Source organism: Lactiplantibacillus brownii, from assembly GCF_031085375.1.
Taxonomy (GTDB): Bacteria; Bacillota; Bacilli; order Lactobacillales; family Lactobacillaceae; genus Lactiplantibacillus; species Lactiplantibacillus brownii.
Window position 1 is genome coordinate 1,787,816 of record NZ_JAVCWF010000001.1, and the last position, 461,373, is coordinate 2,249,188.

Genomic DNA, 461,373 nt, shown 5'->3' on the forward strand with positions numbered 1-461,373 from the left:
AAGAATTACTGAAAAAGTGTGGTGCATACTAAACTAATGAAAAAGAAATCGACGTTCCAAAAAATCACGCTGGTCATTGTGTGGGTTATGATTATTTCAATGATTGGCTCGCTAGTTCTCACGGCTTTATCAGGCTTAGGTTTGATGAGCTTCGGTTAATCAACAGTTAATAAAAAAAATTCCCGAGAAATTAATCTCAGGAATTTTTTTGTGACTTCATTTAAGCTTGGGACAAAAGGATTTACTCACAAGTCTATTTTTTGTCGCACGTTTTAATGATAACAATCAAGCAGACCCTCAAATTTAATTTCCTTCAGAGGTTGGCTCATCGGTGGGTTGCGGCTGACGATACACTTTACGGGCCTTGCTACCTTCAGATGGTCCGACGACACCACGTTCTTCCATTTCATCAACAATTCTGGCAGCGCGGTTATATCCAATCCGGAATCGGCGTTGCAACATTGACACACTGGCCGACTGTTGCTGCGTGACAAATTCGACGGCATCCGCATAATACTCGTCTTCACCATCACGAGGATCTTCCCCGTCACTAGCTTCATCATCTTTGACTAACATGTTGTCATCATAGTCAGCTGATTGCTGCTTCTTAATGAAATCCACCACTTCTTCGACATCATGATCCGAAATATAGGCGCCTTGCACCCGCAATGGTTTATTCATCCCCATTGGTTGATACAGCATGTCCCCACGACCCAAAAGCTTCTCAGCCCCATTACTATCAATGATTGTCCGAGAATCGGTCCCACTAGAAACCGCAAAGGCCATCCGTGAGGGGACGTTTGCTTTGATCAAACCAGTGATGACGTCAACAGACGGTCGTTGGGTCGCCAAAATCATGTGAATTCCGGCGGCACGGGCCATTTGCCCCAAACGAATGATGGCATCTTCCACTTCACTCGAAGTGACCATCATCAGATCGGCTAATTCATCAACAATGACAACAATATAAGGTAATACCGGCCGTTTTTGACCATCCGCCGCATTCTGTTGGCGAATAAATTGATTATAGCCTTGCATGTTTCGTTGCTTAGAATCCGCAAACAACTCATAGCGCCGTTCCATTTCAGCCACGACTTTATGCAAGGCGCGCGCTGCCTTCTTCGGTTCGGTGACGACTGGCGTTAGTAGATGTGGAATCCCATTATAAACACCCAACTCCACTTTTTTCGGATCAATGAGCATAAACTTGACCTGGTTCGGTTTAGTCGTCATGAGTAAGCCAGTAATCATCACATTAATTGCGACCGATTTCCCACTCCCAGTTGAGCCGGCAATGAGTAAATGTGGCATTTTAGATAAATCGGCCGTCACCAAATTACCGGAGACATCTCGTCCGAGCGGAACTTGTAATGGTTTGGTTGGATGCGCGGGTTGGGCTTCAACAATGTCACGAAATGAAACCGTTGAGACTTGCTTATTGGGCACTTCAATCCCAATCAAAGATTTTCCTGGGATTGGCGCTTCGATACGGAGGTCTTTGGCCGCCAGTGCTAACGCTAAATCATCAGCTAAATTGACGACTTTGCTGACCTTGACCCCAACTGCCGGATGAAGTTCGTATTTCGTCACGGAGGGTCCCAAACTGACATTCTTCACTTCGACGTTGACCCCAAAACTCGCCAAAGTCGTTTTTAACTTTTTAGAATTGCTTTCAATTGTGGCATATTCGGCACTTTGATCTGTCTTAGGAATCTTAGTTAATAAATCTGAAGTGGGTAACTGATAGTCAGATTCATCAACCGTTTCAGTCCCTTTCAACGCCTCCTCAGCGGCTGACTTCGCTGGTGCTTGTGACTCCTGATCACTAGCCACGACAATCTTAACGTCAGCATCTGACTGACTTTCAGGCTTAGCGACACTCGCAACCGTTGGCGCACTGGGCACCTCAACCGATTTAGGCTGAGCTTTGGGCTCAGGTTCCGTCTTAGTCGCTTCTGATGATTGTTGATTGGCACGAGCCTGCCGTTTTACCCGCCAACGCGCATATTGAACCCGCACGTAATGGGCCACCTCATCATAAGCCGTCTTGACATGTTCACCCATGACAACCAAGCCATGACGAATCAAGAGCACCGTTTGACGGAATGGTAAATTAAACGCGACAAATATCCCCGTCACAATCAGAATAATTGCCACCAAGATAGTCCCTAAATTGGCCACTAGTGGATAGGTCAGACCATAACCAGCGGCACCAGCCAGACCACCACCGAGGTGTACAGAGACCCCGCCCGTTTTGAAATCATTCTTAATTAAATTCCACGTGATCGCCCAAAAGTCTGTATGCCGATTGATTCGATTGAACATTGGAATTTCCAATAATAATAAATAACTATAAAGAACTAAATTACCACCCGTCCACCAACGCCAACCAATTCTAGGCAATTTGCCAAAAATCATGACGTAGGCCATCACGACTAGCGTTAGTCCCGCTAAAATCACATAGGCGTCCCCGGCAATCAGTCGGAAACATTCAGCAAAGAAGGTCCCCACTAAGCCGAGTCTAAACAGCGCAAAAACCGTTATCAACACACCTACCAGGCCAATGATATTCCCCGTCATTTGGCGCTGACTGGCGGCCTTGGTCGTGCGCTTCGTTCCCGTTGTGCGCCGTTTTTTAGTTGTTCGTTGCTTTCCCGCCACGCTGCACTCGTCCTTCCCATTTTTTGAATTACTTCTATTGTATCAAACTAATGTTCGTTAATAAAAACTTTCCGTAATCCCCATAAAAAAACGTGCGCTAACCCAAGCTCGCTGAGCCGTTAGCACACGTCTGGCTGGCACCAGGTTATTTTAATTTATCATTTTCATAATGATGTGATCGTTCCAAGCTTAAAAAGTTCTGTTGCCGCAACGCTTCATAAATCACGATAGCAGCCGAGTTTGATAAGTTCAAGGCGCGAATATGGGAATCGTCTTGTGGAATCCGAATCGCTTTTTCAGGATATTGCCGCATAAACGGTTCCGGTAACCCGGTCGTTTCTTTACCAAACAAGAAATAATGATCCTTGCTGGTATCGCTATAGTCGACATCTGAGTAGTCGTGTGAAGCAAATTTCGAAACTAAGTACAAGTTGTTTAAGTCTGGGATACTTGCCAAAAAGGCTTGCAAATCGGCATGATAAGTAATATTAACACTGTCCCAATAGTCCAGGCCAGCGCGTTTTAAATGCTTGTCATCAACTTTAAAGCCGAGTGGTTCAATCAAATGTAGTGCCGTATCCGTTCCTGCACAAGTCCGGGCAATATTGCCAGTGTTGGCCGGCATTAAGGGTTCAAATAATGCAATATGATTCGTCAAAATAATCTTCCTTTTTCAATAAGTTTTTAGTGGGACAGGTGTCAACGATATCAGTCCCAAGTAGCGTTACATGCTTAAATAATCCTAATAATCATACCATGATTGCCGCTTGAAAACCTAACGTTTCTGAGCTCAAAGCGAATTATTAGCTAACTTAACTAAAACTGCCTATACTAAAAGTTAAGTTAAATATGTAAAGGAGTTTTGCAAATTATGAAATTATTAATCATTGGTGCTACAGGCATGGCTGGCTCAGCCTTAACCGCTACCGCTTTAGATCGGGGTCATCAAGTCACTGCCCTGGGACGTTCCGCTGAAAAGTTAGCTCAGTTACCCGCTCATGCCAACCTCACTACGGTTGCCAAGGATGCTTTTAGTCTAACTAAGACTGACTTGGACCACTACGATGTGGTCATCGACGCCATGGCGACCCCACCAACACAAGCTTACTTGCATGTCGACTTGGCGACTAAACTAGTTGCAGCCCTACGCGACACTACCCAGCCACGCTTGGTCTTTATTCTGGGCGCTGGTAGCTTAAAAACTGGTGCTGACGACCACCTCTTCGTACATGATCTCGAAAAAGATCCCGCTGCAGAAGCTTTTATTGCGGTGCCACAAAATCAGTTAAGCGAATTACAATTTCTTCAAACAGTGACCAATGTCGATTGGGTTGGCCTTTCACCGGCAGCCGATTTTCATGCCGGTCCAGCAGTCCCAGCCGTTTTAGGCACTGATCAGTTGTTAGTCAATGCCCAAGGCGTTTCAGCAACGAATGCTGGTACCATGGCCGTTGCTGTCTTAGATGAGATTGAAAAACCACAACATCACCAAACTCGTTTTACAGTTGCCAACCGATAGTCTGGCGCCTGTTTTAAAATCAGTAAAACATGATTCAAGCGTCTGAGAAATTTTCTCGGACGCTTTTTCAGTCAGCTCAGACTCCTAACCTTTGAAAACAGCACGTAGCTTTCGACAATAATTGCCCTTAATTTTTAATTACCTCCTAACCAAAGCATGCTAAACTAAGCACAGTTAAATTTTGAGATGGAGGTTGTAACCTTAATGAAGACCCACTTATCTGGACGTAACCTGCTATTTATCGGCACTATGTTGTTTGGGCTATTTTTTGGCGCGGGAAATTTGATTTTTCCAATCTTTCTCGGTCAGCAAGCCGGTAAAAACTTAATTCCTGCTGTCATTGGCTTACTGATCACTGGGATTGGTCTGCCACTCCTCGGCGTCATCGGAATTGGCTTAACGCGTAGTGCCGGCGTTTTTGAGCTTGCCAGTCTGGTTAGCCGCCCCTATGCAACGGTCTTTACGGTGGTCCTTTATTTGACGCTCGGACCACTTTTTGCAATGCCTAGACTCGCCACGACCGCTTTTCAAATTGGCTTAGCTCCTTTTTTAGCCAAATCACAACAAACATGGGCTTTGTTAGCGTTCTCTCTACTATTCTTCATGATGACTTGGGGACTGGCACGCAATCCTGGCAAAATCATGACTTATATTGGGAAGTGGCTGACGCCGCTATTTCTAATCCTATTAGGCAGCCTCATGGCGTTTGCACTGTTCAAGCCACTCGGAAGCTTCAATGTGGCGGCTCAAGGCGCCTACGCAACTAGTCCGGGATTGGCCGGCTTTACGGAAGGCTATAATACAATGGACGCTTTGGCCTCACTGGCTTTTGGGATCGTGGTTGTGGATGCCATTCGTGAACTGGGAGTGACCGAACCCGGACAAATTGCCACCGATACCATCAAAGCCGGCCTCATCAGTATGACTTTAATGGGCGTCATCTATACCTTGCTGGCCATGATTGGGACCTTGAGTCTAGGAAAATTTCACGCAGCGGCTAACGGTGGTGTTACCCTAGCACAATTAGCACACTATTATTTTGGCAACTTCGGCAACGCCTTACTTGCACTGATCGTAATCATCGCTTGTTTGAAAACGGCAGTTGGCTTAACTTCCGCTTTTGGGGAAACATTACATGACCGCTTTCCTAAATTACCGTACGCTGGCCTAATTATTTTCGCCTGTCTAGTCCCCGCCATCCTAGCAAACATTGGTTTAACGCAATTAATCAGCTATTCAACGCCGGTTTTGATGCTCCTCTATCCACTGGCAATCGTTCTGATACTGCTAGCCAGCCTCTCACCTTGGCTCGGAAAATCACGCTGGCTGTTCGCGATGACAACTGCGTGGACCATTATTCCAGCCGTTTTAGCGGGCACAGTCGCCTTACCGAACGACCTGTTACAAAATAACTTTGGTCATTGGGTTAAAAGTATCAATAATTTGTTACCGTTGGCTAATCTAGGCCTTGGTTGGACGGTTCCTGCCTTGATTGGTCTCATTTTAGGGCTACTCGGACAGCATTGGCAAAAACGGTGGCGTCACTCATTTTCATAAAATTTTCAATCAAAACGAAACTGGCAATCGACAACTCACATCGTGAGTGTCGGTCGCCAGTTTTTTTGCAAAATAAAAAACGTAGTATTTCGGTGTGGGCACGGCGAAACGCTACGTTAATGAAGTACAACTCGGTAGTCACCAACGACGTTAATCGATGTTAGCTACCAAACGATTTCTCAAAGGTTATCTTAACACCCAGTAAACAATCATGCAAGCAGCCTTACACTCATTTAGCGCGTCATTGTTAACAGACTCACATCCACAGTGATCTTAGACAGGCCCGTTGTCTTGGCCGCAGCCAAGCTAGCGGCCGTGGCACCCCAATGTAGCGGCGTCATCACCATTAAGTCAGCGAAATCAACGGTGCTTAGATCAAATTCATAGTGAATCCGTTGTTGCGTCGCCTGCGGATAATGTTGTTTAAACAAGTCAATCACGCGGTCATTATTGTACGTGTATTGCCGATCCGTGGGGTCAAACAGCAAGTGACGAAGTTCAATAAGATAATCAGAATTAGGCACGACCTTTAATAATTTGCCGCCAGGTGCTAATACCCGCTCGAATTCTTGATAGGCAGACGGTGAGAACACATCCATGATGGCGGTAAACGCACGCGCCGTAAAGGGCAGCTGTGCTAAATCAGCTACGCAAAAATACGCTGGTGTCACTAATTGCGTCGCCAAATTCACTCCCGCCTTACTAATATCGAAGCCAATGCCAACATCTTGTGGTTGCCGGTGCAGTGCCAACAAGTCCGCTAATGGCGTACCTTCCCCACTCCCAATATCTAAAATTCGTTGTGGTTGCGCCGCTAATTGGTCATTGATTGCCGTGACGATTGGCCGGAAGAACCCAGCTTGTAAAATACGCCGGCGCGCCGCTAACATGGCCGCGTCATATTCACTTTGCACTTGATGCGTCAAAAAATAAAGCGTCCCTTTTTTTGAAAAATCTAGCTGATGACCGTTAGAACACTTGAGACTGTGGCCTTCAACGGCCATATAAGGTTGGTCACAAACTAGGCAACGGAACAGGCCTAAATTTTTTTGGACAAAAGCAACCCCTTGATCGATTTTCTTCACTGTTTTCACACTCTCTAACTGTATTAAATTAATCATACCATATCACAAATTGATTCATGACTATCGCCGCTAATCAACACGTTTTAGCCCAACCACAGGGTAAGCTAAAACTATTCTGGTAAATCGCTGAACGTTACAATTTTGTCTCAGAAGCAAAATAAGTGCAATTACTATTTGGCTATGCTATCTTAAATAACGTTCTAAAAAACAACTAAAGTTAATTCAAATTATTTGGTCGCGAATTGCAACTCATTCAAGCTTGCAAAGGAGCACAGATAATATGGCTAAAAAGTCAAAAATTGCTAAAGAACGGCGTATTGAAGCGACCGTTGCCCGTTACGCTGCTAAGCGTGCGGAAATGAAAGCTGCCGGTGATTACGCCGGTTTGGCAACCTTACCAAGGAACGCGTCCCCTGTTCGTATCCACCGACGTGATTCCCTAGATGGTCGACCACATGCTTACCTACGAAAGTTCGGGATGTCCCGTTTAAACTTCCGCCGGTTAGCTCATCAAGGTCAAATCCCTGGCGTCAGAAAAGCCAGCTGGTAAAAATGCGTGATAAAAGCGCTTGGAAAATTCCAGGCGCTTTTTGTGTGCTGTTTTTAGCTGTTAACACAGCCCTAACTATCGTCTGATCCAGTGTCTTTAGGCTCATATAGTCCCGATTGTGTTTGATACCAGGTAAAGAGATGGGTGATCAAGACTTTCAAGATGGCATAACCAGGAATCCCAAAAATAACTCCCATGAGGCCAAAAATCTTACCCGCGGCTAACAAAACAATCAGAATCGTCACGGGATGAATTGCCAAACTGCTCCCTAAAACTAATGGTGAGATTACTCGGCCTTCAATCGTTTGTTCAATGACAAACACGATCAAGACTTTCACTAACATCCATGGTGAGATCACCATGGCGATCACTACTGACGGTACCATGGCTAAAAATGAACCAAGATAAGGAATCAAGTTTAAGATACCGGCCGCAATGCCTAAGGTCAACGCAAACTTTAACCCAATGACCCAGTAACCGATCGCAAACATCACTGCCACAAAGAATGCGACCGTCAATTGACCACGAATATAGTTACTGACTTGCGTATTAATTTCAGTCAACACCTGTAGAAAACTGGCGCGCCCTTTGGTTGGAATGAACTTTGCCAAATATTTCGGCAAGCGATGACCATCTTTGAGTAAATAGAAAAGAATGAACGGCATCGTAATCAGCCCAATCACAATCGTCGTCACGGTGCTGACCACGGTCGTAATCGACGACACCGTACTCGTTAAATATTTGGTGACACGACTACTTAACAACTTACTAGCAGAGGTGTTCCACTGCTCCAACTGATCCCGCAACCCTGACAATTTCGGATCATTCAACCATTGATTGATCTCATTGCTAGCATTTTTCCAATACTTGGGCCAATCGTTTATGATCGCTAAAGTTTGAGTTCGAATGGTTGGAATAATTGCCACAATCCCCCAAATAAGCAAGCCTAAAATAATGATAAAAAGCACTGTAATCGTTAAGGTGCGATGAATATGATAGCTCGTCTCTAACCGATCCACGAGCGGATTCATAAGATAATACAGGACCCCGGCTAAGATGACGGGCAACCCGACAATACTAAAAAACTGACGGACTGGCGTGAGCAACCAATCCACCTGCTTACCTAAAAAGAAGCACGCTAAGATCAGTAGTATGATCACCAAAATTCGAATCGTGCGCGAACTCATCAATCCTGCGCCAACTGGTTTATTTTTCAATCAGCAGCACCCCCTTGTTATGGTTCGTAAGTAATGACGCTCCCAACTTTTATCGTGGGCAAATTCGTTGGGGTCAAGTAAATGCCGTTGGCCAACGGTTTGGCTGGAACGGCCGTAAAATACAACGTCGCGTGACCAATCGTTGCGAGATTAGCACCCACCAGTGGACCCACATAGGCCATCGTATAAGCCTGATCGTCAATCTTAAGCGTACTACCCACATGCAAACTCAAACTCGTGAGTGGTGCATTGAATTGCTGAATCACCGCAATTTGTTGCAAGGACGCCGTGGCAGTTTCATCAAATAAAATCAAAATTGGCTCATCGGGTGACACAGCTTGTGGCCCAATGGCTTTTACAGTTGCGGTCGTGGTCATCATTACAGAACTCCATTCTATCTTTTAATAGCCTAATTGTAGCATAGCAACCAACCTCAGTGTCAATTTGTCATCGCTTACAAGTAAACGAATTATGCTATACTGAAAATATTAACTGAGGAGGTTTTTTTGGATGCAAGAAAAAATTTTATTTGGGACTTATACTAAAAAAACAAGTCAAGGCATCTATCAAGGTACCTTGGATACCACTGCAAAAACATTAACCAATGACGGGTTACTCGCCAAGACGAACAACCCGACTTACTTAGCACGTTCTGCCAAGCAACGATTATACAGTGTCGATAAGGTCGACGATCAAGGCGGTGTCGCCGCCTGGCAACTTGACGGTGATCAGGCGAACAAGTTGAACGCCGTCGTCGCTCCTGGGACGCCACCCGCCTATGTTGCGGTGGACGAAGCCCGTCAACTCGTCTACAGCGCTAATTATCATAAAGGTACCGCCAGCGTTTTAAAAATCGCAGACAACGGTGAATTGGCACTTGTTGACCAAATTAAGCATACCGGTAATGGTCCCCGCCCTGAACAAGACAGTTCCCACATCCACTACACGGATTTAACTCCCGATAATCGCCTCGTCGCCATCGACCTAGGTAGTGACAAGGTTTATGTCTACAATGTGAGTGACGCTGGCAAGTTGTCCGAGCAATCCGTTTTAACCATGCCAGCCGGCTTTGGCCCAAGACATTTAGTCTTCACACCGGATGGTCAACATGCCCTCTTAGCCGGTGAATTATCGAGCAAGGTTGCCACATTGACCTATGATCAAGCAACTGGGCAATTCACTCAAACCGCAATCATCGAGACGATTCCCGCCGACTACAGCGAACATAATGGTGCCGCCGCAATCCGTTTGAGCCGTGATGGTCATTTTCTTTACGTTTCAAACCGTGGCTACAATTCGTTGGCAGTCTTTGCGGTGGATAACGAGGCCAAATTGACCCCAATCCAACAAATCAGTACCGAAGGCGATTTTCCGCGCGACTTTGATTTAGATCCAACCGAAGCTTTCGTGGTCGTCGTCAATCAAAATACGGACAATGCAACTTTGTATGCTCGTGATCTAGAAACTGGTAAACTGAGCTTATTACAAAAAGATGTCGCCGTTCCCGAAGGCGTTTGCGTCTTATTTTCAAAATAAAGGATGACTCAGACATGCTATTAAAAGAAGTAGCCTTAGAAAATTATACGAATATCCCAGCTGCAGTTGCGGCAGGTGCCAAACGGATTGAACTAAATGACAATTTAGCTGTCGGTGGCACCACGGTTAGTCGCGGTGTTATGGCGGAAGCAGCGAAGTACACCCAGGAACATGGGGTTAGCCTCGTCGCGATGATTCGCCCACGTGGTGGGAACTTTGTTTATAATGATACCGAACTAAAGATCATGGAAGCTGATTTGCTCCAAGCCCAAGCTTTGGGCGTTGACGCAGTAACTTTTGGCGCGTTAACTAAAGCTGGCAAACTTGATACCGAAGCCATGGCATTACTCGTGGGCGCTGCTGGTGGCATGAGTGTCGTTTTCCACATGGCCTTTGATGCGCTGGCCCCTGATCAACAAGCTAGCGCAATCGACTGGTTAGTTGATCACCAAGTGGACCGCATTCTCACACACGGTGGCCCATTAACCAAACCAATTGCGGCCTGTGTGCCACAACTGCAAGCAACGCTTAAATTAGCAGCCGGTCGCATTCAGATTCTGCCCGGTGGTGGCATTACTGCCGCTAATGTCGACGAATTAACAAGTACGTTGAACGTCAAACAAGCACACGGCACCAAGATAATCGCTTATTAGTTTGTATTTCAAAGCAAAAAGAGTGGAACAAAAGGCGGTCTGCTACCGAGCATAGCCTAGAAAGTCGAATGATTGGCATTTTCAATCGTTCGACTTTCGTAGCTAGGCGGAGGTCGCAGCCTTTTGTTCCACGTTTCGGCTATAACTATTAGAAATACCAAAATGAGTCTGGGTTTTTCCCAGACTCATTTTTTTGGTTTCAACCCTTTTCTATCTCGTAAAATAGCCCCTTAACCACCAATCAGCCGGACAATATCTGGCGGTAATGGCGCAAAAGTTGTTAAATCGGCTTCAATGAATGGATCATAAAACTGTAGCTGCATACAATGGAGCGCTTGGCGGTCAATCAACGGACTGGTCGGTCCACCGTATAATTCGTCGCCGATCAACGGATGACCAGCGTGAGCAAAATGAACCCGAATCTGATGCGTCCGCCCTGTGTGTAGTCGCACACGGACGACCGTCATTTCAGGTAACCGTTTGACAACCCAATACTCCGTCAGTGAAGCCCTTCCAGTTGGCGTAATCGTTCGTTTAATAAACGAATCAGCAGCGCGACCAATCGGTTGATCTAACCAACCATGATCCGCAACTAGGCTGCCGCTTACGACCGCCAGATACATTTTACGCATCGCATGCGCTTTGAGCTGACGATCAATAATCGAATGTGCAAAATGATGTTTAGCAAATAACACGATACCACTTGTATCACGATCCAATCGCGTGGTGATGTGTACGACTTCATTATCATAATGTTGGGCTTGATAGTACCCTTTGACCCGATTCGCCAGCGTATTATTCGGTAGTCGATGCGCCGGCACTGAAGCGACCCCCGCTGGCTTATTAACAATTAAATAATCGCGATCTTCATACAAAATATTCAGTGGCAATGTGGAAGGCCCTAAATGATCGTTGCCGATCTCATCTGGCGTCACCATTGTGACCGTCTCGCCACCAGTAAGCAGTTGAATCGCTAACACCGCTCGCCCATTAACCAGGATTGCGCCGCCATGAAACTTCACCTTTTTTAATAGGCTTCGCGTCACCCCATGTTCAAAGAGTACGGTCTTAACTTTGATCGGCTCGGTGGCTGTATTTGTCCACATAAACCTCATTTTTCGTCCAATCCAATGAAGGAAGTGCCAACTCGTTTCCAGAAACGGTTATGACGATGCTGGGCAAAGGCAATCCGGCGATTAGCAATGGAATAGCAAATTTGCTGAATTGGCCGTGGCTGAGTATCCATTTGATCGGCCGTAAAAATGAAATGCGACTGTTGCTGCGGCTTGATGGTAATCGTTTCATATGGCGCCACAATGACTGGCGATCCCAAAGTTCGGAAGACGCGGTTATTAATTGACGCAATTTCAGCCATTTGGAGCGCATCCAAACGCGGATGGATCACCGCACCACCAACTGACTTGTTATAAGCCGTGGAGCCAGTGGGCGTTGAGACACACAACCCGTCGCCTCGAAAACGTTCAAAAAGTTCATCTTGAATATAGACATCCGCCACCATGGTGCTCCCAAGCTTTTTAAGCGTCGATTCATTCAACGCTAAATAATGATCCGTTTCGCCGGTATCCGCATACTTGATCTCAACTGATAACAGTGGATAAGTGACGGATTGGCCGTTATCATGTTGCAACCCATCAACGAGCTGATCGATCTCATAGTCTCGCCAGTCGGTATAGAAGCCTAAATGCCCCGTATGAACCCCGACAAACCGAACTTGATCAACCATGTCGCTATAGTGATGGAAAGCCGACAAGAGCGTCCCATCGCCCCCTACGGACAACACAACATTTGGCTGATAATCATCAATTTCAAAACCAGCGGCCACTAGCTTGGTATGTAATTCTGCCGCGACTTTTTTGGTTTTGGGATTAGAATTTGCAAATATGGTTACTTTCATGGTTCCTGATCTTCCTTTGTTGGTGACTGTGCGTCGGTTTGAGACCCTTTTCCATATGAAAAAAGGCTCTGTGCTTCTTGAATCTCTTCACGAATTTCGGACATTTCCTTATCCAAACTGAAAGCGGCTTCAGCCGCTCGTTGCAGCCGCTGACTCAAATTTTCTGGAAAGTCCCCTTGATATTTGTAGTTTAATGAGTGTTCGATGGTCGCCCAAAAATTCATGGCTAACGTCCGCACTTGGATTTCGGCCAGAATTTTTTTCTCACCGCCGACCATCTGGACTGGATATTCAATCACGATGTGGTAAGAACGGTAGCCTGATGGCTTTTCATTACTAATATAATCACGTTCTTCTAAAATCGTCATATCGGTCCGTTTGCGTAATAGATCGACCACTTGATAAATGTCTTCCACGAATTGACACATGATGCGCAATCCGGCGATGTCCTGCATATCTTGTTCTAAGCGATCTTCTTGAACTTTACGCCGCACCATTTTTTCCTTGATGCTATCAACCGGTTTGACCCGTCCCGTCACAAACTCGATAGGTTCATGTTGACTCAAATCACGAAATTGCTTGCGCATTCCCCGCAACTTGACCTTTAACTCATCAACGGCCTGTTGATAGGGTAATAAAAAATGATTCCAATCTTCCATCAAGGCACCTCCGTTTCAAATCCATACCTTTAAAATTTTACCATATTTTGACAGAATAAAAAGCAATGGCTTCTTGGTTTAACAATTGACATTAACAACCTTACAAACCGAAGGGGGTGGAGCAGATTACTTTACGAAACAAGGAATTCGGTGCATGATGACAGTCGAAGGTTTATTTAAAATAACGATTTTCGTTCGTAAATAAAACTTGTGCTGGAATTAAAAACTTGCAAATACCTAGGTTCGTTTGGTATTCTGCACTATGACGCGAAACGAGAAAGTGGAGGAATTATGACGTGTTAGAAGTGTATTTATTTGTAAATCCATTGGCGACACAATGTGTGCGCGATGAACAAAATGTGTTGCGGCTGGCCAATGATTCGGATAAGCAAATTCAATTCCAATTCGTACCCTTATTGAATATCAATGTGGTACAAAAGGCGCTAAAAAATCAAGGCTTCAAGAGTTCCGATTGGCAAGCTCAAAATCAACAATCACAGACGCTCTATCGGGTGATTCTTGACTATAAAGCGGCTTTATTCCAAGGCAAAAAGCGTGGTCGTAATTTCTTAATTGCGATGCAAGCTGCCATGTTAAAAGCTGGTCAACATTATTCAGAAGACTTGGTCAAAACGGTTGCGGCTGAAAGTCACATTGATTTGGATATGTTTATGGAAGATCGTAATAGTAAGTTGGCCAAACAAGCTTTCCACGCTGATCAACGATTGGCTTCGGAAATGAACATTACAGAGGCCTCCTCAGCAGTCGTTTTTGATTGTGATCAATACGACTACGGGGTATTATTGGAACATTTTAACTATGCCACCTTGTTTGATTTAGTTAACGGTCATTTGGATCCATTCCACGAGTTAACCCATCGTACCAACTGTGCTGCTTTAGATGGCAGCCAGCTCCACGTTTTATAATTCAGGAATTGCAATTATTCAAACGCTAAAGAGTCTGGGACAAAACTCCTGACTCACACGAAAAAGGTAGTTCTGAGAAATCATTTGATTTCTCAGAACTACCTTTTTAAGCTTATGTACGCACAGAGATGACGATCCCTGCTATTCTTAAGGTGCTGAAGCCAAAAAGAAAAGAGGTCGTTAGCTCCATGCAAATGAATTATACCAGTAATCAACCCACTTTGAAACTCAATCTAATTTGGCAACCTCAATCAACTCACGTTGCTTGGGCCATCAATGCCATTGTCAATGATATTCCGACTCACGTCATTAAGGCTAACTTAGCGGCGACCGGACGCCCCTCATACCCACCACAGTTACTACTAAAACTTTTCTTGTTTGGTTACTTACGACGTACTTTTTCAGGTAGAAAGCTCGTTCAAATGGCTAATGAAAACCTTGTGATGCGATGGTTTATTGGCAATCATTATGCCATTCCGAGTTATCGAACCCTCAACCGTTTTCGCAGTGATCCTAAGACTAAGCCGCTAATCACTGGGCTCTTCACGGCCTTTCGTGATTATCTAACAATGATCGGTCTTTTTGACGAATCCGCACTATTTATTGATGGAACCAAAATTTTAGCTGATGCTAATAAATATAGTTTCGTTTGGCGTAGAGCTGTTGAAAAGGCTGAACCTAGACTCGATGGTAAAACCGCGCGGCTTTACCATGAATTAGTTGATTATCAAGTTAATGTGCCACAGTTGTCACCTAAAAGACAAGCGCTAACTGCCAAAGAGTTGGTTAAACTAACGACTGCTTTGACCATAGCTATCAACGATTTAAATAAACGAGTTAAACAAGAAAAACCTAAACGTGGTGGCTCAGCTCTCAAACGCCGTCGCCGTAAATTGAAACACTTTCTCCACCAATTAACGAGTGATTATTTGCCACGTAAACAAAGATATGAGTTCGATAAAGCAACTTTCGGTGACCGTAATAGTTTCTCAAAGACTGATTTAGATGCGACCTTTATGCGTATGAAAGAAGATCCTATGCTGAATGGTCAATTAAAGCCAGGCTATAACTTGCAAGTCGCCAGTCAAAATCAATTTGCACTCTATTATCAGCTATTTCAACGACCGACTGATACTCGAACACTAATTCCATTTGTAAACCATATCTTCAAACAGACACCCAATGCTATTCACTGGATAGTCGCTGATGCTGGTTACGGCAGTGAAACTAATTATCAAAAACTTACCGATGACTTCCAAGTCCACTATTTGATTCCTTATGGGATGTATGAAAAAGAACAAACTCGAGCCTACCACAAAGACCGCCGTAAAGTTGCTAACTGGCATTATGATGAAGCCAATGACAAATACACTGATCTAGACGGTATTACCTTTACTTTTCACAATTATAGTACGCGTCATGACCATTATGGCTATAAAAAACAATTCAAAACTTATCGTACTGTCGAATACTTTGAAGATCCGAAACGAGAGAAACTTGCGACAACAAAGAAAGGTAATCGCCGCCAAATAAGTATTAATTATAATTGGTTATACTTTAAAAATAGGGCTAAAGAACAACTAACTAGCAAGATTGGTCACGCATTGTATGTTCGTCGTAAGATTGAAATTGAACCGATCTTCGCTGATTTAAAGACTTACTTGAAATTCAAACGTTTTTCAGTACGTGGTCTAACTGCAACCAACAATGAGATGGGGATTGCTTTAATGGCTGAAAATCTATCGAAACTATCTAAAATTGCTGGACAACCACATCTAAAACCAAAGAAAAGTGGTGTCAATCGCCACAAACCGGCAATTGACACCACTTACTTATTTAGATTCTAGGGTTTTGTCCCAGACTCTTTTTTGACCTTATTTTTTGATCAAACTTTCAAATTCTGTTAAACGCTGTTCAAACACCTTAAAGGCCGCATCCAGATATGCTGTTTTCGTCATATCAACGCCCGCATTGCGCATCACTTCAATCGGAAATTCAGACGATCCCGCTTGTAAATAGCTCAGATACTTTTTAACCGCATCCGGTTGCTTTGTCGTGATGTGTTCCGCTAAGGTTGAAGCCGCTGCAAAGCCAGTAGCATACTGATAAACATAATAATCATAATAAAAATGTGGAATTCGCGCCCACTCATCCGCAATCTGCGGATCACTGACCACGTTGTCCCCGTAATAATGTTTGTTTAGGGCAAGATAGTGCTCTGACAGTCGATCCGCGGTAAGGGACTCCCCAGCAGCCGCCTGCGTATGCAACCATTGTTCAAACTCAGCAAACTGGGTCTGACGGTAAACGGTCCCCTTAAAACCATCGAGATAGTAATTTAAAACATATGCTCGGATTTTAGGATCAGTTTCAGTTGCCAAGAAATAGTCCGTTAACAAATTTTCATTCGTTGTCGATGCAATTTCCGCCACAAAAATCGAATAATCCCCGTATTGATAAGGCTGATGATGCGTCGTTTGGTAAGAATGCATACTGTGCCCCATTTCATGCACTAGCGTGTATAAATTATCAATATTATCCTGCCAATTAAGCAAGATATATGGCGCCGTATCATACATTCCCGAAGAATAAGCCCCGCTACGTTTGCCTTGATTTTCAACCACGTCAATCCAGCGGGAAGCAAATGCTGTCTTAACATGTTTAACGTAATCTGGTCCTAAGACTTTTAAGGCTTTAAGTGCCGTTGCTTGAGCTTGTTCGTAGGTATAGGTGAGTTCTGGTTTGCCCGTCAATGGCGTATACATATCGTACATATGTAACGCATCGACTTTTAAGATCGACTTGCGCAACGCAACATAGCGATGCAATAAGTCTAAGTGATCGTTCACCGAGTTCACTAAAGTGTCGTAGACGGTCGTTGGAATTTGATCAGTAGCCATCGCAGCCGTTCGTGCATCCGCATAATGATGGGCTTGAGCATCAAAATTATCCGCTTTCACTTGACTCGCCAAAGTTGAAGCCAGTGTCCGCCGAAACTGTGAGTAAACTTGATACAATGCACTAAAAGCTTCTCGTCTAACTGCCGGCTTAACCGAGGCCAGCAAAACGCTGTAGACACCCTGCGATAATTTAACTGGTTCGCCCTGATCATCATGAACAGTCGGAAAGTCGAAATCAGCATTGGTTAACACGCCAAAGGTCTTCGCCGAGGCATCAAAAATATCGCTTGCACCGGCTAATAGCGCTTCTTCACCTTCAGATAAAACATGGCCTTTTTGTAACCGGATCGTATCCAAAAAATGACGATAATCACGTAACTCAACATTTTCATCTAAGAATTGATCTAATTGTGCCGATGTTAATTGTAAGATTGCGGGCTCCAACCAGGCCGTTGCGGCGGAAACTTTCGCCGTTAAACTTCCAGCTTGATCATCCAAGGCCTGATTCGCGCTATTCCCCGTATCCTGATCACTCTTTAAGCTGGCGTAAACGGCCACTTTTTCCAAACGACGTGTTAAGTCTAAAACGCCTTGCACACCCGCAAGCACGGTTGTCGCTGAGTCTGTAAAAGCGGTTTTTAACGCGGCCACCGAGGCTAAACTGGCCTTTATTTTATTGACATCCGCCTCATAAGCAGCCGTCGTGGCATAGATTGGGGTCAGATCCCAGGTTAATTGAACTGGTACCGCCGCTCGAGTTGGTAGTTGTTTTGTTGCACCCATACAGGTCCCTCCAATTAAATTGATATAGACTAGCGTAACACATAATTTTATTAAACCTGATCAACAGGTTCGCTCAATGTTTTGACCAAGCCAACTGCCCCGCCTGAAGCTGCCAAACTCCCGCAACACGCCGGATCACTTTTGCGGCGGCCAACTCGGTAACTACAGCTGCAATTAATTGTGCCTGGAGCTCGTCTGATGCCAGCAAGCAAGGCCGCTGGGCCAAACATGGTGTTAAAGTTCGCCAAATTATAGCCAGTAGCTGGGCAGGTGTTCGCGTTGCCGGACCTTGGCGTAAAGTCACAAAAATATGGAGATACCAAGCTAAATAGGTGGTTTTTAGAATCGGCACTTTAGGCGCCATCATAAAGACCCAAAGTGGTAATTGCGCTAAAGTCCCGCCATGCCGATAACAATAAGTTTGTAACGTGACCATCGCTGGTTGCCGTTGTAAACGTCCCAGAATCAACCGATGTTGATAGTGCTCAAATTGTACGGGAACACGAATTGGTGGTGGAAAATTGGGCTGATAAGTCAATAATTCGGGCACCGAAACTTGTTTAGCCGCCCATCGTTGCCGCTGGTAGTTCAACCGTTCACCATCGACAACGGTCAAATTTAACAATAATTGGCCCCCATTTGCGTTCGTACACCAATAAATTAGAAAGCAGCCCCAAGCATGATGATGTTGTAGAAACTTCAATGCCTTGGCGTTAGCCCTTAATTGATGTTGATATGGCGAACCGAGTAGCCATAGCACACGATACCCATGCTCACGATAGCCTTTCGTCCGTTGCGTCAACTTTTCCACGGCGATCGGTGAGCACTGAAACTCTAAGGCCAGCGGCTGATGATTTCCGAGTTGCACCAACACATCCGGTCGTTGATGAATCGCTGGTAATCGCGCCTCTAGCTGCACCGTGTAGCCAGCCGCAGCAAACCACGCAGCTAATTGCTGCTTGCCTAATATATGTTCGGCAGTCTCACCTTCTGAAAAGGTCTCACAAGCTTGATTAGCTTTGTGTGCAAAATGCGCACTCATCACGGTCCCCCTTTTTAGCCGCACGGGCGCCTGACAACCAGGACAACGATACACACTTTTTCGATCAGCCGCGGTTGCAGCAATCAATTGTGCGGACTGATTTTCAGCCATCAACATATCTCACCATCCCCTTTAGCACTCAACTACGTAAAAGGCTGGTTGTAACCACAAAAAAAAGCCAAGCAAAATTGCTTGACTCTCAAATGTTCATTATTTGAAATAATGTCGAACCGTCTCTAAGGCCGCGTTAGACATGATCTTTTCACCATGTTCAAGTAAAACATCCGCTGTCACCTTAGTCTGGTCACCATACTCTAAAGCCACTGCGACATCATCTTTAATGACGCCGGTAGAGGACTGATCAACAAAGAAAACTAATTCTAAATAATACTTATCCCGATATTTGAATAAGTTAGAAGCTAAGCCATCTGGCCGAAAAATTTGTGCTAATGAAATCACATCTTCAAAGCTGTCGAATGCTAGTACAAATTCTTTGGTTGGTGTCTCAGGGTCATCAATATAAGGATCTAAATCATTCGTATCTTTAGTCTGATTATGTTTTACACCCTGTGGTTGATCAGTGCTATCCGTATCGGTTTGCATTAATTTACGTTTCAGATAATCTGAAACGTCATCTTGCATATCGTGGTCACTGGATTGGTTGGGCGACTGGGTCGCCTTCGAAATCGTGTCCTGCAAGTTCTCACTATTCTTACTAATAAATAACTCTAAACCGTTCCGATTTGGTAGAACTTGGAAAGTCACGGCATCGTTATCTTGGAATTGATGATCAACATCAACTTCCTCTAAAATACTATAAAAGAAACTTTCAATTTGCTTATGATTCCCTAGTAAATCTAGTACGCGAATACCGCGTTCATTGAGATCATCGTTGCCGATTAGAACTCGAATCGTATCATCATTGATTCGTTCCATCTCCATTACAGATCCACCCCTTTCTAAGTGTCAAGGGCCATAATCACTATCACAATTCTAACTTATTTCAGCGCATTGTAAAGTAATCTATCTGAAATAAAAAAATTGGCTCGTTAGAATCCTAACGCACCAATCGATTCATTTTCAACTATTTGCAATTGCTTGTGCCCGTTGAAGTTCCAACGTCCGAATTTTTCGTGGTAAGAAACGCCGAATCTCATCTTCATTGTAACCGACCTGTAACCGTTTTTCATCTAATAAGATAGGCCGTCGCAAGAGACTCGGATCCTGACTGATCAGCTCATAAAGTTGATTCAAAGACAGATCATCAATATCCAACTGTAACCGCTGGAAAGCCTTGGAACGCGTCGAAATAATCTCCTCAGTGCCATCTTCAGTCATCTGTAAAATACCTTTGATTTCGGCAATCGAGAGCGGTTCCGCAAAAAGATTCCGTTCCGTAAAATCAATTTCATGCGTCTGTAACCAAACTTTGGCTTTCCGGCATGAGGTACAACTTGGTGAAGTATATAAGGTAACCATTGAGTCTCCTCCTTTTGCGTTGCCAACAACAATTCTTTATCACAAATAATATTATACCCGTTTTATTAATTTTTGTGAATAGTTTTTATAAAAATAATCAAATGCATGTCAATAACTTTTTGAACACATTTCGATTAAATGTATTATTATTTATCGATATTCCGTTTACAAAAGGAATTATGTCATTAATTGTCTGGCGCACAATTTAGTTACAGCTTATCAAAATAATAAATATTAAGACGATTTTCCCATTAAAAAAACCAAGTCCAGGATCGACTTGGTTTTAAAAACTAACCTAATTTTAACTGTAAATATTTCTGAGCAACGACGACTTGAACACCCTCACCAGCAGTTGCTTGAGCTTCTTTGCGCAATTGTTCAAAATCAACATCTTGAGGTAAATGCGTTAATAATAACTTTTTAGCATGCGCTTCCTTCGCAATCAAACCTGATTGTGCCGAAGTCATATGCCAAATTTTGCCCGTCTTATCAGCACCAAAGTTTGTATCAGTCATCAGTAACTGTGACCCAGTCGCAAATTTAGCCAGTGACGGGATAAACGCAGTGTCAGCGGAAAAGGTCAGCTGTTCGCCAGTCGCCCGTTCAACCAGCTTGACGGCAAATGCCGGTACCGGATGCTTGGTCCGTAAAAATGTCACGTCAAATGGCCCAATTTTATTTACGACATCAGGGTGATAAGCACGCCCTTCCGTTGCACCAGCCCAAGTCAGGGCACCAAAATTAAGTGGGTCTTCTGTGTGGCCATAGATTGGCAGGATTGGCGTTTTACGGTCACCCTGGCGTAATTGCCAATAATACTGTAAAACGCCAACGTCAGCGGTGTGGTCGTGATGATAATGGGTCAATAAGACCGCGTCCAACTGTAACGGATCTAAAATTTCTTCTAGGGCATTTAATGCGCCCGAACCACAATCCAATAATAACTGATAGTTACCTGATGTGACTAAGTACGAGCTAGTACCAACGCCATCATAAGGATAACCACCGTAATAACCTAATACGGTTAACTTCATCGTTATCATTCCCTTCTGAGTCTATTTTAACGTAGCTGAAAGAAAAATTGAAACCGTTAACCTAACTTGTTTTCAATTATTTTCGAAAACACGTATAATAATAAGTGTAATAATTAAGGAGTGATATTTGATGAGTGGAAAGATTTCAGCAACATTTGGGACGCGTAAAATTCTAACCATGATCCAGCAAAAGCACGCTGATCGTGATTTACTATTAATGCAAGCCAACGCCACTGAAGATCGATACATGTTACTCGACCTATCTGGTGAAAAAACGGTTTTTTCAAGTCCAGTTTCATATGACGTCTTATTATCAAAAGGTAATGAAGACTGGCACGGTATGACTAGTTTCATCTTTATGGACTTACCTATTGAAGAACAAAAAGTTTTTAATTCAAAATTCACAGCATTTCGTGCGGATTTTGAGAAACCAAATGGGCTCAAACACTTCTGGATCTTACGAGAAGCCAAAAATGACGCTGCCTTTGTTATCGTAACGAATTGGCACAGTGATTCTGAATACGCAGTTTGGTTACGAAGTGAATCCTTTAAACCATTTGCTAAATATTTGACCCCAGACTTCGATTACCACGAAAGCCGTTATGCTTTTGTTCGTTCACTCAAGTCTTAACAGTCAGTGACACTCAAGTCGATTTCTGACTCGAGTGTTTTTTTATGGCCTATGGTAAGCCGATCTACAAATTGCAGCCAGATTGATCTGAAACGGTCCTAATACTTGGTGATCGAACGCTGTAAACACACACTGGTCTTTTTCCAAACTGGACTTACACTCGCAAGTCGAGATAGGTCCTTTTTCGCGGTCTAAGTGGCTGCCCTATCCTATCAATCAGCTTTTATCAAGGCTAAGTTTATCAATGGCCGTTTTATCTTGATTACCAACAACCGATATTTTAGAACCCCATTAATTGCAACCACTATTTAACGTTAACATGGCACGGATCGGTTCGTTCATCGTAGCTTACTGCTAAGCCTAAGTGCCTGTATGCTCATTTCTTGGCTGAAAAAGCGCCTCGTTCAGCGACCATAACTGTAAAAGCGGATGACCCCACTTGAGCCGTGATCCGCCGTGAACACTGCGATACACTAACTACTCTTGAATTAATGCTTTTTTCGAAAAAAAGAAGATTATCAATTAAGATAATCTTCTTTATAAGACGGTCCGTACGAGACTCGAACTCGTGATCTCCTGCGTGACAGGCAGGCGTCCTAAACCAACTAGACCAACGGACCAAATTGCGGGAGCAGGGTTTGAACCTGCGACCTTCGGGTTATGAGCCCGACGAGCTACCAGACTGCTCCATCCCGCGATAATGTAATGACCCCTACGGGATTCGAACCCATGTTACTGCCGTGAAAGGGCAGTGTCTTAAACCACTTGACCAAGGGGTCATATTTATAAAATGAAACTAACGGAGAAGGAGGGATTCGAACCCTCGCACCGCTTGCGCGATCTATACCCTTAGCAGGGGCACCTCTTCAGCCACTTGAGTACTTCTCCAATGGGCCTAAATGGACTCGAACCATCGACCTCACGCTTATCAGGCGTGCGCTCTCACCAACTGAGCTATAGGCCCATAAAAGCGGGTAACGAGAATCGGACTCGCGACTACAGCTTGGAAGGCTGTCGTTTTACCACTAAACTATACCCGCAACACTTATGGCGCGGGACAGAATCGAACTGCCGACACATGGAGCTTCAATCCATTGCTCTACCGACTGAGCTACCGAGCCATTTTTAGCCATAAAATATTTAATTAGTGTAACGGTCCGTACGAGACTCGAACTCGTGATCTCCTGCGTGACAGGCAGGCGTCCTAAACCAACTAGACCAACGGACCAAATTGCGGGAGCAGGGTTTGAACCTGCGACCTTCGGGTTATGAGCCCGACGAGCTACCAGACTGCTCCATCCCGCGATAATAAGGAGGATGAGAGATTCGAACTCTCGCGTGGTTTGACCCACCTGACGGTTTTCAAGACCGTTCCCTTCAGCCAGACTTGGGTAATCCTCCATTTAAAAAAGTATAACTAGGAACTTGTCCACTATAATTAGTAGATGGACCTTGTAGGACTCGAACCTACGACCGAACGGTTATGAGCCGTTTGCTCTAACCAACTGAGCTAAAGGTCCGAGCTCTTTATTCCTATCGCGGCAGGGGGAATCGAACCCTCGACCTCCCGGGTATGAACCGGACGCTCTAGCCAGCTGAGCTACACCGCGATCTGTTAAATAATCAAAGATTATCTAATCGGGAAGACAGGATTCGAACCTGCGACCCCCTGGTCCCAAACCAGGTGCTCTACCAAGCTGAGCTACTTCCCGTTATATGCACCCAGTAGGAGTCGAACCTACAACCTTCTGATTCGTAGTCAGACACTCTATCCAATTGCGCTATGGGTGCTTCATAAAAGTGCCGAGGACCGGGATCGAACCGGTACGGTTATCACTAACCGCAGGATTTTAAGTCCTGTGCGTCTGCCAATTCCGCCACCCCGGCAACACTTTTGGTAAAAGCGGAAGACGAGATTCGAACTCGCGACCCCCACCATGGCAAGGTGATGTTCTACCACTGAACTACTTCCGCATAATTATTCAGTTAATGCCGACTAGAGGATTCGAACCTCCGACCCCCTGTTTACAAGACAGATGCTCTGCCAACTGAGCTAAGTCGGCATAAGTTGATGATTAACACAACTATAATATCATATCATGCCAAGATATATAAATCAACAAAAACTTGTAAAACTTTATCATGAAACGAACCGTGATAATGAGCCGTGACAGGCTCGAACTGTCGACCCTCTGATTAAAAGTCAGATGCTCTACCAACTGAGCTAACGGCTCAATGGAGGATACAGGGCTCGAACCTGTGACCCTCTGCTTGTAAGGCAGACGCTCTCCCAACTGAGCTAATCCTCCATGATGCATGGCAACGTCCTACCCTCGCAAGGAGCGATCCCCTAACTACTCTCGGCGCTAAAAAGCTTAACTTCTGTGTTCGATATGGAAACAGGTGTATCCTTTCCGCTATCGCTACCACACTATTGGAACTAATATTCAAATGTAACATTTAACCTCGCGGTTAAATGAGCCGTGACAGGTTCGAACTGTCGACCCTCTGATTAAAAGTCAGATGCTCTACCAACTGAGCTAACGGCTCAAATGGAGGATACAGGGCTCGAACCTGTGACCCTCTGCTTGTAAGGCAGACGCTCTCCCAACTGAGCTAATCCTCCAAAATCGCATGGCAACGTCCTACCCTCGCAGGGAGCGATCCCCCAACTACTCTCGGCGCTAAGAAGCTTAACTTCTGTGTTCGACATGGGAACAGGTGTATCCTTCTTGCCATCGTCGCCACACTATTGAGAACTTGTGCCCTCAAAACTAGCTAATATCAAATAATTTCTCCTATGAACCTGAACACCAATTGCTTGGTTAAGTCCTCGACCGATTAGTATTAGTCCGCTTCACACGTCACCGTGCTGCCACTTCTAACCTATCTACCTGATCATCTTTCAGGGGTCTTACTTCCATATAGGAATGGGAAATCTCATCTCGAGGTCTGTTTCACACTTAGATGCTTTCAGCGTTTATCAGATCCATACGTAGCTACCCAGCGATGCGCCTGGCGGCACAACTGGTACACCAGAGGTATGTCCATCCCGGTCCTCTCGTACTAAGGACAGCTCCTCTCAAATTTCCTACGCCCGCGACGGATAGGGACCGAACTGTCTCACGACGTTCTGAACCCAGCTCGCGTACCGCTTTAATGGGCGAACAGCCCAACCCTTGGGACCGACTACAGCCCCAGGATGCGATGAGCCGACATCGAGGTGCCAAACCTCCCCGTCGATGTGGACTCTTGGGGGAGATAAGCCTGTTATCCCCAGGGTAGCTTTTATCCGTTGAGCGATGGCCCTTCCATACGGTACCACCGGATCACTAAGCCCGACTTTCGTCCCTGCTCGACCTGTCTGTCTCGCAGTCAAGCTCCCTTGTGCCTTTACACTCTGCGAATGATTTCCAACCATTCTGAGGGAACCTTTGGGCGCCTCCGTTACTTTTTAGGAGGCGACCGCCCCAGTCAAACTGCCCACCTGACACTGTCTCCCGCCACGATTAGTGGCGCGGGTTAGAGTGGTCATACAGCGAGGGTAGTATCCCACCAACGCCTCCACCGAAACTAGCGTTCCGGTTTCTATGGCTCCTACCTATCCTGTACAAGCTGTACAAACACTCAATATCAAGCTACAGTAAAGCTCCATGGGGTCTTTCCGTCCTGTCGCGGGTAGTCCGCATCTTCACGGACAATATAATTTCACCGAGTCTCTCGTTGAGACAGTGCCCAGATCGTTACGCCTTTCGTGCGGGTCGGAACTTACCCGACAAGGAATTTCGCTACCTTAGGACCGTTATAGTTACGGCCGCCGTTTACTGGGGCTTCAATTCTGAGCTTCGCCGAAGCTAACCCATCCTTTTAACCTTCCAGCACCGGGCAGGCGTCAGCCCCTATACGTCATCTTACGATTTTGCAGAGACCTGTGTTTTTGATAAACAGTCGCCTGGGCCTATTCACTGCGGCTGATCTTTCGATCAGCACCCCTTCTCCCGAAGTTACGGGGTCATTTTGCCGAGTTCCTTAACGAGAGTTCACTCGCTCACCTTAGGATTCTCTCCTCGACTACCTGTGTTGGTTTGCGGTACGGGTAGTTAAATACTCACTAGAAGCTTTTCTCGGCAGTGTGACATCAGACGCTTCGCTACTAAATTTCGCTCCCCATCGCAACTTGTCCTTAAAGTGAAAAGCATTTGACTCTTCACAAGACTTGTTGTTTGGACATTCTAATCCAACAGAATGCACATCTTAGCCTACTGCGTCCCTCCATCGTTCAAACGCATTTAACTAGTACAGGAATATCAACCTGTTATCCATCGTCTACGCCTCTCGGCCTCGACTTAGGTCCCGACTAACCCTGGGAGGACGAGCCTTCCCCAGGAAACCTTAGTCATTCGGTGGATGGGATTCTCACCCATCTTTCGCTACTCATACCGGCATTCTCACTTCTAAGCGCTCCACAAGTCCTTACAGTCTTGCTTCACCGCCCTTAGAACGCTCTCCTATCACGTGACCTAATGGTCACATCCACAGTTTCGGTAGTATACTTAGCCCCGGTACATTTTCGGCGCAGGATCACTCGACTAGTGAGCTATTACGCACTCTTTAAATGGTGGCTGCTTCTGAGCCAACATCCTAGTTGTCTATGCAACTCCACATCCTTTTCCACTTAGTATACATTTAGGGACCTTAACTGGTGATCTGGGCTGTTCCCCTTTCGACGGTGGATCTTATCACTCATCGTCTGACTCCCGGATATGAATCAATGGCATTCGGAGTTTATCTGAATTCAGTAACCCAAGACGGGCCCCTAGTCCAAATAGTGCTCTACCTCCATGATCCTTAATCCGAGGCTAGCCCTAAAGCTATTTCGGAGAGAACCAGCTATCTCCAAGTTCGTTTGGAATTTCACCGCTATCCACACCTCATCCCAGCAATTTTCAACTTACACGGGTTCGGTCCTCCAGTGCGTTTTACCGCACCTTCAACCTGGACATGGATAGGTCACCTGGTTTCGGGTCTACAACCTCGTACTAAAAACGCCCATTTCAGACTCGCTTTCGCTACGGCTCCGACTTTTCAGTCTTAACCTTGCACGGGATCGTAACTCGCCGGTTCATTCTACAAAAGGCACGCCATCACGCATTAACGCGCTCTGACTTATTGTAGGCACATGGTTTCAGGAACTATTTCACTCCCCTTCCGGGGTGCTTTTCACCTTTCCCTCACGGTACTGGTTCACTATCGGTCACTAGGTAGTATTTAGCCTTGGGAGATGGTCCTCCCAGATTCCGACGGAATTTCACGTGTTCCGCCGTACTCAGGATACTGAACTGAGAAAGCTTGATTTAATCTACTGGGCTATCACCATCTATGGCGGATTTTCCCAAATCCTTCGACTATCAAACTTTTTGGTAACTCAAATGTTCAGTCCTACAACCCCAAAGAGCAAGCTCTCTGGTTTGGGCTGTTCCCCGTTCGCTCGCCGCTACTTAGGGAATCGAAATTTCTTTATTTTCCTGCTGCTAATGAGATGTTTCAGTTCACAGCGTTTACCTCCGACTAGATTATGAATTCATCTAGCGGTAACAGTTGATTAAAACTGCTGGGTTGCCCCATTCGGAAATCTCCGGATCATAGCTTACGTACAGCTCCCCGAAGCATATCGGTGTTAGTCCCGTCCTTCATCGGCTCCTAGTGCCAAGGCATTCACCATGCGCCCTTGTTAACTTAACCTTATTTTCCAAAGGAAAATACGATTAATTGAGTTTAGCGATTAAACTTCTTTTAAAAAACTCAAAAAACGCGGTGTTCTCGGTTTCATTATGAAAAAATATATTTGATATTATCTAGTTTTCAAAGAACAAGTTTGAGAGTTAGACCTCTCAAAACTAAACAAAGTTTCAACAATCATGTGTAAGGTTTCCGTAATATTCCTTAGAAAGGAGGTGATCCAGCCGCAGGTTCTCCTACGGCTACCTTGTTACGACTTCACCCTAATCATCTGTCCCACCTTAGGCGGTTGGCTCCCGAAGGTTACCCCACCGACTTTGGGTGTTACAAACTCTCATGGTGTGACGGGCGGTGTGTACAAGGCCCGGGAACGTATTCACCGCGGCATGCTGATCCGCGATTACTAGCGATTCCGACTTCATGTAGGCGAGTTGCAGCCTACAATCCGAACTGAGAATGGCTTTAAGAGATTAGCTTACTCTCGCGAGTTCGCAACTCGTTGTACCATCCATTGTAGCACGTGTGTAGCCCAGGTCATAAGGGGCATGATGATTTGACGTCATCCCCACCTTCCTCCGGTTTGTCACCGGCAGTCTCACCAGAGTGCCCAACTTAATGCTGGCAACTGATAATAAGGGTTGCGCTCGTTGCGGGACTTAACCCAACATCTCACGACACGAGCTGACGACAACCATGCACCACCTGTATCCATGTCCCCGAAGGGAACGTCTAATCTCTTAGATTTGCATAGTATGTCAAGACCTGGTAAGGTTCTTCGCGTAGCTTCGAATTAAACCACATGCTCCACCGCTTGTGCGGGCCCCCGTCAATTCCTTTGAGTTTCAGCCTTGCGGCCGTACTCCCCAGGCGGAATGCTTAATGCGTTAGCTGCAGCACTGAAGGGCGGAAACCCTCCAACACTTAGCATTCATCGTTTACGGTATGGACTACCAGGGTATCTAATCCTGTTTGCTACCCATACTTTCGAGCCTCAGCGTCAGTTACAGACCAGACAGCCGCCTTCGCCACTGGTGTTCTTCCATATATCTACGCATTTCACCGCTACACATGGAGTTCCACTGTCCTCTTCTGCACTCAAGTTTCCCAGTTTCCGATGCACTTCTTCGGTTAAGCCGAAGGCTTTCACATCAGACTTAAAAAACCGCCTGCGCTCGCTTTACGCCCAATAAATCCGGACAACGCTTGCCACCTACGTATTACCGCGGCTGCTGGCACGTAGTTAGCCGTGGCTTTCTGGTTAAATACCGTCAATACCTGAACAGTTACTCTCAGATATGTTCTTCTTTAACAACAGAGTTTTACGAGCCGAAACCCTTCTTCACTCACGCGGCGTTGCTCCATCAGACTTTCGTCCATTGTGGAAGATTCCCTACTGCTGCCTCCCGTAGGAGTTTGGGCCGTGTCTCAGTCCCAATGTGGCCGATTACCCTCTCAGGTCGGCTACGTATCATTGCCATGGTGAGCCGTTACCCCACCATCTAGCTAATACGCCGCGGGACCATCCAAAAGTGATAGCCGAAGCCATCTTTCAAACTCAGACCATGCGGTCCGAGTTGTTATGCGGTATTAGCATCTGTTTCCAGGTGTTATCCCCCACTTCTGGGCAGGTTTCCCACGTGTTACTCACCAGTTCGCCACTCACTCAAATGTAAATCATGATACAAGTACCAATCATTACCAGAGTTCGTTCGACTTGCATGTATTAGGCACGCCGCCAGCGTTCGTCCTGAGCCAGGATCAAACTCTCAAATTAATGATGAGTTCTAAAAAAGCTCATTTAAAAAGTTGGTTCAAATTTATTAATTGTTTTCACGAATTGACTTCGCAAATGTTTTGCTAACAATCACAAGGATTGCTAGACCCTACACATTTGATTTGTCGAAACTTTGTTCAGTTTTCAAAGGTCTAATTTGTTGGTTGATTACCTCAACGCAACTATTACATAATATCATCACATCTTTTAAGTGTCAACAACTTTTTTTAAGAAGCTGAATATTTATACAATTAAAATCATTTTGACTTATGCGGTTGAAACGTCGTCGGGAAGCTGTTTGACAACTATCTCTCGCAGCGACAAGATATATATTATCAAGAATTAGTATGCAGGTCAACCCTTTATTTGAATTTATTTCGATAAATTTTCAAATGATGGGATCGTATTGACCTTTACACTCTCAAATAAGCCATGTAGTTTACGCGCTGGTACAAAGACTAAGCCTTGCTGACGGCAGGCCTCACGAATCGTTGCATCAATCTTTAAGTGATTAAAAACAAATAGTGAAATGTTTTCTTGACCACTCTGAGCAACAACTGAATCATATAGCCGCAGTTGATCGACATCGATGCCAACCTCATGACGCAGTTTCCATAAAATCGACGACAGTGGCGTTTGATTGGCTAAGACTGGAAAATTGTAAAACTTAAATTGACCCTCAACTTGTTTGACCAAGAAACTCGTTCCTGCATCTTCTGGATTAATAATCGTTCCTGCAACCCGTTTAGTCATGAATGTGCCTCTTCCTTTAAACGATTCAATGAATCATCGATCCAACCGTCCAAATTCTTAGCAATCGGATCAAAGCCAGCATGGACATGCCGATTCGTCCAAAAATGTTTATGTCGAAAAGTTTTATAGATCTCTAGATCACTAGTCGTATGCTGTGGTCGGCTTTCGACACAGCGTAGTGATAAGCTGATTTTTCCAGTGTACTCGTCAATGTCTAAAATAACGACATCAACGGCTTGACCAACTTTCAAATAATCACTGATACTCTTCACATAGCCTTCGTGACATTCGGAGATATGAATCAATCCCTGATGATCGGCATCCAAAGTGACAAAAGCACCATATGGTTGAATGCCAGTCACGTGACCATGTACTTGCATGCCAATTCGATAATTACTCATCAACTCACCCTTTCTTAATTTTCGCTGTCTCGATATAAATCACTAATTTCAAATATTATAACCTGAAACGTGATGAATTCAAAATTGACAACAAAAAAAGGAGTCCCCAAAATGACGACTTCTTCTATATAATGATTAATCTTCAATGGTAATTGTTTGAATCACGACATCTTTGACTGGTTTATCTTGTCCAGCAGTCGCAACTGCAGCAATATCATCAACAACAGCCATGCCATCACTAACTGCACCAAACACTGTGTGGCGGAAATCTAACCACGGTGTCCCACCATTACCATAAGCAGTCACCACTTCTTCTGGATAACCAGCTTGCTTCATCTGATCAGCCATGCCAGGATCTAACTGTGGCTTTTGAACAATGAAAAATTGACTGCCATTGGTATTTGGTCCAGCATTCGCCATTGATAACGCCCCACGCATATTGAAGACTTCTGATGAGAACTCATCTTCAAATTGGTTACCCCACAGGCTTTCACCACCCATGCCAGTCCCCGTTGGATCGCCACCTTGAATCATGAAATCAGGAATGACCCGATGAAAAATAATGCCATCATAGTAACCCTTTTTCGCCAAACCAACAAAGTTTTCAACACTCTTAGGTGCTTGCTTAGGGAATAGTTGTACCTTGATATCACCATAATTGGTTTTAATGGTTGCCTTAGGTCCTTCGACCTGTGATAAATCTAGTTGTGGAAATGCCACAATATCACCCGTTTTCCTATTAGAATACCTTGATGATACAAGAGAATCTCCCTAATTGCTAGTAAACTTCACTAAAATGTTTAAGGTTTTGGCCAGGATTATGCGTCAACAATAGTATTTACCACGGTTATCTGGTATGCTATATCAGAAATATTTATAAATATACTTTGGAGGTAACCATGAGCTTTTTAGTTGATTTCGTGCTCCATATTGATCAACACTTGGTCACAATCGTCAACAGTTTTGGGATTTGGACTTACTTAATCCTTTTCGCCATCATCTTCATTGAAACTGGTGCGGTGATCTTACCATTCTTACCAGGTGATTCGCTGCTATTTGCCGCTTGCGCGCTTGCAGCCAACCCGACATACGGCTTGCACATCTGGTCCTTTGTGTTGTTATTCTTAGTTGCGGCACTTGCCGGTGACTCATTAAACTTTTTAATTGGGCATTCGCTTGGAGAAGCGTTGACGCGAACTTCGTGGTTCGGTCGGCTCATCAATCAAAAACAACTTGCGAAGTCTGAAAAGTTCTTCGAAAAACATGGTGGCATCACGGTCACGATTGCGCGTTTCATGCCAATTATCCGAACCTTTGTCCCCTTCGTTGCTGCTAGCAGTCGCATGGCCTATCGTCAATTCATCCGCTATAACGTCATTGGTTGTCTTCTCTGGGTCGCCCTCTGTTGCGGCGGCGGTTACTTCTTCGGTAACATTCCGTTCGTCAAAGAACATTTTTCATTAGTCGTACTGGGCATTATCGTGGTTTCATTAATTCCCGCTGTCTTTTCGGCGATGAAAGCGCGCTTCTCACACGCACCCGAAAGCGAAGATTAGTCTAAACTAAAAGCACCTCATCCGTAAAAAGATGACGTGCTTTTTTAGTTTGGATTAGTTTAATTGTTTCAAGGCTTGTTTACCCACAGACAGATAGTAGGCAAACGACCACTCTAAGATCACAAAAGCCAAGACAAAACACTGTAAAAAGAAGGTATCCGGCAATACGATAATGATGCGATCAAATAATGGGTCAAATAGCCAATCCGAATTGCGGAATAAGACCTTATGGAAGAACACAAAAAACTGATCAAAGTTTACCGCCATTGCCGCGGCGATTAACGGTGGTACCCAGAGTGCCGTCTGCATTGGCAACACAAAACGCCAAAGTTGCTGGTCGCGTTTAAGCCGACGCCACAAATAATAGGTCGTCACACAAGTCACGATAAATACCGCATAGTCCAGTAAAAACAGATTTTTGACATCCGCAAAGTGAATCAAAGCACTCGTGGAGTCCGTAAAATCGGCCATCTTGAGCCGGCTGACCCACGGAAAATTCAGATAAGCCAGCAACTGAAAATAATTGGTCATTAACCGGCCGGTAGATAGGTTCACCAAATGGCCCAGTTGCTGCCAACGTGCATTAAAATAGTATAACCAGCTCGCATTAATCGTGAGAATGATCGTCCCACTGACTAACCACAAATAGAGTCCCAGCCACTGTAACCAATTTTTACCTTTATTTAGCCACGCCATTTTCTAAGTCCCATTCGTCCAATGAATTGACTTCATTTGTCGGCTTAACAGACTGCTTCGCAACCAATTCAGGCGTAGAAACCCCGGTGTAAACCAATAATGAATCCATATCAAAGTTAATTGCTGCTGAAATATCGGTCATATAGTTATCACCGACCATGACACAATCGCGCTTGTCCAAACCAATACGATCGACCGCCTTTTGCATAATAATCGTTTCTGGCTTGCCAACATAAGTGGCGCGTTGCTGTGTCGCACGTTCAACCATCGCGATCACTGAACCAGCACCAGGCACTAAGCCACGTTCATTAGGTAGATTCGTATCGGCATTGGTCCCGATAAATTTAGCGCCACGCTTGATAGCCAAGGTCGCTAGTTCAAATTTATGGTAAGTCACGTCATAGTCTAAACCAACAATGACATAACGTGGGGCCTTCTCTTCAAATTGAAACCCTTTTTCGAGCATCGCACCCTTTAAACCGAGTTCACCAATCACATACATGGTCTTCTCGCCATGACCAGCCAAGTCATTGACATAATCAGCCGTTGCAAGTGCGGCGGTATAGACATTCGCCGGACTAACATGAATATCATGGTTATGAGCCAAATTTTCTGCAACATCTTCTGGTGACTTGGTGGTGTTATTCGTGACTAACAAAAAGTCGGTCTCCGTCGCTTGTAACCGTTCAATAAACCGTTTAGCAGCTGGAATGCGTTCACTCCCACGATAAACAGTCCCATCTAAATCAATTAAATATCCCTTGTATTTACTCACTCTCAAAATCCTCTCTACTTCTGGCGAATCGTAAAATGCCGTTTACCATTCGCTGGTTTACTCGTTCGAGCTTGATGGCCACTACCAGCGTTTACTTTTGCCGGTTGCTGCTTTTTTTCACTAAACGGCGCCGCTTTATGTTTCGTTGTAAACGGTTTGTTGCGTCGACGTTGCTTCAGCTTGCTACTGTTTCGATTGCTCCGACTACGAGATTGGGTCGTATTATTATTACTATTCCCATTAGTCCGCTTGCCGCGCCGGTCATCCTTGCGCGCATGACTAGTCTTTTTCGGCTTAATAACGCGTTCGTTCTTTAAAATGAAATAGGCGCAACCAAAATTACAATATTCATATAAATAATCCTGCACCGTTCCAATCGTCTGAGAGCGCTGAACATCCTTGGTATCATCCTTAAAAAAGCCCTTCAACCGCAGCTGTTCAAATCCCCAATCGCCAACTAAATAGTCGTACTTGTTGAGAATCGTGCTGTATCGCTCTGTAAATTTATCTAAATCAAAGCCTTCATGATAGTCCAAAACAATCTCAAACGGATGTTTGTTCACTTCAATATGGGTCTTATCCGTGCGGACACCTTGATATAAGCTCTGACGTCGTTCGGCCTGCTGTGCGGCCAATTCATCGATGTGATCGCGATTCAAATCGACACCACCTTTCTATTCTTGATGTGGGAACTGCGTGGCCAAATAATCACCGACCACGGTCCGTAAAAATTCTTTAAATAAGATTTCCGTTTGACCACTAATATTTAGGGTTGGGAAAAATGGTATAAACAAATGATGATCTAATAACGCGATTTGATACGTGGCAGTTGGGACAACCGGCGCATCATTTACTAACAACGTGTGGGTTTCTGCTCGCCATTGCAATCCCTGGTATTGAATATAACCAAAAATTTGGCCGCGGAACCCCATGCCATGAATCTGAAATTTGTTTAAAAATGGTCGTGCTAATTCCATTTCATAAATGAGTCGCCAGAGGTCTTGACCAGTCAACGTGACCCGAATGACATGCATGGCGTGTGGCAACATGGTATGCATGTCATTCAAATTGACGTCACCCGCTGGTAGATCACGCATAAATAGCCCACCGTTAAGCATCCCTAAATCAGTGCCAGCATAACTCGTGATGGCTTTTAATCCCAGCGCAGTCAAGGCACTGGCATGATGCCAATGTGGTTGCAGTTGTTGTGGAACCGTCGCAATCACTTGTTGTGATAACAGCTGTTCACCTTTTTGTTGCCAAGCCGCAATCTCACTGGCATCCGTCGCCATGACTGGTAACGTCTTGGTCGCAACGGTTTGAGCCTGCTGCTGACAAACATGATGCGCAGCGTTGATGGTCAGATTGATCTGACCCACATGTTCACCATATTTACCGGCCGCAGCCACCAGCACCCCGTGATCCATTTCACCATTCACCAATAAATGATGCGTATGACTACCGATGATCACATCAATGCCCGGATAGTGTTTAGCTAGCCAACGATCTACATTGATGCCTAAATGTGACATCACAATTAGCACATCATATTGACCCGCATAGGCCGCCATTAATTGTGGTAATCGGACTTTCACACTCGCGGGGGTCCAGCCATTTAAGGGATAAGTCAGCGTAAAGGGCGCCGTAAATGCTAACAATAAAATTCGAGTCCCACCTGCCGTCGTCACTAATTTAGCCGGCTTGGCCCATTGCGGTTGGGTGCCACTCTGAGTATCCGTGAGATTATCCAAGACCACGTCAAAATTAGCCTGCTGATAAAGTTGGTCCAATTCGGCATGAGTCAATCCCAAGCCTTCATTGTTTCCAATCGTCACGGCGTCATAACCCACTTGATTCAATAATTGAACATTTGCCCGTCCACGAGTGGCTTCTGACAACGGATGGGCACGATCGACGGCGTCTCCTAGGTCGACCGTGAGAACGGTTTGACCGGCACCTTGATGAAATTGGCGCTGATCAGCTAAATAACGCCGAATCCGTGGCCAATTTTCAAAATGCGAATGTAAATCATTCGTGTGCAAAATCGTGATCTGTTCACTCATGGTCGTCGCCTCACAATAATTATCTTCGTTAATCCTAAAGCATTCCCTGAAACCGGTCAAGCCGACTTATTGACGCTTGGCAAAATCAGCCGCTTTTCCTGTCACCATTTGCTCAATTTCTGCGAGTGAAAATGGGGCACCAAATGGGACTTTATGATCCAAATAGGCCGTTTCCGGCGTATCCACCCCAACATTGATATCCTCTTTAATGTTGACCGAATAGTGATGAATATGACCGTGCAAGTTGATAATCTGCTTCACGATCCCCATCATCATTGGATAGTGCGTCATATAATACTGTCGATGATCATATTTGATCAAGACGCCAACATCATGAAATTCAAATTTAGGGCCACCATTCAGTTGTGGATCGTGAGCTGCCAAATATTTGAAAAATGCCCGCGAATCATGATTTCCTTTAACGAAAATAATTTTACCATGACATTGTGTCAAAATGGCTAACACGCGTTCATAAGACAATTTAGCTGGTCGTGTGAAATATAAGGCCACATCCCCAAGATGATAAACCGTATCTTGATCAGTGACGCGCGCATTCCAATGGTCAATAATCGCTTGATTCATCGTCTCCACGTCTGGAAACAGCCGCGGTGCAAAATCATTTTGTCCTAATAAGTCCGCATGATAAAAATGCGTGTCTGAAGTAAAGTATTGCATACAGTTCCCCCGCTTTCGAAATTAGTCACGTTAAGTTTAATTGTACCGCTTAGGACAAGATACCGCACCAGAACGGTTTTAAGTTCTGAGTACCAAAAAAGCGTCCGACGTTTAATCACTCACGCCAGACGCTAATGCTAATTTTCATTTTCATGAACACGTTCATTCACAACTTTAATCACATATAAGACGACTAACCAAATCAAGGATGCGCCTAACGCAATCAGGGTCTCAGTTTTCAAACAAAGGACGACCATGATGAAAGCTAAAAACGCTAAAATCAGATAATCTGAAAATGGGAAAAACGGCATCCGAAAACGTTTAGACTTGTGGCGACCGACTTTTTTCCGATAAGCCAAGTGGGCCAACACGATTGCTCCCCAAATAAAGATGAAACAAGTGGTCGAAACACTGGCAATCAGTGAGAAAACTTTCCCTGGCATAAACAAGTTCAGCAATACGGCTAGGCCGATGATCAACGTTGAAAACCGGAGCGCATTACGTGGCACTTGGCTCGTTGAAAGTTGGCCCATGTGCTTGGCAAACTTTCCCTTGCCATCATACGTCAACGAAAATAACATCCGTCCGGTACTAAATAGCGCTGAGTTACAGGATGAAGCTGCCGCCGTCAACACAACAAAATTGATAATGGCAGCCGCTGACGAAATCCCAAGGTTCGTAAAGACCTGCACGAATGGACTGTGTGCCGCCGAGAAATATCGCCAAGGATACATGCACATCAGGAAGAACAATGACCCGACATAAAACAAGATGATTCGAATGGGAATATTATCAATGGCCCGAGGAATGACCGTTTTAGGGTCTTCCGTTTCGGAAGCCGTCATCCCAACCATTTCGATCCCAATAAAACTAAACAACACCATTTGAAACGATAGAACAAAACCTTTCATGCCATGCGGTAAAAAACCGCCATAATTGACTAAGTTAGTTAAACTGGCATGCCCAACTGGCGTCTTAACACTAAAGACCACCATGGCGATCCCAGCCAAAATCAACGCAACGATTGCGGTAATTTTAATGATGGCAAACCAGAATTCAGTCTCCCCAAAGGCTGAGACGTTCACTGAATTTAAACCTAGTAACAAGATCAAGATCACAAAGCCCGGAATCCATTGTGGTAATTTTGGGAACCAGAACTGCATGTATTCCCCAGCGGCCGTGATTTCAGCCATCGCAATCGTGATCCAGCAGACCCAATACGTCCAACCGGCCACGAATCCGGTCCGTTCACCGAGATATTGTTTAATAAAATCAATATAAGAATGCGTATTTAGATCCGATAATAATAATTCGCCTAATGCGCGCATCAATAAGAAACAAACGAGCCCGGTCACCAAATACGCAATTAAGATGGATGGCCCGGCTAAGTGGATGGATTGGCCGGCACCTAAGAACAGTCCGGTCCCAATCGTGCCGCCGATTGCAATTAATTGCACGTGGCGACTTTTTAATCCGCGAGAAAGTTGGGCTTTCTCCGGTTGTTGACTTGCTTTCGTCATATCAGCACTCCCCTTGTCCATCATTATACGGGTCAACCAGATGGCATTCAAAAGGGCACGCTTCCGTTTTCACGTTGATTGGTCTATGCCAGTAAACACTTAATCAGGCTAAATGCCGTGCCTATCAACTTTCTTTAGGCCGGTGCTGACGCAATCACTGACAGATCCTTATTCTGACAGTTTACAAACCAATTTGCATGAATGACGTGAAGCTAAGACAAGATAAGGTGAATATATTTCATGTGTAGTCACCAAAAAACGAGCCTAAAGGCACTTAGACTCGCTAATCTACTCAATTTTTAGGATGACCCACGCGTTCAACATCCCGTGCAATCATCAATTCTTCATCCGTTGGAATCAAAATCGTCCGGATCTTCGCATCCGCTGTGCTCAAATCCCGTTCGACCCCACTCACTTGGTTCTTATGCGGATCAATCGCGACCCCAAAATAACTTAACCTTTCTGCAATTCGTTGCCGCATTTTCGCATCACGTTCACCGATACCAGCTGTAATCACGATTGCATCAGCGCCTTGCATTTCAGCCAAATAGGCCCCGATATACTTCACAATGCGATTGACGAAGATATCAATGGCAAGTTTAGCCATTTTATCATAATCACAGCGCGCTTCGAGCTCGGCCATGTCAGCGGAACCCGCAATTCCCAGCAAACCAGATTGCGTATTTAAGATTTTCAACATGTCATCTGGATCTTTCAAGTCCAATTTTTTCATGAGAAACGCCATCAATGACGGATCTAAATCACCTGAACGCGTCGCCATTGTAATCCCAGCCAAAGGCGTGAATCCCATGGACGTATCCAGGCTTTGCCCATTTTTAATCGCCGTAATCGAACTACCCGCGCCAAGATGCAACGTGATCAGTCGCAACGCTGTTAAGGGTCGCCCCATTAACTTCGCTGCACGACCGGCAACGTAACGATGACTCGTTCCATGTGCGCCGAATTTCCGCGCCCCATATTTTTCATAATACGCATATGGTAATGAATATAAGTAATTAACCGGCGGCATACTTGTATGAAAGGACGTGTCAAAAACGGCCACCGCTGGCACGTCTGGCAAGACCCGCTTGAACGCGCGAATACCAACCGCATTAGCCGGATTATGCAACGGCGCATATTCAGCCAAACTGTCAATTTGGGTCAACACTTTATCGGTGATCAACACGGAATCTTTAAAAATTTCGCCACCAGCGACGACCCGATGACCGACACCGGTAATCTCATCATAAGTCGCGATAATATGCAACTTGATCAACTCATCCAAGATAATGTTGACCGCCGTCAGATGATCAGGCACGGACTCCGTTTCACGATATTTGTGATCCAGACCATAACGAATGTGTACGGGCGACGACTCGAAACCAATGCGTTCGATCGCCCCGCTGGCAATCACCCGTTCTTGTGGCATTTCAAATAATTTAAACTTTAAGGTCGAACTGCCAGCATTAATAGCAATCGTCTTCCCCATCAAGACTCACTCCTAGCGAATAATATTTTGACCAACCCACGCATCAATCTGCGCTGTGAAAGCTTCGAAAGCTCGCGTATCTTCAAAAGATGGGAACTCGCCTAACAAAACTTTACCCGCTTGTTGCGCCTTAGCACCATGTTTTTGTAACACGACGACAGACTTACGAGATTTCTCATCTAAGAATAAATTCGTTGGCAAGTTCAACAATCCTTGCAAATACGCTGACGAACTCATCCATTTGAGCAAGCCTTGTGCTTCCTGTGATTGGAAAATATTTGTCGGAACCAGGAACACGCCCCAGCCACCAGGTTGTAATTGTGACATGGCTTGTTCCATCAATAAATGGTGTACATAGGAATGGCCATTCGTTGCGCTAGTCTTGAACGCCTGTGCACGCTCATCTAACGGATAGTAACCCACTGGCAAATCACCAATGGCAATCGTGACCTTAGGCATCACCAACGGATCAATGGCATCTTGGTGAAATAGCTCAACCGACGATTGTTGTAGATCCATGCTCATCGCCGCAATCGCTAATTGATTATCATCGTTGTCAACCCCGTACCCTTGGATTTTTGCTTGACGCGTCGGTTGTAACTGATTCATGACGGTCGTCAACAAATTACCGGTACCGACCGCGATATCTAAAATTGAGAGCTGGTCGTTGGGTCCAATCAGCTTAGCAATCAGATAAGCGGTCAACAACCCGATTGAATCCGGCGTCATTTGATGATTTGGATCAACACGATCGTTATGAATCGCTTTGAGTAATGCTAACTGTAAGGCACGCCGAATGGTTTCAGCGTCATACTGACTTAATGTGACGGACTGATATAAGTCGGTCAGCTTAGCCACACTAGCTTGATCCGGTTGCCCGTCCTCAACTTGAACAGTCTGAGCGAGTAAATTATCACCAGTTTCGATCAAGGCATCGACGTAACTAACCGATAATTGTTGCATTAAAATAGTGACTGATTGGTCTAAGACTTTAAATAATGTTTCAGTTTCTGCTTGTGCCAGAATGCTCACCTCTTCGAAAATTCTTGAATCCTTCCCCATCTTACCGATTTTTAGAAAGGAGTTCAAGCTGGAACCCCATGAATCCGCTTTAAGATCCCAATTTCGAAATTGTGCCGTGCTGCCGATCTAGTCCGTCACTAGTCGTCCCTCCCACTGGTGATTTGTTAGAGTTTGTGTGATTTTGAACAGGTTGTTTGGCTGGTGACTTTCGGTATTCCACCAACATTTCGCGATAAATGGCTTGGCGTTGCGCAAATTCATGGTAGCGAAAGCTTTCAAACGCCCCAAAAATCATGAGAAAGGCCAACACCGACAATAAAATGCTACCCCGGTGCGTTTTCATGGTGATGGTGCCACCTTTCCTAACAATAATCTAGCTTTGAAAACTTCCCCACTGCTGATCGTGATTCTTAACTGTTGATCTGCATTGAAACTAAAACTGGCCACGTGGCTCATTAGCTCAATGCGACCGCGATTGTGCCCATTTGGTAATAATATGAGACGTTGATTTGGTGCCGGCTCCCATAACAAAACATACCAGCGATCATCACCCGCCCTTAATTTGACCCCACGTTCGCTAAACTTTTCCACTCGAAATTGATGCGCTGGATTCTCCAGTTCATGCAGCATCAGATACCATTGAATTGCGGGAATCGGGCGATGCGTAGCCACCAATAATTGGCGCTGACCACGTAGCATCACTTTGCCAACGATCAATAACACACTTAATGCTAGGACGACTTCAATTAAGGTAAATCCTGCCCGCCTACGCACCCGTCGCCAGCGGACGCAAGTCAAATTGCGCTAAGCGAACGCGTTCGTAATCATAGCGAGCCTGTTTGATCCGTTGCACTTGGCGACGCTCTTGTCGTATCATCAAAGTCTCCAGACCTAAGCTAAGACTGACGCCGGTCACTAATATCGCTAATGCTAAAACGGTCTCTGCTAGGATAAAACCGTGATGGCGCCGCCTATCCTGATATTTGGTCAACTGAATACGCTCCCCATCCCATCTTGACAGATAGTTTCGTCAGGTTATGTGGCTCTAAGGTTGATCGATAGTAAACCGCGGCCAACTTAGGGTGTCCATTTTTCATGATCTTAGTGCTGGGCGTCCCACTGACTTTGTGTAATGTTTTAGGTAACCGCAAAGTCACCGCCTTCAAATGATCTTCAGGACTGAGCGGCACAAAACGGACTGCATCGCGATCAAACCAGACCATTTGCTGATAGTCCTTGGCACTGGCGATAAACACCCGTTCCTGCCACAACGTTTGAAATTGATCCCAGAAGGCAGTCTCGTTATTAAACTGCGGCGTTTGTTGCGGAAACCTCGCAACCGCCACGACCAACAATGAGGTCAACAATCCTAGGGTGATTACGGTTTCAATCAAAGTAAACCCTGAACTAACCTTGTGTGGCATTCGTGTTACCATTGGCTTCCGGACGGCTCGTATCGAAGTTCACTGCTTGATTTGCCTGCTTCTCATTTAAATATTTCGCCTCTTTTAGGGTCTTAATATCGACCTTTCCTTTGGCCTCGGGATGATCATTCAAGTACATCTCAGCTTGGTTATAAACCACCTCCTGTAAAGCTTCCTGTTGCTTCTGCCCAGCTTTTTCACGTTGTGCATTCAAATTTGGCACGACAATCAGCATTAACAAGGCAATAATCGCTAGTACGATGACCATTTCAATTAAAGTAAACCCTTTACGTGGGGCCGCTGTTTTGAGCATGAGTCGTTTAAATCGTTTCATTTTAAAATGTCTCCCATCGACTGATACATTGGCAACAAAATGTTTAGATAGGTGCCCACAATGACCATTGCGATCACCATGAACATCAGGGGTTGAATCCAACTGATCAACCGGTTTAACTCGCGAACAAGTCGCTGATATTGCACCATGGCAAAATAAATCATTTCTTGACTCAGCTGTTCAGTCGGACTTTCCTTTCCGACTAATAGGCTTAATTCATCCGGCAACAAACGATCGGCTTTAATAATCTTACCGAGGGATTGGCCAGCTAATAACGAGCGTTCCACAAAATGCCCCTGCTGTTGCAATAAGGACTGCGCTTTAAAATGACTGCTTACCTCGCAGATCCCCCGCAACTCAAGACCGCCAGCCAATAACATTCCCGCATTCAACGTTAAATAGTAGCCACAGTAAGTGCGAATCAAGGCGCCCACGATGGGGACGCGCGCCAACCACAGATAACGTTCACGTGTCGGCAAGCGTTTTAAATGTCCCCCCACAATCAGTGTCCCTAGGATGCAAACAATCGTGACACTACCCAGCAATAGTTCCCATAAAACAACTTGTGCTGGCGCGGTCGCTGCTGCCCCAAAGTTCGGTAAAATTGCCGTTTTAACGAGCACCAGCGTGCCAATTAATAGCGCCAATAAGACGAGTGGATACTGTAATAATCGTTTAATTTGTTGTTGTTGCGTAGCCTTCGTTCGCATCAACTGACCCGCTTGTTTCAACGTTGTCGTCAATGCGCCATGTTGTTCAGCAATCAGTAGCTGATAGTATAAGTCGACCGCAATATACGCTTGTAAGGCAGTCGCCAATCCCACTCCTGCCTGCAGTTGTTGCATCACCGGCGTGAGCGGCTTAAACTCTTGACCATGAATATCCACAATAAAACGCATTGCATCGCGCAATGAAAATCCATTATCAATTAGATCTGCCAACGTTTCAAATAAGGTTGCTTGTGTGCGGATCGTTAACCGTTTAGTGACCGCGGTACCGCGCCAGAGTTTGCTTAGTGATGCGTCCCAACGCCTGCTGTCCTTCAAGTTGTCGCCCCCATTCTGTGGTCATCATTTGTGCTGGATCTGCTGCTTGGAGGGGTTGTTTGGTTGTGATGAGATCAAAGTAGGCCGCTTGTCCCCCGGTGGCTAACGGGAGTAGCCGCTGATAACTAGCAGCCGTCAGTGCTTGGCGCAAAGTTTCAACATCAATTCCCAACTGCTGTAATCGTGGCACCACCCCATAAACCCCACGCGCGTGAATCGTGCTTAGGACCAAGTGACCACTTAACGCAGCCTGTACGGCAATTTGGGCCGTTTCCGCATCACGAATTTCACCAATAATGAAAATTTCTGGATGATGTCGCAAACCCACTTTTAACAAGTCATGATAAGTCATCTGCGCTGCGGCATTCACTTGTAACTGTAAAAACTTAGGCTCATAAATTTCGACGGGATCTTCAATCGTCATCACGACCTGTTGACGACCCATCTGACGGACCAAATCGTACATCGTCGAGGTTTTCCCTGCGCCCATCGGCCCTGAAAATAGGATCAGTCCAGTTTCCTGCATCAGATTTTGCAGCTGCACACGTTGCGATGGGATCAAATACTGCAACGCGGCCTGACGCGATTGGTACAATAAGCGGACCACTAAAGATTCCCGTCCCAAGAAATCCCCCACGGCTGAGATTCGCAGATTCAACATTTCTTCGGCAATCACGACGGACATAGCACCCAACTGTGGCCGACGATGATCACTGATCGCCATGTTACTGCGATATTTTATATGATTGATCAACTGCTGAGCCGCCACGGCTTCTAGGGTCATCAACGTCTGTAATTCACCAGCCGCTTGTAACAAGATTTGGTACTCGTTCGCAGTCGGCAGCCAGTAGATATCGCTGGCTTGCTGGTCAACTGCGGCCTGAATGATGGTACTTAATTGCGTTTCAACTGACAATTTCTCATCCTCCTTTCAACAACCAGTTCCGCAAAGCCGGTCAAAAAAAGCGGCCAAGTTAATCGTTAAATTAACTCAGTCGCTGATTATTTTAAGGTTTAATTACGTCGTCTAGGCACGTTCGGCAGCCAAAATCGCTGCTCGTGTTGGAATTGAAGGTTGTGCCCCTAACTTTTGTACAGCTAATGATGAGGCGCGGTTAGCAAATCGAACCGCGGCAGCCAAATTACTAAAGTCAGGCCGTAACACCGAGCTCAAGGCACCAATAAAGGTGTCCCCAGCAGCAGTTGTGTCAACAGCATTCACTTTATACGCCGGCACAAACCCATGTGCTTGGCCTCGTTGCCAAAAAGCGCCCTTGCTTCCAACCGTGATGATGACATTAGCCACCCCTAACTGCTGAAAGACTGCGGCCGCTTTGATCATCGAATGTTCATCCGTGACCGGCACGCCAGTTAAAGTTTCCGTTTCCGTTTCATTTGGCACAATCAAATCAGTCAAACTTAACAACTTCGCTGGCACATCATGTGTTGCTGGGGCCGGATTCAAAATGGTCCGTTGATTTGCAGCGTGCGCCAATTCAAAGCCTCGCATCGTTGCCGCGATTGGCGTTTCAAATTGTGCAATTAAGAAGTCGCTCGCTGCAATCACTGTTTGAGCTAAATCCACATCCGCCGCGGTGACTAGTTGATTCGTCCCTCCGTCGATCAAAATGCGGTTTTCGCTACTACTGTCTAACATAATCACGGCCGAACCGGTATTGGCTTCACTACTGTGTTGGACAAATTGGGCCGCAACGCCGCTATCGGTCAATTGTTTGACCATGAAGTCGCCTTCCTGATCTTGGCCGACCTTGCCAATAAAAGTGGTGTGAGCACCTGCCCGCGCTGCCGCAATCGCTTGATTAGCCCCCTTACCACCACCAGCCACACTTTTACCGCTCAATGGTAATGTTTCACCTGGTTTAGGGAAGCGTTTCACACGTAGAATCGTGTCAACATTTAAACTACCTAAAATCGTTACTTTATTCATTCTGATTCGTCCCTTCGAGAACTTGCTAGCCTAATTTTAGCAAACCACTCTCGTTAGCACCAGTATTCGAGAAATTTATCATAAAATATTAAAATTATGGCAACAGACAGGGTTACTGCCACGACTTAATGAAAACCTGAATGACGTGCTTGTTTCACGCGGCAAATTGGCTTTCTGGAAGTACCAATTGTCCTCTCAACCCATAAATGGTCATTCAGGCCGCCATGCTGGGGCTAGGCCTTGAAATTTCACAAGTAATTTGATATGATACTAACCGTATGTTTAAACATAAATTTGATAAATAAAGAAAGAAGGAGTCACACATGTCAGGACATTCAAAATGGCATAATATCCAAGGCCGTAAAAATGCTCAGGATGCAAAACGTGGGAAAATCTTCCAAAAGATTTCACGTGAATTATATATGGCTGTAAAAGCCGGGGGTCCTGATCCAGATTCAAACTCAAATCTGCGTTTGATCATGGATAAGGCTAAAGCTGCCAACATGCCTAAAGATAACATCAAACGGGCAGTCGATAAAGGTAGTGGCTCCGGTGCCGCGAACTACGAAGAAGTTACCTACGAAGGCTACGGCCCCGGTGGTATCGCTGTTCTGGTTCACGCATTGACTGACAACAAGAACCGGACCGCTGCCGCAGTTCGGTCAGCCTTCACCCATCACGGTGGTGCGTTGGCTGCGACTGGTGCGGTCAGCTACATGTTTGATCGTAAAGGTTACATCGTCATCGAACGGACCGATGATATGGATACAGATGAAGACACCATGATGATGGATGTCTTAGATGCCGGTGGCGATGATTTGCAATCTAGCGATGAAGCCTTCGAAATCTATACTGATCCTAAGCAATTAGCTCAAGTTCGGGATGCGCTACAAGCAAAGGGTTACACTTTAGCTACGGCTGAGTTAACCATGATCCCTGACACCTTGACTGATGTCCCAGCTGACAAGGCTGAAAAATTACAACACATGTTAGAAGAACTTGAAGATAACGACGACGTTTCAGAAGTGTACGAAGCCGCTAACTTCCCAGACGAAGACTAGCATAACTCAAAAGCGTGATTGAGACTCTCCTATTCGAGAGTTATCAATCACGTTTTTTGTCTACTAAACTCAGCGTTATTGCTCATTCCAAATAAAAAAGAAACCGTTACAAAGAACAGTTTCTTAGAATTATCATTCACATTAATGTAACGAATGTCTACTAGACCAGCCACATTTACGGCCGTAAATAAACAAAGCCTTGGCTTTCCAACGATACAATTCGTACAACACCAGCTGGAACGACCTGTACCCCTGTTGCTAGTTCAGTAATTGGTACCTGTTGACTAGTCAACGCATTTTGGCAGGCATCGACCTCAACTTGTGGACAAGCAGTCATAAAATCTTCCCAGCTCTTCAAAGTCAAGGTTGTGACAGCTGGGCCATTAACGACTATGACGATTTCACTCGTTGGCGCTGCGGTCAAAAGATTTTGGACGTTGCTAAACGCCATCGACACTTTTGCGACCTCATCTACGTGTACTACCACTTTAGTCATGATCAGCCCCCTGATGTTCCAGCGTCTTAATTTCCAAGCCACGCAAATAATGGTAGCTCGTTAACATATTGGCACAGGTGGCATCCGTCGCATCCGGTACTTCATAGATCATGCTAGCCGTCGGATTCATGACAGGCAAAACTTGCTGCCAATCAATCAGCCCCGCTCCTAACGGTAAACTATCATGTTTTTGGCCAAGCGAATCAACCAAATGATAGTGTCGAATTAATGGCCGTAACCGTTTTAGCGACAACAAAGTTAATTTCATATCACCATGCAGCCCAATAAAGACATGACTTAGGTCACAGACTAATGGTAATTGGTGCTGAATAATCATTTCATCTAATTGGGGATCACCATACATAAAACTGGCCGTAATCCCATTTTCAATCATGACATGCCCATTCCCCTGCTGAACTAGATTATCCAACCGTTCAAAAACGACTTCTCGGGCGGCCGCCAAAGAGGGATACTCCTGAATCAAGGCGGCACTCTCACTGCCACCGTAACCGCCGTGCACTAATAGTCGGCAGTTTTCAGCGATGACAAGGTCCAACAACTGTGCTGTGGAATCTTGCAAGAATTGATAGGCTTCCGGCTGGCGTTTAGGATCTAATAATTGGTCCAAATGCACCCCGTGATAGCTCATCGGATGATGCACGACCACATCTTTAGTCACATTACTTTTCACAAAGTCAATGGCCGTTTTTAACCGTTTAAAGGGCTCAGGTTCAAAATCTGAAGCACTCGTGAAAAATTCAAAAGTTGTGGGCCGATACTGTAACCGGTCCATTAATTGTGTCGGTTCATCCGCAGCTTTTAAGCCCAACTGCACGATTCCGGGACGTTTTGGTAAAGTTAACATTGTCGTTAGTCATCCTCTCTTGATTCTAGGCACATTTTTGTTTTCACATTGGTTTAAGTGACAACAGTGTAAACTGGTTCGTTTCGTTTTCTGTGGTCTTTTCAACGGTAGGGATACACTCTATCTTTCCTTGATAGCCGAAACGTGTGAATCAAGCCTGCTAGTTCCGCTTGCTACGCTATTGTCCCAATGCCAAACCCGCATTCGGACAGTAGCGGCTTACTTTTCTTTGATAGCCGAAACGTGTTTAGCCAGACTGAGGCTTCCGCTTGCTACGCTACTGTCCCAATGCCAAACCCGCATTCGGACAGTAGCTAGGCAATGCTCACCCTCAACCCGTCTGGCTAAACACTCTACAAAAAAGAGCCCAGAACCGAAGTCCTGAACCCAGTATAACGCAATCTTCTTAACCGAACTATTCCGCCGATTTCGTGGAAGCGCGCCGGACGATGCCGTATGGTAACGTAACCGTCTTTTCATCTAATTCTTTATCATTCATTAACTTAGTTAACATCCGCATCGCTACGGCACCGATATCATACAATGGTTGCGTGATCGATGTGATTGCTGGCCGCGTGATCTGCGTCACAATCGTATCATTACTCGTAATGACTTCTAAGTCATCTGGGACACTCACACCTGACTCGATGCTAGCGTTGATAATCCCAGCTGCCATTTCATCATCACCAACAAAGACCGCTGTGGCCCCACTGTCAGCGATAACTGGTTGCAATTTAGTCCCAGCATCATAAGAATAGCCAGCTTCATAGATCAACTTGTCATCATAAGGTAACTTAGCTTTATTCAAAGCCCGCTTGTAACCAGTTAACCGGTATTCCGCATTGATGGACTGTGACAGCGGTCCGAGGGCTAACGCAATCTTCTTGTGGCCCCGTTGGATCAAATTGGTCACTGCTTCTTCAACCGCAGCTGCATAGTCAATGTTGACACTTGGCGTATCGCCTTGTGGATCAACCGTCCCAGCTAAAACAACTGGTGCTTTTGCCCGTTTGAATTCCGCACGGAGTTTATCATCAATATGGTTCCCCATGAAAATGACCCCGTCAACTTGCTTAGCCATCAAAGTGTTCAAAACGTTCACTTCTTGTTCACCAGCATCATCGGAGTTGGTCAAAATGATGTTATATTTGTACATCATCGCAATATCATCAATCCCACGTGCTAAGGAAGCAAAGTAAATGTTCGTCACATCCGGGATAATAACCCCAACCGTGGTCGAACGCTTGCTCGCAAGGCCTCGTGCAACTGCATTTGGACGGTAGTCTAGCCGTTCGATAACCGCCAAGACCTTTTTACGGGTGGCTGGCTTAACATTTGGGTTCCCATTGACGACCCGTGAAACTGTGGCCATTGAAACCGCCGCTTCGCGTGCCACATCATAAATCGTAACTGTTTGTTTTTCCATATAAAATAGCCCTTTCTTACTTGGTATCACTTGTTTTCATTCGTTTTCATGCAACATCAACCAATATAGCAAAATTATGGCTCAGATGCAACTTTAGAAAGCTCATGAAATCGCTTTCATGAAAATAATACCGTACTTGTTTTCAAAAAGCAAGATTTTCCAACGAATTTTTCAATTTTAACCACAACTTTTCTCACTTTGCTTTAATGAAGTGCGTAGTCTAAACTATAGGTAGCAACAAAACTTAATTTGAGGAGTGATCTAAGTGGCAGATTATACTAAACTGCAACAAGTACGCCAATGGACCGTCGACAATCATGTTGACGTGACCTATATTAGCGATTTTCACACGATTTCTTATCTCACCGGTTTCGGCAGTGATCCCATTGAACGGACACTGGCCCTCTTCGTTTTTGCCGACGCGGAACCATTCTTATTTGCACCAGCCTTAGAAGTTGAAGCAATTAAAGGCACCGGCTGGCCTTATCCAGTCTATGGCTACTTGGATCATGAAGACCCTTATGCCTTAATTGCCCAACATATTACTGAGCAATTGACTGATCCAAAGATTTGGGCCTTAGAAGAAGGCAACTTGACCTTAGATCGTTTCCAAGCTGTCAAGAAACAATTTCCAGCAGCTCATTTTGACAAAAACTTATCACCAATGATCCAACAACTCCGGCTCGTCAAAACACCGGACGAATTAGAAAAATTGGCGGTTGCTGGTAAGTGGGCTGATTTTGCCTTCGAAAAAGGTTTTGCAGCAGTCAAAGCTGGCCGAACCGAACAACAAATTGCGGCAGAATTACAATATGCCTTGATGCAAAAAGGCGTCATGGAAATGAGTTTTGGGACCTTAGTTCAAGCCGGTGCTCATGCCGCTGAACCACATGGCGCCACTAACCAAACTCAGATCAAGCCCAATGAACTCGTTCTATTTGACCTAGGTGTGATGTGGGAAGGTTATGCCTCTGACGCGTCACGTACAATTGCTTACGGTAACCCAACCGCCAAGCAAAAGGAAATCTATGACGTCTGTCTTGAAGCTCAATTGACCGCCCAAGCAGCTGTTAAACCTGGTATGCCTGCCGAAGATGTCGACAAGTTAGCTCGTGATGTCATCACTAAAGCTGGTTATGGCGACTACTTCATTCACCGCTTAGGTCACGGCTTAGGTCAGACTGATCACGAATTTCCATCAATCATGGCCGGCAATCATATGCCGCTGGTTGAAGGCATGTGCTTCTCCATCGAACCTGGGATTTACATTCCAGGCGTTGCTGGCGTCCGCATTGAAGACTGTGGGGTCGTTACTAAGGCTGGTTTCAAGCCATTCACCCATACTTCAAAAGAACTGAAAATTTTAGACCTTTAATTAGCAAAAAAATGGCAGTCAATTCACGATAATGTGAATTGACTGCCATTTTGACTATTTTATGGTAAATCATTGCCGGCAGCAAAGTAAACATCGTACCATTCTTGCCGTGTTAAGGTCACATCCGCCCCCGCAATGCTTTCCGTTAAATGTTGTGGATTCATTGAACCCAAAATAACTTGCATGTGTGCGGGATGCCGTAAGATCCAAGCGGTCGCGATGGCATTCTTCGTGACACCATATTTATCGGCTAATTTTTGTAATTCTTCATTTAATTTTGGAAACTTAGCGTTATCAATAAATGTGCCGGCAAACATGCCATATTGATAAGGTGACCAAGCTTGAATCGTCATATGATGCAACCGTGAATATTCGATGATCTCACCATCGTGATTAATACTCCGATCATCTTGCATATTCGTGTGCAAGCCGAAATCGATTGGCCCCGTGTGCATCACACCAAATTGTAATTGGTTGATCATTAATTTTTGACTGACCGCTGATTGTAGCAAGTCAACTTGCATCGGGTTAAAGTTGGACACCCCGAAGTGGCGAACTTTTCCGCTCGCCTGTAACTCATCGAATGCGGCCGCGACTTCTGACAAATCCATCAATGGATCAGGCCGGTGCAATAAGAATGAATCCAAGTAATCCACTTGTAGCCGTTGCAAGATGCCGTCAACCGTTTTAAGCAAATGTTGCTTTGAAAAATCGTAACGTTGACCAAAGACTAAGTCGCCCCGACTACGTTTAGGATCGAGGACAATGCCACCTTTGGATTGAATAAAGAAATCATCGCGCTTGAGACCCGACTGCTTGAGCGCTGCACCGAACGTTTTTTCTGACTCACCGTTCCCATAAATATCCGCGGCATCAATCATATTGACTCCGTGATCGTGGACCACATTTAAAACTTTGGCCGCGTCCGTTGTATTCAGACGTACCATTCGCATAATGCCCAAGGCCACCGCCGAAACCCGGTTTTGGGTGTCACCTAACTGAACTGTTTTCATATCATTAAAACTCCCTTGATTTGTTCACAAGTATAGGTTAGCGCTTAGAGTACCCTCTAAGTCAATTATTTACCCGGAAACTTCTGGACTTCGTAGGTTTGGACCTCGTTCAATAGTTCATTTAAATTTCGTAGTGGAATCTGATCACAGTCGACTGCCGCTTCACTCCCGGCTTGCTGCGCTTTTTGATAAGTGGCAATCTTATGATCAACCTTTTGTAAGTTCAGTAACGATTGATGGATCTGCTCTGCGACCGCTTGGCGCTGTTCTTTGAATAATGCCAGTCGTTCCCCAAGCGTTTGGTCCCCTTCAGCACACCAACTGACAAATTGCCGAATCTCGTCTAACGGCATCCCGGTCTGCTTCAAACACGTAATTAACGCGAGCGAATCAATCCCAGCACCATCAAATTCCCGTCGACCATGTGCATCCCGTTTTACAAATGGTGTTAACCCCACTTTATCGTAATAGCGCAATGTGTATGGCGAAATTCCAGTTAACTTTGCTACTGCCCCAATTGAATACATGTTGATTGCCCCCTTTAGAGCCAAAAAAGCCACGCACTAGGTGCATGGCTTCAAAATTTTCAACTTTACTTATCTGCTGGCTCGTCATCAGCAGAATCAGCTGCACTCGTCGCACTAGTTGCCGCTTCAGAATCTGCACTGGTTGCTGAATCATTGTCAGCGGAATCAGTTTCAGCTTTAAAAGCTGCCGAACTGTCGATGACGATATCATCACTATCATCCGCGTCGTCATCGTCACCTTCAGCTTCAACTCGTGCTAGTTCGGAACGCAAACTATCTGTGGCTTGGTCCAAACTAGAACTAAAGCCCTCGCCGTCTTCCGACTTAGCCGTCTGGTATTGATCCGCAAAGTCAGCCACTTTGCTCTTCGCATCAGCGAATTGTTTGCCTGCTTCTTCTTTAAAGTCTTCAGCGGCATCATTAGCGTAAAACGCATAATCAATGGCCCGGTCTTTAAAGTCAGCCAACCCTTGTTGTGCTTTAGCTTTTAATTCAGCTTTCTTGTCATCGTCCATTTTCATGGCTACCGTGACAATGGCGGCGCCACCTACAACTAAACCAAATAAGAATCCTTTTTTCGACATAATTAAGACTCCTCGCTATTATTTTTTGAGCGGCGGTTTCGGTAAACATCGAAGGCAGCTTTGCCAACCTTGGAAGCACTTGAAAACTTACTCCGCTTTTCGTTCGTCTTGCCAACTTTGGCAGTCAACTCACGGGTCGCCGCATTTAAATCAGAAACGCTTTGTCCCAAGTCACCCATTGCTTTGAACGCTGGGTCAATGGTGGCAACTTTACCATTCACATCTTTTAACAGTTCATTAGCGTTCGACATGATTTTTTCAGTCTCATGAGACAAGGCATCCACATCATCCGTGATTGAACTCAAGCTTCGGTTGACTTCACCCATCGTTCTAGTCATCCGCACTAAGAAAATCCCAATAAAGCAAACGAGCAATAAGAATGCTACAGCGGCAATGATTCCCGCAATATGTGTAATCATCTTAAAAATTCCTCCTTCAACAGCCAATACATTAGAATAAGCATAGCATTGTCATAAAAATACTGCAATGAAAAAAGTGCTTACATCCTGATGAGATTAGTCACCAACTTATAGCGGTTACATGACTGAGAGGTCGGCGCTTAGTCCCCTCTCTAAAAATCGCCACTTTTAGCCCAACCGGCTAATTCAACTTGGTTCGACCATCAAAGTCTGCTAAACTAAATCTCAGACAACTTTAACGAGGGTGAAAACATGTTCTTTCCATTAACTATCGGTGCGGTTGAAACACCGAAACAAGTGTCGGTCTGGATGAAATTAGCCGCCAAGATTGACTGGCAACAGATTGTTCTCAACATCGGCGGTAAAATTATCGAAATTGTCCTATTTAGTCTCCTATTTTGGCTGATTGATCGTATTGGTAAACATCTTATCCATCACGTTTTTATTACCAATGCCAATACAAACGACACCGCTTCTAATCGGATCTCGACGATTTTTACGTTATTATTCAATATCTTCACTTATATCATTATCTTTTTTTGGCTTTACGCCATTTTATCGGTATTAGGTGTCCCAGTGGGCACTTTAATTGCCAGTGCTGGGATCTTCAGTGTGGCTTTAGGCTTAGGTGCTCAAGGCTTTGTCAGTGATATTGTGACTGGTTTTTTCATTCTATTAGAAGACCAATTCGACGTTGGCGACTACGTTAAGATTGAAACCATTGAAGGCACCGTTTCAGCCATGGGACTACGTACGACGCAGATTACCAGTGCCGATGGGACCTTAAATTTTGTTCCTAACCGTAAGATCCTGATCATCAGCAATCAGTCCCGCAACGATATGCGCGTCCTAATCGATCTACACATCACTGCCAGCACGACGACGACCGAATTGACTAAAGCCATCGAAGCCACCAACAAAAAGCTCGTTCCTAATTATCCTGATATCATTGGTCAACCTGATATTCAAGGGGTCACCACACAAACGGATGGCACACTCGTATTTCGAGTGCAATTTTACGTCAAAAACGGGATGCAATTCGCGATTCAGCGTGACTTTTTGGCTGCCTATCTCGCCGCCGCTAAAGCAGCTGGGATTCAATTACCTTCCCTATCGTTGTACCGTCCACGCTCATAAAAAACTTACTTGTGTTGAGCTAATTCAAAACTAAAACTTTTTCATGATAATCACAAAGGAGCTTGGCACAAAATCCAAGCTCCTTTGTGATTTTTGATCATTATAGCCGAAACGTGTCACAAATTTTTGTGACTCGATTTCAATTAGGCCTGAGCGGCTTTTATCCAACGAATGTTGGCAATCGCAATCTGATCCTGATCTTGTAGGAAAACAACGCCTCGATCCCAATCAACTCGCACCAACGATGCTGTTGTGGTTTGATAAAGCCCGACGGTATCGTTAAAGTAGTTAAGTTGCACGCACAACTGCTGCCGTCCTTGACATTGTTGAAGCTGAGCCGTCACCTTGGCAACCTGCGCGGCATCCGGATACTGCTTGTGTGCATAGATTGCTGCCCGTTTATCGATTAATTCTTGATAGCCCGTTAAGGCTGCAAACGGGGCAAACTGTGCTGCTCGGTCCTCCCGATTCATTCGTAGATGTGCTTTGGGATTTGGCTGTGGTCGAAACATGATATCCCGATACATAGACGTGTCATTAAACAGACCCGCTTCAATTTTAGTCTTTGGTTCAGTCATCAGGCCCGGTGTCCTCCAATCTGTGCGTTGCGTTCAATCGTCGTTGATCCGGTTGCTAAATCTGCCAGCCGGAGGACGACGTTTTTATTGCCAGAAGTTGCCTGCAATTTTAAAATGGTTTCTTGTAACTTACGATCCCGTTCACGCCGGCGATGTGCTTGGCGATCCCGGTGAACAGTTTGTTGTAAATCCTCAAATAAACTGGTCTGTTCATAGTGAGGCACTTGGGCGGCTTGCTGTTCATCAACGAGATGATTTGCCATGACTGTCACCCGCCGGATCAATAATTGTCGCCCCACCGTCCGCTGATAAAGTTGACGGTAAGCGTCCTGTAGTTCCGTTGGTGATGAGGTTGCAATTTTCAGTCGGACATTACGGTGCGCCGGCTTAGGGACCTCCCGACCATAATAGTCAGTAGTCAACTTTCCCTGATCATGAACAGCTGACAGACTCTGCACATCATAATCAATCCGAATCCCAATCTGATCCGTGACCACCCGGCGCTTAACCAGATCTAATGCCAAGTTATCTACCATGCCGCGTAACACCTGGCGTCCCTGTTCGTATGGATACGGCGTCATCAGAACTTGGCTCGCATAAATGCCATGTTCACTAGCTCGGTATTGCTTGATATCCGCTAAAGTCGCCGATTCACATCCCCAGGCATGGTCAATTAGTAGTTCTGCATTCTTCCCAAACTCACGGTATAAGACTTCTTCGTTAAATTGATCCGAGAGCGTTCCTAGTGAACAACGTGCGACGTCGCCCATCGTTTGGAGGCCCAACTTTTCTAAACGCTTGGCGTAGCCCCGGCCCACGCGCCAAAAATCAGTCAGCGGGCGATGACGCCATAAAAATTGTCGGTACTGCAATTCGTTCATTTGGGCAATTCGCACCCCATCTTCATCAGCCGGAATCTTCTTGGCAACGATATCCATCGCCACTTTGGCGAGGTATAAATTCGTACCAATTCCCGCCGTCGCCGTAATTCCCGTTGAAGCTTGCACTTCATGGATAATGGTTTTGGCTAATTGATGCGGTGAAACGTGGTGTTGTACCACGTAATCCGTCACGTCCATCAACACTTCATCAATCGAATAAACATGAATATTTTCTGGTTTAATAAAACGCAAATAAATGCTGTAAATTTCAGCGCTCTTTTTTAAGTAATCGTGCATTCGCGGTGGCACGACCTTGTAGTCGATCCCCAACCCGGGCATCTTCAGCAACTTCCGCCGGTAAATAGACTTATAGCGGGCAACCTGCGCATAAGACGAGTGTTTGGCGCGCTCTCGGTTCAATTGTAAGACGCGTTGTTCGACCTCAAACAGCCGTGGTCGACCGGGTACTCCGAATTGTTTCAGCGCTGGCGAAACAGCTAAACAAATCGTTTTATCCGTTCGTGAAAGATCGGCCACCACCAGATTAGCGTTCAGCGGATCTAAATGATGTGCCACACACTCACACGAGGCGTAAAACGACTTTAAATCAATGGCCATATAAATTCGATCTGTTGCCAAGAGCTCCACCTCCATTCAGAACATTTGTTCCCCAATTATTATACTTTAATTCGACTTTCAGCGCTAGCCCTATCCCCCTTAAATCATCAAAAAATAACGGTCTGTCATTAGATCCAAACTAAAAGAGACCAGTTTGGGCCAAAAGTCAGTTTATTTCGCTTAACGTGGCATCACGTTAACGCTCGCAAACTAATCGCCTTTGGTCACACACTTGTCTCTTGCATATATGTGAATTTCACTCACTGATAAAACTCATTTTCACGAATTAATTTTGTAAACTCATGCAAAAAATCTGCCGTCTTTTTTCCTGGTAACTTGGGACTCAATAACCCGTATGGAACCTCAATTGTCGTTTTCAATGGCACCGTTACTAGGTTGGGGTGGATATTCCGCCATGGGGTTAGTGAAACCATGGCGATATTTTCTTCAACAGTCTCGTTAAAAGTGTTGATGTCATAACGTCCCTTAGTGTCAATCGGCTGAATACTTGGGGTAACGGCTAACATTTGATGACGTAACTGATCATTCTTCTCGCTAATCCCCTTAGGCACCATCAAAATCTTTTGATGAGCTAAGTCATTAAAAGCAATTTCATCCAACTGGGCCAACGGATTATCACTACGAACGGCAATTCCAAAGCGGTACGTTCCCAACTTGATGGCACTAAATGATTGCTTCAGCGTTGCATTGTCGAACGTGCCAACAATCACATCACTACTCCGCCCTAGCATGGCATACTCGCGGTTGCTTGAATTTAAATCTTCCTGTAATTGGGCCAATCGAATTTGAAATTTAGGCATTTTTGGTGCAATTCTCTTCCATAGCGACATGAAAGGATCTGCCGGATGCAGTAAAGAAGTTCCCAATTTGATAATTCTTTTATCGTCAGAACGAACTTGCCGGGTTTCTTCAACGGCTGTATTCAGTAAATCTAGTATTTGCCGCACATATGGCTGAAATTTTTGCCCTTGCGGTGTGAGCTTAACACCGGCAGTAGTTCGAACAAAAAGTTTGAGATTGAGTTCAGTTTCTAACCGGTTAATTTGTTTCATCACAGCAGTCCCTGAGATAAAACTCTGTTCACCGGCTTTTGTAAAACTGCCATACTCGCTAACTCGTAAAAAAGTTTGCAATTGATTAATATCCATAAAATCGCCTCTCATTTAAGTATGAACCAATAGTTAGTAGTGAGTGAACTAACAGATTCTTCTCATAACCGCCATCTCCCACTATACTAGTCCTTGTACTCAAGGCACACAAGAATATGAAACGAGGTTTATAAATGAACAAAAGGTTAATAAGAGCACTTTTAGGACTCGCCATCACCATCCTTGGATTAGTCATCATGATATTTGCCACTCAATATCAACCAGCAACGACTAGTTCATCGAAACCAGCGTCAAACTCATCAGTAATGGTTAATTCTAAGCAAACGCCAAAGCCGGATTCACATTTAGAACGCAAGCAGTCAAGTAACCCTCCTTTAACTGATCAAGATGTCATCGGCGTCTGGATTAATCATCATAATAAGTCTCTTCACCAAAAGATTACCTTTTTCGCCAATCACAAGTGGCAGGAAAATCAACAGCATGTGACTAATATTTATTCCGGTACTTGGAAAATCACGACTCATAATGAAATTTCATTAGCTCCCTATGGTGAAAAGATCCGCCTTTACGGAACCGATTTTAAGACAATGACCGTTCTAAATTATAACCACCGCTTAGATAAACAGCATGATTAAATTGAATCCAATTGAATCATTAATCTTAGTATTTTAAAGAAAGAAGTCAACACAATGAAAAAAGTTATTTTATTAGGGGCGACCAGTAATATTTCAAAGGCCCTAATTCCACTGCTACTCAAACAAGATACGATTGACTTAACGCTATTTGCACGTCAGGCCAGTCACCGATTAGCTGAATACAGTAAGCATCCACGAGTAACCCTCATCGACGGCAATTGGAACCACTACGACGACTTACTTTCAGCAATTGCCGGCCAAGATATCGTCTATTTAGCGACTGGTCACTTTACAACCGCGAATCAAAACGTTGTTGCAGCGATGAAGCAAGACCAAGTCAATCGGCTTATCGTTGCTGGTGGATTAGGAATTTATGATGAAGTTGCTGGAAAGTTCGGGGCTTGGAACGCACGCATGATGGGCGACTACACGGAAATCAAGCGAGCCGCTTCCGTGATTGATGATAGCAGTCTTGACTATACCTTTCTACGTATGGCGTGGTTATATAATGACGATCAACACGTTGACTACCACGTCATTCCACAAGGGACGCCATTTAAAGACACTCAAGTCACACGTCAAGCAGTTGCACAACTCATCAATACCATCATTCAAAATCCACAACGCTACCAACGAACTAGTATCGGCGTAGCAGAACCTAACACCGCTTGGGATAAACCAGCTTTTTATTAGGAGGTACCAACTATGTACACCATCAAAATTACGATCAATAACCAAATATTTACGGCTAATTTTATCGAAAACGCCACAACCAAAACACTATTGTCAAAAATGCCATTTGAACTACCCATGTTAAACCTGTATTCACGAGAATTGACGTATCGTTTCAAACAAGGCTTACCCGCTGACGAAGCACAGACGTCAAGTTACGTTGTGGGCGATATCGCTTACTGGACACCCCGTCACAGTTTCGTCATTTTTTACAAACAAACGGGCGAAGTCATCAGTAATTTACAAAAAGTTGGTCATATTAACAGTGGTGACTTAACCCCATTACGATCAGCGGGCGACACACTAATGAAATTCGAAAGGATCTAGATTAGCGGACCCTCAATATTAATATACTGATGATTGACCGCATAACCGGTATTAAAAAATTAATTAAATTTAGGAAGTGTCGTTATGAAAAATATCTTAATTTTAGGCGCCAATGGCCGCATTGCTAGAATCGTTGAACACCGATTACTAAACGAAAGTGACGTAAAGCTAACCTTAGTTTTGAGAAACGCTAGTCGCTTAGCCATCGCCATACCAGCGCGTGAAAAGCTCATCGAGGGTGACGTGAATGATTTAAAACTATTAGATGTTGCAATGTCCAATCAAGACGTTGTATACGTCAACTTAGCCGGTAACATGGAACTGGCAGCAAGGTCCATCACCAAGATGATGAACAAGCATGCCATTAAGCAACTGATCTGGATTACTGGATCTGGGCTATATCACGAAACGCCTGGTCCTTTTGGTTCTTGGGTAGAAAAAGTTGTCGGCCACGCTGCTAAAAACGATACACGTCGGGCCGCTAAAGTGATCGAAGAATCAGAATTGCAATATACTATTATCCGAGCGGCTTATATGACGGATGAGTCAAACATCGACTACGACTTGACCCAAAAAGGTGAACTTTTCAAGGGAACCATGGTCTCACGCGCAAGTATTGCAGATCTCATCTTAAAAATAATTTTCACGCCTAAACAGTATGTCCGAGCCAGTTTAGGAATTTCAAAACCGGGTACTGACAACCTGTTGCCCCAAATAAAGATTATGGCCAAGACTCAATAAAATAGCTTCAACTCAATAGCGTCATAACAAAAATGTGTCCAAAACAAATCAAAAAGACCGTTCAGAAATATTGAATTTCTGAACAGTCTTTTTTAGATTGTTATGGTCAAAACATACGCCATTAGGCAGTTTATCGCTTATTTCTGTAGCTCATTACGATGGGTCAAATAGCCAGTCATCGCATTCACACCAGCCATAATGGCACTTGTATGTGGCACCATATGTTCAGAATGAAGCGAATACGGACTATCGACACCCAGCCAAAACATCGTTCCTGGAATTTGATGAATCAAGAAACCAAAGTCTTCACCAGTCATCGCTGGTCGCGTTTCAATAAAGTTCACATCAGCCGCTTGCTTCATGTAAGCCATGAAATCTGCGGTGATTTTGTCATTATTTTCAACGGGATAATAGCCGCCCTGATGTAAATCAAGGTCGATATTGCAATCGTAGGCTAGCGCAATCCCTTCAACGATCGTACGCACGCGACGCTGGATATGCAAGTTCATCTCTTGCGTCAACGCCCGAATCGTGCCATCAATTTGTGCTTCGCCAGCGATCACATTGCCAATCGTCCCAGCCGTAAAGTGACCCAGCGTGACCACGCCACTTTGAATTGGATCAACGTTGCGTGAAACGATCGTTTGTAATTGCTGCACGAGCGCTGAACCGGCTACGACCATATCATTGGCATTGTGTGGGAAAGCCGCGTGACCACTTTTACCGGTCAAATGAGCATGAATCTCACAAGTTCCCGCAAATAGCGTCCCCATCCGACAACCAATCGCACCCGCTGGCAAGTCGGGATTATCATGGAAAGCAAAAATCTCGTCGGGCAACCATTCTGCATCTAAAGCGCCACTTTCGTAGAGCCGTTTTCCCCCAGAAGCATTTTCTTCAGCGGGCTGGAACATGAAGATCATATCCGTCTCTGGCTGATTTTCAGCAAAATAGCTCAAAATCCCCAGCGCCACGGACATATGGATATCGTGCCCACAAGCATGCATTTTACCAGGGTGTTGTGAGGCAAATGGCAATCCTGTCGCTTCTGTCACGGGTAACCCATCGATATCAGTCCGATAACCGATTCGATAGTCGTGTCGCTTACCACTGACCTTGACCAAAATCGCCGTTTCTAAAGTTGGAATCGTCTTAATGGTCAATAAATCTTGTGGCATCTTGGCAATAATTGATAACAAGTACGCGTGCGTTTCGTGTTCTTCTAAGCCCAGTTCCGGAATTTGGTGTAAATGTTGATAAATCGGAATTAAATCGGCTTCCTGTAATGCCATCTTTACACCTCCAAAATTAAAGATTCCGTAATTCGCTCATCAGTTCCGTTTTGCTCTTAGTCTTGTCATCGATATCTTTTAATTTACGGGCAGGCACGCCACCAACCACGGTATTCGGTTCAACATCGCTGATAACAATGGCGCCAGCTGCGACAACCGCGCCTTTACCAACATGAACGCCTTCCAAAACGACGGCATTAGCGCCAATTAAGACGTCATCGTCGATCTGAACAGGTTTAGCCGACGGTGGTTCAACCACGCCAGCTAACACAGTGCCAGCACCAATGTGACAGTTTTTCCCAACGATCGCACGGCCGCCCAAAATGGCCCCCATATCAATCATTGAGCCTTCACCGATTTCGGCCCCGATATTGATGACCGCACCCATCATGATCACCGCATTGTCACCAATCAAAACTTGGTCACGAATCGCCACGCCTGGTTCAATACGCGCATTATATTGTTTTAAATCTGCCATTGGCACAGCGGAGTTACGCGCATGATTTTCTAATTCAGAATCTTCAATCTTATCCGCATTAGCCTTTAAGAATGGTTCTACATCGGCCCAGTCACCAAACAAAACCCCAGCGTTACCGCTAAAGAAAGTTTTGATTTCAGCGGGAACCTCAGTGATTTTATCGAGTTGACCCTTGACGTAAACTTTCACGGGCGTCTTTTTCTTTGAATTACCAATGTAGTTAATAATTGATTGTGCATCTAATTTTGCCATCAGAGTGCCTCCATTATTTTAGTTAGTTTTTTCACTACTGGAAAAGTCCTTCTCAATCATATCATATTGTTTTCCAATTTCATGAGTCAAGAAGTTGAAACTCTTCATAAATTCACGCCGAGTAATGATGCCTTGAAAGATCCCCGCGGCATCGACGACCGGAACAAACGGATCATCGATCATCAAATGTAAGGTAGCTTCGACGTCCCCTACTGCTGACACGGTTTTCACCTTGGTCTCCATCACGTCACTCACATGCATGTGCATTAAGATTTCGGTATTTAAGTGGTCGAAACCGAGCATTTGTTCCGTGATCAATGGTAAGGAAACTAACCCTTCAAAGTGGCCATCATTATCCAACACCGGAATTTTCGAGTATTTGATTTTCGTTAACACTAAAAATGCATGATACAAGTTGTTATCAGCTTGGACAACCGCGACAATATCTGCTGGAATCAAATAATGATCAGCATTGCGCAGTAACATGTCCTCAACTGGTTTTATTAACATCGGGTGAACCCCCTTCTTTAAAGCCCTCTTTCTATTTTACCTGAAAGCGGCCCCAAGTTAAGGGAATTTTGCTCATTTTACCAATTCTTTAGTGGGTAAAATGAAAGTTTAACGCAGATACTGGCTGTTGTTGCCGATTATAGTATTGCACCGAGATGTCTTGCCCCTTAGTTTCCACGATGGCATAGGTCCCACCAAGCCGCGTAAACTCACCACGTGGTTGGCTGATACTCCCCGGATTCAGCAGCAATAACCCATTGTGTCGTTCAACCCCTAACTGATGAGTATGACCGAAAAATGCCAACTGGGCATGCTGCTGATTGGCAGCTGCCATTAACTGGTCCAAGCCAAAGTTAACGCCGACTAAGTGACCATGTGTCATAAAGACCGGCACGCCTTTGACGGTAGTCGTCACTTCGTCCGGTAAGCGATCATCAAAATCCATGTTGCCTTGAACCGTATACATGTGCTTGAACACGTCATCATCGATGGCTAATTCGGAGTCGCCACAGTGAAAAAAGGCATCAACTTTGCCTTCATAAGCGGCAAGCAGTTGGACTAAAATCTCACGATCACCGTGACTGTCACTGACTACTAAACATTTCATCGCTAATTCGCCCACCATTCGTCAAATTTTGGCATCAAGTGGCGTAATGCCGCCCCCCGATGACTGATTGAATTCTTTTGTGCATCCGTCAATTCAGCCAATGATTTCTGGAATTGTTCTGACCAGAACAACGGATCATAACCAAAACCATTGTCTCCGCGTGGTGCAATCAAGATGCGCCCTTTAAGTTCACCGTTAACCACTAACTTTTGGCCATCTGGCTTTAAGGCCACTAACGTTGTGTGGAAAGTCGCTGTCCGTTTGGCTGCTGGCACACCGCCCAAATTAGCTAATAATTTAGCATTGTTGGCTGCATCGTCATGGTCACCAGCATATCGTGCGGAAAAGACCCCTGGATCACCATGTAACGCATCGACCATCAAGCCGGAATCATCCGCAATTACAGGTAGTCCCGTCGCTTTAACAACGACTGTGGCCTTCTTGGTGGCATTCTCTTCAAATGTGATCCCATTTTCCTTAATTTCAGGAATGTCTGTAAAATCCGCTAAAGTTTTGATGGCAATATCGTAATCTTTAAACATCTCGCCAAACTCACGTGCCTTACCCGGATTGTTTGTTGCAATAATTAAGTCCTTCATTATAAGTCACCGCCTAAATCGATTTGAGTTGCTTTAAAATTCGGTTGCCCTAACCAATCCTTCGCAATTGTCGCAAATTGCGTCGCGGACCCCGTCGTATAATAATGATCTGGTTGGGCCTTAGTGCTACTCGTATTCGCAATATCCAAATAATCTAGCATAAATGAGACGCCGTTCACGGTCTCAGCTCCCGAATCAATCAAGGTCACATTTGGACCGACGACATTTTGGATCAATGGCCGTAACAAGGGATAATGGGTACAACCCAAAACTAAGGTATCGATACCACTATGTTTGAAATCTTGTAATCCCTCCGCCACCACGCGTTTAGCGACTGGTGAACGATATTCATTCGATTCAACTAATGGGACAAATTTCGGACAAGCCTTTGAGATCACGGTCGCACTAGGATCTTTAGCCAAAATAGCATCACGATAGGCATTGCTACGAATGGTTCCTTCCGTCGCAATAACCCCAATCCGATGATTTTTGGAAGCTTTGATGGCCGCCCGCGAGCCTGGTGAAATCACGCCAATGACCGGAATCTTTAATTTAGCCCGCAGATCCGGTAAAGCGGCCGCAGTCGCGGTGTTGCAAGCAATGACTAACATCTTAATGTTTTGTTTTAACAAGAAAGTGGCCATTTGCCAGGAAAAGTCTTTGACTTGGGCACTTGGGCGCGGCCCATAAGGTAACCGTGCTTGGTCTCCAATAAAAATAACTGTTTCACGTGGGAGTTGTTTCAAGGCCTGTTTGACCACTGTCAAACCGCCGACCCCGGAATCCATGAAACCAATTGCCTGTTCATTTATCATGCTTAAAATCTCCGTTCGCTGAATTCTGAAACTTCATTATGGCCTTTTTTAGCCTTGAATTCAAGCCGGATGAATGGGTATGAATTGGTAAAGTTTCCGTTCTTCGAAGTGAAAAAGTGCTGTATATCTGTGGAAACAAGGTATAATATTTATTATGATGCAGTAAGATACTGCGATTACACATGGAAAGGAACTATCATGACGAACGCCTTTTATTCTCAATTTGCGGGTAACGCAATCAAGTCTTCAGTTTTAAGTGTGGAAGTCTTGCGCGATGCCTTGTTACCGAACTTGCTGGGAGACGATCGCAGTGGGATTCTTTACTGGGCCGGTAAAGATTTGGCGCGCCAATTTCCAGTCGCCGCTGATGAGGACTTAGTGACATTTTTTGAACAATGTGGCTGGGGCCATCTCATCGTTGAACAAGCTGCCAACGACTTAATCACGTATGAATTGACCGGTGAACCGGTTGCCCGGCGTAGCTTTGCAATTAAAGATCCCGATTTCATGTTGGAGACCGGCTTCCTTGCTGAACAAGCGAGCACCCGCTTCAACTGTGTCAGTGAAGCTAAGATCACCTTCCAAAACAAAATGCGCATTCGCATTGCCGTAACGATCGACCATGACCAACCATTGTTGGCTCATGATCCTGCGACACCGATTGAAATTGTGCGTCCAGAAGCTGATCAACAACCAGCCCCTGACGATGCGCCAACTAATCCGGATGCTTAAACTAAAAACATCGCCTAACTGGCGATGTTTTTTACTAAACAAAATACCCTGTCACATCATTAAAAGTGTGATACAGGATATTTTAATTTGACTTTCTTCTCTGATAGATAAAAACGTCACTCAGCCACGGTAATCCGAAAACAGCACTCAGAACGCCTAATGATATTGGCCAATTTTGGACTACAATATCGTATTCAACTCACAGTTAGTCATTTACGATATCTATTAAACGATACTTTGCTCGCTGATGGTGTTCGCAAAAATTCTTTTGCCAAAATTTTTCTGCGTGACTTTCGTCTATTAAATCAAATACATCAGTTGTTAATCGATGAACAATAGACTCATCCAAAACCCAATAGGCCTTATGATAGTGCCCTTTATTAATAATTGGCATACTGCCGTATTGACTATATCGATAATAAATATCCGGTTCAACGGGGCCATATTGCCAGCTTTCAAATGGACGATTATATATTTTCTTAATAAATTCGATGCCATTATGGTCTCTCAAATAATCTTGAATGACGAAATACATCACTTTCTGGAGCTGCAAATTTGTTACATTTAAGTTATTTCGATTACCAACCGCCAAGATATGTTGGCTCAATACATTCATCGACATCCTATTATTCCCCCTTTAGTAGCTCATCATAAGCAACTGGCCGACATTCAGAATATCCCTGAATACTATTTGTATTTGCAACGAATTCAGAAATAGTATTTCTCGGACAATCTTTAGTTTCTTTAGACGTGAGTACCTATCATCCATTTATTCTGAAACAAGCTCAGTATAGCCTATCTTAATACACTTACCCTTCAAAAAAAGCGGATCCCAATTGCCATTTACTGGCAACCAAGAACCCGCTAAACAACACGCCTATGCTTCCACGTATTGATCTAAAGTTTTCATAATTTGTTCTTTTGAGTGATAGCCGACCAAAGTATCGACCACTTCACCATTTTTTTTAACTAATAAAGTTGGAATACTCATGATACCGAAATTGCTGGCCGTTTCTGGGTTAGCATCCACGTCCATTTTGTTAAAGGTAACTTTATCGCCCATTTCGCCTGCTAATTGTTCAACAACAGGTGATTGCATCCGACAAGGACCACACCAAGTTGCCCAAAAATCAGTTAATGTCACGCCTTTTGCAGTATCCGTTTCAAAAGTCTTATCCGTAGTCGCTTCGACCATTTCAATCGGCCTCCTCATATTTTATCATTTACTAATAGTAAGTATATCAGTTACACAGAAAAGAACAACTAATTTGCCTACAATCTATTTAAAATTAACTTCGGTCGCACCGTTACCACCATGATTAGGCGCCGCAAAGTGGAATGACTTTACTTGACGGTTAGTCTTCAAGTATTCTGTGATTCCTTCACGCAACGCGCCAGTCCCTTTCCCATGCACGATTGTGACGGATGGGTAGCCAGCTAGGAGCGCCGCATCAATATAACGATCCACTTGCGTCATCGCGTCTTCATAGCGGACGCCACGCAGATCAAGATTAGGCGAAACATGACTGGCATTGGCTGACTGCACTGTGGCGCGTGCCCGTTTCGGTTCAGCTTCAGGCTTAACCTTTTCCAGATCGGCATCTTGAATCTTCATCTTCAAGATACCTAACTGAACTTCCCATTCATGGTTGCCCATTTTCTGTACCAGGACGCCCCGTTGGCCGTATGACTTCACGAGAACATCGTCGCCTTCATGGAAATCTTGTTTGGCCTTCTCATGTCGTAAAATACGATTTTTCTTCAACTTAGGTTGTTGTTCCAAAGCATTCAACGCACCTTTAGCATCGATCAACTCATTTTCCTTCACGTTGGTCGTTCCACTAGCGAGCTGTTTCTTGCGTAAATCGCTAATGATTGCATCTGCGGTCGTCTTGCTCTTTGTCACAATTTCGTTGGCTTGCACTTTAGCTTCTTCGATGAGTTGATCCTTGCGCTGCTGATAAGCATTGAATTCACTCTTCAATTCTTTGTGCAGCTTATCCGCGTGAGATAGGTCAGTTGTTAGTTGCAACTGTTCATCTTCAACTTGTTTGCGCTTAGCAACTAGGTCCGCAATCATCGCATTTAAGTCCTGACTATCGGTATCCGTCAATGAACGCGCTTGATCAACGATTGCTCGTGGAATGCCGAGTCGCTGAGCAATGTCTAAGGCATTACTACGACCGGGAATCCCGACCAATAAACGATACGTTGGTTTCAGCGTCGCTTCATCGAATTCCATGCTGGCGTTGATCGTATCTGGCCGATTGAACCCATACGCCTTCAATTCTGGATAGTGAGTCGTCGCCACAACTTGTGTACTTTTGGCCCCAATGGCATCTAAAATGGCAATTGCTAAAGCGGCCCCTTCTTGTGGATCGGTCCCGGCACCTAATTCGTCGACTAATACCAGGCTACGGTCATCGATGCGTGCCAGAAAGCTTTCAATATTTTCCATGTGTGACGAGAACGTACTTAAATTCTGTTCAATGGATTGTTCATCGCCAATATCGGCAAAAATCTCATCGTAAATGCCGATGCGACTGCCTTCATCAACGGGGATAAATAGGCCAGATTGCCCCATTAATTGGAGTAACCCAAGCGTTTTTAACGTAATCGTCTTCCCACCAGTGTTTGGCCCGGTGATGACGATAGCCTGATAGTCGGTCCCCAAGGTGATGTCATTGGCGACCACTTTCTTGGGATCAATCAGCGGATGCCGAGCTTGCCGCAAGAAGACTTCGTTCTTCGTTGAAACAGTAGGTTCGGTTGCTTTCATATCATGAGCATAACGAGCCTTCGCGTTGATGAAGTCAAAATGGCCCAGCGTCGCCGCATTTTGCAGAATTTCGTCTTGATACGGTGCAATCAAGTTAGAGAGTTCTTCCAAAATCCGCTGTTCTTCTTGTTTCTCCGCCACTTGATTCTGACGAAGCCGGTCATTTAGCGCCATCACTGCTTGTGGTTCAATAAATAGCGTTTGACCACTGGCACTTTGATCATGCACAATCCCACCAAAACGACTGCGATTCTCTGCTTTCACAGGAATGACATATCGATCGTTTCGAATGGTGATGATTGGATCACTCAGGTACTTGGAATCTTTTCCCCGGGTATATTGTTCCATCTTCGAGCGAATCTCGCCTTCGGTTTTGCTGATGTGGCTCCGAATACTACTTAGTTCGGGTGACGCATCATCCGTGATGTGGCCGTCCCCTTCGATCGCTGTCGCCAAGCGCTTGGTTACCTCAGGAAGTGTCACCAGTTCTTGGACTTCATCAAATAAATGCCGAATCCCATTTTCCGGGGAATCTTCTAAGAGGTCTTCAAAGAAACGCGTAATTGCACGGGTAGTCTTCAAAACCCGACCGACTTGACCAAGTTCACTACCATTTAAAGTGGCACCGATTGCGAGTCGCTTCATATGCGGCGCAATATCTGCCAGCCGAGCAATCGGAATGCCGCCCTTTAACCGGTAAACTTCGGCACCATCGTTGGTTTCATCTAAGGCATATTGGACCTTAGCCAACTCGCTCAGTGGCTGTAATGCGGCGAGTTCTTTTTGACCCGCTGCAGACACCAAATAAGGTGCCAGTTGTTGTTTAACTTGTTGGTACTCTAAGGTGGTGAGTACTTTAGGATTCATCGTATTCCTCCTTGGATCGGCTCATGTCCGCCGCAAAAAAAAGATGATGCAGTTATGCTTTGGCATCATCCGGTTGCATCTTCAATAATTCTGCTTGTTTATCCACTTGATCTGAAATCGCATTGAATGCGAGTAATGTCGCAATCTCTTGGTCTGACAGATCTGGGGCTAATTTCTTAAGTTGTTCAATTTGTTCATTCATCATCCGCGTCACGGTTTCCATGTGACGGTCGGATGCACTACCGATGATCGTGTAAGTGTGACCATCAATCTCCGCTTTGAAGCGGCGCTTGCTTGTAGCCATCATAACCCAGCTCCCTCGTGTTCAGTAACATGACTTATTTTAGCATGATTGCTGGTTTTATGCGACTTTTAGGGTGCGCGTGTAATTTTCTTTAATTAAGCATTTTATAATTATCAATAAATTAAGGTTAACCATTTTTAATAGCCACCGTGTTCGCACGCGCTTATTCGTAATCAAGAGTATGTCACACTATTGAAATATTTTCTGACACGCTATTTAACCATTTTCCGCTCTGCTTCTACTCTTTTTATTTTTTTAAGTAGCTCCCCCACACCTCTGATATAGTGGCTATAAATTAATAACACCAAAAATGGCAGTATTATTGCTAGGAGGGTACCGTCTGTGTTAAATATGGCACGTACTGGAATTCGCACATGGTCAAACAGAGTAGTGAATAGTGAAGATAAACTGACTAAACTTAGTCCCGATCTTACCGAAAACGAGATAGAAGACACCTTTTTTAAGGTTCTTTCAAAAAAATAAAGATTATCCGAAGACAGTCCTCTTATAAATCTAAAGTCATTCAAATCATCCTGTCGGCTTTTGTGTAGACGCTGAAAATGTAAGAATACTAGAAATGCAAAAATATTTTCATCCATTAAGTTCAAAGTCTGTTCAGTATTTCTAAAGAGCTCAACATAAGGTGTATCACTGATTTTCTTTCCCGAAATAACGAATACGATGCTATCCATAAACTCACCATTTATAACCCAAAAGAGGGCCAAAATTGTAAATGCGGCCCCAAGAATAACTAGATAAGTTCCCAAAAGACCAGGTACCACTGCCTTACATGCTACTTTGAATGCTTGAAAATTCTCATTTGTAAATAATACGTTTTGCTGAGCAATTTGCTGGACTAAATAGTCCAGCAATAGACTGAGAAAGATTGACGGAAAATGGATAATACTAAGTCCAATAAAGCTTAATGACAGCACAGTTGATTTATTTCTAGTTGCAAAAAACAATATTCCAGAGATGAATATCATATTAAATAACATCAACATACGCATACCAAAACCAGAACTAATACCAACTTCTGAAAAAAATAAGGATAACACTATCATTAAGACAAACGCTGCAACTCCTGTAAAACACATAATTCTCAAAAAGTCCGGAGAAATAATATCTTTTAAAAAATTCGATATTTGCCGTTTGAAGGTATAATTCTTCATTTGATTATTATCTGCACTTTCCAATAAAAAGCCTCCATCATAAATTTGTCTATGAATCCTGCTAACAAAGGATAATCGATATGACTCACTACTTTAATATGTATAATTTAGTGGTGTTTAGCCAAAAGCAATTTTCCAATAAAGATATTGATTATTTTATACCGATGCTTTTTTAACACATAAACATCCTACACACCAAATACTATATAATTGTATTTTTTACTTTCACTAACAATTTTTGTATTAGGATTTTTACATATTTGAACTCATCACTTTTACTTGTACATATTCCAAATAATAATAAAACTGTCAATTCGAGAGCCATAGTATCTAGTATCAACATTGGCAATCCTGCAGATACTGCTGCTAACCCTAATTTGCCTACGATTACAATCACAATGAGTGTGAATGCCTCATACATAAAATACTTACAAAAATATCGCTTCAGCGGCAACTTCAGCCCATCATGAAAAACAATATATGGTTCCCAGAAAACATTTATCAAAATATTACTGCCCAAAGTTCCAATAACGACACCTAAAACACCCATCTGTCCCACTGAAACAAATAGAAGTGACAATCCAAGGTTAATCCCGGCTTCAATTAATGACTTCCACCTCAAGGACCAATACAATCCCATCCCAGCAATGAAATTTTGAACGACGTAACGAGCTTGATTGATGGAGTAATTCAGTACGATCACAATCATCACAACTTCTGGCAATAAATAATTTTTCCCTGCCCAAACATTGATAAAACCACTGAATGCAAAAGCTAAACCAGTTGAAACAAATAAGTTGACGATTGCGTTGATGTACATTAATCGATATAAGACTTTCTCTTGCCGTTCCGGCGTTGCTGTTGCGTGAAGATTACCAATGCTACTTACGAAGGAACCAATGACCTGCGAAAAAAGGCTATTCATACTCTGAATAACCAACATATAGTTAGAATACTTAGCCACCGCTGTTAACCCAATAAACATCGAAAGAATTAGGTTATCAGTCCCAAAAACGACAATTGTGCCAATTTTGCTTGAAATCGCGCCAACAACATTCTTTTTAATCTGTCGGATGGCTTGTCGATCCATCACATACTTTTCTTTTTGAGCTTCTCGTCGAAAAATGGCCGGATATCGTTTCTGCACCATGCGTGATAATTGCCAGTTTGCCATCAACGTTGCGACCAACTGAATAACTAAGAAACCAGCAAACGATTGCCAAACCATGATAACCACAACCTGACTAATCTGCTGGATCGCCTTAAAGCTAAAATCATTAAGTGAATTTAAGTACTCTTCTTGCGTTGAAATCAAAAAAGAGCGTTTATGCGCACTAAAATAAGTCATGATTGTACTTGCTAGGTACAACAAAAACCACATGGCTAACTGTGTCTGACTAAATACTGGATTCTTAATAAAAGTATAAATCCATGGCGACATGAGTACCCCAACGACCGTTGTCACGCCAATAATAACAAGATAAGTCTTCCGATAAAAATCGACCAGCACCCGCAACTTTGGCATATTATTCTCTGCAATTGGTTGATACAACGCGACCGTAATCGCAGTGCCAATTCCCAAATCCGCAAAACTCAAGAAACTTATAACGTTAGCAAATAAACCATTCAGGCCTAAATAATTCTGCGACAATTCATGGATAAAAGCTGTTTGAACTAAAAATTTTAATACTAGTCCTACGATTTGAGTGACAAACATTGTCGTTGCATTTAATGAAGCGGCTTTAGTTCGATTCAGTCCTTTATTCATTGTTAGTCTACTCATTTCATTTAATTAACCCATAGCTGACCTATAAAACACGTTCAACGATTGAATTGATATAATCAGCATCAATTTTGCCGGGAACATATTTCTCAGTCGCGGATTCATTGACATACTTGCCGGCAATCACAATCTTTTCGGTTGCATGCCGCAAGAACCACTCATACTCAATATCTAGGTGGCCAATATCAATTGATTGAATGCCAAATTTTTGTGTTATTCTGCCTGCCAGTACAGTCGCACTCGGTCCTAATGCAATTAAGATCAGTAGGTCTTCAGTCCGAACTTCTCTTAGATAACGCTCAATTGCCCGTAGAATACCATCGAGACTTTCAAAAGCATTAGTTGCAGGTGCCAAAATGCGGTCAATGCTACGCGCATTATTCAATAAATCATTACCCATTCCAAAGCGGGTCAACGTGCCCTCTACCATGAGTACAGGGCGTTTGTCCCATAATCCTCGCACTTGCTCAAATCGTTGTTTTGCTACCGAATATGTAATATTTTGATCACGATACGGCCTTGTAAAAAAAGCATCCCCGTACACATAGTTATGATTTAAATAACCATAATATTGCGGTAAAAAGCGGCCTACTTCACGTATCCAAAATACCTTACCTGAAAATTTTAAGGTCATTTGACGATGATAGACAGTCGGTAAGCAAATCAATAAATTAGACTGATTAGACTTGAGCAAACTTTTCAGTGCTATTGCTAAATTCTGTGAATTAACCTCAAAAGTCCCACCCTGATCTACTTGTAGCATTAAGCGTAATTCACCATCACCAAAACGCGCAACGGATAACCGTTCATTGATAATCTTTCCGATAGTCGTCTCAAAATCATCAACTACCACCGGATAAGCTTTCAAATTATGTTGAAAGATCAGTGACCACCTAAAAAAATTAAAGACACTATGCAACAATGTTTTTTGTTTACTAACCCATTTCAAATCATCACCCACTTACACTTTCGTCAACGGTTTTTCTTAATTCACATTCTGAACACTTAACCGTAGTTTGCTGCAACCCAAACCCACCAGCCATGATGGCGGCAAACGGCACAATTGCTTGTGGCGTAAATGTATTTAATTGGAACAGTGCAGTTCCAAACAAGATTAATGGCAATAAGACGACCACAGAGAAGTAGGGATGATTTAGTTGCTGCTTCATACTGGCCCAATCAATCAAGCGTCGTGTAATACTATAAAACACCAAGCCCAGCACTATCATGCCTTGAATTCCCATCTGATAGCCTATACTCATTAACGCTGATTCTGCCCCAGTATCAAAGCTAGTATCACCTAAAGTATTGAAGCCTCCCCGACCAATACCATATCCGAGGGGATTGCTGAGAATCGTTTGCCAAGTATTCTGAATTGTCGTGAAATGAGCTGCTGCTGGTCCGGCATAATTTTCCGAATAAAAACGTGAAAATACTGCAAACACACTAATGGTAATCAAAATTGTTCCCCAAATTTTCCCAGAAGATATATTGTTTCCGAGTAAACGCATCATCATTATGGCAAATAACACGGCTGCAGCAATTAACATGCCACCCTTCCCACCAGTCAACAACAAGGCAATTCCCATGATGGCAACCATTGAGACTCGCCAAAGTTGATTTCTGGTCCAAGGCAAAATAGCCGCGCCAATTGTTTGAGCTGAGAAAAAGTAGCTCAGTGTAACGGGCTCATAGTATAGTCCACCCATTCGAATCATATGAACATTAAAAATGTCAGTACTAAATCGCCCTGGCAGACCAGTTAATCCTTCACCGACGTTACCTTTAGCGGCATAAACGTTGGCAATTCCCAACTGAGAATATAATTCAAAGCCTCCAAGAAGTAATATCACACCAGCTACCAGCATCACCACACCTAGTAAGATAAATAAACGACTAAAAGTATCAAAGTTAGCTTTCTCTTGACCACAACTCGTAAATAACTCAAATGCCAAAAAGAACGTAATCATGTTTCTAACCTGGACCAAAACATCATTGAGTGAGCCACTTTTAAAGGCCGAAAAAAGTATGGCTAAGCTTAGGAAAAGCATGACAATATATGTTTGATTGAATTTTAGCCGACTTTGCATTAATAAAAAGAGATAAGCACTAATCAAAAAGACGAATGGAATCTGCGTCATGATACTCAATCCGACTGTCTCACCACCCAATCGTCCCCAAACACCGATAACTAAATTTTGAAAACAAAATGCCATGATCATCGTGATGATGACATAAGCCAGTTTGTATTTGATCCGAGTTAAGTAATATGCTGCCAGCACAGCACCTAATATTCCGATAGCCCAAATTCCTAAATAAACTGACAAATAGAATGTGCCATAAAAGATAACATTCGCAAGTATGAAAAATAGCGGTACACCCTGTTTACTCTCAATTAACAAGTCTTAACTCCTCTTTTAAAGTTCCTGAACTAAGTGGCCAGTTATACTGACTTCTGAAATTTCCCACAAATCTGTCTACTAATCCGTTGAATCCATATTAAAATACCCCGAATTTTCAACATTATAAACGAAAACATTGTCCCACGCATGCATTTTACTAGCCAAAGATCTAGTCGATTCAATACTAATGGCAAACTATTAGCGTTTAATTTGATTAGCTTTCCAAATTTTGTCAATAATTGGCGATTTTCTTTTAACTGTTGATACGACATCCGCATCAACAAAAATAATTGAATTTTGATTAATCTAACCGCAAATAAAGCTTCGAATTGCGGATTATTTGAGACAATTTTAGTAGCCAACTTTTCGAATGTTTCAATTGCTAGTAAATCATTTGGCTTAAAGGTTGACCGAATCGTACCAGCAGGATTGAAACGATAATAATACACAACTTGATTGTCAAAATAGGCTGACTGAACTTTGTCGAGTAATTCTAGAATTAGCAATGAGTCTTCCATATACGTAAATGTGGCTATTTCATTATGTGCCAGGATTGATTCTGTTCGGAACAACTTATTCCATAGAAAACCCTTGAAGCGTTTGTCCAAGCACCATTCTGTATATAGTTCTGTTTGAGCCATAGTCAGCGTTTGTGGGACAAAATTTTGATGGTAAGCGAGATTAATATCCGCCAAAAACTCCGCGTAATTGACACAAACCATCTCAACATGATGCCGTTGCATAGCCGTGACCATCACTTCAAGCCATTGAGGTGCGACAATATCATCACTATCCATAAAAGTCAGATACTCACCAGTCGCACTTTGAATGCCAAGGTGACGCGCATAGCCTTGACCGTGATTAGTAATTGTCAGTACTTTAAATCGTTTATCCTGATCAATAAGCTCAGAAATCAGCGTTGACGACTTGTCTGTCGAGCCATCATTCACAAGAATAACTTCAAACGTTTGGTAAGTTTGTGCCATTAAACTGTGTAAGGCAATTTCAATATATTTTTCAGCATTATAAACCGGCATAATTACTGAAACGAGCTCTTTTTCCAAATCAGCTTTCTCCATTCTTAAATAATCGCTAGTCTGAAGCTCTTCCCAAGATTCGTCGCTTCAATGCTTCATAAGTTCCCTCACCAAATAGTTGATTAATCTGTCGATGAGCTTTGATTTTAAGACGAGTCACCCTTTTAGCTAACCATGCCTGTGATTTCCAACTCGCATCATAATGATGAATTGCAATCGTCTTAGACGTCAGTTGAACCTTACCAGACTCCAAACTTTTAGGATCTAAATATTCGGTTGCATACACGATTACTTGACCTTCGGCTAAACATTGAGTCTCATCACTCATCAGTAATCCCCATGTTCTAAATACTGGTAAGTTACGTTCAACACAAGTTTCAAAGCCTTTAGACCCATTATCATTTTTGACCAAGTATGATTTTCGTAACTCATAAATTAAACGAGATTGTGGTTCCGCGCCAAATCCTAAGCCTGTATTCACCCTTCCGGCAGCTTCCATACCAAAAAAGGCTTGGTAGTGTTTTAACAGATCAAGCGGCTTAAGGAGCTCAACATCGGTATCTAAATACACGCCACCATAACGATAAATCACATCTAATCTAACAAAGTCCGAAACAAACGCATATTTACCACTGTCATAAGCAGTTTTCAAAAATGGGTTCTGATTAACATCGATGTTCGTTTCATCCCAACGCTTTAGCTCATATTCCGGGCAGAACTTTTGCCAAGAAGCCAGACACTTTAATACCTTAGGCGGCAACGGTTGCTGACCAAACCAACAATAGTGAATAATTTTAGGAATCATTGTGGCTCCTTCACTAGGGGATAAGTTTTAGTATTTTCATTTGAGCAGCTAAGCCATTCACAAATTCACGATTATGTGAGGTTGGAATGCGAGAAGCCCCTTTACTTGTTGCCAAGACTGAACCCAGTTGTTTAATATCAGTGACCATTTCCAGATCATAACCTGAGTCGATGACCCGTTTGGTAAACGTTAATTGATGATCATTGACATGTTCATTAAACTTTTTCAAACGGGGAACAACAATGGTTCTCTTTCCTAAGGACAGTGCATTCATGAACGTTGCTGGCCCACCATGACAAATAATAGTATCCGCGGTTCGCATTTTTTGATCCATCTCGCTATAACTGAGAAAATCAGTATAAGGACAGTGGTCTGGCTGATGAGTCGTATAGCCGAGCTGAATGAATACCTCTTCCGTAATGGCACCTGCTGCCACTAACTCATCTATACCCGCTATCAGTCGTTTAAATGATTGTTCATGTGTTCCCACCGTCACAAAAATCATCAGAAAATTCCTCCTAAATAGATGGCCTTAGGGTAAACTTTCTTCATCTCTTCCCATTGAACAATCAAGAGGCTCGAAACCGGGTAAACTAATCTGCCGGTTAATGTTGGTTGATCAATGCGATCAAAAACTTCTAAGTAGATCGTTTTGATTCCCATTAACTTGCCAATGTAGAAAAACGGTACAGCTACAGCCGCACCAGTTGAAATAATGACGTCTGGTCGTTCTTTTCTCAAAATGCGAATGGCTAACCAGGTATTTTTAATCAAATTTTTAAGGTTTCGATTCGTCGGAAAATAACAATTGTAGCGTTTTTCATCTTTCAGGATACTGGCAGCATCTTCTTTATTGAAAGTGACCCAAAAACGTTCCTGATCTTCCCAAAGTTGTTTTAATAAATATAAATGTGCTAAATGTCCCCCACTTGATCCTACTAAACAAACCTTCATCTTTTACCTCCAACTAATTGATTGTTTCTGTATAACCCACCACTATCGTTCGATATTGTTAAATTCCAGTTGGCCTAATAAAGACTAATAACGTTCGCAGTAGTATCCATGAATCTAATGATAAAGACCGTCTCTGGATGTACTGTAAATCTAGCAACACCATTTCTTCGAAGCCAACTTGATTACGACTGGTTGCTTGCCATAGCCCGGTACATCCGGGCTTTACAGTCAATCGTCGCAACTGATCGGTTGTATATTTTTGAGTTTCTCGCGGCAACGGTGGCCGTGGTCCAACCAAACTCATACTTCCCAAAATGACATTCAATAATTGTGGCAATTCATCCAAACTATATCTACGTAAAAATTTGCCCACACGTGTAATTCTGGGATCTTCTTTCATTTTAAACATGGCACCAGTAACTTCATTCTTAGCGTGTAACTTCTCCAATTGTGCGTCGGCATCTGACACCATTGATCGAAACTTAAACATTCTAAAGGGTACTTGCTGCTTGCCTAATCGAATTTGTGAATAAAAAATCCGACCTCGCGGAGCTTCTACTTTTATGGCTAAAGCAATTAAACCTAGTAAGGGCATTAGCACAATAATACCGATCACGCTGAGGGTGAGATCACACAACCGTTTCATAAATTCATAGTGTTTAGCTACATCCTGGTTAGAAAAGTCACCCTTAACCATGCGAGTTTCATTCAATTTCACAGGAATCCCCTCGTTCCTATTGATAGTTATTACTTTTAGAACAGATGAAACTTGTGTTGTTGGTGTGGTAAGACAACTCGTTTCAAATCAATCAACTCACCATTTAAAATATGCTGCGCATTCGCCTTGAACCTTTTCGGATAGTCATCATGCATTTTTGCTAGCACATCGTAGGCTGCAGAAAGTGCAAAATCACGTTTAGGCAAGACGTGAGCATCAGATGCGACGATTTGTACCAAACCACATTTAACAAATTCTTTGGCCGTACGCTGGACCTGCTTCCCAAAAGTACCCACTAGACTCGTTGCAGTAACTTGTGCTAAACATCCCTGCTGAATCAAGTCGTACAATTTTTCAGGTTTAGCCAAAATCTGAGCATTACGTTCTGGATGCGCAATCATCGCGACAATACCTTGACAAGCCAATTGGTAAATCACTTCTTCTAGATAATTGGGAACCATCTCATGCGGTAACTCTAATAAGACATAACGTTTAGCACTGTCCATTCCTAACAGGTCATCTAAATGTTCCAGTAAGTGTCCATTCAAATGAACCTCCTGTCCAGGAAATACTTGCAGGTCGATTTTTCTCGCTACCAACTCGTGCTGAAACATTGTAACGGCTTGTTCGATATTTTGCCGATGATTCACATAATTTCGATCCATATGGTGAGGGGTAGCTAAGATATATTTAACCCCATCTGCCACGGCAGCCTGTGCCAAACTAATTGAGGTTGTGAGTGATGGTGACCCATCGTCAATTCCTGGTAAAATATGACAATGTAAATCGACCAGATTATCGTTCTTCATCACTGTAATAACCGTTGCTATAACCATAGTAACCATTATGATGACCATCAGAAACATCGTTCAAGACCACACCAAGAATTGTGGCATGGGAACGTTTTAGTGCTTTGACGGCCTCTTTCACAGCAGCTTTTTGTGCAACATTTTCACGGACGACTAAAACTGTCCCATCGACCTTGTTGGCCAATAATTGTGAGTCGGTTACCGGTAAAATTGGTGGCGCATCAATAATGACCAAATCAAATTGACGTGTCTCTGAGTTTAAAAATTCGTCCATCATTTTCCCACCTAACAGTTCTGCCGGATTAGGTGGCTTGGGGCCACTTGTCATCACAACTAGATTATCAACCGTTTGGTGGTGAATAGCCTCATTAATGTTCCTCGTCTGTCGACCTAAACATGAGCTCAGTCCAACCCGATTCGTTAAACCAAACGTTTTATGAATAGTTGGTCGTCGTAAATCTGCATCAACCAATAAGACATTTAGCCCTTCATTTGCATATTCAACGGCTAAATTTCCGCTAATAGTCGACTTTCCCTCCCCCAAGGTAGCCGAAGTCACCATTATCGTCCGTAACTTATGATCCGTGGCGGCAAAATTAATATTCGTTCGGATCGTTTTGATTTGTTCAGTTATTACTGATGACGGATCTACAATCGTGGTCAACTTCACAGCCGAAGTTAACGTCGTCCCACTCCTCTTAAACATAGCAGTTCTCCCTCGTATACTAAACACGTTTATTAGCAACTCTTGTCTTTTGATTTCCAGTATTGTACATAGTCTTATTTGTTAATTTTTCAACCTGCTGACTAACATGATGTTGATGCTGATGATTAACCTGCCCAAGCACCGGTAAAGCTAATTCACTTGTCAAGTATTCTAAACCTTGTACTCGGCGATCCGTTAACGTCCGCACAATGGCATAAACAAATCCAAATAACAATCCTGCAATCAGACCAACGACTAAATTGAGAACCTTCTTTGGTGATACTGGTAGCTTAGCTGGTAAGGCTGGTGAAACAATCGTGACATTGTTAACTTTAATTATTTCTTTGACCTTAACTTTAAAATCCTTGGCAATTTGGTTCGCAATTCTCGCACTTTGATTCCGGTTAGGGTTCATTACATTAATCGAGAACACCTGTGAATTTTGAGTATTGGTCACAGTGACCGCCTTTTGTAACTCATCCAAAGTATAGGTATAACCATAAGATTCTTTCAGATTATCGATAACTGGATTTAAGATGACCGGATTCGTAATCAATTCTTTATACGTAGTGATCATTTGCACATCAGCTTGTTGGTTATTATATTGTGTCGCAGCATCATTACTATGACGACTGACCAAAATTTGGACACCTGACTCATACTGCGGCTTCATCAATCTAAACGTAATAAAACTTGCGACCAAGATACCAGCCAGTGTGCAAATAATAATTGCACGCCAATACTGACGGACTAACTTAACAAAAAAATCTAAATTTACAGCTTGATCCATTATTCACTCTCCATCTAAGATTTGACACTTACTGATGTAAATCCATTATTTTGTTTTCATTTTCTTTTTATACTAAACCAAATTTACTCAGCTCTGTCAATCCAGCAATCAGCACGGTTCTAACGAATCTCTTATATCAAAGTCGAACGTTTGTTTTCAAATAAAACATCTCAAATTACATAAAATTTTCGAACATTCAAGTTTTTTCATTATTTAAAAACTATTTTTTTAGCTAACAATATGAAAATAATTGTGACGTGATTGTCATTAACACTGAAACTTCAGACAATTGTGAAAATTATCCGATTTACTTAACCTATTTTTTAAAATAACAATACCATTCCAGAAAATAATTATTGTCTTTGTTATCAAAACGAATCTATTTATACTAAACATAAACAGCTATTCCTAAATGCTGGTCTGTTAAATTGAAAAATATTTTTATTAAAAAAAGACAATGCCTTAACGACATCATCCTTATATGGCAGTTCTCTATTCCATTTAGCGTTTAACGGGAACCCCAACTAGTCACAAATTTGTTCACGTGATAGCCAATTGTTTCACGGCCAATCATGACTAATTTCAACTGGGGACATTTTCTAAAAAGCTGAGCTCGTCCATAATCGCACACTATAAAACCTACAAACATCCCAACACTTGCCATAATAATGATCAAGTAACCAACCATGACATTTTGAACTCGAATGAAGGTAAACGCCGAATGAGTGACGAATCCATAGAATGCATGATTTGAATCAATCAAATATACCGAAAATGTCAATGGTGTAAATCGTGCTAAGCACTTTTGTAGTCTCACACTTTTCACCCTAATTCTGGTAAATAGTATGACTATCGCAATCGATTCGATCACAACCATCGGCGAGTTATATGCCAACCAAATATCACTGTGTCCAATAAACTTAATCGAAATTGCTTCACCAAATAACGAAATTAGCGTCATCCCAATAAATATTAGCATCAATTGTCGGCTGCTCACTCGTTTGACATTGTGTGTCGTAATTTTCAAATATGCCCCAACCAAGTACATCACTATTAGCCAGAATGCTGAATACCCGTCTTGTACAAAAAAGTGTCCTAGCATTCCCGATGTCATTGTAAACAATAGTAATGCGGCAATGATCCGTTCTAATTGCTTTTGTGTTAGGCGCTTTATTCCTGCATTGATAAATGGTAATAACAAACAAAGCGCGATATACGCATTAAAATACCAATATCTTCCCAGAATGACTGGGAAAAATGACTTGATAAAGCTTATTGTGCCTCCAATGCTTGGTCAAAATCATCACAATCCTCGTAGTGACAACGGACCAAAATAAAACAATTTTCCATAAATGAACTAATCGTCGAAACTTTATCGGTCGATTAACAATCAAATAACCTGATATCAATGCAAAGACATTAACACCAACAATAGCAACGTTTTCAAGCCACCAGTACGTTAAATTATTGAAGCTCAACGTGGCTCTTGAAAGAGCACCCCCATTCAGCAAATTATGTAAAATCACCACCATCAACATTGAAGCCCACTTTGCCAAATCAATCCCGTAATTTCTGCCCGTCTCGTCTCTCCCAAAATATACGATGTCAAATCATCTTTTCTTAAGTTAGCAATTTTTAACCTTTAGCAACTCGTTGAAACTAGTACAATTGGCTTAATAACCGCCAATGTTCAAATTGATTATTCTTAATTGCGCTAATTAAGTCTTTCTCCAATTTAGAATATTCCACTTTTACATTTTCTGATAGAATATTGTTCAAATAAAGCTGTACCAGACCGAATAACCCAAATTGAACTTCTTCACTTAGATACGCCATACGTCTCACCAACATATTCGTCAATTGAAAAATATAATAGTGAATCAACTCATCTGTCATAACTATATTTAACCGTTTTTGTTCCGACATTAGCCATTCCAAAATGTACAGTGTCTCGATATTCACTAATTTCCTAGCACTTCGCTTGGTGAACCCCAACTGATTTGACCGATACTTTACTAAAACCTCATGTCGCACCGAACTTTTTTCAACAAGTGGTATCGTCAAAAATGGAATTATCGTATCTTCAAAGTTCAATTTTTCCGGAAACCTAACCTCTTACCATAAAGATGACTTATATATCTTCCCCCATGCGTATCCATGTACTGTCTTCAGTAACGAACCGTTATCAGGTTGTACTACCACATCTTGTGCTTCATCATCATTGAAATTTTGATAATCAAAGCTGATTAAGTCGAGCCTTTCTGCCATTGCTGTGCTTAGTCCTAATTGCAATATGTCCATGTCAATAATGTCATCGGAATCAAGAAACGTCAGATACTTTCCTCGAGAGATTTCAATTCCATGGTTTCTTGCCGCCGAAATCCCACGATTTGGTTGAAATACTACCCTCAATGATGTATACCTTTGTTGCCAGCTTTCTAGCACACGTCTAAACGGTTCATCTGATCCGTCATCAACTATTATCACCTCAATCGAATCCTCAAGATAATCTAACTTTAAACTCTTTAGACACTGATCAATATACTTGTGAGTATCGTACGTTGGAATGATTATTGATAAATCTTTTTCCCGATTAGGATTGTAGCTAATATAGTGATTTTTAACTGTTTTCTGTGCGTAATTTCTTTTTAATACGGTTATATATTCAGAATAATCAATTCCTGAGCGTTCTCTTTTTAATAGGCAACTTCCCTTTATTTTGGCGATGTAGCCTAACATTAAAGCTTTTTCAAGTTTCTTTACAAATACAGTATTTGGTAAATAATTTGCTACTGTCGCATGAATACGTGTTTCTAAAATCTTCCCCATATCTATACCTCAACAATTTTTTTGCGTTAACGAGACGTGCTTATATTTATTCCTGTCTCGAACATTATTAAAAATAAACGCACCCACGATAATAAAATAACGATGCTAAATCAAATCACTATTGGTATCCTACAATCTAAAACCACATTATTTCAGCTAATTATAAAATTTTGCATACAAATCTGTCTCTTTGATAGCCATATAATTACCGGTATGAACACCGTAAGCATTGTAAAAAAGTGATAATCATCAAATTAAAAGCTATTATATCTTAAAGCGTTTTACAAATCTTAATATCATGCATATTACACGATCCTCAATTTTTCTAACAAATATAGGTAGCCGATACATTTCGGAAGTGTACAATATGCATTAATAAAATTGATATCACTAACCCTTACGCCCCTGTCTGACACTTCACAACTACATGATCCACATATAAACCTAGAGATAGTTATAATAATGTTCTCTCAACCACTAACATTCCAAGTTTTAAAGATTAAACACAAATCTTGTTATAAGATTCCATCTAACAAATTCTGTATATCTACACCAATACATTAGCACAAATGCCACCGTCTCTTTTCGTATCCTCCTCTTATAAAAGCAATAAATCATGTGTAACCTATATTTTCTTGGTTAAATACACCAAAGTCAAGAAGTGTTCAATTAGAATACACATAATTACACTATTTCTGAATTTAAAATTATATAGTGTTCATATATTTAAACCACCGTCCTTATTTAGTAGTATAGTTATTTTAACAAATAACAAAAATTAGAAGGTACTCATAATGAATAACCAAAAAGTTATCAGTAATCTTAGCCTTGCAGTGCCAGGAATTGAATATATGACAAGTTGGGCAATCTATGACGTTGCCGATTGGAATAGCGTCAGAACAGAAACTGTAACAAAGAAAATGACAGACTTTGTCACACCATCCACTGAATTATCCACGCGACTAAACTTAGATGGCATGTTTGTCGGTTTAAACTGTTCAGAACGTGGTGTTAGTACCCAAAAGAGTTGGCAAAACTTCCATGATACCAGTAGTCGTTCACAAGATTATAAAATTCTTTACATGTTGGCAAATTCAAAATATCAAGGATCATATATGACTGATCTTTTCAAAAACATTCCAATCACAAAAAGTTCTACATTCGCCAAGAAAATCAAAACTGAAACATATCATGAACAAGTACAGAATAGCCTAGACATTTTTCAAAAAGAATATAACATTATTGACCCCAAAAAGATTTTTTGCTTTGGTGGCCTAGTTACTCGCCTTCTACGAAAAGAAATGAACAATGGAAACCTGACAATTAAAAACAATGTTGAAATTATTCAGCTATTACACTATGGTGCACGTAAGTCTAAAGGTGCTTTTAAGCAGGAGCAGCACAAACTTGTTTAGTTTTTATAAAGTTGGCATTTTATCATTTCTAAACCCAATTTATTCACGGAAAATAGTCCAGTGCCTTTGAGTACCACAACGTGGATTTTTTTATGTTTTGGTCTTCAATTCCGAGTAATGTTCTAGTATCATTATCCATGGATATAGTCGCTTTCTTTCTTCTTGAAATGTGGTGTGGATAGACAAAGCCTTGCGACTATGTCTTTTTTTATCCTCATTTACTGCTTACTTAGTAAGCACCTACGCTTTGTTTGATATCACCGATTACTTTCGGTTTTAGTTTGAAGTTCCATGGTAAATAAGCCTCTAAATCTGCCGAATTCGCAAATGTTGGAAGTTGTGGCATGTTTTTTAACAGATATACGAGATAAGCTGACGGATCAACGCTGTTGGCCTTGGCTGACTCAATTAAAGTCATCCAAATGGCATTGGCTTTAGCACCAGCTTGGCTAGTACTGAATAACCAATTTTTACGCCCGATGACCAAGGTCTTCATATTTCTTTCCGAGGCATTATTGCTCCAGTCAACGGAACCATTATTAATGATTTGATTTAACGTGGCCCGTTGGTTTCGAGCATAAACAACGGCCTTGCCTAGGCGACTCTTAGGTAAAACATCGATCGTATCGATCCAACACCAAAAACGTTTTAACAGTTTTCGTTGCTGACTGCGTCGACGTCGGCGGCGCACTCGTGGCGATAGATGCTGCCATTTACGCTCATTGCTAAACATCTTATTGAGCAATGCCAATGGCGGACTCATCTTAAAGCTTTTACCAGAATTGGCGGCGTCATAGAATTTTCGCCGGACATGAGCCCAACAACCAACCCTAATGACTGAATCATCTAAGATATTATAACCGGCATAACCATCGCATTGAAGGGTCCCCGTAAAACCGGCATAAAGTGATTCGGCGAAGCTACTGGCACGGCTGGTGCCATAAGCATAAAAGACGCCACGTTTTGCCTGTGCGTAACACTTCGCATCACCCACATATAGGATTCTGATTTGGCAGCTTTACCAGGTTCACGTAACACTTCGATTGGCGTTTCATCACCTTGCAGGCAGGGCTGTTGAACCAGTTGCTGACGCAACTGCTCATATAATGGCACCATAATTTGGCTGACCTTGATCACCCAATTGGCAATAGTTGTCTCACTTAGATCCACGCCGAGGCGCTTCCAATCTTGAAGTTGCCGATACAAAGGTACGCTCAGTTCGAACTTCTTATGTAATATTTCAGCTATTACTGAAACTGAGGCTAAACTATGTGGTATTAATGCTTTTGGTGCTTGTGATTGAATTAAATGAGCCAAGCCGTCAATCAATTCACATGATGGGCATTTGTATGTCATTGTGTAGATCTTTTCTCTGTACAGCTTGGCTGGCCGAAAGTGGAGTTCTTCACGGACAAATTTTTTGCCCACGGTAACTAAGCCGTGTCCGTTTGGACACAGCTTATCCGGCAAATCAATGACAGTCTCTTTGATGGGAACGTTTGGACTTACGACCGCTTGTCGTGTCCTTTTAACTTTCTTCGCTGGCTGTACTTGATCTGATTGGTTTTCTTGCCCAGTTTGCTCTGGTTCGGTAAAAACACGATTTTCTTCCTCAAATAAAGAGATTTGATTACCATCAATTTTCTCTGTCTTTTGGCCGAATAGTTTTTTGGTCAAGTAATCAATGATCTCCGCTTGTTCTTTTATTTGCGCTTTTAAACTAGTAATTTCTTCTTCTGACGTCATCATATAACCACTCATTCTACGTTTTCTTGTTATTGAGTTTATCATAACCTACCACTAACAGAAAGCGGTTTAATTTTATGAATGGTCGAATCTAGTGACCATCCTCCCAAAAGTCTTGATAATTGTAGATAGGTTAACTTTCGGACTTCATCTTGATTGATCGGCCACTGTAGTCGGCCGGCTTCAATCCGTTTGTAAAGTAATAGAAAACCATCTTTATCCCAATACAGCGCCTTGAATCGATCTTTGCGGGTACCACAAAATAGATATAAAGCCTGATTGTATGGATCTAATGCAAATTGTTCCTGTACGACAGTTGCTAGGCCATCAATTCCACGACGTAAGTCGGTCTTGCCACAAACAATATAAACTTGATTAATCTTTGCTGGATCAATGAGCATTATTGAACACCGCCTTTAAAACTGCATCAACAATGTAGCTGTTTGCCTTGTTGTAACTAATCACAGATTTATTGGAGTCAACTTTTAATTGAATTGCGCGACTAGGAACAACTGGAGTTGTTGCGAAGGTCTTCTGGGGCATTTTAACCTGAACGATAGTAAGCAGTAAATAAGATGACGTATTGAAACGCCCCCTCTGGTCACGTATTCTGTGACTAAAGAGGGCGTTGATTTATTAAATGCAGTTTGTCTGTACCTGTTCGGTCCATGGCAAATAGGCCTTCAGTTGCTCTTGATTATTGATCATTGGTAACTGAGGAATCTTATTGAGAAGGTATTCGATATATTTAGAAGGGTTAATCCCATTCATTTTTGCAGTTTCAATTAGGCTTAAAAACAAAGTGTTGGCGTGGGCGCCGGCTTGACTAGTGCTGAACAGCCAGTTTTTACGTCCCATAACTGCTATTTTGATATGTCTTTCGGCTGTATTATTACTTAACTCAATTTCTGGATCTTCCAAGAAATGCATCAAGTACGCTTGTTGCCCTAGGGCGTATCCAACAGCCCTACCAAGTCCCGACTTTTCTATTACGGGCGTCTTATTGAGCCAATCGAAGAATTCATCCACGATTGGTTTACTTTTACTTTGCCTAATTTCAAGCCGTTCCTGGAATGATTTTGTCTTAAGGTCCTGTTCAATCTTGAATAACCTGTTAATCATATCCAGTGCTACTTTGGCTTTGCCCACGACTTTATTTGGTGTCGGCCCTGTTTCAATGAATTTTCGGCGAACGTGTGCCCAACATCCTGAACGTTGGATTGTTCCAGGCAAGGTTCCATATGCTTGATAGCCATCACATTGCAGACTGCCAGTATAACTGTTGTATAATTTCTGTGCGACCGCACCACTACGGTGCGGATCGTACTTAAAATAAACAACAGGCTTTTTCGCATCCTGAATTGAACAAGCTAACCAAAGGTATGACATGGTTGTTGCTGATTTTCCTGGTTCATGCAATACCTTATAAGATGTCTCATCGCCATGGATATGTGTTTGTTTCATTAATTCATTCCGGCATAACTCATTGAGTGGTTGAAGCCATTCCGCAGCTTTAATTAGCCAATTGGCAATTGTAGGTGCTGAAAGGCTAAGACCCAACCGTTGCCAATCCTTAACTTGCCGATATCCGGGGACACTGAGTTCATACTTATTGTGAACGATTTCTGCTATAAGTGAAGAGGATGCCAAACTATGTGCAATGACCGGTGTGGGTGCTGGACTGCTTTTGTAGTATTGATTTGGTTCGTCGGAGTGCCGAATGCGGCTTGGACAACGATATGTATACTGAAAAGTCTGCTTTCTAAACAGTTTGGCAGGAATAAAGCAGACTTGTTCACGGACGAAACGATGGCCTACACATTGCATTTGAGCATGACAATGCGCACAAAATTTTTCGTCATCTGGGAGGTCTAGTTCTTCCAGTTCGACCGGAAGGTCTTCACTGACAGTTACTTGCCGTGATGATTTCTTTTTGCGCTGGTAGGTAATAGTTTCGGTTTCTTGGCCAGTTGTCTCTGGCTGTTCAAAAACACGACTATCTTTAACCTCGTTATTTTTAATAAAGTCATCGAAAATTGATAATTGTCCTGGATCATCGCTCTTTTCTGAGGACTTTCCAAAACATTTTTGAGTTAATAACTTGATTTGTTCTTCCATTAGTCGTATTTGTTTTCTTTGTTCCTGGATAATATCCCATGCTTCTTCTAATGTTAATGTATTTGGCATCGTTTTCACCTTCTTCCAATAAAGTGAATTGTACACGAATAACACCAAGATGACTAGGTGTTTTTAGCCTCTTGGTGTTATTAATATAAATTACCAATTTTCGCCGGCCGAACGGTCGACTCAATTGACATTCCCGATAAAAGCCACCGCAATTGTTTAGTGGTCAATTCCATAATATCTTCACGGCTTCGAGGCCATTGTAGGTGTCCGTTCTCAAAATGCTTGTACAGTAATAGAAAACCGTCGCCTTCCCAGTACAACGCTTTGAAGCGATCACGTCGAACACCACAAAACAAGAATAATGCCGGCGCAAAAGGATTTAAATCATATTCTTATTGAACGACCGCTGCCAAGCCGTCGATACCTTTACGTAAATCGGTTCTGCCACAAACAATGAAAACTTGAGACAAGTGCTCAAAATCAAGGACACTATCCATAATTTAAAATGGCTTTCAACAATGTGTCGAGCACCCGTGATTGAATGCCGTTGTAAATCTCTACAGTACAATCTTTACAATGTAACTGACAAATAACTTGCCTAGTTGAAGATGGCTTCGTAGATGACATTGTTGGCGTATCGCTCAGTGCAACTGGAATGATTCTTTCTGACATAAAAATTCCTCCATAACTTTGATAACCTAAGGATATCAAGAATATGGAGAACTTAAAATACGTCATCTTATTTACTGCTTACCGAACGATATCTTGTTTATCCATAATAAAAGCCTCACCATTTATTGATGAGGTAATCATATCGTGTATTCGGTGCCAATCATAGACGGTCAGTTATTGGGTGCTTATGATACTTCAGGAATTTAGTCAAAAAGTTCCAAGTCTTTTTTTATCTTGGTCGTTGAAATACCTTCTGTCCGTGGCAAATAGATCACTTGGCAATAGTCTTTCAGAAAATCAAACTTACCTTTCCAATCATCACCCATGACAAAAGTATCAATGTCATTATTTACAACATCACTAATTTTTTGATTCCAATCTTTTTCTGGGATTACTTCATTCACATAGCGGATTGCTTCTAAAATATATTTACGATCTTCATAAGACGTATAGGCATGCTTCCCTTTGATTGCATTAAACTCATCAGTCGACACGCACACAGTCAGATGATCACCTAACGCTTTTGCTCGCTTTAGCAGGCGCACATGTCCTTTATGCAGTAAATCAAATGTTCCATAAGTAATTACCTTTTTCAACAGTTTATTCCCCTATCTTTAGCGTTCTAGTATTTCGATAATCTATCGTCTTAAAATTATTCGTTTAAACTACTCAAAAATAGATTTAATGCATTTTCCCAACTTGGTATCTTAAAACCTGTTTTCTTAGCCTTATCCAAGCTCATCACCGAATGCCGTGGCCGGTAAGCTTTCTGCGGAAATTCTGCTGACGTTACAGGTGCTACTTCAACATTAGTATCTTTCAAGATTTCCTTAGCGAATTCATACCAAGTTGCTTGCCCATCATTGCTGAGTTGATAAGTCCCATAGGACGCATCCACATTCAATAAATGGACCATAAATTCAGCTAACGTCCGCGTCCAAGTTGGCCGTCCCAGCTGATCATTGACCACTGTTAATTTTGCATGTGTCTTTGCTAAGTTTTGCATGGTGAATACAAAGTTATGGCCAAATTCACCAAATACCCAACTGGTTCTAACAATATAAGCTTTAGCACCACTATTCGTTACTGCTTGCTCACCAGCCCATTTAGCACGCCCATATTCATTCTTAGGATTCTTAGAATCATCTTCCAAGTATTCGGTCTGTTTCGTGCCGTCAAAGACATAGTCTGTTGAAATATAAATTAGTTTCGTATCAGTCTCAGCAGCAACTTCGGCCAAGTTCTTCGTGCCATCCACATTTACCTTCCAATTTAATTCCTTACCTTCGTCTTCAGCCTTGTCGACAGCGGTATACGCTGCAGCATCTAAGATCACTTCTGGCTTTAGTTCAGCTACTTTGGCACTGACGGCGGCTTTATCAGTAATGTCTAAGGCTGACACATCCAAAGCATCAAAAGACCAATTTAATTCGTTCAATAAACGTTGTAATTCTTGACCAAGTTGACCTTTTGCGCCAACAATCATTGCTTTTGCCATTATACTTTCCTCCTGAAAAAACAAGCGAACTGTCATTAACAATTCGCTTGCCTATTGTTGTTTCTACTGACCGTTCTTAGCGTAGTTCGCTTCCACGGCATCTTTATCAGCTTGCCACCATGATTCATGTTCTTGGTACCATTTAATCGTGTCAGCTAGGCCAGACTTAAAATCAGTGTATTGTGGTTGCCAACCAAGTTCCGTCCGCAATTTGGTTGAATCAATCGCATAGCGTAAATCATGTCCAGGACGGTCATTCACAACATCATAGGCATCTTTGGGCTGACCCATCAATTCTAGGATCATTTCCAATACGTCCTTGTTGTTCATCTCACCATCGGCACCAATCAAATAGGTCTCACCTATTTTGCCTTTAGTCAAGATATCCCAAACCGCTGCGGAATGGTCATTCGTATGAATCCAGTCACGAACATTTTTACCAGTGCCGTAAAGTTTGGGCCGAATACCACTCAAAATATTAGTAACTTGGCGTGGAATAAATTTTTCAATATATTGATAAGGACCATAATTATTAGAACAATTTGAAATCGTTGCTTGGAGGCCAAACGAACGGTGCCATGCTCGAACTAATAAGTCTGAACTAGCCTTAGTTGAAGAGTAAGGACTAGAAGGCCTGTATCGACTAGTTGGTGTAAACTTTTCGCCAACCCCTTCACCATGACCAGGTAAGTCTTCCCGTAATGGTAAATCACCATAAACCTCATCTGTTGAAACATGATGGAACCGCTTGTTGTACTTAACAGCGGATTGGATCAACGTATAAGTCCCAATGATGTTCGTTTCCAGAAATGGCCAGGGATCTTTTAAAGAATTATCATTATGACTTTCGGCAGCATAATGCACCACTGCATCAGTTTGTTGCATCAACTCATCCACTAATGGTCCATCACAAATGTCTCCAACGACTAATTTAACTCGATCACCAAGAATGTCTGCAATATTAGCTTTGTTCCCAGCGTAAGTTAATTTATCTAATACTGTGATGTGAACTTCTGGATGATGATTATAAACATAGTGGACAAAATTTGATCCGATAAAACCGGCGCCACCTGTAATCAATAAATTTTTCATATAAGCTCCTTAAATTTCACCGTAAACAAATGGATTATTCTTCTCGAATTCGGCAAAAGTCTGTTGCTTAGCATCTTTGTCAGAAGTAATCGCTTGTTCAAAGTCAATAGGCCAATTAATGTTCAAATCTTTATCCATAAAGGTGATACCGCCATCAGATTCTGCATTATAGTAATTATCACATTTATAAAGGAAGTTGACATTATCTGTCAAGGTCACAAAACCATGTGCAAAGCCACGAGGCACTAACAATTGACGATGGTTGCTTTCAGAGATGATATAGCCTTCATGCTCGCCGTAAGTAGGTGACCCTTTACGCACATCCACGATGACGTCCAAAACGGCTCCAGTGACAACTCTGATCAGCTTAGTTTGTGAATACTTACCACGTTGGAAATGTAATCCACGTAGCACCCCTGCTTCAGCTGATAAGGATTGATTGTCTTGAATAAAGTTAAAATCGATTCCAGCAGCTTTGAAATCCTGATCAGAATACGTTTCTGTAAAGAACCCACGTTTGTCACCAAATACGGCTGGTTCAATAATCTTAACATCTTGCAATTTAGTCTCTGTTACTTTAAGTTTACCCAAAATTTAAGCCCTCCCAATTAATCTTAACAAATACTGACCGTAATCATTTTTCTTTAACGGCTGTGCTAGCTCATAAACCTTATCCGTATCAATGTAGCCCATACGATAAGCGACCTCTTCCAAACAGGCGACCTTTAAGTTTTGGCGTTTTTGGACCGTAGCAATGAAACTACTTGCTTCTTGTAAAGAATCATGAGTTCCGGTGTCCAACCAAGCAAATCCACGTCCCATTAATTCGACATCGAGTTCATTCCGACGTAAGTACTCTTTATTTATATCCGTGATTTCAAGTTCACCACGTGGTGAAGGTTGAATGTTCTTCGCAATCTCAACAACTTGATTGTCATAGAAATACATTCCAGTCACCGCATAGTTACTGGCTGGATGTTCTGGCTTTTCAACGATTGACTTGGCATGCATGTTGTCATCAAAATCAACCACCCCAAAGCGTTCGGGATCATTGACGTGATAGCCAAAGACCGTTGCCCCATGTTTCTTCTCACTAGCGTGTTGCAGCATCTTAGACAAGCCACCACCATAATAGATGTTATCACCTAAAATTAAACAAACCGAATCGTCACCGATAAAATCAGCACCAATGACGAATGCTTCCGCTAAACCATTTGGCTTATCTTGAACTGCATAAGAAATATTGAGTCCTAAGTCATGACCATCACTTAATAGCTCCCTAAATCGCGGCGTATCTTGTGGCGTAGAAATCACTAAGACATCTTGAATACCTGCTAGCATCAAAGTTGACAATGGATAATATATCATCGGTTTGTCATAAATCGGTATCAATTGCTTAGAAACGGCTCGAGTGATTGGGTACAAACGAGTACCAGAACCGCCAGCTAGAATAATCCCTTTCATAATAAAACTCCTCCATAAAAACTATTTAAATATTTCGATGTAGTATACTCTGCGTAATACGTCGGATAATGTCATCCTTTGAGTACCTAGCAAGTATCAAAAATACTATTAAAAACATTCCCCCACCAACCAAGACTTGAAGTAAAAGGCTCACTAAACTCTGGCCAAAATTATTTGCAATAAAATAAATAAACACTAACATAACCCCAGAGCTAACAATACTATTAACCATCACCATAGCAAACTTCCTAAATTGTAACTCATTCAACACTGCAAGTAATTGAGATACAGCAATCGTAATTTCAGCAGCTAAGGTAGCAATCACGGATCCTCTTGCACCCCAGATTGGAATTAACAACAAATTCAAAGAAATATTTGCAACGGCGCCAAGAATCACAGAAATGATATATGGCTTATCCCGCATATTAGGAATAAGCATTTGTGTTCTGATAATATTCCCAATTGCATAAAACGGTAATGCTAAGGACATTAAGATTAAAACAGATATTGTCGCCATATACTTGGCGCCGAAAAAGATAGGCACAAAGGTTTTAGAAACTCCAATCAAACCAAACATACATGCAATAGAAAAAACCAATGCGAACCCAATTGAAATATTTATTAATGAGCTTTTGTTTTTAGTATCTCTATTTGAATAGACATTTGCCATTCTGGGTAACATCACAGTCCCCAACGCACCAATAATACCTTTTGGTGCCATCATCACTTTTTCGGCAGCCTCAAAATATCCTACTTGGGTCAACGACCCCATATGACCCAGCATTATTTTATCTAACACAGTGAACACACTAATCGCTATGACAGGAATAAATAACAGCGCTGTTTGTTTGAAGTGACTAAAAATTTCACTAAAACTAACCTTTACTATTGAAATTTTGCTAAAAATAAACGGCCACGTGATTAAAAAGCCGATAACTGAACTCGCAGCTAGAATAAGCGTGTATTTCCACAAGTCACTAGATTGTCTAACCAACGTAAATATCAAAATCACAGAGATTACTTTAACCAAGGTATTGCGCAACACGACAATTGAAAACTGTTCTAAACCATAAAAAAACCAGTTTACATCAAACAGTGCGCCTAATACCCATAACCCCTGTATTAACGCTAATACATAATATTTCGAAAATGTAAAAGTATAAACAAGATAAAGAACAATCGATCCTATAGCAATCAGTATCTGTAAAGAATAAATCCCTGTGAAAGTTCTATTTAAATCATCACCATTATTTCTACTTCTTGCAATACTTCGATTTCCATAATTGTCAAATCCAAGTTTTGCTAATAAAAGAAAATAAGTAGCAATTGAATACGTATAAGAATATTGTCCCATGCGAGTTGGTCCAAGAACACGAGAAACATATGGAGCCGTTACAATTGGTAATATAATAATCAATATCTGATAAATTGCATTATAAGCAAAATTCTTCTTTATAGTATTCATTTTAAGCTCCAAGTTGCAATTTAATAAATTCATACATAGTCAGAGATTTTTTAGATTGCCGTAACTCAATCTTATTGCTCAACTTATGAAATGCAGATTGATCAAATACTTGATTAAACTTTTCATCATTATAATTATCATTCAACATAGTTACTAGAATATGTGCTGGAACATTGCTAAAAATAGGAACTTGATTCATTATTTGGGAATATTTTGTTAAACTTATTGAGAAACAAACATGAAAAATAAAATAGTTCTCCAAATGATTCGCATGCTCCCAGTAATTAAACAACAATTTTCTAGTTAATATCAATACCGGATTATTGGGAGCCGAAGTAATAAACCAGCTTGAGCCTGCCATTGTAGAATCATTTCGTAAAAAACTACTGTAGAAGAATAAGGAACTCTTGAAATACAAATCGTCTTTTAACTTAGGATTACACATAACCGTTGAATCAATCCAAGTTCCCCCATGATTAATAAGCAATTCTAGGCGAAGCAGATCTGAAAAATGTGCATTTGTAATTATTCCCTTTTCCCATTTATTAATGATATATTGTGGTAAGTTCACATATTTTGAATAGTTGTCATTCGTTATTACAATTACTTTCTTTTCTGGATATGAAAGTTGTAATTGTTTGCAACATATCTTTACTAATTCTGGAGCATTTTCAAGTCCTTGCAACCACGCAAACCAAATAACACTGGTTTGATTAGTATCTTCAAATGAAACATTGCCATCAATACTCGCAAGTAAAGAACGATTTGCTTTCAATATTTTCTTTTTGGTAACTATATTACGTTGAATAATTCTCAAGTCTGAGTTTGTCACAAAGAAAGGTGGGAATAAGCGCCTAACAACTCCATTAATACCCTCTACCTTTAGTACCGTTTTTAACCGGTTACCTACATTGGATAACATTCTCATATCACTCTTTCTGGGTTGCCTTCACTGTAGTCACCGGAGAAATGATATCAACTAAATGAGTCTCATTTCCAATTCCCAATGATTGTTTCAAAGTTTCATTCTTTGAAATGAAATATTTTACAGGCATATTCATGTAGTCAATTAATTCCGTAATATTGTTTGCAACAGGACCAGCAAATTCACTAGTAATGTCATTTGCATATACACCACGATCGTTTTTAATATATTTATCACCATCATATAAGAAGTGAATAATTGGCCGGTTTAATGTTAAGAAGTCAATGTATACACTAGAATAATCTGTGATTAAATAATCTGTGATTAACAAAACATCCTGTACTTCAACTGCCTCGCTTAAATCAATGAATCTTTGGTCTTTTGATTCAATTAGTCTTTTATCATTTACATTACGCGCAAAATGTTGTCTCTCTAATAACACAGAATTGTTATTGTCTAACCACTCTTCAAATTTTGTTCCAGAATCTCTCAAAAAAGAAAAAACTTCTGACGAGTTATCTCTAAAAGTAGGAAGATAGGTATATACGGTTGCATCTTCAGATATATTTAGTTTCTTTCTGATTAGACGTTTTAAACTGGAATTATCTTTGTTCTCTTGCAGGTAATCTACTCTGGGTTGTGTACCTACAATAACGTTTTTGTCACTTGCCCCATAATTTTTGAATGCAGTTTTAATACGATTTGCCATAACATCCGAATCGGCGAAAAAATATTGATACTGCTCAAACAAGTTAGAACCCTCCGTTGAATTGCCAGGATCATCTGCTCCTATATGTTTAATTGGGAAACCATGCCAAAGCTGAAAAACCATAGCCCCTTTCAAGCAACTAATAGATCCTATATCTTGAAAACCATGAGAAACAAACACCTTTTTTGCCCTCAATTGATACCAGTAAGATTTGAAACTATTACGTTTGACAAATGTAATTCTGGAATCAGTAATATGTGGTTTAACATCTGAATTACCAATCCAATAAATCCTTTTTTGGCTAAATCTATTAGACTCTAATATTTCTTGTAATAAATATCTTGGATTGTCACTATATCGTTTTCCAAACCATGCACCAAATAGAACTATTTCATCTGACCTTGGAAACCATCCACTCAGAAGGTACACAATATTTCTCACCACATTCAACTCAGCACCTCCACAACGCCTTGAACAACAACATTCTATCCATTAACATTTTTATTATTTTATGTGACCCACCAGTAACAGTATCCTCGTGACGTCTATACAAAGAAAGTGCCTCCGACAATATATCTATACGCAACCCCTTCTTTTGACAATAAGCCCCAAGCCAACTATCATGCATAGGGATTTTTGACGGAAAAGGGACTGTATTTTCTATTACAGACCGTGTAAATGCCATGTTAGCGCCTGTATATGGATTCTTGATTACGGTTAAAAGCCAGCTACTTGTAAACCGGTTACGGTTGTACAAATTCCATGAATTTGAAATTGTGTTTAGCTGAGCATCAGTAACTATCGAATCATGCACTACAAGTTGTGCATGATGTTGTTCAAAGCAAAGTAAAACTTTATGAACCTTTTCATCCAACCAAACATCGTCTTGATCAGATAAAAATATATAATCCCCAATACATATTTCCAGCGCTTTTTGAAAGGACTTAATTGGTCCCAAATTATGCTCGTTCCTGAATAATTTTACTCGACTATCATTCAATTGTTGAATTATGGATACAGTATGATCCGTTGAGACATCATCTACCACAATGATCTCATCTTTTTGGGCTAACTGTTTTAAAATTGATTGCAGTTGTTCTTTTATATACCGTTCTCCATTATATGTAGCTAAACAAACAGAAATCATACACACTTTCCTCTCAAAGCCTTCACAGCAAATTTAATCTTACTAATTTGTACATTCTTCAAGACCATATTCAATAATCTCACAATCATTTTAAGCTTATATTGTAAGAGCATTTGTGGATACCGTTTCATTATGAACTTTCTCTCACTACAAATAAAACTACAAAACCGTCTGTCAGTCATTGTTTTATAATCAGACACCGACAGTTCTTGTACTAGATTTATATGAATACAAGATACCTTCAAATTATTTCTTTTCAACTTCCAAAAAAAATCGTAATCAAGAAAATCGAGTGGAAAACTTGGCGAAAATATCCGAGTATTATCAAATGCATTAATATTAATAGTACAACCTGAATTTATAGCACCTAGAGTCTTATTACTATTTTTATTAAATAAAAACAAATTGTTTTCTATTATGAATGGTGAAATTTTCTTACCTTTTTCTATATACACATTGGGTACAATACATCCAACACCATTGGCTTGATGCGTAAGTTTTTCATTAAGAATTTTAAAATAAGCAGAAGGTATACATGTATCCTGATCAAAAATCGTCAACCATTTTATTTTTAAATCACGACATAAATCTACCGCGTAATTATAAGCAGTAAATAATCCTTTATTACGACTATCATGTTTATAAACTACGGTTTCTGGTAATTTAATATCCATCTGACTTTGGACTGAATTATCATAAATGACAAGTTTTTGTGAGTCATTCAAATTCTCCAATACAGCAGTAAGTGCTACACAATTGCTGGCAGGGCGATTATAGATTACAACCAAAAACGCATGTTTAACTTTTGTCATTTTTTACTCCTTAAGGGTAATTTGGCTCAACCCTTTTTTACTTTTTCTGAAGAATGCACATATAAAAGGTAAAAACAACTGAATTGACAGTGCACTGAAAGCAAAGAAATTAGCAAAGGGCATCAATAAATACATAGTTGATACTAGTGTAAAAGCAATATCAAAATACGATGGTGCTATTTTGATAACCAGCCAAAAATATACAATCGGAAACATTAATTCGTATACCATAAATATATACAGGCCAACCCATCCGAGCATTAAATACGGTACCACCAAAGCACTTGATGCCGTAAATTCCGGTGTAACTAACCAGGGATTAAATTCAGAAGTATATAGCGGATAAATTCTTTTCGAAATAAAATCGGGCAAAAAATTCACCACAGCATACTCCGTTCCTCGTCTCGGCGTATAACTAGCAGAATCAACACTAACCGACTGAATATTCATATTTAAATTAGACAATGGCGAGGTAGTATAAATATATGTCCAAAAAAAAGGTGCTGGAATCTTTGAATTCTCAAACTTATCGTTAGCTTTCCCAATAGATAGTATCAAACTCGACTGATTTAAATTTTCATCTTTCATATAGTCGTGATTCATCCGATAATTACCAGCAATACCAAACAAATATAAGCCCATACATAGCAAAAATACTATCATTAAAGATGAACGTGTTCTCAGTCGATCAGATCTCGACGTAATAAAAAGTATAGCAATGCCAATTAGTATAATTACTATCGTTCCCCTCGATAGGGCAAAAAGCAACGGAATTGCGCTAATAATCATATTCCAGACAATTTTCCCCCTCTGGCTCACATTCTTATTAAAGAAATTTTTTGCGAGAAATAAAATATAAAAAGAATCACAGCAAACCAGAATTACGTGAATTACTGGCATACCATAATCTTTATAATTAACTTGTCCCAAAATTGGCAAACCATGAGAATATATTGCTTCCGCTAATCCCAACAGCAAAAAAGTTACACTAATATTGCCATATCCTTTTGACAAACCATTCTGATTTATCACAGTATTGTTAATTTGAAATGCCCACCGCTTTCGAAAAACAACATATAAAATAAAATTTAATAATATAGTTACAACTAAGAATATTAATAACCTTTTTTCTAAAATGGTATTGAACTCTGATAATCTTAGAGAATATAAAATTAAGACTACAAAAAAAGCCATCGCAAACAGAAAAAACGGATTCATTAGTGTGTTACCCTTACTCTTCAGCTTCATTTTATGCACCATATTCTCCGTATCATTACTTGTATTATTCAAACAGCAACTTTCCCCTATCAGTAAAGTTGCCATCCCCATTTATTAAAATATTTAACCATACTTTGAAGCATCCTGATTATTCCACGCAATGATTTCTTATTTTCTCTCTGCCATTCGTGATATACATAAGCTTCAGAATAAAATATAGTTTGTGAAACTTGATTAATTTTCATTGTAATATCACAATCTTCCATATATAGAAAGTAATTTTGATCAAAACCATCAATATCTTTCAATATCTTTGTCCTAAATAGCATGAATGACCCGGGAACATTTTCCGCCGGGTGAGTTGATGCATACCCATCAGGAAGACTAACAAACTTTTCTTTTCTGCTACTAAAACCTGGAAAGCCTGTAAATCTTAATGCCATATCTAAAACATTTGATTTTTGTTTTAGCAAATGCTGAACCTTTCCATCTGGAAACTTTACAACTGGTGATAGCAATCCGTACTCAGTATTCTCATCCATATAATGAACCATTTTTTTCAGTTCTAAGGCATCACTTATCATCACATCCGGATTCATCACAATGTGATACTCACTATTTAATCTATTTAACACTAAATTATTTCCTGCACCAAAACCACGGTTCTTATCAGCAGTAACAATATGAATCTGTTTGCTATTCTCATATCGCTTTAAAAACCAGTTCAAGTAATAATTATCACGCGAATTATTAATTAAAAATATCTCAACACCGGTAAAACTCCGAGTCACATTTAATAGGTTTTTTACAACTTTATCTATTTGGCCTGCACTATTATTATATAAAACAATGGAAATAGAAAGCTCACTCATGATTACACCCCAATCTGATTTTCAAAATAATTTGATTCCATTAATATGCATTATTGGGCTTAACAAATACCCGTACCGTTTGAAAAACAATATATAGATCAAACAAAACAGAACATTTTTGGATATACTTCAAATCAATTTCAACCATTTCATCAAACCCGACACTATTCCGAGCAGTTGCTTGCCAAAGTCCTGTACATCCAGGCTTTACAATAAGGCGTTGCTTATCATATTCAGAATAATCTGAAACTTCACGAGGTAAAGGTGGTCTAGGTCCGACCAAGCTCATATTTCCAACAAGTACATTGAGCAACTGTGGTAATTCGTCAATACTATATTTTCGAATGAATTTTCCAACTTTAGTAATACGAGGATCCTCTTTCATTTTGAACATTGCACCATCAACTTCATTTTGTTGTAATAAAGTTGCTAACAATTCATCCGCATTTGATACCATTGACCTGAATTTGAACATTCCGAATTTCTTTTTATTTTCACCGACACGTATCTGTGAGTAAAAGACTGTTCCTTTGTGATCCTCTATCTTTATAGCTAATGAAACAGCCAAAAATAAAGGTGAGAGTATCACTAATCCAAATAAACTTGCAATAAAATCAAAACAGCGTTTAATTAGATGATAACCGACACGTTGTTTTTGCGATTGCTGGTCAATAATAATTGACTTCAAATTGTTACCACCATATTCCATATGCGACACCGATACCTTTTGTTTGATAACTAAATTTACAATAGATAAAAAGCACTAAAACAACCCAAACTTCCGCTTCTTCCGTGGCATTTCGATAGTTTCCACACTAACGTCATCACCATTCAATAAATCCCGTGCATTCTGTGCAAACTGTCCTGAATAATCTGAATCCATCTCTGACAAGACCTGATAAGCTTTGGTCATTGCAAATTCTCGATTATTCAAGACATGCGCATCAGATGCGACCACTTGAACCAGTCCGCATCTTACAAACTCTTTTGCTGTCTTCTGAACCTGTTTACCAAAAGTACCCACCAAACTAGTCGCAGTAACTTGAGCCAAGACACCTTGCTTAACCAAGTTATATAAAATCTCTGGTTCAGCAATAATTCGTGCATTACGCTCTGGATGGGCAATTACTGGCGTGATTCCTTCACAAGACAACTGAAAGATGACGTCATCCAAGTAACTGGGTACCATCTCATGTGGTAGTTCCAGTAACATATACTTGCGATCCTCATCAATCCCCAATAAATCGTCTAAATTAGTCATCATTTCACCATTCAAATGGACCTCTTGACCCGGAAATACTTGTAAGTCAATTCCTTGTCGGTCCAATTCAGTTTGAAAGTCAATCACGGCCTGTCTAACCGCTGAAGCATGATTAATATAATGACGATCCATATGATGAGGTGTTGCTAAAATATATTTAATACCATCTGCCACCGCCTGATGAGCTAACTCAATTGAGGTCGCCATGGATGGTGACCCATCATCAATTTCTGGTAAAATATGACAATGCAAATCCACTAAATTATTTCTTTTCATCACTGTAATACCCGTTATTATAGCCATAATAGCCATTATGTTGGCCATCCGAAACATCGTTCAAGACCGTCCCCAAGATGTTCGCATGTGACCGTTTTAGGGCAGTTACAGCATCACGTACTGCGGCTTTTTGAGCCACATTTTGGCGAACAACCAAAACAGTTCCATCAACTTTATTCGCTAATAACTGAGAATCAGTGACTGGCAAAATTGGTGGTGCATCGACAATCACTAAGTCCAATTTTCTGGTTGCCGAAGTCAAGAATTCAGTCATCATCTGACTTCCCAATAATTCTGCTGGGTTCGGTGGCTTAGGACCACTGGTCATCACGAAGAGATTGTCAATCGTAGGTTGGATTGCTTTGTTAATATCCGTCGTTTGATGACCTAGCCATGAGCTCAATCCTCTCTGATTGGACAAACCGAATGTTTTATGAATAGTTGGCCGTCGCAAATCTGCATCTACTAATAAAACTTGCATACCCTCATTAGCATATTCAACGGCTAAATTTGCACTAACAGTCGACTTTCCTTCTCCCAGTGTGGCAGAAGTGATCATTAACGTCCGTAGCTTATGATCAGTCGCAGCGAAATTAATGTTGGTCCGAATAGTCTTGATCTGTTCAGTAATGACTGAAGTTGGATCAACAATCGTCGTCAAATTAATTGCCGCCGTCATCGTCGTCGCCTTTCTTTTTCGATTAAACATAGACACCCTCCTCGCTACACGCGTCGACGAGTTTGTCGAACCTTCTGATCCGCATCCTCGTCCATTTGATTGTTTTGTAATTTTGTAACTTGTTGACTGACATGGTTATGATGATGTTGATGGTTGACTTGACCCAAGCTAGTTAATCCTAGTTCATCAGTTAAGAAATCGATATCATGAACACGACGATCAGTTAAGATCCGAACGCTGGCATAGACAAAGCCAAGTAGTAAACCAGCAACCAATCCGATTAATAAATTGATTGCTTTCTTAGGTGAAGCTGGCGCATTGGCTGGGCTCGCCGGTGATACAATCGTGACATTGTTGACTTTGATAATCTTTTTCACTTGTTGCTTGAAACTCTTTGCAACTTGGTTCGCAATTTCTGCCCCTTGTGTCGCATCCGAATCCGTCACATCAATAGAAAAGACCTGTGAGTTTTGCGTACTAGAAACGGAAACTTCGTTCTTTAAACTCCCTAACGAACGGGTAAAGCCATATTGCTTTTGCAGCGCCTTACGTGCTGGATTCAAGATAACCTGATTCGTAATCAATTCCTTATAAGTCGTTATCATTTGAACATCGGCTTGTTGATCCGTGTATTGAGTAGCGGCATTCTCACTATGCCGACTAACCAAAATTTGGACACTCGATTTATACTGCGGGGTAATCACAAAAAAAGTGATCCCAGCCGCAACTAAAAATCCGGCCACGGTCCAGGCAATTAATGCTCGCCAATACTTACGGACTAGCCGGATAAAAAAGTCAAAACTTACTGCTTGATCCATCATTCACGCTCCACTCAAAATAATTGCACCCATGATAAGTAAAATTTATACCTAAAACATTTATCAGAGGTAACTGCATGATTCCATAATATTAAGTAATTAATAAATTAATCATTATTAACTTAAATATTTATGTAAAGACTTGTCAATGTGTTATAGGGGTTTTGTTACCAAAACGACACATAAGGTGCTTAAGAACAGGGTTTAACGGCTGTATTGTCCATTACTTGTATGCTTTACCCGTTTCATTATTTAGTACAAAGACGTTCGACTATCTTAAACTGATTCAAAACCATATATTATAATTATTATTGACTGATACAATTCAGCGTTACTTATATTTATACAATTTCAAATCTCATTTATACAAAAAAGCCCCCAGATTATCACTAATCTGAGAGCTCCCTACTGCTATTCAATTAAGACGCTTATTGCATCCCGCTATCATCCGCCAAGAAAGTGTTCAATACTTCCTCGACCATATCCCATTCTTCATCCGATTCAATCGGCTTCAAATCGCCATTGTCTTCATCTTCTGGATTGAAAATGTAGGCTTGAATGTCGACTTCTTCATCTTCCGCAGCGTCGGCTGGGTATAGTAAGATATATGAATGTCCGAAGTCTTTAGAATCAAACGTGAATAAAATATTGAATAAGGTTTCGTTACCGTCGTCATCGACTAAGGTAATTTTTTCTTCATCTTGTGACTTATTTTGGTTTTGGCTCATGCTAGTTCCTCGCTATTCTTGGGTGAGTTTACCATGGCGATCTAAGTAGTTCTGCAAGATTAAACTCGCCGCTAACTTATCGATCACCTTTTTGCGCTTTTTACGTGACGTATTGGCTTCTTCGACCAGCATTCGCTCGGCCTCGACCGTCGTCAACCGTTCATCTTCAAAGTCAACTGGCAGGTGAAAACGCGCCGTTAGTAGGTCACCGTAATGTTGGGCAGCTTCTGCCCGTGGTCCCAGCGTGTTGTTCATATTCTTGGGTAATCCTAGGACAAATCCGCCCGCATCGTGTTCTTTGAGCAATTCTGCGACCCGATCTAAACCAAAGATTTCTTCATCTTCATTGATGCGAATAATCTCAACACCTTGCGCCGTCCAGCCAAAAATATCACTAACTGCCACGCCGACTGTTCTGGAACCGACATCTAACCCCATTAACTTCATGCATTAACGTCCTTATCTGCCTTCAAGTAGGACTTGACAAGTTCTTCAATAATTTCATCGCGTTGGTGCTTGCGAATCAAGTTACGCGCATCCTTCAAACGCGGGATATACGCCGGATCTCCTGACAGCAAATAACCAACGATCTGATTAATTGGGTTATAACCCTTTTCTTGTAACGCTTCATAAACCGTCGTTAACGTGTCATGAACATCCTTGTTACCTTCATTATCGAAGTTGAAATACATTGTTTTATCTAACGAACTCATATAAAGCACCTCCCGCTAGTTTCCGCTTCTAGTCTATTCTACTAAATGCTTATATGAAGTACAATCAATCGACTTGGATGTAACACATTCGTAATATCCAAACTTACTGTTCAGCCACCCAATCGTGAGCGGCTTTCAAAGCTGCTGGCAACCCTGCTGGCTTTTTACCACCGGCTTGGGCTAAGGTCGGACGACCACCGCCACCACCACCAACTTTAGGGGCAATGGCTTTGATCAAGTCACCAGCTTTTAAACCAGCCTTGACTTTGTCATCACTAACCGCCACAAGCAAGTTGACCTTGTCACCGATGACCGTTCCTAAGACTAAGATATCGGAATATTGCTTGGCTTTCCAAGTATCACTCAATTGACGAAGCTGATCCATCCCAGAAACTTGGACTGCTTGCGCGATTAAAGTGGTCCCGTTAACGTCATCGACTTGTTCGAAGACTGCCCCAGCCTGTTGCTTCGCGAGCTTGCTTTCAAGGCTAGCACTCTTTTGTTGTTCAGCCTTCAAATCAGCTTGCAATTGTGCGACCCGGTCAGTGGTATCTTTCAATTGGGGTGCCTTAACTTGCGCGGCCACCGTCTTCAACCAGCCTTCTTCTTGTGATAACAATTCGAAAGCTTCCTTAGAAGTAACAGCTTCGATCCGCCGAGTTCCAGCACCGACCCCAGATTCAGAAACAATCTTGAATAAACCAAGTTCGCTGGAATTCTTAACATGCGTCCCACCATCAAATTCGATCGAGTAATCCCCAATCGACACGACCCGCACGATTTTACCGTACTTTTGCGTGAAGACAGCAATGGCCCCCATCTTATGACCCGTTTCCTGGTCCGTTTGGATGGCACTAACTGGCAAAGCGGCCCAGATCTTATCGTTAACAATCTGTTCAACTTTGGCCAATTCAGCTTCAGTGACTGCCCCAAAATGCGTGAAGTCGAAGCGCAAGTAGTCGGGTTCCACCAAGGAGCCCGCTTGTTGCGTATGTTCGCCTAAAACGTCCCGCAATGCTTGGTCTAATAAATGGGTCGCCGTATGGTTCTTTTCGACCTTATTATGAAAGGCTAAGTCCACATTCAGGCTGTAGGTCGTGTCTTTGTGCATTGGTTTGAGCACTTCGACCGTATGCAAATGTTGCTTGTTAGGCGCATTTTGAACATCCGTTACTTTAGCCACAGTTGTGCCATCGGCGTCCAAAATCACACCACGGTCCGCAACTTGACCACCCATTTCAGCGTAAAATGGGGTCTTGCTGAAAATCATTTCAGCGGTTCCAGACGACACCGCATCCACGAGTTTTTCATCAACGATGATATCCTTTAAGTCACCTTTAACCGCCGTCAAATGATCATAGCCAACGTATTCACTCGGTGTCTTTAATTCAATTAATAGGCTACGTTGGACACCCATCGACTTCGCATTGCTACGAGCATTCCGAGCCCGATCACGTTGGGCCTTCATTTCAAGTTCAAAGCCTGGTTCATCGACTTTCAAGCCTTCGTCGCCCGCATATTCTTTCGTCAATTCAAAAGGAAAACCGTACGTATCATAAAGTTTGAAGGCATCCACACCTGATAAGGTTTCCTCGCCAGCCTTTTTCGTGGCCGCAATCAATTGGTTGAGCAAGCTCAAGCCATCGTTCAAGGTTTCATTAAAGCGTACTTCTTCTGAATGCACGATTTTAGCAATATAATCAGCATTCTTCAAGACTGCAGGGTAGTGTGACTGCATAATTTCGCCAACAATTGGAACCAGTTGATCTAAGAAAGTATCTGTTAAGCCCAACTTTTGACCATGCAAGATGGCCCGCCGAATCAAACGCCGAATGACATAGCCACGGCCTTCATTTGAAGGCAAGGCCCCGTCACTGATTGCAAATGTAATTGCCCGAGCGTGATCCGCAATGACTTTGAATGACACGTCATCTTGCTTGTTTTTGCCATAAACTTTGCCGGCACTAAGGGCTTCGGTCTTATGGATAATCGGCAAGAACAAGTCTGTTTCAAAGTTGGTTGGCGCATTTTGGAAAATCGATACGACACGTTCAAGCCCCATCCCCGTATCAATATTTTTACGTGGAAGTGGTTCGTAGGTGCCTTCTGGCGTGTGGTTAAATTGTGAGAACACAATGTTCCACACTTCCAAATAGCGTTCATTTTCACCACCAGGATAATTTTCAGGATCATCTGCGGCTAAATTATTGAACGATTCGCCACGATCATAGAAAATTTCAGAATCGGGGCCGGATGGGCCTTGGCCAATGTCCCAGAAGTTGTCTTCTATTTTAATAATGTGATCTGGCTTAACGCCGGTCGCTTCCCAGAACTTGGCGGCGTCAGTATCTTTAGGATAGACCGTCATGTAGAGCTTTTCAGGGTCCCAACCGAACCATTTTGGCGAGGTCAAGAGTTCCCAGGCCCAGCTGATGGCCTCTTTCTTAAAGTAATCCCCCACGGAGAAGTTCCCAAGCATTTCAAATAACGTATGATGACGCGCCGTCCGACCAACATTTTCAATATCATTGGTCCGGATACTCTTTTGTGAGCTGGTCATTCGTGGATTATCTGGCACAACGGAGCCGTCGAAATACTTCTTCATCGTGGCAACTCCAGAGTTGATCCAAAGTAACGTTGGGTCATCGACTGGGACTAATGACGCAGATGGCACGATAGTATGACCTTTTTCATGGAAAAAGTCTAAATACATTTGCCGAATTTCACTACTACTTAATTTTTTCATTAATATGGTGGCACCCTTTCTCAAATGGTCTGATTTTAGGCAAAAAAACACCGTTGCTAGCAAAGACGCTGTTAACGCGGTACCACTTTGCTTGCAACGATGTGTTCGTTTACCTCTTAAGCTCATTAACGCTGAGACACGGACTAGTTGTCTAGTCAGTCATTCTGGGTAGCATTCCATCGACACCGCACTTTTTTCAGCAACCAAAGCGTTTCTAAACCGTCATGGCGATGGAATATGTCCTTACTCTTGAAATTGTACTGTTAGGTGGGAATCATGTCAATAGTTACAACGTATTTATGTTGTCAAAACACTAGCAATCAAATTTCTCAGTCAATCTAATCCCATTAATCAGCATTGTAACATTTTGAACGTTATTGTAACACGACAATGTTACAATCGGGTCCAAAATGTTACAATCAGTGCTAATTTCTTTCTGTACAGGCATTTACAGACTACTGAGAACACAGAAAAACGCCATCTCAACAAACCAGATGACGTTTCAATAATCAATTTTTAACCTTTACGATCTTTACGTGCTTTACGAGCGGCTGCCCGTTGTTCAATACGACGATCCATCCGCGCCTTATCCGAAATCTTGGTCCGAATCCGGCGTTTGTAACCAGGCTTGACCTTCTTCTTCGCGTTCTTCACATAGCTAATCAATGACGGATCAAGCTTGTCATGCCGCGCGCCCCGCTTTTCACGACGATTACGGTCATAAGAATCCACGATTTCACCATCACGAATGGCTTTAGGCTTGAACTTGATACCCATCGCTTCAACTGCACTGACTTTATCTTCTTCACCTGGACTGTAAAGCGTGATTGCCGTCCCTGGCATCCCGTTACGACCCGTCCGGCCAACCCGGTGAATGAAGAATTCCAAATCATTTGGAATATCATCGTTGATCACGTGTGAGACCCCTTGGATATCAATCCCTCGCGAAGCCAAATCAGTGGCGACCACGAATTGATACTTCAAGTTTTGGACATCACGCATCACACGCTTACGTTCCCGTGGCTTAATATCCCCATGAATCATCGCGACAGTTAAGCCTTGGCCTTTAAGATAATGCGTAATTTCTTGAACCCGTTCCTTAGTATTCGCAAAAATCAACACTAAGTAGGGTTCCCCAATCGTCAGCAGGCGATAGATAATACTATTCTTGTCGTGACTCTTCGTAGAAATCAACCAATTATCAATCGTTGGACTAATCACAGATTCAACTGGAATTTCTTCCATCACAGGGTTATTCATATACTTCTTCAAGAATGGGGTTAATTTCTGTGGCATCGTAGCCGAGAAGACGAGCATTTGTAAATCGGCTGGCATCCGCCCAGCAATCTGATCAACCACGTTCAAGAACCCTAGATCAAGCGTCATATCAGCTTCATCAACGACTAATTGTTGCGCTGTATGCACGTTCAACGCTTGTGACCGCATCAAATCCAAGATACGTCCTGGCGTCCCAATCACGAGTTGGGGTTGGTGACGATTTAATTTGTCGATCTGATCTTGCTTGTCCGTCCCACCGACATATATACCGATGTGAAGAGCCTTAGGACTGTGCTGGATCAATTGTTTAGCCGCTTCTTGAATCTGATAAGCGAGTTCACGGCTAGGCGTCGTAATAACCGCCTGTACCCGACGTTCATCTGGATTCAATTTATTGATCATTGGCAACAAGAAGGTGTGGGTCTTCCCACTCCCAGTTGCAGATTGACCAATCACACTGCGACCAGCAGCGATCACGGGAATTAATTTTTCTTGCACCGCCGTGGGCTTTTTGAAATTAATCTCCTGTAATGCCTGCATCAAAAACGGCTGCAGTTTAAAATCATTGAAACTTGCGGTCATAGTTAAACCTCTTTCTTATATTGACGAGCTACTTGGTCGAGTTCGCGCACGACTTGCTCAATTTCTTGTTGGTCGGCCGCCTTTGCGCCACTGGCCATCGGATGTCCGCCACCATCATGCAATTTAGCTAATTCATTGATGGCTGGGCCCTTGGAACGTAACCGAATCCGGTAGTTGCCTTCTTTTTGTTGCACGAAGATTGCCCAAGCTTGCACGGTGTCGATACGACCAGGTAACGGCACAACGCCCGCGGTACTGGCATCCCCAATTTCAAACGAATCCATAATGTCGTTCGTTAAAATTACGTATGCCGCACCAGAATCCATTTGAGTCAGATGTTCATAAACATAGGCTGACAAACGTGCCACTGGCAACGTGATCGTGTCCTCAATTCGATTGACTTGAGTCGCATCCGCGCCGGCTTCCATCAAGGCAGCGGCTGCCCGCATCGTGCTGGGCTTCGTTGCTGAATACAAGAAACGACCGGTATCACCGACAATTCCCGCATATAACAAACGTGCAGCATTAGCCGTTAGCTTCAATTCAGCGGCGTTGACGGCATAGAACTCATAGATGAGTTCACTCGTACTGGACGCGTCAACGTCCACCCACTGTGGTTCGCCAAAGGCATCATCATTGGGATGGTGATCAATCTTCACGAGCGTTTTGCCTGTATTGTAGAATTCACCATCAATACGAGGTTGGTTCGCGGTATCGAGCACTAAGACAAGCGCATCATGATAGTCTTCTTCGGTGATTTCATCCATTTTGCCGAGCCAGTCGAAGCCATGATACTGCTTGCCAGGGGTCAAAACTTTTTTGGCGGGAAAACTAGTCTTAATGATGTCAGCCAGACCGAGTTGACTGCCGATTGCATCGGGATCAGGGCGTTGGTGACGTTGAATAATAATTGTTTTTGCTTGTTTAATTAAATTTAAAATTTCTGTTTGGACGGTCATAAGTGATCCTTCCTCTTCCTGATTTGCTGGTGGCCTAAAAGTGGCACAGTACTTTAGTATACCGAACAATTGCCCTCACGCCAAATGAATTAAGTCCGTTCATTGGGATAAAGTGGCAAACTAAGGTTTTCAAAGGCTAATGGCGCAAGTCCCGTCATCGTAATGCCAAGTAATCGAATGCCAGAATCAAAATGATTATCCACCACATCTTCGAAAATCTCTTCAGCGTATTGATAGAACGTTTCGGGATCATTTGGCAAAAATTCCGCAAAGGTTTGCCGTTTGGTAATCGTCACAAAATCGCCATAACGTAGCTTTAATACCAGTGTTTTGCCGTGTCGTTGGTGTGATTTCATCGTTTCACTGACCATCTGCGCCAATTGTTTCAGATGCGCTGAAACTTCGTCATTCGACTGTAAAAATGGCCCAAAGGTGCGTTCCTTGCCGATCGACTTCCGCTCACGCAAGTATTCGACCGGGCGATTGTCACTGCCACGAACGCGCCGATATAAAATGTAGCCAAGTTTGCCAAAATGCTGAATCAGATCCATTTCAGTTTGCTTGAAGAGGTCATAACCGTTCTGAATGCCCAGATCATGCATCTTAGGCACCGTCTTCTTGCCAACGCCACGAAACTTTTCAATTGGTTCGCGTAACAAAAAAGCTTCAGCATCTTGTGGCAACACAATGGTAACGCCCGCTGGCTTGCGATAATCTGACGCGAGTTTTGCAATAAATTTATTATAAGAAATACCGGTGGAACAAGTTAAATGTGTCTTCGCCCAAATTTCGCGTTGCAGCCGATGTGCCAGTTCGACCGCACTATGGAGCTGTGGCTTATTTTCCGTCACATCCAAATACGCTTCATCAAATGCAATCGGTTCAATCTTTTCAGTATATTCATGAAAAATCTCATGGATCTGGTCTGAAACTTGACGGTATAACGGGAAGTTCGGCGTCTTAAAGACCGCTTTAGGACAAAGTTCCAAAGCCTTCGCTGCGGGCATCGCAGAATGAACCCCATATTGGCGCGCCACATAATTCGCCGTGGTCACCACCCCACGGCCACCAGTTTGGCGAGGATCATGGGCAATCACCAGCGGTTGCGTTTTATACGCCGGGTGCTCGCGTTCTTCAATCGACGCATAAAAAGCATCCATGTCGACATGAATGATTTTGCGACTCGTATCAATTCTTATTGGCGCTTCCACAATCGACTGGGCCATCAAATCCCCTCCCTAGTTGATTACATTATACACGAACGGATGTTTGTTCGGCAATTAGGAAGGATTGGCAACGACACACTTTCAGAAGACGCGTCCGTCACTACAAGCTCAAGACGAAACAGGACGTCAGTGCCACACCTTTTCAAACGTTTCGTTATGTAATACAATCAACCTGTCATACTGTCTACTAGTTTAGTGGAATAGACTGTCTTTCATCATTACGATCATCGATGTCTTTAGCACTCACCAGCCAGTGATTCGTTGCCACACAAAAAACACCCAAGTCGTTTAAATTGGGTGTTTCTGTTCACTTGTCGCTCTGGACTGCGCTAAACAGTCGTCCAAGACCAATTAGATTTTAAGATTACTCACAATTTGATCATCACCACGATCTAACGTCAGAGTGGCTCATTAATAACCTATTTAATATGAGCCCTACAATACCTGAGCCTGATTTTTGAAACAATCATGAATTTGGTATAATTAATTTGAATTGCAAAAAATCGTTAACCCTGAGAACCGACTGGTGGGGACCGGTGCTCTCGGCTAATAATACTCAAAGGGAAGTTCGTTCACATGCTTAAAACAATGCAGCATAATCTCCATCAAAGTTACCTATACACTGCTTTTGCCTATTTCGGGATTGCTGGCTTGTGGGTGATGTTCCTACAAGAACGCGGCCTATCACTCGTTCAGATTGGCTTATGCGAAAGTATCTATCATTTGACCAGTCTGCTATTTCAAGTTCCCGCTGGCGCACTGGCAGATCGTTTTAGTTACCGCACCATGTTAATTGCCAGCCGAATCGCGGCAGTCGGACATGCCTCAATTATGCTACTAGCCCCAGTGCACAGTTTTTGGTGGTTTGCGAGTGCCTTCATCTTACTCGGTTGGGCCTCTAGCTTACAATCTGGCACATTGGAAACCTTGCTCTTCGAGACCTTAGTTGATGGTCAACAAAGCAAACACTATCCGCAAGTTATCAGCGTCATGAACACGATCTTAAAAGTCGCTGGGATGACCGGTCTAATTCTCGCTGGCTGGTTAATTCATGACTTTACCTTGGTTACCTACCAACTTTATTTGGTCGCCGCAATTGGGGCGCTGATTGCCGCCATCACGCTACATGAACCTTCCCGGCATACGCCCAATGGACAACCGCTCACTTTGCGCCAAATTGCTCGGGCGGCAATAACTGGTTTACATAAATTACCCCAATTAGCCTATTTAATGATTTTTAACACGATTTTTTCAGTGATTGGTGCAGCTTACTATAATTATTTTCAAGCGGTACTCGCCGCACACGGCTTTAAAGGTGGCCTGTTATCAGGCATTTTAGTCGTGGTAACCGTTTTAAACGTCATCAGTGTCCAATTGACACCCTATTTACAACGGTACTGGTCGCCAGTCAAGCTATTAACCGGCCTGGCCACTTTACTCATTTTCACCCTGCTACTCACTGGAACTAATCAGCTCCCAATCATGCTAGGTGGCTACTTTTTTGTCAATATGCTAATGGCTGGAATCGCCCCAATCATGACCAGTTATTACAATAATTTGATTGCCAGCGGTCAACGTGCTACTTTGCTTAGTGTCAGCAGCATGTTGTATAGTCTGACGACAAGTCTGGCTTTTCCATTGATTGGTTGGCTAATCGAACATCACAGTTTCGCAGTCAGCTTTACTTGGATTGGCAGCGGCTTAGCTGTGTTGGGACTACTCAGTCTCGGCTTACTCGTTAAAACGAACCATTCCTAATCATTGTATTTTTCCAATGTGGCTTTAAGCACTTTCTGAACTGAGGTGACTAATGACTGTGGCGTCAATACCTTTACCCGTGGTCCTTGGCCGACTAACCAAAGTAAAATACCTTGCTCAAAAGATTGTGCTTCAATAATCACACTGTGATCCGGCATCGTTTTAATCACACGAGATTGCGGTAACCGGTCTAGCGCCGTCTGTGGAAATGCCCAATAACGGAAAGTAAACGTCAACTCGTTACCCCCATGCAATAAATAAGTCTGATTATTAAACGCCGCCTCATTGATTTTTTGATCATACCGCAAACGAATTCGCTTATTGGTCACTGGTTTTATCGTCTGAAAACGATCCAACCGGTAAATTGCGTGCGGCCGGTTCTCATTAAACATCACGATATAAAAGTAAAAGTCAGCAAAATACAGACTTATCGGTACGCCAACTTCAGTATGGGCTTGACCGTCACTACTATGCACATAGTCAAAACTCAGCGTTGTCTTCTGCATAATCCAGATTGAAAATTGTTTAATTGATGGTAATAATTCCTGAGAACCTTGTCCGACCGGCTTATATTGCGCCAGCCCAACACTGGAGAGCTTCTTCACGGCCGTTCGTTCGGCCGGTGCTAACAGTCCCAACAAGGCCCGACGTAGCGTCAGTAATTCGGCTTGACTAAAGGCTCGCGTTCCCATCAGTACTTTTAATAGGCTCAAGACCTGCTCTGCTTGCAGCTGATTAGTTGCAAGCAAGGCATACACATTTGACCTCGATTGGTGGACAAATTGATAATCTAGATTGCTTTCAGCTAACAAATCACGCAAACTGGCCATATCCCGTTGGACCGTCCTCTTCGTGACGTGATATTTTTCAACAAATTGTTCGGTCGTCATCGGTTTGCCGGCTAATAAATCAATAAATAACGCGTAGTGCTAGTCTTGTAACATTTGTCGGATAGTTCATTGATTAAATCAAATTATATGCAAAAAGCCCGCATTTGCGGTAGCTTCTAAGGTGACTAAACCCAGAAAGAAGAACCGTAAATGCAAGGCCTCCTTAAAGCTATCCCAAAATTCAATTTAATTCAAGCAACCGTCCAAGAATTCATCAAAATAATTACACCAATTTACCAACTATTGCCAAAAAGATTTCGTTTTCGTCAAAATTATCGTCAACTAAAAGTTAATGACGTCACGATTATCGCTTGTATGCTTGCGCGAATAGCGTTACGTGACCCTTCAGAAACCCACTTCCATCAAACTTTGGCGGCTTCCGGAGTGGTTGTTCCAGAACGAAGTCGTTACAATCGTCGGTGTCGCGACCTTCTTCAAATAATGAAGTTGATCCGTCAGTATCTATTGAAGCGATATCGGCATGGCAGCACTTATGAAATCATTGATAGTGCCCCAATCACTTTGGTCTCAGCAAGACGAAGTAATCAAGCAAAAGTCTTACGAGGTGTAGCTCATAAAGGCTATAACGCAACCAAGCAACTATATTATTATGGCTTCAAGCTACATGCGGTGATGGATAATGACGGTTATTTTGTGAACTGGGAACTGACACCAGCAAACGTTGATGATAGAAAACCAGTTGAAGAGCTTTTACGAGAAGCACCGGCTCATCAAGTCTTAGCAGACGGCGGATACTTGAGCCGGAAGCTTCAAGAACGATTAAAATCACAAGGAATCAACTTCTGGTTTCCACTGCGAAAGAACATGAGGAAAACAGATCATATAAATTCCTCATTTCTAAAAAATCAACGACGATATATTGAAACAGGTTTTAATAATTTGAATATCGTTGGCCATTTTGAACATCCTGGAACCCGAACGCTAATCGGCCTAGGTAGCCGATTAGCGGCACTATTTTTATGGAACATTATCAAGGTTCATAGCAATCTAGCTCAAGGTAAAAGCGGACTTAGCATAAATTAGTGCTTCACTAGAAATATTACGGAACTAGCACTACGCGTTAAATACATTAATAACTCGTTCAGTGTTATTCATTTTAAATTCCTCATTTGACTTAATTTTTGCCATGGCATTTTTTTATGTATCGACCAACTTTCTTGACGAAAGCTGGCCGTAAATCAGTTAATTATTTTCTTGGTTGATTGACTGAGTCCCGGTTGCATCAATGCGTAGTCCTGCAAATAGTGTCGTGACTAGATCACCAAAGGATAAATCATAATATTGCACGCCTTCGGTACTGTGATCGTACAACCCATAGACGGTTTCAAATAGGTGATCACTTAGATCTTGATCGAAGCGTCCCGGCTCTTGAGTCAGCGTGCAATCATCAAGAGCGCCATTAACCAGACTAAATTCGTCAGCAATACTGGTGTCTTCCAAGAGTCGACTACAACGCGTGATCACTAACCCATTTTTCTGGGCGAGCTTAAGTAACGCATCTGATAACTTTTTTCCTGCCTTCTGAACGTCGGCGGATTGTTCGTGAGTAAGATAGTACATGGTTATTGTCAGGGAAACATCCGCAATTTCATCACTCCAAGCCACTTTTTTCTCGGCATCATAGAAGCGGTATTTGGCCACATAATGATCTTCATCATTAATAATAGGGGCATTTTCTAGGAACTTCATATCACTGATACTAGTCACTTCTCGCAATTCAGACGTCTGATGTTCTTCAAACAATAAGCTTGCAAGCGCCAATCGATCGGCACCAATACCTCGTGGAATTAAGAGTAAGGCCACAATATCTTCTGGACGAATCCCCAGAATCAAGCAACACAAGACTGCACCCAGCTTTTCCAAACCAAAACCACTAATAATCATTTGATTGTCTTCATCAAAGATCGCATAACTAACTGTTGCGGCTTGTTCGACCACTTCAGCCGGCTTAAGCTGAGTCATGACCAAGTCATGTTCCAGGTTAACCATTACCGGTCCGTCTGCCATCACAGCTTGGACCAGTTGTGCATAATCAGTATCAGCTAACACGGCCTGCATTAACAAGCGATCATCAACGACTTTCCAAGCCGTCTCACGTTTTTGATTTGACCCAATCACTCTGAAGCCGAGCTTATTGGCTTGATGAATCAAGTCCATGACCACGGACAAGTTTGGGACATCCAGGTCTAGCGGCGTCAGTTTCTGCCCCGACAAAAGTTTCGGTATCAAATGTTCAAAATCGTACTTATCACGTCCTTGCATGTACAACACACCATGCTCATCATACAAGTCATAACGACCGCGTTTTTCGATTAGACGATGTTTTTCAGGCGCAACTAGATTCGACATCGAATCAGCGTCAATCCGATTTGCTTCACTATAAAAATAGGAATAATAATTAACACCTAAGTTATTTTGTTCTAGATATTGATTGAACGCTTCACTTGTCACTGTCATTATTTAGCCTCCATTAGCTGAACCACTCATCGTAAGCTTACCAACAAATTCCCACGTCTTGCTTAATTGACTATACTAAAATTTTATCAGAGTATCACGACACAACATGTCGTTATAGTGACTTTTTAAAAATTTTTTGATAAAAAAAAGCTCAACCATTTTCAGGTTGAACTCGATTAACCATTATAAAGTTATCGTTCGGCTTACTTAGCTTCGCTATCAGCATCACTGGCGGCTGAATCATCAGCAGTCGTTGCGGCACTATCAACGTTACTAGTTGCGGCTGAGTCGATATGGTTTTCGTTCGTATCGGCTGAGTCATCGGCAGCTTGATCAGTATCATCTGATTTAGCAGCTGTGGCTTTAGCGGCATCCGCGTTTGGTGCAATTTTAGCAATGGCACTTAAATCGAATACTAAGAAAATGCCGTCACAGTCTAACGTTACGGTTTTTTCAGCTTCGTTAACTTCGTCGACAACGCCGTGTAACCGACCAATCGTAGCAACTTTATCGCCGCGTTTGATCTTGCTAAGCATTTGTTGATGTTGTTGTTGTTGTTTTCTCTGTGGACGGATCATGAAGAAGTACAAGAATGCGAACATGACCACAATGAACAGAACTGATGTTAGTTGACCCATATAAGTATCGCTCCTAATCTATGTTTGACTATCTTTAACTTTAACAAATTACGCTATAAATTACTAGTATCCCTAGAAGTTTTTAGCGTTTTTCTTGTTAAAACCGTACATTTCAAAAAAGTGTTCGCGGAATTCTAGCAAATTATCATCCATAATAGTCTGACGAACCTGTTGCATCAAGTGTAAGAGGAAGTACAGATTATGATAACTCGTTAACCGTAATCCGAACGTTTCGTCAGCTTTAATTAAATGCCGAATGTACGCCCGACTGAAATTACGGCAAGTGTAGCAATCACAATTATCATCTAGTGGCGTAAAGTCATGGGCATATTTGGCGTTTTTGACGACTAGTCGGCCATGTGACGTCATGCAAGTCCCATTACGCGCAATTCGGGTTGGTAAGACACAGTCAAACATGTCCACACCACGAATCGCCCCGTCAATTAACGCATCCGCCGAACCCACACCCATTAAATAGCGTGGCTTGTTTTCTGGCAATAGCGGCGTCGTGAAGTCGAGCACATGGTTCATTTCAGCCTTTGATTCACCAACCGACAGCCCACCAATCGAGTAACCAGGAAAGTCCAAGCTAACCAGATCTTTAGCACTCTGTTCGCGTAAGTCCTTAAAACCGGCCCCTTGAACGATCCCAAATAAGCCTTGATAATCTGGATGTTGGTGTGCCTTTAAACCGCGTTCCGCCCAACGACTCGTCCGGGCAACTGAATTGCGCACGTACTCGTAACTTTCAAAGAATGGTGGACATTCGTCTAAGCTCATCATAATATCTGGCCCTAAGTCATTTTCAACTTGGATCGCCTTTTCTGGTGAGAGGAAGCGTTTGGCACCACTCAGATGATCCTTAAAATGGACCCCTTCTTCGGTAATATCACGGTTCTTGGCTAATGAAAAAACTTGGAAACCGCCAGAATCGGTCAAGATGCCCTTTTTCCAGTTCATGAATTGGTGTAATCCGCCAGCTTCTTTCACGATCTGTTCACCTGGACGTAACCATAAGTGATAGGTGTTCGATAAAATCACGCCCGCACCCATCGCGTCTAATTCTTCCGGTGCCAAGGACTTCACGCTTGCTTGCGTTCCCACAGGCATGAACATTGGCGTCGGAAAGGTGCCGTGTGGTGTGATCAATTCACCCAAACGTGCCCCAGTATGTTTTTCTTTTTTAATCAATCGGTATTTAATTGCCGGTTCCATCACTAATTTGCCTCCGTTAATTGCATTCTAAACTTTCAATATCATAGCACGATTCAAGGCCATGAGCCAGCGCAGTCGGGACTGGCATTGCCTACTGACACACGCTCGACCAGCTCTCTTAGGCCAAAAAGAGACCGGAACCAACTAAGTTCCAGTCTCAGTCTGATTTTCCTAATGAATGTACATTGCATCGCCAAAACTAAAGAAGCGATACTTTTCATCAATCGCATGTTGGTAAGCATTTAAGATCATATCACGACCAGTAAACGCCGCCACTAACATGACTAAGGTTGATTTTGGTAAATGGAAATTCGTAATAAATGCATCAACGACTTTCCACTGATAACCTGGTTTAATGAAGATATCGGTCCAACCAGAATCTGGCTTAATTTCACCATTAAACTTCGTCCCAACAGTTTCAAGCGTCCGAATCGAAGTCGTCCCGGTGGCAATAATCCGACCGCCATTCGCCCGGACTTCATTTAAAGTCTTGGCGGCAGCTTCATCTAGACGATAGAATTCACTGTGCATCTTGTGATCTTCAATATTATCTTCTTCAACGGGTCGGAACGTCCCTAACCCAACGTGCAACGTTAAATAAACTAACTTAACGCCCTTGTCCTGAACCTTTTGTAACAAGTCTTTGGTCCAATGTAGCCCAGCCGTTGGGGCCGCCGCGGAACCGTTTTCTTTAGCATAAACGGTTTGATAACGATCAGGATCGTCCAACTTTTCCTTAATATAAGGTGGTAAGGGCGTCTCCCCTAAGCTTTCAAGGACTTCCATGAAAATGCCGTCATAATGGAATTCAATGAGTCGAATGCCATCTTCTTTTTCAGCAGTGACGGTCGCAGTTAACTTGCCATCCCCAAAGGAAATGACTGTCCCGACATGTGCCCGCTTCGCAGGCTTCATCAAAGTTTCCCATTCATCGCCTTCAGTATTGTGTAACAACAATACTTCGGCATGGCCACCAGTTTCAGGCTTAACGCCGTACAACCGGGCTGGCATGACCCGTGAATTATTCATGACAACGGCATCACCAGGATTTAATTGATCGATAATATCGTAAAAATGCTTATCCTGCATCTCACCAGTCTGGCGATCTAATTCTAACAATCGAGATGAATCCCGTTGTTTAATTGGTGTTTGGGCAATTAATTCGTGTGGTAAATCATAATCAAAATCTTCAAGCGTTAAGCTCATTACTGTGACCTCTAATCTATTTATTCTCTGGGTATGGAAAACCCAAGTGTTGATAACCCTTTAATGTGACGACCCGACCGCGTTGTGTTCGTTTGAGGAACCCAATTTGTAGCAAATAAGGTTCCACGACCTCAGCGATCGTATCCGTTTCTTCACCGATGTTCGCCGCAATCGTGGCTAACCCCACCGGTCCACCATCATAATATTCTAACATCGTCCGCAACAGTTTGTTATCTGTTTCATTTAAACCGGCGTCATCGACCCGTAAATAAGTCAATGAACGACTCACGATGGCTTCATCAATGGCATCCTTATCGGCAACTTCCGCAAAGTCACGAATCCGTTTAAACAGCCGGTTCGCAATCCGTGGCGTGCCACGCGACCGACGCGCAATTTCATGCGCACCCGATGGCTTGATGCTGGTTCCAAAAATATCAGCGGTCCGTTTAACGATATCTTCCAAATCGGCCACTTGATAGTATTCCATGTGCTCAACGATCCCAAAACGGTCACGCAACGGTGCTGAGAGCATCCCAGCTCGCGTCGTTGCACCAATTAAGGTGAATGGTGGTAAAGGAAAATGAACCGGATGAGCGGTCGGACCTTGGCCAACCACGATATCGACAAAGAAATCTTCCATCGCTGAATATAACATTTCTTCCACGATTTTGGGTAAGCGATGAATTTCATCAATAAATAAGATATCACCAGGTTCCAATTCATTCAAGAGGGCCACCAGATCACCAGGCTTTTCAATGGCAGGCCCACTGGTCGTTCGAATATGCACTTGCATTTCGTTGGCAATCACCATGGCTAATGTGGTCTTCCCTAAGCCTGGGGGACCAAAAAGCAACACGTGATCTAAAGACTCTTCACGTTTACGAGCCGCCTCAATATAAACCCCAAGCTCATGCTTGACGCGCTCTTGACCAATGTATTGGGCCAGCGTTTGCGGACGAAGCGACTTCTCTAAAGACCCTTCGGCGGCATCCGTTTTGTCACCAGATAATAATTTGTCGTCGTCCAAGCGATCCCTCCTACTTCGTCAATAATCGTAGGCCTTCACTCAATAAGTCGTTCGTATCCACCGACTTAGTTTGGCTAAAGGCCTCTAGTTTCTTTGTAATCTTCTTGATCTCGCGAGCTGAGTAACCGAGTGCTTCTAACGCTGCCAAAGCATCTGATAACGCGCCATCGGCCGAGTCAGTTGGCATTTCTAGTGCCGTTTGTCCCGTCACCGCAACGTTAAGATCATTTAATTTATCTTTTAAGTCTAAAACAATTTGTTGTGCCGTTTTCTTGCCTACGCCTGGGAAACTTGTTAAGTACGTGGCATTGCCCTGATTAATGGCTTGGATTAAACCGGCATGGTCATTATTAGCGAGAATCGCTAGCGCAGATTTAGGACCAATCCCAGAGACGTTCAATAATTTTTCGAATAATGCTTTTTCATCCGCATCATAAAACCCAAACAGCGACATACCGTTGTCGCTGACGGCTTGATGGATATACATTTTGACGGCAGCGTCGCCGACTTGATAACGATAAGGGTTGGCCGTTAATACTTTATAGCCGATGCCCGCCACTTCGATTACCACGAAGCCGGGCGTCACATCGGTGATCTGGCCTAAGAAATATTCATACACGGTCAATTTTCTCCTTTAGTAAAACGTATGTTTGCTTGCTAAATTGTACCACATTCTCAGCCTCGCTTGATAGCTTTCGACTGATGATTTTACCGATTATCCCGACTTGCCCAAATGGCCCCGAACATGCTATGCTCAAACCCAATGGAGGAGATAATTTTGCAATTAAAACCTTTTATCGCCGTGCTGCCAAATACGGCCGGCCTAACGAAAATTAAAACTACCGATCAAAATTGGTCTGCTCAAGACGAACAGACGCAAGCCGATAGTAGCTACTATTGGTATGAACTGACACAAAATGGCGTTCATCAATGGCGTCTCATTGCCCGTTGGCCTGAAAATCAGACCGTCTCAACCATGGTGCCAGCCGACATCAACACGGTGCTTTACCCCAAGCAACCGGTCATTGAAATGCTAATTGATGACTGGGTGGGCCACTTTCCAAAAGCGCTGGAAGTCACCGACGACGCGGGGGTCACACATCGACTCTGGCAAATTACCGATACGACGGTCAATACCGATATTACCGAAGCCTTGGCACCCGTTCAACCTAATAAAACCTGGCTAACGACAACCAGTACCCCTTTAGTCATGTTAGTCGCTGATAGCGAATGGGCTAAATTCAAAACACCAGTCACCGTGCCGACTCATTTGATTAAATTAGCACTCAAGACACCTTAATCCTTACGGCTAAAACCGCCTGATCAGAACTCAACACACTGGGTTCTGATCAGGCGGTTTTAGCTTTAGCAAAATCATCTCGTCAATTCAGTACAACTGCTCACAGCAGCGCTTCTAAAAAAACGACATCTTTTTTTAAAATAATCGGTTTAATGACATATCATGTCGCAATCAAAGCTTATGATAACGGTATCAATTAGGTTAGTGTGTTGCCAATTGATAAAACTTATTGTAAAAAGGATGGTTACTTAATATGACAAACTTACCATTTACCACAGAAGATAGTTGGGCACTCTGGACAGTTCCCACAGATTCATTGACTGACAAATCTGACGAAGCTCGCCAAAAGCTGTTTGGCGAAGTCTATGTTCCAGAAAGCTTTCCAACGACACTACTTCCGGCCAATCTTGAAACGGCCCTCAAACAAGTCAAATACGTGTTGGTTGGGATGAATCCAGGTAACGCTGGAACTGAGCATCCTAATGGTGACTTTCTTAATTTCCATGGTCGTAAACAAAGCAGTGACTATCGCTTAGCCGCCGCAGTCTATGGGACCGCGGCTTGGGGTGCTTTCATGACCGACCTCGCCAGCATCAACGAAAGTGACAGCACACAGGTCACTTTCACCGAAAAAGACGTCACCAAGTTGGAAGCTCATCTGGACGAACTCGGTATTCCCGCGGACGCTACCCTAATTGCCATGGGTGCCAAAACCGCCCAACCATTAACGCAATACGCTCAGCGCGACGTCATCCAAATCCCACATTATTCCCGTGCAAACGGTCATTGGGATGCAGCTAAAGTCCATGCACAACTGTTAGGCTTAACTCAAAAATAAACCAATGAAATAGTGCCTAAAAAGAACCATCACAATTAGTCAGCTGACCATTGTGACGGTTCTTTTTGTCATTTGAGCCAGGTTCGACCCAGTCTGTTGTCCCATTCATCATTAAAATCACTTTTTAATGGGGCCGTCCCTGTTGACCAGTCCGACGTTAAATAGTGATTTTAATCAATAAGGTATTGGTAAACTAGTTCTGATGAAAGTCTGATTGATTTTAGAATCACTAATTAGCGCAGGGCGGGCTGGATGATGCTCAGTGGTGAATCTTCTCTTGGTTGATGAATTTCCGGCCTAGAGAAAGGCCGGCTTGTGAGACCGTACTTTGGCTCACAAACGTGGCCTCCACGTTCCAGCATCAGTCCAGACCAACCAGAGCGGCAAATCAAGCAAATACTTACAATTGTGATTAACCACACCACATTAGCTACTTGCGAGTCGCCTTAATCCATTTAAACCCAAACCAGCCAGCCAAGCCAAGAACAATGAGCCAACTAATGGCAGCCAACCATGTCCCTAGTTTCACACCGGGTGTGGTATAAGTTAACTTAATGGTATGCCGCCCAGCAGTCAAACGTGCCCCTACAAAGGCATCATTAACGATTTGAGTTTTAACCGTTTTACCGTCAACTTGTAGTTGCCAACCGGTTGAATAAGGAATACTAGTCGTCAACACACTAGCCTGATTGGTATTAGTTGTTCCCGTGATTTTGTTTGCGGTCACTTGACTATTTTTCAAGCCTTGTTCCTGCAACTTAGTCGTCTGCTTGGTATATGACCGACCAAATGGTACCGCCACTAATTTTGCAGACTTAAATCTCAAATTGCGAACTTGCGTGAAATTCAAAACGATCTTTTCGCGCGCATGTTTGCTATAGCCAAGATTAATGACTGCCGAAGTTCGACGCTCATAATCAGACATATTGGTCGTCCCAAGTTGGCTAAAGGTCGCTAAGTTGTCCATCGTTTGAGCAGTCAAACTATAGCCACTCGCACTCAGATTCCCCTTCAAGCCATCACGTAGACGATTCAATTGATCGACTTTAGTATTTGGTCGATCCGAGAAGACCGTCGTATTTGTGCCGACTTTCATCGCGTGCTTAATCGAAGAATTTTCATAAGTAATGCCATCCAAAACTAGGTACAGCTCAGTATGTCGATACTTTTTTGGATTCGTAATAGTGAGATTATAAGGTAACTGATGGCCCTGCACGTCACTGGTCATCTGTTTGAGCCCATCTTGATTAACTTCTGCGTCTTGATCAAATATCGCGACATTTGCCGCAATCAGATTCAACAAACGTTGCGAAGGCTTGGTCATGCCCGTTGCTGGCGTCAAACTCTCACGTTGTTCCGGCGTCAAAATGATAGTCTCTGCGGGTAACTTGCTTAAAAGATTGTTGGAACTCCCAGTCGCATGCTGATTACGATAAATAATCACTTTATCGGTCGAATCCAACATTGTCGTATCGTCGAGCTGTACCGTATAAGGCACATTCTCACTCTTAGCTTTTGGCGTAATCGACTTAACACCCTTAACTCGGCGACTCGTCATGGCTCCTTGCAAGAGGGCTTGCTCACGATCAGTCGCGGATAGTTGCTTAAACGCCTTTTTGGAGAATTGTTGCGTCTGCGTATAAACCAATGGCAGCGCTCGTTTGGATTCTAGTAACACCGTTCCGGTATGATTACTGAGCCCATAAATAAATTTATCCGCATAGATCTTAGGTTCCCCCTGCTTCGTTTTCACCACTTGATAGCCACTCGGTAACGCTTGGCCTTTGAGTTGGTCTTCACGGGCGAACAAGTAACGGACCCCCAAGAAATTGCTAAACGTGGTTCGCTGATCCAACGTGCCCAGTGGTGAGTTCATCGCGTATTCGGCATTTCCTAAATCTTGTGCTAACTTGCCGACATAACCACTTTGAACTGAAAAATACGAGCCAACCGTATGCGTGCCCAAGACTATGGGAACGTCACTCTCAGCCGAACGCATCGTGTAATAGCTGGGGCCTAATGCCGTCCGATAAAAACCAGACTTGGCAAGTCCAGTCTGGGCATCGTCCAAATAGCCCTTGACCCATTTCATGGCAGTCCCACGCCGGATTTGTTCCGTACTGTTAGAGTTAGTATTGATACTCATCCAGCCAAGACCATTATTAGCGAGGTTCAGTGTTACCAATCCTAATAATAGCCAACTAAATTGTCGTGGCGATAGCTTCAACGAACGTTGCGCTAACAACAAGCCAACGAGTGCCAACAAAATTAAATAAGTGGCAATATCATGTTTTCGAATATTTAAGTATAACCCGTTGATCACCCAAATCAGTCCGAGCAGGCCAATACTCATACCAGCTAACCATTTAAGGTCACCAGCAGTTAAATGGGCCATTTCATCCACAAAAATCATGGTGGCTAAGGCAAAGACTAAGGTCGCCATCATCAACCAACGATTCGAAGGCGTCGACAAAACGTTAAAAAATGCGGCAAATCCTGGGACTAAAATACCAATCATCATCGCAACTAAGACCCAGTTTAAGGTCCAATAACGTTTAAAATGTTTCAATGTAAATAACGCGCCTAAGAAACTGATACTACTTAGGCCAAGCGTGACCCAATATTGCACACTCCCACCGTTCGTTAATAAACGGTTTGGCAAGTTAACGTAATAATTAATTGGATATGTCCACAACCCGTTCGCGAAGTCAAAACTTGTCCGGGTCGCATGGAGCATCGCCAAAATCGTTGGCACCAAAATAACGCCAGACATGGCCACACCCAAGGTCACCGCAATCAACAATCGCCAAAACAGCGTCATGAAACGGCATTGCATCCGGTGTTCACGCGTCAATTGCCAGAAACGGACGAAAGCATAGATCAGACTCCCTAAAGCTAACAGGTAGGCAAAATAAAAGTTGCTGGTAATGACCATCGCCGTGATGAGCGTCACAGGCAGCCAATTTTTACCCTGCAGGACCCTTTCAATGGCCCAGCAGAGCAATGGAAACCAGATCATCGGTAAGATAAAGAAAGGATGGTGCATCCCAACGTAAAACGTATACGCCGTAAAAGTATACGTCAGCGTCCCAATCAGCCGGCTCAACCGACTGAAGTGGAACTGCTTACTAAAGCCCAGAAACGCCAGACCAGCACAATACAAGCGCAAAATAATCAGGGCTTGGTAAGTGAATTCCAAGTATGCGCGTGAGGTAAACGCCACCAAATAATTAAACGGATCCCCCACTACGTAGTACGCAAAAGTCGTTAACTGATCGGCCCCTAACCCCAAGTTCCAGGACCAACCAAACAGTTTCAACGGATTACTTTGCAGGATCTTCTGAAATTCCAATAAAATTGGAAAATGCTGCGCGATCCCGTCAACTTCCCAAATTAACGTCCGGCCTGCTAAGAACAGGCTGCTAAACGTCAAACCACAAATGAGCACAAACATCACCGTGTAACTCACCCATAGCGGTATTTTTCGTAATTTAATCAAGTTCTGGTCCCCTTCATCAAATCGCGGTCACCCACGATCCCCGTCTAATTTCAGTAAAATAATGGTTTAATTTTACCATGAAACTGCGTGTCATCGTATCAGTTGCGATGAAACTTAAAACTTTTGTACTAAAGATGCCCTTGAATTAGACGTCTATATAACCCAAAACAAGTGGTACATTGTCCGTCTCCGTTGACCAGCACGTTCGCCGTGGGGGCAGACCTGCAGCCAAAGTTCGGTCTGCAGGGCGCTTTCAAGCCGCAGCCCACGTCTTAAAAGTCGGCCAGACACTAACCTGGGGAAACCACCCAGCTAAATGTCTCGACACGGCGAACGAACTGGTCCACTCCGACGTCAAATAGTGGTTCAAGCAAAGGAATATTGATAACCCTAATACCAACAAAAAACTAGTAGCTGTTAGAATCACTAATTAGCGCAGGGCGGGCTGGATGATGCTCAGTGGTGAAATTTTTCAAGAGTGTGAGGACCAACAGATTGCTCCTGAGCATTGCCTAGTCATCACAATGACTCGGTGGTTTTCCGAGTGGTTGTGATGGCGTAGCAAGCGGAGGGCGCAGTTGGGTCGAACACGTTTCGACTGCTGGTGAACTTTCCAGCTTAGGAAAAGCCCGGCTTGTGAGACCGCCCTTTGGCTCACAAACGTGGCCACCACGTTCCAGCATCAAGCCAGACCAACCGGAGCGGCATGTTAAGCCTATCCTTAAATAATTTTGAATGGCCATCATGTCCAATCAACCATTTAAAAAAAGACCGATAAACACTTGGACTATTTCAAGTGTTACCGGTCTTTTGAGTCATTACCGTATTTCAAATCCAGCTCAATGATTAGTTTCTGAAATATGGTTATCTTGAATTCGCTTGAACATTTTTTCCATATCAGTGTTAGTGAAATGAACCGTTACTGGGCGACCGTGTGGGCAATTAAATGGATTCTCACAAGTTGGTAGCTTTTTTAATAACGCCCGTGCTTGCTGATCATCCAAATGATGATTAGCCTTGATGGCCCGTTTACACGACATCATAATGGCTGACTTTTCACGGAACTGAGCGACAGTCAACTTGCCATCTTGTAGCACCCAATCAATCATTTCACGCAAGGTGTCCTCTTCTTGTCCCGCTTTAAACCAAGTTGGATGCGAATGAACAATAAAACTATTGCCCCCAAATGCTTCCAGCTTGATCCCTAGTTCATCCAAGAGTGGCAATTGCTCTTTGATTTTCAACACATCACTGGTTGGATAATCTAAAATGATTGGGACTAACAAGTTCTGTTGGTCTGGGCTCACTTCACCAATTGCTTGCCGATAATATTCATAATTAATGCGCTCTTGTGCAGCATGTTGATCCAAAATATACATGCCGTCATCCGCTTCGGCTAACAAATACGTCCCGTGCATCTGACCAAGATAACGCAATTCTGGAAAACGCTCAGTGGTCGCTGGGGTCGCCGTCTCTTTAGTCGCGGGTTCAATCGCCACCGTTTTAGCTGGCTTAGTTGGGCCAAATGGTAAACCGACCTGTTCAGCTTGATAACGATCATCAAAGGCCGCTACCGCCGTATTATCGAGTTCACGTCGATCACTGATCATGATTGGCATCGTCGCAACTGATTCAGTTTCTGGCACAGCCGAAGTCAACGTCTCTGAACTCGCTGTCGTCGGCGTTTCCGCAGTCATTTCAACGGCAGATGGCGCTAATGATGGCACCGCTTGACTCATCGCTGGTTGCGACTTAACTTGATACTGTGAAGAAGCCGCATTCAAGTCGATAGCCAATTGGTCAGTATTCAAGCGTTCGCGCCGATGACTGCCCAAATTGGTCAGTGCCGACGGAATTAAATTAACATTGGCTAATCGCTCCGTGATCGTCGTGCTAATCAAGGCGGCCAACTCAGGTTCTTTGCTCAAACGCACTTCTTGTTTCGTTGGATGCACATTCACATCAACTAACAAGGGGTCCATTTTAAGCGCAATCACCGCAATTGGATACCGACCGACCATTAATTTAGACCCGTAGCCTTTGATCACAGCCTTCGTCAATTGTTGATTCTTAATCGCACGACCGTTAATCAAAACCGTAATATATTGGCGACTGGCACGCGTCAATTCTGGTAAGGCAACGTAACCAGATAACTCATAGTCAGCGGTGGCCCCTTTAATTGCCACCATTTTGCGCGCGTTTTGGACACCGTAGATCCCCGCAATAACTTGTTGTAGATCGCCCCGTCCGGCAGTCTTCAATAATTCTTTACTGTTATGAACTAACCGAAAAGCGACAGCAGGATAGCTCAATGCCAGCCGATTGACGATATCGACAATGTTAGCGAGTTCCGTTTGCGGTGACTTCAAATATTTTAATCGTGCCGGTGTATTGAAAAAAAGATCCGTCACTGTAATATCTGTGCCTTGTCGCAACGGTGCGGGGGCTTGTTTGAGCAACTTTCCCCCACGATAGTGAATACTTGTTCCAGTCTTCCCGGTACTCGTCGCCAAGACCACATCCGCGACTGACGCGATGCTAGGTAAAGCTTCGCCACGAAAACCGAGCGAATGCACGCGGAATAAATCTTCACGCGACGTGATTTTACTGGTGGCATGCCGTTTAAATGCCGTGAGGACATCTTCGTCAGCAATTCCTTCACCATCATCGATCACCCGAATCGACTGAACACCAGATTCTAAAACCAACACATCTATTTGGGTTGCCTGCGCATCAAGCGCATTTTCAACCAGTTCTTTAACCACCGATGCTGGTCGTTCCACAACTTCCCCAGCGGCGATTTGATCCGCTAAAACGGACGCTAATTCATGGATTTTTCCCATTGCCATCGGCTCCTTTACAATAATTACTGACCTAACTTTTGTTGCCACTTGTATAACTGGTTCATCACGTCCATCGGCGTCATCGCCATTAAGTTCAACGTTTTAAGTTGTTGTAACACTTTTTCACCTTTAGGGTCCGTCAGCGTCGGTTCGCTGAATAATGATAATTGCTCTTCCGGTGCTGGTTGTGCCGCGACGGTTGCCGGTGCTTCACTCACCACCGGTTCAGTCACCGCATCGACTACCGCTGTCACTGGACTCGCGTCAGCCGCTGGTGCTTGACCCGACGTACCGGTAACTGAGACCGTACTCGTTTGACTTTCCAGACTGGTCAAAATAGTGTTAGCACGTTTCAATAACGCCGTTGGCATACCCGCAAGCTTAGCTACATGCACCCCGTAGGATTTATCGGCGGCACCAGTTTCAACTTTGTGTAAGAAAACTAGCTCGCCATTTTGTTCGGTGGCCCCGACATGGACATTCCGTAACCCCGTCAATTCTTGATCTAAGGCAGTCAATTCATGATAATGCGTTGAAAATAACGTTTTAGCATGAATATTGTTATGCACAAATTCAATAATTGCTTGAGCTAGGGCCATCCCATCATAGGTAGCCGTCCCACGACCAATTTCATCAAATAAGATCAAACTATTCGCCGTGGCATGCTGCAACGCATTATTGGCCTCCTGCATTTCGACCATAAACGTACTTTGCCCAGAAATCAGGTCATCCGTAGCCCCAATCCGTGTAAAGATTTGATCAAAGATTGGCAGTTGTGCTTCTTTAGCGGGAACAAAACACCCCATCTGTGCCATGATTACAGTCAACGCTAATTGCCGCATGTAAGTACTTTTACCGGACATATTGGGTCCAGTAATCAGTAAGACTGTTTCCGCCGGCCTCATTTTAACGTCGTTAGGCACATAACTTTGATTACCCATGACCTTTTCAACGACAGGATGACGACCCTCCACAATGTTTAGATCATGCGACTTCGTCAAAGTTGGCCGCACAAACCGATAATCTTCGCTGACAACCGCAAAACTTTGCAAGACGTCAATTGCTGCCACCGCTTTAGCTAACGTTTGAAGCCGCTTGATTGCGCCTTTAACGGTCTCACGCACCTTAGTGAATAGTTGATACTCCAACTCAGTAGAATGGCTCTCAGCTTCTAAGATCAGGCTCTCGTGCTCTTTTAGCTCTGGTGTACTGAAACGCTCCGCATTCGTCAACGTTTGCTTACGTTCATAGCGATCCTCTGGCAATTGTGCCAAATTGGCCTTCGTCACTTCAATATAGTAGCCAAAAACACGATTAAAACCAATCTTCAAATTCCTGATTCCGGTAATTTCGCGTTCTTTGGCTTCCAGCGCCGCAATCCACTTTTTACCGTTGTTCATAGCATCTCGATATTGATCCAGCTGGTCATCGTAACCATCCTTGATCACACCACCATCCGTCACTGATAACGGCGCTTCTTCAACAATGGCTTGATCAATTAAATCCGCGACATCTTCAACCGGGTCTAAATGACTTACCTCATCGTTAAAGACTTTTTCATCCAGTTCAGACAAAATATAACTGATTTTAGGCACTTGTCGTAGCGACGTCTTTAACTGAATCAAGTCGCGGCCGTTGACACTACCAAAGGCGACACGGCCAGCTAGCCGTTCTAAATCGTAAACTTTAACGAGTTCTTCTTGTAAATTACTGCGTTCAAAATAATGATCTAACAATGCGGCAACTTTATTTTGGCGCGTTTCAATGTCCTTTTTGACGATCAAAGGTCGATCCAACCACTGTTTCAATAACCGGCCGCCCATCGCGGTCTTGGTTTCATCCAATAGCCACAATAAGGTGCCTTGCTTCTTGCCAGTTCGAATTGAACGCATTAATTCCAAATTATACTTAGAATTATGATCTAGCTTCAAAAAGTAGGATGGCTCATAAGCAATTGCTTTTTGTAAATGGGCCAAGCTACGTTTCTGCGTCACGTTGATATACATCAACAAATGCTCAACGACTTTAGTCTCTAACGCCACCGTTAAATCTTGCGTCAAATAACTCAATTCTGCTTGTGGTTCCACTTGGTTTTGTTCTGAAACTAAGATTCCCAAATTTTTGATTTGGTCGCGTAAATCTGATGAAACAGAGTCATCCACCACGATTTCTTTGGTCTGCAAACTGGTCAGTTCATTGATCAAGGTGTCATTGGTGGTGAGTAAACTGGTTTTGAGTTCCCCAGTTGAGAGGTCCGCATAAGCAAACCCAAACTGATCATCCTGTTGGATCAATGCGGTCAAATAATTATTGGATTTGGCTTGTTCTGCGCCCCGTTCAAGCGTCGTCCCCGGTGTCACTAATTGAATGACTTCCCGTTTGACCATGCCTTTCGCTAACTTAGGGTCTTCCATCTGCTCACAAATCGCAACTTTATACCCTTTATCAACTAAAATATCAATATAATTTTGCACGGCTCGATGAGGAACGCCACACATTGGAATCGGATTGGCGGCGGAATGATTCCGCGTCGTCAACGTTAATTCCAACAATTGCGCACCTTTAATCGCGTCGTCATAAAACATTTCATAAAAGTCACCCAGCCGATAGAATAAAAATGCGTCTGGATATTGATTTTTCACAGCAAAATATTGACGCATCATCGGCGTGTCGTTTGTTTTTTGTGGCAACTTAGTTCCTACTTTCTATCTCAAATTAATCATCAAAATAAGGATGGTCTGGGTTGATCAACAGTCGTTGAATCTTCTTGGCATGCCCAGTTTTACCATCAACGTCGATGAGACAGCCAGACAAGACTGCTGGACTATCCTCTTGCACGTTAAAGCGGGTCGGCATCTGTTCTAAGAACCGCCCAATCACATTTTCGCGCGTCATCCCTAAAATGCCATTATAGGGGCCGGTAAAGCCAACGTCACTTAAAAAGGCTGTGCCTTCCGGTAAGACCCGATTATCACTCGTCTGGACATGGGTATGCGTTCCAATCACCGCACTGACTTGGCCATCCAAATACCAGGCCATCGCTTCTTTTTCACTCGTGGTTTCAGCGTGCAGATCAATAAAAATATTCGGTGTTTGCTGGCGTAACTCTTTGACCAATGGCATCACCGTGATAAATGGATTCGCGAGGTTTTGCCCCATGAAGACATTTCCTTGCAAATTGATTACGGCCAACTTTTCAGTATTCACATTGACCATCGTGTACCCTTTCCCCGGTGTGGTCGCCGTTGGGAAGTTTAGGGGACGTACCAGCTTCTTGGCATCACCAATGAAGTCAAAGATCTCATTGTTATCCCAAGTGTGGTTCCCCATCGTAATCACATCTGCACCCGCCGTCAAAAAGGCCTTATAAACTTCTTGATTGATGCCACGACCCTTGGTGGCATTTTCACCATTCACGATCGTCACTTGCGGTTTGTAACGCCGCTTTAATTTTGGCAAGTACGTCGCAATCGCATTCTGACCCACTTCACCCATGACATCGCCGACAAATAAAATTCGCATATGTTGCTCCCTTGTTTTAACGTTATAACCATTATTTTAGCATTAAATGAGTTAAAAAGTGGCCAGTGGTTCACAATAAAATTTCAGGCCAAGCCTTGAGACGATTCCCACGACATGCCCTGAAACCTTATTTCCAGATTAAATTCAACTTAGTATGGTGTAGCAATCATATTAATAAGCATTGACTTAGCTTGCCGTTCCGGCTGGTCTGGACTGATGCTGGAACTGGTGGCCACGTTTGTGAGCCAAAGAGCGATCTCACAAGCTGGTGTCCGCGGAGACGGACAATTACTAAAACAAGCCAAAAAGAGTCCAAGACCGAAGTCTCAGACTCAATTCTGGTTTATTTAGCGTAGTCAACTGCTCGAACTTCCCGAATCACGGTAACTTTAATGTGGCCAGGATATTCAAGTTCATTTTCAATTTGCTTTTTAATATCGTGAGCCAAAACAGTTGCCTGTAAATCAGAAATCTCTTTTGGCTTAACGATAACTCGAATCTCACGACCCGCCTGAATCGCATAGCTCTTCTTGACACCATCTTCATCATTAGCAATCGCTTCAAGTTTTTCAAGTCGATGAATATAATTCTCCAACGACTCGCTTCGAGCACCTGGCCGGGCAGCAGAAATTGCATCCGCCGTCGCAACCAACACAGCAATAATCGATTTCGCCTCGACATCCCCATGATGGGACGCGATCGTATTGATTACAACTGGACTTTCTTTGTACTTTGTTGTTAATTCCACGCCAATTTCAACGTGGGAACCCTCGATCTCGTGATCGACAGCCTTACCAATATCGTGTAATAATCCTGCGCGTTTCGCTACAGTAACATCTTCACCAAGTTCAGCGGCCAAGACACCCGCCAACTTCGCAACTTCAATCGAATGACTCAATACGTTCTGTCCGTAACTCGTCCGATAATTCAAGCGACCGACTAACTTGATCAAATCAGGATGCATCCCATGCAAGCCTAAATCGAAGACAGTCTGTTCACCGGTCTCACGAATCTTCTCGTCCATTTCTTTACGGGCTTTTTCAACCATCTCTTCAATCCGAGCCGGATGAATCCGACCGTCTTGAATTAATTTTTCGAGCGCAATTTTAGCAATCTCACGTCGAATTGGATCAAAGCCACTCAAAACGACCGCTTCCGGCGTGTCATCGATAATTAAATCGATCCCCGTCAACGTTTCTAGCGTCCGAATATTGCGACCTTCACGGCCAATAATCCGGCCCTTCATGTCATCATTTGGTAACGAGACGACAGAGACCGTCGTTTCAGAAACCATATCGGCGGCACTCTGCTGAATCGCTTGAACAATTAAGTTTTTAGCTTCTTTTTCAGACTGAGATTTGACCTCGTCCGTACTTTCTTTGATCATCACGGCTCGCTCATGCGTTAATTGATCCCGCGTTTGCGTTAAAATCCGTTCCCGCGCTTGGTCTTGTGACAAGGCGGCGACCTTTTCTAATTCTGCTTGACGTTGCGTGATTAGTGAAGCTGCACTTTGTTGCTGTTGCTCAACCCGTTTTTGCTCTGTGGCAATTTTATCTTCTTTTTTGCCCAAAGCATCTTCGCGTTTTTCAAAAGTATTTTCTTTGTGGTCCAAAGTTTCTTCGCGTTGTAACAGACGGTCTTCTTGCTTTTGCACTTCATTCCGTCGTTGCTTCAACTCGCCTTCAACTTCAGTTCGATAGCGATGACTCTCCTCTTTTGCTTCGAGGACTTTTTCTTTCTTTTGAGTCACAGCTGCTTTCTTAGCCTCAGAAATAATACCTTCGGCGGTGTTCTTGGCCACGTCCAATTCTTTTTCATGGACATTCTTACGAACATAATAACCAATCCCATAGCCGACAACAATCGCGATGACTGCGAGGATTAACCCGAAAACATTCATGTTTCCACCTCCGCATCACCAAAATCCAGTTAACATAAAATCAACTACAAATTTTCAGATGTTATATTTTGATTACTTACACACTTGTTATTCTAATGTTTGAAACTAGTAGTGTCAACTTAAAGTCTTATGTGAGTGCGTGTTTAGTCTATCGGTTTGCCTGTCCAAATCACCTTTTAGAAGACACAAAACGCCCAAAGCAACCGCTTTGGACGTTAACTGCAAACTTATTTAGTTTCTTTGGCCGTTTTAGGGTCATCTTTGAGATCAAGCGTGGTTGGTTCAGCTTTAGCTTTAGACTTCGACTTTGATTTGTCTTCCGTCATTTCAGCTTCTTCTTTGGTCGCAGCATCCATCCCATAGGCCTTACGAACCTTAGTCCGAATTTCAGCCATCACATCAGGATGCTCTTCCAAATACTTCTTCGCATTCTCACGGCCTTGACCAATTCGATCTTCACCGTAAGAGTACCAAGAACCACTCTTCTTAACAATGTCCTTATCAGCAGCCATGTCGACGATTTCACCAGTTTGTGAAATCCCATGACCATACATGATATCAACTTCGGCACGCTTAAATGGCGGCGCAACCTTATTTTTGACCACTTTGATACGCACACGGTTCCCGATAATATCGGTCCCATCTTTGATCTGTTCTGCGCGACGAACTTCCAAACGAATAGTCGCGTAGAATTTCAAAGCCCGACCACCAGGTGTCACTTCAGGGTTACCAAACATAACCCCAACTTTTTCACGAATTTGGTTAATAAATAACGCAATCGTTTTAGTTTTATTTAAAGTCCCAGAGAGTTTCCGCAACGCTTGTGACATCAAACGTGCTTGTAACCCAACGTGGGCATCACCCATTTCGCCTTCAATTTCAGCCCGTGGGACTAATGCCGCCACAGAATCAATGACTAAGATGTCAACCGCACCACTGGAAACCAAGGCATCCGCAATTTCTAGGCCTTGTTCACCAGTATCTGGTTGCGAGAGCAATAAGTCGTCAATATTAACGCCTAAGTGTTCCGCATAAACGGGATCCAACGCGTTTTCTGCATCAATATAAGCCGCTGTCCCGCCTTGCTTTTGCACTTCAGCCACAGCGTGCAACGCAACAGTCGTCTTACCAGAACTTTCTGGGCCATAGATTTCAACGATTCGGCCACGTGGATAACCACCGACCCCTAACGCATCATCTAAGGCTAATGACCCACTTGAAATGGTAGAGATTTCGGTGTTAGCCGCATCCCCCATCCGCATAATGGAGCCTTTCCCAAAGTTCTTTTCAATCTTTTTTAGGGCAGCATCTAGTGCTGCTTGCCGTGCATCAGCCAAATTATTTCCTCCTTTGGTTCTCGCTCTTAACTCTTAATATCATAGCTGTTCAATTGCAGAAATGCAAGCAAAAAGCGAACAAAAGTTCGGTTTATTTTTCAGTTGGCTGCTCAGCTGTTAAAGCATGCCGTAACAGGTCTAATCCGGCCATCACACTGCGCTCACGAATCTTTTGCCGGTCGCCGGCAAAGTGATACAAGTGCCCAGTCGTCGGCTGTTGACGATACGCCAGACCAATCCATACCGTACCAGCTGGTTGGCCTTCAAGCTCATCTGGACCTGCAACGCCGGTGAAGCTCAGCGCGACATCCGTTTGTAGCTGGGTACGGGCCCCATCCGCCATGGCGATCGCCGTCGCTTCAGAAACGACACCATCTTGATCAATTGTAGTTTGTGGAACCTGTACCAATTGATGCTTTACCGCATTCGCATAGGTCACAAAGCCACCTGGAAAGATTTCTGAGACGCCCGGAACGCCACCAATGGTACTTTGGAATTCACCGGCAGTTAAACTCTCGGCTGCGGTTAAGCTTAAACGACGGGCAATCATGGTTTTAATAACGACTTTGGCAAGCGAGTTGTCATCGCCATACCCATAAAAGTAGTCGCCAACTTTGGCCTTGATTTGATTTTCAACGGCATCTAAAGCCGCTTTAGCCGCTGCTTGTGACTCAGCTTGGGCGCTGATCCGCAGCGTGACCTCGTTCGTCTTAGCATATGGGGCAATCGTCACTGCTTGTTGATCATCGATCAAAGCTTGCAACTCGGTCACTAGCTTAGATTCACCAATACCAAAGAACCGCAAGACCCGTGAATAGATCTGTGCTTGTTGCCCATAGGCCGCTTGTAATTTAGGCTTGGCCTCCGTATCAAACATCTTAGTCATTTCACGGGGTGGCCCTGGTAACAGCAAAAAGTCGGCCGAATCTGGTGAGCGATAGAAGGCCCCCACTGCCATCCCATTATGATTGGTCAAAGGTGTTGCACCGGCCGGATACAAGGCTTGAATCCGGTTATTGGCGGTCATGATTTTCCCAGTGGTCTTAAAGTAATCATCGATCACCGTCATCGCGTGCGCATCTTCTACTAACGAGACGTTTAAATACTGAGCCAACGTTTGCTTGGTTAAATCATCTTTGGTTGGGCCGAGACCACCAGATAAAATCACCAAATCATTTCGACGGGCAGCGATTTCAATCACACTAGCCAACCGTTCTGGGTTATCACCAACGACTGTTTGGTAATAGCTTTCAATACCAAGCTCAGCGAGACCTTGTGCAATATGAGTGCTATTGGTATTAGTAATCTGACCGAGCAAAATCTCGGTACCAACTGCAATTATTTCTGCTTGCATGAAAAATTAATTCCTCCTCATAACCGTTTTGACTGGTTACATTAAGTATATACGAAATTTGAGTCATGCCTCCATCAAAAGTGCTCAAAAAAATTCACTGACTCGTTGTCGCAGTCAGTGAATCATCAGTGCTATTTAAACCCATCCGCAAAGACGTCTCGATTTTGGACGAAATAGTCGATGCCGGAGTAAATCACAAAGAATAAGCAAATATATAACATGATCAAGGCAAATGGGATGTTGATGGCGTCAAATAAGACGTTATTCAACAGTAGAAAGATAATCGCGATCATTTGCGTGGTCGTTTTAATCTTACCAGGCATCGCTGCCGCCATGACCTTACCATTGTTTTCAACAATCAATAACCGTAAACCAGTCACAGCTAGTTCACGACACATGATAATGGCAACCACCCAGTCAGGGGCTAAATTCATCCGTACCAAAATGATAAAAGCCGTCATAACCAACATTTTGTCGGCCAATGGATCAGCAAATTTACCAAAGTTAGTAACTAGATGTTGCCCACGGGCAATCTTGCCATCTGCCAAATCCGTCAACGAAGCGACCGCAAAAATAATCGTTGCAACCACTTGGGTGACGGGAATGGTCGTCCCCGCCCAGACCACTTGACCCCAACTTAATGGTAAGACCATGATCAGGATGAACACAGGGATTAAAATAATTCGAAATACAGTTAATTTATTGGGTAAATTCATTCAGTTTTCCTCCGTAACGGCTATTTAATGGTTAAAGTAATCGTCCGTACTTGTGACGAACTATTCTTTGGATTGAAATCAAATTTCTTGCCATTAATCGTTACTGAGGTCGCCGTGGCATTTCCAAATTGAAGCTTAACCGTCTTAGCATTGCTTGGTAACGTCACATCATGACTACCATTCGCAGTCAACGTGCCTTGCCAAGTCTGGGTACCGTCAGTTGTCACCGACATCCAGGCAGATTTAGTGGCTTTAAAAGTGACTTTATTCTTATCCGCACCATTCGTTAACGTATAAGCGGTGTCACTATCGCCATCTGCTTTAATCGTCTGTTCATCTGCTTTGGCTTTCTTTTCAGAACTAGCTTTGGCAGCGCTACTGCTGCTAGCAGCCTTTTTAGAACTAGCAATTTTACTGCTACTATTGGCCTTAGAACTGGACACTTCGGTCGTTGAACTACTTGAACTTGCCGCTGAACCGGAACCAGCATGCGTTCTCACCGCCATAAACCAGATAAATAGCAAAATGAGTACCACAATCGCCGTCACGATAATCGTTGGCAAATAGTTACGAACACGCCCAGCTGGTGTATTCGGTTGTTCGCGTGAACTCGTCCGGGTTGGCTGGACCTCATCCACATTCTTAACGATCGTTTCTGTTTCAGTTTTTGGTAACTCGTCGCGATATTCTTCAAGCAAAGCATTGCCATCAAGATCAACGGTATCCGCGTATTGTTTAATAAAAGCCCGGACATAGAAATCCCCTGGCAACTTATCAAACTCGCCATCTTCAATCGCAATCAAATAACGCTTCTGGATTTTGGTGATTTGTTGCAAATCATCAATGGTTAATCCCTTAGTCGTTCGTGCAGTTTTTAGCCGCGCACCAATGGTACTCTTCTCTTCATTTTCACTCATTTGACTTTTTCTCCACCCTAAGTCTATTTTCGAAATCTTTCGTTTCATAGTATATCACAGCCGACTCAATTGTCGGTACTGATGACAATAACTTTCGGATTTCTTTAATTCTTGGTCAGCGGTCGAATTTGATATTCGCTGATAGCTTGCGATGTCAGCAGTTGTTTCGCGATTGTTGCGACATCTTCCAAACTCAACCCGTCAATAACCGCGGGTTCATCAAAAATGGTCGCCTGGCCAAATAAATTCTGATCATAACGATTAGCAATTGCTTCCAAAGAGTTGGCCATGAAAACAATCCGGCCAATCATTTCTTTTTTGATTGTTGCTAACAAGTCGTCTTGACCAAGTACCGCTTTTTGCCAATTCTCTAAACCATCAATAATGGCAGCGTCAAAGGCGGCGGGATCATCCGTTTCGCCACTAAAAGTTAGGAAGTTAAACTCATTTTGTAATTCGAAGTCATAACCAAAAGTGTCGTCGATAATGCCTTGGTCATATAAACGCAAATAATTTTTAGAGGTATCGCCAAATAACATCTCTAATAAGACATTCACACCAGCACGATACTTCAGGGCAGGCGCCCCAGCTTCGATTGGCGTCAAACCTTTCACCCCAACGACTGATTTGGCCCGCTTGACGGGCATCTCGATTGACCGATAAGGCATAATATCATGACCATCCGTGGCGGTTGCGGGAATTTTCGTTTCAATCGGTTGAAAGGCCGGAAATTGTTTAGCCGCCTGATTTGCCTTGATCCAAGTAAGCACTTCGTCTGGATCAAGCTTTCCCACGACGAACAACGTCATGTTTTGGGGATGATAGAACGTCCGATAGGCCGCATATAAATCAGCCGCCGTAATCTTCGCAATTGATTCTGTGGTGCCGGCAATGTCATATTGCAACGGATGATTAGGGTATAAGTTACCAATCATGCCAAAGTATAACCGCCAACTAGGATCATCATCGTACATCTCAATTTCTTGACCAATGATGCCCTTTTCCTTGTCTACCGTTTGTGGCGTGAAATATGGCTCTTGGACAAAGTCGAGCAAGGTCTCTAAGTTCTCTTTCAAACTACGGGTGGCTGAAAATAAATAGCTTGTCCGTGTAAAACTCGTAAACGCATTCGCATTGGCTCCGTATTTACCGAACGTTTGAAACGCATCATGGTCAGCTTTTTCAAACATTTTATGTTCGAGGAAATGAGCGATGCCATCTGGAAAACGGCGCATCTCACTCTCGCCGGCCGGGACAAAGGTATTATTGATCGACCCATAATTCGTCGTGAAAACGGCATAAGTTTTATGATAGCCAGCTTTGGGAAGTAACGTGACGGTTAAGCCATTATCCAGCTTAGTTTGATAACTGGTTTCATTAAATTGATCATAATTATTTACTTGCATGCTGACCTCCAGTTAAGAAGAATCCATTATTCAGGGTAACCAACTTGGCAACCGCCTGAATCTGGTCGCGGGTCACTGCCTGAATTTGTTGGAGCCACTCGTCATCACTGACCGCTTGTTGCGTTAAATCATCGATCAACGCTTGAACTGCAAACGTGCGTTGACTATCCAAACTAGATTCAAAATCATTGATCAAGCCCAGTTTTAACTGGTCGACCAATTCATCCGTGAAATCGCCTTGTTGAATCGCCGTTAGCTGCGCGGCAATAATTTGAAGGACTTGATCGTGATTCTGACCATCAATCCCGGCAGAAACCTTTAAAACACCCCGAAAAGTATCTAATGAACTGCTGGCATAATAGGCCAAACTTGCCTTTTCACGCACATTCATAAATAATTTCGATAACGGTGACCCACCAAATAATTCATTAAACACTAATGCAGCATAGTAATGTTGGTCACGATAGAAGACTGGAAAATCATAACCCAAGTTCAATTTAGCTTGACTCAACTCCTGAACTTCGGTCTTTTCCACAAAATTGCCGGTATTTTGATGTTGATAAAAGGCTGCTGGTCGGTCAACTAAACGATCTTGGAACCCGACTGCCTGCCATTGTTTGACGATGGCAGCTTCGTCCAAATCACCCATGACGATAATATCGACCTGATCTTCGGTCAACAACCGCTGATAATAAGTGTACAAGTCACTGGCCGTCAGCGCATCAATATCAGCCGCTAACCCATAGCTCGGTAACTGTTGTGCCACATCCGCAGCAAATAGTGCTTCATTTAATTGCTGTGCGGCATAATACTGCTTATCATCCGCCACTGACTCAATCGATGCCTTTAAATTTAACGCTTGGCGTTTAAACGTCGGTTCGTCAAAATGACCATCGTGCACCAATGGTTTAAAAATAATCTTACTCAAAAAATCAATGGCTTGTGACGTTAACGGCTCATCAGTCGCTAGATAACGTTCGTTTGGCACGGTAATAGCTAAACGTAAATTGTGTGTTGGCCCCTTGCGGCTAACGCCAGCACCAAACGCTGCACCATACATATCCGCTAACGCATGGGCTAAAGCGCGTTGATCAGGATAATCCGCGGCGCTCGTTTCTAATAAGTTGGACAAGAGTGCCCGTTTTGTAATATCGGCCCGGTTAATCGGTGCCCGAAAATTAATACTAATTTGATTGGTCTTAAATTGATGACTCTGAATCGTCGTCAATTGAACCCCTTTTGCTAACTGAGTTTGCAAATGAAATCCTCCTTGCATATGTAATAAATAATAAGCGAAAGGTTAGCTTGACGCAACTTTCAATGTCGACATCCCCAATGGCTTGGTCCAAGTTAACAAACAACCGGCAAAAATGAGAGCCAGATGAGGTTACATTAACATTGCAAACAAGCGGTTTGTCTGCTATTCTTTGAAGTATTGATAAAATTGAGGAGCGATTTAATGTGAAAGTAATTAAATTTGGTGGCAGTTCGCTTGCCAGCAGTACCCAGCTACAAAAAGTACTGTCGATCGTCGAAGCCGACGACCAACGGAAATACGTGATTGTTTCTGCGCCAGGCAAACGGTTTGACGGCGATACCAAAGTCACCGATTTGCTCATTCAGTATGCCCGTCAAACGATCCATCACCAGTCAACGACCGCCGTCATGCAAGCAATCATTGATCGCTATGCCGAAATTGGCCACGGTTTTAACGTTCCGGAATCACAATTGACCCCGATCTACGATATCATTAAAAATTTGCCCAATCAGACCTACGCGGACAATACTTACCTCATGGCAACGTTTAAAGCGCATGGTGAACGTTTAAATGCCCAACTCGTGGCGGCAGTTTTCGCCCAGTCTGGCTTAAATGCGCGTTACTTAGATCCTAAGGACGCTGGCATGGTCGTGACCGATGTTCCTGACGACGCCCAAATTATTGACAGTAGTTATGACAAGATTGCCAAGTGGGCCGATAGTCCACAAATTTTAGTTATCCCCGGCTTCTTCGCCTACAACCGTAATGGTCAAATCTGTACCTTTTCACGGGGCGGTTCCGATATTACCGGCGCAATTATTGCGCGCGGGGTACATGCGGATCGCTATGAAAACTTTACGGATGTGGATGCCATCTACGCCGTTAATCCCAAGTTAGTGGCGCAACCGGCGGCCATCCAAGAGATGACTTTCCGAGAGATGCGTGAACTTTCTTATGCTGGTTTTTCAGTTTTCCATGATGAGGCCTTGATTCCCGCAATCCAAGGCAATATCACCGTTAACGTCAAAAATACGAACCATCCAGAAGCTCCCGGAACCTTGATCAAATCCGTCAAAGACGGCAGTACCGCTTATCCCGTCACTGGGATTGCGAGTTCTTCCAGCTTTTGTTCATTATACATTCGGAAATACTTATTGAACAAAGAAGTCGGCTTCGGTCGCAAAATCTTAACGATTCTTGAAGATCATCATGTGAGTTACGAACACATGCCTTCTGGGATTGATGACTTAACGATTATCTTTGATGAACATCAATTGACGCCAGAATTAGAAACCGTCTTAAAAGACGAAATTTCTGACGCCGTGCAACCTGATGAAATATACTTCACCCATGATTATTCCATCCTAATGATTGTTGGGGAAAACATGCGGAATCGCGTGGGCATCATGTCTCGGGCGTCAACGGCCTTAGCGGATCACAATATTAAATTAATTATGGTCAACCAAGGTGCTTCTGAAATTTCCATCATGTTCGGGGTGCATGACCGCGATGCCGATCAAGCCGTAATTGCTTTATACAACGAATTTTTCAACTAGCCACGATACAATAAAAGACCGATTAGTTCAGACTCAAGTTTTTTCGAGTCCGGACCAATCGGCTTTTTATTGTGGGCAATCCTTAGTTCTCGACTTTTTGATCACCAAACCATTTTTTATTGATTTTAGCTAAGGTCCCATTGGCTTTTAACGTCTTCAAACCAGCATTGATTTTAGCTTTCATCGTCTTGTCACCTTTACGCAACCCAACCGCAAAGTCTTCTGACTTAAAGGTCCCCTGTGTCTCATGATAATCGGCGGAGTTGGCTTCATGCTTGATGTAATAGTTCGCGTAAACACTATCGATCAATAGCCCCTGAATCCGACCCGCATTGAGGTCTAAGAACGCATTCGTGAATGTATCGTACTGCACTGGTGTTTTCTTAGCGATTTTATTCTTCAACAATTTCGGATTATTTTCCAAAGATTCATAACCAGATGACCCAGATTGGACACCAAGCGCTTTACCAGTCATGTCATTGAAAGAATTAATGTGATTTTTTCTTAAAGAAACCAGCACTTGCTTATTCTTCAGATAAGTATTACTAAACGCAACGACTTTTTCACGTTGTGGATTTTTCGTATAACCATTCCAAATGAGATCAATCGTGCCGTTCCGTAATTCAGTCGCGTTCATCGACCAATCGATAGTCTGGAAACTCACCTTAATCCCATATAGCTTGAAAACCGCGCGAGCAAGATCGATATCATAGCCCACCAGTTTCCCGGATTTTTCCCGAAAGCCCATTGGCACGAAACTATCATCTAGTCCAACCACGACCGTGCCCCGTTGCTTGATCTTTGACCAAGTATCTTGGGTATCTGCCCGGGTTGTCACGTTTTCACAACCAGATAATGTGCTGGCAAGCCCTAGTAAGACCACGAAGAGAAGACCCAGTGAAATTAATCTTTTTTTCATACGATCCCCTCCTACTTCGTTTGATTCGGTTCAACGTGTAACATTTCATCCGCGATATTTTCTGCAAAGGTAATGTCATGGCTGACCACGATTTGGGTCATCCCATCAGCTTTAAGTCCTAAGATCAGCTTTTCAACTTCTTGGCGTAAATTAGGATCTAGCGCTGAAGTTGGTTCGTCATAACACAACACATTGGGCTTCATGGCTAATGCTCGCGCAATCGCCACCCGTTGTTGTTGCCCACCAGATAATTGGTAAGGATATTGATCCCCATGATCTTCCAAATTTAACCGATCTAACAGTTTGTTAGCGGCTGCTTTCGCTTCAGTGGCACTCTGCTTTAAGACCATCGTTGGGGCTAACGTAATATTTTGAAGCACCGTTAAATGTGGAAATAACTCGAAATTTTGGAAAACCACGCCGATCACACTGTCGTTAGTCCGATTCGTATAAGGATCAAAGGCCTTACCATCTACTAAGAATGCGCCGCTATCAACTTGTTCCAGACCAGTGATACAACGTAATAAAGTTGTTTTCCCGGCACCGGAAGGACCCACAATACTTAAGATCTCGCCATCTTTAACAGTCAGATTCAGCTTGTTTATGATCGTGCGATCGCCGAAACTTTTAGTGATATTTTTAAGTTCTAACATATTGAGCCCTCCCTATTTCCAATAACTATAACGTTTTTCAATCTGTCGTAACACGAAGGTCGTCACTGCGGTGAGCAGTAAGTAGATCACACCGACCAAGACGAGTGGTACCAAGGTGACATCACGCGCCGTGGCCACGTTACCAGCTCGTAATAAATCTCCGATCCCGATGACGTAAACTAAGGATGAATCCTTGATCAAATTGATGACTTCATTCCCAACGGACGGAATGACGATCTTGACGACTTGTGGAATCACGATTTTACGAATCGTTTGGCCGTAGCTTAATCGTAAGACTCGCGCACTTTCATATTGGCCATTATCAATGGATTGTAAGCCGCCACGGAAGATTTCGGCGAAGTAAGCCGCGTAGTTTAAGATAAAGGCAAACAGTGCCGCTTCATACCGTGGAAAGACGACGCCAATCAATGGTAAACCGTAAAAGACGAAAATTAATTGTAGCAATAATGGCGTGCCACGCATTAACCAAACATAGAAGTTAATCACCCATTGTAACGGTTTGATTTTTGAAATTAATCCTAAACTTAAAACTAATCCTAAGGGTAACGACCCAATCAACGTCCAAAGGAAAATCTGAAGCGTCATCCCGGCGCCGGCTAATAATGATGGCAAAATTTCTGAAATATAGTGCATCTGCATTCCCTCCCAATTTTTATCACAGTAACAAAAAAGTCCTCTTGAGAAATTAAAATTATCTCAAGAGGACGTCTATGCGCGGTGCCACCTCACTTCACAGCAACCTCACAGTTACTGCCTCAGGGAGTTTAGTGATAAATACAAAAAAATCGTCCCTAGGTCTAAAACCTAAGAGGACGATTAAATCGCGGTGCCACCTCATCTTTATCAATTGCTCACGCAACTGAACTCAGCGAGTTTATCACTAAACTCCGCCGCTAACGAGGCCAACCGGAACAGCTTACTTGATTCAGCCATTCAACTCACAGATGTGTTTCGTCTCCTAAACGTGATCGACTTTTCAGCATCGTCGATTCTCTGCACGCCGTTTAAGCAACTACTCTTCTGTTCTCTGTCTTTTTTAATGTTGCTCTCATAATAACCAAAACAAGCTCACTCGTCAAGCCTTTTTCACTTATTTCGGTGAAAAATTCCAGTGATCCGCGACCAAACGCCTGGTTTTTGTTGTTCCAAATTCATTAACGGCACGGTCTCGCCCTCAATCCGACGCGCAATATTACGATAACCTTGTGCGGCTGGATTTTTAGGATCTAAGACCACTGGTTCACCATTGTTTGAAGTCCGAATGACGGCATCATCATCAAAAACAATGCCCAATAGGTCGATGGATAAATGATGCGTAATTTCATCAATATCCATGGTTTCACCATCTTGCATCATCCGCCGGCGAATCCGGTTGATAACGAGTTTAGGTGCTTCGGCCAACGGATATTGTTCCAGTAAACCAACGACCCGATCAGCATCACGAATTGCCGAAATTTCGGGTGTCGAGACAATGATCGCCGCATCGGCTCCCGCAATCGCATTCATAAAGCCCCGTTCAATCCCGGCAGGACAATCCAATAAAATGTAATCAAAGTCGGGCTTCAATTCTTCAACGACGGCTTTAACTTGTTCCGGATTTAAGGAATCCTTATCTGCGTTTTGAGCAGCAGGTAGTAAGAACAACAAATCATCAAAGCGCTTGTCTTTGACTAAAGCTTGGCGAATTTGAGCACGATTTTCAACGACATCCACGATGTCATATAAAATCCGATTATCCAAGCCTAAAATAACATCCAAATTTCGTAGTCCGATATCCAAATCAACCAGGCAAACTTTTTTGCCCATTAAGGCCAAAGCCGTGCCAAGATTGGCGGTCGTGGTCGTTTTACCAACGCCACCCTTACCAGAGGTGACCACAATAGCTTTTCCCATTAAAGACGTCCTCCATTCCGTGTAAATAATTTAGGCCGGACCCGTTTCAATTGTGCTAACGGGACATAGTCGAGGGCTTGAATATCGTTAATATAAACCACATTCGTCCCGGCCACGATTTTATCTTTATCAACCAATTCCATTAATTCTCCGACACGGACTCGTGGGACCGTTGCTAAGTCACTCACAATTGCAGCATCGTTATGATCAGGATACCCTGCTTCAAGGGCCCCAACCACTTCACCCATGACAAAAATACTGCCAGTGGCCCGCAAAACGCCACCTTCATGGATCTTACCAAAGAACAAGACGTCGCCAGTGACGGCAACGACTTGGCCATTACGAATAATTTGATTCACTAAGTGGACCGTGTTTCGTTCGACCATTGCTAACGCATCCGCCGTCAAAATAACCTCCGCTGCTAATTTATGAATGCTAAACAGCGGGTAACGGTTCACGAGCTGGGTCACCTTTTGATTTTGCTCAGCCGTCAATAGTCGGCCTTCGGTGTCCATATCAAATGAGATCTGTTTATCAGTCGTATTGTCCACTTGTAACCGATCCAACAAGGTCTTTAAGTCAACCATAATCGCGTCGAAACTCGCTGCTTGTCGAAAGATTAATTCATAGCCATCATTACTGGCTTTTAAAATTACACTTTGCTGCATGTCCGAATTCCTTTCTACCGACTAATTGACCCTGAGATATAACTGTCGTACCGGATAGTACAAAATCACAAAGATTGCTAAGTTGACCGCAATCGTTGGGCCTAACGTGTAAACCGCAAAGTCGGCAAGATTGCTAGTCACCACTTTGCCCATGACGTACCATGCGTACACAAATGCTTCTACGATCGTTAAGTTAATAATATAGACCATTAGTAACGTTAGAAAGTTTAAGTCTAACCACGGTTTGATTTGACGACATAAATACACCACAAGTGGTAAGGCCACTAAGTAAACGCCAAAGACGCCCGTATAATACCAATCAAAAACAAGTCCGGCAAACGCGGACCAAGTCACGATTGGTAAATCATCACGGTCATCTAAAAAGACGGCAAAAATAATCCACAATAACACCAAGTGCAACACACTCGAATAGGGATATCTAAACAAACTTCCCGCAAAGACATTCGATAGTGAGCCATCTAAAAACAACGCTAAAAACAGTCCAATTGGGAAGATAATTCTTAAACGTGATTTCAAAGTTAACCCTCCCTATTGTTCAGCAACCGTAACCACCGTTAAGTCGGTCAGGTCAGCTGCAGGTTTGATTTCAACTTCAGAAGCCAGCCCATAATCATCTTGTTTAATTTTGGCAACCGTCCCCACATAGAGGCCTTTAGGTGTTAATCCACCTAAACCACTGGTAACGACTTTATCGCCCTTTTTGATCTTAACTGACGAAGTCACAGAACCCATTTGAATATAGTTATTGCTCGTGTCAAAACCAGTGACGATCCCATTGACCGTTTTACCAGCCGAGTTCGTAATCTGAATGGCAAACTTATTTGAAGATGAACTCGTGTTAGAAATTAATTCAACTTTCGAATTGGTCTGGTTAACTTCAACAATACGACCAATCAATCCCGCTTGTGACATCACTGGCATATTCTTCTTAACACCCGCAGTTGCCCCTTTTGAAATCACCAATTGGTTCATCCAAGAAGACGGTGTCCGCGTCAACACATTGGCTGAAACCGCCGTGTAATCGGTTAAGGACTCGTTCAATTTCAATTCTTTACGCAATTGCTTGTTTTCAGCAGTTGCGGTTTGTGCATTGACCTTGGCTTGCGCTAACTGATCAACTTGCTTCTTTAACTTTTGGTTTTCTTGATAAGTGTTCAGCAAGTCAGAAACTGAATTTGTCGCACTTTGGAGCCCGTTTACTGGCCAAGCAATGACCCGATTGACCGCACCCGCCACATCGTTACCAAATTGTTGGACTAATGGTGGTGTCGATTTACGGTCCCGAATGGCGACAGAAACGCTCATCAGACCGAAACTGATTATTAGGATAATAATCGCAATGACCAATTTACGGTTAGAAAAAAACTTTTGCATAATGAACCCCCGGTCGAAAATTCAAAGATTTAACAATAAATAAGCGGGAAGTCATCTTCCCGCTCACCTGTTATCGCTTTTTCATAACATCAATGCTTTTAAGTGATTCACCGGTCCCGACCGCTACACAATCAAGTGGTTCGTTCGCAATGAAGACTGGCACCTTGGTTTCGTCAGCAATCACTTCGGAAAGATTCTTTAATAATGCGCCACCACCGGTCAAAACAATCCCATGATCGATGACGTCAGAGGCAATTTCCGGTGACGTTTCTTCAAGGGTTTCCTTGATTGCCGAAACAATTTCGGAAACGATTTCTTGAATGGCTTCTGAAACATCCGTTGCTGAGATTTCAACCGTCTTTGGTAGCCCAGTCAAGAGATCCCGACCACGAATTGTTGAACTCTCAATGTCTTCAGCTGCTTTCATCGAGGCTGAGCCGACATCCATCTTCAACTGTTCAGCCGTACGTTCACCAATCAGCAAGTTAAATTTTTGACGGACATGATAGATGATTGAATCATCGATCTTGTCGCCCGCCATCCGAATTGAACGACTGGACACGATCCCACCTAAGGAAATCGTGGCCACGTCGGTCGTCCCGCCACCGATATCGACCACCATACTACCGGTTGGATCCATGACTGGCAAGCCAGCACCGATCGCCGCAGCAAATGGTTCTTCAATGACATAAGCATCACGCGCACCAGCAACTCGGGTTGCATCGATCACTGCTCGTTTTTCAACTTCGGTAACACCTGATGGCACACAGACCATGACGTAAGGCTTGCCGTTTGAACGGCCTAATGTCTTTTGAATAAAGTATTTCATCATCGCCACAGTGGTATCGTAATCCGCAATGACCCCGTCTTTCATTGGTCGAATAGCCACAATACTTGCAGGCGTTCTCCCAATCATTTCGCGGGCGTCTGAGCCAACGGATACGATTTCACCAGTCTTCGTGTTCTTCGCAACTACAGATGGTTCCCGCAGTACGATTCCCTTGCCGTCAACATACACAATCGTATTGGCAGTACCGAGATCGATCCCGATATTCTTTGTCCCAAATCCGAACACTACATTCATCCCTTCATCAATTACAATTTAATTTTTATTAGTCATAATAGTAAGTATTATAGCATAATAGCTCAGCATTAAAAATACTGCCTGAAACCTAGCATACCGTAATCTATTAAAAAATACAGTCCCATTATTGAACTTAGATAAAATTTAACAAAAAAACGCGACTAAAGCGAACAAAACACTCGCCCTAACCCCGTTATTTTAACACATTCTATTCTGAATCCGTATTACAATTTAACAATCCTTGCTCCGCGAAACTAAAATAATCCGTGGCGCCAACCACGAAACTATCTAGGAGTGGCAAGCCTAACAGCTTGCCACCAGCGGACAGGCGTTCAGTAAATTCGGTATCTTTACCTGACGGCTCACAATCCCCACTCGGATGATTATGAGCAATCACTACCCGAGCCGTATTAGTTAGTAAGGCCGCCTGAAAAATTTCACGCGGATGGACCGGACAAGCATTCAAAGTGCCCTGAAAAACGATTTGGCGTTTCAGAATCTGATTCTTTGTATCCAAACAGATCAGTAATAACTGCTCCTGAGCGAGTCCAGCAAAATCATGTAGCAATTGTTCACCAATTTGCTGACTGCCATAAACTTGCCCTAAAACAATCCGTGGTTGGGCCTGCAACAGTCGCCCACAACGTAATGCCGTGAGCAAACTATTCCAGAGTGGATCACTGTTAGGCTGCCGCGACCAAGCCGTCACCTCAGCGGCAGGATAAGCGCCCTCGAAAGCCAAAGTAGCGGCCGCGGCGGCACTTGGATCTAAGAAGTCCCGGAAGTAGCGCTGAATCAAATGATGAATCTGTGTGCCATGATCGTCCGTGCGACCAGTTAATAAACTCATGCGAAAGCCCCCTATCTAATAGGTAGTTCCGCATTTGGGTCACGCTCGCGTTTTAAAATAAGCCCGCACATCCGAAATGAAGTAAAGTGAGCCCGTCATCAATAGCACATCTTCACTCGACATCTCACTGGTGGCGGCCACTAACGCTGACTGCCAATCCTTAAAAATGGGGGCATCGTAGTGTGCTGGTAATTCGGCCGCCAACTCATGCGGGTCCGTCGCTTGGCGCTTAGGGTTCGGGCCAGCAAATTGCGTCAACAATAAGCGAACATTCGGCAACTTAGCCAGCGTTTGAATCATTTGCGCATGCTGCTTGTCAGCCAACACCGCAAAGATCAAATAAATCGTTTGCTGGCTAAAGCGTTCCTTAATCGTCGCTGCAAGCTCGGTCACTGCTGGCTCATTGTGCGCCCCATCAATCAAAATCAAAGGCTCCTGGTTCAACCGTTCCAAACGACCCGGCCAAGTGGTATTTGCCAAAGCTTGCCGCACATCACGCGCATTGACCGGTAGTTGCAACTGGCGGTGATAGGTTAAATAGGCGGCCAATGCGACCGCAGCATTATCCACCTGGTAGTCGCCTAACAATGGTGTCGTTAGCTCTTTGAAGTGCTCCTGCTCACCATCGTAGTTAAACCGTTCTTGCCAACCTTGTGGCGGTAAAAGCTTGGTCTTAAACTCAACTCCCAATGTCTGTAAGCTCGCACCCTGCTTTTCAGCGGTTGCCACCATGACCGCCTGGGCCGCTGCGGGTAATTTTCCAACGACAACAGGCACCTTGGGTTTAATAATCCCCGCTTTTTGCGTCGCAATGGCCGTTAGTGTGTCCCCTAAAATCTGCATATGATCGTAGCCAATCGTCGTGATCGCACTCACCTTTGGCGTGAACACATTGGTCGAATCATACAGACCGCCTAAGCCAACTTCAATAATCGCAATATCGATCGGTTGGGTCGCAAAATACAAAAACATCATCGCAGTAATAATTTCAAATTCAGTCGGGCCACCCGTCGGCAATTCCGCATCCAATTTAGCTACAACTGGCTGAACCTGTTGGACCAACGTGACCAAATCAGCATCACTAATTGGTTCACCATCGACACTAATCCGCTCATTAAAACGCGTGATGAACGGCGACGTAAACGTCCCAACCGTCAAACCATCAGCCATGAATAATTCCCGTAAATTTGCAACGGTTGATCCTTTACCGTTCGTACCAGCAACGTGAATCCCGTTGATTTTAAGCTGGGGATCACCGAGTTCTTGCAAGAATCGCCGCATCCGGTCCAGCGTTGGTAGCTTTTTAAATTTTGTGCGGCCATGGATAAACGCCAAGGCCTGTGCATAATTCTCAATCAAATGAATCGCTCCTCTTTCAAACTTAGTGCGTTATAACTATCGTAATTTATTTATAATAAGTCATTAATTGTCCGTCTCCGTGGACCTGCACGTTCGCTGTGAGGCAGACCTGCAGCCAAAAAGCGGTCTGCAGGGCGTTTTCAAGCCGAAGTTCACGTCTTAAAAGTCGGCCAAACACTAACCTGGGTAAAACCGCCCAGCTAAGTGTCTCGACACGGCAAACGTGCAAGTCCACTCCGACGTTAAATAGTGATTGTAACCTAGGCAATAATAAAGTCAGGACCTAACAAAAACCCGATTAAAATCAGAATCACTTATTAGCGCAGGGCGGGCTGGATGATGCTCAGTGGTGAAATTTTTCTTTGCTGGTGGGCTTTTCCAGCTTAGAAAAAGCCCGGCTTGTGAGACCGTACTTTGGCTCACGAACGTGGCCACCACGTTCCAGCATCAATCCAGACCAACCGGAGCGGCAAATCAAGCGGACACTCATAATTCTGAACGCGACACCGCACTTAGCACTTACACCGTTAAACTTTTTAAATTCATCAAACCAAACTGTATTCGTTTTTAACCTAGTGTACGAACTTAATTTTAAGTCGTTTCAATCAAGAGCCATTGATAGTCAAAACGTGCGATAAAATGTTGCGACCGCTGCCAACTATGCCGTCTTTTATCACACGTTAATAGTTTAACCTTTTTCAGCGTCAACGACAAAAAAGTCTACCAAACCAACTGAGGTTCGATAGACTTTCTTGTTGAATTAAGCTTGCGCTTTAATATCGATCAAACGTTGCTTTGTGGCAGCAAGTTTATTTTCATTATCAGCGAGCTTTTCTTTTTCACTAGCCACAACCGCTTCAGGCGCATTCGCAACAAAGCGTTCGTTGCCTAATTTCTTAGTGGCACGCGTGACTTCACTTTCAAAGGTGGCTTGTTCCTTTTCAAGCTTTTTAATTTCTTCATTCAAATCAACCAATTCAGCTAGCGGAATATAAAGTTCGGCATCACTGATCACTTGTGTCATGGCTAATTTTGGTGCTTCCACATCCGCGCCAATCGTTAACGTCTTAGGATGTGCAAACCGGTCAATATAATCTTCGTTAGTCTTGAAGACCGTCTGCAACCGGGTGCTATCCGTCTTGATCAACAAATCAACCGCAGATGACATCTTTGCGTTGGCCTCAGCCCGAATACTCCGAACCGCCGTGATCAATTCAATCAAGGACGCCATATCACTTTCGGCAGCCTGATTATCAAATTCAGCGTGTGCCACTGGATAGTCGGCCACAACTAATGATTTACCAACATGTGGCATCGATAACCAGATTTTTTCAGTGACAAATGGCATGATTGGATGAAGTAAACGTAAGGTTTGATCCAAAACGTAGGCCAAAACATTTTGCGTATTGGCTTTAGCTTGAGCATCGTCACCGGTTAAAACGGCTTTACTCATTTCAATGTACCAGTCACAAAAATCATTCCAGATAAAGTTATACAAGGCCCGACCAGCTTCACCAAAATCAAATTTTTCAAAGCAATCAGTCACTTGTTTAACCGTCGCATTCAAACGGCTCAAAATCCATTTGTCAGCTAGTGTCCAGTCAGCTTGTGCCGGTAAAGTTGGCTTGTCCATATCACCCAAGTTCATGATGACATAACGACTGGCATTCCAAATCTTATTGATAAAGTTCCAAGCGGCGTCCATTTTTGTATAACTGAAACGGACATCTTGACCCGCTGTGGACCCATTTGACAAGAACCAACGTAAGGCATCGGCACCGTATTTCTTGATAACATCCATTGGGTCAATCCCGTTACCTAAGGACTTGCTCATCTTACGACCTTGTTCATCACGAATTAAGCCATGCAACAAGACGTTCTTAAATGGGCGACGACCAGTAAATTCAAGGCTTTGGAACATCATCCGTGAAACCCAGAAGAAGATAATATCGTAACCGGTGACTAACGTATTGGTTGGGAAGTATCGCTTAAAGTCAGGGGCATCTTCATCTGGCCAACCCATTGTTGAAAATGGCCATAAGGCACTTGAGAACCAAGTATCTAAAACATCTGGATCTTGTTCCCAGTTTTCAATATCCTTAGGTGGCTCAACATCAACATAGGTTTCCCCAGTCTTTTTATTGTACCAAGCTGGAATTTGATGACCCCACCAAAGTTGACGTGAGATGACCCAGTCATGAACATTTTCCATCCATTGATTGAAGGTTTCTTCAAAACGTTCTGGTACGAAATTGACTTTATCGTCGCCTTTTTGGTTCTTCAAGGCTTGTTCCGCTAGCGGTTGCATCTTAACGAACCATTGCGTCGACAAGCGTGCTTCAACTTGGACCCCAGTCCGTTCAGAATGCCCAACACTATGCACGATTGGATCAATCTTGATCATCAAGTCTTGGTCTTGTAAATCCTTAACCATGGCTTTACGTGCAGCAAAACGATCTAAGCCTTCATATTTACCAGCATTGGCATTCATTGAAGCATCTTCATTCATTGTGTTGATGCGTTTCAAGTCATGACGGTTACCAACTTTGAAGTCATTAGGGTCATGGGCTGGCGTAATTTTAACCATCCCAGTCCCAAATTCAGGATCAACGTAAGCATCCGCGATAATCGGAATCTTTCGTTCAGCCAATGGCAGGATAACTTCTTTGCCAACGAGTTCCTTATAACGATCATCGCTAGGATTAACGGCAACCGCCGTATCACCCATCATCGTTTCAGGACGGGTCGTGGCAATTTCAATATAATGCTTGCCATTGAACGTATAATTTTTGTCAGCGAATGGATATTTGACGTGGTAAAAGGCACCCTTATCATCTTTATGGATAACTTCAATATCGGATAAAGCCGTCCGCGCTTGTGGGTCCCAGTTGATGATGTATTCGCCACGATAAATTAAGCCTTTTTTATAAAGCGTGACAAAGACTTTCTTAACTGCATCAGACAACCCTTTATCCATCGTAAATCGTTCACGTGAATAATCTAAAGACAAGCCCATTTTGGCCCATTGTTGTTTGATGATTGACGCATATTCGTCTTTCCAATCCCAAACTTGTTGGATGAATTTTTCACGACCTAAATCGTAACGACTGATGCCTTGTTCACGAAGCTTAGCTTCAACCTTGGCTTGGGTTGCGATACCGGCATGATCCATCCCTGGTAACCAGAGCGTATCAAAGCCTTGCATCCGTTTTTGACGAATGATGATATCTTGTAGTGTCGTATCCCAAGCATGGCCTAAATGCAACTTACCTGTGACATTTGGCGGGGGCAAAACGATTGAATAAGGCTTAGCTTTTTTATTGCCCGAAGGCTTGAATAGATCTTCGTCCAACCAAGTTTGATACCGACCCTTTTCAACGGCGGTCGGATCATACTTTGTGGGCATATCAGTGGTTAAATCTTCTGACATATCGGTACGTCCTTTCTATTTTTGGCACGAAAAAAGTCCACCCATCCTAAATTAATTAGGACGAATAGACTTCGCGGTACCACCTAAATTTAAAGAGCGTTATTAGCGACGCTCAGCCACCGAGCATTGCCCAGCTAATCACAGCATGCGTTTTTGGCATGTTGTGACTAGCGTAGCAAGCACAGGTTGCTGTCGCTAATAGCGCGTTTCGGCAATTTAGCTTCGCCGCGCTACTCTTCACACTTAAACATTATTGTTAACGAACGGTGTATCCGTCCGGTCGACCCTACTACTATTTCAGGCCAACAGCTCGCAAGCTACTTTCATTCAAACTGACAACGAAAACTTACAGCCCCGTTTTCTTTCTGCAGATGTCACTCAAAACTACTCTCTTGCTCATCGCTTGAATGTTCCTATTGTAATCAATTTATAATCCGGCGTCAATGCTTATTCAAATTGCTTCAACGCATCTAAAGCGGCCACGTAGTTTGGTTCATGCGTCATTTCAGGCACGATTTCGTGGTAAACCACTTTACCGGCAGCATCAACGACATAAATGGCCCGAGCTAACGTCCCATTGTTTGGCAAGTATAAGTTAGTGGCATAGCCAAAGGAAAGTTCTTCATCGGAAACGACCGTCAAATTTTTGACGCCTTCCTTGGCACACCAGCCAGCCTGATCCGCAATCGAATTGTTAGAAACCGCCAAAAATTGAATATGTGGATATTGGTCGGCTTGTTGATTGAACTTTTTCGTTTGAATTGAGCAAACCCGAGTATCAATATCGGGCATCACACTAATCAACGCGGGCTTGCCTAAAATATCTTTGGTCTTGAGTTTCTTATCATGGGTCGTGAACACTTTGAACTTCGGCAATTGGTCGCCATCCGTCAACGGTTCACCGACTAAATCTAACGGCTGATCATGAAATAATACTTGCACAGCAAACACCCCTTCAATAACTTGATTAAGCTAACGTTTACTAGTTTAACTAGTATGCTTCAAATGTACCGCAAACTCCCGCCAGTCGCAAATAATAACTTTAGAATCGCCTCGATTTATCAAAACAACTGGATACTGATTAACCGTCTGCTTTTGCCGCCAGCGATTTGAGCGCTGAGCATGATTTTAAAATACGTTGTAAAAAAAACTCGTGTCAGCGAATGTGCTAACACGAGTTTGATTGAGCGATAGTCATTTTTCAACACGCAACTTGTTTAGTTTGGTGCTTAATCGCATGCTGGTCGCTTACAATAGTTCTGCAAAGACTTCTTCTTGAGTGTTCATATAATTCTCGCCGGGCTTGATTTCAGTAATCTTAATCCCGTCCATGGCACGTTGCATTAATCCTTCCACGTCGATTCGTTCTTCGTAAGCACGAGAACGATCGAGTTTTGGATGTGTTTTAGGTGCTGGCGGCGCGAAAATTGTACAACAATCTTCGAATGGCATGATTGACAAGTTGTAGGTGTCAATCTCTTCAGCAATCTTGATAATCTCGGTTTTATCCATTGAGATCACCGGCCGTAAAACTGGCAAAGCAGTGACGTCATTAATGGCAATCATACTATCCATCGTTTGTGACGCAACTTGTCCTAAAGATTCACCGTTAAAAATGGCTTTACCATGACGTTGGCGGGTCACAGCATCCATCAAGCGCATCATCAAACGGCGTTGTACCGTCATCAAATAGCCTTCTGGCACCTTTTCTTTGATTTCTTCTTGAATCTCGGTGAAAGGAATCTGAATGAATTTAACACTTCCAGAATAGCTCGCTAAAGTCGAGGCTAATTGTTTCGCCTTGGCGAGGGCCTGTTCACTAGTATATGGCGGACTGAAGAAATGAACCATTTCCATGTCAACGCCACGCTTCATGCCAAGATAACCCGCAACGGGCGAGTCAATCCCACCAGATAACATCAACATCCCTTTACCAGCGGTACCAACGGGTAATCCGCCAGCGCCTTGGATTGTCTCGGATGATAAGAAAATCCCGTTTGGACGAACTTCGACACGGATCACAATATCTGGTTGCTTCATTTTAACTTGGATGCCGTCAACGTGGTCCAAAATCTGACCACCTAACATATCATTGATGGCATTCGTATCGTATTCAAAAGTATGATCAGAACGACGCGTATTTACTTTAAACGTCATCCCCGGTTCAAATTGTGCTTGAACCATTTCAATCGCCGTCTGATAAACTGCGGCCATATCCTGTGGCACCCGGATACTTGGTGAGAAGTTTTGAATTCCGAAAACCAATTTTAGCCGTCCCATGACCTTGGTGGCATCTTCACCGTTTAAGGCGATGTGCATCCGGTCACGATCCGCATGAACTTTGAGTTCCGGAAAATCGTGCAGCGCTTTGCGGACGTTACGCCCTAAACTATCGATAAAATTACGTTTGTTTTTACCCTTAGTTGAGAGTTCGCCGTAACGCACCATTATTTCAGTGTATTGCATGAATTATTTCCTTTCAGTTAAGCGTCAGCATTTATTTTAGAAAATCGTTTATATAACTTATCAAAAACTTGATTAAACTCGTCAGCTTCGGCCAAAGTGTTGTGTTCATCCAAACTAATTCGAATGGCACTCGTGGCGACTGCTTCAGGGGTATGCATCGCCATTAATGTGCTGGAAGCCAGATGCTTCTTGGAAGAACAAGCACTCGTCGTTGAGAGATAAATGCCCTGATCTTCAAACGCATGGACGATGGTCTCACCACGAACCCCATTGATCGTAAAACACAAGATATGTGGCGCAAAACCAGTCGTCGGCTGACTAAAAATCGTGACTTTTGGAAAAGTTTTAATGTGATCATAAACGCGTTGCTTGATTGCGCGTTCACGAGCGACCTTTTCAGTCTCATCAGTCAATAACAATCGTAAGGCTTTCGCCATACCAGCGATTGCTGGTAAGTTTTCAGTCCCAGAACGCCAGTTGTTTTCTTGACCACCACCGGTCATTAATGGGGCTAATTTTCGACCTTGGCGCGCGTAAATGAAGCCAATACCGCGTGGCGCATGGAATTTGTGCCCGGAGAAGGTCACAAAATCCACCCGATCATTCATGATCATGTCTTGGATGCCCTTACCGATCCCTTGAACAGCATCAATGTGGAAGTGAATTTTCGGATAAGCCTTCAATACCTCGGCCACTTCTGTCAATGGTTGAATCGTGCCAATTTCATTGTTGACCGCCATGACCGAAACCAAAATGGTGTCTGGCCGAATCGCGGCTTTCAAATCAGCGATTGAAATCCGGCCTTCTTTATCAACGGGTAAGTAAGTCACGTCAAAGCCGAGCTCTTTGAGTTGTTCCATTGAATTATGAATAGCTGGATGTTCAACAGCCGTTGTAATCAGATGTTTCCCAAATGTCCGTTTTTCCATGGCTGTCCCTTTGACGACCCAATTGTCGCCTTCCGTACCGCCAGAAGTAAAAAAGATTTCATTAGGTTTCGCACCAATTAAATCCGCAATTTGTTGGCGTGATTGTTCCAATAAATGGAACGCCGTCTCACCAAAATTATGCAAACTAGATGGGTTGCCCCAAACTTGTTGTGAGACTTTTGTGTAGGTCTCAAGTACTGATGGTGCAACTTTAGTTGTCGCACTATTGTCAAAATAAATCATTCTAAAGCCTTCACTTTCCCTAAAAGTCGTGCTGGAAACATTGGAGCTGTCATAAGTGTTAACTTGCCACTCGAGTTGGCTAGATTACTGCCGGAACGTGGTAGCCAACAGAGACAACCGATTATCAATTGAACTAACTATGACTAGAACAACGCCTAAGCACTTACTTTCGATAAGAATTCTTTGCAATTATACCAAATAACCACTATGAAACAAGCCTTTTTGTTTCACAACACCCAAAATAGGCGAACAAAAAAGTTTGGGAATTCCCAAACTTTCAGTGGTCAGCTATTCAGGTTCTGTTTGCTTTTGCGCGTAATAACTATCTTCAATCCGCTTGTATGCACCGGCATCGATCTTATCAATGGCCGTCGCAATCACTTCCAAGCTATGTGCGTAGTCATGTTCTTCATTAAATAGTCGCTGGGCTTCCACACTGGCAGCCTGCACGTCTTCATGATTCGTCTTGTAACGGTTCGCGTATTGCAACAGCTGTTCTGACAAGACGGCCGAATCAATTAAATCATTGGTTTTTTCTTTAAGTGTTGCCATATCGGACTGAATGACGATCAGTTGCTTCGTGATATCATCCATATTAATCACTAACTTATTGATATCATGATCTAAACGTTCAATTTCCTTAGTCACAACCATGAAATAATCCAAGTAATCTTTTGGCAAGCCAGGCAAGTTTAAGTTCTCCACTTGCCGCTTGATGGCATGGATTTCAAAATCAAATCGTTGCAACGTGTCATGTGCCTTAGACTCTTCTGCAGCTAGGCCGGCAACACCATCATTAATCGTGACTTGTTCTTCTTCGATACCTTTTAATTGTTTATCTTGTTCTGCATAGTGGTTAGCGATTTGACTAAAGATGGCTTGATGCGTCGTCAGTGCAGTCGTGTCCGCCTGATAAACATCCTGAATATTTTTCAGCTGTTCGCCAAGTTCACGTGTCCGTTCAACTTCATGATCGTTCAACGTATAGCTCTGTGCTAATCGATCTAACTCAACTTGTAAACGTTGATTTTGGTTCGTCGCATGCGTTAAAAACTGGCTGATTTCGTCTTGTTTTTGATCAACAACTGCTTTAGCATCAATCTCAACTTGCATGACGTCATACAAATGATCGATTCGCTTTTCAATGGCATGGTTACCAGCTTCAGCATCCGAGACCTTTAACGCCCCTAACAACTTGGTGTTGTCGGCAATTGCTTTGGTCAAGGCTTGAATTTCAGGTTCGATTTTAGCCACTTCAAAGTGAAAATGTTGATCGATCAATTGCCGATAACCCGTTTCAAGTTCCTTTAATTGATCCGGAAAACCACTCACTAAGTCCTTGTAAATCGGTGGAATACGGTCGATATCCATTTCTAAAGCACTCGTATCGTGCCGCAATTGGTCCAAGACTTGTTCGGCAGCATCGTGATCGCCAGCCTTCGCCAATTGAGAAAATTTGTCAAAGTCACTTTCTAAGTTCGCCAGCCGGTCTTCCAACCGGTCAATGCTTGGTCCAAAGGAAAAGTTTTGCGATAACAAAGTTTTCCGTAGATCCTGATATTTCTTTTCCAAACTCGCAACGGCTTTGCGGTGAGCTTGATCGGCATCATCTAATGCTTGTAAGCCTTCGTTTATTGACCCAATTTTCGTTTCAATCACGGTCAATGAGGCGGTGACTTTTTTAATATTTTGGTTAGCGTCCATAAATTTAATACTGTGGGCGGCGGCGGTAATTTGTGTGAGGCGCTCACTAATGGCTGGCAAGCGTTCTTCACGCAAAGCCTGTCCATCATGTTGCAATGTTTCTAGTTTCGCCAATGATCCGCCGGTCAATCCAAGACCTTCGATTTTTTCAAAGTCAGTCGCCTGAGTCTGTTCAACTAACGCTTGCTGCCGCGTCGTTAACTGTCGAACTTGTTTATCTATGTACAGTTGAAAGCCTTTGATCGCAGCGTAAATCACAAGCGCGACAACCACAATACCGATTGCTACTTGCATATGAATACCCCTTACTTAAATTAAATTAATGGCTAATGGTTTGGTTGCGGATTCACCCTGCCGAACCGCAACCTTGCTTTTTGCTTAATTTCCAATTAAAATCTAACCTAAATTATAGCATACCCGCAATTATCAATCAGTATGAAATTAATAACTTATAGGAGGATTTTCATGTCAGAGACACAAACTTCACTCATGAACCAACAATTAGACGCCTTACTTTATAACGAAACCAATTTGGTGGCTAATCTAGCCAACGCCAGTGCATTAATTAATGATACATACACAGACCTCAATTGGGCTGGGTTTTATTTATACGATTCCGCGACCGATAGCCTCGATTTGGGACCATTTCAAGGTAAGGTCGCTTGCATGCATATCAAAGTTGGCGCCGGTGTTGTTGGGACGGCTTTTAAGGATCAACAGATCCATCGCGTGGCAAATGTCCATGATTTTCCCGGACACATCGCTTGCGATAGTGCCAGCAACTCTGAAATCGTCGTGCCGTTAACTAAAAATGGACATCAAATTGGCGTCATGGATATTGATTCCCCTTCCCTCGACCGTTTTACCACTGAAAATGAACTCGAGTTGGCCGAATTTGCGAAGATTCTCGTACAACACATTGACTAAGTAAGGTCAGCATGCTATGCTACTCTTTGTGTAAAATAATGCAGCAGTGAGTGGGTAAGCTCGTCAACAGATTGGTGCCAAATTTTTGGTCAGTTAGTAACCTGCGGCTGCAATGGTGAAACCTGCAGTCCAATCTGAACGAATATCGAACTCACATCGGATTATTTTACTCCAACTAAAATTATTGGAGGATACAACATATGTCTCGTTATACAGGTCCAAGTTGGAAGATCTCCCGTCGTTTGGGAATGTCTCTTTCAGGTACTGGTAAAGAATTAGCTCGTCGTCCTTATGCTCCTGGTGATCATGGTCAAGGTCGTCATTCAAAGCTTTCTGAATACGGTACGCAATTACGCGAAAAGCAAAAGTTACGGATGATGTACGGTTTAACTGAACGTCAATTCGCCAACTTATTTATCAAAGCTGGTAAAATCCGCGAAGGTAAGCATGGTGTTAACTTCATGATCTTACTCGAACGTCGTTTAGACAACATGGTCTACCGTTTAGGTTTGGCAACGACTCGTCGTCAAGCTCGTCAATTGGTAAACCATGGCCACATCACTGTTGATGGCAAACGTGTTGACATTCCTTCATACGAAGTTAGTGTTGGCCAAGTTGTCTCAGTACGTGAAAAGTCTAAAAAGTTAACGGTTATCACTGGCGCTGTTGAAGCCGTGGTTTCACGTCCTAACTTCGTTCAATTCGATGCTGACAAACTTGAAGGTTCATTAACTCGTTTACCAGAACGTGAAGAACTTGAAGCAGATATCGACGAATCACTTATCGTTGAATACTACAACAAACTTTAATTTCTGGTTATTAAAAACGCGTCGCATTTGCGGCGTGTTTTTTTGTGTCTCGTGATAAAAAGCATTGCCGCTCCGGTTGGCCTGGACTGATGTTGGAACGTGGTGGCTACGTTTGTGAGCCAAGGGGCAGTCTCACAAGCCGGGCTTTCTCTAAGCTGGCAAGACCCCAGCAAAGAGAAATTTCACCACTGAGCCTCATTCCAGACCAACCTACGCTAACCCAGCGCCTCAATATTGATTGGGTTTTCGGGATATTAAGAGCCATAATCACTATCTAACATCGTAATGAACCAGTGGCTGCACAGCGAATGAACTGGTCAATGAAGACGGCGGCGTTTACGCTCTTGAACGTTAAGAGCTATTTGCAACCACCCACAATAGGCTAACTACCAATTATCAGTCAGTCTTCAGCCTTAGTTTTGCCATAATCGCTAAATAAATCGGTAAGAGTGTTGTAAACGTTGCTTGAATATAAGCTAATTGACCCGCTTCATCCGCTAATAATGGTGAATCCAGACTAATCGCACGGCCAGCAACTAACTCGCTGTGCTTGTACTGCGCAAATTTATTAAGCACCCCATCAATATTGGCTGATGTGGCGACTCGCATTTCAGCGACCGTGTGATCATGACTAATTAAATAATCAGCGGGCAAGTGGCGATATAATTTTTGTAATTCCGCGGGGGTTAAACTAGCCTGTACCCTTACCTTACTTTCGTCCAACAAATCCAAATAGCAAAATAACCGATCCGGCCATAGTCCGAGTTCGAAATGTGGCAATGCCTTGTAACGCCGCGGATCTTCACTAAATGCGACCCAAGTGTCGACCGGTGGATTTTTAAAACGTCGCAAGTGTTTGGCGATATGCGGGTAAAACGTCTGCCCACCTGCTTGTAGCACGGGCAAAATTTGTGGCGTCACTGCCTCAAATTTTGGATCAATCACCGTTCTAATTTGGGTCATTCGACCGGCTAAGGTGGGGTCATTAAATAAGTCAAAGTCTGCTTTAGTAAACACAACGTTCCCTGCTTTCGTTTTTCGCTTTTAACTCTGGAACATGCTACAATTGTATGATAATCGTAGAAAGGATGTTTGACAATGGCTGACAAAGATATGCAACCGGTTGATCGGATTCAAACCGCGATGCACGGGACCCCACAACTCCACCCCGATGAACAGAATAAATATCTCGGGACATTTCGCGAACGCGTCGAAGTTGCCGTCACCGTCTACCAAATCAAGCGCCATCACTACGTTGATCAACTCAACGTGGCCTTTACAATGCATCCGGATTACCGCTTGTACATTAATGGCAATCTTGATCAAGACATACTCGGTCCCTACCTGCAAGCTGCGGCGAAAGCTGATATTCAATTCACCATCAAGACGGATGATATTTATCGAACGGGCGATGCTAATTACGCCCTCGTCTTCACGGCTGATCAGGCAATCAACCAAGAGGTGATTGATATTGATCACCGTTATCAACCTGAATCCAAGCAACAAGCACACCCCAAAGAAGGGCACGGCTTGTTCGGAAAACTTAAAAAGTTATTCTAAATAAAAAGACAGCCACGGCCTTAGATTTGGTCAGTGGCTGTCTTTTTAACTACATTTCCGGAAATAACGCTGACAACAATTTTGCAGTCACTGGTTGCGCCGCACCAAACATTGGAAAACAATGCGGGTAAAGATAAGGTGCCGCATGAATACCCAGATAAACCGCCATTTCAGGATGCTCTGGCGTCAATTCAGCATATAAATTGGGAATCATGACATCGAAACCGGCAACTTTTAACTTTAAATCTGCCGCTAACTTCTCGACCGCCGCGATATAGGACGGATGCATGTCCGCGGTTGCGTCCAAGACATCGGCACCATTACCAAAAGTGGCGTCCTCTCGCAATAAAATCTGTGTTCCTCGACTCACGACTGAATCCAAATCTAAATGGTAAGACTCTAACCGATAACGTTCGACCGTTCCTAACTTCAATTCCGACTGAGGATACGCCAAGGCGGTGCCCCGTAGTTCGCGCGCATTCTTGCGGTCAAGTAGTGCCTGTACCGTTGAACGCCCATCGCCCACAATGTTAGCAGGGATTCGTTCGACAATGGCCTGTACTTTACCATCAATCACTAAGAAACGATAACTGGAGCCGACGATTAATGCTTCAGCCATCACCGACTTAGTTTGCTCGAATAACTGGCGGACGACTTGTTCAAATAGGGCTCGTTTGGGCATGATCCGGAAAGCAGCGACAGCTCTCGTCGTATCCGTCCCTTTCAAGACGATGCCACCGCCTTGGGCATACCGGTCATAATCATCAATGAGCTGGTTAGCCGATCGATATGTCTGTGAAGCCGGCACCTGTCCACCGTGTTCAGCAATAATCTGCTTTGCAGCAACCTTGTGAGTCAAGACGGTCGTCAACGCCTGCGGATTCAAATCAGTACCACTACCATTAACGACAATTTGTGCTTGGTCAGCATGCGTCAAGCGCATAATAGCGGCATGCGCATCCACAACTGCGACCTTGATACCACGAGCTAAGGCTTGTTCCGCCAAAAGTTGACTGGATAGGTCAAGCTGCGTAAACCCTGGCAAACTAAAAGGTTTCGTTTGGGCTTCCGCTTGATACTGCTGCGCCTGCTTAGTTGCCCAGGCCAATGGATCAGCTTGGGCCGCAATTTTAGCACTAGGCGTCTGTTTAGGATCACTGACCCGTTGTTTCAAATGGGTTAATAAGACCGCGTCGCTAGCTGGTAAACCATGTGTTTTAACAAAATCCTTCAACGCATCCAGCACTTGTAAAGCCGGCTGAGCTTGAGCACTCGCGGTCGTTGGATTCTCCATGGTGACTTGCGCACTTAATTGGTCGGCTTGCGCGCTGACTTGACTGACCATCGCTGCTGGTAAGGCTGGCATCATCACAAAATAACTCGCCAATAAGCGAATGAATTCAATCGCATTATGATCCACACCAGTCGTGAGAGTTGGATCAAGGTCGAGTCCCTGATATTCCAAATAATAAACGCCTTGTCGACCGAGCGTTGTCAACTGACCTGTACTGCGAAAACGAACCGGACCATCAAAATCACTGATTGACAGTAATTTTTTGTTTTGAACATCGGCCTGCAACTTCGCGACATAGCGGTCAATCGACGTGTAGTCCCCTTTGACCTGACTGTATCGCCCAGCTGGCGCATGGACACTACTCCGTTGGCGTTTAGACTGCGTATCAGTAATTTGTAACGTTGGCGTGGCGCCAAATAAATATTGGATTAACCAATTCATGCGCACAAAACCTTGTGCCACTTTCAAATAAATGGCATTACGAAACTCAACATAACTTGAGTAATGTTGATGAAAGGTTTCTGAATATAAGCGCGTAAATAATTGTTCATTAAAGCTTAAATTGACGTGGACGCCAGTCGTCATTAATTTGGTTATATCATAATGATTAGCTTGCTGCTGGCGCCGTTTAAAGCCCACCTCATCGGCCTCTGACAAAGGAATCTGTTGCAGATCAGCTGGCAATACCGGTGTGCTTGATAACGGCCATAAATAGTCATCAGCTGCCAAAGCTCGGCGTGCGGTCGTATTTAATCCTGCCAAATACGCTAACAATTTAGTTAGATCTGACATTGCAGGCGTGGTTAATTTTAATTGTGTCTGAGCGAAAGCATTGTGGATCTGTGGATTCTGGCGCTGGTCGCCGAAAACTTTAGGATACGGTTGCATAGACAGGACGCCCTGTGCATTGACGCGTTGCATCGTGACTTCTAAGCCCAAATTCGACTGGCTCACTAATGGCACCAATTGGTAGTGCATAATTGCTTTTCCGACTGCATCGACTTCCATATTTTTATCCATCCTTATTATCTTGATAATTTCGTTGTATCATACGGCACGCCATCGGTCAACGTTGAAACCAATCAATCGGCGGAAGTAACGGGAAATGCTATAATAATTAAGACTAGTTTTACAAGGGAGGTTATCATGCAACAACCATTAGCTTATCGGATGCGTCCCAAAACGATTGAAGAAGTCGTTGGGCAGCAGCATTTAGTGGGCCCGGGAAAAATCATTGCACGGATGGTCAAAGCCAAGCGCTTATCTTCCATGATTTTATATGGCCCCCCGGGTACTGGCAAGACCAGTATCGCGAGTGCCATTGCCGGGTCAACAAAATATGCTTTTCGGATGCTCAACGCCGCAACCGATAGTAAAAAGCAATTACAAATTGTCGCTGAAGAAGCGAAAATGAGTGGCACGGTTATCTTACTGTTGGACGAAATCCACCGATTGGATAAGACCAAACAAGACTTTCTGCTCCCCCATCTCGAAAGCGGCCGCATTATTTTGATTGGGGCGACTACTGAGAATCCTTACATCAGTATTAATCCCGCCATTCGGAGTCGGACACAGATTTTTGAAGTCCACCCACTCACGCCTTCGGATATTGAAACGGCCGTTAAACGCGCCTTAACCGATACCGAACGTGGTTTAGGTCAGTATCACGTTGATTTAGAACCAGCGGCCATGCATCATCTGTGTACCGCGACTAATGGTGATCTACGGAGTGCCTTGAATGGTTTAGAGTTAGCGGTCTTGTCATCGACTGATTCTGAACAAACTGGTGTGACGATCACTCAGAAAATTATCGAAGAATGTTTACAAAAGAAAGCCCTCTCCGCGGATAAAGACGGTGATGCCCATTATGATGTGATTTCTGCTTTTCAAAAATCGATTCGTGGTTCGGATGCCAACGCCGCCTTACATTACATGGCACGCTTGGTTGAAGCTGGCGATTTAAAAAGTATTTTACGCCGTTTGATGGTCATCGCCTATGAGGACATTGGTCTAGCCAATCCACCCGCATGCGCGCATACCGTCGCAGCCTGTCAAGCCGCGGACCAGCTTGGGTTACCCGAGGCTCGGATTCCGCTCGCCAACGCGGTCATCGAACTCGCCTTATCGCCAAAATCTAACTCAGCCATGGGGGCGATTGATGGGGCGCTCGAAAAAGTTCGTCAGGGCCATTTTGGCGATATTCCAGCGGATTTGAAAGACGCTCACTATGCTGGTGCGGCTAAATTAGGCCATGGCGTCGGTTATGTCTATCCGCATGACCATCCCGGTGACTGGGTGGCACAGCAGTATTTGCCAGACGCCATCAAGGGTGCCGAATACTACCAGCCTAAAACGAACGGGCGCTATGAAACTGCCCTTGGGGAACAATACAAAAAATTATTAAAGGCTAACCAGCAAAACCGTTAACATCCGCATCATCAGTACAATCGTTGCAACTTTTATTTTAATATGCTAGACTAATAGTCGAAATTACTAAGGTGTGCGCATTGCTCTAAATAAAGTGTTGCCGAACAATTAATATTACTTTGGGATTGGCTTCAGGTAGTAATCATAACATGCCTTATCATTTGGTAGTTAGAAAGCTATACAGCCGATCCCACCTGCTTGACGCGGGTCAATACTGAAGGGCGACTAACGGCACTACTAGTTTTTTTCGGAAGGAAACTTCCGTGGGTCAGGACTTGTCCTGGCCCTTTTTTGTTGACTGTAATCACGACCTAATGCCTCCATTGATATTGATTGGCATAGCTTACCGCTCCGGTTGGTCTGGATTAATGCTGGAACGTGGTGGCCACGTTTGTGAGCCAAAGAGCGGTCTCACAAGCCGGGCTTTTCCTAAGCTGGAAAGTTCACCAGCAAAGGAAAATTTCACCACTGAGCATCATCCAGCCCGCCCTGCGCTAGTCGGTAACTAACCCAATATCAATTAACTTTTTTGTGGGAACTAAGATTAATGATACTTTGATTACAACTACTATCTGACGTCGGAGTGGACCAGTATGTTCACCGTGTTAAGACACTTAGCTGGGGGATTCTCCCAGGTTAGTGTCTGGCCGACTTTTAAGACGTGGGTTTCGGCTTGAAAGCGCACTGCAGACCGAATTTTGGCTGCAGGTCTGCCCCCACGGTGAACGTGCTGGTCAACGGAGACGGACAATTAATCAGTTATTTAAATAGAAACACTATGATACACTAACTACAGACCGACAACTGTCCTTTTATTAAAAAACAATCTAAAAAATTCTCATGGAGGAATCAACTTGATCACCCTACTCTTAGTCATCTACACCTTAATCGCGGCCGGACTCGGCTATTACCTAGTTCGCCATCAAAATAAGCGTTTTCTCACCTTTGATCCAACCGAGTCGTCAACCGTCCAACATGTCGCCCGTTACGGTGGCAGCTTAATGTTACTCGTGGCCCTCGGCGGTGCCGTGACAATTTTTTATCAAAGTACCGTGGTTATTGCGTTAGTTCTCGCTAGCGGTTGTTTGATCATGATGGCAATCGGCTTACTTCTCATCAGTTTCATGTAAATTGAGAGAAAACGCTTTTTATTTTTTACGAAAACCTTTACAATAAAGGTATAAAGTATTGAGGGGTGAGAATGATGTTACAACAATACCAACACATCTTAGTTCCCGTTGATGGTTCATATGAAGCGGAATTAGCATTTAAAAAGGCGGTCGCCGTGGCTAAGCGGAATGGCCCTAAAGCGTCAGTTCACATGGTGCACGTCGTGGATACGCGGGCATTCCAAAACATTTCTAGTTTTGACACGACCATGGTTGAACAAGTTACCGATACTGCGCAAAAGACATTGGATAAGTACGTCGCAGAAGCCAAGTCAGAAGGCTTGGACAATGTGGACTATTCAATCGAATATGGGGCACCCAAGACCATTATTGCGCGCGATGTGCCAAAAGATTTAGGCATTGATTTGATCATGATTGGTGCCACTGGTTTGAACGCAGTGGAACGACTTTTGATTGGCTCAGTTACTGAATATGTCACCCGTATGGCGGTCTGTGATGTTCTCGTTGTTCGGACTGATTTGGCTAATAAACCAGCTCCTAAACCTAAGAAAAAGTAATCTTATTTTACTGAAAAAAGCCTCATGACCTGACTTTCGATTGAAAGTTAATCATGAGACTTTTTTAGTTTAGCCTTACATTGGCCGTCGCGAGAGTCGTGCTAACCAATAGGCATAGCCAACTACAATCGCACTCGTTGTTAGGGTTAGACCGACGAGTAACGTCATACCGATTGCTTGACCGAAAACACCGGCAACAATGCCAAGTAACCCACTGACATATAGCAGCCATCCTCCGACTCGATTCACTTTGTGCCAAATGGCTGCGGAAGCATAGGTCCAGACAACGCGCACACCGATCAAGTGATTGCGTGGCACATCCACACATAGCACGCCGAAAAAGCTGATCAACAGCCCAATGCCAATCTCCGGTACACTGACTTGCTGGAAGACACTCGGAAATCCCACAACCAAAATACTCAGCCCCAACCACCCCAATGACCAATGTTGTGCAATTTGCCAAGGTTGCCAATGGTAATTTTTTTCAAGTAACCAGGGTGCCACTAGTGATAGTCCAAAAACCAGCGTGATGACTAGGCCTAATTGTGGATCGAGGCCCACCTTTGGAATACGCTGCCCCGTTGGTAACCAAAGCCAGACCAAACTCAGTATATTCACGAGACTGATTAACATCGTTGTGGCACGCTGCTTTGACATTTGTAGTTTTCGCATTTTTTAACCTTTCCCTAACAAAATTTATTTGAGTGAAAAAAAGCGCCCAGTTTCAAATTGGCAACCAATTCAAAACTGGGCGTTTCCTTTAACTAGGCATCTTTGGCCACTTGCAAGGGCGCAATGTGGTATTCTGCCATTTCTTTAATAATCTTTTGAGTTAGCTTTTCATTATGAGTGACCAAGCTTAACGCATAAGCCACATAATAATGATCATGAGCTGAAGCCACATTGTTTAAAACGACTTCGTTAGCAGCCTTTTGGGCATATAGCCGATCAAGCAAGTACAATGATTGACTTTCTTGCGCTTTTTTCAAGGCTAAATCGATCAACTCCAACGCTTCTTCAGGGAAGTTAATCTTCGCATAAAGTTGCGCCGCAGAAGCATAAATCAAAATTTCGTTTTGCAAATAATCGTCGTCACCAATTGGCATCGCTTGCGCGTCCATGGTATGCAACGTTGCGACCGCTTGCTTCACGAAGATTTCAGCTTTGTCATAAGACTGCTTGCGTTCGTACGCTAAACCAGTCCCCAACGTTGCCAAAATGGCAAACATGTCGTGACTTGACTTCACGAATTGATTTAATAACATCCCAAAGTTGAAGATGGCTTCATCCGCATTGTCGTTCAAGACTAATTGTAAATAACCTTCATAGTAATAATATTGTTTCTTGTCCGTATTGCTACGCAGTTGCTTTGGCCGAATCTTCGCAAAGACTTCGTTGGCTGCATCCAACTGATCGTGACGAATCAAAGAATCAATTTTTTTGAAGGTCCGATATAACTGGTCATCATTTTCTACAATAACATCAGATAAACGAATTCCTAATCGATTACAAATTTTCATCATAATTTTCATACTTGGAATTTTACTTTTCTTCTCAATTAAACTAATCGTTGCTTGGGTACAAATACCCTCCGCCAATTCCTTTTGCGACATGCCTTTACGCTTCCGAAACTGCCGAACTTTCTCTCCCAATATTCTCATCATAAACCCCTCTTTATGTCTACAACACTCAACCTAACACTAATTTGATCACCGCTAAGTCCGACCCCACTCGCAAACCTAACGTCGCTAACACCTAATCAATCCTTAAACATCGATTAATAATTGATTGCCCGCATTGTCGAATTGGACAATACCAATTACGCATATTATTATATTCAGATAAGTGATAATACGCAAGAAATAAGATTAATTCTTATTCAATATTAAGTTATAGCATGTTTTACCCCCATGGTCACTTATTAATCGTTCAGGTTTTCAATTAGTTAACAGAACTAATTTACACAACGTTAACTCAGTCACCAGACTGACGAAAGCGATTCAAAGTGGATAAGGTCAACGTTTATATTTGTCAAACAAAAGCACATCCAAATCCCATGCTGTCGAGGTTCCAAACTCCTAGCCAGTTTCTAATTCTCTCATTTTTGACTGGTTTATTATCATAAACTAATCAGCCAATTAATAAGCTGGTAAAAATAATAATGTTGCGGCTGTTTTTGTATTCGTCGCAATCGCCCTGGCTGATTCGTAATAATTCCGGTTGGGCGCAATGCCGATAACCGTTGTAGCTGAATTGGCCGATCTACCGTCCATAAATAAACTGCCTTATGTTCCCGCTTAGCGCTTGCTAATTGCTCACGGGTCACCGTCAGGGCTTGCAGGGAATAGAAATCCGCCACATTCGGGCTAAACGCCGTCAAGTAAAACGGGGTAATATAGCCAACTCGCAACCGGCGTGTCCGCTGTTTTAAGCGTGTCACGACTTGGTAGTCTAACGAATGGACTGAGCTTCCCCGGTGTTCCAATAGCGTCGCGTAACGATCAGCAAATGGTGAAACTAATTGGACTGCATCGCCAACTGCCTTGATTTCGACTAACAGAGGCTGATGTAGCCGTTGTGCCGCGGCCAAATAAGCGTTAAAGGAGCTCAATTCACCGTGCTGACCGTGCTCGGTTAAAGGTAAACCGGCCAACTGGTCTAATTGATAGGCTTGCACCGGTCCCGGACGATCCGCTAAATGACGCAATGTGGGATCATGCATGACTACCCAGTGTTGATCAGCGGTAGGTTGAATATCCATCTCCACAAATGCCGGCTGGGTTGCTTTCACGGTCCGTTTCAGGGCGCTCGTGGTATTTTGTACGCCATCCGCACCATTTACCCCACGATGAGCAATAACGGCTGGTAACGTTGCTGAGGGCGTCTGCAACCACCAAGTTGCACTCAATAGCGTACTCAGCAGTAACAAGCCCATCAGGCCTAAATGTGGCCGCGCTGACCGATCAATCGTGCTGTCGCCGAACCAACCTGTCCACCAACTAGCTAAAATCACCCAGCCAAGCCATTGTAGACCAGCCAAACTTAAAATTGCGCTGACGCGACCTGCCGTCTGATTGACTAGTTCAAAGCCGCCCGTTATGGCGACTAAGCCTATTGCCACGACCAACCAAGCCACTAACCAGCGCGTCAGTTTTAACAACCGCCAGACCACTGGCCACCAAGGTTGATGCCAACCTTGTTGCCACCAATCACGCCAGCCCGTTGGCGCCCGTAGTTGGTCCCGCCAAGCAATTAACCATTTGAACGACCCTAACCATAACAGGCCCCAGATTGGTACGACCCATGGCAACCAGTCGTAACGCGTCATAAAGAGCGTGTTCTGAAAGTCAGCGGGCAGTTGAATGCTGGCTTGTAACGTTGCCAAATAGCCGCCCCAACCTAAAGGGAGCCAGATCACGCCGAGCAACCATTGACCACCCCAGATGAAGCCACGTTGGCGCCACGACCAAGTTTGAGTGCTGGACCGTTCTGCTAGGCTCGGCAACCAGGCACTCAGCACGACTAAGCCGACTAGCGACCACCAACCGCCAAGCTGAACGCCCAGCCATTTGTCGATTAAGGCCAATAACAGACCACTCACCCACCAAATTGCCAGTGGGCCATGCAACTGGGCCAAGCCGCGTTTGAAATTTTGACTGCCCCGTGCGAACATCTTCGCATCCCCCCGTTTATGTAAAAAGATGAGCCTGGGACAAAAGCGCCAGACTCATCTTACTTTTTCTCATATTTATCGCCAAAGCGAGCAATTTATTCGGCGTCTAAAGCCACAAAATCGTAATGAATCTCAGATTGCCGCTTGAATTCATCAAAACCAAGTTGAATCAAACGATCAATCAAGTCAGTATAACCAATTCCTGAAACTTCCCAAAGTTTTGGATACAAGCTAATGTTGGTAAATCCAGGCAACGTATTGATTTCACCCAAGTAAGGTTCGCCATCTTCTGAGACTAAGAAATCAACTCGAGCCATCCCCTTCAACCCTAGCGCCTTAAATGCGCCCAACGACATTTCTTGAATGCGTTTCGTCAAATCGGCTGGTAGGTCAACGGGCAATTCGAATGTTACACCACTGGCATCCACAAACTTATTATTATAATCATAAAAAGTATCGCTCTTAGGCACATCAATCGCGCCAAGCTTCGAAGCAATGGCATCCTCGTTGCCAAGAATGGAACATTCCACTTCACGCGGATTGTCGATGGATTCTTCAACTAAGATCTTATAATCGTATTTGAAAGCATCCGCTAAGCCATCCAAGTAGTCCTGTTCATTTTCAGCCTTATGAATTCCGACTGAAGAGCCTTGGTTGGCTGGCTTGATAAACAAGTGCGCCCCAACGTGTTCGCTCAGATAGGCATACGTCATTTGTTTCCGATTTTCAGGCGTTACCACCACGTATTTGGTATTCTGAATATGATGATGCGTCAAAATTTGCTTCGTAATATCCTTATCAAAACTAGCCGCTGAAGCTAATACGCCACTACCGACGTAAGGCTTCTTCAGTAACTTGAACAGGCCTTGTAAGGTCCCATCTTCACCCAAATTACCGTGAACGACCGGATAAAAGATATCAATATCCTTGGCGCCCATTAAATTCTTGATGGGTGCTAACGGATCACTCATATCTAGCTTTGGTAATTCTTCTGCGACCACCTTATCTTCTGGTTCACCATCAAAGATCCGACGGGTTGCAGTATCGCTTAGAATGACCCCATTCTTAGTAATCAAGAATAAATCAATTTGATACTTCTGTTTGTCCATTGCATCGTAAATATTATGAGCTGAACGCTTCGAAACATCATGTTCAGAAGAGTTTCCGCCAAACAACATGCCAACATGGATCTTTTTTTGTGTGTCCATTTTTAGTTCATCCTATCAAGATTTATTTCATATTACGGCTTCTTTAATTTTACAATATCTCAACAAATTTAGAAACATTTTTGCAACTTTGAAACCGTTATTATGCATTAAATGGCGCTGTTAATACTAATTTACCCAACATTTGTCCTGTTTCAACAATCTTGTGGGCTGTTTTTAAGGTCTCCGCATTGATCCCCGTGAGCACTTTTTTAGTCGTCGGCTGCAAAACACCCGTGTCAGCCAAATGCGCCATTTTGGCTAACATCATCCCTTGCGTGGCTAACTCTGGCAACTGATAATTGGGCTTGGTAAACATAAATTCCCAAGCAAAGTTTAAACTCTTGGGTTTCAACAAAGCCATTGGTAATGGTTTCGTATTCGTCACGACCGCCACAATGGTACTTAATGGCCGCATTAGTGGCGCCACGATTGGCAAATATAAGTCCGTTGAGTGAAATATAATGGCACTATCAACGGTCTCAATTCCGCGTGCTTTAAGCTGTTGTGCCAAGTCGTCATGATAATCGAGCACCACATCCGCGCCTAAGGACGTGACCCAAGCTTTCGTTTGCGGTTGCCCAGCTGTCGTGATGACCGTTAAACCGGCCCACTTTGCTAATTGAATCGCCACCGAACCGACCCCGCCGGCCCCATTGATAATCAAGACTGATCGACCAACGTTGGCATTTTTTGCCGCTCGCCACGGTAACTTTTCGAATAAGGCTTCCCAGGCCGTGATACCGGTCAATGGTAACCCCGCAGCCGCCGTGGTTGACCATTTTTTCGGTGTTAAAGCAACTAAGCGTTCGTCTACCAGTTGATATTCGGCATTGCTGCCGGGGCGATCAACCGCACCCGCATAATAGACGACATCATCCGTCATCACGCTGGTCACTTGGTCACCCACCGCCAAAACTTTCCCGACCGCATCAAAGCCTAAAATACGTGGCGTCTTCGTGGCAACTTGCACTTGCCGCTGTTTGGTATCAATGGGATTGACTGAAACGGCCTGAACCGCAACTAACACATCACGCCCAGTGGGTTGTGCCACGTCGATGGTCACGTCTTCAAAGGCGCGCGGATCACTTAGCGGATGACCCGCATATAACCCAACTGCTTTTGCTTGCATAACTAACTTCCTTCCAAAACTAGCCTAAAAACTCTAATTCATCATCTAAATATTCCACAATGGCGGTTGGAAAATCATCATGTAACGCCATAGCTTCAAGTAAGCGATTCCGATTAAAAACGCGCGTCCAAGCTTGGGCCGTTGCCGGTGCCGGTTGCATCACTAATTGTTGATGCCATTTTTTTAGCGCCCGTAAGAGATAGTCTGAATACAACTCGTCTTTTGACGTAATCAGCGCTAAATAGGATGACAATCGTTCCGCTTCACCAAAGATCAGTGGCGTTGTGAGTCGTTGATAATGCTCGATCAAGCTAGCCAACATCATTAATTTATCCGCTCTAGCCAGATCATTTTCATCGGCCAATTCATCGAGTAAATTGCCAATATGCGTATACGCATGCGCCCAACCATGATTAGGGACAAAACCGCGTGTATCACGCTCCAAAAGTAAATAAGTTGTAAATTGTTGGACCACTTGTTCCAAACGAGCCGGCGTCATAAACGCCATCCCCGCATGGTCAGCATACAATAAGACCGACAAAATCAAAATTGAAAACGACCGCTGAAAAACGGCATCATTCTCTGGTTGATCAATATGACTAAAAAGTTGCTCATCTTGGGTTAGCCGGTCGAAGATCGTTCCCAACTGATCACTAGTTAATAATTGTTGTTGTAAAGCCTCATTCAGCAGGTAGTAACAGCCTCGGTCCCGAACATTAGCATCCAGCGAACCCAAATGCTGGACCAATAAGTTGAGTTGGTCATCGGTAATTTCGGTCAATGTCCCTGCTTCCAGACCAGCGTGCAATTTTTTGATTAAGTCTGAGACAGCCCCGTCGTCCGGTATGGTCACGGTCGTGGCGGGAGCTACTGGAATCTGATCAATCAGGTAACCCAATCGCTGCGGGAGTGATTGATAGAGCTCTCCAGCGCGTAAATGCTGGCGTAACTTCATGACGTCAGCTTTTAAAGTTGCTAAATTCTGTGCTTCCATAATAACCTCGATTGCTCAGTTTATCCTTTATTTTAGCATGATTGGCGGGGTTTGCACATTGGTTACACGTTAATTTAAGCCGCCACTCATCTACTTTTAAGAGACTAGTCGTGATTGTAAAGATTTGACCTCGAGACCAGTGGTAATTGCGCTGGGACGTTTACACGAACAGGTCGACTCATAAATTAGTCCTGAACCACTTAATTTTAGGTAATTAAAAAGCCGTCCAACGTGACTTCTCGTTGCAACGACTTTTCAGTAGTAAAGGCAATACGACTTAATATCATCGAAAAAGCTTAACCATCTATTTTTCAGCTTGTGGTAAAACATCAACTTTAGATTTGATGAACTTCGCAGATGATGCTAATGACGCCTGTTCATCTGACGTCAAGTTCAGATGGATTAAGGCTTCAACCCCATCCTTGCCGATTACTGCGGGCATGCCCACGTAAGTCCCAAAATCAGGATCAAAGGCCGAAACTGGGCAAGCTAGTTTTTCATCCGCACTCACCGCTTCTGCCAGACGAACGCCACAGGTCGCAATCGCAAAGTTTGTGTAGTGTTTCCCTTCCATGACCGCAAATGCCCCTTGGCGTGCATCTTCTTCAAGTTGCTTTAAATCTAAGTCCTTGAAGTTAGCGATTGGTTGCCCATTGACCGCCACCGTTGACCAAGCTACGAATTGAGAATTACCATGTTCCCCATAAACGTAGCCCGCCACGTTTTTACCATTGGTCTGTAAAGCTTGACCAACATACTTTTGCATCCGGGCCGTATCTAAGAACGTGCCCGTCCCAAAGACCCGGTTACGGTCAAAACCTGTCATCCGTTGTAAATAGTCAGTCATGACATCACAAGGATTCATAATATCGATCAGGATTCCTTTGAAACCAGAAGCCACGATTTTAGGCGCAATATCCCGCACGATTGCTTGATTTGAGTCATACTCACCAAACCGACCCTTCGAACTGTTCATGTCGATCGCGCCAATATTCCCAGAAGCCACAATTAGAACTTCCGCATCCGCTAAAGCGGCATAGTCGTTGATCACAATTTTAGTCGTCGACCCTAATCGCGGTGACGCGTCATCTAAATCTAGCTTTTGTGCTTGTGCTAACTTTTCGTTATGATCAATCAAAACTAATTCATCAACGGTTCCATGTTGAACCAAAGTATAGGCAACCGTTGCCCCAACTTGACCTAAACCAATAACACCATATTTACGCATTATGCTAACTCCATTCTGTAAAATATTTAACTAAAGTTAGCGTACCTTGCAAGGGCTTTAAAGTCAAGCAGGGCGCAGTCTCATGTGTTTTTAATGTCATCAAAAAAGCCGGCCATTTTCAGACCGACTTTTCATTGACTTAATTGGTTGAGGCCACCGGTAAAATGGCACCCTTATAATGTTTCTTGATCCAGCTTTGCGTACTCTTTGAGCGTAACGCCTTCATCAACTTCTTGATTGCAGGCTTGTTCTTGTCACCCTTCCGAACAGCCACAATGTTGGCATATGGTGAATCGGATTTTTCAAGCGCAATGGCATCTTTCCGTGGATCTAAACCAGCTTGAACCGCATAGTTGGCGTTAATAACGACGGCATCACCTTCGTTATTCTTGTAAAATTGTGGCATTAATTTAGCTTCGTACGAATGCTTGAAGACTAAGTGTTTCTTGTTCGTCGCAATATCGTTGAAGTTGGCAGACGTGATGTCCGTCCCCTTTTTCAAGGTGATCAACCCGGCATCCTTAAAGAGTGTCAGTACCCGACCATAGTCCGCCACGTTGCTGCTTACTAAGACGGTCGCGCCCTCTTTAAGATTCTTAAGGTTTTTGACCTTTTTCGAAAAGACCCCAATTGGTTCCAAATGGACAGTGCCCGCTGAAACTAGCGTCCCATTATTTTCTTTATTCCAGTTATCTAAGAATGGCACGTGTTGGAAATAGTTGGCATCCAATTCTTTAGAAGCCAACGCTTTGTTTGGTAACACGTAGTCTTGGAAGACTTTAATCTTTAAATTGACGCCTTCCTTTTTCAATTCTGGTTGAATATGCTTCAAGATTTGTGCATGTGGCACCGCTGAAGCCCCCACCGTAATCGTGGTCGTCTTTGATGATGACGACGATGACTTACCACAACCAACTAACAGAAATGCCGTTGCGGCAATCGCTAATAACCCTAAAATTCGCTTTTTTTGCATGCTGAATTTCCTCCTAATCAAATTGTTAAACCCTTTTTAATAATCCCTTAAAACCATTAATTAACGCGTTTATCGATATGCTTGACCGCAAAATCCCCGATAAATTGGAAAATGAAAACGATAATGACGATAATCACCGTTGCAACTAAAGTGATCGCATTGTTATTGGATTGGAACCCATCTTGATACGCTAAGTTACCAAGACCCCCAGCCCCAATCGCCCCAGCCATGGCTGTATACCCAATCAATGAGATCGTCGTGACGGTGATACCGGAAACCAGCGCTGGTAAACTTTCTGGTAACAAGACTTTTCGAATGATTTGCCAACGCGTTGCACCCATTGATTCAGCCGCTTCCACGACGCCGTGATCAAGTTCATGAAAAGCCAACTCAACCATCCGCGCATAGAATGGTGCGGCAGAAATAATCAATGAGGGCAATGCCGCGCGTGGCCCAATAATCGTGCCGACAATACTTTGGGTAACTGGCAATAATAAGACGATTAAGATGATAAATGGAATCGACCGGAAAACGTTGACAAACAACGCGACGACCCAATTTAACAACTTGGCCAATGGATTTTGACTGTTGGTGGTTTCAAATAATAGCAACCCCAAGGCAATCCCTAAAATTGCCACCACAATCATTGAAACAAGCGTCAACCAAATCGTTTCCCAGGTCGAGCTCCACATATTGCCCCAATCGACATTTGAAAATTTGAAATATGAGCCTAACCCTTGACTATTCACGATTTAAAACCTCCGTTTCAACCCGCATCTTTTGTAAATAAGCTAATGCGCCATCAATTTGATCCTGGTCCCCACTGATTTGGATATACAACGACCCAATGGCGCCTTCTTGCGTTTGATGAATGGCACCCTCAATAATGTTCAAGTCTAACGTGTATTGCTTCAACATTTCTGAAACAATCGGCAGTTGTGCTTGGTCGCCGTGGAAGGTCAACTGAACGATGGTCCCTTTCGGATACTTTGCCAATAACTGATCAACGACCGCCGTCGTTTCGTTCAAGGATGGCGTGACTTCTTCATTAACGAAGCGTTTCGTTACGGCTTGTTTAGGCCGCTTGAAGACTTCTAAGACAGGCCCCTGTTCAACGATTTTACCATCTTCCATGACCGCCACATGATCCGCAATCTTACGAATCACGTGCATTTCATGGGTGATCAACACAATCGTCAAATTCAACTTTTTATTAATATCGAGTAACAAATCAAGGACTTCATCCGTCGTTTGCGGATCTAGCGCACTCGTCGCTTCATCAGATAACAAGATTTGCGGATCATTGGCTAAGGCTCTGGCAATCCCGACCCGTTGCTTTTGCCCACCAGAGAGTTCTGAAGGATAAGCAGTTTCGCGGCCGGAGAGACCAACTAACTCAGCCAAATGTTCAGCTTTCTTTTTAGCCTCGGCTTTGCTGTTACCCGCAATTTCTAATGGAAACATGATATTTTGCAACACCGTTCGTGACCACAATAAGTTAAAATGTTGGAAAATCATCCCAATTTTGTGGCGCTGCTCACGAAGCTTGGCACCAGCTAGCGCGGAAATTTCAACGCCATCAATGTCAACCGACCCACTAGTGGGCGTTTCCAGCCCATTCAACATGCGAATCAAGGTACTCTTCCCTGCCCCAGAATAACCAACGATTCCGTAGATATGGCCGTCTTCAATTTTTAAGTTCACATCTTGGACCGCATGCACGGTGCCTTGTTTACTAGCAAACGTTTTGGTCACGTCTTTAAATTCAATCAAGTTGCTTCCTCCTTATGCCGATAAATTGGTTCAGACCAATTAAATTAATCATTTATCAATCTCAATTACTTTGCAAACAAAAAAGCTTCTCATCCGATCAATTATGATTGACATCATAACCAATAGGACGAGAAGCTTAGTCTCGTGGTACCACCCATCTTTGCAGCCTGCTCACGCAAACTGTCTCAAGAGTTATTGCTAACTCGGCACGATAATGGGTGCAATCCAAACTTGGCTAACCAAAGCTCACCAAATTGCATTGATTCAAGACCATCTTCCGCTTCACGCCTAATCTCATTACACCAACCTGAGACTCTCTTAGTAGTCGTTACCGCGTACTCATCTTTTCAAAATGACATTTTTCTAATGATTTATTAATGTCCTGAGTATACCGAGGACGGATTCGCTTGTCAACCCCGAAAATTAATCGACGTCGATCAACCAAGCGACACCATCTTCTAAACTGTTCAAAGCCGTAAAGTCAGCTTTCAATGCTGGATTAACGGCCGTAACGGTCCCGTTAATTGGGCAATTAAATTCTGAAACGGCTTTCGTTGCTTCAATACTAAGGAAAGCTTCTTTTTGGCTGACCTTGTCACCAACGGCTGGTAACTCAGCATACTTCACTTCACCTAAGGCTTCGTGAGCGGCTTTCGTTAAACCAATTCGCGTATGACCGTCAGTATCTTTCGTCCAAAAATAATTTGCATCTTCACTCATCTTCAACACCATGCTTTCCTTAATTTAATTCCTTATTCAAACCGGTCGTTACGACTAAACATGTATGACTTGTAATGGAACCGCATCGACATGATCAGCCCAATTCCGGCCATGTTCGCAATCAACGCCGAACCCCCTTGACTAATAAACGGCAAAGGAATCCCAGTCATTGGGAGCAAACCGATACTCATCCCAACATTTTCAAAGACATGGAATAAGATCATCATAATAACACCCGTTGAGATGTAAGCATAAAACTCATTTTTCGTATTAAAGGTCACACGGATCATTTGATAGATTAACAAGAAATATAATAAAACTACAATGGTACAGCCGATAAAACCGAAGTTTTCACCAATCACGGAGAAAATCATATCGGATTCACGTACCGGTACTGTAACGTGTGACACATTGAAGCCCCGGCCAGTAATTTGGCCAGAACCAATGGCTTTCATACTTTGCCAAACTTGATACGCGTTGTTGGACGTATCAGTGGATGGGTTTAACCAAGTATCGATCCGGGCAAATTGATAAGCCTTAAACCCGACCGCTTCCAACACATGACGCCCACTGGTTGTAATAACCAAGTAGAGCACCGTTCCAGCAAACGCAAACACAATGGCAAAGGCTGGTGCGAGTAACCGCCAAGAGATCCCTGAAACTAAAATGACCCCACCTAAAATGGCAAAGAAGACTAACATCGTCCCAAAGTCATTTTGGAGCTTTAGTAAGATCACCAACGGTACCGTATAAGCAATTAGTTTACCAATTAATTGCCAATCACCGGCCGGCGTATGCGTTGGATTCTCAGTATTGTGCATCGTGACGACCCGACCTAACATCAAAATGAAGGCTGGCTTCATAATTTCTGACGGTTGGAAAGTCAATGAACCAACTGCAAACCAACTTTTGGCCCCAGTACTTGCATACATCGTTCGACTATACAAGACTAAGACCGCCACTAGGAGGAAGATCCCGAACCAATAAGCTAGCGGAGCCACCCGCCAAAGCTGTTCGGAGTCAAACTGCATAATAATGACTGCTAACGTCGTCCCGATCACAAACCACATCACTTGCGAAATAACCTGCTTCGTCACGTTGACCACACTTGAATCATGACTGGCAGCGACATAAATTGAGGCCAGCCCAATCAAGCCCAGCATCATGACGGAGAAGATAATTCCCCAGTCAATCCGTGATTCTTCTGCTTGACCACGAAGTCTAGATTCTTCTGCCACAGTAATAACGCTCCTTATTTTTCTAAGATAAGCTTGATTATACAACAACCTGGTGCCGAATAAACGGAACCAGGTTGAAGGTTAACCAAAAATTAGCCTTTATGCAAGTGGTACGCTGAAAGGACTTCTTGCAAACTTTCATCAAATGATTTGGTGTGTGCAAATGGTTGCACATCACTAGACAGTTCCGCATCAAAGCGATCGCCGTCTTGCATCACTTGACCGATCACTTGTTTCCCAATCAAAACTTCGGTGACCGTTTGATCGTTCACTTTAGTTTCGTTAAGTGTCACTGAAATGGCTTTATCTTTTTTTGACAATTACTTTTCCTCCTTAAAGGCCGGATTGCGACGTAATGAAAATTTCGCTGGTACCGGATCAAAGCCGCCTTTGACAAATGGTTGACAGCGTAAAACACGAGCCAGCCCCATCAGGCCACCACGAGCCGCACCAAAGCGCTCAACCGCTTCAATCGTATAAGTCGAGCAAGTCGGCCAATAACGGCAATGCGCCGGCGAAAAGGTGGATATGGCCCGTTGATACCAACGAATACTACTAATTAAAACGTGTTTCATCGCCAATTATTTTTTAGCACTCTTTTGCATGTGTTCCAGTAAGATACCGGCACCTTGCGCCACATTATTCAATGGGTGTTCAGCCACCATCACTGGCACTTTTAAGTTTTCACTAATTAATTGATCTAAGCCGCTCAAAAGCGCGCCCCCACCAGTTAACATAATGCCGCGATCAATAATATCGGCAGAAATTTCTGGTGGTAGAGTTTCCATAACATGATGAGCAGTCGTCACAATTTGCATCAACGTATCATGAATCGCTACTTCAACTTCATTGGAATCCATGTCAATTGAACGTGGCATCCCAGTGACCGTATCGCGACCACGAACTTGCATGACTTGATCATCATCGTCATCTTGTTTGAAGACTTGTGCGATCTGAATCTTAACATTTTCCGCGGTCCGTTCACCAATTAGCAAATGATGCTCATCTTTAACGTAGTTAGCAATGTCTTGGTTCATCCGATCGCCAGCCATCCGTAGTGAGCTGCTAGCAACGATATCGCCTAAAGATAAGACGGCAATATCACTAGTCCCACCACCAATATCAATGACCATGTTACCGCGTGGTTGGAAAATATCCATACCAGCACCAATGGCAGCAACTTTAGGTTCGACTTCCAAATACACCTTGTTACCACCGGACTTTTCAGCCGCCTGTAAGATCGCCTTACGTTCGATTTCCGTGGTGTTCGTTGGCGTACAGATCATAATACTTGGGCGTGACATAATACCACGCACATTTAATTTTTTAATGAAATAAGACAACATTTCTTCGGTAACATCAAAATCTGAAATTACCCCGTCCTTTAATGGTCGGATTGCCCGAATGTTACTTGGGGTCTTACCAACCATTTGATAGGCTTCCGACCCGACTGCTAATACTTGATTCGTATTCGTATCAATGGCAACGACGGATGGTTCATTTAACACGATGCCCTTCCCGGATACGTAAATCAAAACATTGGCAGTACCTAAGTCGATACCAATATCTAAAGCCATGTTTTTGCTCCTCTCAAACTTGCAGTTATACAACTTATCATTATAGCATACTCATCCCGACCTGCGAACCAGTGTCACGTCGTACTCGTACTTCAAATAACCGATTAATTCGCCGTCTCCGTTGACCAGCACGTTCGCCTTGGGGCAAACCCTGCAGCCAAAATACGGTCTGCAGGGCGCTTTCAAGCCGCAAACCACGTCTTAAAAGTCGGCCCAGACACTAACCTGGGTAAAAATCCCCCAGCTAAGTGTCTCGACACGGTGAACGAACTGGTCCACTCCAACGTCTTAAATAGTGGTTGCAGATAAAACGTTAATAAATTCAATGTAGATAAAAACCAATTTCCTTTAAGTCGAATGATCAGCGCAGGGCGGGCTGGATGATGCTCAGTGGTGAAATTTCTCTTGGCTGGTGAATTTCCAGCTTAGAGAAAGCCCGGCTTGTGAGACCGCACTTTGGCTCACAAACGTGGCCACCACGTTCCAGCATCAGTCCAGACCAACCGGAGCGACAAGTTAAGCCTATTTTATAAGTACGTACACGACAATATTCTAATCGTCGCGACGTTTAGACCATTCATCAACTGTGAGCGAATAAATCGCTTCGTCTTTATATTGAGCGTTAACCAAAATATTATCCGGTAGGGTCGCATCTAAATGATATTGACGCCGCTCAGCGACCGCACGACTAGGTTTGTTAGCCACGTCGGCACCCAAGCTCAATTTATGCAGATCAAGTTCTGTAAAGGCAATTTCTTCGACACGCTCAAGTGATTTTGTCATCACACCTCTACCGACATAAGCTTGACCTAGCCAGTAACCAATCTCACCGCGATGGTTAAGCGCGCTAATATTGTGCACATCAATCATCCCAGCAACTTCGCCATCGACGACGATTGTTGCCAGAAAAACTTTTCCATGCGCTTGTTTCGTCAACATTGATTCAATAAACTGACGTTCAGCTTGCACAGTGTCAGTCCCATCGACCCACGGCATCCAGGGTTTTAAATACTGACGATTCGCAGCCAGTAAATCAAACAGTGGTTCGGCATCTGCCACTTCGGTTGGTTTTAATGAGATATGTTTATCAATAATATTTATGAACATATTTTGTTTCCCTCCTGAATGACCATTTTCATAAAAAAACCTTCAAACACGAGTTTATCGCATTTTGAAGGTTTTGTAAGCTATTTTTTAAGGCTATTCAGCTGCTTCATGCGCAAAATCAGGATTTAACGCATAAACGGCTTCGTCTGGCACGCTGATGCGCTTAATTTCCGCACCTAACTTCGCTAATTTACCATGGAAATTAAAGTAACCGCGATCCAGATATTTCAAGTTCGTCACTTCGGTGTAACCCCGACTGACCAGCCCAGCAATGACTAATGCCGCTGCTGCACGTAAATCAGTCGCCGTCACTTGGGCGCCATTAAAGTTAGTTGGCCCATACATAATGACAGAACGTCCTTCAATTTTAAAATCTGCGTTCATCCGGCGCAATTCTTCCAAATGCATGAACCGATTTTCAAAGACGGTTTCAGTCAGCAAACTGGTCCCTTGGGCACAGAGCTGTAAAATAGTCATTTGTGGTTGCATATCGGTTGGAAAACCCGGATGTGGCATGGTTTTAACTGAAGTTGGCTTGAGCTTCAACGGGCCAATGACCCGAATACCACCAGCTTCTTCGGTAACCGTGACCCCCATCTCGCGCATTTTAGAAATCAAGGGCTTGTTGTGTTCCGCAATAGCATCTTCAACGAGGACGTTGCCTTGTGTGACTGCTGCGGCCACCATAAATGTGCCGGCTTCGATTCGATCTTGCACGATACTATGTTCACAACCGTGCATGGCCGGAACACCTTGTATCCGAATCGTTTCAGTTCCGGCACCCATTACCTTAGCACCCATTTGGTTTAAAATGTTGGCTAAGTCAACGATTTCTGGTTCACGAGCCACATTTTCCATCGTGGTGGTGCCTTCTGCCAAAGTTGCTGCCATCATGATATTTTGGGTCGCACCAACACTTGGAAAATCGAGGTAAATTGAGGCACCGTGTAGTTTTTCTGCGGTTGCTTCAACATAGCCATCATGCCGTTCAATCTCGGCACCCAGCGCACTTAGCCCTTTAAGGTGCAAATCAATCGGCCGCGAGCCAATCGCACAGCCACCAGGCATCGCAACCTTAGCGTGACCTAAACGTGCTAATAATGGTCCCATGACCACGATTGAAGCGCGCATCTTCGAAACATATTGGAATGGTGCTTCCGCTGATAATTGTTGACTTGCATCAATATCAATGGTTTTATTTATTTCATCAAAATCTACTTTTGTATTTAAGAAACGTAACACATTGTTCATTGTAAAAACATCTGATAATACGGGCACATTTGTTAGATGTGTCGTGCCAGAACTAGCCAGCAACCCTGCTGCTAGAATCGGCAATACTGCATTTTTGGCACCTTCGATATGGACATTTCCTGTCAAACGATGACCGCCATGAACTACAATTTCCTCCATGGATAACCCTCCATCACAAACGATTATAATCAAACCAGATAGCCGAAATTTTGGATTACGATGCAATCGTCTGACCAGACCAAACTTTTATTGGCTCCCTTTAATTGGGATGACCAAATAATTTTGATGCTGCTCAAGACGCCTGCATTAACGCACAGCCCTGCTAATTGCTATACCCAAAAAGCAATCCAAACACGCAAAAAACCGACTCACAAAATCCCATGATGGCACTTTGTTCAAATAGCGTCATCACTTGGTATTCCTAGTAGTTTCCTAATCATCATAACATAAACCCTAAGCGAATAAATATTACATTTTACAAAAATGTTACATTTTTAACATTCTGTCATTTACTTATGATTAGTTAACTTAGTTAGATATTGCTAGTGCCAAGTTATTTAATTTGTGGTTAATAGCAGGTGCAACTCATTGAAACGTTAGACTATCCGTTACAAAATCTTGACATCTGCTGACTCACGACTGATAGCCGTTCACATGTGATCCCGGGACCCCATCAAACCAACAGGTCGTTTTACGATGGCGTTCATGTGAGTGCTTATCACTGTAAGTCATGACATCCTAACCAGCTAGACTTCACCTGTTCTGCTCGTCAGTTTAGCCAACCTGAGACAAACTTACCAGTGTCAATCTGAGGTCGACCAATGCTTCGCTGGTCTATAATCTTATTTTAAGCGACAGTAAGCGGTTTCAGATAGAATTCACGCTTCTAAACCGCGAGTAATTAAACAGTTTGACCTTTCGCAAATAAAGTTCAACTAATTATCAATAGTCATTGAACTGTTAACGGTGGCTTATTCGTCGTGGCTGGTGGAGATGCGGCGTGGTTGTGAGTATTGTGAGTGATGAACGAAAACTGTTTTTGCCTAAAAAAAGTACCTACAACCGGCTGGCTGTAGGTACTTTGATTATTTGCTTTTCGAAACGTGTTCGCCCCAGCTGCGTCCTCCGCTTAGCTACGTTACCAATACGATGCTAAACCCGCATCATATTGGTAACTAGGCTATGCTCGGAAGCAACCCGCTGGCGCTCACACTCTTATCGATGGGCCACATGTAGACGGTTCACGGCACGCCGCAATGCGACTTGTGCCCGTGCCAACTCAGCATCATCATGCTTTTGTTGGGCTTCTTGAATCCGACTTTCAGCTCGTTTCCGGGCATTTTCAGCCCGTGCAACATCGATATCATTTTGACGTTCAGCACTATCTGCCACAATAGTTGCGACATTGTTACTGAATTCCACGAAACCGCCGTTAACGGCAATTTCATCGTCTTCCTGATCCGTTTCCTGTTGCTTGATCCGAACTTCGTCAATGGCTAAAGAAGCAATCATCGGAATGTGGTTCGGCAAAATCCCTAATTCGCCGTTAATCGTGCGAACGATCAACATGGGCGTTTTACTTTCATAGACCTGACCGTCTGGAGTAACGATGCTAACGGTTAATGAGTTTGCATTGTCAGCCATGTTAACCCCTCCTAATCAGTGACCATCGATTTCGCTTTTTCGACCGCATCTTCGATCTTACCAACTTGACGGAAAGCATCTTCTGGTAAGTCATCATATTTACCTTCAAGAATTTCCTTGAAACCTTTGACAGTTTCCTTGATTGGCACATATGAACCAGGTTGGCCTGTAAAGTTTTCAGCAACGAAGAAGTTTTGTGACAAGAAGAATTGAATCCGCCGAGCACGTGCCACAGTGGTCTTTTCTTCGTCAGACAATTCATCCATCCCTAAGATCGAAATGATATCTTGCAATTCACGATAACGTTGCAAGACCCGTTGAACTTCGGTCGCAACTTCATAATGTTCAGCCCCAACAATTGATGGGTCCAACGCGATTGATGAAGAAGCTAACGGATCAACGGCAGGATAGATCCCTTGTTCAGTCAAAGAACGTTCCAAGTTAGTCGTCGCGTCCAAATGGGCGAAAGTTGTTGCAGGTGCCGGGTCAGTATAATCATCGGCAGGCACATAAACGGCTTGAATCGACGTCACAGAACCTTTTTTGGTTGAAGTGATTCGTTCTTGTAATTGACCCATTTCAGTTGCCAAGGTAGGTTGGTAACCAACGGCTGAAGGAATCCGACCTAGTAAGGCAGAAACTTCAGAACCAGCTTGCGTAAACCGGAAAATGTTATCAATAAATAAGAGCACATCTTGGCCAGCAACGTCCCGGAAATATTCCGCAATCGTCAAACCAGTCAAAGCAACTCGCATCCGGGCACCAGGTGGTTCGTTCATTTGACCATAAACCATGGCAGTGTTTTTCAACACACCAGATTCCTTCATTTCGAAGTAAAGGTCATTCCCTTCACGAGTCCGTTCACCAACACCGGTGAAGACGGAAATCCCGTTATGTTCTTGGGCAATGTTATGAATTAATTCCTGAATTAAAACAGTCTTACCAACACCGGCACCACCGAACAACCCAATCTTACCACCACGAACATATGGTGCTAAGAGGTCGATAACTTTAATCCCAGTTTCCAAGACTTCCGTACTGGTCGTTAATTCATCGTATGCAGGGGCATCCCGGTGAATCGGGTTCCGTTCTGCATCTGGACCGAATTCTGGACCACCATCAATGGTCTCTCCTAAAACGTTAAATACCCGACCTAACGTTTCCTTACCAACAGGAACCGTAATTGAAGAACCAGTGTCTTCAACTGCCATTCCCCGACGTAAACCATCCGTCCCGTCCATTGCGACAGTCCGAACGACCCCATCACCTAATTCCAACGAAACTTCAACCGTTAAGGTATCGTCGCCGTCTTTATGGATGAGTAAGGCATTATTAATATCAGGTAACTTGTCGTTTAGAGAGAATTCAACGTCGACAACGGGTCCAATAACTTGTACAACTTTACCTGTACTCATTAGTCGTTAATTCCTCCCAAATTCGTTATTCTTGCGCAACCAAACCACCTGTAATTTCGGTGATTTCCGTCGTAATAGCAGCTTGACGTGCGCGGTTATATTTCAAATTCAACTTATCAATTAAATCGCCAGCATTATCTGATGCCGCCTTCATCGCTGTCGACGATGAGGCATGTTCAGCAGTTTTTGCATCCAAGATGGCACCATAAACCAAGCTTTCAGCATATTGTGGCAACACGGCCGACAAAATTGCTTCTTCTGAAGGTTCCATTTCGTACTCGGGACCGACATCCACTCGACTATCTTCGGCTGGCCGGTTATCTTTTTCACTTTGTGCGAAAGTCTCTTCAGAGATCGGTAGCATTTTAACTGACCGGAATCCGGAAGACAAACGGTTAATAAAGTGATTATAGAAGACATAAAGTTCGTCAAAGACTTCATTATGGTACATCGAGGTAACTGTTTTAACGATTTCACGGACTTCTTTAAAAGTTGGTACGTCAGAAACGCCACGATATTCGTAGGCAACGTTCAAGCCGTTCTTCTTATAGAAATCCGCACCAGTGCCACCGACCGCTAACACAACGGCATTATCAGCATTTAATTGGTGTTGATGCATAAAATCGTTCGTTTGTTTCAAAACGTTCGAATTGTAGCTTCCCACCAACCCTCGATCAGAGGTAATGATTAATAAACCGGTGCGTTTAACGGGGCGTTGAGCCAATAATTCACTAACCGAAATGGTATTAGAATTACTGTTCGGAACACCAGCGCTCGCTGACATCAGATGAGCTTTGGCAAGATGTGAAACGATGCTTTCAACTTTGGAAGCATACACCTGATACGTGCTCGTATGCTTTTGAATCTGGTTCAACTTAGAAGTCGAAACCATTTGCATTGCGGACGTGATCTGATGAGTCTTCTTGGTTGAGTCAATCCGGCGCTTGACATCCATTAATGATTCTGCCATGCACTACTCACCATCCTTTTCAGCCATTAACTACTTAGCAGCGGCAGCGGTTGGCTGGAACTGCTGTGCAAATTCATCCAATGCGCCATTGATTTGGTCAGCATCTGGTAATTTCTTTGTTGAGACAATCGTATCAAATAAGTCTTGATGACTCGTGTGGACGAAAGCAAACAATTCAGTTTGATAACGTGCAATGTCTTCGATCGCAACTTTATCCAAGTAACCATTCGCTAAGGCATACAAAATCATAACTTGTTCTTCAACCTTTAATGGTGAATGAACAGGTTGCTTCAAGACTTCAACGATCCGTTGCCCACGATTTAACTTAGCTTGCGTTGCCGCATCCAAGTCAGAACCGAATTGTGAGAATGATTCCAATTCACGGAATGACGCCAAATCAAGTCGTAACGTCCCAGCAACAGACTTCATCGCTTTGATTTGAGCATCCCCACCAACCCGGGAAACAGAGGCCCCGGCATCAATGGCTGGCCGTACACCTGAATAGAATGAATCACTATCCAAGAAGATTTGACCATCGGTGATGGAAATCACGTTGGTTGGAATATAAGCGGAAATATCGCCAGCTTGCGTTTCGATAATTGGTAACGCAGTCATCGACCCGCCACCTAACTTATCGTTCAACTTCGCAGCCCGTTCGAGCAACCGTGAATGCAAGTAGAAAACATCCCCAGGATAAGCTTCACGACCTGGAGGACGACGTAAGATCAATGAAAGTTCACGATAAGCCGTCGCTTGTTTTGATAAATCATCATAGATAATCAAAACATGCTTGCCATTATGCATGAACTCTTCACCCATCGCTGCCCCGGCATAAGGTGCCAAGTAAAGTAATGGTGCTGGTTCAGAAGGACCGGCAGTTACGACAATAGTGTAATCCATCGCGCCATACTTTTTAAGTGTTTCAACTTGTGCCCGAACCGTTGAGTCTTTTTGACCAATTGCGACATAGATACAGATCATATCTTGGTCTTTTTGGTTCAAAATGGCATCAATAGCCACAGAAGTTTTCCCAGTCTTACGGTCACCGATAATCAATTCACGTTGGCCACGACCAATTGGTACTAAGGCATCAATGGCCTTAATCCCAGTTTGGAGTGGTTCACTAACTGATTGTCGTTCCATAATCCCAGGTGCTTTGTGTTCGATTGGTCGCGTATGTGACGTTTTAATTTCACCTAAACCATCGATTGGCTGACCTAATGGGTTAACGACCCGGCCAATCATATTGTCCCCAACAGGAACTTCCATGATGCGGCCAGTACGTTTAACAGTATCGCCTTCACGAATACCATCAAAATCACCTAAAACAACGATACCAACATCATTGCTTTCAAGGTTTTGTACCATTCCGTAAACCCCGTTATTGAATTCGAGCAATTCACCTTGTAAGGCGTTGTCGAGTCCATGTGCCCGGGCAATCCCATCACCAACGTAGGTGACAGAACCGGTTTCAGCGACTGAGAGCTCAGTTTGATAACTTTCTAATTGTTGTTTGATTAGAGCACTGATTTCTTCAGATTTAATGCTCATAAAAGTTTCACCTCTTCGTAAAAGACTTTCTAATTGTTGATGAGTGCTCGTCTTAAGTTCATTAATTGTAAAGCGACGCTGCCATCAAACGTTTGATTGTTTGAACGAACAATCACGCCGCCAATAATTTCTGCGTCAACCTTTCGTGCTAACTTAACTTGGTCGGCACCGACACGCTTGGCAAACGCAGCTGCGATGGCATTAGCTTGCTCATCTGACAACTTGACCGCGGACGTTACTTCGGCATGCACTATCTTATGATTTTCATCATAACGTTGCTCAAACGCGTCGATAATGGCTACCAAATTCGACATGCGGCCGTAATCATACAACATTTGAATAAAGTTTTTAATGTATTCTGAAGCATGGTCAGTCAAAGTTGACAACGTTGCCTGCTTTTGATCAACCGAGAGCAATGATCCTGAAAGGACCTCTGCCAATTGCGGATTGTCGACAAAGACTTGCCGTAATTGTTTTAATTCAGCCAGGAATGCTTCGGTCTGATCTTTTTCAACTGCAAGCTCAAAGAGTGCCTTTGAGTAGCGATTTGCAATCGTAAGATTATCTAGACTCATGCTTTCCCAACCCTTCAATATACGAATTGATTAATGCCTGTTGACCTTCAGGATCCAATTGCTTCTTAATAATCTTAGAAGCAATTTCAACCGAAATGTCAGCCACGTCAGCTTGGACGTTCTTTAAGGCATCTTGACGCTCCTGTTCAATATCTTTACGCGCATTTTGTTTATACTGCGTAGCTTCGTTTTGAGCGTCGGCAACAATCGTTGTGCGCTGTTTTTCACCATTTTGCTTAGCATCAGCGACAATATCGCTAGCTTCGCTCCGTGAATGTGATAAGGCATCACGACGTTGATCAGCTAAATCAGTCGCCTCTTGACGAGACTTCTTCGCTGAATCAATATCGTTGGCAATCTTGTCAGCCCGTTCACCCATCATTTTTGTGACAGGGTTCCAAGCGACTCGCGCAATCAACGCCATCAAAACGATAAAACTAATCGCAATAAACAACATGTCGCCAAGGTAAAGACCGGATGCACCGATAATTAAATGCGAGAGCATCTAATGACACCTCCTTCTTTCATTTTCATTAAAATGAACTCGTTGACCAATGATTACTTGTTCATAACCATCAAGGCCACAACGAAGGAAATGATTGGCATTGATTCAATTAACCCAACACCGATGAACATGTTAGTCCGTAATTGTCCAGATAATTCTGGTTGACGGGCCATACCTTCAAGCATCTTTGAAATAACCAAACCGTTACCAATACCAGCACCTAAAGCGGCACCAAACATAGCAATACCTGCAGCAATTGCTCCCATAATTTGTGTATCCTCCTTAAAATTAAAAAAACTGAAAATTACTATTCCTCAGGCGATACTTTTTGAGAAATATAAACTGAAGTCAAGGTGACAAACACGAATGCTTGAACACTCCCGATAAATACTGAGAACCCTTGCCAAAGAAATTCAATTGGGAAGGAGTAGACATAACTAAACCAACTACCCCCATCAGTTGCTAAAGTTGCAACCTTACTCAATAGCATTTCACCAGCAAAGATATTCCCGAACAGCCGAAGTCCTAAGGTTAGGAAGTCGGTAAATTGTTCGAAAATGTTGATCGGCAAGAATACAAGGAATGGTGAAGTATATTCTTTAAGATAACCCTTCATACCCTTCTTTTGTACGCCAGCAGCATGCGCTAACGCCACTGTCATAAATGACAACGTCAGCGTCACAATCGGATCTGCGGTTGGGCTTTTAACGTACGTATACTGGCCGACCTGGACGTGTAGAAACAGACCAAGTTGGTTAGCGACGAAAATGAATAGGAACAACGTGAACGCATATAAACCGAAGCGTCCCGCGTCGTTACCCTTGATCGAACCCTTGACAATGCCGTTCGTGAACTCGATGAGCCACTCCAGCACATTTTGCCCACCCTTAGGCTTCAACGCTAAATGCCGCGACAATAGAAAGACAAATAAAAATACGATTATACAAGTGAGTAAAATCGAGATGTCATTCGCAATATTAAACGTCAACCCAAGGAATTTGACCGTAGGAACTGGATCACCCACTGAATATCACCTCTTTCCTTAATTTCGGTGTACACGATAACCATAACGTGTGGAACAATTAACGTCAATTGTATCGAAACATGAAATAGTAAATTAGAGCGACCTCTAATTAAAATACAATGGTAATAATACCACCACCAACCTAAAAATTCAAAATAATTTCATTATTTAGTCACTTGGCAAAAATCCCACGATATCAAGGGTTCAACCGCCTTTGACATCATGGGATTTTCATAAAGTTCCGTATATTTTCATTTTCTACAACATGTTGATTCCGCTTACTTCTCGTTAACCGCCGTCTTTGGCAGTACTAAGTTCATAATAATTCCTAACACGGTCGCAACAGCTAGACCACTAAATTGAAAATTACCGATTTGTAAATAGGCGTTACCAATTCCAATGACTAAGACTGCTGAAGCAATCATTAAATTTCTTTTTTGATTAAAATCAATTTTATTATCAATTAAGATCCGCATCCCACTCGAAGCAATGACCCCGAACAATAGGAAACTGACCCCACCGATCACTGGTGACGGAATACTTTGAATTAACGCTGACAGCTTGCCCACAAAACTAAAGACAATGGCAAAGAACGCCGCGCCACCAAGAACATAAATACTGTGTACTCGTGTAATTGCTAAGACCCCAATATTTTCACCATACGAAGTCACTGGCGGGCCACCAACCAGCCCTGCAATGATTGATGCAGTCCCATCCCCGGCCAAAGTATGACTCAAACCGGGATCTTTAAAGAAATTCCGCTTGGTCAATTTATTCAAAACCATAATATGTCCCATATGTTCAGACATCGTGACAAAGGCAATTGGTGCCATACTAAATATCGCACCCCAATAAATACCAGGATGGTAATTGATAAAAGGAATCTGAAAATTAGGTAAAGCGAACCATTTGGCTTGCATGACCGGCGTAAAGTCAACAATCCCGAACAAGACAGCAATCAGATACCCCGAAACAATCCCCAACAAGATTGGGACTAGACTCATAAATCCTCGCAAATACATGTTAAAGACGACAGTCAAAATCATCGTCAACATCGCTACCGCGAAGAAACGAATATCGTAATTATTGCCATTGATCGTGGCATCCTTGGCCGCGGTGCTCGCTAATGATAACCCAATGACCATGACAATTGGGCCTACCACGATTGGCGGCAAGGCTTTGTCGATCCAATCAGAACCAATCAAGGTCACCAACAAACTCACTAGTAAGTAAACACAGCCAACCGCAACGGTCCCTTGAGCAATCGCTGGGTAACCGGCCGTTTTCATCAATGATTGCATCACCACAATAAATGAAAAGCTAGAACCCATGTATGCTGGAATCTTATGTCGCGTAATCAAAATGTACATCAAGGTTCCGACCCCAGAACTAAATAGCGCAATTCCGGGATTCAAACCAACTAAAATTGGGACTAAAACGGTTGAGCCAAACATGGAGAATAGATGCTGAATCGATAACCCAAGCCAACTACCAAACTTTGGTCGGTCATGAATATCGAGCACGACATCGTCGTTATGAAATGGTTTTTGCTTTGCCATAATGCACCCCTCACTATGAATTTAATCCAAAAGAAAAGACAGACCCCCACTCAAAGCGGCTGGTCTGTCTGAATCGCATTCACTCGTAGTGGTGAACATCCGATCAAATCCTTTTCAGCCTCTCTGAGCTAAATTAAAGGAACTGTTTAATTGAACCAAGTTTACTTGAGTTATTGTGGTTTGTCAATAGTGCTTACAAGCCTGATTTGGGCCTCCGATTCAGGCTTAACTCACCGCATCGGTTGGCTTGGACAGGGCTTTTAAGTGATTAGTCTCTCATCATAAGCCCGTGAGATGACCTAGTATCGGTTTAAATTGTTCAACAGGTGTTTTTAAGCGACGTCTTTGAAATCCTATCGAATTTTTAAATAACCGTTTAAATCGATTGATAGACCGGTTTAACGTGATGATAATAACGAGCTATATTATGGTAGAAAAATCTAAATTTTCTGACAGATTTTGTCGCAATTAAGCGATAGTTGTTGCTAAACCAACTAAAAACGGTTCACGTTTAGACAGCCTAATTGTCTTCAATCACAATTTTTTGAAGACAATCTTTGGTGGCTTCTATCGTTTCAGCAAATGTGACTGCTTTTACGAAGTCGTGTTTAGTTCGATAGTCGATCCAACGTCGATGCATTAGTGAATCCTGTGCAATAATATCTAATATCATCCGCCATTCTACTAACAAATCGGCAGTGCCACGTTCCAACATCACTGCTTGAATTGCTTCAGCTAAGAGAGCCGGCTCAATTTCGATGGCGATAGCTAGATGTGAAATTAAATAAATATCGAAAAAGTCCTTCATACGAGTATTAGCAATACTCCGGGTCAGAATGGTTTGAATCTTTTCAGCAAGTATTCGCTCTGGTCGGTAGATACTAATGCCAATCTTGTTACCAATTAGTGGTTGATAGTTCCAGGACATTGCTGAAGGAATTAATTTTTCACCAGTCGCGATATCTAAGTGAAAATTGTCTTGCATTTGCCCCAGTTTACCTTGAAGATCGATTCGAAGTCCCTGATAGGCATTTTTCTCTTGAATCGGTTCGATACTTTTCAAAACATATTGGCAACCGACTGGGTCACTCAGACCGATGATCTGGTTAACGATATCAGTTAAGCTCGCTTTATCTACTGTGACACCCTGTAGCATTGTGTCTAGATCAACAGTTGTCCGTTTTTCAACGCCGGTTATGGCCGATAATACAAAACCACCTTTCCAAATAAACTTGGTCCTGTAAGTCGACTTTGATAACAAGCGCAAGAATTCATCGATAAAGTATTTTTTGAGAAGAATATTGTAGTCAACATTGGTTTCATCCCGTTTTACCTTTAATTTATCTTTAACACCTTGTTCTCTGCTGCTATTCTTCGTCACAGTAGTACCTCTAGTAATTGTCTCACTTGATTTTGCATACCGTTCTTAGACGCGATTGACAAAAGCTTGGTAACGTTTTTATTGGTTTTATTTAGATAACGCTTGTAAATTGCGCTCACTTGACCCATATCTAAGTCGTTGCCACCTTGCAACAATTCAATTAGTGCACGTTCCGGTGAGTACAATTTGATGGTATATTTTGTGCCAGACACCCCTAATTCTCTCGTATAAGGTTCAATATTGTTACCATAGGTTTGCCTAACAACTAGGTTTTTCGACCATTTGGCAGGCAGTCTCTTTGGCAATTTATACCCACGCTTGAATGTCATTTCAACTCGGTAAGGGAATTGATCAGACAACTCCCACAAATAAAGTGCGGTCTCTCCAGAATAGACACCCTGTTTTAGAATTAGTTGTCGAATCAAGAAATCGTTAGGTGACCATTCAGAGCTAATGAATAGATTCGATATTGGATTCTCGAGCAATCCTTTACGAACTAGACTGTTTAAAATGGGTTTAACTGCCTTTTTAAGTGGCCCTCCAAGCAAGTCTATATCAATTATTGCGTTCTGTTGAAACTCCTCTTCTAGAAATTTTAAGGGGACAATCCGAGCTCGCAGTTCGTGATATAGACCGCTATTCAATGGCATTACTTTTCGATTAATCTGCTGTTTAATCATTTAGCCCCTCCGGTTCAGTGACGTAATAATTTGGCCTATCATTTATATTGCTTCATACTGAAGCCTATTGAAGCAATTTTTATCCATATGTCATTATAGCATTCATTCCATAAACTAGTGAATCCAAATACTGAGCATTGATATTTTTGCTTCAAGTGTTTGCTGATTTTATTGGTGCTGTTGCACTGTAAGCGCCATTTTCCAAAAAGGAATGGTTAAAATCATAATCATCCGTTTGACAAGTGGTCTATTCTTTCATTTTCAGCCTTTAAAGTATCAGTAAAAAACAACTAAAAAAATCCCGTTAGTTAAGTGACAACTAACGAGATTTTGGCAAAAATTCAATTAATTATTTTGTCCCGAATAAACGATCCCCTGCATCGCCCAAACCTGGTACGATATAACCATCTTCGTTTAAATGATCATCGAGCGCGGCAGTATAGATATCAACATCTGGATGTGCTTTTTGAAGGGCTTTAACGCCTTCTGGTGCCGCAACTAAGCACATAAACTTGATATTGCTAGCGCCACGTTTTTTGAGCATATCCATGGCCATGATGGCAGAACCACCAGTCGCTAACATTGGATCAACGACAAATAATTGACGTTGTGAAATGTCGCTTGGTAATTTCACAAAGTATTCAACCGGCTTCAGTGTCTTTTCATCACGATACATGCCAACGTGACCGACTTTAGCTGCTGGAATCATATTTAAGACCCCATCAACCATCCCTAAACCCGCACGTAAGATTGGCACGATTGCCACTTTCTTACCAGCTAAAGTTTTTTGGGTCGTCTTTGTAATTGGGGTTTCAATTTCAATATCCTTCAATGGCATATCACGTGAAACTTCGTAAGCCATCAATGTGGATATTTCGTTGACCATTTCCCGAAATACTTTTGTCCCGCATTCTTTTTCCCGAATGATCGTTAACTTATGTTGAATGAGCGGATGATTCAAAACCTCAAACTTACCCATGTTTCTGTGCACGCTCCTTAGTGATTTCTTTCTATTGTAGCTAATTTATCAACAAAAAACTAGGGCTCAGCGTGATTAGTTGTGAATTCTCGAAAAAAACACGACTTTTCAGTCACATTTGACTCCAAAATTCAAAAAACCGACCATCAGTGACAGTCGGTTTACAATTATTTTAATTTAATCAACATCAATTGGGTGTTTAGCCGTTAATGCAAGCGCTTGGGTCTTCACTTGATCCAAGTTGGCTTGATCTTTTGGCGCAGCTAAAGTTTGTAGAATTAATTCCGCGACCTTAGTCGCATCCGCTTCATCAAAACCACGCGTGGTAATCGCTGGCGTCCCCAAACGAATCCCAGAGGTCTTGAATGCTCCCAAAGTTTCATTCGGAATAGCTTCTTTATTCACTGTAATATCAACCGTGTCCAATAAATCTTGCACTTGACGGCCGTTCAAACCAGATTTAGTCACATCAATCGTCATTAAATGATTATCGGTCCCACCGGAAATCACCCGTACCAAGTCAGAGTCGTTAAAGACTGCAGCCATTGCTTGAGCATTTGCGATGATTTGTTTGGCATATGTCTTAAATTCTGGTTGTAAGTCTTCACCAAAAGCAACGGCTTTACCTGCGATCACATGATCTAAAGGACCACCTTGATTGCCAGGGAAAACAGCCGAATTGATTTTCTTGCCATATTCAGCCTTGGCAAGAATCATCCCACCACGTGGGCCACGCAATGTTTTGTGGGTCGTAGTGGTTACCACATCCGCATATGGCACTGGATTAGGATGCAATCCTGCCGCGACTAAACCAGCAATGTGCGCCATATCGACCATCAACATTGCCCCCACTGCGTCCGCAATCTCACGGAACTTAGCAAAATCAATCAACCGGCTGTACGCTGAAGCACCAGCGACGATTAATTTTGGTTGAAAGGCTTTGGCCTGCGCTAAAATCGCGTCATAATCCAATTCTTCAGTTTCTGGATTTAAACCGTAACCTTGAAAGTCGTATAGTTTACCCGAAAAGTTAACACTTGAGCCATGGGTCAAATGACCACCAGCATCCAATGACATCCCCATGACACGATCGCCAGGTTGAATCAACGCCATATATGCTGCAGCGTTGGCTTGAGAACCAGAATGTGGTTGAACATTAGCATAGTCCGCACCGAACAACTTTTTAGCGCGTTCAATGGCGAGGGTTTCCACTTGGTCGATAAACTCGTTACCGCCATAAAAACGGTGACCAGGATAACCTTCGGAGTACTTGTTCGTCAAAACGCTCCCTTGTGCCGCCCGAACACCCTTAGATACGATGTTTTCTGACGCGATCAACTCAATGTTGTGTTGTTGACGAGCTTTTTCCTTACTAATTGCAGCCCAAACTTCTGGATCTTGTTCTTGGTAATTCATGAATATTTCTCCTCCATTTCGCAAGTGACAACTTTCGGGTTTTCCCGATTTCAATTATTATACACTAAAATGGGTCTGACCGGCAGACTTATTTAGCCGGTTCATATATGCAGCTCCCAATCCATTGTTGTCAAAGGCTTGACAGAGAATATCTTTAATTTCTGTTTCCGTATCAAAGTGTCGTAAACCAGCAAAAAGTTCTCGGCTTGCCGATTGAACATCATTTCCTAACGAAAATTGTTCGCAATTTGCTGGAATGTGATTGTTAGTTAAAATAGCATCCGTTGCCATAACACCCATCTGAAGTGGTTGCTTCTCGGCCCAGGCTAAAGCAGCGGGCCAATCAGTAATATGATCCACAATATAAACTTGGGCATCAGGCGCATAGTGCTTATATTTCATGCCAGGCGCCTTGGGAACTTCAGTTGCACCAACGTGATGTTGTTCTGTGAGCACCTTTTCCCCAATGACGGCTTCAATTGCCGCGGCCGTGACCGCTCCTGGCCGCAAAATAGCGGGTTGTTTGCCAGATAGATCTAACACCGTTGATTCCACACCCACTTGGGTAGCTCCGTCATCCAAGATTCCGGCGATTTTCCCATCCAGATCGTGTAACACATGTTGCGCGGTGGTCGGGCTGGGTTTGCCGGACGTATTTGCAGAAGGCCCCACGATAGGCGTCCCAGCCTCACGAATCAAATTAAGCGTGGCGGTATTATTCGGATTTCGAAATGCAGCTGTCGTTAACCCACCTGTCACTTCTGGTGCGAGTGCTGCTGGCTTCAAATTAAAAATCATCGTCAATGGTCCTGGCCAAAATGCCTTGATCAGCTTTTTAGCCGCAACCGACAACGGTTTTGCAAAACGTTCCACGGTCGCCACATCGGCCACATGCACGATCAGTGGATTATCACTCGGCCGACCCTTGGCTTGATAGACTTGTTTAACCGCAGTCACATTCGTGGCATCTGCGCCTAAGCCGTACACCGTTTCGGTTGGAAAAGCCACCAACTGGCCAGCTTGAATTAACTTTGCGGCAGCCGTAACTTCCGTCGGTTTAAAAACTTTAGTTTCCATATTATTATCAATCCTTCTCTATTTAAGACTATAAAACGACGCGTAACATCCGATCATGACCCGCCATATCCTGCCGTAACGTCACCGTTGCAGTAGGTAAAGCGGTCCTAAATAACTGTTGAATCGCGACACCTTGATGATACCCAAATTCTAAATACAAGCGCCCATGCGTTGTCAGATGGGCAGCCACTTGCTCGGCCAGCCGTTCATAAATCGCTAGGCCAGCATGTGCCGCAAACAGGGCCTGTTGTGGTTCATAATTTAAAACGCTCGCATCCATGACCGCTTTTTCGCTAGTCGCAATGTATGGCGGATTGCTCACAATGACCTCATATGGTTGGCCACTCAGCTCGGCAAATAAATCACTTTGTTGAAAATCAACGTCAAGTTGCAGTCGTTGGGCATTTTCACGAGCCACGCTGAGGGCTTCAGCCGAGATATCACTCCCCGTGACTTGCCACGTCGGTTGCTCATGTTTCAACGCCAACGCGATCGCACCCGAACCAGTGCCAAGATCCAACAATCGTTTTGCCGACTGATTGGTCGCATCACTCAAGACCCAATCCACCAATTCTTCGGTTTCCACCCGAGGAATCAGGACGGCGGGCGTGACGGTCAATTCTAGACCATAAAAAGGGGCCCTTCCCAACACATATTGCGCTGGCTCACCGGCAACAACTCGTTCAATGGCTGTTTTAAAGGCTTGCCACAAGGCCGTTGGCAACTGCTCACGATAATGAACCAACAGTTGTGTTTGGTCTAATTTACTCAGCCCTAATAGCAAGAAACGTGCAGCGTCAGTTGGGAGTTTGGCAGTTTTTAGACAAAAAGAAGCCCATTGCTGGGCTTCAAAGTACGTTGGTTGCTGCGGCAATTTAGTCATTAGCTAATTGCTCGATTTTCTTCGTTTGATCCGCTAAAATCAACGCATCGATAATTTCATCTAATTCGCCGTTCATAATGCGATCCAACTTATTTAACGTCAAACCGATTCGATGATCCGTGACCCGGTTTTGTGGATAGTTATAAGTCCGAATCCGTTCTGAACGGTCCCCGGTCCCAACGGCCGACTTCCGTTCCGCATCATACTGGTTCTGTTCACGTGATTGATAATAATCATAGACCCGCGCACGCAAGATTTCCATGGCTTTCGCCCGGTTCTGTTGTTGTGATCGTTGATCTTGCATGGAGACCACAATACCAGTTGGCAAGTGGGTCATCCGTACGGCTGAAGACGTCTTGTTAATATGCTGACCACCGGCACCAGATGACCGGAACACATCCACTCGAATATCCTTTTGTTCCAACTTGATATCCACATCTTTAGCTTCCGGCATGATCCCAACCGTGGCAGTCGACGTATGCACACGTCCGGCAGATTCAGTGACAGGAACCCGTTGAACACGGTGAGCGCCACTCTCATACTTCAGTTTAGAATAAACTTTATTCCCCGAAATAATCAACACGATTTCTTTAAAGCCACCCACTTCGGTTTCGTTGCGGTCGGCCACTTCAACATTCCACCCCTGACGTTCAGCGTATTTCGAATACATGTTGAACAAATCAGCAGCGAATAAACTGGCTTCGTCCCCACCAGCGGCACCATGGATTTCCATGATAATATTTTTATCATCATTAGGGTCCTTAGGTAACATTAATAAGGTAATTTCATGCTCCAGTTGATCTTTTTGAGCATTCAAATTCTTCAAGTCTTCCTTGACCATGGTATTCATATCATCGTCAAGCTTTTCACGCAACAAGTCGTTATTTTCAGCGATTTGGCTGGTCACGTCTTTATATTGGTTATACTTTTCAACCGTTTCACGAATACTGCCCATTTCTTTGGAAAGTTTCATGAAACGATCGGAATCGGCAATCACTTCTGGATCGCTTAATAGTTCACCGAGTTCTTCATACCGATCGGCAACGGCTTGTAATTTATCAAAAAACTTATCCATACTCGGTTAATTCCTCACTTTGTTAGTTTCGGCGGATAGAAGTAATGACGACGGCAAACGGGATAGTAACTTTCATTCCCGCCAATCTGCACTTGCTCGCCTTCATAGACCGGTTGCCCGTCTTGAAAACGCAAGTTCATGATGGCCTTTTTCCGGCAGAACCAGCAGATCGTCTTCATTTCTTCAATCTTATCCGCATACAACAACAGGTATTTGCTACCTTCAAATAATTCATTACGAAAATCATTTTTTAGCCCAAACGTCATCACTGGGACATTCAAATCGTCCACAATGTGCGCTAATTCTAACACATGATGTTTCTTCAAAAATTGGGCTTCATCAATCAAGACACAGGCCGCGTCCGGATTGGTTTTCTTGACCACGTCGTAGAGATCCGTCTCATTAAAAACAGGCATCGCTTCACGCTTTAAGCCAATCCGACTAGTCACATACCCGACGCCATCACGATTGTCTAATCCGCTCGTCATGATGATCACGGATTTATTTTGTTCTTCATAGTTGTGAGCAACTTTTAAAATCTCAATCGTTTTCCCACTGTTCATTGCGCCATATCGAAAAAATAATTGTGCCAAAGTCTCGGTCCCCTTTTCAAACCCATATTCTTTTTAATTATAGCCGATTTAAACGTTAATTTCAGCAACCAACCACGAAAAACACTTAATGATTTCATAAATGCACCCTCGAAGCAGTATAATCGCTTTTCTTTTATTAGTGTTCAGTATAAAATACTTGAGAGAACAGCTGGTCTTGTCAGCTTTTATTTATACAGTTAGGGGTTCATTAAAAATGTCAATCAAAAGTACTGTGGCAACTTGGACCGGTAAGTCCGCTTACTGGTTCTTGCATACCTTCCGGGGTGGCGGGAGTTCGCTGCCCGGCAAGCTTGCTTTAAAACTCGATCCAGCAATCTTAAAACAACTCGCTAAAAACTACGAGGTCATCGTGATTACTGGTACGAACGGTAAAACTTTAACGACGGCTTTGACCGTCAAAGTGTTGCGGGAACAATATCCTGACATTTTGACAAATCCAAGTGGCTCAAATATGAAACAAGGTATCGTCACGACCTTTTTAACGGCACCACGGGCGCATCAAAAACCATTAGCAGTGCTCGAAGTCGATGAAGCTAATGTGATCATGGTCACCAAATATATCACACCCAAAGCTTTCGTCTTCACGAATATTTTTCGTGATCAAATGGATCGTTATGGCGAAATTTATACAACTTATCAAAAGATTTTAGATGGGGTCGCCTTGGCACCAGAGGCAACGATCATTGCCAATGGTGACTTACCCCTATTTAATTCGAAAAAGTTACCGAATCCCATTTTATACTATGGTTTCGATTATCAACCTGATGCCGATACACAAGCACCGGCCAATACTGACGGCTTGTTGTGTCCCCGTTGTCAGCATATTCTACGCTATCACAGCCGCACTTATAGCAATATGGGCAAGTATTTCTGCCCACACTGTGGGTTTGAACGGCCACAGCTCACTTATAAATTGAATGCTTTGACCAAAATGACGCCAACTTCGTCAGACTTTGAAATCAACGGCCAAACGATGCACTTAAATATCGGTGGCCAATATAATATTTACAATGCCTTAGCCGCATATGCAGTGGGTCGATTCATGGCGGTTAGTCCTGCCAAAATTGCGACTGCTTTAAGCGAAAATGATGAACAAGTTTTCGGTCGCCAGGAAATCTTCCACGTTGGCGACAAAGACGTGACATTGATCTTAGTCAAGAATCCAGTTGGGTTAAATCAAGTGCTACAAATGATCAGCACGGATGATCGACCTTTCTCCTTTGCCGCCCTACTCAACGCTAATTACGCTGACGGAATTGACACGAGTTGGATTTGGGATGGCGACTTTGAGCAATTACCAAAATTAAACGTGCCCGCTTACATCAGTGGTGGCGAACGTTATCGCGACATCACATTCCGGTTGAAAGTTGCCGGCGTGCCGACGGACAAGTTAGCGATCGTTCCTGATTTAACGAACATGACCGCCGAAATTCAAAAATTACCGACTAAACAAGTTTACGTCGTCGCAACTTATACGGCGATGCTACAACTTCGCAAACAATTGGCCAGTCAAGGTCTTATTAATGGAGGGATGGCTTAACATGACTTATACCTTAAAGGCCGCCCACTTATACGGCGACTTGATGAATACGTATGGCGATATCGGCAATATTTTAGCCATGGGCTATTATGCCAAGGCAGTCGATGCGACGATTGACACCGACTTAATTAGTTTAGATGATCCGTTTGATCCAGCTAAATATGACTTTGTGTTATTTGGTGGTGGTCAAGACTACGAGCAAACTATCGTCTCTAAAGACTTACAGACCAAAAAGGCGCCTTTAACCGCCTATATCGAAAATGGCGGGCCTTTCTTAGCCATTTGTGGGGGCTTTCAAATGCTCGGCCACTACTATATCGGTGCTCAGGGTGAAAAGATCCCCGGTATCGGTGCTTTAGACCATTACACTTTGAGCCAAGATAATAACCGCTTTATCGGTAATATCACGATCAAAAACGCTGAAACTGGCCAGACCTATTATGGCTTTGAAAATCATAATGGGACCACTTTTTTGGGTAAAGGTGAACGGCCACTCGGTAATGTGATCCAGGGTCATGGCAACAATGGTCAAGACAAAACAGAAGGTGTGATTTATAAGAATACCTTTGGTTCTTACTTCCACGGCCCCATCTTGGCTCGTAATGAAGCACTTGCTAAACGGATTCTGAAATTAGCCCTCCAGCGCAAATATCCAGACGCTGATTTCAGCGTGTTAGATGAATTGCACGAAGATCTCACTAAGAACGTCGTCATTAAACCATAATTATCAAGTCTCAGCTGAATTGTCGTCTGGCAATCAGCTGAGGCTTGATTTTTAGCTACGAAAAAAAGTTCTTCGTAACTCAGGGTTGGGTGGTTATATGTTGTAGCTACTAACTTGCCGCTCCGGTTGGTCTGGACTGATGCTGGAACGTGGTGGCCACGTTTGTGAGCCAAAGCGCGGTCTCACAAGCAGGGCTTTTCCCAAGCTGGAAAAAACCACCAGCAAAGGAAAATTTCACCACTGAGCATCATTCAGCCCGCCCTGCGCTAACGAGTGAATCTAATATTAATTAGCTTTTTGTCAGGTCCTGACTTTACTACTGCCTAGATTAAAATCGTTACTTAACGTCGGAGTGGACCGGTTCGTTCACCGTGTCGAGACACTTAGCTGGGCGGTTTTACCCAGGTTAGTGTCTTGGCCGACTTTTAAGACGTGAACTTCGGCTTGAAAGCGCCCTGCAGACCGCTTTTTGGCTGCAGGTCTGCCTCACAGTGAACGTGCTGGTCCACGGAGACGGACAAATTTGCTACAATACACCAATTAGTAACCGACTCAATTCATTTTTGGGGCCGACCGTTACGACTAAAAAAGCCACCTAAAGTCATCCACGTGCTAAATGCTAACCCAATTAAGACACCCCCTTAACTCATAAATAAAATTTATAGACTTTTTGAAAGCACTTTCTATTAATCTGATAGTATCAGTTTAATAATAAAAAAAGAATGATAATCATCAACCACGATTATCATTCTTTTTTATAATTTAAAGGGGTTAACTTTCTAAGCTTGATCCCCAGGTTCAGACGCAATAATTTGTAGATCACCTTTTAAGGTCCATTGTTTAACGTCGAATGGCAAAATGAAGTGCACGCCCTTTGTTAATGGATAATCCTTGCCATCAACCGTGATGCTGCCCTTACCATCTAAAACGGAAACTAATGTATAAGGTGCTTTACCACGATTAAAGGTAGCTTGTCCATCCGTCAAACGCCATTGCCAAACGCCAAAGAATGGTGATTCAACATATTTAGTGACCGTTGCGTCACCAACTTGTGTCTTGGTAATGTCGAGTTTAGGATCTTCATGAGGCACGATCGTCGTATCAATGGATTGTTGTAAATGTAATTCACGTTTTTGACCAGTCGTCTTATCGACCCGATCCCAATCATACAACCGATAAGTGGTATCAGAACTTTGTTGGGTTTCTAAGACCATGATGCCCTTACCCACGGCATGAATCGTCCCAGATGGCACATAGAGGAAGTCCCCAGGTTTAACTGGAACCCGCCGGAACAGCTTATCCCATTCGCCATTATGAATCCAGTCAGCTAATTGTGCCTTGGTCTTCGCATGATGACCATAAATCATCGTGGCACCAGGATCGGCCGCAATCACGTACCAGCATTCGGTCTTACCAAGTTCATGTTCATGTTCGGCAGCATAAGCGTCATCTGGATGGACTTGAACGGATAGATCTTCGTTTGCATCCAAAATTTTCGTCAACAGTGGGAAGACATCGCCCTTGGCGTTACCAAAAACATCGCGATGGTCAGCCCAAACCTTATCCAGAGTCATGCCTTTGTAAGGCCCATTTTCAACCGTTGCTGGGCCATGTGGATGCGCCGAAATCGCCCAACATTCCCCAGTATGATTGCTAGGAATATCATAACCAAAATCAGTTTTCAGCCGGGAACCGCCCCAGATTTTTTCATGGAACACGGGTTTTAAGAAATAAGGTTCACTCATTACATGCACTCTCCATCTACTTGATTTAATAGTTAAATTTTAGCATAAATGAAAGCGGTTGTGAAACCAGTCTTAACGATTTGTAACCGTATCCGCGATCCAGGCCGCAATCAACCGTCGCCGCGCCGGTAAAAAGCGCGCATTATGCACCGCTGGATGAACACGATTAGACAAGAAAATTAGCCCAGACTGACTTTCACGGTCCAACATTAATAACGTTCCGGTATATCCCGTATGAAAAATAATTGGCTCATGATCGGCACCAGCATGCCATAAATTCCAGCCGAAACTTCGACGTAACCGCTGATTAGGCGTCCAGTCGTGGTATAAACTCGCAATCGTTGCCGGATCAAGCACCGTGGGCTTCTCAACTTGCCCCAACATTAGGCGGGCAAACTGAGTTAAATCTTCAACGCTGGCAAATAATCCAGCTGAGCCACAATGCGGCCCTAAAATTTGCCCCTTGGGATCATGCACGATGCCTTGTAACAATCCCTGGCGTGGGGAAAAAGTCGTCGGCACAGCTTGATCAACTTGGGGATGGAAAGTGGCATCCGGCAAGTTTAACAGTTCTAGGACGCGTTTCGTGATAATTTCTTGAATCGGCCCACCAACTAATTTTTCGATAATCATCCCAGTGAGAATTAAGCCTAAATCCGTATAAACCACGCGATGATTTAGGTTCACTTGGCTAATCGGCAGCTTCTGGATTGCCGCCACCAACGCCGCAGCTGGTAAGCTATTACGATCTTGGATATAACCACTGATTCCACTCGTATGCGTCATCAAGTTGAGGACAGTCACTTGGCGATTCTCAAATTCTGGCAAATAATCATGTACCGGTCGATCAAGCTCTAATTCACCAGTTTGCTTTAACTGTAACGCCACGGTGGTCGTGCCGACGACCTTCGTGACTGAAGCTAGATCATACACCGCATGCGGCCACAACGGTTTAACCACTGGTTGGAGCTGCGCGACCCCGACTTGATGCTGCTCAACTTTGGCACCGCGGATCACCGCATAGCTCGCACCGGGAATGATTTTCTGCGCAACCATCCGCTGAATCTCAATTTTAGTTCGTTCAAAAGACATGGCTTAATCTCATTTCTTTATTAATCTCGTAATCATGCCACGACCAAGTTTTAGTCACTCAGCCGAGCTTTCAAAGCCCATTATAGTCTAGCGATGACTCGTCTGCATCGTCCCATCAGAATCGTTAGGTTAATTTTAGGAAAGGCTCGGCCACAAAAAAAACGCACTAGCCAACAAAGACTAGTACGCTCACCGTTTCAAATTAAGCTAACTCAACTTTTTGAATCCAACCTTCAGGCGCTTCACGGTCACCGAATTGAATCCCAGTTAATTCATCGTAAAGCTTCTTCGTGACTGGTCCAACTTCAGTTTCACTGTAAAAGACATGTAACTTACCGTTGTGTTCCAAACCACCGATTGGCGAAATCACGGCCGCCGTCCCACAAGCACCGGCTTCGGCAAAACGATCCAAATCGTCGATATACACATCGCCTTGTTCCGTTTCCATGCCAAATTTATGTTCAGCCAAGTATAATAATGAATATTTTGTGACTGATGGCAAAATCGAGGGTGACTTTGGCGTCACAAACTTGTTGTCTTTAGTAATCCCGAAGAAGTTAGCTGACCCAACTTCTTCGATCTTCTTATGTTCAACTGGATCAAGATAAACACAATCTGAATAACCATGTTCATGTGCCTCTTGCCCTGGGAACAAGCTGGCGGCATAGTTACCGCCGACCTTATACGCACCAGTTCCTTTATGCGCCGCGCGATCATAGTTCGACGTGGTAAAGTTTGTAGGGGTCATCCCGCCTTTGAAATAACTCCCTACTGGCATGGCAAAAATGGTGAAGATATATTCTTGCGCCGGATGCACCCCAATATTACCGCCGACCCCAATCATCAATGGCCGTAAGTATAACGTTGCGCCAGTCCCATATGGTGGCACGTAATCTTGATTGGCACGGACCACTTGCTTGACCGCATCAACAAACATGTCGGTTGGGACTTGTGGCATTAATAAACGTTCACAACTCGTTTGCATCCGTGCCGCATTACGGTCTGGACGGAATAATTGAACGCTACCATCTTTAGTACGATAGGCTTTTAAGCCTTCAAAGTCTTGTTGACCATAGTGTAAAGCCGTGGAGCCTTCACTAATATGTAAAGTCGCATCACCAGTTAATTCATGTTTAACCCAAGCCCCATTTTTCCAATACGCGCGATAACGATAGGGAAGATTCCGGTAATTGAATCCTAAGTTGTTCCAATCTAGTTGTACGTCTGCCATTTAAGTCAACTTCCTTTGTATGTAATTTATTCAAGATTATTAATTAATTTGAATTTAATTAAAAGATTAATATTTTATGAGGGCTTTGTCAAGCACTCGGAAACATTTTTCATGAAAAGCCATTATTTTTGGTATAATAGAAGCAAATTCAACAAAGGACTGGTTCGTCGTGGCAATTAATTCTGATTCAATTTATAACGTAATGTTTTATATCGTCCATCACCCGGCTGAAATCACCTTTACCACGCCCAATTATACGAACGTGGTGCGGATGGCGATTCCTGATCGAATCAAAGTCGCGAATCCTGAAATCTATTTTCCTAACGACAAGTTACTCGTTAATCGTTTTGAAGATGAATTTGTCGCCAAAAATGGTAGCTTGCTGGACTTCTTCTTCGACTATACCGAAAAGAAAGTTCCCAACTACCATGAAGTCTGGGTTTCAACCGCCCATTTGCCAAGCCAAAAGATGTATTTTCTAGAATTATCATTTGAATAACAAAAGTAGCCCTCGCAATCATTGCTGATTACGGGAGCTACTTTTTTGATTAGTGCTATTTAGTCATAAAGATAAACAAATCCGAACTTGAGACCCCGATCGTAAAGTGCACGCCCTTTGAAACGATTGGATCAATCGTTGTGGTGCTGCTCTTATTACTCTTCGTCTCTTTACTAAACTTTTTCATGACCTGCTTGGCATTGGCACCAGAAGTGCTAGTCAGCAAAGCAAAGGCCGTCCCAAAGTTCTTCTGCCGCGTCTTATCCTTGAAGGCCTTCGTTGGCACAATCATCGCGGTCCCCATCACATCACCCGATTGGACATTCATCCGAATCTTGTAATCTTTAGTGGTTAACACGTTGGTCACGCCAGTTGGGGCTTTCGTTGGTAACAACTCGTCTGTGACTTTGGCTTTCGCCGTCTTCATAGCCGCCGCAACGGTCTTCTGACTGGTTTGGAGACTCGCTGCTTGGGTTTGTAGCTTCGCCGCAGCACCTTGTTGCGCTTGGAGCGTTGCTGCCCCGGTCGCCGCCGCAGTTCCGCCCGCCGCAACTTGGGCCTCCGCCGTTTTAACGGTGGCTTGGATCTTGGCCTGTTGTTGCTTTAAAGCTGCACCTTGAGCTTGCAACTGCTGCGCCGCTTTTTGTTGTGACTTGGTCATTTTTGAAGCAATTAAAGCTTGATTATAAGTTGTTGCCATCTTTTTATACGTGGTTAACCGTTTAGCGCTCTTGACATAAACTGTCTTTTTCGCGCTCCCAGCCGTTAGCTTGACCGTCTGGCGGGTTGTCTTGGTTGGCACTTGAATGATAAACGTATTATTGTGCACTTTGGTTGTTTTAGATTGACCATCATTCAACGTATAGTGAACCGTCTTCTGATTACTACGACCCTTGACACTGGCAACTAAACCATTCCGCGTATACGTGGACTTGGTCGTCGTTAACGTATTCTGACCGCAGCCGGCTAAAACGACCGCAAGCAGACTAGCAGTAACGGCAACGAATGCTGTTTTTCGAAACACTTGACACCCCTCCTTTAATCTAAGCTAATATTGCCGGTAAATTGACTGTTATACAAATCAGCATAGAAGCCATTTTGTGCCATCAATTCTTCATGCGTCCCAGTTTCAACCACGGAACCATGATTCATCACGATAATGTTATCGGCACCTTGAATCGTTGACAAACGATGGGCGACCACGAAACTCGTCCGGTTCTTCAATAAACGTTCCATCGCATGTTGAATATGCACTTCGGTCCGCGTATCGACAGAACTCGTCGCTTCATCCAAGATTAAAATCTCTGGATCAGCCACGAAGGCCCGCGCAATCGTTAATAATTGCCGTTGCCCTTGTGAAATATTAGAAGCTTCTTCGTTTAAAATCGTTTGATACCCATCAGGCAGCTTGCGCACAAATTCATCCACATGGGCAGCTTTTGCAGCAGCGTAGATTTCGTCTTCTGAGGCGTCTTCACGACCATACTTCAAGTTGTCGAAAATCGTTCCGGTAAACAACCAAGTATCCTGTAAGACCATCGCAAAGTGCGAACGCAGCTCCTCACGTTTCATATCGCGGGTATCGACCCCATTTAAGCGAATCGACCCACCTTTAATATCGTAGAACCGTTCCAACAAGTTGATGATGGTTGTTTTACCAGCCCCAGTTGGCCCAACGATAGCGACTTGTTGACCACGTTTAACTTCTAAATTGTAGTCTTTCATCAGTAGCGCTTCGTCGGTATAACCGAATTGGACATGTTCCAAACTAATTAAGTTATCGGTGTCCGTTTCCACGGGAACTTGGGACTTAGTGTCTTGCATTTCTTGTTCGTCGAGCACTTCAAAGACCCGTTCCGCTGAAGCAACGGTTGATTGAATCGTGTTCAACAGGTTGGCAATCTGCGAAATTGGTTGTGAGAATTGTTGGGTATATTGCAAGAAAGCTTGAATGTTCCCCAAAGTGACCTTCCCATTTGCCACGTCGATTCCACCAATAATGGCAACGAAAACATAACCAATATTATTCAAGAACATCATTAATGGCATGATGATCCCAGAAATAAACTGGGCTTTCCAAGCCGATTGATAATAATTATCATTTTGTTCTTCAAAGTCATCAATGGCATCTTGTTCCTTATTGAAACTCTTGATGACCACATGACCAGCGTAATTTTCTTCAACTTGGTTGTTCAACAAACCCAAACTCTTTTGTTGAATCCCAAAAAACTTCTGTGACTTGGGGGCGATCACGCCAACCACGACCACACTTAACGGAATCGTCACTAAGGCGATCAACGTTAACTTCCAACTAATGGAAAGCATCATCCACAACGTCCCCACAAACGTCACAGTACTCGTGACAGCTTGGGTTAAATTTTGTTGCAGCGTATTCGCAATGTTATCCATATCGTTAACGGCCCGACTCATAATGTCCCCGTTTGAATGGGTATCGTAATACGAAATCGGTACGTTTTGCATCTTCCCTTTGAAAGAACGACGCAATTTATAGACCGTTCCTTGTGAGATCCGCGTCATAATGTACTGTTGCGCAAAGTTAAACAACGCTGAAGCAACATACATTAAAATGACGACAATAATAATCTCACCGATTTTTTCAAAGTTGATGGGATAACCGGATTGACTGATCCCAGCCTTTTGCTGCGCCGCACCTTTCATGATGCCCTTATAGATCTCGGTCGTTGCTTGCCCTAAAATCTTAGGGGTTCGAATCTGGAGGATCACGGATGCAATCGCGAAAATCATCACGATGGCTAGTCCGACCCAACGATCAGACATATACTTCATCAAACGCCAAGCGGTTTTCCAAAAACTCTTCGGCTTCTCGACTAAGCCTTGACCACCAGGGCCATGCCGTGGGCCAGCTGGACGTGGTGTATCCGCACTCGTTGATTTCTTTTCACTCATTACAGTTGATCCTCCTCTCGTAATTGTGACTTCATAATTTCTTGATAAACTTCATTAGTTGCTTTTAATTCTGCATGGGTCCCTTTACCAACTAGCTTGCCGTTGTCTAAGACCAAGATCAAATCGGCATCCGCAACGGTGGCAATCCGTTGCGCAACGATTACGACCACGCCTTGTTGAACTTGGGCATCTTGGCGTAATTCTGCTCGTAACTGGGCATCCGTTTTAAAGTCCAAAGCTGAAAACGAATCATCAAAGACATAAACGGAAGCTTTCTTAACTAATGCTCGCGCAATTGCTAAACGTTGACGTTGACCACCGGAGAAGTTGCCCCCACCTTGTTCAACATGGGCATCTAAACCGCCCTCTTCTTTGACGAAGTCGGTTGAACGCGCAATTTCTAACGCATGCCAAATTTCATCATCCGTCGCTTGATCGTTCCCAAACTTCATGTTGTCACGAATCGTCCCCGTGAACAACGTAGCCGTTTGTGGCACAAAGGAAATGGCTCGATGTAGATCAGCCGTTTTCAAGTTCCGCACGTCTTGACCATCTAATTTAACTTGACCTTTTTCAATATCATAAAAACGCGGAATCAAATTAACCAGCGTCGTTTTCCCTGAACCGGTCCCACCAATGATGGCAACCGTTTGCCCAGAATGCGCCTGAAAATCAATATCCGACAGTGCCAACTGCTCGGCACTCTGATAACGATAATCAACATGCTCAAAATCTAAGCTGTGTTGCTTAGTGGCTGGTAACGTCACAGGTTTTTCTGGATCGTTAATTTTTGTTTTAATATCTAATACTTCTTGAATCCGTGTCGCTGAGGCAGCGGCCCGTGGAATCAAGGCAAAGACCATCGCTAGCATCATAAAACTCATGAGGACTTGCATGGCGTAAGTCATGAAAGCAATCATGTTCCCAACTTGCATGGTTTGACTACTGATCAATTGCCCACCAAACCAAACGATGGCAACATTGGTCCCACTCATAATTAAGGTCATGATTGGGAAAGCCAACGCCACAATCGTATTAACTTTAATGGCATTTTGCGTATAATCTTTATTGGCAGCTTCAAAACGATCCTGTTCAAACTTATCCTGACGGAAGGCCCGAATCACACGCACACCAGTCAAGCCTTCACGGAAAACTAAGTTAATCCGGTCGGTCTTGGTTTGCATCGCTCGGAACAATGGAATGGCAAACGCCATCACAATCCCGATAAAGATCAACAAGACTGGAATTGAAACGACGAAGATCCAAGTTAATTCATGACTCTTGGTATAGGCTAAAAAGCTTGCCCCTACCAGCATGATTGGCGCCATGATCATCATCCGTAACGCCATCATGGCAACGTTTTGAATCTGGACCACATCGTTAGTCGTCCGGGTAATTAATGAAGAGGTTTCGACTTTATCGAATTCATCGTTCGAAAAATTGATCACTTTCTTATAAATATCTGATCGTAAGTTCTTCCCTAATTTTTGTGACGACCGTGCCGCTAGGAAAACATTCCCAAAGGCTGCGACCACAGATAGTAATGAAAAACCAATCATTTCAAAACCGATCTTCCAAATGTAACTAATATCACCGGTAGCGACCCCGTTATTCACAATATTTGAGGTCAAACTGGGTAGATTCAATGTCGCAATGACTTGAACAATCATAAATAAGATTGCCCCGACGACTGCAGCATACGAGATCCGCCCTTTCGCTATTTTAAGCATCAACACGCTCCCCTTCACTAATATAATTATGCTAATGATAGTGCAATTACCTAATTTATCTAAAAATCAGTGCTTTGTCAACCATCTTTACAAGTCTCACGCAAACAATTGTAACTCAACCTCACCTTTTTGACAGCTAAAAGGGTTTAAGATTTTCTAAAGGCCCGCTCTGCTGGTGGGTGCTGGCGGACCTCAGGCACTCATAAGCCACCATCATTTAAAGCGTTGTTTCTATTATAGTCAGCTAATTTCGTTGAAACGATCAAAGACACCTTCTAGGCTTCCGCTGGATTGAATGACACTAAGACACCACAAAAAGCCCTGAATCAACAACTTTACCTTTCGTTGTTGATTCAGGGCTTTTTCATCGCTAAGTTTAACTTTGGCCTAACTGTTGAATAACCGTCTTAGGAACAGCTTGCAAACTCACCGCTTCCCAACTATTCACATTTTGGCCTTTAGTATCAATTTTGAGATATTTATTTAATTTTAATCGTTTATCAGCGGTGAACGTCAACCACCGCGCGTGGCCTTGGGTATCATAAGTCCGCATCCGGTAAGTATAAATGTCTTCGCCGACGCCACCCTTGCCTTTTTTCACGGCAGCGTTAGTGACCGCATAAACCGTGCTAGTTTTGACTAAAGGATTCACATTATCCAAAGCCATTGATAATTCTGAGCCATTATCTTTCGTCAATGCGCCTGCTCCTAGTAAGGCTCCCGCGCCAATACCGATCACAACTAATAACCCAATAATTATTTTTTTCATGCTTGTATTCCCCCTGCAAGTCTGATTGTTTGATTACAAAACTTATCGTAACAAGCATATTCCAGCTTGCATAGGGGGGCTAAGTCATTCTTAATTTCATTAATATATTGATAACAAAATCAACAAATTCTTAATACATAGACCAATTATTGTTAACCAGATTAAATAACCATTAGTTTTAATCGTCAGCCACTGTTATTTTGCCTTAAATCCGTTAGACTTAATTTTAATTGGAAATTCGGGGGGATTAACCATGCGTATCAGAGGTTTTAAGCACCTAGTAGGATTCAGCCTACTAACGTTACTACTAGTTCTTTTAAGTGGCTGTAGCAGTCACACGACCGCCCAAAAGACGGCCAGATCCAGTCAATCGGTCAAAAAGGTCAGCCAAGTCACCACAAAATCTGATCCTTATGCTCACTGGCAATCGGTCAAGACAGTCAAACTACCCATTTTGATGTATCACAGCATCTCCAGCGGCAATGCACTCAAGGTTCCGGCCACCGAGTTCAAAGCTGAGATGACTTATCTGAAACAGCATCATTATCGAACTTTGACCACCACTGAGGCTGTCTACGCGCTCTCACATCATCGTATACCACAAAGTAAAATCGTCTGGATCACACTTGACGACAGCTATACCGATAATAAAACGGCAGCGTGGCCGATTTTGAAAGCCAATCACCAGCACGCGACCATCAATTTCATTACCGGCTTTGCGACCCATGCTAATCATTTGACCTTAGCGGATGCGAAACAGATGCAAGCGAGTCAGGCCATCGACTTTCAAAGTCACACTGTGCGACACTTAGACTTAAACAGCTTGACCTACCAACAGCAATTAACTGAAATGACCGCGTCCAAACGCTGGTTGGATCAAAAGTTACATCAAAAGACAACGGTCATCTGCTACCCAGCCGGTCGTGCCAATCAAGCCACCGTTCGGGCTGCCAAAAAAGCGGGTTATCGCTACGCTTTGTCCACCGCACCAGGCATTGCCACAAGTAAACAAGACCACTATAACTTGACGCGTCAACGAGTAACCCCAGGGATGTCCTTGACGACTTTTGCCACCCTGCTGAATTAACAAAAGATTCCGCTAATACTGACTATTGTCAGATTAGTGGAATCTTTTTTAGAATCACGTTAAAGATTAATGGCTAACGAATAAATGATAAAACCGCCCAGTAACATGCCAATCACGGCTAATACCATCCAGATCACATTGTAAGTCGCCTGACCAACTCGACGTTGCAAATGCAAGTGAGCTTGGGAATGTTCATGTTCTGCATTGAATAATGAGGCACTCTCATTTTTAACCCAATCGGCGCCATGCGTCCCATAAAAAGGATTATTACGAACCTTAACATGGTGCGGCACACGTCCATTGTGTTTGGCTAATGGTTGATACAATCGCATCTTGATCCCCTTTTCATTTAGCGAGATTAACTCTTTTGCGCTTTATAAGGTACCGCATAGTTTTTGGGTGCATCACTGGCTTTTGCATACTTCCAGTGACCAGACATCTTCTTCTCTAACGGCGCATCCTTCTTAATACAAGTAAACCGTGACCCAACCGCGTTTTCAATAATGAAAATTCGATTGAACTCATGCCGTGTTTGCACGATATGACAATCATCGTGATCGATCCCGAATACATCTTTATAAACCAAAAATCATGATCTCCTTCATCTTGATATTTTAAATTGAATCAACGCCAAATTTATTCGACGTTCCCCATCTAGCTACATCTTCTATTATAGCCCCCATTTGTCACGCGTAAACCTAATTTGTTTGCAAAAATGGTCTCGACCCAAGCAAAAAGCTTTGATAAACACTGTTTTAACGGTGTTTATCAAAGCTTTTCGTTCTCCCAAGGTTGCTCTAGATCGCCCGCACGAGGATCGAACTCGTAACTCCGCCTTGAGAGGGCGACGTCTTAACCAATTTGACCAGCGGGCAAAATTCATTAACTATCTTACCGAAAAAACTAGCGGTTGTCAATCCTTCATTTAAGTCGTAAACGCCAAACGGTCACAACAACGAGTCCAATGAATAAAATCAGACAATACGCCACACTGCACCAAAAGACAAAGGTTAATAAAGTTGGGAGTAAAAACGTCCGCATTACCGCCAATCCAATTGCTGTCACGGCCCAAACAATTAATTGTTGCCGCAAGTGATTGAAGAGTTGGGTCAATTCTCTGACTGTCATTTAATCCCCCCACACAATACTAAAGAAAAAAGAAACTCGTTGCGCCACCCGCAATCAAAACTAATCCAAATGACCGCAACCAACGCTCATTAAAATGTCGGGTGGCCGTTGCTGAATCGGCAAGTTGAAACGGCGACCGTGGTTCTGGTGATTGTTGCCAGAAACGATAACAATAATAAGGTAACAGTTGCTGAAAAACCAGTAAGTAAATCAGAAAGCCCAAATCAAAACTACTGGCAAACAAACGCGTCGCCGACTGTTTAAACGCGATTAAAGCAACAATAATACACCCGACCACCGCGATACCCGCAATTAGGATCAAAGTCCGTTGCCACAACTTAAAATGGACAACCGGAGCAAAATTAAAGAGCCGTTTCGTGGCCGTCACATCCGCACCAGTGACCACTTCGAATAACGGATTTTTGTTCAGCCCCAGAACTGCCACTAGGGCCAGCACAATGCCTAAAATAATTGCGATAACGATTAAACCAACCACCAACTTTTCCACCTAACTTTCCATTAGACATTATCTCAATCGTACAGCAGTGCTGCAAAAAAGTACATGTGCTAAATTCTGACGCGTATCGGTGAAAAATTAACGGTTAAATCGCGGTTCGCTCTTGACATGATTTGTGCATAAAGTTAAGATTAAATAGTTGTTTATTGGGTATTCGCCAAATTGGTAAGGCAGCGGACTCTGAATCCGTAATTTACTGGTTCGAGCCCAGTATACCCAATTTTAGCTTTTCGTAAGTCGTCAATGAGGTGCCTAATACCTTGTATGACGGCTTTTTTTGTGCCTAATATAAATCACTAAAAAAAGCCACCATTTAAGCCTCAGCCTAAATGATGACGATTAACTTAACTATTTTCAGAAGCCTTCACTTAAAAATTCAATCAGCTATTTTAAAAAGCTTTTTTTGGCGACAATCCGATAGATTGCGTCACTAAGACCGGTAATAAAGACGAGAATCAAACCGGCATATTGTAACCACGGCGCCGCCTGATGCACAGATTCAATTTTACTACCGACACCAAACAAGACTAACCCTAACACAATGAGAATACTTTCAATAATATTTAACTTTTTCACGGTCAAGACCCCTCAGGCTTTACTAACCAGTAACTCGTACTGGTCTCCTATTCAAGATAACTATCATCCCGGACATTGTCAAACCTGAACTCACCTATTTCTCCCAAGGATACTTGCCGTTCTCATCCTTTTTTGTGCGTTTCATCAGACGTTCGGTATCCTTGTCCATCTCACGGCGCGACTTTTTACGATTACGATGACGAACAAATAGCACTAAGCCCCCCAAAAAGATGTAGATGACTAGTCGAGTCGCGGTTTTTATACTGCCATAGATGGTCATTAACATCAACATGTGCTTACTTCACTCCTTCATAAGTCTTAACTGAGTCGGTAGCAACTGGCACGGTCTTAAAATACGTCAGTAATTTTTGCCATTGGTCAAAGACAGCCGCTTCAGAGTACCGTTTGGCATTTTGATACGAGGCCGCGCTAAAAGTGGCCAGTTTATCTTGGTGGCTCAATAGATCTAGCATCGCATCGACCAACTGTTGTTGCTGGCCTTCCGTCGTTAAAATACCGCTGACGCCATCTTGAATGATATCGCTCGGGCCGTATTTGACATCATTGACGACCATTGGTAGCCCATGTGCTTGTGCTTCTAGTAACATCAGTGAAAAGCCTTCTGCACGACTCGGTAGAACCCCTAATTGTGCCCGATTATAGACGGCATTCACATCCGTGGTATAACCTTTAAAATGCACGGAAGCTTCCAGATGCGCTTTCGCAACTTGAGCTTCCAGTAATTTTTGCGTGTCACCGTTGGCGTAACCCCAGAATTCCAGCTGAGCATCTGGAAATTGCGCCAAAATTTGTTGAAACGCCGCAATCGTTTGTTCAGGTTGCTTTTCTGGTGCCAGCCGAGCAACTTGCACGATCAAATGTGGTTGCCGTTGCTCAAAAGGTACGGGCTTAGCCGCTAAGGTCGCCGCATCGACATAGCCGACTGGAATCGTAAACGCCGGGATTGCCTTGCCAAACCGCGCTTCAACATCGGCCGACTGTTCTGGTGTCGCCGAGATCACAGCGTCCCATTGGTGCCAATTATTTAAGGCGTGCGCATAATTGTTGTTCAGTGTTGAGTGCAAAATATCGCTAGAATCGGCCACATGATTGTTATGCAAATGAAGCACTTTTTTAGCGGTTGTTTCCATGTTGAACAGTGCCCAGGCACATTCAACGGTCCGATCACAAATAAAGACATTACTCTCATCATTTTGATTCAGTTCATCATAAAAGAAACGCGTTAGCTCCTGGAAACCGTTAAAGGTCCAACTCGTGCCATGATAATTCACCACGCGCCAAGTCAGCCGTTCTTGACCAGCATGATTCAATAGATGTAACTTTTCCAAATTGACTTGGCCATCTGGCCCAAAATAGGCTTCCTGAGCAATCTTGCCATCCCAATCAAACAGTTGTTCCAAACAATGCATGCCGCGGGTATCCCACCAGTCCATCTTGATGGTTTTACCGTTGACATCGAAGTATTGTACGTTGCTGACCTCATCGCCAGTCTTGCCGCGTAAATAGATGATCATCAAAAGTTTGCCGTGCTGAACCACATGCACTTGGCGCTGTTTGCGTGTTTTGATTGCATCCATTGGTACCTCAAAATCGGCTAATTGCAACGGCTTGCGTGCAACCGATTGACTGCCACAGAAGAATTCAAATAAGTTAACCAAGTCGTCATCCGCCAGTTTGGCCCCCATCATGACGTCATGCAAGTTCATCGTAAAAATTCGCGTGACAATTTTGGCAGGCACATGATGGTCTTTAAATAATTGTAACCGCATGAGTTCTGCGTGTTCGATCCCTGATTTTGAAAATTGCATATTATCATTTAAAAAGTAATACATGGTCTCCCCCCTAAATCGCCAATAATCGTTGCCAACGATGCCAAGTCTTCAAATAAGTGTGCTCAGTATGTTGCTTTTTAAACGCTGCCTCACTGAATTCGGTCCACAGTTTCGGCGAAGCCATTAATTTCACAATTTGATCTGCCATCGTCAACTGGTCACCGGCACCAATTAAATAACCATCCTGACCATCTTGAATATAATCTTGTGGACCATAGTCAAAACGATAACTGACCACTGGTAAGCCATGTGCCTGAGCTTCCAGCATCGACATCGGCCCGCCATCCGCAATATCCGTATTCACTAACAAACGATAATCATCATAGTGATCCGCCAAGTCGGCTTGATAATCGAGTAGTCGCACATTAGCCGTCAACTTCAATTCGCCAATTAAATTTTGTAGCGTTTTTTGATACTCAGGGTCACCAAACCCATAAATATCACATTGAATTTCAGGCTGTTGGTGCTTCACGAGAGCCACGACCCGAATCAACTGATCTAATTGCCGATCGGGTGCCAATCGACCCACGACTAACAACTCTTTGCCACGTTCCGACCATGGTCGCAAGGTGCTTTGCGCGATTGGTGTTGTCGCCACTGGTTCAATATTCGTCACCGCCATCTTCGGATAACGGGTTTGTAAATGTTGGGCCTGCGCTGCCGTTGGCGTAATAAAACCGTTAAAGTGTGGCGCATTATCAAAGGCTGGTTCTAGAAAACCGTCAATCGGCGCATGCAACGGATCATTCAACGTTTTAGCATGATAAATTGGTACCATCACGTATTTACGCGATGCATCGTCCAATTGCAACAACGGTTGAATCCCAGTTCCTGGCCGGTCGCTGATCAAGGTAGTGGTCTCAGGATCTAAACGACTCAGTTCAGCAATAAAGAAGTTAAACAATTGGGTCGTATTTTGAAAGAAGCGCTCCGCTTGGCCTTGATAATTTTCCAATAAAATCCGTGAAGCCAATGGTTCGCCAGCGGTATTCGCCACGAAATATTGCTCCATCACCGTCTCACCGGCTGGCGTGTAATAGCGTTCCATAACTAACTTGCCATTTTGACCAAAGTACTGCGTCGCTGATTTAAACCCACGCCAATCCCACAAATCCGTGGATAGTCGATTGCCTTGATTATCTAAGTATTCTTGATAAAAGACCCGGCCAATGGTTCCTGGAATAAAACCGACATTTTCAACTAAATCATCACCATTGAAAACGCGACTAAAGTTATTCCCGACTTCAACGGCATAAGCGACCGGCAAATGTAAATCTTCGGTATGTCGTACAACTGGCGCGACTGCCGTAGCCTGTTGAAAATAATCAAACATATTTAAAACATGTTGATCGGGGACATTAAATTTTTGTAACGTCTGATGTAATAATCGATCATAAGCTTTCGTGACAATCTGGGCTGGTGTTCGGTAATGGTTAAATAATTTCACCCGTTGCATCGCACTGTGTTCCACACTGGAATTTTTTGGCAATAAATATTCATTAATAAAGTAATACATCTAACCCCACCTCACTTATACGTATAGTTATAATAATTAATCAACCCTGACAAGAAATGCTCACAATCATCGATTCGGGTCCGAAAGTTGTCGTGGCGGGCATAAAAGCCACCGATGAATTTCTGCGGATGATAGAGATACATCGCAATTTCCGGTAAGAACTGTCCAGTTGTGACTTCATATTCGGCCCGAGCCTTAAAGACTTGTCGTAATCGGATCAAATCATACGGCTCTAGCAACGCATCATTTCCCGATGCCTTGACCATATCCGTCATCCTAACTGCTGCATTAACCAATTCCAGTAATGTTGGATAAGTCGTATCACGTTCTGCAATAAATTTTAAATGAATAAAGACATTTTTCAGTCCTAAAGCCATGTAGTCTTTGCGGTCAGGAAAGACTTGTAGTGCCTCATTGATTGCATAAGAAATCCAGTGATCATGGTACTTGCCATAGTCATGAGCAACCATATAGTCCAAGATTTCTTGCACTAACACCATAACGTCCTGGTTATGAGTCAATTCGTACAAGCGGGACAAAGCAAACACGATTTCGCCCTCATAATAAATAATGCGATAGGCACTTTTAAGTGAGAGATCAGTGTTTAAAACGTGGACTAACTTACCGTCTGCTTGACGAAACGCTGGGACACCTTTAAAAGTCTTCAATAATACCGGTTCAAAACTTTTATCACCCGTAACGGATTGATACTTACACAAGGTCAACAATAACAGCGCTTGACCACCCAGTTTGAGTTCCCCGTTGTCGTCAATATATAATGCGCCATCACGTTCAATCGTTGCATTCTTGAGTCCCCACTCGATGGCCAATTTTACTTTGGCGTAATCAGCCGTCCGACCAGTAAATTCAATCGCTTCTAATAAAGCGTATAAACTAGAAAAATGTCGTACACAATTATAATTGGATAAAACCTTTTGTAAGCTTGGATAATAGCCATAAATAAACTTACCATCAGCCTTTATTTGATTAATCAAATATGTCTCGCCCACTTCAATCACATTCTTGATCTCGGCTTGTGGGTTTGTGAGCACGCGGATACCTTTACCACAATCTTCTTTGTCAGATAACTGCCAGATTTGTTCACCGTCCGTGAAAATCCCCGCAGTGGTAAAGATCCAAATGAATTCAGTTTTTTGAACATCCAATGGTAAGCTGCCCTGCCGCTGCGTTAAGTAAGGCACTACTCGATCATAGTCGACCCAGGCACCGGCCCGATTTCGACCAATTCGGTGTGCTTCGCTGGGACGGAAAAATGCTTGCCCATTAATTTCCATTTCCAGTAAAGCTGTTTGAAAGTCAGCATCAAAACTGATACCATCTCGCCAATAGTTCATCCTAAAAGTTGCAGCGAGTCGCTGTTCAAATTCAGCGCGTGCCAGTCGCTGACAAGACTGAACGACTTCAATACGAACCCAACTTTGTTGCGGCGTTTGGGCTAGATTATCCGCGACCACTTGCCAAGCTTGGTTAAACGTCCCCCGTCGAATAAATTGAACTTTTGCGCGATGCCGATGATCTGACACCGATAACGCCAAAGTCACGGTCTGAGTGGCACGATCGGTCGTATTTCCAACGGCTAACACAGACTGTTTCAATTGCTTGATCATTGCTTTTTGCATTTACTTACCCCATTTTTAATCTTTTATGTATCCCAAGACGACTAATAATCAGTCATCCCGGGAATTCAGCCCTAATTTACCACGTTAATTATTAATTGGCTCATTAAGTCACTTATGAATTTTAGCGTTGGCGACGACGACGATCCACTACAAACCAAGCTCCCAAGCCGGCTGCGGCCACTAATGCGGTCCAAGCACCAACTGTTGCCCATTTGTTAGTTGAAGTAATTTTGTCATCATCACGCTTGGCTTGCTTCGTTGCAGTATCAGCCGCAGCGGTAAGTTTTGTCTTACCACGCTTAACATCAGCGCGTTGTTTCCGTGATTTCTTGGTCTTCTGCTTACTCTTTGCAGTATTCCCAGTATCACTATTCGTTCCTTGTTGTGCAGCGTTGGCTAAAGTAACCGTTGGGGTTCCAGCAGCATTAGTCGTCCCAGTCACACCAGCAGGGCTCGTCGCTGAACCACCCTGAGCAGTTGTCAAAGCACTAGGTGTATAGCTCAAACCGACGGCATTACCAGCATTTTGTGTGGTAGCTTGATTAGTGGTATTGCCAGGTTGAACCGTCGCAGCAGCCGTGCCATTTGACTGACCACCGTTGTTGCCAGGATTAGTTGCGTTACCACCATTACCACCACCAACAATCTGATTATTATTGGTTGAGCCGTTACCACTGCCAGTATTAGAACCATTTCCAGCGTTATTGCCACCGGTGTTGTTCCCATTACCAGTGTTATTGTTACCATTGCCAGTGTTGTTACCGCCATTGGCACCATTTCCGTTACCATTACCACCGTTGTTATTGCCGTCAGGACCTGGATTGATTTGATCACCATCAGAGTCCTCATCGGTATCTGAGTCTGAATCAGTATCTGTGTCGGAGTCGGTATCAGTATCTGAGTCAGTATCAGTATCCGAGTCAGTATCTGTATCTGAGTCAGTATCGGTATCCGAGTCAGTATCAGTGTCTGAGTCAGTATCAGTATCCGAGTCAGTATCTGTATCTGAGTCAGTATCGGTATCCGAGTCAGTATCAGTGTCTGAGTCAGTATCCGAGTCAGTATCTGTATCTGAGTCAGTATCTGTATCTGAATCGGTATCAGTATCGGTATCCGAGTCCGTATCGGTATCCGAGTCGGTATCCGCATCCGAGTCAGTATCAGTGTCTGAGTCAGTATCAGTATCTGAGTCTGTATCAGTATCCGAGTCCGTATCAGTATCTGAGTCAGTATCTGTATCTGAGTCAGTATCTGTATCGGTATCGGTATCCGTATCCGTATCTGAGTCGGTATCGGTATCCGTATCCGTATCGGAATCAGTATCCGTATCTGAATCAGTATCAGAGTCGGTATCGGTATCTGAGTCAGTATCCGTATCTGAGTCGGTATCGGTATCCGTATCCGAGTCAGTATCGGTATCCGAGTCAGTATCAGTATCTGAGTCGGTATCCGTATCCGAGTCAGTATCGGTGTCGGAGTCGGTATCAGTATCTGAGTCGGTATCAGTATCTGAGTCGGTATCGGTATCTGAGTCAGTATCTGTATCTGTATCCGTATCGGAATCGGTATCTGTATCCGAGTCGGTATCGGTATCGGTATCGGAATCAGTATCGGTGTCCGAGTCAGTATCAGTGTCAGAGTCGGTATCAGTATCCGAGTCAGTATCAGTATCTGAGTCGGTATCGGTATCTGAGTCGGTATCAGCATCCGAGTCGGTATCAGCATCCGAGTCGGTGTCGGAGTCAGTATCAGTATCTGAGTCAGTATCAGTATCCGAGTCAGTATCAGTATCCGAGTCAGTATCTGAGTCGGTATCGGAGTCAGTATCAGTATCTGTGTCGGTGTCGGTATCTGTATCTGAGTCAGTATCAGTATCTGAGTCAGTATCCGTATCCGAGTCGGTATCGGTATCAGTATCGGTGTCAGTATCTGTATCAGTGTCAGTATCTGTATCGGAGTCGGTATCGGTATCGGTATCGGTATCAGTGTCAGTATCAGTGTCTGAGTCGGTATCGGTATCCGAGTCTGTATCTGTATCCGAGTCAGTATCTGTATCTGTATCTGTATCCGTGTCGGTATCCGTGTCGGTATCCGTGTCAGAATCAGTATCTGTGTCTGAGTCGGTATCAGTATCTGAGTCGGTATCAGTATCGGAATCAGTATCTGTGTCAGAGTCGGTATCGGTATCTGAGTCAGTATCGGTATCGGAATCAGTATCCGTGTCTGAGTCTGTATCTGAGTCAGTATCGGTATCCGAGTCAGTATCGGTATCTGAGTCGGTATCCGAGTCAGTATCGGTGTCGGAGTCGGTATCAGTATCTGAGTCGGTATCGGTATCTGAGTCGGTATCTGTATCTGAGTCAGTATCTGTATCGGAATCGGTATCTGTATCCGAGTCAGTATCGGTATCCGAGTCGGTATCAGTATCCGAGTCAGTGTCTGTATCTGAGTCGGTATCCGTGTCTGAGTCAGTATCTGTATCCGAGTCGGTATCCGTATCCGTATCCGAGTCGGTATCGGTATCTGAGTCAGTATCAGTGTCAGAGTCGGTATCTGAGTCAGTATCCGTATCGGAGTCGGTATCTGAGTCAGTATCAGTATCGGAATCGGTATCCGTATCTGAGTCAGTATCAGTATCTGAGTCGGTATCTGAGTCAGTATCCGTATCTGAGTCAGTATCCGTATCGGTATCCGTGTCTGTGTCTGTGTCGGTATCTGTATCTGTATCTGAATCAGTATCTGAATCAGTATCTGAGTCGGTATCCGTATCTGAGTCAGTATCAGTATCGGTATCCGTATCTGAGTCAGTATCAGTATCGGTATCCGAGTCAGTATCAGTATCGGTATCCGAGTCAGTATCGGTGTCAGTATCGGTATCTGAGTCAGTATCCGTATCTGAGTCAGTATCCGTATCTGAGTCAGTATCAGTATCTGAGTCAGTATCAGTGTCTGAGTCAGTATCAGTGTCTGAATCGGTATCTGAGTCAGTATCAGTGTCTGAGTCAGTATCAGTGTCTGAATCGGTATCTGAGTCAGTATCCGTGTCAGAGTCGGTATCTGTATCCGAGTCAGTATCAGTGTCGGAGTCGGTATCTGAGTCAGTATCCGTATCTGAGTCGGTATCTGAGTCGGTATCGGTATCCGAGTCAGTATCGGTATCCGAGTCGGTATCTGTATCTGAATCAGTGTCTGAGTCAGTATCTGTATCCGAGTCAGTATCGGTATCCGAGTCAGTATCGGTATCCGAGTCAGTATCGGTATCCGAGTCAGTATCTGTATCCGAGTCAGTATCTGTATCCGAGTCAGTATCGGTATCCGAGTCAGTATCCGTATCCGAATCAGTATCTGTGTCGGAATCGGTATCCGTATCTGAGTCTGTATCCGTGTCTGAGTCGGTATCCGTGTCTGAGTCTGTATCCGTATCTGAGTCGGTGTCAGAGTCAGTATCTGAGTCGGTATCGGTATCGGAGTCAGTATCCGTATCTGAGTCGGTATCAGTATCCGAGTCAGTATCAGTGTCAGAGTCGGTATCAGTATCCGAGTCGGTATCGGTATCTGAGTCAGTATCCGTATCGGAGTCGGTATCAGAGTCAGTATCGGTATCTGAGTCAGTATCAGTGTCTGAGTCTGTATCAGTATCCGAGTCGGTATCTGTATCTGAGTCAGTATCGGTATCTGAGTCAGTATCGGTATCCGTATCTGAGTCAGTATCGGTATCCGTATCTGAGTCAGTATCAGTGTCTGAGTCGGTATCTGAGTCAGTATCAGTATCTGAGTCAGTATCAGTATCTGAGTCAGTATCAGTGTCTGAGTCAGTATCAGTATCTGAGTCAGTATCGGTATCTGAGTCAGTATCGGTATCTGAGTCGGTATCCGTATCGGAGTCAGTATCTGTGTCTGAGTCGGTATCCGTGTCTGAGTCGGTATCCGTGTCAGAGTCGGTATCGGTATCTGAGTCAGTATCAGTATCTGAGTCAGTATCAGTATCAGTGTCTGAGTCGGTATCAGTATCCGAGTCAGTATCTGTATCTGAGTCAGTATCAGTGTCTGAGTCGGTATCTGTATCCGAGTCGGTATCTGTATCTGAGTCAGTATCTGTATCTGAGTCAGTATCTGTATCAGTATCCGAGTCAGTATCGGTGTCGGTATCCGTATCTGAGTCAGTATCGGTATCTGAGTCTGTATCAGTATCGGAGTCGGTATCTGTATCTGAATCAGTATCGGTATCCGTATCCGAGTCAGTATCTGTGTCGGAGTCGGTATCTGTATCTGAGTCAGTATCTGTATCTGAGTCGGTATCTGTATCCGAGTCAGTATCGGTATCTGAGTCGGTATCTGTATCCGAGTCAGTATCTGTGTCGGAGTCGGTATCTGTATCCGAATCAGTATCAGTATCTGTGTCTGTATCAGTATCTGAGTCGGTATCTGTATCTGAGTCAGTATCTGTATCCGAGTCAGTATCGGTATCCGAGTCGGTATCAGTATCTGAGTCGGTATCGGTATCCGAGTCAGTATCGGTATCTGAGTCAGTATCGGTATCTGTATCCGAGTCTGTATCAGTATCGGAGTCGGTATCGGTATCTGAATCAGTATCGGTATCCGTATCCGTATCCGAGTCAGTATCTGTGTCGGAGTCGGTATCTGAGTCAGTATCGGTATCTGAGTCGGTATCAGTATCCGAGTCAGTATCTGTATCTGAGTCGGTATCGGTATCCGAGTCAGTATCAGTATCTGAGTCGGTATCGGTATCCGAGTCAGTATCAGTGTCGGAGTCAGTATCAGTATCCGAATCAGTATCAGTATCTGAGTCTGTATCAGTATCTGAGTCGGTATCTGTATCTGAATCTGTATCAGTATCCGAGTCAGTATCTGTATCCGAGTCGGTATCGGTATCCGAGTCTGTATCTGTATCTGAGTCAGTATCTGTATCTGAGTCGGTATCAGTATCCGAGTCAGTATCTGTATCTGAGTCGGTATCTGTATCAGTATCTGAGTCAGTATCAATATCTGAGTCAGTATCGGTATCCGAGTCTGTATCTGTATCTGAGTCGGTATCGGTATCCGTGTCAGTATCTGTATCGGTATCTGTATCGGTATCTGTATCAGAATCGGTATCTGAGTCAGTATCGGTATCCGAGTCAGTATCGGTATCCGAGTCTGTATCGGTATCCGAGTCTGTATCTGTATCTGAGTCAGTATCCGTATCTGAGTCGGTATCGGTATCCGAGTCTGTATCTGTATCCGAGTCTGTATCGGTATCCGAGTCTGTATCTGTATCCGAGTCTGTATCTGTATCCGAGTCAGTATCTGTATCCGAGTCTGTATCTGTATCTGAGTCTGTATCTGTGTCTGAGTCAGTATCAGTATCCGAGTCTGTATCGGTATCTGAGTCTGTATCGGTATCTGAGTCGGTATCGGTATCCGAGTCGGTATCTGTATCTGAGTCAGTATCTGTGTCTGAGTCAGTATCAGTATCCGAGTCTGTATCTGTATCAGTATCGTCTATAGACTCATTCGCAGCTAATCCCGCAAAATATCCGGCGTGGGTAGCGGCATCAGCAGCTTTCTTCTTAGCTGCTGCTGCTGAACTCGCAGCCTCTTTTGCTTTTTGCGCATGGCTGGCAGCTTCAGAATTTTTACCAGCTGCTTCAGCAGAATTGGCATTCTGGCGAGCAGTTTCTGCAGCGGCACTTGCGGCTTCAGCTTCAGACGCTGCTTCGGCAGCAGTACTTGCTGCTTCGGCTGCTTGTTGTGCATATTGATTTGCTGCCGAATTGACATCTGAGTACTCATCCGCAATATCAGCATATGATCCAGCAACATTGGCATATGAATTGGCGTCAGAAGTCGATCCGGTCGCTTCATCTGCAGCAGAATTTGCATCTGAAGTTTGTGTCGAGTTGACTGTTAAATAGGCCGTTCCTAACGTGACTGTTTGGTCACCATTCTTCATAACCAAGTAATAATAACCAGATTGACCCACCTGAACACTATTGAAATCTAGCTGATCACTGGTTGCACCATCAATCGCAATGCCATTTGACCCATCAGCATTTGGTGAATAGTACCATTGATACGTCATATCACTATCGTCACCAGTATTAGTTCCCTTTGGTACCCAAGTGAAGTCATCACCAGCGGAAACATTTTGATCATCTAAACCATTACCGATCGTAATCGTCATTGAGTATGAATATGAAGTCCCATCAGCATTGTGAATGGTTACAGTAACCGTGACGGTCCCAGCTTTATAAGCCGTTAACAACCCAGCATTATCAATCGTCGCGATGCTGGAGTCACTTGTGGACCAAGTCATTTCACCAGTAGCGTTACCTGGATTTGTTATAGCCTTAAATTGGTAAGTTGTTTTGTTATCCGCACCATCATCACCAGTGACATCAGCACCGTCAACATTGGAGAGAATAATATAGTCATCACCATCAATTGTGATTTCACTTGCAGGAATATCATCATCATAGATGTCGACTTCTGCGACATCACTCGCAATCTTAGAGACACCGATAATATGACCATCAAACACTGAGACCATCTGGAAAATCATGGTGCCGTCGAAATCGTCAGCAAGTTGTAAGACAATTGAACTACGACCAGTCATCACATTCAAAAGTAGGCCTTTACTATTATTATTGTCTTCACTAAGAATCGTCAGGTATTGACCGGCATCAGCAATGTCCATCCATTTCCCATTAATTTGAACTCTCCAAGTGGTGGTAACCCCAGTTGCTGGAAGACCTATTCCTAAAGCACACGCCCCTGAAAGCGTAATGGTACCGCCTTTTTTGGTTGAAGTTGACTTAGCCGGTTGTGCAGTCATCCCAGCACTTACGACCGAGCCCCAAATCGTTCCAGCATCCCCAGTGTTTTTATTATTCTCAGGGATTGTGCTGTTAGAGTAATTGGCTGCTTGGGCCGCCGCATCACCACTAGAGTTGGCAATCGAATTAGCGGTCGCGGCATACGACGTCGCATCCGTAGACGCTTGTTCCGCTAAACTAACATATGAACTAGCATCCGCAAAGTTTCCAGCAGCAACCGCTGAACTAGCTAATGACATATATTTAGCGGCATTAGCAGCGGCGGCATTGGCTTCAGCAGCAGCACTCATCGCGTCTGTCGCATAACTACGAGTTGCATTCACATAGGAATTTCCTAAATCAGTATTGTTTGCATATTGGTTTGCCAATGAATCCGCAGTCGAAGTTGCAGCACTAGCAGCGGCTGATCCGGCGGCAGCAGCAGTTTTTGCATCCGTTGCAATCGAATTATAATAAGTCGTTTGGGCATCCACAATTGTTTGAGTGACTGCGGCAGCAGCACTGGCAGCGGCAACCAAATAATTATTCGCATACGTGTTATTCAGAGCCGCTAACTTCATGGCCATTTCTACTTTGGCATAGAGACCATCAGCAGCATACGAAGCGGCAATGCTAGCTTGTTCTTGTGCCACATTAGCATAGGATTGTGCGGTCGAAGCCGCATTGCTAGCTGCAGCTAAATTGCCATCAGTCCCAGCGTTAAAATCACCACCAGCTGTGTAAGCATTATTGGCATCGTTAGCATGTGAAGCCGCGGCTGCCGCAGCACTGGCAGCCGAAGAAGCTGCCGCGGCTGCCGATTTAGCATAACTATCTGCCAAATAGTTGGCCGCATCACTATCAGCAGCTTCAGAAGCCGCATTATCTAACGCCTGATTAATGTTATCAATTGCTGAGGCATAGCACGAATCTGCCGAATCTCGATATGAAGAAGCATCTACTGCGTAACTTGCCGCAGCAACCGCACATGAACTAGCCGCACTATAATCACCAGCAGTTTGATAGCCGGCAATACTATTGCTAGCGGCTTCAGCAGCGGCCGCAGCACTCGTCGCTAAGTTCGCATAGGAATTGGCGTTTTTGTAGTCGTCTTGAGCCATACTCGTATAGAAACTTCCTAACGAACCCGTTAGATCCGCTGAAGAGCTGGCCGAACTAATGGCATCACTGGCCGCATTGGCAGCCGAGTTAGCGCTAGAAGCGTGACTAGAAGCCAGACTTGCTGAGCTGCTAGCTTGATTGTCATAAGTCCCAGCCGGATCAGTGACGACAATCGTAATCACGTTACTTGACGCTGTATACTTTTTAGTCGTTAAGCCTGACTTGTAACTCCCAGAAACCACTGTTTGGAAATAATAAGTTCCGGCTTGTAATAATGGTAAATTAAGCACACCATCAGTGCTGGTTTGATCCAATAACGTCCAATTTACTTTATCTGTCGACATGTACCATTGGTAAGTTGAATCTTTAACGGTCCCTTTGTTAGGGGTAACCGCACCAGTCAAGTTCGCGTTTTCACCGACATTAATATTAGGATTGGCGGTATTTAAAGTTGCACTCGCCGCTGAACTATCCTCATTACTATTGCTGACATCGGCGCTAAGTTCTTTAGCCAATTCGGCATTAACCACCGCTTCGACCGCATAACTTTCCGCAGCTGACATCGCATTAGCCGCGACACGAGCTAATGAATTAGCTTCCTTCGCGGTACCAGCACTCGCAGCAGCTGTTGCGGCTGAATTTGCTAACGTATATTGGGCTGCAGCTGAATCTGAAGCAGCTTTAGCATTTGAGGCATATTCACTAGCCTGAGTCCCAGTATAATTTGCCGCTTCACTCGCCGCTGAGGATGCTTGGTTGCTAGAATTGCCAGCCTGAGCGGCATCATTAGCTGCTGAGGACGCCACATCTGAAACGGCCATACTATTGGCCTGTGTGGCCGCAGCTTGGGCGTTGGCATTGGTTTCATCCGCTGTCGTACGCTCAGCGATAGCCGTCGTCATATTGACTGTACCGTTTGAGTATGCGGTACTGCCGGCTTCATAATCGTCATTACCAGCAGCAGCCACGGTCGCGGCATACGCATCTGCGGCTAAACTAGCGGCTTGATTAGCATTCATCGCAGCATTAGAAGCTGCCGCAGCATTCGTACTTGCCGTGTTATAGGCCGCACTCACGCTGGCATTGTTTTTGTCATATTGCATCGCCAAGTAAGCGTTATTCGCAGCTTCAGCAGCAGCGCTTGCGGCAGCATTAGCCGCAGCGGCAGCTGAACTTGCGGCAGCATTCGTACTGCTTGCCAGATCAACTAGACCTTGTGTGGCCGCACTCCGCGCTACTTCGGCTTGTGAGGCTGCAATGGCCGCCGCCGCATCAGCCGCAGCGGCAGCTGACATCGCTGCAGAACTCGCATTGGCATAATTGATCGTATTTTCAGTTGCGGCACCCGTACCACTGGCTAAAGCATCCAAATACATATTGGCTAAACTATTGTAATGTTTCGCCAACTCCGCTGCAGTCTGCGCTGCATCATAGGCGCTTTGAGCCGCACTTGTTGCTGCTTGGGTTTGCAACGTATTCACTAAACTGGCATAACTGCTAGCAGCGTCAGCGTATGAAGCCGCTTGACTTGCCGCGTTCGCTGCAGAATTAGCAACCGAACTATCAGTGTTGACCCCACTCCCGGCCTTTAACGTCTCATTCGCTTGATCAGCAATCTCACGAGCTTCATTGACCACTTGTGTCAATTCTGCATCCGTAATTGGCGCGGCTTCCTCAGTTTTCGCATTATTTGAAGTCGTATCCGTTTGATCAGTGGTCGTTACAGTGGTATCAGTCGTAGCCGCTGAATTAGTTGCTTCACTACTGGTTGCTTGGCTATTTGCCGTATCAGAATTAGCTGCCGAACTATCGTAAGTACTTGTTGCCTTGATATCTTCTAATGTATCGCTTACAGCACTCTCACTTTTAACACCAGCATCGGAGCCGGTCGTGGTTGTGTCAGTATCTTTACTGGTTGCCGCTGATTGATTATCGGTTGCAGTGCTTTGTCGCTCACTAGTCTGCTTAGCTTCATCAGCACTACTGCTGGCCAAACTTGACTTGGCCGTCTTGGCCGCATCATCATTGGCTTCACTCGCAGCACTACTTGTGGCAGTTTGATCCGCCGTCGAAGCTGTCGAAGACGCATTGCTGTTTACTTCATCTGAACTTGAACGCGTCTTTGATTCTGTCGAGCTACTGGCAGCAGAAATCGTCGCCGTACTCGTTTCATCACTGGTTGTTTCGCCAGCGGTTTCCCCGGCAAGTGCAGCCGCAGACAGATAGTCAGTCGTCGCAGCCGGATCAGTTTGCTCGTCAGCCGTCGAGCTCGCTGCATGGGTTTCCTCAGCCTCAGTTTCAATCACTGCATCATTATTAGTCGTTTTATCCGCATGAACCGTTTGTTGCAAGGCACCAGTTAATGCAAAAGTCGCCATGGTGGTAAATACCCATGAACGACCAACTTTGAACATCTTATAATGTAATTTTGGATCCCCTTTGAACGATTTATTCCTTAAAAGCTTCAAAATTATGCCTTCCTTCTTCAAATCTCCGTAAAGTACCCCAACTTAATTAATGAAATCTTAGTTGAAATTATGACTTCAGAATTATGTTCAACCCTTTAATCATAGTTCTCATTTTTTATCGTATCATCGAATTATTAATATCGGAAACATAACGGGGGTTGTTAAAGGTGCCTTTCCAGACCGTGAAAATGAGAAAGTCACTTTGCTTGCACAGAATTCACGGAGAGCTAATAGAACCGGCATAGTTAGTTCAATTGCCATTAAATCCACAATTGGAAACTTTATAAACTAGAGTAAATAGCTAGGTTATCCCATTCCATAAACTCAAATTAGATGGTATTAAAATAGTTCGCTTGTATTTTGCTGGTTATTGTTGGTTACGATTGTATATACATTAATCGAATCCAATCAGTTTAAAATGCCAAAAATTAATTAAAAATATTAATAAATCTATCATTTAAGCCCAACGATTCAAATAAGGTAAAATTCGGGCGACTTAATTATGTCAATTTAAGAACAAATCAAATAGGCTATCAATCTTATAAATTTCAGCTTAACTTGCGCCTGTCGTTCCGCCTCTTTAACCGGCTTCGACTCGCCCTAGTTCCCGTCGTAACTAGTAGTCCAACTAGAAATTGATTGAAATTAGTCCATACGATGCATTAAGAAGCCTCGACCATGTTAGGACTCAATCAAGAATCCAGATTAAGATTGGTTAGCGGCAATTACGACAAAAAAAGAAGCCCCCAGAATTAAATGCTAATTCTGAGAGCTTCTAAATTTTTAAATTGCTGAACGCTTATTTAAGGCGTGCAGTTAACTTTTTAGTTAAATCTTCATAGCCAGGCTTGCCAAGTAGCGCAAACATGTTGTTCTTGTAGGCTTCAACACCTGGTTGGTTGAATGGGTTGATTCCGTTCAAGTAACCAGAAATTGCGACAGCAGCTTCGAAGAAGTAGATCATATAGCCTAAGGTATAAGCATCTTGGCTAGGAATGTTAACGACCATGTTAGGAACACCGCCATCAACATGGGCCATAATAACCCCTTCAAAGGCTTTAGTGTTAACTTGTGCCATTGTCTTGCCTTCAAGATACTTCAAGCCATCAAGGTTTTCAGTTTCTTTAGGAATGTCAACGTCACTCGTAGCATTTTGAACCTTAACAACAGTTTCCATCAAGTTACGACGACCTTCTTGGATATATTGACCCAATGAATGTAAGTCAGTCGTAAAGTTAGCTGATGATGGGTAGATCCCCTTTTGGTCTTTCCCTTCGGATTCACCCATTAATTGCTTCCACCATTCTGAGAACATCGCCATATTTGGTTCGTAGTTTTCAAGAATTTCAGTGGTATAACCCTTCCGGTACAAAATGTTCCGGAAAGCAGCATATTGGTAAGCTTCGTTCTTAGTCAAATCAGCATCGCTGTATTGACTCTTACCATCAGCAGCACCCTTCATTAATGAATCGATGTCGCCACCAGAAACGGCAATTGGTAATAAACCAACTGGAGTCAAAACAGTGAAACGGCCACCAACGTCATCAGGAATAACGAATGATTCGTAACCTTCAGCATCAGCTTCTTGCTTCAACGCACCACGTTTGCGGTCAGTTGTGGCAAAAATCCGGCCTTTAGCTGCAGCTTCACCATACTTCGCAATTAACTTTTCTTTGAAGACCCGGAAAGCGATTGAAGGTTCAGTCGTCGTCCCAGACTTCGAAATAATGTTAACAGAGAAGTCACGGTCACCGATCATATGAATTAAATCGTTGACGTATGAAGGTGAAATTGAGTTCCCAGCAAAGACAACTTGTGGGAATTTACGGTCTTCACGTGAAAGTGATGACCAGAATGTTTCATGTAAGAATTCAATGGCTGCCCGAGCACCGAGGTATGAACCACCAATCCCGATTACTACTAAGACGTCTGAGTCTGATTGAATCTTCTTTGCAGCCGCTTTAATGCGGGCAAATTCTTCCTTGTCGTAATCTAGTGGTAAGTCTAACCAGCCGCGGAAATCATTACCGGCGCCAGTACCTTCACGCAGCTCCTTGTCAGCAGCTGTGACCATAGCTTGCATTTCGCCAAGTTCGTTATCATGCACGAACTTAGTTAAATTAGAGCTGTCAAATGAAATGTGTGCCATTTATTATTACCTCTTTCTATACATATTTAACAACTCACATTATACAATAGGAGCGAACCGAATGAAAAGCGCTTACCCGGTTTTTTCGTGAATTTTCGTAAATTATGTAAAAAATAAGTAAATTTATCAATCAAAAAAGGCGCAGATAACGAATTGTTATCGCGTCTGATTGCGTTTTAGACCTTTTTAAAATAATTTAATTAATTTTCAGGTAAAACTTTTTACTAAGCCTTCATCAAGGATAGGGCGACCCCACCAATAATAACCAAGATAGACCCCACGATGACATACACCATTTCCCGTTTCGTTTTACGCTCACCTAACAAATAGATGCTCCCGAAAGTTGAAATAACGATGCCCATTTGTGAAAGTGAGTACGCAATCGCTTGACCGATTTGAGCCATGGCCATGAACATAAATAAATTTCCAACGCCCCAAACCAAACCAGTGATGATGTTTCGATAAGTAGCTCGTTGTGTCCATGGTTTGTCTTTAAAGGACCAAACTAAGGCCCCTATCAACATCCCAATCGCTTGTGGCATTACGACCGCTTGCGCATCAACATTCCCATAATGCACGACAATCGTGTAACCTGCATAGCCAATCGTTGATAAAATCAGTGCCCGAATTCCGACGCCCCAATTTTCAGATAGCCGGCGATTCGGATCAGAACGGTCTGTTAAAGAGGTCAAAACTGCCCCAGCAATCAAGACGATCACTGAGATTGACCCAATCCAATACATCTTGCCATGCCATTCATTGAACAGCAATACTCCGGCTAAGGCGTTGGCCACTAACTGCATCCCGGTCGACATTGGGGTGGTCCGCGAAATCCCAATTGCTTTCATTGATGTGAACTGTTGTCCTTGCCCAACACTCCAGAACAAACCGGAAATAATCCCGGTGACCCAGACCGCCGTGGTTAAGGATGGTTGTTTCACAATCCAAAGAATGAGCCCAAAGACCAAAGCACCCATTGTCATACCAAGGGTCTGTTGCCGCGCAGAACCGCCCATATGACCACTAATTAAGCCGATACTACCCCACGCAATTGCAGGAATCAGTGCAATTAGAATTCCCATTAATCATAATCCTCATTTCTATTTTTTCTCTCATGCCTAACGACAAGAAATAAGTTTATCAGGAAAGTAACCGTTTTACCAGTCTTAAATAGCGTTCACAGCTGAAATATAATTATTTTTATATTTTCATGAATTCGTTTTCTTTATCAATAGAGACCGTTTTCAAGTAATGAAAACGGCCTCCAAAATTCGGTTTAAATTTTTTTTATTTAAGCTGTTATTTTGCCCTATTTATCTAATGTTAGGACCAAAACCTTCAAATAGTTGCTGGCTAAGTAAGCTTTACGCGTGACAAAATCATCCGGTAAACGGAACGTAGCGGTAACCGTATATGTTCGATCACTACCAATAAAGGCATCACTGACGGCTTCATTGAATCGCTTCATGGAGAAATTATTGGCGGTCGTTGCCACGACTAATTGGCCTTCACGCCGAACCGTTGGCAAAGCTTGTGCCAATAAATCGGTTAAATCGGTCGCTACTTGGAACTTTTGCTTCTTTACTCGTGCAAAAGTTGGCGCAGTGACCACAACCACATCGTAGCTCAAATGATGCTTGGCCGTGTAATCCAAATAATTTGGCACTTCAATCGTCCGAATCTCGTGCTTATCTGGATCGATGTTGTTCATCGCCAATTGTTCCGCAGTCGCCGAAGCACCCTTCTTATTGGTTTCAATAGAAATCGTTTTAGCGGCGCCGGCCACAGCCGCAGCAGCCGTAATACCATTCTCTTGACTGAATAAGTTTAAAACCGTCTTCCCTTGTAATTCAGCACCAGCCAACCATTCTCGAATTGGACGCATATCTAATAACAGGCCCGTATTGAGATCATCTTGTAAATGAACAGGATAAGTCACATTACCTTCCGTCACCAATAAAGGTTCTGGCGCAGCCGTCCCCGTCACAAGTTGGCTCTTCAAGTTGGCTTCACCAACATTGAAACGTAACTTCGCATAAATCCCCTTAAACTGGTGATCAGTGGCCGTCTCAAATGCAGCATAGAGCATTTCACGTTGTTGATAAACGCCTTCAGCGTACCATGTGAACACATAATAGTCGTTGTAACGATCGATCGTCACGCCACCTAAACCATCACCGGCCGCATTGAAAACACGTTGTGGTAAGTTTTCAGCCATCGTCGTTTCACGGCGAACTAACGCCGTCTTGAATAACTTACGGAAATAATCGACCGTTGGTGTCTGCGTTTCATCCACACTCAGCACCCAACCCAATTGCCGACGATGCTTGGCAATCAAGGCATAGCCCATAAATTGTGAACTCGCCATTAAGGTCACAAAGGACCCATCCGTCAATTTCATGCTAGGATCTTTTAAATCATCTTCCACAAGTAACGGATAACCGTCTTTAACTTTACGTTGGGAATTCCCAGTAATTTGTACTTTTTGCATATGTTGTTGCTCCTATTCGTTCAATTCTGATGAATCTAGTCTAACGCCATCAAGGTGACTAGATTTTAACTTACTTATCTAAAATAGCGGTAAATCGCTGTTCACAGCCATGTTAAGAGTAACATATTCGCGGCATCAGCGCGACTACAAGTTGTGCGTTGACCCCGTTTTATTCAACAAAAAAGTGATCCAAGCAAAACACACTCAGACCACGCTTTCAGTGCTAGTTTAATCTTCAATAATTGGCTTATCAAAGCCTTTATCCGGAAATGTTACCGTGAAGCAGGTTCCTTGATTTGGTTCACTCTTGACTTCAATCGACCCACCATGTTGTTGGACTAATTGATGTGAGATGGCCAAGCCTAAGCCCGATTCACCATACTTCGTGTTTTTCCGTGAAGGATCAGCCTTGTAATACCGTTCCCAAATGTTCTTCACTTGATCAGGCGTCATCCCAATCCCATGATCTTGAACAGTCACCACGGCAGCGTGATCCGTTCGACGCGCCGTCACTTCGATCGTCCCTTTTTGTGAGAACTGAATCGCATTTTGCATGATATTGAATAACACTTGTACGAATCGGTCATAATCAGCCCACACCGGCAGTTCATCGGGTGCCGTCAGTTTAAATTGATCTTCTGAAGCAGCCGCCTTCTTTGTGAGTTGTTCAACTAAGTTGTGTAAAACTTCAGTCCCATCAAAATTGGTCTTATTTAAAGCAATCTGACCGGTCCGAATCTTTTCATAATCTAAGTTCTCGTTGACCAACCGAATCAAGCGTTTCGTTTCATTTTGCATCAGCTCGATCGAATGAGCCTTATCCTCTTCTGGAATGGCGTCATAAGCCAAGCCCTCAAGAATCCCATTGATCGTTGTTAATGGCGTCCGCATTTCGTGCGCTGCGTCAGCCATAAATTCACGCCGCCGTTTCTCTTGGCGTTTGATTTCTTCATTAGAAGACCGTAAAGAATTCACCATGCCATTGAAATCATCCGCCAAGTCGTCAATTTCATCCTTGTGATTACTCTCAACTTGAATATCGAAATCACCACTCGCCACTGAATGGGTAGCGTACCGCAAGCGATTAATTCGCCGAACAGAATAGCGAGCCAAAATGTAACTCAGTAGTAACGCTGCGATACCGGAAACAAGCAACGCAATGAACAAATTATTTTCGATTTGTTGTTCATTCGCTTGTAACGTTTGTTCAAACGACCCCATCGAAATCGCGCCGACAAACTTCTTGGTCGTGCCACTCTTATAGAACAATGGCACTAAGACATCAATCGTCCGTAATGACGGTGTATTCACGGGGCGATCATGGTTACGAGATTTGAACGACACGTGTGGTGACTTGGTGATCGTCTTATTTTGTTTCAACTTTTTCCAGTCAGCAATCGAAATACTAGGCGCATAGAATGAGCCACTGGGCGCACTATTCAATCCCATCGAAGTCGGATAAACGACCTTCTTATTCGCATCGTATACTGAAAAATGAATATGTTGATCACGTAAAATTGCGGTCCCATCATTTAAGAATTGTTGGTTAAAACCCACCACTTTTTTCGTTTGTGTATTGTAACGAATCGCTTCTTTTTCAATACTAGTGGCATACTGCTGGAGTTGTTGCCAAGAATTCTGGTAAATCATGGTTTTAGTGGTTCGAATAAACGCAAAACCTAACACAACGATCACCGTGATGATCACCGCAAAAAACGCGAGCATTTGTTGGTAGATCAGTTTCATTTAGCGTCAACTCCACTATCATCGAACTTGTATCCAACCCCCCAGACCGTTTGAATGATTTGAGGACCAGCTTTTTCGATTTTCTGCCGTAACTTTTTGATATGTGCATCCACGGTCCGTTCATCACCGTAGTATTCATAATCCCAGACTAATTGGAGCAACTGCTCTCTGGAGAAGACTTGGCGCGGCTTTTGCGCTAACGTCTTTAACAAATCAAATTCCTTGGGTGTTAAATCTTCAATTTGTTGACCAGCCAAATAGGCTTCACGTGTCTTAGTATTCAATTTAAAATGATCGGTTTGCACATCGAAATCACTGACGGCATCATCACCAACTTCGGTCGGTGTCGCCTTACCTAAATCGGCCCGCCGATGCAACGCTTTGATCCGTGCAATCAAAGTAATTGGTGAAAATGGCTTGGTCACATAATCATCCGCACCCATTTCCAAGCCTAAAACTTGATCACTTTCAGAATCTCGAGCAGTCAACATAATAATTGGTACAGTTGGTGATGCCTTGCGAATATCTGCACTAACCGCCATACCATCTTTACCAGGCAAGTTGAGGTCCAACGTAATCATGTCCCAACTATCGACGTCTTCTTTAAACATCGAAACAGCTTCATTCCCATCATAGGCAAAATGAGCATCCCATTGTTCTTTCTTAAAAAACATTGCCATCATTTCAGAGACAGATTTATTGTCTTCAATCATTAATAATTTCATTATCATCGTCCTCCAAGTTTATCGATTCTTATCTTCACGATAAATTTATACGATGTTCAGTAAATTGCCAAACATCTGACCTAAATCTAATCATACCCCACTTCGGGCTAATAATCAGTCCTAGTATATCAACAATTTTGTAACAAAGCGTGGCACAATTGTGAAAGAAATATGGCGATAATCATGGTTTCGACAAACTCAAACCCACTTTTCGGCGATAATATCTTAAAAAACTGAAGCATTCCTGCTATATTAATATAGTAATAAAAAGGAGCAAATTAGCCATGCAAACCCCAAGAATAAACCCGACAACCTTACAACCAACTGCCTTTCAGACCATTTACGATGATGAGGATCAGTTACTCAACAACGCCCTGATTGCCGATCAACAAGTTACTGCTCAAACGAGTGAACATCCTATTATTGAACAATGCCAGTTTGAGAACACGATTTTTACCCACAATCAGTTTTTTCGCGTTGAGGTGACCGATGTTATTTTCAAAAATTGTGACCTCTCGAATTGTCAGTTTGAAAAATCAAGCTGGTATCGGGTGCATTTTATTAATTGCAAATTAGTTGGAACAACCTTTGATCAGAGCTTCTTTAAAGACATTCTATTTGAAGCCTGCAACTTAAATCTAGCCAATCTCAATGAAATGAAGCTGACGGGTGTGACGTTTAAAGCTAGCCGACTGACAGAAATCAACTGCATGGAAACTAGTCTTAAAACAACTCACCTGACAGACTGTGCCTTAGATAATGCCGATTTCACCAATACACCACTAAACAAAAGTGACCTTCGCAGTTGCCAATTCAAAGCACTGCGCGTTCAACCCGTTGACTTGCGTGGCTGTCGTGTCAACGCTGAGCAGGCCTTATACTTTGCAAACCAATTTTTAGCCTTGCGCATTGACTAAACCATGGCTTAATTTAATGGCAACTAGTAAAAAAGCGTCTCTCGCAGACGCTTTTTTATGCCACTCTTAATTTTTAAAAGAATGAATCGGTGCGGGAATATGCCCACCGCGTTGAATAAAGGTCGTTGGTTGACTGGGATTAATCGCCATGACAGGCGCTCGTCCGAATAAACCGCCAAACTCAACCGAATCACCAACGTCTTTGCCAACGGCAGGGATCACGCGGACCGCGGTCGTTTTATTATTAATCATGCCAATAGCCGCCTCATCCGCAATTAACCCACTGATGGTTGCGGCAGTCGTTGTACCAGGCACGGCAATCATGTCCAACCCAACCGAGCAAACCGCCGTCATCGCTTCAAGTTTTTCAATATTCAGCCGACCCGTACTGACGGCCCGGATCATCTCGGCATCTTCAGAAACTGGAATAAAGGCCCCAGACAAACCACCTACATGCTCACAAGCCATGACGCCACCTTTTTTCACGGCATCATTGAGTAAAGCTAATGCCGCGGTCGTCCCTGGTGCACCCACACTTTCAAGGCCAATCTCTTCCAAGATTTCTGCGACAGAATCCCCCTCATTGGGCGTCGGCGCTAACGACAAATCGACAATCCCAAAGGGGACGCCTAATCGTTCGGCCGCAATCGTGCCCACAAATTGTCCCATGCGCGTCACTTTGAAAGCGGTCTTCTTAATCTGCTCTGAAACGACATCAATCGTTTGACCACGAACCGCTTCTAAGGCCCGTTTAACCACACCCGGACCACTGATTCCGACATTAATCACACGGTCAGCTTCACCGACACCGTGGAAGGCTCCCGCCATAAACGGATTATCATCCACCGCATTCGCAAACACGACCAAACTCATGCAATTGACGGGGTCCGTCGCAGCCAATTCCTTGATAATATGTCCCATGCGACCGACCGCGTCCAAATTAATGCCTGCACGCGTCGAACCAACATTGACCGAACTGCAGACCCGCTTCGTGCTCGCCAATGCTTCTGGAATAGACGCGATCAACTTGTCATCACCGGATTGGCAGCCCTTTTGAACTAGCGCGGAAAAACCGCCAATTAAATCAATCCCAATTGCGGCCGCAGCCTGATCTAAAGTTTTAGCATAGGCCACGTAATCATGATCAGCACTGGCCGCGGCAACCATGGCAATCGGCGTGACCGCGATCCGCTTATTCACAATTGGGATTCCATACTCACTTTGAATTTGGTCAGCAACGGTGACTAAATCACGCGCACTAGTCGTAATCTTGTCATAAATTTTTTGCCGCGCCCGCTTACCGTCACTGTCGATACAATCGAATAATGAAATTCCCATCGTAATCGTCCGAATGTCCAAATTTTCTTCGGCCACCATCTGAATCGTTTCTAAAATTGATTTGCTTTCCATCAAGACACCTACAATTTCTGGATGGCGTCAAAAACCGCCTGCCGTTGAATATGGATCGTCAAGCCTGTTTTGGTTGCCAACGCAGTCAGAGCCGTTTGCGCCGTCGCAAAATTCAAGGCGTGATCGTCCCATTCGCCAGCCAACATCATGGTGAAATTTTGCGCCATCAACGTTTGTGAAATATCGATAATATTGATGTTCAATTCAGCTAATTCGTTAGCAACAGTCGCAACAATCCCAACTTGATCCTGCCCTACCACTGTAATAATTGCTTTCATCGTTTGATCCTCCAAATTAAAATTTGATAAGAACTCAGTTGTCACTATCATAGCATGGTCCCCCATTTCTGGATACAGAAAGCTCATCTCAGTTGAAAATAACAAGGGCATGATAATTGCGTGAAAAATCACTACGGCCAGGCCTGTTAGCCATGGCACTTTGTTATAATGAAAAGCGCTGGTTAATTTTCAGAATAGGGGTGCGAGACATGCATTTAAAAGGACAATTTATTCAAGGGTGGGCGATTCGATGACCACTCAACATCATTTACGTGGCGTGCTGCTTGCGAGTATCGCCTGCATTCTATGGGGCATTTCGGGTGTCGCCGCGAGTACCCTCTTCATCCACAATCCACATATCACCCCACTTTGGTTAACTCAAATTCGGATGATTAGCGCTGGCATTATTATGCTGATCTGGGCCCAACTCGCTGGCACCAAGCCCTTGGCAATTTGGCGACAACATCGTGATACGATTCAAGTCATCTGTTACGGCTTATTAGGGCTCATTCCTGTTCAACTTTGTTACTTTGAAGCAGTCAAAGTCGGCAACGCCCCAATTGCGACCATCATTCAATTTCTCGGACCATTTATTATTAGCATTTATTATTTCTTATTCAAACACGTCAAGCCCCGACGTGCTGAAGCGATTGGTATGCTGATGGCTTTCGTTGGCACGCTATTAATTGTGACCCATGGGCATTTGAACAGTCTCGCCATTTCACCAGTCGTGCTTTTCTGGGGCGGCTTGTCAGCCATTGGTGTGGCTACGAATACCTTAATTCCACGGCCATTATTGCCAAAATACGGGGCCTTGACGATTACCGGTTGGGGTCTGTTAATCGCTGGCATTTTCTTAATGGTCATCAAACCCGCTTGGACGGTCTCTTTAAGCCTAAATGCTTTCGAATGGTTGCTGATTGTTGTCATCATTTTACTTGGAACGGTCGCGCCATTCTTCATGTTTGCACGTAGCCTCAGTGATATTTTACCTACAACCGCCAGTTTATTAGATGCCTTTGAACCATTAGCCGCAACGATTTTTTCAGTCACTTTTTTAAATGTTCAATTGACTGGCTTTGACTTGTTTGGTGGTATCTTAATCATCTTGGCAGTAATGGCACTATCCATGAACGTCCGTAAAATGATGGCACGCTTACATCGTCAAACAGATTAGTTGGCAGTCGCCAGCGACTATGCTAAACTATGATTGTATCGAATTTGGGGATGTTCTGGATTCGACAGGTATAGTTTGAGTTCGGATTGCGATTCGTGGTTGTGCCACGTAAAACCACTCAGTTTATTTATAACTGCAAAAAATAATAACAATTCTTACGCTTTAGCTGCCTAAACAGCGCTAACCGTAGATCCTCCTGAGATCGTCCATGTCTCAGATCTGGGTCCTAAATTAAGTGGACTTACGCTCAATGCTCACACCTGAAGTAGCGAGAAGAGATTAATCGGGTTAGTCATTACTGGGTGCCCTGACATGCGGCGTTTGTAATGGCGAATTTCAAATAGTATGCCTATGATCGTAGATATCCGAAGGGCAATATGCTTGGACGCGAGTTCGACTCTCGCCATCTCCATAACAGTTAGTCACCTACCAGAACAGGTGCGCAGGAATGCCGGTATGACGGCATTCCTTTTTTTGTTTTAAGAACCAATGAGAAGCTGTTAGAAGGTAAAAGGGAACATTTAGGGAACATTTCAAAATACAAGATCAAGTCGGGCAAACAGGACTAATAGGACTCTAAAAAGAAGCACTTCCCCATCATGCGGAGGTGCTTCTTTTAACAGTTTTGTAAGCAAAAAGCCACTAACCCATAAAATCAAGTTGGTGGCGTAAATTTAGTTAAAGCGTGTCCGGCTAAAACCAAGCTGACACAATAATTTATAAATAAGCGGGACTAAAATAAAACAAGCAATCGAATTGATGGTCGCTGCCAATAGACTTGAAAACGCGCCAATCATCGCAACTTTCAAAGACGTCCCGGCCATCAAAGCAACGATCACGCCGTTGCCCCAAGAAGTCAGAATCTTGACGACTCCGGCGGCCAGTGAAACAAGATAGAGTTTCGATAGGTGCTGTTCATCATAGCCAATTAGTTGGAAAAATAAACTAACGGTTGCCGCCAAAATGATGGCTTCCAAAACGGTTAGCCATGCGGTTGCCGCATAACCATTTAAAATATCAAATAGTCCTAAACCAATCGCTCCGGCCGTGGCGCCATAGCCGAATCCCAATTGCATCACCGCAATCACCGTCAAAATATTGCCAAAGTGAATGAAAGGTCGGCCAACGATTGCAGGTAATGGAATCCTTAAAATACTAATACCGATAAAAATAATTGCTGCAAATAGCCCTGCAAACACTAACTTCCTTAACCGCGCGTTCTTTCCCATAAGATCCCTCTTCCAATAGTTTACTAATTTCATTTTAATGCAATTCTAGGATAAAGCAACGTGTTATTCCATGATCTCAATTTTTAGGTGGCTTATTGCGACCTGTCCGTAAAGTCACCACCCGCCCCGGTTTAATTGGTTCAGTTGCGACCAGCTGGGCGACCGCCAATAAATCATAGGCGGCTCGGGGCATTTCATACTCATGACAAAACAAATAATACCCTAGGTCAACCCCAATTTGGCGGGCAACTGCCGCACTATCTCCGGTCAGTTGCAATCGATGCCCCGCACGCCGAACTAACCGCCGCAACACTGGTTCCTGTCGGATTTCAAGATTAGCGCTTGCTAACATTAATTGTGATCGTAAACGCGCACTTTGTTCCGCCTTGAATCGTAATTTTGCTTTTGCCATTTTCTTCACCCCGATCGTATTATCGGCTTAATCATAGAAGTTATTCGCACGATTGGCAACCCGTTACACCTCTAAAAACGCCTATTTATCAGCTTTTCTATCGGTTGATAAATGAATTTATCATGGTCGTTTCAGTAACCATCTGTGTCAAGCAAGCTTCCAAGAAAATGGCGCAAATTTAAATTTATATTGGCTAATTAATGTGCAATAAAAAATGCCTCGGATAATTAATACCCCAGACACAATAAACTAATTATTTAACGATCTTCATCATGCAAACCTAATAATAAAACGATCACGCCAATGATTAGAGCCCCGACAAAGACCATAAAAATAGCTGGAATTTTAAATCCAACCGCAATCAATGACCCAACCAAGTAAGGCCCAATCGTCGCGCCAATCCGCCCAATGGACTGAGCAAACCCCATCCCCATTCCACGAGCTGAAACTTCGAATTGCCCCGGTGTGAATGCAATCATAATGCCCCAAGCACCAAGCGTGAAGAACGACAACCACGCCCCACTGATTAAAATCATCGTTTCAGTCGTGGCCGACCCAAAGGCCCAAGCACTGAGCATCGTCCCAATCAAGTAGAGGGCCAAGACCCATTTACGAGGAAATTTACCGATTAACCAAGCCGCCAAGTAGTATCCTGGCAATTGGGCCAAACTCATTAACACCGTATAGCCAAAACTATGAACGACCGAGAATCCTCGAATCACCAGAACACTTGGCAACCATAGGAACATCCCATAATAAGCAAACATGATGATAAACCAAAGTGTACTTAAACAGAACGTTGCCCGCCGATATTTTGCCGACCAAATTGCTTTCAACGCCGGTCCAAAAGCCAATTTCGTCGTCACTTCCGTCTTAGCTTTTTCGGGTAAATGACGCCGCATTAATAGCGCATAAAGTCCCATCAAGGCGGTAATCAGCACCGTTATTCGCCAGCCAAATTTTGGCATAATGACAAATGATAAGACTGAAGCTAAAATCCAACCGAATGCCCAAAAACTATCGACTAAGACTAACATTCGCGCGCGTTTGGTCCCGGTAAAATGATCCGCAATGATCGTAGCGGCTACGGGTAATTCGCCCCCAAGGCCAATCCCAGTAATAAATCGAACGGCCAAGAACCAGCCAACATTTGGTGCCAGCGTGAGCAATAAATTCCCAAAAGAAAATAATAGCAAGGTTGCAATCAAGACTGGCTTACGACCAATTTTATCCGCCAAATAGCCACAGCCGAGTGCCCCAATCATCATTCCCAATGACGTGACGGCACTGACGGCTCCCATTTGACTGGCTGATAAATGCCAACTTTGTTTGATCACCGGCATGATAAATGATAATAATGCCACATCTAAGGCGTCAAAAAGCCACGCCGTCCCGATCAGCAGCAAAAGTTTGTTACCCTTAACTTCCATTATTTCAATCCCCCATGATTGTCCTAAATAGCAGCAGTGCTCATTTTAGGTATTTTGTACCTTTAAGTGTCATCAGATTACCATGTGAAATTTTCACTGTCAACTGTCGGTTTTTAACCGATAAACTTTGGCGGGACGGCCAGATGCGCGTTGATGAACTAGACCAATTTCGTTAAATAGATGGACATGGGTTTTGCGGAAATTAGAATTATCAATGGCACTAAGCGGTTTACGCAATAAAATCGCGTAGAGTTCACGGGCCTGTTTTAAAGTAAACTGGTCCCCTAACACGAGTAAAATCGTTGGTGCATAATCCAACCGATTACGAACTCGTAGCAAGGCGGTTCGTAAAATCAACGTATGATCGGCGGTGAGGCCATTAGCCGTCACATACGGTTGCTGATTCTGATAATAAGTGGTGGCATCAATGGTTTCTGGTAATCCTTGAAAGGTCAGCCCATGCCCAGCCAAATTATAACCATTAGCATCAGGAACCACGGCAAACCAATCAACCGCTTGCGCGCCATAACCCGGCACTAAAGTGGGTTGACTAGGTAAATACACCATATAGGTTAAGGCAAGTTCTCGTTCACCCGGCCCCCGCCGGGTATTCGTGAAAGTTGCCAACTGTTCAGTATGGAAGGTTGGCAAACTGAGGCCCAATTTCTCCCGGACTAAGCGTAATGACGCAGCCTCAGCACTTTCAGCTGTGCGTAAATACGTTGTTGGCAATCCCCAGGTTCCTTTAAATGGCGCTTGTGAACGTTGCAATAATAAGACGAGCAATTGTTGGGTCGTCTGATCAAAACTCCAGATGACATTGGTGATACTAATTAAGGGCCGATTGACGACTTGCTGATCACGCATTCAAACACCTCCTACAAAAAGGCCACGACAAGTTGCGTCGTGGCCTACCGTTATTTTTTTAATTCATTTGTAAAGCTTGTACGGTCCAGCCATTGATTGCTGACTTTTCAATAATCGCTTTTTTGATTTCCCAGACATCCGCCTTGATATAGCGTTGTCGAGCGGTCATTAATGGAATATCGGAATAAACCTGCTGACCTTTATTAATTGTTACGCGCATTTAATTACGTCCTTCCCTAATGCTCAGGAAATTTGGTAAATAATTCTGTGTATTGATACTGGGGCAGAGTACTTTATACTAAAAATTACTTTATTCAAAATCTGAGGTTCTTACTTTGATCATCGGTTTGGTTGATCCACATGTCCCAAACCAAGAACTAACTCTACCATACTCTTGAACTTTTAGCTAATGGTTTGCCTTTCTATTACGCTATTCTTAAACTTTCTAACCAAATGGAGGGTGTTAGCGTTGTCATTTTTGCGTAACCGCTTTACACTTGAACTAGTCAATCAAGGGGGTCCTGTAAATGCATAGTTATAAAGGTCTCGTCTATGGGGGTATTTCAGCGGTTTATCTTGTTACGCTATATGCCTTATATCATTTAATTCGCTTAGCTTATTTTCTATTTTTCCTATAACAAAAGCGCTGACCAAAAAGTCAGCGCTTTTGTGTGTTTAACGATGCCACAAATAACGATCTACTGCTAAAGCTACTTTAGGATTTTCATGTAATTGACTATGTTGAGCCTTTTTACCATAAAAGTCTTTTTCAGTATAGTGAACTTGGCGGCCGCGCAACAAATACTTAATTGAACGTGCAGACACGTTCGTGACAAACCCATCTTCATTGGAACCATTATCTAAATTACCAACAATATTGAGCAGGTGCACGCCTTTCGGAAAGTTTGTCCGTTTAGCGACCAGTAATTCATAAGCGGCGTGTGCATACTTCGGTTGTCCAGAGCTTAAAAATGAGTTCTGATTAGCAACATCATCTTCGCCCACGACCCCATCAAAGGGACCGGCAATCGTCACCAATTTATGAATCTTCGGGAAACCCTTCGCCTGTGTCGTCATCAACATGTTGACACTGGCCACACAGCCAGCCGAGTGCGCCACAATATTATAAGTCTTAAACGACTGTTGCGCTTTTACCGCTGTAATGACCGCTGCTAACCAGGTACTCTGCTGATCATATTGTGCTAAATTATTTTTAAAGACGACTTGAATAATGGGATTTCTTGTTCCCTTTTTCCACTGGCCACTGAGTGTCACATTGCCGCTGGTACTGACGGTCGCAACCAACACTTTGTGCGCGTGAGCAGTCTTTTCGGCATGTGCGATCAAGGTATTAGTCGATTTCGCACTTCCTTGAAAACCATGAACATAAAACGTCGGCCGCTGACTCGTCACATATGGCGACTGACGTTTTTTCGAACTTTGACTGGCAGGAGTCGTTTTTGATGAAGAGGTGGTCTTCGCGCAACCACTTAACCCAACGACCACTAATAATCCTAAACACAGCCATTTAAGCAAACTTATCTTTCGCACCCTAATTTCGCCTCATTTAATTTTTAATTACCAATTTCGTCGGACTTGTACGAGTTCATCTTGCAAATACGTCGCCGATAGTTGTAAATAGGTCACCTGTTTGCCAGGCGTTGGTGAATGCAGTAACCAACCATCGCCAGCATACAGTGCGACATGATGCAGCACACCCTGTCCTTGCTGATGCGCAAAAAAGCACAAGTCACCCGGTTGTGCGTCGGCCAAACTAACTGGTTGACCATTCGCCACTTGTTCACTCACATCACGCGCCAATGTCACCCCAATGCAGCGGTGAAGCGCATAGACAAAACCAGAACAATCAAAACCATATGCGCTCAAACCGCCCCACAAATAACGCAAATCTAAAAATTTAGCACCTAACTTAACCAACTGCTGTCCGGCCGTTAAATTTACCGTTGGAAAATCAAATTGTGTGGCTCGTTTGGCGACTTTCGCTGGCCCTAGCGGTGTCTGTACCAAATCATAAAGAGAATTCTTAGTCGAGATCACAGCTAATTCCGTTCCCAAACTCAACTGCAAAATGGTACTGCCATCTGGTCGCAATAATGGCGTAAATGGCCGCCGAATCACTACCGTTGGACCCGTTTGGAGGGGCAATTCAGCCGTAGACAGATGTGCGGCCCAGAACCACCCCGGATAACCTTGCGGATGTTGGGCATCTTTTTGTGAGCCCACATAACCATAGGCCCAGCCACCGACACGCCGCTCGATTAACACGGGATCATTAAACAGGGCTTGGGTCACACATAAGTTATCGTGCTCTAACCCCACCGAATCAGCATCCGTCATTTGTGCGATCCAATCACCCAGCCCTTGACTATCCAGGGCTGCCCGATCGATTGACCGTAAACGTGGTTGTCGCCACACGGTTGTCACGGCAACACGAACTCTAGCTGTTTGCACCTTATCAGCCTCCCAAACAATTTATTAATTCATAGTCGTATTTTAACCCTATTTATATTCAACAGTAAAGTTGTTATCCTTTCTTAGGAAAGTTAACCATAAGATTAAAAACAACTGTGAAAGTATGCTATGATACTACTAATTACTTAGGGAGGCGTTTTTCCATGGACAAAACTGATTTGAAGATTCTGAACGCCTTACAAACGGACGCCCGAACTTCGCTCAAGGCTTTAGCTGACCAATGTTTCATCTCATCACCAGCCATCTCCGCACGGATCACGCGCTTAAAAAAGAGCGGCATCATCCGTGATTATCAGGCAAATCTTAACTATCAAAAATTAAATTATCGGATCAAAGCTTATATTCAACTCCAATTGGAACCCACTCAAAAGGAACGTTTTTATCCATTTGTGGAAGGGATTCCCAACATTTTAGAGTGCGACTGTGTCACTGGCGAGTATTCGCAAATTTTGAAAGTCATTTTTGAATCAACTCAAGAACTAGACGATTTCGTCAATCAGTTGCAGACTTTTGGGAAGACTAGCACACAGATCGTCTTCTCAACCAGTGTCCCTAATCGCGGCTTCAAGCTCCCCGATGACCATGATATTAGTCAAATTATCGAGTAACCAAATAGCGCTGATCACCCAACTTTCATCTAACAAGTTGAGTGATCAGCGCTATTTTTGCGTTAACTGGGGAAGCGATTCATCATATAAATAATCACTAAACCAGTTAACCATAATCCTAATAATGGCAAAATAATCATTGGTCCAAAAGTGTACCAACCGACGACACCCATAAATAAAATTTCAATGCTGTGTACCATTAATAATAATTGAAAGTAGGCCCGATACACCCACTGTCCCAAAAGTCCCAATAAAAATAAAATCAACATCACACTATAAAAAAAACTGTGCACCATTAATGAGCTCCTTATGAAAACTTATTGCTAATTTTCAAGCTACTTTCATTATTGTGGAATCATTGGTGAGACACCATCAAAAAATCGTAAATTCTGTGTAATTATTTTGTAAAGCTCGCCACTTGAGAATCGCAGACGAACGGCCCTCACCTTCAAGTTCAATCAAATAATGGCTAAAAAAATGCCACCCATCTCTGGATGACATTGATGACATTGATGACATTGATCACTTTTAGCCTTGTCGTTCTTTCAAACTTAACTTTTCAACGTTCAATTCTTTATCGACCCAATCATCCACAAAACTGCTTTCATGGCTGACTAAGATTAAATTACCTTGGAAACTTTGTAAAGCCCGTTTCAAGCCTTCCTTAGTTTCATCATCCAAATGGTTTGTTGGTTCATCCATGATCAAGAAATTACTAGGAATCAATTCCAGCAAAGCTAGCTTCACCTTAGTTTGTTCCCCACCACTTAATAGATGCATCGGTTTCATTGCGTTTGCGGCGTTAATCCCACATTTAGCCAACTTAGTCCGAATCGTTTTCGGTAACATCGTCGGATAATCATTTTGAATCGTTTGCAACGGCGTTAATTCAGGATTATCCCATTCCAAATCTTGGTTGAAATAGTTGATCTTGGCAGAGGGTGAAAAGTCCGATTTCCCACCTAAAGCTGGGATGACGCCCAGGATTGATTTAATCAAGGTCGATTTACCAACCCCGTTAAACCCTTTAAAGGCTAACTTCTCACCATTCGTCATTGTGAACGTCACTGGCGCCAACAATGGCTTGCCATACCCAACTGAAAGTTTCACCACGGTCAAGGCGTTTTGCGACCCCGTATCTAAGTAAGGGAAAGCAAAACTAGCGTGTGCATTTTCACTCGGTGGATCGACCCGATCCAAATGCGAAAGCATCTTTTCTCGAGACTTCGCCATTGTCGACTTCGAACCGGCCTTATTTTTCCGAATGAACTTTTCAGCCTTATCAATGACAACCTGTTGCTTCTCAAACGCCTTTAATTGCGCTTGTTTGCGCGCTTCTTTTTGGCGCATCGCCGATTGGAAGTCACCACGATACTTGATGATTTTGCCAAACGCCACATCACAAATACAGTTTGTGACTTTTTGTAAGAAGTCATAATCATGAGAAATGACCATGACGGCGCCGCGGAAACCATTCAAGTAGTCTTCCAACCACGTAATGTGCGCCGTGTCCAAATAGTTCGTCGGTTCATCCAAAATAATCACATCTGGATTTTCCAACAGTAATTTAGCTAAAATAATCTTTGAACGTTGCCCACCAGACATTTCACTGATGACATGGTCACGACCAATTTCATCCAACCCTAAACCAGTAATGACCCGTTCCATTTCTGTTTCAATATCATAGAAGTTATTCGCTTCCAACGTTTCCTGAATCCGACCGGCTCGTTCCAACAAACCGTCATCCATGCTCGTCGCATAGTCGGCATAGTACTGTTGCATGTTTGCATCCATATCATACAGCCGTTGGAATGCCGTTTTGAGAAAAGCATACAAGGTCATGCCTTCAGGAATATCTGCATATTGGTCCAAATACCCCGTCCGCAAATGCCGTTGCCACTTGATTTCCCCTTCTAAGGGTAAAATTTGTCCCGTTAAAATTTTAATTAAAGTACTTTTGCCGGCCCCATTTTGGCCAACGATACCCATGTGATCTGCGCGCTCCAACGTAAAGTTAGCATCTTCATATAACTTACGATCGGCAAAGCTTTGCGACAGGTCTTTTACTTCTAGTAAAGCCATTTTGTTTTCATCCTACGCTTTCATTAATTAACTCTGCAAAACAGGCCCCGTTAACTAACGAGGCCTGCCAACTAAGGCTTAGCGGCTCTATGCCATGACTAAGTCCTTATCTAACTCATACTGCATGTGAAAATACATATGATCACCAATTGGCTTAATCCCGACCGTTTCATAATCATACCGGTCATAGAGTTTCTTCGCTCCAGGGTTCGCCATATCAACGTTTAAACCGATCCGTTTCTGACCGGCCTCACGAGCATACTTTGGCAACGCTGCTAATAAGCGTCCACCAATCCCGTGACCTTGATAATTAGGATCAACCGCAATTGAGTCCAAGTACCATTCATGTTCATAACTCTCTGCTTCAGCTTCAAACGCTGAACCAAACGCATCATTGCCTGCAGTCACGCGCGCTAACACGTCATCCACGGCATCTTCATTCTTGTCAGGGTAACCAAATGCGACCCCGACCACTTGACCATCGGCCTCGGCCACTACCGTCGTCGCTTTCTCAGACAAATAATCGGGTGTCTGATATGCGGCAGTAATGGCCTGCTCTAAGTCAGGTTCTGGAATGTCGTCTAGTTCCTCAAGTTGCATTTCATCAAAGATCATATTAATTAGCGGTGCTATCTGGCCCGCATCATCCTGATCAGCTGGTCGAATCGTTATCACAAATAGTCCTCCTTCTTAGTAGTTAATACCTTACTATGAATCGGTGCTATTGTCAAAATTCAAGGCGCCCTTGATAGGTGTTTGACTTAACTTTGCCCTTAATATGAACCGCTAGTGGATTGTAGGTAAGTCTTAATTTACCGCTCCGGTTGGTCTGGACTGATGCTGGAACGTGGTGGCCACGTTTGTGAGCCAAAGTGCGGTCTCGCAAGCCGGGCTTTCTCTAAGCTGGCAATTCACCAGCTAAGAGAAAGATCACCACTGAGCATCATCCAGCCCGCCCTGCGCTAAATCATGAGTAGACCCAATATCAATTGGGTCTCGATGGCATTAATCTTACCAGTATTCCTTACTATTTAACGTCAGAGGGTATGCAGATTTCAAATATGAACACTATGATACCTCGTTTGGGGTCATCCTAAATCAAGTTATCGATTTGCCCTTTCTAAACGATAGTGGTTGGGCTCGTGGTATACTTAAACCTGAAATTATTTTGAAGGGATTTGAGCTCGTGAATATTCGTGACATTGATCATATCGTCTTAACCGTCACTGACTTACCGCGTACTTTACGCTTTTATCATGAAGTCTTTGATCTACCCATCATCACTATTGATGGCGATCGTCAGGCCGTCCTCGTTGGCAAACAAAAGATTAACTTTCAAGTCGTCGATGAACCGCATGAACCTGTCGCTGGTCAACCAACGCCTGGGAGTGCCGATTTATGTTTCATCGCTAAGGATCCGATTGAATCCATCCAACATCATTTAAAGAGTTATTTTGTCAATATCGTTGCAGGCCCGGTTGAACGAACCGGCGCTCACGGCAAATTAACTTCATTATATGTCCGTGATCCTGACAACAACTTGATTGAAATCAGTAATTATCAAGCTTAATCAAAAAACGCTAGTAGCCCGACTTCAAATGAGAAGTTAGCCTGCTAGCGTTTATTTTAGGTCTACTCTGTCAACCACGTAAAATTTGAACCAAATTCGCCTGATGAACTTTTCTGGGCGTTGCTCGATGCGTCAAATCAGCAGCTTGATGCCGTTTCTCGGTCCAACTCAGATCTGCCGCGGTCAATTCTTGACTAGTTGTTAATGGATCAGTTCCAGCATTCGTCATGGCTTGAACCATCGCTTGATCATCTATCTGCGTCCCTTCTGCAGTCGTCGCCATAAGCGCGCCTAAACCTAGTGTCGCAGTCATCATGGTTGCAACAAAACCAGTTTTTTTCATGATTGCTTTCCCCCTTAAACGACTCCAGCATACCAACTTCAAAATAATTAACCAGCTTGACAAGCCCCCTTTATAAGTGCTGGTTATATCGGATTTGTCCAAATCGGTCAGCCAAGTTTGAATTGGTTTTGGGACTCAATCTAGGATCTAAAACACCAACGTCAATCAATCCTCAAAATTGGTTATCGTCAGTGACCCAGCATAAATTCAATGATATCTAAACACGAAAAAATTATTTTTATAGTTAACCGCAATTCAAATGAGTTTTAAACTTGAATAGCAATTCAATCAAAAAGGTACTGATTAACTCAACACCTAACAAAAGACTAATCAATATTAGAAGTAATGTTTAGCGCAGGGCGGGCTGGATGATGCTCAGTGGTGAAATTTTTCAGAGTGTGAGGACCAACGGGTTGCTCCTGAGCATTGCCTAGCTACCACAATTACTCGGTGGCTTTCCGAGTGGTTGTGATGGTGACCCAAGTGGAAGGAGCAGTTGGACCGAACACGTTTCGGTTGCTGGTGAATTTTCCAGCTTAGAGAAAGCCCGGCTTGTGAGACCGCCTTTTGGCTCACAAACGTGGCCACCACGTTCCAGCATCAGTCCAGACCAACCGGAGCGGCAAGTTAAACAAGTGCTAATTAAATAAAACGCTAGTCAACAGATTCCTGTCAACTAGCGTTTTATAGTCATTATTCCGCTGCACCGACAATATCACCAGCAATAACGGTTTTAGTTTGATTTAAGGTCAATTGATGTACTTCGGTCATGTTCGTAATAACCACCATCATGGTCGTCGCTTTACCAGCGGCTTTGATGGCTGCCAAGTCAACCGTCGCAACCGCGGTACCGGCCGCGATTTGATCGCCTTTAGCCACGTGCAACGTAAATGGCGTACCGTTCATTTCAACCGTGTTGATCCCCATGTGTAACAAGATTTCTAACCCTGAAGCGGTCTTCAAACCTAAAGCATGTTTGGTTGGAAAAATACTGGTGACTTCGCCACTAACTGGCGCAACGATTTCATTATCCGTCGGTTCCACCGCATAGCCATCGCCAAGCATCTTTTGCGCAAAAGTCTCATCAGCCACCGCGCTAATCGGCATCAACGTCCCGGTTGCGGGTGCCTGTAAAATCGTTGTCACTGGTACGGTTGCGGTCGTGTTACTCGTAGCCGTCGTGGCTGCCGGTGCCGTTTGGGTCTCAGAAACGATTGGTTCAGTTGCCACTTTACCACTAAACAATGTCTGTAAGGCTTCAGCGACAAACTGGACTTCTGTCCCAATCACGATATGAATATTATGCACATCCAAGACATTTAATCCGGGCACTCCCGCTGCTTTCACGGCAGCTTGATCGACTTTACCCGTATCCTTTAATTGAAGCCGTAAACGTGTCGTACAATTATTAATGACACTGATATTATCATGACCACCAATCGCCGCATAGATCTGCTTTGCTTGACGCATAAATTTATCATCCGTCGTCTCTGCCGCAACCATCGTCGTCGCCCCAGTATCAGTCGCCGCTACTGGTTCACGCCCAGGAGTCTTCAAATTGAATTTTTTTATCGCAAAATCAAAGCCAAAGTAATAAATGACTGCCATGACTAGCCCTTGAACGATCAACATGTACGGTTTATTTGCCAACGGCATCCGGAAACTCAACAAATAATCCACTAAACCACCACTGAATGAGAAACTAGCGGTCCAATGCATCATGGCTGCAAATCCCAAAGATAACCCCATGAAGATAGCGTGCAAAACGTACAATGGCCAGGCCACAAACATAAATGAAAATTCTAGTGGTTCCGTCACGCCGGTAAAGAATGACGCAAACGCACCAGCTAACATTAAGGAACCCGTTTCTTTTTTATTTTCTGGTAACGCATTGCGATAGATGGCGTAGGCACCAGCGGGCAATCCAAACATCATGATTGGGAAAAAGCCCGCTTCATACATCCCAGTGACGCCTTTGACCCCTTTGCTGGCCCAAAAGTTTCCAATATCATTAATTCCAGCCACATTGAACCAAAAAACCGAGTTCAACGCGTGGTGTAACCCTGTCGGAATCAACAAGCGGTTAAAGAATCCGTATAATGCCGCCCCCACAAAGCCGAGTTTAGAAATGCTCGTCGCAAAGGTGACCATGGCGCCATACACGAATGGCCAAACGAAATACATGCCTGCGGTAAAGAATAGCATGACAAATGCCGCAATGATCGGCACTAACCGTTTGCCACTGAAGAACGACAACGCCATCGGCAACTTCACTTCATGAAACCGGTTATAAAGTGCCGCCGCAATTAGCCCGGCACAGATGCCGACTAACACATTTTGATCAACATATTTGAAAGCTTCATTTAATGAACTAGCTTTCACATTAAGTAAATTTGCGAGCCCAATCGCATTCGTGGGACTCAACATGGTTGTTGGCACTAAGTAAGCGACTACGCCGGCAATCGCCGCGGCGCCATCTTTGTTCACTGACATCCCGATGGCTAACCCAACCGCAAATAATAATGCCAAGTTGTTTAAAACGACATCGCCGCCGTTAATCATAAAACGTGATAATAACCACGTTTTCGGTAAGTAGTTACCGAGCCCTACTAAAATTGCCGCTGCTGGTAACGTCGCAATCGGCAACATTAGTGATTGGCCCATCCTTTGAAAATATGTTTTCATACCAATCTCTCCCTGTTCTCTTTTTCAACACCTCACAAATCCTATCACAACGTGCGTTTATATCAAAGTCGGTTTAATTGAATTTTGTATAGACCAATAGTTGATGTGACCGTTTCCAACCTTATAATGTAAAGAATTTTCGACCATGAAAAAAGTTCTGAAATAAATCAGAACTTTTTCATAAAGATTCTTCAAATGTGTTTTTTTCATCAAATGAGTTCTTAATCAGCTTGATTCAGATTAGTCAAAAGTGGTTTCCAATCCAAGGACCAAATCATGCCAAGCGCGTGTTCACCTGTCAATGTCCCCATCAAAGGCCCAATTTCGCCAGTCTTAACGCGGACGGCCGGAAATTGGTAACGTAACTCACTCGCCCAGTCTTCCGCAATCTGTGGATCATTCGCACTGATAATATCTAAGCGTACGGGTAACTGTTGTGTGATCACAAACCGGTCAAAATCATCTTGAACGGCTTGTTGGGCATTCTTCAACGTCCGTTCTTTACCCAAGACTTGAATTTTACCATGCGCATTAAAAGTAATGATTGGCTTGTTGCGTAAGACCATTGTCCCCGCTAAACTACTATTATTATAAATCCGCCCATTTTTGACCAAATGCCGCATACTATTCACAATAAACACCGTCTGAGTCATGGTGCGTAAACGCCGTAATTGACTCAAAATAGTGGCTAAATCATAGTTAGCCAAAGCCATTGCAGCAGCCAATTTGACCATATTCGCCGTCCCGGCACACGCCGTTCGTGAATCAAAGACTTGGACGGCTAAATCTTTCACAGAGGGCGCATAAGTTTTTAAATTATTGACATAACCACTAATGCCACTGCTGAGACCGATGACTAGCACTTGATCATAGCCAGCAGCTTTAAGATCATCAAAAACGAGCTGCATCTCAGGCATTGAGATTTGAGAAATCGTGGGAATATCTTTTTCTACTTTTAATAATCGATAAAATTGATCCGCGGTAATATCGACATTTTCATGATAGACATGATTACCAAACATAATCGGATCGTTAACGACGGTAATTTTATAATCTGCTGCCGCTCGCGCCGACAAATTGGCCGAACTATCAGTGACCACCGCAATTTTCATTCGTTTCACTCCAATTCAGCGTGTGCACAAAGGCACAACTTTCAAATGTGCTTCGAACTCTTAAATCATAAAAAAGGACACTTACTCACAGTATACTGTACGTCAGTGTCCTTTATCAAATTAGTCCTCATGAAATTTAAATTGCGAGATCCACCGCTGAACTTTCCGCTTGTACGGCAGCCACCGGCCATTGCGTTGAAAAAGCAATTGGGAGCGCCGTGACGTTCTCATGCCCTAAACTAGCCACCAAATTATCGTGCTGCAACCGAGTCAACACGCTGGTTTGATAACAAATCGTATTTTGACGTTTAATTGAGAAATGCCTTTCATTAGCGTGCGCTTGTAACTGTGCCACGGGTAACTCGGTAAATAATAAATAAGTTTGTGGTATTTCAGTCAGTGACTGAACGGGAAGCCGTTGCTGATCAGGATTGACCACCGGCCCTCGCGTTTGTTGAACCCAATGCTGTGCCGCCACAATGACATCATTTAAAACACTATTGGCCGTTGCCGTACTCCCGGCACCTGGCCCAGTGTATAAACAGTCCCCGATGGCTTGACTGGTCACCGCCACACCATTTTGAACGCCCTGAACTTGACTCAACGCATTCTGATTAGGAACCGCAACCGGTGCCACGCGACAATATAGCTGTCCCGCATGTCGTTGGACCTGTGCCAACAGTTTCACCTGCCAACCTGCTTTTGACGCGGCCTGACAGTCAGCCGTCGTTATCGCGGTCATGCCAGTTGGTTTAAGCTGTGCCAACGTTAGAGCCTGACCGAAGGCAAACTGACTCAATATCGTCAATTTATAAGCGGTATCTAAGCCACCAACATCATTCGTTGGATCAGTCTCGGCATAGCCAGCCGCTTGGGCCGCCACGAGCGCTTGACCATATGATTGGCCAGTTGCGGTCATCGCAGTCAGAATATAGTTGGCAGTCCCGTTAATAATGCCCGCAAGTTGTTCAACTTCGTCGGTCGCATAACTATCTGTTAACGTCCGTAAAATGGGAATGCCGCCCGCAACACTGGCTTCATAGAACAAATCACAGTGTTGACGTTGCGCTAATCTGGTCAACCGATCCCCGGCTGTTGCAATGAGATCTTTATTGGCCGTGATCACCGACTTACCATGTTTTAAAGCGGTAACGATCGCCGCTTCTGCAGTTACCAGCGTGCCCATCACTTCAATCACAATTTGAATCTGTGGATCAGTAACCACTGACTGGATTGAATCCGTTAATCGGGTCCCAAGCGGCAAACTTACGGCTCGAGGCGCATTTAAATGACGCACAGCAACCACTGCCAGATGTAACCGGAAGCCCTGTGTCTGGGTAATTTTAGTTGCAGCTTGCGTCAAGCGCTTCACGACACCACTCCCCACGGTTCCAAAACCCAACAGGCCCACTTCGATCGTCTGTGTCATTTAAATCACCTTCCTAACTTAAATTTTGGCTAAAGCTTGATCAAGATCTGCAATTAAATCGGTCGCATTTTCAACCCCGACGGAGATCCGAATCAAATCAGGCGTCACACCAGCCGCACGTAATTCTTGTTCATTTAATTGGGCGTGCGTGGTTGAAGCCGGATGAATAATCAACGATTTTGCATCCGCCACATTTGCCAATAATGAAAATAATTGTAAATGCGCAATGAGTGCTTTGCCAGCGGCTTCTCCACCGGTCAAACCAAGCGTGAAGATTGACCCCACCCCTTTGGGAAAGTACTTTGTTGCGAGTGCGTGATACTGACTCGTTTTAAGTTCTGGATAATTGATCCAAGCGACTTTCGGGTGCTGATCTAAATAGGCAACAATCTTGCGCGTATTTTCAACATGCCGTTCCACCCGCAATGATAAGGACTCCAATCCTTGTAGCAATAAGAAAGAATTGAATGGACTGATCGTGGCACCAGTATCACGCAACGTCTCGGCACGGACTTTAGTGGTAAACGCGCTACCACCTAGATCAGCGAACACCAGCCCATTATACTGTGGACTAGGCGTGGTGAAGCCTGGATACTTGCCACTCGCCCGCCAATCAAACTGGCCGCCTTCAACAATCACCCCACCCATCGTCGTTCCATGACCACCAATAAATTTGGTGGCTGAATGGACGACCACATCGGCACCATGTTCTAACGGTCGAACTAAATATGGCGTGCCAAAAGTATTATCCACGATAAAAATAATTTGATGCGCATGGGCAATCTTGGCAATCGCTTCAAAATCCACCAAGTTGATGCCAGGATTACCGATACTCTCCACATATAAGGCTTTAGTCCGATCAGTGATGGCCGCTTCAAAATTCGCTGGTTCATCTGGATCAACAAAATGTGTCGTAATCCCTAACTTTTTCAATGTCACGCTGAACAGGTCGTAAGTCCCACCGTATAACGTATTAGCCGCCACAATCTCGTCACCTTGTTGGGCAATGTTCAAAATAGCTGCCGTAATCGCCGCCGAACCAGTCGCTAAAGTGATGCCAGCCGTCCCATGTTCCAAGGCGGCCACCCGCTTATCGACCACGTCTGTCGTAGGATTCGTCAAACGCGTATAGATATTGCCAGCATCGGTTAAGGCAAAACGTCCGGCAGCTTGCTTTGCATCTTTAAAGACATAAGAAGTCGTCTGATAAATAGGAACGGCACGGGAGCCCGTTTCATCGACAACCTGACCCGCATGGACTTGGAGTGTTTCAAAATGATAATTTTTATTTTCTGTCATAACTTAAAGACCTACTTTCGTTAATTTCAAAGTTTCAAGCCAATTTTGGTAAAACTGGCCACTAGCCGCCTGCCAGCTGTTGCGAACTTGCTTTAGCGACTGATCGACAAAATAATGTTGCGGCAAATTGATTGGCCGGTGCTTACGACGATCCCGAAAATATTCGTTAGCTAAGGTATCCGTTTCATATTCTGGGTGTCCCGTCACATAGACGGCGTGCTTGGTGGCAGCTGTTAATATCAACGGCCCCACTTGGCGGTTTGTCGCCACGACCTGCAAATCCGCTGGTAAATGGTGCGGTAAGTCCAATCGTGATTGCCGCGACTGGGGCATCTTCAACAACCCGCCCGCACTTAGACCAGTGACAAGTTGTGAGGCTTGATCAACCGCCGTGGCCGTATAGATCCCAAATACTTTCTGAGCAACAAGTTGTTTTTTAATCTTGAATTGAGCATATAAACCAGCTTGGGCCGCCCAACATTCAAATAAAGTTTGGGTCACATGTGTCTGGGCCCAATCAATAATGGTTTGAAATTCTGACCAATAATCGACGGCTTCAAACGGCAGTTGCTCAACGGGGGCGCCAGTCACAATCAAGCCATCAAAATGTTGTGCCGCAATATCAGTCAGGGTCACATAATTTTCAGCGACCGTGGCGCGCGGAATACTTTTGAAATGATGACTCACTGGATACATAAAAGTCACCTCAACGTCAGTTGTTAAATGAGCAAATTGTGTCAAAAATTGACGTTCCGTGGTCAACTTAGTGGGCATTAGGTTCAAAATTAAAACTCTGGTTAGCGGCGCCCCTTGAGTCGGTTGCGCCCATTGTTGCTGTGTTTTTAATAAACCATTCACTGCGATCACTGTCATCTGATTACGTCCTCTCTTCGCCGTTAAAAACAAAAAAGCTTTCGGCCATTAGTCTCTCTAAAAGAAACTAACGGACGAAAGCTTTCGCGTTACCACCGTGATTCATTGTCATTTCACAATGACAACCTCGACAAGTACCCTACCAAATAAGGATACTCCGCAATATATCGGTTGCCACCGCACGCGTAGCCGTTTGCGACCCGCGTCATGACTCCAAGCCCATCTTCACATTTTTGATAATTGCTTCTCGCACCACTTCGAAGCTCTCTGGGAAATTATCGCCAACGCTACTCTTCTCTTCAACGTCTTAATTGATTTTTAATTTAAAACTAATTTAACACCATTTTTTCTCATTGTCAACTCATTATTCGGCTTTTAAGTCTCAATTGCCATTAGTTTCTTGGCTATTCCACTGATTGATTTGGGCGACTAAGGCCGTCAAATCAGTCGGTAACACGGCTCGTGACCGCCGACTTGCAGGTCTCAATAATCGGACTTTGCTGGGATAAGCAATCTGATAATCCACGGAAGTCTCAGAAAAAGCATCCTCACGATGACCTTGATAGTCCTGAATGTAGGGCGCAATACGACCCGAAAATTGAAGCTGATCGCCACGCTTTAATTCACCAAGGTCGCTAAACGCTTTCGATAAATTGAACCACAAGTGGGTCATCACGAGTTGTTTACCCTTTAAACGAATATCTTTAAGGAGAATCGTCGGTTCATCATACTGATAACCGTGTCGATAACCATAGCGCTCAAAGTTGCCGGTAAACGTGTATCTCTTTTCAGTCCCTAAGTCTGCTAACTGTTGACGTCTAGTTAGTTCTTTCAAAATAACGCCACCTGCCTTTCATAATTAATTATAGCAAACGTACGTTCGATGAACTAGTGATAATTCAATATTCATTCTGTTGTATTTTTAATTAATCGAGAGCAAAGCCGTCAGCCACCCCCCACGGACGCTGTTTTCTCACACAAAATCATCGTTAATCGTCAACAGTAAAGTTAACTAATAACGCGTCTTGAACAAACAATAGCAAACTGATTTTAGGCATCGCCTATTATGAAACGAACTTAAAATGAGTTACTCGCGGTATCGGTTTGGCGACTCAACGCAATCGGATTATTGCTAAAATTTCCGGCCAAATTCACAACAAATTCTAATTTTTCACTTGACAGCAATTTTGTCTATGCCTATACTGAATTTATTCAATAACGAAAGCGAGGAACCAAGGATGACTAAGTTATCAATGACCAACTTGAATAGTTCATGGCAAAGCCGGCGATTCAGATTGTAATTCCGTCACACGGATACAATCTGGCAAACAGTTTGTATCTGTGCCGACTTAACTTTGTTATCTAATAAAGAAGTCTGCATGGGTTTTTAAACACAGCAGGCTTCGGTTCCGTAAAGGGCAGACCAGAGCTTACTGGTTTGCCCTTTTTTATTTTGCTAAATCCATGCCCACAAAAAAGGTTCGAAAATTTTTAGTTGAGGTGACTATATTGAAACGCATGTTAGCATTTATTAGTGCGTTAGTCGTTTTTCTCGGGGTCGCGTTCGTCATGACCGGCAACCGCAATCAAAAAACGGCTAATAGCAAGAAAATTCCCACGGTCGGGATTCTCCAACTACAAACTCATCCAGCCTTGGATGCCATCCATCGAGGCGTCATTGCAGGCTTAAAAGAATATGGGTATGTTCCGGGTAAAACCGTCAAAATTGATTATCAAAACGCTCAAGGTGATCAAAGTAATTTAAAGACCATGAGCCAAAAGTTTGTGAATGAAGATGCCGACGAAGTCGTTGGTATCGCCACTCCCGCCGCACAATCGTTAGTTTCAGCCGCGGGCAAAACGACGCCAGTGATCTTAGCTGGGATTACTGATCCAGCCGGTAGTGGATTGATTAAGAGTGATGCGCATCCGGGTGCCAACGTCACTGGGACTTCTGGTGAATCGCCGCTCAAATCTCATTTAGACTTGTTGCGCGAATTAGTGCCAGGCGCCAAAACCGTCGGCATTATCTACACCACTTCCGATCATGGTGGCGAATACAACGCTAAGAAGTTTGCCAAGATCTGTAAACAAGAAGGCGTCAAATACAAGATGTTTACCATTGCAAATACGAATGACATGCAAACGGTCGCTGAAAAAATGGCTTCCGAAGTTGACGCTGTCTATGCACCCCAAGACAACGGGGTCGCCAGTGCAATGAAGACCTTGGTTTCAGTAACCAATAAGGCGAAAGTGCCAGTCATCCCCGCCGTCGACACGATGGTAAAAGCCGGTGGACTAGCCACCCTCTCTGTTGATCAATATCAATTAGGTAAATTATCTGGTGAAATGGCCGCTAAAGTATTAAAGGGTAAATCTACTAGCGACTACGCCATCAAAGTAATCACCAAAGGTAAAATGACGCTAAACTTATCAGAAGCTAAAAAGTTGGGCATCACGTTCCCAGCCAGCGTTTTAAAAGAAGCTAAAACGAAAGGAGTCGTTTATCAATGAGTATGATTGTATCTAGTATCGGGCAAGGGCTCCTCTGGGCTTCACTAGGTGTGGCCTTGTTCCTCACTTTTAGAATTTTAGATTTCGCTGATATGACCGTTGAAGGCACTTTCCCATTAGGCGCCGCAGTGGCCGTTACCGCAATCTCTAACGGCATGAATCCTTACCTCGCTTCCGGTCTGGCTTTTGTTGCCGGCGCGCTCGCTGGCCTGATTACCGCCTTACTGTACACGAAAGGCAAAGTGCCGATTCTCTTGGCAGGAATTTTAGTCATGACGGCTTGTTCTTCCATTAACTTACGCGTCATGGGTGGCAGTTCCAACGTCTCATTACTCGGTAAAACGACCATCTTTTCCGGCAGCTTTTTGAAATCATTACCAAAATATTTCGATAGTGTTTTTGTTGGTCTAGTCGTTATTGCGATTATTACCGTGCTCCTCATTGTTTTCTTGCAAACAAACTTAGGTCAAGCGTTCATCGTAACCGGTGATAACCGGGTGATGGCGCGTTCAATCGGGATCAACACGGATAACATGACCATTATGGGCCTGATGGTCTCAAACGGGATCATCGGTTTAGGTGGCGCGTTAATCGCGCAAAATAACGGCTATGCGGACGTCAGCATGGGGATCGGGATCATCGTTATTGCACTAGCTTCCATCATTATTGGCGAAGTCGTGTTTGGCGAATTGACCTTGAATCAACGGTTGATTGCAGTCACTTTGGGCAGTATTATTTATCAATTCGTCCGGCTCCTTGTTTTACAACTCGGTTTCAATACCAACGATATGAACCTCTTATCTGCCTTGATTTTGGCCATCTGCTTGATGTTGCCACGTTTGAGCAAGGCACTACATTTGAATCATGTTTTAAAGAAAGGAGTTGCCAAATATGACGCAGACTAAAACACCATTACTTGCACTAAATAAAATCGTCACTAAGGTGAATGTGGGCACACCCAACGAAGTGTCGATCTTACAAGGGCTGAATTTAGACGTGTACGACGGCGACTTTATTACCGTGCTGGGTTCCAACGGCGCTGGTAAATCAACACTGTTTAACACGATTGGCGGTGGTTTACCCGTTGATAGTGGGACCATCAAGCTGAATGGTCGCGATATCACGCATCTTTCCGTTGAAAAACGGACGGCCTTTCTCGCACGGGTCTTTCAAGATCCTAAAATGGGCACAGCCCCACGGATGACAGTGGCGGAAAACCTACTGTTAGCCATGCATCGCGGACAACGACGGGGCTTGAAGCTACGGGGACTAAAGCAACAACTCCCCCACTTCAAAAAAATGACGGCGACCATGAAAAATGGTCTGGACTCGCGTTTGAACACCGCCACCGAGAACTTATCTGGTGGGCAACGCCAAGCACTAAGCTTCCTGATGGCAACGGAACAACGCCCAGACCTCTTATTATTAGATGAACATACGGCAGCCTTAGATCCTAAAACTTCTGCCGAGTTAATGCATCAAACCAATGAACGCGTGACACAGGAAAAACTCACCTGTTTAATGATCACACATCATTTGGATGATGCCTTAAAATACGGCAATCGTTTGATTGTACTTGATCAGGGCCAGATTAAATTTGACGTTCGCGGCGCTGACAAAGCCGCATTGACCAAGGATAAATTATTAAGTTTCTTCGATACGATTGAATAGGTCACTAAGACGTGTGAGATGACGCTCATGCGTCTTTTTTATTCTCGTCATCCCCTTTGAAATCCGGCTAAGACAACTAACTTACGCCAATCCTCGTGACCGTATTTTGCGGTTGTCCGCGATAATTCAGCCGTCTCAAGATTAACCACTGAGAGGATTGAAAATAACAATTGGTTTTGCTGTTACTTGTGCACAATTAATGTTACGGTTAATTAGAACAGTTCTAAACTATCTAATTGGAGGTTTTTAACATGAAAGTTATCGTTGTGGGTTCTTCACACGGTGGTTATGAAACCGTGCGCGGTATTTTGGCGGATCAACCGGACGCTGAGATTCAATGGTATGAAAAAGGCGACTTCTTGTCGTTTCTCTCTTGTGGGATGCAATTGTATTTGGAAGGCGTTGTCAAAGATGTCAATGCGGTCAGTTATGCCACACCCGCTGGTATGTCAGCGCAAGGCGTTCACGTTTATGTCGAACAAGAAATTACCAAAATTGATCCGACACACCATACCGTCCACGTGGTGAATCACGGTAACCACGTGGAACGCGACGAATCCTATGATAAATTAGTGCTAAGTGTTGGGGCGGTACCATTTGACTTACCCGTTCCCGGCCATGATCTCAAAAACATTTATGCGATGCGGGGACGCGACTGGGCCATCAAGCTCAAGGCCAAAACTGTTGACCCAACCGTCAAAAATGTCGTTGTCATTGGTTCCGGCTACATTGGGATCGAAGCGGCAGAAATCTTCGCTAAGGCTGGCAAACAAGTAACCATTGTTGACATGTTGCCACGCCTATTGAGCCTATATTTGGATGAAGAATTTACCACGACTTTGACCAAAGAATTGGCCGCTCATGGGGTTCAAGCCGCGGTTGGTCAAGGTGTGAAAGCCTTCAACGGTCAAGACGGTCACGTCATCTCTGTTAGCACTGAAAAAGGCACTTTTCCAGCCGATCTTGTCGTTTCAGCTGCGGGGATTCAGGCCAACACTGAAATGCTAAAAGGCGTTGTTGACCTTGATGATCACGGTTTGATTAAAACCAACGATTACTTACAAACTAGCAATCCTGATATTTATGCCGTGGGGGATGCCACTCTGGTTCCTTTTGCACCAAATGGTCGAACCAATCGCATCGCCTTGGCTACTAATGCTCGGCGTCAAGGTCGTATTGCCGCCAAGAACCTCCTTGGCACCAAAATGGCCATGCCAGCAGTCTCTGGGTCATCAGCCCTCTCCGTCTTTGATTACCATTTTGCCTCAACTGGGGTTAAAGCTGGGACGGCCGAAAAACTGGGAGTCACCTGTGCATCGGTTCTGGTAACCGACACCGTTCGTCCAGCTTTCGTTCCAGCGGATGCCGGTAATGCTAAAGTTTGGTTCAAACTCACTTACGATCCTAAAGATGGCCGTATTTTGGGTGCCCAAATCATGTCAAAAGTCGATGTGACAGCCAACATCAATACCATTTCTTTAGCCATTCAAGCTAAACTAACCGTAGCCGACTTAGCCTACGCCGACTTCTTCTTCCAACCTGGTTACGATCGGCCTTGGAATATCATGAACGTTGCGGCGCAAAAAGCCGTTAAAGCCTTAGAAAAATAATTGACCTTAAATGAACTGATCAAAATCTGAATGAGATTTTGATCAGTTTTTGTGTCCCACTTTTAAAACCAGTGCATCATGGCGTTCATATTTATTAAAATAAGTTCTTAATTGTCCGTCTCCGTTGACCAGCACGTTTGCCGTGGGGGCAGACCTGCAGCCAAAGTCCGGTCTGCAGGGCGCTTTCAAGCCGAAGATCACGTCTTAAAAGTCGGCCAGACACTAACCTGGGTAAAACCGCCCAGCTAAGTGTCTCGACACGGCAAACGAACTGGTCCACTCCGGCGTCAGATAGTGATTTAACAAGAAAACATTGATAACCCCAGTATCAATGAAAGAGCAATTGATATTAAGAATCACTGGTTAGCACAGGGCGGGCTGGATGATGCTCAGTGGTGAAATTTTTCAAGAGTGTGAGGGCCAACGGGGTGCTTCTGAGCATTGCCTAGCCATCACAATGACTCGGTGGTTTTCCGAGTGGTTGTGACGGTGTCCCAAGCGGAGGAAGCAGTTGGACCGAACACGTTTCAACTGCTGGTGAACTTCCAACTTAGGAAGAGCCCGGCTTGTGAGACCGCCTTTTGGCTCACAAACGTGGCCACCACGTTCCAGCATCAGTCCAGACCAACCGGAGCGGCAAATTGAACAGACATCAATAAATACGAACGCGACGACGCACTAATCTAAAAAAGCCAGTGACTTTTACGCCACTGACTCTTTTGAAACCATTACTTATAAATATTGATTAACCCTTGTGTGCCTTGATCTCCAAGACCCTTCGCATCGACCATCACTTCGTAAAGACGTTTAGCTTGGGCTGTTGCCACCAAGTTTAACCCCATTGCGTCCGCTTCACTTAACGCAATCCGTAAATCCTTTAAGAAATGACGCGCGAAGAAACCGGGAGTATAATCGTCCTTCAAAATCCGAGGCACATAATTGTCCATGCTCCAATTGTCCGCACCACCACTGGATAAGGTGGTTAAAATCTTTTGCGGATCTAGACCAGCCGCTTTAGTGTATAACAACATTTCGGTTAAACCAGTCATCGTCCCAGCAATCATGATTTGATTGGCCATTTTGGCATGCTGACCAGTCCCGGCCGCGCCAAAGTGATTAACTTGATGTCCAATCACTTTAAATAGTGGTTGCATCGCGTCATACGTGGCATCATCGCCACCGACCATAATCGTCAATGTCGCATTTTTCGCCCCAACATCACCACCAGAAACCGGCGCATCCAGTGCGTGGAAACCATGAGCCTGCGCGTAATCCGCAATCTTAACCGCTAGCTTTGGCCGGCTAGTTGTCATATCGATCACCGTTTTGCCGGCCGCTAACCCTTCAAAAATACCATGTTCACCAAAGTAAACTTGTTCAACATCCGCTGGAAAACCAACCATCGTAAAGACCACATCGCTTTGCTTAGCGACGGCAGCCGGATTGTCTGCCCAAGTAGCACCGTTCGCCACTAACGCATCCGCTTTACTTTTAGTCCGATTATAGACCGTCAGTTGATATCCCGCGGCCATCAAATTCTTGGCAATCGCGGACCCCATTACACCAGTACCAATAAAACCTAATTCCATGTCATTCACCTTTCTTTGACTCATTGACCGCTTGACGACGCTGACGGACATAATGAATCGTCAATGTAATCACAAACGCCGCCAAAACAATCAATCCAAATGCTGCGGCTGGAATATCCCAGCCAATTATTGGAATAGAAACTGCTAATTTAATGGCAATAATGACGATCAAACAATACGCCATTGTTTCCAATTCAGGAATTTTACGCATCAGTCGCATAATCACTTCAGCAATCCCACGCATGCAAGCAATCCCAATCATCCCACCGATTAAAACAATCACTGGATTGTTAGAAATCGCTAACGAAGCTAATACTGAATCAATCGAAAAAATAATATCCATCATTTCAATCTGAACAACGACTGACCAGAACTGACTCAAACCTAACCACCGATGCTGTTGCCGCGGCTTTTCAGGTTTGGGCTGTTTTTGTGTAAAAAAGCGATAAACTAAATAAAATAAGTAACCCGCACCTAGCACTTTAATTTCCCAAAAACTAATTAAGTACGTGCCAATGCCGATAATTAAGAAACGAAATAGATACGCGCCCCATAAACCATAGAATAATGATTTCTCACGATCTTGCAAATTGTCTAAGCTCTGCGTCTGCGCGGCCAATACCACCGCATTATCCACGGACAACAAGCATTCAATAATCGCTAACGACAAAATAATCAACCAGTCATTAGCAGAGGTGAAAACTTGGCCCCAATTAGCGGCGCTGAAAAACGGCCCATACAGTTGTTCGATAAAATGTAACACGCCTAAACCTCTTTCCAAGTGAGTTTAATTCTACACTTTCAGTATACCCGTTCTCTTCAAGCTTTTAACGGTCCAAGTTTATTTTTCAAAAACAAACCTTTTTTTAGACACAAAAAGCGAGCAAAAACCGCCCGCTATACCTTGACTGATTAGGCACACTGTTGATGACACCAGTGTCTCGTGATAACTATCCAAACAAACCACTTATTCAAATTATTTATGTCCAATACATCGTTGCATTTATATTTACAAGCACTGTTCAATTTGTCCGACTGCGTTGACCAGTACGTTCACCGTGGGGGCAGACCTGCAGCCAAAGTTCGGTCTGCAGGGCGCTTTCAAGCCGAAGCCCACGTCTTAAAAGTCGGCCAGACACTAACCTGGGAAAATCACCCAGCTAAGTGTCTTGACACGGCGAACATACTGGTCCACTCCGACATCAAACAGTGGTAGCAACCAAAAGGATATTGGTACGCTTAATACCAACAAAAGCCAACTGGTATCAGGACTACTGACTAGCGCAGGACGGGCTGGATGATGCTCAGTGGTGAAATTTCTCTTTGCTGAGGGTTTTCCAGCTTAGAGAAAGCCCGGCTTGTGAGACCGCCCTTTGGCTCACAAACGTGGCCACCACGTTCCAGCATCAGTCCAGACCAACCAGAGCGACAAACTAAACGGATCGTCATAAATAAGACCACTACGATGCGTTTGCTTGATACGCTGCAATCAAGGATCGCAATGCCTGACCATCTGCCGCAGTCCCAATGGTTAAACGCAGCCAGTCCGCACGTAGACCCGTTCGTAAACTATAACCATGGTGTAATAAATATTCCGCTAACGCTGCTGCGTCGGGATACGCAAAGAAAATAAAATTAGCATCACTCTGATCGTAACGAATGCCATGCTGGTCAAAGAAAGTCAGCCAAGCCTCTCGCTCCGCAGCGTTTTTGGTCACAGTGGCACGGACAAAAGCTTGATCTTGAAGTGCAGCCAATGCAGCAACTTGGGTAATCGAATTGACGTTATACGGCAACCGGACTGCTTGCATCGTTGCCGCGTATGCCTTGGAGAAAACAGCATAGCCAATTCGAAAGTTGGCGAGACCATACGCTTTGGAAAAAGTGCGCATCACGACCACATTGTCATATTTGCTTGGTAATTGGATTGCGGTGAGTGCCGCCGCATTCATGGCAAAATCAATATAAGCTTCATCGATCAGCACCATCGTCGTCGCTGGCACTTGTTGAATAAATTGCTCAATCTGAGCTAACGATTCACTCGTGCCTGTTGGATTATTGGGATTGCATAACCAGACCATTTTCACGGCTGGCGTTAAAGCCGACACTAGCCCCTTAAAATCGACTTGATCATTGGCCAATGTTGGCACAGCAAGGAGCTTGGCCCCTTCAATTTCTGCATGTAAGGCATATTCAGAAAAAGTTGGCGCCGAAACGAGCACTCGATCCCTCGCTGATAAGAAGGTCCGTGAGACCATCGCAATCATTTCATCTAAGCCGACACTAAATACGATCTGATCAGGAGCGACCGCTTGCTGCTGTGCCACAGCTTGTCTCAAAGCTGTGGCCTCACCGTCAGGATAACGATTACTATTATTAAAGTCCCAAGCTTTGACGGCCGTCGCCACTTTAGGTGACGTCCCATACGGATTCTCATTTGCAGAGAGACGTACTAGTCGAGTGAGACCCAGCTCGGCTTTCAGCGTTGCCAGTGGCTTTTCGGGCACATACGGCTGTAATTTACGCACACTTTCCTTCATATATAGTGTCCTCCTACAAATTCTTGATTTCGGGACGATCCTTAAAATCACTCATCTTGCCTTCACGTTGCGCTAATTCTGACTTGATCTGATCAAAACTGACTCCTTGTTGGACCAATAAGACCAGCACGTGATAGAATAAATCAGCCGTTTCATACACCAACTGACCCTCATCAGGATTTTTAGCGGCAACGACGACCTCGGTAGCTTCTTCGCCCACCTTTTTCAGGATTTTATCCAAGCCCTCCGTAAACAAATAATCGGTATAAGACCCTTTTTTCGGGTTCTTTTGCCGTGCAGCAATCAATTGATATAAGTCTTCCATATCTTGCATCATTATTCTTCCTCTCTATAAAACTGGCTTGAAGAAACAACTCGTGTGTCCGGTATGACAAGCCGGCCCATGTGGCGTCACCGCAATTAATAAGGTGTCGTTATCACAATCCAGCGTGATGTGCACCACGTCTTGCAAGTGACCACTAGTAGCCCCCTTATGCCAAAGCTCCTGCCGCGACCGTGACCAAAACCAGGTCTGACCCGAAGCAAGTGTCCGGCGATAACTCTCCGCATTCATCCAAGCAACCATCAGAACCGCTTTCGTTGTCGCATCCGTGACGACAGTCGTGACTAGGCCATCACCCTTTTTAAAATCTGGCTGTTCAGTCATCGCACGACCACTCCTTTCACTTTTAAAGCTTGCTTAACTTGTGCAATGGTGAGCTCGCCATAATGGAAAACGGAGGCTGCGAGTGCCCCATCCACTGGCGACTGATCAAACACCTTGACGAAATCTACCAATGTGCCCGCACCGCCAGAAGCGATGATGGGTACTGACACCACGGCACCAAGTTGTTGATAGAGCCGCAGATCAAACCCCGTCTTGGTCCCGTCACGATCCATACTTGTGACTAATAACTCACCGGCGCCTAACTGCACGGCTCGCTGCGCCCAAGTCAGTGCCGTCAAATCGGTTGCCTGTTGGCCGCCATGAGTGTAGACGCGATAGTCGTGGCGGCGGTCGTCCCAGGCCACATCAATTGCGACCACGATACACTGATTACCAAACTTTTCAGCACCCGCTTGGATTAATTTAGGGTTAGCGACCGCGGCCGAATTAATCGCAATTTTATCAGCGCCGGCCTTGAGTAGGCGCTGCATATCAGCCACACTACTAATCCCACCACCAATCGTCAGCGGCATGAAAACTTGTGCTGAGACTTGCTCGACTAAATCGACCATCGTTTGACGCTGCTCGTTGGTCGCAGAAATATCCAAGAACACCAACTCATCGGCACCCTGTTGTTGGTATGCAGCCGCAATTGCGACCGGGTCACCCACATCCGTTAAATGCACGAAGTTGATTCCTTTTTTTACCCGGCCATCCGCAACATCCAAACACGGAATTAAGCGTTTCGCTAACATGCATCCACCTCCGCGAGGGCCGCCAAAGTGACGGTTCCTTCATATAAAGCTTTCCCAATGATGACATCGTGAATCCCCAGCGTATTCAACGTCTGCACATCGGTTAGATTACGGATTCCACCACTGGCGACCAAATTTGCAGTCGATATTTTTGCCTGCAACTGGGCCAACAATTCCAGATTAGGGCCCTGCATCGTGCCATCCCTGGCAACGTCAGTCACGATAAAATGTTTGGCGCCACTCGCCATCATCGTGGCAATCAGCGTACTCATTTTAGTTTGCGATTGGGCTAACCACCCATTAATCGCAACGCGACCGTTTTGACCATCCACACCGATCACAATGCGATCACCCCCAAAGTCTGCCAATAACTGTTTCACCAAAGTAGGATCATCCAACGCGGCTGACCCTAGAATCAACCGGTCAATCCCCAACTTTAAGTACCGCGTCGCAAGGGCATAACTCCGAATCCCTCCACCGAGCTCTAAAGCCCCGGTAAACGCTTGGCGAATCGCCGTTATCGTGGCCATATTTTCTGGTTGACCGGACTTGGCACCATCCAGATCGACCAAATGGAGTTGTCGCAATCCGGCCGCCGTCACTTGTTGGGCCTGTGCCACCGGATCGGCATTAATTAACGTCGTCTGGTGATAATCACCTTGATACAGCCGGACACTTTGACCGGCTTTTAAATCAATTGCTGGAAAAATCATTGGCATTCACCATTTCCTTAAAAGTTGCTAACTGCGCTAAACCAACTTGGCCACTCTTTTCGGGATGAAACTGCATCCCCAAGATATTTTGATATTGCACGATGCTCGGAATTTGCACGCCATGCTGTACGCTAGCCACGACCTGCGTTGCTGGGCTAACGGCATAATAGGAGTGGACAAAGTACGTATACTGATGATCAATACTGGCAAACTGATGCTGTGATTGTTGGAGTTCATTTTCATTCCAACCCATCTGAGGGACTTTCACTCCTAACCCCGTCGGAATCGCGACTACTCGCCCTCGTAACAGCCCCAAACCAGCATGTTGACCATATTCGGTACTACTTTCAAATAATAATTGCATGCCTAAACAAATGCCCAACATCGGCTTCCCACTTCGTCCTAACCGTTGTAAAGTCGAGACCAAGTGCCGCTCATCTAATGCTTGCATTGCGGCCGCAAACGCCCCAACCCCAGGCAGGATCACGGCATCCGCTGCCGCTAAGACGGCCGGATCAGCGGTCACAATTGTCGGCACTTGCAAATAAGTAAAGGCTTTTTGTAAATTTCGCGTATTTCCCGTATCGTAATCGACAATGGCAAACATCAGATCACACCCTTAGTGGAGTTCACCCCGACGATTTCTGGATTAATGGTTACTGCGTCACGCATCGCTCGCCCAAAAGCTTTAAACAAGCTTTCAACTTTGTGATGTGTATTGCGGCCATATAGGATGCGCGCGTGTAAGTTCATTTCTGCCGCAAAAGCCGTTGCTTGAAAGAAGTCTTCAACGGTTTCAGTATCCAGACCGCCTAAGCGGGGATTCGTTAATTCGGCGTTAAAGACTAAATACGACCGCCCACTCAGATCCACACTGACTTGTCCCAACGTTTCGTCCATAGGAACAAATTCAGTCCCATACCGTTCGATCCCAACTTTGTCACCCAAAGCTTGTTTAAAACACTCGCCCAATACGATTCCAGTATCTTCCGTGGTGTGGTGCGGGTCGACATCCAGATCACCATGCGCCTTGACGATCAAGCCAAAGCGACCGTGTTTCGCAAATAGGGTCAACATGTGATTCAAGAAACCAATTCCCGTGTCAATTTCAATGCCACTCTGTTCATCTAAATTCAAACTAATCTCAATCTGAGTTTCCTTGGTTTCACGTTTAATCGTTGCTTGTCGCATTAGCTGACCTCCTAGTCGTAATAAGTGTCAAAACGGGATTCAATCGCACGCGCGTGACCTTCTAAGCCTTCCACCCGTGCGAGCGTCGTAATTGCTTTAGCTTCCTTAGCTAAGGCTGGTTTCGTATATTGAATAAACGAGGTCCGTTTCACAAAATCGTAAACTCCCAGTGGCGATGAGAAACGCGCCGTACCACTCGTTGGTAGAATGTGATTCGGTCCAGCAACATAATCTCCAAGCGGTTCACTGGCGTAGCGTCCTAAAAAGACTGAACCCGCATTCTTGATCAAATTTAAATATTGCGTTGCATTTTCAAGTTGCACTTCCAAATGTTCAGGAGCAACTGTATTCATCAAGGCAAACATGTCTTCCACACGATCAACTACCGCAATAAACCCTTTATTGTTCACCGCTGCCGTCGCAATCTCGGTCCGGGGCAACACTTTTAATTGTGACGTGACATTCTCACTAACAGCGGTAGCGAGTTTTTGGCTAGTCGTGATCAAGATAGGCCGTGCCAACCGATCGTGTTCTGCCTGGCTCAACAAGTCCGCTGCCAACTGCCGGGGATCAGCACTCTCATCCGCAATGATGCCAATCTCGGAAGGCCCCGCTACCATATCAATGGCGACCTGACCGAAAACTTGTTTTTTAGCAGTTGCTACGAAAACATTTCCGGGACCAATGATTTTATCGACTTGCGGGATAGATTCGGTCCCATACGCTAAGGCGGCAATGGCCTGGGCGCCACCAACTTGATAAATGGCATCCACACCAGCTAGTTTGGCGGCCGCTAAAACTGCGGGATTAATGCCGTCTTTTTGTGGTGGGGTCACCATGATGACTTCCTTCACTCCCGCAATTTTGGCTGGCAATGCACTCATCAACAAGGTTGATGGATATGCCGCGGTGCCACCAGGAACATACAACCCGACCCGATTTAACGGGGTCAACTTTTGCCCGCGTAGCACCCCAGGTTGTTCGGCGTCGATGAATCCGGTGGCCTGCTCTTTTTCGTGAAAGCTGGTAATATTGCGTTTGGCAAGTTGTAGCGCGGCCTTCACCTCTGGATCTAATTGGTCATACGCGGCATCAATCGTTGCCGTTTCAAGTTTGAAGTCATCAATAGTGACGCCGTCAAATTGTTGCTCATAGGCTTTCAAAGCCTGATCACCATTTTTGATCACAGTTGCAATAATGGCCTGCACGGCAGTGACGACTTTAGGATCGGTCAACTGTTGTGTTTTGGTCTGAACTAATTTTTTTAAACTGGCTAAATCTTCATTAATAATTTTCATTTAAGCGACTCCTTCATGTTGGCTGATGGAACAACTGTGGCTAATCGATCGACTAAGTCATAAATCGCAGCTGGATGTTGTTTTAACGCCAAGCGATTAACGACCAAGCGCGTCGACACTGGTTGCAAATAATCAAAGATTTTTAAGTGATTCTCGCGTAAGGTGGTGCCAGTCTCGGTAATATCAACGATGGCATCCGCCAAGCCGGTCAAAGGGGCCAATTCGACTGATCCTTCGATCTTAATGATTTCCACATCTTGTCCGAGTTGATCAAAATAGCGTTTCGTAATCAACGGATATTTAGTCCCAATGATTTTGCGTTTGGGCGCTTCGGGATCAAAGTCCGCGGTTGAAGCTAGTATGAATTGGCACTGTCCCACGCCCAAGTCCAACAATTCATATTGAGTACTGCGATGCTCGACTAAAATGTCACTGCCAACGATCCCAATATCTGCGGCACCCCGTTCCAGAAAAGTCGTGACATCTGGGCCTTTGGCTAAAATAAATTCATAGGGTTGCGTTAGTGACTCAAAGATCAAGCGGCGTTGTTTGTGGCGAATCAACGTGCAGTCGATGCCAGCTTGTTCCAATAATGGGATGACTTGTTGTTCCACGCGGCCTTTCGTTAAGGCTATTTTCAAACGAGCTTCACTCATCTAACTCACCTTCCGTCAAATCAATTAAAGTTGCGCCGCGTTGCAATGCTTCTGCTCGCGCCGTTGGCAAATCGGACGCTAAGCTCAGTTGCGCTTGCGGTGTCTTTGCTAACAGGCGCTCGGCTTGGCGCCACTGTTGTGGTTCAAAATAAATCAACTGCTGGATTGCGGCCGGGGCCTGCGATAAAGCTAGAGTCGTTAAGAGATCCACATCCAATCCCATTCCCACAGCTGGTTCATTTTTCGCTTGGAAGTTTGCCAGCAATTGATCATAGCGTCCGCCGCTGAACAGATAACCCGCACCCGCCTGTGAATAACCCCGAAACGTCAAGCCGGTATAATACTTCTGTGGCGCTTGACTACTCAAGTCCACCGAGACAGCCTGGTCGGGCATCGTTTTCGCCATCCAATCAACCACCGTGCGTAGCCGACCAATCCCCGGAGTTACGCTTTCAGGTAATGGCGCCGCTCGTAATTGGTTAAAGATCACCGCTGGTTGGCCGAATAATCGTGGCCATCTTTCTAAGAAATCAAACAAGGGATTATCCCGAAACGCCGCAATTAGTGCCGCATATTTTGGCACCTGCTTATTGAACAGCGCCCATTTTATGTCAGCTTGCTGGGCCACATCCGTGGTCAAACTAGCGACGACTTGTTGTGCGAACTGCGCGTCACCTAATTCGATTTCAACCGCATCATCGATTAATTCCGAGCTCAACTGATTCGCAATCGTCAAACACTCCAATTCAGCCTTGATAGCCGCGTAACCAATCAACTCGACTCCGGCTTGCGTGATTTGATTATAAGAACCGGACAACCGTCGACTGACACGGAAGATGTCCCCTACATACCCAAACTTTTGCGGCAACGGCACCTTGGTTGCACTGAGAAATCGGGCAATCGGCAAAGTCATATCTGGCCGTAAAACCAACGTTTGTCCTTCTGGATCTAATAACCGGTAATACTGATAATTGCCCATTTGATACGGGCTAAACACGGCTTGGTTTTCAAGCAACGGCGTCGCAATTGGTGCCAAGCCACGCTGTCTGAAATGGGCCTGAATCACCGAAATTAACTGTTGTTTGGTAGCCGCTCGACGGCCAAATTCATCACGCGTTCCGAGTGGTAATAGATTGCTTAACATTGCCAACGCCTCCTTGATTAATGTTCATGGCTTACCCTGGTGCTTTCATTGCTGACGACTTCGTTCATCCGAAACGGGCGCGACCACAGGATACAAAAAAACGCCCTCAGCAAAATAATTCTGCTAAAAGGACGTTTACACGTGGTGCCACCTTATTTCGTTGCCAGCTCACACTGGTAACCTCTTGTTGACGCGAAGTCAACTTGGATAACGAAACCATTCGGCTAAGGCTAGTCAGTCTGGTTCACCTTAGCAGTTCATAGATGTGTGTTCATTAGGACTGTCCGCTTGGTTCTCAGCTGCCCAAGCTCTCTGGATGAGGAATGTCTTAATTACTTTTTCTAATCACAACCGTTTATTAAAATTTGATTAGTTATTTAATTTAAAACTCATTCTAGTGATTACTCGCACGATTGTCAACCATTAATTAATTTTTTAATTAAATGTTGCCCACGACCCACACTGATGATGTCATGCGCATCAGAGCCATAGATCAGCGGAATACCACGTTTTTGAGCCGCCTTTAAGATCTGATCTCCAGGGTAAAAATCATTACAAAATGGTTTATACAAACCGGCTAAATTTAAATCAAGTTCCCGGTTTTGACTTTGGATGGTGTCTAAGATTTGTCCGACTAACTTTAAATTCGCTGCGTCCAACGGCGCTGTGAGTCCAAAATAATCTTGATACTTACGAACGAGACTCATATGACCGATTCGTTGCGGCGCATACGGTCCAAGGTCGGCTTGAACGGATGCCAAAACCGTTTGGTAATAGTGGGCAAACAGCATTTGCGGCTCAGACAGCCAATGGCCAAAGCCAGCCGCAAAATCAGTCGTCCCGTTATCGACACACCAGAACTGTTGTTGCTTTCCCTGCATAAAGTGCACCGATAAAATGCTTTCTTGCGTCTTTGGACCATAGGTGTTCATAAAGTTGCGTGTCCACTCAATATGGTCCGGTAAAAAATCCACTTCAAAGCCAATCGAGATCTCGATTTGATCCGCGTAGGTCGCTTGCAATTGGCGCGCTAACGTCAAATAGGCTGGGACTTGTGCCATCGTCAATGACGCTTGCGTAAAGCCAGTCGGATCACCAGCATATTGGCGTTCAAAGGCTGGCGGTAAGGGGGCATGTTCCGTCAGACAATACTTTTTTAGACCGATTTTAATGGCGCGTTGCACCATCTTTTCGGTACTTTCGCCACTCCCATGGGGGCAAAGCTCCGTGTGCGTGTGTCCATCCATTAGCATTTTCTCACCTCATTTTAATAATTGTCCACTATTCAAACACAGATTTTGCTCAATTGCAATCAACTGCGACCTAATCTGAGTTTTGCAAATACGACCAGCAATTGACAAAAATCACTAAGTTTTCACTAATTTAGTTATATTATTCGAAAAAAAAGCTTATTAACCATCATTCAATCACAATTATCCGGTACAATGGCCTTAACCAATCAACAGGGGGCCGTCACATGCATGAAATCATCAGTAAACTTTATCAATTAGCCTTATCCAGCCATATCGTGAGTGCCCTTTTGGAACCAGTGCACATCATTATTTTGGCATTACCATTTATCACACTTTTGGTTGCAATGGCCGTTTTAGCCCTGCAACTGCAAACTAAAAAATCACTCACCGAACGAAATATCATTGGGACCTACTCCTTTATTTGGTATTTAGCTGCGGCCTACTTGCTCATTATTTTGCCTCTACCGACGCGTAGTTCCGTTGCGAGCTTAGCAACAGCGGAATACAATCTGCAGCCATTTTTCTTCTTAACTCAACTCAAACAACTAACCCCTTTTCAATTTAGTGATCCCAGCACTTGGTTAGCTGCCATCAAGTCGTCCACGTTTTTCCAGCCGTTCTTCAATGTGCTGTTCTTCATGCCAATCGGTGCTTACTTAAAATGGCGCCATCATTGGCCACTCTGGCTCATCACGCTGACCAGTTTCACGATTTCATTATTCTTTGAAACCACTCAGCTCACTGGATTATATGGCTACTATTCGCGGGCCTATCGGATGTTTGACGTCGATGACTTAATGATGAACACGCTGGGGGGCGTCGTTGGGGCACTGGTCTTAGGCGTCATTCCCAGAAAATGGCGTGAAACCGATCACTCGAACGCACTCACCCAAGAATCACATCCAATCAACTGGCGTCGAATCTTCGCATTGATCATTGATTGGGGGCTGATTGCAGCCTTTGATATCGTGTATTTCGTGCTCGTCAAACACTTTACTTGGCCGCTCCCCCACGATCCACGCTGGCTGTATTTGGCGAATATTTTCCTATTCTTCTGGTTGCCTGCTTGGTTGAACCATGGCAAAACGCTGGGCGGCCTGCTATTTAATAGTCGTATCGTCAGTATTAATGGCGAAAAAGCCAATGGTCTCCAGTTATTGATCCATTATGGTGGCCTTTATTTGATCAGTCTGCCACTGTTGTTTTTAGACCTATGGCTCTTCAATCAACTGGGTGATATGCCAAGCGCCTCACTCAATCGTTTGGACGTTTACCTCGTGCTTGTCTCACTTTTATTGCTGATTATTAGTTATGATCTGATTCTGACATTTTTCAGTCGTCACCATCAACTCTGGTGTGAACGGCTCAGCCGAACGACGGTTAACTAAAACTGACTTTGCGTTGGGTCTTAAATCATGGTAAATTGAGAGTAAATCAAAACTCTGGAAGTTATAAAAATGATAAAAGTACAAGCATTAAGCGATGACTTTCGTTGGGTCGCCGTGAACAACTATACTGACAATGATTACAGCCAGCTAGTGAATGAAGAAGGCGTCACCGATGAGATGCTCGGCTACGCAACCGACCAACATGAACGTGGTCGGTTGGAATATGACGCCAAGAGCGCGATCACGACGATTATTTTTGATGTGGTCACTCATAATGATGACGAAGGCACTTATACGGCCCAGGTGAGTTTTATGTTGGTCGACCGGACGCTCTTAACGTTCACCACTGATCATACTGATTATGTCGAAGACTTGCTCGCTGACGTGATTGATGCGGACTGGGAAAAGGTCCAACATCCGTTTGATTATATTTTTGACGTCTTATATAAATTATCTCGTCAATATTTCCAAGCAATTAATAAAATCAACAAAGAACGTCAAGATATCCAATTAAAGATGCGCAAACAAATTCAACGCTCGGTGATTATTCAGTTAATGGAATTAGAAACTACCCTAGTTTACTTTTTGACTTCACTTAAAACGAATAACGATTTGCTACAACAGCTCAAACGCTTTGGTCCAATCAAATTTTCTGCACGCCAAAAAGAACGCCTCGATGACATCATCGTCGAAGCGCAACAAGGGTTGGAAATGGCTAATATTGCGTCTGATATTATTGGTCGGGTCTCAAACGCCTATTCGAACATTTTGGATAACAGTTTGAACAACACCATGTGGCTACTGACCATTTTTTCCATCGTATTGACAATGCCTAATATCGTCTTCGGCTTTTTCGGTCAAAACGTGGACTTACCCTTCATGAAAAACCCCTTCGGTTGGGAGATCACCGTAGTCATTGCGATTGCGCTCTGTGCCCTGACCGTGTGGCTGCTCCGTCGTAATTCGTTCCGCAAATAATTAAATTGAAAGCTGGTTTTAAGATGCCAAGTCGTGTCAACGTTACTGATACCGCAGATTACATTAGTAAGGCGGCCCCCGCCGCCCAGCCAATTCTACGCAGTCTGACCCAATTAATTACCACTGAGCTCCCGTCAGCCACTCCCAAGATTAAATGGCATTTGCCATTTTGGGATTTAGATCAAAAGTACGTCAGTGTGGCGGGCTACAAGGCCCACGTCAGTTTAAGTATTTCTGAAGAACTTCCCGAAACACTTTTAGCCACCGCTAAAGCTCAAGGTTACGTTACGGGTCAAAAACGCTTAAACATTGGTTTAGATCAAGCCGTTCCCGCTGAATTAGTGAAAGCCATTTTAGCCTTGTTAAACTAAAAAACAACCATAAAAAAATCCGATTACTCAACAATGAGCGACCGGATTTTTTTCTGAACGAATTTCATCAAACTAAAGATGTAACAGCCCCAATTTGTCCAAGTGTTCTGCAATCTGAACAGAGTTCCAGGCAGCACCCTTTAACATGTTATCTGAAACATCCCACATCTGGAAGGCTTGCGGCGTTTCTTGGTCTGGACGAATCCGACCAACAAAAGTATCGCGTGACCCTTCAGCGTTGTGTGCTTGTGGGTAGATCTGATTGTCAGGATCGTCTTGTAACACGATTCCAGGTGCAGCAGCCAAAGCATCTTGAATGCCCTTGACCGTTGCTTTAGGATCTTCGACTTCAAAGTAAACTGATTCGGAGTGACTCACTGGCACTGGAATCCGCACACAAGTCGCGGTTACTTTGATATCCTTGCTATCCATATCACCGCCACACATGATCTTTTTCGTTTCATGGATCATTTTCCATTCTTCATGGGTGTAGCCGTCTTCTTCAAAGACGTCAATTTGTGGTAACGCGTTGAAGGCAATTGGGTAATGCTTCTTGTCACCTGAAACGGGTAAGATATGGGCTTCCATCTCTTTACCATCCAAGTAAGCTTGCGTTTCATCACGCAATTCCTTCAAGGCCCGGTTACCCGCACCACTAACCGCTTGATACGTTGAAACAATGACCCGCTTCAACCCAAAGGCTTTACGAATCGGTTCCAAGGCAACCACCATTTGAATCGTCGAGCAGTTTGGATTAGCAATAATCCCGTGATGTTGATATAAAGCTTTTTCGTTAACTTCGGGCACAACCAACGGAATCTCAGGATCCATTCGGAAAGCACTCGTGTTATCAACGACAACCGCACCACGTTTAACGGCTTCAGGGGCGAATTTCTTTGAAACGGAACCACCAGCTGAGAATAAGGCCAAATCAATTCCTTCGAATGATTCAGGAACAGTTTCTTCAACGGTTAAATCTTGACCGTTGAATTTGAGCATTTTCCCTGCTGACCGACTTGATGCTAATAGTTTAACCGAGTTAACTGGCAAACTTGTTTGTTCCACCATTTTGATCATCCGCGCACCAACTGCGCCAGTTGCACCGACAATCGCGACGTTATATCCACTCACAATGAAGACCTCGCTTTGATAGTTATTGAAACTTTATTATAGCACAATTTTAATAATTAGAAACTAATGAGATTATATTAACGGCCTTTTTGTGTAAACGACCGCCCCAGTAAGGACAGTATCTGTCAAAACGCTTAAACCCGGTACCATCAATCAGGACACTCAGCCATTGCCACCACCCACTTTATCGTCAGTTGTTACTGACCCGCGCGTTCCGGGAGTCGCTTAAACCGTTTTCTTGGATTTAATAGCCGTATCTGATTGCAAAACCCAGCCAAAGGGTGCATGATGAGTGCCGAGGTGATGAGATGGCATTGGCCAAAGGAAACCGTATTTTTGCAAACTTCAATCATATTTTAGACACTTTGGAAACTGACTCTGCCAAACTAGTCTCAACTAGCTATCATCAGCTAGCAACCAAGGGAATTGTGCCCACCGATTTTTCAAAACCACAGAAATCCTCAAAAGCATTGACGATGATGAACGGCATCGATGAATTGGATCAATTATACGCACAACTCAGGAATATTGATTAAATCATTAACCGGCTTAAGCTTTATTTTGGCTAGCTATCGGTTATAGTATTGTTGTCACAAAACACTAACAATAGCCTCACCAAAAGGGAAATCCATCTAGGGTCTCCCTTTTTTGATTGGTTAATTTGACTAGCACCACACTCTAAAATGCCGGTTAACCATTAAAAAGGCTTGTCCAAATTCTAAGCTCTGCTAGAATTTGGACAAGCTTTCCACTTTGAAAATTTCATGACTATATTGAAATCAATTAAGCTAAATTATTTTATTAAACGCCTAAACAAACTGATAACAATATAGACAATGAGTGTGTAAGCAATACCATTAAATAACATTGACTCAACTCTGGATGCAATAAATGCAGTATAAATTGCGGCCAATACTCCTGCTAACAAAGCTGCAAGAAAAACAGCTAGGCTACGATTAAGCAATTACTGCCACCCCCAAGTCCACTGACACTTCCTGTAACAATCTCATCACGGGAAAACGCTCCAGCGGGTAATTTTAGTACATAGCGATCAGGCGATACAGTAACGTATGGCTCAATTTTTTCCATCTGATTCTGTGTCAGCGGTGTGATACTTTCTTAATTGTTGCCAAACGCTTGATTTTGAGGGACGTTAACTGGCGTAGTGTTAGCATAACTATTAGTTGGACTTGCGCTAGCGATAATTGTCGCACCTAGAAAAGTTGGCACCAATAAAGATGTTCCCAAAATGCCATATACCATTGAGCGCTTAACCATAAATGAAGACAGCCTTTCTCGTTTCTTCCGTTAGGGACAATCATCATGTTACAAGAGTATATTAACAATCAATTTCCACTGGATAAATCGCCTTGTTGTAAAAATCAGGTTAATGTTTTGAAAATCTGATGTTGGCTTGTCCAATCCTATTTACGTTATTGCTAGTTAGGTCTCACAAGTCATGACTAGTTTCATTGGAGACAAGCTAGTTGAAATCAGATTCAATCGTCATAACTTGGCAATCCAACACCTATCTTTTTTGGTTTTGATGAACACACAGGACTCAGCTTAAATTCTGGCCACGCGAAATAAGTGTATACTATATGGAAATACTTCCTGAAAGGATCCTGACGATGTGCACCAGTTTAACTTATACCAATACTGCCAACCAACACTTTTTTGCGCGCACCATGGATTTTCCAACGACGACACCTTGGCGCCCTATTTTTCTGCCCCGACAATACCGTTGGACCACTGGGCTCAATGAGACGCGCCAGACGACACAAGCCATCCTTGGTGGTGGGCGTCAGCCAATTGGCATCGATAATTTTTTGATGGCGGATGGCCTAAATGAAAGCGGTATCAGTTGTGCTGAACTCTACCTACCGCATGCCGTTAAATATGCGCCCACCGCACAACCTGATAAAATTAATCTGACACCACAAGATTTTATCAATTGGGTTCTTGGTGAACACACTAGTCTAGAAAGCGTTTGTGCCGGCCTATCTCAAGTCTGTCTCGTCAATCAGACTTGGCATGGCGAACCCTACGTTTACCCATTTCATTGGGTTCTAAGCGATACAACCGGGCGTAATTTAGTCATCGAACCAACTGGCGGCCCACTCACGGCCCAATTAAATCCCAGTGGCGTCTTGACGAATACACCGATACTAGCGACACATTTTAAAAATTTAACGCAGTTATTAGGACAAGCTTCTGTGACAATCAACCAAGCAACCCAAGTTGCGGCCAAGAATTGGCTTGCAACTAAGCAGCCGTTACCGACCGGCAGTATTCCAACGAATCGGTTCAATCATATGGCCATTCGTCGGCTAGGAACACCAACTTTGACAGCTGAACAGACATTACCAACCTTATTTGCTTGGTTAAATGAGGTTCGTTTACCCTATGATCCAGCCAAACGTCATCAACTTAATCACAACTATACGCACTATCGCAGTGTGATTGATCTTGATCACGCCTGCTATTACTTTCGACCACGAACGACTGAACGCTTGCAAACGATTCAATTAACCCCAGAAATGTGTGACCATTGGCGAGTGCCACATGTTTTTCCAGCAAACTGAACTTGATAACACAAAAGGTTGGCCGCTACTCACAAAATGCTGAGTAGCGGCCAACCTTTTAATGAAACAACTTTAATGCCGCTGTTTTAAGAAACGATCAAAGCGGTCATTGATAACTTTTGTGACTTTGGGATCATGTAGGTCTCCCGGCTGATCACTGCCAGTTACCTCACTAACTACTTGTAGATAACCAAATAACACTTGGCTCGGATCTAAATGGTATTTTGCTGCTAGCTGAACCGCAAAGTCGTAACGATTGGGTCCTAATAAGACTGCATAATTTGTCATGCGGTGACTCCTTTCGATTGTGCCAGTTGTTTACTCATGCGCAAATAGGCAAAGAAATGAAAAATAATGCCGCTCGCTAATAAAAAGGCCCCTAGCCAAACTGACCAAAAAGTTACGGCAATGGCTAAGCCATAAATGATCACGCTTCTCACTGGATCTAATTTGATGGCAGCATAGAAGTCATTTGAAACGGCTGCACTTTTCAAATCCTGATGGTGATGCAGATAGGCATACATAAAATAGAATGTTGCTGAAATAAACAACGCCACTAAATCGTAAACAATAAAGGCCGTCTGCATATCTGCCCGATTGCCACTCGTTAACGCATCCGCGACCAGTGACATTGGATAATCCAGCAAAGTAATGCTAAATAGCATTAATAAGTTCAGCATATTTACATTTCGATCAATGCGTTTCAGCATGCTGAAGTAATCATGGTGAAATAGCCACAGTGTCCCAACATAAAAATACGAAAAAGCATAAGATAAAAATAATGGCCATTGTGCTAAAAGCGCGGGTAATAGGCGTCCCGCATGATAATCAGGAATATGAAATTCCAATACTAAAATGGTAATTAAGATGGCAAAAATGCCATCACTAAATGCTTGAAAGCGATCTGTTTTCATTCGCTCAGCCTCCCACAATCTCACTACAATATCATAAAACAAGCATAAATGCTTAGATTTGGATTTACAACCGTTTACATCTCAAAAACGCCGCCCTGACGCGATAGTTCTATGGTAAGATATCCCTATAAAAACTACGACGAGGGGACGTTCGTACACTATGGGGAAATTTATTAAACCAAAATTTTTATGGTTCGCCTTTTGGGTCATTGCGGTTTTCGCGAGTATTACCGTTTTGCCAAATTTGCAACCAATCATCACCACTCACCAAAATGTCACTAAGAGTCAAGTCAATCAACAACAACTGACTCGCATTCAAAACCACTGGAGACGTGGTCAAAAAAATGCCAAGCAACTCACGATTGTTTTCAACAATCCACACCACCATTTGACGACCAAACAAAATGCCGCTATCGCGACGGTACTAAAGAAGATCGACAAAAAGTCCACTTACTATAGTATCACCAAATTGCGGACTACCCACACCTCTAGCAATGATCGTGAGCTACTGACTTCAAAGGATGGGTCCACTCAACTAGCTGTGGCTTCAATCAATACCCGGCAAACAGAATTGCGCGTCGTTGCCAAGCAACTAACCACAGCCGCGCAAACCGCTGGTGTCAAGGTGGCAGTCACTAGTCCGGATTTAATCACAGCAAACCACCAAGCCGCTCAGAATCAGCAAGCCACGCGCTTGTTACTTCTTGGGCTGATTTTGACGTTCATTCTGATGGGTCTGCTATTTAAGTCATTGCTTATTCCACTCATTAATTTCTTGTTCCAAAGTATCGTGCTTATTAGTACCGCCAGTGTTGGCGCCAATGCGATCACTCGTCTGCAGTTGCCATTTACTAGCAACAGTTTACTGATTAGTGGCAGCATTGGTCTCATTATCACCACCGTTTTAACTTGGTCTCTAATGCGCGACTATTTCATTAATCGCGCTGGCATTGAAGACACCGATCAGGCCGCCTTACAAACGATGCAGCAACAATATCGACGCTGGGGCTTTAGTCTAGTGGGTACGGCTTTAGCGACACTTAGTTTAAGTTAGACACCACTACTCGCCTCAGCAACTGGCTGGTTAGTGGCACTCATTTGTTTAATTGCGCTCGCAGTGGTTCCCACTTTGGGACTCTCACTCACGACGCTATTAGATGACGGCTTGCGCTGGCCCGGCCATAAGCCTTGGCCACAACGCAAACACAACTTATGGGGACAATTCAGTCGCTTGAGTCACTGGCAACCAGCCTTAGGACTCCTACTAGTCTTAATCTTATTATTGCCTGGCCTGATGCTGAGTCGGCGGACTCAAGTAGATGACAGTCAACTCACACCGAGTACCCAAACCAAGCCAACCGCCGCTGATAATGGCGCGCAACTCATTACGGCACACTTTGGGTTAGGTGCCACGACACCCGTCACTATTTATTTGCAACATAACCAAAAATTGACTACCCAAAAATCTTTACAGACGATTGACAATTTGACGACCAAACTTCAGCATTTAGCTGGTGTCGCGACCGTGACTTCCGTGACGCAGCCAACTGGTCAAAAGATTGCCCAATATTATGTTGGCAGTCAATTGACAAACGTCCAAGCAACTTTAACCGGCAATCAACAAACACTTAAGGCCATCAAAAAAGGTTTAAAGGATGATCAGGATTCCTTGGCAAAAACTGAATTAGATCACCAACTTGACGCTTTACAAAAGTTGCAAACACAACTCACTCAGTTAGACGTTGATAATCAGGCGATTACGACTCAGTTAGCCAATTTAAGTGTGGATGCCGTGGCTTCACCGAGCCAATCCAGCCAATTAGCCAATGATTTGGCCGCTGCGACTGCTTTGACAACCGACATTAATCAACAAATGACGACGATTTTATCGCAACAGACACAGTTGCTCACTATGGTCAGTGGCGCGCAACAAAAGCTACAGTCCGTCGATCAGAGTCTGACTAAAACCAATGAAGACATTGCTCAAATCGCCACGACTGTTCACCAGACCAATAAGTATCTTACTGGTTTAAAGGCTAGCGAAGTTGGCAAAATGTTTTACTTACCCGCTAACGCCCAAAATAGTGCCACTTATAAGAATAGTGTGACTACTAATACTAGTGCCAATGAAAAAATCACTAAATTAGTAGTTACCTTTAAACAGCCAGCACTAGCCACCAGTAATTTTAAGACGTTGCAAGCCGTTCGCCAAACCGTTCAAACGTCGTTATTAGCGACACCATTGGCACATGCCAGCGCAACCTATGCTGGTACAACCGTTCAAGTTGCACCAGTTCGGCAAACGCTGAACCAGTCAGCGTGGATCTGGGCGGCCATTGTCTTGGCGATTCTCGCAGTCGTATTCTGGCTGAATTTGCGCTCACTCGTTTTGAGTGTGATCCTCACGACTGGGCTACTAGCGGTAACGCTCGCCAGTTTAGGATTGACGCGACTTGGCTATACCAATTGGGCACAACTTGGGCCATTACCCTGGTTAGCTATCCTGTGGAGTAGTGCACTGATTGGCCTACATTGGCTCTTAGTCAGTTCGCCAACGGTTCAACATCGCGATTGGTTACATCAATTTGATGCCAGCCAATTAACAGCCCATTTTTATCACTGTGGTAAAACGACTTGGGCCATTACCTTAATTGAACTTGTCTTGATTGCCCCATTAATCAGTGGCACCACCGCTGCAGTTCAAGTCACTGGCTTGATGACAATCATTGGTCTCCTACTCAGTAATTTGATTTTACCACTCGGATTGCCAGCCCTAATCACCTGGACTGTGCACCCACCTAAATTCAAGCGAAAAAAGAAACAAGCTTAGTCGTCCCTTGCTTAAATTGCCGCTCCGGTTGGTCTGGACTGATGCTGGAACGTGGTGGCCACGTTTGTGAGCCAAAATACGGTCTCACAAGCCGGGCTTTCTCTAAGCTTTAATTTGTCGAAACGTGTTCGGTCCAACTGCGCCCTCCGCTTGCTAAAACTACAACTAGCCAACTTTTAAAAAATAGGGTTGATGAACATTCGGAATTGCCGACTGTTCATCAACCCTTTTCTAATCTGTTTCGCCAGCAAAATTCTAAGCTTACCAGCATGACAATAACGCAGACTCATCATTAAAACAAACAAAAAGTGGCGTAGCTTCATACACCTGAAGTTGCGTCACTTTTAAACATCTAGCTAATTGCGGTTACGCCGCCAGTCCCAACTACCGAATGCAAAGACAATCATCAAAATAACCACACCAGTGACAATAGCACCAGTTTGATCATTCGACTTTTCGTTGGTTTGTGGTAACGTCCCGGTCGTTTGACCGGACATGCCAGTCGAATTACCAGCAATTTGACCAGTTGGATAATTACCAGCTACTGGCGATTGCGATTGACTACCAGCTTGCGTTGACCCATTCGTTGTGGTCCCAGTATCAGGACTTGGCACAACAGGTGTCGTTGAATTCCCAGGTTCGGGAACAGTTGGTTCAGTTGAATTGCCAGCTTGTTCCGATTCACCAGACGCTTCAGATTCACCGGGTTCTTCTGATTCGTTAGGTTCTTCTGATTCATTAGGAACTTCAGATTCGCCAGGTTCTTCAGATTCATTAGGTTCTTCTGATTCGTTAGGCTCTTCAGATTCGCCAGGTTCGTTAGGTTCTTCTGATTCACCAGGTTCTTCGGGTTCACCAGGAATAACTGGTTCACCGGGTTCTTCTGGCTCATTAGGCTCTTCTGGTTTGCCAGGTTCTTCAGGCTTAACCGGTGGCTCTGGCGTTTCTGGTTTTTCAGGCTCGTTAGGTTCTTCTGGTTCAGTAGCAGTCTTAGTATCCTTTGCGGTAACCGTTACTAATTCAGTTTGACCAGGTTTGATCGTAAAGGTCAACGGTGTCTTATTCAAGTCATAATCCGTTGGCGCTTTAGTTTCAACGAACCGATAATCACCAGCTGCTAAATCATCAACGGTTAATTGACCTTCAGCATCTGTCGTCAGCCCCGTCTTTAAAACGTTGCCTTCAGCATCTTGCAACTCATAAACGGCACCAGCCAAAGCCTTGCCAGTTTGATCATCCGTTTTCGTTAACCGCACGCTCCCCTTAGTGACAACTGGTGTTTTAGTATCAGTTGCAGTAACTTGAACGGGCGCCGTTTGATTAGCGACAATTGTGACCTTAATTGGTGTTGGATTTAACTCGTAGCCAGTTGGCGCTTTAGTTTCAGCTAAACTGTATTCACCAGGCGCTAAATCTGAAACATAAATTTTTCCATTTTCATCAGTTGTTAGACCAGATTGAATCACCTTACCGTTGTTGTCTAACAATTCATATTCAGCACCAGCAAGTACCGAACCAGTTTCGGCATCGGTCTTAATGAGTGAAAATGCACCTAAAGCATCTTCATCATTTTCGTTTTCATTACCGCCGTTACCATTACCGGAACCATCGCCGCCCCAAGTGACGTGACCACTAACTGTGACCCCATCCATTGAAGCATTGTTCGACCAAGCACCACCATTAGCACTAACATTGCTTAGCTGAACGCGGTACGTCATGTTAATGGCTGTGTGCACATTACTAAAGACAAACGTAATTTGCTTGCCATTTACCGTGACGGCTGGTTGGTTCTGTTGACCAGTGGAAACAAATTCACCGGCATCATTATACGAACCAGTATCGGCATAAACGGAACCCGGCACAAAGGTTTGGTTAGGACCAATTGTATCGGTAACCGTGACTGTCCCAAGATCTTTACCACTTGGATTTAACGCGACATTCCAAGTCAGTTGACTTGGTAAGCCGTTTTCATCGATACCGCTGACCCAGCCAATTTTGTTAAGGGCCCAGTCATAATGGTTCGTATCATCGTTGGCAGTCCCTTTAGCATAAAAGTTCAAAGTCCCATTCCGGTCCTGGGTGCCACTCAATTGCTCATTAAAAGTGATTGCCCCAGTACTTTCACCGGCCTTAATGTTAAAGGTCCCAATGGTAGCACCCGTATTATCCTTTAAATCAAAGCTCAAATCTGAAGAGGCAATTGCATTGCCCGGCAGCGTAACAGGCGCCGTATCTCCAGGTTGAATCTCTTGACCATTTGGAATCGACCATTGATAACTAATCTTATAATTCTGCCACTTGCTGAGGTCGCTCGGATCCGTGATCACGTTGCCAAAACGATCCGTTACGGTTGCTTCATCGCCAGTCAGTCCAGTCGTACTAATCGTTGCCGCGTGAACAGCTTGACCAAAAGTAAAGACGGTCAGCAACACAGTCAACAGTCCCAAACCGACTGAAAATAACTTTCTAAACATTTTCTTTCTCCCCCAATCACTTATTAATCGTTATAAGCTATGTTTTAAACATGATCCTCACTCCTAACCTAAAAGGTTCTACAAAGTCATCAAATTTAGCGTTGAGTAGTATTCTCAACTCACCTGTAGAATAACGCAGTTGCAAGATTAACCAACACCTATAGATTTTGTTTGCAAACCTTACAAACCCAAAAATGATCTGAAATAGGTTTCAGAGTTTTACCTCGAATACAGTAGCGATAGCGTCGCTTTTTCAAAATCTGTTCAACCAAGCGGGATAACCCAATAGCACTCGAATATCCTGGTCACAACACAAAAAATCACGATCAAATTCTAATTGCGGCTAGAATTTGATCGTGATTTTTTTGGGAACTTCGTGAATAGAATTTAGTTGGTTTTAACAACCATGTTTCATGAATCAAGATACTATCAGATTTAGGGCTTCAACTGCGCCCGAAACTGGCCAAGCTAAATATTCGGCGTAGAACGATAGCGTTCTGCCAAAAAGTCTGCCAGCGGCAAGTTAAATTGGTTCCGTTGTGCGGCAAATAAGCTTTCAAATGGCGCGGTTAATATCTCTTGATCACGATTCGTTAGCAATTTAGTTGCCCAATCTGGATCAAATAACAATTGTTCACCAACTGCGACCAAATCAGTATCAGCTAATACATTGGCAACGTCTTGTCTTGTCCGCACCTGACCAACGCCCATGATTGGGAGTTTTCCGGCGACTTCGTCTTTAACATAAGCTAAGATCGATTTTTCTTGATAATCTGCTGCTCGCGCAACCCGATCATAATTATTCAACGAAATATGCAAATAATCCAAATCGGTTTGCACCAATTGGTCAATGAGATACAAGGTATCTTCAAATCGAATTCCGGGCGTCTCAAATTCTTCCGGTGACACCCGATAACCCACTAGGAATGGTCGCTTGGCATACTGCTTGACTGCCGCAAAAACGGATGTCAACATGGCTTTAATAAAGTGCGTGCGTTTTTCACGATCTCCGCCCCATTGATCAGTCCGCCGATTAGAATGTGGTGAAAAGAACTGTTGGATAAGATACGTGTTAGCCCCGTGTAATTCGACACCATCAAAACCGGCTTGAATTGCTCGGCGAGTGGCCTCCCCAAATGCTTTAATCGTTTCTTGAACTTCTGCATCAGTCATCGCGCGTGGTGTTTCCGCGTTCGGACGTTCCGCAGCAACCGCACTGGCGGAGACGGTTTGAACACCACCAAGCGTCGCGCGGTTGGTCATCCGTCCAGCATGGACCAGTTGAATAATTGCTTTGGCACCAGCATCTTGAATGCCAGTAGCCAACGCCTGTAGTCGGGGAATCATGGCATCGTCGGCAATGCTTAGCTCTCCCGGCCAACCTTTGCCGCCTGCTTGTACATTGGCCGCACCAGTAATAATCGCGCCAACACCATGGGCTCGCCGTTCATAATAAGCAATTTCATCTTTGGTCACTTCGCCATCAAAAAAGCTCTGACGCGTTGTCATTGGCGACATCATGAGTCGATTTTTAACGGTTACGCCTGATTTAAAAGTTAATGCTGCTGTAAATTCAGTCATTCTAAACGTCCTCTCATCAATTTGATAAGTTAAATTTAGCACCTAAAGGCGGGTCGAGGTCAATTAATTGGTTTCACCGACAAGCACTGTATCCAGGTCAACTGCACAAAGTCCAGCGGGATAGCGCCTTAACAATTGCTGAAATAACGCTAGTGACTCACTTTGACCCGTTAGCCTTAAATAGGCCGCAAACTGATCACCCAACTCGCACTGTGTTGCTGTTAATTCAGCCACCCCACCGACTGCTTGGGCCTGATCATAATACCAATGCTTATATTGGACATAAACCTTGGTCGTCTGTAATTTAGCTAGCTGTGCATCTAATTTAGCCGTTTGATCAGCAAAAAAATGCGCCCGCGCACCCAAAGTCGCGGCTCCCGCGCGGTATAAGTCCAGAAACTTAGCAATTTCTTCTAATGAGGCATTTGATCGTTTTAAATTAACAATTTGTTGAATCAGAGCCAAGTCACAAGTCTGATATTGTCGTCGTCCCGCCGCGTCGCGCTTGATTGGTGGCAACAGTCCTTCTTTTTCATAAAACCGCAATTGTGAAATCGTCACCCCAAATTTTTTGGCAACCGCACCAATCGACTCAGTCATTTGCCAGCCATCCCTTCATAACTAAATTAATAGTTTTAGAATACCGCATCTTGCCGTTTTTGGGCTAAATCTTGTCTAGAAAAAAAGCCTGAGTGATTGCTCAGACTTCTTAGAAAAGCTGTTTCGACCCAATCGCTTGAAAAACACCCGCATAATCGGTATCTTTAGCCCACTGATTAAACTGGTCTTCGGTAATTTTAGTCCAATCAAAATCAGCTTTGATTTGTGACAATCCCATCGGATCTTTGAACGTCAATTTCTGCGTCGCTAACCACTTGATCAAAACTGGGATCACCCGCGTATCTGTTCCTAATAACTGATAGGTCGCCCCCGGTGTTGTTAGTTTGAAGGACACTGTATATCGGGCCTTAAACACCATCGCTGGTCCCACAGTCCGTACCATTGAATGATACAACGCAAGTTCCACTTGATTTAAATCAGCAATCGTAATCGTTTTGAAATTCTCCCCATTTTCATCCGTAAAGATCAACTGGGTTCCCCGAAACTCAACGTTACCATGCGCAAACGGGCTATAGGCGAAACCTCTTGCCAGCCAGCCCTTTGGTGGCTTGGGTTTTGGATACTGCTGACCATCAATCTCAAATGTCATAAAAGTCGGCTTCAACGCAATATTATCCGCAATATCTACCATTGTTACTGTTGGTGGTAATTCCATGTAAAGATCCCCTTGGCTCTCGTTCTCTCTAAGCTAATTATACCGCTAGTTAGTTAGTTTTCGGTGCATATTTTGATGCAACAGTCCCGCTTCCATAAACCGTTCACCAAATGGCTTAAAACCAAGTTGCTGGTAAAAGCCTTGAGCCGTCACTTGAGCACCCAGTACGGCTTCCTGATAGCCCTGCTGCTGACCATCTTGTAGCAACTGTTTAATTAAGGCTTGGGCATAGCCCTGACCGCGTGCTGCTTTCAAAGTCGCCACGCGTTGAATATGTAATTGTTGCGCTGATTCAGGCGTCATGCGTGCCGTCGCGACCGCTGCACCAGCGTCATCGTACAACACATAATGCCAAGTTGCAGTTGTAACTGTGTCTAATTCCAAGGCTGGATCAATCTTTTGTTCAGCAATAAAGACCGCCCGCCGAATCATGATTGCATCGTCATATATCGGCGATGTGGTTTGATTACTTTTTTTAATTTTCATTCAATGACACCACCCTTATTGATACTTTTGAGAATACCCGTTCCAAGACATCACGTCAAACGGTTCATTGTCATTTGAAAGTTCGCAATTTATCGTTTAAAGTGTCCACTTAACTTGCCACTCCGGTTGGTCTGGACTGATACTGGAACGTGGTGGCCACGTTTGTGAGCCAAAGTACGGTCTCACAAGCCGGGCTTTCTCTAAGCTGGAAATTCACCAGCAAAGAGAAATTTCACCACTGAGCATCATCCAGCCCGCACTACGCTAGTTAGTAGTTCTGATACTGATTTTATCAATGTTCCCTTGTTAAACCACTATCTGACGTCGGAGTGGACCAGTATGTTCGCGGTGTCAAAACACTTAGCTGGGCTAGTTTACCCAGGTTAGTGTCTGGCCGACTTTTAAGACGTGATTTCCGGCTTGAAAGCGCCCTGCAGACCGTTCTTTGGCTGCAGGTCTGCCTCACAGCGAACATACTAGACCATGGAGGCGGAAAAATTACTGACTTATTTCAAAATACACTATGATATACAAGCAGTTACTGATTGGTTCACATCATGAATTGCATTTGAACCACCAGATCGTTTCACATTGACTAAGCGTACCGGATACGCTCAATTAAGGTGCGTGACTCAAATTAACCCATTCTTAAAAATGTTAACGATTTCCGTTCTGCTTGTTATGTTAAAATGACTTGATGACTGTTTTTCGAGTCATATCCAAATTTGTCACAAATGAGGTCTTATAAACATGCTTACCAAACTCCGCCAGCACCTCAACACGCGGATTGGGTTCTTTTGGCTGTTAGTTTTCTTATTTTGGGCCAAGACCCTCTTTGCTTACTTTGCCGAGTTCTCCCTGGGAGTAACTGACATTCTACAGGTGTCGTTGATGCTTGTTAATCCGTTAGCAACTACGGTGTTTCTGTTCAGCTTAGCGTTATATATTCGCAAAACCGGCTTTTATTACTATATTTTATTGCTAATCGACGCGTTAAATACCGTGTTGATGTATGCTAATGTCATTTATTACCGCGAATTTACCGACTTCATGACCGTTAGTACCATGACTGGTGTGTCAAAAGTCAATCAAGGCTTAACGGGATCATCGTTCGCCCTAACCAACTGGTATGACTGGCTCTATTGGATCGATATTATCGTTTTATTGGGCTTATATGTTTTCCATGTCATCAAACATGACGATCGACCCATCCGTAAACGGACTGCGTTTGCTTATACTTCGGTCGCCATCGCTGGCTTTGGGCTCAACTTAACGTTAGCTGAATCCAATCGGCCACAATTGTTAACTCGGACCTTTGACCGTAACTATATCGTCAAATATCTGGGGCTCGATGCGTTTACCGTCTATGACGGGATTAAAGATGAACAAACGAACCACCAACGCGCTAGCGCCAAAAAATCCGAATTAGATACGGTCAAGGATTTTACAACGTCACATTACGCCGCCCCCAATGCCAGTATGTACGGCATTGCCAAGGGTAAAAATGTGATCGTCATTCACTTGGAAAGTTTCCAACAATTTCTCATTGATAAAAAAATTGATGGTCAAGAAGTGACGCCATTCTTGAATTCGCTCTATCATAGCAATTCGACCTACGCGTTCAAAAACTTCTTCCATCAAGTTGGTCAAGGGAAAACCAGTGATGCCGAAAACATGCTTGAAACGAGTACGTACGGTTTATCGACCGGTTCATTGTTCTCACAACTTGGTTCGGATAATACTTTCCAAGCGGCACCGGCAATATTGAATCAACGTGCCAAATATTCTTCCGCCGTCTTTCATGGAAATGTCGCCAGTTTCTGGAATCGAAATAACACCTATAAGAATATGGGTTATCAATATTTCTTTGATGCGAGTTACTTCGATACCACCGGTGATAAATCAACTGGTTATGGTTTGAAGGACAAGTTACTATTCAAGAATTCAGTCCAATATTTGGAACGATTACAACAACCGTTCTATGTTAAATATATTACCGTGACGAATCACTTCCCGTTCAGTATGGATAAGGAAGATACTGACTTTAAGACGACCGACACTAGTGATAGTGCCATCAATGGCTACTTCCAAACAGCGCATTATTTGGATCAATCCATCAAAGAATTCTACGCTTACTTGCAAAAGGCTGGGCTGTTAAAGAATTCAATGATCGTCTTATATGGTGACCACTACGGCTTGTCTAATAGTGAGAATACCACGTTGGCGCCTATCTTAGGCAAGTCGGCCAAAGACTGGACGGCTTACGATAACGCGCAACTACAACGAGTGCCATTTATGATCAATATTCCTGGTTCAACGGGTGGAAAAGTCGAATCCACGTATGGTGGTGAAATCGACGTTTTACCAACTATTTTGCACTTGCTGGGGATCTCCAGCAAACGCTATATTCAGTTTGGGACCGACCTCTTCTCGAAGGATCATGATCAAGTGGTTGCTTTCCGGAATCGCGATTTCGTGACCCCGAAGTACACCGTGCTTAGTGGCAAGATCTACAGCAACGCCACCGGTGAAAAGCTCGATGCTACTGAAAAAGTCCAAAAGGCCGTCGACAAAGATCAGAAGAAAGTTAGTCAAGAACTGAGCCTCTCTGATTCATTGAACTCGAAAAATCTCTTGCGGTTCTACACCCCCAAAGATTTCAAGAAAGTCGATGCGTCCGATTATAATTACGCTAATGGTTTGCAAAAAGAAATCAAGATCCAAGATACACTAGAAAAAGCTTCCACGAGTCTCTATTCCAAGAATGGGGATAAAACTACGGCCGACCTCTACTCAACGGATGCCCCTGAAGATACACATTCGAAGACTGATTCGACCCGGATTAAGATTACTAATCCTGATGATAGTGACAGTAACACCAGCACTACCAGCAGTAGTACCAGCGCTAGTTCTAAATAGTTCAATTAAAGTTATCACTCAGATCAATTGTGAGTGATAACTTTTTTTATGTCATGGTAAAATAAAAGACAATAGATTACTTTGAGGGGGCATCATCCATGGGAGCATGGCGTTTTTGGGCACACGGTACCCGGCGATTTTTCAAAAATTGGGGCAGTTACGTTGCTTTGATTTTCGGCACCAACCTGGTGATCAGTTATTTAGCTGTACCACTGTTTACTTGGTTATTAGAATTATTATTAAAGTGGCAAAATGTCAGTTACGTTTCATACACGAACGTGGGTCATATTTTAGTCAAAACGCCACTGGCCGCCATTGGCATGTTATTACTATTGTTGGCGATCATTATTTTAGTCTACTGGCAATTTGCCTTTTTATTACTGGGAATTATTAATATTATTAAAGGCCGTCCAAAAACGGTGCGTGCCGTTTTACGAGATACCGTGACCAGTTTGCATCATACGTCACTAAGCACCTTTATCTTTTTTATTGGTTATTTTATCGTCATTTTACCCTTTGGCAGTTATATCTTCACCACACCATTATTAAACAAAGCCCAGATTCCAGCATTCATTGTGAGCTTTCTTCTGGATAATCCCTGGATGGCGGCGGGACTCGCTGTCTTCTATGTCGGCGCGGGCTATCTGGGCATCCGTTTGATGACTTTACTACCCTTGATGATGATCGACCAACTGCCTTGGCGCCAAGCGCTACAAACCAGTTGGCGTCAAAGCGCCCACCGGACTTGGCGCTATCTATGTCATATTTTGGTCATCTTACTGATGGTCGCGGGCACCGTAGCCGTCATTTACGGGGCTATTTATAGCTTACAGTTGTGGCTCGACACCACTAAATTTGCAATGGCTGGTGCGACCCTCAATTTATTTATCATGGAAATCGTCACCGAAATCATTATCTGCTACACCGCCGCCATTTTCATGATGCTCATCATTGCCTGCTACCGCCAAGATCTGACGTTACCGAGCCGGCCCACTTTGACCTTCAATGAGCCAGCCAAATTACGCCGCTGGACACGTGGGACTGTTGCAATCGGGATGGTCGTTGTCAGTGGATTGTTGGTCGCCTTCAATTTAATTTATCTGAATGGGTTTGCCATCACAAAGCCCATCATGATTTCTCATCGTGGCGTTGACGATGGCAATGGCGTCCAAAACACGATTCCAGCACTGATCAAAACCAGTCGTGAAAAACCAGATTATATTGAAATGGATATACAGGTCACGAAAGATCATCAATTTGTGGTTATGCATGATCCTAATTTGAAGGCCCTCGCCGGGATCAAAAAGAAGCCCTATCAATTAACACTGGCACAATTGCAAAAATTGACGGTGCATGAGAATGGTTATCAAGCCAAGATTCCAAGTTTTGATCAATATTTACAAGCGGCCCAACAGCACCATCAAAAACTGCTGGTCGAGATCAAAACATCGAAAGCTTATACGCGAGCAGATACCCGGCGCTTCATTCAAAAATACGGCAAGACCCTTCAAACAGATCATGATCAAGTCCACACCTTGAGTTATAAAGTCATGACTGAATTGAAACGCTTAGATCAAAAACAATTTGTTAGCTACATTTTGCCATATAATCTAACCTTCCCACACACTTCCGCCAACGCTTATACGATGGAAGCCACGACTTTAAACGACCATTTTGTGGACAAAGCTGACCGGTTGCATAAAAAAGTTTATGCCTGGGACATTGACGACACCGATTTAATGGATCAGATGATGTTCATGGGCGTCAATGGGATTATTACGGACAACTTGCACGAAATGCAGACCGAAGCCAAAAAGAATACGGATCACCCAAGTTATGCTAAGTTGCTCTTAACCTTCATGAACGAACTGAGCCTAACTAGCAGCAATTAGGCTTCACAGCTTATTAGTCAAGGGACTTCGAGCCGCAAAATTTTATTCTTTGAAATTGCTTTGAAATAACGAAAAGAGAGGGCACATGCTTCGTGATAAAGCGTGTGCCCTCTCTTTGCTATTAAGCCTTATTCAAACTCTTTTTCCAAGTACAGGTACAAGTTAAAACGAAACAAGACCACCACGTTCCAGACCAACCGGAACAACAAACTGAGCGGCTGGCCTAACTCTTTTAACCAACGCTATCAAAAATTAATGAGCACGTTTTTCAAATAAAGTCGTGCTATGCAGTGGACTCCGTCGATCTGGATAGAGTTGCATCATCAACTGGTTCACCGCATTGGGGGCTTCACCAAAACCACTCGCGATCAGCCCCAATTTGCCGGGATAAACAACGGTATCACCAATTGCCGCAATCCCAGGAATATCCGTAGCCATTTGGGTGTCCACCTCAATTAACCGATGACTCATGGTTGGCGTCACTTGCCAGTTGCGAATGACTTTATTGTCTGCGATGAAACCATAATTCACGAGTAACGAATCCACCGCTAGTTGTTCCTCAGCCGTACCACGAACTTCTTTCATCGTTAAGTCCAACTGACCATTGGGACGCTTAGCTAATGCCTTGATTAAAAATGGGGTTTTAATTTCAACCGATGAAGCTTTCAACAAGTCCACGCTGTGTTCCATACCACGAAATTGATCACGGCGATGCATGAGATAAACTTGCTTGGCCACCGGTTCTAGCATGAGTGCCATATCAATTGCCGAATCACCACCGCCGGCTACAAGGACGACTTGATTTTTAAATTGTACTAGGCTCGGAATATGGTAGAAAAGTTGTTGGCCTTCAAACTGTGTGGCATTGTCGACCGCTAATTTACGTGGTTGAAAGGCTCCGCTCCCAGTCGCCACAATAATCGCTTTTGACTTGGAATTCGTCCCATCACTAGTCGTCAGCTCAAAATTTCCCATCGTTCCCGTCACATCCGTCACGGCCTGATTCAACTTAACGTCAATCGGAAATTGTTGCATCTGAGTAGCTAACTGTGACACTAAATCACGGGCACGAATTGCCGGATAACCCGCAATATCATGGATCATTTTTTCCGGATACAAGGCTTGGACTTGTCCACCCAACTCAGGCAGACTTTCCAGCAATTGCACTTTTGCATTCCGCATACCCGCGTAAAATGCCGCGAACATGCCGACCGGCCCACCACCAACAATCGTTAAATCATATGCTGAAGTCATTCGTCAACCAACTTTCTCAAATAAACTTTAATACTGTTAATTCTAGTAGATAACCCACCCTTTTGCAAAAACATTTCGCTAATTTTCAGCTATAATAGCCATAGACGAAGAGGGGTTAAAAATGCGGCGAAAACAACTTATCATCAGTTTAGCAGGACTCAGTGTCGTGCTGGTCATCGGGAGCGGCGCTTACTGGCAACATCGGCTACAACCGCTCAAAACCGTCCAAGTTCACCAAACTAAGATACCCACGATTTTTATTGGCGGTGACTATGCCAAAGCCTTTTCAACTGATGGCTTCGTCCACCGATTAAGCGAGACGCATTTGATGACCAAGGCCCTAGTAGTCCACGTTGGTCGCCAAGGACAGGTCCACGTCACAAAATACGCTCCACTACGTGATAACCCAACCATTCAAGTGATTTATGCCGTCAATCACCAACCAGCCAAGCAAACCCGACAACTTGCTAAAGTCATGCACGTTTTAAAACAACGCTATCATGTCACTTGTTATAATGCGGTCGGCCATTCTTCTGGTGGCAATATTATCTTCAATTATTTGACGCGCACCCCACAACACGATCAGCCCCAGATTCATAAATTTGTCACCTTGGGCTCAAATTATCCGGCTGTTGCGGTTGCCCTCAAAAAATTACCAGCCAAGCTACCAATTCTTAATATTGGTGGCCAATTATACCGAACCAACGGCGATGGCACCGTATCACTTAAATCAGTGTTGGCATTTAGTACGGCGTTAAAAAAGCAACATTTCCAGCCTAAAACACAAATCATCCACGGGGGGCCACTAACTGCAGCACACTCCATGTTGCACATTAATCCGCAAGTTGACCGCGATATCGTGACCTTTTTGTATGGTCACTAACTCATTTATGTAAAATCAATGACAAACATTTTAATCTATTTATAATAATACTAATATTTAACTTTCAAGACAAGTAGCAACGTACTGATCATCTAAAAAGCGCCCCGAAGCCACTGCATCATCTGCAATCACTTCGAGGCGCCTGTTCAATTTGAGTCTAATCTTTTTCACGATCTAATTGATCTAGCGCCGTCTTTAACTGTGCCTGATCTGCTGCCCCTAATGACGGGTAGGCTAATGGTAACTCGTTTAGGCGCCGGTTAATAATTTCTGAAACGCAAAGTCGTGAATACCACTTGCTATCCGAAGGAATCACGTACCATGGCGTACTTTTCGTCGCCGTATGCGTAATCGCTTCATCATAAACTTGTTGATAATTGTCCCAATATTTACGTTCACGAATATCAGCCGCTGAAAATTTCCAATTATGATTAGGTAATTCAATCCGGCGAATAAAGCGTTGTTTTTGTTCGTCTTTGGACATATGCAAGAAGAACTTCAACACCAAATAACCATTGTGCTCTAAATAATCCTCAAAGTAACGCATATCTTTAAAGCGACGGTTGAAGAATGCCTCGTTAACTTGATCCGGCGTTTCAATCGCGCCAATATGCTCATTGACGATAATATTTGGATGAACCCGACTCACTAAAACATCTTCGTAATAAGAGCGATTAAAGATTCCAATCATGCCGCGCTTTGGCACTTGTTCGTGAATCCGCCACAAGTAATCATGCGCAATTTCTTTGCTGGTCGGTTGCTTGAAAGAGACTACTTCACAACCTTGGGGATTAACACCACTCATGATGTGCGCAATCATGCTATCCTTGCCCGCCGCATCCATGGCCTGAAACACGATTAGCACACCGTAACGATCTTGCGCATACAATTTGCCTTGCAGCTCGGTTAATTGCTTAATATTTTTAGCAATTTGGGTCTTGATCACTTTTTCATCATTATATTTTTCATCCGGTCCCGTTGGTAGCGCCGTCAATCCCAACGGTTGCTTTCCGGTATATCGATATTGCTTTTCAAAATTCACTGCCGCCACGTTCCTCTCTTACCGAAATTCAATTAATGCTTGACTGGCTTTATGTGGTGCGCCTTTTCCTGGTTGCACCGCTTTTCCAATGGCTACTAATAGTCGCGGCTCATAACGCACCGGATCTAATTTTAAGATTCGACTGAACGCCGCATGGTCAAAGCCTGTCATGGGATTCGTATCATAGCCATGATCCTTTGCAACTAGCATAAACTGCATCGCGACTAATCCCGTGTCGAGTGCTGCGATATCTGACTGGGCGGGATTATCCGCGCGTTGTGCTGGTAAAAATGGCTGAGCTTCTGCCAAATTTTCACGGTCATTCACGAATAAAACGACCGCGCTCGCAGTGGTTAATTGGCGTTTATTGCCGGTAGCGGTGGCTAATTGTTGGCGGATTTGTGGCGTGGCGATCACCATCGCACGAATCGGCTGTAAATTTAATGCGCTGGGCGCTAAAAAGGCTAATTTTAACATTGCGGTCATCTCAGTTTGTGAGATTTTAGTCGTCCCATCATAATTGCGGACTGAATGTCGTGCTTCGATTACATCATTAATTGGCTGATTAATTGTCATCCGTCTCACTTCCTTGTTTTCAAGTATAAGTCAGCGGTTACATTTTGACCAGTCACGAATAGTACCGAACATTAATAACTTATTATTAGTAGAGATTCGTCATTCATCGTTGTCACCCCCGCCTGAAACGGTTACAATTAATTTAACCAGTCAGGGCTGCGACGTCATGAGGCCTGAAAATTAGGAGGAATTTGCACATGGCAAAACGTAAAATGATTTTAGATTTAGATACGGGAATCGACGATGCAATGGCCATCGCCTATGCGGTCGGCGCACCCGATGTTGATTTAATCGGGATTATTAGTTCATACGGTAACGTGGTCGTGCAACAAGCCGCCCACAATAGCTTACAAATTCTGGCATTGTTAGGCGCAACGAACGTCCCCGTCTACGTGGGCGAACCACATTCCAGTACCACGGAACATTTTGATGTCATGACTATCTCACAACAGATTCACGGTAAAAACGGGATTGGTGAAGTAAAATTACCCGAACCTGACCGCCAAATCGAGTCTCAATCCGGAGTGGATTTCTTAATTGATGCCGTCCATCAATACGGTGCCGACTTAACGCTAGTGCCCACTGGTCCCTTAACAAACCTGGCCGCGGCCTTGAAAAAATCACCCGACATTGCCAGCCAAATTGGTAATGTGACCATCATGGGTGGCGCGTTGACTGTTCCCGGCAATGTGAGTCATTATGCGGAAGCCAATATCAATCAGGATGCGGAAGCCGCTAATGCCGTCTTCACTAGTAACTTAAAATTGACCATGGTTGGCTTGGACGTGACACTACGGACCTTACTGACGAAACATGAAACTGGTCAATGGCGTGACTTAAAGACTACTGCCGGTGAAAAGTTTGCAGATATCGTCGATTACTACATCGCCGCTTATGACATTACCAGTCCCGACTTACATGGCTGCGCCTTACACGATCCGTTAGCCGTTGGTGTGGCCCTAGATCCAAGCTTCGTCACCACTTTAGGTCTAAATATGTATGTTCAGGACAGTGGCGAAGATTACGGTCGGACGATCGGTGATCCAGCCCGTTTAGCTGATCCGGAGACCAACGTGACCGTCGCTTTGACCGTTGACAAAGACCGCTATTTAAAGACGTTCATGAGCTACTTAACAACTTTGTTCAAACAACATTAAAATCAATTTTTATAAAAATCAGTCAAATACCTTTAGTCGTTAGACAATTGGGTACTTGGCTGATTTTCTTACATATACTGGGTTATCTAGTGAGGCGACTCAATTTTAAACTCGGCTAATGCCTTATTTTAGCAATTTATCTATTTCTGTCACAATTTGTGTAGCACCCAGAAATTGTGCTGTTTTCAATACCTTCAATAACGCTACTTTGCCACTCGCTTTATCTTTTCTCAAATACTGTATTTTTGCTTCATAATACATTACTAGTAACCGGTATCCCGCCATAGTGACTTCACTTGTCAGAAGCTTTAGCTGTTCAATAATCACCAATGATTTTGAAAAATCAGCATGCCGTATCATACGATCAACACAATTTAGAAATGCAGTCGCAAAAATCGCTTTGCTTTGTGGATAATATCGATAACGTTGCAGAACTTTCAGCACCTCCGTGAGCAAATTCAGCATTTGGTCATACGGCAATACATAACAGTTATTAGCAAAAAAGCGGACATCTTCTAAAGTCCATGCTGATAAGTTTGAAAAATAGTCAATAACTAGATCAAGATCACCCTTCGCTGATTTTTTTTGTGCTTTATAATGACTCAATAATCGATAACTAGCTAATTTAACCCTTTCAATTTGATTTTTCTCACCTTCAACTTGGTGTATAAGCACTTCAAAATCGGTCAATTGATCAGAATTCCACGTTTCTTTTAATTGGTATTGTCGATAATCACCTAAAGTTGGTTTAAAGTCATTATTAATCCATAAAAACTCATCCATAGTTATCATTAAATTGGATAGCACTTGATGAAATTTATCAGCTGCTAAGGTTCGATCACCTTTTTCAAATTTTATGGCATTAGTTTTTGAACAAACGCCAACATATACTGACTTTAACGATAAAGATTTGGCTACTCTAATTTTCTTGATTTCTGGTCCATACATCACATTCATCACCATTCTAGTAAACAAAAGTTAACTCTTCTTTTTTAGACTCCTGATAAGGCATACAGTGATTAGCAGGAGGTGACGCCGTTTGATTAAATTCATCAAAAATAATCAGGTCTTTACAGCATTATCTGGTATAAATTTGTTTTCAAAAATTGGTGACCGTTTATTTTATACAACAATGCTTACATTAGCAGCCACCATTCCACAAGCAAACTTCGCAGTAATGTTAGTTTCCATATCGGAAACAGCACCAATTTTATTTAGCTTTTTCTTAGGAAGCTTAGCAGATACTAAATCAAATAAGTTAGCACATCTCATTCAAAATTCAGTCACAAGATCTATAGTATTTTTAATAATTGCCTGGTTGTGTCGCAATTCAATGACCCTGATTTTGATTTTTTTTATCGCATGCTTTAACTTCATTGCTGACTTACTTGGCAACTTTTCTTCGGCTTTGATATCACCTTTTACAAAAGTTTTAGTTACCAAGGAAGATATGCCACAAGCACAAGGAATCATTAGCGTCACAGCACAATTAGTTAGTATCTTGGCGACGCTGCTTGGTTCACTCATGTTATCTTTTTTTCTAAGCCGAACCGTAGCCATCGCTAATGCTGGAATTTTTTTATTAGTGGGTATTAGCTTTTTTCTTATTACCCCTTACCTTACACATGTTTCCAAAGATATACCAATTAATCATCAACATAATATCTGGTTATTGGTTAAAACAAATTTCAAATCGCTATTACAAGATAAAAAGTTATTAAATGATTTAATTCAATTATCACTGCTCAATGGTTTCTTTGGCGGAGTTACCCCCATTTTCACACTATTTATTCAAAAGGGCACTGCGACAATTTTCTTTTCGCGTCCATTAACTATTGCCCTATTGTCAGGTATCGTGACAGTGTCAATGTTACTTGGCAACGGATGTAGTGTTAAACTGCTCACTTCAACAACGAATAGTACGCTAAGTTTAATTGCTGATTTTTTCATAGCCGTATCCGGTTTAGGCTTTTTCACACGTCATATTTTCCTAGTTTTTATCGGTACTGGTATCGTCGCCTTTTTCTTGGGAATGATCTCCCCTCGTTTTTCAACCAACATCATTAACAAGTATCCTACTCAGCAGTTGGGTGGAATGATAACTACCGTCAATTCATGTTTGGTACTAGCGCCACCAGTAACGAGCTTATTATTTCCTTTGTTATCCAATATCAATTTGAATTTCGCATATTGTGGCTTTGTTGTCTATGCGTTACTGCTGATAATAATTCGAATTCCCATTTCAAAGAAAATAGCTAAATCATCACATTATTAATGAGAATTTCAAAACTCATTTGCAAAACATTGTTAAATCAGCCTCACAACTTCTGCCAGATTTCTTTATAAGTTGTTTCGGCCACAAAAAAGCATGAGCTAATCGTCTAACGCGACAATTGCTCATGCTTTTTTGATCTCAATCACACTTTAAAATTCTAACTAGCCTAGCTGATCCAGCCAATCGCTTTCAAACCGTTGGCGATGCCATCATGATTACAATCGGTCGTGACACGATCTGCCTGTTGCTTGACTTCATCTGAAGCATTGCCCATCGCAATACCGATGCCGGCGCTTGCCAACATCTCGCGGTCGTTTTGACCATCACCAAAAGCCACGACATCCGCTGGGGCCACGTTTAAGGCTGCCGCTAACTTGGCGATACCTTCTGCTTTGGAACCTACTTTAGGAATCACATCAACGCCATCTTCATGAAAACGAACAAATGAAAATTCGTCTGGATGTGGCAATAAAGCATCTTGTTCTGGACGATAAAACATCATCGCTTGATACACATCGTGCGTTAAATGATAATCAGGATCATAAGTTAACTCCGGCGCTAAGAAGGTGCTCAGAACATCCGCGGTAGCTGCCGAAGGATGACTATGGGCGTATAAGGTTCCCAGCGATTCGACCACAATATCAATGTTAGCCGCATCCGCCGCCTGCACTAACTTGGTCACATTCTCCCGTGACAACGTGTGTTGATGAACTTGTTCATGATTGGCAAAAGCCGCCGAACCGTTACACAAGACAAAGTCGCGCAGATCCAACTCCTGAATCACATTTTTAGCCATTGCGTAGTTCCGCCCTGTCGCAATCGCCACGTTAATGTCTTGTTGCTTTAATTTTTCAATACTCGTGATCGTACTTGGTAATAATTTTTTATTGGTATCTAACAACGTATCGTCGATATCAAAAACCGCTAATTTCGCACCCATGCTCGTACCCTCCAGCTTATCGCTTAATAAATTCAGATTTAATTAATTCATGTTCGGTCGTATGACCAATGGCTAATTTGAAAGCCGCCTGTCCTAAAGCTTCCAAATGATGGTCGATCGTTGAAAATTTTAATAATCGACTGGATAACAAATTCTCTTGTCCAATGACCGGCAACGGCGGCAACTGATGTTCCGTATCATACCGTTGAATTCCCGCCGCAATGTCATCGCCATTGGCAAAGACGGCATCAACTTGCGGCTGTAATTTCGCAAAGTAAGCCCCCGCTCGATAACCATCCTCAAATTTGACCGCGCCAGTGAACAATTCACGGTCGGCTAAATGACCATAGACTTGCTCGTAGGCTTCACGCGTGATGCGTGTACTAGCGCTAATCACATTGTTACGGCTCAAGACTACGCCCATCCGTTTATAACCGTTACTTTTAGCCCACGTTAAAGCGCTCACAAATGAAGCCAGTCGATCCGTATACGCCGCCGCCAATGGCCGATCTTCGCCTGGATCTTCACAACAGACGATCTGCCCATATTTGCGGTAGCGCTCCAGCGTATCCAATTGACTACTGCGCGAGGTGAAAATCAAAGCGTCATAAGCCTTACTGCGCAACTGATCTAGGTATTGGCGTTCAATCGTCATATCATAGTTCGTCGGCAACAACGTAATCTTGTAACCGGCTTCAAAAGCCGCCATGACAATCCCGTCAATCACTCTGGCGAAATACGGATGATTTGCGTATGGTAACACCACACCAATCGTCTTCGTCTGACCCTTACTGAGATCACGAGCGACCCGATTTGGCGCATAATCCAATTCTTGCATGATTTTTTCCACTTTAGCTCGTTTATCATCCGCAACGTACTTCTGATGATTGATCACCCGTGACACCGTCGAAACGGAATAACCAGACAAACGCGCAATATCATGAATATTTGTCATCGACTTTCAACCCCTATCCCTTTCATTCTACCGTTAGCTGCTACCCGTTGCACGAAGAATTATTAACTGGATCGACAAAAAGCCTCAATGTGCCTACCATAATTTATGAAACCGGTCCCAGGTCAATATTTTTTTCTTTGCAGATTGCCCTAGAACTCGTAAAATGGGCTTAAAGGGGAACATTATGCTAATTTTGGAAGCTTTAAAACAACAAACCGACTTCACCACGACTGAAAAACGCATTGCTGATTATATTTTGGCAAATTTGCCGACATTAGCCAATAGCTACATTAAAGAACTCGCCGCTGCGACCTATACCTCACACTCGGCGATTATTCGACTGGCGCAAAAGCTGGGCTACCATGGTTTTCGTGATTTTCAACATACCTTGACCGTCGCCGCCACCGCCCAAGCACAGGCGTTGACCGCTGTTGATGCCAACTTTCCATTTCAAGTGGATGATACGGCTGCGACGATTGCTAAAAAGTTAGCCGCCGTGACCGTCACGGCGATTCAAACCGCCCATGCCCAACTCGATACAGCTCAATTAACTGCGACCGCTAAATTACTCGCCCACGCCGACCGAATCTTTTTATTCAGTCATGGGGATTCACAATTACGCGCCCGCAGTTTTCAAAACAAGTTGGTCAAAATCAATAAATTTGCAATTATTGCCGAAGAATATAGCGATGACGCTTGGAACGCGGCTAATTTATCCCCCAACGATTGTGCGATTTTCATTTCATATACCGGTACGACGACCACTCATCAACAATTTGCCACTTACTTTCAAGCACACCAGATTCCAACGGTCCTGTTAACCGGTAATGCGCAATCGCCACTGATTCCACTCACAACACAACAACTGATCTCAGTTCAACGTGAGACAGATTTTGCCAAGGTCGGCACATTTGCTTCACAAGCCGCTTTTGAGTACTTATTGGATACGTTATTCTCGTTACTATACGTTCAAGACTATCGTCATAATTTAAGCAATCTTCAACAGAATCAAGATTTGATGCAACATGGCCCCCTACAAACAAAATAATCAGCGACGCAAAAAAACTGTGCTTACAAGGATTAACCAAGTAAGCACAGTTTTTTTCATTAGCCTAATTTGATGCCAGCGTCTGCCAATGCAGCATCCACCACAGCCATCACCGTTTTGGAATGTGCTAGCTGCTGTTTGACGAAAGTCATATCATGGTTAGCGATAACTTGTTCAAACTTAGCAAATTCTGAAAACATCCGGTGTGGATGCCGATTTAACGTTATCGTTTGTGGCTCGCCACCATTGGCCGTTTCGGTGTAACGCTCGACGGTATTCGTGGGACCAGTGACCACGATTGACCCTTGATTGCCTTGCAGTGTTGATTTAATTGGCGCATCACAATCCTTAGCGCCAATACAAACAACTTGAGTCTGCGGATAAACTAAGGTCAATACTCCTGACGTGTCAATATCACGTTCAACGTTAGCCGCATAATGAACCGCTGTTGGCGCACCTAGCAATCCAACGACAAAGTGGATGTTATAAATATTCAAATCCATCAACGCCCCACCACCCAATTTGGGATTAAAGGCCGGCAAGATAACTCCTTGCTTGAACCGATCATAGCGTGACGAATATTGTGAATAATTGCAATCAACAATCTTCAAATCGCCTAACTTTGGTAAATCGGCTTTGATTTGTTGATAGTTTGGCAAGTACTGGTTCGTAATCGCTTCAATCAGCACCAAATCTTTGGCCATAGCCAATGCTTCAAGCTCCGTGAATTGAGCCGAATTGAGGGTGAATGGTTTCTCACAAATGACATTTTTACCTGCCAATAACGCTTGTTTGCTAAAGGTATAATGTAGTGAATTGGGCAAAGCCACGTAAACCGTGTCAATGGTCGTATCAGCCAATAGTGCATCATAATCCGTATAAACTTGCCCAATCTCATAGTTGGTTTGCAAATCATGTGCATGGGCCACACTGTGCGGGGTACTCAAAATTGCGGTGAGGTCAATCGCCGGCAAATCCCCGACCATCGTCAAAAAGTCTTGCACAATTTTACCCGTGCCTAAAATTCCTAATCGCATTTGATCACTCCTAACGTTTAACTTGTTGAATACCCTTTTCTAACAGTTCAATTTGTAAAATAGTCTCTTCATCTTTAACCGTTTTCGGTTGCCCATTGATGATTGACTCGTACAGACCAGCATAAACGCGACTGTAATCACCAACTTCTGAAACAACTTTTTCTTCATGATACTGGTCATCATGATCCATGTAAGTCAATGTACCGTAATCTTCCGGTCGGTCAATGCCAAAGTCAGCGTGATTAGGCATATAGAAATGCTTCAAGTCTGTCTCTTGGCGGTCAGTAGTCACTTTCTCAAACATCCCTTTTTTACCATAAACGACGAAACTAGGGCGTGGTTTGATACGGAAATAACTAGACTTAACGGACACCTTTAGGCCACCATAATAGAGATCCAAGTCAAAGTAATCATTCATCCGGCCTGCGCCGAGTAATTGCCGAACATCATAATGGACGTCATCTGGCCGACCAAAATATGAAATAACTTGATCAAGCGTATGGCAGGCATGCCCATAAAGATAACTAGAATCTAATGAAAAATGAGTCACGCTTTCTGGAACTTCTGGGCGGAAATAGTCAAAGGACATTTCAACTTCCAACAAGTCTCCTAATTTACCACTTTCAATCACTTTTTGAACCGTCAAGAAATCTGAATCATAGCGACGATTTTGGTAACACTGGATCAAGAGCCCTTTTTTCTGAGCCAATGCAAACAGTTCTTTAGCTTCCGCAGACGTTTCGGTGAACGGCTTCTCGACTAAGGCATTTTTGCCATGATTTAACACGTCTTTCGCTAATTTATAGTGGGTACTGCTGGGCGTGGAAACAACGACTAATTGAATCTCAGGATCATCATAAATATCGTTAATATCAGTCGTGTAGTGCACGCCAGCAATCGGTTCCCAGTCTTGTCGTCCCGACCGCGAATAGATCGTCTTGACCTTGATTTTATCCTTTAACTTCAGTGCAAAGGGTAAATGATACCGGTTAGCACTCTTCCCATTACCTAAATATGCAATTGTTAACATCTGATGATTCCTCCAAGTTAATTTGATACTTCTATTATACCGACCCCACCGCTGAACCCAAGCGTTTCCACGTCGATTGGTGCAGATGTTCAGAATTCTTTGCGGTTTCGGCGTTTTTTTAAACCTCTTGTCAATCATGTCTTTAATACCCGTTTAAGTCTAATTGCGGTAAAATTAAATCAATTAACTAATTAACTCATGTAAGGGGGACAACGGTTTGCAAACCGTCTTCTTAGTACTACTTCTGATTGCTGCGGTCGTGGCCGCAAATGCCGTCTTTGCGCGCTTCAAACTCCTCCCAGTGGCTTTTCTTCAAATTGCTGCTGGTTTGGTGCTGTCACTGATCCCGCTTTATCAAAATTTCGAACTCGAACCAGAAGTTTTTTTATTCGTCATTATTTCCGTTTTAATGTTTAACGATGGACAAAATACCAACATGCGTAAGCTTTCCCATCAGTTGCGCACGACGCTATCACTCGCAGTCATGCTTGCCATGGTGACCATCGTGATTGTTGGTTTCGTGACCCATTGGTTAGTCCCGGCATTTTCGTTGGCCTTGGCGCTCGCATTAGGTGCAATCATCACCCCCACCGATGCCGTCGCCGTGTCGTCGATCACCTCAAAGATCTCCGTCCCTAAAGATGTCATGGATACGCTTGAAAATGAATCGCTATTTAATGACGCATCCGGTATCGTCGCGTTTAATTTAGCTATCGCAGCGCTTGTGACTGGGAAATTTTCGATCTGGAGTGGCATTGGCAACTTCTTGTATGTCTTCATTGGCGGGATTATTGTTGGCGCATTCCTGGGCTACGTTATCGTGGCGGTCCGAATCATGCTGATCAACATGGGCGTCGATACGCCGTCAGTGGTCGTGCCCTATACGCTACTAACGCCATTCGTGGTCTACTTCTTAGCTGAAGGTCTCGGTGTCTCAGGAATTTTAGCCGTCGTCGCGACGGGGTTAATTCATGGCGTCCAACAGAACCGCCTGCGACTAACGACCTCGCGACTACAAATCGTGATGTCAACGACTTGGTCGATCATCGCTAGCATTCTAAATGGGATTGTCTTTGTTTTACTAGGCGTTTCTCTGCCAAGTGTGATCAGTCATTTGCAACAACGCGATACCAGTTCGGTCGCCATCTTGATTGGCTTAGGCTTGCTACTGTACGTGGTCATGACGCTGGTACGTTTCACGTGGATTCAACTTGGTTTTGCGAACATTCGCGCTTGGACCAATCGGGAACGAACCATTAATAGTCTGGTGGCCGCGTTAAGCGGTGTCCACGGCACGATTACTTTAGCCATGGCATTTTCATTACCGCTCACGCTGGGCAGCCATGCGTTTACCTATCGTAACGATATTATTTTCGTTGCCGCGGTAGTCATTTTGGCAAGCTTACTCGTACCAACCATCGTGCTACCACTACTACTGCCTAAACAGGTCGACAAGGTCACTGATGAAGATTTGGCACAGGCCAAAGTCGACATGGTCACCAATGCGATTCGTATGATTCAGGCACGCTACGGTGAAACGCCCGATGCTGGCGAAGTCATCATGATTTTGGAAGGACAACGCGCCGTTGATGGGCGTCCTGATAAAGCACAACTCAACCGGCTCTTTGATCAAGCCTATGACTTAGAACAAGCCACCATTGACAAAATGATTGCTAACGGCGAAGTAGATGCTGGCGTTGCTGAACGCTATATCCGTATTAGCCAAAATCGGTTGCAAAATCAACAATCCTTCTGGCAACGCCTCCGGTCATTCATCAAATTTTTCATTTTTGGCCGTTGGTCGGTCTCTAAAAAGGCCCGTGCGCGCCGTAAAGCCATGCAACAATTCAAGCAAAGCGGCTTAACGCGTGAACAATCGATCGAGAAAAACCGGCAAGTTTGGGCTCAAATGCGGGAAGTTGAACAGAAACCATATACCGTTGTGGTGAACTTCTTAAATAATCAATATAATGAGTCGAATCGCCAAGCCGTCGGTATCGTGCGACGGGCTTATGACGAACGTCATCGGCGGCTTTCTGGGACTCGTGACTTCCAAGACGCCCAAAATGAGCTGTTGATTCAAGCTTTTCAATTGGAATATAACTATATTCAAGCCCAGATGGCGACTAAAAAGATTAGCCATGATCTTGGGAACCAATTATATGAACAGATTTCAACCGATCAATTAGTTTATCTGCAATCGGTCAATGGCGACTGAAGAAGAGTCCCATTCTTTGCTGGATAATCTTCTGAATGCTTAATAGCCCCGAAACCAAGTCAATTTCACTTGGTTTCAGGGCTATTTTTCTTTATTGTCAGGAATTTTAATGCCGCTTGATTGGTCTGGAACGTACTGGTCAACGACCGAACAACAGGCTAAAGTAGTTGCGATAAGCCCATTATGTACCATTTCTTTACAAGTTCGTTATCAAATCTCGACATTGTGCGTGTAACCTACAAATTAAACTTACTTGGAGGCGCAAACCATGCAACATTTTATTACGAACGATGATTTATCTCTAGAAATAACGACTGCCGTGATCCAACGCGCGCATGCCATGGCACAGTCACCAGCTGATTTTCAAAACCTTGCTCGTCACCAACAATTAGCCACCCTCTTCTTCGAACCGAGTACCCGCACACGCCTGAGTTTTACTTCCGCCATGCACAGTTTGGGTGGGACCGTGCTTGGTTTTGAATCCAGTAGCTCAACCTCCACAGCTAAAGGTGAATCTCTGATCGACACGATACGCGTTGTCTCACAATATGTTGATATTATTGCGTTACGCCATCCGCAAGCTGGTGCGGCTCAACTTGCTGCTAAATACGCTAGTGTGCCGGTCATCAATGCTGGCGATGGTGCGCACTTGCACCCTACCCAAACGTTGGCCGACCTGACAACGATTGATCATTATAAGCATCGACTTAACCACCTCACAATTGCCTTTGCGGGAGACTTAAAGTACGGCCGTACCGTTCATTCACTTGTGCAAGCCTTGATGCGCTACGGTCAGAATCGGTTTATCTTCGTCTCTCATCCAACCTTGAAGATTCCCGTCACTTTGCGCGCACAATTGGTTGCTAAAAACATTGCCTTTGAAGAAGTTACCAATTTTGCCGCAATTAACGTGCCACTGGATGCCCTCTATATGACACGCGTCCAAGCGGAACGTTTTGCAACTCCAGCCGCTTATGATGAAGTCAAAGACGCCATCCAACTCACGCCGGCACAACGCAATCTCCTCACACCAGAGACCCTATTGTTGCATCCGTTACCACGAGGTCATGAGTTACCAACCACTTTCGACACTTGGCCCCAAGCCCATTATTTTGATCAAGTGAAAGCGGGACGATTTGTGCGGATGGCATTAATCGAGACCTTATTAGCACAAAATCATTAAGTTATTTTGACTTCAACAACCGTTGATCAAAGTAGTCTAATTGCTGCTGTGCATAGTCGCTAGTTCCAACGACTGCTTTATAAAAAGTGCGCACAGCTTTGCGATTTGCCACTTGATTTTGGTAAGCCTTAACACAAAAATCAGCAACCGAATCTTGTTGGATCAACTTCTCCTGAGCTAATGATTCATCAAAAATTGAATAATGTTCCTGTTCAATGACCGTACGAATATCAAAATCATTGGAACAAATTAAGCCAGTGTTTAACATCAGACATGTCGCTAAAATTGCAATTTCACCAAGATCAGCTGTATTCTTCACCCGAAGACCTTGTTGGCGACGATAGCGGTTCATCTTCAAGAAAGCAGTTGTAATAGCTTCTTTTCGAGTATTGTACACTTCTAAAGAAATTGACGAAAATTCTGCTGTTTCGAATAGTCGCCATGTGCCATCTGTCAAAAATGGTTGAATCAACTTTTGATTGTGTTGTGTGCGAACTTCTTTCCAAACATCCTCATGAACGATAATCTGTGGATAAACACTATTCAACCAATTCAAGATATCATATTTTTTAAAATTGCTCGCATAAAATAAAACGTTCGTATCAATAAAAACGGCCTTTTCACTATTAATCATCATGCGTCGCCACATCATTCAATTGTTGCCGCCGCTGTGCCCACAACTTCGCTGCAACCGTTGGCTCGGCATGTGTCAACATCGTTGCGGCTTCATCTAAGGTCAATTGCTTTAATTTTAAAGCTTGTAACACTGCTCTTTTCAAAGCACTAAAGCTAACGATAGGTTGAGGCTCATCTAATGGACTCATCACTAAATCAAGCCGGTTACGTGCTAATTTCCAGGCTCGCTCATCATAGGCTTGCAACTCAGTTGAAACCCGTAAGCCAAGTTCCCGTAATCGCCGTGTCACAGCGACATATGGCATAGCAGACAAATCAGCTAATTGAATAATTGATAACACTGGATTAAAATTTGCCTGATGTTTTGCCGCTTGCCAATAGCGCTTAACCAACATTTCAGGTAGCATCACGCTCGCGGCAAAGTGATCTGCCGCCCGTTCATTATTTAACTGACTGACTTGGTTGGCCGGCACCTGATTAGTCAAAACCAGCAAGTGCCATAACTCATGGGCAACACTAGAATATCGATTTCGCAGATTTTGTCGCGTATTGATTGCAACTTGTGAGATTCCTTGTGACCGAATTGTCGCACCAAAATACTCAGGATCAGCAACATCTTGATAGATCACTACCGCTTGTTCCATAATAACGGTTTCGATACTCGCACCAATAAAAATCCAGTCACCAAAGTGATTAGCGACAAAACTATTGGCTTGCTTCTCAGCAATGCTGTCAGTCAATAACTCAATTTCATCCGTTAGTTTCATTTAAAGACTCCTGTTCAGTGACCAGATTGACATAACGATCTGCATCCATTAATAACTGAAGTAACGCATCTTGACCGGCCTTATTGGAAATTCTGCCACGTAATAAATAAGCCGGCTGGGTTGCTTTTGATGAATCTCTAGCTAGCTTTGTCGCCGAGACTCCGGTGAGTACAACCAACTTTTCGATCAATGCCGGTTGTAATGACCGTTTCTGATTAAATAACTGACTCATATAGGCTGGCGTTATTCCTAAATATGTAGCCAAGAATTGATGACTACGTTGATGATCTTTTAACCACCTATCAACATTCTTTAAAGTATTCACATCACTCTGAATCATGTTTTTCCTCCAATTTCTTGATAACTGAAGTATATCACGTCTTGTTAACGTTAACTAACTTTTTGAGATGTGTATCAAATGTGTTAACAACGTTTCCTTATTAGTAACGACACTGACGCTACCAACTGCGGCCAACTGCCATTGTGCCATTAGTCGGGTAAACTGAAAGCAATCAGTTAAATGGTGGGCGGCAATTGGACAGAATCAAAATGTGAACGACCGGCAAGTCGATGTTTTAAAACAACTTTGTGATTCATTCCAATTGACCTCATCTGTGACACTGTGGATCCCAACACGAACAATATCCGTAGAACGGTTGCGGCCACACTGCCCCAGGAGTCAAATCGTGTGCGTGTCTTCGCTCAACTTGACTCCTCTCATTGACATGTAACGGCGTGGTATTCAGCCTGCCAATCGTCCGGTTACCGGACAGTTGTGCTTGCCGTTATCAGGACTACCGTTGATATTCTCCAGTTAAACTTATCGTAACGTCTCATTTGGGCCAACTTACAACGACCACAGTAATTATGGCCATTTGACCATGACCTTCGTCGACCACTAAATGATAATCATTACTCGCAGCCTGTACCTCCTCGTCAGTCAACTGTCCCCCATCGGCGGTTGCTGATGGTTATCATCTTACGAAGCTCACCTGTCAAATGTGTCAACGCGAGCAGCCATCATTTAACTGAAGTTGCCATTCCTAATTAATCAGAACTAGCTGTCACCAGTGACAATTAGTTCTGATTTTTTTGACGAGTCACACTTGCGTTAGACTTACTCGAACATGCTAAGCTATAATAGTAAAACATGAATTAGTAGAAAGTGAGCGATTAATTAATGGAAACGCCAATTTTAAACACAATTAATTCGCCAGCTGATTTAAAAAAATTAGCATTGCCCGAATTAACTCAATTAGCCACTGAAATCCGATCGGTCTTATTGAACAAAGTCAGCCAAACTGGCGGTCATGTCGGTCCCAACTTAGGGGTCGTAGAACTCACGATTGCTTTTCACACAGTCTTCAATTCGCCGATTGATAAAGTCGTTTGGGATGTGTCTCACCAATCGTACACGCATAAAATTTTAACCGGACGTAAACGTGCTTGGTTGGACCCAGATCATTATGATGATGTGAGTGGCTATACAGCGCCAAGTGAAAGTGCCCATGATTTCTTCAATATCGGGCATACTTCAACTTCAATCGCCCTCGCGACTGGCATGGCCGTTGCCAGAGATTTGCAACATCAGCCTGGCAACGTCATGGCTGTCATTGGTGATGGCTCATTATCTGGCGGTTTGGCCTTAGAAGGCTTAAACACCGCCGCCACACTGAAAACGAACCTGATCATCTTAGTCAATGATAATGGTATGTCGATTGCCGAAGACCATGGTGGCTTATACGCCAACTTAAAATTGTTACGAGAAACGAACGGTCAAGCAGCCACAAATCTCTTTAAGGCCATGGGCTTAGATTATCGGTACGTCGCTGACGGTAATGATCTCGCTAGCATGCTCGCCGCCTTCAAAGCGGTGAAAGCTATCGATCACCCCATCGTTTTGCACGTTCATACGGAAAAAGGCCATGGTTATGCCCCCGCAATGACGCACAAAGAGGCCTTTCACTGGCATGTTCCTTTCGATCTAGCGACTGGCAAAACCTTAAACCCACAAACTGGTGACTCTTACAATGACGTGATCCACGCGACACTGGAACACGAATTGATTGACGAAAAGACCCCTTTAACCGCTATTACCGCGGCTGTACCTGGCATTTACGACTTGAAACGATTTGGCAAACAGCACCCGGCGCGTTACTTTGACGTTGGTATCGCCGAACAAGAATCAATCAGTTTTGCGGCTGGTCAAGCACAACAAGGCTTGCGACCAATCGTCTTTCATTCGGGAACTTTCCTGCAACGCGCGTACGATCAACTTTCCCATGATCTCGGTATCAACAAATTACCAGTGACCATTATGGTTGCTGGTGGCAGTATCAATGCTGGTGATCCGACTCACCAAGGAACCTTTGACGTCGCAATGCTTTCAAATATTCCCGGCTTAACTTACTTGGCACCAACCACTAAAGAAGAACTCGCGGCCATGATGCATTGGGCCTTACACCAAGACCAAGGTCCGGTTGCCATCCGAGTCCCTGGCAATGGCATCCATTCGGCGCCGCTCAAGACCTTCAACCCACAAAAAATGCAACCCTATCACGTGGGTCAAAAAGTTGCCCTACTTGGCGTTGGTAGCCTATTGCCGTTAGCCGAACAAGTCCAAGCCAGCTTACGCGAGCATGACATCGATGCCAGTGTCTATGATCCTCGTAATTTGTCCGATTTAGACACCACAACTTTAACCGACTTACTGACCAACCATCAGTTAGTGGTGACCTTGGAAGAAGCCAGCCTAAGCGGTGGCTTCGGTGAAAAAGTTGCCAGTTTTTATGGCAATACCGACATGCACGTTTTAAACTTTGGTGCCGCGAAACGCTTTAATGATCGCGAAACCTCAGCAGAACTTTGGCATGAGTTTAAACTTACACCAACACAACTCGTGACCGAAATCATGAAGAATTTATAACGATATCAATCATGCGGCGCAGCTAAATAAAGTTGCGCCGCATTTTTAGGCCTAATACATTATCGCGTTCCTATTGATGAGGACTTAAATTGTCGTTCCGGTTGGTCTGGACTGATTCACTTGTTAAATCGCTATCTAACGTCGGAGTGGACCAGCTCGTTTGCCGTGTCGAGACACTTAGCTGGGCGGTTTTGCCCAGGTTAGTGTCTGGCCGACTTTTAAGACGTGGGTTTCGGCTTGAAAGCGCCCTGCAGACCGCCTTTTGGCTGCAGGTCTGCCCCACGGCGAACGAGCGGGTCCACGTAGACGGACAAATTGGACAACTATTTTAAAGCCAAACAGGACAATATGCTGATTAAAATTGTCATCAATTGACATCATGGCGCACCTTCCACATACTTAATCCTAAGCAAACTCTAGGAGGATTAATGATGCCAACCAAACAAGCGTTACTCATTATCGATTATACGAACGACTTTGTTGCCGACAAGGGTGCCTTAACCTGTGGCAAACCTGGTCAAGTTTTAGCACCGGCTATCGTCAATCTCGCCGAGCAACAATTTGCCCAAGGCGACTGGGTTCTATTGCCGACAGATGTGCACACGCCACATGATCCTTATCATCCGGAGAGCAAATTATTTCCACCCCATAATGTTCGTAATACTTGGGGCCGTGAGCTCTACGGTCCCTTAAAGACTTGGTTCGAAGCACATCAAAATGAAACCACTGTTTGGCAATTTGATAAGACGCGCTACAGTTCATTTGCCGGCACCGATTTAGATTTGCGACTCCGCGAACGTGGCGTTCTAACACTCCATCTAGTGGGCGTTTGCACGGATATTTGTGTGCTGCATACCGCAGTTGATGCCTATAATCTCGGTTATAAGTTAGTCATTCATGAAGCCGGGGTCGCAAGCTTTAACCAAGCTGGACATGATTGGGCACTAGGTCATTTCAAAAATAGTTTGGGCGCAACTATCGTTTAAACCTTGTGAGCAGCCATTGCATTTTTAGTTGACTCCCTTATACTTTTAATTAAGGGGGAATTTCACATGACAACCGAATCAACTGCAACAAGTTTAATGCAAGCAATCAGCACAGCGGACAACGATCCAGAAATTAAAGGGAACGCTGAACTGAACAAACTCTTACTCAAGCACGCAACACAATTGGAACAAGGCAAAGATTTCCATCAAGTTGCCGGCGACTTGAATCAAGCCCTACGCTTATGGGGAATGGGACATCTACATGGCCCTAAAGCGCTAGATCCACTTTACCAGGCAACCGTTGCTGCGGCACCTGGTATTTCGGCACAAAAGCCGTATGCCGCACCATCTAATCACTAAAATTAGGCTATTTAAAATAAGCGTCGTAAAGCCGGATTGGCTTTACGACGCTTATTTAGGTCATTTTTGAAATAATCGACTCAACAAGTTAACCTCATTAATTTGCGGTCGTTTCAACCCATTTATTTAGTAAGAAAATATTTGCGACGGTTTCCACCACGATGATGATCAACATGATTGTGACACCGACCCACCATGAACTAGTCGTGTTGCCACCCATTAACGACGTTGAGATCCAAGCCACCTGCCCCATTAGGAAACTGACGACCCGGAAAGTCAAGATGATCATAATGACGTACACAATACCGTTCACGAGCCGTTGCCGAGCGCGTGGTAAATAGTTGCTGGCAGCACTTGTAATCAAATGTACCAGTGAAACCGTACTCCAAGCTAATAAATAGATGACTAGCATAATAGCCAACATGCCTAAGCAAACCCCGATGGGATTAGACCCGACAGTGCTTAATTGTAAATTAGTTTGGAGGTCATCGTATATTGGCGAGAGTGTTGACCAACCGATTAACGCGGTCAGTAACATCAATACCGCTTGCAATACTAATAGGTAGAGAAAGCTGACAAAGGTTGATAACAAGTTAGCCGCATAAAACAAGCTATCTTTAATGGGCGCTAACCGGAACGTATCGCGCGTAAACGCCTGCTCATTTCGAACCGCTAGCAACACAAAGGAGACAAGTGACGGAATTACCGACCACCCCATGACGGCATAGAAGAGCGTTCCCGAATTGAAATTGCCTTGGATCAGCGTCCAAATTGATGAGACCGCTACCGCAGCCAATTCTAACAACATGAGGATATGAATACTCCGAAACTTTGAACCGCTCATGGCCTTAAACAAGCTACTAAATTTCGTCATGATCGTCACCTCCGGCATATAAACTTTCGTAGTAGTCTTCAATTTCTAGTCCTTTTTCATCGCGCACTTTATCCGCACCGATGTGAACCGCAATCCCATGATCTTTGACGATCACGATTTCATCTAAAATAGGCGCGATTTCGGTGACATAGTGATCACTAATTAAAATCGTGGCCGCTGCTGGTTTCCATTGCAAAATACTACTGATGATTCGTTTACGACTCATGCTATCAATCCCACTAAAGGGTTCATCAAGCAAGTACAAGTCCGTCTGGCGGGCTAACGTCAACGCGATCACAACTTTTTCTTTCATCCCTTTAGACAAGGCTGCTAACTTTTTAGTCCCATCAATTTGTAAGAATTTAGCCATGGCTTGATAGCGGGATTCATCAAAATCTGGATAGATAGTTTGATAAAATTTCACGACCTGCGCGACTTTATAGCCACCACTGAAGCCATGCAACTGTTCTGAAAAGCTGACATGCCGTTTGCGTTGTGCAAGTTCAGAATCACCACTCACTTCAATAGTTCCCTTACCTTTAGCACTACCCGTAATCAGGCGCATGAGCGTCGTCTTACCGGCACCATTTTCACCTAACAAGCCCACGATTTTGCCGGCATCTAACGTGAGATCAACGTTGGTTAAAATCGTTTTACGATTCTGTTTATAAGCTAAATTTTTAATCGTTAATACTTTTGTCATCCTGCTGGGCCTCCCTTTGATCAATATAGCGTTGCAAACTTTCAATAATTTCATGATCACTTAAATTTAACGCATGCAATTGGTCGTAGACTTGCGCTAATTGTAACATGACTAATTGTTCTTTTAATTGGGCCAACCGTTCGTGGTCTTCAGTCACAAAGTTACCTTTGCCACGTTGTGAAATGATCGTTCCCTCGGTGATCATTTCCGCTAAGGCGCGTTGGACCGTATTCACATTGACCGTTAAGTCGACCGCTAATTGGCGCACCGCTGGTAACTGATCGCCCGGCTTCAACTTGCCGGTCAGCATTTCATGATACAAATGAGTCTTGATTTGATAATAAATCGGGATCTTGTCGTCAAACTTCAATTTGTAACGCCTCCCTAGTGTTCTATTTAACTATTACACTATAACATCAGCTATCCATTTGTGCAAGGGAGAACCTGTAGATGTTGCATTGACACAATTTGCTTAACTTGCCGCTCCGGTTGGTCTGGCTTGATGCTGGAACGTGGTGGCCACGTTTGTGAGCCAAAGGACGGTCTCACAAGCCGGGCTTTTCCTCAGCTGGAAATTTCGCCAGCAACCGAAAATTTCACCACTGAGCATCATCCAGCCCGCCCTGCGTTAAATAGTAATTCTAATTGGTTGTTATCAGATTCTAATTTTGACAATATTTCGTTGATCATAACCACTATCTAACGCCGGAGTGGACCGGCTCATTCGCCGTGTTGAGACACTTAGCTGGTTGATTTCCCTAGGTTAGTACTTTCGGCTTGAAAGCGCCCTGTAGACCGATTTTTGGCTGCGGGTCTGCCCCCGCGGCGAACACATTGGTCAATGAAGACGGACAAACTTAATGCGTTACTTTATGCACGCCAACATCAATTATGTGGTCAAAAGAAAAAGCGCCCCACTTATGGACGCCGAAAATTACTTGCTTTAATGAAATACCGACTAAGCAACCCACGAAAGTCAAACTGGGCGATCACCGTGGCAACAATAATCAAACTACCGCCAATCAGTAAGTGTTGCGTGAGCGGTTCAACATGGAACAGAATCGACACGAGACTCGCAAACAGCGACTCGGTCATCAATACCAAGCCAGCCGTCACCGTATCCGTGTATCGCTGGCTCGACACTTGCAAAACTTGCGCCGCAAAATTCGCGACCACGCCGAGGTACAGTACCGGTCCAATCGCCGCACCCCAGTTGATTTGAGCCAGTTGATGATAATCAATCGTCAAGGCATAAAACGTCCCTAAAATGGCTTGAATAAACCCAAGCTGGAACGCTAAAATCTGTGGTCGCGCTTGCTTCGTCGCATAGCCATAATAAGTCATCTGAAAGGCATAGAAAACGGCCGTCAAAATGGTTAAGAAGTCGCCCATGTGAAACCGAAAACCAGTTGTGATGATACCAGTCAAGAAAACCATGCCAAGCACACATAAAATAATTGCTAAATAAATTTTAACTGGCGGTACCTTTTTGAAGAACAGCCAGGCAATCAATGGTAATAAGATCACATAAGCCGACGTAATAAACGAACAGTTACTTGGTGTTGTTGATTCCAGTCCAGTTGATTGCAACTGGACCACTACAAAGTTGAACAAGGCACAAACCGCACCAATCTTAAACTCTTTGAAAGTCATTGTCTTGACGACCTTATGAAAAAAGACATAAGCCAGTATGGCCGAAATCAACCCACGTAAGGTATTAATGACCGATGGCGGCATATTGGCTGCAATAACCATTTTGATAAAGGTATAACTGGTCCCCCACATAAAAGCGACTAAAATTAAGTTTCGATTGGCATGTGCTTGGGTCATCTTTTCACCTGATTTTCATTTAATCGCCTTTAAGTCTAAGCTTTCATAATTGCCGCTGCAAGTAGAATCATGAAATTTTCATCAGAAAGCTCAGTGCACTAAAAAAATCGCCACCACTGACGATTTCAAAGTTACTGTATATACTGATTTAAAAAACTTGCCACTTGATGCTTATAGGCTGGATAATCTTGATTAATGGCTGTCGTATGACCCGCACCAGGCACCAGCCATAATTTTTTAGGCTGGTTCGCCTGACGATACAACTTGCGACTCATCCGCGTCGGAACAAAGTCATCTTTCGTCCCGGCAATGATCATAATAGGAAGCTTATTTTGACGAATTTGTTTAACGGCATCCGCTTCACCAAAAGTATACCCCGCCCGCAATTTAGTGATCGCACTCGTGACGTCCACCAATGGAAAGGCTGGCAAATGATATAACTCACCGGCTTGATAACTGATGATAGCTTTGGCACTCGTAAAGGGACTATCAACCACGTACGCTTTAATTTGCGGAATCTGTGGCTCCCCGCTCGCCATCGTCATCCCAGCGGCGCCCATACTGATACCACTCATCACAATTTGGGTGGTCGCGGTCTTTTTGACCACCGTCTTTGCCCACTGTAGATCATCTTTGCGCTCCAGCCAACCATAACCAATCGCCTGGCCTTGGCTAGCACCCGCTGCACGAGCATCCGGCACTAACACGTTATAACCCAATTCATGGTACATTCCGGCCCAAGCTCCCATCAACGACTTATTGCCGGCAAAACCGTGGGCTAGTACGACCGTTTTCTTCGCATTGGCCTTGGGAATATACCAAGCAACTAGTTTAAATCCGTCGGCAGATTTGATCGTCCAAGTCTTTTTCTGTGCATGCAAGTACCAATACTTTTCCTTGTAGACCGCACTCTTTCTCGACAATGCCGTACTTTGGGTCACAAAACTTTTGTCGCCCCGGGCAATCGCCACGTGATAAAAGTAATTGCCAGCCCCAATCAAGCCGCCAATCAGTATCACGACGATCACCCCAATTGTGATCAACCATTTTTTCATCACTTGTCCGCCTCAAATTCTTGATAGAAATATTGCCACTACCAACATAATAACGTTTATAATTAAAGATAACTAGACTACATTTGGAGGGAATTGCGATGCATTATTCGGAAACGTGGGACTTAGACCGTATTTTTCCAGGCGGCATTGAATCGCCAGCACTACAAACCAAGTTGACGACCATTAAGCACCAGTTGCGTGACACACAAACGACCTTAACGAACTGGCGAGCCGATGCTGATACCCCAAACTTCGACTGGTTTGAACAAATCGTCAGAGATTTACAAACGATCGAAGCCGGCTTGGCGCAAAGCGAAGTTTTCGTTGTTGCGATTCAATCAGCGGACGCCAGTGATACTAAGGCTGGCGCCGTCCTCAATCACCTTTATCAGCTCGACAATGAACACGAAAAGTTGATGACGCAATTCAAGAACCTGCTCGTCGATTTACCACAGGCGACGTTTGATAAAATTATCACTGAGCCTGACTTACAGCCACTCGCCTTTAATTTGAAGGAAATGCGTCAACAAGGGTTGGCCTTACTCGACAGCGAAACGGAAGCCTTAATCAACAACTTAGCGATTGACGGCTTCCAAGGTTGGAGTGACCATTACGACACCCTCGTCAGCCAAATGCAGATCAAGTACACGGACCAGAATGGCAAAACAACTTTGCTTTCAGCTGGTCAAGCTCAAAACAAGTTAGCCGCCGCGATGCCTAATGCCCAACGTGCCGACCTAATGGCTAATTGGGAACAGGCTTGGCAACAGTATGCAGCGCCTTTCGCGGATACTTTGAATCATCTGGCTGGGTTTCGACTACAAAACTATCAGGCCCATGGTACGACGAACTTTTTAGCCAAGCCCTTGGCGCTAAACCGTATGAGCCAAGCGACACTCGACATGATGACTAAAGTTGTCGGTCAAAATAAGGACATGTTGTTACATTATTTACAGCGTAAAGCTGCCTTGATGGGCAAAACACAAATTGATTGGCAAGATTTGGAAGCGCCCTTAACGTTAGGGACCGCCACGAACACGCAAACTTACGATGAAGCCGCTGAATTTGTCATTGACCATTTTCAAAAGTTTAGTCCGAAGATGGCGGCCTTGGCTAAGTACGCTTTCGACCATCGTTGGATTGAAGCTGAGAATCGGCCCAATAAGCGACCGGGTGGCTACATGGATAATCTGCCAGAGACTCAGGAATCTCGGATTTTCATGACCTTTACAGGATCACCCAACGATACCGCAACTTTAGCTCACGAACTGGGACATGCATTTCACGCTGATGTGCTTAAAGACTTGCCATTGTGGCGTCAAGACTACGCGATGAATGTCGCGGAGACCGCCTCAACCTTTGCTGAACTGATTGTTGCGGATGCCAATGTAAAATCAGCGACCGATGCCAAGACAAAATTGAACTTGTTGGATGCGAAAATGCAAAATCCATTAGCGATGTTTTTAGATATTCAGGCGCGTTATTTGTTTGAAACACGCTTCTATCAGGCTCGGCAACAACATGTCGTGACGCCTACTGAACTCTCAGACTTAATGTTGGCTGCTCAAAAAGAAGCTTATGGTGACGCCTTGACCACTTATCACCCAATGTTTTGGGCCAGCAAATTACATTTTTATATTTCCGATGTGCCATTCTACAACTTTCCCTACACCTTTGGTTACTTATTCAGCTTGGGAATCTACGCGCAGGCAAAACATGATGACCATTTCGAAGACCGCTATATCGCTTTATTAAGTGATACGGCGAATATGTCGACCGAGGACTTGGCACGGAAACATTTAGGCGTTGATTTGACTAAACCTGATTTTTGGCAAGCTGGCGTTGCTTTGATCAAACGAGATATTGATGAATTTATGGCGTTATCTGCGCCACTATTATAATGAATGGAAGTGAGCACATGTTTCCAGAACGTTTACGAGCCTTACGTCGTGGGCAAAAAATGACCCTTGGCGAATTGGCGACGGCTTTAAATCATTTACCAGACGCTGAACTCACGCGTAAAAATACCGCTGCTCAGATTGGTAACTGGGAGCGCGATTTACGGACCCCTTCCTACTTAGAAGTTCGCAAGTTGGCCGAATACTTCCACGTCACCACTGACTATTTATCCGGGCGCGCGGATCAAGAAGAATATGACCTAGGTCGGATCTTCTTGTCTGGTAAACCGTTAACTTTCAACCAAGAACGACTTTCCAGTGAAGACCGCTATGAACTATTTCAGTTGATGAACGGCTACTTGCACGGTCGCCAACAACGGACGACCCCAGATGCCGCCGGTCAAGAAGAACTGGATCTACACTTTGATAATTAGGAGTTTTTAGATGAATCCGAAGAAATTAAAGCAATTGAAAAAAAAGGCCAAACGGCAGTCGACTCAGGCAACGCCTTACATTGCCGAACTCACGAAATACCGGGATTGGTTCCAAGACGATCCTCAAATTTTAGTGTTGCTCAATAATGCGTTAGAGGCCGACCGTTTGTTGGCGGCTGGCCTGGCGCCACAACAATTGCCATTATTACAAGTTCCAGATAATTTCCAAGATCAACTCATTGCCCGAATCAATGCAAAATACGCCTTGCATGACCCAGCCGGTGACGCTGAATGGAATCGGCTGTCCGCAGCCCTACCAAAGGTTGATCATTTATTACGTGATTTTCGCGACTATTTGGAAGACCAGTACGGGATGTGGGCCTATATCAGTGCTCCCTTCTTAAAAGATCTCGCTGATTTCGTTGGCAATGAACCCGTTTTGGAAGTCATGGCCGGCAACGGTTATATCTCCAAAGGCTTATCACGGTTGCATCCGCAACAAACAATTTACACGACGGATTCCAAAGCCTGGACCAAAGAAGCCGATAATCAGACGGGTAAACATCCTGTCACCACAATTGAAGGCTTAGACGCCGTCAGTGCCTTTGAAAAGTACGCGGATCAGGTGAAAGCAGTTATTATGGCTTGGTCACCGGATAAACTCACGATGGACTGGGACTTACTACAAGCGATGCGGGCAAGTTCAGTTCATGTGCCACTGATTTGTTTAGGTGAAAAATACGGGGCAACTGGCTCGAAACAATTCTGGGACCAAGCGCATTATCGCGATGATGCCGCGGTGGAAAAACTCAACCGTCATTATCGACCATTTGACTTGATTCATGACCAAGTTTACGTGATTGATTGAGTTATTTTTGGTGTCACCATCACACCCAAATACAGTTCCACATCTAACCAGTCCAACAAACATCGACTTTCGACAGGTCATGTTTGTTGGACTAGTTTTATAAAAAGGTTCGTCCATCATCTGTTGCCGTCATTAGGATTCATAAACAATGCTTGGATCTTTAGCAGTCTCACATCAAACAATTAAAAATTTTCCACTTCAATAGACAATGATAGCCGACCACTTCTTCATCGTGGCCGGCTATTTTTGAAGGCTAGTGATCTAATCACAGACAAGGATAATACTAACTACCATTTTGCACGGTTTCTCTCACTTTGACAGCGATTGCACTGGCGGTGACTACACATCCTGTGATTATGAATAATATTCTTATACTCAAAAATCGTCCCATCACCCCACCGGCATAAGTTCCAAAAACAAAGCCCAATACCGTTACCATTCCTTTGAAGGCATAGACTTTACCCACAATAAATTCTGCCGTATGACGCTGAAAGCTAAGATTATTCTGTATATTAAAGAAAGCACTGCTTAACCCAATAACGCTATAGATAAGTATCAGAATCAAATTATTTGAGAATAAAAACGCAACTAAAATAAAACAAATTCCAACAATAATAACCTGAAACACTGACGCCACTTGTTCAAACTTCCCGCTAAATCTAAAGAAAAGAAAAGCTCCAAGAATCACGCCTGAAGATTCGGCAATATTCAGCATCATATATAGCGTCGTTTCGTTTGAAATTGACATTTCTCCCAAAAAAGGGAGTAATAATGGGGTCAAAACACCAAAACCAAAGTTTGCAAAAAAAAGGACCAGACTCGCAGACTTTAACGAGCGTTTTCGTAACACATACTTATAACCGTCAAACATTCCGGTTGTTGTTTGGTGTGCCGTGGTGTCTCCAGTCAATTTAGCCTCAGGTATTTCAACTTTTGTAAAAGCGACAACCCCGATTGATAACATCAGAATACAAGCAATAATTAACAATGCCATTTTAAAGCCCCAGTTTTCACTCACATAAGTCATAATGATAGGCGCAGCAATTGACATGGTTTGATCGGACAACTCCAAAATTGAATTGATTTTATCCAACTCTTTTGCTTTAAAAAAGTGATAGATCAGCTTTATCTCGGCCGGATGAAAAATTGGTTCAACGAAGCCAATTAAGACGATGATCACTATAAACTCATAGATTTGAAATTTACTCTGATCGTAGAAGCCCATCAAACCAACCATTAGAATAAAACGTGCCACTTCTGAGAACAACATGGTATTAACTGGCTGCAGTTTATCAATAAATAATCCCATGATGGCATGAATAATGAAGCTCGCACCATAATAACCACCCCAGAGCAGGCTAAACCAGACTGGCGCCGCACCTTTTAAAGCTAACGTAAAAGCAAAAATAATTGCTGCATTTGAAAAATCTGACAAAAAAGTGATCGGTACGATTGCCTTTGCTTTCATTTTGTTCTCCTTGTTTTCACATAATGAGAAAGCAACTATCCGTTTTCTAATCTTTCACTAATGATATAGTAAAAAACGTAAAACGCAATAGTCATTCAAAGACTGCCTCTCTCACTAAGCGTAGCAACGCACAACCGATCTTTCTAACCGTAAATGAATACAACAAAAAATGGCAAAACCCCAGTATAATTCTGGAATTTTGCCATTTCATAACTTGAAAAAGATATAAAATTTTTCGCTGATTTCAAATACCAACGCGACAGAAACCAATTCAACATTCCGTTAGGCCCAGTATTTAATTGTGTCCCATCAAGTAAATACAACTGATGACGATTACCATCAGTAAACCGCCTAAATAACCATAAAACCATTTTTCACGCTGCGTAAAATGTTTCTCACTATGGGCAGCCTTGGCAAGACCACCGATGAAGAATAATAGAAATGCATAGCCCCCTAAGCCAACCAGACTAAAGGCTACCCAACTTGTCCCCGCTACCGAATTCATCGTTTTCAAATGAATGCCATAAACTAGTGTGCCTACCAAAAACCACGTCGGACTGATTAAAATCAAACCTTTACGCATTGCCATCCCTGCTCTCATTTAGTGATGGGCCTAGTTTAACTCAGTGAGTTTGCTGGGACAATCTTAAATAAGTGACCGAAATTTTGTTATTATTTCATTAATGAACAAGTGAACCCAGCTAGTCGTAAGTGGTCTAAATGCTTGTGATAACGCACATCTGACCGATGGCAGGATTGTGCTAATTGGTTCTTAGGTCGGTTGGCCCTGATTGCGTGGCTTCAATATTTTTCAATTTATATTTGGCAACCAGCTAACCTGCCAAGATTTTCTGGTCAAAAAAAGTCCGAGTTATTTCCCGGACTTGCTTGCAAAATCGTTATTGCTAGCCTCACCAAAACTCAGCCAATAATATTTCGTTGTAAGAATGCTACCGCGGCTTGATGCATTTTATGTGGCACATGGTGCATGCCACCATCCGCATGCTGAAAAATCGTGTGCTTCAACGCCGCTGTTTCGCCAAAGCGTTGTTCAAAGTCTTCCACATATTTGTAAGGCACCATCGTATCGGCGGTACCATTAAAGAAGAACATTGGCCGCCCAGCTAGTTGTTCAATATGTTGTGATAGGTCGAATTGACCGATCTGCGCATAAGTTTTTTTCAATAAATCCGCTGGTAATTGTGCTAATAACGCCGCCGGAATCTGAGCCACCTGGTCTTTGGCGAACGCAACCGGTTCCGGTGAGCCAATTAATGATACCCCAGCCTGAACATTGGCTTGCGTTGCCATAACTCCCGCAGCGGTAATGCCGCCCATAGACGTTCCCATTACCCCAATCTTATCAGGATCAGTCAGTCCGCGTGTCACTAATGCGTCTACTAAGCGTGGAAATTCCGCCACCGAATGACCGACAATCTCCCAGAAATGCTCAGGATGCCGATCCAAATCAGTACCATCATTGCGACTCCCATGCAAATAAGCCGTTGGCAAAATGACCCGGAAACCAGCTTCAACAAGTTGATAACTTGCCACCAGCTCTGATGACGTCGGGGTGGTCCAACCATGATAATCAATGATCGTTGGTAATTTGGTTTGAGCCTGACTCGCCGCAAACACGTGTAATACCGGTAAATCGTCCAATTTAGTTGTGCGGACGATGACATCTTCAAAGACAGTTGTTGTCATTTTTATCACCATTTTCAGAATTAATAGTTAACAGTGTAGCAGAGAATCGGTGTTAAACCAACAAAAAAGGGTCTAGAATTTTTGGTGTTGGAAAGTATTTCCATTCCAAAAGTACTAGGCCCTTTTTGATAACAAAAAAAGCATCTAAGCCTCCCTAGTGCTATGCTTTAAGCGACTAAACTCAAGATAAGCGGGGTAGGAATAGATGTCTCAACTAGATAATACACTTAAATTACTGGGAATTACAGACACAAACATTCAGGTGTTCGGTACTCGTGAGGAATTTAATGGTCGGGGCTCGGGTCGCAAAAAGTATTTGGTCATCCAGGCAGAGCTTACCTACACACTCAGGCGCTGTCCCAGCTGTGGATACAATACGTTGCACCCTAACGGACACAAGCTCACTCATGTCCACATTTCAGGACCCATGGACCGGCCCGTAATTCTAGAGCTAAACAAGCAACGCTGGCGTTGTAGTAACTGCCATAGCACTTGTACGGCCACCACTCCAGTGGTATCAACCAACCACGCCATCGGTCACGGACTAGCGACTCATGTGCTGAAGCTAGCCAGTAAATCACTCCCGGCTAAGACTATCGCCAGTCTCACCGGTATTTCGACAAACTCAGTTCAGCGTATTTTGACGGCTAATATTCATCCACACGCGAGCCGCCGGTTACCGATTAATCTATGCTTTGATGAATTCCGTTCCACGCACGGCTCCATGTCGTTTATTTGCATTGACGCCGACACTCACAAATCAGTTAAAGTACTTAGCGACCGCCTTAATAGAACCATCAAACAGTTCTTTCTTAGTCAGTACAGCACCGTAGAACGGGCCGCGGTTCAACGCGTCATCATGGACATGAACGCCTCCTATCAGGCATTCGTGCACGAACTATTCCCTAACGCCGAACTCATTATTGATCGGTTCCACATTATTCAATTAATGGGCCGGACGATGGATACCATTCGCACTCAATGTTTAAAGCAACTCGACAAGCATTCGCGGGAATATAAAGTACTGAAATCACTATGGCGCCTATTCCACAAGGCCACCCCTGACGCACAAAAGAGCCGCTACCTCTTCGGCCTGAATGAGTACTCGACCGAACAGAACGCTATTGATATTGGAACCGATACGTTTCCGGCCTTCAAAACAGCTTATGAAACCTACATCGATCTCCACGATGCTTTGATGGGGCGTCACGCTGATGAACTCAAGAATATCATCACTAACTATCAGCCTAACGGCACGCCCCTAGATACGGCCATGCATACCCTACGAAAGAATCTTAATGGAGTAATTAATGCCGCCAAATCGTCCTACTCTAACGGACCGATAGAAGGCATCAACCGTAAGATCAAGGAGCTCAAACGTGCTTGTTATGGCTTCTCCAATCAGGCCAATATGTTCACACGCGTCTACCAGCTGATTGCCTAGATTATCTACCACAATAACGTCACGATGGTAGGCTTATTTGTTATGCCTTCAAGTACGATATTCAGACGACACACCAGATTAAACGCCGCAACTAATAAAAAAACAAAAAAGATCTCCCACACGAGGAGATCTCCAAAGGATAGAAACTATCCTTCAACACCATTTGACAAAGAGCCACAAAAAAGCGCTAGTTTTCAAGCTAGCACTTTCGTTAGATCACCCTTCAGCGTGAGGTTAATTTAGCACTCTCCGCAATCATTGCGGTTAGTTTTTGATCCGAGATGGCCGTCGCATTAATTGTTATCGTCGTCCAATAACGTTGATTAAAGTGGGCTCCCGGTGCAACATCTTTGAGTGTTCGGATCGACTCACTATGTGCTGGCGTGAGTTTAAGATCCACCATGACCTGATCATCTTTTTGATAAACCATCGCCAAAATTTTATGATTATGACGCTGCTTAATCGTTGCAAAAACAATTGCGGCCTGCTCACCCACATGATTGAAAGGAAAAGCTAAATAACCACCCGTTTGGGCCATAATTTTTTTGATCAAGCCGTCGGTCGTCAACCTAGTCGTTGTCAACAATAACCTGACCTAAATCACGACTAGCCATGACATAGTCATGTGCGGCTCTAATTTCGGGTAATTTAAAGACTTTGGCAATTGGAATCGACAGCTTATATTTAGCAATCATCGCAAACATTTCCGTCACCAATGCTGGTTTAACTTCGGTTGAATCAAAAACAGTTAACGATTTGCCCGCTAAAATAAATGGATTGAAGTTCTTCACGATCCACTCGCCAGCTAGTAATCCGATCAATGATAACTTGCCACCTTGATTCAGATGCGCAATCGAATTGGTCAACGTAACCGTGCCAACCATGTCTACAATGCCGTCAAAACTAGCGTCGGTCACCAGTTCGTTATTTTGATCTAAAATGGCTTCATCAGCGCCATTGCGCGTTAATGCCGCTAGCATATTGGGCCGTCGCGTCGTGGCCGTAACCGTTAATCCAAACGCTTTAGCTAATTTAATTGCGGCTAAACCAACCGCACTCGTCCCGCCACGAATTAATAGCGTTTGCCCTGCCTGTAAATTCAATGATTTGATGGCACCAATGGCTGTATAAAAGTTTTCAGGATACTGTGCTAAACTCACCCAGTCACCCGTATAAGCTACTGGGAACAAGTGTTGATCATCGACTAAGGCATAATCTTGATAACTACCATCGACCTCACGACCGAAACCACCCATCATCGTAATCACTTTTTGACCAACTTTTAATGAACTATTGGTTGATGTCGCCGAAATTTCGCCAACGGCTTCGACACCAATAACTCGTGGAAATTTGACGGACGGCGACCCGCCAGCCCGGGTCAAAACTTCATAACGGTGAACCCCAAAAGCGTGAATACGCATGACGGATTGCGACGCGGTGGGTTGCGGAATTGGCCGCTCCACAAGGTTCATGACATCTGGATCGCCTGGTTGTTCAATAACGACTGCTCTCATCATCTATCGACTCCATTCTAATTTAGATTGATTCCTCAATAAATTAAGTATAAGGTGTAACGTAACGTTACAGTCAAGTCTAAAGTTGGAGGAACTGTCATGCTAACGATTCAAAAATTTGCTAAATTAGCCGGTACTACCCGCCGGACCTTGATCTTTTATGATGAAAAGGACCTATTCAAGCCTAAAAAAGTTGCCGAAAATGGCTATCGCTACTACGATTACGACCAACTTTATCCCGTAACCTTCATCCTTGAATTGCGCCACTTAGGTTTGCCAATTTCAGAGATCAAGTTGCTCACACAAACCACAGGACACGCTCCATTGAATGCCGAACTGAAAAAAATCCTCAGTCAGATCAACCAACAACTGGATAACCTCACGATTCTGCGCGAGACTCTGAATGATCGTTTTAATCAATCTGTGCCGCCCGAACCAGTGATCAAAAATCGGCCGTTTATTCAGTCAGAATCAGTCAACCACTTTTGTCGTTCACGCCAATCCGTTGCTTGCACTGAGGCTGAGATTGCTGAAATTTATGCTGACTTTTATGCCCAACTGGGTCGCTTAAAGTTAGTCGATCAACAGGATTCCGGTTTTTTAACCCAATTACCTCACAGTGACGCCAATGGCTACCCAACCGCGTCATTCTGCATTTTGAAAGCTGTGGGGCCGCGTACCGATACCGGTGACCTACCCTTGATCGAAAAGCCCGCTGGCAAATATGTGTCGATCGATACCACGAACGATATCAAAAATATCTGTATTGCCTTACGACAGCTTGCTGATTATCTCAAAAAAAATAAGCTGCCAATTAATGGTCAGCTCTGGCAAATGAATTTGGACGAAAATTTCACGAGCAAGGGTGCTTCGCCATTGGTTCGTTTACAATATCAGCTTCAAAACTAATGACTCAGTCTTGAAAATCAAAACGTGCGACAAATGACTACATCAAGTAGCCGCTTGTCGCACGTTCATTATTTTAATTAGTTGTCTAATGAATCCAAGAAATCTTCAACTTGTTTTTGCGTCTTGCGGAACTTATCCACATAACGACCGATTTCTTCACCGTCTTCAATACCAACGAAACTAGGAATACCCATGACCCCTAAATCTTGCGCGATATCAATATTGGCATCACGATCAACTGTGATCCAATCGTATTGGTCATATTTGGCTTCTATCTGAGGCATAACCGGTTTGATGAAGGCGCAATCTGGGCACCAATCCGCCGTAAAGAATAACATATGCTTGCCAGTTTTAATGCGTTCGCGAATTTCTTCGTTGCTTAAAGTTGTCGTTGCCATCTATATTGCCTCCAATAATTGTCAGGATTAATTCAATAGTTCTAGTTTACCACGTACAAAAAGTAAGTAAAGCCTTTTGTCTTATTTCGCTGCTGCAGTCAAAGCTTGTGTCAAATCGGCCTGTAAGTCGGCCACATTTTCGATCCCCGTGGACAAGCGTAATAAATTCGCCGTGATCCCTTTTGCTTGGCGTTCAGCTTCGGATAAGTCAGCGTGAGTCTGCACGGCAGGAACCGTGACCAAACTCTCGACGCCGCCTAAACTTTCCGCAAACGAAACCACTTTCAAAGCTCGTAAGAAGGTATCTACATCCACCCCGGGGGCTAAATAAAAACTAATCATGCCGCCCCGACCAGGATACAGCACTTTTGCAACGTGTGAGTTGGCTGTTAACACTTTTACTAACGTTTGGGCATTCGCTTCATGTTGCCGCATCCGCAACGGCAGGGTCTTCAAACTCCGAAGTAACAGCCAAGCATCGAAGGGGTCCAACACGGCGCCAGTTGTGACCAGATTAAATGCCAACTGGTCAGCGTCAGTCTGATGTTTCGCAACAACCGTCCCCGCCAAGATGTCATTATGACCCGCCAAATACTTCGTTGCTGAATGTACCACGAGATCTGCACCTAAATCGAGCGGTTTTTGAATCAATGGCGTGTAAAACGTGTTATCCACAATCAACTTAATGCCATGGGATTGGGTCGTTTGCGCGGTCGCGGCAATATCAATGACTTTCATCGTCGGATTCGAGGGCGTTTCCAACCACAAGGCAACGGTTTTGTCATCAATTGCTGCCGCCAACTGTTGCTGATCTTGGCCATCCCAAACCGTGAAGTTCAAATGATAATGGTCATGCAACAAATCAAAGAAACGATATGAACCACCATACAAATCGTCAGAAATAATAATCCGGTCACCACTATTGAACAAGGTAAAGACTAATTGAATGGCCGCCATGCCCGAACTTAGGGCAAAAGCCGCCACCCCATTTTCCATTTGAGCCAGTGTTTTCTCCAAGATACATCGCGTCGGCTGTGCCTCACGGGGATAATCAAATCCGGTCGATTGACCAAGTCCGGCATGACGATAGGCTGTCGACAGGTAGATGGGCGCAGAAATTGCCCCAGTTTTCTCATCATCAGTACGGTTTCCGGCTTGCGCGAGCAGTGTTTCTAGATGTAGCTTTGTTGGTTTTGTTGTCATTATCAATGACTTCTTTCTCTTAATAGACTGGTTAATTTTTAATTAACATTGTTGATAGGTTTGAGTAGATGCGCCGGATGAACTTTTGTTTGGCGATTGCAACCTTTTAGTGACAGCCACGCAAATACTTGAAAATCCTAGGTTTCACTTTGGCCTGAACACTCAAAAAAAGTCCCCCATCCATCTATACAACGGACGAGGGACGCATTGGCGCGATACCACCCAAGTTTATTAACTAGTCACCTAGTTAAACTTATTGAGTTATTACTAACTCACTGGAATATCGGCCAGTACCGCTAGCACAGCCTTTCGACCGTTACTAGTCATTCCGAGCTCATCTTCATCACATCTCTAACCACCGCTTTTCAGTTAGGACGGCTTCCTGTCGGCTTTTGACGTGATTACTCTTCTCATCAACATGCATATTTAATTATATTCTAATCTTACTCTAATGATAGCTTATACGTCAAGCAGTGTTCTAAGTCTGCTATTGCTGACCTAATATGGTGTGACTATCATATTTATTAAAATGACTCATTTATTGTCCGTCTCCGTTGACTAGCACGTTTGCTGTGAGGCAGACCTGCAGCCAAAGGACGGTCTGCAGGGCGCTTTCAAGCCGAAAACCACGTCTTAAAAGTCGGCCAGACACTAACCTGGGTTAAACCACCCAGCTAAGTGTCTCGACACGGCAAACGAGCTAATCCACTCCGACGTCAAATAGTAGTTTAATTAAAGCCATATTGAACTAACTTATTATCTAACGAAAAACTAATTGATACTAAGAACACTAGTTAGTGCAGGGCGGGCTGGATGATGCTCAGTGGTGAAATTTTCCTTTGCTGGTGGGCTTCCAGCTTAGGAAAAGCCCGGCTTGTGAGACCGTCCTTTGGCTCACAAACGTGGCCACCACGTTCCAGCATCAATCCAGACCAACCGGAACGGCAAGCTAAGCGAATATTCATAAATATGATCGCTACGATACACTCGTGTGAAGGTTAATAACAACGATGTACTAAAAAAGCACAGCCCAATGACAAAAAAATTCCGCCAGCAGCCAAAGTGACTGTTGCGGAAACTTTTTAGTCAAACCAACAAAAACGGCCAATTCAAATAATTACTCACTATAACGCTAACTGACTAAAGTTAATTGTGAAGCCAGCTGGGTCAATTCAGTTTGGATCTGCTGAACCGCTACGCCATGTTCTGCGTGGGCCAACGTGGCTAGGCGTTCTGTCAGCAAACGTTGCTGAGCCAATAAGTAGGCTTGACGTCCTGCTGCCGGAACAGCTGCGACCACGGTTGATTGTCGGCCGACCCTCGATCTTAATTTAATTAGTCCACATCCTGCTTGACAACTCATTGACTCACCCTTTCTGATTCAATAAGTTTAGTTTAAACCTTTCGACCAAGGCGAAGGCAAGTCTTTTTTGAGAAAATTTAAGCTTGTTGCCGATGTGCCGTTAAGAAGTAGAATGGGACCGCAATGACTAAGCAACCCAATCCCATGATTAATTGGAAACCAGACGCTTTAGACAACAACCACAAGCTGACAATGACCGCGATCACGGGTAAGACTGGTCCAAACGGCACCCGGAAACTAGCACCAGTCTGCGTTTTACGTCGGCGAAAGACTAGTACAGCTAGAATCGTTGGAATATATTGGGCAAATCGTGAAACAACTGAGATCGCCGCTAACGTTTGGAACGTGCCCGAAATTGCTAATGGATAAGCAATCAAAAATGAGATCACCATCGCGACCGCCGGCACATTGCGACGATTACGATAACCAACAATTTTAGGCATCACGCCATTATCGGCCATTGAAGAACCAATTCGTGGCAAATAGAACGATTGGGCCGTCGCAACCCCTAAGATGGAGACAATCGTCCCCAACGCCACGATCGTTTTACCAACTGGACCTAGAATTTTTTCAAAGCCATCTTGAATCGGAGCAGTACTACCAGCTAAACTACCACCTAATACCCCGATTGAAACGACTTGAATCGCAATGTAGAGCACTGCCACGACCGCTAGCACGATAACAATCGCCATTGGAATCGTCCGCTGCGGATTTTTGAATTCTTGCGCGGCAATCGCAATCGCTTCAAAACCGGTGAAAGCGTAAAAGATCAAGATTGCGGCCGACCCAAATGAATTGGCAAAACTAGCACTATTGACCACGAATGGTGTAAAGTGCGCCCCATTGATGAAGAAGGCGCCAACCACAACAAACAGCACCAATGGCAATAATTTGGCAATCGTCACAATATTATTGACCACTTTTGTCAAAGTTACGCCGGCAACATTGATCAAGGTTAGGCCACCTAATAACACCAAGATTGTTAAATCTTTCCAAAGTGCTTGTTGCAACACGGGGAAAATGGCGCTTAACGCCGTGGTGAAAGCATTAGCCATCGTCGCCCACGCAATAATACTAATCGCCCAGACACTAAACCCAACTTCGTAACCGACGAAATCCCCAAAAGCTTCTTTGGCATACAAATACGGCCCACCATTACTTTTAAAATAAGTGGCGTCTTCTGCATAACACAGCGCAATCGAGACGATCAACAACATATCAAAAATAAAAACTAAAATACTGGCTGGGCCCATCAGCGCTTCCGCCTGACCTGGTAATAGAAAAATACCAGAACCAATAATTGAATTAATGCCTAACAAAATAACACTTAACATGCCGAACTTCGACTTCAAACCTAATCCACACCTTTCTCACTCAATCCTATTTTACACGTTTATGCTTTTTAGCCCAGTGTCCGCTCCAAATAAGCGGCCCGAATCAACCGATAGGCCACCGGACTTTCGAGCTGTCCTAAGGCAAAGCTAGGCCGTTCGACCTGACTCAACCAATAAGCATCATTGCCCAACTGCCAACCGAACGATTGACCACTCACACAACAGTGATTCAACGCCTCATTTTGCGTCAATAAATGTTGTAGTAACGTTTGTAGCGGCCGACTTGTGGCAACTAATTGCAAATCCGTGACCTGTGCCGCTAACAACCAACAGCGTGCTTGGTCGGTCAAGCCGCGTAATTGTTGCGGCATTGCTTGCGCTAAAGCCTGTGGTGGCGTCTTCAAAGTTAACACCGTCAAGCCAAGTAGTGCCGCCGCAGTATTGAGCAACGTCTGATGACTCAAAACCGCTAGATAACCAACCAGATACCATTGTCGTTGCAAACTTGGCGGCACAGGATTACCGCTTGCTGCCACGACCTGGGCCATTTTTTCCAGCAAGCGAGCATATGCAGTGTGATCAATTCGCGTGACTAGCTGCTCAATCGAATATTGCGAATAGATCTCGCTACCCTCGTCGGCTGGGTTCCAACTTAACAAATCTACATCCGCTCGTGTCTTAACTTGCGCCAGGGCTGCCTGCGCATCTGCTGACCACGCCATCGTTGGCTCGAAATCGTGCCCAGTCAATTGAACTGAATATTGCCACACATCAAATCCCTCCTTGCTGAACTGGTAAATGTAGCTTACCACCTTAGGACTACTAGAAGGCAACTGTTTCGTTCAACTTTATTAGAAAAGTTTTGGCATTCCCGTTAAACTAGCTCTAACCAAAGACTAAAATGTCGTTTCTCAATTTAAGCTTGCCAACCGTATCAAACGGGGTTAAAATTAGGTTTAAAATATTATCTTTATTTCGAGGAGGGTTACAGTTGTCCTATACCATTCAAGAAGTTGCTAAAAAAATGGCCATCTCAACTTATAGTATTCGCTATTATCACGATCACGGGATGTTGCCATTCGTTAAGCGTGATGCCAACAACAATCGGGTCTTCGAAGACACCGATCTGGAATGGCTACACCTCATTATTTGCCTCCGTCAAACTGGGATGCCGGTTGAACGAATTCAACATTACTTGGCGCTCGTTCAAGAAGGCGAAAACACCGTCCCTGAACGCTATGAGATGATGAAAGCCCAACAATCCCGCACACTCGATGAAATTAATGACCTGCAAAATCATTTGAAAACGATCAATATCAAAGTTGACCACTATGCGGATGTGTTAATTCATCACAAATCAGACAGTTTCGTGCCGTCCAACATTCCCGAGGCTGAGGAACACGATGTTTATCAAGAAAATCAGTCATAAAAAATTTAGGATAAAATCAAAAAGGCTTGCAGAATAACTGCAAGCCTTTTCTTGTATAAGAGTCGAAACGTGGGCCAACGGGCAGTTTGTTCCGCTTAACCCGGTATCGTGATTATTCCAAGCCAAGGAATAATCGCAATACCACGTTAATGCTCACAAACTAACCGCCCGCCGTCCCACTCTGATTACTTTTCTAAATGCCAGTTAAAATGAGAATTACGTTCAGCAATCAACCATTTGCCAGCAACTTTTTCATATCGATCTTCATAACGAACCCCTTCTTGCGTCGTAGTTGTCGTGCCATCAGCATTCGCTTTAACTAAAACAACATAATTATAAGCGGTTCCCGTCGCATGAGTGCGATCCGTAAAATTGACCGTCTGCTGACCACTCATGTGAAAGACGGATTGATAGTCGTCCATTGAACTAGAGAACGCTTTAAAGATTTCATCACGTCCATGTAAGGTAAAAGTGACTTTGCCATCGTTGATAATGTTTACCACACCGTTTGTCGTAAACAATTGCACTTGTTTGTCATTTTCTTTCGTATCTGCGTCATTCGAAAATAAATCCACAACTTCTTTTAATTCCAAGCGATCACTAATTTCTTGTAAATCCATTACTTCACACACTCCCTAATAATTTTTTAATCGTCACACGACTTCTACAATTAATCTGCAGGTACCCAGGCACCAAATTGTTGTTCTGCCTGTGCTAATGAAACGTGATAGTAACGTTTTGTACCATCTAAGACGTCAATTTTAGCCATTTCAGCCGGGGTCAAGGAAAAATCAAAAACGTCAAAGTTTGCGCGTAAATGATCTGGATTCGTCGTCTTTGGAAAAACAATCGTGCCGCTTTGCAAATGCCAGCGCAGCATGACTTGCACGTTACTTTTACCATACTTTCGACCTAGCTCGGTGAAGATTGGCTCATTAATTAAGCCCGCGTCACCATGCCCAAGTGGATACCACGATTCCATTTTGGTCCCATATGGCGCCAATTTCGCTTTCAAGGGACGCTGTTGGAAATACGGATGTAATTCAACTTGCATCACGGCCGGCTTGATCGTGGCAATTGTCAATATCTTGTCCAACCGGTCGCCATCAAAGTTACTGAGGCCAATTGATCGTACTTTACCGGCTTTGACCGCTTGTTCCATGGCCTGCCAAGCACCCACATAATCCCCAAACTGTTGATGCAACAATAATAAATCGATATAGTCAGTGTCCAACCGGGTCAACATTTTGTCGATTGCCACTGGCGTCTTTTCCAGCCCATAATCGCTAGGCCAAAGTTTGCTAGTCAACCAAATCTCATCCCGGTTAAGACCACTCTTCTTAACGGCGGCCCCCACGCCGCGCTCATTCTGATAAGCATGTGCGGTATCGATATGGCGGTAGCCAAGTTTTAAAGCAGCGGCAACTGCTTGTTCAGTAGCAGCATCGCCATCAATTTGATAAACGCCGAGCCCAAACTGTGGAATCCGGTGACCATCATTTAACGTTAAATAAGTTTGTGTCATGTGATAAAACTTCCTTTCAAATTATCAATAAGTTTATTATCGACCCAATCGGGTTATTCGCCAATGGGCAGCTTTTCGTAAAGGGTGACCTATGCCACCCTTTTGCTAAAAAAGTGGCTTAACGTGACTACCTTGGTTGTTTAACCGGTGCTTTCCGAACGAGATTCAAGATAAAACTAATGATTACCAATCCTAAACTAATCAACATAATCGTGTGCAAACTGTTAAATAGCATTGTCCGCATGGCTGGTAACAAGCTTGTTGGTAATTGTTGCGCCGTGTTCGCATCAGATAATTTATTGATCATCCCGGTCGTAATCTTGCCATTCGTCGCTGCGGCTTGTGTTGCGGTTCTTAAACTTAACACGGCCCCAAAAATCGACGCCATAAAAGTTTGTCCTAGCGTTCGAAATAATAAGCCAAACGTTGTTGAAACACTGATCAATTCTCGTTGCACGCCATCTTGTAAAGAAACTTGCATTGGCGTAAATGCTAAGCCCATGCCTAAGCCTTCAAAACCGCCACTCACAATTAGCCACCAATACGGAGCCGTTTTAGTAGCCAGTGTCATTGCCAGTGCCGAGATCAACACACTGAGCGTTCCAAAGAATACAATCTTTTTATAAGATAAGTTGCCCATCAAATGTGCCGTTAACCGCGTGCCCACTAACAATAAAATAGAACTAGCAATTTGCGTTAAGCCACCTAGCGTAGCACTTTTTCCCAACAAACCTTGTGCCCACATTGGTGCATAAACACTGTAACCAATCATGAAACCATTGATTAAAAACATCATCACATTTTGCACCTGTACCCGCGGATTTTTTAGCAATTCGAGTGGTAATAACGCGTGATTGCTTTGTTTTTCAACCATGAAGAAAGCCACTAACACGAGCAGGCCAATCCCTAACAAAACCAGTGAACGGGTCATACTAACAGCCAACCCATCACTAGCAAATAGTAAGATAATTAAAGCCGCTGAAAGTAACCCCGCGCCAAGGTAATCAAAAGGTTGTTTAGCTGTGGTTTTGACTGGATCATGATAAGTCACCTGCAGCAACAACATTGAAATGATGCCAATCGGTAAATTGATCAAGAAAACCCAGTGCCATGAAAGAACATCGACGAGCCACCCGCCAATCAGTGGGCCAACAACTGTCGATAAGGTATAAAATGCGGTGACCCAGCCTAACGCCCGTGCACGTTCAGCTGGATTAGGATAAATATCGGCATAAATGATAAATGGAATCGACACCATCCCACCCGCGCCGATGCCCATCAATGCGCGTGCAATGATCAACATGATCATATTAGTGGCAAGCCCACCGAGTAATGAACTGAGAATAAACAGCGCAACTGAGAATTGAAAAATGCGTTTGTTGCCAAAATTCTCGGCAACCCGCCCCCATAAGACTGTCGTCACCGCAGTCCCCAATAAGAACGCTGAACTGATCCAACCTACAAGCCGAATCCCATTCAAATCACTCATAATTGCTGGTAAGGCGGTATTCACAATTGTTGCATCGAGACCGCCCATGAAGTTCGCAATTAATAAGGCCACTGTTGCGAGTGCTAAATTTCTTTTTACCATAACTTCCTCCTAGTATAATCGGACGCGTGAACAGCTGAGCTGCCATTGGTCACAATGCTTTTGTAAATGAAGTTGTGCTTCAAGTGCCCAGACATTTCTGAACCCATAGATGCGCGCATCGATCAAGTTACGCATGACTGCCTCAGCTTCGTTACCGGTCACGGTTACTTTCAAACTCACTTCTTGACTGCTAAAATAGTGCAGTCGTCCAATTTTAAGTTGTTGCAACCAATCCGACTTGGTTTGTTGTTCACCGGTTAAATGACTGAAAACTGCTGTTGGTGCGGTGATCCGGTCGAGCAAGGCCAAATCTTTAGTCAGCAAACCTTCAATTTGTTGGCGACAAACCCGTTTTACCGGTGCAGTGATTATTGCGTTACTCATTCTCATTCGACCTCCTTGATCACAAAATCTATTATGCAATGTGAGCTTGCCTAAAAAAATGGGCAGTCTTTGACAAAAAGTTACTTATGCCACCCTTCTCAAAAATTCGTTGCAGAAAAAAACACCAAGCCCTAATTTGGCTTGATGTTTGACTGACAAATTGACTTATTTAGTTAGTTTTAAGAATGGCGTGACGCTACTCATCAACGTTACTGCCATTTTGACAACCGTTTCAATAGGGGCTTGTTTGCCATCCGCTACCCAGGCCTTATAGACTTCTAAACCAGTATTCTGAATAAAAGTCAATAACACCCGTTGCTGAAACGATTCTAATTTAGCAAATTCTGGCGACTCTGACCAAGTTCGTGTCATAACCTGATCAATCATTTGCTGGCGAATCCCGATGTAATGCCCGTTACAAGTGATTTTATCATAGGCCTCACCCTGCTTGGCAGAATATTCAATAAAACTGCGCACACTTTTAGCCAGATCATCTGGATAATGAAACTGTCCGGCAACTTTCAAGTAATCCTGCGAATAACGGGCTTGCATTTCTGCCAATAGATCGTCCAAAGTCGGATAATACCGATAAAAGGTTTTTTTATTAATTTGCGCGCGTTCCGCCAAAGCTTTAACGGTGATCTTTTCATAGTCCTTCTCACAGATCAAGCTCTCAAACGCCTGATAGATACCGTTAATCGTCTTTTGAACCCGTAGATCTTCGTGACCGGTAATTTTCATGTGACCACCAACTCCTTCCAAATTATTCTGACTGATTATCTGGGTCTAACACTAGCGATTCAGCCAATAAAATCTCACTATACAAGCTATAAATATATTTAGAGTCAAAACGATGTTCCAACACCAAATCATACAAATACTGACGTTCTGCATCAAATGCTTGCATCAACGCTCGCCGCTCCTGTAAGGCTTCGTCACCAGTAAAGTTAACGGGCTCCCAGCTGCGACGTCCCCACTGACGTAAGAAACTCGTTAACCGATTTTCACGTAATTGGTCACGCAGATCATAAGTCACACTGGCCTTAACCGCCGCAGTCAGGGTTAATTGCGTCAGTCGTGCGAGCCCTGCCGCCACCATGGCCTGACGCATCTTCGTAATTTTCGGTGGCATCCGTTCAGCCATCAAATCCGCGGGCAATAGTCGTGGTAACAATATTGTTGGCACAATCATACTTAGAATAATAACCACTGTTTCAACCAATAACACCAGCTGATTGTCGCCAGCAGTTAATACAGCTACTGATAAAGCCAGCGCTAAAGTCACCGTTCCATGGACGCCACCCAGCGCAAAAATTAACGCAGCTGTTGGTTTCAAGCGAATCAAGCGAGCATACCCATATCGAACGATTAGGGCCAATCCATAAACGAGTATGCCTAACCAGAACCAATGGCCCGTAACGGTTGTGGACTGATAACCAGTCATAATACGTGCCAACAAAATTCCCAGAATCACAAAAACAAAACTATTTAGTATTTCTGAACCAAAATTAATCAATTGGACGGATAAGTGGAACTGCCGTGGGTCAGAAAATCGGCTACGTTGTGCTTCGCCATTGTAGACTAAACCAGCACTGACTACCGCAATAATTCCTGACATTGACCAGACTTCAGCCAATAAATAGATCACGACTGGCGTCATCAAATAAATAATAATCTGGGATGAAGGAAAGTTCCAACGGGAGCGCAGCAAGCTTTGTCGAATAACCATTAGTAAAAATGCGACCCCCGCACCGAAGACTAAGCCACCACCTGCTGACCAAAGAAATGACAATAAATTCTGTCCTAGGGCCAAATGACCACTGGTATACCAGAGTACCCCAGCCTGTAAAATGATCAGTCCCGTTGCATCATTGAATAAAGCTTCCATTCGTAACACAGTGCCAACATGAGTTGGCAACTGCCGGCCACCGGTCACTGAATCCAGGGCCGTCGCATCCGTGGGGGCACTGATTGCCACCATAATCAACGCCAGTGGCCAAGCAATCCCACCAATAAGATGTACTGCTGAACCAACAATAATGGCGATTGCCACCGCTAACCCCACCGCTGTACCTAGAATCAAGTGGCGCTTTCGGCGCACAATCAAGACACGCGTATTTTGGCCTTCAAAAAAGAGTAGTGGCGCAATTATCGCCGCCATAAAAATTTCATTATTAAACGACAAGACTGCCGCATTAGTTAGTGGTAGTACGCCTACCACTAACCCCATCAACAAATTAATATAGGTTGGCGACAGCCGTTTAAACCCCTGCGCTAGGATATTACTAACGGCGACAGCCATTAAAATCACAAATGTCGATAAATAGATATTCGTTGCCATAATATTTGCCTCAACTCATTCATCTTTTTAGTTAATTGTACGCGTTTATTCAGTCAACTTACTAGTATCTCGTAACATTCATCGTCAAAATAGGTATCTGTTATGATCCGTTTCCATTGCCCCGCACGTTAAATAGCGATTTAATAAGAGAACATTGATAAACCCCGTATCAACAAAAAATCAATTAATACAGGGCAGGCTGACAGATGCTCAGTGGTGAAATCTTTCTTTACTGGTGAACTGAACTCTCAGCTCAGGAAAATCCCGGCGTATAAGACCATATTGTAACTTAGACGCGGTCACCACGTTCCAACACCATTCCAGACCAACCGGAACGGCAGACTAAGCAACTACTTCTAAATATAATCGTGACAACACATTGATGACTACTAAAAAACGCGCTAACCCCAATTCAGGTTGACGCGCATTATGATAAACTATTCTGGCCGGTTGATGCCAACACTAGCTTTAACATAGTCATGATCGTCAACGGCATGCAATACGAGATCCGCAATTGCCCGCCGTGAAACATCATGCCCACCAAATGGTTCGCCCTTTTGCGTGACTTCATAATCATCACTGCCATTATCGAACCAACCGGGACGAACAATCGTATAATCCAAATCAGAGGCCTCAATCACATCCGCCGCTGCACGATAACCACGTAGCATTGGGTTGCTGGCAACATTACCGCCGCCACCTAAGCTAGCTGGAATTTCATTGTAAATACCCATCGATGTAATAAAAATCAAGCGTTTGACTTGAGCTTGGTGCATGGCTTTGATAATACTTTCGGCCATCCCTGATAAATTTCCACTTAGCGCGGCAAAGACCGCATCTTGACCTTGCATCGCTTGTGCTAATTGCTCACTATTCGTGACATCACCTTGAACAATTGTTTCACGCTTGGAATCAGCATTCAAACGACCAGCATGCCGTGCAAACAATGTTAATTGATCCTTACTATTTTCCAAGAAATAATCGCGGGTCGTTGACCCAATTGAACCCGTTGCGCCAATAATTAAAACGTTTTTCATCATAACTAACCTTCTTTAATTTAATTGATAGTCTTAGCTTAACCCCTTGCAGTAACTTCAAGGCAAGCTTTTTTGATAATTTTTTTAGTAAGTGGTAACTACCGACTGTTTAATCTGTAACTTACCATCAATCTGTTGAATCGTCATCACCGTGTTCAACGGCCAAACATGCCGCGCGCCACCATGGATCTCGGCTGTCACCTGGTTCTGACCCGTCACTTGCCAGCTCGTTTTACTTAACACTTTAACCGTGACGTGTTCTTCAACAGAACTAAAATAATGCATCTGACCATTACCAACTTGTGCCAGCCATTCGGCACGTGGCTGCACGTAACCAGTCATATGTGTCAACGTAAAGTCGGCAGCCAACAGCTTCGACAATTGTGCGACATCATCCGCTGCCATTGCGACATTAAATTTCCGATATAACGTGATAACTTCGTTTTCCATTTTAATTCACCTTCATTAAGTTTAAGACTATCGTTAGTATAATCGGTTGCAGTAACTTCAAGGCAAGCCTTTTTGATAAGTTATTTTCCCGATAAACAGCCCACAGCACACGGACCGGTCAATAAAGCCAACTAATGCATCCTTCTACCGATTACTACTTTGAGCTTTTGGTTGGCCTTGGGCTGCTTTTAAAATACCAATTGCACCAATCAATCCTAATATCGCGATAACGGTTATCCAGATTAATGACCAGTTATACGATTGAACCGGCTGAGTATATTGACTCGTCAAAGCTACGACCGCAGATAGACCAATTGATCCACCAATCTGATGAATGGCGTTGATTACGCCAGAAGCTGATCCACTCAATGTTGCGTTCGTATGGGCCACGCCAGCAACGGTCAACATTCCCAACGCAATTCCTTGACCAATCCCCAGGACTACCATCGGCAACGCAATTGCCAACCAATAACCACTTTGCACTTTAATTAGTGCTGCCATTAATGAACCAATGGCAATTAATCCCATGCCAACAGCAATAATCTGTGCTGGTCGATACCGCGTCGTCAACCGACTGACCAAAAGTGCCGCAATAAATTGTGGTACCGTTTCTGGTAAAAATCCTAAAGCTGCTTGTAACGGCGTAAAACCGTAAACTTGTTGCATCGCTAATGGCGTCAAAAAGAAGTAAGCCAAGCTGACGCCCACAAAAAAGAAACGTGTCAAGTAGGCCCAGCTCCGTTCAGCGTCTTTAAATAAAAGTAGTGGCATAATTGGAACGCTGGCTCGACGTTCATGAGCAACAAACCAACTCAGTGTCGCAATTGCTACGACTAAAGCCACTAACCGATAACGACTACCGTCAATACTATAAACTAGCGCAGTCACCCCAATCACTGATAACAAGGTCCCCCAAAAATCTAATTGTTGTTGATAGGTCTTGGAGCGTTTTAAATACTTAATCGCTAGTAATAACATAATCAGGCCAATTGGCACGTTGATAAAGAATCCCACTCGCCAAGAAGCATAAGTCGTAATCAAGCCGCCAATAACTAAACCAAAGCTTGCTCCCAAACCACCAGTTGCCCCATAATAAGCAATCGCACGAGTACGCATGCCATCCGTATAATTATCCATCAGTAATGCCAATGTACTGGGTGCCAGAATTGCCGAGCCAATCCCTTGAATAGCACGCATCGTGATAATCATCGGTGCACTGGTTGCCAAACCGACTAACAACGAACTGAGACTAAAAATGACTAAGCCTAATATGAAGAAATTTTTACGACCAAAGATATCGCCAGCCTTCCCAGCAAATAACAAGAAGCCACCGAACGTTAGTGCATAAGCATTGGTGATCCAAGCTAACGACTGCGTATTTAGGCCCAGGTCGGTCGCAATCTTAGCAGTACTGGTAAAAATAATTGAATTATCCAGAATAATCATAAAATAGCTGAATAATATAATTGGTAAAACTATACCGAATCGTTGTTGTTTTTGCATTTTTAATGACTCCTTACTTGTCGTAACCAACGTGAAAAAGCCTTACGATCACCGTTGGCCTGGGTATCCTGCACCGAATAATTTGGTAATACTTCTGTATCACTTGGCGTGAGCAATTGTAATACCCGTTGTGTTTCACCAGACCCATAGCCTGCATTTGTTGAGAATGAAGCAATTTGTTTGCCGGCAAGCTGGTCGCCAGCCAAAACTAAAAAAGCTCTCATCGGATTAGCTAAAGTCATCGCCCAAATTGGATGAGCTAACAAAATTAGCTGATATTGACTCAAATCAGGACTATCGTCGCTTAAAGCGGGCCACTGCTGTGCTTCACGCTCAGCGGTTGCCCGGGCAACGCTAGCAGTATAACTGGCCGGATACGGGTGTTGGACACCTAATTCATAAACATCCGTTGTCAGCTGTGTTTGCGCAAAACGAACTTGCTTTTCAGTATTGCCACTACGCGAAAAATAAATGATTAGCGTTGTTGCCGTGGGTGACAATACTCGTGTTCGTGCTTGACTAGTATTGGTATCTTGCCCATCAGAAACGGCGCCACGACCAGTTGTTTTTATTTTCATCATTATCTCCTAAATATGACTCAGGGTCATTTTTTAATTTAAATGAACGAGTCGCTAAGACGACTCGTGCTTAAAGTTCATAAGTTTGTAAAATTGCGGCTAACTGTAACTCACAAAAAGATACCACCGATTGGATTGGATCAATCGTGGTGGGTGAAATACACCAACTGAAGACAATCCCATAAATGTCAGTGATCAGTAATTCTGCTAGCCGTTGAACAGGCGTACTTGCGGCTAATCGATGATTGTCAACTAAACCTTGAATCAATTCTTCTAACGAGGCTAAATCAAATTGCCACTTTTGTTGATTTTTAGGATCAACGACAAACCGAATCCACTGTCGAGCCATATTGTCACCTGACTCAACGACCACCCGCATGTAATCAACCATATAATCATGGAGCGCTTGTTGCGGGGCTACTGTTGCCAGTTGTGGCAATTGACGCGTTAATTTGCTGAGATGTAGCTTGCTTAATTCAAGTAACAACGCTTCTTTTGTCTCAAAATAATTATAAAAAGTGCCTTTAGCTACCCCACTTGCCTTAGTGATATCCACAATTGACATTTGTTGGTAACCCTTTTCAAATAAAAGTCGATCCGCATTCTCAATTAATTTTTTGCGGGTCTCTGCAGCTGCAGCCGCTCGATTTGTCATCTTCATCACCACAAACAGTAGTTTAACACGTTTGTATTTTAAAAACAATGACTCAGGGTCATATTTTTATTATGCCAGTATATTGTCGGCATCATATTGATTAAAAACAAGGCATTAAATGTCCGTCTCCATTGACCACCACGTTCCAGCTTCAGTTCAGATCAACTGGACCAGCAAACTAAGCGGATGCTGACAACTATGATAGCTACGCCACGCTAAAGTACTGGCACTTTATGATAAACTGTAACCAAAAAGATCTCCACCGTAGTGAAGATCTTTAGCCAATCTAAGTTACTTCGCATTAACTACCAAATGTTCGTTGACAAAGGCGTCAAAACCAAGTTCATACATTTCACGACCGTAGCCAGAATTCTTAACCCCACCGAATGGTAATTCCGGCAAAGTTGCCCAAGCACGGTTAATAAAAGTCATGCCGGCTTCGATTTGACTCGCAACCGCTTGCGCATGCTTGGTATCTTCAGAGAAGATCGCACTTCCCAGACCATAACTGGAATCATTGGCCAATTGAATGGCTTCTGCTTCTGAATGAACTTTATAGACTGAAGCGACTGGCCCAAATAACTCTTGATTATAAACTGGATTATTTTGATCAATATCGGTTAAAATCGTTGGCTGGAAAAACTGTCCGGACAAATCAATTTTTTCGTTGCCATAATAGACTTTAGCACCACCAGCAATCGCCGCATCAACTTGTTTTTGTAAGGTTGCTTTCGAACGTGCCGATGACAATGGCGCTAAGGTCGTTGCCCGGTCCATTGGATCACCCGGTTTAACCGCTGCAAAAGCGGTTTTCAACAACTTCAAAAAGTCTTCGTATTTATCAGCCATCACGATGAAACGTTTAGAAGCCGCACAAATTTGACCGGCATTGGCTAAACGAGCCGCTGGAGCCCACGCTGCGACCTTTGTCATATCCGCGTCATCCAAAATAATAAAAGGATCATTACCGCCAAGTTCCATCGTTGACTTCTTCAAATTAGCACCAGCCGTTTGTGCGACCGAAGCCCCACCACGTTCTGAACCTGTTAAAGCCACACCTACTACGCGTGGGTCCGCAATGGCTTTGGCCACTTGATCATAATCAACAAATAAATTAATCAAGCTGGCGACTGGGGCACCGGCACGCCGAATTACCTCAACAAAAGCGGCCGCACTCCCAGGAGTGTTAGAAGCATGCTTCAGTAACAAAGGATTCCCAATCATAAAGTTTGGCGCAAAAACGCGCATGATTTGATAATATGGGAAGTTCCAAGGTTCCACCATGAAGAGGACCCCTAAAGCTTGTTTCTGGTAATAGGCTTCACCAATGCCAGTTTTTAGTGGCGTTGGTTTCAAAAAATCAGCCGCATGATCCGCAAAGTAGTCCGCAATGTTCGCACATAGTTCTACTTCATCTTCGGATTCACCAATCAGTTTGCCCATTTCTTGCGTCACGACTTTTGCTAGTGACGTTTTTTCAGTACGCATTAACTTGGCAATTCGATGCAAGATCACGGCTCGATCACTAACTGGTTGTGAACGCCAGTCTTGATATTGCTGATGAGTAGCCGTTAATGCTTGCGCCAAGTCAGCGTCAGAAATATTTTGATACGTTTTTATTACTTGATTATTATATGGATTAGTTGTTTGATAAGCCATTTAAAAAATCTCCCTCTTTGAATCTAAACATGATTACTTTAATCGTCACACTAACTATGATTAACGTTACAACTTAAAGTCCGCTTTAACGCAACTATTTTGTTTGTGATCAGGATACTTACTGAGAATAACAGCTTCTAGTTAGGCTAAGGCAACTATTAAGACTTTTTACGACCCGATTTTAAATTTTATTTCCGTTCACCCGGCACAATTAAGAAAATTGCGGCTAATAAGGCTAATAGTAATAAGCCGCTCCCCGTTAAAATAGCGTGTTGAAAGCCAATCACCTGACTGTGGGCCACATTTTGTACGGCCACCAGAATGGACAGACCAACAGAGCCCCCAATTTGGTGCATCACATTGACCACCCCAGAAGCGGCACCCGCATCCGCACCTTGCGTATGTGCCACCCCGGCCGCTGTGAAAGGACTGAGTGACAAGCCTTGACCAATACCAATCACTACCATTGGCAGAGCGATACCTAACCAATACCCAACGGTTGGCGTAAAGAAGCTCAGCCAAAACATCCCAATTAAGGTTAGTCCAATGCCGCTCACGAGTAAGCCACCATTGCCCCATTTAGCCGTCAAATGGGCCACTTGTAATGCGACGATAAAGTTCACGATTGTTAACGGGAAGAAGGCGACCCCCGCCATCAAGGCACTAAAGCCCAACTGATTTTGCATCAGCTGTGGCGTGATAAACCAAAAGCCTAACATTGAACCCAGATAAAGGAAACGACCTAAATAGGCCCCCACTCGTTCACGATCCGCAAATAAACGTAACGGCATAATCGGTTGAGCAGTCCGCTGTTCTTGATAAATAAAGCCAGCCAACATCACAATCGCTAAGCACAATGCTGGTAATTTTGCCCAAGTTCCAACGATACTGTAGACGAGCGCACTCATGCCAATCAATGAAGTCAGCGTGCCGACCCAATCTAAATGACCACCAGCCTGACCCTGATCGGCGGTTAAATGCCGAACTGCCAGATAAAACATCCAGATACTAATAGGAATATTAATGAAGAAACCCACGCGCCAAGTCAATAAGCTGGCGAAAATACCTCCAATAACCAAGCTCACGCTGGCACCGATTCCTGCCATCGCACCATAATAAGCAATCGCACGAACACGCGCGGGGCCATCATAAGTATCCATTAAAATGGCTAACGTCGTTGGTGCCAAAATTGCTGAGCCAATCCCTTGAAAGGCCCGAGCGGCAATAATCATCGGCGCATTTAGCGCTAAACCAACGATCAATGAACCTAGGCCAAAAATGATCAAGCCAATTTCAAAGACCCGTCGCCGACCAAATAAATCACCGGCACGCCCGCCTAATAATAAGAAGCCGCCAAATGTGAGTGAATAAGCACTGCTGACCCATGAGAGTGTCTGCTGCGTCAGATTTAAGTCTTGTGCAATCTTCACCGTTCCCGTAAAGATGATTGAGTTGTCTAGTAAAATCATAAAATAACTGAATAGAATAATTAATAGAATCCAGTCAAAGCGTTTGTTTTTCGTCATGTTGTTACTCCTTGTCTTAAAGTGAATAAATGCAGTTTAGCCCCTTGAAGTAACTTCAAGGCAAGGATTAATTTAACTTTTTTTATCGGGGGTTAAAACAACCCCTACTACTTCCAGAAGCTATGGCGAACTGTTCCAAACTCAATAAATTAGGATCAAAAAAAGGCGATTATCCAATTCATAATCGTCGTTCTTATCTTAGCGCTAATGAGCGATTTTAATTTAGCGATAAACGGGTTCATCACCGTCCGTACCAGGCTTCGTAATCCCCAGGCTGCTTCGGAAATATCCGGTCGGATCAGTCACAATTTTCATAATTAAATCCGCAATACTCTGGCGTGAAACCGTCGTCCCTTTGTACGTCTCACCTTTTTCCGTCAACTCATAATCAATCTTAGCCGCGTTCGTCATGTAACCAGCTCGGATAATCGTATAATTTAAAGTTGACGTTTCGATGGCTTGAGCTGCCCGCCGCGTATCTTCCATGACCTCATGCCCAATTGAACGTTCCAACCAAGCATCAAATTTAGCAGGTAATTCATGATACAAACCGAGTCCAGTGATATAGATCACACGTTGAACCCCAGTGGCAGTCATGGCCTTGACCATATTTTTCGCCATTGGTTCAAAAGTACCGCCTAAATTAGCATAGACCAAGTCTTGACCGACCATCGCTTGCTTCAAAGTCGCATAATCATTGACGTCACCTTCAATCAGCGTTTCACGGCTAGGATCAATTGGCTGCATGCGATCTGCATGGCGCAAATATAATGTTAAGTGAGCGGTCGTTTCATTCAATAACCGTTCACGGACTAACTGGGCAATCTGTCCATGCGCACCTAAAATTAAAATAGTCATTATCAAATTCCCCCTATTCAGTTGAACTTAAACAGTATAGAACTTAAAGGAAGCTTTAAGTCAAGGTGCACATCTCTCAAAACACCAGAAAAAAACGAGTTTGATTTGTTCAAACTCGTTTTAGCCCTGCTATGTCAATTTTCATTATGGCGCATCGACCAGTTGCCAAGTGATATTGCCGCTATAGTCGGTCTGACCGCCACCGGTATAAATGTTCGGTTTAGCTTGCAAATAAATACCCGTTTTACCCACGCCGGACGGTTGATCAGCTTGGGTTTCCCAACCGTCAACTGCTTTGACCGTCGTAACACCGGTAGCTCGCGTGCCACTCGCAACCGTTTGTGCTTCCGCTAATGACTCGGCTTGACCATCCGAGTTAACATACATTAGCTGACCGCTTAATTGGCGACTGGCATCGCTGGTATCCACCAAAGTATCAGCCGTTGCGGTCACTCGCCACGGTGAATCGGCATCGCGCGTATCCGAGATTTCAATTTCTGGTGAAGCTGTTGGCGCGAAAAACGTGGTCGCATTTGGCACTTTCAAATTACCATAAGATAGGCTATCACTAACCGTGGTAAATTTAAGCTCACCAGCAGACTTGGTCACTTTAATGGCTAAATCAGTTGTTGCCTTAACACCATTGCTATCTGCCCCAACGTCAATTGTGGTGCTAGCATTGGTCGCCAAACCAGTTAGCTTTTGTGCCAGATCAGTGTCAGTGGACTCGTACTTGGCCGCACTATCGACATCGCCACTGACGGAATCATTAACGGTGATTCCCGCTTGACCGGCCAGCCAAGTCAACACATCACTATCCGATTTACCAGTTAAGCCTTCCAATTGTGCTGGCGTAACCGTTAGACTTTCTGAATCTGCCTTTAACACTGGCACAGATTTACGAACGGTAGCTTCAGCACTCTTCGTATCACCCATGTCATTACCTTCATAGACTTTGATTGTGTCTGGATTGCCTAAATCAGCAATCGACTTGCTTAACTTCAACGTATAATTGCCATCCGCATCCGTTGTCGCAGTCTGATCGTCTAATTCAGTCGAAATCGTCGTCTCAGGATCAGCCGTCCCAGTAATCTCTTGATCACTCGGCTTCACCGGATTGTCAATCGTCACATCTTTCATCGCAGCCAGTGCCGCATTATCAGCAGGAAATTCACCAAACCCATATGACATTGTCATCGGATTACCCTCAATTGATGACGTCTTGGGAGAGAAAGTAACCCCCACATAGATTGGCGCCTGTAACCCAAAAGTCCCAAGCTTTTTCAAGTTAACGTTTAAGACTTGCGTCGATGGTGAAAAGGTCAGATCCGTTCCAGACAACTTACCGGCAGTCGATGGCTTCGACAGCAATGAAGTGCCTTTTGCATCCAACACATCCAAAGAGCCTTGCCCGATTTGCCAAGTTTTCCCAGTAATAGCACTATGATCTGAATCAATTGTGACCGTAATTTGAGTCGTATTTTTCGTGATCCGATTGTCTTCAATATTATTAGCCGTGATTTTACTAAACAGCACGTACTGACTTAAAGAGTAACCATCATAAGCCTTGAGTCGGATACCACCATCAATTTTATTAGAGTTGGCCGTCCCACTTGCCGCTTGGCCGACAAGACTGATACCACAACTCACACTAATTAGCACCACCAGCAGCAACGCCAAACGACGCCAAATCAAATTAAGTTTCATGAGATTTCACGCCCCTCTCGTAATTGACGTTTTTGCCAAATAATTAATGCTAACAGTAACCAGCACATCAACAACAAACCGCCAAAGATAACGATTAAGCCTGTGCTCGCTTCGGCAGTCTGTGGTAAGCGACCGTGTTGTAAACTAGCTGCCGCTTTCTGAACTGCTTGTGGCAAACTGACTGGTGATTTGGTCGCGGTCGCCAAACGCGGCATGACTGTATCTGCCGCTGATTGAATCTGATCACCACTTGGAATTTGATGATTGCTTTCTTGTAATTGTTCCGCGTTGATATCGGGGGCGGCAACGGTGACACCAATGTGTGTCTGGTTGACTGCCGCCTGACTCACTTGAGTCTGAGTGACCACTCCCAGTATCAGGACTAAAATTAACCCCCACCATTTAAACTGATTCTTCAAAGTTAACGCCCCCCTTTGTTAACTAATGCGAGTCATTGTTTTGACGACGACGCTTGAGCCAATAGATCAGTAACCAGACCAAGAGGACCAGCACTAACATGGCTAACGCGCCTAAACCGAATAATAACCAAAGATTATAGCCTTGTTGATCGGCGACCGCCGCGTTGGCTTGTTTAGCCGCCGCTTTAGTGATCGTAAAGTTACGATCAAAGACCCACCGGTGCGCACTATTTTTAACGACCATATGGATATGGTAGCGACCAGCTTTAAGTTTAGTTTCTCCGACTAACATTGGATAACGGTAAACGGTATTGGGTGCCATTTGCACATTGTCTTTTTTAAGCTGTTTGACCACTTTGCCACTGCTCAAACTTGTGACTTTGGTGTTCATCTTTAAATTAGGCACAATAACCGCTTTCGGATTACGCAAGTTAACAATAATGCCACCATGATAGTTGTAAGTGCCCGCATCTAATTTGCCTAACACCAATTTAGGTGCCGGTACCTTGCCAATCGTAAATTTCATCCCAATGACGTAAGCATAAGCACTGTGAATATTATTGGCATTCTTAACAGTACTCGTCACTTTTTGATCGACTCGTTTGAAGAACCAACCACCCAAAATGACCCCATCAGTCGTGTCCTTTGGCAACTTAACTTGAGTTGTCACCACTTTTTGACTGTTAGCAGGGACGGTAATCGTTTTAGGTCCTTGTAGCTGACTGATCTGACTCATGGGATTCTGTAAGGACGGATCAAATGACTTTGGCACATTCGTATAATCAATCGCCCCGTTAGCATTCGTCCAAGCGGTGTGGATGCCTACCCGCACTTTGATATCACGATTAGTCTCGTTATACACCGTTGCTTTCAAAGTTTCGTTCTGTCCCGGTGTCAGCTTCAAATCATAAAACGAATTCTTAGCATCAATTTGATTCTTGGGTAGTTGAGCGGCCACACTGAAGCCAACGTTATTAGTCGCTTTGGCAGCCTGACCAACCAACTGGAACCAACCACTCACTAGTCCAGCCAGTACAACCAACCCAACTAACGAGATTCTTTTTAATAGACGCATCTCGACTCCCCCTTTAAAATGCCATCTTTTCTATGTAGGCGTGAAAAAGGTGCTCATTCGATCATGATCACCCTTTTCACGAAATTAATTAGTTAGTCGGTGTATCATTTAAAGTCCAAGTTAATGAGCCTTCGTATGTCCCGGCTTTGGCGTTAGCTTCAATGCCCGTGATTGAGATGTTATCAGGAGAAAGTTGGAATGCCGTGGAACCAGCCCCAGCATCTTTAGCCGCGGAATAGATCGTTGCACCAGTCGCATCACCGGTTGCTAAAGCAACAGATTGACCAGCAACACCGGTCGCAGCTGCATCACCAGAGTTTGTTACCGTATTCTTAGTGGTATCATCCGCACCAAAATTAATCGTGGCACCTTTCAAAACATCGGTTGCACCATCTAAGGTTAAGGCTGAACTGCTGACTTGTACGTTCCAACCAGCGTTAGTCCCACGTGTGTCTGAAACTTCAGTGACCAAATTAGTATTAGCGGTACCGCTACCAAATCCTTGTGACGTTACTTTGATTGGCGTCTCGGTCGTATTCTTAAATGATTGCGTACCCGTTGTGACCGCTTTTTGACTCCCAAAGTTAATATCCTTCGAAACGTACAAGAATGACAATGGCCCAGTTGGATCAACGGTCGCACCACCGTTATCACTACCATCTGGTTCCTTAACCGTTGTACCAGGATTGGTTGGATCAACAGGTTTCGTAACGTTGTCTGGTGCATCAAACGTGACTTCACTAGTTGTCTTACCATTAGTACTTGTTACAGTTGCCGCACTGGCTGCTACTGGCAACACGCTCCCAAGTACCAATGCCCCAGCTAAGACTAAACTACTTACTTTTTTGTTCATAATTAAGTACTCTCCTTTACTTAAATCCCCATTATTTCTGACAACCCAATCAGTTAAGTAAGTACGCAAACCGCTACTGGTCACGCTGTCCACAACATTGCTGAAATAGTCTCCCATTTAAATGTCGCAGGTCTTGCTCTGTTACCCTGGTCAACCATTTACAATTGCATTGTAGCATCTATTTTATAATTCAGTATAGAAATTCTTATAGAAATATATTGACTTAACAAACTAAAAAAATGTCGAACAAATGTTTTTCTAATAAAAATCACAAAAGTTGGCACGGGGACAGTTCATTGATAGGTCAGCGTTCGAAGCCTATTATCGACTTGATTATTTTGATCAAATACCAATTTAAGCCCCAGCTTATGTCCATTTATGATTATTTAGGCCAATTAGTTAATTAGTTGAAATAATTAAACGATAATCAGACTATAATTCACTGAAAACTGGCTATTATTAAGCTTTATGCTGTCAGGTCTCTATTATGAGAGCCTGCACGGTCGGTCAAACCAATTATCTTCACAAAAATTTTCAAAAAGACTTTATCCACATAAAAATCATAATTATTTTAATTTACAGACAAAAAAACTCGTCAAAAATGATTAACACGTAATTATTTTTGACGAGTTTTATTAATTTACTGATATAGCTAATTCTGGAACGGGTGGGATAATTGCTTTAAAGAAAATGAATCGCAGCAACCCCTATAAACATCATCGCTAGGCCAATAATGCGTGCTATCGCAACTCGATTAGCTTGAGACTCAAATAAACCGAATTGATCAATCAGCGCACTAAAGAAGAGTTGACCAAATAAAGCAATCACGACGACTTGCCCAGTCCCAATCTGTGGGACTAACCAGGCACTCCCAAAGACATATAATGCCCCTAAAAAACCGCCAAGCCAGATCCACCAATAATGCTTACCTGCTTGAATTGCTGGCAAAAGCGCTTTCAGGGGTAACCGTAATAGTGCTAGTAAAACATACAGTAGCAACGTTCCTATCGTAAATGAGATCATTGCCGCATGGACTGACGATCCTAATACCACGCCCAAGTGACCATTGATCGCCGTTTGACTTGCCATTAGAAACCCAGAGCCAATTCCAATCAACTGTAGTAAGACATGTGATTGATGGTCTTGTTTTGCTGGTTGAGCGTGTTTCACTAACATCCCAGTTGCCAATACCATTCCTAACGTCACCAGCAGAATACCCACCGTTTTGATCACCGTCAAACCAGATTTCGGCGAGTAAAATAGCCCAAATTGATCAATAATAATACCCATAACAATTTGCCCAAACAATGGTAGTACCGCCGTTTGAATACTTCCCAATCGCTGGAATAATAATAAATTGACCGTCAACCCAATGACCCCTAATAACCCACCTAGCCAAATCCACCAAGGATTATGCACAAACATTGGCCAAGCGACTAGTGGATTGATTCCGGACACGACGGTCAAGGCAATCAAAAACAATGCCCCAATAGTGAACGATACAGCTGAGGCTAAATACGGTGACCCGACGTATTGTCGTAATTTAGAATTAACGGCCGTCTGAATGGCTAAGCCACTTCCCATAGCAACTGGAATTAATGCTAATAAGAACATCCGATCACCCCTTAATTAATCAATGAGCAGCGTCTACAAGCTATAGTTAACGCTAGGTCAACCGATTTATCCTCAATTGTGATTCTTTAGTTAGCCGCGCGAACATAACCAGCCAATTTTAGGCAGTGAAATTAACGTTGATAATCGACTTGATCAGCGGTCAACGGCCCGACTAATTCATGTGGGGTATAAGGTGCTTCCAAATAGCGCACCTCTGCTGGGGTTAATTTCAAATCTAGCGCCTTCACGGCACCACTTAAATGGTGCGCTTTTGTCGCGCCAATAATTGGTGCGGTTACCCCCGGCTTTTGTAACAACCACGCCAGTGCAACTTGGACACGATCAACATCATGCTTGGCCGCCACTTCACCAACGCGTTTGATAATTGGCATGTCGAGTGCTTTACTGGCATCATATTTTTCTCGGGCGACTTGATCCGTGGTATACCGCTTCGTTTCTCCCGACCAATCACGTGTTAGACGTCCAGAAGCTAATGGACTGTATGGTGTGACCGCAATATCTTGATCCAAACACAATGGCAACATTTCTCGCTCTTCTTCACGATACAACAAATTCAGGTGATTCTGCATAGATACAAACTTCGTCCAACCGTGTTGTTCAGCGACGGCTTGAGCTTTTTCAAATTGCCAAGCAAACATCGCCGACGCCCCAATATATCGAACTTTGCCAGCTTTCACAAGATCATTCAAGGCTTCCATAGTCTCTTCAATTGGGGTGTGATAATCCCAGCGATGGATCACATACAAGTCAACATAGTCGGTCTGTAGTCGTTGTAAACTTTTATCGATCTGCGTCATGATAGCTTTACGTGATAATCCTGCCACATTCGGCGCCTTTTCAGGTGTAAAGAACACTTTCGTGGCCAAAACGATTTCATCACGATGAGCTAGCTTCTTTAACGCTTGCCCAACGAAACGTTCACTATCCCCATGCGAATAAATATTGGCTGTGTCAAAAAAATTAATGCCAAAATCCAACGCCTGCTTGATGACTTGCTCACTTTTATCCGCATCGACTGCCCACGGAAACATGCCCGTGGACGCATTGCCAAATCCCATTGTCCCAAGACAAAGTCGTGAAACATCTAATCCAGTATGACCTAATTTTGTATATTCCATGTTCAAACTTCTTTCTAACTAAATCATCATCTCGTCGCAAAAGTCAGTGGTCCATGATTGACCAAGACATCCGGCTTAATTGCGGTTATCTTTTGCTGCACGATCAAAGGCTGACTCATTTGCTGAAACAACTTAAAGTTGACGGTTTGACACACTTGCTGATAGGCAAGCGCATCGCGGTATACTTCAAATAAAACCAATTTTTGCGGTTCGGCTTGATCCTGACCTAAATAAGCAACGACTAACCCAGCGTCAGTTGTCAAGCCTTGGTGCATTTCACCTTTTAACCGGGTTTGCATTTCTGACAGCTTGGCGGCTTTAACCGTCATTTCTGTTAGGGCAACAAACTGATTTGTCGGTGCAATCTCCCGTATGGCAGGCGCTTGCTGTAACAAACACAACGGCGTTAAGGGACGCATTGACTGCTCAACCACGGCTTTTCCAGCCACCGTCTTAAAGGCTTGAAATTGTGATGATTGCGCGTGCCGTGCATAACTTGCTTGATCCCGGTACAATTCAAGCACTCGGTTCTCCAAGCCAGCGTCATCAACGTGACCGGTATACATTGCCAGCGTGCCAGGTTCCTGCTTAATTGAAGTCAACAGATTTTGCTGACCAATTTGCTTAAACGCTTGCCGCTCACTAGCCTTGATCTGTAACTTAAATAGTCTAAATAACGGTGCTTGCTCGATAATCATAGCCTTTCACACTCCTCGCGTAAAAATTAGTTTAACGGGGCCAAGGGTCGGATTGTTTTAGCGGGTACCCCACCAACAATAGTGTTATCCGGCACGTCTTTTGTCACGACCGCCCCTGCGGCAACAACCACATTATTGCCGATATGCACGCCACCAATAATGGTCACATTGCCACCAATCCAAACATCGTCACCAATAGTAATCGGCTTAGTATAAGTAATTAAATATTTGGTACCATCCGTTCTGGTGCCAAACCTTTTGGTCGCGTCTAAGGCATGGGCACCGCAATACAATTTAGTATCTGGCGCAATAATGACCCGATCACCTAACGTAATTAAATTAGAATCTTGAAACGTACAGTTGCCATTGATGAAAACATCCTCACCAACCCGAATATGAGTGCCATAAATCGCACTAAAAGTGCCATTTATCACTAATCCAGTTCCTGCTTTTCCAAATAACTGCTGAATTGCGGTCGCCCGCGCATCAACATCCGACGTCGTATTAATCAAATTGACCAACTTCTTACCATGAGCCAACATTTCCTGCAATTCTGGATCGCGGTAATCGTAATCTTGTCCTGCCAATAGTTTTTCATGCTCAGTCATCATGCTTAATTCCTCCCTTTATCCCCGTTACTGACCCATCAACTGTAACCAATTACCACTAAAGATTTTTTGCTTCTGTGTCTCGGTAATCGCCATTTCATTGATGGCTTGTTCAATCACCGCAGTAGGCCCAACTGGTGGAATACCAAACGGGGCATCCGTACCAAACAACAGATGATCCTCACCAAAGAAAGTCAAAGCAAGTGCCAAGGCTTGTGAGTTGCCTAAAATTGCCGTATCGACGTAAAACTTTTTAAAATCTGCGTAATTTTCAGCGGATTGAATATATTTAATCCGCTGACTAAAATAAGGCACCATTGCGCCAGCATGATGAACAATGACTTTCAAATTGGGATATTTACGGAAATAATGCGCAGCCACCAGACCATTCATGGCTTGTGTTAGTTCATATTCCCAACTAAAAGTGAGATTATTGTCGGTCTTATGTGCATCAAATACCGGATGAAGCCAAATTGGCAATTGTAAGCGTGCCAGCTTTTCAAAAATCGGTTCATATTCTGGTGCAGTGATTGGTTGACCCAATGCTTGTGTAAATAGCTGTACGCCAACCAACTCAGTTGAACCCACGACTTGCTCGTCAATCAGCTTCAGCGCTGCAGGCACATTATTCAACGGCAACATTGCTACACCAGCTGGAAAAATGGTCTGATTTTCTCTAACTAGACTTGCCAGCTCATCGTTCGCCGCCCAACACAACTCCGCCGCTTGATCAGCTGCCACAAAATCTTCTGGATTTAAATTCACCATCGATAAAATCTGTTGATGGTCATTAGGGATACTAGCAATATGTTGAGTTAAATCCGTTAGCAAAGGATTCTTCATATATGGAAAATGAGCCAAAATATGTGGTTCAATCTGTTGCATTTTCGTTAAAAATTTGGGTGGTAAAACATGTGCGAAAACATCAATTTTCACGATTAAATCCCCCTACTTTAAATCCAAGCGAACAGTCGCACTCACCGGGCCAGCCGCTAACATCGGTGGTAAGTATGGACTACCCGCGTACTTCTTTTCATAAGCTTGACTAATGGCCTGTGTCAATTGATCATCCGTCGTTACTGGCTGGTAACGAACCTCGTATTGTTGACCAGCCAACGCAATGCGGCCTGCTTGTTGCTGTCTTGCTGATTGATACCAACGGGATTGTTGCCCATTCCAAGCACGCACATATAAATCGTCACCTACGACTACTGACCAAATCCAAGTGGGAGTCCCATAGGTTTTGCCATTCTGATAAAAAGGTGAAACATGCATATCATCTGCCGTAGCAAATGCTTTCAGTTGTTTTGGCGTCCAATTGCTCATTTTTGTCTCCTCCTCAAGTCCAACGCTTTGACAACATCATACGGGCGATTAATAATAATGTAAAATGCTTAGTTTTTATGCTTTATCATGCATTTTATGTATGTTTGTGGAGGAAGCTATGGATACTCGTTTATTACATTATTTTACGGTATTGACCCGTGTCGGAAATATTACCAAAGCGGCAAATGAATTGCACACTACGCAACCCACGCTATCGCGCCAATTAAAAGAACTCGAAGCTGAGATTGGCACTCAACTCTTCATCCGCGGTAAACGCGCGATTACTTTAACCGACGCTGGCGTTTTATTTGAACAACGGGCACAGACCATTTTGAACTATCTCGACCAAACGCGCCAAGATCTGCATGCTCAAAAACATGGCTTAGCTGGAACCTTGCGCATCGGTTGCGTCGAAAGTCGCCTTTCTAGTCATGTCGCTGATTGGGTCGCAACTTTTCAGCAACAACATCCCAATGTTCAGTTCTCACTATTTGGTGCCGACGGTAATTCTATTCGTAACCAACTGGATCAAGGTAAGCTAGATGTCGGCTTCTTGCTGGAACCCGTTGAATCAGCCAAATACTTTTCACATGTCATTCCAGTCACTGAAACTTGGGGACTAATCATGGCGAAATCGGCGCCACTGGCTAGTCATGCCGCTATTACCGGTGCCGATTTAACCGGCATTCCGCTGATTGGCTCACGCCGCAGTATTGTAATCAATCAAATTGCGACTTGGCTACACGTTGATTCCGACAGTCTTAACCTACGTGGTGAGCGTAATTTAGAGAATAACGTCATCCCATTAATGACCAATCATGGCTATTATGATATTGGTATTGACGGTGTGCTAGACTTTTATCCACAAGGACCGCTCACTTTCGTTCCCTTTAAACCCATTAGTCAGACACGCCATACCCTCATCTGGCGAAAGAATCAGCAGCCCTCACCGATTGCTCAAGCTTTCATTGATGACGTCACGGCACAGATTCGGACAATGCCAATTTAAATTTTAGGAGTTGACCTATTTTGTCAAATCAGCAAAAATCATGGTGGGGTGCGCCGCGAACCATCACTAACTTGATTGCCAACCGCAAAATTTCGTGGTTGGATTTGGATTAATCAGAATTAAAAAAATTCGCTAAGCTGACCAATAAATTTAGGTTGCTTAGCGAATCTTTTGTCTCATATTAATCTGGATCACTATGATATCTAGTGGGTCGTGCATGGCCGTGCTCTAAATCATGCACGATATTGGTTCCTGGATGGACTAAATGATGCGTATCACGGAATTCAATCGTTAATTGTGTATGCGCTTTTAAATCCGCTAATACGGTTTGATAAAGTGCTGGGTCATGCGGCAGTTCCAATAGTTCATAACTATGTAGCAATTTTTCATTGGCTCGCTGCGCTTGTAAAAAGAAGCCATAGCAGTCAAACAAATGATTATCCACAATCATCAAATGATATCGCCATTGATAACGCCGCAAAAAGTAATGATCAAAATTAGCGCATAACGTCTCAGATTCTTTTAGCAAAATAATCCCCCTAAGCTTGATGACCACCGACTAATTTCGAACGATCAATGGCCGTTCCGGCAGCCGTTTTACTATAGCCACGCACAATCGCGCCATAACCATACCGACTTCTAATTTGATCAATTGTATGTTCCAATTGTAAATTGGCCTCGTCGCGGCGTTGATTGCTAAATAACGACAGCTGTAAACTATTGGGCTTACTGATTCGGTTAACACGCACCCCTAAATTGCGCAACGCATTGCCCTGCCAACGCTTTTCAAATAAGTATTGCACCGCTCGTATTAACTCATTGGTTTGATTGGTGGGATCAATCTTAGTCTGCGTACTCCAACCGTGTTGTCCCTGTTCATCAGGTTCTGAAAAGCCAACCTGCACACTGATTACCTCACCTAAAACATCGTGTTGACGGAGTCGTGTTGCGACTTGATCAGCAATTTCAAACAAAACTGTTTCAATGTCTGCTTGAGTCGTATAGTCGCGCATCAAAACTTGGCTATTGCCATAACCTTTGTTTTCAGCGTGCGGTACATAACGCTTAGCTAAATCGGAATAATCGATGCCCCAACTATGAAAATAAAGGGCATCACCTAAGACGCCAAACTTTTGATGGAGTTTCTTGCGGTCAAACTGAGCCAATTCGCCAATATTGTGAATTCCCAGCCGATTTAATTTGTCCGCTGTTTTACCACCAATCGACCAAAAATCAGTCAGTGGCGCAATTTGCCACAGCTTCGTTCGGACCACATCATAGCCCCATTCTGCTCGCCACGGGGCCTGTTCTTTAGCCTCATTATCCAATGCCAGCTTTGCCATCAAAGGATTGGGACCAATACCAACGGTCGTCACGATCCCAGTCTCATTGAAAACTTTCGTTTGAATTTGCGCCGCAATAGCACGATTAGAACCAAAAAGTCGATGGCTGTGTGTCACATCAATGAAAGCTTCATCAATACTATAAACGTACCAATGCTGATCATCTGTAAATTGGCGAAAAATCTGATTGATGCGATAATTTAATTCAATGTAATCTCGCATGTGTGGTGCGACCAATTCAATAGCCATATTTGGTTTAATTTCATATTTTCGGGTGCCTAAACGAACATTATAATCACGTTTAGTATCGGGTGAAGCCGCTAAAATCAGTCCGCCTTGTGATTCTGCACGTGATAAGACTGCAATCTTCGCTGCCAATGGAAATTCGCCGCGTCGAATCGCTTCGGTACTGGCAAAAAAGCTTTTGCAATCAATACACATGATGTCACGAACCGGTAACCGACTAGGATCATCGAGTGGTGTCGTCATGGGACCACCACTTTTCAGCAGTTGGAATTTCAACGTAACGTAACTCATCAAGATGAAAGAACTTGACGCTATCATTAGCTAGTTGCAAGTAGATTTGATCTCCTTGATAGCCCGCTACTTGCCCGTGATATTCAGCCGTGAAACAATTATTTTCTAACGTATCACTTTGAACTATGACCGCCTGCCCGGTCTTCCAGGCTTTTTGTAGATTAGCACTGATTTGGGTCACAGGCATTTCAGGCTTAACTTCGCGAGGTCGGGTTTGTTTGCCGACACTTTCCATGTAAGCACTGTGATCCGATAAAATCCACCCCATCCATTTAAGCATGCCACGATCATCGTACAACCACTTTTCACGTGGGACAATTCGTTCCATTAAAATCACCGACCTTTATCCATAATTATACGAACACACGTTCTAAAGGTCAAGTAAAACCAAAGCTAAAATGCCAATTTTATTACACCGCTTTAAGTCTTGAGTACTGAACTAATAACAGCTAGTCAGGTTAATTTTCCCGATTTCTTGCTACCAAATGATCACTTAATTCATCATTGACAGCTTCGCAGACATTGCTAATTTTTTCTGTCATCAGCGACAAAAAAAGTCTCTGAAAATATCCAGAGACACTTTTCAAAGCCACAGCATTTTCAGGCATAAACTCAATCGCCCGTGGACAAGTTGCCCATATTTTCCCAGAATCTATTTAACAATGTCAAACCAATCACCGGAATCTTGCAGCATTTGCCACAACCTATCTGGCAACTTCATATCGGCCAATTGCGAGAGTTGCAACTGTTGCTGAATAGCTGCAGTTGCCCCCGTTTTAACTTTCTCAGCCCAATCCGGATTCATAATTAAACCATGTGCAATTGCTGCAAGATCCAAGCCTTCATCCAAGGCTTCTTCGGCCTGATCTGGTGTATCTAATGAACCAGCAGAAATCAACGGAATACGGTGATCAACATATTTAACCAGCATTTGAAGATAAGTTTCATCCCGATCTGTACTGCCAATAGGCTTGGAAGTCAGCACATTGTTCAAAGTCACATGAACATAATCCACATCGTGCTGGATTAACTCATCAATCAATGCTTCCATTGACAACCCGGCATCCTTTAGACATTTCACTAAAAATAGCCAGTTTAAATCATTGGGACGATAATCTCGATAACCATTTTTGTCACGTTTAACTGGCGGAATCACGCCAATTCGTTCATAGTAACGCAGCGTATCAGCTGAAAATCCAATTAGATTGGAGACATCTTTTCTATTCATGAGCGCTCACCAACTTCCTTGATTGATGTCCTCATCATAAACCCTGCACCTAACTCCCTAGCAAGGAAAAGATTTAACAATTTAAAAATAGGTCATTAAAAAGGCGCTCACTTCAATGATTGGAAGTTGTGCCATCATTGAAGTGAGCGTCTTTTAATTAACCTTAGTGTTTCCAAATGTGACCTGAAAGTTCTAATTTAAACGTACCGACTGTGACGCTTATCTTTTAACGGTTTAATTTTAATCGTCTTGATCAACTTTATCCCGGTGTTGACGTTCCAATTCACGCAATTCGGCTTCGGTCGTTTCCATATGGTCATAAAAATGATTTAATTTATAATTCAAATGGTCGATTGCTGCCTGTAAATCATCACGTTTTTCTTCCATCACGGCGAGCTGTTCTTTGAGTAACGCTTTTTGTTCCTTGGTGTTATCTTCTTGAGCATCGAATAGTTGAATATAACGCCGTAAATTTTCAATACTCATCCCAGCAGCGCGCATTTGTGTCACAAAACGGATGCGTCGCAAAATGCGGTCATCGATATCACGATTACCAACCTCGGTTCGATCAATTGGTGGAATCAAAGATTCTTTTTCATAATAACGAATTGCCGCTGACGAAACGCCGGTTTGTTCGCTTGCTTCCTTAATATTCATTTCGAAAAACCTCCATTAATAAACGGGCCGATCTTCACCTTGAGTCGCCGGGTCGGCCATTCCAATACTATCATGGCTGTACTTATCAGGGTTAGCAATGACCTGCAAGACGAAATCCGCCACGCTTTGACGTGAGCCCGAAACGCCCTCGTAAGGTTGAGTCTTAGTCGTCACCACGTATTTAACCTCATCACGATCGTTCAACCATGGCAAACGCAATGTGGTGTAATCCAACCCAGATTCTTGCAACAACTCATCCGAACGCCGTGCTGGTGCCATGCCACCACCAATCATTTCCAAGTTCCAACGACCAAATTCACCGGGAACTTCATTATAGAGTCCCAGCACATTAGTAAATAAAATCCGTTGAACGTGGTTCGTCTGCATCGCACTGATCACATTCTTCGTTAGCCGATTCTGCGTATCATGGTCAACCACTGCCACAAAGACCAAATCCTGTCCGGCCATAGCTTGGTCAACTGCCACGGCATCCGTCATGTCACCGTCTACCAAGTTAACACGCTCATTATCACCAAGTTGTGCTAAGCGATTGGCATTTCGAAGGAACAACGTTAGTGTCACGTCGTTAAAAGCCGGTTCCGTTAGAATACGGTGTTCAACAATCTGAGCAATTTGCCCATTAGCTGCTAAAATCAAAACTTTTTTCAATTTGATTGACCTCTTCTTTTAAATTTGATGTTTACAGTATATGACCTTGCAGTAACTTCAAGGCAAGGCTTAACGCCCATTTATTTTGCTTTTTCCCACCATGACCGTAAAATCGTTGCCGCTGACGCTAACTGACCACTGCTTAACCCAATTCCCGGTTTGACATTGGCTGCGGTCACTAAGTCATCAAAGTCAACTTCATAACTTCCAGGCGTCCCAGCATCTGTATAAAATGGCATTACTGTGCCATGATAGTCGCTCAACTGGCTTAAAAATGTTCGCACCGGTGTCGCAACTTTCGCTGACCAAACTGGGCCACCGACTAAAATTGTTTGATATTGTGCTAAATCTGGCGTGGCATTCGTTAGTGCTGGCATGTTGCCACTAGCTAATTGTTGGTTAGCAATGTCAGATGTCGCATACATATCCGTCGAAAACGTGTCCGCAGCCACCGTTAAATCAATCCGATCAGCACCAGTAACTTTTTGTAAGGCCGTCGCCATGGTCGCTGTGTTGCCAGACCACGAATACGCCACAATTAACAGTTTAGTTGTCATTGATTAATAACTCCCTTATTTTTATTGATGAACTCAGCTTAACCCTTCAAGTGAACTTCAAGGCAAGCTTTTAATTCTAAAAAAAGTCCGGGAACAAAACCCCAGACTCATTTTGATATTCCTAATATTTATAGCCGAAACGTGGAACAAAAGGCTTTGATGCAACCGAGCTAAGAAAGTCAAACGATTGAAAATACCAATCATTCGACTTTCTAGGCTATGCTCGGTAGCAAACCGCCTCTTGTCCCACTCTCTCAGAATTAACAGACTAGTCACCAACTGGATGATAACCATTGCGATCAACCATGGCATTCATCGTTGCCATGTCTTGATCATCAATTTCAAAGTCTAATTTTGTATTGGCTTCAACATGCGCCATGGCACGTGCCTTTGGTAATGGTGCGACACCATTTTGAATGATGAACCGTAAGGCAAGTTGCGGCACTGAAACTTGATACTTAGCCGCTAATTTTGCCAAACTGTCGTTATCTAGCAAACCACCCGTGGCGAGTGGTGAATAAGCTTGCACCACGATCTGGTTGGCTTTAGCCGTCCGTACGACCGTTGACTGTGTATGACCAACATAATATTGAATCTGATCAACAGCTGGCTTGACCGTCAAGCCGTCCCAAGTCAACAAGTTTTCCAGATCTGCCGAGTTAAAGTTGGAAACACCGACAGATTTAGCCCGACCGCTCTTATAAATATCTTGCATGGCCCGCCAAACTTCGCGATTTTCAGCATCATGATTAGAACCCATTTGTGCCCAAGGCCATGGGGCATGAATAATATATGAATCAACGTAAGCCAAATCTAACGCTGCAAGACTGCTATCAAAGTCGGCCATTGCCGCATCATAGCTTTTAGATTCTGCTGGTAATTTTGTCTGAACAAAGATTTCTTCGCGCGGTACATCCGCATCGTGCAAAGCTTCGCCAACACTCTTTTCATTCTGATAAGCTTTGGCTGTGTCAATAAAACGATAGCCAGCTTTCAATGCGTTGCTAACGGCGTCATAAGTTTCTTTGCCTGGTCGTGTCTGCCAAGTTCCAAAACCAACTTTAGGCATTTTCAAACCATTATTTAAAGTAAAAGTTTCTGTAATTGTTGCCATTTGATCACTCCTAATTTAATTGTTAAACACAGCTTAGTCCCTTAGACCTACGCTAAGGCAACTCAAATGTTTCAAATCAGGCCGTTTTTTAGCCTTAACCCTAATGTAGTAATTTCAAAACTAAAACAAAGTACAATAGGACCGCAATACCAACGCCCAGCGTATACAACAATGCCAGCCATTGGCCCTTAGCTGTCCGACCAGTGGGGCCAAAACATAACGCGACCCCACCACAGATTACACTAAGAGTGCCTAATTCCAGACCCCAATCGTGGTTGATCAGCATCACAAAGGGTCCAATTAGCGCCGCCACAATTGCGACCCACTTCGCTACAACTAAAACTGTCCGCCCAACTTTCTTATCATAGGCATCATATTTTTCTTTCCGTTCTTTTGCCATCGTCGTTGCCACCTTATATTAATCACTTAATTTGAGCCAATCAATCTTCTTACCTAGTATGCCGTAGATTGGTCAATTGTTCAAGAAGGCGCTTACTTTTTCAAACAAAAAAGAACCCACGTTTCCATCCGCGAGTTCTTACTTAATTCCACTAAGTCAACACTTAGTCGCTTTTACATTTTCTATCGTAACTCTTAAAGTCCACTTTAAGTCAAGCGTTTAACGGTAAGCTTGTGACACAACTTCCCAAACATCGCTACCCTTGGTAACATTTTGCTTTTCCAATTGGCCCTTAGCCGTAACACGGAAAAGCCCTGCCAGATGTGACACATGTTCATTCGTATTTTCGCGTGCTTCGATATAAACTAAACCATCATTCTTTTTCGTTTGTTGGAAATCAAAATCTGATTTAGTCGTATTCGTGCCTTGATATTCAGTCGCTAATTGGTCCCAGACCCAATCATTAATTTGTGCAGTCGTTAAATCAGTTTCAACCGCGGAAGAACTACTTGAAGCACTGCTACCCGTATTGATCATTGCCGCCGAAGTGGTGACATGACTAGAATGAGCCGCACTAGTCTCCGTTTTTTGACTCGCCGTTGTCGACGTTGACTTGGCTGAACTCGCAGAACTAGCTGCAGCCGTCGTCGTTTTCTTAGCCACTGGTTTAGATGAACTGGTGACTTTTTCAGTGGTGGCTGAATTGGTGCTTGTCACCGGCGCAGCCTGTTGCGAACTGTTAGGCCACAAAAGGTACCCGCCCCCCAAAACTGCTACACCAACCAATACTGAAGCACTCACAATTAACTTTTTCATCACTAATCAACTCCCCAAAATTATTAAACTAACTCTTAAGTTAACAATACGCCAAGTTGGGCAATTTTACCAACCTTTTCCGGGACTAAATAAAATCTTAATATTCACAAAAAAAGCGAGCCGGCTGTATAAATACAGTTAGCTCGCTTTAGTCACGGCGCTGGTAAACCAGCGAGGGTGACGCTCCACAACGTCAGTGACCTAAGCAATCCGAAATACGTCGGAAAAAAATGCCCCGCTATCAATATTAGTCACATGCCGCTCGCGCGGAACCACCATCACTGATGATCTGACTTTATCGACTCATCGCAAGAACAACCCTAACATCTTTCTGAGTAAGATGCAAGCCTAACTTATTTATAGCCAAGTTCCTAGCACAAATAAAATGGGATAAGCAATGAAGAAAATTGACGCGCTTTTGACCGTAGTCATGAAAGTCTGGCGTTTATCGGGCTTGGCAAAAAACGGTCGCATTCCCCACCACATCAACGGTAACAATAAAACGACTAGACCAGTGATCGGTGGTGCAAGTCGTAAGGCCAAATTAATCAATGGCCAGAGGCTACCGACCACTAAGCAACCCTGCATTAATTTGATTGCACCACGTTGCCCTAAATAATAAGCTAACGTATAGCGGTGATTCAAAATATCTTCCTCACGGTCGGCTGTATTATTAGCTAATTGTAAGGTAAAGAAAATCAAGGTTAATGGCAGACATAGTAAGAACGTCACACCGACTGTTGCCCAAGTTAATGGTCGGACGCCATAGCTTGAAACCACCACACAGGTCAATTGGATTAAAAAGGCAATTGACAAGGCAACAACCGTTTCGCACCAAGGTGTCGCGTTAATGGGATGTGGTCCCGCGGTATAAAAAATACCAATCACATAACCAATAATACCTAATAACAGCACGAGCCAGCCGGTCCGTAAGACTAACCAAGTCCCAGGAACCAGTGCTAAGATGTACAACCCCAAGGCTAACTGTCCGACACCTTTGACGGGTAACTGCAGCCGTCCCAACGGATTCGTTTGTTGCGCATAGCCCTGACGATCATGAGCATGCAAATAATCATAATAGTTATCCGAAACATTGACTGCCAAATCAAAAATAAACACAGTCACTAAGCCCAGTACCACATTGACCCAATTGACGACTCCCAACCGTGATTGGGCAATCGCTACCCCCAGTACAAACCACATGATATTCAATGGTGCGGTGTAAATTTCGGTCAATTCATAAAAAATTGGCCACGTTAACCAACGTCGCATCTGAATGCCCCCCCTAAAAATTATGTATCCCCTATATCATATCGAATCCCACCTAAATTTCCTAGCATTCTGAACGTCAATAATCAAATCATCGCTGAATTCTCATGTGGTTCAGCTAAAATTTCACCACTAAATTGCTTTATTCAGATGAGCTTTTCTTGGCGCTAGCACCTAAAAATGGTATATTTAGTCGGTATCACAGGAGGAATTTTTATGACATGGCTTCTGACAGCTTGGACGATTCTCTTACGTCCGCTCAGTTATTTAGTTACCATAACCAACCATATCGGTGGCTGGTCATATGGGGTCTTGTTTATCGTTATTTTTCTGGAATCAGCTTTTATCGCTTTCGCCTTTTTACCTGGCCAATCCCTCTTGTTCCTCAGTAGTTCGATTGCAGCGAATGCCGGTTCCAAATTAAACATTTGGCTATTATTAATTATTTTTGTGACTGCCGCAACCAGTGGCGCCATGTTGAAGTACAGCATGACTCGCCACATGGATCAGCGGAGTCGGTTAGAACGTGAATTAAATTCTAGTAAATTAGATTCCACCCGTGCCCTCTTTGACGAACATGAACGGCCATCAATGCTTTGGGGCCGTTTTATTCCTTTCATCGGCTTATTCATCCCGGTCATTGCTGGGACGACCGCCATGGATTGGCGCCATTTTCAAATTTGGAACTTTATGGGCGTCTTAATCTGGGTTGGAATTTGTTGTTTCTTTGGCTATTACTTCGGTGATTGGCCGTTTGTCGAAAACAACTTTACTTGGATCATGCTGGCACTAATTTTCATTCCAATGCTAGCTCGGTCAGCGTATCAAGCCATTAAACGACACCGACTTGCCACCAACTAAAAAAGCCGTCATCACTGATTGGGCGCTCTCCAATCAAAGATGACGACTTTTCGTCGTTCTGAAGGTATTAGTTTGGCTCTGATACCATGCTCATATTATAACGTTTTGTTGTAAAAATATCATTAAATACCTGTAAAGTTTACGCTTCCGCACTAGTTATCTCGTCCAAATGATCAGTCTGGGCGGTTAACCAGGTCGTTAGTAAGGTTTTCGCCGCAACGCGATCTGCTAAGACATCTTCAGCTGACCCTAATTCATCGATTCTCAAACCAGAGCGAAAAGCTTCAGATTCAGCAATCATGTAAAGATTGATTGGCATGTCATCTTCCGCAATCGTCACTTTACCAATTTCCGTTAAATTCGCTAATGGCAAATTAATCACACTTGTCTCCAACCGGAAACTAATGGCTGGATCATGCTTAGTGGTTAACGTTGCTTGGGCTATTTTATCCGCCTGCACGTTGTCTAAGAACCCATTGAGCCAATTGTCCACTTGGGCAGTTAACTGCTCGTAATCGCCCGCTACGGTCGTCTGAGCAATCGTCTCAGCGGTCACTTCATCAATAAAAGTTTGTACGTTTCGTTGCATAGTATCCCTCGTTTAGTTAGTTTTGTGACGCCAACGGGTCAATAAGACCACCGTGTAGAAGTTAATCGCTAAGCCAATGGCCGCCACAACTTCTAATAATAATTTGATCTCCATCCCAGCATTACTTTGGGTACCGGACATCAAAGCACTGATCAATCCCAGTGAATAGATCACTAGCACTAGCCCCAGCACATAAAAGCCCAGCATCCGGTTCAAGTACACTGCCAAAACCCCTAGTAAATATAACACTAGCGCAATCAACAACCCTTGCCACATCTGACTATTAGCAATCTTGGCCGTCTGTAAATGCAAGTGACTGGTCGACATCATCCAATTGACGATACCGTAACAAAAAAAGGAAACAAACGCAAATGCGACTAATCGTGTGAGTTTCAATAGATCACTCCTGTTATTCGGCAATCAAGTCAATAACGTCCTCACGAGGAATGCCAGTAAAGTAACGGTTCAAATCAATTGCCGCTAACTTTTCTGAAATAGCATTATGATCATAACGTAAGCCAGTCAAAGCTTTTTCAATGTCATGAACATCACCGCTACCGAAGAAATCACCAAAGAATTTAATATTTTGAATATGACCATCAGTAACAAGTAACCGGGCATCAATCGTCCCCATGTCAAAATGTTGACGGCGCTTAACTGAGAATTCCGGTGATTTACCGTAAACCCAATCCCAATTAGCATAATAGTCTTCATAAATTTTATCAATGGCTTTTTGTTGTTCAGGGGTCACTTGATATTCTTTGTCCTTGATGTCAGCTAAAGAATCCACGTGGAATAATTTCGTTAACAACGTATCCCGAAATTCAGGGACCGTGATATTTTGATATTCAGGCGCTAAGAATGGTCGCAAATTTGTGACCCGGCTACGAACCGATTTGATCCCCTTTGAAGCAATCTTATCGGTCGGCACGGTTAAGGCATTGGGCACCACGTTAAGGTCCACATTCAGCATCAGCGTCCCATGCGAGAAGGTCTTCCCATTTCGTGAATACATGGCATTGCCAGAAAATTTCTTGCCATCGACTAATAAATCGTTACGACCACTGACATTCGCGGTCATGGCACCCATTTCATGCAAGACATCGATAATGGGTTGGGTGAAAGTCTTAAAATCACCAAATTCTTGGCTGTCACTGTCCACAACAAAGCTAAAGCATAAATTGCCAAGGTCTTGATAAACCGCTCCACCACCGGATAAACGCCGGGTAACGGTAATGTTATGTTCACGCACGTAGTCCGCATTGATTTCTTCCAATGTATTTTGATTGCGCCCGACAATAATGCAAGGTTCTTCGTAATAAAACAAAACTAACGGTTCGTCAAATTCAACATTGTTCATCAAATATTGTTCTGTGGCTAGATTACGACCAATTTCATGGTCTTTCATTGAGACATAGTACATTTAATATCAGCTCCTCAGCTTTAGGTTACTCTCATCATACACTTATCGAATAAAAAAGGACCCACCGTGTGAGCCCATTTTTTTGGAAGAATCATAAAATTGAGTGTGGAATTCTTCATCCCCCAACATCATTGAGTCACAATCCACATCCGCGAGCGTTCTGATTGGCGGCTACACGCTCTCCATGGATAATTCGTGCCATCAATAGATGGAAGTTGGTCAGCTTGGTTATCCGAAATTAGCGGAAACGCTGTATACTGCACTAGCTATCACTTGACGGGTTTGTTACAACAATTGGGTAACATTGAGTCTGACCTGAGATTCTTCCGATAAATCCAATATAGCACACAATGTAAGCGATTGCAATAATGTCAAAAGCACAGTTCCGTTAACGTTACCATTAACGGAACCGCACTTGCTCACTCAATTTAACTGATTAGTCCACTTTAGCGTGGGACATAATGGGTCGCACCAGAGTAGCTCTGATACTTCAACCATGTCCGACCTTCTGCACGGACCGTCCCATTGTAATAAACGGTCTCGCCTTGATTGTAACGACCAACCACTCCTGCACTCATACTTGGCGCATTATGGATAGCGGTCGCATTCGTAAAGCGAAAAGCACCCCGACTATTTGTAACTTGATAGTTTCCAGCAGCGACACCACTAATTGAAACATAGTGTGTTGCACCAGAGTAAGCTTGGTATTTCAACCAAGTTTGGCCGTTGGCGATCACTTTACCATTGTAGTAAACTGTTTCGCCAGAACCATAACTTCCCACCGTGTTGGCACCAGCATTAGGTGCGCTCTTGATTGCCGTAGTCGTCGTAAAACGATACGTTCCACTTTGAGCAATCGTTTGGGCTGGAGCTTGATTATTATTAGCATTGCCACTAATGGCAACGTAATGTTGTGCTCCAGAATAAGATTGATAACGCAGCCAAGTTTGGCCATTGGCCGTTACTTTGCCATTGTAATAAACCGTGTTGCCGGCATAATACGTCCCAACAGTTTGGGCATTATTGTCTGGCGCACTCTTGATTGCCGTAGTCCCATTGAACCGATATGACCCGCTTTGAGGAGTTACGACTGGTTGTGAACCCGAATTAGAATTACTGTTGTTACCTGTAATGGCCACATAGTGTTGTGCCCCAGAATAGGATTGATAACGCAGCCAAGTCTGGCCGTCAACTGACACTTTACCGTTATAATAAACTGTTTCACCAGCCCGGTAAGTCCCAACGGTTTGGGCATTGGTTTGTGGTGCCGTCTTGATCGCCGTATCATAGTTGAAACGGTATGAGCCCGAAGCTGGAACCGTAACCGGTTGACTCGGCGTTTGAACGGTATCACCGTTCATGGCAACGTAATGAGTTGCACCTGAGTAAGCCACATACTTCAACCAAGTTAAGCCATCAGCATTAACCTTACCGTTATACCGAACACTTTCACCAGCATTATAAGTCCCAACGACTTGAGCTGACTTGCTAGCAGCACTACGGATATTTGTTTTTGCAGTAAATTTGTAATTACCACTTTCAGCGATCACATTGTTTTGACCACCGTTGTTATTGTTATTTTGGTTATTGTTGTTCTGATTGCCATTACCGCTGATAGCGATGTAATGCGTCCGACCTGAATAAGATTGATATTTCAGCCAAGTATAGCCGCCAGCATCAACTTTGCCAGTATAGTTAACTGATTCACCAGCATCATAGGTCCCAACCACGGCAGAATTCATGCTAGCTTCAGTATGAATGTCTGCTTTAGCCTTGAAGACATACCGACCACCGTTATTGTTTACCGTATTATTACTGTTGTTATTGTTGGTACCAGGATTGCTAGGTTCTTTACCAGGCGCCACGTTAGTCACTTCGCGGTCCCAACTTTGTAAGCCATAGCTATTGACCATATTGATTAGTGACGAAGCGTAATCTGGAGCCGTTGCGTAACCATCACTTTGAAGTAAACGTGCAACGCGTTGATAATCACGTTCCCCAATCAAATTACGATAACGGGAGTTTTCATCTAAGAAACGCCCATGATCTTCAACACTAGCGGACCAGTTGGGATACTTTCTAAAAGCGGCATAAACCGTATAATAACCACCTGGACGCCATTCTTGCGTTGGAAACGAAATTGATTGACCGTTATAGCTTCCCTTGATTCCGAATAAATTATTGCCTTGAGTCGATAATTGTGAACGACCCCAGCCACTTTCTAGAATTGCTTGCGCAGCGGTAATTGAAGGTAAGACCCCATATTTCCGCCAACCAGCAATGGCCCCGGCTTTGATTTCACTAAAGAACTTATCTTGATAACCATATAGGGCTGAACTCATCAAAATATTGTCATCATAATACCCAGGACCGATGGTATGGTTGGCCTGGATCTTAGGTTTGTCAGCCTCTGGTTCGGCCGCTGCAGATTGCGGTGCTTGACTAGCTGCTTGCGAATTCTGACTAGCTGCGGCGCTTTGACTTGAAGCAGAATTAGCGCTTGCCTGCGACGATTGACTCGTTGCAGACGTTGCACTAGCTTGTGAGCTTTGGCTCGTCGCAGAAGTTGCACTCACTTGTGAACTTTGACTGGTCGCCCCACTTTGGCTGACGGCACTAGTCGCTGATTGTGAGCTAGCACTAGTTGCTGCGCTCTGGCTAGCCACTGTACCGGTCATCCGTGAACTTTGACTGGCCGCACTAGCCTGGCTAGCTTGTGAAGCCTGACTAGGTGTCGCAACTTGACTCGCAGCTGAAGCTTGACTGGGTGCCAAGGCTTTAGCTACCGGTGTGGTTGCATCACGATTAATCTTAATGGTTCCAGCAACATCACTCGCTGGCTCAACGGCTTTGAGTGGTGCCGTGCTAACAGCAACGGACTCTGGTTTAACACTAGTTTCACCAGTCTGTACATAGACGTTTTGCTGATCATTCGTCAGTTGCTCGTTGGTCGTATCCACTTGGCGCGCTTTTTCCGTGGCAGTTTTCGTGCCGCTGGTTGCAGCGTCAGCCTTACTAACCACTACCGGTAAGAGTGCCGTGCTAAGCATGAGCGATGCGATTACTTTTGTCATTCCGATTTTCAAGTTAGAATTCCCCAAATCTTTCATTGAATTTTTTTGTCTTGTCAGTCTTACAAAACTTAATTAATTTTCCGTACTTTGCTGTTACAGCAATTATAGTAGCATCTAGCCGTGTTACATTCAATTCGAATACTGTAATATAAATTATTCGATATTGATTAATATAATATATAATCATTTAACGTGATTGATTATTTTCTAATTTTATTAATCTTATGTAATAACGCTTACAGGAATTTTGTGGGTATTTTTTTGTTCATCCTTGCGGTTAAGTGCTTATAATTCATTCTAAATATAATTTAATTTATTTTACGCATTGTTATATCTAATCGTTAACACTAGCCATTAATTAAAGTACCGCTGAGGTCTGAGGCAATACCTACTAATAAAAAATTTCAAATCTAAGCGATAATTAAGATATCAATGAAAAATTTTACAATTTGTAACAAAGTGCCCTCTCGCTTACGAACTTCTGGGCTAAAAGGCTTACAGTTATGAAAATTAATGCTAAAATGAACATATTAATTACCATACACAAACGGGGGTAACCATTATGTTACAACAATATCAAAATATCTTGGTACCAGTTGACGGGTCCAAGGTCACCGAAGAAGTTTTAAAGCGCGGCATTGAAGTTGCTAAGCGCAACCAAACCCACTTGGACATTTTAAACGTCTTAGAAGTTAACCAGTTTAGCGATACGTACGGCGGTGCGGTCAGTGGCGATGTCATTTATAAGCTGTCAGAAGATGTCCAAAAGCGGCTCGAAGAACTCAAACAAGAAGCCATCGATGCCGGGGTTACCGACGTTGAAATGCATGTTCGTTTTGGGAATCCTAAAACAGTCATCGCACGTGAATTTCCAGCCGATCATCATAACGAACTGATCATGATTGGCTCGACCGGGCTATCAGCTGTCGAACGCTTGATGGTCGGCTCCGTCACCACTTATGTCAGTCGAAATGCCGTTTGTGACGTTTTGATTGTAAAACCTGAGAAGTAAATTTTCTAGAGTCTGGGACAATCCCCAGGCTCCTTTTGTTATTCTTGATATTTATAGCCGAAACGTGGGACAACCGGCGCTGCTTGGCTTTTTGTTCCATTCCCTTTTTGACTAAGAAAGCTGGTATTTTAGATGCACTGGACTTATCGCCTTACTATCCCAACGGCCTTTGCTAATTTCACCGTCAGAGCTTGTCTGCAACACTGGCTCATTCCTAAACGTATCCAAGGCCAACTCCGACAAGGTCGCCGGCTTTGGGTCAATAAAGTGCCCGCTTCGGTTGCCACCATCGTCCACCCTGCTGACCAGCTTACTTTAGACTTTATTCCCAGTGACTTTCGGACCCCGATTTCAAGTTACCAACCGGATTCAGCCGCAACCGTGCAGCTCTTATATCAGGATTCAGAGTTACTGGTCGTCAATAAACCCGCCGGCGTTAAATCCCATCCGAACCAGCCTGGTGAAGTCGGATCCATTTTGAATCATCTGGCGGCTTATTTAGCACCGACTGGGCAAGCCCCTTACATGGTTCATCGTCTCGATCAAATGACCTCTGGTGCCATGTTAGTGGCCTTGAACCCAGTTGTGGTTCCAATTCTAGACCGCCTGATCAGTGATAAACAGATTCATCGGACTTATTACGCGTGGGTCCGGGGACATTTTGAACAGGCGCAAGGCAGTTTTTCAGAACCGATTGGGCGCCATCCAACTGACAAACGTAAACGCTGGATCGATGTCCCTGAAGCACAACCAGCGTTAACGGATTATCGTGTCATCCAGACGACTCAGCAACAGAGTCTCGTAGAATTAACGCTACAAACTGGTCGCACACACCAACTACGCGTCCATTTGGCGGCTAATGGTCATCCAATCATCGGTGATCCACTGTATGATCCGCAAGCCGGAAAAGCCCCACGATTACTATTACACGCCATCCGGTTGCACATTCAACGACCATTCAGCACCGCGTCTATCGACGTTGAAGCGCCATTACCAGCAATTTTTAAAGCCACCGATCAAATTGATCAATTTTAACCAAAAACTGCGCTTAACCACCCCAAATCTAGGGTAGTTAAGCGCAGTTTCATTAAATTCAACGATTAGAAATCAGCGTTTCCGGGTGTCCGTGGGTAAGGGATCACGTCACGGATGTTTTCCATGCCAGTCACATACATCAATAGTCGTTCAAACCCGATACCGAAGCCGGAATGAACGGTTTCACCGTACTTCCGAAGTTCCAAGTACCAAGCATATTCTTCTGGTGGCAACTTGTAGTCCTTAATCTTTTGAGCCAGTTGAGCCTGACGTTCTTCACGTTGACTACCACCGACTAATTCGCCAATTTCAGGAACTAACATGTCAACGGCAGCGACAGTCTTGCCATCACCGTTATCGCGCATGTAGAAAGCCTTAATTTCTTTAGGATAGTCAGTAATGAAAGTTGGCCGTTTGTAGACTTGTTCGCACAAGTAACGTTCATGTTCAGCTTGTAAATCTAAGCCCCAATAGACGGGAACGTCAAACTTAACTGGCGCTTGCTTCAATTCTTCAATAGCTTCGGTGTAAGTAATTTGCGCGAATTTTTCATCGACAGTTTGATGCAACCGTTCGAGCAAATGTTCGTCAACCGAGCTGTTCAAGAAGTCTAATTCATCCTTGGCATGTTTGAGCAAATAGTTTACCACGGACTTCAACAAAGCTTCGGACGTCACGATAATATCATGTAAATCCGCAAAAGCCATTTCAGGTTCAATCATCCAAAATTCGGAAGCATGCCGTTGCGTATGAGAATCTTCCGCCCGGAACGTTGGACCAAAAGTATAAACATTCCGTAAAGCTAAAGCAAAGGCTTCTACTGGTAATTGACCGCTGACAGTTAAGTTGGTTTCCTTCTTGAAGAAATCTTCATGATCGTCAACTTTGCCATCCGCCGTCTTAGGTAAGTTGTTCAGATCAAGCGTGGTGACCCGGAACATTTCGCCTGCGCCTTCGCTATCACTACTCGTAATAATTGGTGTGTTAACATACGTGAAGCCATTTTCTTGCAAATACTGATGAATCGCAAATGCCGCCAATGATCGAATCCGGAAAACTGCATAGAACGTATCCGTCCGAGGCCGCAAATGGGCCATTGTCCGCAAGTATTCATACGTATGCTTTTTCTTTTGTAGCGGATAATCGTTGTCGGATGCCCCTTCAACGTCAATTTCAGTGGCATGCAATTCCAACGGTTGTTGGGCTTTAGGCGTATAAGCGACCGTCCCAGTTACCTTGATCGTAGTACTCAATGGCAACTTTTTCAGGTCGTCATAGTTAGCCATGTCACTCGTCATTACGATTTGGACATGCTTAATGGTTGACCCATCACTTAATTCAATAAAACCAACCCGTTTTGACCCACGGACCGTTTTAACCCAACCGTGTAAGACAACGGTCTCGTCTTCGGCAAACTGTTTGTCGCCGAATAAATCCTTTACTAAAACTTCTGTCATTCTGATCTCCTCCTATGACAACTAAAAAAAGAGCCTACCTCCCTAATCACTAGGGACGAAAGCTCTTTCCGCGGTACCACCCAAATTGTTTTTAATTCAAAACCAACTTTAATAAACGTCCAAATAGACGTTCCGCATGATAACGTGTCGGTTACGGCTCAGCCTACTCTTTAAGATTTCAGCCAGCAACAAAAACGGGGTTATCCAAACCGGGCAGTTGACTAAGCTTTCACTATCCTTAGCTCGCTATGCACTGGTGCCGACTTGGCGTTGACCGTTTCAATTCTTTTTAGTTTTATTTAACTTTTGTCAGAGTATCACAAATAGCGCTGAAATACAACTCATGACAGGTGTACCGTCACAGGCTAAAGCGGCTTCACAATTAAGGATATGCCCGGCAACATAAAAACTGCGACCATCAACGGGCACACCTCGTTGATTGATCGCAGTTTAATCAGCTTAATTTAATGACCCAGCTTTATTTCAAGCCTTTCCATTGCCAGTCGTTAACTTCTGGCAAATCGGTCCCAGCATCACGAATATAAGCATTGTGCTTAGCTAACATGTTGTCCATGTCTTGAACAAAGGCTGCTCCTTGATCTTCCATCGCTGGTTGTGCAGCAATCGCAGCTTTGGCAAGATCGAAACGATCCATTTGATTCATGACCCGCACATCGAATGGTGTCGTAATGTCACCATTTTCACGATAACCGTGTACATGCAAGTTGTGGTTGTGACGATCAAAGAAGATGTCACGAACCAAATCTTCATAACCGTGGAATGCAAAGACCACTGGCTTGTTCTTAGTGAAGTAATGATCGAATTCTTCATCTGATAAGCCACGAGGATCCTTCTTAGGACTCCGTAACTTCAAGAGATCGACCACGTTCACAAAGCGAATCTTCATGTCTGGGAAGCTGGTATGCAACAATTGGATTGCTGCTAAAGCTTCCAGAGTTGGTTCCGTCCCAGCAGAAGCAAAGACGATATCTGGTTCGCTATCTTGATCGGTACTTGCCCAATCAATGATACCAAGGCCATTATCAACTAATTGTTTGGCTTCTTCAATACTGAACCATTGTTGACGTGGATGCTTTGAAGTAACCACATAGTTAATCTTTTCTTGGCTTCGGAAAATAACATCCCCAACGGCTAACAGCGTATTGGCATCAGCTGGCAAGTATTCACGAATATATTCAGACTTCTTTTCAGCCAAATGTGTCAAGGCACCAGGATCTTGATGGGTATAACCATTATGGTCTTGTTGGAAAACAGTTGAAGCCGCAATAATATTCAATGACGGGTACTTTTTACGCCAATCAAGTTCGTTGGCTTTCCGTAACCACTTGAAGTGTTGGGTCAACATTGAATCCACGACCCGCAAGAAGGCTTCATAACTCGCAAATAACCCATGACGTCCAGTTAAGACATAACCTTCAAGCCAACCTTCCGCTTGGTGTTCAGATAATTGTGCATCCAGAACACGGCCAGCAGGTGCTTCATATTGGTCACTATCTGGATGGATATCTTCCAACCATTGACGATTAGTCACTTCAAAAATACCATATAAGCGGTTAGACATGGTTTCATCAGGGCCAAACAACCGGAAGTTGTTCGGGTTCTTCTTGATGACATCACGAAGATAATCTGACCAAACAATCATATCTTGTTTAACATCCTTACCACGGTCAGAAGTATCGACCGCGTAGTCCCGGAAGTTAGGCAAGTTCAACGCTTTAGGATCGACCCCACCATTGGTAATTGGGTTAGCCGCCATACGACTTTGACCTGTTGGGATAATTGATTTAATGTCATCTTTTAAGGTGCCATCTTCATTGAATAATTCAGTTGGCTTGTAAGATTCCAACCAATCAACCAAAGCATCGGAATGTTGCATATCATTTTGGTCAACAGGAATTGGAATTTGATGGGCCCGGAATGAGCCTTCAATCTTATCGCCATCCCATGTCTTAGGACCAGTCCACCCTTTAGGTGCCCGGAAGACAATCATTGGCCAAGTTGGTAAGCTTGGATCATTGTTTTCACGCGCATGTTTTTGAATCGCTTTGATCTTTTCAATCGCTTCATCCATGGCTTTTGCCAAGATAGGATGAACTTTTTTAGGATCATCGCCTTCAACAAAGATTGGTTCCCAGTTCATGCTTTCGAAATATTGCTTGATTTTAGCATCTGAAGTTCGGCCAAAAATAGTTGGGTTAGAAATCTTGAACCCGTTTAAGTTCAAAATTGGTAAAACTGCCCCGTCATTAATTGGGTTGATAAACTTCGTAGATTGCCAAGAAGTGGCTAATGGACCCGTTTCGGATTCCCCATCACCAACGACTACCGCTGCAATTTCATCAGGATTGTCTAAAATAGCCCCAGTCCCATGTGAAATTGAGTAACCAAGTTCGCCACCTTCGTGGATTGAACCTGGCGTTTCGGGTGCGGCATGTGAAGCGACCCCACCTGGGAATGAGAATTGTTTGAATAGCTTCTGCATCCCTTCTTTATCCTGAGTAATCTCAGGATAAATATCGGTGTAAGTCCCATCCAAGTATGAGTTAGAAACCATGACTTGGCCACCATGACCGGGACCTTCAACGTAAAACATCTTTAAGTTATATTTATTAATAACCCGGTTTAAATGGGCATAAATAAAGTTTTGCCCGGCAATCGTACCCCAATGGCCGATTGGATGGACTTTAACGTCGTTAGGTTTTAATGGTTGTTGTAATAATGGATTATCTTTTAGATAAAGTTGACCTACGGATAGGTAGTTGGCAGCACGCCAATACTTGTCAACTTCTTGCAAATATGCTGGTGATGAGTAATCTGTAGCCATATTCAAAACACTCCTTAATTTGCTTAAAATTATTATCTGTCTGTAACTGACATCGTTTACAAGTACTATCTTAACAGGTTGATTTTAAAAATCAACCTTTTTGTTAATTGGAACGGTCCAATTTGTTAATCGAACGTTATATCTGATAAAAAGAACCAGTGTCCACCTTAGAGCAGCACCAGTTCACGTCATGACAAAAAAATTTATTTAATATGACCGGAATTTAAACCAACTGCCTGTGACGTCAATGGCAACCAGTTTAATGCCCGTAATAAATAGCGATCCCAAAAGTCCCACTCATGATTCCCTGGTCCCGTCTCATAGACGTGTTCAATCCTCCGTTGTGTCAAGAATTGATCAAAATCGTCATTGACACCTTTCAAATCATCCTCGGTACCAACTGCCATATAAATTGCGGGTAAAGTCACCTTTTCAGCTAATAAGCGCGCAATTAAAACTTTAGGATTGAGTTCCGAGCGGCCGGCAGCTGCCAAATCAGGGCCAAATACCTGTTGCTGATAGGCCGTCGTTTCAGCGAACCATGCCGGTTTAGCAGGTAACTTTTCCATTCCTGGTCGAATTAATAATCCCGCTGACAACATAATGATCGCACCAAAAGTCTCATGAAACCGTAAGCCGTTATAAAGTGCACCATAACCGCCCATCGACAGGCCACCAATAAACGTTTCATCGCGTTTTGACGATAATGGAAAAGTTCGCCGCGTAAACGCTACCAATTCTTGACCAATAAAATGACTATATAGCTCAGTTGACCAGGCGTGATCCGTGTAGAACCCATTTTCACCAGCTGGCATGACCACCGCTAAATTGCGTTCATCCGACCAACGTTGAATCCGCGTCCCAGAAACCCAATCCACTTCACTACCCAGTATGCCATGCAATAGATACAACGTTTTAAACGGTCCTGTTGGTGTCTGGCCTTGTGCATCCACTTTATCTGTAGGTAGACAGACTAGCAACGGCACGGTTCGATGCAACGACTGCGACATAAAATTCATTCTGATTAACGCCATTTGATTAACTTCCTTCTAAACTACTTCAATTCTCTTTGCCGACCACTTTGTTTTATACCGCCAAACGTGCTCAAGCTAACTGTGTCTTGCGCTTAGCTATCATATTTACAAGTATCTACTTAGCTTGCCGTTCCGGTTGGTCTGGACTGATGCTGGAACGTGGTGGCCACGTTTGTGAGCCAAAGGGCGGTCTCACAAGCCGGGCTTTCTCTAAGCTGGAAAATCACCAGCAAAGAGAAATTTCACCACTGAGCATCATCCAGCCCACCCTGCACTAAACAGCAATTCTAATATCAATTGACCTCTCGTTGATACTGGTTTAATGAATGTTCACTTGTTAAATCGCTATTTGACGTCGGAGTTGACCAGCTCGTTTGCCCTGCAGACCGTTTTTTGGCTGCAGGTCTGCCTCACAGCAAACGTGCTGGTCAACGGAAACGGACAATCAACGAGCTATTTCAATAAGATATGAGTCACAACGCATTTCGCAGACTGATCTTACTGCTCCGTAGAAACAAACGTGGTGTACTTCATATACTTATAATGCAACCGCATATTCGAAACTTCAAATGGCGTTCCCTCATCAAGAAAGAAGATTCCACTCATGACACCGACCGGCTCCGTTGGCTTTAAAGCCAATAATTTCTGGTCTTCAGCCGTCGAAACGTCCGCTGAAATCGATAAGAATGATTTCGTCACCGCTGACTTCAAAGATTCTTGCACATATGTGAAAATTGATTTGCTGACAATTTCTCGATTGAGTTCTGGAACGAGCTTTATGGGAATATAGCCAGTTTCAATCATAAACGGCTGATTGTCTAGCAATCGCAACCGTTTAATTTCGTAGACAAATTCGTCAGACGCCAAAAATAAATCCTGTTGCAACTCTTGACTTGCAGGAATGACCTGAAAGTCTAATAATTGAATACTAGGTTGGGCGCCCTCGGTATTCAAACTATCTGTAATGCCTAAATTGGTTCCTTCGTATTTAAATGAAGATTGATTTTTAAGATATAATGGGTTAATAAATGTTCCTGAACCCCGTTTTTTAAAAATCAGGCCTTGATTCGCTAAAACGTTAAGGGCCCGCTTAATGGAACTGCGGCTGACTTGATATTGTTCACTGAGGCTGCGCTCATCTGGTAATTTTTTATCTGCAAATTCATTGGCCATGATGCGCTTGTTCAGGTCGGTGATTACTTGTTGATAAACTAAATCTGCCATCACGATTCCTCCTCTACTTTAATTTCTTACCTAGAGTATAGCAGAAATTTTGTGGTTTGAGTGAATTGCACCGGTCCATTTTAAAAATTGGAACGTATATTTTATATTGTGAGGATGAAAACTATGTCAAAAAAACGTAAAAATAAAGATGGCTTAGGCAAAACGCTAGTCGAAAAAATTCTGGATAAGGCTAATATTAGTTATCAACAATACGCCTTCCCAACTAAAACCGAGGGCGATGTTGAACAACTTCAAGTTGATCACCTCGGTGTAGACGAGCATCATATTTATAAAACCTTGGCTTTAATCGGCAATAAAACAGGACCTTTAGTCGGTGTTTTGCCAATTGACGAACATTTAAGCTATAAAAAATTAGCTAAATTATCCGGCAATAAAAAGGTTGGTATGATTCCATTGAAAGATCTAGAACGGACGACCGGTTATGAACACGGCGCCAATACGCCAGTTGGCATCTGGGAAACCAAAAAGTTTCCAATTTTCCTAAATGATAGTGCCAAGAAACAAGGTCAGATCCTGGTTTCTTCTGGCAAAATTGGCCGCTCAATCGAAATTAATGCTGATGATTTACGCAAACTCGTGCATGGGACTTTCGGCGAAATAACGGAGTGATCATTTGGAACAATTTATTTGGAATTGGTTATTAGTCCTCATTAGCCTGTTGGGTTTACCCGCCATATTTGCTTGGGGACTGACCACCGTCAACCGGCACACTAAAGCAAATCTCGTCAATCGTTATGGCATCAATAGTCAAGTTTATCTGGGCTGTTTAGGGATTGTGATCCACGAATTGAGCCACTTAATCATGGCAGTCATCTTTCGTCACGGCATTCAGTCAGTACGTCTGTTAAAGTTGCCACATCTCAACCAAACGAACGGCGCCGATGATGACTTGGTCTTGGGCTATGTCAACCACACTTGGAGCCAAGCTAGTTTCTATCAAAGCATCGGTAACCTGTTTATTGGCGTTGCACCAATTTTTGGCTGTACGGCGAGTCTGCTAGGCTTGGACGCCTGGTTATATCCCGGATTGGCTCAGGCGATTTTTAAAATTGCCGACCATCCGTTTGATCCTGACTGGGCCGGCAGTTGGCTCGCCCTGACCACGAATACGAGTAGTTGGTGGCAATTGTTGCTGCTACTTTTCCTGACAATTCTGATCGTCATTGGCGGCTTTGATCTTAGCCCGGCGGATTATCAAAATAGCTCATTAGGACTGGTCACCATGTTAATCTTACTCACCGTTGCTACCGCCATTTTTTCGATATTTGATCAGCATGCTGGTCAAATATTGAGCGTAATTACTTCCTTTGGGTTCACCGTTGGATTGATACTAAGCTACTCACTCATCGTCTCGCTCATTATTATGTTTATAACCAAATTACTACCGCTTAGACGATAAAAGGTCTGTGATTGCTCAACATTCAAGTAATCACGGACCTTTTTGCAACTTATTTTCTAACTACTAAATCACTTAACCGTAAACTTATCATTGGCGACAGCGGCAAGTTGCTCAACTAACTGAATACCACTAGCCATCGACGGATCATTATTCGTGTAAATCGCCATCAATGCCCCGTCTGTTCCAGTTTTAGTGGTCACAACCTGTCCAATACTATTAACAGCCCAATGACCTTGATCATCCGCATTAAGCCAGCCATTTTTCACCGCATAGCTCGTAGCACCCTTGGAGATTCCCCAAGCCTGATCCGTCTCAACATTGTCCAACAATGATTTCGCATACTGTTTTGACTTTGTCGATAAGTAAGTCGACTCACCAAATATCGTTTGTAACAGCTTAATTTGGTCAGTGGCGGTCGTCTTGGTCAGCCCCCAGTGTGACAAATCAGCTTGACTGTGCTGCATATCGAGATTTTGATAGAGTTGATTAAGTGCTTGATTACCCGCTAAAGCATCTGCAAGCAAGGCATCCGTCGCATCGTTATCACTTTCCTCAATCATCTTGGCTAAGTTGGCTTTATCAGTTGCCGTTAAAGTCAATTTTCCTTGATCACGGAGATGTAAAATTTGAACTAAAACGCCGACTTTTACCGTGCTGGCACCAACATAACTTGTCGTTGCAGGTTGATTAGAATAGGTCACCAATTGCTTAGTCTTGAGTGAATAAACCGCAACACTGATCTTTTCGTGCGACGTCAGGCCAATTTTTTCCCAAGCACCTTGAAGCATCGTTTGAGAAACTGTTGGTGCTGCTTTGGTGGTCTTGCTGGTCACTTTGGTCGCAGCATTAGCCTTAGCTTGCCGAAAATCTCCTAGCGTGTTGGCTTGATAAATTGAGAAAGAACCTAAGATAGTAATCAAAATAGTACTCAATAATAGCAAGCCTTGTGTTTGACGCCGCGGTGGCACTTGAAACCGGGTTCGCAACCGATCAAGCTGTTTAAATAACCACAGATCTAAGCCCGTCAAGCCAACGGTTAAAATAACAACTAGCACCCAATTTAAAATACTTTGTGGCTGAATCAAAATTTTTAATGGCCAGAATAATAAGTAAGCTAAACTAACCACACGAAAGAAATTTGGCCGCGGTTGGTCAAGCGTCTGTAATGCTTTGTTCAAAGCATACACGATGCCAGCAGACAAGAAACTAGTGATCACTAACACAACGATACGCCAAATAGGTGACTGAACTGATCCTAATAGTAATCCGGTCGACAACAACACGAGTAAAAGGCCAATAGTTAGCGTTTTGGGCTTCACCACCTGCGCTTCAAAACTCGTTTGTTGACGACGTTGTGTAAATCCAATCGCCAACAAGCTCCCTAAAGCAAACGGTAACAAGAAGAATGCTGTCGCTAAACGATTCGGCGCAGTTAAAGCGCATCTAATCGCCCAAAATAGGCCAGCTACACTAGCACTACCAGCCAAAGTAATCATTGCGGCCGTCAGTGTCTTTTGTAATCTTGGTCGTGCAAATATCAGCGCTACCAATCCCCAAAGTAAATAAAACTTGAAGTAAGCCCAAACTGGCCACAGGTTAAAGAACAGATTATCAAACCCATGATGCCCAATCACCGTAGCGCTAAAGAAAGTCAGTGCTGGCTGGATTTTCGTTGCGAACAACCCGTTCAAATCATGATTGATCACTAAACTTGACCCAGCTACCACCACTAACAAAAACAAGAGTCCCTGCAGCATGAAAGTTAACTCATTGATGATGACCATCCAGAGTGAGCGCTCGGTCTGCTGATGACTGCGAAGTAACAATCGTTGCGTTAATAAATAACCCAACATACAGAATACCAAGGTAAACCCAATTAATTCCCCATTATAATTACCCATTAGCCGACTAATACTAACTAATAATAATCCGTATAAACCTAACTCATGCCATTTTGTAAGATTCAACATGAGCACCTCATTGAATTGTTGATTCATTTGAAATAGCTTTAGTTGTTAGTCCCAATCACGCGGTAAATATAGGTTCCAACACCATCACTTTTCAAATCAAGCTACACCAATTCATATTTCGTTTATTATAAATTCTTTTATAATAATAACATATCTCATTCATCTGAATCCCGATACGACTTTACAGTTTCATGTCAAAATTTGTACAAAAAAAAGCGCGTCAGGTAAAAACCAGGCTCGCAATTTGTGTTTCAACTCGAAACAGGGTCATTTTAATGATCATCTGCCGCCCATTCAGCTTTGAACTGGGTGACAAAGCGCCGCATCACTTGTGTTCGTTGATGGGCTAATTGTTGGGCTGTCGTGGTATTCATTAAGCCTTCCAGCTTAAATAACTTTTCGTAAAAATGATTAATGGCCGTACCAGGCTCTTGGCGATACTGAGCCTTAGTCATATTCTCACGCGGGGCAATTTCGGGGTCATAGATTTTTTCGCCCACATGCCCTGAATAATACAGTGCGCGCGCAATCCCGATCGCCCCAATCGCATCAAGCCGATCAGCATCTTGCACGATTTGTCCCGCCAGTGACAACTTTTGCGCGCCAGCTAAAGATTTACTAAACGACATATGGTCAATAATATCAAAAATCGCTATTTGATCCGCCGGTGTCACGTGAATGACCGTCAACTGGTCCGCTAAAGCCTGATGGGCCTTAATTGGATCAGCCATTAACTTGTCATCAATCACGTCATGTAACCAGGCCGCCGCAATCGTCAGCGGTAAATCAGCCTGTTCCGCTTTAGCCAGTCGCGTGGCTAATTGAACAACGCGTTGTAAGTGGTCAGTGCCATGCCCACTGTGATCCTGTGCCAAACGCTGTAACGCGTAAGTTCTAATCTTTGATAATTGCGCATCCGTTATCATCTAATCATCCTATTCCTGAGTTTGATAATAAGCGCGCAACTTTTTGATCGTGCCACGACTAAATGAAAGCCGATCACCGTTCATCATCGTAATCCAACCCTTATTAAAATCAATCGTCACGATCTTGTCCAAGTTAAGCGCGTAGCTTTGGAAATCGTTGAAAAATCGGCTATCGCCAAGTTGTTCTTTGATCGTACTGAGGTTTTTATGCACCAAGTAAGCTTGGTGCTCCGTCACAATTCGCGCCGTACGTAGCCCATGAACTTTTTCACAATACACGATATCCGTTAATTTTAACTTTAACAATAACGCCCCACTGTGTAAACTCAAAGTCGGTTCTGGGGCTTCATTCAGGGTGGTAAGTCGCTTCTTGATGACGGTCAACACTTCGCGCACCCGCGGCACGAATTTGGCTTTATTAAAGAGATCCATCTTTGAAATAAACCCAGTGGGGGTCGTCATGGCACTCAAAGTTTCAGGCAACATATCATCGCGCACTGAAACATACACGATAAATCCATCAGGATCGTAATCGCGAATTTTTGTTGCTAATTCAATACCGTTGGTGGCCTGTTTTAACACAATATCCAAAAAATAGATATTAGGGCCACTGGTCATCTTCACCGCTTGTAGGACATCGTCAGGCTGCCAGACTGACGCCAGTTCGTAATTAAAATTTAACTCATCAAGCTGGGCGGTAATGATGTCGGTTAACCAGAGACGTTGTTCTTCCTGATCGTCACTGATAAACACCTTCATATCAATCACTCTTTCTCATGGTAAACAAGCCTCACTAACAATTAGTGGGGCAAAACATTTACCTGCATTCTGATTCAATTGTTTGCAATCGACTGTAATACTCTTTAATCATACTAAATCAAAATCGTTCCGGCAACTAAAAAAGAGACCTTGGCTCAAATTTAGTTATCAGCCAATAAGTCTCCTATTCAATCTTACTTTTCAATTTGGGTTGGCCGAATTTGTGCTTGATTCAATCGCATCAGCTCATCCGTCCTTAATTTATCCACAATCAACTGTGAGGCAGCCGTCGTTAAACTCCCACTTAAATCTTGGTCAGAAACACGTGTCGGCTCATCCAAGTGATGCAACCGATCGACCAACGCCTCAATAAAACTATCGTAAGCGCGTTTCGGATACCCAGTAGCCGTCACTTGATCAATCCCCTGGCGAATCATGTCCAGTGGATAACTTGGTTTCAACAAACTAATCACAATAATATCGGCCAATTGCATGATCTGATACTTTTTCTTGACCGGCGATAAAATGACCTTATGTTTCACATAATTATTAATCATCGCAGCCGTTACGGGATCAACCCCCAATGGCTGTAGTGTTTCGTTAATCAATAATAAAACTTGATCCATATATAAATCAAAATTAGGTAATTCCGTCCATTTTGGCAGAATGACTTTATTCATTCGATGCCGCCAGTCTTCATAAGTTTCCGTTGTCGTTGTCATGGGTAACCCCTCCTCAACTCGTTACCATCATTATATACAGATTAGCTAGTCATGTAAACTAGATTTCCTTGTAAATAGCATTAATAGCGGAATATGTTATCATTTATAGGTCGATTTAAATTTAATAGAAAAAGTGGTGCCTTAACAATGTATGAAATGACTAAGAAACACCGAACTGGCGACGACGTCAAAGAACTTATCCCCCAACCCGTCATTGATGGTCTATGGGCGCGCCTGAATCAAATGCGGAAAGATAAGTTACTCATCGACGCTAGCATGGCAGTGATGTTTAGCGATGATTTTGAAGATGAAAAAATCTTCTTCATGACGCTACAAAAAGAAGGCGCCTTTGCCAATGAATACGAATTGGCTTATGATGGCCCGAAAGACTTCCTCGGTAAAGGCACGATCGTCATCTTCAAGGATCGGCCTAAAACCATCCAAATGAGTATTTCCGCCGCCAACAAAGAAGCGGAAACAACGCCTGACGCCGCTAATTAACCAGCAACAGCGTTTTAAATCCCCAATGATTGCCAACAACTCGCAAGCTATTGCGTTGTCGGCAATCTTTTTTTACAAAAAAATACCACCCACGATTGTTATCGCAAGTGATATCCTTCATAGTCTATTAGAATTAATGACTACTGAATCGTAATCTTGCCGGCGTCATCCGCAACCTTTTTAGGTAAAGTCACGGTGAGCAAGCCATCGTTATAGTGAGCCTGAATTTGATCTTTCAGCACATTCTTAAACGGAAAGTGCCGGGTCAAATCTTCAGCGGGACGCTCCCGATGTAACATCCGACCGTCATCATCACGGTCAGGACCATCCGTCGGTTGCGCTGCTTGAATCGTCAAACAATCGTCAGCATATCGTACCGTAATCGCATCTTTATCATAACCGGGTAATTCAGCGGTCACCGTATAATCCTCATCATGTTCAACAACATCAGTCTTCATGATCAAATGAGCGTTCAAAACGGTCGTCACTTGACGATGAGCCCGTTTGAGCATTGCAACTGGTAATAAGTCGTCGAAACGACTAAATAAATGCTGGCGCATGTTTAAGCCCCCTGTAACAAATTAGTTCTAGTAAGCCTCTTGGTGAATTGTTTTGGCAAGCAAAGCCAAGGCATGGTCACGTGTACCGACTCGATCCATATCAAAGATAATGGAATCAATGTCGCCACCCTTAAAATCAAACTGCTCGAAATAGATATATGGATCTTCACCTTCGACCTTTAAAAAGCTGGCAATAATTTTCTTGTCAAACCCTTCGGCCCATTCTTCATCATCCATCTGTTTAAAGTCTTCCCGAGTAACATACCCATTGGCACGGATTAAATCCATAGCCTTCTTGACATCGCTGTCCTGAATAACCAATTTCTTCGAATCCTCGTGAATCTTAGTTTTCGTTTCTACTGGCATCACACAAGATCTCCTTAACTTGAAGTAACTTCAGTTTAGCACCATTCCATGAAAACGTTAAACATCTTTATCTGATTGCAAATTATAGTAACTATCCTTATAATAATAGCTACTCAGCGTTATACTTTAAGTAACTAATTATATGAAATGAGGAATGTTTCTTTGGACAGTGGCCAGATAATATTAAATTTAGTCATTATTGTCATTACGTTCTGCGTCGCCGCTTTCTTTGTGGCCTGTGAATTTGCCTTAGTTCAGACCCGACCAAGCGCCCTCGAAGAAGAACAGAAAAAGCGTGATAAGCCTTCCAAACGGATAGCAACTTCACTGCACATGGTACAAAACCTCAATGAATATCTCTCAACGACTCAAGTTGGGGTTTCATTAGCCGGAATTATCTTAGGTTGGATTGGGGAGCAAACGACAGAACATTTCGTCCTCCAATTATTGGATGTCTTCCATTTATCGATCAGTACCTCGATTTTACGAGCAATCAGTATTGTCCTAGGGGTCTTTATCTTGACGTACTTGGAAGTCGTCTTAACGGAAATCGTGCCTAAGAATATTGCGATTGATATGCCCTTAAAAGTCATGGCGGTCATCACGACCCCATTGCGTTGGTTCCATGTTATTTTCTATCCGTTTGTTTGGTTGTTAAATACGTCTTCGACGGGTGTGGTCAAAATGCTCGGTATTCCAGTTGCGAATGAAGATAATGACGTGTACTCCCAAGCAGAAATTTTAAACTTGTCACGAAATGCGGTCTCTGGCGGTCAATTAGACCGAGACGACTACTTGTATATGGAACGGGCTTTTGAATTTAACGATAAAATTGCCAAAGATATCATGATTGACCGCACACAACTGGTCGTCATTGATATCAACGATACCGTTAAACAAGCTATTCGTGTCTATTTACAAAAACGGTTCAGTCGATTACCCGTTGTGGCTAATAATGATAAGGATAAAATTTTAGGTTATGTTTACAATTATGATTTGATTCGGCAAGGCGAAGTTGACGACGACATTCGTGTCAATAAAGTCTTGCGCAATATCATTACGATTCCTGAAACCACGCCGATTCAAGCCATTTTGCAAAAAATGATTGATAAGCAAACACCAATTGTCGTGGTGGTGGACGAATACGGTGGGACCAGTGGGATCGTCACGGATAAAGATATCTATGAAGAACTCTTTGGGACCGTCAATGATGAAATCGACAACGTTTCTACCGAATACGTTGAAAAACAGGCCAATGGTAATTTCCGGATTAGCGGGAAAATGACGTTATATGACTTCGAACGTTTCTTCAAAACTGATTTACAAGAATTTGAAGATTCGGATGTCGTCACATTAACCGGCTACATTTTGGATAACTTTCCTAAGATTCAAGCTGGTGATACCGTTAAGATCGCTGATTTTGACTTTAAGGCACTCGACTTTGAGAATGCCTACATCAATTGGTTTGAAGTTAGTCGCCGTGAAACACCAGTGATTGCTAAAGATGACGATGACAATGAAGATGAACCCGAAAAGTAAGCATTAATCAAATTAGGCACTGGTCACCATGATCAGCGCCTAATTTTTATACCCAATCAGTGGCCCCTTAATCCGAACTAAAAATCATCAGTAAACCAGGTTTGCAAAACTTGGGGGCACAGCGTAAACTTAACGTACAAATTAAGACAGAAATGAGGAACCAGTCGTGAGTGAAACCACCATTAATATTATTTTTATTTCAATCGAAGGCAATACTCGCTCCTTTGTCACTGGCATGCAAGACTACGCCAAGACGCAACACGCCGCAGACGAGACCAACCCTTTGATTCATTTAAAAGAGATTAGCGAACAATCAGATTTTGAAATTGAGACCAAGCCCTACTTTGCGTTCGTCCCAACCTACTTGGACGGCGGTAATGGGATTGACAATGGCGTCAAGGAATTAATGACCAATGTTCTCGGTGAGTATTTAAACTACGACCAAAACCCTAATCAGTGTTTAGGAGTCGTCGGTAGTGGTAACCGTAATTTCAACGATCAATACTGCTTAACCGCTCGTCGCTATGCGGAACAGTTAGACACCGACTTCATCGCAGACTACGAATTACGTGGCACTTCCGTTGATACGGAACGCATCTACAATGTCATGAAAGAACGCTTAGCTGCTTTTACGAACTAAAGGTCTGTTACCAAGCATAGCCTTTTGTGCCACGTTTCGACTATAACTATCGGAAATATCAAAATGAGCCTGGGAATTTTCCCAGACTCATTTTTTTGACCATATTTATCAATTTCGAGCAACGTTTGCCACTCCGACTACGGCCCTACTGCTGATCCACGGAGACAGACAAATTAAGCCAATCCCATTGCCTTACCCATTTAATAATTTTTCATGCCGCGCACGAACTAGCACAATGCTCAACGTTACTAGCATCATTGCCGTAACGACCATAAACAAGATTGAATATGAGAACTGTGCGACCATCATCCCACCAAATAGTGGTCCGACCGCACGTCCCATTGATAAGGCCATGTTAAAACGACCTTGATACTTGCCACGTTGCTGTGGCGCCGCCATATCATCAACCCATGCGGGCACAATTGGTAGGCCAATCACTTCACCGATCGTTAACACCACCATAATGATAATGAAATCAATATACTGGCGTGCAAAAACCAAGCCTAAAAATGATAACGCAAATAAGGTGATTCCAAAAGCAACCTGCGTGCCAATTTTAAAACGTTCGTTGAACAATGTCACGATGGGCTGACTCAAAATAATTAATAGGCCGTTAATGGTCCAAACTTCGCTGTATCGCCGAAATGGGATGCCCAGATTCGTCATATGCACCGACAGCAAGCTTTCCCATAACGCGTAACTCAGATAGATCGTAAAAATCATCAGACAAATCAGCCAGATCAATTGCCGCTTGCGTTTTGACGTCGTATCGGTCGTCACTGGTTGCGCCGCTTTTTCAGTGGTTGGCGTCAAATTGACATTGAATGTCGTTAAAACGATTCCAAACAACCCGACGTAACAAACCGTGGTGACCATAAAGACCACGCTGATGCCTAAATCAAGCAGATAACCGACGAGCAACGTCCCGATCACGACCCCTACGTTCAGCGCCAGATAGAGCATGTTGAAAACATACCGGTTGGATCTGCTCGTCACCGTCGCCGCGTACGCATTCACAACTGTCATACTGATGCCATCGCCGAAGCCGACCACGATTAGCCCAATCGCATACGGCATTAAGCTATGCCAAAAAATTAAGGTCGCCAACGTGATGGTTGAGATGGTCACGCCTAAAATAGCGGTCCAATAGGGTCGCCAACGGTCAAATAACCGGCCACCAACATAATTACCGAGAATCATCGCGAGCGACATACAAAATAGGACCGTTCCCGAAAATGTCAGCGTTTGTTTCAAATAATTATGCATGTAGACCGTGGTTAACGGCCACATGAATGCGGCACCCGCATTATTAAGCAAATTAGCTAACAATAACCACCGTAACCGAACTTCCTTTTGCATTCATTTCACCTAAATTTTCCTATTCTTGCCGATCAATATTCGTCATTTTCAATGGATCAACCCAGTCATCAAAATCAGTCGCAGTGACATAGCCACTCTTCAACGCCGCGACACGTAACGTGCTGCCGTCTTTTTCAGCCAATTGGGCGATTTCAGCGGCATGATGATAGCCAATGTGTGGCGATAGTGCGGTCACCGTCATCAACGACTGATCAACTAAGGCACGCATCCGTGCCTTGTTCACCGTCAAACCGGCAACTAATTTCGTTGTCACCCCTTCGATAGTGCCACTTAGCAGCTCAGTTGATTCCAAAAAGGCCGCAATAATCACTGGTTTATAGACATTCATTTCAAAGTTTCCTTGGCTGGCCGCAAAGTTAATCGTCGTGTCATTTCCCATGACCCGTGCCGCCGCCATCGTCAGGGCCTCGATCTGAGTTGGATTGACCTTACCAGGCATAATTGACGACCCCGGCTCATTGGCTGGAATCGTTAATTCACCGTAGCCCGCTCGTGGCCCACTCGCTAAGAAACGAATATCGTTACCAATTTTGACTAGATCCGCAGCTAACGTTCGTAACGCCCCATGGACCACATTCAACCCAGAATGCGCGGCTAAACCGGCAAAATCATTGTCGGCTGGGACAAACTTAATCCCGTAAGTTCCCGCTAATTGACCGGTGACTTTTTCAGCAAAGGCTGGTCGTGTATTTAACCCAGTTCCTACAGCCGTTCCCCCAATGGGAAGTTCTAACAATGTCGGTGCTAATTGTTCCAAGTAAGTCAGATCATGTTGCAACATACTAATCCAGCCACTCACCTCTTGTCCGAACGTTAAGGGCGTTGCATCTTGCAAATGGGTCCGACCAATTTTGACCGTCCGCCAATACTTCTTTTGCTTCAGCGTTAACGCCGCAATCAAGTTTTGAGTTTGTGTCATGACTGGCTTCAAAGCCAAGGTCGCCGCAATATTCATCGCCGTTGGAAAAGTATCGTTGGAACTTTGAGACTGATTAATATCGTCATTAGGTAAAACTGGCGTGTCCGCATCAATTTGTGCGGCAACATGTGCCAAGACCTCGTTCACGTTCATATTCGTTTGCGTTCCCGAACCCGTTTGATAAACGTGTAACGGAAAGTCGGCCATTAATTTATCGTCATCTAAAGCCAATAATTGGCGCACCGCTTGGCTAATGACTACTGACTTTGCCGGTGATAGCGTTTCAAAGGCCTGGTTCACTTCAGCCGCTGCTTGTTTAATCTGTAGTAACGCCCGAATGACTTGTACCGGCATCAACGGGCCATGAGGAAAATTATGTCGGCTCCGTTCCGTTTGTGCCCCCCACAATGCCGTTGTTGGAATTTTAACTGTTCCCAAGGTATCTGCTTCTTCACGAAAAGTTGTCATGATTAATTTAGTCCTTCCTAACTCAACTAGTGTCGTTTGATCCATTTTACATTATTTCCTAGTATACTCCGACCAACAGTGACGGCCTAGCCATGCGCCCAAAATAAAAAGCGCGTCATTGAAAAAATTAACAGATTCATAAACCAAATGTCGACATGCTCGCGCCATGATTGCTATAATAAATCTAAGCGCTGTCACGCAGTGCTAATCTAGTGGATAGCGAGGTGCGCAATGGCAACCAATAATTTTGGTTTAGCGCCAGGTTTTTTAATCATTTTGATCATCTGGGTCTATCAACGGGTTCGGATGCCCAAAATGCGCTCATTAGCTGGCTATATGTCACGGCGAGCAATCAAAAATGAAGAGACATGGAAATTCGCACAGCATTTTTATGCCATGTTTGGTATTGAAATTTTCACGATCTTGTTGGTTGGCGCCGTTTGGGGCGGACTTTTTAATGTCCGTTGGTTACAAAGTATTAATTTACAAGCGATTGCGCTCGGACTTGCTCTGATCTTGCAAAACGTCGCGACCGAACGCGAATTGCGGCACGAATTTCCAGAGAACAAGCCTGCTAAACATTAAAAAGTGCTTTATGATTGACCACGGCTAGTAATTGCTTAATATTAGTAATGGTAGCTTTTACAGATTTGACTTAATTCCAATTAAACAATGTATTTTATATTCTAGTAAAGAAGTGAAATTGATGAGTAAAGAAAAAATCGCCTTGTTCACCATTTTTGGTGGTACGGGGGACTTAGCACAACGTAAGCTCTACCCTTCATTATTTAAACTGTACCAAAAAGGTTATTTACAAGACCATTTTGCCGTCATCGGGACTGCTCGGCGGCCTTGGACAGATGACCATTATCATGAAATCATTACGGATTCGTTAGCCAGTTTAAACGCTGACGCGGACACCGTTAAGGCTTTTGCCAGTCACTTTTATTACCAATCTCATGATGTGACGGATGCCCAACACTACGTCACTTTGAAGCGTTTGTCTGAGAAGTTAGATGCCCAATATGGCTTACAAGGTAATCGGATCTTTTATCTAGCCATGGCGCCAAACTTCTTTGGCACGATTGCGCAACACTTGAAGTCCGAGAACATTTTAACGGACAACGGCTTCAATCGGGTCATTATCGAAAAACCATTTGGTCACGATTATGAAAGTGCCAAGGAATTAAACGACGAATTAACGGCCACTTTCGCTGAAAACCAAATTTATCGAATTGATCATTATCTTGGTAAGGAAATGATTCAGAATATTTCTGCGATTCGCTTTGGCAACAATATTTGGGAATCATTATGGAACAATCGTTATATTTCTAACGTCCAAATCACCTTGAGTGAAAAATTAGGCGTGGAAGAACGGGCCGTTTATTATGATAACAGCGGTGCTTTGCGCGATATGGTCCAAAACCATATCCTACAAATTCTCAGCTTATTAACGATGGATCAACCGGTCGAATTCACTGAGAATGATATTAACATTGAAAAAGTTAAAGCTTTACGAAGTCTACGGCCATACAAGCCAGAAGAAGTTGCGGATAACTTTGTGCGCGGCCAATATGCGGCGGATGGCGACATCAAAGACTACCGTTCTGAAGATAAGATTTCACCAAATTCCAACACGGATACCTTTGTCGCTGGGAAAGTGATGATCGATAACTTCCGTTGGTCTGGCGTGCCATTCTATGTTCGAACTGGGAAACGCTTGGCAGACAAGTTCACTCGTATTGATGTTGTCTTCAAACGGCCGGTCGTCAACATTTTCAACCACAATGATGACAGTTCAGATCAGTCCAACGAGTTAGCACCTGATGTGTTAACCATCAACGTTGAACCAACTGAAGGCTTTGAATTACGGATGAATGCCAAGTGCGTCGGTCAAGGCTTTGCTACAACACCGATCCAGTTAAATTACGATCATGATTCCGAAGCTACCGCTAATAGTCCAGAAGCTTATGAACGACTATTGCACGATGCTTTAAATGGTGATGCCACTAACTTTACTCATTGGCAAGAAGTTGCGGATTCTTGGAAATTTGTGGATGTCATTCAAAAATATTGGGATGACCACACTCCCGACTTTCCTAACTACCAACCAGGATCAATGGGACCAGCTGCTTCAGATGAATTATTGAAGCGCGATGGTAATGAGTGGTTTTATAAGGGCTAAGTATTAAAGCGTTTGGGCTAAAACCCAAGCGCTTTTTTTTGTCCAAAAACACTTAAAAAATAGTCGGCTAATTTTTACTTTTCACGAGCCAGCTGTTCACAAGTCTGGACTAACTGACCTAAAGCCAGTTTCAATGCTGGCAAACTCAAGGCCGTAAATCCTAACAGATAATAATCATGGGTCGGCATACCTGCCCAATTTGACTCCAAGGGATAAATTCGAATCGACTGCCGTGCTAATGCGGCCAATAGACGCGCTTGCTGAATGTTAGGAATACGGATGACCACATGTAGGCCCGCCCCCGTTAGAATTGGCTGAATCACCGAACTTTGCGTGAGCTGCTTAGCCAACAATTGATATTTCTGCCGGTTCAAGCTGCGACTACGACTGAGGTGGCGATAATAGGCCCCACTCTCAAAATAATTGACCATCGCCTGTTGAACCAACCCGGCTACCATCGCTGAACGGTAACGATAGCGTTGATGGTAAATGGCTAATAGCCGTTCCGGCAACACCACATAACCCATTCGTGACGTGGGATCGATGCCTTTAGCAAAAGTCCCTAAATAAGCGACTTGATCAGCGGTCGCTAAAGACTGTAACGCTGGCAAAGGATGCGCATCATAGCGATATTCACTGTCATAATCATCCTCAACAATTAAGACGTGCTGATCCGCAGCCCACTGTAGCAAGTCCAAACGAGCCCCAATCGGCATGCCATAACCTAATGGAAACTGATGGGCGGGTGTCGTATAGACGACTTGCGGTTGCTGCCGTTTCAACACGGCCAGATCCAATCCAGTTGGGGTTACCGGAATACGAACCGTTTGCTGACCATAACCCGCCGCCAAAGCCGTTAAGCCCCGATAACCGGGATTTTCAATTCCAATCGTGCCCGTGGGCAATAAGCTTAATAATAGCTCCAGACCCGCTTTGGGGCCATTCGTAATTACAATCTGGTCTGCCCGGCAACGCACACCACGTGTCTGATGGAGAAAAGTCACCAGCTGTTTTCGTAGCGCCATTAAGCCTTGCGCCTCTGGATACAATGCTGCTGGCTGTTCTTCCGTTTGACGCAAAGCAGTCCGAACCGCCTTCTTCCAACCATTCCAACTTGGCTTCAAAATTTCGGTCAATCCATAACGAAAATCATAATTAACTGGTGGCATAGCGGCCGGCACCTTCGCAGTCGGTGGTGTGGCTTGTTGTGACTGGGGCCAGTATTGCAATTCATTAAAATAATAACCACTACCGGGGACGGTATAAACATACCCTTCCGCAACCAGTTGATCGTAAGCTTGCTCAACCGTTGTTTTTGAGACTTGCATGTTTTGAGCTTGCTTTCGAATCGACCAAAGCTTCTGATGACCGGCTTTCTGTGGTTCATAACTATCGCGTAAAAGCTGATATAACTGCAAATAAAGCGGCGTGGCCGCCTGACGATCAAGTGGCATCTGAACACTGTCCTTTCATTTTTGCTAAAACTGTTACTTTTAATCGAGTCAATTATTCTTTAGTATAACCATTAATCATGGTGAGAGGAAGTTTTCAATATGACTGAGACCAATCAAATTATCAAAAAAATTCAAGTTTCTGGGATTCGCCGTTTTGATGAGGCCATCTCGGATGTGCCAGATATTATCAAATTGACCGTTGGTGAACCCGATTTGCCGACGCCCGAACATGTCAAAAAAGCGGGTATTCGAGCCATTCAACAGGATTTTAGTCATTATTCGCCATTAATGGGCTTCCAAAAATTACAAGTGGCGGCTAGTCGTTATTTTAATCAAAAATATCAGTTAACTTATGCCCCAAGTGAAATTATCACGACCGTTGGGGCTACAGAAGCGGTTGCCACTGCGTTACTTACGATATTAAATCCAGGTGACGGCGTTTTATTGCCCACACCAAGTTATACCAGCTACGCGCCCGTGGTTGCTATGGCACAGGCCACGTTGATTCCGATTGACACGACTCACAGTGGCTATAAACTGACTCCAGCTGACTTAGCTGCTACTATCCAGGCCCATGCTAATGGGCATTTAAAGGCAATTATTTTAAATTATCCGACTAATCCCACTGGTGTGACTTATTCAAAAGCTGAATTACTAGCGTTGATTGCCGTCATTCGCCAAGCAGGGTTGTTGGTTATCAGTGATGAAATCTATAGTGAAATCACTTACGATCAACCACATACTGCCTTAGGAACCCTTTACCCAGAGAAGACAATTACGATTAACGGTTTGTCAAAGTCGCATGCCATGACCGGCTGGCGGCTCGGATTGATCATGGCCCCACAGGAACTGATCAACGAAATGAAGAAGACCCATCAATACCTGGTCACTTCAACCAGTTCAATCAGTCAGGTCGCCGGGATTGAAGCCTTAACTAATGGCCTCGATGATGGACCACAGATGCGTGCCATCTATCAACAACGACGGGACTATTTAGTCACACGTCTTAGTGAAATGGGTCTTAATTATGTCTACCCAAGCGGGGCTTTTTACTTATTTGTCCAAGTTCCAACTCATTTTAAAGGGACTAGCTGGGACTTTGCGACGAGTCTAGCTCAACAGGCCCAACTCGCAGTGATTCCTGGCTCAGCGTTTGGTCCGACTGGTGAAGGCTGGTTCCGGATCAGTTACGCCGCAAGTCAGGCGGCCCTTCGAGAAGGCATGAATCGTTTGGCAACTTGGCTCACTGAATTTGAAACAGCTTAATTTTGGAGGAAAACGCATGAACTTTAAAAACGCACATTTAATGACCGCGATGGTCACCCCATTCGACGATGCTGGTCAACTTGACAAGCACCGACTAGCTAGCTTAATTGACTACTTATTAGCACATCATACAGCCGGAATCCTAGTCGGAGGAACGACCGGTGAAGGCCCGACACTTAGTGAGGATGAAAAGCTGGCGTTATTCCAAATGACGGCCACTTTAGTTGCTGGCCGGGTGCCAATCATGGCTAATACGGGGTCGAATAATACCGCTGCTACCATTGCTTTTACCCGTCGTGTCAGTCAAATTGCTGGCATTGACGCGGCGCTTGTCGTCGTACCACCGTATAATAAACCCGATCAGGCTGGGATGGTGGCACATTTTACCGCGATTGCTGAACGTGGTGGCCTTCCAATTATGATCTACAATATTCCTGGCCGCGTCGTCGTAAAGATGACCGTCCCCACCGTCTTAAAACTAGCCAAACAACCGAATATTATTGGGATCAAGCAATGCACGTCCTTAGAAGAATTAGCCGCAATCGTTGAACAAGCACCTGCTGATTTTTATGTTTACACCGGCGAAGATTCTCAGACACTGACTGCAACCGTTTTAGGTGCGCATGGCGTTATCTCAGTTGCCAGCCATCTTTATGGCGATGACATGGCGGCGATGCTGACCCAACTTGATCAAGGAAACTGGGCCGCCGCCGGTCAATCCCAGCGTCAATTAATCCCCAAGATGGCCGCCCTATTCAGCTCACCCTCACCGGCGCCAGTCAAGGCTGCACTCAATCAGCAACATATTTTAGTTGGGGAACCACGCTTACCAATCTTGCCATTGACCGCTGAACAACAAGCGACACTGTTTGCTGAATTGAAATAAAGGTTAACTAGTATCACTACGACGACACCTGCGTTATACTGTTTATAAATTAACTAATGAAAGTGGTGACGCACATGTGTGGTGGTTGGACTTTTGGTGGCGGCATGCCATTTATGTGGATGGGCGGCTCATTTTGGCTACTTATTCTAATCATTGGGATTGCCGTTGGTGCCTTGTTGTTCCGTAATCGAAATCATAATTCATAACTAAAAAAAGTTGTTCGCCAAACTCAGTTTTGAGTTCGGTGAACAACTTTTTGTTTGTCGTAATTTTTCTGATTGTCTATAACAACGGTTAGATCAAAACTTGCTCCGATTGGTCTTGACTGATGCTAATTTTAATCTAAACAACACAATTGTATTAGCCTTCTGCTTCGACAGCAGTCGCAATCGGTGTCTCTCCGTTGATCAACGCAATCGTTTTACCAATCGTTTTCGGAGTACTTAAAGTCTTAACCGCAAACGTGGCAACATCATCTCTAGTGATCTCGCCACCAATACCAGGATTGACAGTAACCTTGCCGGTACCGGCATCATTGACTAAAGTCCCTGGTTGTAAAATCGTGTAATCTAACTGAGTTCGTGTTTTAAGCCATTCATCCGCATAATACTTCGCGACATAATAAGGCTTCAATGAATTTGGCCATTTAGCACGATCAGTCGTGAATTCCGCACTCACGATCACGTAACGTTTGACGTTGGCTAATTCTGCCGCCTGCATCGACTTAACGGCCCCATCAAGGTCAATCATCAAAGTCATATCGTAACCGGTCTGACCACCAGATCCGGCTGCAAAGACCACTGCATCCATCCCTTTGAAAGCCACGGCTAACGCTGCTGGTTGCTCTAACAAGTTAAAGCTAACTGGTTGAGCACCGGCATCTTCAAATGCTTCGCCTTGTTCTGGCTGGCGAATACCAGCAAAAACTTGGTCGCCTTGGGCCACTAATTTAGAAACAATTTTCTTACCGATTTGACCATGAGCACCAATTACAAATACTTTCATCTAAGTCACTCCCAGCAATTAATAGTTCTTATTATAAAGCTAACCACCAGTGAATTAACACTAATCTGCTTCTCAATTTGTCAGCAACCGACTTCCGTTCTATAATAATTAACATTAATTTATAAATTTTCAGAGAGAAGGCTTATTAATGACTAGATATGTTCGTCAAGCGACCAACGCGGACCTGCCAGCAATGATGACTATCATCGCTCAAGGGCGGCAAGCCTTAGCAGCGGAACAGATTCCCCAATGGCAAGGGGCTTATCCGCAAGCCGCCGATATTCAAGCGGATATCACCGCTAAGCGGGCCTGGTTACTCATTGTTGATGGCAAGATTGCTGGTACAGCAGCCCTTTTAACCACGCCAGATCCTAATTATCGTCAAATTTATCATGGAAACTGGGCTGGCAATGCCAACGCGACTTATACTTCGATTCACCGAATCGCGATTGCGAGTGGTTACCACGGCCAACACTTAGCTGACTTTTATTTTAGCAATCTCATGACTTTAAGCTATCAAGCTGGGTTTCGCCAGATTCGGGTAGATACACACCGCCTAAATCAACGGATGCAACATATCATTACTAAGGCTGGCTTTGACTATCGTGGTGTCGTATATATGGCAAACGATGCCACTGACCAGCGTAACGCCTACCAAGTGATGCTCTAAAAATTAATGACAAAACGGGCTCGGGATAAACTCGAGTCCGTTTTGCTTTTCCTGATTGCTTGGCCTAAAGATTAATTTCGGTTATAAGCCCAAACCGTTAATGGCGCAAAGACTAGGACAATACCGCTACCAAATAGGATCACTAGCAACGCGGTATTGGTCAAACTACCGGTCGCTAAAATTTGTCGAATTGCCGTAATCACATACGTCACTGGATTTAGTCCCGCCATGAACTGCATAAATTTTGGCAAACTTTTAAGCGGAATAAACGCATTTGAAATAAACGACAAGACCAACATGGTAATCAGTGAGAAACTTTGAACCGTTGTGGCATTTTTGGCTAATAGGCCTAGCAAGGCGAATACCCATGACAACGCCCAGCCGGTAAAAATCGCGAGGGCGCCACTGACAATCACCCAGCCTAATCCCGCGGCTGGTCGCCACCCCATGACATAGCCGGTCGTTAAAGCAGTTACGGCTGCAATCACCAAACGCAAGACATCCGCAAATAACTGACCCGCTAACGGGGCAATATGAGCCATCGGTAATGATTTAAACCGATCAAATACCCCTGAATCCAGATCTTCACGAATCTGCGAACCAGAACCAGAAGCAGCCGAGAGCATTGTTTGAATCAAAATCCCGGGGACAATCGTTGGTAAATAGGCTTGCACCCCACCCGCAATTGCGCCACCAAACAAATAACCAAACATCAGCATAAATAGAATTGGCTGAATCACAACGTCCATAAATCGATCAGGATTATGAACGGTCTTTAACAAATTACGATACGCCATCGTTGCGGTATTCATCACTAAACTACCGCGGTGTGTTTTAACTTCCATTATGACACCTTTCCTTTCTAATTCTTACCTACTGTCAAATTCATGAAGACATCATCTAGCGAGGGTTCTTGCACCGTTAAATGCGTGATCACGATTTTGGCCTGTTGCAACGCGGTCAAAACTAGCCCTAATTGATCAACAGACCGAATAACCACGCTCAATCGTTGGCCGACCTGTTTCACCGTTGTTTTCAGCTGGGCATTTACCAATTTGATGGTCGTTGCCATTTGGCTGACTTGCGGCACCGTAAAGTTCAAGGTGGTTCCACCAACTTGTTGCTTTAACTCAGTCGGCGTCCCAATCTTGACCAATTTGCCATGATCAATCACAGCAACGCGATCCGCCAATTGATCCGCCTCCTCCAAATATTGCGTGGTCAAAACAATCGTTGACCCTTTCGCAACCAACTTACGGATGGTCGCCCACATCTGGTTACGGGTTCGTGGATCTAAACCAGTCGTTGGTTCATCTAAGAAAACCAGTGCAGGTTGCGTAATCAAGCTCACGGCTAAGTCCAAACGCCGACGCATCCCGCCGGAAAAGTTTTTTAAGGCCTTGTCTGCGGAAGCAACTAGCGAAAATTCCGTTAATAATTCTGTCGTCCGTTGTTTGGCGGCCACCCGTGATAAACCATTCAAACGGGCAAAAATCATCAAATTCTCACGCGCAGAAATGTCTTCGTCAACGGAAGCATATTGACCGGTTAACCCAAACATCGACCGCGCTAAGGAACCTTCTTTCACCGTATCATGACCAAAAATTTTAACTTGCCCTTGATCAGCTTTCAATAAAGTCGTCATCATGCGAAGTATCGTTGTTTTGCCGGCGCCATTAGGTCCTAACAACCCAAACACTTCACCTTGGGCGACATTAAACGAAACATCATCAACTGCGACTTTATCCCCAAAACGCTTCGTTAAATGACTCACTTCAATTGCTTTTACTACTGTCATCATTATTCCCTCTTACGTTTAAAATTTAATCAGGCTACCTGAACAAAAACATTATAAGGCCCCCTGATTAATTTTTCAAGGATTTATTCAGGCTCCCTGACTGTTTTTTCTCAAAACAACCCGTATAATACCTATAGGAGGCCGAAAACATGCCTAATTTAACTAAACAAAAAAACGCTGCCGGCAAGCTCATCGAGTTTGGTATGGCGCGTCATGTTGCGGATGATGTAGTCCATCATGGTCATTCTGATCACGGTGAACAGCAGTTGCTATTTCAAGGTCAAGGAAAAATATTACTAGCGCTATCACAGACTGACGGTCTATCACAGAAAGAATTAGCCACGCGCTTAAATTTGACCGCACAATCGACCGCTGAATTCGTTAACAAACTCGTAAAAAAACAATTTGTCACAAAGGAAAAATCCACTCAGGATCGGCGAATGACCATTATTCGTTTAACCGACCGCGGTAGAAAAGCCGCTACTAACGAAACTGCCAAAGTTCCCGAATTTTTAACGGTGCTCAACGATGAAGAACTCGACCAACTAACTGCGATTCTCACTAAAATTAACACCAGTTTGTACGATGAAATCAATGCGGCCAATCCCACCTGGTTCGACAAATTCCATCAAACCATCACTGATCACGTCCGTGATTGGTTTCTATAGACCACAAAATAGCCCTCCGGAAAAAAATCCAGAGGGCTATTTTTGGTACTTATTTTTTTGTAGTTGGAACAGGAATTAAGGCTTGCTGCGTTAATGAATATAAATATTGACTGATTACCGGTTTGGGTGCATACATTGACGCTAAAGCTGCGGCATACAAATTGACTTGCCCAGCGTACCGTTCTAGTAAGGCCTCCGGTTGCTTAACGTGATCCGTCTTATAATCAAACAAAATCAGACCGGTTGGTGTATCCAAATACCCATCAATAATCCCATGAATTAAGATTTTATTCGGATCATCCAGCTTGAAATCATCAAATAAGCGCCAAGCTGGCATCAATAGTGAGAATGGGACTTCTCGACGGACTCGACTAGGCGTCGCCAAAATCTGTTGACCTAACTCACTGGCATAAAAGCCAACCACCGATGTGACATCAATTAGTTTTGCCACCGGTGCCGTCAAAACCTGCTTCATCACTAACTCAGCAATTGTGGTCTCAACGACTGCCGTGGTGACCGGCGCATCAAGTGGCAATTGTTCTAACACTAGATGTGTGGCACTTCCGACTTCCGCCCCCGTCGGCGTTTGCGCCGTTTGCAGAAATTGTGGCGTTGCCAAGTAGTCGGTCACATACCGACTACTTGGCCGTGATTGTTGGACACTGATGGTCGGATTGGCCTGCATTAACGGCGTATCAGGATCTTCAAAGAGTCGTTTGACTTCCGAAACCGATTGATAAGCCGTCGTTTCAGTCGCCACTTGTGCTGGATAGTGGAAATTCATGATTTTTTGAATTTCGGCCTGAGTCGCCTGATCCACATCGAGATCGATTTCAGCTTCCACTAACTCAACTGCACTAGGCTGCTTTTCCGGTGCCATCTGTGGCTGAATTGCCGTCTGCCCAACTGATTCGGGATCACCTAATTCAAGCGTGAGTTTCGTCTTGTCGTCAGCAAGCGAGAACGCTGGCGTTTCACCGTCCCAATAATCTTTGAAATCAGGATGCCGAATCAGTGTCATTCCTAACCAATCCAGATCACTCTTAGCCGTAATTCGCGCTTGGTCATCTAAAACTAAGTGCTCATCATTGAGGACTCGGCGCCACTTTTCTGTTGCACTTTCGATTGACTCAATCGTGCCCACTAAATACAATTGCTGTTCTGCCCGTGTGACCGCGACATAGAGTTTCCGCATTTCTTCTGCACGTAATTTTCGACTCACGACTTGTTGCGTCATCAATCGTGGTAAGGTTGGGTATTTGACTCGAGTCTTCGGGTCCAAATAAGTAATCCCGATGCCAGCCTCACGATCTAGCAAAGCCGATTGCCGCGTATCCGTCTGATTAAATTGTTTATCTAAGTCCATGATAAAGACGACCGGATATTCTAGCCCTTTACTGCCGTGAATCGTCATCACGCTCACAGCTTCCGTTTCAGTCTCCGAGACGGCTTCGGCTAAGTCTTGATCCTTTTCTTGCATCCGTTTGATAAACCGGACAAATTGAAATAGCCCTTTAAAGCTCCCCGTTTCATAAGCATGTGCGCGCTCATATAAAGCGTTCAGATTGGCTTGACGTTGCTTACCAGCTGGCATCCCACCAACATAATCCAAAAAACCCGTCCGTTCATAGATTCGCCAAATTAATGTTACCAATTGATTCCGGCGTGCTAAATCACGAAACTCAGTCAATTGCGTCATAAAACGTTCGATACTGGCATAAATCTGATCCCCATAAGCGTCATGCGGACGCGTTGGATAAGCCGCATAGAAATCTTTGAGTGCTTGGAAATAATCACTGGTTTTATTTTGAATCCGCAAATAAACTAATTGATTTTCGTCCAAACCAACTATCGGTGACCGTAAAACTGCCACCAACGGAATATCCTGATACGGATTATCAATAATGCTCAGTAACGACATCATAATACGGATTTCCGTCGTTTGAAAATAGTTTTGAGCATCATTGACCACGATTGGAATCTGTAATCGCTTAAAGATATCAATAATTGTCAAATTATGATTCCGGGTCGGCACTAATAATGCGGCATCACTATATCGAAACGGCCGATAAACCTTATTTTTTCGATCATAAATGGGCTTGTCCATGGCTTTCAGCGCTAAAATTTTCTGCGCCACCATCGTGATACTGCCGGCCGACAAATCATCAATCGAAAAGTTATCCGGATCAGCTTCCGTTTCATCTGGTGTGACGCCAGCTTGATATAGCAACAAACTCGTGGTTTGGGCTAAATCTGGCGGATAGTCTTGGGGACCATACTTTAGTTTGGCCGCTTCGTCGTAATCAATTTGGCCGACTGGCGCATCCATTAATTGACTAAAAATCAAATTTGCTAAATGGTCCACGTTAGCTACCGAGCGGAAATTTTCCGCTAAAACGATGCGGTCGCCGTGATCAGGATGTTCCCCATAATCCTGATATTTATGCAAGAACAACAGTGGGTCAGCCAGTCTAAACTGATAGATCGACTGCTTAACATCGCCAACCATGAACATATTGCCAGGGTCTTGACGAGCTAATAGTTGCAGGATAGTTTCCTGTAAACTATTAATATCTTGATATTCATCGACCATCACTTCATCAAATTGTGCACGCAGTTGGCTTAACGCCCCACGTCCACTATCATTTTGACTGGTCAAAATTTGTAACGTTAAATGCTCCAAATCACTAAAATCAAGCACATGGCGTCGCCGCTTTTCAGCGGCAAAAGCGGTTTTAAAGCTCAGTGTTGCGCGGACCAGTGCCGTCACCAGCTTGGCTGAGCCAGCCATGATGGTTAAAACTTCCTTTTCATCCGCCGCAAAATAATTCTCATTGAGCTGTTTAAATTGATCCTTCACCGTTTGAACCAATTGACCGACTTTAGCAGCCGCACTCGTACGGAGTGGGTCATCCTTATAAATCTTCTTCATACGACCAAATTTAAAAGTCGCACACGCTTCACGACACTCATTCCAACTGGCGGTCGTGAGTTGCGCCGTAAACTTAGTCAAGGCCTGCTGCGCGTCAGTAATGGCTTTAATCGTCTTATCTTCTAATTCACCCGCCTGAGCCGCTTGCAAGGCTTGAGCTAAGTTAGTTTGCATCGTTTGGCACGTTTGCACTAATAACGGCAGTAACTGGGTTTGATAAAATTTCGAAGCGGTCACCGTTGACGTTTCAATGACATACGTCGCCGGCAATGCTTGCAACCAGGCCTCCGGATCTGGCGTCGATTGCGCAAAGTCAAAGAGCCGCATAATCAGGGCACTTAACCCATCATCACTACGATCATTAGAAAAGTTTGCCGTTAAACGCGCAAACTGCTGGCCGGCTTCACCATAGAGTTGTTCACGGACCTCACCCCACACTTGATCACGAATCAACAGGCCCTCGGTGTTGTCCGTTAATAAACGAAAAACAGGGTCTAAATCAATTACATAATAATATCGTTGAATCAGCCGCAAACAGAAAGCATCTAAGGTACTAATATTAGCGACCCCCAGCAAATTCAATTGTTGGCGCAAGCGTTGCACGGCAGGAGACGAACTCGCCTGATCCGTTTCCTGCTTCAACAACTCTGAAATTTTAGTATTCAACTGATCTTCCAACTTTTGCTTCATATGCTTGGCAGCCAGGTTTGTAAACGTCACTACTAATAGTTGGTCAATAGCTGTTCCGGCCGCTAACTTGCGCATGATGCGCTCAATCAATACCGTTGTTTTCCCAGAACCAGCCGAAGCTGAAACTAACAAATTATTATGCTGTTGCGCGATGACTGCTTTTTGACTCGCTGTAAAATTAGTCATTCTGAATACCTCCCGCAGCAATTTTTGCTAAAACTTCACTCGGTGTGAGTGGTTGTAGATCATGGTAATTGTTCTCAGATAGCATCGCATCAAATTGCATAATCGCTAAATAAGGTGAATATTGTAATGCCGTCGTTTTATCGGTCAAACGAACCGGATTTAACGCTAATGAGCCAGCAAAAATTGCTGCTGCCGCGTTAATGATCAATTGTTGATTATGCGTAATCAATTGCGTTAATTGTGCTTCGGTAACCAACGAAGGTGTGCGAGTGTTGGCATGATTATATTCTCCCGAAGCCTTACGTCTAAACGGATAAATTTTAGAGACGCCACTCTGTTTCTGGAGATCTGTATCTAATTTTTCTAATAGCGTTGGATCATCCAGTAAAATGCCTTTATACTTATTGGCTTTTAGCATGGCGGCTTCAAAACCCGTTTTGACATCACTCGGTTTGAGCGTTGGATTTTGGATATGCATGTACAATGCGCCAGCTAACTTTACCTTGGCCTCTGGATCAGCCACAATTGTATGTTCATTACGCAACACCGCATCCAAATAGGTCAGCATTTGCATGGCAATGCCGTAGTACGCTTCTTGAAAATCAAACCGATGGACAGATGACTTGTAATCCACAATACCTAAGAAGCGTTGGTCAGCAACCTGAATTTGATCCAAACGGTCAATCTTGCCACGGACATGCACACTATGTTGGGCATCTACTTGAAAATCTAAGGCTTTCAAACCGTGTTCCTTGCCAACATTCCCGAATAACAGTTCCGTTTGTTCTGGTTGGGCCGCGGACCGTTGACTCTGATTGCGAATCGCACGCGCAATTTGACTGACCGTATTGATCAGCTGTTGCCGCAAATACGCCATCCGATTGGAACTTGATAGAATCATAAATTGTGGTTGGGCCAAAACTTCAGTCGTAATCTGACCCAAATAATGATCCAACTGGCCATCATCTAAAGTACCTAAACTTAAATGATCCGCACGCACGGCCTTGACCAAGCCATCCAAAACGGCATGGAAGAATTCCCCGGTACTAGCTGCGGATAATTCAAAAACATCGCGCTCTCGTAGTTTCAAGCCATACTTTAAAAAGTAAGCGTACTGATTCCGATAAAATTCTTCCAGTTTAGAAATGGATGTATAGATTTGATTGCCATATAGTGCTTTGACCGATTCAGGCTTCAAGGGCACCGGAATGTTACGGTAGCTTAGACCAGCCAACAATTGTTGTGCTAAGGCCCCAAATTCTGGGTCATTAGTCAGCTGCCGCCGCAACCAAACCCAGACTGGTGCAGGCCGTAGTGCGGCCCCAACTCGGTTACGGTCCATATTGGTCGTCAACACTTCACGATAAACTTGAATCACATGCGTGATCGTCCGCCGCTTCGTGCCTACAAATGGCTTAATCGCCGTCACAGTTGGATCTGGTGCACTCAGATAGACTCGGGTTGGTAACTTAAAGTGTTGCTGAATCTGTTTAACATAATTTGAAAGTCCTAAATCAGTTTCCTGATCATCTTTTAAAGGCGCACTCAAATACAGCCGTTCAGTAGCATTCATGAAAGCTAAGTAGTTCAAACAGCGCTCATCACCTAACTGAATAACGGCAGAATCACTCAAATAGTGGTCCCCATCCAACTGATCAATAGCTGACTTTAAGGCCGATTTGTCGACATCACTCAACAAATCATTAGTCATGATTCGATCTGGCATGACTAAATCAGTCGCCCCAATCATGAAGACGATCTTTCGGTTTTGGCTTTGGACCATCCCACTTTCAGAAATCAGGACTTGATCTAATGTTGAAGGAATCTGTGAATAACTAGCCCCTTCAAAACCCGCCTGTAGCAAGGCTAAAAAGTCTTCACTTTTGAAAGCTGACGACCCTAGCAACGTGACAAATTCATCCAGCATATTGCAGAAAGTTTGCCAGGTCTGTTCAGGTTCGGCTGCCGCCGCCACATCTTGATGATCGAGTGCCTGATCACGCCAAGCCAATAATTGCTGATCCACACCATGCTGTGTCAGAAAGTCAAACAAATCTGTGGCTGCCGTCCGACCATCTGCGGCCTTAGCCAATTTTTTGAAGAACGGTGGGAAAATTTGGGCCACAAAATGATGAATTAAGTTAATTTGCTTTGAAATAGCGACATTCTCATCCGTTTCAACACCCGCATCGCCAGCTGTAAATTGGTAATACTGCCAATCAGCTTTTTCTAACCAACGCCGACCAGTATAGCCACTCTTTAGAATGAAGTTTTCGGTGAGATCTACTGCTTGGCGGTAGGCCTGACGTGACATGACCTGTCCGTTAATGACTGGTAACAATAATTCAGTTTTCAAGACACGCATGACATCTCGATATTGATAATGTTTAGCGTCCAAATCAAATAACGCACTGATTAATTCAACGAGTGGATGGTCCGCCATCGCACGTTGTAGATCGACAAAATAAGGTACTTGTTGGGTCTGAAAGATTGGCGCCAGCATCGTTTGGTAATTGGTCAAATGCCGTGTAATCACTAGAAAATCTTGATAATGATAGTTACCCGTCGTGACCAATTGGCGAATTTGCCGAGCAACTTGGGCTAGTTCAGTCTGCCGATTATCCGTTCGAAAAATTTGTAAATCCGTATTCTGTGGTTCGTAGCCACTCGCGTGTTGTGGCTGACCGCGCCAATAATCATCTAATGCGGCTAATCCTGGTGTCACACGCGATGTTTTAACTTTAATATCCATACCAACATGGATCTGACGCACTTGGGCGTACTGAAACAACCGATAATATAAACGCCCGGTCTGATAAAACAAGCTACCATTTTCAGGGAGTTTTTGCGTGACTGCTTTATCTAACATCAGACTGATCGTCACTTGGGCGCCGCGTTCCAACATTGTTGTAATGAGGGCTTGTTGTTGCCCAGGTAGCTGCGCAAAACCGGCTAATTCCAAATAAACGTGCATCTGACTGAGATCGCGATGTTGTAAATAGTTATTCAGTTCGGCCAACACATCCGCTGGCTTCAAATATTTACCGGCCGTGGCGGTCACAAAATCACCGTAGACAATCGCTAAATCATGCAACTTCGCTTGTAGATCACCGGCTGGTGCTTGCAACGCTAACTGGGTGACATCTTCTGGGGCCAAGTTAGCCGTTTGGAGTTCATTGATTTCTTTGGCTAACTGGGTGATAAAACCCGTTTGGGAGACTTCACCGCCAAATAATCGTAGTTCGTCCGCGTGTGCCCGCAAAATTCGGTACAGCAACATATCAATCCCAGCCGCGGATAATCGTGGCACTTGATAAGCGGCCTCATTTTTCATGAGATACCATGCCAACCGCGTAAATGAAAAGACTTGGACTTGGGTTTGCGCATAAAGTTTGTCTTGTCCGGCAGCTTGTGCCAACCGATTTAAGACATCAACTTCGGTGTCGAATTTGATATGGTTCGGCACTAAATAAAAAAATTGGTCATTAGACTGAGCAGTGCTTAAGGCTTTCACCAATTGTTGCACCATCACTTGACGATGATCGACCTGAGCGGGTCCCAGCACAAATTGTAAACTCACGGCAATTCCTCCTTTAATCTGAACAAACGTTCTATGTAATTATGTCTCATTATCGCATACTTAACTGAGCAAAAAAAGGCGACGTTATCGACCAATTTTTCCATTTTTTTAAACCAACTTACACGCCTAATTATCCACGTTGCCACAAGTCAGCAGCCAGCATCATAACCACTAACCCTCTCAGCCTAGCAAAAAAAGCTGACAAGCCACGTCATTTCACGAGGCTTCGCCAACTTTTTTTAAAATTAAACTAGGTATTTATGCGCATCTGCTTAACTCACCGCTCCGATTGGTCAATAGTCCTGATACCAATTGGTGCATTAAGCGTACCAATATCCTTTTGGTTGTTAACACTGTTTGACGTCGGAGTGGACCAGCCTGTTTGCCGTGTCGAGACACTTAGCTGGGTGATTTTCCCAGGTTAGTGTCTGGCCGACTTTTAAGACACGGGCTTCGGCTTAAAAGCGCCCTGCAGACCGCTTTTTGGCTGCAGGTCTGCCTCCACGGCGAACGTGCTGGTCCACGGAGACGGACAATCAATGACTTATTTTAATAAATACGAACAATAAAAGTTTTCTAGAATTTTAGTGTTCCGCGCCCCAGCTGGCTGGATTTTGCCGCCAAGCATGGAGTGACGCTAAGTCATCATCAGTAATTTCATTGGCCTGCCGAGCGACTTCAATCAAGGTCGTATAATTCGTCAAACTAAATAAGGGTAATTTTGCTGCCGCAAAGTTCGTCGTTGCAGCGGCCAATTGATAACTAAAGATCGACCCAACGGCTTGGATGTCGCCGCCTTCAGCTTGTACCGCTTTGGCTGCTTGCAGCACACTGCCCCCCGTTGAAATCAAATCATCGAGCATGACGACTTTTTCACCAGGCTTAAAGACGCCTTCGATTTGACGACCAGCACCATGATCCTTAGGCTTTGAACGAACATAGATTAACGGTAATTCCAGAATTTGTGCAACCCACGCCGCATGTGGAATGCCCGCCGTCGCCACGCCGGCAATGACTTCGGTGTCTGGATATTGTTCGCGAATAATCGCTGCAATCCCTGTCGCAATGTGTGTTCGAACCGTTGGATACGAGATTGTCAACCGGTTATCAGTGTAGATGGGACTGTGCATCCCACTTGCCCAAGTAAACGGTTCATTTGGTCGTAAGGTAACGGCTTTTATTTTAAGTAGATCCGCTGCGATTGTTGCTGCAATTTTAGTCATTAGCTGCACTCCATTCTGTCATAATTTGTTGATACGCTTGCACGGCATCTGTGGCCTGCGTGATTGGCCGACCGACCACTAGCCCATTACTACCGGCTTGAGCGGCCGCAGTCGGTGTCATCACGCGTTGTTGATCATCGGCAGCCGCCGTAGCTGGCCGAATACCTGGGGTAATCCCAATAAAGTCCGAGCCAACTGCAGCATGAATGGCCGCAACCTCTTGCGCTGAACAAATCACGCCATCACAACCACTGGCTTGGGCCAGTTCTGCATAATGTACCACGCTAGCTTGCACCGTTCCAGGAATTTGCTGATCCGTATTTAGCATCGCTTGATTCGTCGACGTTAATTGTGTAATCGCCAATAATTTTGGTGCTGGTAACCCTTTTTCAGCCGCACCGGCAACCAATCCACGTTTGGCCGCCGCTAACATCACATGTCCACCAGCGGCGTGAACCGTTGTATAGCGCACACCCAAACGACCAATGACGCGCATTGCGGATTCAACTGTATTCGGAATATCATGTAATTTTAAATCTAGGAAAACGGCATGCCCACGAGCCACAATAGTCTGCACGATCTGTGGCCCCGCCGCATAAAATAGTTCCATCCCGATTTTAACGGTTAACTTGGCTGTCGTCGGAAACTGGTCTAAGAAGGCCAAAGCTCGCTCAGCAGTCGGAAAGTCTAGGGCAATAATAACTGGTCGACTCATCCTTGGACCTCCGCAATCAAACCACTTAAACTTTCAATGTCATACTTATCCATCGCCGCAGGTAACCCGGCAATAATGTCGGTACAAGCAGTGGGATGACCGTACGTGGCCGCCCCGACTTCAACTGCATTGGCACCTGCCAAATAGAATTCAAGAACATCCGCGGGAGTGAAGACCCCGCCGACCCCAATAATCGGTAATTTTGTTTGCTGCCGCACTTGGTGAATCATCCGTACTGCTAACGGATGGATCGCTTTACCAGACAAGCCACCCGTTCCATGTGCTAAGATCGGTTGGCGCGTCTTCAAATCAATCCCCATCCCAGTCAACGTGTTGATCATCGTGAGTCCAGCCGCACCACCCGCTTCAGCAGCGGCGGCGATTGGCACAATGTCCGTCACGTTAGGCGTTAGCTTCATAAACACGGGCTTATCGGTCACCGCCACAATGGCTTGCGTCAAATCCTTGACCAGTGTTGGATCTGTACCAAAAGCCAGCCCGCCATGATCAACGTTTGGACAAGAAATGTTGATTTCTAATAACTTAACGTTGGCAGCGGTCGTCATCTTCTTAGCCACCGCAACATACTCATCAAAGGTACTTCCAGCCACACTGCCGACAATCGGTAAGTCAGGATAGTTTGCAGCTAACCAAGGCAACTTTTCAGCTAGGACATTGTCAATGCCCGGATTCTTCAACCCAATCGCATTTAACCAGCCAGCGGTCGTTGGTGCCGTCGTTGGCCGTGGATTACCTTCTCGTGGTGTTGCCGTAGTCGATTTAATAACGAGCCCACCAAGTGCGCCCAAATTGAGTTGCTGAGCCATCGTTTGACCATATGCGGCGGTCCCGCTTGCGGGCATCACCGGATTTTTTAACGTGACACCAGCTAAATTCACTGCTAATCGTTCCATGTCGAGCCCCTTTTCGTGTTTATAATGCCTGCGTGACGAATGATTGTGATTCTAAGACTTGTAAAATTGCTGCAACGGTATCAAGTGCGGTGAATAACGGAATGCCATGCGCAATCGAAGTGTTTCGAATCAACGCGCCATCATCGGCGGCATGTTCTTCATCCGAGACCGTATTGATGACCACTTGGATCTGACCGGCTTCCATTTGATGTAACAAATCATTTTCACCCGTCGCAATCTTATCCACGACACTCACCGGTAAATGATGTGTGGTTAAATAAGTCGCAGTACCGCTCGTGGCAACCAATTGATACCCTAAAGCATGGAATCGTTGTGCGAGTTTCAAAGCTTCGGGCTTGTCGTCATCACGGACCGTCAATAAGATATTCCCATGATTTGGCACATGTAATTTAGCGGCTTCAAAGGCTTTGTATAGTGCCTTAGCCATTGTTTGATCGCTACCCATGACTTCCCCGGTGGACTTCATTTCTGGTCCCAGCAAGCTGTCCACTTGGTTCAGTTTAGAGAAGGAGAAGACGGGTGCTTTCACATGGACCAGTTGACCCGTTGGTGCTAAGCCATCTTGATACCCTTGACTCGCTAACGATTGTCCTAAAATGACCCGGGTTGCCACTTGCGCCATCGGAATGCTGGTCACTTTGCTTAAAAATGGAACCGTCCGACTAGCTCGTGGATTCACTTCAATCACATAAACTTGTTCTTCATGAATGACAAATTGGATATTCATCATCCCGATACAGTTTAAACTGATGGCTAACTGCTTCGTGTATTTCACGATCTGACGTTGGACATCCGCGGACAATGATTGTGGCGGATAGACGGCCATGGAGTCACCGGAATGGACCCCGGCCCGTTCGATATGTTCCATGATGCCTGGAATTAAGACTGTTTTACCATCACAGATGGCGTCAACTTCACACTCTTTGCCGACTAAGTAACTGTCGATCAATACCGGATGATCATGCGACACTTTGACCGCATTATGCATGTAGTAGTCAAGGTCAGCCTGCTTTTTAACGATTTCCATCGCGCGCCCACCGAGCACGTAACTTGGCCGTACTAAGACGGGATAACCGATTTTTTCAGCAATCTTCAAAGCCGTGGCTTCATCACTTGCTGTATCCCCAGCCGGTTGCGGAATCTTCAAGGACTTAATGACTTTATCAAATTCATCACGGTCTTCAGCGCGATCCACATCCGTCACACTTGTGCCTAAAATTTTTACACCGTGTTCCGCGAGTGGTGCGGCTAAATTGATCGCCGTTTGCCCCCCAAATTGCACGATGACACCAGTGGGTTGTTCGAGGTCGATCACATTCATGACATCTTCAATCGTTAATGGTTCGAAGTACAACTTGTCAGAAATCGAGAAGTCCGTCGAGACCGTTTCAGGATTGCTATTCATAATAATCGCTTCATAGCCGGCTTTTTGAATCGCCTTCACTGAATGTACCGTGGCATAATCGAATTCGACCCCTTGACCGATACGAATGGGTCCCGAACCGAGCACTAACACGGATGGTTTCTGCGAGACTAAGCTTTCATTTTCAGTCTCATAGGTGCCATAGTAGTATGGCGTGGTTGAGGCAAATTCGCCCGCACAAGTATCGACCATTTTATAAACGGGGACCAATTGATGGGCTTTGCGGAATGTCCGCACACCATCAATGGTTTCATTCCAAAAGTCCGCGATGGTTTGGTCCGCAAAGCCGTTTCGTTTTGCGGTCGTCAAGACTTCTAAATCGTCCACATGAGTCTTCAACTCGTCCTCAATTTCAATAATGTGCAATAACTTATCTAAGAAAAACAAATTGATTTTGGTGAGTTCAGCGATTTTCTCAATCGTATACCCGCGGCGAATCGCTTCGGCTAAGTAGAATAACCGATCATCTTGCGCATGAATTAATTTATCACTCAAAGTATCATCATCGACGTGCGCCAAAGCGGGTTCATCAATATACGTTACCCCGATTTCAAGGGAACGAACGGCCTTTAGCGTGGCTTCTTCGATGTTACGACCAATCGCCATGACTTCACCGGTGGCCTTCATTTGTGTCCCTAAGCGCCGATCCGCATGAGTAAATTTATCAAAGGGCCAACGTGGAATTTTACAAACGACGTAGTCCAAAGCGGGTTCAAATTCCGCATAAGTCGTTCCAGTGACCGGATTCTTGATTTCATCTAAGTGCAGACCAACCGCAATCTTAGCAGCCATCTTGGCAATCGGATAACCCGTTGCCTTGGAAGCCAACGCTGAGGAACGGCTGACCCGTGGATTCACTTCAATAACATAGTAATTGAAACTATTCGGATCTAAGGCCAATTGAACGTTACAGCCGCCTTCAATCTTCAAGGCGCGGATAATTTTCAACGAAGCATCACGTAATAGTTGAACTTCCCGATCCGCCAAAGTTTGAACGGGGGCGTAGACAATCGAGTCACCGGTATGAATCCCCACTGGGTCGAAGTTTTCCATGTTGCAGACCACCATCGCGTTATCAGCGGCATCTCGCATCACTTCAAATTCAATTTCTTTATAACCAGCAATACTTTGTTCGATCAACACTTGAGTCACTGGTGATAAGGACAACCCATTTTCGGCGATGGTTCGCAGCTCAGCTTCCGTTTCGGCAATCCCACCACCGGTTCCTCCCATGGTAAAGGCTGGGCGGACGATGACCGGATAACCAGTCTTAGTCGCAAAGGCCACCGCTTCTTCAACGGTATAAGCGATCCCAGAGGCGGGGACGGGTTCACCTAACTTTTCCATTAAGTCTTTAAATTGTTCCCGGTCTTCAGCTTGATCGATTGCACTCAGCTTCGTCCCTAACAATTCAATCTTAAGTTCTTTTAAAATACCCGACTTGGATAATTCCATTGCCATGTTTAGGCCTTGTTGTCCACCCAACGTCGGTAGAATAGCATCTGGATGTTCTTTTCGTAAAATTTGGGAAACAAACTCCAACGTAATGGGTTCCAAGTAAACTTGGTCGGCAATCTCTTTGTCCGTCATGATCGTCGCTGGATTAGAGTTCACTAAAACGACTTCGTAGCCCAGTTCTTTCAAGGCCAGACAAGCTTGCGTCCCAGAATAGTCAAATTCAGCCGCTTGACCAATGATAATAGGACCAGAACCGATCACCATGATCTTATGAATATCTGTGCGTTTAGGCATTGAAATTGCTTCCTTTCCGGGCCAATTGGTGGGCCGCCATTAAATCAATAAATTCATCAAAAATATGATCAGCATCATGTGGACCAGGAGCGGCATCCGGATGATACTGCACCGAAAATGCGGGATAATTACGATGACGGACGCCTTCCACGGTGCCATCATTAATTTCTTCATGGGTGATTAATAAATCTGTTTTTGCCAAGGACTCGCGATCCACTGCATAGCCATGATTTTGTGACGTAAAGTCAATCCGACCTGTCGCAATCTCACGAACCGGATGATTGAACCCGCGATGGCCAAACTTCATTTTGAAAGTATCGGCACCATTCGCTAAACAGAACAGTTGATGGCCGAGACAAATCCCGAATAGCGGCACCTGCTTTTCAACTTCGCGAATCATCTCTTGCGCGCCTAAAACATCTTTCGGGTCGCCAGGGCCGTTGGTCAGCATAACGCCATCGGGATTGAGTTCCAGAATTTCACCCGCAGTCGCATGATACGGTAGCACCGTTATGTTACAGTGCCGCTTGGCCAATTCACGCAGGATCGAGTGTTTCAGACCAAAGTCAACGACCACGACATTGGGACCAGTCGCCGGATTAGGATACGCATTATTGGTCGAACTCTCAGCAACCACCGCTTTATTCAAAACAGTGGCCTTTAATTGTGGCACCGTTTCCTGGGTGACTTCATCCACGATAGTTGCTTTCATGGCACCCTTTTCGCGAATATGTTTCGTGACCGCCCGAGTATCAATATCGGCGATACCGGGAATATCGTTTAATTTTAAGTAGTCGTCCAAAGACATTTCGCTGCGCCAATTGCTCGCTCGGCGCGCTAATTCATGCACCACCACGCCTTTACAAGTTGGCTTGATGGATTCATGGTCATCACGATTAATCCCGTAATTACCAATTAACGGATAAGTAAACATGAGGATTTCGCCATTATAAGATTGATCGGTAATTGATTCTTGATAGCCGCTCATCCCAGTGTTGAACACGAGCTCGCCAATCGTGCCGGTAGTGGCGCCAAAACCCGTTCCCGGGTAGATGCTGCCATCCGCTAATACTAAATATCGTTTCATGCTTGCTAGTCCTTTCCATAAACGACTTGGCCGTCAACCAGCGTCATTAAGACGTTGCCGTAGACGTGCCAGCCGATAAACGGTGAGTTGTGGCCTTTTGATAACATCGTTGCGGCCTTAATTTCATACTCGTGGTCAAGATCAATAATGGCTAAATCCGCCGGCATCCCTGGCGCTAATCGCCCAGCTTGGTCGAGGTCAAATAATTGTGCTGGCTTCGTACTCATTAAGTCGATCAATTGACTTAGCGTGAGGAGCCTTGTTTTAACCAGCGCGGTATAGAGCGTGGCAAAAGCCGTTTCCAAGCCCGTAATTCCGAAGGCAGCCGTCTTCATGGAGCCACTCTTTTGCGCATCCGTGTGAGGGGCGTGGTCGGTCGCAATCATGTCGATCGTCCCATCTAACAATCCCGCAATTAACGCGGCGCGATCCTTAGGTGAACGTAACGGTGGATTCATTTTCAACATCGGATTATCCAAGGTAATATCCGCATCCGTCAGTAATAAATGATGCGGCGAGACCTCACAAGTGACATTGATACCGGCGCGCTTCGCATCACGGATCACCCGGACACTTTCGGCAGTTGAAACGTGGCAAACGTGATAATGGACGCCACTGGCTTCGGCCAATAAAACATCCCGCGCAATTTGTGACGATTCCGAAATGCCCATGATTCCTGGCAAACCTAACTTGTCCGCCACTGGGCCAGCGTTCATCACGCCACCCATCGTTAAGGAATCATCTTCCACGTGAGCTGCCAAGGTCAAACCGGCTTTAGCCGCCCCACACATGGCACGATACATCGTGCCTGCCGTTTGAACACCGGAACCATCGTTACTAACCGCAAAAGCCCCGGCTTGTTTGACCCCTTCAAAGTCGACTAACTCATCCCCCTGCCGATTTGTCGTGATACTGGCATATTGTGCTACATGGACGTGGGCTTTAGCCGCGTTTTCAGCGACCATCAGCGCAATTTTAGCCGGCGTATCGGGAACTGGATCGACATTCGGCATCGCCCCAATCGTGGTAAACCCACCGTGGGCGGCGGCTAGCGTCCCCGTTTCAATCGTTTCTTTTTCAGTCAGACCAGGATCGCGTAAGTGCACATGCACATCAACGAGTCCCGGTGTGACAAAACGATCCGCCGCGCAGATGACATGATCCGCCGCGCCATATTGTTGATTCAGATCATGACCGATGGCTTTGATCTTACCGTCCTCAATCAGAATATCTTTAGTTGTTAATTGTTCCGCGTCTAAAACACGTGCATTTTTAATTAAAGTTGACATTTGCGGCATCCTCCAATTGTTGGGCATCTAATAAGCCTCGTTGAACCAAAATGTGTGCGACCATCGCCATGCGCATATACATCCCGTTCGTCATTTGCTGGAAAATTCGTGATTGTGGTGACTCTACTAAATCGCTGGCAATCTCAACGCCCCGGTTGACGGGCGCGGGATGCATGATAATCGCTTGCGCAGGTAATTTTGCGGCGCGCGCTTTAGTTAAGCCGTACCTTTCGTGATAAGTCGTTGCATCGAACGCTTCATTGTTTGTTTGCGTAAGCCGTTCGTGTTGCACCCGTAACAACATCATGACATCAACTTGACCAACTAAGTCATCGATGGGCAAATACGTGCCATACGCCGCAAAATCATCGTTGAACCACGCTGCGGGACCACTAAAGTAGACTTGAGCCCCCAGTTGCGTCAGGAGGCTCATATTCGAACGCGCCACCCGTGAATGTTGTAAATCACCGACAATCGCCACCTTTAAGCCGTCAAAGTGGCCGAATTCCTCATAGATCGTCAACATATCCAGCAGTGATTGTGACGGATGTTGACCGCTGCCATCACCGGCATTGATCAAACTGATCGGCAACTTGGCATCCAGTAGTGGTTGATAATAGTTATCTTGCGGATGACGGATGACTGCCAGATCGACCCCGATTGCTTGGATCGTGCGTAAGGTATCTAACAAACTTTCACCCTTCGTGACCGAACTCGTTTTTGGGTCGAACGGAATCACTTGCATCCCTAAACGCCGTTCCGCCATTTCGAAACTGGTATGGGTCCGCGTGCTATTTTCGAAAAAGAGATTCATCGCATAGGCTGGCCGCTTTAACTGCACCGTTAAGCCCTGCTTAAACGCTTGAGCTAATTTGATGAAATGAAGCACATCTGGATTTGAGAATTGGTCCACACTCACAATATAATTTGTTGCTTGCATCTTTGCGTCTCCTTAGGTTTTAAAAAAAGTCTAACCACCGTGCAAAAAATATTTGCAAAGAGGTTAGACTCCGATTAAGCGGCCACGCATGGCCAAACCGTTTCGTTCCTCTCTGGAAACAATTAAATGGTTAGTTATTCAATTTATCATTCTAATTTTTCAATAGAAATCCCGTCATGGCCGTCATGTTCTTCTAAGGCGACATTGACTTGTTCATCTAAAGCAGTTGGAATATTCTTCCCAATAAAGTCAGGACGGATTGGTAATTCACGATGGCCCCGGTCAACTAAAACAGCCAGAGAAATCTTGGCGGGACGACCTTGGTCCATTAAGGCGTCCAAAGCGGCCCGGACAGTGCGACCAGTAAACAGCACATCATCAACTAAAATGATATGTTTGCCGTTGATATCAACGGGAATTTCTGCACCCTTTAATTCCGCCTGACCTTGCACATCAATCGCATGGTGATCATCACGATACAACGTAATATCCAACGAACCAACCGGCACATCCACGCCTTCTAATTGTTTCAAGCGTTGCGCCAAACGTTGGGCTAAAAAGATCCCACGGGTCTTGATCCCGATAAAGACTAAGTTCCCGACCCCTTTGTTCTGCTCGATAATTTCATACGTGATCCGCGTAAGTGCGCGGCGCATCGTCATTGCATCAACGACTTCTCGTGCCATGTTAGTCAGCTCCATTTCCGTTTGATGTCCACCAAGAGGAAGAAAAAAGAGTCCCCCGTTTTTTCCTGCGAAAAAGCTGGGAGACTCCTAGTTACCGTTCCCCTTATTAGCCTCACAGGACTAATTTAAAGGTGCTGTTTAATTGAAATAAGTGTAACCAAATGTTGCATGACTGTCAAGGAAAAATCAGTGAAAGTCACTATTCTAGTAATTTCCAGCACGCCGATGCCATCATTGTTAAAATGACGCATTAATTGTCCGTCTCCGTTGACCAGTACGTTTGCTGTGAGGCAGACCTGCAGCCAAAGCTCGGTCTGCAGGGCAAACGAACTGGTCCACTCCGACGTTAAATAGTGGTTCGAAAAGCTACGATGCACTAGAAATGATATTTATAGCTAATTTGATAGCAACTTGTAAGAAAATTAAGCCTAGTCAAGAATGTAAGTTAACCGTAAACGCATGATTCAGCTAAAACTGATTTTGAGTTCTACTCCAAGTGCAGACGCAAGTTTAGATAACGCGTAGTGCTAGTTCCGTAATATTTCTAGTGAAGCACTAATTTATGCTAAGTCCGCTTTTACCTTGAGCTAGATTGCTATGAACCTTGATAATGTTCCATAAAAATAGTGCCGCTAATCGGCTACCTAGGCCGATTAGCGTTCGGGTTCCAGGATGTTCAAAATGGCCAACGATATTCAAATTATTAAAACCTGTTTCAATATATCGTCGTTGATTTTTTAGAAATGAGGAATTTATATGATCTGTTTTCCTCATGTTCTTTCGCAGTGGAAACCAGAAGTTGATTCCTTGTGATTTTAATCGTTCTTGAAGCTTCCGGCTCAAGTATCCGCCGTCTGCTAAGACTTGATGAGCCGGTGCTTCTCGTAAAAGCTCTTCAACTGGTTTTCTATCATCAACGTTTGCTGGTGTCAGTTCCCAGTTCACAAAATAACCGTCATTATCCATCACCGCATGTAGCTTGAAGCCATAATAATATAGTTGCTTGGTTGCGTTATAGCCTTTATGAGCTACACCTCGTAAGACTTTTGCTTGATTACTTCGTCTTGCTGAGACCAAAGTGATTGGGGCACTATCAATGATTTCATAAGTGCTGCCATGCCGATATCGCTTCAATAGATACTGACGGATCAACTTCATTATTTGAAGAAGGTCGCGACACCGACGATTGTAACGACTTCGTTCTGGAACAACCACTCCGGAAGCCGCCAAAGTTTGATGGAAGTGGGTTTCTGAAGGGTCACGTAACGCTATTCGCGCAAGCATACAAGCGATAATCGTGACGTCATTAACTTTTAGTTGACGATAATTTTGACGAAAACGAAATCTTTTTGGCAATAGTTGGTAAATTGGTGTAATTATTTTGATGAATTCTTGGACGGTTGCTTGAATTAAATTGAATTTTGGGATAGCTTTAAGGAGGCCTTGCATTTACGGTTCTTCTTTCTGGGTTTAGTCACCTTAGAAGCTACCGCAAATGCGGGCTTTTTGCATATAATTTGATTTAATCAATGAACTATCCGACAAATGTTACAAGACTAGCACTACGCGTTAGATAAAGTGTCAATACTAGTATTCGAACCACGTTCAGTTCTGGCAACTGTTGACTGTGGTAACCCAGCCTTGAAAGCAAGCGCCTTTTTAGTCATCCCAGCCCGTTCCCGTGCTTGCATCACCGCGACTGCAATGGATTGCTTGGCTACCTCAGCATCATATCCTATCTTGAATTCGGGATCTTTTAGTGCTTCCTTTAAGAAGTCATCTAATCTTATTACTGTCATGATCTACTCCTCCTGATAGTCTTTTAAAATCAAATAGACCTACTGAATCCGATTTTTGGGTATCTTCTTCATGAAACTTATGAAAAGCCATCATATAGTCATCGATGGCAAGAAACTATATTCTGTCTGATATTATCGTCATTCTTTAATCTTAATTCAAACCAAACTTAATGTGACGATGAGAATAAAATAACCTTCTTCTAAAATCCGAGATTGCATTCTCATCAGTAAATCTGTAAACACAAGTAATCATTTAATTGAAATAATCTGACTCCTATGGGATGACGACTTCGGTTGGTGAAATGCCCATCTATAGCCTGCTTTGTTTGCTAGACTAAAGCTGATTGAATCGTCTAAATATTTTGCAATTGAGGTTTATATTATGATGAGAAAAAGGTTGAAAGTTAAAAATTGCCGGTCTGCACCACTACGTCAACAATCCGGTAATGAAAACTAGTCGACTACTGCCGTTTCCGGTTGTTGCCGATAACATGCGGACGAGGGACCGGTTCAAGCCATAGAAACGTCTTGAACCTCGCCCGGAAACTTTGCCAAAGCCGCAAATCTCCCGGACCGTCCGTGGTGTAAGACCGGCAAAAGAACGCCGGTCAAACACTACCTGCACGTCCGATGCTATCAGCAACAACCTCCAGCTAAGTCAGTAGCTATTTATGCTTAGCGGAGTCAGTCAAAATCGGTGTGCGGTGTCGACGAGATTAATCGGCGTTCTTGGCTGACTAATCTCACGGGGCAATTCAAAGACGTGTTTTGTCGGCTTGGAATTGAGGCGTCAGACCGTACCTTGGCTGGCGCCGTCCCCCACAGCACACCGATTTTGACTGACGGAGCGCTAAATTTAGGTAAGTCTATTTTAGGCTTATGGGTTACCGATACGACAACATTTGTGGTGCTTTTGAGTCTTTCAACCTTTAGATTTATAGCTAAAAACGAAAAAGCCACTAAATGTTCACTGCCAAATTATTGACACCTAATGACCAACAGATACGGCTTTAAAATTTAGTTAATAAGTAATATAGTTGATCAATTAATATTTCTTTAACCTTTTTCTCATTTAATTATAGTCAAACTGCCAAATTATCGGTATACTACTTGTGAAGGATAACTAATTCTAGGGGGGACGTGCCATGCGTTTACAGACATTATTAAATACGCCATCAATGCGTCAGATGCGGGTAATCGCGGGTGAACGTGGGCTCAATCGGGAAATCAACAATATTGGGATGATTGAATCACCTGACATTGCGGACTATTTGAAAGCCCATCAATTTCTGATCACCAACGGCTATCCTTTCATCAATACGACTACGGACCCAACAGCCTTGATCACAGCAATGCAGGCCGCTAATTGTGCCGGACTAGGCTTTAAAGACCAACGTTATTTAGATCACATGCCGCAAGCAGTGTTGGACTTAGCCGACCAACTTAACTTTCCAATTATTGTGACGCCAGCCGACGAATTGATTTCAGAAACGATGCGCAAAATGCTCACCATTATTTTAAAATCACAGACTGACGAGCTAAGCCATATCGTCAAAGTTAATCAAACCCTAGCCGACTTCTTATTAAAAGATCCGTCACACGCAACCGTACTGAATAAATGTAGCGAACTCATCGACCATCCACTCTTTTTAATGGACAGCCATTTTCGAGTCGTGAGTGCGTCACAAACGTTGCCCATGACTCGCGATAGTCTCACCGATTATTTGCGCAATCAGACTCATATTGACTATTTCAAGCTACATACGCGCCTAAATTTAACCTATCACGGCCAAGCACTCACCATCATTCCGCTATTCTCGGCTTATAAGGAAAATAAAGCCTTTGTCGGCGTACTCCAACTGGATGCCGACAACTCGACTGATCAGATGCTGACCCAAGTCGTCATCAATACCTTAAGTTTCGTGAACAGTCGGGTCGACATGTTGAACGAATCTGCCTTCCGAAATCAAAGTGGTTTCTATTTGAATGTCATGGATGGCGGCATTTCCAACGACCTCGTGAACAAGACACTCAAAGCTCGTCAGATTGAACCAACGACTAAATTTCACTGTGCCACCATTTTAGTGACGACCCATCATCAAACCCTGCTCAGTAACCAATTGTTGGAACAAGTCCAACAACTCACACTCTGGTTTATCAAGGAGTATCAAACGCCAGTCATTGCCTTTTCACTCAAACAACAACTGGTCCTGCTGATCAATGACGCCCAAAATGCCCAACACTTTTTAACCGCACTCGTGGACTTTATTCAACCCAAATTGGATAAACAAGCTCGCTTAATTGCTGGTTACAGCTACTCAACTTTACCACTTACGGAACTCGCAACGATTTACAATGAAGCTGCCGAAGCCTTGGCGTTGAGCCAAAACAGTCCACATGCGGTGACAATCTATCGGCCGAAATACGTCAAAGAATTAATTTCCTTAATACCGGAAAATGAAGCAAAGTCATTCGTCGAACGTGTCTTAGGCGGACTAGTGGGTGGCGTCAGCGCCAATGAGCAATTGAATTTATTGAACACGCTCTATGGCTACTTTTACTACCATCAAAACATTGCCGAAGTTGCCGGCCATTTATCGATTCATCGTAACACCGTGATTTATCGTTTAAAGAAGATCGAAAAAATGTTAACCCTGAATCTCGATGATCCTGAACAGACTCAAACGTTAGAAATGGCCGTCCTTCTTTGGCATAATCAAGTCAAACAAAAGTGAACGTTTACATTTTCGGGACGAGTAAAGTTAGCTATTTCACGAACATTAATTTGTTCGATTCTCATTGTCTTCGGTTTTCATCTATGTTAAGATTATCCCATTCAAATACGAGTGATTGCCTATATAATGTCATGATATGGATGACGAGTTTCTACCCAGCGCCGTAAACGCTGGACTATAAGCAGACGAGGACATCCCGTTTGCCGGGGTGTCCTCTTTTTTAGGCAATTTCGCAGAATTGAGGAGGAGAATTTTTTGAAAGAAACAGTGACTACTCCTAAAATCTCCAACGTCAAAGCGGCGATTTTAGGATTTCAACATTTGTTAGCGATGTACTCTGGCGACGTCCTAGTCCCACTATTAATTGGGGCCGCACTTCACTTTAGTACTGAACAGATGACTTACTTAGTTTCAATTGATATTTTCATGTGTGGAATCGCCACATTTCTACAATTAAAACGCACGCCGATGACTGGGATTGGCCTCCCCGTCGTGCTAGGTTGTGCGGTTCAGGCGGTTAATCCACTGATTCAAATCGGTCAAACATATGGCTTAGGCACGATGTACGGTTCAATTATCGGCGCCGGAATCTTTATTTTCTTGATTGCGGGCCTCTTTTCTAAAATTAAAAGCCTCTTTCCCCCAGTCGTCACCGGGTCGTTGATTACAATCATCGGTTTTACCTTGATTCCCGTGGCGTTTGAAAACTTAGGTGGCGGTGACGCGACCGCTAAAAATTTCGGTAATTTACCCGCTTTAGGAATTGGCTTTCTGACTATTGCCATTATTTTATTAATCAGTGTCTTTGCCAAAGGGTTCATGAAATCTGTCGCCATTTTAGTTGGAATCTTAGTCGGAACGTTACTTGCCGGCATGTTCGGCATGGTCTCGCTGAAACCAGTCGCCGAAGCCAGCTGGTTTCACCTGCCAACGCTGTTCTACTTCGGCACCCCCAAGTTTGAATGGTCGTCCATTTTAACCATGATCTTAGTTTCCTTAACAACGATGGTCGAATCAACCGGCGTTTTCTTCGCTTTAGGCGACATCACCGGTCGAAAAATTGAAGGTGATGATTTAAAACGGGGCTATCGTTCCGAAGGGATTGCCGTGATCTTAGGCGGTTTGTTCAATACCTTCCCTTACTCGACTTTCTCAGAAAACGTCGGCGTGCTCCAACTTTCTGGAGTTAAAACACGAAAACCCATCTATTTCTCGGCAGCTTTCTTAGTCGTTCTAGGGCTGTTACCGAAGATTGGTGCCTTGGCGACGGTTATTCCTGACCCGGTCCTCGGTGGTGCCATGGTTGTGATGTTCGGGATCGTTGGCATTCAAGGGATTCGGATGCTTGCCCAAGTTGATTTTCGTAATAACAACAACCTGTTAGTGGCAGCTGTCTCAATCGGTTTAGGTCTCGGTGTCACGGTGCAGACCAACATCTTCCAATTCCTACCAAACTCCCTGCAAATCATGCTCGGTAACGGTGTGGTCGTCGGAAGTTTAGCGGCTGTCTTACTTAATCTACTATTCAATCGTCATGCGGCTGAAAAAAAGATCGACGATGAATCGGTCGGCTTAAACGAAGAAAATCATTAATTTTATAAAAAATATGGACCGATCTTGTCGCGACAATTGCGATTGGACCGGTCTTTTATTTGCATTGGTTTAGCATCACGGTAATTCTCCCCTACCATCCAAAAACCAGTATGTTATACTGGATAATTGTTGAATTGTTAACCTTTTATAATGTAAGGAGCGGGACAATATCTTAGAGCAATTATTTCATTTAAAGCAACGACGCACTTCTGTCCGAGCTGAACTCATTGGTGGCTTAACCACTTTTCTAGCCATGTCGTACATTTTAGCGGTAAACCCCGAACTATTGGGCAGTGCCGGAATGAACAAAACTGCGGTCTTCACGGCCACTGTTTTGGCGGCAATCGTTGGTTGTTTATTAATGGGACTGGTCGCAAACTTTCCAGTCGCCCTCGCACCCGGAATGGGACTTAACGCGTTCTTCACGTATACGGTCGTGCAAGAATGGCACATTCCTTGGCAAACCGCTTTAGCCGGCGTTTTCGTGGCTGGGATACTGTTTATTCTCCTAACACTTTCTAAGTTACGAGATAAATTGATCAACTTGATTCCTAGCGCCCTCAAATATGCCGTTTCTGCGGGGATTGGCCTTTTCATCGCTTTCTCCGGTTTACAGACTTCCGGCATTATCGTCGCCAGCAAATCCAATGCAGTCGCGTTAGGTAATTTGCACAGTCCAACCGTGTTACTGGCGATCTTCGGGATCATCGTTGGTGTCATGTTAGTGACAGCCAATGTGACCGGCGGGATTTTCTGGGGAATGTTCATCACTGCTGTGGTCGGGATGATTTTTAAAGTCATTCCACTACCCACTGGCATCATTAGTGGCGTCCCCAGTGTTCAACCAATCTTTGGGCAAGCGGTCACGCATTTAACAGACATTAACTCGTTTCAAATGATTATCGTTATTTTAACCTTCTTCATCATCGGTCTGTTTGATACATCTGGTACTTTGGTCGGCGTTGCCACTGAAGCCGGCATGGTCAATCATGACACCGGTGAAGTCAAAGGTGTTGGTAAAGCCTTGTTTAGTGGCGCTTTAGCTACTACCATTGGCGCAATCTTTGGGACATCTCCAACTACGGCCTATGTGGAATCTACTTCTGGCGTGGCCGTTGGGGCACGAACTGGCTTATCATCCGTCGTAGTCGCTGTATTATTCGCCATTGCGGCTTTCTTCTCCCCACTTTTATCCGTGATCACGTCGGCCGTCACGGCTTCGGCGCTGATTATCGTTGGGATCTTAATGTTATCAAATGTACAATATATTGATTGGACGAAGTTTGAAATTGCCGTGCCCGCCTTCTTTACCATGATCATGATGCTGTTAACTTACAGTATTTCCGAAGGCTTGGCCGTTGGCTTCATCTTCTACCCAATCACCATGACGGTTAAGGGCCGTTGGCGTGAAGTTAATGCGCTGATGTGGACCATGATGATCGTCTTCATCGCTTACTTTGCCTTTGTCGCCTAAAAAAGTTTTGTTTCAACCCTATGAACAGAAAAAAGGATTCAGAAATTTGTCGTAAATTTCTGAATCCTTTTTAATTATATCTCGAACGATGATTAAATTAGCTTTGTTTTTTTAACCGAAATAGTCGAATCAATCCCATCCAGAGACCAAAGAATATGCCGCCAAACACCGCATGCCAGATATTACTAGGCAAACGCAAAGCGTCAAAGAAGTTACTCCCATCCGCCATTACAGTATTACCGGCAGCTAAGCAGTACGTGACGACACCAAAATAGACGCCCAGTCCAAGTGCTTGCCAGCCAATTTTTCGGCGTACTTGACCAATAGATGGCTGTCCAACTTCTTGATCCGTCAGATGTGCCCGATGACTAGCAATCATCACATACGGTGCAATGATGCCCAACGAAAATACGGCAGTTGCCAGCATCAAACCAACTAAGGCCTCATAGGGTGACCGCATTCCCCACATTCCAGCGATGGCAGTAGCAAAAATCATGAAAATAAAGCAAGCTAAGAAGGCATTCGTACTGATTCGCCCCACCACTTGACGCTTATATTCATCGTAATTTCCCGTAATGCCAAAGAACCATTTGACCACTAAATCATGTAAGCTTCCCCTATTTTTCATGCCCCTGTTCCTCCCAAAATAGCTGATTAAGATCCGTATGCAATACTTGCGCCAAACGAATACAAAAATCGAGTGATGGATTATACTTGTCATTTTCAACCAAATTGATGGTTTGACGCGCAACCCCAACCGCCTGTGCTAATTCAAATTGGGTTAATTTTGCCGCCTTACGATAATCTTTCACCCGATTCAACGCAACCACTCCTTTTAAAATGTCAACTATATATGACACCACAAGTCTAACAGTCAGACTAAAAATGTCAACTATATATGACATTTAAAGCAAAAAAAATTGAAAAACCAAAAATTATTGTGAACAACACCATGTCGGCTACTGCTATTCCTGAATTAGCCGGAGGTTGTCACTGATAGACTTGATTGCGAGGGCCAAGACGTTTGTTTCTGAGACTTAAACCAGTCCCGCAACCGGAAGCAAAAAGGGACAACTAATTTTCATCTTTCAACCTTTAATAAAAAAATAAGCCATCAACCAATTTGGCTAATGACTCATCGCTGGGCTAATTAAGCACCCCAGACTTCTTCTGCAATTGATTTAACTAAGGCAATCTTTGCCCACTGCTGCGCTTCAGTGAGAACATTACCTTCTTCAGTCGAGGCAAACCCACATTGCGTACTTAAACATAGCCGGTCCAATGGAATGTATTGAGCGGCTTCATGAATACGATCAATCACCGTTTGACGATCTTCCAACTCACCTGATTTAGAAGTCAATAATCCTAAAACCACTAATTTGTGATCACTAACTAACTTCAACGGTTCGAAACCGCCGGCACGGTCACTGTCATATTCAAGGTAATAAGCTTTGACGTTTTCCCGATTAAACAAGGGATCAGCCACGGAATCGTAGCCACCGGCAGACGCCCAAGTTGAATGGTAATTTCCACGACAAATATGCGTGTTAATGGTCAAATCAGCTGGCAAGTCCTTGACAGCTTCATTATTCACTTCTAAATACAGTTGTTTGTTCTGATCCAGCACCGCATCGTTACGAGCTGAAACCTCCCCAGTTTCGGCCCCTTTAGCGTGATTCCCAGCTAACATGCCCCACGTACAGTCATCGAGTTGAATCGTTCGTGCTCCCGCGGCGTATAAATCTTCAATCACTTGATGGTAAGCTGCCGCTAAATCCTTCACGACCGCCGCATCGTTCGCATAGACTTGTCGTAATGCGGCCACGTTTTCTGGCCGCTGCAATTCGGCTAAGCATTGGGCTGGTGCCGGAATCGTTTGTTTGATTTGCGTGCCAGCACTGACATGGTCACGGACAAATTTGAAATGTTCAACAAACGGATGGTTGGCCCCAGTAATTTTGCCACTGACATAAGCCGATTCGGCACGAGTTTCTTCATCATGGAAGACATAGCCTTGTGCCAGTTGCTTCTTGGTAATTCCTTGCAAACCCCAGAAAAAGTCTAAATGCCACCAGCTCCGACGAAATTCACCATCGGAAACAGCCTTTAACCCCGCAGCTTCTTCTTTTTGAATCAAGTCAATAATGGCCGCGTCTTCCACCTTTTTAAGTCCAGCGTCATCAAGGTCACCCTTCGCAAATTGCGCGCGTGCAGTCTTTAGTGCGGCTGGTCGTAAAAAACTCCCAACAAAGTCATAGCGAAATGGTGAAGTGGTCCGATTAGAAAATGTTTGTGTTGCTGTTGTCATAATAAAAGCCCCCGTCAAATTTTGTTTTAATCATAATCAAAAAAATCGCCCCTTCTAACCACCAATGTGATTAAAAGGGACGATTTGACTGCGCGTTACCACCCTAACTTCGCCGATTGTTTGCACAATCAGCCTCAACGGTACCTGTTGATACCTGGCAAGCTAACGGTTGCAACCGGTCAGTCAGCGTGAACCGCCTGACATGCTCAGAGCTCATCTTCGACCTTAGTTTAGGACCCGTTTCCACTCGTCGGGCTCACTGTTACCTAAAACTAGGGACTACTCTTCTCTTCAACGCAAATATGAGATTACAATTAAATGATGATTAAACTATAAGTCGATTTCTCATAATTGTCAAGGGACTCTGGTCAATTTATTTTTCAGCTACACCCTTAGCACCGATATCATGCCGATGGTGATCCTATCGCTAAACAGGTTGTTTATACTTAAATATCGCACTGATCCATTACAAGCTCACAAACATAAATTTATTCAAATTTACTTAATGACACACCTTCAGAACGAGTGCCCCCATCTGAACCTACAAAGACTTAATAAATTATCGATAATGCTTATCCACAAAGTAAATCAATAAGACAATTACAACACTAAATACTGCGCTCAAACTTGCTCGAATATTAATTGAATTTATTAACGGTGAAATGAATACAATATACAAATATTGAAAAATTGCTACTGATAAGCTAATCAGCACAATTAATCGCGTATTATTTTTCATCTACTACCATCCCCAGTTATTAACCCTCTGACTGAAATAACTAAAATCAAGCCACCACTAATCACATCAAACATTGAAGCTTTTGCTTGCCCCTTATCCAAATAAATTCTGACATAATTCCAATGGATTTGACGATCATTTTTCCTGTATGACCTAGTCTGAATAGGATTCAAAGAAGCGACTTTGATTGTCATAATTGTTGTCTCAACGTTTGCCGAAGTTTCGGGAAAAGAAAAGATTGACCATAGGGTTCTAGTGATAACTAAAGACTTGTTAGCATTGTAGCTTTCTCTTTTCAGAATAACAGCATTACAAGTTGTGAATTCTTTAACAATTAAACCGTATCATATCGTTGTGTTTTTCGCAACGCCCTTTTTAAGTTTTAGTATCAGGGGATAATTTAGTATCGTTACTCCACTTAAAAGCATGCTTTTGATTATTTAAATTTAGTGATTGAGTAATATTAAAAATGTGATTTTATTAACAATATATCTTTGTGAGCTGTTTTTAGCAGAAAATATTTGCCTGTAAAATTCATCATCTAGTCCATTTTCGAACCAATATGAACTCAACATTCCAAGAACGAAGTCAACCACGATATAACAATTATCCGTCTCTGTTGACCATCCCGTTTGTTTTAGGCAGACCTGGGTAAACCACAGCAAACGAGCCAGTCAACACTGATGTTCAATCGCGATTTAGTAAAAGAAGCTTGATAAAACTAGTATCAACGAAAGGCAAATTGATATTAGGACTATTGACTAGCGCAGGGCGGGCGGGATGATGCTCAGTGGTGAAATTTTCCTTTGCTGGTGAACTTCCAGCTTAGGAAAAGCCCGGCTTGTGAGACCGTACTTTGGCTCACAAACGTGGCCACCACGTTCCAGCATCAGTCCAGACCAACCGGAGCGGCAATCTATGCTAATACAACGCGTCTCAGATTCCATTATAGCTGCTTGTAGACTTTTCTTCTTAATCTTTTATTCGATAAAAAATCAGCCACAACTTGACCTTGCAGAAACAAAAAATCATAGTGTATATCAAAAAAACGCCCTCCTAACCACTGATGTGATTAAAAGGACGATTATTTTTGTATGCTCACGCTAATTTATTTTTCAGCTAGACCTTTAGCACCGATATCATGCCGATAAATCAAGGGACCAAGCTCTAATTGAGTTAATTGTTCATAAACCACCTGTTGGGCAGTCGCCAAGTCACCAGCATGCGCTGTCAGCATCATTAACCGGCCACCGGCACTGACCAGTGCGCCGGGCTTTCCAGCCACGCTGGCATAGTCAGCGCCGGCCACAGTCGGGACGGGAACCCCGGTCTGGGTTGGCCCAGGATAACCCGGCGCTGCCAAAACGACTCCCAGATAAGTGTCAGTTGTTTGCCATTGCACGACCGGTTGGCGGTGCTGCAACAAATCACAAATGAGCTGATAGAAATCGCTTTGACATTGTGGCAATAAGATCTGCGCTTCTGGATCGCCTAACCGCAAGTTATATTCGATGACTTGCGGACCAGCCGGGGTCAGAATTCCACCAATATAAATGACCCCCTCGAAACTCAAGCCATCCGCTTTTAACCCAGCAATTGTTGGTTCAACAATCGTCGCGACTGTCTCCGCAATAATGGCCGGTGTAATTTGGGGCACGGGGGAATAAGCACCCATCCCACCTGTGTTCGGCCCTAAATCATCATCTAGTAACCGTTTATGATCTTGCGCTGTTGGCAATAAAACGTACTTGTCACCACCGACAAACACCATTTGAGAGAATTCAAAACCGGCCACATAGTCTTCAATCAAAACCGTATCGGTACTTGCAAATGCTTGGGCCAGCGCCGTTTCGGCAGTCTCCCGATCCATAGCGACCGTGACCCCTTTTCCGGCAGCCAAACCATCTACTTTAATGACTTGGGGTACCGGTTGCGCACGACTATAGGCCAAAGCTCCCGTCAAGTCATGAAACAACTGATAACCCGCTGTCGGAATCTGATGGCGTGCCATGAATTGTTTAGCAAAGACTTTCGAACTTTCTAATTGTGCCGCTGCTTGATGAGGGCCAAAAACGGCTAAGCCAGCTGCTTGAAAATAATCCACGATTCCCGCTGCTAACGGTACTTCAGGACCCACAACGGTCAGTTCAACCGTATTTTGCCGAGCAAACGACGCTAAGTCTTTGAAGGCCATTTCATCAATCGCGACCGTTTGAATGTCATCCAGCGTCATCCCAGGATTACCAGGCGCACAGTAGACCGTGTCCACTTGCGAGCTCGTTAATAGGGCTTTGGCGATGGCATGTTCCCGACCACCACTACCAATTACTAAAACTTTAGCCATAGGTTGCCATCCTTTCGCTTAATGTCGGAAGTGTCGGACACCGGTCGTGACCATGGCAATCCCATAACGGTCGGCCATATCAATCGAGTCCTGATCCTTAATACTGCCACCTGGTTGAACGATTGCCCGAATCCCATGTTGCGCAGCAAATTCAACACAGTCATTCATTGGGAAGAAGGCATCCGAAGCCAAGATCGCATTTTCGTAGCCAGGTTTACTCATAGCCTTTTCAATCGCAATCTTTGTCGAGTCAATTCGGTTCATTTGCCCAGAGCCCACGCCTAACGTCCGGTCCGCAGTTGTGACCACGATCGCATTACTCTTGACGTGTTTTACAACTTGTTGTCCGAAAGCCAAGGCCTTTAATTGTGCGGCCGTTGGTTGTTGCTTGGTAACTACGGTGAAATCGGCTGGTGTTTCAAAGGCTTGATCCACTTCTTGGCGTAATAAACCACCACCAACGGAGATTGTTTCAAACTTATCAGCGGTATGTGCCTGATCAAAGTTAACCGTCAATAAACGCACATTTTTCTTCTTGGCTAACACATCAAAAGCATCTTGATCAAAGCTAGGCGCAATAATAATTTCTAAGAAAATCTTGTGCATCTTTTCAGCCGTTGCTAAATCGACCGGCCGGTTCAACGCGATGATTCCCCCAAAAATTGAAATTGAATCTGCGGCATACGCTTTATCCCAAGCCGCTTCAATGGTGTCACCTAAACCGACCCCACAAGGATTCATATGTTTCATCGCCACCACAGCTGGGTCCGTATATTCACTGACCATATGCAGTGCGGCATCCGCATCCTTGATATTGTTATAGGATAATTCCTTACCATGTAATTGTTGTGCCCCAGTAATTGAAAACGGCGTTGGCAACGCGTTTTCATAGAAGGACGCTTTTTGATGACTATTTTCGCCATAACGAAGGGCCTGCTTTTTATCGTAAGTTAACGTTAATTTGTCTGGAAATTCATCAGTTGTTAAGTATTGGGCAATCAAGGCATCATAGCTAGCCGTGTGTTGGAACACTTTAGCCGCCAAACGTTGCCGTAATTCTGGTGTAATCGTGTCAGCTTGTAAGTCAGCCAAAATTTGATCATAATCGGCTGGATCAACAATTGGTAACACCGCCGCAAAATTTTTAGCGGCCGAACGAAGCATTGAGGGACCCCCAATATCAATTTGTTCGATAGCTTCGGCTTGGGTCACATCTGGTTGTTGAATCGTCGCTTTGAAAGGATATAAGTTAACGACAACCAGATCAATTGGCGTAATCCCCGCAGCTTCCAGTTGCGCCATATGTGCTGGTAAATCCCGCCGTGCTAATAAGCCGGCATGAACTTTAGGATGCAACGTTTTAACGCGGCCATCCAGCATTTCAGGAAAACCGGTTACTTCTTCAATCCCCGTCACTGGCAAACCGGCCGCAGCTAACGCTTTTTTAGTTCCACCAGTTGAAACTAATTCGTAGTCTAAGGCCACTAACCCTTTTGCAAAATCCGTTAAACCTTTTTTATCAGAGACACTTAATAATGCGCGCTTTGTCATTTAAATAGCTCCTTCATTGATGAGTGATTGTAAAACGTCTGGATAAAATTGATGTTCGGTTGTATGAATCCGGGTCGCTAAACTGTCGATGGTGTCACCCGGCTTGACCGGTACGCGACGCTGACCAATAATTTGACCGGTGTCGATCCCAGCGTCAATATAATGAATCGTGACCCCCGTCTCAGTGACGCCAGCAGCAAAAGCATCCTCAATCCCGTGACGTCCGGGAAACTTTGGTAGCAAGGCTGGGTGAATATTAATAATTTTATGTGGATAAGCGGTTAACAAAGTCTTGCCAATAATCCGCATGTAACCCGCTAGCAAGATGGCATCAATCTGTTGGCGTTGCAAGGCAGAGAGGATAATTGCTTCCGCTGCAGCTTTAGTCGCATAATCATGAAAATTAATCACTAATACCGGAATCTGGTCGGCTTGCGCCTTTTTGATTACCGGAGCCGTGGCTTCATCACAAACTAATAACGCAATTTCAGCCGCAATCGGTCGGGTTTTAATCGCCTGTTGTAAGGCCACAAAGTTAGTCCCCTGACCAGAAGCAAAGATTGCCAACTTTTTACGCATGTTGACCCTCCTGAAAGACGACTGGTTCGCCATGAGTTGTCACTTGACCAACTTGATAATAAGCTTGCTGGCACTGATCCAAGCTCGCTGTTAACGCGGCTAATTCAGTCGGATGAACGATCAAGACCATACCTAAGCCTAAGTTAAACGTTGATCGTAAATCATCACGTGACAGATTTCCAAGTTCAGCCAAGCGTGTCATGATTGGTGGCACCGGCCAAGTGCCAACTTCAAATTGGGCTGACAAGCCTGTTGGCAATGCCCGCGCAACATTCTCAATCAGGCCACCACCCGTAATATGTGCCAAACTTGCTACCAGATGCTGCTGCAATAACGGCAAGATCGCATCGACATAAATCTTGGTTGGTCGCAATAATTCAGTTTGTAAATCATGACCGAGTTCAGGAAACTCATGTGTCAGTTTAAAATCATGCTGTTTAAATAAAATATCCCGTACGAGACTGAACCCATTTGAATGTAAGCCGTTCGATGGTAAGCCAATCAACAGATCGCCCGCTTGGACATTTTCTGGTTTGAGTAAATCTGCACGATCAGCAATCCCAACGGCAAAGCCAGCGAGATCATAGTGATCTTGACCGTACATATCAGGCATTTCCGCTGTTTCGCCACCAATCAGCTGCGTCCCAGCTTGCTTACAACCAGCCACAACGCCCTGTAAAATGGCTTTGACACGCGCTTGATCCGTGTGGCCGAGCCCTAAATAATCCAAGAAGAACTGTGGCTTGGCACCTTGTGCTAAAATGTCATTCACACACATAGCCACGAGATCAATACCAATGGTCGTATGCTGATTGGCTTCAATTGCGATCAATAACTTGGTCCCAACACCATCCGTCCCCGCAACTAAAACGGGGTCATGGTTGACGGCCCCAGCAGCTAATGGGAATAACCCACCAAAGGCACCCAACTGGGCATTACCACTCAATTGTTTAACTTCTTTTAAGACTTCATAGCCGGCATTTAGGTCGACTCCGGCCTTTTTATATGCGTCGCTCACCTAATCACCTCTTGACTGATTTGTGCAATAATTGTCGCTGTTCTTCATCATATTCAGCCTGATAATCATATAGCGGGGTTGGGTAATCACCGTTGAAATACGCCATACATAGTCCCCCATACGGTGCGGCAACTTTTAAACTAACCGCATCAATGACACCTTGCTCACTTAAAAATCCTAATGAATCGGCACCAAACGTTTGGCACATTTCTGGAATCGTTTGTTGGGCTGCTGCTAACTCTTTAGTCGTTTGAATATCAATGCCGTAAAAGCAAGGAAAACGCAACGGTGGTGAGGCAATCCGCAAATGAACTTCCTTAGCACCGGCATCCTTTAGCAACTTCACGATACGCCGACTAGTGGTTCCCCGAACGATCGAATCGTCGATCAAGACGACCCGTTTGCCCGCAACCACCCCTTTGACTGCGGACAATTTCATCCGCACGCCTTGTTCACGCAACGCTTGGGTCGGTTGAATGAAAGTCCGTGATGAATATTGATTTTTAATCAAGCCCATTTCATAAGGTAGGCCACTCGCTTCAGCGTACCCAGTCGCCGCGGACAGTGAGGAATTGGGCACCCCCACCACAATATCTGCGTCAACCGGCTGTTCCTGAGCTAAGGCCGCGCCCATCCGTTTACGCGCCGAATGGACATTCACCCCATGAATATCCGAATCAGGGCGTGCAAAGTAGATGTATTCCATCGAACAAATCGCTAACTGCGTGTCGGTCGTATAATGATCGATCTTCAAACCGTCCGCATCAATCGTCAGTAATTCACCGGGATGCACGTCTTGAATAAAGGTTGCCCCAACGGTATCTAGGGCACACGTCTCGCTACAAACAACATAGCCACCCGTTGGCAATTGTCCAACCACTAAGGGCCGAAAGCCATTTGGATCCAACGCGGCAAATAGCCGATCATTGGTTAGCAATAAGTAAGCAAAGCCGCCATGGACTTGTCGTAAAGCATCTTTCACTTGATCCGTCAAAGTGGCGGCTGGACTGCGCCGAATTAAATGCATTAAGATCTCGCTGTCAGAACTGGCATGAAAGATCGCCCCATTTTGTTCTAATTTACGCCGTAAGGTTACCGCATTCGTTAAATTCCCGTTGTGAGCTAGCGCAAACTGCGCATCGCTAAAGTTAAATTCTAAAGGTTGAATATTTTCGACACCGTGATTGCCAGCGGTCGCATAACGAACATGGCCCACCGCCGCAGTCCCAGTTAAGCGTTCCAAACGCGCTGGATCGCGGAAAACATCCGCTAACAATCCCAGTCCCCGTTCTGATTGCAACTCACCGTGATTATTGGCAGTAATTCCTGCCCCCTCTTGACCGCGATGTTGAAGTGCGTGTAACCCGAAGTAAGTGATTTGCGCAGCATCTGGCGTTCCCCAGACGCCGAAGACCCCACACTCTTCATTTAATCCTTTTACTTCAGTAGGCATGGTAAGGCTCCTTCCCATAACCGTTTGGCAAAACTAACTTTAATATCAAAATTTTGATCCGCCGTTTCAAGCCATAGACGATCATCGGCCGTTGTGACCCCTAGATAAGTCGCATAAGGGTCCATCAAATTCTCAAACTCGGCCTTTTTAGCCGGTGAAACTGAGATGACAAATCGTGACTGGGTTTCTGCAAAGCAATTGGCAGCGGGCAATGAGCTCTTTAATTGAACGCCTAGCCCTTTACCAAAGCAGGATTCCGCAATCGTCGTAATCAGGCCACCTTCGGAAACATCATGCGCACTGGCAACCAAGCCTTTTTGAATCGCTCGTAATAATAACCGTTGATTTTGATTCTCGGTGACAAGGTCAAAATCAAAGAGTTCCCCTGAAATCGTTCCCGTCAGCATCTTTTGTAATTCACTACCGTTAAAGTCAGCACCGGTTTCCCCCAAAACATAAACCGCATCGCCAGCTTTTTTGAAGTCTTGGGTCGTAATATCACGTTGATGTTTGATCAACCCGACCATCCCAATCATTGGCGTCGGATAAATCGCTTCACCGTTAGATTCATTATTCAATGACACATTACCGGAAATAACTGGCGTATTAAAGAGTTGACATGCGCGGGCAATTCCCATTGCTGACTCATCCAAATCATAAAATTGTTCGGGTTTTTCTGGATTACCATAATTTAAGCAATCGGTAATTCCCAGCGGTTGCCCACCGCTTGCCACAATATTACGAGCAGCTTCTGCGACCGCAATCTCACCACCAACACGTGGATTTAAATACAAGTAGCGCCCATTGACATCCGTCGTCACCGCTAATGCTTTATCGGTGTGGCGAATCCGAATCACGCCCGCGTCTGATCCTGGTTTAACAACCGTATTGGTTTGAACCTGAGAGTCATACGTCTCATAAAGACTCTTTTTTGACGCAATCGTGGGTTGTTGTAGCATTTTCTTCAATGCGCCCGTCGCGTCAACGATTCGAGGCATAAATTGATGATGACTCTGTTTGTTTAATCGACTTGGACGTTTCTTTTCACGCTCATAAACTGGGGCTTTCGTTGCTAAGGCATCTACCGGTACATCGGCAACTAATTTGTCATGATGGAACAATTGATATTGATGTCCCGTCGTCACTTTACCGATGGTCACGGCGTCTAAGCCATACTTTTCAAAAACTTCATAAATTTCGGCTTCCGCGCCAGCTTTCACGCAGAGCAACATCCGTTCTTGTGATTCAGAAAGCATCAATTCAAATGCCGTCATGCCACTTTCTCGTTGTGGCACCAAATCTAGATTTAATTCCAAACCACTGCCGGCCTTAGAAGCCATCTCAGCAGAGGAAGAAACTAGCCCCGCCGCGCCCATATCTTGAATTCCGACGAGCACCTCGCGATGTTCATGGATAACTTCCAAACAAGCTTCCATCAATAATTTTTCCATAAAAGGATCGCCGACTTGTACGGCAGAACGTTGTGAAGCTTTCGCATCATTAAATTCCGCAGAAGCAAACGATGCCCCGTTGATTCCATCACGACCGGTTTTGGCACCAACATAGATCACTGCGTTGCCGACCCCGGTTGCCTGGCCCTTTTGAATGTCGGCTTGGTTTAAAATACCGACACACATCGCATTCACTAAGGGATTCTTTTGATAACTAGCGTCAAAGACCGTATCGCCACCGATCGTTGGAATTCCGATACAGTTCCCATAACCGCCAATTCCAGCAACGACTTGTTCAATTAAGTATTTAGTATGCGCATCGTTAGGTTCACCGAAACGTAAACTATCCAGCAAAGCAATCGGCCGCGCACCCATGGAAAAGATATCGCGGATAATGCCACCGACGCCAGTAGCCGCCCCTTCGTATGGTTCTACTGCTGAAGGATGATTATGACTTTCAGCCTTAAAAACGACCGCTTGACCGTCACCAATATCAATGATGCCGGCACCTTCACCAGGCCCTTCAAGCACTTGTTCGCCTTGTGTCCAAAACTTTTTCAACACGGGCTTGGAATTCTTGTAAGAACAATGTTCACTCCACATGCCTGAAAACAAACCAGCTTCGGTGTAGTTTGGTAACCGACCGAGAACTTTTTCCGAAATTAAGGCATATTCATCATCCGTTAAGCCCCACTCTTGATAAGCACGACTATCACGTAGCGCTTCCGGAGTTAACTCATTATTTTTAAGCATGGGCAACCTCCTCGTGGTTTGCTAACAGTGACTTGAAGATACCGAGGCCATCCGTTGAACCCAAAATTGCTTCAACCGCGCGTTCTGGATGCGGCATCATCCCTAAAACATTGCCTTGGCGGTTCACAATCCCCGCAATATTGGCAACACTTCCGTTGGGGTTATCGGCATATTCAAAAACAATTTGCTGATGGGCGCGTAAGTCGGCTAAAGTCGCTTCATCACAATAATAATTTCCCTCACCATGTGCGATAGGAAGTTGTAAATGGGCTTCGGCAGCATAATCACTTGTAAATTGAGTTGCCGGATTGCGAACGATCAAGTCGCTGGTTTCGCAGATAAATTTAGCGGAACGATTCGCTTGTAAGGCCCCTGGCAACAAGCCAGCTTCTGTCAAAACTTGAAACCCATTGCAGATTCCCATAACTGGTTTGCCGGTGGCCGCAAAGTCTTTAACCGCCGCCATAATTGGTGCAAAACGTGCAATTGCGCCACTGCGCAAGTAGTCACCGTACGAAAAGCCTCCTGGTAAAATCACCGCGTCGTAACCCGTTAAATCAGTCGCCGTGGCTGGAACTAATGCCGCTTCAACCTTTAACACATCACGCAACGCGTTGAGCATATCATAATCACAATTGGAGCCTGGAAAAACCGGTACGGCAAATTTCATCATAATCTAGGCCTCCATCTCGGTAATTTCGTAACGATAACTTTCCATATTGACGTTGGCCAATAACCGGTCGCACATTTCATCGACTTCGGCTTCAACCGGTTGCGTGCCAGTTGCTAATTTAATTTCAAAATATTTTCCTAATTCGACCGCCTCAACGTTGGTATAACCTAAACGATGTAACGCATCGTGGACCGCTTCCCCTTTAGGATCAAGGATTGATGCTTTATAAGTAACGTATACTTTTGCCAAATACATTATTGTTGGCTCCCTTCGACCGTTGCTAAGCGGGTCAGCACTTCTTGATAGACCGTCGTTAAATCACCGAGATTCTTGCGGAAAACGTCCTTGTCTAATGACTTTTGAGTCTTTTTATCGACTAATCGGCAACTATCAGGCGAGATTTCATCAGCCAATAAAACTTGACCAGTCGTCGTTAGCCCAAATTCAATCTTGAAATCCACTAGTTGGATGCCCATTGCGGCAAAAATCTCCTGCAAGCGATCATTGACCAATCGTGCTTGACGTTTCATTTCGGCAACCACATCGGCACTGACAATCTTCAAAGCCGCCACTTGTGAATCATTGATAAATGGATCGTCCAAAGCATCGCTCTTATAGAAAAATTCCAATACTGGCGTGGCGAATGCGGTTAAATGAGGAACTGCAAATTTCCGTTCAAAGCTACCAGAAGCGGCGTTACGAACGACCGTTTCCAATGGAATCATTTTGACACGCCGCACTAATTGGACATAGGCAGAAGGTTGGTCAATAAAATGGTTTGGAATCCCATGTTGTGCTAAATCTTTGAAGATCAAGCTTGAAATTCGATTATTTAAGCGGCCTTTTTGGTCCACAACCACTTTACGTTTACCATTTAGTGCCGTTGCTTGATCCAAGTATTGGACCCATAACACCTCTGGATCATTAGTAGCGTACATTTCTTTAGCCTTACCAGTATACAGTAAGTCCCCTTTTTCAATTGCCGTCATGATTATTGTGCTCCCTTCAATAATTGCAATGCTGCTAAAGCTTGATCACGGCTCGCATTTAAGACGGTCACATGACCCATCTTTCGCTGCGCCTTAATTTCAGCTTTACCGTAATCGTGAAAATGCCATTCTGGATGATTGATTAAATTTTCCCGCGCGACAGTTAAATCGGCGCCTAATAGATTCCGCATCACTGCGGGTTCAAATTGTGTAATTGCTGGAATTGGTAGGCCACAGATACTGCGAATATGTGCTTCAAATTGAGAAATATTACAAGCTTCGATGGTATAGTGACCAGAATTATGTGGTCGTGGTGCGAGTTCATTCACTAATAAGGTATCATCTGGTAAAACGAAGAATTCAATGCCCAAGACACCCCGTAAACTTAAAGCTTCCGCAATGGAAACCGCAATTTTACGAGCCACGGCATGGACGGCTGGTCGGACGTTCGCCGGCGCAATCGTCGTGTGTAAGATATGATGTTGATGGCGATTCTCGACAAGTGGAAAAGTCGTTACCACCCCATTGGCACTGCGCGTGACCATCATTGAAACTTCAATGCGAAATTCTTGCCGCGCTTCTAAAATACAAGGTTGTTGAACGAGTTCAAGTGCCGCACTAGTCGGGGTGGGCTGATTGAGATCGGTTTGTCCATGACCATCGTAACCACCAGCAATGGTTTTTAAAATAGCGGGTGTACCGACACGTTGAATCGCGTAATTTAACGATTGCTCATCCGTGACTGGGGCAAATGGGGTCACCGGAATACCATGATCATGCAAAAATTGTTTTTCATTAAGACGATTACCAGTGATGTGTAATAAGGCCGTCCCTTGTGGCAGTTGGGCGTATTTCTGCGCCGCAACTAACGCCGCTTCATCAACGTTTTCAAATTCATAAGTTAGCACATCACTCTGTTGCGCTAAGGTAATTAAGGCTGATTTATCTTGATAATCCGCCGTAATTTGGAAGTCAGCCACTTGAGCCGCGGGTGCTTGTGGGGTTGGGTCAAGGACGCCAACATGATAGCCCATGGCTTTAGCACTAAGCGCCATCATTTGACCAAGTTGTCCACCACCAACAATACCGATCGTGGCCGGCGGTAAAATGGGCTGGTTAGAATTGTTGTTCACTTTTTTCAGCCTCCTGCCGTTGTTGTTGCCGAAAGTTAAGTACTGCTTGCTGAATTTTCTCATCTTGAAGTCCTAGGATTTGGGCAGCCATCAACGCTGCATTTTTAGCACCGGCCTCGCCAATCGCCATGGTGGCAACTGGGACACCAGCAGGCATCTGAACAATTGATAGTAAGGAATCTACCCCATTTAACGCGCGCGTTTTGATGGGAACGCCGATAACGGGTAACACAGTATTGGCTGCTAGCATTCCCGGCAAATGGGCTGCCCCACCAGCACCGGCAATGATTAGCTGCAAGCCACGTTCAGCAGCCTGTTCACCATATGTTTGCAAGGTTGACGGCATCCGATGTGCCGAAATGACCCGCCGTTCGTAATCAATTCCAAGTGCTGTCAGCTGTTTTGCCGCTAACTGCATTGTTGGCCAATCAGAAATCGACCCCATCACTAAACCAACCTTCGTCATCTCAATCCTTCTTTCTTTGTTTTCAAGATAAGTTTAACAACCGGGCTAGTCGCTGTCAACGAATTTCTTAACTTTATCAGTAAATTAACGTTTTAATGTTCGTGTTAATCAAATTAGTTATTCACGTTAGCCAGCTTATCATTATTAATTTTATATTAGTCAGTTCAGTGTTCCGTTGGCATTAGTAACGAATTTTCTAGTTGATAGTCACGAACGAATATAAATAGATTTATTAACAAATCACGAACATTTATCAGGATTTCAATAAAAATTGCTTTTGTCACTGCGGTTAACCTTATCGCTGCAAGATCTTCCTAAGTGTCAAACTTTGGTCAACAAAAAAATGGTCAAATCCCGATAAAGATTCGGAATTTAACCATTTTGTTTTTTTAGGTAGTCGCGTTATCAACTCATGTCTAACCGAGCCTACTTAATTATCATTACCAGAAGCCCCAGAAACACTGTCTACCGCTGGTTTAGTTGGTGTCTCTGGCGTTGGGTCTGCGGAAGCTCCGGAAACTTCATCCGGTTGTGCCTCAGTATCCGCCGATGCCCCAGAAATACCATCCGGCTTCGCCGTGGCACCTTTAGCCGAAGCACCCGAAATTGCGTCAGTCTTGGCATTTGGGTCCTTAGCCAAGACTTGACCCGTATGTGCCAAATAGTATTTTACGATTGGCATAATGTCCAAAACCAGTTCATTGATTCCTTTATAATCACCCTTGCCATCGTGCATAGCTTGATAATAATGCATCACGTACTTATCGGGGCCATTACCCGGAACAGGGAGCTTGAACAGATCCGTCTTCCCAGTCCGTAGCATGTGAATGACTTGTTGAACATGAGGAATCGCACGCTTAGGATGACAGTCGGCCATGGGATTACCCGCCTGTGCCGGCGTCCGCGAAGCCAACATATCCTTGGCATCCGCATTATGATTATAGTAAATAAATTGATTATTGGCATCGGCATACGTCAATTCCATTGGCATTGAATTCAAGAAGTAATTCAACTGATTGACGGTCAGAACCCCACGATCCAACTTGACGTAGTCGTCTCCTTCAGCAGCGTTTGTTTTGGCCGAAGCTTGTTCAACCCAATCGGCGGCATGCATGTCGACACCTTCAATGGTCGTTTCCACTTTGCCGTGTGACTCCAAGTCTTCTGACTTCCAGCTATCATCCACCGCAGGACCGTTCATCGTATTGATGACTTTAACAAACTTAACGAACTTATCAAGTGTCTCTTTTAAGAAACCAACTGTCCGTGGGTCCTTCAAGTCATTTTGATCATCAAAGGCTTCTTTAACTTCACCAAGTAAAAATTCATTACCGGGCATCACAATCGCATCAACACCTGGTGATTCCAAGATCTGGCGTAGATTCAATTGTGCGCGGGAAGATCCTTGATCGTAATATGACGCGCCCACGATCATCACGGGTTTGCCAGATAGCGGATGGATTTGATAAGACAACCATTCGATCACACTCTTCAAGCTCGCGGTAATCGTATGATTGTGCTCTGGTGTCGCAATAATGACCCCATCTGCTTGTTTGATTTTATTGCTCAAATATTGAATCGATTCACTGTTGGTTTGATCATCACTTTGATTGAACATCGGTACATCTTGAATATCCAAGATTTCAACATCAACGGTATCACTAAAATGATTAGCAATAAATTTTAATAGTAACCGGTTGTATGATTTATCGGCAACCGATCCTGCAATTCCAACTAATTTCATGTCACGACACTCCTATCTATAGCTTGTCCCAATTAACATTTTGAACTTCTTTACGGTTAGCTTCATTCGCATGATTCAATTCTTTGGTGATGTCTACGAACGTTTGAAAATCAGTAAACAAGCCGGTCAACTTAGCTAACTTTTGTTCATCAACTAAATTACCTTCCTCATCAAACGCTTGTAGCGAATGCCCCAATAAGAACTCGGAACTCGGCATGATCCGTGCTCGTAATTCTGGTGAATCCAGGATCTGACGTAAATGCGCCTGCGCACGGGACGTCCCCAGTGAGCCGTATGACGCCCCAATCAGCATGACCGGTTTATCCACAAACGGGTGAATATGGAATGACAGCCATTCCAACGCATTCATCAAAACTGCTGGTGCCGAATGATCATACTCTGGCGTACTAATAATGACCCCATCCGCAGCATCGATCTTCGCAGCGATAGCTTGCGCAGCTTCAGGAACTTGCCGATTTTCAGGTTTATTAAACATCGGTAAGTCCTTAATTTCAACTAATTCAATAGCGGCTTGATCCGCAAAATGGGTTTGCATGAATTGTAATAATTTTCGATTCGTCGAGTGATCAGAATTGGTCCCGACGATCGCAACAAATTTGTGCATTTTTATGACTCCTTTTCCAATTGAAGTTACCGATTTAATCGGTCTACTAGTTAATGATTGTTCACCTGGCAACATTCAAACAGTCCCTCACTAGCAGCTTGGCTATATAATTTAATTATCGTTGCCTATATTGTAAACGATTTCACGATATAAAGCAAAATGTTATTTAAAACGGTTACATTTTTAAAAAGTCTAAAAGGTTGCGACGAGTCACAACCCTTTTAGGACGCTATTTTTGAGTCTCACCTTGAGCCACAATTAACTCGATCAAGGCTTCGTGATCAATTTGGCCAAAGTACTGGCTCAAATCTAAATCAGCCAACGCCGCCGTCACCGCTGCCCGCGTATACTTGACTCCTTTCAAGGCCGTTAACACCGTTTGGACCGGTTGTGCGCCGAAGAAATCCCCATAGACCGTTAGATCGGCAATTCGACCCGAGGCGATATGCAATCGGAAATCAACTGTTCCGGCGGTAAAATGACGTCGATGTTGAATTTCAAAAGCTGGTGATTCACCGTAAATCCAATCCCAGTTTTTGAAATACTTGGCATTCAAGGCCGCCACACCGGCTCTAGCAGCATCATCTAGTGGATATCTTTTAGCCGCAATCAAATCCGATACCCCTAAAATCTCACGTGCCAAACGATCCCGGAAACCCTCGATCGTTAAGTGTTGGTATTCCGGTGCCAAATATGGCCGCAAATTTGTGACCCGGCTGCGAACAGACTTGATTCCCTTTGAGGCCATCTTGTCCGCTGGCACATTCAAGGCTTTAGCGATTTGCGTTTGGTCCACATCATACATCAACGTACCGTGTGAGAACATGCGGCCGTTTTCAACATGCATCGCATTGCCAGAAAACTTCTTACCATCAATAAGCAGATCATTGCGACCGCTCATTTCAGCGCCAGTCGCTCCCATCGCATGTAAGGCTTTTAAGACTGGGGCGGTAAAACGTTTGAAATTACCAAAGCCATCGCCGTCATCCTTAGTGATAAAGCTGAAACTGACATTACCGAGGTCGTCAAAGACCGCCCCACCGCCAGACGTCCGACGCGTCAAAATGATTTTTTGTTGCTCAACGTACGCTTGATTGATTTCAGCTAAAACATTTTGATAACGGCCAACAATAATACAAGGTGAATTGATGTAGAAATATAAAATCGGTTCGGATAAATCAGCATGGGCCATTAAATAAGTTTCAATGGCCAAATTAGTCCGAATATCATGACTAGGACTCGTTAAATAGCGCATTTTAACCCTTTCTTGACTAATCGAGATACAATTCTCGTAAACGAGTAATCTCGGTCTTAGTTAGCTTTAATTCAGTTCTTAAATAGTGTTCAATATTACCAGATTGATGCTTGATTTCAGATAAAGCTGCATCCAAATAATCATCGTCAACGGACCATAAAGCCCGAATACTTTCAATCGTGGCTGGTGAAGCCCCTTGTTGCTTGGCATCGCTGACTGCACTGGTGATACGCCCCGCCGAAGCTGAATTCGTCAACATATAATCTTGGCGAATCGTCTCCAGATCAACGCCGAGTGCCGTGAGTAAGTAAACGGCCCCCATCCCAGTCCGATCTTTCCCAGCCGTACAATGGAAGAGCAAGGATTCATCGGGTTGGTCATTAGCAAGTAAGATATCAAAGAAACGCCGATATTCAATTTTAGCGTGATGTTCATTCACGACTAACCGATAAACTTTCAACATGTGCCGATAGCCGCTATCTGGATGATGTTCCAAATCAGCCGCCATCTTATCGGTCCCATCAGAGTTCTTGGTCTCATCAACATTGAAAACAGGGGCATATAAGTATTTAGCATTGCCTGGCACCCGGTCTGGGCTATCGAGGACTTCTTGTGGTGAACGAAAATCGATATCGTAACGGACACCATAGTCGTTTAAAAATTTTAAATCGGCTTGTGTTAAACGATCCAACCCACCACTCCGAATTAATTTGTGCCATTTAATATGATGACCATCCTTCGTCGCATAGCCACCTAGTTCGCGAAAGTTAAAGCCTTTTTGAATCGGTAATAATCGTTCATTTGCCATGATTCTTGCCACCTATTCTATGAATTAACTACAATGCGACTTGGCTTAATCGTTAATTAACTAACACAACCTATTTTAGTCAACCGTCAAGTCTCAATCGCATGATCTATCTTCTATTCTAACATTGTGGCCGACGTCATTTGGTAAAAATATTCACCATTAATTGACAATGTCAGTTACGGTGAGAAAATAGAAGTAATCACAATATTTACGGAGGCTTTTGCATGACGACACTAGATTATACGACCCAAAAAGATTGGCAATTTGTCGGCGGTCAACACCAATCCCCAATTGACATTACGACCGCTAACACGACTGCTTCACAATTATCAGCAATCAGCTGGCGAGGCCTGTACCAAGCTAAGACCATTGTTGGCACGGACACGACCTTGCAAGCGACTGGAACGGGCGCTGCGTACCTCAACGACCGCGATTTCAACTTTGATCAAATTCATTTTCATACGCCCGCTGAGCACCTCATCGACGGCCAAGCCGCACCGCTCGAATGGCATTTAGTTCATCGTAGCGCCACCGGCCAACTCGCCGTTGTCGCCGTCTTCGGTCGCATCGGCAAACCCAATGCGAGTTTTCAAGGCTTACTCGATCAGCTCACGCCTAACGCTAGCCACGAGTTGACCGAACCCATCAACCTAACCGAACTATTACCGGATACTGGCACCGTTTATCATTATTTGGGCTCACTCACGACGCCACCACTAACCGAAACCGTTGAATGGTACGTTTGTGCCGATTCAGTCATGCTTGGTGAGAAACAATTGGCTACTTACCAGGCGCTTTTTAAGGCTAACAACCGGGACGTACAATCATTAAATGAGCGACCAGTAATTGCAGAGCGGCTCTAATCAAATGAGGTGGGACAATGTCGAAAAGGGTTAAATGGGGCTTGATTATTTGCGTCGTGTTCCTCCTATCAATCATCGGGCTAGGGTTGGTCACACAACTTCATACCGACAAAACGACCCACGTAATCACCGGTCAAAAACGACCATTGATCATGATTGCCGGCAGCGATAGCACACACGATGACTTCGATGCGCTGATCAAATCCTTGAATGCGTCTCAACCACACCCGGTCATTAACGTGACGGTGGCAAAAGATCTATCAGTGACCGCAACCAAAACGCGGGTTAAGAATGCGCAATTAAATGATACTTTAATCGTGATTTATTTTGAAAATAGTCGCGACACCAATGAGACCATCATCCAACAAACTAAGGGCTTAGCCAACGCGATGACTTATTTACGTCAGCATGACAAAGTCACCACGGCCAACGCACTGGGTTATTCCAACGGTGGCCTGATTTTTAGTCGTTATGTTGCTGGTCTGGCGACGAGTCCGGTCGTCGCGATTCACGACTTAATGCTCGTCGGGACGCCCTTCTTAGGTACCAGCGAAGCGCAACCAGATGAAACGCTATACAAGCCATTGCTAGCCAACAAAGCAAAATTCAACTCTTTGCATACGGTGATCAATATCGCTGGTGATGCTGGAGATGGCGATGATCATGTCGTCCCACTTTCAAGTGTCACAGCCGGAAGTAAACTTTTCATGAATGAAGCCCACCGCTATAATGCGATGACTATCAATCAAAAAAATATCAACCACGGTGATTTCTTAAAAGAAGCCTACTTAGCACGATTGGTTAAACAAAACTTGCTCAATCAATAATCAAATCATTAAAAATCCAGCTTCAATCTAAGTGTGAATACACCTTGATTGAAGCTGGATTTTTTGTGTCGCTATGAAAATAATGCAGTTTAACTCAGTACATCGGGGCGTTCATGCTTCGAATATGTGACTGCTTTGTCCGTCTCTGCGGACCAGTTCGTTCGCTGTGAGGCAGACCTGTAGCCAAAGACCGGTCTACAGGGCGCTTTCAAGCCGAAGTTCACGTCTTAAAAGTCGGCCAGACACTAACCTGGGAAAACCCACCCAGCTAAGTGTCTCGACACGGCGAACGAACTGGTCCACTCCGACGTCAGATAGTGGTTTAAATCAAATAAGGCAGTAGTAAAATCTCGGTTTAATGAAGGCCGATTAATATAGATCTACTAACTTAGCGCAGGTTGGGCTGGATGATGCTCAGTGGTGAAGTTTTCCTTTGCTGGTGGACTTCCAACTTAGGAAAAGCCCGGCTTGTGAGACCGCCCTTTGGCTCACAAACGTGGCCACCACGTTCCAGCATCAGTCCAGACCAACCGGAGCGGCAAGCTAATCGGATACTTATAGATATGATAACTATACCTCAGCTAATCGTTTTAAAGAGATTTTTAATTTTTTATGAATTGGCAGTGGCCACAAAGCGAGCCAGTTCATCAGCTGACATGCCAGCACTTACGCCGACTAATAGCTTGATGCGAGCCTTTTGTCCATTTAAACCTTGACAGAAAATCACACCCATCTGTTTCAGCTG

426 protein-coding genes, 23 tRNA genes, 4 rRNA genes, 1 other RNA gene, 2 pseudogenes, 1 riboswitch and 3 other annotated features (1 of these 460 running past the window's edge) are annotated in these 461,373 nt (G+C 44.0%); of the genes and pseudogenes, 89 read left to right on the forward strand and 367 right to left on the reverse strand.

The features are described 5' to 3' along the window. Positions 1-36 precede the first annotated feature (36 nt). Entirely contained in the window at positions 37-159 is a 123-nt protein-coding gene (locus RA086_RS08340) for a DUF4044 domain-containing protein (RefSeq protein WP_308703371.1), read from the forward strand. Positions 160-303: 144 nt separating this feature from the next. Here the strand turns inward: RA086_RS08340 and RA086_RS08345 are convergent, their stop codons facing one another. Together RA086_RS08345 and RA086_RS08350 are read right to left on the reverse strand one after the other, a co-directional pair. After that, positions 304-2,661, reverse strand: coding sequence for a DNA translocase FtsK (locus tag RA086_RS08345; RefSeq protein WP_308703372.1), 2,358 nt, complete (start codon positions 2,659-2,661; stop codon positions 304-306). Positions 2,662-2,806: 145 nt separating this feature from the next. Next, positions 2,807-3,319, reverse strand: a complete 513-nt coding sequence (locus RA086_RS08350) for a tRNA (cytidine(34)-2'-O)-methyltransferase (RefSeq protein WP_308703373.1) — start codon at positions 3,317-3,319, stop codon at positions 2,807-2,809. 213 nt (positions 3,320-3,532) lie between these two features. On the opposite strand from RA086_RS08350, the gene RA086_RS08355 reads away from it, so the two are divergent. Further along, entirely contained in the window at positions 3,533-4,180 is a 648-nt protein-coding gene (locus tag RA086_RS08355) for an NAD(P)-dependent oxidoreductase (RefSeq protein ID WP_308703374.1), read from the forward strand. A gap of 204 nt (positions 4,181-4,384) precedes the next feature. Next, positions 4,385-5,737 carry a branched-chain amino acid transport system II carrier protein gene (gene brnQ, locus RA086_RS08360; protein ID WP_308703375.1) on the forward strand — a complete coding sequence of 451 codons (1,353 nt, stop codon included), beginning with the start codon at positions 4,385-4,387 and terminating at the stop codon, positions 5,735-5,737. A 233-nt stretch (positions 5,738-5,970) separates the two neighbouring features. On the opposite strand, the gene RA086_RS08365 is transcribed toward brnQ, so the two are convergent. Next, positions 5,971-6,822: a methyltransferase domain-containing protein gene (locus tag RA086_RS08365; protein ID WP_308703376.1), complete on the reverse strand. Its 852-nt coding sequence runs from the start codon at positions 6,820-6,822 to the stop codon at positions 5,971-5,973. A 280-nt stretch (positions 6,823-7,102) separates the two neighbouring features. Here RA086_RS08365 and rpsN point away from each other — a divergent pair, with 280 nt between their 5' ends. Then, on the forward strand, positions 7,103-7,372 hold the full coding sequence (gene rpsN / locus RA086_RS08370) for a 30S ribosomal protein S14 (protein WP_308703377.1): 270 nt from the start codon (positions 7,103-7,105) through the stop codon (positions 7,370-7,372). 71 nt (positions 7,373-7,443) lie between these two features. Here rpsN and RA086_RS08375 read toward each other — a convergent pair whose 3' ends face one another. After that, positions 7,444-8,559 (reverse strand): AI-2E family transporter, encoded by a 1,116-nt coding sequence (locus tag RA086_RS08375; RefSeq protein WP_308704441.1) that lies wholly within the window; start codon positions 8,557-8,559, stop codon positions 7,444-7,446. 47 nt (positions 8,560-8,606) lie between these two features. Beyond that, positions 8,607-8,969 (reverse strand): PTS glucitol/sorbitol transporter subunit IIA, encoded by a 363-nt coding sequence (locus RA086_RS08380; RefSeq protein WP_407659058.1) that lies wholly within the window; start codon positions 8,967-8,969, stop codon positions 8,607-8,609. Positions 8,970-9,099: 130 nt separating this feature from the next. Between RA086_RS08380 and RA086_RS08385 the strand changes: the two genes are divergently transcribed. Both RA086_RS08385 and RA086_RS08390 read left to right on the forward strand, forming a co-directional pair. Further along, positions 9,100-10,125, forward strand: a complete 1,026-nt coding sequence (locus tag RA086_RS08385) for a lactonase family protein (protein ID WP_308703378.1) — start codon at positions 9,100-9,102, stop codon at positions 10,123-10,125. 14 nt (positions 10,126-10,139) lie between these two features. Continuing rightward, the gene (locus RA086_RS08390; RefSeq protein ID WP_308703379.1) at positions 10,140-10,778 is read left to right on the forward strand and encodes a copper homeostasis protein CutC; all 639 of its coding nucleotides are present in this window, start codon (positions 10,140-10,142) and stop codon (positions 10,776-10,778) included. A 230-nt stretch (positions 10,779-11,008) separates the two neighbouring features. Here RA086_RS08390 and RA086_RS08395 read toward each other — a convergent pair whose 3' ends face one another. Genes RA086_RS08395 through RA086_RS08405 form a run of 3 tightly spaced genes read right to left on the reverse strand, consistent with a single transcriptional unit; the run spans position 11,009 to position 13,355 of the window. Next, positions 11,009-11,893 carry an RluA family pseudouridine synthase gene (locus tag RA086_RS08395; RefSeq protein WP_308703380.1) on the reverse strand — a complete coding sequence of 295 codons (885 nt, stop codon included), beginning with the start codon at positions 11,891-11,893 and terminating at the stop codon, positions 11,009-11,011. Then, positions 11,890-12,693, reverse strand: coding sequence for an NAD kinase (locus RA086_RS08400; protein ID WP_308703381.1), 804 nt, complete (start codon positions 12,691-12,693; stop codon positions 11,890-11,892). The genes RA086_RS08395 and RA086_RS08400 overlap by 4 nt, the downstream gene beginning before the upstream one ends. Further along, positions 12,690-13,355 carry a GTP pyrophosphokinase gene (locus RA086_RS08405; RefSeq protein WP_308703382.1) on the reverse strand — a complete coding sequence of 222 codons (666 nt, stop codon included), beginning with the start codon at positions 13,353-13,355 and terminating at the stop codon, positions 12,690-12,692. The genes RA086_RS08400 and RA086_RS08405 overlap by 4 nt, the downstream gene beginning before the upstream one ends. A gap of 293 nt (positions 13,356-13,648) precedes the next feature. Here RA086_RS08405 and RA086_RS08410 point away from each other — a divergent pair, with 293 nt between their 5' ends. Together RA086_RS08410 and RA086_RS08415 are read left to right on the forward strand one after the other, a co-directional pair. Beyond that, positions 13,649-14,278, forward strand: a complete 630-nt coding sequence (locus RA086_RS08410; RefSeq protein ID WP_308703383.1) for a DsbA family protein — start codon at positions 13,649-13,651, stop codon at positions 14,276-14,278. A 188-nt stretch (positions 14,279-14,466) separates the two neighbouring features. Further along, on the forward strand, positions 14,467-16,125 hold the full coding sequence (locus RA086_RS08415; protein ID WP_308703384.1) for an IS1182 family transposase: 1,659 nt from the start codon (positions 14,467-14,469) through the stop codon (positions 16,123-16,125). A gap of 27 nt (positions 16,126-16,152) precedes the next feature. On the opposite strand, the gene pepF is transcribed toward RA086_RS08415, so the two are convergent. The 5 genes from pepF to RA086_RS08440 all read right to left on the reverse strand — a co-directional run bounded on the left by pepF (position 16,153) and on the right by RA086_RS08440 (position 21,516). After that, complete coding sequence (gene pepF, locus RA086_RS08420) at positions 16,153-17,961, reverse strand: oligoendopeptidase F (RefSeq protein WP_308703385.1); 1,809 nt, start codon at positions 17,959-17,961, stop codon at positions 16,153-16,155. Positions 17,962-18,034: 73 nt separating this feature from the next. After that, positions 18,035-19,120, reverse strand: a complete 1,086-nt coding sequence (locus tag RA086_RS08425; protein ID WP_308703386.1) for a competence protein CoiA — start codon at positions 19,118-19,120, stop codon at positions 18,035-18,037. 93 nt (positions 19,121-19,213) lie between these two features. Next, a complete protein-coding gene (locus RA086_RS08430; RefSeq protein ID WP_308703387.1) occupies positions 19,214-19,945 on the reverse strand; it encodes an adaptor protein MecA in 732 nt (243 codons plus the stop codon). Positions 19,946-20,083: 138 nt separating this feature from the next. Beyond that, positions 20,084-20,482: a transcriptional regulator SpxA gene (gene spxA / locus RA086_RS08435; protein ID WP_308703388.1), complete on the reverse strand. Its 399-nt coding sequence runs from the start codon at positions 20,480-20,482 to the stop codon at positions 20,084-20,086. Between the two features lie 290 nt (positions 20,483-20,772). Then, a complete protein-coding gene (locus RA086_RS08440; protein WP_308703389.1) occupies positions 20,773-21,516 on the reverse strand; it encodes an MBL fold metallo-hydrolase in 744 nt (247 codons plus the stop codon). A 130-nt stretch (positions 21,517-21,646) separates the two neighbouring features. Between RA086_RS08440 and RA086_RS08445 the strand changes: the two genes are divergently transcribed. Further along, positions 21,647-22,147, forward strand: coding sequence for an antibiotic biosynthesis monooxygenase (locus RA086_RS08445; RefSeq protein WP_308703390.1), 501 nt, complete (start codon positions 21,647-21,649; stop codon positions 22,145-22,147). Positions 22,148-22,692: 545 nt separating this feature from the next. Here the strand turns inward: RA086_RS08445 and RA086_RS08450 are convergent. The 28 genes from RA086_RS08450 to RA086_RS08585 all read right to left on the reverse strand — a co-directional run bounded on the left by RA086_RS08450 (position 22,693) and on the right by RA086_RS08585 (position 31,534). Beyond that, positions 22,693-22,767, reverse strand: a tRNA-Asp gene (locus tag RA086_RS08450). Positions 22,768-22,770: 3 nt separating this feature from the next. After that, positions 22,771-22,844 (reverse strand) — tRNA-Met (locus RA086_RS08455). A gap of 9 nt (positions 22,845-22,853) precedes the next feature. Further along, positions 22,854-22,926: transfer RNA gene (locus tag RA086_RS08460), tRNA-Glu, on the reverse strand. A 21-nt stretch (positions 22,927-22,947) separates the two neighbouring features. Further along, positions 22,948-23,035, reverse strand: a tRNA-Ser gene (locus RA086_RS08465). A 2-nt stretch (positions 23,036-23,037) separates the two neighbouring features. Then, a tRNA-Ile gene (locus tag RA086_RS08470) sits at positions 23,038-23,111 on the reverse strand. A gap of 5 nt (positions 23,112-23,116) precedes the next feature. After that, a tRNA-Gly gene (locus RA086_RS08475) sits at positions 23,117-23,187 on the reverse strand. A gap of 8 nt (positions 23,188-23,195) precedes the next feature. Then, a tRNA-Phe gene (locus tag RA086_RS08480) sits at positions 23,196-23,268 on the reverse strand. A gap of 32 nt (positions 23,269-23,300) precedes the next feature. Beyond that, a tRNA-Asp gene (locus RA086_RS08485) sits at positions 23,301-23,375 on the reverse strand. Between the two features lie 3 nt (positions 23,376-23,378). Continuing rightward, positions 23,379-23,452, reverse strand: a tRNA-Met gene (locus RA086_RS08490). A 6-nt stretch (positions 23,453-23,458) separates the two neighbouring features. Next, positions 23,459-23,548: transfer RNA gene (locus tag RA086_RS08495), tRNA-Ser, on the reverse strand. Between the two features lie 45 nt (positions 23,549-23,593). Next, positions 23,594-23,667: transfer RNA gene (locus tag RA086_RS08500), tRNA-Ile, on the reverse strand. Positions 23,668-23,683: 16 nt separating this feature from the next. Beyond that, positions 23,684-23,757 (reverse strand) — tRNA-Met (locus RA086_RS08505). Positions 23,758-23,785: 28 nt separating this feature from the next. Further along, positions 23,786-23,859: transfer RNA gene (locus tag RA086_RS08510), tRNA-Pro, on the reverse strand. Positions 23,860-23,864: 5 nt separating this feature from the next. Then, positions 23,865-23,938, reverse strand: a tRNA-Arg gene (locus RA086_RS08515). A 10-nt stretch (positions 23,939-23,948) separates the two neighbouring features. Then, a tRNA-Leu gene (locus tag RA086_RS08520) sits at positions 23,949-24,034 on the reverse strand. Between the two features lie 15 nt (positions 24,035-24,049). After that, positions 24,050-24,121, reverse strand: a tRNA-Gly gene (locus tag RA086_RS08525). Positions 24,122-24,137: 16 nt separating this feature from the next. Then, a tRNA-Thr gene (locus RA086_RS08530) sits at positions 24,138-24,210 on the reverse strand. A 98-nt stretch (positions 24,211-24,308) separates the two neighbouring features. Next, positions 24,309-24,381, reverse strand: a tRNA-Lys gene (locus tag RA086_RS08535). A gap of 2 nt (positions 24,382-24,383) precedes the next feature. Continuing rightward, positions 24,384-24,456, reverse strand: a tRNA-Val gene (locus RA086_RS08540). A 5-nt stretch (positions 24,457-24,461) separates the two neighbouring features. Beyond that, a 5S ribosomal RNA gene (rrf, locus tag RA086_RS08545) occupies positions 24,462-24,578 on the reverse strand. Between the two features lie 46 nt (positions 24,579-24,624). Beyond that, a tRNA-Lys gene (locus RA086_RS08550) sits at positions 24,625-24,697 on the reverse strand. 3 nt (positions 24,698-24,700) lie between these two features. Further along, a tRNA-Val gene (locus RA086_RS08555) sits at positions 24,701-24,773 on the reverse strand. Between the two features lie 6 nt (positions 24,774-24,779). Beyond that, a 5S ribosomal RNA gene (gene rrf, locus RA086_RS08560) occupies positions 24,780-24,896 on the reverse strand. Positions 24,897-24,968: 72 nt separating this feature from the next. Next, positions 24,969-27,889: ribosomal RNA gene (locus tag RA086_RS08565) — 23S ribosomal RNA — on the reverse strand. 205 nt (positions 27,890-28,094) lie between these two features. Then, a 16S ribosomal RNA gene (locus tag RA086_RS08570) occupies positions 28,095-29,660 on the reverse strand. The 16S, 23S and 5S rRNA genes sit together here with 21 tRNA genes alongside, the layout of an rRNA operon. Positions 29,661-30,032: 372 nt before the next feature. Next, the gene (locus RA086_RS08575; protein ID WP_308703391.1) at positions 30,033-30,413 is read right to left on the reverse strand and encodes a hypothetical protein; all 381 of its coding nucleotides are present in this window, start codon (positions 30,411-30,413) and stop codon (positions 30,033-30,035) included. After that, entirely contained in the window at positions 30,410-30,814 is a 405-nt protein-coding gene (locus RA086_RS08580; protein WP_308703392.1) for a CvfD/Ygs/GSP13 family RNA-binding post-transcriptional regulator, read from the reverse strand. The genes RA086_RS08575 and RA086_RS08580 overlap by 4 nt, the downstream gene beginning before the upstream one ends. A gap of 135 nt (positions 30,815-30,949) precedes the next feature. Continuing rightward, entirely contained in the window at positions 30,950-31,534 is a 585-nt protein-coding gene (locus RA086_RS08585; RefSeq protein ID WP_308703393.1) for a peptidylprolyl isomerase, read from the reverse strand. 179 nt (positions 31,535-31,713) lie between these two features. Here RA086_RS08585 and RA086_RS08590 point away from each other — a divergent pair, with 179 nt between their 5' ends. Beyond that, positions 31,714-32,370 (forward strand): VTT domain-containing protein, encoded by a 657-nt coding sequence (locus RA086_RS08590; protein ID WP_308703394.1) that lies wholly within the window; start codon positions 31,714-31,716, stop codon positions 32,368-32,370. Between the two features lie 54 nt (positions 32,371-32,424). On the opposite strand, the gene RA086_RS08595 is transcribed toward RA086_RS08590, so the two are convergent. The 16 genes from RA086_RS08595 to rbsK all read right to left on the reverse strand — a co-directional run bounded on the left by RA086_RS08595 (position 32,425) and on the right by rbsK (position 45,363). Continuing rightward, positions 32,425-33,066, reverse strand: a complete 642-nt coding sequence (locus tag RA086_RS08595; RefSeq protein WP_308703395.1) for a TIGR01906 family membrane protein — start codon at positions 33,064-33,066, stop codon at positions 32,425-32,427. Continuing rightward, the gene (locus RA086_RS08600) at positions 33,050-33,841 is read right to left on the reverse strand and encodes a TIGR01457 family HAD-type hydrolase (RefSeq protein ID WP_308703396.1); all 792 of its coding nucleotides are present in this window, start codon (positions 33,839-33,841) and stop codon (positions 33,050-33,052) included. The genes RA086_RS08595 and RA086_RS08600 overlap by 17 nt, the downstream gene beginning before the upstream one ends. A 14-nt stretch (positions 33,842-33,855) precedes the next feature. After that, positions 33,856-34,500, reverse strand: a complete 645-nt coding sequence (locus RA086_RS08605; protein WP_308703397.1) for a YutD family protein — start codon at positions 34,498-34,500, stop codon at positions 33,856-33,858. A gap of 15 nt (positions 34,501-34,515) precedes the next feature. Beyond that, positions 34,516-35,904 (reverse strand): bifunctional metallophosphatase/5'-nucleotidase, encoded by a 1,389-nt coding sequence (locus RA086_RS08610; protein WP_308703398.1) that lies wholly within the window; start codon positions 35,902-35,904, stop codon positions 34,516-34,518. A 66-nt stretch (positions 35,905-35,970) separates the two neighbouring features. Further along, entirely contained in the window at positions 35,971-36,579 is a 609-nt protein-coding gene (locus tag RA086_RS08615; RefSeq protein WP_308703399.1) for a metallophosphoesterase, read from the reverse strand. A 137-nt stretch (positions 36,580-36,716) separates the two neighbouring features. Next, positions 36,717-38,099, reverse strand: coding sequence for an amino acid permease (locus tag RA086_RS08620; RefSeq protein WP_308703400.1), 1,383 nt, complete (start codon positions 38,097-38,099; stop codon positions 36,717-36,719). Positions 38,100-38,391: 292 nt separating this feature from the next. Further along, a complete protein-coding gene (locus tag RA086_RS08625; protein ID WP_308703401.1) occupies positions 38,392-39,588 on the reverse strand; it encodes an acetate/propionate family kinase in 1,197 nt (398 codons plus the stop codon). Between the two features lie 12 nt (positions 39,589-39,600). After that, positions 39,601-40,650, reverse strand: a complete 1,050-nt coding sequence (locus tag RA086_RS08630; protein WP_407659087.1) for a class I SAM-dependent methyltransferase — start codon at positions 40,648-40,650, stop codon at positions 39,601-39,603. A gap of 49 nt (positions 40,651-40,699) precedes the next feature. After that, positions 40,700-40,954: a hypothetical protein gene (locus RA086_RS08635; RefSeq protein WP_308703402.1), complete on the reverse strand. Its 255-nt coding sequence runs from the start codon at positions 40,952-40,954 to the stop codon at positions 40,700-40,702. Beyond that, positions 40,951-41,385 carry a prepilin-type N-terminal cleavage/methylation domain-containing protein gene (locus tag RA086_RS08640; RefSeq protein ID WP_308703403.1) on the reverse strand — a complete coding sequence of 145 codons (435 nt, stop codon included), beginning with the start codon at positions 41,383-41,385 and terminating at the stop codon, positions 40,951-40,953. The genes RA086_RS08635 and RA086_RS08640 overlap by 4 nt, the downstream gene beginning before the upstream one ends. Beyond that, a complete protein-coding gene (locus RA086_RS08645) occupies positions 41,378-41,602 on the reverse strand; it encodes a type II secretion system protein (protein ID WP_308703404.1) in 225 nt (74 codons plus the stop codon). The genes RA086_RS08640 and RA086_RS08645 overlap by 8 nt, the downstream gene beginning before the upstream one ends. Beyond that, entirely contained in the window at positions 41,583-42,047 is a 465-nt protein-coding gene (locus RA086_RS08650; protein ID WP_308703405.1) for a type II secretion system protein, read from the reverse strand. Before RA086_RS08650 ends, RA086_RS08645 begins: the two co-directional genes overlap by 20 nt. Then, positions 42,019-42,369 (reverse strand): competence type IV pilus major pilin ComGC, encoded by a 351-nt coding sequence (gene comGC / locus RA086_RS08655; protein ID WP_308703406.1) that lies wholly within the window; start codon positions 42,367-42,369, stop codon positions 42,019-42,021. The genes RA086_RS08650 and comGC overlap by 29 nt, the downstream gene beginning before the upstream one ends. Continuing rightward, complete coding sequence (locus RA086_RS08660; RefSeq protein WP_308703407.1) at positions 42,366-43,415, reverse strand: type II secretion system F family protein; 1,050 nt, start codon at positions 43,413-43,415, stop codon at positions 42,366-42,368. The genes comGC and RA086_RS08660 overlap by 4 nt, the downstream gene beginning before the upstream one ends. Then, positions 43,351-44,331, reverse strand: a complete 981-nt coding sequence (gene comGA / locus RA086_RS08665) for a competence type IV pilus ATPase ComGA (RefSeq protein ID WP_308703408.1) — start codon at positions 44,329-44,331, stop codon at positions 43,351-43,353. Before comGA ends, RA086_RS08660 begins: the two co-directional genes overlap by 65 nt. A gap of 111 nt (positions 44,332-44,442) precedes the next feature. Next, positions 44,443-45,363, reverse strand: coding sequence for a ribokinase (gene rbsK / locus RA086_RS08670; protein ID WP_308703409.1), 921 nt, complete (start codon positions 45,361-45,363; stop codon positions 44,443-44,445). A 323-nt stretch (positions 45,364-45,686) separates the two neighbouring features. On the opposite strand from rbsK, the gene RA086_RS08675 reads away from it, so the two are divergent. Beyond that, the gene (locus tag RA086_RS08675; protein ID WP_308703410.1) at positions 45,687-46,424 is read left to right on the forward strand and encodes a YebC/PmpR family DNA-binding transcriptional regulator; all 738 of its coding nucleotides are present in this window, start codon (positions 45,687-45,689) and stop codon (positions 46,422-46,424) included. Positions 46,425-46,599: 175 nt separating this feature from the next. Here RA086_RS08675 and RA086_RS08680 read toward each other — a convergent pair whose 3' ends face one another. The 3 genes from RA086_RS08680 to ccpA form a co-directional block, all read right to left on the reverse strand. Then, positions 46,600-46,920 (reverse strand): DsrE family protein, encoded by a 321-nt coding sequence (locus RA086_RS08680; RefSeq protein WP_308703411.1) that lies wholly within the window; start codon positions 46,918-46,920, stop codon positions 46,600-46,602. Next, the gene (locus RA086_RS08685; protein ID WP_308703412.1) at positions 46,913-47,785 is read right to left on the reverse strand and encodes a TIM barrel protein; all 873 of its coding nucleotides are present in this window, start codon (positions 47,783-47,785) and stop codon (positions 46,913-46,915) included. The genes RA086_RS08680 and RA086_RS08685 overlap by 8 nt, the downstream gene beginning before the upstream one ends. A gap of 415 nt (positions 47,786-48,200) precedes the next feature. Beyond that, positions 48,201-49,211, reverse strand: a complete 1,011-nt coding sequence (gene ccpA / locus RA086_RS08690) for a catabolite control protein A (RefSeq protein ID WP_308703413.1) — start codon at positions 49,209-49,211, stop codon at positions 48,201-48,203. Between the two features lie 265 nt (positions 49,212-49,476). Between ccpA and RA086_RS08695 the strand changes: the two genes are divergently transcribed. Continuing rightward, positions 49,477-50,586 (forward strand): M24 family metallopeptidase, encoded by a 1,110-nt coding sequence (locus tag RA086_RS08695; RefSeq protein WP_308703414.1) that lies wholly within the window; start codon positions 49,477-49,479, stop codon positions 50,584-50,586. A 59-nt stretch (positions 50,587-50,645) separates the two neighbouring features. Here the strand turns inward: RA086_RS08695 and RA086_RS08700 are convergent, their stop codons facing one another. The 4 genes from RA086_RS08700 to RA086_RS08715 all read right to left on the reverse strand — a co-directional run bounded on the left by RA086_RS08700 (position 50,646) and on the right by RA086_RS08715 (position 53,129). Next, complete coding sequence (locus tag RA086_RS08700) at positions 50,646-51,599, reverse strand: aldo/keto reductase (protein WP_308703415.1); 954 nt, start codon at positions 51,597-51,599, stop codon at positions 50,646-50,648. 65 nt (positions 51,600-51,664) lie between these two features. Next, positions 51,665-52,126, reverse strand: a complete 462-nt coding sequence (locus RA086_RS08705) for a MerR family transcriptional regulator (RefSeq protein ID WP_308703416.1) — start codon at positions 52,124-52,126, stop codon at positions 51,665-51,667. 65 nt (positions 52,127-52,191) lie between these two features. Further along, entirely contained in the window at positions 52,192-52,710 is a 519-nt protein-coding gene (locus RA086_RS08710) for a YtxH domain-containing protein (protein WP_308703417.1), read from the reverse strand. A 2-nt stretch (positions 52,711-52,712) separates the two neighbouring features. Next, on the reverse strand, positions 52,713-53,129 hold the full coding sequence (locus RA086_RS08715) for a DUF948 domain-containing protein (RefSeq protein ID WP_308703418.1): 417 nt from the start codon (positions 53,127-53,129) through the stop codon (positions 52,713-52,715). Positions 53,130-53,381: 252 nt separating this feature from the next. Between RA086_RS08715 and RA086_RS08720 the strand changes: the two genes are divergently transcribed. After that, a complete protein-coding gene (locus RA086_RS08720; protein WP_308703419.1) occupies positions 53,382-54,266 on the forward strand; it encodes a mechanosensitive ion channel family protein in 885 nt (294 codons plus the stop codon). A gap of 143 nt (positions 54,267-54,409) precedes the next feature. On the opposite strand, the gene RA086_RS08725 is transcribed toward RA086_RS08720, so the two are convergent. The 3 genes from RA086_RS08725 to RA086_RS08735 form a co-directional block, all read right to left on the reverse strand. After that, the gene (locus tag RA086_RS08725; protein WP_308703420.1) at positions 54,410-54,844 is read right to left on the reverse strand and encodes a hypothetical protein; all 435 of its coding nucleotides are present in this window, start codon (positions 54,842-54,844) and stop codon (positions 54,410-54,412) included. Beyond that, positions 54,844-56,379, reverse strand: a complete 1,536-nt coding sequence (locus RA086_RS08730; RefSeq protein ID WP_407659059.1) for a Y-family DNA polymerase — start codon at positions 56,377-56,379, stop codon at positions 54,844-54,846. The genes RA086_RS08725 and RA086_RS08730 overlap by 1 nt, the downstream gene beginning before the upstream one ends. A 224-nt stretch (positions 56,380-56,603) precedes the next feature. After that, positions 56,604-57,512 carry a LysR family transcriptional regulator gene (locus RA086_RS08735; protein WP_308703421.1) on the reverse strand — a complete coding sequence of 303 codons (909 nt, stop codon included), beginning with the start codon at positions 57,510-57,512 and terminating at the stop codon, positions 56,604-56,606. 134 nt (positions 57,513-57,646) lie between these two features. On the opposite strand from RA086_RS08735, the gene RA086_RS08740 reads away from it, so the two are divergent. The 4 genes from RA086_RS08740 (at position 57,647) to RA086_RS08755 (ending at position 59,908) form a co-directional block, all read left to right on the forward strand. Continuing rightward, complete coding sequence (locus tag RA086_RS08740) at positions 57,647-58,108, forward strand: hypothetical protein (RefSeq protein ID WP_308703422.1); 462 nt, start codon at positions 57,647-57,649, stop codon at positions 58,106-58,108. 54 nt (positions 58,109-58,162) lie between these two features. Then, positions 58,163-58,801, forward strand: coding sequence for an SDR family oxidoreductase (locus RA086_RS08745; RefSeq protein ID WP_308703423.1), 639 nt, complete (start codon positions 58,163-58,165; stop codon positions 58,799-58,801). A 12-nt stretch (positions 58,802-58,813) separates the two neighbouring features. Then, positions 58,814-59,167, forward strand: a complete 354-nt coding sequence (locus RA086_RS08750; protein ID WP_308703424.1) for a cyclophilin-like fold protein — start codon at positions 58,814-58,816, stop codon at positions 59,165-59,167. 84 nt (positions 59,168-59,251) lie between these two features. Next, positions 59,252-59,908, forward strand: a complete 657-nt coding sequence (locus RA086_RS08755; RefSeq protein WP_308703425.1) for an NAD(P)H-binding protein — start codon at positions 59,252-59,254, stop codon at positions 59,906-59,908. 137 nt (positions 59,909-60,045) lie between these two features. Here the strand turns inward: RA086_RS08755 and RA086_RS08760 are convergent, their stop codons facing one another. The 6 genes from RA086_RS08760 to racE all read right to left on the reverse strand — a co-directional run bounded on the left by RA086_RS08760 (position 60,046) and on the right by racE (position 64,461). Then, the gene (locus RA086_RS08760) at positions 60,046-61,200 is read right to left on the reverse strand and encodes an N-acetyldiaminopimelate deacetylase (protein WP_308703426.1); all 1,155 of its coding nucleotides are present in this window, start codon (positions 61,198-61,200) and stop codon (positions 60,046-60,048) included. Positions 61,201-61,216: 16 nt separating this feature from the next. Next, positions 61,217-61,930 carry a 2,3,4,5-tetrahydropyridine-2,6-dicarboxylate N-acetyltransferase gene (gene dapD, locus RA086_RS08765; protein WP_308703427.1) on the reverse strand — a complete coding sequence of 238 codons (714 nt, stop codon included), beginning with the start codon at positions 61,928-61,930 and terminating at the stop codon, positions 61,217-61,219. A gap of 18 nt (positions 61,931-61,948) precedes the next feature. Then, positions 61,949-62,440, reverse strand: coding sequence for a cyclic-di-AMP-binding protein CbpB (gene cbpB / locus RA086_RS08770; RefSeq protein ID WP_308703428.1), 492 nt, complete (start codon positions 62,438-62,440; stop codon positions 61,949-61,951). A gap of 88 nt (positions 62,441-62,528) precedes the next feature. Beyond that, on the reverse strand, positions 62,529-63,047 hold the full coding sequence (locus RA086_RS08775; RefSeq protein WP_308703429.1) for a metallophosphoesterase: 519 nt from the start codon (positions 63,045-63,047) through the stop codon (positions 62,529-62,531). 2 nt (positions 63,048-63,049) lie between these two features. Next, positions 63,050-63,646, reverse strand: a complete 597-nt coding sequence (locus RA086_RS08780; protein WP_308703430.1) for an XTP/dITP diphosphatase — start codon at positions 63,644-63,646, stop codon at positions 63,050-63,052. Next, positions 63,646-64,461, reverse strand: coding sequence for a glutamate racemase (gene racE, locus RA086_RS08785; protein WP_308703431.1), 816 nt, complete (start codon positions 64,459-64,461; stop codon positions 63,646-63,648). The genes RA086_RS08780 and racE overlap by 1 nt, the downstream gene beginning before the upstream one ends. A gap of 198 nt (positions 64,462-64,659) precedes the next feature. Between racE and RA086_RS08790 the strand changes: the two genes are divergently transcribed. Next, entirely contained in the window at positions 64,660-65,193 is a 534-nt protein-coding gene (locus tag RA086_RS08790) for a YslB family protein (RefSeq protein WP_308703432.1), read from the forward strand. A gap of 205 nt (positions 65,194-65,398) precedes the next feature. Here RA086_RS08790 and RA086_RS08795 read toward each other — a convergent pair whose 3' ends face one another. The 20 genes from RA086_RS08795 to RA086_RS08880 form a co-directional block, all read right to left on the reverse strand. Further along, a complete protein-coding gene (locus RA086_RS08795) occupies positions 65,399-65,815 on the reverse strand; it encodes a Panacea domain-containing protein (protein ID WP_308703433.1) in 417 nt (138 codons plus the stop codon). Between the two features lie 255 nt (positions 65,816-66,070). Then, positions 66,071-66,388 carry a thioredoxin gene (trxA, locus tag RA086_RS08800; RefSeq protein ID WP_308703434.1) on the reverse strand — a complete coding sequence of 106 codons (318 nt, stop codon included), beginning with the start codon at positions 66,386-66,388 and terminating at the stop codon, positions 66,071-66,073. An 84-nt stretch (positions 66,389-66,472) separates the two neighbouring features. After that, on the reverse strand, positions 66,473-68,839 hold the full coding sequence (locus RA086_RS08805; protein WP_308703435.1) for an endonuclease MutS2: 2,367 nt from the start codon (positions 68,837-68,839) through the stop codon (positions 66,473-66,475). A gap of 52 nt (positions 68,840-68,891) precedes the next feature. Further along, positions 68,892-69,143 (reverse strand): cell division protein ZapA, encoded by a 252-nt coding sequence (zapA, locus tag RA086_RS08810; protein WP_308704445.1) that lies wholly within the window; start codon positions 69,141-69,143, stop codon positions 68,892-68,894. Between the two features lie 212 nt (positions 69,144-69,355). After that, positions 69,356-70,339 (reverse strand): hypothetical protein, encoded by a 984-nt coding sequence (locus RA086_RS08815; protein ID WP_308703436.1) that lies wholly within the window; start codon positions 70,337-70,339, stop codon positions 69,356-69,358. A gap of 178 nt (positions 70,340-70,517) precedes the next feature. Further along, positions 70,518-72,083, reverse strand: coding sequence for a lipopolysaccharide biosynthesis protein (locus tag RA086_RS08820; protein ID WP_308703437.1), 1,566 nt, complete (start codon positions 72,081-72,083; stop codon positions 70,518-70,520). 40 nt (positions 72,084-72,123) lie between these two features. Beyond that, entirely contained in the window at positions 72,124-73,047 is a 924-nt protein-coding gene (locus RA086_RS08825) for a GT-D fold domain-containing glycosyltransferase (RefSeq protein ID WP_308703438.1), read from the reverse strand. A gap of 4 nt (positions 73,048-73,051) precedes the next feature. Continuing rightward, positions 73,052-74,500, reverse strand: coding sequence for a hypothetical protein (locus RA086_RS08830; protein WP_308703439.1), 1,449 nt, complete (start codon positions 74,498-74,500; stop codon positions 73,052-73,054). 41 nt (positions 74,501-74,541) lie between these two features. Next, complete coding sequence (locus tag RA086_RS08835) at positions 74,542-75,564, reverse strand: glycosyltransferase family 2 protein (RefSeq protein ID WP_308703440.1); 1,023 nt, start codon at positions 75,562-75,564, stop codon at positions 74,542-74,544. Positions 75,565-75,592: 28 nt separating this feature from the next. Next, positions 75,593-76,342 (reverse strand): glycosyltransferase family 32 protein, encoded by a 750-nt coding sequence (locus tag RA086_RS08840; RefSeq protein WP_308703441.1) that lies wholly within the window; start codon positions 76,340-76,342, stop codon positions 75,593-75,595. A 13-nt stretch (positions 76,343-76,355) separates the two neighbouring features. Next, positions 76,356-76,847, reverse strand: coding sequence for a glycosyltransferase (locus RA086_RS08845; RefSeq protein WP_308703442.1), 492 nt, complete (start codon positions 76,845-76,847; stop codon positions 76,356-76,358). Then, on the reverse strand, positions 76,847-77,296 hold the full coding sequence (pssD, locus tag RA086_RS08850; RefSeq protein ID WP_308703443.1) for a PssD/Cps14F family polysaccharide biosynthesis glycosyltransferase: 450 nt from the start codon (positions 77,294-77,296) through the stop codon (positions 76,847-76,849). Before pssD ends, RA086_RS08845 begins: the two co-directional genes overlap by 1 nt. A gap of 58 nt (positions 77,297-77,354) precedes the next feature. Further along, positions 77,355-78,020 (reverse strand): sugar transferase, encoded by a 666-nt coding sequence (locus RA086_RS08855; protein ID WP_407659088.1) that lies wholly within the window; start codon positions 78,018-78,020, stop codon positions 77,355-77,357. Between the two features lie 29 nt (positions 78,021-78,049). After that, the gene (locus tag RA086_RS08860; protein ID WP_308704447.1) at positions 78,050-78,823 is read right to left on the reverse strand and encodes a tyrosine-protein phosphatase; all 774 of its coding nucleotides are present in this window, start codon (positions 78,821-78,823) and stop codon (positions 78,050-78,052) included. Further along, entirely contained in the window at positions 78,810-79,529 is a 720-nt protein-coding gene (locus RA086_RS08865) for a CpsD/CapB family tyrosine-protein kinase (protein WP_308703444.1), read from the reverse strand. The genes RA086_RS08860 and RA086_RS08865 overlap by 14 nt, the downstream gene beginning before the upstream one ends. 19 nt (positions 79,530-79,548) lie before the next feature. After that, positions 79,549-80,319, reverse strand: a complete 771-nt coding sequence (locus RA086_RS08870; protein WP_308703445.1) for a YveK family protein — start codon at positions 80,317-80,319, stop codon at positions 79,549-79,551. A 508-nt stretch (positions 80,320-80,827) separates the two neighbouring features. Continuing rightward, complete coding sequence (locus RA086_RS15955; RefSeq protein WP_407659089.1) at positions 80,828-81,607, reverse strand: acyltransferase family protein; 780 nt, start codon at positions 81,605-81,607, stop codon at positions 80,828-80,830. Next, complete coding sequence (locus RA086_RS15960; protein WP_407659090.1) at positions 81,540-81,923, reverse strand: acyltransferase family protein; 384 nt, start codon at positions 81,921-81,923, stop codon at positions 81,540-81,542. The genes RA086_RS15955 and RA086_RS15960 overlap by 68 nt, the downstream gene beginning before the upstream one ends. Before the next feature lie 55 nt (positions 81,924-81,978). Continuing rightward, positions 81,979-82,155: a hypothetical protein gene (locus tag RA086_RS08875; protein WP_308703446.1), complete on the reverse strand. Its 177-nt coding sequence runs from the start codon at positions 82,153-82,155 to the stop codon at positions 81,979-81,981. 279 nt (positions 82,156-82,434) lie between these two features. Beyond that, complete coding sequence (locus RA086_RS08880) at positions 82,435-83,148, reverse strand: glycosyltransferase (protein ID WP_308703447.1); 714 nt, start codon at positions 83,146-83,148, stop codon at positions 82,435-82,437. 794 nt (positions 83,149-83,942) lie between these two features. Here RA086_RS08880 and RA086_RS08885 point away from each other — a divergent pair. After that, positions 83,943-84,563, forward strand: coding sequence for a hypothetical protein (locus RA086_RS08885; RefSeq protein WP_308703448.1), 621 nt, complete (start codon positions 83,943-83,945; stop codon positions 84,561-84,563). 229 nt (positions 84,564-84,792) lie between these two features. Here RA086_RS08885 and RA086_RS08890 read toward each other — a convergent pair whose 3' ends face one another. From RA086_RS08890 to dinB, 30 genes and pseudogenes are all read right to left on the reverse strand, one after another. Further along, a complete protein-coding gene (locus RA086_RS08890; protein ID WP_308704448.1) occupies positions 84,793-84,981 on the reverse strand; it encodes a transposase domain-containing protein in 189 nt (62 codons plus the stop codon). Continuing rightward, positions 84,970-85,479: pseudogene (locus tag RA086_RS08895) on the reverse strand (IS66 family transposase); the annotation flags it as partial. The pseudogene RA086_RS08895 and the gene RA086_RS08890, both read right to left, overlap by 12 nt. After that, a complete protein-coding gene (locus RA086_RS08900) occupies positions 85,410-86,354 on the reverse strand; it encodes an IS66 family transposase (protein ID WP_308703449.1) in 945 nt (314 codons plus the stop codon). The pseudogene RA086_RS08895 and the gene RA086_RS08900, both read right to left, overlap by 70 nt. Next, a complete protein-coding gene (tnpB, locus tag RA086_RS08905) occupies positions 86,351-86,710 on the reverse strand; it encodes an IS66 family insertion sequence element accessory protein TnpB (protein ID WP_308703450.1) in 360 nt (119 codons plus the stop codon). The genes RA086_RS08900 and tnpB (RA086_RS08905) overlap by 4 nt, the downstream gene beginning before the upstream one ends. 235 nt (positions 86,711-86,945) lie before the next feature. After that, positions 86,946-88,496, reverse strand: a complete 1,551-nt coding sequence (tnpC, locus tag RA086_RS08910; protein WP_308703451.1) for an IS66 family transposase — start codon at positions 88,494-88,496, stop codon at positions 86,946-86,948. An 80-nt stretch (positions 88,497-88,576) separates the two neighbouring features. After that, positions 88,577-88,813: pseudogene (gene tnpB, locus RA086_RS08915) on the reverse strand (IS66 family insertion sequence element accessory protein TnpB); the annotation flags it as partial. Positions 88,814-88,925: 112 nt separating this feature from the next. Next, positions 88,926-89,108, reverse strand: a complete 183-nt coding sequence (locus RA086_RS08920) for a hypothetical protein (protein ID WP_308703452.1) — start codon at positions 89,106-89,108, stop codon at positions 88,926-88,928. 203 nt (positions 89,109-89,311) lie between these two features. After that, positions 89,312-89,704, reverse strand: coding sequence for a glycerol-3-phosphate cytidylyltransferase (gene tagD / locus RA086_RS08925; protein WP_308703453.1), 393 nt, complete (start codon positions 89,702-89,704; stop codon positions 89,312-89,314). Between the two features lie 56 nt (positions 89,705-89,760). Beyond that, complete coding sequence (gene rfbD / locus RA086_RS08930) at positions 89,761-90,606, reverse strand: dTDP-4-dehydrorhamnose reductase (protein WP_308703454.1); 846 nt, start codon at positions 90,604-90,606, stop codon at positions 89,761-89,763. A 63-nt stretch (positions 90,607-90,669) separates the two neighbouring features. After that, on the reverse strand, positions 90,670-91,698 hold the full coding sequence (rfbB, locus tag RA086_RS08935) for a dTDP-glucose 4,6-dehydratase (RefSeq protein WP_308703455.1): 1,029 nt from the start codon (positions 91,696-91,698) through the stop codon (positions 90,670-90,672). A gap of 9 nt (positions 91,699-91,707) precedes the next feature. Then, positions 91,708-92,289 carry a dTDP-4-dehydrorhamnose 3,5-epimerase gene (rfbC, locus tag RA086_RS08940; protein WP_308703456.1) on the reverse strand — a complete coding sequence of 194 codons (582 nt, stop codon included), beginning with the start codon at positions 92,287-92,289 and terminating at the stop codon, positions 91,708-91,710. Positions 92,290-92,292: 3 nt separating this feature from the next. After that, complete coding sequence (gene rfbA, locus RA086_RS08945; RefSeq protein ID WP_308703457.1) at positions 92,293-93,162, reverse strand: glucose-1-phosphate thymidylyltransferase RfbA; 870 nt, start codon at positions 93,160-93,162, stop codon at positions 92,293-92,295. Between the two features lie 25 nt (positions 93,163-93,187). Beyond that, entirely contained in the window at positions 93,188-94,627 is a 1,440-nt protein-coding gene (locus RA086_RS08950) for a flippase (protein ID WP_308703458.1), read from the reverse strand. Position 94,628: 1 nt separating this feature from the next. Then, complete coding sequence (locus RA086_RS08955) at positions 94,629-95,549, reverse strand: capsular polysaccharide synthesis protein (RefSeq protein ID WP_308703459.1); 921 nt, start codon at positions 95,547-95,549, stop codon at positions 94,629-94,631. Positions 95,550-95,556: 7 nt separating this feature from the next. After that, positions 95,557-96,705, reverse strand: a complete 1,149-nt coding sequence (locus RA086_RS08960; RefSeq protein ID WP_308704449.1) for a CDP-glycerol glycerophosphotransferase family protein — start codon at positions 96,703-96,705, stop codon at positions 95,557-95,559. Between the two features lie 7 nt (positions 96,706-96,712). After that, positions 96,713-97,408: a glycosyltransferase gene (locus RA086_RS08965; RefSeq protein WP_308703460.1), complete on the reverse strand. Its 696-nt coding sequence runs from the start codon at positions 97,406-97,408 to the stop codon at positions 96,713-96,715. Continuing rightward, on the reverse strand, positions 97,405-98,220 hold the full coding sequence (locus RA086_RS08970; protein WP_308703461.1) for a glycosyltransferase: 816 nt from the start codon (positions 98,218-98,220) through the stop codon (positions 97,405-97,407). Before RA086_RS08970 ends, RA086_RS08965 begins: the two co-directional genes overlap by 4 nt. A 3-nt stretch (positions 98,221-98,223) precedes the next feature. Next, a complete protein-coding gene (locus tag RA086_RS08975; RefSeq protein ID WP_308703462.1) occupies positions 98,224-99,510 on the reverse strand; it encodes a hypothetical protein in 1,287 nt (428 codons plus the stop codon). A gap of 17 nt (positions 99,511-99,527) precedes the next feature. Further along, a complete protein-coding gene (locus RA086_RS08980) occupies positions 99,528-100,310 on the reverse strand; it encodes a glycosyltransferase (RefSeq protein WP_308703463.1) in 783 nt (260 codons plus the stop codon). Between the two features lie 40 nt (positions 100,311-100,350). Further along, a complete protein-coding gene (locus tag RA086_RS08985) occupies positions 100,351-101,019 on the reverse strand; it encodes a sugar transferase (protein ID WP_308703464.1) in 669 nt (222 codons plus the stop codon). Positions 101,020-101,073: 54 nt separating this feature from the next. Next, positions 101,074-101,847 (reverse strand): tyrosine-protein phosphatase, encoded by a 774-nt coding sequence (locus RA086_RS08990; RefSeq protein ID WP_308703465.1) that lies wholly within the window; start codon positions 101,845-101,847, stop codon positions 101,074-101,076. After that, positions 101,834-102,556 carry a CpsD/CapB family tyrosine-protein kinase gene (locus tag RA086_RS08995; protein WP_308703466.1) on the reverse strand — a complete coding sequence of 241 codons (723 nt, stop codon included), beginning with the start codon at positions 102,554-102,556 and terminating at the stop codon, positions 101,834-101,836. The genes RA086_RS08990 and RA086_RS08995 overlap by 14 nt, the downstream gene beginning before the upstream one ends. Positions 102,557-102,570: 14 nt before the next feature. After that, entirely contained in the window at positions 102,571-103,344 is a 774-nt protein-coding gene (locus RA086_RS09000; protein ID WP_308703467.1) for a YveK family protein, read from the reverse strand. Between the two features lie 428 nt (positions 103,345-103,772). Beyond that, positions 103,773-104,072, reverse strand: a complete 300-nt coding sequence (locus tag RA086_RS09005; protein WP_308703468.1) for a DUF1292 domain-containing protein — start codon at positions 104,070-104,072, stop codon at positions 103,773-103,775. Positions 104,073-104,084: 12 nt separating this feature from the next. Continuing rightward, positions 104,085-104,519, reverse strand: a complete 435-nt coding sequence (gene ruvX, locus RA086_RS09010) for a Holliday junction resolvase RuvX (protein ID WP_308703469.1) — start codon at positions 104,517-104,519, stop codon at positions 104,085-104,087. Next, positions 104,516-104,785, reverse strand: coding sequence for an IreB family regulatory phosphoprotein (locus RA086_RS09015; RefSeq protein WP_137606438.1), 270 nt, complete (start codon positions 104,783-104,785; stop codon positions 104,516-104,518). The genes ruvX and RA086_RS09015 overlap by 4 nt, the downstream gene beginning before the upstream one ends. 103 nt (positions 104,786-104,888) lie before the next feature. Beyond that, positions 104,889-107,531 carry an alanine--tRNA ligase gene (gene alaS / locus RA086_RS09020; RefSeq protein ID WP_308703470.1) on the reverse strand — a complete coding sequence of 881 codons (2,643 nt, stop codon included), beginning with the start codon at positions 107,529-107,531 and terminating at the stop codon, positions 104,889-104,891. A 516-nt stretch (positions 107,532-108,047) separates the two neighbouring features. Further along, positions 108,048-109,391, reverse strand: a complete 1,344-nt coding sequence (locus RA086_RS09025) for a DEAD/DEAH box helicase (protein WP_308703471.1) — start codon at positions 109,389-109,391, stop codon at positions 108,048-108,050. A 2-nt stretch (positions 109,392-109,393) separates the two neighbouring features. After that, complete coding sequence (locus RA086_RS09030) at positions 109,394-110,350, reverse strand: DHH family phosphoesterase (RefSeq protein WP_308703472.1); 957 nt, start codon at positions 110,348-110,350, stop codon at positions 109,394-109,396. Between the two features lie 89 nt (positions 110,351-110,439). Next, on the reverse strand, positions 110,440-111,576 hold the full coding sequence (gene dinB, locus RA086_RS09035; protein WP_308703473.1) for a DNA polymerase IV: 1,137 nt from the start codon (positions 111,574-111,576) through the stop codon (positions 110,440-110,442). 576 nt (positions 111,577-112,152) lie between these two features. Between dinB and RA086_RS09040 the strand changes: the two genes are divergently transcribed. Further along, positions 112,153-113,334 (forward strand): MFS transporter, encoded by a 1,182-nt coding sequence (locus RA086_RS09040; RefSeq protein WP_308703474.1) that lies wholly within the window; start codon positions 112,153-112,155, stop codon positions 113,332-113,334. On the opposite strand, the gene RA086_RS09045 is transcribed toward RA086_RS09040, so the two are convergent. Continuing rightward, a complete protein-coding gene (locus RA086_RS09045; RefSeq protein ID WP_308703475.1) occupies positions 113,331-114,224 on the reverse strand; it encodes a helix-turn-helix transcriptional regulator in 894 nt (297 codons plus the stop codon). The genes RA086_RS09040 and RA086_RS09045 overlap by 4 nt on opposite strands. Positions 114,225-114,374: 150 nt before the next feature. Here RA086_RS09045 and RA086_RS09050 point away from each other — a divergent pair, with 150 nt between their 5' ends. Next, positions 114,375-115,268, forward strand: a complete 894-nt coding sequence (locus tag RA086_RS09050) for an IS982 family transposase (protein WP_308701964.1) — start codon at positions 114,375-114,377, stop codon at positions 115,266-115,268. Between the two features lie 159 nt (positions 115,269-115,427). Here the strand turns inward: RA086_RS09050 and RA086_RS09055 are convergent, their stop codons facing one another. The 6 genes from RA086_RS09055 to ruvA all read right to left on the reverse strand — a co-directional run bounded on the left by RA086_RS09055 (position 115,428) and on the right by ruvA (position 121,407). Then, entirely contained in the window at positions 115,428-116,702 is a 1,275-nt protein-coding gene (locus RA086_RS09055; protein ID WP_308703476.1) for a hypothetical protein, read from the reverse strand. Between the two features lie 203 nt (positions 116,703-116,905). Then, positions 116,906-117,340 carry a preprotein translocase subunit YajC gene (gene yajC, locus RA086_RS09060; protein ID WP_308703477.1) on the reverse strand — a complete coding sequence of 145 codons (435 nt, stop codon included), beginning with the start codon at positions 117,338-117,340 and terminating at the stop codon, positions 116,906-116,908. A gap of 72 nt (positions 117,341-117,412) precedes the next feature. Further along, positions 117,413-118,555, reverse strand: coding sequence for a tRNA guanosine(34) transglycosylase Tgt (gene tgt / locus RA086_RS09065; protein ID WP_308703478.1), 1,143 nt, complete (start codon positions 118,553-118,555; stop codon positions 117,413-117,415). Positions 118,556-118,726: 171 nt separating this feature from the next. Then, positions 118,727-119,761, reverse strand: a complete 1,035-nt coding sequence (gene queA / locus RA086_RS09070) for a tRNA preQ1(34) S-adenosylmethionine ribosyltransferase-isomerase QueA (RefSeq protein WP_308703479.1) — start codon at positions 119,759-119,761, stop codon at positions 118,727-118,729. Between the two features lie 16 nt (positions 119,762-119,777). Next, positions 119,778-120,788: a Holliday junction branch migration DNA helicase RuvB gene (ruvB, locus tag RA086_RS09075; RefSeq protein ID WP_308703480.1), complete on the reverse strand. Its 1,011-nt coding sequence runs from the start codon at positions 120,786-120,788 to the stop codon at positions 119,778-119,780. Between the two features lie 10 nt (positions 120,789-120,798). After that, positions 120,799-121,407 carry a Holliday junction branch migration protein RuvA gene (gene ruvA, locus RA086_RS09080; protein WP_308703481.1) on the reverse strand — a complete coding sequence of 203 codons (609 nt, stop codon included), beginning with the start codon at positions 121,405-121,407 and terminating at the stop codon, positions 120,799-120,801. Positions 121,408-121,566: 159 nt separating this feature from the next. Between ruvA and RA086_RS09085 the strand changes: the two genes are divergently transcribed. Together RA086_RS09085 and RA086_RS09090 are read left to right on the forward strand one after the other, a co-directional pair. After that, positions 121,567-122,088: a DUF1015 family protein gene (locus tag RA086_RS09085; protein WP_308703482.1), complete on the forward strand. Its 522-nt coding sequence runs from the start codon at positions 121,567-121,569 to the stop codon at positions 122,086-122,088. A 253-nt stretch (positions 122,089-122,341) separates the two neighbouring features. Continuing rightward, positions 122,342-122,926: a hypothetical protein gene (locus tag RA086_RS09090; protein WP_308703483.1), complete on the forward strand. Its 585-nt coding sequence runs from the start codon at positions 122,342-122,344 to the stop codon at positions 122,924-122,926. 430 nt (positions 122,927-123,356) lie between these two features. Here RA086_RS09090 and RA086_RS09095 read toward each other — a convergent pair whose 3' ends face one another. The 11 genes from RA086_RS09095 to yfmF all read right to left on the reverse strand — a co-directional run bounded on the left by RA086_RS09095 (position 123,357) and on the right by yfmF (position 141,681). Then, positions 123,357-126,425 (reverse strand): YfhO family protein, encoded by a 3,069-nt coding sequence (locus tag RA086_RS09095; protein ID WP_308703484.1) that lies wholly within the window; start codon positions 126,423-126,425, stop codon positions 123,357-123,359. Positions 126,426-127,264: 839 nt separating this feature from the next. Then, positions 127,265-129,268 (reverse strand): DNA mismatch repair endonuclease MutL, encoded by a 2,004-nt coding sequence (mutL, locus tag RA086_RS09100; RefSeq protein WP_308703485.1) that lies wholly within the window; start codon positions 129,266-129,268, stop codon positions 127,265-127,267. 23 nt (positions 129,269-129,291) lie between these two features. Next, positions 129,292-131,931, reverse strand: a complete 2,640-nt coding sequence (gene mutS / locus RA086_RS09105) for a DNA mismatch repair protein MutS (protein ID WP_407659091.1) — start codon at positions 131,929-131,931, stop codon at positions 129,292-129,294. A 52-nt stretch (positions 131,932-131,983) separates the two neighbouring features. After that, positions 131,984-132,790, reverse strand: coding sequence for a TIGR00282 family metallophosphoesterase (locus RA086_RS09110; RefSeq protein ID WP_308703487.1), 807 nt, complete (start codon positions 132,788-132,790; stop codon positions 131,984-131,986). A gap of 343 nt (positions 132,791-133,133) precedes the next feature. Continuing rightward, positions 133,134-134,693, reverse strand: a complete 1,560-nt coding sequence (rny, locus tag RA086_RS09115; protein ID WP_308703488.1) for a ribonuclease Y — start codon at positions 134,691-134,693, stop codon at positions 133,134-133,136. A gap of 227 nt (positions 134,694-134,920) precedes the next feature. Beyond that, positions 134,921-136,030 carry a recombinase RecA gene (gene recA, locus RA086_RS09120; protein WP_308703489.1) on the reverse strand — a complete coding sequence of 370 codons (1,110 nt, stop codon included), beginning with the start codon at positions 136,028-136,030 and terminating at the stop codon, positions 134,921-134,923. Between the two features lie 91 nt (positions 136,031-136,121). After that, on the reverse strand, positions 136,122-137,384 hold the full coding sequence (locus RA086_RS09125; RefSeq protein ID WP_308703490.1) for a competence/damage-inducible protein A: 1,263 nt from the start codon (positions 137,382-137,384) through the stop codon (positions 136,122-136,124). 131 nt (positions 137,385-137,515) lie between these two features. Next, the gene (gene pgsA, locus RA086_RS09130; protein ID WP_308703491.1) at positions 137,516-138,100 is read right to left on the reverse strand and encodes a CDP-diacylglycerol--glycerol-3-phosphate 3-phosphatidyltransferase; all 585 of its coding nucleotides are present in this window, start codon (positions 138,098-138,100) and stop codon (positions 137,516-137,518) included. Positions 138,101-138,120: 20 nt separating this feature from the next. Continuing rightward, positions 138,121-139,017, reverse strand: coding sequence for a helix-turn-helix domain-containing protein (locus RA086_RS09135; RefSeq protein WP_308703492.1), 897 nt, complete (start codon positions 139,015-139,017; stop codon positions 138,121-138,123). A gap of 104 nt (positions 139,018-139,121) precedes the next feature. Continuing rightward, positions 139,122-140,423, reverse strand: a complete 1,302-nt coding sequence (gene yfmH / locus RA086_RS09140; protein ID WP_308703493.1) for an EF-P 5-aminopentanol modification-associated protein YfmH — start codon at positions 140,421-140,423, stop codon at positions 139,122-139,124. Then, positions 140,410-141,681 carry an EF-P 5-aminopentanol modification-associated protein YfmF gene (yfmF, locus tag RA086_RS09145; RefSeq protein WP_308703494.1) on the reverse strand — a complete coding sequence of 424 codons (1,272 nt, stop codon included), beginning with the start codon at positions 141,679-141,681 and terminating at the stop codon, positions 140,410-140,412. The genes yfmH and yfmF overlap by 14 nt, the downstream gene beginning before the upstream one ends. A gap of 203 nt (positions 141,682-141,884) precedes the next feature. Here yfmF and RA086_RS09150 point away from each other — a divergent pair, with 203 nt between their 5' ends. Further along, the gene (locus tag RA086_RS09150) at positions 141,885-143,237 is read left to right on the forward strand and encodes an aspartate kinase (protein ID WP_308703495.1); all 1,353 of its coding nucleotides are present in this window, start codon (positions 141,885-141,887) and stop codon (positions 143,235-143,237) included. An 82-nt stretch (positions 143,238-143,319) separates the two neighbouring features. On the opposite strand, the gene RA086_RS09155 is transcribed toward RA086_RS09150, so the two are convergent. The 15 genes from RA086_RS09155 to ezrA all read right to left on the reverse strand — a co-directional run bounded on the left by RA086_RS09155 (position 143,320) and on the right by ezrA (position 161,145). Continuing rightward, the gene (locus RA086_RS09155) at positions 143,320-144,156 is read right to left on the reverse strand and encodes an amino acid ABC transporter substrate-binding protein (RefSeq protein ID WP_308703496.1); all 837 of its coding nucleotides are present in this window, start codon (positions 144,154-144,156) and stop codon (positions 143,320-143,322) included. Positions 144,157-144,167: 11 nt separating this feature from the next. Continuing rightward, on the reverse strand, positions 144,168-144,809 hold the full coding sequence (locus RA086_RS09160; protein WP_308703497.1) for an amino acid ABC transporter ATP-binding protein: 642 nt from the start codon (positions 144,807-144,809) through the stop codon (positions 144,168-144,170). Between the two features lie 12 nt (positions 144,810-144,821). Further along, positions 144,822-145,463, reverse strand: coding sequence for an amino acid ABC transporter permease (locus tag RA086_RS09165; RefSeq protein ID WP_308703498.1), 642 nt, complete (start codon positions 145,461-145,463; stop codon positions 144,822-144,824). Between the two features lie 172 nt (positions 145,464-145,635). After that, positions 145,636-145,867 (reverse strand) — a binding site (T-box leader). A 49-nt stretch (positions 145,868-145,916) separates the two neighbouring features. Then, positions 145,917-146,723, reverse strand: coding sequence for a septum site-determining protein MinD (minD, locus tag RA086_RS09170; protein WP_308703499.1), 807 nt, complete (start codon positions 146,721-146,723; stop codon positions 145,917-145,919). Beyond that, positions 146,723-147,391 carry a septum site-determining protein MinC gene (locus RA086_RS09175; RefSeq protein ID WP_308703500.1) on the reverse strand — a complete coding sequence of 223 codons (669 nt, stop codon included), beginning with the start codon at positions 147,389-147,391 and terminating at the stop codon, positions 146,723-146,725. Before RA086_RS09175 ends, minD begins: the two co-directional genes overlap by 1 nt. 21 nt (positions 147,392-147,412) lie before the next feature. After that, positions 147,413-147,928 (reverse strand): rod shape-determining protein MreD, encoded by a 516-nt coding sequence (mreD, locus tag RA086_RS09180; protein WP_308703501.1) that lies wholly within the window; start codon positions 147,926-147,928, stop codon positions 147,413-147,415. Between the two features lie 12 nt (positions 147,929-147,940). Next, positions 147,941-148,786, reverse strand: a complete 846-nt coding sequence (gene mreC, locus RA086_RS09185; protein WP_308703502.1) for a rod shape-determining protein MreC — start codon at positions 148,784-148,786, stop codon at positions 147,941-147,943. A gap of 70 nt (positions 148,787-148,856) precedes the next feature. Then, positions 148,857-149,861: a rod shape-determining protein gene (locus tag RA086_RS09190; RefSeq protein WP_308703503.1), complete on the reverse strand. Its 1,005-nt coding sequence runs from the start codon at positions 149,859-149,861 to the stop codon at positions 148,857-148,859. Positions 149,862-150,078: 217 nt separating this feature from the next. Continuing rightward, positions 150,079-150,720 carry a JAB domain-containing protein gene (locus RA086_RS09195; protein ID WP_308703504.1) on the reverse strand — a complete coding sequence of 214 codons (642 nt, stop codon included), beginning with the start codon at positions 150,718-150,720 and terminating at the stop codon, positions 150,079-150,081. Positions 150,721-150,759: 39 nt separating this feature from the next. Next, positions 150,760-152,079 (reverse strand): bifunctional folylpolyglutamate synthase/dihydrofolate synthase, encoded by a 1,320-nt coding sequence (locus RA086_RS09200; protein ID WP_308703505.1) that lies wholly within the window; start codon positions 152,077-152,079, stop codon positions 150,760-150,762. A gap of 760 nt (positions 152,080-152,839) precedes the next feature. Continuing rightward, a complete protein-coding gene (locus tag RA086_RS09205) occupies positions 152,840-155,509 on the reverse strand; it encodes a valine--tRNA ligase (protein WP_308703506.1) in 2,670 nt (889 codons plus the stop codon). A 53-nt stretch (positions 155,510-155,562) separates the two neighbouring features. Next, positions 155,563-155,918 (reverse strand) — a binding site (T-box leader). A gap of 38 nt (positions 155,919-155,956) precedes the next feature. Next, the gene (tpx, locus tag RA086_RS09210) at positions 155,957-156,451 is read right to left on the reverse strand and encodes a thiol peroxidase (protein ID WP_308703507.1); all 495 of its coding nucleotides are present in this window, start codon (positions 156,449-156,451) and stop codon (positions 155,957-155,959) included. Between the two features lie 306 nt (positions 156,452-156,757). Then, positions 156,758-157,975 carry a tRNA uracil 4-sulfurtransferase ThiI gene (thiI, locus tag RA086_RS09215; RefSeq protein WP_308703508.1) on the reverse strand — a complete coding sequence of 406 codons (1,218 nt, stop codon included), beginning with the start codon at positions 157,973-157,975 and terminating at the stop codon, positions 156,758-156,760. A gap of 17 nt (positions 157,976-157,992) precedes the next feature. Next, positions 157,993-159,147 (reverse strand): cysteine desulfurase family protein, encoded by a 1,155-nt coding sequence (locus tag RA086_RS09220; RefSeq protein WP_308703509.1) that lies wholly within the window; start codon positions 159,145-159,147, stop codon positions 157,993-157,995. Positions 159,148-159,435: 288 nt separating this feature from the next. Next, a complete protein-coding gene (ezrA, locus tag RA086_RS09225; protein WP_308703510.1) occupies positions 159,436-161,145 on the reverse strand; it encodes a septation ring formation regulator EzrA in 1,710 nt (569 codons plus the stop codon). 171 nt (positions 161,146-161,316) lie between these two features. Between ezrA and RA086_RS09230 the strand changes: the two genes are divergently transcribed. Beyond that, positions 161,317-161,778: a GAF domain-containing protein gene (locus RA086_RS09230; protein WP_308703511.1), complete on the forward strand. Its 462-nt coding sequence runs from the start codon at positions 161,317-161,319 to the stop codon at positions 161,776-161,778. Positions 161,779-161,978: 200 nt separating this feature from the next. After that, positions 161,979-162,587: a 30S ribosomal protein S4 gene (gene rpsD / locus RA086_RS09235; protein WP_308703512.1), complete on the forward strand. Its 609-nt coding sequence runs from the start codon at positions 161,979-161,981 to the stop codon at positions 162,585-162,587. Between the two features lie 396 nt (positions 162,588-162,983). Here the strand turns inward: rpsD and RA086_RS09240 are convergent, their stop codons facing one another. Further along, positions 162,984-163,604 (reverse strand): DUF1054 family protein, encoded by a 621-nt coding sequence (locus RA086_RS09240; RefSeq protein ID WP_308703513.1) that lies wholly within the window; start codon positions 163,602-163,604, stop codon positions 162,984-162,986. Positions 163,605-163,685: 81 nt separating this feature from the next. Here RA086_RS09240 and RA086_RS09245 point away from each other — a divergent pair, with 81 nt between their 5' ends. Next, positions 163,686-164,147: a YueI family protein gene (locus tag RA086_RS09245; RefSeq protein ID WP_308703514.1), complete on the forward strand. Its 462-nt coding sequence runs from the start codon at positions 163,686-163,688 to the stop codon at positions 164,145-164,147. A gap of 49 nt (positions 164,148-164,196) precedes the next feature. Here the strand turns inward: RA086_RS09245 and gshAB are convergent, their stop codons facing one another. Next, positions 164,197-166,449, reverse strand: a complete 2,253-nt coding sequence (gene gshAB, locus RA086_RS09250; RefSeq protein ID WP_308703515.1) for a bifunctional glutamate--cysteine ligase GshA/glutathione synthetase GshB — start codon at positions 166,447-166,449, stop codon at positions 164,197-164,199. A gap of 138 nt (positions 166,450-166,587) precedes the next feature. Between gshAB and RA086_RS09255 the strand changes: the two genes are divergently transcribed. The 3 genes from RA086_RS09255 to RA086_RS09270 all read left to right on the forward strand — a co-directional run bounded on the left by RA086_RS09255 (position 166,588) and on the right by RA086_RS09270 (position 169,555). Next, complete coding sequence (locus RA086_RS09255; RefSeq protein ID WP_308703516.1) at positions 166,588-167,868, forward strand: replication-associated recombination protein A; 1,281 nt, start codon at positions 166,588-166,590, stop codon at positions 167,866-167,868. Positions 167,869-168,722: 854 nt separating this feature from the next. Continuing rightward, entirely contained in the window at positions 168,723-168,998 is a 276-nt protein-coding gene (locus tag RA086_RS09265) for a hypothetical protein (protein ID WP_308703517.1), read from the forward strand. A gap of 74 nt (positions 168,999-169,072) precedes the next feature. Continuing rightward, on the forward strand, positions 169,073-169,555 hold the full coding sequence (locus RA086_RS09270; protein WP_308704450.1) for a universal stress protein: 483 nt from the start codon (positions 169,073-169,075) through the stop codon (positions 169,553-169,555). A gap of 75 nt (positions 169,556-169,630) precedes the next feature. On the opposite strand, the gene RA086_RS09275 is transcribed toward RA086_RS09270, so the two are convergent. The 34 genes from RA086_RS09275 to RA086_RS09440 form a co-directional block, all read right to left on the reverse strand. After that, on the reverse strand, positions 169,631-170,227 hold the full coding sequence (locus tag RA086_RS09275) for an SdpI family protein (RefSeq protein ID WP_308703518.1): 597 nt from the start codon (positions 170,225-170,227) through the stop codon (positions 169,631-169,633). Positions 170,228-170,319: 92 nt separating this feature from the next. Continuing rightward, positions 170,320-171,216 (reverse strand): helix-turn-helix transcriptional regulator, encoded by an 897-nt coding sequence (locus RA086_RS09280; RefSeq protein ID WP_308704451.1) that lies wholly within the window; start codon positions 171,214-171,216, stop codon positions 170,320-170,322. Positions 171,217-171,674: 458 nt separating this feature from the next. Further along, a complete protein-coding gene (locus RA086_RS09285) occupies positions 171,675-173,228 on the reverse strand; it encodes a glycerophosphodiester phosphodiesterase family protein (RefSeq protein WP_308703519.1) in 1,554 nt (517 codons plus the stop codon). A gap of 95 nt (positions 173,229-173,323) precedes the next feature. Continuing rightward, positions 173,324-174,436: a D-alanine--D-alanine ligase family protein gene (locus RA086_RS09290; RefSeq protein WP_308703520.1), complete on the reverse strand. Its 1,113-nt coding sequence runs from the start codon at positions 174,434-174,436 to the stop codon at positions 173,324-173,326. Positions 174,437-174,536: 100 nt separating this feature from the next. Then, entirely contained in the window at positions 174,537-175,565 is a 1,029-nt protein-coding gene (locus tag RA086_RS09295) for a zinc-binding alcohol dehydrogenase family protein (RefSeq protein WP_308703521.1), read from the reverse strand. Positions 175,566-175,584: 19 nt separating this feature from the next. Then, positions 175,585-176,559, reverse strand: a complete 975-nt coding sequence (locus tag RA086_RS09300; RefSeq protein WP_308703522.1) for a DUF2785 domain-containing protein — start codon at positions 176,557-176,559, stop codon at positions 175,585-175,587. A gap of 304 nt (positions 176,560-176,863) precedes the next feature. Continuing rightward, positions 176,864-177,787, reverse strand: a complete 924-nt coding sequence (locus tag RA086_RS09305; RefSeq protein ID WP_308703523.1) for an L-lactate dehydrogenase — start codon at positions 177,785-177,787, stop codon at positions 176,864-176,866. A gap of 139 nt (positions 177,788-177,926) precedes the next feature. Beyond that, on the reverse strand, positions 177,927-178,760 hold the full coding sequence (locus RA086_RS09310; RefSeq protein WP_308703524.1) for a MetQ/NlpA family ABC transporter substrate-binding protein: 834 nt from the start codon (positions 178,758-178,760) through the stop codon (positions 177,927-177,929). Between the two features lie 56 nt (positions 178,761-178,816). Further along, positions 178,817-179,509 carry a methionine ABC transporter permease gene (locus tag RA086_RS09315; RefSeq protein ID WP_308703525.1) on the reverse strand — a complete coding sequence of 231 codons (693 nt, stop codon included), beginning with the start codon at positions 179,507-179,509 and terminating at the stop codon, positions 178,817-178,819. Next, complete coding sequence (locus tag RA086_RS09320; RefSeq protein ID WP_308703526.1) at positions 179,502-180,533, reverse strand: methionine ABC transporter ATP-binding protein; 1,032 nt, start codon at positions 180,531-180,533, stop codon at positions 179,502-179,504. The genes RA086_RS09315 and RA086_RS09320 overlap by 8 nt, the downstream gene beginning before the upstream one ends. A 423-nt stretch (positions 180,534-180,956) precedes the next feature. Further along, a complete protein-coding gene (locus RA086_RS09325; RefSeq protein WP_308703527.1) occupies positions 180,957-181,253 on the reverse strand; it encodes a glycine cleavage system protein H in 297 nt (98 codons plus the stop codon). A 32-nt stretch (positions 181,254-181,285) separates the two neighbouring features. Further along, a complete protein-coding gene (locus tag RA086_RS09330) occupies positions 181,286-182,491 on the reverse strand; it encodes an FtsW/RodA/SpoVE family cell cycle protein (protein WP_308703528.1) in 1,206 nt (401 codons plus the stop codon). Positions 182,492-182,583: 92 nt separating this feature from the next. Further along, complete coding sequence (locus RA086_RS09335; RefSeq protein WP_308703529.1) at positions 182,584-182,811, reverse strand: DUF2969 domain-containing protein; 228 nt, start codon at positions 182,809-182,811, stop codon at positions 182,584-182,586. Beyond that, positions 182,812-183,066, reverse strand: a complete 255-nt coding sequence (gene yidD, locus RA086_RS09340; RefSeq protein WP_308704452.1) for a membrane protein insertion efficiency factor YidD — start codon at positions 183,064-183,066, stop codon at positions 182,812-182,814. A gap of 6 nt (positions 183,067-183,072) precedes the next feature. Then, a complete protein-coding gene (gene mreB, locus RA086_RS09345) occupies positions 183,073-184,068 on the reverse strand; it encodes a rod shape-determining protein (protein WP_308703530.1) in 996 nt (331 codons plus the stop codon). A 552-nt stretch (positions 184,069-184,620) separates the two neighbouring features. Further along, the gene (locus RA086_RS09350; protein ID WP_308703531.1) at positions 184,621-185,175 is read right to left on the reverse strand and encodes a GNAT family N-acetyltransferase; all 555 of its coding nucleotides are present in this window, start codon (positions 185,173-185,175) and stop codon (positions 184,621-184,623) included. A gap of 93 nt (positions 185,176-185,268) precedes the next feature. Then, the gene (gene murA, locus RA086_RS09355; protein ID WP_308703532.1) at positions 185,269-186,585 is read right to left on the reverse strand and encodes a UDP-N-acetylglucosamine 1-carboxyvinyltransferase; all 1,317 of its coding nucleotides are present in this window, start codon (positions 186,583-186,585) and stop codon (positions 185,269-185,271) included. Between the two features lie 1,056 nt (positions 186,586-187,641). Continuing rightward, positions 187,642-188,070, reverse strand: a complete 429-nt coding sequence (locus RA086_RS09360; RefSeq protein ID WP_308703533.1) for a F0F1 ATP synthase subunit epsilon — start codon at positions 188,068-188,070, stop codon at positions 187,642-187,644. 11 nt (positions 188,071-188,081) lie between these two features. Next, positions 188,082-189,485, reverse strand: coding sequence for a F0F1 ATP synthase subunit beta (atpD, locus tag RA086_RS09365; RefSeq protein WP_308703534.1), 1,404 nt, complete (start codon positions 189,483-189,485; stop codon positions 188,082-188,084). Positions 189,486-189,510: 25 nt separating this feature from the next. Then, complete coding sequence (locus tag RA086_RS09370; RefSeq protein WP_308703535.1) at positions 189,511-190,455, reverse strand: F0F1 ATP synthase subunit gamma; 945 nt, start codon at positions 190,453-190,455, stop codon at positions 189,511-189,513. Positions 190,456-190,485: 30 nt separating this feature from the next. After that, positions 190,486-192,006, reverse strand: coding sequence for a F0F1 ATP synthase subunit alpha (gene atpA / locus RA086_RS09375; RefSeq protein ID WP_308703536.1), 1,521 nt, complete (start codon positions 192,004-192,006; stop codon positions 190,486-190,488). 29 nt (positions 192,007-192,035) lie between these two features. Beyond that, entirely contained in the window at positions 192,036-192,581 is a 546-nt protein-coding gene (atpH, locus tag RA086_RS09380) for an ATP synthase F1 subunit delta (RefSeq protein ID WP_308703537.1), read from the reverse strand. Beyond that, positions 192,568-193,086 carry a F0F1 ATP synthase subunit B gene (atpF, locus tag RA086_RS09385; protein ID WP_308703538.1) on the reverse strand — a complete coding sequence of 173 codons (519 nt, stop codon included), beginning with the start codon at positions 193,084-193,086 and terminating at the stop codon, positions 192,568-192,570. Before atpF ends, atpH begins: the two co-directional genes overlap by 14 nt. Positions 193,087-193,139: 53 nt before the next feature. Next, a complete protein-coding gene (gene atpE, locus RA086_RS09390) occupies positions 193,140-193,352 on the reverse strand; it encodes a F0F1 ATP synthase subunit C (protein ID WP_003639224.1) in 213 nt (70 codons plus the stop codon). A 41-nt stretch (positions 193,353-193,393) separates the two neighbouring features. Further along, a complete protein-coding gene (atpB, locus tag RA086_RS09395) occupies positions 193,394-194,110 on the reverse strand; it encodes a F0F1 ATP synthase subunit A (protein WP_308703539.1) in 717 nt (238 codons plus the stop codon). 278 nt (positions 194,111-194,388) lie between these two features. Further along, positions 194,389-195,669, reverse strand: coding sequence for a uracil-xanthine permease family protein (locus tag RA086_RS09400; RefSeq protein WP_308703540.1), 1,281 nt, complete (start codon positions 195,667-195,669; stop codon positions 194,389-194,391). Positions 195,670-196,189: 520 nt separating this feature from the next. Continuing rightward, entirely contained in the window at positions 196,190-197,050 is an 861-nt protein-coding gene (locus RA086_RS09405; RefSeq protein WP_308703541.1) for a nucleotidyl transferase AbiEii/AbiGii toxin family protein, read from the reverse strand. Beyond that, positions 197,047-197,730 (reverse strand): type IV toxin-antitoxin system AbiEi family antitoxin domain-containing protein, encoded by a 684-nt coding sequence (locus tag RA086_RS09410; RefSeq protein ID WP_308703542.1) that lies wholly within the window; start codon positions 197,728-197,730, stop codon positions 197,047-197,049. Before RA086_RS09410 ends, RA086_RS09405 begins: the two co-directional genes overlap by 4 nt. A 349-nt stretch (positions 197,731-198,079) precedes the next feature. Beyond that, on the reverse strand, positions 198,080-198,709 hold the full coding sequence (gene upp, locus RA086_RS09415) for a uracil phosphoribosyltransferase (protein WP_308703543.1): 630 nt from the start codon (positions 198,707-198,709) through the stop codon (positions 198,080-198,082). A gap of 177 nt (positions 198,710-198,886) precedes the next feature. After that, positions 198,887-200,125, reverse strand: coding sequence for a serine hydroxymethyltransferase (locus RA086_RS09420; protein ID WP_308703544.1), 1,239 nt, complete (start codon positions 200,123-200,125; stop codon positions 198,887-198,889). Between the two features lie 57 nt (positions 200,126-200,182). Further along, entirely contained in the window at positions 200,183-201,202 is a 1,020-nt protein-coding gene (locus tag RA086_RS09425) for an L-threonylcarbamoyladenylate synthase (protein WP_308703545.1), read from the reverse strand. A gap of 28 nt (positions 201,203-201,230) precedes the next feature. Then, a complete protein-coding gene (gene prmC / locus RA086_RS09430; protein ID WP_308703546.1) occupies positions 201,231-202,085 on the reverse strand; it encodes a peptide chain release factor N(5)-glutamine methyltransferase in 855 nt (284 codons plus the stop codon). After that, positions 202,078-203,160 (reverse strand): peptide chain release factor 1, encoded by a 1,083-nt coding sequence (prfA, locus tag RA086_RS09435; RefSeq protein ID WP_308703547.1) that lies wholly within the window; start codon positions 203,158-203,160, stop codon positions 202,078-202,080. The genes prmC and prfA overlap by 8 nt, the downstream gene beginning before the upstream one ends. 14 nt (positions 203,161-203,174) lie before the next feature. After that, on the reverse strand, positions 203,175-203,753 hold the full coding sequence (locus tag RA086_RS09440; RefSeq protein ID WP_308703548.1) for a thymidine kinase: 579 nt from the start codon (positions 203,751-203,753) through the stop codon (positions 203,175-203,177). Positions 203,754-203,967: 214 nt separating this feature from the next. Here RA086_RS09440 and RA086_RS09445 point away from each other — a divergent pair, with 214 nt between their 5' ends. Then, on the forward strand, positions 203,968-205,314 hold the full coding sequence (locus tag RA086_RS09445) for a Mur ligase family protein (RefSeq protein WP_308703549.1): 1,347 nt from the start codon (positions 203,968-203,970) through the stop codon (positions 205,312-205,314). Position 205,315: 1 nt separating this feature from the next. After that, entirely contained in the window at positions 205,316-206,038 is a 723-nt protein-coding gene (locus RA086_RS09450) for a type 1 glutamine amidotransferase (protein WP_308703550.1), read from the forward strand. A 779-nt stretch (positions 206,039-206,817) separates the two neighbouring features. Here RA086_RS09450 and manA read toward each other — a convergent pair. The 3 genes from manA to RA086_RS09465 all read right to left on the reverse strand — a co-directional run bounded on the left by manA (position 206,818) and on the right by RA086_RS09465 (position 210,106). Next, positions 206,818-207,783, reverse strand: coding sequence for a mannose-6-phosphate isomerase, class I (gene manA / locus RA086_RS09455; protein ID WP_308703551.1), 966 nt, complete (start codon positions 207,781-207,783; stop codon positions 206,818-206,820). A gap of 72 nt (positions 207,784-207,855) precedes the next feature. Further along, entirely contained in the window at positions 207,856-208,875 is a 1,020-nt protein-coding gene (locus RA086_RS09460) for a serine hydrolase domain-containing protein (protein ID WP_308703552.1), read from the reverse strand. 202 nt (positions 208,876-209,077) lie between these two features. Then, positions 209,078-210,106 (reverse strand): branched-chain amino acid aminotransferase, encoded by a 1,029-nt coding sequence (locus tag RA086_RS09465; protein WP_308703553.1) that lies wholly within the window; start codon positions 210,104-210,106, stop codon positions 209,078-209,080. Positions 210,107-210,275: 169 nt separating this feature from the next. On the opposite strand from RA086_RS09465, the gene RA086_RS09470 reads away from it, so the two are divergent. Continuing rightward, positions 210,276-210,605: a hypothetical protein gene (locus tag RA086_RS09470; RefSeq protein ID WP_308703554.1), complete on the forward strand. Its 330-nt coding sequence runs from the start codon at positions 210,276-210,278 to the stop codon at positions 210,603-210,605. 55 nt (positions 210,606-210,660) lie between these two features. On the opposite strand, the gene RA086_RS09475 is transcribed toward RA086_RS09470, so the two are convergent. From RA086_RS09475 to RA086_RS09490, 4 genes are all read right to left on the reverse strand, one after another. Beyond that, a complete protein-coding gene (locus tag RA086_RS09475; RefSeq protein WP_308703555.1) occupies positions 210,661-211,629 on the reverse strand; it encodes a hypothetical protein in 969 nt (322 codons plus the stop codon). Positions 211,630-211,643: 14 nt separating this feature from the next. Continuing rightward, positions 211,644-213,533: an ABC transporter ATP-binding protein gene (locus tag RA086_RS09480; protein ID WP_308703556.1), complete on the reverse strand. Its 1,890-nt coding sequence runs from the start codon at positions 213,531-213,533 to the stop codon at positions 211,644-211,646. Beyond that, a complete protein-coding gene (locus tag RA086_RS09485; protein WP_308703557.1) occupies positions 213,533-215,263 on the reverse strand; it encodes an ABC transporter ATP-binding protein in 1,731 nt (576 codons plus the stop codon). Before RA086_RS09485 ends, RA086_RS09480 begins: the two co-directional genes overlap by 1 nt. A 376-nt stretch (positions 215,264-215,639) precedes the next feature. Further along, positions 215,640-216,032, reverse strand: a complete 393-nt coding sequence (locus RA086_RS09490; RefSeq protein WP_308703558.1) for a YxeA family protein — start codon at positions 216,030-216,032, stop codon at positions 215,640-215,642. A 253-nt stretch (positions 216,033-216,285) separates the two neighbouring features. Here RA086_RS09490 and RA086_RS09495 point away from each other — a divergent pair, with 253 nt between their 5' ends. Beyond that, a complete protein-coding gene (locus tag RA086_RS09495; protein WP_308703559.1) occupies positions 216,286-217,119 on the forward strand; it encodes a polysaccharide deacetylase family protein in 834 nt (277 codons plus the stop codon). A 59-nt stretch (positions 217,120-217,178) separates the two neighbouring features. Here the strand turns inward: RA086_RS09495 and RA086_RS09500 are convergent, their stop codons facing one another. The 5 genes from RA086_RS09500 to RA086_RS09520 form a co-directional block, all read right to left on the reverse strand. Further along, positions 217,179-217,451: a hypothetical protein gene (locus RA086_RS09500; protein ID WP_308703560.1), complete on the reverse strand. Its 273-nt coding sequence runs from the start codon at positions 217,449-217,451 to the stop codon at positions 217,179-217,181. A gap of 26 nt (positions 217,452-217,477) precedes the next feature. Beyond that, entirely contained in the window at positions 217,478-217,705 is a 228-nt protein-coding gene (locus RA086_RS09505) for a hypothetical protein (protein WP_308703561.1), read from the reverse strand. Positions 217,706-217,921: 216 nt separating this feature from the next. Continuing rightward, positions 217,922-217,994, reverse strand: a tRNA-Glu gene (locus RA086_RS09510). Between the two features lie 46 nt (positions 217,995-218,040). Beyond that, the gene (locus RA086_RS09515; protein WP_308703562.1) at positions 218,041-218,247 is read right to left on the reverse strand and encodes a hypothetical protein; all 207 of its coding nucleotides are present in this window, start codon (positions 218,245-218,247) and stop codon (positions 218,041-218,043) included. A 19-nt stretch (positions 218,248-218,266) separates the two neighbouring features. Then, complete coding sequence (locus RA086_RS09520) at positions 218,267-218,743, reverse strand: hypothetical protein (protein ID WP_308703563.1); 477 nt, start codon at positions 218,741-218,743, stop codon at positions 218,267-218,269. Positions 218,744-218,911: 168 nt separating this feature from the next. Between RA086_RS09520 and RA086_RS09525 the strand changes: the two genes are divergently transcribed. Further along, positions 218,912-218,984, forward strand: a tRNA-Gln gene (locus tag RA086_RS09525). Between the two features lie 164 nt (positions 218,985-219,148). Here the strand turns inward: RA086_RS09525 and RA086_RS09530 are convergent. From RA086_RS09530 to RA086_RS09580, 11 genes are all read right to left on the reverse strand, one after another. Beyond that, positions 219,149-219,340 carry a hypothetical protein gene (locus RA086_RS09530; protein WP_308703564.1) on the reverse strand — a complete coding sequence of 64 codons (192 nt, stop codon included), beginning with the start codon at positions 219,338-219,340 and terminating at the stop codon, positions 219,149-219,151. Between the two features lie 94 nt (positions 219,341-219,434). Then, complete coding sequence (locus tag RA086_RS09535; protein ID WP_308703565.1) at positions 219,435-219,632, reverse strand: hypothetical protein; 198 nt, start codon at positions 219,630-219,632, stop codon at positions 219,435-219,437. Positions 219,633-219,636: 4 nt separating this feature from the next. Beyond that, on the reverse strand, positions 219,637-221,193 hold the full coding sequence (locus RA086_RS09540; protein WP_308703566.1) for a glycosyltransferase family 4 protein: 1,557 nt from the start codon (positions 221,191-221,193) through the stop codon (positions 219,637-219,639). Positions 221,194-221,203: 10 nt separating this feature from the next. After that, positions 221,204-222,709, reverse strand: coding sequence for a glycosyltransferase (locus tag RA086_RS09545; protein WP_308703567.1), 1,506 nt, complete (start codon positions 222,707-222,709; stop codon positions 221,204-221,206). An 11-nt stretch (positions 222,710-222,720) separates the two neighbouring features. Next, positions 222,721-224,349, reverse strand: a complete 1,629-nt coding sequence (locus tag RA086_RS09550) for a glycosyl transferase family 1 (protein WP_308703568.1) — start codon at positions 224,347-224,349, stop codon at positions 222,721-222,723. A 121-nt stretch (positions 224,350-224,470) separates the two neighbouring features. Further along, the gene (locus tag RA086_RS09555) at positions 224,471-234,754 is read right to left on the reverse strand and encodes a KxYKxGKxW signal peptide domain-containing protein (RefSeq protein WP_308703569.1); all 10,284 of its coding nucleotides are present in this window, start codon (positions 234,752-234,754) and stop codon (positions 224,471-224,473) included. 799 nt (positions 234,755-235,553) lie between these two features. Further along, positions 235,554-236,903: a glucose-6-phosphate isomerase gene (locus RA086_RS09560; RefSeq protein ID WP_308703570.1), complete on the reverse strand. Its 1,350-nt coding sequence runs from the start codon at positions 236,901-236,903 to the stop codon at positions 235,554-235,556. Between the two features lie 224 nt (positions 236,904-237,127). Continuing rightward, on the reverse strand, positions 237,128-237,985 hold the full coding sequence (locus RA086_RS09565; RefSeq protein WP_308703571.1) for a GRP family sugar transporter: 858 nt from the start codon (positions 237,983-237,985) through the stop codon (positions 237,128-237,130). A gap of 227 nt (positions 237,986-238,212) precedes the next feature. Next, the gene (locus tag RA086_RS09570) at positions 238,213-239,394 is read right to left on the reverse strand and encodes a class I SAM-dependent methyltransferase (RefSeq protein ID WP_308703572.1); all 1,182 of its coding nucleotides are present in this window, start codon (positions 239,392-239,394) and stop codon (positions 238,213-238,215) included. A 228-nt stretch (positions 239,395-239,622) separates the two neighbouring features. Continuing rightward, a complete protein-coding gene (locus RA086_RS09575) occupies positions 239,623-241,140 on the reverse strand; it encodes a HAMP domain-containing sensor histidine kinase (RefSeq protein ID WP_308703573.1) in 1,518 nt (505 codons plus the stop codon). Further along, a complete protein-coding gene (locus RA086_RS09580; protein WP_308703574.1) occupies positions 241,137-241,865 on the reverse strand; it encodes a response regulator transcription factor in 729 nt (242 codons plus the stop codon). The genes RA086_RS09575 and RA086_RS09580 overlap by 4 nt, the downstream gene beginning before the upstream one ends. A gap of 284 nt (positions 241,866-242,149) precedes the next feature. On the opposite strand from RA086_RS09580, the gene RA086_RS09585 reads away from it, so the two are divergent. After that, on the forward strand, positions 242,150-242,782 hold the full coding sequence (locus tag RA086_RS09585; RefSeq protein WP_308703575.1) for a pentapeptide repeat-containing protein: 633 nt from the start codon (positions 242,150-242,152) through the stop codon (positions 242,780-242,782). A gap of 66 nt (positions 242,783-242,848) precedes the next feature. Here RA086_RS09585 and RA086_RS09590 read toward each other — a convergent pair whose 3' ends face one another. Together RA086_RS09590 and RA086_RS09595 are read right to left on the reverse strand one after the other, a co-directional pair. Next, positions 242,849-244,192: a PFL family protein gene (locus RA086_RS09590; protein ID WP_308703576.1), complete on the reverse strand. Its 1,344-nt coding sequence runs from the start codon at positions 244,190-244,192 to the stop codon at positions 242,849-242,851. A gap of 8 nt (positions 244,193-244,200) precedes the next feature. Next, positions 244,201-244,470, reverse strand: a complete 270-nt coding sequence (locus tag RA086_RS09595; protein ID WP_308703577.1) for an ACT domain-containing protein — start codon at positions 244,468-244,470, stop codon at positions 244,201-244,203. Positions 244,471-244,720: 250 nt separating this feature from the next. On the opposite strand from RA086_RS09595, the gene RA086_RS09600 reads away from it, so the two are divergent. Further along, the gene (locus RA086_RS09600) at positions 244,721-245,647 is read left to right on the forward strand and encodes a DMT family transporter (protein WP_308703578.1); all 927 of its coding nucleotides are present in this window, start codon (positions 244,721-244,723) and stop codon (positions 245,645-245,647) included. A gap of 46 nt (positions 245,648-245,693) precedes the next feature. Then, positions 245,694-246,062, forward strand: a transfer-messenger RNA (tmRNA) gene (gene ssrA / locus RA086_RS09605). A 259-nt stretch (positions 246,063-246,321) separates the two neighbouring features. Here the strand turns inward: ssrA and RA086_RS09610 are convergent. From RA086_RS09610 to RA086_RS09640, 7 genes are all read right to left on the reverse strand, one after another. Then, positions 246,322-246,876, reverse strand: a complete 555-nt coding sequence (locus RA086_RS09610) for an ECF transporter S component (RefSeq protein WP_308703579.1) — start codon at positions 246,874-246,876, stop codon at positions 246,322-246,324. 76 nt (positions 246,877-246,952) lie between these two features. Further along, positions 246,953-247,288 (reverse strand): hypothetical protein, encoded by a 336-nt coding sequence (locus tag RA086_RS09615; protein ID WP_308703580.1) that lies wholly within the window; start codon positions 247,286-247,288, stop codon positions 246,953-246,955. Between the two features lie 257 nt (positions 247,289-247,545). After that, positions 247,546-248,721 carry an MFS transporter gene (locus RA086_RS09620; protein WP_308704453.1) on the reverse strand — a complete coding sequence of 392 codons (1,176 nt, stop codon included), beginning with the start codon at positions 248,719-248,721 and terminating at the stop codon, positions 247,546-247,548. Between the two features lie 96 nt (positions 248,722-248,817). Beyond that, positions 248,818-249,585 (reverse strand): NrtR DNA-binding winged helix domain-containing protein, encoded by a 768-nt coding sequence (locus tag RA086_RS09625; protein ID WP_308703581.1) that lies wholly within the window; start codon positions 249,583-249,585, stop codon positions 248,818-248,820. 58 nt (positions 249,586-249,643) lie between these two features. Then, on the reverse strand, positions 249,644-249,805 hold the full coding sequence (locus RA086_RS09630) for a hypothetical protein (RefSeq protein WP_137606561.1): 162 nt from the start codon (positions 249,803-249,805) through the stop codon (positions 249,644-249,646). 455 nt (positions 249,806-250,260) lie between these two features. Beyond that, the gene (locus RA086_RS09635) at positions 250,261-251,136 is read right to left on the reverse strand and encodes an alpha/beta hydrolase (protein WP_308703582.1); all 876 of its coding nucleotides are present in this window, start codon (positions 251,134-251,136) and stop codon (positions 250,261-250,263) included. Between the two features lie 27 nt (positions 251,137-251,163). Next, a complete protein-coding gene (locus RA086_RS09640) occupies positions 251,164-252,057 on the reverse strand; it encodes a C40 family peptidase (protein WP_308703583.1) in 894 nt (297 codons plus the stop codon). 164 nt (positions 252,058-252,221) lie between these two features. Here RA086_RS09640 and RA086_RS09645 point away from each other — a divergent pair, with 164 nt between their 5' ends. Further along, positions 252,222-252,686 carry an Lrp/AsnC family transcriptional regulator gene (locus RA086_RS09645; RefSeq protein ID WP_308703584.1) on the forward strand — a complete coding sequence of 155 codons (465 nt, stop codon included), beginning with the start codon at positions 252,222-252,224 and terminating at the stop codon, positions 252,684-252,686. A gap of 62 nt (positions 252,687-252,748) precedes the next feature. Here the strand turns inward: RA086_RS09645 and RA086_RS09650 are convergent, their stop codons facing one another. The 3 genes from RA086_RS09650 to RA086_RS09660 form a co-directional block, all read right to left on the reverse strand. Next, entirely contained in the window at positions 252,749-252,982 is a 234-nt protein-coding gene (locus RA086_RS09650; protein WP_308703585.1) for a hypothetical protein, read from the reverse strand. A gap of 232 nt (positions 252,983-253,214) precedes the next feature. Continuing rightward, positions 253,215-254,768 carry an ABC-F family ATP-binding cassette domain-containing protein gene (locus tag RA086_RS09655; protein ID WP_308703586.1) on the reverse strand — a complete coding sequence of 518 codons (1,554 nt, stop codon included), beginning with the start codon at positions 254,766-254,768 and terminating at the stop codon, positions 253,215-253,217. Between the two features lie 87 nt (positions 254,769-254,855). Beyond that, positions 254,856-255,443 (reverse strand): GNAT family N-acetyltransferase, encoded by a 588-nt coding sequence (locus tag RA086_RS09660; protein ID WP_308703587.1) that lies wholly within the window; start codon positions 255,441-255,443, stop codon positions 254,856-254,858. Between the two features lie 511 nt (positions 255,444-255,954). Between RA086_RS09660 and RA086_RS09665 the strand changes: the two genes are divergently transcribed. Beyond that, positions 255,955-256,338, forward strand: coding sequence for a VOC family protein (locus tag RA086_RS09665; RefSeq protein WP_308703588.1), 384 nt, complete (start codon positions 255,955-255,957; stop codon positions 256,336-256,338). Between the two features lie 70 nt (positions 256,339-256,408). Here the strand turns inward: RA086_RS09665 and RA086_RS09670 are convergent, their stop codons facing one another. The 7 genes from RA086_RS09670 to RA086_RS09700 all read right to left on the reverse strand — a co-directional run bounded on the left by RA086_RS09670 (position 256,409) and on the right by RA086_RS09700 (position 264,914). Continuing rightward, positions 256,409-256,681, reverse strand: a complete 273-nt coding sequence (locus RA086_RS09670) for a hypothetical protein (RefSeq protein WP_308703589.1) — start codon at positions 256,679-256,681, stop codon at positions 256,409-256,411. A 693-nt stretch (positions 256,682-257,374) separates the two neighbouring features. After that, positions 257,375-259,366 (reverse strand): N-acetylglucosamine-specific PTS transporter subunit IIBC, encoded by a 1,992-nt coding sequence (gene nagE / locus RA086_RS09675; RefSeq protein ID WP_308703590.1) that lies wholly within the window; start codon positions 259,364-259,366, stop codon positions 257,375-257,377. Between the two features lie 221 nt (positions 259,367-259,587). Beyond that, positions 259,588-260,478 carry a DegV family protein gene (locus tag RA086_RS09680; RefSeq protein WP_308703591.1) on the reverse strand — a complete coding sequence of 297 codons (891 nt, stop codon included), beginning with the start codon at positions 260,476-260,478 and terminating at the stop codon, positions 259,588-259,590. Positions 260,479-260,614: 136 nt separating this feature from the next. Then, positions 260,615-261,907, reverse strand: a complete 1,293-nt coding sequence (locus RA086_RS09685) for a homoserine dehydrogenase (protein WP_308703592.1) — start codon at positions 261,905-261,907, stop codon at positions 260,615-260,617. A gap of 18 nt (positions 261,908-261,925) precedes the next feature. After that, entirely contained in the window at positions 261,926-263,206 is a 1,281-nt protein-coding gene (locus RA086_RS09690; protein ID WP_308703593.1) for an O-acetylhomoserine aminocarboxypropyltransferase/cysteine synthase family protein, read from the reverse strand. A gap of 3 nt (positions 263,207-263,209) precedes the next feature. Continuing rightward, positions 263,210-264,079, reverse strand: a complete 870-nt coding sequence (locus RA086_RS09695) for a homoserine O-acetyltransferase/O-succinyltransferase family protein (RefSeq protein WP_308703594.1) — start codon at positions 264,077-264,079, stop codon at positions 263,210-263,212. Positions 264,080-264,461: 382 nt separating this feature from the next. Then, positions 264,462-264,914: a hypothetical protein gene (locus tag RA086_RS09700; RefSeq protein WP_308703595.1), complete on the reverse strand. Its 453-nt coding sequence runs from the start codon at positions 264,912-264,914 to the stop codon at positions 264,462-264,464. A gap of 671 nt (positions 264,915-265,585) precedes the next feature. Here RA086_RS09700 and trpX point away from each other — a divergent pair. From trpX to RA086_RS09720, 4 genes are all read left to right on the forward strand, one after another. Beyond that, positions 265,586-266,593 (forward strand): tryptophan ABC transporter substrate-binding protein, encoded by a 1,008-nt coding sequence (gene trpX / locus RA086_RS09705; RefSeq protein WP_308704454.1) that lies wholly within the window; start codon positions 265,586-265,588, stop codon positions 266,591-266,593. After that, the gene (locus tag RA086_RS09710; RefSeq protein ID WP_308703596.1) at positions 266,590-267,498 is read left to right on the forward strand and encodes an ABC transporter permease; all 909 of its coding nucleotides are present in this window, start codon (positions 266,590-266,592) and stop codon (positions 267,496-267,498) included. Before trpX ends, RA086_RS09710 begins: the two co-directional genes overlap by 4 nt. Next, positions 267,485-268,264, forward strand: coding sequence for an ABC transporter ATP-binding protein (locus RA086_RS09715; protein WP_308703597.1), 780 nt, complete (start codon positions 267,485-267,487; stop codon positions 268,262-268,264). Before RA086_RS09710 ends, RA086_RS09715 begins: the two co-directional genes overlap by 14 nt. A 251-nt stretch (positions 268,265-268,515) precedes the next feature. Beyond that, entirely contained in the window at positions 268,516-269,874 is a 1,359-nt protein-coding gene (locus RA086_RS09720) for an FAD-dependent oxidoreductase (RefSeq protein ID WP_308703598.1), read from the forward strand. Positions 269,875-270,602: 728 nt separating this feature from the next. Here the strand turns inward: RA086_RS09720 and RA086_RS09725 are convergent. The 13 genes from RA086_RS09725 to hisJ form a co-directional block, all read right to left on the reverse strand. Next, complete coding sequence (locus RA086_RS09725; protein WP_308703599.1) at positions 270,603-271,463, reverse strand: NAD(P)-dependent oxidoreductase; 861 nt, start codon at positions 271,461-271,463, stop codon at positions 270,603-270,605. 1 nt (position 271,464) lies between these two features. Then, complete coding sequence (locus RA086_RS09730) at positions 271,465-272,226, reverse strand: TerC family protein (RefSeq protein WP_308703600.1); 762 nt, start codon at positions 272,224-272,226, stop codon at positions 271,465-271,467. A gap of 697 nt (positions 272,227-272,923) precedes the next feature. Next, a complete protein-coding gene (hisC, locus tag RA086_RS09735) occupies positions 272,924-274,003 on the reverse strand; it encodes a histidinol-phosphate transaminase (RefSeq protein ID WP_308703601.1) in 1,080 nt (359 codons plus the stop codon). Between the two features lie 13 nt (positions 274,004-274,016). Then, entirely contained in the window at positions 274,017-274,337 is a 321-nt protein-coding gene (gene hisE, locus RA086_RS09740; protein ID WP_308704455.1) for a phosphoribosyl-ATP diphosphatase, read from the reverse strand. 15 nt (positions 274,338-274,352) lie between these two features. Next, positions 274,353-274,670 carry a phosphoribosyl-AMP cyclohydrolase gene (gene hisI / locus RA086_RS09745; protein ID WP_308703602.1) on the reverse strand — a complete coding sequence of 106 codons (318 nt, stop codon included), beginning with the start codon at positions 274,668-274,670 and terminating at the stop codon, positions 274,353-274,355. After that, entirely contained in the window at positions 274,667-275,425 is a 759-nt protein-coding gene (hisF, locus tag RA086_RS09750; protein WP_308703603.1) for an imidazole glycerol phosphate synthase subunit HisF, read from the reverse strand. Before hisF ends, hisI begins: the two co-directional genes overlap by 4 nt. Further along, positions 275,419-276,138, reverse strand: a complete 720-nt coding sequence (gene hisA, locus RA086_RS09755) for a 1-(5-phosphoribosyl)-5-[(5-phosphoribosylamino)methylideneamino]imidazole-4-carboxamide isomerase (RefSeq protein ID WP_308704456.1) — start codon at positions 276,136-276,138, stop codon at positions 275,419-275,421. Before hisA ends, hisF begins: the two co-directional genes overlap by 7 nt. Next, positions 276,119-276,745 (reverse strand): imidazole glycerol phosphate synthase subunit HisH, encoded by a 627-nt coding sequence (hisH, locus tag RA086_RS09760; RefSeq protein ID WP_308703604.1) that lies wholly within the window; start codon positions 276,743-276,745, stop codon positions 276,119-276,121. Before hisH ends, hisA begins: the two co-directional genes overlap by 20 nt. Beyond that, positions 276,745-277,329 carry an imidazoleglycerol-phosphate dehydratase HisB gene (gene hisB / locus RA086_RS09765; RefSeq protein WP_308703605.1) on the reverse strand — a complete coding sequence of 195 codons (585 nt, stop codon included), beginning with the start codon at positions 277,327-277,329 and terminating at the stop codon, positions 276,745-276,747. Before hisB ends, hisH begins: the two co-directional genes overlap by 1 nt. Positions 277,330-277,340: 11 nt before the next feature. After that, on the reverse strand, positions 277,341-278,627 hold the full coding sequence (gene hisD / locus RA086_RS09770) for a histidinol dehydrogenase (RefSeq protein ID WP_308703606.1): 1,287 nt from the start codon (positions 278,625-278,627) through the stop codon (positions 277,341-277,343). Beyond that, entirely contained in the window at positions 278,624-279,283 is a 660-nt protein-coding gene (hisG, locus tag RA086_RS09775; RefSeq protein WP_308703607.1) for an ATP phosphoribosyltransferase, read from the reverse strand. The genes hisD and hisG overlap by 4 nt, the downstream gene beginning before the upstream one ends. Beyond that, positions 279,276-280,427: an ATP phosphoribosyltransferase regulatory subunit gene (locus RA086_RS09780; protein WP_308703608.1), complete on the reverse strand. Its 1,152-nt coding sequence runs from the start codon at positions 280,425-280,427 to the stop codon at positions 279,276-279,278. Before RA086_RS09780 ends, hisG begins: the two co-directional genes overlap by 8 nt. Positions 280,428-280,551: 124 nt before the next feature. Beyond that, positions 280,552-280,785 (reverse strand) — a binding site (T-box leader). 58 nt (positions 280,786-280,843) lie between these two features. Beyond that, complete coding sequence (gene hisJ / locus RA086_RS09785) at positions 280,844-281,680, reverse strand: histidinol-phosphatase HisJ (RefSeq protein WP_308703609.1); 837 nt, start codon at positions 281,678-281,680, stop codon at positions 280,844-280,846. A 224-nt stretch (positions 281,681-281,904) separates the two neighbouring features. Here hisJ and RA086_RS09790 point away from each other — a divergent pair, with 224 nt between their 5' ends. The 3 genes from RA086_RS09790 (at position 281,905) to RA086_RS09800 (ending at position 284,417) form a co-directional block, all read left to right on the forward strand. Next, entirely contained in the window at positions 281,905-283,068 is a 1,164-nt protein-coding gene (locus RA086_RS09790; RefSeq protein WP_308703610.1) for a VanZ family protein, read from the forward strand. 69 nt (positions 283,069-283,137) lie between these two features. Then, positions 283,138-284,046, forward strand: a complete 909-nt coding sequence (locus tag RA086_RS09795; RefSeq protein WP_308703611.1) for a magnesium transporter CorA family protein — start codon at positions 283,138-283,140, stop codon at positions 284,044-284,046. A 23-nt stretch (positions 284,047-284,069) separates the two neighbouring features. After that, the gene (locus RA086_RS09800; protein ID WP_308703612.1) at positions 284,070-284,417 is read left to right on the forward strand and encodes a DUF1801 domain-containing protein; all 348 of its coding nucleotides are present in this window, start codon (positions 284,070-284,072) and stop codon (positions 284,415-284,417) included. Between the two features lie 72 nt (positions 284,418-284,489). On the opposite strand, the gene RA086_RS09805 is transcribed toward RA086_RS09800, so the two are convergent. Continuing rightward, positions 284,490-285,548, reverse strand: coding sequence for an aspartate-semialdehyde dehydrogenase (locus tag RA086_RS09805; RefSeq protein WP_308703613.1), 1,059 nt, complete (start codon positions 285,546-285,548; stop codon positions 284,490-284,492). Positions 285,549-285,856: 308 nt separating this feature from the next. On the opposite strand from RA086_RS09805, the gene RA086_RS09810 reads away from it, so the two are divergent. Beyond that, positions 285,857-286,084, forward strand: coding sequence for a hypothetical protein (locus RA086_RS09810; protein ID WP_308703614.1), 228 nt, complete (start codon positions 285,857-285,859; stop codon positions 286,082-286,084). A gap of 1,095 nt (positions 286,085-287,179) precedes the next feature. Further along, positions 287,180-288,133, forward strand: a complete 954-nt coding sequence (locus RA086_RS09815; RefSeq protein ID WP_308703615.1) for a linear amide C-N hydrolase — start codon at positions 287,180-287,182, stop codon at positions 288,131-288,133. Between the two features lie 72 nt (positions 288,134-288,205). Here RA086_RS09815 and RA086_RS09820 read toward each other — a convergent pair whose 3' ends face one another. Together RA086_RS09820 and RA086_RS09825 are read right to left on the reverse strand one after the other, a co-directional pair. After that, positions 288,206-288,421 carry a hypothetical protein gene (locus tag RA086_RS09820; RefSeq protein WP_308703616.1) on the reverse strand — a complete coding sequence of 72 codons (216 nt, stop codon included), beginning with the start codon at positions 288,419-288,421 and terminating at the stop codon, positions 288,206-288,208. Then, complete coding sequence (locus tag RA086_RS09825; RefSeq protein WP_308703617.1) at positions 288,418-289,047, reverse strand: TMEM175 family protein; 630 nt, start codon at positions 289,045-289,047, stop codon at positions 288,418-288,420. Before RA086_RS09825 ends, RA086_RS09820 begins: the two co-directional genes overlap by 4 nt. A 160-nt stretch (positions 289,048-289,207) precedes the next feature. On the opposite strand from RA086_RS09825, the gene RA086_RS09830 reads away from it, so the two are divergent. Together RA086_RS09830 and RA086_RS09835 are read left to right on the forward strand one after the other, a co-directional pair. Further along, positions 289,208-290,101, forward strand: coding sequence for an MMPL family transporter (locus tag RA086_RS09830; protein WP_308703618.1), 894 nt, complete (start codon positions 289,208-289,210; stop codon positions 290,099-290,101). A gap of 33 nt (positions 290,102-290,134) precedes the next feature. Then, the gene (locus RA086_RS09835) at positions 290,135-291,877 is read left to right on the forward strand and encodes an MMPL/RND family transporter (RefSeq protein ID WP_308703619.1); all 1,743 of its coding nucleotides are present in this window, start codon (positions 290,135-290,137) and stop codon (positions 291,875-291,877) included. Positions 291,878-292,233: 356 nt separating this feature from the next. Here the strand turns inward: RA086_RS09835 and RA086_RS09840 are convergent, their stop codons facing one another. The 5 genes from RA086_RS09840 to RA086_RS09860 all read right to left on the reverse strand — a co-directional run bounded on the left by RA086_RS09840 (position 292,234) and on the right by RA086_RS09860 (position 297,694). Continuing rightward, positions 292,234-294,351, reverse strand: coding sequence for a SpaA isopeptide-forming pilin-related protein (locus tag RA086_RS09840; protein ID WP_308703620.1), 2,118 nt, complete (start codon positions 294,349-294,351; stop codon positions 292,234-292,236). Between the two features lie 468 nt (positions 294,352-294,819). Continuing rightward, positions 294,820-295,932 carry an NADH-dependent flavin oxidoreductase gene (locus tag RA086_RS09845; RefSeq protein WP_308703621.1) on the reverse strand — a complete coding sequence of 371 codons (1,113 nt, stop codon included), beginning with the start codon at positions 295,930-295,932 and terminating at the stop codon, positions 294,820-294,822. A gap of 63 nt (positions 295,933-295,995) precedes the next feature. Continuing rightward, positions 295,996-296,532 carry a MerR family transcriptional regulator gene (locus tag RA086_RS09850; protein WP_308703622.1) on the reverse strand — a complete coding sequence of 179 codons (537 nt, stop codon included), beginning with the start codon at positions 296,530-296,532 and terminating at the stop codon, positions 295,996-295,998. A 109-nt stretch (positions 296,533-296,641) separates the two neighbouring features. Continuing rightward, the gene (locus tag RA086_RS09855) at positions 296,642-297,208 is read right to left on the reverse strand and encodes a hypothetical protein (RefSeq protein ID WP_308703623.1); all 567 of its coding nucleotides are present in this window, start codon (positions 297,206-297,208) and stop codon (positions 296,642-296,644) included. A 45-nt stretch (positions 297,209-297,253) separates the two neighbouring features. Further along, positions 297,254-297,694 carry a GNAT family N-acetyltransferase gene (locus RA086_RS09860; protein WP_308703624.1) on the reverse strand — a complete coding sequence of 147 codons (441 nt, stop codon included), beginning with the start codon at positions 297,692-297,694 and terminating at the stop codon, positions 297,254-297,256. Positions 297,695-298,444: 750 nt separating this feature from the next. On the opposite strand from RA086_RS09860, the gene RA086_RS09865 reads away from it, so the two are divergent. Next, complete coding sequence (locus RA086_RS09865) at positions 298,445-300,613, forward strand: LTA synthase family protein (protein WP_308703625.1); 2,169 nt, start codon at positions 298,445-298,447, stop codon at positions 300,611-300,613. 98 nt (positions 300,614-300,711) lie between these two features. After that, entirely contained in the window at positions 300,712-302,505 is a 1,794-nt protein-coding gene (locus tag RA086_RS09870) for a glycerophosphodiester phosphodiesterase (protein ID WP_308703626.1), read from the forward strand. Positions 302,506-302,757: 252 nt separating this feature from the next. Here the strand turns inward: RA086_RS09870 and RA086_RS09875 are convergent, their stop codons facing one another. Then, positions 302,758-303,759, reverse strand: a complete 1,002-nt coding sequence (locus RA086_RS09875; RefSeq protein ID WP_308703627.1) for an NAD(P)/FAD-dependent oxidoreductase — start codon at positions 303,757-303,759, stop codon at positions 302,758-302,760. 121 nt (positions 303,760-303,880) lie between these two features. On the opposite strand from RA086_RS09875, the gene RA086_RS09880 reads away from it, so the two are divergent. After that, on the forward strand, positions 303,881-304,642 hold the full coding sequence (locus RA086_RS09880) for an alpha/beta hydrolase (protein WP_308703628.1): 762 nt from the start codon (positions 303,881-303,883) through the stop codon (positions 304,640-304,642). A 157-nt stretch (positions 304,643-304,799) separates the two neighbouring features. Here RA086_RS09880 and RA086_RS09885 read toward each other — a convergent pair whose 3' ends face one another. Together RA086_RS09885 and RA086_RS09890 are read right to left on the reverse strand one after the other, a co-directional pair. Next, the gene (locus RA086_RS09885) at positions 304,800-305,684 is read right to left on the reverse strand and encodes a polyphosphate kinase 2 family protein (RefSeq protein ID WP_308703629.1); all 885 of its coding nucleotides are present in this window, start codon (positions 305,682-305,684) and stop codon (positions 304,800-304,802) included. Between the two features lie 18 nt (positions 305,685-305,702). Next, positions 305,703-306,260: a nitroreductase family protein gene (locus RA086_RS09890; RefSeq protein ID WP_308703630.1), complete on the reverse strand. Its 558-nt coding sequence runs from the start codon at positions 306,258-306,260 to the stop codon at positions 305,703-305,705. Between the two features lie 197 nt (positions 306,261-306,457). Between RA086_RS09890 and RA086_RS09895 the strand changes: the two genes are divergently transcribed. Further along, on the forward strand, positions 306,458-307,417 hold the full coding sequence (locus RA086_RS09895) for a nucleoside hydrolase (protein WP_308703631.1): 960 nt from the start codon (positions 306,458-306,460) through the stop codon (positions 307,415-307,417). A gap of 123 nt (positions 307,418-307,540) precedes the next feature. On the opposite strand, the gene RA086_RS09900 is transcribed toward RA086_RS09895, so the two are convergent. Beyond that, a complete protein-coding gene (locus RA086_RS09900) occupies positions 307,541-308,365 on the reverse strand; it encodes an Rgg family transcriptional regulator (RefSeq protein WP_308703632.1) in 825 nt (274 codons plus the stop codon). A 91-nt stretch (positions 308,366-308,456) separates the two neighbouring features. Here RA086_RS09900 and RA086_RS09905 point away from each other — a divergent pair, with 91 nt between their 5' ends. Next, the gene (locus tag RA086_RS09905) at positions 308,457-309,692 is read left to right on the forward strand and encodes an MFS transporter (RefSeq protein ID WP_308703633.1); all 1,236 of its coding nucleotides are present in this window, start codon (positions 308,457-308,459) and stop codon (positions 309,690-309,692) included. A gap of 166 nt (positions 309,693-309,858) precedes the next feature. Here RA086_RS09905 and RA086_RS09910 read toward each other — a convergent pair whose 3' ends face one another. Then, positions 309,859-310,632 carry an HAD family hydrolase gene (locus RA086_RS09910; RefSeq protein ID WP_308703634.1) on the reverse strand — a complete coding sequence of 258 codons (774 nt, stop codon included), beginning with the start codon at positions 310,630-310,632 and terminating at the stop codon, positions 309,859-309,861. 16 nt (positions 310,633-310,648) lie between these two features. Further along, a complete protein-coding gene (locus tag RA086_RS09915) occupies positions 310,649-311,587 on the reverse strand; it encodes a LacI family DNA-binding transcriptional regulator (RefSeq protein ID WP_308703635.1) in 939 nt (312 codons plus the stop codon). 184 nt (positions 311,588-311,771) lie between these two features. Here RA086_RS09915 and RA086_RS09920 point away from each other — a divergent pair, with 184 nt between their 5' ends. Then, complete coding sequence (locus RA086_RS09920) at positions 311,772-312,635, forward strand: MurR/RpiR family transcriptional regulator (protein WP_308703636.1); 864 nt, start codon at positions 311,772-311,774, stop codon at positions 312,633-312,635. A gap of 59 nt (positions 312,636-312,694) precedes the next feature. Here the strand turns inward: RA086_RS09920 and RA086_RS09925 are convergent, their stop codons facing one another. Together RA086_RS09925 and RA086_RS09930 are read right to left on the reverse strand one after the other, a co-directional pair. Further along, a complete protein-coding gene (locus RA086_RS09925) occupies positions 312,695-313,672 on the reverse strand; it encodes a Gfo/Idh/MocA family protein (protein WP_308703637.1) in 978 nt (325 codons plus the stop codon). A gap of 10 nt (positions 313,673-313,682) precedes the next feature. Beyond that, positions 313,683-314,702 carry a Gfo/Idh/MocA family oxidoreductase gene (locus RA086_RS09930; protein WP_308703638.1) on the reverse strand — a complete coding sequence of 340 codons (1,020 nt, stop codon included), beginning with the start codon at positions 314,700-314,702 and terminating at the stop codon, positions 313,683-313,685. 217 nt (positions 314,703-314,919) lie between these two features. Between RA086_RS09930 and RA086_RS09935 the strand changes: the two genes are divergently transcribed. Further along, positions 314,920-316,920 (forward strand): Na+/H+ antiporter, encoded by a 2,001-nt coding sequence (locus RA086_RS09935; protein WP_308703639.1) that lies wholly within the window; start codon positions 314,920-314,922, stop codon positions 316,918-316,920. 268 nt (positions 316,921-317,188) lie between these two features. After that, positions 317,189-318,103, forward strand: a complete 915-nt coding sequence (gene pyrB / locus RA086_RS09940; protein WP_308703640.1) for an aspartate carbamoyltransferase — start codon at positions 317,189-317,191, stop codon at positions 318,101-318,103. Between the two features lies 1 nt (position 318,104). On the opposite strand, the gene RA086_RS09945 is transcribed toward pyrB, so the two are convergent. Genes RA086_RS09945 through RA086_RS09955 form a run of 3 tightly spaced genes read right to left on the reverse strand, consistent with a single transcriptional unit; the run spans position 318,105 to position 319,846 of the window. Continuing rightward, positions 318,105-318,740, reverse strand: coding sequence for a PIN domain-containing protein (locus RA086_RS09945; RefSeq protein WP_308703641.1), 636 nt, complete (start codon positions 318,738-318,740; stop codon positions 318,105-318,107). Continuing rightward, on the reverse strand, positions 318,730-319,506 hold the full coding sequence (locus RA086_RS09950; RefSeq protein ID WP_308703642.1) for an ImmA/IrrE family metallo-endopeptidase: 777 nt from the start codon (positions 319,504-319,506) through the stop codon (positions 318,730-318,732). Before RA086_RS09950 ends, RA086_RS09945 begins: the two co-directional genes overlap by 11 nt. Beyond that, positions 319,490-319,846 carry a helix-turn-helix domain-containing protein gene (locus RA086_RS09955; RefSeq protein ID WP_308703643.1) on the reverse strand — a complete coding sequence of 119 codons (357 nt, stop codon included), beginning with the start codon at positions 319,844-319,846 and terminating at the stop codon, positions 319,490-319,492. Before RA086_RS09955 ends, RA086_RS09950 begins: the two co-directional genes overlap by 17 nt. An 840-nt stretch (positions 319,847-320,686) precedes the next feature. Between RA086_RS09955 and RA086_RS09960 the strand changes: the two genes are divergently transcribed. From RA086_RS09960 to RA086_RS09970, 3 genes are all read left to right on the forward strand, one after another. Further along, a complete protein-coding gene (locus tag RA086_RS09960; protein WP_308703644.1) occupies positions 320,687-322,432 on the forward strand; it encodes a 1-deoxy-D-xylulose-5-phosphate synthase in 1,746 nt (581 codons plus the stop codon). 428 nt (positions 322,433-322,860) lie between these two features. Beyond that, positions 322,861-323,418, forward strand: a complete 558-nt coding sequence (locus RA086_RS09965) for a cysteine hydrolase family protein (protein ID WP_308703645.1) — start codon at positions 322,861-322,863, stop codon at positions 323,416-323,418. Positions 323,419-323,484: 66 nt separating this feature from the next. After that, a complete protein-coding gene (locus RA086_RS09970; protein ID WP_308703646.1) occupies positions 323,485-323,778 on the forward strand; it encodes a bacteriocin immunity protein in 294 nt (97 codons plus the stop codon). 97 nt (positions 323,779-323,875) lie between these two features. Here RA086_RS09970 and RA086_RS09975 read toward each other — a convergent pair whose 3' ends face one another. The 5 genes from RA086_RS09975 to RA086_RS09995 form a co-directional block, all read right to left on the reverse strand. Beyond that, positions 323,876-324,652 carry an ABC transporter permease gene (locus tag RA086_RS09975; RefSeq protein ID WP_308703647.1) on the reverse strand — a complete coding sequence of 259 codons (777 nt, stop codon included), beginning with the start codon at positions 324,650-324,652 and terminating at the stop codon, positions 323,876-323,878. Continuing rightward, positions 324,639-325,355, reverse strand: a complete 717-nt coding sequence (locus RA086_RS09980; protein ID WP_308703648.1) for an ABC transporter ATP-binding protein — start codon at positions 325,353-325,355, stop codon at positions 324,639-324,641. Before RA086_RS09980 ends, RA086_RS09975 begins: the two co-directional genes overlap by 14 nt. Then, the gene (locus RA086_RS09985) at positions 325,333-325,725 is read right to left on the reverse strand and encodes a GntR family transcriptional regulator (protein ID WP_308703649.1); all 393 of its coding nucleotides are present in this window, start codon (positions 325,723-325,725) and stop codon (positions 325,333-325,335) included. The genes RA086_RS09980 and RA086_RS09985 overlap by 23 nt, the downstream gene beginning before the upstream one ends. A 548-nt stretch (positions 325,726-326,273) precedes the next feature. Then, the gene (locus RA086_RS09990) at positions 326,274-327,185 is read right to left on the reverse strand and encodes a DMT family transporter (RefSeq protein WP_308703650.1); all 912 of its coding nucleotides are present in this window, start codon (positions 327,183-327,185) and stop codon (positions 326,274-326,276) included. A 131-nt stretch (positions 327,186-327,316) separates the two neighbouring features. After that, positions 327,317-328,240 carry an alpha/beta hydrolase gene (locus tag RA086_RS09995; RefSeq protein WP_308703651.1) on the reverse strand — a complete coding sequence of 308 codons (924 nt, stop codon included), beginning with the start codon at positions 328,238-328,240 and terminating at the stop codon, positions 327,317-327,319. 98 nt (positions 328,241-328,338) lie between these two features. Between RA086_RS09995 and RA086_RS10000 the strand changes: the two genes are divergently transcribed. From RA086_RS10000 to RA086_RS10010, 3 genes are read left to right on the forward strand one after another with little or no spacing between them, the layout of a single operon-like run. Then, the gene (locus RA086_RS10000; RefSeq protein ID WP_308703652.1) at positions 328,339-330,141 is read left to right on the forward strand and encodes a M3 family oligoendopeptidase; all 1,803 of its coding nucleotides are present in this window, start codon (positions 328,339-328,341) and stop codon (positions 330,139-330,141) included. A 17-nt stretch (positions 330,142-330,158) separates the two neighbouring features. Further along, the gene (locus RA086_RS10005) at positions 330,159-330,572 is read left to right on the forward strand and encodes a helix-turn-helix domain-containing protein (RefSeq protein ID WP_308703653.1); all 414 of its coding nucleotides are present in this window, start codon (positions 330,159-330,161) and stop codon (positions 330,570-330,572) included. A gap of 10 nt (positions 330,573-330,582) precedes the next feature. After that, a complete protein-coding gene (locus RA086_RS10010; RefSeq protein ID WP_308703654.1) occupies positions 330,583-331,440 on the forward strand; it encodes a type 2 periplasmic-binding domain-containing protein in 858 nt (285 codons plus the stop codon). 283 nt (positions 331,441-331,723) lie between these two features. Here the strand turns inward: RA086_RS10010 and RA086_RS10015 are convergent, their stop codons facing one another. The 3 genes from RA086_RS10015 to RA086_RS10025 form a co-directional block, all read right to left on the reverse strand. Continuing rightward, the gene (locus RA086_RS10015; RefSeq protein WP_308703655.1) at positions 331,724-332,908 is read right to left on the reverse strand and encodes an MFS transporter; all 1,185 of its coding nucleotides are present in this window, start codon (positions 332,906-332,908) and stop codon (positions 331,724-331,726) included. A gap of 295 nt (positions 332,909-333,203) precedes the next feature. Beyond that, positions 333,204-333,491: a LasU family protein gene (locus RA086_RS10020; protein ID WP_308703656.1), complete on the reverse strand. Its 288-nt coding sequence runs from the start codon at positions 333,489-333,491 to the stop codon at positions 333,204-333,206. 338 nt (positions 333,492-333,829) lie between these two features. Continuing rightward, positions 333,830-334,615 (reverse strand): alpha/beta fold hydrolase, encoded by a 786-nt coding sequence (locus RA086_RS10025; RefSeq protein WP_308703657.1) that lies wholly within the window; start codon positions 334,613-334,615, stop codon positions 333,830-333,832. Between the two features lie 205 nt (positions 334,616-334,820). On the opposite strand from RA086_RS10025, the gene RA086_RS10030 reads away from it, so the two are divergent. Continuing rightward, positions 334,821-336,059: an ISL3-like element IS1165 family transposase gene (locus tag RA086_RS10030; protein ID WP_308702118.1), complete on the forward strand. Its 1,239-nt coding sequence runs from the start codon at positions 334,821-334,823 to the stop codon at positions 336,057-336,059. Between the two features lie 223 nt (positions 336,060-336,282). On the opposite strand, the gene RA086_RS10035 is transcribed toward RA086_RS10030, so the two are convergent. Continuing rightward, a complete protein-coding gene (locus tag RA086_RS10035) occupies positions 336,283-336,642 on the reverse strand; it encodes an MmcQ/YjbR family DNA-binding protein (protein WP_308703658.1) in 360 nt (119 codons plus the stop codon). Continuing rightward, the gene (locus RA086_RS10040; protein ID WP_308703659.1) at positions 336,629-337,576 is read right to left on the reverse strand and encodes a zinc-binding dehydrogenase; all 948 of its coding nucleotides are present in this window, start codon (positions 337,574-337,576) and stop codon (positions 336,629-336,631) included. The genes RA086_RS10035 and RA086_RS10040 overlap by 14 nt, the downstream gene beginning before the upstream one ends. 96 nt (positions 337,577-337,672) lie before the next feature. Here RA086_RS10040 and RA086_RS10045 point away from each other — a divergent pair, with 96 nt between their 5' ends. Next, positions 337,673-338,482 (forward strand): MerR family transcriptional regulator, encoded by an 810-nt coding sequence (locus RA086_RS10045; RefSeq protein ID WP_308703660.1) that lies wholly within the window; start codon positions 337,673-337,675, stop codon positions 338,480-338,482. A gap of 77 nt (positions 338,483-338,559) precedes the next feature. Here the strand turns inward: RA086_RS10045 and RA086_RS10050 are convergent, their stop codons facing one another. The 5 genes from RA086_RS10050 to RA086_RS10070 all read right to left on the reverse strand — a co-directional run bounded on the left by RA086_RS10050 (position 338,560) and on the right by RA086_RS10070 (position 343,550). After that, complete coding sequence (locus tag RA086_RS10050; RefSeq protein WP_308703661.1) at positions 338,560-338,880, reverse strand: thioredoxin family protein; 321 nt, start codon at positions 338,878-338,880, stop codon at positions 338,560-338,562. 81 nt (positions 338,881-338,961) lie between these two features. Then, the gene (locus tag RA086_RS10055) at positions 338,962-340,083 is read right to left on the reverse strand and encodes a PLP-dependent transferase (RefSeq protein ID WP_308703662.1); all 1,122 of its coding nucleotides are present in this window, start codon (positions 340,081-340,083) and stop codon (positions 338,962-338,964) included. 1,132 nt (positions 340,084-341,215) lie between these two features. Next, positions 341,216-341,446, reverse strand: coding sequence for a hypothetical protein (locus RA086_RS10060; protein WP_308703663.1), 231 nt, complete (start codon positions 341,444-341,446; stop codon positions 341,216-341,218). Positions 341,447-341,523: 77 nt separating this feature from the next. Then, on the reverse strand, positions 341,524-342,780 hold the full coding sequence (locus tag RA086_RS10065) for an APC family permease (protein WP_308704457.1): 1,257 nt from the start codon (positions 342,778-342,780) through the stop codon (positions 341,524-341,526). 68 nt (positions 342,781-342,848) lie between these two features. After that, positions 342,849-343,550, reverse strand: coding sequence for a hypothetical protein (locus tag RA086_RS10070; RefSeq protein WP_308703664.1), 702 nt, complete (start codon positions 343,548-343,550; stop codon positions 342,849-342,851). A 221-nt stretch (positions 343,551-343,771) separates the two neighbouring features. Between RA086_RS10070 and RA086_RS10075 the strand changes: the two genes are divergently transcribed. After that, the gene (locus RA086_RS10075) at positions 343,772-344,209 is read left to right on the forward strand and encodes a MerR family transcriptional regulator (protein WP_308703665.1); all 438 of its coding nucleotides are present in this window, start codon (positions 343,772-343,774) and stop codon (positions 344,207-344,209) included. Between the two features lie 185 nt (positions 344,210-344,394). Here RA086_RS10075 and RA086_RS10080 read toward each other — a convergent pair whose 3' ends face one another. The 24 genes from RA086_RS10080 to RA086_RS10195 form a co-directional block, all read right to left on the reverse strand. Then, positions 344,395-344,829: a nuclear transport factor 2 family protein gene (locus tag RA086_RS10080; protein ID WP_308703666.1), complete on the reverse strand. Its 435-nt coding sequence runs from the start codon at positions 344,827-344,829 to the stop codon at positions 344,395-344,397. Between the two features lie 50 nt (positions 344,830-344,879). Next, positions 344,880-345,734: an aldo/keto reductase gene (locus tag RA086_RS10085; protein WP_308703667.1), complete on the reverse strand. Its 855-nt coding sequence runs from the start codon at positions 345,732-345,734 to the stop codon at positions 344,880-344,882. A gap of 127 nt (positions 345,735-345,861) precedes the next feature. Then, on the reverse strand, positions 345,862-347,325 hold the full coding sequence (locus RA086_RS10090; protein ID WP_308703668.1) for an MFS transporter: 1,464 nt from the start codon (positions 347,323-347,325) through the stop codon (positions 345,862-345,864). Between the two features lie 9 nt (positions 347,326-347,334). After that, a complete protein-coding gene (locus RA086_RS10095; RefSeq protein WP_308703669.1) occupies positions 347,335-347,709 on the reverse strand; it encodes a nuclear transport factor 2 family protein in 375 nt (124 codons plus the stop codon). Positions 347,710-347,874: 165 nt separating this feature from the next. Beyond that, positions 347,875-348,450 (reverse strand): TetR/AcrR family transcriptional regulator, encoded by a 576-nt coding sequence (locus tag RA086_RS10100; RefSeq protein ID WP_308703670.1) that lies wholly within the window; start codon positions 348,448-348,450, stop codon positions 347,875-347,877. A 22-nt stretch (positions 348,451-348,472) separates the two neighbouring features. Next, positions 348,473-350,050 (reverse strand): cation:proton antiporter, encoded by a 1,578-nt coding sequence (locus tag RA086_RS10105; RefSeq protein ID WP_308703671.1) that lies wholly within the window; start codon positions 350,048-350,050, stop codon positions 348,473-348,475. Positions 350,051-350,487: 437 nt separating this feature from the next. Then, positions 350,488-351,087 (reverse strand): NAD(P)H-binding protein, encoded by a 600-nt coding sequence (locus RA086_RS10110; RefSeq protein WP_308704458.1) that lies wholly within the window; start codon positions 351,085-351,087, stop codon positions 350,488-350,490. Between the two features lie 84 nt (positions 351,088-351,171). Further along, positions 351,172-351,537 (reverse strand): nuclear transport factor 2 family protein, encoded by a 366-nt coding sequence (locus tag RA086_RS10115; protein WP_308703672.1) that lies wholly within the window; start codon positions 351,535-351,537, stop codon positions 351,172-351,174. A gap of 144 nt (positions 351,538-351,681) precedes the next feature. After that, positions 351,682-353,040, reverse strand: a complete 1,359-nt coding sequence (locus RA086_RS10120; RefSeq protein WP_308703673.1) for an MFS transporter — start codon at positions 353,038-353,040, stop codon at positions 351,682-351,684. A 2-nt stretch (positions 353,041-353,042) separates the two neighbouring features. Beyond that, positions 353,043-353,621 carry a flavodoxin family protein gene (locus RA086_RS10125; RefSeq protein WP_308703674.1) on the reverse strand — a complete coding sequence of 193 codons (579 nt, stop codon included), beginning with the start codon at positions 353,619-353,621 and terminating at the stop codon, positions 353,043-353,045. A 67-nt stretch (positions 353,622-353,688) separates the two neighbouring features. After that, positions 353,689-354,273 (reverse strand): TetR/AcrR family transcriptional regulator, encoded by a 585-nt coding sequence (locus RA086_RS10130; protein WP_308703675.1) that lies wholly within the window; start codon positions 354,271-354,273, stop codon positions 353,689-353,691. Positions 354,274-354,564: 291 nt separating this feature from the next. Next, positions 354,565-355,932: an NAD-dependent succinate-semialdehyde dehydrogenase gene (locus RA086_RS10135; protein ID WP_308703676.1), complete on the reverse strand. Its 1,368-nt coding sequence runs from the start codon at positions 355,930-355,932 to the stop codon at positions 354,565-354,567. Between the two features lie 188 nt (positions 355,933-356,120). Further along, on the reverse strand, positions 356,121-357,458 hold the full coding sequence (locus RA086_RS10140) for an MFS transporter (protein ID WP_308703677.1): 1,338 nt from the start codon (positions 357,456-357,458) through the stop codon (positions 356,121-356,123). 222 nt (positions 357,459-357,680) lie between these two features. Then, positions 357,681-358,319, reverse strand: a complete 639-nt coding sequence (locus RA086_RS10145) for an NAD(P)H-binding protein (protein WP_308704459.1) — start codon at positions 358,317-358,319, stop codon at positions 357,681-357,683. Positions 358,320-358,460: 141 nt separating this feature from the next. Continuing rightward, the gene (locus RA086_RS10150; RefSeq protein ID WP_308703678.1) at positions 358,461-360,023 is read right to left on the reverse strand and encodes a hypothetical protein; all 1,563 of its coding nucleotides are present in this window, start codon (positions 360,021-360,023) and stop codon (positions 358,461-358,463) included. Next, positions 360,020-360,442: a hypothetical protein gene (locus RA086_RS10155; RefSeq protein ID WP_308703679.1), complete on the reverse strand. Its 423-nt coding sequence runs from the start codon at positions 360,440-360,442 to the stop codon at positions 360,020-360,022. The genes RA086_RS10150 and RA086_RS10155 overlap by 4 nt, the downstream gene beginning before the upstream one ends. Before the next feature lie 22 nt (positions 360,443-360,464). Further along, positions 360,465-361,517 (reverse strand): DUF916 and DUF3324 domain-containing protein, encoded by a 1,053-nt coding sequence (locus RA086_RS10160; RefSeq protein ID WP_308703680.1) that lies wholly within the window; start codon positions 361,515-361,517, stop codon positions 360,465-360,467. 88 nt (positions 361,518-361,605) lie between these two features. After that, entirely contained in the window at positions 361,606-362,370 is a 765-nt protein-coding gene (locus RA086_RS10165; protein WP_308703681.1) for a WxL domain-containing protein, read from the reverse strand. Positions 362,371-363,051: 681 nt separating this feature from the next. Continuing rightward, a complete protein-coding gene (locus RA086_RS10170; protein WP_308703682.1) occupies positions 363,052-363,984 on the reverse strand; it encodes a DMT family transporter in 933 nt (310 codons plus the stop codon). 131 nt (positions 363,985-364,115) lie between these two features. After that, complete coding sequence (locus RA086_RS10175) at positions 364,116-365,123, reverse strand: aldo/keto reductase (RefSeq protein WP_308703683.1); 1,008 nt, start codon at positions 365,121-365,123, stop codon at positions 364,116-364,118. Positions 365,124-365,149: 26 nt separating this feature from the next. Then, positions 365,150-365,821 carry a putative quinol monooxygenase gene (locus RA086_RS10180; protein ID WP_308703684.1) on the reverse strand — a complete coding sequence of 224 codons (672 nt, stop codon included), beginning with the start codon at positions 365,819-365,821 and terminating at the stop codon, positions 365,150-365,152. 26 nt (positions 365,822-365,847) lie between these two features. After that, complete coding sequence (locus RA086_RS10185; RefSeq protein ID WP_308703685.1) at positions 365,848-366,432, reverse strand: DapH/DapD/GlmU-related protein; 585 nt, start codon at positions 366,430-366,432, stop codon at positions 365,848-365,850. 24 nt (positions 366,433-366,456) lie between these two features. Then, on the reverse strand, positions 366,457-367,368 hold the full coding sequence (locus RA086_RS10190) for an amidohydrolase family protein (RefSeq protein ID WP_308704460.1): 912 nt from the start codon (positions 367,366-367,368) through the stop codon (positions 366,457-366,459). 9 nt (positions 367,369-367,377) lie between these two features. Then, positions 367,378-367,755, reverse strand: coding sequence for a DUF2255 family protein (locus tag RA086_RS10195; RefSeq protein ID WP_308703686.1), 378 nt, complete (start codon positions 367,753-367,755; stop codon positions 367,378-367,380). Between the two features lie 118 nt (positions 367,756-367,873). On the opposite strand from RA086_RS10195, the gene RA086_RS10200 reads away from it, so the two are divergent. Further along, on the forward strand, positions 367,874-368,764 hold the full coding sequence (locus tag RA086_RS10200; RefSeq protein WP_308703687.1) for a LysR family transcriptional regulator: 891 nt from the start codon (positions 367,874-367,876) through the stop codon (positions 368,762-368,764). A gap of 181 nt (positions 368,765-368,945) precedes the next feature. On the opposite strand, the gene RA086_RS10205 is transcribed toward RA086_RS10200, so the two are convergent. The 11 genes from RA086_RS10205 to RA086_RS10255 form a co-directional block, all read right to left on the reverse strand. After that, complete coding sequence (locus tag RA086_RS10205; protein ID WP_308703688.1) at positions 368,946-369,293, reverse strand: hypothetical protein; 348 nt, start codon at positions 369,291-369,293, stop codon at positions 368,946-368,948. Between the two features lie 10 nt (positions 369,294-369,303). Continuing rightward, complete coding sequence (locus RA086_RS10210; RefSeq protein ID WP_308703689.1) at positions 369,304-370,596, reverse strand: Y-family DNA polymerase; 1,293 nt, start codon at positions 370,594-370,596, stop codon at positions 369,304-369,306. Continuing rightward, positions 370,577-370,972: a DNA-directed RNA polymerase subunit beta gene (locus RA086_RS10215; protein WP_308703690.1), complete on the reverse strand. Its 396-nt coding sequence runs from the start codon at positions 370,970-370,972 to the stop codon at positions 370,577-370,579. Before RA086_RS10215 ends, RA086_RS10210 begins: the two co-directional genes overlap by 20 nt. A 324-nt stretch (positions 370,973-371,296) precedes the next feature. Then, positions 371,297-371,872, reverse strand: a complete 576-nt coding sequence (locus RA086_RS15965; protein ID WP_407659061.1) for a MerR family transcriptional regulator — start codon at positions 371,870-371,872, stop codon at positions 371,297-371,299. Between the two features lie 240 nt (positions 371,873-372,112). Continuing rightward, the gene (locus RA086_RS10225; protein WP_308703691.1) at positions 372,113-372,529 is read right to left on the reverse strand and encodes a MerR family transcriptional regulator; all 417 of its coding nucleotides are present in this window, start codon (positions 372,527-372,529) and stop codon (positions 372,113-372,115) included. A 15-nt stretch (positions 372,530-372,544) separates the two neighbouring features. Further along, entirely contained in the window at positions 372,545-373,198 is a 654-nt protein-coding gene (locus RA086_RS10230) for an NAD(P)H-binding protein (protein WP_308703692.1), read from the reverse strand. A gap of 80 nt (positions 373,199-373,278) precedes the next feature. Then, positions 373,279-373,755, reverse strand: coding sequence for a flavodoxin (locus tag RA086_RS10235; RefSeq protein ID WP_308703693.1), 477 nt, complete (start codon positions 373,753-373,755; stop codon positions 373,279-373,281). Positions 373,756-374,023: 268 nt separating this feature from the next. After that, positions 374,024-374,869, reverse strand: coding sequence for an aldo/keto reductase family protein (locus tag RA086_RS10240; protein ID WP_308703694.1), 846 nt, complete (start codon positions 374,867-374,869; stop codon positions 374,024-374,026). A gap of 100 nt (positions 374,870-374,969) precedes the next feature. Further along, positions 374,970-375,269, reverse strand: a complete 300-nt coding sequence (locus RA086_RS10245) for a hypothetical protein (RefSeq protein WP_308703695.1) — start codon at positions 375,267-375,269, stop codon at positions 374,970-374,972. A 219-nt stretch (positions 375,270-375,488) separates the two neighbouring features. After that, complete coding sequence (locus RA086_RS10250) at positions 375,489-376,085, reverse strand: hypothetical protein (RefSeq protein ID WP_308703696.1); 597 nt, start codon at positions 376,083-376,085, stop codon at positions 375,489-375,491. Positions 376,086-376,442: 357 nt separating this feature from the next. Next, positions 376,443-377,357, reverse strand: coding sequence for a prenyltransferase (locus RA086_RS10255; protein WP_308703697.1), 915 nt, complete (start codon positions 377,355-377,357; stop codon positions 376,443-376,445). 213 nt (positions 377,358-377,570) lie between these two features. On the opposite strand from RA086_RS10255, the gene RA086_RS10260 reads away from it, so the two are divergent. Continuing rightward, positions 377,571-378,215, forward strand: a complete 645-nt coding sequence (locus RA086_RS10260; protein WP_308703698.1) for a VTT domain-containing protein — start codon at positions 377,571-377,573, stop codon at positions 378,213-378,215. 139 nt (positions 378,216-378,354) lie between these two features. On the opposite strand, the gene RA086_RS10265 is transcribed toward RA086_RS10260, so the two are convergent. From RA086_RS10265 to RA086_RS10280, 4 genes are all read right to left on the reverse strand, one after another. Beyond that, on the reverse strand, positions 378,355-378,804 hold the full coding sequence (locus RA086_RS10265) for a hypothetical protein (RefSeq protein ID WP_308703699.1): 450 nt from the start codon (positions 378,802-378,804) through the stop codon (positions 378,355-378,357). A gap of 12 nt (positions 378,805-378,816) precedes the next feature. Continuing rightward, positions 378,817-379,200, reverse strand: a complete 384-nt coding sequence (locus tag RA086_RS10270) for a hypothetical protein (protein WP_308703700.1) — start codon at positions 379,198-379,200, stop codon at positions 378,817-378,819. A 13-nt stretch (positions 379,201-379,213) separates the two neighbouring features. Next, positions 379,214-380,227: a lipoate--protein ligase gene (locus RA086_RS10275; RefSeq protein WP_308703701.1), complete on the reverse strand. Its 1,014-nt coding sequence runs from the start codon at positions 380,225-380,227 to the stop codon at positions 379,214-379,216. 446 nt (positions 380,228-380,673) lie between these two features. Then, a complete protein-coding gene (locus RA086_RS10280; protein WP_308703702.1) occupies positions 380,674-383,313 on the reverse strand; it encodes an SH3 domain-containing protein in 2,640 nt (879 codons plus the stop codon). A 550-nt stretch (positions 383,314-383,863) separates the two neighbouring features. Between RA086_RS10280 and RA086_RS10285 the strand changes: the two genes are divergently transcribed. Both RA086_RS10285 and RA086_RS10290 read left to right on the forward strand, forming a co-directional pair. Continuing rightward, positions 383,864-384,313 carry a universal stress protein gene (locus RA086_RS10285; RefSeq protein WP_308703703.1) on the forward strand — a complete coding sequence of 150 codons (450 nt, stop codon included), beginning with the start codon at positions 383,864-383,866 and terminating at the stop codon, positions 384,311-384,313. Between the two features lie 132 nt (positions 384,314-384,445). Continuing rightward, a complete protein-coding gene (locus tag RA086_RS10290; RefSeq protein WP_308703704.1) occupies positions 384,446-385,348 on the forward strand; it encodes an RluA family pseudouridine synthase in 903 nt (300 codons plus the stop codon). A gap of 65 nt (positions 385,349-385,413) precedes the next feature. Here the strand turns inward: RA086_RS10290 and asnS are convergent, their stop codons facing one another. From asnS to RA086_RS10310, 4 genes are all read right to left on the reverse strand, one after another. After that, positions 385,414-386,805, reverse strand: coding sequence for an asparagine--tRNA ligase (asnS, locus tag RA086_RS10295; protein WP_308703705.1), 1,392 nt, complete (start codon positions 386,803-386,805; stop codon positions 385,414-385,416). Between the two features lie 478 nt (positions 386,806-387,283). Beyond that, a complete protein-coding gene (locus tag RA086_RS10300; protein ID WP_308703706.1) occupies positions 387,284-389,650 on the reverse strand; it encodes a phosphoketolase family protein in 2,367 nt (788 codons plus the stop codon). A gap of 203 nt (positions 389,651-389,853) precedes the next feature. Beyond that, complete coding sequence (locus RA086_RS10305) at positions 389,854-390,684, reverse strand: alpha/beta hydrolase (RefSeq protein ID WP_308703707.1); 831 nt, start codon at positions 390,682-390,684, stop codon at positions 389,854-389,856. 498 nt (positions 390,685-391,182) lie between these two features. Continuing rightward, entirely contained in the window at positions 391,183-391,908 is a 726-nt protein-coding gene (locus RA086_RS10310; RefSeq protein WP_308703708.1) for a GntR family transcriptional regulator, read from the reverse strand. Positions 391,909-392,031: 123 nt separating this feature from the next. On the opposite strand from RA086_RS10310, the gene ybaK reads away from it, so the two are divergent. Further along, positions 392,032-392,538 (forward strand): Cys-tRNA(Pro) deacylase, encoded by a 507-nt coding sequence (gene ybaK, locus RA086_RS10315; RefSeq protein WP_308703709.1) that lies wholly within the window; start codon positions 392,032-392,034, stop codon positions 392,536-392,538. Between the two features lie 4 nt (positions 392,539-392,542). Next, positions 392,543-393,328 carry a hypothetical protein gene (locus RA086_RS10320; protein WP_308703710.1) on the forward strand — a complete coding sequence of 262 codons (786 nt, stop codon included), beginning with the start codon at positions 392,543-392,545 and terminating at the stop codon, positions 393,326-393,328. Between the two features lie 68 nt (positions 393,329-393,396). Here RA086_RS10320 and RA086_RS10325 read toward each other — a convergent pair whose 3' ends face one another. From RA086_RS10325 to RA086_RS10340, 4 genes are all read right to left on the reverse strand, one after another. Further along, positions 393,397-395,298: a serine hydrolase gene (locus RA086_RS10325; RefSeq protein WP_308703711.1), complete on the reverse strand. Its 1,902-nt coding sequence runs from the start codon at positions 395,296-395,298 to the stop codon at positions 393,397-393,399. Positions 395,299-395,570: 272 nt separating this feature from the next. After that, complete coding sequence (locus RA086_RS10330; RefSeq protein WP_308703712.1) at positions 395,571-396,224, reverse strand: HD domain-containing protein; 654 nt, start codon at positions 396,222-396,224, stop codon at positions 395,571-395,573. A 9-nt stretch (positions 396,225-396,233) separates the two neighbouring features. Further along, positions 396,234-396,983, reverse strand: a complete 750-nt coding sequence (locus RA086_RS10335) for a LytR/AlgR family response regulator transcription factor (RefSeq protein WP_308703713.1) — start codon at positions 396,981-396,983, stop codon at positions 396,234-396,236. Positions 396,984-397,177: 194 nt separating this feature from the next. Continuing rightward, positions 397,178-397,705: a DUF1836 domain-containing protein gene (locus RA086_RS10340; RefSeq protein WP_308703714.1), complete on the reverse strand. Its 528-nt coding sequence runs from the start codon at positions 397,703-397,705 to the stop codon at positions 397,178-397,180. A gap of 147 nt (positions 397,706-397,852) precedes the next feature. Between RA086_RS10340 and RA086_RS10345 the strand changes: the two genes are divergently transcribed. Continuing rightward, positions 397,853-398,206 carry a hypothetical protein gene (locus tag RA086_RS10345; RefSeq protein ID WP_308703715.1) on the forward strand — a complete coding sequence of 118 codons (354 nt, stop codon included), beginning with the start codon at positions 397,853-397,855 and terminating at the stop codon, positions 398,204-398,206. Positions 398,207-398,346: 140 nt separating this feature from the next. Here RA086_RS10345 and RA086_RS10350 read toward each other — a convergent pair whose 3' ends face one another. Further along, a complete protein-coding gene (locus RA086_RS10350; RefSeq protein WP_308703716.1) occupies positions 398,347-398,766 on the reverse strand; it encodes an Hsp20/alpha crystallin family protein in 420 nt (139 codons plus the stop codon). A 27-nt stretch (positions 398,767-398,793) separates the two neighbouring features. After that, the gene (locus RA086_RS10355; RefSeq protein WP_407659062.1) at positions 398,794-399,132 is read right to left on the reverse strand and encodes a hypothetical protein; all 339 of its coding nucleotides are present in this window, start codon (positions 399,130-399,132) and stop codon (positions 398,794-398,796) included. 162 nt (positions 399,133-399,294) lie between these two features. Here RA086_RS10355 and RA086_RS10360 point away from each other — a divergent pair, with 162 nt between their 5' ends. Together RA086_RS10360 and nrdI are read left to right on the forward strand one after the other, a co-directional pair. After that, the gene (locus tag RA086_RS10360; protein ID WP_308703718.1) at positions 399,295-400,671 is read left to right on the forward strand and encodes a hemolysin family protein; all 1,377 of its coding nucleotides are present in this window, start codon (positions 399,295-399,297) and stop codon (positions 400,669-400,671) included. Between the two features lie 166 nt (positions 400,672-400,837). Next, positions 400,838-401,311: a class Ib ribonucleoside-diphosphate reductase assembly flavoprotein NrdI gene (gene nrdI / locus RA086_RS10365; RefSeq protein ID WP_308703719.1), complete on the forward strand. Its 474-nt coding sequence runs from the start codon at positions 400,838-400,840 to the stop codon at positions 401,309-401,311. A gap of 192 nt (positions 401,312-401,503) precedes the next feature. Here the strand turns inward: nrdI and RA086_RS10370 are convergent, their stop codons facing one another. Beyond that, positions 401,504-402,670, reverse strand: coding sequence for an MDR family MFS transporter (locus RA086_RS10370; RefSeq protein ID WP_308703720.1), 1,167 nt, complete (start codon positions 402,668-402,670; stop codon positions 401,504-401,506). Positions 402,671-402,689: 19 nt separating this feature from the next. Continuing rightward, a complete protein-coding gene (locus tag RA086_RS10375) occupies positions 402,690-404,078 on the reverse strand; it encodes a class II fumarate hydratase (RefSeq protein WP_308703721.1) in 1,389 nt (462 codons plus the stop codon). 231 nt (positions 404,079-404,309) lie between these two features. Here RA086_RS10375 and RA086_RS10380 point away from each other — a divergent pair, with 231 nt between their 5' ends. Together RA086_RS10380 and zwf are read left to right on the forward strand one after the other, a co-directional pair. After that, complete coding sequence (locus tag RA086_RS10380; RefSeq protein ID WP_308703722.1) at positions 404,310-404,663, forward strand: SdpI family protein; 354 nt, start codon at positions 404,310-404,312, stop codon at positions 404,661-404,663. Positions 404,664-404,784: 121 nt separating this feature from the next. After that, positions 404,785-406,263, forward strand: a complete 1,479-nt coding sequence (gene zwf, locus RA086_RS10385) for a glucose-6-phosphate dehydrogenase (RefSeq protein WP_308703723.1) — start codon at positions 404,785-404,787, stop codon at positions 406,261-406,263. Positions 406,264-406,337: 74 nt separating this feature from the next. Here the strand turns inward: zwf and pdxR are convergent, their stop codons facing one another. Further along, on the reverse strand, positions 406,338-407,717 hold the full coding sequence (gene pdxR, locus RA086_RS10390) for a MocR-like pyridoxine biosynthesis transcription factor PdxR (RefSeq protein ID WP_308703724.1): 1,380 nt from the start codon (positions 407,715-407,717) through the stop codon (positions 406,338-406,340). A 99-nt stretch (positions 407,718-407,816) separates the two neighbouring features. Between pdxR and RA086_RS10395 the strand changes: the two genes are divergently transcribed. The 3 genes from RA086_RS10395 (at position 407,817) to RA086_RS10405 (ending at position 410,075) form a co-directional block, all read left to right on the forward strand. After that, the gene (locus tag RA086_RS10395; protein ID WP_308703725.1) at positions 407,817-408,983 is read left to right on the forward strand and encodes an aminotransferase class I/II-fold pyridoxal phosphate-dependent enzyme; all 1,167 of its coding nucleotides are present in this window, start codon (positions 407,817-407,819) and stop codon (positions 408,981-408,983) included. A gap of 16 nt (positions 408,984-408,999) precedes the next feature. Further along, positions 409,000-409,869 carry a 4-hydroxy-tetrahydrodipicolinate synthase gene (dapA, locus tag RA086_RS10400; RefSeq protein ID WP_308703726.1) on the forward strand — a complete coding sequence of 290 codons (870 nt, stop codon included), beginning with the start codon at positions 409,000-409,002 and terminating at the stop codon, positions 409,867-409,869. A 74-nt stretch (positions 409,870-409,943) separates the two neighbouring features. Then, positions 409,944-410,075 carry a hypothetical protein gene (locus tag RA086_RS10405; protein ID WP_308703727.1) on the forward strand — a complete coding sequence of 44 codons (132 nt, stop codon included), beginning with the start codon at positions 409,944-409,946 and terminating at the stop codon, positions 410,073-410,075. A 154-nt stretch (positions 410,076-410,229) separates the two neighbouring features. On the opposite strand, the gene RA086_RS10410 is transcribed toward RA086_RS10405, so the two are convergent. After that, positions 410,230-410,874, reverse strand: a complete 645-nt coding sequence (locus RA086_RS10410; protein WP_308703728.1) for an SDR family oxidoreductase — start codon at positions 410,872-410,874, stop codon at positions 410,230-410,232. A 148-nt stretch (positions 410,875-411,022) separates the two neighbouring features. On the opposite strand from RA086_RS10410, the gene RA086_RS10415 reads away from it, so the two are divergent. Further along, positions 411,023-411,544 (forward strand): GNAT family N-acetyltransferase, encoded by a 522-nt coding sequence (locus RA086_RS10415; protein WP_308703729.1) that lies wholly within the window; start codon positions 411,023-411,025, stop codon positions 411,542-411,544. Positions 411,545-411,615: 71 nt separating this feature from the next. Here the strand turns inward: RA086_RS10415 and RA086_RS10420 are convergent, their stop codons facing one another. Together RA086_RS10420 and RA086_RS10425 are read right to left on the reverse strand one after the other, a co-directional pair. After that, entirely contained in the window at positions 411,616-412,389 is a 774-nt protein-coding gene (locus RA086_RS10420) for an ABC transporter permease (RefSeq protein WP_308703730.1), read from the reverse strand. Positions 412,390-412,406: 17 nt separating this feature from the next. Then, positions 412,407-413,342 (reverse strand): ATP-binding cassette domain-containing protein, encoded by a 936-nt coding sequence (locus RA086_RS10425; protein ID WP_308704461.1) that lies wholly within the window; start codon positions 413,340-413,342, stop codon positions 412,407-412,409. A 149-nt stretch (positions 413,343-413,491) separates the two neighbouring features. Between RA086_RS10425 and RA086_RS10430 the strand changes: the two genes are divergently transcribed. Then, positions 413,492-414,010 (forward strand): MarR family winged helix-turn-helix transcriptional regulator, encoded by a 519-nt coding sequence (locus RA086_RS10430; RefSeq protein ID WP_308703731.1) that lies wholly within the window; start codon positions 413,492-413,494, stop codon positions 414,008-414,010. A 49-nt stretch (positions 414,011-414,059) separates the two neighbouring features. On the opposite strand, the gene addA is transcribed toward RA086_RS10430, so the two are convergent. The 12 genes from addA to RA086_RS10490 form a co-directional block, all read right to left on the reverse strand. Next, entirely contained in the window at positions 414,060-417,818 is a 3,759-nt protein-coding gene (addA, locus tag RA086_RS10435) for a helicase-exonuclease AddAB subunit AddA (RefSeq protein WP_308703732.1), read from the reverse strand. Further along, the gene (locus tag RA086_RS10440; RefSeq protein ID WP_308703733.1) at positions 417,811-421,398 is read right to left on the reverse strand and encodes a PD-(D/E)XK nuclease family protein; all 3,588 of its coding nucleotides are present in this window, start codon (positions 421,396-421,398) and stop codon (positions 417,811-417,813) included. Before RA086_RS10440 ends, addA begins: the two co-directional genes overlap by 8 nt. A 584-nt stretch (positions 421,399-421,982) precedes the next feature. Then, entirely contained in the window at positions 421,983-422,621 is a 639-nt protein-coding gene (gene pyrE / locus RA086_RS10445; RefSeq protein ID WP_308703734.1) for an orotate phosphoribosyltransferase, read from the reverse strand. Continuing rightward, positions 422,614-423,336, reverse strand: coding sequence for an orotidine-5'-phosphate decarboxylase (gene pyrF, locus RA086_RS10450; RefSeq protein WP_308703735.1), 723 nt, complete (start codon positions 423,334-423,336; stop codon positions 422,614-422,616). Before pyrF ends, pyrE begins: the two co-directional genes overlap by 8 nt. Then, positions 423,333-424,250, reverse strand: coding sequence for a dihydroorotate dehydrogenase (locus RA086_RS10455; RefSeq protein ID WP_308703736.1), 918 nt, complete (start codon positions 424,248-424,250; stop codon positions 423,333-423,335). Before RA086_RS10455 ends, pyrF begins: the two co-directional genes overlap by 4 nt. A 19-nt stretch (positions 424,251-424,269) precedes the next feature. After that, the gene (gene carB, locus RA086_RS10460; RefSeq protein ID WP_308703737.1) at positions 424,270-427,446 is read right to left on the reverse strand and encodes a carbamoyl-phosphate synthase large subunit; all 3,177 of its coding nucleotides are present in this window, start codon (positions 427,444-427,446) and stop codon (positions 424,270-424,272) included. Next, complete coding sequence (locus RA086_RS10465; protein ID WP_308703738.1) at positions 427,439-428,533, reverse strand: carbamoyl phosphate synthase small subunit; 1,095 nt, start codon at positions 428,531-428,533, stop codon at positions 427,439-427,441. The genes carB and RA086_RS10465 overlap by 8 nt, the downstream gene beginning before the upstream one ends. Before the next feature lie 5 nt (positions 428,534-428,538). After that, positions 428,539-429,822: a dihydroorotase gene (locus RA086_RS10470; protein WP_308703739.1), complete on the reverse strand. Its 1,284-nt coding sequence runs from the start codon at positions 429,820-429,822 to the stop codon at positions 428,539-428,541. Next, positions 429,806-430,762 carry an aspartate carbamoyltransferase catalytic subunit gene (locus RA086_RS10475; protein ID WP_308703740.1) on the reverse strand — a complete coding sequence of 319 codons (957 nt, stop codon included), beginning with the start codon at positions 430,760-430,762 and terminating at the stop codon, positions 429,806-429,808. Before RA086_RS10475 ends, RA086_RS10470 begins: the two co-directional genes overlap by 17 nt. A 146-nt stretch (positions 430,763-430,908) precedes the next feature. Continuing rightward, positions 430,909-431,463 (reverse strand): bifunctional pyr operon transcriptional regulator/uracil phosphoribosyltransferase PyrR, encoded by a 555-nt coding sequence (gene pyrR / locus RA086_RS10480; RefSeq protein ID WP_308703741.1) that lies wholly within the window; start codon positions 431,461-431,463, stop codon positions 430,909-430,911. Between the two features lie 540 nt (positions 431,464-432,003). Beyond that, complete coding sequence (locus RA086_RS10485) at positions 432,004-432,897, reverse strand: IS982 family transposase (protein WP_308701964.1); 894 nt, start codon at positions 432,895-432,897, stop codon at positions 432,004-432,006. Between the two features lie 113 nt (positions 432,898-433,010). Then, a complete protein-coding gene (locus RA086_RS10490; protein ID WP_308703742.1) occupies positions 433,011-433,247 on the reverse strand; it encodes a helix-turn-helix domain-containing protein in 237 nt (78 codons plus the stop codon). A 1,145-nt stretch (positions 433,248-434,392) separates the two neighbouring features. Between RA086_RS10490 and RA086_RS10495 the strand changes: the two genes are divergently transcribed. The 3 genes from RA086_RS10495 (at position 434,393) to RA086_RS10505 (ending at position 439,049) form a co-directional block, all read left to right on the forward strand. Then, entirely contained in the window at positions 434,393-435,982 is a 1,590-nt protein-coding gene (locus RA086_RS10495) for a PucR family transcriptional regulator (protein ID WP_308703743.1), read from the forward strand. A 99-nt stretch (positions 435,983-436,081) separates the two neighbouring features. Further along, positions 436,082-436,180: riboswitch (purine riboswitch) on the forward strand. 57 nt (positions 436,181-436,237) lie between these two features. Beyond that, a complete protein-coding gene (locus RA086_RS10500) occupies positions 436,238-437,575 on the forward strand; it encodes a nucleobase:cation symporter-2 family protein (protein ID WP_308703744.1) in 1,338 nt (445 codons plus the stop codon). 169 nt (positions 437,576-437,744) lie between these two features. Next, on the forward strand, positions 437,745-439,049 hold the full coding sequence (locus RA086_RS10505; protein WP_308704462.1) for an NCS2 family permease: 1,305 nt from the start codon (positions 437,745-437,747) through the stop codon (positions 439,047-439,049). A gap of 97 nt (positions 439,050-439,146) precedes the next feature. Here RA086_RS10505 and RA086_RS10510 read toward each other — a convergent pair whose 3' ends face one another. The 18 genes from RA086_RS10510 to RA086_RS10595 all read right to left on the reverse strand — a co-directional run bounded on the left by RA086_RS10510 (position 439,147) and on the right by RA086_RS10595 (position 458,938). Beyond that, positions 439,147-439,677 (reverse strand): DUF3278 domain-containing protein, encoded by a 531-nt coding sequence (locus RA086_RS10510; RefSeq protein WP_308703745.1) that lies wholly within the window; start codon positions 439,675-439,677, stop codon positions 439,147-439,149. Then, positions 439,667-439,870 carry a helix-turn-helix transcriptional regulator gene (locus RA086_RS10515; RefSeq protein ID WP_308703746.1) on the reverse strand — a complete coding sequence of 68 codons (204 nt, stop codon included), beginning with the start codon at positions 439,868-439,870 and terminating at the stop codon, positions 439,667-439,669. The genes RA086_RS10510 and RA086_RS10515 overlap by 11 nt, the downstream gene beginning before the upstream one ends. 329 nt (positions 439,871-440,199) lie before the next feature. Further along, positions 440,200-441,357, reverse strand: a complete 1,158-nt coding sequence (locus RA086_RS10520; RefSeq protein ID WP_308703747.1) for a 5-methyltetrahydropteroyltriglutamate--homocysteine S-methyltransferase — start codon at positions 441,355-441,357, stop codon at positions 440,200-440,202. Between the two features lie 1,847 nt (positions 441,358-443,204). Further along, positions 443,205-444,440: a phosphoribosylamine--glycine ligase gene (gene purD, locus RA086_RS10525; RefSeq protein ID WP_308703748.1), complete on the reverse strand. Its 1,236-nt coding sequence runs from the start codon at positions 444,438-444,440 to the stop codon at positions 443,205-443,207. 18 nt (positions 444,441-444,458) lie between these two features. Then, on the reverse strand, positions 444,459-445,991 hold the full coding sequence (purH, locus tag RA086_RS10530; RefSeq protein WP_308703749.1) for a bifunctional phosphoribosylaminoimidazolecarboxamide formyltransferase/IMP cyclohydrolase: 1,533 nt from the start codon (positions 445,989-445,991) through the stop codon (positions 444,459-444,461). Further along, positions 445,992-446,570, reverse strand: a complete 579-nt coding sequence (gene purN / locus RA086_RS10535; protein ID WP_308703750.1) for a phosphoribosylglycinamide formyltransferase — start codon at positions 446,568-446,570, stop codon at positions 445,992-445,994. After that, positions 446,563-447,588, reverse strand: coding sequence for a phosphoribosylformylglycinamidine cyclo-ligase (purM, locus tag RA086_RS10540; protein ID WP_308703751.1), 1,026 nt, complete (start codon positions 447,586-447,588; stop codon positions 446,563-446,565). Before purM ends, purN begins: the two co-directional genes overlap by 8 nt. A gap of 4 nt (positions 447,589-447,592) precedes the next feature. Next, a complete protein-coding gene (gene purF / locus RA086_RS10545; protein WP_308703752.1) occupies positions 447,593-449,041 on the reverse strand; it encodes an amidophosphoribosyltransferase in 1,449 nt (482 codons plus the stop codon). Next, positions 449,026-451,245, reverse strand: a complete 2,220-nt coding sequence (purL, locus tag RA086_RS10550) for a phosphoribosylformylglycinamidine synthase subunit PurL (RefSeq protein WP_308703753.1) — start codon at positions 451,243-451,245, stop codon at positions 449,026-449,028. Before purL ends, purF begins: the two co-directional genes overlap by 16 nt. Further along, a complete protein-coding gene (gene purQ / locus RA086_RS10555) occupies positions 451,238-451,918 on the reverse strand; it encodes a phosphoribosylformylglycinamidine synthase subunit PurQ (RefSeq protein WP_308703754.1) in 681 nt (226 codons plus the stop codon). Before purQ ends, purL begins: the two co-directional genes overlap by 8 nt. 3 nt (positions 451,919-451,921) lie before the next feature. Then, entirely contained in the window at positions 451,922-452,173 is a 252-nt protein-coding gene (gene purS, locus RA086_RS10560; RefSeq protein ID WP_308703755.1) for a phosphoribosylformylglycinamidine synthase subunit PurS, read from the reverse strand. Further along, entirely contained in the window at positions 452,173-452,910 is a 738-nt protein-coding gene (gene purC / locus RA086_RS10565) for a phosphoribosylaminoimidazolesuccinocarboxamide synthase (RefSeq protein ID WP_308704463.1), read from the reverse strand. The genes purS and purC overlap by 1 nt, the downstream gene beginning before the upstream one ends. Then, on the reverse strand, positions 452,910-454,040 hold the full coding sequence (purK, locus tag RA086_RS10570) for a 5-(carboxyamino)imidazole ribonucleotide synthase (protein WP_308703756.1): 1,131 nt from the start codon (positions 454,038-454,040) through the stop codon (positions 452,910-452,912). The genes purC and purK overlap by 1 nt, the downstream gene beginning before the upstream one ends. Beyond that, the gene (purE, locus tag RA086_RS10575; protein WP_308703757.1) at positions 454,024-454,506 is read right to left on the reverse strand and encodes a 5-(carboxyamino)imidazole ribonucleotide mutase; all 483 of its coding nucleotides are present in this window, start codon (positions 454,504-454,506) and stop codon (positions 454,024-454,026) included. The genes purK and purE overlap by 17 nt, the downstream gene beginning before the upstream one ends. Before the next feature lie 430 nt (positions 454,507-454,936). Continuing rightward, positions 454,937-456,250, reverse strand: a complete 1,314-nt coding sequence (locus RA086_RS10580) for an NAD(P)H-dependent oxidoreductase (protein WP_308703758.1) — start codon at positions 456,248-456,250, stop codon at positions 454,937-454,939. 16 nt (positions 456,251-456,266) lie between these two features. Beyond that, entirely contained in the window at positions 456,267-456,875 is a 609-nt protein-coding gene (locus RA086_RS10585; RefSeq protein ID WP_308703759.1) for an NADPH-dependent FMN reductase, read from the reverse strand. Between the two features lie 229 nt (positions 456,876-457,104). Further along, positions 457,105-458,130, reverse strand: a complete 1,026-nt coding sequence (locus tag RA086_RS10590; protein WP_308703760.1) for a lipoate--protein ligase — start codon at positions 458,128-458,130, stop codon at positions 457,105-457,107. Between the two features lie 16 nt (positions 458,131-458,146). Next, positions 458,147-458,938, reverse strand: a complete 792-nt coding sequence (locus RA086_RS10595; protein WP_308703761.1) for a tyrosine-protein phosphatase — start codon at positions 458,936-458,938, stop codon at positions 458,147-458,149. 224 nt (positions 458,939-459,162) lie between these two features. On the opposite strand from RA086_RS10595, the gene RA086_RS10600 reads away from it, so the two are divergent. Then, positions 459,163-459,801: a carbonic anhydrase family protein gene (locus RA086_RS10600; RefSeq protein WP_308703762.1), complete on the forward strand. Its 639-nt coding sequence runs from the start codon at positions 459,163-459,165 to the stop codon at positions 459,799-459,801. 17 nt (positions 459,802-459,818) lie between these two features. Continuing rightward, entirely contained in the window at positions 459,819-460,628 is an 810-nt protein-coding gene (locus RA086_RS10605; protein WP_308703763.1) for an alpha/beta hydrolase, read from the forward strand. 610 nt (positions 460,629-461,238) lie between these two features. On the opposite strand, the gene RA086_RS10610 is transcribed toward RA086_RS10605, so the two are convergent. Next, positions 461,239-461,373 carry the final stretch of an asparaginase gene (locus RA086_RS10610; protein WP_308703764.1) on the reverse strand. Its footprint extends 840 nt past the window's final position, so only the last 135 of its 975 coding nucleotides appear in the window; the start codon falls outside the window, past its right edge; it ends in the stop codon at positions 461,239-461,241.

Bases quoted from the DNA above. Each gene is read 5' to 3' on its own strand.
- RA086_RS10120 (WP_308703673.1), bottom strand. From the start codon at position 353,040: ATGCAAAAACAACAACGATTCGGTATAGTTTTACCAATTATATTATTC.
- RA086_RS10590 (WP_308703760.1), bottom strand. From the start codon at position 458,130: ATGCGCTATTTAACGAGTCCTAGTCATGATATTCGGACTAATTTGGCC.
- atpE (WP_003639224.1), bottom strand. From the start codon at position 193,352: ATGGGAGCAATTGCTGCAGGTATTGCTATGTTTGGTGCCGCTTTAGGT.
- RA086_RS10195 (WP_308703686.1), bottom strand. From the start codon at position 367,755: ATGAGCAATTGGACGCCAAAACAACTGAAAGCATTTGCTACGGCAGAT.
- RA086_RS10490 (WP_308703742.1), bottom strand. From the start codon at position 433,247: ATGACAGTAATAAGATTAGATGACTTCTTAAAGGAAGCACTAAAAGAT.
- RA086_RS09360 (WP_308703533.1), bottom strand. From the start codon at position 188,070: ATGGCTGACAATGCAAACTCATTAACCGTTAGCATCGTTACTCCAGAC.
- RA086_RS09445 (WP_308703549.1), top strand. From the start codon at position 203,968: ATGTCAATCAAAAGTACTGTGGCAACTTGGACCGGTAAGTCCGCTTAC.
- RA086_RS09280 (WP_308704451.1), bottom strand. From the start codon at position 171,216: ATGAGAATATTGGGAGAGAAAGTTCGGCAGTTTCGGAAGCGTAAAGGC.
- RA086_RS10485 (WP_308701964.1), bottom strand. From the start codon at position 432,897: ATGCAAGGCCTCCTTAAAGCTATCCCAAAATTCAATTTAATTCAAGCA.
- RA086_RS10040 (WP_308703659.1), bottom strand. From the start codon at position 337,576: ATGATGAGAGCAGTCGTTATTGAACAACCAGGCGATCCAGATGTCATG.
- RA086_RS08375 (WP_308704441.1), bottom strand. From the start codon at position 8,559: ATGAGTTCGCGCACGATTCGAATTTTGGTGATCATACTACTGATCTTA.
- RA086_RS10310 (WP_308703708.1), bottom strand. From the start codon at position 391,908: ATGGCAGATTTAGTTTATCAACAAGTAATCACCGACCTGAACAAGCGC.
- RA086_RS09960 (WP_308703644.1), top strand. From the start codon at position 320,687: ATGGAAACGCCAATTTTAAACACAATTAATTCGCCAGCTGATTTAAAA.
- RA086_RS10325 (WP_308703711.1), bottom strand. From the start codon at position 395,298: ATGTTGAATCTTACAAAATGGCATGAGTTAGGTTTATACGGATTATTA.
- RA086_RS09925 (WP_308703637.1), bottom strand. From the start codon at position 313,672: ATGCGATTAGGAATTTTAGGCACGGGTAAAATTGTGCAAGACTTTTTG.
- RA086_RS08990 (WP_308703465.1), bottom strand. From the start codon at position 101,847: ATGAAAAGAAATAATTTAGTGGATTTGCATTGTCATATTTTACCAGAA.
- RA086_RS09870 (WP_308703626.1), top strand. From the start codon at position 300,712: ATGGGAGCATGGCGTTTTTGGGCACACGGTACCCGGCGATTTTTCAAA.
- manA (WP_308703551.1), bottom strand. From the start codon at position 207,783: ATGAGTGAACCTTATTTCTTAAAACCCGTGTTCCATGAAAAAATCTGG.
- RA086_RS09270 (WP_308704450.1), top strand. From the start codon at position 169,073: ATGTTACAACAATACCAACACATCTTAGTTCCCGTTGATGGTTCATAT.
- RA086_RS10275 (WP_308703701.1), bottom strand. From the start codon at position 380,227: ATGTACTATGTCTCAATGAAAGACCATGAAATTGGTCGTAATCTAGCC.
- mutL (WP_308703485.1), bottom strand. From the start codon at position 129,268: ATGGGAAAAATCCATGAATTAGCGTCCGTTTTAGCGGATCAAATCGCC.
- RA086_RS09410 (WP_308703542.1), bottom strand. From the start codon at position 197,730: ATGATTAAACAGCAGATTAATCGAAAAGTAATGCCATTGAATAGCGGT.
- RA086_RS08870 (WP_308703445.1), bottom strand. From the start codon at position 80,319: ATGGATCAAGCTGTAAATTTAGATTTTTTTGTTAAGTTAGTCCGTCAG.
- RA086_RS10170 (WP_308703682.1), bottom strand. From the start codon at position 363,984: ATGTTCTTATTAGCATTAATTCCAGTTGCTATGGGAAGTGGCTTAGCC.
- RA086_RS09565 (WP_308703571.1), bottom strand. From the start codon at position 237,985: ATGGGAATTCTAATTGCACTGATTCCTGCAATTGCGTGGGGTAGTATC.
- RA086_RS10375 (WP_308703721.1), bottom strand. From the start codon at position 404,078: ATGACAACTTTTCGTGAAGAAGCAGATACCTTGGGAACAGTTAAAATT.
- RA086_RS09310 (WP_308703524.1), bottom strand. From the start codon at position 178,760: ATGCAAAAAAAGCGAATTTTAGGGTTATTAGCGATTGCCGCAACGGCA.
- purQ (WP_308703754.1), bottom strand. From the start codon at position 451,918: ATGATGAAATTTGCCGTACCGGTTTTTCCAGGCTCCAATTGTGATTAT.
- RA086_RS09560 (WP_308703570.1), bottom strand. From the start codon at position 236,903: ATGGCACACATTTCATTTGACAGCTCTAATTTAACTAAGTTCGTGCAT.
- ccpA (WP_308703413.1), bottom strand. From the start codon at position 49,211: ATGGAAAAACAAACAGTTACGATTTATGATGTGGCACGCGAAGCGGCG.
- RA086_RS10340 (WP_308703714.1), bottom strand. From the start codon at position 397,705: ATGACAACGACAACGGAAACTTATGAAGACTGGCGGCATCGAATGAAT.
- RA086_RS09845 (WP_308703621.1), bottom strand. From the start codon at position 295,932: ATGACTGAATTTACAGCAGCATTAACTTTTAAATCAGGCGTAACCGTT.
- RA086_RS09230 (WP_308703511.1), top strand. From the start codon at position 161,317: ATGTCAGAGACACAAACTTCACTCATGAACCAACAATTAGACGCCTTA.
- hisJ (WP_308703609.1), bottom strand. From the start codon at position 281,680: ATGCTAATGGATGGACACACGCACACGGAGCTTTGCCCCCATGGGAGT.
- RA086_RS10420 (WP_308703730.1), bottom strand. From the start codon at position 412,389: ATGGAAGTTAAAACACACCGCGGTAGTTTAGTGATGAATACCGCAACG.
- RA086_RS10240 (WP_308703694.1), bottom strand. From the start codon at position 374,869: ATGGCAACAATTACAGAAACTTTTACTTTAAATAATGGTTTGAAAATG.
- rbsK (WP_308703409.1), bottom strand. From the start codon at position 45,363: ATGAATAAAGTAACGATTTTAGGTAGTTTAAATGTTGACACGATTCTA.
- RA086_RS10110 (WP_308704458.1), bottom strand. From the start codon at position 351,087: ATGAAAAACGTTTTAATTATTGGCGCAACGGGTTCAATTGGGTCAACG.
- RA086_RS10380 (WP_308703722.1), top strand. From the start codon at position 404,310: ATGGCAACCAATAATTTTGGTTTAGCGCCAGGTTTTTTAATCATTTTG.
- RA086_RS08775 (WP_308703429.1), bottom strand. From the start codon at position 63,047: ATGAAATGTTTAGTAGTCAGTGACAGTCACGGTGATCGTGAGATTTTA.
- RA086_RS09580 (WP_308703574.1), bottom strand. From the start codon at position 241,865: ATGAAATTATTAATGATTGAAGACAATAAATCTGTCTCTGAAATGATG.
- RA086_RS09245 (WP_308703514.1), top strand. From the start codon at position 163,686: ATGGCTGACAAAGATATGCAACCGGTTGATCGGATTCAAACCGCGATG.
- mreC (WP_308703502.1), bottom strand. From the start codon at position 148,786: ATGCAAAAGTTTTTTTCTAACCGTAAATTGGTCATTGCGATTATTATC.
- atpH (WP_308703537.1), bottom strand. From the start codon at position 192,581: ATGAGTCTAGATAATCTTACGATTGCAAATCGCTACTCAAAGGCACTC.
- RA086_RS08340 (WP_308703371.1), top strand. From the start codon at position 37: ATGAAAAAGAAATCGACGTTCCAAAAAATCACGCTGGTCATTGTGTGG.
- RA086_RS09155 (WP_308703496.1), bottom strand. From the start codon at position 144,156: ATGAAAAAAAGATTAATTTCACTGGGTCTTCTCTTCGTGGTCTTACTA.
- RA086_RS09790 (WP_308703610.1), top strand. From the start codon at position 281,905: ATGCATGAAATCATCAGTAAACTTTATCAATTAGCCTTATCCAGCCAT.
- RA086_RS09900 (WP_308703632.1), bottom strand. From the start codon at position 308,365: ATGTATGGACCAGAAATCAAGAAAATTAGAGTAGCCAAATCTTTATCG.
- RA086_RS09695 (WP_308703594.1), bottom strand. From the start codon at position 264,079: ATGACAGTGATCGCAGTGAATGGTTTATTAAAAACACAGCAACAATGG.
- RA086_RS08625 (WP_308703401.1), bottom strand. From the start codon at position 39,588: ATGGGGAAGACGATTGCTATTAATGCTGGCAGTTCGACCTTAAAGTTT.
- RA086_RS09175 (WP_308703500.1), bottom strand. From the start codon at position 147,391: ATGCAGCAAAGTGTAATTTTAAAAGCCAGTAATGATGGCTATGAATTA.
- RA086_RS10425 (WP_308704461.1), bottom strand. From the start codon at position 413,342: ATGACAGTAGTAAAAGCAATTGAAGTGAGTCATTTAACGAAGCGTTTT.
- hisI (WP_308703602.1), bottom strand. From the start codon at position 274,670: ATGACTGAACAGCCAGATTTTAAAAAGGGTGATGGCCTAGTCACGACT.
- RA086_RS10135 (WP_308703676.1), bottom strand. From the start codon at position 355,932: ATGGCTTATCAAACAACTAATCCATATAATAATCAAGTAATAAAAACG.
- upp (WP_308703543.1), bottom strand. From the start codon at position 198,709: ATGGGTAAGTTTGAGGTTTTGAATCATCCGCTCATTCAACATAAGTTA.
- RA086_RS08740 (WP_308703422.1), top strand. From the start codon at position 57,647: ATGAACAAAAGGTTAATAAGAGCACTTTTAGGACTCGCCATCACCATC.
- carB (WP_308703737.1), bottom strand. From the start codon at position 427,446: ATGCCTAAACGCACAGATATTCATAAGATCATGGTGATCGGTTCTGGT.
- atpD (WP_308703534.1), bottom strand. From the start codon at position 189,485: ATGAGTACAGGTAAAGTTGTACAAGTTATTGGACCCGTTGTCGACGTT.
- RA086_RS10010 (WP_308703654.1), top strand. From the start codon at position 330,583: ATGAATCCGAAGAAATTAAAGCAATTGAAAAAAAAGGCCAAACGGCAG.
- RA086_RS10080 (WP_308703666.1), bottom strand. From the start codon at position 344,829: ATGGATTTACAAGAAATTAGTGATCGCTTGGAATTAAAAGAAGTTGTG.
- RA086_RS10305 (WP_308703707.1), bottom strand. From the start codon at position 390,684: ATGGCGTTAATCAGAATGAATTTTATGTCGCAGTCGTTGCATCGAACC.
- RA086_RS09055 (WP_308703476.1), bottom strand. From the start codon at position 116,702: ATGACAGTGACAAGTGAAGCGTTCAATCAATATCTAGAACAAAATAAC.
- RA086_RS09890 (WP_308703630.1), bottom strand. From the start codon at position 306,260: ATGACAATTAATCAGCCAATTAATGATGTAATCGAAGCACGACATTCA.
- RA086_RS10020 (WP_308703656.1), bottom strand. From the start codon at position 333,491: ATGCGTAAAGGTTTGATTTTAATCAGTCCGACGTGGTTTTTGGTAGGC.
- hisA (WP_308704456.1), bottom strand. From the start codon at position 276,138: ATGATTTTTCCAGCAATTGATTTAAAAGCCGGTCAAAGTGTCCGGCTG.
- hisD (WP_308703606.1), bottom strand. From the start codon at position 278,627: ATGAAAATTATTAATGAAGATTTAGCCAGTTTAAAAAAATTAGTTCAG.
- trxA (WP_308703434.1), bottom strand. From the start codon at position 66,388: ATGGTCGAAGCGACTACGGATAAGACTTTTGAAACGGATACTGCAAAA.
- RA086_RS09135 (WP_308703492.1), bottom strand. From the start codon at position 139,017: ATGAGTGAAAATGAAGAGAAGAGTACCATTGGTGCGCGGCTAAAAACT.
- addA (WP_308703732.1), bottom strand. From the start codon at position 417,818: ATGACTAATTTTACAGCGAGTCAAAAAGCAGTCATCGCGCAACAGCAT.
- yidD (WP_308704452.1), bottom strand. From the start codon at position 183,066: ATGAAACACGTTTTAATTAGTAGTATTCGTTGGTATCAACGGGCCATA.
- rfbA (WP_308703457.1), bottom strand. From the start codon at position 93,162: ATGAAAGGGATTATTCTAGCTGGCGGTTCTGGTACTCGTTTGTACCCA.
- RA086_RS09715 (WP_308703597.1), top strand. From the start codon at position 267,485: ATGACGCAGACTAAAACACCATTACTTGCACTAAATAAAATCGTCACT.
- RA086_RS10175 (WP_308703683.1), bottom strand. From the start codon at position 365,123: ATGGAATATACAAAATTAGGTCATACTGGATTAGATGTTTCACGACTT.
- RA086_RS09290 (WP_308703520.1), bottom strand. From the start codon at position 174,436: ATGGACACACAAAAAAAGATCCATGTTGGCATGTTGTTTGGCGGAAAC.
- RA086_RS09495 (WP_308703559.1), top strand. From the start codon at position 216,286: ATGCGTATCAGAGGTTTTAAGCACCTAGTAGGATTCAGCCTACTAACG.
- RA086_RS10580 (WP_308703758.1), bottom strand. From the start codon at position 456,250: ATGAAATTAGTTGGAATTGCAGGATCGGTTGCCGATAAATCATACAAC.
- thiI (WP_308703508.1), bottom strand. From the start codon at position 157,975: ATGCAATACACTGAAATAATGGTGCGTTACGGCGAACTCTCAACTAAG.
- cbpB (WP_308703428.1), bottom strand. From the start codon at position 62,440: ATGTTAATAAAACCAGTTGAGGACATGTTACTGCGCAATGCTGATCAT.
- RA086_RS08880 (WP_308703447.1), bottom strand. From the start codon at position 83,148: ATGGGGAAGATTTTAGAAACACGTATTCATGCGACAGTAGCAAATTAT.
- RA086_RS08980 (WP_308703463.1), bottom strand. From the start codon at position 100,310: ATGAGTGAGCTTTCTATTTCCATTGTTTTATATAATAATAGTGCAGGC.
- RA086_RS08715 (WP_308703418.1), bottom strand. From the start codon at position 53,129: ATGATTACACATATTGCGGGAATCATTGCCGCTGTAGCATTCTTATTG.
- RA086_RS10265 (WP_308703699.1), bottom strand. From the start codon at position 378,804: ATGCAACGAAACGTACAAACTTTTATTGATGAAGTGACCGCTGAGACG.
- RA086_RS08390 (WP_308703379.1), top strand. From the start codon at position 10,140: ATGCTATTAAAAGAAGTAGCCTTAGAAAATTATACGAATATCCCAGCT.
- RA086_RS08580 (WP_308703392.1), bottom strand. From the start codon at position 30,814: ATGAGTAATTATCGAATTGGCATGCAAGTACATGGTCACGTGACTGGC.
- RA086_RS09370 (WP_308703535.1), bottom strand. From the start codon at position 190,455: ATGGCAGAATCATTAATGGATGTCAAGCGCCGGATTGACTCAACCAAG.
- RA086_RS10055 (WP_308703662.1), bottom strand. From the start codon at position 340,083: ATGACAACAAAACCAACAAAGCTACATCTAGAAACACTGCTCGCGCAA.
- RA086_RS08750 (WP_308703424.1), top strand. From the start codon at position 58,814: ATGTACACCATCAAAATTACGATCAATAACCAAATATTTACGGCTAAT.
- rpsN (WP_308703377.1), top strand. From the start codon at position 7,103: ATGGCTAAAAAGTCAAAAATTGCTAAAGAACGGCGTATTGAAGCGACC.
- RA086_RS08620 (WP_308703400.1), bottom strand. From the start codon at position 38,099: ATGACGAAAGCAAGTCAACAACCGGAGAAAGCCCAACTTTCTCGCGGA.
- RA086_RS10090 (WP_308703668.1), bottom strand. From the start codon at position 347,325: ATGGTAAAAAGAAATTTAGCACTCGCAACAGTGGCCTTATTAATTGCG.
- RA086_RS09995 (WP_308703651.1), bottom strand. From the start codon at position 328,240: ATGAAAAAATGGTTGATCACAATTGGGGTGATCGTCGTGATACTGATT.
- RA086_RS10250 (WP_308703696.1), bottom strand. From the start codon at position 376,085: ATGAAAAAGTTAATTGTGAGTGCTTCAGTATTGGTTGGTGTAGCAGTT.
- RA086_RS10015 (WP_308703655.1), bottom strand. From the start codon at position 332,908: ATGAAAGCAAAGGCAATCGTACCGATCACTTTTTTGTCAGATTTTTCA.
- pssD (WP_308703443.1), bottom strand. From the start codon at position 77,296: ATGAAGGTTTGTTTAGTAGGATCAAGTGGGGGACATTTAGCACATTTA.
- rfbB (WP_308703455.1), bottom strand. From the start codon at position 91,698: ATGAAAAATTTATTGATTACAGGTGGCGCCGGTTTTATCGGATCAAAT.
- RA086_RS09800 (WP_308703612.1), top strand. From the start codon at position 284,070: ATGCCAAGTCGTGTCAACGTTACTGATACCGCAGATTACATTAGTAAG.
- RA086_RS08440 (WP_308703389.1), bottom strand. From the start codon at position 21,516: ATGAAGTTAACCGTATTAGGTTATTACGGTGGTTATCCTTATGATGGC.
- RA086_RS10000 (WP_308703652.1), top strand. From the start codon at position 328,339: ATGCATTATTCGGAAACGTGGGACTTAGACCGTATTTTTCCAGGCGGC.
- RA086_RS09880 (WP_308703628.1), top strand. From the start codon at position 303,881: ATGCGGCGAAAACAACTTATCATCAGTTTAGCAGGACTCAGTGTCGTG.
- RA086_RS10255 (WP_308703697.1), bottom strand. From the start codon at position 377,357: ATGCGACGTTGGTTAACGTGGCCAATTTTTTATGAATTGACCGAAATT.
- pyrB (WP_308703640.1), top strand. From the start codon at position 317,189: ATGCAACATTTTATTACGAACGATGATTTATCTCTAGAAATAACGACT.
- RA086_RS09300 (WP_308703522.1), bottom strand. From the start codon at position 176,559: ATGGAAGCACAGAATTTAGCAACTTTAAAAGCTGACGTCATGAAGTTA.
- dapD (WP_308703427.1), bottom strand. From the start codon at position 61,930: ATGGCAAAATTAGATGCACAATCAATTATTAACTACATTGGTAATTCA.
- purF (WP_308703752.1), bottom strand. From the start codon at position 449,041: ATGCCTACTGAAGTAAAAGGATTAAATGAAGAGTGTGGGGTCTTCGGC.
- RA086_RS08355 (WP_308703374.1), top strand. From the start codon at position 3,533: ATGAAATTATTAATCATTGGTGCTACAGGCATGGCTGGCTCAGCCTTA.
- hisH (WP_308703604.1), bottom strand. From the start codon at position 276,745: ATGTTTGCCATTGTCGATTACGATACGGGAAATACGCGAAATTTACAA.
- dapA (WP_308703726.1), top strand. From the start codon at position 409,000: ATGAACTTTAAAAACGCACATTTAATGACCGCGATGGTCACCCCATTC.
- RA086_RS09550 (WP_308703568.1), bottom strand. From the start codon at position 224,349: ATGCAAAAAGCAATGATCAAGCAATTGAAACAGTCTGTGTTAGCCGTT.
- purE (WP_308703757.1), bottom strand. From the start codon at position 454,506: ATGACGAAGGTTGGTTTAGTGATGGGGTCGATTTCTGATTGGCCAACA.
- comGC (WP_308703406.1), bottom strand. From the start codon at position 42,369: ATGAAACGATTTAAACGACTCATGCTCAAAACAGCGGCCCCACGTAAA.
- rpsD (WP_308703512.1), top strand. From the start codon at position 161,979: ATGTCTCGTTATACAGGTCCAAGTTGGAAGATCTCCCGTCGTTTGGGA.
- RA086_RS09595 (WP_308703577.1), bottom strand. From the start codon at position 244,470: ATGAAAGCAATTATTACAGTGGTAGGGCAGGATCAAGTTGGGATTGTT.
- RA086_RS08755 (WP_308703425.1), top strand. From the start codon at position 59,252: ATGAAAAATATCTTAATTTTAGGCGCCAATGGCCGCATTGCTAGAATC.
- RA086_RS09850 (WP_308703622.1), bottom strand. From the start codon at position 296,532: ATGACTGAGTCGATTGGTGCGGTTGCCAAAAAATTTGGGGTGACGATT.
- RA086_RS08995 (WP_308703466.1), bottom strand. From the start codon at position 102,556: ATGTTTAATCGAAAAAGAAAGGCGACGACGATGACGGCGGCAATTAAT.
- rny (WP_308703488.1), bottom strand. From the start codon at position 134,693: ATGAATGTTTTCGGGTTAATCCTCGCAGTCATCGCGATTGTTGTCGGC.
- RA086_RS09610 (WP_308703579.1), bottom strand. From the start codon at position 246,876: ATGGGAAAGAACGCGCGGTTAAGGAAGTTAGTGTTTGCAGGGCTATTT.
- RA086_RS10595 (WP_308703761.1), bottom strand. From the start codon at position 458,938: ATGGCAAATGAACGATTATTACCGATTCAAAAAGGCTTTAACTTTCGC.
- RA086_RS08445 (WP_308703390.1), top strand. From the start codon at position 21,647: ATGAGTGGAAAGATTTCAGCAACATTTGGGACGCGTAAAATTCTAACC.
- RA086_RS10200 (WP_308703687.1), top strand. From the start codon at position 367,874: ATGGATACTCGTTTATTACATTATTTTACGGTATTGACCCGTGTCGGA.
- RA086_RS10405 (WP_308703727.1), top strand. From the start codon at position 409,944: ATGTGTGGTGGTTGGACTTTTGGTGGCGGCATGCCATTTATGTGGATG.
- RA086_RS09680 (WP_308703591.1), bottom strand. From the start codon at position 260,478: ATGAAAATTGCGGTGGTCACTGATAGTTCGGCCAATTTGTCGGCGCGA.
- RA086_RS09645 (WP_308703584.1), top strand. From the start codon at position 252,222: ATGGACAAAACTGATTTGAAGATTCTGAACGCCTTACAAACGGACGCC.
- RA086_RS09625 (WP_308703581.1), bottom strand. From the start codon at position 249,585: ATGCGTGATCAGCAAGTCGTCAATCGGCCCTTAATTAGTATCACCAAT.
- RA086_RS09600 (WP_308703578.1), top strand. From the start codon at position 244,721: ATGACCACTCAACATCATTTACGTGGCGTGCTGCTTGCGAGTATCGCC.
- RA086_RS09875 (WP_308703627.1), bottom strand. From the start codon at position 303,759: ATGACTTCAGCATATGATTTAACGATTGTTGGTGGTGGGCCGGTCGGC.
- RA086_RS08610 (WP_308703398.1), bottom strand. From the start codon at position 35,904: ATGAGTGAACAGATCACGATTTTGCACACGAATGATTTACATTCGCAT.
- RA086_RS09725 (WP_308703599.1), bottom strand. From the start codon at position 271,463: ATGGAATTAGGTTTTATTGGTACTGGTGTAATGGGGTCCGCGATTGCC.
- RA086_RS09540 (WP_308703566.1), bottom strand. From the start codon at position 221,193: ATGTATTACTTTTTAAATGATAATATGCAATTTTCAAAATCAGGGATC.
- RA086_RS10475 (WP_308703740.1), bottom strand. From the start codon at position 430,762: ATGCAAGCAACAAATTATATTGTGAGTGTGGACCAATTCTCAAATCCA.
- RA086_RS09015 (WP_137606438.1), bottom strand. From the start codon at position 104,785: ATGAGTTCGTTAGATAAAACAATGTATTTCAACTTCGATAATGAAGGT.
- RA086_RS08780 (WP_308703430.1), bottom strand. From the start codon at position 63,646: ATGAAGGACTTAATTATTGCAACAAACAATCCGGGTAAGGCACGTGAG.
- hisG (WP_308703607.1), bottom strand. From the start codon at position 279,283: ATGAGTGAAGCTCGTTTGAAAATAGCCTTAACGAAAGGCCGCGTGGAA.
- RA086_RS08720 (WP_308703419.1), top strand. From the start codon at position 53,382: ATGTTCTTTCCATTAACTATCGGTGCGGTTGAAACACCGAAACAAGTG.
- RA086_RS09955 (WP_308703643.1), bottom strand. From the start codon at position 319,846: ATGATTCAGAGTGATGTGAATACTTTAAAGAATGTTGATAGGTGGTTA.
- tgt (WP_308703478.1), bottom strand. From the start codon at position 118,555: ATGGAACCGGCAATTAAATACCGATTGATTAAAAAAGAAAAACATACT.
- RA086_RS08675 (WP_308703410.1), top strand. From the start codon at position 45,687: ATGTCAGGACATTCAAAATGGCATAATATCCAAGGCCGTAAAAATGCT.
- RA086_RS09855 (WP_308703623.1), bottom strand. From the start codon at position 297,208: ATGGAATTACCACCAACAGTAACAATGGTAGATATTGCGGATAATATT.
- RA086_RS09570 (WP_308703572.1), bottom strand. From the start codon at position 239,394: ATGCAAAAAGTACAAATTACTGGGAATTCCCAACGTAAAGTTAAAGAC.
- RA086_RS10510 (WP_308703745.1), bottom strand. From the start codon at position 439,677: ATGAAAAATAGGGGAAGCTTACATGATTTAGTGGTCAAATGGTTCTTT.
- RA086_RS10455 (WP_308703736.1), bottom strand. From the start codon at position 424,250: ATGGAACGATTAGCAGTGAATTTAGCTGGTGTCACGTTAAAAAATCCG.
- RA086_RS10285 (WP_308703703.1), top strand. From the start codon at position 383,864: ATGTTACAACAATATCAAAATATCTTGGTACCAGTTGACGGGTCCAAG.
- RA086_RS09590 (WP_308703576.1), bottom strand. From the start codon at position 244,192: ATGGAAAGCAAATCAATTTTAGAAACGATTCAGATGGTGGCCGAAGAA.
- RA086_RS10025 (WP_308703657.1), bottom strand. From the start codon at position 334,615: ATGACAACAACTGTCTTTGAAGATGTCATCGTCCGCACAACTAAATTG.
- mreB (WP_308703530.1), bottom strand. From the start codon at position 184,068: ATGGCTTTAGATATTGGTATCGACTTAGGTACTGCCAATGTTTTGATT.
- RA086_RS09945 (WP_308703641.1), bottom strand. From the start codon at position 318,740: ATGATGATTAATAGTGAAAAGGCCGTTTTTATTGATACGAACGTTTTA.
- RA086_RS10350 (WP_308703716.1), bottom strand. From the start codon at position 398,766: ATGCGCCAGCATTTATTTAGTCGTTTCGACGACTTATTACCAGTTGCA.
- RA086_RS10115 (WP_308703672.1), bottom strand. From the start codon at position 351,537: ATGGAAAACGAAGTTATCACGTTATATCGGAAATTTAATGTCGCAATG.
- RA086_RS09465 (WP_308703553.1), bottom strand. From the start codon at position 210,106: ATGGCAGACGTACAACTAGATTGGAACAACTTAGGATTCAATTACCGG.
- RA086_RS10415 (WP_308703729.1), top strand. From the start codon at position 411,023: ATGACTAGATATGTTCGTCAAGCGACCAACGCGGACCTGCCAGCAATG.
- RA086_RS10355 (WP_407659062.1), bottom strand. From the start codon at position 399,132: ATGCCAGTAGAAACGAAAACTAAGATTCACGAGGATTCGAAGAAATTG.
- RA086_RS08635 (WP_308703402.1), bottom strand. From the start codon at position 40,954: ATGAAAACGCACCGGGGTAGCATTTTATTGTCGGTGTTGGCCTTTCTC.
- RA086_RS08425 (WP_308703386.1), bottom strand. From the start codon at position 19,120: ATGTTGATGGCTGAAAATCAGTCCGCACAATTGATTGCTGCAACCGCG.
- RA086_RS10465 (WP_308703738.1), bottom strand. From the start codon at position 428,533: ATGAAACGATATTTAGTATTAGCGGATGGCAGCATCTACCCGGGAACG.
- RA086_RS09585 (WP_308703575.1), top strand. From the start codon at position 242,150: ATGCAAACCCCAAGAATAAACCCGACAACCTTACAACCAACTGCCTTT.
- RA086_RS10300 (WP_308703706.1), bottom strand. From the start codon at position 389,650: ATGGCTACAGATTACTCATCACCAGCATATTTGCAAGAAGTTGACAAG.
- purH (WP_308703749.1), bottom strand. From the start codon at position 445,991: ATGACAAAGCGCGCATTATTAAGTGTCTCTGATAAAAAAGGTTTAACG.
- RA086_RS10125 (WP_308703674.1), bottom strand. From the start codon at position 353,621: ATGATGAAAATAAAAACAACTGGTCGTGGCGCCGTTTCTGATGGGCAA.
- RA086_RS08965 (WP_308703460.1), bottom strand. From the start codon at position 97,408: ATGATTTCTGTTTGTTTAGCTACATATAATGGAGAACGGTATATAAAA.
- RA086_RS09005 (WP_308703468.1), bottom strand. From the start codon at position 104,072: ATGAGCCAAAACCAAAATAAGTCACAAGATGAAGAAAAAATTACCTTA.
- RA086_RS10520 (WP_308703747.1), bottom strand. From the start codon at position 441,357: ATGACAACAGCAACACAAACATTTTCTAATCGGACCACTTCACCATTT.
- RA086_RS08790 (WP_308703432.1), top strand. From the start codon at position 64,660: ATGACGAACGCCTTTTATTCTCAATTTGCGGGTAACGCAATCAAGTCT.
- RA086_RS10045 (WP_308703660.1), top strand. From the start codon at position 337,673: ATGCTAACGATTCAAAAATTTGCTAAATTAGCCGGTACTACCCGCCGG.
- RA086_RS08595 (WP_308703395.1), bottom strand. From the start codon at position 33,066: ATGGCGTGGCTAAATAAAGGTAAAAATTGGTTACAGTGGCTGGGACTC.
- RA086_RS08860 (WP_308704447.1), bottom strand. From the start codon at position 78,823: ATGAAGAACGATAATCTGGTCGATTTACATTGTCATATTTTACCAGGA.
- RA086_RS08680 (WP_308703411.1), bottom strand. From the start codon at position 46,920: ATGACTAAAGTGGTAGTACACGTAGATGAGGTCGCAAAAGTGTCGATG.
- RA086_RS09305 (WP_308703523.1), bottom strand. From the start codon at position 177,787: ATGCGTAAATATGGTGTTATTGGTTTAGGTCAAGTTGGGGCAACGGTT.
- RA086_RS10100 (WP_308703670.1), bottom strand. From the start codon at position 348,450: ATGAAAATTACCGGTCACGAAGATCTACGGGTTCAAAAGACGATTAAC.
- RA086_RS10005 (WP_308703653.1), top strand. From the start codon at position 330,159: ATGTTTCCAGAACGTTTACGAGCCTTACGTCGTGGGCAAAAAATGACC.
- RA086_RS10180 (WP_308703684.1), bottom strand. From the start codon at position 365,821: ATGATTATCGAGCAAGCACCGTTATTTAGACTATTTAAGTTACAGATC.
- RA086_RS10215 (WP_308703690.1), bottom strand. From the start codon at position 370,972: ATGGAACGAATTGTCCCACGTGAAAAGTGGTTGTACGATGATCGTGGC.
- RA086_RS09895 (WP_308703631.1), top strand. From the start codon at position 306,458: ATGGCAAAACGTAAAATGATTTTAGATTTAGATACGGGAATCGACGAT.
- RA086_RS09450 (WP_308703550.1), top strand. From the start codon at position 205,316: ATGACTTATACCTTAAAGGCCGCCCACTTATACGGCGACTTGATGAAT.
- RA086_RS10130 (WP_308703675.1), bottom strand. From the start codon at position 354,273: ATGACAAATCGAGCGGCTGCAGCTGCAGAGACCCGCAAAAAATTAATT.
- hisC (WP_308703601.1), bottom strand. From the start codon at position 274,003: ATGAAGGAAAGTGTGCGTAAATTACAGCCGTATGTGCCCGAAAAGCCA.
- RA086_RS10225 (WP_308703691.1), bottom strand. From the start codon at position 372,529: ATGAATATTAAGGAAGCAAGCGAACAAACCGGCGTTTCGTCAGCGGCA.
- RA086_RS10605 (WP_308703763.1), top strand. From the start codon at position 459,819: ATGTCGAAAAGGGTTAAATGGGGCTTGATTATTTGCGTCGTGTTCCTC.
- RA086_RS09795 (WP_308703611.1), top strand. From the start codon at position 283,138: ATGATAAAAGTACAAGCATTAAGCGATGACTTTCGTTGGGTCGCCGTG.
- yajC (WP_308703477.1), bottom strand. From the start codon at position 117,340: ATGGGTCAACTAACATCAGTTCTGTTCATTGTGGTCATGTTCGCATTC.
- RA086_RS08395 (WP_308703380.1), bottom strand. From the start codon at position 11,893: ATGAGGTTTATGTGGACAAATACAGCCACCGAGCCGATCAAAGTTAAG.
- RA086_RS08430 (WP_308703387.1), bottom strand. From the start codon at position 19,945: ATGGAGATGGAACGAATCAATGATGATACGATTCGAGTTCTAATCGGC.
- RA086_RS08590 (WP_308703394.1), top strand. From the start codon at position 31,714: ATGAGCTTTTTAGTTGATTTCGTGCTCCATATTGATCAACACTTGGTC.
- purS (WP_308703755.1), bottom strand. From the start codon at position 452,173: ATGTATTTGGCAAAAGTATACGTTACTTATAAAGCATCAATCCTTGAT.
- RA086_RS10085 (WP_308703667.1), bottom strand. From the start codon at position 345,734: ATGACACAAACTTATTTAACGTTAAATGATGGTCACCGGATTCCACAG.
- RA086_RS09050 (WP_308701964.1), top strand. From the start codon at position 114,375: ATGCAAGGCCTCCTTAAAGCTATCCCAAAATTCAATTTAATTCAAGCA.
- RA086_RS10065 (WP_308704457.1), bottom strand. From the start codon at position 342,780: ATGTTAAGTGTTATTTTGTTAGGCATTAATTCAATTATTGGTTCTGGT.
- RA086_RS15965 (WP_407659061.1), bottom strand. From the start codon at position 371,872: ATGAATAGAAAAGATGTCTCCAATCTAATTGGATTTTCAGCTGATACG.
- RA086_RS10210 (WP_308703689.1), bottom strand. From the start codon at position 370,596: ATGACGACACCACTCGATGATCCTAGTCGGTTACCGGTTCGTGACATC.
- RA086_RS08400 (WP_308703381.1), bottom strand. From the start codon at position 12,693: ATGAAAGTAACCATATTTGCAAATTCTAATCCCAAAACCAAAAAAGTC.
- atpA (WP_308703536.1), bottom strand. From the start codon at position 192,006: ATGAGCATTAAATCTGAAGAAATCAGTGCTCTAATCAAACAACAATTA.
- RA086_RS09285 (WP_308703519.1), bottom strand. From the start codon at position 173,228: ATGTTCGCACGGGGCAGTCAAAATTTCAAACGCGGCTTGGCCCAGTTG.
- RA086_RS09965 (WP_308703645.1), top strand. From the start codon at position 322,861: ATGATGCCAACCAAACAAGCGTTACTCATTATCGATTATACGAACGAC.
- zwf (WP_308703723.1), top strand. From the start codon at position 404,785: ATGAGTAAAGAAAAAATCGCCTTGTTCACCATTTTTGGTGGTACGGGG.
- RA086_RS10290 (WP_308703704.1), top strand. From the start codon at position 384,446: ATGCACTGGACTTATCGCCTTACTATCCCAACGGCCTTTGCTAATTTC.
- RA086_RS08710 (WP_308703417.1), bottom strand. From the start codon at position 52,710: ATGTCGAAAAAAGGATTCTTATTTGGTTTAGTTGTAGGTGGCGCCGCC.
- RA086_RS08920 (WP_308703452.1), bottom strand. From the start codon at position 89,108: ATGTCAGAAAGAATCATTCCAGTTGCACTGAGCGATACGCCAACAATG.
- RA086_RS10345 (WP_308703715.1), top strand. From the start codon at position 397,853: ATGTATGAAATGACTAAGAAACACCGAACTGGCGACGACGTCAAAGAA.
- RA086_RS09425 (WP_308703545.1), bottom strand. From the start codon at position 201,202: ATGGAAACTAAAGTTTTTAAACCGACGGAAGTTACGGCTGCCGCAAAG.
- queA (WP_308703479.1), bottom strand. From the start codon at position 119,761: ATGAGCTTAACGCTTGAAGATTTTGATTATGATTTACCACACGAATTA.
- asnS (WP_308703705.1), bottom strand. From the start codon at position 386,805: ATGACAGAAGTTTTAGTAAAGGATTTATTCGGCGACAAACAGTTTGCC.
- RA086_RS08575 (WP_308703391.1), bottom strand. From the start codon at position 30,413: ATGACTAAACGGGTTGCAGGAACGATTATTAATCCAGAAGATGCAGGA.
- RA086_RS09975 (WP_308703647.1), bottom strand. From the start codon at position 324,652: ATGACGAAATTTAGTAGCTTGTTTAAGGCCATGAGCGGTTCAAAGTTT.
- RA086_RS10150 (WP_308703678.1), bottom strand. From the start codon at position 360,023: ATGAAACTTAATTTGATTTGGCGTCGTTTGGCGTTGCTGCTGGTGGTG.
- RA086_RS08820 (WP_308703437.1), bottom strand. From the start codon at position 72,083: ATGAATAAAGGACTGAATCGAACTAAAGCCGCTTCATTAAATGCAACG.
- RA086_RS09485 (WP_308703557.1), bottom strand. From the start codon at position 215,263: ATGCTTAAAATAGCGAAAGGGCGGATCTCGTATGCTGCAGTCGTCGGG.
- RA086_RS09780 (WP_308703608.1), bottom strand. From the start codon at position 280,427: ATGTTAAGCAATCTATTACCACTCGGAACGCGTGATGAATTTGGCCGT.
- RA086_RS08415 (WP_308703384.1), top strand. From the start codon at position 14,467: ATGCAAATGAATTATACCAGTAATCAACCCACTTTGAAACTCAATCTA.
- RA086_RS09325 (WP_308703527.1), bottom strand. From the start codon at position 181,253: ATGAGTGAAGATGCAAATTATTTTTGGACGAAAGATACTGACGGTCAT.
- RA086_RS09575 (WP_308703573.1), bottom strand. From the start codon at position 241,140: ATGAAACTGATCTACCAACAAATGCTCGCGTTTTTTGCGGTGATCATC.
- murA (WP_308703532.1), bottom strand. From the start codon at position 186,585: ATGGAGGAAATTGTAGTTCATGGCGGTCATCGTTTGACAGGAAATGTC.
- pyrF (WP_308703735.1), bottom strand. From the start codon at position 423,336: ATGAGTCGACCAGTTATTATTGCCCTAGACTTTCCGACTGCTGAGCGA.
- RA086_RS10050 (WP_308703661.1), bottom strand. From the start codon at position 338,880: ATGGCAACGACAACTTTAAGCAACGAAGAAATTCGCGAACGCATTAAA.
- hisE (WP_308704455.1), bottom strand. From the start codon at position 274,337: ATGCAAGATATGGAAGACTTATATCAATTGATTGCTGCACGGCAAAAG.
- RA086_RS08840 (WP_308703441.1), bottom strand. From the start codon at position 76,342: ATGATTCCTAAAATTATTCACTATTGTTGGTTTGGTCAGCAACCGTTG.
- RA086_RS09545 (WP_308703567.1), bottom strand. From the start codon at position 222,709: ATGTATTACTTTATTAATGAATATTTATTGCCAAAAAATTCCAGTGTG.
- RA086_RS09970 (WP_308703646.1), top strand. From the start codon at position 323,485: ATGACAACCGAATCAACTGCAACAAGTTTAATGCAAGCAATCAGCACA.
- RA086_RS10030 (WP_308702118.1), top strand. From the start codon at position 334,821: ATGTCTCAACTAGATAATACACTTAAATTACTGGGAATTACAGACACA.
- RA086_RS09930 (WP_308703638.1), bottom strand. From the start codon at position 314,702: ATGTTAACAATTGCATATTTAGGTAATGGGAAGAGTGCTAACCGGTAT.
- RA086_RS09535 (WP_308703565.1), bottom strand. From the start codon at position 219,632: ATGTTGATGTTAATGACCATCTATGGCAGTATAAAAACCGCGACTCGA.
- RA086_RS09275 (WP_308703518.1), bottom strand. From the start codon at position 170,227: ATGCGAAAACTACAAATGTCAAAGCAGCGTGCCACAACGATGTTAATC.
- RA086_RS09630 (WP_137606561.1), bottom strand. From the start codon at position 249,805: ATGCGCGTAACAATTAATAAAGGTCAGCAGGTTTATTCCGATATTCCA.
- alaS (WP_308703470.1), bottom strand. From the start codon at position 107,531: ATGAAAAAATTAAGTAGTAGTGAAATTCGGCAAATGTATTTAGACTTT.
- RA086_RS10335 (WP_308703713.1), bottom strand. From the start codon at position 396,983: ATGAAGGTGTTTATCAGTGACGATCAGGAAGAACAACGTCTCTGGTTA.
- RA086_RS08725 (WP_308703420.1), bottom strand. From the start codon at position 54,844: ATGACTGAACCAAAGACTAAAATTGAAGCGGGTCTGTTTAATGACACG.
- RA086_RS09990 (WP_308703650.1), bottom strand. From the start codon at position 327,185: ATGACCCAAGCACATGCCAATCGAAACTTAATTTTAGTCGCTTTTATG.
- RA086_RS09860 (WP_308703624.1), bottom strand. From the start codon at position 297,694: ATGAAAATTAAAAAAAGTAATCAAACCACATCGCCGATATATGACGAT.
- RA086_RS08380 (WP_407659058.1), bottom strand. From the start codon at position 8,969: ATGATGACCACGACCGCAACTGTAAAAGCCATTGGGCCACAAGCTGTG.
- RA086_RS09490 (WP_308703558.1), bottom strand. From the start codon at position 216,032: ATGAAAAAAATAATTATTGGGTTATTAGTTGTGATCGGTATTGGCGCG.
- hisF (WP_308703603.1), bottom strand. From the start codon at position 275,425: ATGTTAGCGAAACGCTTAATTCCGTGTTTGGATGTTGCGGATGGCCGG.
- RA086_RS09865 (WP_308703625.1), top strand. From the start codon at position 298,445: ATGCTTACCAAACTCCGCCAGCACCTCAACACGCGGATTGGGTTCTTT.
- RA086_RS09670 (WP_308703589.1), bottom strand. From the start codon at position 256,681: ATGAAAAAAACTGGTTTTGTTGCAACCATGATGACTGCGACACTAGGT.
- yfmH (WP_308703493.1), bottom strand. From the start codon at position 140,423: ATGCAAGTAAATAATTATGATCAATTTAATGAAACCAGTTATCAAACT.
- RA086_RS09030 (WP_308703472.1), bottom strand. From the start codon at position 110,350: ATGACCGTCCAAACAGAAATTTTAAATTTAATTAAACAAGCAAAAACA.
- RA086_RS09460 (WP_308703552.1), bottom strand. From the start codon at position 208,875: ATGTCTTTTGAACGAACTAAAATTGAGATTCAGCGGATGGTTGCGCAG.
- brnQ (WP_308703375.1), top strand. From the start codon at position 4,385: ATGAAGACCCACTTATCTGGACGTAACCTGCTATTTATCGGCACTATG.
- RA086_RS10600 (WP_308703762.1), top strand. From the start codon at position 459,163: ATGACGACACTAGATTATACGACCCAAAAAGATTGGCAATTTGTCGGC.
- RA086_RS09720 (WP_308703598.1), top strand. From the start codon at position 268,516: ATGAAAGTTATCGTTGTGGGTTCTTCACACGGTGGTTATGAAACCGTG.
- RA086_RS10245 (WP_308703695.1), bottom strand. From the start codon at position 375,269: ATGGCAAAAGAACGGAAAGAAAAATATGATGCCTATGATAAGAAAGTT.
- pgsA (WP_308703491.1), bottom strand. From the start codon at position 138,100: ATGAATTTACCCAATAAATTAACTGTATTTCGAATTATTTTAATCCCT.
- RA086_RS08730 (WP_407659059.1), bottom strand. From the start codon at position 56,379: ATGGAGGTGGAGCTCTTGGCAACAGATCGAATTTATATGGCCATTGAT.
- RA086_RS09420 (WP_308703544.1), bottom strand. From the start codon at position 200,125: ATGAATTACCAAGAACAAGATCCAGAAGTTTGGGCTGCAATTAGTAAG.
- RA086_RS09825 (WP_308703617.1), bottom strand. From the start codon at position 289,047: ATGAAAACAGATCGCTTTCAAGCATTTAGTGATGGCATTTTTGCCATC.
- purN (WP_308703750.1), bottom strand. From the start codon at position 446,570: ATGCGTAAAAAGTTGGCAATCTTTGCTTCTGGTCAGGGGACTAACTTT.
- RA086_RS08650 (WP_308703405.1), bottom strand. From the start codon at position 42,047: ATGGTAACACGAATGCCACACAAGGTTAGTTCAGGGTTTACTTTGATT.
- zapA (WP_308704445.1), bottom strand. From the start codon at position 69,143: ATGGCTACAAGCAAGCGCCGCTTCAAAGCGGAGATTGATGGTCACACT.
- RA086_RS09500 (WP_308703560.1), bottom strand. From the start codon at position 217,451: ATGCGATTGTATCAACCATTAGCCAAACACAATGGACGTGTGCCGCAC.
- RA086_RS09615 (WP_308703580.1), bottom strand. From the start codon at position 247,288: ATGGCAAAAGCAAAATTACGATTCAAGGCGGAACAAAGTGCGCGTTTA.
- RA086_RS10165 (WP_308703681.1), bottom strand. From the start codon at position 362,370: ATGAACAAAAAAGTAAGTAGTTTAGTCTTAGCTGGGGCATTGGTACTT.
- RA086_RS09090 (WP_308703483.1), top strand. From the start codon at position 122,342: ATGACAAACTTACCATTTACCACAGAAGATAGTTGGGCACTCTGGACA.
- RA086_RS09685 (WP_308703592.1), bottom strand. From the start codon at position 261,907: ATGACACAGACGATCGAAGTGGGCCTGTTGGGTTTTGGAACCGTGGGG.
- RA086_RS10160 (WP_308703680.1), bottom strand. From the start codon at position 361,517: ATGCGTCTATTAAAAAGAATCTCGTTAGTTGGGTTGGTTGTACTGGCT.
- RA086_RS08685 (WP_308703412.1), bottom strand. From the start codon at position 47,785: ATGTTAACTTTACCAAAACGTCCCGGAATCGTGCAGTTGGGCTTAAAA.
- RA086_RS09840 (WP_308703620.1), bottom strand. From the start codon at position 294,351: ATGTTTAGAAAGTTATTTTCAGTCGGTTTGGGACTGTTGACTGTGTTG.
- mutS (WP_407659091.1), bottom strand. From the start codon at position 131,931: ATGATGCGTCAATATTTTGCTGTGAAAAATCAATATCCAGACGCATTT.
- RA086_RS08865 (WP_308703444.1), bottom strand. From the start codon at position 79,529: ATGTTTAAGAGGAGTGGGACGACGTTAACTTCGGCTGTGAAGTTGACC.
- RA086_RS09480 (WP_308703556.1), bottom strand. From the start codon at position 213,533: ATGAGTGAAAAGAAATCAACGAGTGCGGATACACCACGTCCAGCTGGC.
- minD (WP_308703499.1), bottom strand. From the start codon at position 146,723: ATGGGAAAAGCTATTGTGGTCACCTCTGGTAAGGGTGGCGTTGGTAAA.
- RA086_RS09910 (WP_308703634.1), bottom strand. From the start codon at position 310,632: ATGGGTGCGAAATTAGCGGTTTTTGATATCGACGATACGTTGTTAGAT.
- RA086_RS08950 (WP_308703458.1), bottom strand. From the start codon at position 94,627: ATGAATACTATAAAGAAGAATTTTGCTTATAATGCAATTTATCAGATA.
- RA086_RS09515 (WP_308703562.1), bottom strand. From the start codon at position 218,247: ATGACAGTCAGAGAATTGACCCAACTCTTCAATCACTTGCGGCAACAA.
- RA086_RS10140 (WP_308703677.1), bottom strand. From the start codon at position 357,458: ATGACGAAAAACAAACGCTTTGACTGGATTCTATTAATTATTCTATTC.
- RA086_RS10235 (WP_308703693.1), bottom strand. From the start codon at position 373,755: ATGACAACTAAACTGTTAATTGTGGCGTATTCGTGGTCTGGCAACACA.
- prmC (WP_308703546.1), bottom strand. From the start codon at position 202,085: ATGACTAAATTGCCGCAGCAACCAACGTACTTTGAAGCCCAGCAATGG.
- RA086_RS08890 (WP_308704448.1), bottom strand. From the start codon at position 84,981: ATGACTTTAATTGAGTCAGCCAAGGCCAACAGCGTTGATCCGTCAGCT.
- RA086_RS08385 (WP_308703378.1), top strand. From the start codon at position 9,100: ATGCAAGAAAAAATTTTATTTGGGACTTATACTAAAAAAACAAGTCAA.
- spxA (WP_308703388.1), bottom strand. From the start codon at position 20,482: ATGGTTACCTTATATACTTCACCAAGTTGTACCTCATGCCGGAAAGCC.
- RA086_RS08845 (WP_308703442.1), bottom strand. From the start codon at position 76,847: ATGATTTTTGTGACGGTGGGAACACATGAACAATCATTTAAACGACTG.
- RA086_RS08615 (WP_308703399.1), bottom strand. From the start codon at position 36,579: ATGCAATACTTTACTTCAGACACGCATTTTTATCATGCGGACTTATTA.
- RA086_RS08745 (WP_308703423.1), top strand. From the start codon at position 58,163: ATGAAAAAAGTTATTTTATTAGGGGCGACCAGTAATATTTCAAAGGCC.
- RA086_RS09400 (WP_308703540.1), bottom strand. From the start codon at position 195,669: ATGGCAAAGCAAAAACCATTTCATAACGACGATGTCGTGCTCGATATT.
- RA086_RS09830 (WP_308703618.1), top strand. From the start codon at position 289,208: ATGGGGAAATTTATTAAACCAAAATTTTTATGGTTCGCCTTTTGGGTC.
- RA086_RS10495 (WP_308703743.1), top strand. From the start codon at position 434,393: ATGCGTTTACAGACATTATTAAATACGCCATCAATGCGTCAGATGCGG.
- RA086_RS09350 (WP_308703531.1), bottom strand. From the start codon at position 185,175: ATGTTCATAAATATTATTGATAAACATATCTCATTAAAACCAACCGAA.
- RA086_RS09195 (WP_308703504.1), bottom strand. From the start codon at position 150,720: ATGAGTTTATTAACTGGTCGCACGGACGATCATGGCACACAGATTCAT.
- RA086_RS09815 (WP_308703615.1), top strand. From the start codon at position 287,180: ATGTGCACCAGTTTAACTTATACCAATACTGCCAACCAACACTTTTTT.
- RA086_RS10470 (WP_308703739.1), bottom strand. From the start codon at position 429,822: ATGTCAACTTTAATTAAAAATGCACGTGTTTTAGACGCGGAACAATTA.
- RA086_RS10260 (WP_308703698.1), top strand. From the start codon at position 377,571: ATGACATGGCTTCTGACAGCTTGGACGATTCTCTTACGTCCGCTCAGT.
- RA086_RS10105 (WP_308703671.1), bottom strand. From the start codon at position 350,050: ATGGCAACGAATATCTATTTATCGACATTTGTGATTTTAATGGCTGTC.
- RA086_RS09205 (WP_308703506.1), bottom strand. From the start codon at position 155,509: ATGTCAGAAGATTTAACCACTGATATGCCCACAAAGTATGATCCGACC.
- RA086_RS10430 (WP_308703731.1), top strand. From the start codon at position 413,492: ATGCCTAATTTAACTAAACAAAAAAACGCTGCCGGCAAGCTCATCGAG.
- RA086_RS09220 (WP_308703509.1), bottom strand. From the start codon at position 159,147: ATGATTTATTTTGACAATAGTGCGACAACTAAAGTTGCACCATCAGTA.
- RA086_RS08985 (WP_308703464.1), bottom strand. From the start codon at position 101,019: ATGGAATATGGTGGTAACAATTTGAAGTCAATTATTATTGACCAGCAA.
- RA086_RS10370 (WP_308703720.1), bottom strand. From the start codon at position 402,670: ATGCAAAAGGAAGTTCGGTTACGGTGGTTATTGTTAGCTAATTTGCTT.
- RA086_RS08955 (WP_308703459.1), bottom strand. From the start codon at position 95,549: ATGTTATCCAATGTAGGTAACCGGTTAAAAACGGTACTAAAGGTAGAG.
- RA086_RS09820 (WP_308703616.1), bottom strand. From the start codon at position 288,421: ATGACAAATTATGCAGTCTTATTAGGACCCAATCGTTACGACTTTGCG.
- RA086_RS09025 (WP_308703471.1), bottom strand. From the start codon at position 109,391: ATGACCGCAAGTTTCAATGATTTTAAACTGCAGCCGTTTTTGATGCAG.
- rfbD (WP_308703454.1), bottom strand. From the start codon at position 90,606: ATGGCAAAAGCAATGATTGTTGGCGCAAAAGGTCAACTTGGTCAAGAA.
- RA086_RS09045 (WP_308703475.1), bottom strand. From the start codon at position 114,224: ATGACGACCGAACAATTTGTTGAAAAATATCACGTCACGAAGAGGACG.
- RA086_RS08760 (WP_308703426.1), bottom strand. From the start codon at position 61,200: ATGGCATTACAGGAAGCCGATTTAATTCCGATTTATCAACATTTACAC.
- RA086_RS08805 (WP_308703435.1), bottom strand. From the start codon at position 68,839: ATGAATCCTAAAGTACTCACCACCTTAGAGTACCAACAAGTTAAACAA.
- RA086_RS09125 (WP_308703490.1), bottom strand. From the start codon at position 137,384: ATGCAAGCAGAAATAATTGCAGTTGGTACCGAGATTTTGCTCGGTCAG.
- tnpB (WP_308703450.1), bottom strand. From the start codon at position 86,710: ATGCTCATTGATCCAGCAAAGATTAATCAAGTTTATATTGTTTGTGGC.
- RA086_RS09915 (WP_308703635.1), bottom strand. From the start codon at position 311,587: ATGACAAATATTCATGATATTGCGCGTTTGTCTGGTTATTCCGTTTCG.
- RA086_RS10330 (WP_308703712.1), bottom strand. From the start codon at position 396,224: ATGATAACGGATGCGCAATTATCAAAGATTAGAACTTACGCGTTACAG.
- RA086_RS10395 (WP_308703725.1), top strand. From the start codon at position 407,817: ATGACTGAGACCAATCAAATTATCAAAAAAATTCAAGTTTCTGGGATT.
- RA086_RS09040 (WP_308703474.1), top strand. From the start codon at position 112,153: ATGCTTAAAACAATGCAGCATAATCTCCATCAAAGTTACCTATACACT.
- RA086_RS08885 (WP_308703448.1), top strand. From the start codon at position 83,943: ATGAATAACCAAAAAGTTATCAGTAATCTTAGCCTTGCAGTGCCAGGA.
- RA086_RS08700 (WP_308703415.1), bottom strand. From the start codon at position 51,599: ATGAAAACAGTTCAGTTAGGTGACACCCAAAACCGGGTTTCGGCGGTG.
- RA086_RS09295 (WP_308703521.1), bottom strand. From the start codon at position 175,565: ATGCAAGCAAAAGCAGTTGGGTTATATGCGGGTCATCCGCTAAGTGAT.
- gshAB (WP_308703515.1), bottom strand. From the start codon at position 166,449: ATGGAAGTCGATGCAGTCGGAAAAGCAATTATGCACTACCAATTGGTG.
- RA086_RS08630 (WP_407659087.1), bottom strand. From the start codon at position 40,650: ATGGGGAAGGATTCAAGAATTTTCGAAGAGGTGAGCATTCTGGCACAA.
- RA086_RS08875 (WP_308703446.1), bottom strand. From the start codon at position 82,155: ATGGCGTATCTAAGTGAAGAAGTTCAATTTGGGTTATTCGGTCTGGTA.
- purD (WP_308703748.1), bottom strand. From the start codon at position 444,440: ATGGCTAAAGTTTTAGTAATTGGTAGTGGTGGTCGGGAACATGCCATC.
- RA086_RS08735 (WP_308703421.1), bottom strand. From the start codon at position 57,512: ATGGATATTAATCAATTGCAAACTTTTTTACGAGTTAGCGAGTATGGC.
- pyrR (WP_308703741.1), bottom strand. From the start codon at position 431,463: ATGGAGCTGACTAACATGGCACGAGAAGTCGTTGATGCAATGACGATG.
- ruvX (WP_308703469.1), bottom strand. From the start codon at position 104,519: ATGAAGTTAATGGGGTTAGATGTCGGTTCCAGAACAGTCGGCGTGGCA.
- RA086_RS10060 (WP_308703663.1), bottom strand. From the start codon at position 341,446: ATGAGTTGTCAAGCAGGATGTGGACTAATTAAATTAAGATCGAGGGTC.
- racE (WP_308703431.1), bottom strand. From the start codon at position 64,461: ATGATAAATGAACAGGCAATTGGTTTCATGGATTCCGGGGTCGGCGGT.
- RA086_RS10410 (WP_308703728.1), bottom strand. From the start codon at position 410,874: ATGAAAGTATTTGTAATTGGTGCTCATGGTCAAATCGGTAAGAAAATT.
- pdxR (WP_308703724.1), bottom strand. From the start codon at position 407,717: ATGCCACTTGATCGTCAGGCGGCCACGCCGCTTTATTTGCAGTTATAT.
- RA086_RS09110 (WP_308703487.1), bottom strand. From the start codon at position 132,790: ATGCGAATTTTATTTGTCGGCGATGTCATGGGTGAAGTGGGTCAGAAT.
- RA086_RS09920 (WP_308703636.1), top strand. From the start codon at position 311,772: ATGCTAATTTTGGAAGCTTTAAAACAACAAACCGACTTCACCACGACT.
- RA086_RS09000 (WP_308703467.1), bottom strand. From the start codon at position 103,344: ATGGATCAAGCAGTAAGTTTTGACTTTTTTATCCGGCTAGTCCGTAAG.
- RA086_RS10095 (WP_308703669.1), bottom strand. From the start codon at position 347,709: ATGAGTAACGCAATAATCACTGCACCGGTAAAACGGGTTTGTCGCCAA.
- RA086_RS09650 (WP_308703585.1), bottom strand. From the start codon at position 252,982: ATGGTGCACAGTTTTTTTTATAGTGTGATGTTGATTTTATTTTTATTG.
- RA086_RS09950 (WP_308703642.1), bottom strand. From the start codon at position 319,506: ATGAAACTAACGGATGAAATTGAGTTATTGACTGACAGCATTGCTGAG.
- RA086_RS09710 (WP_308703596.1), top strand. From the start codon at position 266,590: ATGAGTATGATTGTATCTAGTATCGGGCAAGGGCTCCTCTGGGCTTCA.
- RA086_RS09165 (WP_308703498.1), bottom strand. From the start codon at position 145,463: ATGCACTATATTTCAGAAATTTTGCCATCATTATTAGCCGGCGCCGGG.
- pepF (WP_308703385.1), bottom strand. From the start codon at position 17,961: ATGGGTGCAACAAAACAACTACCAACTCGAGCGGCGGTACCAGTTCAA.
- atpF (WP_308703538.1), bottom strand. From the start codon at position 193,086: ATGCTCTCGCATTTAATTATCGGTGCATCCGGTCTTTACCTTGGCGAC.
- purL (WP_308703753.1), bottom strand. From the start codon at position 451,245: ATGCTTAAAAATAATGAGTTAACTCCGGAAGCGCTACGTGATAGTCGT.
- tnpC (WP_308703451.1), bottom strand. From the start codon at position 88,496: ATGCCAAATACATTAACATTAGAAGAAGCATGGGATATTATCCAGGAA.
- RA086_RS10185 (WP_308703685.1), bottom strand. From the start codon at position 366,432: ATGATGACTGAGCATGAAAAACTATTGGCAGGACAAGATTACGATTAC.
- ezrA (WP_308703510.1), bottom strand. From the start codon at position 161,145: ATGCAAGTAGCAATCGGTATTGTGGTTGTCGCGCTTGTGATTTACGCT.
- RA086_RS09655 (WP_308703586.1), bottom strand. From the start codon at position 254,768: ATGGCTTTACTAGAAGTAAAAGACCTGTCGCAAAGCTTTGCCGATCGT.
- RA086_RS09160 (WP_308703497.1), bottom strand. From the start codon at position 144,809: ATGTTAGAACTTAAAAATATCACTAAAAGTTTCGGCGATCGCACGATC.
- pyrE (WP_308703734.1), bottom strand. From the start codon at position 422,621: ATGACTAAAATTGCAGCAACAATCGCAGCGGATCTACTTAAAATAAAA.
- RA086_RS09255 (WP_308703516.1), top strand. From the start codon at position 166,588: ATGCAACAACCATTAGCTTATCGGATGCGTCCCAAAACGATTGAAGAA.
- ybaK (WP_308703709.1), top strand. From the start codon at position 392,032: ATGTCAAAAAAACGTAAAAATAAAGATGGCTTAGGCAAAACGCTAGTC.
- hisB (WP_308703605.1), bottom strand. From the start codon at position 277,329: ATGCGACAAGCAACGATTAAACGTGAAACCAAGGAAACTCAGATTGAG.
- RA086_RS08900 (WP_308703449.1), bottom strand. From the start codon at position 86,354: ATGATAAACTCAATAACAAGAAAACGTAGAATGAGTGGTTATATGATG.
- nagE (WP_308703590.1), bottom strand. From the start codon at position 259,366: ATGAAAACATATTTTCAAAGGATGGGCCAATCACTAATGTTGCCGATT.
- RA086_RS08970 (WP_308703461.1), bottom strand. From the start codon at position 98,220: ATGACAAAAGTTAAACATGCGTTTTTGGTTGTAATCTATAATCGCCCT.
- dinB (WP_308703473.1), bottom strand. From the start codon at position 111,576: ATGGCCCAGTCGATTGTGGAAGCGCCAATAAGAATTGATACGAGTCGC.
- prfA (WP_308703547.1), bottom strand. From the start codon at position 203,160: ATGGATAAGTTTTTTGATAAATTACAAGCCGTTGCCGATCGGTATGAA.
- RA086_RS09690 (WP_308703593.1), bottom strand. From the start codon at position 263,206: ATGACAGAAAATAAAAATTATCATTTTGAAACACTCCAAGTCCATGCG.
- RA086_RS10585 (WP_308703759.1), bottom strand. From the start codon at position 456,875: ATGCACAAATTTGTTGCGATCGTCGGGACCAATTCTGATCACTCGACG.
- RA086_RS09810 (WP_308703614.1), top strand. From the start codon at position 285,857: ATGGCATTGGCCAAAGGAAACCGTATTTTTGCAAACTTCAATCATATT.
- RA086_RS08795 (WP_308703433.1), bottom strand. From the start codon at position 65,815: ATGTCGATGAATGTATTGAGCCAACATATCTTGGCGGTTGGTAATCGA.
- RA086_RS09980 (WP_308703648.1), bottom strand. From the start codon at position 325,355: ATGACAAAAGTATTAACGATTAAAAATTTAGCTTATAAACAGAATCGT.
- RA086_RS08705 (WP_308703416.1), bottom strand. From the start codon at position 52,126: ATGTATTCAATTGGGGCAGTAGCAAAGTTAACTGGAATTTCGCCATAC.